This window comes from Pseudomonas sp. GW823-FHT05G12 (assembly GCF_058795575.1).
The window spans coordinates 2,732,411-3,188,290 of record NZ_CM179501.1 but is presented as its reverse complement, the minus strand read 5'-3'; the positions used below and the strand labels follow the sequence as shown (position 1 = coordinate 3,188,290).

General features: G+C 61.8%; 400 protein-coding genes, 20 pseudogenes and 2 riboswitches (2 of these 422 only partly in view). Of the genes and pseudogenes, 233 read left to right on the top strand and 187 right to left on the bottom strand.

The genetic code is table 11. The annotated features are described in order from the left end of the window. Together AC3RCM_RS14440 and AC3RCM_RS14435 are read left to right on the top strand one after the other, a co-directional pair. On the top strand, positions 1-265 hold the 3' portion of the coding sequence (locus AC3RCM_RS14440) for a DsbA family protein (RefSeq protein ID WP_409320008.1). It extends 389 nt beyond the left edge of the window; only the last 265 of its 654 coding nucleotides appear in the window; its start codon lies off the left edge, out of view; the stop codon is at positions 263-265. Further along, positions 262-594, top strand: coding sequence for a Rieske (2Fe-2S) protein (locus AC3RCM_RS14435; protein WP_020191133.1), 333 nt, complete (start codon positions 262-264; stop codon positions 592-594). Before AC3RCM_RS14440 ends, AC3RCM_RS14435 begins: the two co-directional genes overlap by 4 nt. Here AC3RCM_RS14435 and AC3RCM_RS14430 read toward each other — a convergent pair. Continuing rightward, positions 557-1,588, bottom strand: a complete 1,032-nt coding sequence (locus AC3RCM_RS14430; protein WP_064490590.1) for an AraC family transcriptional regulator — start codon at positions 1,586-1,588, stop codon at positions 557-559. The genes AC3RCM_RS14435 and AC3RCM_RS14430 overlap by 38 nt on opposite strands. A gap of 246 nt (positions 1,589-1,834) precedes the next feature. Between AC3RCM_RS14430 and AC3RCM_RS14425 the strand changes: the two genes are divergently transcribed. From AC3RCM_RS14425 to AC3RCM_RS14385, 9 genes are all read left to right on the top strand, one after another. After that, positions 1,835-2,410, top strand: coding sequence for an RBBP9/YdeN family alpha/beta hydrolase (locus AC3RCM_RS14425; protein ID WP_064490589.1), 576 nt, complete (start codon positions 1,835-1,837; stop codon positions 2,408-2,410). A 77-nt stretch (positions 2,411-2,487) separates the two neighbouring features. Beyond that, a complete protein-coding gene (locus AC3RCM_RS14420) occupies positions 2,488-4,443 on the top strand; it encodes a DUF1302 domain-containing protein (RefSeq protein ID WP_279840189.1) in 1,956 nt (651 codons plus the stop codon). Between the two features lie 38 nt (positions 4,444-4,481). Then, positions 4,482-5,840 (top strand): DUF1329 domain-containing protein, encoded by a 1,359-nt coding sequence (locus tag AC3RCM_RS14415; protein ID WP_104887566.1) that lies wholly within the window; start codon positions 4,482-4,484, stop codon positions 5,838-5,840. Between the two features lie 21 nt (positions 5,841-5,861). Further along, positions 5,862-6,857 (top strand): WD40/YVTN/BNR-like repeat-containing protein, encoded by a 996-nt coding sequence (locus AC3RCM_RS14410; RefSeq protein WP_492628974.1) that lies wholly within the window; start codon positions 5,862-5,864, stop codon positions 6,855-6,857. Positions 6,858-6,872: 15 nt separating this feature from the next. Further along, positions 6,873-9,338 (top strand): efflux RND transporter permease subunit, encoded by a 2,466-nt coding sequence (locus tag AC3RCM_RS14405; protein ID WP_104887568.1) that lies wholly within the window; start codon positions 6,873-6,875, stop codon positions 9,336-9,338. After that, positions 9,331-11,109 carry an acyl-CoA dehydrogenase C-terminal domain-containing protein gene (locus AC3RCM_RS14400; protein ID WP_492628973.1) on the top strand — a complete coding sequence of 593 codons (1,779 nt, stop codon included), beginning with the start codon at positions 9,331-9,333 and terminating at the stop codon, positions 11,107-11,109. The genes AC3RCM_RS14405 and AC3RCM_RS14400 overlap by 8 nt, the downstream gene beginning before the upstream one ends. 11 nt (positions 11,110-11,120) lie before the next feature. Then, a complete protein-coding gene (locus tag AC3RCM_RS14395; protein ID WP_256599829.1) occupies positions 11,121-12,761 on the top strand; it encodes a fatty acid--CoA ligase in 1,641 nt (546 codons plus the stop codon). Positions 12,762-12,967: 206 nt separating this feature from the next. Beyond that, on the top strand, positions 12,968-13,768 hold the full coding sequence (locus AC3RCM_RS14390; RefSeq protein ID WP_492628972.1) for a WaaZ-like lipopolysaccharide core biosynthesis protein: 801 nt from the start codon (positions 12,968-12,970) through the stop codon (positions 13,766-13,768). A 70-nt stretch (positions 13,769-13,838) separates the two neighbouring features. Next, complete coding sequence (locus AC3RCM_RS14385; RefSeq protein WP_004576657.1) at positions 13,839-14,339, top strand: methylated-DNA--[protein]-cysteine S-methyltransferase; 501 nt, start codon at positions 13,839-13,841, stop codon at positions 14,337-14,339. A 4-nt stretch (positions 14,340-14,343) separates the two neighbouring features. Here the strand turns inward: AC3RCM_RS14385 and AC3RCM_RS14380 are convergent, their stop codons facing one another. Beyond that, positions 14,344-14,586, bottom strand: a complete 243-nt coding sequence (locus tag AC3RCM_RS14380; protein WP_064490582.1) for a hypothetical protein — start codon at positions 14,584-14,586, stop codon at positions 14,344-14,346. Further along, entirely contained in the window at positions 14,583-15,326 is a 744-nt protein-coding gene (locus AC3RCM_RS14375) for a carbon-nitrogen hydrolase family protein (protein WP_492628971.1), read from the bottom strand. The genes AC3RCM_RS14380 and AC3RCM_RS14375 overlap by 4 nt, the downstream gene beginning before the upstream one ends. 214 nt (positions 15,327-15,540) lie before the next feature. Here AC3RCM_RS14375 and AC3RCM_RS14370 point away from each other — a divergent pair, with 214 nt between their 5' ends. After that, on the top strand, positions 15,541-16,266 hold the full coding sequence (locus AC3RCM_RS14370; RefSeq protein ID WP_010953919.1) for a serine/threonine protein phosphatase: 726 nt from the start codon (positions 15,541-15,543) through the stop codon (positions 16,264-16,266). Here the strand turns inward: AC3RCM_RS14370 and AC3RCM_RS14365 are convergent. Both AC3RCM_RS14365 and AC3RCM_RS14360 read right to left on the bottom strand, forming a co-directional pair. Next, the gene (locus AC3RCM_RS14365; protein ID WP_020192416.1) at positions 16,214-16,828 is read right to left on the bottom strand and encodes a LysE family translocator; all 615 of its coding nucleotides are present in this window, start codon (positions 16,826-16,828) and stop codon (positions 16,214-16,216) included. The genes AC3RCM_RS14370 and AC3RCM_RS14365 overlap by 53 nt on opposite strands. Positions 16,829-16,911: 83 nt before the next feature. Continuing rightward, positions 16,912-17,721 (bottom strand): helix-turn-helix transcriptional regulator, encoded by an 810-nt coding sequence (locus tag AC3RCM_RS14360; RefSeq protein WP_020192415.1) that lies wholly within the window; start codon positions 17,719-17,721, stop codon positions 16,912-16,914. A 131-nt stretch (positions 17,722-17,852) separates the two neighbouring features. On the opposite strand from AC3RCM_RS14360, the pseudogene AC3RCM_RS14355 reads away from it, so the two are divergent. Then, a pseudogene (locus AC3RCM_RS14355) lies at positions 17,853-18,221 on the top strand (LysE family translocator); the annotation flags it as partial. A 164-nt stretch (positions 18,222-18,385) separates the two neighbouring features. Next, positions 18,386-19,168: a trypsin-like peptidase domain-containing protein gene (locus AC3RCM_RS14350; RefSeq protein ID WP_492628970.1), complete on the top strand. Its 783-nt coding sequence runs from the start codon at positions 18,386-18,388 to the stop codon at positions 19,166-19,168. Between the two features lie 239 nt (positions 19,169-19,407). Here AC3RCM_RS14350 and AC3RCM_RS14345 read toward each other — a convergent pair whose 3' ends face one another. Next, positions 19,408-20,715 carry an MORN repeat-containing protein gene (locus tag AC3RCM_RS14345; protein ID WP_492628969.1) on the bottom strand — a complete coding sequence of 436 codons (1,308 nt, stop codon included), beginning with the start codon at positions 20,713-20,715 and terminating at the stop codon, positions 19,408-19,410. Positions 20,716-21,083: 368 nt separating this feature from the next. Between AC3RCM_RS14345 and AC3RCM_RS14340 the strand changes: the two genes are divergently transcribed. Continuing rightward, the gene (locus AC3RCM_RS14340) at positions 21,084-21,350 is read left to right on the top strand and encodes a hypothetical protein (RefSeq protein ID WP_492628968.1); all 267 of its coding nucleotides are present in this window, start codon (positions 21,084-21,086) and stop codon (positions 21,348-21,350) included. 56 nt (positions 21,351-21,406) lie between these two features. Beyond that, the gene (locus AC3RCM_RS14335) at positions 21,407-22,297 is read left to right on the top strand and encodes a hypothetical protein (RefSeq protein WP_492628967.1); all 891 of its coding nucleotides are present in this window, start codon (positions 21,407-21,409) and stop codon (positions 22,295-22,297) included. 23 nt (positions 22,298-22,320) lie between these two features. Here AC3RCM_RS14335 and AC3RCM_RS14330 read toward each other — a convergent pair whose 3' ends face one another. After that, positions 22,321-22,941: a LysE family translocator gene (locus AC3RCM_RS14330; RefSeq protein ID WP_492628966.1), complete on the bottom strand. Its 621-nt coding sequence runs from the start codon at positions 22,939-22,941 to the stop codon at positions 22,321-22,323. A 185-nt stretch (positions 22,942-23,126) separates the two neighbouring features. On the opposite strand from AC3RCM_RS14330, the gene AC3RCM_RS14325 reads away from it, so the two are divergent. Both AC3RCM_RS14325 and AC3RCM_RS14320 read left to right on the top strand, forming a co-directional pair. Beyond that, positions 23,127-24,752 carry a recombinase family protein gene (locus tag AC3RCM_RS14325; RefSeq protein WP_492628965.1) on the top strand — a complete coding sequence of 542 codons (1,626 nt, stop codon included), beginning with the start codon at positions 23,127-23,129 and terminating at the stop codon, positions 24,750-24,752. Between the two features lie 940 nt (positions 24,753-25,692). Continuing rightward, entirely contained in the window at positions 25,693-26,253 is a 561-nt protein-coding gene (locus AC3RCM_RS14320) for a lysis system spanin subunit (RefSeq protein ID WP_492629689.1), read from the top strand. Positions 26,254-26,342: 89 nt separating this feature from the next. Here the strand turns inward: AC3RCM_RS14320 and AC3RCM_RS14315 are convergent, their stop codons facing one another. Then, entirely contained in the window at positions 26,343-27,284 is a 942-nt protein-coding gene (locus tag AC3RCM_RS14315) for a hypothetical protein (protein WP_492628964.1), read from the bottom strand. A gap of 176 nt (positions 27,285-27,460) precedes the next feature. Between AC3RCM_RS14315 and AC3RCM_RS14310 the strand changes: the two are divergent. Then, a pseudogene (locus AC3RCM_RS14310) lies at positions 27,461-27,919 on the top strand (DNA polymerase Y subunit UmuC family protein); the annotation flags it as partial. A 180-nt stretch (positions 27,920-28,099) separates the two neighbouring features. Here AC3RCM_RS14310 and AC3RCM_RS14305 read toward each other — a convergent pair. From AC3RCM_RS14305 to AC3RCM_RS14285, 5 genes are all read right to left on the bottom strand, one after another. Then, positions 28,100-28,768 (bottom strand): hypothetical protein, encoded by a 669-nt coding sequence (locus tag AC3RCM_RS14305; protein ID WP_492628963.1) that lies wholly within the window; start codon positions 28,766-28,768, stop codon positions 28,100-28,102. A 113-nt stretch (positions 28,769-28,881) separates the two neighbouring features. Further along, a complete protein-coding gene (locus tag AC3RCM_RS14300; protein WP_492628962.1) occupies positions 28,882-29,490 on the bottom strand; it encodes a HEPN domain-containing protein in 609 nt (202 codons plus the stop codon). Between the two features lie 6 nt (positions 29,491-29,496). Next, complete coding sequence (locus AC3RCM_RS14295) at positions 29,497-30,522, bottom strand: ParA family protein (protein WP_492628961.1); 1,026 nt, start codon at positions 30,520-30,522, stop codon at positions 29,497-29,499. Positions 30,523-30,744: 222 nt separating this feature from the next. Next, positions 30,745-30,951: a hypothetical protein gene (locus AC3RCM_RS14290; RefSeq protein WP_492628960.1), complete on the bottom strand. Its 207-nt coding sequence runs from the start codon at positions 30,949-30,951 to the stop codon at positions 30,745-30,747. Between the two features lie 273 nt (positions 30,952-31,224). Then, the gene (locus tag AC3RCM_RS14285) at positions 31,225-31,584 is read right to left on the bottom strand and encodes a helix-turn-helix domain-containing protein (protein WP_256677202.1); all 360 of its coding nucleotides are present in this window, start codon (positions 31,582-31,584) and stop codon (positions 31,225-31,227) included. 128 nt (positions 31,585-31,712) lie between these two features. Here AC3RCM_RS14285 and AC3RCM_RS14280 point away from each other — a divergent pair. Then, positions 31,713-31,976 (top strand): annotated as a pseudogene (locus AC3RCM_RS14280) (LysE family transporter); the annotation flags it as partial. Here AC3RCM_RS14280 and AC3RCM_RS14275 read toward each other — a convergent pair. The 15 genes from AC3RCM_RS14275 to AC3RCM_RS14205 form a co-directional block, all read right to left on the bottom strand. Further along, positions 31,973-34,450 (bottom strand): autotransporter outer membrane beta-barrel domain-containing protein, encoded by a 2,478-nt coding sequence (locus AC3RCM_RS14275; RefSeq protein WP_198747039.1) that lies wholly within the window; start codon positions 34,448-34,450, stop codon positions 31,973-31,975. The pseudogene AC3RCM_RS14280 and the gene AC3RCM_RS14275 overlap by 4 nt on opposite strands. A 112-nt stretch (positions 34,451-34,562) precedes the next feature. Next, positions 34,563-34,838, bottom strand: coding sequence for a peptidylprolyl isomerase (locus AC3RCM_RS14270; RefSeq protein ID WP_010953969.1), 276 nt, complete (start codon positions 34,836-34,838; stop codon positions 34,563-34,565). Between the two features lie 87 nt (positions 34,839-34,925). Next, complete coding sequence (locus tag AC3RCM_RS14265; protein WP_104887574.1) at positions 34,926-36,878, bottom strand: acetoacetate--CoA ligase; 1,953 nt, start codon at positions 36,876-36,878, stop codon at positions 34,926-34,928. Positions 36,879-36,970: 92 nt separating this feature from the next. Beyond that, positions 36,971-37,450, bottom strand: a complete 480-nt coding sequence (gene eco / locus AC3RCM_RS14260) for a serine protease inhibitor ecotin (protein WP_012052429.1) — start codon at positions 37,448-37,450, stop codon at positions 36,971-36,973. 55 nt (positions 37,451-37,505) lie between these two features. Continuing rightward, positions 37,506-38,276 (bottom strand): 3-hydroxybutyrate dehydrogenase, encoded by a 771-nt coding sequence (gene hbdH, locus AC3RCM_RS14255; protein ID WP_010953972.1) that lies wholly within the window; start codon positions 38,274-38,276, stop codon positions 37,506-37,508. A gap of 10 nt (positions 38,277-38,286) precedes the next feature. Beyond that, positions 38,287-39,678, bottom strand: a complete 1,392-nt coding sequence (locus AC3RCM_RS14250) for a GntP family permease (protein WP_010953973.1) — start codon at positions 39,676-39,678, stop codon at positions 38,287-38,289. Between the two features lie 225 nt (positions 39,679-39,903). Continuing rightward, positions 39,904-41,286, bottom strand: coding sequence for a sigma-54 interaction domain-containing protein (locus AC3RCM_RS14245; protein ID WP_492628959.1), 1,383 nt, complete (start codon positions 41,284-41,286; stop codon positions 39,904-39,906). Between the two features lie 59 nt (positions 41,287-41,345). Next, the gene (locus AC3RCM_RS14240) at positions 41,346-42,362 is read right to left on the bottom strand and encodes an ABC transporter permease (RefSeq protein ID WP_020190943.1); all 1,017 of its coding nucleotides are present in this window, start codon (positions 42,360-42,362) and stop codon (positions 41,346-41,348) included. Beyond that, positions 42,362-43,420 carry a microcin C ABC transporter permease YejB gene (locus tag AC3RCM_RS14235; RefSeq protein WP_104887576.1) on the bottom strand — a complete coding sequence of 353 codons (1,059 nt, stop codon included), beginning with the start codon at positions 43,418-43,420 and terminating at the stop codon, positions 42,362-42,364. Before AC3RCM_RS14235 ends, AC3RCM_RS14240 begins: the two co-directional genes overlap by 1 nt. Further along, on the bottom strand, positions 43,417-45,216 hold the full coding sequence (locus AC3RCM_RS14230; RefSeq protein ID WP_492628958.1) for an extracellular solute-binding protein: 1,800 nt from the start codon (positions 45,214-45,216) through the stop codon (positions 43,417-43,419). The genes AC3RCM_RS14235 and AC3RCM_RS14230 overlap by 4 nt, the downstream gene beginning before the upstream one ends. 142 nt (positions 45,217-45,358) lie before the next feature. Next, a complete protein-coding gene (locus AC3RCM_RS14225) occupies positions 45,359-45,640 on the bottom strand; it encodes a peptidylprolyl isomerase (RefSeq protein WP_003248318.1) in 282 nt (93 codons plus the stop codon). Positions 45,641-45,720: 80 nt separating this feature from the next. Further along, positions 45,721-46,782: a 3-deoxy-7-phosphoheptulonate synthase gene (locus tag AC3RCM_RS14220; RefSeq protein WP_014591068.1), complete on the bottom strand. Its 1,062-nt coding sequence runs from the start codon at positions 46,780-46,782 to the stop codon at positions 45,721-45,723. 554 nt (positions 46,783-47,336) lie between these two features. Then, complete coding sequence (locus AC3RCM_RS14215; protein WP_064490555.1) at positions 47,337-47,888, bottom strand: YbhB/YbcL family Raf kinase inhibitor-like protein; 552 nt, start codon at positions 47,886-47,888, stop codon at positions 47,337-47,339. 48 nt (positions 47,889-47,936) lie between these two features. After that, entirely contained in the window at positions 47,937-48,245 is a 309-nt protein-coding gene (locus AC3RCM_RS14210) for a hypothetical protein (protein WP_019438461.1), read from the bottom strand. A gap of 81 nt (positions 48,246-48,326) precedes the next feature. Next, entirely contained in the window at positions 48,327-49,625 is a 1,299-nt protein-coding gene (locus tag AC3RCM_RS14205; protein WP_020190937.1) for an MFS transporter, read from the bottom strand. Between the two features lie 426 nt (positions 49,626-50,051). Between AC3RCM_RS14205 and AC3RCM_RS14200 the strand changes: the two genes are divergently transcribed. After that, entirely contained in the window at positions 50,052-50,927 is an 876-nt protein-coding gene (locus AC3RCM_RS14200; protein WP_014591064.1) for an AEC family transporter, read from the top strand. 136 nt (positions 50,928-51,063) lie between these two features. On the opposite strand, the gene AC3RCM_RS14195 is transcribed toward AC3RCM_RS14200, so the two are convergent. The 4 genes from AC3RCM_RS14195 to AC3RCM_RS14180 all read right to left on the bottom strand — a co-directional run bounded on the left by AC3RCM_RS14195 (position 51,064) and on the right by AC3RCM_RS14180 (position 57,710). Further along, positions 51,064-53,481: a TonB-dependent siderophore receptor gene (locus AC3RCM_RS14195; RefSeq protein WP_409320474.1), complete on the bottom strand. Its 2,418-nt coding sequence runs from the start codon at positions 53,479-53,481 to the stop codon at positions 51,064-51,066. Between the two features lie 155 nt (positions 53,482-53,636). Continuing rightward, positions 53,637-54,599, bottom strand: a complete 963-nt coding sequence (locus AC3RCM_RS14190; protein ID WP_049586091.1) for a FecR domain-containing protein — start codon at positions 54,597-54,599, stop codon at positions 53,637-53,639. Then, positions 54,599-55,105 (bottom strand): sigma-70 family RNA polymerase sigma factor, encoded by a 507-nt coding sequence (locus AC3RCM_RS14185; RefSeq protein WP_064490553.1) that lies wholly within the window; start codon positions 55,103-55,105, stop codon positions 54,599-54,601. The genes AC3RCM_RS14190 and AC3RCM_RS14185 overlap by 1 nt, the downstream gene beginning before the upstream one ends. A gap of 88 nt (positions 55,106-55,193) precedes the next feature. Next, complete coding sequence (locus tag AC3RCM_RS14180) at positions 55,194-57,710, bottom strand: excinuclease ABC subunit UvrA (protein WP_064490552.1); 2,517 nt, start codon at positions 57,708-57,710, stop codon at positions 55,194-55,196. Between the two features lie 58 nt (positions 57,711-57,768). On the opposite strand from AC3RCM_RS14180, the pseudogene AC3RCM_RS14175 reads away from it, so the two are divergent. Beyond that, positions 57,769-58,062, top strand: a pseudogene (locus AC3RCM_RS14175) (IclR family transcriptional regulator); the annotation flags it as partial. 78 nt (positions 58,063-58,140) lie between these two features. On the opposite strand, the gene AC3RCM_RS14170 reads toward AC3RCM_RS14175, so the two are convergent. Continuing rightward, complete coding sequence (locus AC3RCM_RS14170; RefSeq protein ID WP_064490703.1) at positions 58,141-59,013, bottom strand: helix-turn-helix domain-containing protein; 873 nt, start codon at positions 59,011-59,013, stop codon at positions 58,141-58,143. Positions 59,014-59,189: 176 nt separating this feature from the next. Between AC3RCM_RS14170 and AC3RCM_RS14165 the strand changes: the two genes are divergently transcribed. The 4 genes from AC3RCM_RS14165 to AC3RCM_RS14150 are packed head-to-tail and all read left to right on the top strand — an operon-like array spanning position 59,190 to position 63,485. Continuing rightward, positions 59,190-60,017: an SDR family NAD(P)-dependent oxidoreductase gene (locus tag AC3RCM_RS14165; protein ID WP_104887580.1), complete on the top strand. Its 828-nt coding sequence runs from the start codon at positions 59,190-59,192 to the stop codon at positions 60,015-60,017. Then, positions 60,014-61,729 carry an FAD-dependent oxidoreductase gene (locus tag AC3RCM_RS14160; RefSeq protein WP_274147343.1) on the top strand — a complete coding sequence of 572 codons (1,716 nt, stop codon included), beginning with the start codon at positions 60,014-60,016 and terminating at the stop codon, positions 61,727-61,729. Before AC3RCM_RS14165 ends, AC3RCM_RS14160 begins: the two co-directional genes overlap by 4 nt. Continuing rightward, positions 61,729-62,055 (top strand): NIPSNAP family protein, encoded by a 327-nt coding sequence (locus AC3RCM_RS14155; protein ID WP_004374204.1) that lies wholly within the window; start codon positions 61,729-61,731, stop codon positions 62,053-62,055. Before AC3RCM_RS14160 ends, AC3RCM_RS14155 begins: the two co-directional genes overlap by 1 nt. Positions 62,056-62,099: 44 nt before the next feature. Next, positions 62,100-63,485: an MFS transporter gene (locus AC3RCM_RS14150; RefSeq protein WP_064490550.1), complete on the top strand. Its 1,386-nt coding sequence runs from the start codon at positions 62,100-62,102 to the stop codon at positions 63,483-63,485. Here the strand turns inward: AC3RCM_RS14150 and AC3RCM_RS14145 are convergent. Beyond that, positions 63,482-64,165 carry an HAD family hydrolase gene (locus tag AC3RCM_RS14145; protein WP_064490549.1) on the bottom strand — a complete coding sequence of 228 codons (684 nt, stop codon included), beginning with the start codon at positions 64,163-64,165 and terminating at the stop codon, positions 63,482-63,484. The genes AC3RCM_RS14150 and AC3RCM_RS14145 overlap by 4 nt on opposite strands. 92 nt (positions 64,166-64,257) lie before the next feature. Here AC3RCM_RS14145 and lexA point away from each other — a divergent pair, with 92 nt between their 5' ends. From lexA to AC3RCM_RS14125, 4 genes are read left to right on the top strand one after another with little or no spacing between them, the layout of a single operon-like run. Then, the gene (gene lexA, locus AC3RCM_RS14140; RefSeq protein WP_012052394.1) at positions 64,258-64,875 is read left to right on the top strand and encodes a transcriptional repressor LexA; all 618 of its coding nucleotides are present in this window, start codon (positions 64,258-64,260) and stop codon (positions 64,873-64,875) included. Continuing rightward, the gene (imuA, locus tag AC3RCM_RS14135; RefSeq protein ID WP_064490548.1) at positions 64,875-65,495 is read left to right on the top strand and encodes a translesion DNA synthesis-associated protein ImuA; all 621 of its coding nucleotides are present in this window, start codon (positions 64,875-64,877) and stop codon (positions 65,493-65,495) included. The genes lexA and imuA overlap by 1 nt, the downstream gene beginning before the upstream one ends. Before the next feature lie 6 nt (positions 65,496-65,501). Continuing rightward, positions 65,502-66,920, top strand: coding sequence for a Y-family DNA polymerase (locus AC3RCM_RS14130; protein ID WP_104887584.1), 1,419 nt, complete (start codon positions 65,502-65,504; stop codon positions 66,918-66,920). Then, complete coding sequence (locus AC3RCM_RS14125; RefSeq protein WP_104887585.1) at positions 66,917-69,997, top strand: error-prone DNA polymerase; 3,081 nt, start codon at positions 66,917-66,919, stop codon at positions 69,995-69,997. The genes AC3RCM_RS14130 and AC3RCM_RS14125 overlap by 4 nt, the downstream gene beginning before the upstream one ends. A 477-nt stretch (positions 69,998-70,474) precedes the next feature. Here the strand turns inward: AC3RCM_RS14125 and AC3RCM_RS14120 are convergent, their stop codons facing one another. After that, entirely contained in the window at positions 70,475-71,296 is an 822-nt protein-coding gene (locus AC3RCM_RS14120; RefSeq protein WP_104887586.1) for an aldo/keto reductase, read from the bottom strand. Next, the gene (locus AC3RCM_RS14115) at positions 71,284-72,189 is read right to left on the bottom strand and encodes a LysR family transcriptional regulator (RefSeq protein WP_010954013.1); all 906 of its coding nucleotides are present in this window, start codon (positions 72,187-72,189) and stop codon (positions 71,284-71,286) included. The genes AC3RCM_RS14120 and AC3RCM_RS14115 overlap by 13 nt, the downstream gene beginning before the upstream one ends. A gap of 140 nt (positions 72,190-72,329) precedes the next feature. On the opposite strand from AC3RCM_RS14115, the gene AC3RCM_RS14110 reads away from it, so the two are divergent. The 9 genes from AC3RCM_RS14110 to AC3RCM_RS14070 all read left to right on the top strand — a co-directional run bounded on the left by AC3RCM_RS14110 (position 72,330) and on the right by AC3RCM_RS14070 (position 80,701). Continuing rightward, positions 72,330-73,028 (top strand): CoA transferase subunit A, encoded by a 699-nt coding sequence (locus tag AC3RCM_RS14110; RefSeq protein WP_020192902.1) that lies wholly within the window; start codon positions 72,330-72,332, stop codon positions 73,026-73,028. 35 nt (positions 73,029-73,063) lie between these two features. After that, positions 73,064-73,720: a CoA transferase subunit B gene (locus AC3RCM_RS14105; RefSeq protein ID WP_004576290.1), complete on the top strand. Its 657-nt coding sequence runs from the start codon at positions 73,064-73,066 to the stop codon at positions 73,718-73,720. Between the two features lie 153 nt (positions 73,721-73,873). Continuing rightward, positions 73,874-75,292 carry a short-chain fatty acid transporter gene (locus AC3RCM_RS14100; RefSeq protein WP_064492808.1) on the top strand — a complete coding sequence of 473 codons (1,419 nt, stop codon included), beginning with the start codon at positions 73,874-73,876 and terminating at the stop codon, positions 75,290-75,292. Between the two features lie 76 nt (positions 75,293-75,368). Beyond that, entirely contained in the window at positions 75,369-75,911 is a 543-nt protein-coding gene (locus AC3RCM_RS14095) for a helix-turn-helix domain-containing protein (protein ID WP_104887588.1), read from the top strand. Positions 75,912-76,162: 251 nt separating this feature from the next. Beyond that, positions 76,163-76,339 (top strand): EPS-associated small membrane protein EppA, encoded by a 177-nt coding sequence (eppA, locus tag AC3RCM_RS14090; protein ID WP_004374238.1) that lies wholly within the window; start codon positions 76,163-76,165, stop codon positions 76,337-76,339. Positions 76,340-76,603: 264 nt separating this feature from the next. After that, positions 76,604-77,161, top strand: coding sequence for a polysaccharide biosynthesis/export family protein (locus tag AC3RCM_RS14085; protein ID WP_014591044.1), 558 nt, complete (start codon positions 76,604-76,606; stop codon positions 77,159-77,161). 24 nt (positions 77,162-77,185) lie between these two features. Further along, positions 77,186-78,301, top strand: coding sequence for a hypothetical protein (locus AC3RCM_RS14080; protein WP_064492806.1), 1,116 nt, complete (start codon positions 77,186-77,188; stop codon positions 78,299-78,301). A 19-nt stretch (positions 78,302-78,320) separates the two neighbouring features. Beyond that, on the top strand, positions 78,321-79,883 hold the full coding sequence (locus AC3RCM_RS14075; RefSeq protein ID WP_492628957.1) for a GumC family protein: 1,563 nt from the start codon (positions 78,321-78,323) through the stop codon (positions 79,881-79,883). An 11-nt stretch (positions 79,884-79,894) separates the two neighbouring features. Then, positions 79,895-80,701: a CpsD/CapB family tyrosine-protein kinase gene (locus AC3RCM_RS14070; RefSeq protein ID WP_004576287.1), complete on the top strand. Its 807-nt coding sequence runs from the start codon at positions 79,895-79,897 to the stop codon at positions 80,699-80,701. Positions 80,702-80,763: 62 nt separating this feature from the next. On the opposite strand, the gene galE is transcribed toward AC3RCM_RS14070, so the two are convergent. The 3 genes from galE to AC3RCM_RS14055 form a co-directional block, all read right to left on the bottom strand. Further along, positions 80,764-81,729 (bottom strand): UDP-glucose 4-epimerase GalE, encoded by a 966-nt coding sequence (gene galE / locus AC3RCM_RS14065; RefSeq protein ID WP_064492804.1) that lies wholly within the window; start codon positions 81,727-81,729, stop codon positions 80,764-80,766. A 105-nt stretch (positions 81,730-81,834) separates the two neighbouring features. Continuing rightward, positions 81,835-84,435, bottom strand: coding sequence for a glycoside hydrolase 5 family protein (locus AC3RCM_RS14060; protein WP_492628956.1), 2,601 nt, complete (start codon positions 84,433-84,435; stop codon positions 81,835-81,837). A gap of 5 nt (positions 84,436-84,440) precedes the next feature. Next, positions 84,441-85,967, bottom strand: a complete 1,527-nt coding sequence (locus AC3RCM_RS14055; protein ID WP_104961747.1) for an O-antigen ligase family protein — start codon at positions 85,965-85,967, stop codon at positions 84,441-84,443. 95 nt (positions 85,968-86,062) lie between these two features. On the opposite strand from AC3RCM_RS14055, the gene AC3RCM_RS14050 reads away from it, so the two are divergent. From AC3RCM_RS14050 to AC3RCM_RS14000, 11 genes are all read left to right on the top strand, one after another. Further along, positions 86,063-87,439, top strand: coding sequence for an oligosaccharide flippase family protein (locus AC3RCM_RS14050; protein WP_492628955.1), 1,377 nt, complete (start codon positions 86,063-86,065; stop codon positions 87,437-87,439). A 236-nt stretch (positions 87,440-87,675) separates the two neighbouring features. After that, positions 87,676-89,142 (top strand): GMC oxidoreductase, encoded by a 1,467-nt coding sequence (locus tag AC3RCM_RS14045; protein WP_104961745.1) that lies wholly within the window; start codon positions 87,676-87,678, stop codon positions 89,140-89,142. 103 nt (positions 89,143-89,245) lie between these two features. Beyond that, a complete protein-coding gene (locus AC3RCM_RS14040; RefSeq protein ID WP_029615442.1) occupies positions 89,246-89,854 on the top strand; it encodes an acyltransferase in 609 nt (202 codons plus the stop codon). A 1-nt stretch (position 89,855) separates the two neighbouring features. Beyond that, entirely contained in the window at positions 89,856-90,812 is a 957-nt protein-coding gene (locus AC3RCM_RS14035; protein WP_054888345.1) for a glycosyltransferase family 2 protein, read from the top strand. 8 nt (positions 90,813-90,820) lie between these two features. Then, positions 90,821-91,345, top strand: a complete 525-nt coding sequence (locus tag AC3RCM_RS14030; protein WP_064492801.1) for a serine O-acetyltransferase — start codon at positions 90,821-90,823, stop codon at positions 91,343-91,345. Between the two features lie 5 nt (positions 91,346-91,350). Further along, positions 91,351-92,328, top strand: a complete 978-nt coding sequence (locus tag AC3RCM_RS14025; protein ID WP_492628954.1) for a glycosyltransferase family 2 protein — start codon at positions 91,351-91,353, stop codon at positions 92,326-92,328. A 9-nt stretch (positions 92,329-92,337) separates the two neighbouring features. Next, on the top strand, positions 92,338-93,342 hold the full coding sequence (locus tag AC3RCM_RS14020; RefSeq protein ID WP_336084633.1) for a VirK/YbjX family protein: 1,005 nt from the start codon (positions 92,338-92,340) through the stop codon (positions 93,340-93,342). A gap of 49 nt (positions 93,343-93,391) precedes the next feature. Next, positions 93,392-94,594 carry a glycosyltransferase gene (locus AC3RCM_RS14015; protein ID WP_336084634.1) on the top strand — a complete coding sequence of 401 codons (1,203 nt, stop codon included), beginning with the start codon at positions 93,392-93,394 and terminating at the stop codon, positions 94,592-94,594. Beyond that, positions 94,591-95,778, top strand: coding sequence for a glycosyltransferase family 2 protein (locus AC3RCM_RS14010; RefSeq protein ID WP_010954029.1), 1,188 nt, complete (start codon positions 94,591-94,593; stop codon positions 95,776-95,778). Before AC3RCM_RS14015 ends, AC3RCM_RS14010 begins: the two co-directional genes overlap by 4 nt. After that, positions 95,778-96,530, top strand: coding sequence for a WecB/TagA/CpsF family glycosyltransferase (locus AC3RCM_RS14005; RefSeq protein WP_010954030.1), 753 nt, complete (start codon positions 95,778-95,780; stop codon positions 96,528-96,530). The genes AC3RCM_RS14010 and AC3RCM_RS14005 overlap by 1 nt, the downstream gene beginning before the upstream one ends. 178 nt (positions 96,531-96,708) lie before the next feature. Then, positions 96,709-98,130 (top strand): undecaprenyl-phosphate glucose phosphotransferase, encoded by a 1,422-nt coding sequence (locus AC3RCM_RS14000; protein WP_004374281.1) that lies wholly within the window; start codon positions 96,709-96,711, stop codon positions 98,128-98,130. A 34-nt stretch (positions 98,131-98,164) separates the two neighbouring features. Here AC3RCM_RS14000 and AC3RCM_RS13995 read toward each other — a convergent pair whose 3' ends face one another. Then, entirely contained in the window at positions 98,165-99,106 is a 942-nt protein-coding gene (locus tag AC3RCM_RS13995; protein WP_012052371.1) for a LysR substrate-binding domain-containing protein, read from the bottom strand. 146 nt (positions 99,107-99,252) lie between these two features. On the opposite strand from AC3RCM_RS13995, the gene AC3RCM_RS13990 reads away from it, so the two are divergent. After that, complete coding sequence (locus AC3RCM_RS13990; RefSeq protein WP_492628953.1) at positions 99,253-100,629, top strand: L-serine ammonia-lyase; 1,377 nt, start codon at positions 99,253-99,255, stop codon at positions 100,627-100,629. An 87-nt stretch (positions 100,630-100,716) separates the two neighbouring features. Here the strand turns inward: AC3RCM_RS13990 and AC3RCM_RS13985 are convergent, their stop codons facing one another. The 4 genes from AC3RCM_RS13985 to AC3RCM_RS13970 all read right to left on the bottom strand — a co-directional run bounded on the left by AC3RCM_RS13985 (position 100,717) and on the right by AC3RCM_RS13970 (position 105,381). Next, complete coding sequence (locus AC3RCM_RS13985; RefSeq protein ID WP_020191796.1) at positions 100,717-101,394, bottom strand: DUF3313 domain-containing protein; 678 nt, start codon at positions 101,392-101,394, stop codon at positions 100,717-100,719. 150 nt (positions 101,395-101,544) lie between these two features. Further along, positions 101,545-102,840: an NAD(P)/FAD-dependent oxidoreductase gene (locus tag AC3RCM_RS13980; RefSeq protein ID WP_198748205.1), complete on the bottom strand. Its 1,296-nt coding sequence runs from the start codon at positions 102,838-102,840 to the stop codon at positions 101,545-101,547. Positions 102,841-102,853: 13 nt separating this feature from the next. After that, the gene (locus tag AC3RCM_RS13975) at positions 102,854-103,942 is read right to left on the bottom strand and encodes a polyamine ABC transporter substrate-binding protein (RefSeq protein WP_010954036.1); all 1,089 of its coding nucleotides are present in this window, start codon (positions 103,940-103,942) and stop codon (positions 102,854-102,856) included. A gap of 80 nt (positions 103,943-104,022) precedes the next feature. Continuing rightward, complete coding sequence (locus AC3RCM_RS13970; protein WP_010954037.1) at positions 104,023-105,381, bottom strand: glutamine synthetase family protein; 1,359 nt, start codon at positions 105,379-105,381, stop codon at positions 104,023-104,025. 183 nt (positions 105,382-105,564) lie between these two features. On the opposite strand from AC3RCM_RS13970, the gene AC3RCM_RS13965 reads away from it, so the two are divergent. Together AC3RCM_RS13965 and AC3RCM_RS13960 are read left to right on the top strand one after the other, a co-directional pair. Continuing rightward, positions 105,565-106,464 (top strand): helix-turn-helix domain-containing protein, encoded by a 900-nt coding sequence (locus AC3RCM_RS13965; protein WP_049587807.1) that lies wholly within the window; start codon positions 105,565-105,567, stop codon positions 106,462-106,464. A gap of 186 nt (positions 106,465-106,650) precedes the next feature. After that, positions 106,651-108,561, top strand: coding sequence for a DEAD/DEAH box helicase (locus AC3RCM_RS13960; protein WP_049587821.1), 1,911 nt, complete (start codon positions 106,651-106,653; stop codon positions 108,559-108,561). A gap of 37 nt (positions 108,562-108,598) precedes the next feature. Here AC3RCM_RS13960 and AC3RCM_RS13955 read toward each other — a convergent pair whose 3' ends face one another. Further along, positions 108,599-109,984 (bottom strand): aldehyde dehydrogenase family protein, encoded by a 1,386-nt coding sequence (locus AC3RCM_RS13955; RefSeq protein ID WP_014591019.1) that lies wholly within the window; start codon positions 109,982-109,984, stop codon positions 108,599-108,601. A gap of 107 nt (positions 109,985-110,091) precedes the next feature. Between AC3RCM_RS13955 and ptrR the strand changes: the two genes are divergently transcribed. The 3 genes from ptrR to AC3RCM_RS13940 all read left to right on the top strand — a co-directional run bounded on the left by ptrR (position 110,092) and on the right by AC3RCM_RS13940 (position 112,303). Next, on the top strand, positions 110,092-110,958 hold the full coding sequence (gene ptrR, locus AC3RCM_RS13950) for a putrescine utilization regulator PtrR (protein WP_004374302.1): 867 nt from the start codon (positions 110,092-110,094) through the stop codon (positions 110,956-110,958). A 126-nt stretch (positions 110,959-111,084) separates the two neighbouring features. After that, positions 111,085-111,528 carry a carboxypeptidase regulatory-like domain-containing protein gene (locus tag AC3RCM_RS13945; protein ID WP_129931706.1) on the top strand — a complete coding sequence of 148 codons (444 nt, stop codon included), beginning with the start codon at positions 111,085-111,087 and terminating at the stop codon, positions 111,526-111,528. A 253-nt stretch (positions 111,529-111,781) separates the two neighbouring features. Next, on the top strand, positions 111,782-112,303 hold the full coding sequence (locus AC3RCM_RS13940) for an acyloxyacyl hydrolase (protein ID WP_492628952.1): 522 nt from the start codon (positions 111,782-111,784) through the stop codon (positions 112,301-112,303). A gap of 31 nt (positions 112,304-112,334) precedes the next feature. Here the strand turns inward: AC3RCM_RS13940 and AC3RCM_RS13935 are convergent, their stop codons facing one another. Beyond that, positions 112,335-114,455 (bottom strand): TonB-dependent siderophore receptor, encoded by a 2,121-nt coding sequence (locus tag AC3RCM_RS13935; protein ID WP_064492794.1) that lies wholly within the window; start codon positions 114,453-114,455, stop codon positions 112,335-112,337. Positions 114,456-114,711: 256 nt separating this feature from the next. Next, the gene (locus tag AC3RCM_RS13930; RefSeq protein ID WP_492628951.1) at positions 114,712-115,602 is read right to left on the bottom strand and encodes a universal stress protein; all 891 of its coding nucleotides are present in this window, start codon (positions 115,600-115,602) and stop codon (positions 114,712-114,714) included. A 125-nt stretch (positions 115,603-115,727) separates the two neighbouring features. On the opposite strand from AC3RCM_RS13930, the gene hisN reads away from it, so the two are divergent. From hisN to AC3RCM_RS13855, 15 genes are all read left to right on the top strand, one after another. Then, a complete protein-coding gene (gene hisN, locus AC3RCM_RS13925) occupies positions 115,728-116,519 on the top strand; it encodes a histidinol-phosphatase (protein WP_064492792.1) in 792 nt (263 codons plus the stop codon). Between the two features lie 186 nt (positions 116,520-116,705). Then, positions 116,706-117,437 (top strand): hypothetical protein, encoded by a 732-nt coding sequence (locus AC3RCM_RS13920; protein WP_019751653.1) that lies wholly within the window; start codon positions 116,706-116,708, stop codon positions 117,435-117,437. Positions 117,438-117,736: 299 nt separating this feature from the next. Then, entirely contained in the window at positions 117,737-118,693 is a 957-nt protein-coding gene (benR, locus tag AC3RCM_RS13915; RefSeq protein ID WP_274139687.1) for a benABC operon transcriptional activator BenR, read from the top strand. A 94-nt stretch (positions 118,694-118,787) separates the two neighbouring features. Next, entirely contained in the window at positions 118,788-119,717 is a 930-nt protein-coding gene (locus tag AC3RCM_RS13910; RefSeq protein WP_232968545.1) for an RHS repeat-associated core domain-containing protein, read from the top strand. An 83-nt stretch (positions 119,718-119,800) separates the two neighbouring features. Then, entirely contained in the window at positions 119,801-121,159 is a 1,359-nt protein-coding gene (gene benA, locus AC3RCM_RS13905; protein WP_064491965.1) for a benzoate 1,2-dioxygenase large subunit, read from the top strand. Continuing rightward, positions 121,156-121,641: a benzoate 1,2-dioxygenase small subunit gene (benB, locus tag AC3RCM_RS13900; protein WP_004374327.1), complete on the top strand. Its 486-nt coding sequence runs from the start codon at positions 121,156-121,158 to the stop codon at positions 121,639-121,641. The genes benA (AC3RCM_RS13905) and benB (AC3RCM_RS13900) overlap by 4 nt, the downstream gene beginning before the upstream one ends. A gap of 72 nt (positions 121,642-121,713) precedes the next feature. Beyond that, positions 121,714-122,724 carry a benzoate 1,2-dioxygenase electron transfer component BenC gene (gene benC / locus AC3RCM_RS13895; RefSeq protein WP_010954050.1) on the top strand — a complete coding sequence of 337 codons (1,011 nt, stop codon included), beginning with the start codon at positions 121,714-121,716 and terminating at the stop codon, positions 122,722-122,724. A gap of 191 nt (positions 122,725-122,915) precedes the next feature. Continuing rightward, a complete protein-coding gene (locus AC3RCM_RS13890; protein ID WP_010954051.1) occupies positions 122,916-123,677 on the top strand; it encodes a 1,6-dihydroxycyclohexa-2,4-diene-1-carboxylate dehydrogenase in 762 nt (253 codons plus the stop codon). 57 nt (positions 123,678-123,734) lie between these two features. After that, positions 123,735-125,063 (top strand): MFS transporter, encoded by a 1,329-nt coding sequence (locus AC3RCM_RS13885; protein ID WP_064491966.1) that lies wholly within the window; start codon positions 123,735-123,737, stop codon positions 125,061-125,063. 29 nt (positions 125,064-125,092) lie between these two features. Beyond that, positions 125,093-126,007 (top strand): catechol 1,2-dioxygenase, encoded by a 915-nt coding sequence (catA, locus tag AC3RCM_RS13880; RefSeq protein WP_064491967.1) that lies wholly within the window; start codon positions 125,093-125,095, stop codon positions 126,005-126,007. A gap of 142 nt (positions 126,008-126,149) precedes the next feature. Next, entirely contained in the window at positions 126,150-127,349 is a 1,200-nt protein-coding gene (locus AC3RCM_RS13875) for a benzoate/H(+) symporter BenE family transporter (RefSeq protein WP_492628950.1), read from the top strand. Between the two features lie 54 nt (positions 127,350-127,403). Further along, positions 127,404-128,654, top strand: coding sequence for an OprD family porin (locus AC3RCM_RS13870; RefSeq protein ID WP_047602859.1), 1,251 nt, complete (start codon positions 127,404-127,406; stop codon positions 128,652-128,654). Positions 128,655-128,728: 74 nt separating this feature from the next. Continuing rightward, complete coding sequence (locus AC3RCM_RS13865) at positions 128,729-129,808, top strand: metal-dependent hydrolase (RefSeq protein WP_492628949.1); 1,080 nt, start codon at positions 128,729-128,731, stop codon at positions 129,806-129,808. Between the two features lie 68 nt (positions 129,809-129,876). After that, the gene (locus tag AC3RCM_RS13860; protein WP_064491971.1) at positions 129,877-130,788 is read left to right on the top strand and encodes a LysR family transcriptional regulator; all 912 of its coding nucleotides are present in this window, start codon (positions 129,877-129,879) and stop codon (positions 130,786-130,788) included. Positions 130,789-130,888: 100 nt separating this feature from the next. Next, on the top strand, positions 130,889-131,869 hold the full coding sequence (locus AC3RCM_RS13855) for an LLM class flavin-dependent oxidoreductase (protein WP_064491972.1): 981 nt from the start codon (positions 130,889-130,891) through the stop codon (positions 131,867-131,869). Positions 131,870-131,911: 42 nt separating this feature from the next. On the opposite strand, the gene AC3RCM_RS13850 is transcribed toward AC3RCM_RS13855, so the two are convergent. The 4 genes from AC3RCM_RS13850 to AC3RCM_RS13835 form a co-directional block, all read right to left on the bottom strand. Beyond that, positions 131,912-133,009 (bottom strand): alkene reductase, encoded by a 1,098-nt coding sequence (locus AC3RCM_RS13850; RefSeq protein WP_129931716.1) that lies wholly within the window; start codon positions 133,007-133,009, stop codon positions 131,912-131,914. Positions 133,010-133,104: 95 nt separating this feature from the next. Next, complete coding sequence (locus tag AC3RCM_RS13845; protein ID WP_198746919.1) at positions 133,105-134,115, bottom strand: aldo/keto reductase; 1,011 nt, start codon at positions 134,113-134,115, stop codon at positions 133,105-133,107. A gap of 72 nt (positions 134,116-134,187) precedes the next feature. Then, a complete protein-coding gene (locus tag AC3RCM_RS13840; protein WP_492628948.1) occupies positions 134,188-135,708 on the bottom strand; it encodes an FAD-dependent oxidoreductase in 1,521 nt (506 codons plus the stop codon). Between the two features lie 165 nt (positions 135,709-135,873). Continuing rightward, positions 135,874-137,202 carry an MFS transporter gene (locus AC3RCM_RS13835; protein WP_129931719.1) on the bottom strand — a complete coding sequence of 443 codons (1,329 nt, stop codon included), beginning with the start codon at positions 137,200-137,202 and terminating at the stop codon, positions 135,874-135,876. A 163-nt stretch (positions 137,203-137,365) separates the two neighbouring features. On the opposite strand from AC3RCM_RS13835, the gene AC3RCM_RS13830 reads away from it, so the two are divergent. Next, positions 137,366-138,463 (top strand): sugar diacid recognition domain-containing protein, encoded by a 1,098-nt coding sequence (locus AC3RCM_RS13830; protein ID WP_012052348.1) that lies wholly within the window; start codon positions 137,366-137,368, stop codon positions 138,461-138,463. 141 nt (positions 138,464-138,604) lie between these two features. Then, entirely contained in the window at positions 138,605-139,744 is a 1,140-nt protein-coding gene (locus AC3RCM_RS13825; RefSeq protein WP_409322209.1) for a glycerate kinase, read from the top strand. Between the two features lie 19 nt (positions 139,745-139,763). Here the strand turns inward: AC3RCM_RS13825 and AC3RCM_RS13820 are convergent, their stop codons facing one another. Further along, the gene (locus AC3RCM_RS13820; protein ID WP_492628947.1) at positions 139,764-140,663 is read right to left on the bottom strand and encodes a LysR substrate-binding domain-containing protein; all 900 of its coding nucleotides are present in this window, start codon (positions 140,661-140,663) and stop codon (positions 139,764-139,766) included. Between the two features lie 127 nt (positions 140,664-140,790). On the opposite strand from AC3RCM_RS13820, the gene AC3RCM_RS13815 reads away from it, so the two are divergent. Beyond that, on the top strand, positions 140,791-141,831 hold the full coding sequence (locus tag AC3RCM_RS13815) for an SMP-30/gluconolactonase/LRE family protein (RefSeq protein ID WP_064491980.1): 1,041 nt from the start codon (positions 140,791-140,793) through the stop codon (positions 141,829-141,831). Here AC3RCM_RS13815 and AC3RCM_RS13810 read toward each other — a convergent pair. The 4 genes from AC3RCM_RS13810 to AC3RCM_RS13795 form a co-directional block, all read right to left on the bottom strand. Then, positions 141,821-142,801 (bottom strand): site-specific integrase, encoded by a 981-nt coding sequence (locus AC3RCM_RS13810; protein WP_492628946.1) that lies wholly within the window; start codon positions 142,799-142,801, stop codon positions 141,821-141,823. The genes AC3RCM_RS13815 and AC3RCM_RS13810 overlap by 11 nt on opposite strands. Positions 142,802-142,861: 60 nt before the next feature. Then, positions 142,862-145,177: a putative bifunctional diguanylate cyclase/phosphodiesterase gene (locus AC3RCM_RS13805; RefSeq protein WP_409319923.1), complete on the bottom strand. Its 2,316-nt coding sequence runs from the start codon at positions 145,175-145,177 to the stop codon at positions 142,862-142,864. A gap of 81 nt (positions 145,178-145,258) precedes the next feature. Beyond that, entirely contained in the window at positions 145,259-146,242 is a 984-nt protein-coding gene (locus tag AC3RCM_RS13800; RefSeq protein ID WP_064491982.1) for an SCO family protein, read from the bottom strand. Positions 146,243-146,297: 55 nt separating this feature from the next. Next, positions 146,298-149,693 carry an Ig-like domain-containing protein gene (locus AC3RCM_RS13795; protein WP_492628945.1) on the bottom strand — a complete coding sequence of 1,132 codons (3,396 nt, stop codon included), beginning with the start codon at positions 149,691-149,693 and terminating at the stop codon, positions 146,298-146,300. A 241-nt stretch (positions 149,694-149,934) separates the two neighbouring features. Next, positions 149,935-150,049, top strand: a riboswitch (TPP riboswitch). 78 nt (positions 150,050-150,127) lie between these two features. On the opposite strand from AC3RCM_RS13795, the gene AC3RCM_RS13790 reads away from it, so the two are divergent. From AC3RCM_RS13790 to codA, 5 genes are all read left to right on the top strand, one after another. Then, positions 150,128-150,775: a TenA family protein gene (locus AC3RCM_RS13790; protein WP_004374380.1), complete on the top strand. Its 648-nt coding sequence runs from the start codon at positions 150,128-150,130 to the stop codon at positions 150,773-150,775. Next, positions 150,772-151,437, top strand: a complete 666-nt coding sequence (gene tenA / locus AC3RCM_RS13785; protein WP_336084705.1) for a thiaminase II — start codon at positions 150,772-150,774, stop codon at positions 151,435-151,437. Before AC3RCM_RS13790 ends, tenA begins: the two co-directional genes overlap by 4 nt. Positions 151,438-151,666: 229 nt before the next feature. Continuing rightward, positions 151,667-152,932, top strand: a complete 1,266-nt coding sequence (gene codB / locus AC3RCM_RS13780) for a cytosine permease (protein WP_064491986.1) — start codon at positions 151,667-151,669, stop codon at positions 152,930-152,932. After that, complete coding sequence (locus AC3RCM_RS13775) at positions 152,929-154,146, top strand: PucR family transcriptional regulator (RefSeq protein ID WP_198746925.1); 1,218 nt, start codon at positions 152,929-152,931, stop codon at positions 154,144-154,146. The genes codB and AC3RCM_RS13775 overlap by 4 nt, the downstream gene beginning before the upstream one ends. Before the next feature lie 4 nt (positions 154,147-154,150). Then, the gene (codA, locus tag AC3RCM_RS13770; RefSeq protein ID WP_064491988.1) at positions 154,151-155,392 is read left to right on the top strand and encodes a cytosine deaminase; all 1,242 of its coding nucleotides are present in this window, start codon (positions 154,151-154,153) and stop codon (positions 155,390-155,392) included. Positions 155,393-155,405: 13 nt separating this feature from the next. On the opposite strand, the gene AC3RCM_RS13765 is transcribed toward codA, so the two are convergent. From AC3RCM_RS13765 to AC3RCM_RS13735, 7 genes are all read right to left on the bottom strand, one after another. Next, complete coding sequence (locus tag AC3RCM_RS13765) at positions 155,406-156,353, bottom strand: ornithine cyclodeaminase family protein (RefSeq protein ID WP_492628944.1); 948 nt, start codon at positions 156,351-156,353, stop codon at positions 155,406-155,408. After that, positions 156,350-157,339 carry a threonine/serine dehydratase gene (locus tag AC3RCM_RS13760; RefSeq protein WP_198746928.1) on the bottom strand — a complete coding sequence of 330 codons (990 nt, stop codon included), beginning with the start codon at positions 157,337-157,339 and terminating at the stop codon, positions 156,350-156,352. Before AC3RCM_RS13760 ends, AC3RCM_RS13765 begins: the two co-directional genes overlap by 4 nt. Positions 157,340-157,432: 93 nt before the next feature. Beyond that, entirely contained in the window at positions 157,433-158,038 is a 606-nt protein-coding gene (locus AC3RCM_RS13755; protein ID WP_010954077.1) for a helix-turn-helix transcriptional regulator, read from the bottom strand. Between the two features lie 225 nt (positions 158,039-158,263). Further along, positions 158,264-158,707, bottom strand: a complete 444-nt coding sequence (locus AC3RCM_RS13750) for a GlcG/HbpS family heme-binding protein (RefSeq protein WP_049587911.1) — start codon at positions 158,705-158,707, stop codon at positions 158,264-158,266. A 2-nt stretch (positions 158,708-158,709) separates the two neighbouring features. Further along, entirely contained in the window at positions 158,710-160,053 is a 1,344-nt protein-coding gene (locus AC3RCM_RS13745; protein ID WP_198746930.1) for an amidohydrolase family protein, read from the bottom strand. Positions 160,054-160,225: 172 nt separating this feature from the next. Then, positions 160,226-161,383, bottom strand: a complete 1,158-nt coding sequence (locus AC3RCM_RS13740) for an alpha/beta hydrolase family protein (RefSeq protein WP_014861071.1) — start codon at positions 161,381-161,383, stop codon at positions 160,226-160,228. A 181-nt stretch (positions 161,384-161,564) separates the two neighbouring features. Beyond that, positions 161,565-162,503 (bottom strand): LysR family transcriptional regulator, encoded by a 939-nt coding sequence (locus AC3RCM_RS13735; protein ID WP_019438626.1) that lies wholly within the window; start codon positions 162,501-162,503, stop codon positions 161,565-161,567. Positions 162,504-162,779: 276 nt separating this feature from the next. Here AC3RCM_RS13735 and AC3RCM_RS13730 point away from each other — a divergent pair, with 276 nt between their 5' ends. The 13 genes from AC3RCM_RS13730 to AC3RCM_RS13670 all read left to right on the top strand — a co-directional run bounded on the left by AC3RCM_RS13730 (position 162,780) and on the right by AC3RCM_RS13670 (position 176,754). Continuing rightward, a complete protein-coding gene (locus tag AC3RCM_RS13730; protein WP_010954082.1) occupies positions 162,780-163,721 on the top strand; it encodes a VOC family protein in 942 nt (313 codons plus the stop codon). A gap of 3 nt (positions 163,722-163,724) precedes the next feature. Further along, positions 163,725-164,072: a Rieske (2Fe-2S) protein gene (locus AC3RCM_RS13725; RefSeq protein WP_019438624.1), complete on the top strand. Its 348-nt coding sequence runs from the start codon at positions 163,725-163,727 to the stop codon at positions 164,070-164,072. Between the two features lie 139 nt (positions 164,073-164,211). Beyond that, on the top strand, positions 164,212-165,336 hold the full coding sequence (locus tag AC3RCM_RS13720; RefSeq protein ID WP_010954084.1) for an FAD-dependent oxidoreductase: 1,125 nt from the start codon (positions 164,212-164,214) through the stop codon (positions 165,334-165,336). An 86-nt stretch (positions 165,337-165,422) separates the two neighbouring features. Continuing rightward, entirely contained in the window at positions 165,423-167,093 is a 1,671-nt protein-coding gene (locus AC3RCM_RS13715; protein ID WP_409322215.1) for a DUF1302 domain-containing protein, read from the top strand. A gap of 14 nt (positions 167,094-167,107) precedes the next feature. Continuing rightward, a complete protein-coding gene (locus tag AC3RCM_RS13710) occupies positions 167,108-168,475 on the top strand; it encodes a DUF1329 domain-containing protein (protein ID WP_020191682.1) in 1,368 nt (455 codons plus the stop codon). A 54-nt stretch (positions 168,476-168,529) separates the two neighbouring features. Then, positions 168,530-169,591 (top strand): WD40/YVTN/BNR-like repeat-containing protein, encoded by a 1,062-nt coding sequence (locus AC3RCM_RS13705; protein WP_064491996.1) that lies wholly within the window; start codon positions 168,530-168,532, stop codon positions 169,589-169,591. A 3-nt stretch (positions 169,592-169,594) separates the two neighbouring features. Continuing rightward, a complete protein-coding gene (locus AC3RCM_RS13700; RefSeq protein WP_064491997.1) occupies positions 169,595-172,084 on the top strand; it encodes an efflux RND transporter permease subunit in 2,490 nt (829 codons plus the stop codon). Next, a complete protein-coding gene (locus AC3RCM_RS13695; RefSeq protein WP_064491998.1) occupies positions 172,074-173,264 on the top strand; it encodes an MFS transporter in 1,191 nt (396 codons plus the stop codon). Before AC3RCM_RS13700 ends, AC3RCM_RS13695 begins: the two co-directional genes overlap by 11 nt. Further along, positions 173,261-173,425, top strand: coding sequence for a hypothetical protein (locus AC3RCM_RS13690; protein WP_019438618.1), 165 nt, complete (start codon positions 173,261-173,263; stop codon positions 173,423-173,425). The genes AC3RCM_RS13695 and AC3RCM_RS13690 overlap by 4 nt, the downstream gene beginning before the upstream one ends. Before the next feature lie 11 nt (positions 173,426-173,436). Beyond that, positions 173,437-174,009 (top strand): cupin domain-containing protein, encoded by a 573-nt coding sequence (locus tag AC3RCM_RS13685; protein ID WP_104887625.1) that lies wholly within the window; start codon positions 173,437-173,439, stop codon positions 174,007-174,009. Continuing rightward, on the top strand, positions 174,006-174,998 hold the full coding sequence (locus tag AC3RCM_RS13680; RefSeq protein ID WP_104887626.1) for a fumarylacetoacetate hydrolase family protein: 993 nt from the start codon (positions 174,006-174,008) through the stop codon (positions 174,996-174,998). The genes AC3RCM_RS13685 and AC3RCM_RS13680 overlap by 4 nt, the downstream gene beginning before the upstream one ends. Next, entirely contained in the window at positions 174,989-175,975 is a 987-nt protein-coding gene (locus AC3RCM_RS13675; RefSeq protein ID WP_064492001.1) for an NAD-dependent epimerase/dehydratase family protein, read from the top strand. The genes AC3RCM_RS13680 and AC3RCM_RS13675 overlap by 10 nt, the downstream gene beginning before the upstream one ends. Beyond that, positions 175,972-176,754 carry a cyclase family protein gene (locus tag AC3RCM_RS13670; RefSeq protein ID WP_492629674.1) on the top strand — a complete coding sequence of 261 codons (783 nt, stop codon included), beginning with the start codon at positions 175,972-175,974 and terminating at the stop codon, positions 176,752-176,754. Before AC3RCM_RS13675 ends, AC3RCM_RS13670 begins: the two co-directional genes overlap by 4 nt. Before the next feature lie 79 nt (positions 176,755-176,833). Here the strand turns inward: AC3RCM_RS13670 and AC3RCM_RS13665 are convergent, their stop codons facing one another. Next, positions 176,834-177,112 carry a 2Fe-2S iron-sulfur cluster-binding protein gene (locus AC3RCM_RS13665; RefSeq protein ID WP_492629673.1) on the bottom strand — a complete coding sequence of 93 codons (279 nt, stop codon included), beginning with the start codon at positions 177,110-177,112 and terminating at the stop codon, positions 176,834-176,836. 163 nt (positions 177,113-177,275) lie between these two features. Between AC3RCM_RS13665 and AC3RCM_RS13660 the strand changes: the two genes are divergently transcribed. Together AC3RCM_RS13660 and tnpC are read left to right on the top strand one after the other, a co-directional pair. Then, on the top strand, positions 177,276-180,281 hold the full coding sequence (locus tag AC3RCM_RS13660; protein WP_023082813.1) for a Tn3 family transposase: 3,006 nt from the start codon (positions 177,276-177,278) through the stop codon (positions 180,279-180,281). 8 nt (positions 180,282-180,289) lie between these two features. Continuing rightward, on the top strand, positions 180,290-180,652 hold the full coding sequence (tnpC, locus tag AC3RCM_RS13655; protein ID WP_010953865.1) for a Tn3 family transposase post-transcriptional regulator TnpC: 363 nt from the start codon (positions 180,290-180,292) through the stop codon (positions 180,650-180,652). A gap of 142 nt (positions 180,653-180,794) precedes the next feature. Here tnpC and AC3RCM_RS13650 read toward each other — a convergent pair. The 3 genes and pseudogenes from AC3RCM_RS13650 to mreA form a co-directional block, all read right to left on the bottom strand. After that, positions 180,795-181,208, bottom strand: a pseudogene (locus tag AC3RCM_RS13650) (YqaA family protein); the annotation flags it as partial. A gap of 4 nt (positions 181,209-181,212) precedes the next feature. After that, a complete protein-coding gene (gene mrdH / locus AC3RCM_RS13645) occupies positions 181,213-182,346 on the bottom strand; it encodes a Ni(II)/Co(II) efflux transporter permease subunit MrdH (RefSeq protein WP_010953868.1) in 1,134 nt (377 codons plus the stop codon). A 10-nt stretch (positions 182,347-182,356) separates the two neighbouring features. Beyond that, the gene (gene mreA, locus AC3RCM_RS13640; RefSeq protein WP_010953869.1) at positions 182,357-182,644 is read right to left on the bottom strand and encodes a metal-sensing transcriptional repressor MreA; all 288 of its coding nucleotides are present in this window, start codon (positions 182,642-182,644) and stop codon (positions 182,357-182,359) included. A gap of 118 nt (positions 182,645-182,762) precedes the next feature. Between mreA and AC3RCM_RS13635 the strand changes: the two genes are divergently transcribed. Together AC3RCM_RS13635 and AC3RCM_RS13630 are read left to right on the top strand one after the other, a co-directional pair. Beyond that, the gene (locus AC3RCM_RS13635; RefSeq protein WP_010953870.1) at positions 182,763-183,122 is read left to right on the top strand and encodes a hypothetical protein; all 360 of its coding nucleotides are present in this window, start codon (positions 182,763-182,765) and stop codon (positions 183,120-183,122) included. A gap of 47 nt (positions 183,123-183,169) precedes the next feature. Beyond that, entirely contained in the window at positions 183,170-183,298 is a 129-nt protein-coding gene (locus AC3RCM_RS13630; RefSeq protein ID WP_023082812.1) for a hypothetical protein, read from the top strand. 115 nt (positions 183,299-183,413) lie between these two features. On the opposite strand, the gene AC3RCM_RS13625 is transcribed toward AC3RCM_RS13630, so the two are convergent. Then, positions 183,414-184,451: an IS5 family transposase gene (locus AC3RCM_RS13625; RefSeq protein WP_023082810.1), complete on the bottom strand. Its 1,038-nt coding sequence runs from the start codon at positions 184,449-184,451 to the stop codon at positions 183,414-183,416. A 59-nt stretch (positions 184,452-184,510) separates the two neighbouring features. Here AC3RCM_RS13625 and AC3RCM_RS13620 point away from each other — a divergent pair. From AC3RCM_RS13620 to AC3RCM_RS13570, 11 genes and pseudogenes are all read left to right on the top strand, one after another. Continuing rightward, positions 184,511-184,802, top strand: a pseudogene (locus AC3RCM_RS13620) (transposase); the annotation flags it as partial. A gap of 741 nt (positions 184,803-185,543) precedes the next feature. Beyond that, a pseudogene (locus tag AC3RCM_RS13615) lies at positions 185,544-185,894 on the top strand (alcohol dehydrogenase catalytic domain-containing protein); the annotation flags it as partial. A gap of 87 nt (positions 185,895-185,981) precedes the next feature. Next, positions 185,982-186,590 (top strand): zinc-binding dehydrogenase, encoded by a 609-nt coding sequence (locus AC3RCM_RS13610; RefSeq protein WP_226930338.1) that lies wholly within the window; start codon positions 185,982-185,984, stop codon positions 186,588-186,590. A 31-nt stretch (positions 186,591-186,621) separates the two neighbouring features. After that, a complete protein-coding gene (locus AC3RCM_RS13605) occupies positions 186,622-188,085 on the top strand; it encodes a benzaldehyde dehydrogenase (RefSeq protein WP_011005931.1) in 1,464 nt (487 codons plus the stop codon). A gap of 27 nt (positions 188,086-188,112) precedes the next feature. Further along, positions 188,113-189,222 carry a xylene monooxygenase subunit XylM gene (gene xylM, locus AC3RCM_RS13600; protein WP_011005930.1) on the top strand — a complete coding sequence of 370 codons (1,110 nt, stop codon included), beginning with the start codon at positions 188,113-188,115 and terminating at the stop codon, positions 189,220-189,222. A 149-nt stretch (positions 189,223-189,371) separates the two neighbouring features. After that, positions 189,372-190,424: a 2Fe-2S iron-sulfur cluster-binding protein gene (locus AC3RCM_RS13595; RefSeq protein ID WP_011005929.1), complete on the top strand. Its 1,053-nt coding sequence runs from the start codon at positions 189,372-189,374 to the stop codon at positions 190,422-190,424. A gap of 195 nt (positions 190,425-190,619) precedes the next feature. Continuing rightward, a complete protein-coding gene (locus tag AC3RCM_RS13590; protein ID WP_011005928.1) occupies positions 190,620-191,720 on the top strand; it encodes an NAD(P)-dependent alcohol dehydrogenase in 1,101 nt (366 codons plus the stop codon). A gap of 112 nt (positions 191,721-191,832) precedes the next feature. After that, positions 191,833-193,230 carry an OmpP1/FadL family transporter gene (locus tag AC3RCM_RS13585; RefSeq protein ID WP_095159411.1) on the top strand — a complete coding sequence of 466 codons (1,398 nt, stop codon included), beginning with the start codon at positions 191,833-191,835 and terminating at the stop codon, positions 193,228-193,230. A gap of 404 nt (positions 193,231-193,634) precedes the next feature. Beyond that, on the top strand, positions 193,635-193,988 hold the full coding sequence (locus AC3RCM_RS13580) for a hypothetical protein (RefSeq protein ID WP_011005926.1): 354 nt from the start codon (positions 193,635-193,637) through the stop codon (positions 193,986-193,988). Between the two features lie 221 nt (positions 193,989-194,209). Continuing rightward, positions 194,210-194,985: pseudogene (locus AC3RCM_RS13575) on the top strand (transposase); the annotation flags it as partial. A 118-nt stretch (positions 194,986-195,103) separates the two neighbouring features. Then, a pseudogene (locus tag AC3RCM_RS13570) lies at positions 195,104-195,211 on the top strand (IS5/IS1182 family transposase); the annotation flags it as partial. Positions 195,212-195,417: 206 nt separating this feature from the next. Here AC3RCM_RS13570 and AC3RCM_RS13565 read toward each other — a convergent pair. Then, positions 195,418-195,753, bottom strand: coding sequence for a transposase (locus tag AC3RCM_RS13565; RefSeq protein WP_081262894.1), 336 nt, complete (start codon positions 195,751-195,753; stop codon positions 195,418-195,420). A gap of 463 nt (positions 195,754-196,216) precedes the next feature. Here AC3RCM_RS13565 and AC3RCM_RS13560 point away from each other — a divergent pair, with 463 nt between their 5' ends. The 23 genes and pseudogenes from AC3RCM_RS13560 (at position 196,217) to thmT (ending at position 215,644) form a co-directional block, all read left to right on the top strand. Further along, the gene (locus AC3RCM_RS13560) at positions 196,217-196,588 is read left to right on the top strand and encodes an integrative conjugative element protein, RAQPRD family (protein ID WP_011005922.1); all 372 of its coding nucleotides are present in this window, start codon (positions 196,217-196,219) and stop codon (positions 196,586-196,588) included. Then, on the top strand, positions 196,585-196,824 hold the full coding sequence (locus AC3RCM_RS13555; protein ID WP_011005921.1) for a TIGR03758 family integrating conjugative element protein: 240 nt from the start codon (positions 196,585-196,587) through the stop codon (positions 196,822-196,824). The genes AC3RCM_RS13560 and AC3RCM_RS13555 overlap by 4 nt, the downstream gene beginning before the upstream one ends. A gap of 22 nt (positions 196,825-196,846) precedes the next feature. Beyond that, on the top strand, positions 196,847-197,215 hold the full coding sequence (locus AC3RCM_RS13550) for a TIGR03745 family integrating conjugative element membrane protein (RefSeq protein ID WP_011005920.1): 369 nt from the start codon (positions 196,847-196,849) through the stop codon (positions 197,213-197,215). Positions 197,216-197,227: 12 nt separating this feature from the next. Then, positions 197,228-197,638 (top strand): TIGR03750 family conjugal transfer protein, encoded by a 411-nt coding sequence (locus AC3RCM_RS13545; protein ID WP_045633950.1) that lies wholly within the window; start codon positions 197,228-197,230, stop codon positions 197,636-197,638. After that, positions 197,635-198,327, top strand: a complete 693-nt coding sequence (locus AC3RCM_RS13540; protein WP_095159412.1) for a PFL_4703 family integrating conjugative element protein — start codon at positions 197,635-197,637, stop codon at positions 198,325-198,327. The genes AC3RCM_RS13545 and AC3RCM_RS13540 overlap by 4 nt, the downstream gene beginning before the upstream one ends. Next, complete coding sequence (locus AC3RCM_RS13535) at positions 198,324-199,232, top strand: TIGR03749 family integrating conjugative element protein (RefSeq protein WP_011005918.1); 909 nt, start codon at positions 198,324-198,326, stop codon at positions 199,230-199,232. Before AC3RCM_RS13540 ends, AC3RCM_RS13535 begins: the two co-directional genes overlap by 4 nt. Further along, positions 199,229-200,362, top strand: a pseudogene (locus tag AC3RCM_RS13530) (TIGR03752 family integrating conjugative element protein); the annotation flags it as partial. The gene AC3RCM_RS13535 and the pseudogene AC3RCM_RS13530, both read left to right, overlap by 4 nt. Positions 200,363-200,673: 311 nt before the next feature. Further along, positions 200,674-201,211 (top strand): annotated as a pseudogene (locus AC3RCM_RS13525) (integrating conjugative element protein). Positions 201,212-201,219: 8 nt separating this feature from the next. Next, a complete protein-coding gene (traD, locus tag AC3RCM_RS13520; protein WP_492629672.1) occupies positions 201,220-203,376 on the top strand; it encodes a type IV conjugative transfer system coupling protein TraD in 2,157 nt (718 codons plus the stop codon). Then, positions 203,373-204,122, top strand: a complete 750-nt coding sequence (locus AC3RCM_RS13515) for a TIGR03747 family integrating conjugative element membrane protein (protein WP_134637673.1) — start codon at positions 203,373-203,375, stop codon at positions 204,120-204,122. The genes traD and AC3RCM_RS13515 overlap by 4 nt, the downstream gene beginning before the upstream one ends. Before the next feature lie 180 nt (positions 204,123-204,302). After that, positions 204,303-205,658, top strand: coding sequence for a benzoate 1,2-dioxygenase large subunit (gene benA / locus AC3RCM_RS13510; RefSeq protein WP_138868026.1), 1,356 nt, complete (start codon positions 204,303-204,305; stop codon positions 205,656-205,658). After that, complete coding sequence (gene benB / locus AC3RCM_RS13505; protein WP_011005913.1) at positions 205,659-206,147, top strand: benzoate 1,2-dioxygenase small subunit; 489 nt, start codon at positions 205,659-205,661, stop codon at positions 206,145-206,147. A 9-nt stretch (positions 206,148-206,156) separates the two neighbouring features. After that, entirely contained in the window at positions 206,157-207,167 is a 1,011-nt protein-coding gene (gene benC / locus AC3RCM_RS13500; RefSeq protein WP_138868024.1) for a benzoate 1,2-dioxygenase electron transfer component BenC, read from the top strand. A 114-nt stretch (positions 207,168-207,281) separates the two neighbouring features. Beyond that, complete coding sequence (locus AC3RCM_RS13495; RefSeq protein ID WP_045633697.1) at positions 207,282-208,058, top strand: 1,6-dihydroxycyclohexa-2,4-diene-1-carboxylate dehydrogenase; 777 nt, start codon at positions 207,282-207,284, stop codon at positions 208,056-208,058. Between the two features lie 144 nt (positions 208,059-208,202). Beyond that, positions 208,203-208,541 (top strand): 2Fe-2S iron-sulfur cluster binding domain-containing protein, encoded by a 339-nt coding sequence (locus AC3RCM_RS13490; RefSeq protein WP_052258346.1) that lies wholly within the window; start codon positions 208,203-208,205, stop codon positions 208,539-208,541. Next, on the top strand, positions 208,538-209,461 hold the full coding sequence (locus AC3RCM_RS13485; RefSeq protein WP_011005909.1) for a catechol 2,3-dioxygenase: 924 nt from the start codon (positions 208,538-208,540) through the stop codon (positions 209,459-209,461). Before AC3RCM_RS13490 ends, AC3RCM_RS13485 begins: the two co-directional genes overlap by 4 nt. A gap of 34 nt (positions 209,462-209,495) precedes the next feature. Next, on the top strand, positions 209,496-210,956 hold the full coding sequence (locus AC3RCM_RS13480; RefSeq protein ID WP_492629671.1) for a 2-hydroxymuconic semialdehyde dehydrogenase: 1,461 nt from the start codon (positions 209,496-209,498) through the stop codon (positions 210,954-210,956). A 10-nt stretch (positions 210,957-210,966) separates the two neighbouring features. After that, positions 210,967-211,815: an alpha/beta fold hydrolase gene (locus AC3RCM_RS13475; protein ID WP_045633701.1), complete on the top strand. Its 849-nt coding sequence runs from the start codon at positions 210,967-210,969 to the stop codon at positions 211,813-211,815. 11 nt (positions 211,816-211,826) lie between these two features. Continuing rightward, positions 211,827-212,612 (top strand): 2-oxopent-4-enoate hydratase, encoded by a 786-nt coding sequence (dmpE, locus tag AC3RCM_RS13470; protein WP_045633702.1) that lies wholly within the window; start codon positions 211,827-211,829, stop codon positions 212,610-212,612. A 14-nt stretch (positions 212,613-212,626) separates the two neighbouring features. Next, complete coding sequence (locus AC3RCM_RS13465) at positions 212,627-213,565, top strand: acetaldehyde dehydrogenase (acetylating) (protein ID WP_095159414.1); 939 nt, start codon at positions 212,627-212,629, stop codon at positions 213,563-213,565. A gap of 10 nt (positions 213,566-213,575) precedes the next feature. Next, positions 213,576-214,613, top strand: a complete 1,038-nt coding sequence (gene dmpG / locus AC3RCM_RS13460; protein ID WP_011005904.1) for a 4-hydroxy-2-oxovalerate aldolase — start codon at positions 213,576-213,578, stop codon at positions 214,611-214,613. Continuing rightward, on the top strand, positions 214,610-215,404 hold the full coding sequence (dmpH, locus tag AC3RCM_RS13455; RefSeq protein WP_095159415.1) for a 2-oxo-3-hexenedioate decarboxylase: 795 nt from the start codon (positions 214,610-214,612) through the stop codon (positions 215,402-215,404). Before dmpG ends, dmpH begins: the two co-directional genes overlap by 4 nt. Positions 215,405-215,452: 48 nt before the next feature. Next, positions 215,453-215,644, top strand: a complete 192-nt coding sequence (gene thmT / locus AC3RCM_RS13450) for a 2-hydroxymuconate tautomerase (RefSeq protein ID WP_011005902.1) — start codon at positions 215,453-215,455, stop codon at positions 215,642-215,644. Positions 215,645-215,830: 186 nt separating this feature from the next. On the opposite strand, the gene xylS is transcribed toward thmT, so the two are convergent. Next, positions 215,831-216,796: a XylDLEGF operon transcriptional activator XylS gene (gene xylS, locus AC3RCM_RS13445; protein WP_011005901.1), complete on the bottom strand. Its 966-nt coding sequence runs from the start codon at positions 216,794-216,796 to the stop codon at positions 215,831-215,833. A gap of 446 nt (positions 216,797-217,242) precedes the next feature. Between xylS and AC3RCM_RS13440 the strand changes: the two genes are divergently transcribed. Further along, positions 217,243-218,943, top strand: a complete 1,701-nt coding sequence (locus AC3RCM_RS13440) for a sigma-54-dependent Fis family transcriptional regulator (protein WP_095159416.1) — start codon at positions 217,243-217,245, stop codon at positions 218,941-218,943. Positions 218,944-219,160: 217 nt separating this feature from the next. Here AC3RCM_RS13440 and AC3RCM_RS13435 read toward each other — a convergent pair whose 3' ends face one another. From AC3RCM_RS13435 to AC3RCM_RS13395, 9 genes are all read right to left on the bottom strand, one after another. Continuing rightward, positions 219,161-219,553, bottom strand: coding sequence for a hypothetical protein (locus tag AC3RCM_RS13435; protein ID WP_011005898.1), 393 nt, complete (start codon positions 219,551-219,553; stop codon positions 219,161-219,163). 237 nt (positions 219,554-219,790) lie between these two features. Further along, positions 219,791-220,941 (bottom strand): IS3 family transposase gene (locus tag AC3RCM_RS13430; RefSeq protein ID WP_134637449.1). Its coding sequence is split into 2 segments (ribosomal slippage): positions 219,791-220,698 and positions 220,698-220,941, totalling 1,152 coding nucleotides; the frame shifts between segments, so codons are not numbered across the junction. Between the two features lie 98 nt (positions 220,942-221,039). After that, positions 221,040-221,219 carry a hypothetical protein gene (locus tag AC3RCM_RS13425; RefSeq protein ID WP_051122559.1) on the bottom strand — a complete coding sequence of 60 codons (180 nt, stop codon included), beginning with the start codon at positions 221,217-221,219 and terminating at the stop codon, positions 221,040-221,042. A gap of 95 nt (positions 221,220-221,314) precedes the next feature. Beyond that, positions 221,315-221,998, bottom strand: a complete 684-nt coding sequence (locus AC3RCM_RS13420; RefSeq protein ID WP_492629670.1) for a ferredoxin reductase — start codon at positions 221,996-221,998, stop codon at positions 221,315-221,317. A gap of 17 nt (positions 221,999-222,015) precedes the next feature. Further along, the gene (locus AC3RCM_RS13415; protein WP_492629669.1) at positions 222,016-223,446 is read right to left on the bottom strand and encodes an amidohydrolase family protein; all 1,431 of its coding nucleotides are present in this window, start codon (positions 223,444-223,446) and stop codon (positions 222,016-222,018) included. Between the two features lie 38 nt (positions 223,447-223,484). After that, the gene (locus tag AC3RCM_RS13410; RefSeq protein WP_014862030.1) at positions 223,485-224,213 is read right to left on the bottom strand and encodes an ABC transporter permease; all 729 of its coding nucleotides are present in this window, start codon (positions 224,211-224,213) and stop codon (positions 223,485-223,487) included. An 85-nt stretch (positions 224,214-224,298) separates the two neighbouring features. Then, on the bottom strand, positions 224,299-225,147 hold the full coding sequence (locus AC3RCM_RS13405; RefSeq protein ID WP_104961692.1) for an ABC transporter ATP-binding protein: 849 nt from the start codon (positions 225,145-225,147) through the stop codon (positions 224,299-224,301). Positions 225,148-225,212: 65 nt separating this feature from the next. Next, complete coding sequence (locus tag AC3RCM_RS13400; RefSeq protein ID WP_064492005.1) at positions 225,213-226,238, bottom strand: aromatic ring-hydroxylating dioxygenase subunit alpha; 1,026 nt, start codon at positions 226,236-226,238, stop codon at positions 225,213-225,215. Positions 226,239-226,276: 38 nt separating this feature from the next. Next, positions 226,277-227,302, bottom strand: a complete 1,026-nt coding sequence (locus AC3RCM_RS13395) for an ABC transporter substrate-binding protein (protein ID WP_121161660.1) — start codon at positions 227,300-227,302, stop codon at positions 226,277-226,279. A 656-nt stretch (positions 227,303-227,958) separates the two neighbouring features. Here AC3RCM_RS13395 and AC3RCM_RS13390 point away from each other — a divergent pair. Continuing rightward, positions 227,959-228,765 (top strand): outer membrane protein OmpK, encoded by an 807-nt coding sequence (locus tag AC3RCM_RS13390; RefSeq protein WP_177410027.1) that lies wholly within the window; start codon positions 227,959-227,961, stop codon positions 228,763-228,765. A gap of 192 nt (positions 228,766-228,957) precedes the next feature. On the opposite strand, the gene AC3RCM_RS13385 is transcribed toward AC3RCM_RS13390, so the two are convergent. Then, on the bottom strand, positions 228,958-230,541 hold the full coding sequence (locus AC3RCM_RS13385; RefSeq protein ID WP_104887633.1) for a rhodanese-related sulfurtransferase: 1,584 nt from the start codon (positions 230,539-230,541) through the stop codon (positions 228,958-228,960). Beyond that, on the bottom strand, positions 230,538-231,146 hold the full coding sequence (locus AC3RCM_RS13380) for a cysteine dioxygenase family protein (RefSeq protein WP_104887634.1): 609 nt from the start codon (positions 231,144-231,146) through the stop codon (positions 230,538-230,540). The genes AC3RCM_RS13385 and AC3RCM_RS13380 overlap by 4 nt, the downstream gene beginning before the upstream one ends. Before the next feature lie 296 nt (positions 231,147-231,442). Between AC3RCM_RS13380 and AC3RCM_RS13375 the strand changes: the two genes are divergently transcribed. Both AC3RCM_RS13375 and AC3RCM_RS13370 read left to right on the top strand, forming a co-directional pair. Beyond that, the gene (locus AC3RCM_RS13375; protein ID WP_010954101.1) at positions 231,443-232,381 is read left to right on the top strand and encodes an ABC transporter substrate-binding protein; all 939 of its coding nucleotides are present in this window, start codon (positions 231,443-231,445) and stop codon (positions 232,379-232,381) included. A gap of 57 nt (positions 232,382-232,438) precedes the next feature. Then, positions 232,439-233,758 (top strand): LLM class flavin-dependent oxidoreductase, encoded by a 1,320-nt coding sequence (locus AC3RCM_RS13370; RefSeq protein ID WP_010954102.1) that lies wholly within the window; start codon positions 232,439-232,441, stop codon positions 233,756-233,758. A 97-nt stretch (positions 233,759-233,855) separates the two neighbouring features. Here the strand turns inward: AC3RCM_RS13370 and AC3RCM_RS13365 are convergent, their stop codons facing one another. The 9 genes from AC3RCM_RS13365 to AC3RCM_RS13325 form a co-directional block, all read right to left on the bottom strand. After that, positions 233,856-234,956 (bottom strand): LLM class flavin-dependent oxidoreductase, encoded by a 1,101-nt coding sequence (locus tag AC3RCM_RS13365; protein ID WP_010954103.1) that lies wholly within the window; start codon positions 234,954-234,956, stop codon positions 233,856-233,858. Positions 234,957-235,096: 140 nt separating this feature from the next. Beyond that, positions 235,097-236,716, bottom strand: a complete 1,620-nt coding sequence (locus tag AC3RCM_RS13360; RefSeq protein ID WP_064492009.1) for a dipeptide ABC transporter ATP-binding protein — start codon at positions 236,714-236,716, stop codon at positions 235,097-235,099. Then, positions 236,713-237,621: an ABC transporter permease gene (locus AC3RCM_RS13355; protein WP_198746935.1), complete on the bottom strand. Its 909-nt coding sequence runs from the start codon at positions 237,619-237,621 to the stop codon at positions 236,713-236,715. The genes AC3RCM_RS13360 and AC3RCM_RS13355 overlap by 4 nt, the downstream gene beginning before the upstream one ends. A 1-nt stretch (position 237,622) precedes the next feature. After that, positions 237,623-238,573, bottom strand: a complete 951-nt coding sequence (locus AC3RCM_RS13350) for an ABC transporter permease (RefSeq protein WP_010954106.1) — start codon at positions 238,571-238,573, stop codon at positions 237,623-237,625. Next, the gene (locus AC3RCM_RS13345) at positions 238,570-240,189 is read right to left on the bottom strand and encodes an ABC transporter substrate-binding protein (protein WP_064492011.1); all 1,620 of its coding nucleotides are present in this window, start codon (positions 240,187-240,189) and stop codon (positions 238,570-238,572) included. The genes AC3RCM_RS13350 and AC3RCM_RS13345 overlap by 4 nt, the downstream gene beginning before the upstream one ends. Before the next feature lie 74 nt (positions 240,190-240,263). Further along, positions 240,264-241,058, bottom strand: a complete 795-nt coding sequence (locus AC3RCM_RS13340; protein ID WP_064492012.1) for a class II aldolase/adducin family protein — start codon at positions 241,056-241,058, stop codon at positions 240,264-240,266. 15 nt (positions 241,059-241,073) lie between these two features. After that, positions 241,074-242,018 carry a D-isomer specific 2-hydroxyacid dehydrogenase family protein gene (locus AC3RCM_RS13335; protein ID WP_409319858.1) on the bottom strand — a complete coding sequence of 315 codons (945 nt, stop codon included), beginning with the start codon at positions 242,016-242,018 and terminating at the stop codon, positions 241,074-241,076. Further along, on the bottom strand, positions 242,015-243,148 hold the full coding sequence (locus AC3RCM_RS13330) for an acyl-CoA dehydrogenase family protein (protein ID WP_064492014.1): 1,134 nt from the start codon (positions 243,146-243,148) through the stop codon (positions 242,015-242,017). The genes AC3RCM_RS13335 and AC3RCM_RS13330 overlap by 4 nt, the downstream gene beginning before the upstream one ends. Positions 243,149-243,342: 194 nt before the next feature. Beyond that, positions 243,343-244,233: a LysR family transcriptional regulator gene (locus tag AC3RCM_RS13325; protein WP_020190852.1), complete on the bottom strand. Its 891-nt coding sequence runs from the start codon at positions 244,231-244,233 to the stop codon at positions 243,343-243,345. A gap of 201 nt (positions 244,234-244,434) precedes the next feature. Between AC3RCM_RS13325 and AC3RCM_RS13320 the strand changes: the two genes are divergently transcribed. The 4 genes from AC3RCM_RS13320 to AC3RCM_RS13305 all read left to right on the top strand — a co-directional run bounded on the left by AC3RCM_RS13320 (position 244,435) and on the right by AC3RCM_RS13305 (position 248,047). Continuing rightward, a complete protein-coding gene (locus AC3RCM_RS13320; RefSeq protein ID WP_064492015.1) occupies positions 244,435-245,400 on the top strand; it encodes an ABC transporter substrate-binding protein in 966 nt (321 codons plus the stop codon). Between the two features lie 16 nt (positions 245,401-245,416). Further along, complete coding sequence (locus AC3RCM_RS13315) at positions 245,417-246,373, top strand: aliphatic sulfonate ABC transporter substrate-binding protein (RefSeq protein ID WP_064492016.1); 957 nt, start codon at positions 245,417-245,419, stop codon at positions 246,371-246,373. Positions 246,374-246,690: 317 nt separating this feature from the next. Continuing rightward, entirely contained in the window at positions 246,691-247,383 is a 693-nt protein-coding gene (locus AC3RCM_RS13310; RefSeq protein WP_020190849.1) for a phosphoribosyltransferase, read from the top strand. A gap of 28 nt (positions 247,384-247,411) precedes the next feature. After that, the gene (locus AC3RCM_RS13305) at positions 247,412-248,047 is read left to right on the top strand and encodes a dienelactone hydrolase family protein (protein WP_020415618.1); all 636 of its coding nucleotides are present in this window, start codon (positions 247,412-247,414) and stop codon (positions 248,045-248,047) included. A 17-nt stretch (positions 248,048-248,064) separates the two neighbouring features. On the opposite strand, the gene AC3RCM_RS13300 is transcribed toward AC3RCM_RS13305, so the two are convergent. Both AC3RCM_RS13300 and AC3RCM_RS13295 read right to left on the bottom strand, forming a co-directional pair. Further along, on the bottom strand, positions 248,065-249,432 hold the full coding sequence (locus tag AC3RCM_RS13300; RefSeq protein WP_104887636.1) for an erythromycin esterase family protein: 1,368 nt from the start codon (positions 249,430-249,432) through the stop codon (positions 248,065-248,067). A 59-nt stretch (positions 249,433-249,491) separates the two neighbouring features. Then, complete coding sequence (locus AC3RCM_RS13295; RefSeq protein ID WP_010954116.1) at positions 249,492-250,061, bottom strand: GNAT family N-acetyltransferase; 570 nt, start codon at positions 250,059-250,061, stop codon at positions 249,492-249,494. Positions 250,062-250,285: 224 nt separating this feature from the next. On the opposite strand from AC3RCM_RS13295, the gene fnrB reads away from it, so the two are divergent. Continuing rightward, positions 250,286-251,017, top strand: a complete 732-nt coding sequence (gene fnrB / locus AC3RCM_RS13290) for a Crp/Fnr family transcriptional regulator FnrB (protein WP_266021790.1) — start codon at positions 250,286-250,288, stop codon at positions 251,015-251,017. Here fnrB and AC3RCM_RS13285 read toward each other — a convergent pair. Further along, complete coding sequence (locus AC3RCM_RS13285; protein ID WP_064492021.1) at positions 250,986-251,711, bottom strand: hypothetical protein; 726 nt, start codon at positions 251,709-251,711, stop codon at positions 250,986-250,988. The genes fnrB and AC3RCM_RS13285 overlap by 32 nt on opposite strands. Before the next feature lie 198 nt (positions 251,712-251,909). Between AC3RCM_RS13285 and AC3RCM_RS13280 the strand changes: the two genes are divergently transcribed. The 5 genes and pseudogenes from AC3RCM_RS13280 (at position 251,910) to AC3RCM_RS13260 (ending at position 254,699) form a co-directional block, all read left to right on the top strand. Then, positions 251,910-252,470: an Hsp20/alpha crystallin family protein gene (locus AC3RCM_RS13280; protein ID WP_049587895.1), complete on the top strand. Its 561-nt coding sequence runs from the start codon at positions 251,910-251,912 to the stop codon at positions 252,468-252,470. A 58-nt stretch (positions 252,471-252,528) separates the two neighbouring features. Further along, positions 252,529-252,993 (top strand): CBS domain-containing protein, encoded by a 465-nt coding sequence (locus AC3RCM_RS13275; RefSeq protein ID WP_033730612.1) that lies wholly within the window; start codon positions 252,529-252,531, stop codon positions 252,991-252,993. A gap of 42 nt (positions 252,994-253,035) precedes the next feature. Further along, positions 253,036-253,281: pseudogene (locus tag AC3RCM_RS13270) on the top strand (phosphoketolase family protein); the annotation flags it as partial. 115 nt (positions 253,282-253,396) lie between these two features. Continuing rightward, on the top strand, positions 253,397-253,648 hold the full coding sequence (locus AC3RCM_RS13265; RefSeq protein ID WP_064492097.1) for a hypothetical protein: 252 nt from the start codon (positions 253,397-253,399) through the stop codon (positions 253,646-253,648). Positions 253,649-253,808: 160 nt separating this feature from the next. After that, on the top strand, positions 253,809-254,699 hold the full coding sequence (locus tag AC3RCM_RS13260) for a universal stress protein (protein ID WP_266021781.1): 891 nt from the start codon (positions 253,809-253,811) through the stop codon (positions 254,697-254,699). Positions 254,700-254,865: 166 nt separating this feature from the next. Here the strand turns inward: AC3RCM_RS13260 and AC3RCM_RS13255 are convergent. Further along, positions 254,866-255,093, bottom strand: a pseudogene (locus AC3RCM_RS13255) (phosphoribosyltransferase); the annotation flags it as partial. Positions 255,094-255,324: 231 nt separating this feature from the next. Between AC3RCM_RS13255 and AC3RCM_RS13250 the strand changes: the two are divergent. Both AC3RCM_RS13250 and AC3RCM_RS13245 read left to right on the top strand, forming a co-directional pair. Then, entirely contained in the window at positions 255,325-256,311 is a 987-nt protein-coding gene (locus AC3RCM_RS13250) for a DNA-binding protein (protein ID WP_064492025.1), read from the top strand. A 55-nt stretch (positions 256,312-256,366) separates the two neighbouring features. Beyond that, positions 256,367-256,531: a DUF6021 family protein gene (locus AC3RCM_RS13245; protein ID WP_010954124.1), complete on the top strand. Its 165-nt coding sequence runs from the start codon at positions 256,367-256,369 to the stop codon at positions 256,529-256,531. Between the two features lie 91 nt (positions 256,532-256,622). Here the strand turns inward: AC3RCM_RS13245 and AC3RCM_RS13240 are convergent, their stop codons facing one another. Continuing rightward, on the bottom strand, positions 256,623-256,874 hold the full coding sequence (locus tag AC3RCM_RS13240) for a hypothetical protein (protein ID WP_004374436.1): 252 nt from the start codon (positions 256,872-256,874) through the stop codon (positions 256,623-256,625). An 8-nt stretch (positions 256,875-256,882) separates the two neighbouring features. Further along, the gene (locus tag AC3RCM_RS13235; protein WP_010954125.1) at positions 256,883-257,383 is read right to left on the bottom strand and encodes a DUF4142 domain-containing protein; all 501 of its coding nucleotides are present in this window, start codon (positions 257,381-257,383) and stop codon (positions 256,883-256,885) included. Between the two features lie 152 nt (positions 257,384-257,535). Here AC3RCM_RS13235 and AC3RCM_RS13230 point away from each other — a divergent pair, with 152 nt between their 5' ends. Beyond that, positions 257,536-259,104 carry a sensor domain-containing diguanylate cyclase gene (locus AC3RCM_RS13230; protein ID WP_064492026.1) on the top strand — a complete coding sequence of 523 codons (1,569 nt, stop codon included), beginning with the start codon at positions 257,536-257,538 and terminating at the stop codon, positions 259,102-259,104. A gap of 41 nt (positions 259,105-259,145) precedes the next feature. On the opposite strand, the gene AC3RCM_RS13225 is transcribed toward AC3RCM_RS13230, so the two are convergent. Beyond that, positions 259,146-259,655 carry a GNAT family N-acetyltransferase gene (locus tag AC3RCM_RS13225; protein WP_492629668.1) on the bottom strand — a complete coding sequence of 170 codons (510 nt, stop codon included), beginning with the start codon at positions 259,653-259,655 and terminating at the stop codon, positions 259,146-259,148. Positions 259,656-259,672: 17 nt separating this feature from the next. Further along, positions 259,673-260,386 (bottom strand): MgtC/SapB family protein, encoded by a 714-nt coding sequence (locus tag AC3RCM_RS13220; protein WP_004374444.1) that lies wholly within the window; start codon positions 260,384-260,386, stop codon positions 259,673-259,675. A gap of 397 nt (positions 260,387-260,783) precedes the next feature. On the opposite strand from AC3RCM_RS13220, the gene AC3RCM_RS13215 reads away from it, so the two are divergent. Beyond that, a complete protein-coding gene (locus AC3RCM_RS13215) occupies positions 260,784-261,251 on the top strand; it encodes a sterol desaturase family protein (RefSeq protein ID WP_020190834.1) in 468 nt (155 codons plus the stop codon). A 43-nt stretch (positions 261,252-261,294) separates the two neighbouring features. Here AC3RCM_RS13215 and AC3RCM_RS13210 read toward each other — a convergent pair whose 3' ends face one another. Beyond that, a complete protein-coding gene (locus tag AC3RCM_RS13210) occupies positions 261,295-262,188 on the bottom strand; it encodes a bile acid:sodium symporter family protein (protein ID WP_266021776.1) in 894 nt (297 codons plus the stop codon). Positions 262,189-262,372: 184 nt separating this feature from the next. Here AC3RCM_RS13210 and AC3RCM_RS13205 point away from each other — a divergent pair, with 184 nt between their 5' ends. From AC3RCM_RS13205 to ku, 10 genes and pseudogenes are all read left to right on the top strand, one after another. Continuing rightward, on the top strand, positions 262,373-263,236 hold the full coding sequence (locus AC3RCM_RS13205; RefSeq protein WP_104887639.1) for a Dyp-type peroxidase: 864 nt from the start codon (positions 262,373-262,375) through the stop codon (positions 263,234-263,236). Between the two features lie 89 nt (positions 263,237-263,325). After that, positions 263,326-264,237, top strand: coding sequence for an aldo/keto reductase (locus tag AC3RCM_RS13200; RefSeq protein WP_064492030.1), 912 nt, complete (start codon positions 263,326-263,328; stop codon positions 264,235-264,237). Positions 264,238-264,241: 4 nt separating this feature from the next. Further along, on the top strand, positions 264,242-265,525 hold the full coding sequence (locus tag AC3RCM_RS13195) for an NTP/NDP exchange transporter (protein ID WP_198746943.1): 1,284 nt from the start codon (positions 264,242-264,244) through the stop codon (positions 265,523-265,525). A 204-nt stretch (positions 265,526-265,729) separates the two neighbouring features. After that, a pseudogene (locus AC3RCM_RS13190) lies at positions 265,730-265,855 on the top strand (con-10 family general stress protein); the annotation flags it as partial. A 58-nt stretch (positions 265,856-265,913) separates the two neighbouring features. Then, on the top strand, positions 265,914-266,111 hold the full coding sequence (locus tag AC3RCM_RS13185) for a hypothetical protein (RefSeq protein ID WP_020190830.1): 198 nt from the start codon (positions 265,914-265,916) through the stop codon (positions 266,109-266,111). Positions 266,112-266,129: 18 nt separating this feature from the next. Beyond that, a complete protein-coding gene (locus tag AC3RCM_RS13180; protein WP_492629667.1) occupies positions 266,130-267,461 on the top strand; it encodes an iron-containing redox enzyme family protein in 1,332 nt (443 codons plus the stop codon). Continuing rightward, entirely contained in the window at positions 267,461-268,414 is a 954-nt protein-coding gene (locus tag AC3RCM_RS13175; protein ID WP_104887642.1) for a methyltransferase, read from the top strand. The genes AC3RCM_RS13180 and AC3RCM_RS13175 overlap by 1 nt, the downstream gene beginning before the upstream one ends. Positions 268,415-268,420: 6 nt before the next feature. After that, the gene (locus tag AC3RCM_RS13170) at positions 268,421-269,527 is read left to right on the top strand and encodes a carboxylate-amine ligase (RefSeq protein ID WP_064492034.1); all 1,107 of its coding nucleotides are present in this window, start codon (positions 268,421-268,423) and stop codon (positions 269,525-269,527) included. 56 nt (positions 269,528-269,583) lie between these two features. Then, complete coding sequence (locus tag AC3RCM_RS13165) at positions 269,584-270,171, top strand: 5'-methylthioadenosine/S-adenosylhomocysteine nucleosidase family protein (RefSeq protein ID WP_104887643.1); 588 nt, start codon at positions 269,584-269,586, stop codon at positions 270,169-270,171. Positions 270,172-270,256: 85 nt separating this feature from the next. Then, positions 270,257-271,078, top strand: coding sequence for a non-homologous end joining protein Ku (ku, locus tag AC3RCM_RS13160; RefSeq protein ID WP_198746947.1), 822 nt, complete (start codon positions 270,257-270,259; stop codon positions 271,076-271,078). Positions 271,079-271,100: 22 nt separating this feature from the next. Here the strand turns inward: ku and AC3RCM_RS13155 are convergent, their stop codons facing one another. Genes AC3RCM_RS13155 through ligD form a run of 5 tightly spaced genes read right to left on the bottom strand, consistent with a single transcriptional unit; the run spans position 271,101 to position 276,705 of the window. Next, positions 271,101-271,760, bottom strand: a complete 660-nt coding sequence (locus AC3RCM_RS13155; protein WP_029615402.1) for a glycosyltransferase family 2 protein — start codon at positions 271,758-271,760, stop codon at positions 271,101-271,103. After that, positions 271,757-272,356, bottom strand: coding sequence for a class I SAM-dependent methyltransferase (locus tag AC3RCM_RS13150; protein ID WP_020190824.1), 600 nt, complete (start codon positions 272,354-272,356; stop codon positions 271,757-271,759). Before AC3RCM_RS13150 ends, AC3RCM_RS13155 begins: the two co-directional genes overlap by 4 nt. Positions 272,357-272,367: 11 nt before the next feature. Next, positions 272,368-273,123, bottom strand: coding sequence for a PIG-L deacetylase family protein (locus AC3RCM_RS13145; RefSeq protein WP_198746948.1), 756 nt, complete (start codon positions 273,121-273,123; stop codon positions 272,368-272,370). Beyond that, entirely contained in the window at positions 273,120-274,163 is a 1,044-nt protein-coding gene (locus AC3RCM_RS13140) for an acyl-CoA dehydrogenase family protein (protein ID WP_064492039.1), read from the bottom strand. Before AC3RCM_RS13140 ends, AC3RCM_RS13145 begins: the two co-directional genes overlap by 4 nt. 40 nt (positions 274,164-274,203) lie before the next feature. Beyond that, positions 274,204-276,705, bottom strand: coding sequence for a DNA ligase D (gene ligD, locus AC3RCM_RS13135; RefSeq protein WP_492629666.1), 2,502 nt, complete (start codon positions 276,703-276,705; stop codon positions 274,204-274,206). A 127-nt stretch (positions 276,706-276,832) separates the two neighbouring features. On the opposite strand from ligD, the gene AC3RCM_RS13130 reads away from it, so the two are divergent. Together AC3RCM_RS13130 and AC3RCM_RS13125 are read left to right on the top strand one after the other, a co-directional pair. Then, positions 276,833-277,297, top strand: coding sequence for a hypothetical protein (locus tag AC3RCM_RS13130; protein ID WP_064492041.1), 465 nt, complete (start codon positions 276,833-276,835; stop codon positions 277,295-277,297). After that, on the top strand, positions 277,294-277,518 hold the full coding sequence (locus AC3RCM_RS13125; protein ID WP_020190819.1) for a metallothionein: 225 nt from the start codon (positions 277,294-277,296) through the stop codon (positions 277,516-277,518). Before AC3RCM_RS13130 ends, AC3RCM_RS13125 begins: the two co-directional genes overlap by 4 nt. Before the next feature lie 359 nt (positions 277,519-277,877). Here AC3RCM_RS13125 and AC3RCM_RS13120 read toward each other — a convergent pair whose 3' ends face one another. From AC3RCM_RS13120 to AC3RCM_RS13105, 4 genes are read right to left on the bottom strand one after another with little or no spacing between them, the layout of a single operon-like run. Continuing rightward, the gene (locus AC3RCM_RS13120) at positions 277,878-278,831 is read right to left on the bottom strand and encodes a lysylphosphatidylglycerol synthase domain-containing protein (RefSeq protein ID WP_492629665.1); all 954 of its coding nucleotides are present in this window, start codon (positions 278,829-278,831) and stop codon (positions 277,878-277,880) included. Next, positions 278,831-280,033: a cardiolipin synthase ClsB gene (gene clsB / locus AC3RCM_RS13115; RefSeq protein WP_064492043.1), complete on the bottom strand. Its 1,203-nt coding sequence runs from the start codon at positions 280,031-280,033 to the stop codon at positions 278,831-278,833. Before clsB ends, AC3RCM_RS13120 begins: the two co-directional genes overlap by 1 nt. Next, positions 280,030-280,803 (bottom strand): endonuclease/exonuclease/phosphatase family protein, encoded by a 774-nt coding sequence (locus AC3RCM_RS13110; protein WP_064492044.1) that lies wholly within the window; start codon positions 280,801-280,803, stop codon positions 280,030-280,032. The genes clsB and AC3RCM_RS13110 overlap by 4 nt, the downstream gene beginning before the upstream one ends. Continuing rightward, the gene (locus tag AC3RCM_RS13105) at positions 280,800-281,717 is read right to left on the bottom strand and encodes a DUF72 domain-containing protein (RefSeq protein WP_420130821.1); all 918 of its coding nucleotides are present in this window, start codon (positions 281,715-281,717) and stop codon (positions 280,800-280,802) included. The genes AC3RCM_RS13110 and AC3RCM_RS13105 overlap by 4 nt, the downstream gene beginning before the upstream one ends. A gap of 259 nt (positions 281,718-281,976) precedes the next feature. Between AC3RCM_RS13105 and AC3RCM_RS13100 the strand changes: the two genes are divergently transcribed. Further along, positions 281,977-282,528 carry an ATP-dependent Clp protease proteolytic subunit gene (locus AC3RCM_RS13100; RefSeq protein ID WP_180688032.1) on the top strand — a complete coding sequence of 184 codons (552 nt, stop codon included), beginning with the start codon at positions 281,977-281,979 and terminating at the stop codon, positions 282,526-282,528. A gap of 1 nt (position 282,529) precedes the next feature. On the opposite strand, the gene AC3RCM_RS13095 is transcribed toward AC3RCM_RS13100, so the two are convergent. Further along, positions 282,530-282,928 (bottom strand): NUDIX hydrolase, encoded by a 399-nt coding sequence (locus AC3RCM_RS13095; RefSeq protein WP_064492047.1) that lies wholly within the window; start codon positions 282,926-282,928, stop codon positions 282,530-282,532. A gap of 292 nt (positions 282,929-283,220) precedes the next feature. Here AC3RCM_RS13095 and AC3RCM_RS13090 point away from each other — a divergent pair, with 292 nt between their 5' ends. After that, complete coding sequence (locus tag AC3RCM_RS13090) at positions 283,221-283,490, top strand: DUF6555 family protein (protein ID WP_004374494.1); 270 nt, start codon at positions 283,221-283,223, stop codon at positions 283,488-283,490. Between the two features lie 78 nt (positions 283,491-283,568). Here AC3RCM_RS13090 and AC3RCM_RS13085 read toward each other — a convergent pair whose 3' ends face one another. The 16 genes and pseudogenes from AC3RCM_RS13085 to paaF all read right to left on the bottom strand — a co-directional run bounded on the left by AC3RCM_RS13085 (position 283,569) and on the right by paaF (position 299,455). Beyond that, on the bottom strand, positions 283,569-283,739 hold the full coding sequence (locus AC3RCM_RS13085) for a hypothetical protein (RefSeq protein ID WP_061405658.1): 171 nt from the start codon (positions 283,737-283,739) through the stop codon (positions 283,569-283,571). A gap of 251 nt (positions 283,740-283,990) precedes the next feature. Further along, complete coding sequence (gene paaZ, locus AC3RCM_RS13080; RefSeq protein WP_020190812.1) at positions 283,991-286,045, bottom strand: phenylacetic acid degradation bifunctional protein PaaZ; 2,055 nt, start codon at positions 286,043-286,045, stop codon at positions 283,991-283,993. A 37-nt stretch (positions 286,046-286,082) separates the two neighbouring features. Beyond that, positions 286,083-287,315 (bottom strand): OprD family porin, encoded by a 1,233-nt coding sequence (locus AC3RCM_RS13075; RefSeq protein ID WP_129931763.1) that lies wholly within the window; start codon positions 287,313-287,315, stop codon positions 286,083-286,085. Between the two features lie 39 nt (positions 287,316-287,354). Then, positions 287,355-288,923: pseudogene (locus AC3RCM_RS13070) on the bottom strand (cation acetate symporter); the annotation flags it as partial. Beyond that, positions 288,914-289,222: a DUF485 domain-containing protein gene (locus AC3RCM_RS13065; protein ID WP_004374508.1), complete on the bottom strand. Its 309-nt coding sequence runs from the start codon at positions 289,220-289,222 to the stop codon at positions 288,914-288,916. The gene AC3RCM_RS13065 and the pseudogene AC3RCM_RS13070, both read right to left, overlap by 10 nt. Before the next feature lie 152 nt (positions 289,223-289,374). Beyond that, a complete protein-coding gene (paaE, locus tag AC3RCM_RS13060) occupies positions 289,375-290,451 on the bottom strand; it encodes a 1,2-phenylacetyl-CoA epoxidase subunit PaaE (protein ID WP_070383930.1) in 1,077 nt (358 codons plus the stop codon). A 15-nt stretch (positions 290,452-290,466) separates the two neighbouring features. Then, the gene (gene paaD, locus AC3RCM_RS13055; protein WP_020190807.1) at positions 290,467-291,000 is read right to left on the bottom strand and encodes a 1,2-phenylacetyl-CoA epoxidase subunit PaaD; all 534 of its coding nucleotides are present in this window, start codon (positions 290,998-291,000) and stop codon (positions 290,467-290,469) included. Then, positions 290,987-291,745: a 1,2-phenylacetyl-CoA epoxidase subunit PaaC gene (paaC, locus tag AC3RCM_RS13050; RefSeq protein ID WP_492629664.1), complete on the bottom strand. Its 759-nt coding sequence runs from the start codon at positions 291,743-291,745 to the stop codon at positions 290,987-290,989. Before paaC ends, paaD begins: the two co-directional genes overlap by 14 nt. Positions 291,746-291,753: 8 nt before the next feature. After that, positions 291,754-292,035: a 1,2-phenylacetyl-CoA epoxidase subunit PaaB gene (paaB, locus tag AC3RCM_RS13045; protein ID WP_013972614.1), complete on the bottom strand. Its 282-nt coding sequence runs from the start codon at positions 292,033-292,035 to the stop codon at positions 291,754-291,756. A gap of 25 nt (positions 292,036-292,060) precedes the next feature. Then, entirely contained in the window at positions 292,061-293,050 is a 990-nt protein-coding gene (gene paaA, locus AC3RCM_RS13040; protein ID WP_010954157.1) for a 1,2-phenylacetyl-CoA epoxidase subunit PaaA, read from the bottom strand. 198 nt (positions 293,051-293,248) lie between these two features. Further along, a complete protein-coding gene (gene paaK / locus AC3RCM_RS13035) occupies positions 293,249-294,568 on the bottom strand; it encodes a phenylacetate--CoA ligase PaaK (protein ID WP_064492053.1) in 1,320 nt (439 codons plus the stop codon). 121 nt (positions 294,569-294,689) lie between these two features. Then, a complete protein-coding gene (pcaF, locus tag AC3RCM_RS13030; RefSeq protein WP_492629663.1) occupies positions 294,690-295,910 on the bottom strand; it encodes a 3-oxoadipyl-CoA thiolase in 1,221 nt (406 codons plus the stop codon). Beyond that, positions 295,903-296,343, bottom strand: coding sequence for a hydroxyphenylacetyl-CoA thioesterase PaaI (gene paaI / locus AC3RCM_RS13025; RefSeq protein WP_064492055.1), 441 nt, complete (start codon positions 296,341-296,343; stop codon positions 295,903-295,905). Before paaI ends, pcaF begins: the two co-directional genes overlap by 8 nt. Continuing rightward, on the bottom strand, positions 296,336-297,853 hold the full coding sequence (gene paaH / locus AC3RCM_RS13020) for a 3-hydroxyacyl-CoA dehydrogenase PaaH (RefSeq protein ID WP_492629662.1): 1,518 nt from the start codon (positions 297,851-297,853) through the stop codon (positions 296,336-296,338). The genes paaI and paaH overlap by 8 nt, the downstream gene beginning before the upstream one ends. Before the next feature lie 2 nt (positions 297,854-297,855). Further along, complete coding sequence (gene paaG / locus AC3RCM_RS13015) at positions 297,856-298,647, bottom strand: 2-(1,2-epoxy-1,2-dihydrophenyl)acetyl-CoA isomerase PaaG (protein WP_020190801.1); 792 nt, start codon at positions 298,645-298,647, stop codon at positions 297,856-297,858. Positions 298,648-298,681: 34 nt separating this feature from the next. After that, a complete protein-coding gene (gene paaF / locus AC3RCM_RS13010) occupies positions 298,682-299,455 on the bottom strand; it encodes a 2,3-dehydroadipyl-CoA hydratase PaaF (protein WP_492629661.1) in 774 nt (257 codons plus the stop codon). 346 nt (positions 299,456-299,801) lie between these two features. Here paaF and paaY point away from each other — a divergent pair, with 346 nt between their 5' ends. Both paaY and paaX read left to right on the top strand, forming a co-directional pair. Continuing rightward, on the top strand, positions 299,802-300,401 hold the full coding sequence (gene paaY, locus AC3RCM_RS13005; protein WP_010954164.1) for a phenylacetic acid degradation protein PaaY: 600 nt from the start codon (positions 299,802-299,804) through the stop codon (positions 300,399-300,401). A 77-nt stretch (positions 300,402-300,478) separates the two neighbouring features. Then, positions 300,479-301,402 carry a phenylacetic acid degradation operon negative regulatory protein PaaX gene (gene paaX / locus AC3RCM_RS13000; RefSeq protein WP_177410047.1) on the top strand — a complete coding sequence of 308 codons (924 nt, stop codon included), beginning with the start codon at positions 300,479-300,481 and terminating at the stop codon, positions 301,400-301,402. Between the two features lie 58 nt (positions 301,403-301,460). Here paaX and fnrC read toward each other — a convergent pair whose 3' ends face one another. Beyond that, entirely contained in the window at positions 301,461-302,258 is a 798-nt protein-coding gene (gene fnrC, locus AC3RCM_RS12995; protein ID WP_064492060.1) for a Crp/Fnr family transcriptional regulator FnrC, read from the bottom strand. Between the two features lie 525 nt (positions 302,259-302,783). On the opposite strand from fnrC, the gene AC3RCM_RS12990 reads away from it, so the two are divergent. Next, on the top strand, positions 302,784-303,710 hold the full coding sequence (locus AC3RCM_RS12990) for a universal stress protein (protein ID WP_064492062.1): 927 nt from the start codon (positions 302,784-302,786) through the stop codon (positions 303,708-303,710). Between the two features lie 29 nt (positions 303,711-303,739). On the opposite strand, the gene AC3RCM_RS12985 is transcribed toward AC3RCM_RS12990, so the two are convergent. Continuing rightward, positions 303,740-304,288: a GNAT family N-acetyltransferase gene (locus tag AC3RCM_RS12985; protein ID WP_064492063.1), complete on the bottom strand. Its 549-nt coding sequence runs from the start codon at positions 304,286-304,288 to the stop codon at positions 303,740-303,742. Between the two features lie 182 nt (positions 304,289-304,470). Between AC3RCM_RS12985 and AC3RCM_RS12980 the strand changes: the two genes are divergently transcribed. The 3 genes from AC3RCM_RS12980 to AC3RCM_RS12970 all read left to right on the top strand — a co-directional run bounded on the left by AC3RCM_RS12980 (position 304,471) and on the right by AC3RCM_RS12970 (position 307,474). Next, on the top strand, positions 304,471-305,397 hold the full coding sequence (locus tag AC3RCM_RS12980; protein ID WP_064492064.1) for a universal stress protein: 927 nt from the start codon (positions 304,471-304,473) through the stop codon (positions 305,395-305,397). Then, the gene (locus tag AC3RCM_RS12975) at positions 305,388-306,755 is read left to right on the top strand and encodes an MBL fold metallo-hydrolase RNA specificity domain-containing protein (protein ID WP_010954170.1); all 1,368 of its coding nucleotides are present in this window, start codon (positions 305,388-305,390) and stop codon (positions 306,753-306,755) included. The genes AC3RCM_RS12980 and AC3RCM_RS12975 overlap by 10 nt, the downstream gene beginning before the upstream one ends. Positions 306,756-306,829: 74 nt before the next feature. Next, complete coding sequence (locus tag AC3RCM_RS12970) at positions 306,830-307,474, top strand: hypothetical protein (protein WP_081273226.1); 645 nt, start codon at positions 306,830-306,832, stop codon at positions 307,472-307,474. A 60-nt stretch (positions 307,475-307,534) separates the two neighbouring features. Here AC3RCM_RS12970 and AC3RCM_RS12965 read toward each other — a convergent pair whose 3' ends face one another. Continuing rightward, positions 307,535-307,960 (bottom strand): potassium channel family protein, encoded by a 426-nt coding sequence (locus tag AC3RCM_RS12965; RefSeq protein ID WP_064492065.1) that lies wholly within the window; start codon positions 307,958-307,960, stop codon positions 307,535-307,537. Positions 307,961-308,171: 211 nt separating this feature from the next. On the opposite strand from AC3RCM_RS12965, the gene AC3RCM_RS12960 reads away from it, so the two are divergent. The 4 genes from AC3RCM_RS12960 to AC3RCM_RS12945 all read left to right on the top strand — a co-directional run bounded on the left by AC3RCM_RS12960 (position 308,172) and on the right by AC3RCM_RS12945 (position 310,661). Then, the gene (locus AC3RCM_RS12960) at positions 308,172-309,062 is read left to right on the top strand and encodes a universal stress protein (RefSeq protein ID WP_064492066.1); all 891 of its coding nucleotides are present in this window, start codon (positions 308,172-308,174) and stop codon (positions 309,060-309,062) included. A gap of 53 nt (positions 309,063-309,115) precedes the next feature. Beyond that, positions 309,116-309,553, top strand: a complete 438-nt coding sequence (locus tag AC3RCM_RS12955) for a YeeE/YedE family protein (protein WP_064492067.1) — start codon at positions 309,116-309,118, stop codon at positions 309,551-309,553. A gap of 1 nt (position 309,554) precedes the next feature. Next, complete coding sequence (locus AC3RCM_RS12950; RefSeq protein ID WP_064492068.1) at positions 309,555-309,989, top strand: DUF6691 family protein; 435 nt, start codon at positions 309,555-309,557, stop codon at positions 309,987-309,989. A gap of 228 nt (positions 309,990-310,217) precedes the next feature. After that, entirely contained in the window at positions 310,218-310,661 is a 444-nt protein-coding gene (locus AC3RCM_RS12945; RefSeq protein ID WP_231114284.1) for a hypothetical protein, read from the top strand. A gap of 297 nt (positions 310,662-310,958) precedes the next feature. On the opposite strand, the gene AC3RCM_RS12940 is transcribed toward AC3RCM_RS12945, so the two are convergent. Together AC3RCM_RS12940 and AC3RCM_RS12935 are read right to left on the bottom strand one after the other, a co-directional pair. Continuing rightward, positions 310,959-311,867, bottom strand: a complete 909-nt coding sequence (locus tag AC3RCM_RS12940) for a carbohydrate kinase family protein (RefSeq protein ID WP_064492069.1) — start codon at positions 311,865-311,867, stop codon at positions 310,959-310,961. A gap of 161 nt (positions 311,868-312,028) precedes the next feature. Continuing rightward, positions 312,029-313,594: a carbohydrate porin gene (locus AC3RCM_RS12935; protein WP_492629660.1), complete on the bottom strand. Its 1,566-nt coding sequence runs from the start codon at positions 313,592-313,594 to the stop codon at positions 312,029-312,031. 168 nt (positions 313,595-313,762) lie between these two features. On the opposite strand from AC3RCM_RS12935, the gene AC3RCM_RS12930 reads away from it, so the two are divergent. The 7 genes from AC3RCM_RS12930 to AC3RCM_RS12900 all read left to right on the top strand — a co-directional run bounded on the left by AC3RCM_RS12930 (position 313,763) and on the right by AC3RCM_RS12900 (position 321,319). Continuing rightward, a complete protein-coding gene (locus AC3RCM_RS12930; protein ID WP_020191097.1) occupies positions 313,763-315,037 on the top strand; it encodes an ABC transporter substrate-binding protein in 1,275 nt (424 codons plus the stop codon). Positions 315,038-315,058: 21 nt separating this feature from the next. Beyond that, complete coding sequence (locus AC3RCM_RS12925) at positions 315,059-316,021, top strand: carbohydrate ABC transporter permease (protein ID WP_064492071.1); 963 nt, start codon at positions 315,059-315,061, stop codon at positions 316,019-316,021. Next, positions 316,018-316,860: a carbohydrate ABC transporter permease gene (locus tag AC3RCM_RS12920; protein ID WP_064492072.1), complete on the top strand. Its 843-nt coding sequence runs from the start codon at positions 316,018-316,020 to the stop codon at positions 316,858-316,860. Before AC3RCM_RS12925 ends, AC3RCM_RS12920 begins: the two co-directional genes overlap by 4 nt. A gap of 27 nt (positions 316,861-316,887) precedes the next feature. Next, the gene (locus AC3RCM_RS12915) at positions 316,888-318,033 is read left to right on the top strand and encodes an ABC transporter ATP-binding protein (RefSeq protein WP_064492073.1); all 1,146 of its coding nucleotides are present in this window, start codon (positions 316,888-316,890) and stop codon (positions 318,031-318,033) included. Next, on the top strand, positions 318,030-319,532 hold the full coding sequence (locus AC3RCM_RS12910) for a glycoside hydrolase family 32 protein (protein ID WP_081273227.1): 1,503 nt from the start codon (positions 318,030-318,032) through the stop codon (positions 319,530-319,532). Before AC3RCM_RS12915 ends, AC3RCM_RS12910 begins: the two co-directional genes overlap by 4 nt. Positions 319,533-319,608: 76 nt before the next feature. Continuing rightward, complete coding sequence (locus AC3RCM_RS12905; RefSeq protein ID WP_020191092.1) at positions 319,609-320,601, top strand: LacI family DNA-binding transcriptional regulator; 993 nt, start codon at positions 319,609-319,611, stop codon at positions 320,599-320,601. 214 nt (positions 320,602-320,815) lie between these two features. Further along, positions 320,816-321,319 carry a CinA family protein gene (locus AC3RCM_RS12900; RefSeq protein WP_020191090.1) on the top strand — a complete coding sequence of 168 codons (504 nt, stop codon included), beginning with the start codon at positions 320,816-320,818 and terminating at the stop codon, positions 321,317-321,319. A 100-nt stretch (positions 321,320-321,419) separates the two neighbouring features. Here AC3RCM_RS12900 and AC3RCM_RS12895 read toward each other — a convergent pair whose 3' ends face one another. From AC3RCM_RS12895 to AC3RCM_RS12885, 3 genes are all read right to left on the bottom strand, one after another. Next, on the bottom strand, positions 321,420-322,127 hold the full coding sequence (locus tag AC3RCM_RS12895) for an IclR family transcriptional regulator (RefSeq protein WP_020191089.1): 708 nt from the start codon (positions 322,125-322,127) through the stop codon (positions 321,420-321,422). A gap of 163 nt (positions 322,128-322,290) precedes the next feature. Further along, positions 322,291-323,517, bottom strand: a complete 1,227-nt coding sequence (locus AC3RCM_RS12890) for an MFS transporter (protein WP_231114285.1) — start codon at positions 323,515-323,517, stop codon at positions 322,291-322,293. A gap of 86 nt (positions 323,518-323,603) precedes the next feature. Further along, entirely contained in the window at positions 323,604-324,281 is a 678-nt protein-coding gene (locus AC3RCM_RS12885) for an RraA family protein (RefSeq protein ID WP_020191087.1), read from the bottom strand. Positions 324,282-324,514: 233 nt separating this feature from the next. Between AC3RCM_RS12885 and AC3RCM_RS12880 the strand changes: the two genes are divergently transcribed. Both AC3RCM_RS12880 and AC3RCM_RS12875 read left to right on the top strand, forming a co-directional pair. Then, a complete protein-coding gene (locus AC3RCM_RS12880) occupies positions 324,515-325,492 on the top strand; it encodes a hydroxyacid dehydrogenase (RefSeq protein WP_064492076.1) in 978 nt (325 codons plus the stop codon). Between the two features lie 82 nt (positions 325,493-325,574). Beyond that, positions 325,575-326,903, top strand: a complete 1,329-nt coding sequence (locus AC3RCM_RS12875) for an MFS transporter (protein ID WP_492629659.1) — start codon at positions 325,575-325,577, stop codon at positions 326,901-326,903. Between the two features lie 90 nt (positions 326,904-326,993). Here AC3RCM_RS12875 and atzF read toward each other — a convergent pair whose 3' ends face one another. The 7 genes from atzF to AC3RCM_RS12840 all read right to left on the bottom strand — a co-directional run bounded on the left by atzF (position 326,994) and on the right by AC3RCM_RS12840 (position 336,599). Continuing rightward, entirely contained in the window at positions 326,994-328,757 is a 1,764-nt protein-coding gene (gene atzF / locus AC3RCM_RS12870) for an allophanate hydrolase (protein WP_492629658.1), read from the bottom strand. After that, on the bottom strand, positions 328,754-332,362 hold the full coding sequence (gene uca, locus AC3RCM_RS12865; protein ID WP_492629657.1) for an urea carboxylase: 3,609 nt from the start codon (positions 332,360-332,362) through the stop codon (positions 328,754-328,756). The genes atzF and uca overlap by 4 nt, the downstream gene beginning before the upstream one ends. Positions 332,363-332,564: 202 nt before the next feature. Then, complete coding sequence (locus AC3RCM_RS12860) at positions 332,565-333,191, bottom strand: urea amidolyase associated protein UAAP2 (protein WP_064492079.1); 627 nt, start codon at positions 333,189-333,191, stop codon at positions 332,565-332,567. 9 nt (positions 333,192-333,200) lie between these two features. Next, complete coding sequence (locus tag AC3RCM_RS12855; RefSeq protein ID WP_064492080.1) at positions 333,201-333,914, bottom strand: urea amidolyase associated protein UAAP1; 714 nt, start codon at positions 333,912-333,914, stop codon at positions 333,201-333,203. Next, positions 333,911-334,705, bottom strand: coding sequence for an ABC transporter ATP-binding protein (locus AC3RCM_RS12850; RefSeq protein WP_492629656.1), 795 nt, complete (start codon positions 334,703-334,705; stop codon positions 333,911-333,913). The genes AC3RCM_RS12855 and AC3RCM_RS12850 overlap by 4 nt, the downstream gene beginning before the upstream one ends. Beyond that, positions 334,702-335,517: an ABC transporter permease gene (locus AC3RCM_RS12845; RefSeq protein ID WP_266021555.1), complete on the bottom strand. Its 816-nt coding sequence runs from the start codon at positions 335,515-335,517 to the stop codon at positions 334,702-334,704. The genes AC3RCM_RS12850 and AC3RCM_RS12845 overlap by 4 nt, the downstream gene beginning before the upstream one ends. A 14-nt stretch (positions 335,518-335,531) precedes the next feature. Further along, positions 335,532-336,599, bottom strand: a complete 1,068-nt coding sequence (locus AC3RCM_RS12840; protein ID WP_492629655.1) for a putative urea ABC transporter substrate-binding protein — start codon at positions 336,597-336,599, stop codon at positions 335,532-335,534. 62 nt (positions 336,600-336,661) lie between these two features. Beyond that, a riboswitch (guanidine-I (ykkC/yxkD leader) is annotated at positions 336,662-336,762 on the bottom strand. 330 nt (positions 336,763-337,092) lie between these two features. Between AC3RCM_RS12840 and AC3RCM_RS12835 the strand changes: the two genes are divergently transcribed. After that, complete coding sequence (locus tag AC3RCM_RS12835) at positions 337,093-337,494, top strand: ACT domain-containing protein (protein ID WP_064492083.1); 402 nt, start codon at positions 337,093-337,095, stop codon at positions 337,492-337,494. Positions 337,495-337,539: 45 nt separating this feature from the next. On the opposite strand, the gene AC3RCM_RS12830 is transcribed toward AC3RCM_RS12835, so the two are convergent. After that, entirely contained in the window at positions 337,540-338,991 is a 1,452-nt protein-coding gene (locus tag AC3RCM_RS12830) for an efflux transporter outer membrane subunit (protein WP_492629654.1), read from the bottom strand. Positions 338,992-339,074: 83 nt separating this feature from the next. Between AC3RCM_RS12830 and AC3RCM_RS12825 the strand changes: the two genes are divergently transcribed. From AC3RCM_RS12825 to AC3RCM_RS12805, 5 genes are all read left to right on the top strand, one after another. Beyond that, positions 339,075-339,689, top strand: coding sequence for a TetR/AcrR family transcriptional regulator (locus AC3RCM_RS12825; protein WP_010954179.1), 615 nt, complete (start codon positions 339,075-339,077; stop codon positions 339,687-339,689). Between the two features lie 77 nt (positions 339,690-339,766). Continuing rightward, entirely contained in the window at positions 339,767-340,870 is a 1,104-nt protein-coding gene (locus AC3RCM_RS12820) for an efflux RND transporter periplasmic adaptor subunit (RefSeq protein WP_409319874.1), read from the top strand. Continuing rightward, a complete protein-coding gene (locus AC3RCM_RS12815; protein WP_392525935.1) occupies positions 340,867-343,959 on the top strand; it encodes an efflux RND transporter permease subunit in 3,093 nt (1,030 codons plus the stop codon). The genes AC3RCM_RS12820 and AC3RCM_RS12815 overlap by 4 nt, the downstream gene beginning before the upstream one ends. A 72-nt stretch (positions 343,960-344,031) precedes the next feature. Further along, complete coding sequence (fabF, locus tag AC3RCM_RS12810; RefSeq protein WP_064492099.1) at positions 344,032-345,324, top strand: beta-ketoacyl-ACP synthase II; 1,293 nt, start codon at positions 344,032-344,034, stop codon at positions 345,322-345,324. Then, positions 345,321-346,559, top strand: coding sequence for a multidrug effflux MFS transporter (locus tag AC3RCM_RS12805; protein WP_010954183.1), 1,239 nt, complete (start codon positions 345,321-345,323; stop codon positions 346,557-346,559). Before fabF ends, AC3RCM_RS12805 begins: the two co-directional genes overlap by 4 nt. 152 nt (positions 346,560-346,711) lie before the next feature. Here the strand turns inward: AC3RCM_RS12805 and AC3RCM_RS12800 are convergent, their stop codons facing one another. Next, entirely contained in the window at positions 346,712-347,695 is a 984-nt protein-coding gene (locus AC3RCM_RS12800) for a TerC family protein (RefSeq protein WP_064492088.1), read from the bottom strand. A gap of 802 nt (positions 347,696-348,497) precedes the next feature. Here AC3RCM_RS12800 and AC3RCM_RS12795 point away from each other — a divergent pair. The 4 genes from AC3RCM_RS12795 (at position 348,498) to AC3RCM_RS12780 (ending at position 352,728) form a co-directional block, all read left to right on the top strand. Next, positions 348,498-348,878: a hypothetical protein gene (locus AC3RCM_RS12795; protein WP_010954186.1), complete on the top strand. Its 381-nt coding sequence runs from the start codon at positions 348,498-348,500 to the stop codon at positions 348,876-348,878. Positions 348,879-348,989: 111 nt separating this feature from the next. Continuing rightward, positions 348,990-349,517 carry a (2Fe-2S)-binding protein gene (locus AC3RCM_RS12790; RefSeq protein WP_010954187.1) on the top strand — a complete coding sequence of 176 codons (528 nt, stop codon included), beginning with the start codon at positions 348,990-348,992 and terminating at the stop codon, positions 349,515-349,517. Then, positions 349,514-350,515 carry an FAD binding domain-containing protein gene (locus tag AC3RCM_RS12785; RefSeq protein WP_492629653.1) on the top strand — a complete coding sequence of 334 codons (1,002 nt, stop codon included), beginning with the start codon at positions 349,514-349,516 and terminating at the stop codon, positions 350,513-350,515. The genes AC3RCM_RS12790 and AC3RCM_RS12785 overlap by 4 nt, the downstream gene beginning before the upstream one ends. Next, entirely contained in the window at positions 350,512-352,728 is a 2,217-nt protein-coding gene (locus tag AC3RCM_RS12780) for a xanthine dehydrogenase family protein molybdopterin-binding subunit (RefSeq protein ID WP_104887667.1), read from the top strand. Before AC3RCM_RS12785 ends, AC3RCM_RS12780 begins: the two co-directional genes overlap by 4 nt. 48 nt (positions 352,729-352,776) lie before the next feature. Here the strand turns inward: AC3RCM_RS12780 and AC3RCM_RS12775 are convergent, their stop codons facing one another. The 6 genes from AC3RCM_RS12775 to clpK form a co-directional block, all read right to left on the bottom strand. Then, positions 352,777-354,558 (bottom strand): monovalent cation:proton antiporter-2 (CPA2) family protein, encoded by a 1,782-nt coding sequence (locus AC3RCM_RS12775; protein ID WP_020190679.1) that lies wholly within the window; start codon positions 354,556-354,558, stop codon positions 352,777-352,779. A 194-nt stretch (positions 354,559-354,752) separates the two neighbouring features. Continuing rightward, on the bottom strand, positions 354,753-355,256 hold the full coding sequence (locus AC3RCM_RS12770) for an Hsp20/alpha crystallin family protein (protein ID WP_064492091.1): 504 nt from the start codon (positions 355,254-355,256) through the stop codon (positions 354,753-354,755). A 26-nt stretch (positions 355,257-355,282) separates the two neighbouring features. After that, positions 355,283-355,654: an Hsp20/alpha crystallin family protein gene (locus AC3RCM_RS12765; protein WP_020190681.1), complete on the bottom strand. Its 372-nt coding sequence runs from the start codon at positions 355,652-355,654 to the stop codon at positions 355,283-355,285. A 27-nt stretch (positions 355,655-355,681) separates the two neighbouring features. Next, positions 355,682-356,137 (bottom strand): Hsp20/alpha crystallin family protein, encoded by a 456-nt coding sequence (locus tag AC3RCM_RS12760; RefSeq protein ID WP_010954193.1) that lies wholly within the window; start codon positions 356,135-356,137, stop codon positions 355,682-355,684. Positions 356,138-356,326: 189 nt separating this feature from the next. After that, complete coding sequence (locus AC3RCM_RS12755) at positions 356,327-356,797, bottom strand: phosphate-starvation-inducible PsiE family protein (RefSeq protein WP_010954194.1); 471 nt, start codon at positions 356,795-356,797, stop codon at positions 356,327-356,329. Positions 356,798-356,857: 60 nt separating this feature from the next. Continuing rightward, positions 356,858-359,629 (bottom strand): heat shock survival AAA family ATPase ClpK, encoded by a 2,772-nt coding sequence (clpK, locus tag AC3RCM_RS12750; RefSeq protein WP_064492093.1) that lies wholly within the window; start codon positions 359,627-359,629, stop codon positions 356,858-356,860. Positions 359,630-360,356: 727 nt separating this feature from the next. Between clpK and AC3RCM_RS12745 the strand changes: the two genes are divergently transcribed. Further along, complete coding sequence (locus AC3RCM_RS12745) at positions 360,357-362,558, top strand: putative bifunctional diguanylate cyclase/phosphodiesterase (protein WP_064492094.1); 2,202 nt, start codon at positions 360,357-360,359, stop codon at positions 362,556-362,558. Positions 362,559-362,687: 129 nt separating this feature from the next. Here AC3RCM_RS12745 and AC3RCM_RS12740 read toward each other — a convergent pair. The 4 genes and pseudogenes from AC3RCM_RS12740 to hisI all read right to left on the bottom strand — a co-directional run. Continuing rightward, positions 362,688-364,304: pseudogene (locus AC3RCM_RS12740) on the bottom strand (heavy metal translocating P-type ATPase); the annotation flags it as partial. Between the two features lie 365 nt (positions 364,305-364,669). Next, positions 364,670-365,074, bottom strand: coding sequence for an RNA polymerase-binding protein DksA (gene dksA, locus AC3RCM_RS12735; RefSeq protein ID WP_064493495.1), 405 nt, complete (start codon positions 365,072-365,074; stop codon positions 364,670-364,672). Between the two features lie 36 nt (positions 365,075-365,110). Next, a complete protein-coding gene (locus AC3RCM_RS12730; protein WP_457250514.1) occupies positions 365,111-366,457 on the bottom strand; it encodes a dihydroorotase in 1,347 nt (448 codons plus the stop codon). Further along, on the bottom strand, positions 366,454-366,867 hold the full coding sequence (gene hisI / locus AC3RCM_RS12725) for a phosphoribosyl-AMP cyclohydrolase (RefSeq protein ID WP_064493493.1): 414 nt from the start codon (positions 366,865-366,867) through the stop codon (positions 366,454-366,456). The genes AC3RCM_RS12730 and hisI overlap by 4 nt, the downstream gene beginning before the upstream one ends. Positions 366,868-366,964: 97 nt before the next feature. Here hisI and AC3RCM_RS12720 point away from each other — a divergent pair, with 97 nt between their 5' ends. After that, the gene (locus AC3RCM_RS12720) at positions 366,965-367,399 is read left to right on the top strand and encodes a DUF4440 domain-containing protein (protein WP_020190661.1); all 435 of its coding nucleotides are present in this window, start codon (positions 366,965-366,967) and stop codon (positions 367,397-367,399) included. Positions 367,400-367,404: 5 nt separating this feature from the next. After that, positions 367,405-368,415 (top strand): porphobilinogen synthase, encoded by a 1,011-nt coding sequence (gene hemB, locus AC3RCM_RS12715; protein ID WP_492629652.1) that lies wholly within the window; start codon positions 367,405-367,407, stop codon positions 368,413-368,415. A gap of 52 nt (positions 368,416-368,467) precedes the next feature. On the opposite strand, the pseudogene AC3RCM_RS12710 reads toward hemB, so the two are convergent. Further along, a pseudogene (locus AC3RCM_RS12710) lies at positions 368,468-369,633 on the bottom strand (N-acetylmuramoyl-L-alanine amidase). 129 nt (positions 369,634-369,762) lie between these two features. On the opposite strand from AC3RCM_RS12710, the gene AC3RCM_RS12705 reads away from it, so the two are divergent. The 6 genes and pseudogenes from AC3RCM_RS12705 (at position 369,763) to AC3RCM_RS12680 (ending at position 375,169) form a co-directional block, all read left to right on the top strand. Continuing rightward, positions 369,763-370,164 (top strand): Fur family transcriptional regulator, encoded by a 402-nt coding sequence (locus AC3RCM_RS12705; protein WP_020190656.1) that lies wholly within the window; start codon positions 369,763-369,765, stop codon positions 370,162-370,164. A gap of 46 nt (positions 370,165-370,210) precedes the next feature. Continuing rightward, positions 370,211-370,864: pseudogene (locus AC3RCM_RS12700) on the top strand (GTP-binding protein); the annotation flags it as partial. Positions 370,865-370,920: 56 nt separating this feature from the next. Next, complete coding sequence (locus AC3RCM_RS12695) at positions 370,921-371,043, top strand: hypothetical protein (RefSeq protein ID WP_447811282.1); 123 nt, start codon at positions 370,921-370,923, stop codon at positions 371,041-371,043. 50 nt (positions 371,044-371,093) lie between these two features. Beyond that, a pseudogene (folE2, locus tag AC3RCM_RS12690) lies at positions 371,094-372,031 on the top strand (GTP cyclohydrolase FolE2). 310 nt (positions 372,032-372,341) lie between these two features. Then, positions 372,342-374,432 (top strand): TonB-dependent siderophore receptor, encoded by a 2,091-nt coding sequence (locus tag AC3RCM_RS12685; protein WP_492629651.1) that lies wholly within the window; start codon positions 372,342-372,344, stop codon positions 374,430-374,432. A gap of 14 nt (positions 374,433-374,446) precedes the next feature. Beyond that, positions 374,447-375,169 carry a DUF4198 domain-containing protein gene (locus AC3RCM_RS12680; protein WP_070096055.1) on the top strand — a complete coding sequence of 241 codons (723 nt, stop codon included), beginning with the start codon at positions 374,447-374,449 and terminating at the stop codon, positions 375,167-375,169. A gap of 42 nt (positions 375,170-375,211) precedes the next feature. Here the strand turns inward: AC3RCM_RS12680 and AC3RCM_RS12675 are convergent, their stop codons facing one another. From AC3RCM_RS12675 to AC3RCM_RS12665, 3 genes are all read right to left on the bottom strand, one after another. Further along, positions 375,212-375,370, bottom strand: a complete 159-nt coding sequence (locus AC3RCM_RS12675) for a hypothetical protein (RefSeq protein WP_492629650.1) — start codon at positions 375,368-375,370, stop codon at positions 375,212-375,214. A gap of 1 nt (position 375,371) precedes the next feature. Further along, positions 375,372-376,688 carry a cation:dicarboxylate symporter family transporter gene (locus tag AC3RCM_RS12670; RefSeq protein WP_104887675.1) on the bottom strand — a complete coding sequence of 439 codons (1,317 nt, stop codon included), beginning with the start codon at positions 376,686-376,688 and terminating at the stop codon, positions 375,372-375,374. 158 nt (positions 376,689-376,846) lie between these two features. Beyond that, positions 376,847-377,260 (bottom strand): VOC family protein, encoded by a 414-nt coding sequence (locus AC3RCM_RS12665; RefSeq protein WP_064493486.1) that lies wholly within the window; start codon positions 377,258-377,260, stop codon positions 376,847-376,849. A gap of 101 nt (positions 377,261-377,361) precedes the next feature. Between AC3RCM_RS12665 and AC3RCM_RS12660 the strand changes: the two genes are divergently transcribed. The 8 genes and pseudogenes from AC3RCM_RS12660 to AC3RCM_RS12625 all read left to right on the top strand — a co-directional run bounded on the left by AC3RCM_RS12660 (position 377,362) and on the right by AC3RCM_RS12625 (position 386,734). Then, complete coding sequence (locus AC3RCM_RS12660; RefSeq protein ID WP_064493485.1) at positions 377,362-378,234, top strand: LysR family transcriptional regulator; 873 nt, start codon at positions 377,362-377,364, stop codon at positions 378,232-378,234. A 31-nt stretch (positions 378,235-378,265) separates the two neighbouring features. Beyond that, positions 378,266-379,549, top strand: a complete 1,284-nt coding sequence (locus tag AC3RCM_RS12655; RefSeq protein ID WP_064493484.1) for a DUF2254 domain-containing protein — start codon at positions 378,266-378,268, stop codon at positions 379,547-379,549. A 128-nt stretch (positions 379,550-379,677) separates the two neighbouring features. Then, positions 379,678-380,067: a DUF2946 family protein gene (locus tag AC3RCM_RS12650; protein WP_492629649.1), complete on the top strand. Its 390-nt coding sequence runs from the start codon at positions 379,678-379,680 to the stop codon at positions 380,065-380,067. 71 nt (positions 380,068-380,138) lie between these two features. Further along, on the top strand, positions 380,139-382,292 hold the full coding sequence (locus AC3RCM_RS12645; protein ID WP_492629648.1) for a TonB-dependent receptor: 2,154 nt from the start codon (positions 380,139-380,141) through the stop codon (positions 382,290-382,292). A gap of 5 nt (positions 382,293-382,297) precedes the next feature. Next, a pseudogene (locus AC3RCM_RS12640) lies at positions 382,298-382,474 on the top strand (PepSY domain-containing protein); the annotation flags it as partial. A 194-nt stretch (positions 382,475-382,668) separates the two neighbouring features. After that, positions 382,669-383,076, top strand: coding sequence for a DUF2946 family protein (locus AC3RCM_RS12635; protein WP_104961606.1), 408 nt, complete (start codon positions 382,669-382,671; stop codon positions 383,074-383,076). Positions 383,077-383,157: 81 nt separating this feature from the next. Beyond that, positions 383,158-385,209 carry a TonB-dependent receptor gene (locus AC3RCM_RS12630; RefSeq protein WP_492629647.1) on the top strand — a complete coding sequence of 684 codons (2,052 nt, stop codon included), beginning with the start codon at positions 383,158-383,160 and terminating at the stop codon, positions 385,207-385,209. 466 nt (positions 385,210-385,675) lie between these two features. Next, the gene (locus tag AC3RCM_RS12625) at positions 385,676-386,734 is read left to right on the top strand and encodes a GGDEF domain-containing protein (RefSeq protein WP_492629688.1); all 1,059 of its coding nucleotides are present in this window, start codon (positions 385,676-385,678) and stop codon (positions 386,732-386,734) included. A 15-nt stretch (positions 386,735-386,749) separates the two neighbouring features. Here the strand turns inward: AC3RCM_RS12625 and mhpT are convergent, their stop codons facing one another. Both mhpT and AC3RCM_RS12615 read right to left on the bottom strand, forming a co-directional pair. Continuing rightward, on the bottom strand, positions 386,750-387,991 hold the full coding sequence (gene mhpT, locus AC3RCM_RS12620) for a 3-(3-hydroxy-phenyl)propionate transporter MhpT (protein ID WP_019438196.1): 1,242 nt from the start codon (positions 387,989-387,991) through the stop codon (positions 386,750-386,752). Between the two features lie 34 nt (positions 387,992-388,025). Further along, the gene (locus tag AC3RCM_RS12615; protein ID WP_064493473.1) at positions 388,026-389,417 is read right to left on the bottom strand and encodes an alginate export family protein; all 1,392 of its coding nucleotides are present in this window, start codon (positions 389,415-389,417) and stop codon (positions 388,026-388,028) included. 261 nt (positions 389,418-389,678) lie between these two features. On the opposite strand from AC3RCM_RS12615, the gene AC3RCM_RS12610 reads away from it, so the two are divergent. Further along, positions 389,679-391,343 carry an arylsulfatase gene (locus tag AC3RCM_RS12610; protein WP_064493472.1) on the top strand — a complete coding sequence of 555 codons (1,665 nt, stop codon included), beginning with the start codon at positions 389,679-389,681 and terminating at the stop codon, positions 391,341-391,343. Next, positions 391,340-392,365, top strand: a complete 1,026-nt coding sequence (locus AC3RCM_RS12605) for a formylglycine-generating enzyme family protein (RefSeq protein WP_064493471.1) — start codon at positions 391,340-391,342, stop codon at positions 392,363-392,365. The genes AC3RCM_RS12610 and AC3RCM_RS12605 overlap by 4 nt, the downstream gene beginning before the upstream one ends. Here AC3RCM_RS12605 and AC3RCM_RS12600 read toward each other — a convergent pair. From AC3RCM_RS12600 to AC3RCM_RS12580, 5 genes are all read right to left on the bottom strand, one after another. Next, entirely contained in the window at positions 392,346-394,091 is a 1,746-nt protein-coding gene (locus AC3RCM_RS12600) for an acyl-CoA dehydrogenase family protein (RefSeq protein WP_492629646.1), read from the bottom strand. The two genes, AC3RCM_RS12605 and AC3RCM_RS12600, sit on opposite strands and share 20 nt — an antisense overlap. Positions 394,092-394,105: 14 nt before the next feature. Continuing rightward, a complete protein-coding gene (locus AC3RCM_RS12595) occupies positions 394,106-395,347 on the bottom strand; it encodes a thiolase family protein (protein ID WP_409322786.1) in 1,242 nt (413 codons plus the stop codon). Continuing rightward, complete coding sequence (locus tag AC3RCM_RS12590; protein ID WP_064493468.1) at positions 395,344-397,227, bottom strand: feruloyl-CoA synthase; 1,884 nt, start codon at positions 397,225-397,227, stop codon at positions 395,344-395,346. Before AC3RCM_RS12590 ends, AC3RCM_RS12595 begins: the two co-directional genes overlap by 4 nt. Before the next feature lie 91 nt (positions 397,228-397,318). Then, positions 397,319-398,767 carry an aldehyde dehydrogenase gene (locus AC3RCM_RS12585; protein ID WP_104887679.1) on the bottom strand — a complete coding sequence of 483 codons (1,449 nt, stop codon included), beginning with the start codon at positions 398,765-398,767 and terminating at the stop codon, positions 397,319-397,321. A gap of 75 nt (positions 398,768-398,842) precedes the next feature. Next, positions 398,843-399,673: a p-hydroxycinnamoyl CoA hydratase/lyase gene (locus tag AC3RCM_RS12580; RefSeq protein WP_010954234.1), complete on the bottom strand. Its 831-nt coding sequence runs from the start codon at positions 399,671-399,673 to the stop codon at positions 398,843-398,845. A 197-nt stretch (positions 399,674-399,870) separates the two neighbouring features. On the opposite strand from AC3RCM_RS12580, the gene AC3RCM_RS12575 reads away from it, so the two are divergent. Both AC3RCM_RS12575 and AC3RCM_RS12570 read left to right on the top strand, forming a co-directional pair. After that, the gene (locus AC3RCM_RS12575) at positions 399,871-400,341 is read left to right on the top strand and encodes a MarR family winged helix-turn-helix transcriptional regulator (RefSeq protein WP_012052230.1); all 471 of its coding nucleotides are present in this window, start codon (positions 399,871-399,873) and stop codon (positions 400,339-400,341) included. Positions 400,342-400,439: 98 nt separating this feature from the next. Then, a complete protein-coding gene (locus AC3RCM_RS12570; RefSeq protein ID WP_104887680.1) occupies positions 400,440-401,564 on the top strand; it encodes a mechanosensitive ion channel family protein in 1,125 nt (374 codons plus the stop codon). 78 nt (positions 401,565-401,642) lie between these two features. Here AC3RCM_RS12570 and AC3RCM_RS12565 read toward each other — a convergent pair whose 3' ends face one another. Further along, positions 401,643-404,690, bottom strand: coding sequence for an aminotransferase class III-fold pyridoxal phosphate-dependent enzyme (locus AC3RCM_RS12565; protein ID WP_104887681.1), 3,048 nt, complete (start codon positions 404,688-404,690; stop codon positions 401,643-401,645). A gap of 143 nt (positions 404,691-404,833) precedes the next feature. Between AC3RCM_RS12565 and AC3RCM_RS12560 the strand changes: the two genes are divergently transcribed. Continuing rightward, positions 404,834-405,274, top strand: a complete 441-nt coding sequence (locus tag AC3RCM_RS12560; protein ID WP_004374903.1) for an Lrp/AsnC family transcriptional regulator — start codon at positions 404,834-404,836, stop codon at positions 405,272-405,274. Between the two features lie 40 nt (positions 405,275-405,314). Here the strand turns inward: AC3RCM_RS12560 and AC3RCM_RS12555 are convergent, their stop codons facing one another. Then, the gene (locus AC3RCM_RS12555; protein WP_064493464.1) at positions 405,315-405,932 is read right to left on the bottom strand and encodes a dTMP kinase; all 618 of its coding nucleotides are present in this window, start codon (positions 405,930-405,932) and stop codon (positions 405,315-405,317) included. Positions 405,933-406,158: 226 nt separating this feature from the next. On the opposite strand from AC3RCM_RS12555, the gene AC3RCM_RS12550 reads away from it, so the two are divergent. Then, positions 406,159-408,702: an HWE histidine kinase domain-containing protein gene (locus AC3RCM_RS12550; protein ID WP_064493463.1), complete on the top strand. Its 2,544-nt coding sequence runs from the start codon at positions 406,159-406,161 to the stop codon at positions 408,700-408,702. A 126-nt stretch (positions 408,703-408,828) separates the two neighbouring features. Here AC3RCM_RS12550 and AC3RCM_RS12545 read toward each other — a convergent pair whose 3' ends face one another. Beyond that, complete coding sequence (locus AC3RCM_RS12545) at positions 408,829-410,472, bottom strand: acetolactate synthase large subunit (RefSeq protein ID WP_004576806.1); 1,644 nt, start codon at positions 410,470-410,472, stop codon at positions 408,829-408,831. A 185-nt stretch (positions 410,473-410,657) separates the two neighbouring features. Here AC3RCM_RS12545 and AC3RCM_RS12540 point away from each other — a divergent pair, with 185 nt between their 5' ends. After that, positions 410,658-411,539: a LysR family transcriptional regulator gene (locus AC3RCM_RS12540; protein ID WP_004374921.1), complete on the top strand. Its 882-nt coding sequence runs from the start codon at positions 410,658-410,660 to the stop codon at positions 411,537-411,539. Here AC3RCM_RS12540 and AC3RCM_RS12535 read toward each other — a convergent pair. Continuing rightward, positions 411,524-412,183, bottom strand: coding sequence for an alpha/beta hydrolase (locus tag AC3RCM_RS12535; RefSeq protein ID WP_104887683.1), 660 nt, complete (start codon positions 412,181-412,183; stop codon positions 411,524-411,526). The genes AC3RCM_RS12540 and AC3RCM_RS12535 overlap by 16 nt on opposite strands. A 267-nt stretch (positions 412,184-412,450) precedes the next feature. Between AC3RCM_RS12535 and AC3RCM_RS12530 the strand changes: the two genes are divergently transcribed. The 3 genes from AC3RCM_RS12530 to AC3RCM_RS12520 all read left to right on the top strand — a co-directional run bounded on the left by AC3RCM_RS12530 (position 412,451) and on the right by AC3RCM_RS12520 (position 415,641). After that, positions 412,451-413,635: an MFS transporter gene (locus AC3RCM_RS12530; RefSeq protein WP_104887684.1), complete on the top strand. Its 1,185-nt coding sequence runs from the start codon at positions 412,451-412,453 to the stop codon at positions 413,633-413,635. 62 nt (positions 413,636-413,697) lie between these two features. After that, positions 413,698-414,549: a LysR family transcriptional regulator gene (locus AC3RCM_RS12525; protein ID WP_064491418.1), complete on the top strand. Its 852-nt coding sequence runs from the start codon at positions 413,698-413,700 to the stop codon at positions 414,547-414,549. 96 nt (positions 414,550-414,645) lie between these two features. Next, positions 414,646-415,641: an aldo/keto reductase gene (locus AC3RCM_RS12520; protein ID WP_010954243.1), complete on the top strand. Its 996-nt coding sequence runs from the start codon at positions 414,646-414,648 to the stop codon at positions 415,639-415,641. Here the strand turns inward: AC3RCM_RS12520 and AC3RCM_RS12515 are convergent. After that, a complete protein-coding gene (locus tag AC3RCM_RS12515) occupies positions 415,634-416,896 on the bottom strand; it encodes a HAMP domain-containing sensor histidine kinase (RefSeq protein WP_104887685.1) in 1,263 nt (420 codons plus the stop codon). The two genes, AC3RCM_RS12520 and AC3RCM_RS12515, sit on opposite strands and share 8 nt — an antisense overlap. Further along, entirely contained in the window at positions 416,893-417,594 is a 702-nt protein-coding gene (locus AC3RCM_RS12510; RefSeq protein WP_064491421.1) for a response regulator transcription factor, read from the bottom strand. Before AC3RCM_RS12510 ends, AC3RCM_RS12515 begins: the two co-directional genes overlap by 4 nt. A 197-nt stretch (positions 417,595-417,791) precedes the next feature. Here AC3RCM_RS12510 and bamA point away from each other — a divergent pair, with 197 nt between their 5' ends. From bamA to AC3RCM_RS12495, 3 genes are all read left to right on the top strand, one after another. Next, positions 417,792-420,155, top strand: coding sequence for an outer membrane protein assembly factor BamA (gene bamA, locus AC3RCM_RS12505; RefSeq protein WP_088513133.1), 2,364 nt, complete (start codon positions 417,792-417,794; stop codon positions 420,153-420,155). A gap of 130 nt (positions 420,156-420,285) precedes the next feature. Beyond that, positions 420,286-420,669 carry a hypothetical protein gene (locus AC3RCM_RS12500; RefSeq protein ID WP_064492124.1) on the top strand — a complete coding sequence of 128 codons (384 nt, stop codon included), beginning with the start codon at positions 420,286-420,288 and terminating at the stop codon, positions 420,667-420,669. 14 nt (positions 420,670-420,683) lie between these two features. Continuing rightward, complete coding sequence (locus AC3RCM_RS12495; protein ID WP_064492125.1) at positions 420,684-421,649, top strand: endonuclease; 966 nt, start codon at positions 420,684-420,686, stop codon at positions 421,647-421,649. A gap of 42 nt (positions 421,650-421,691) precedes the next feature. Here AC3RCM_RS12495 and AC3RCM_RS12490 read toward each other — a convergent pair whose 3' ends face one another. From AC3RCM_RS12490 to AC3RCM_RS12455, 8 genes are all read right to left on the bottom strand, one after another. Continuing rightward, entirely contained in the window at positions 421,692-422,654 is a 963-nt protein-coding gene (locus tag AC3RCM_RS12490) for a 2-hydroxyacid dehydrogenase (protein WP_104887686.1), read from the bottom strand. A gap of 10 nt (positions 422,655-422,664) precedes the next feature. Continuing rightward, positions 422,665-423,957: an MFS transporter gene (locus AC3RCM_RS12485; RefSeq protein WP_010954250.1), complete on the bottom strand. Its 1,293-nt coding sequence runs from the start codon at positions 423,955-423,957 to the stop codon at positions 422,665-422,667. Between the two features lie 55 nt (positions 423,958-424,012). Next, the gene (locus AC3RCM_RS12480) at positions 424,013-424,963 is read right to left on the bottom strand and encodes a sugar kinase (protein WP_087535524.1); all 951 of its coding nucleotides are present in this window, start codon (positions 424,961-424,963) and stop codon (positions 424,013-424,015) included. Next, on the bottom strand, positions 424,956-425,735 hold the full coding sequence (locus AC3RCM_RS12475) for a sugar phosphate isomerase/epimerase family protein (RefSeq protein ID WP_020192934.1): 780 nt from the start codon (positions 425,733-425,735) through the stop codon (positions 424,956-424,958). Before AC3RCM_RS12475 ends, AC3RCM_RS12480 begins: the two co-directional genes overlap by 8 nt. 64 nt (positions 425,736-425,799) lie before the next feature. Next, entirely contained in the window at positions 425,800-426,819 is a 1,020-nt protein-coding gene (gene ptxS / locus AC3RCM_RS12470) for a transcriptional regulator PtxS (RefSeq protein ID WP_492629645.1), read from the bottom strand. 259 nt (positions 426,820-427,078) lie between these two features. Then, the gene (locus AC3RCM_RS12465; RefSeq protein ID WP_457252244.1) at positions 427,079-428,326 is read right to left on the bottom strand and encodes a c-type cytochrome; all 1,248 of its coding nucleotides are present in this window, start codon (positions 428,324-428,326) and stop codon (positions 427,079-427,081) included. Between the two features lie 12 nt (positions 428,327-428,338). Further along, the gene (locus AC3RCM_RS12460) at positions 428,339-430,123 is read right to left on the bottom strand and encodes a GMC family oxidoreductase (protein WP_492629644.1); all 1,785 of its coding nucleotides are present in this window, start codon (positions 430,121-430,123) and stop codon (positions 428,339-428,341) included. A 3-nt stretch (positions 430,124-430,126) separates the two neighbouring features. Then, positions 430,127-430,867: a gluconate 2-dehydrogenase subunit 3 family protein gene (locus AC3RCM_RS12455; RefSeq protein WP_180688162.1), complete on the bottom strand. Its 741-nt coding sequence runs from the start codon at positions 430,865-430,867 to the stop codon at positions 430,127-430,129. Between the two features lie 349 nt (positions 430,868-431,216). Here AC3RCM_RS12455 and icmH point away from each other — a divergent pair, with 349 nt between their 5' ends. Genes icmH through AC3RCM_RS12430 form a run of 5 tightly spaced genes read left to right on the top strand, consistent with a single transcriptional unit; the run spans position 431,217 to position 438,963 of the window. After that, on the top strand, positions 431,217-432,065 hold the full coding sequence (gene icmH / locus AC3RCM_RS12450; RefSeq protein WP_104887690.1) for a type IVB secretion system protein IcmH/DotU: 849 nt from the start codon (positions 431,217-431,219) through the stop codon (positions 432,063-432,065). Positions 432,066-432,078: 13 nt separating this feature from the next. Continuing rightward, a complete protein-coding gene (locus AC3RCM_RS12445; protein ID WP_104887691.1) occupies positions 432,079-434,256 on the top strand; it encodes a type VI secretion system Vgr family protein in 2,178 nt (725 codons plus the stop codon). After that, positions 434,256-435,134 carry a DUF4123 domain-containing protein gene (locus AC3RCM_RS12440; RefSeq protein ID WP_064492134.1) on the top strand — a complete coding sequence of 293 codons (879 nt, stop codon included), beginning with the start codon at positions 434,256-434,258 and terminating at the stop codon, positions 435,132-435,134. Before AC3RCM_RS12445 ends, AC3RCM_RS12440 begins: the two co-directional genes overlap by 1 nt. 14 nt (positions 435,135-435,148) lie before the next feature. After that, positions 435,149-437,821, top strand: a complete 2,673-nt coding sequence (locus tag AC3RCM_RS12435; protein WP_492629643.1) for a T6SS effector BTH_I2691 family protein — start codon at positions 435,149-435,151, stop codon at positions 437,819-437,821. After that, positions 437,821-438,963: a DUF6708 domain-containing protein gene (locus AC3RCM_RS12430; protein WP_457251529.1), complete on the top strand. Its 1,143-nt coding sequence runs from the start codon at positions 437,821-437,823 to the stop codon at positions 438,961-438,963. The genes AC3RCM_RS12435 and AC3RCM_RS12430 overlap by 1 nt, the downstream gene beginning before the upstream one ends. A gap of 12 nt (positions 438,964-438,975) precedes the next feature. On the opposite strand, the gene AC3RCM_RS12425 is transcribed toward AC3RCM_RS12430, so the two are convergent. The 6 genes from AC3RCM_RS12425 to AC3RCM_RS12400 form a co-directional block, all read right to left on the bottom strand. Continuing rightward, entirely contained in the window at positions 438,976-440,256 is a 1,281-nt protein-coding gene (locus AC3RCM_RS12425; RefSeq protein WP_457251527.1) for an OprD family porin, read from the bottom strand. Between the two features lie 49 nt (positions 440,257-440,305). Next, the gene (locus tag AC3RCM_RS12420; protein WP_076403116.1) at positions 440,306-441,622 is read right to left on the bottom strand and encodes an MFS transporter; all 1,317 of its coding nucleotides are present in this window, start codon (positions 441,620-441,622) and stop codon (positions 440,306-440,308) included. Positions 441,623-441,690: 68 nt separating this feature from the next. Further along, positions 441,691-442,215: a gamma carbonic anhydrase family protein gene (locus tag AC3RCM_RS12415; protein ID WP_014861744.1), complete on the bottom strand. Its 525-nt coding sequence runs from the start codon at positions 442,213-442,215 to the stop codon at positions 441,691-441,693. Positions 442,216-442,227: 12 nt separating this feature from the next. Further along, positions 442,228-443,418 carry a CaiB/BaiF CoA transferase family protein gene (locus tag AC3RCM_RS12410; protein ID WP_064493219.1) on the bottom strand — a complete coding sequence of 397 codons (1,191 nt, stop codon included), beginning with the start codon at positions 443,416-443,418 and terminating at the stop codon, positions 442,228-442,230. A gap of 24 nt (positions 443,419-443,442) precedes the next feature. Next, positions 443,443-444,372, bottom strand: coding sequence for a hydroxymethylglutaryl-CoA lyase (locus AC3RCM_RS12405; protein ID WP_047605215.1), 930 nt, complete (start codon positions 444,370-444,372; stop codon positions 443,443-443,445). 98 nt (positions 444,373-444,470) lie between these two features. Beyond that, complete coding sequence (locus tag AC3RCM_RS12400; protein WP_064493220.1) at positions 444,471-445,382, bottom strand: LysR family transcriptional regulator; 912 nt, start codon at positions 445,380-445,382, stop codon at positions 444,471-444,473. 268 nt (positions 445,383-445,650) lie between these two features. Here AC3RCM_RS12400 and AC3RCM_RS12395 point away from each other — a divergent pair, with 268 nt between their 5' ends. The 7 genes from AC3RCM_RS12395 (at position 445,651) to AC3RCM_RS12365 (ending at position 453,158) form a co-directional block, all read left to right on the top strand. Continuing rightward, the gene (locus AC3RCM_RS12395) at positions 445,651-446,979 is read left to right on the top strand and encodes a hypothetical protein (protein ID WP_064493221.1); all 1,329 of its coding nucleotides are present in this window, start codon (positions 445,651-445,653) and stop codon (positions 446,977-446,979) included. Positions 446,980-447,011: 32 nt separating this feature from the next. Next, positions 447,012-449,243, top strand: coding sequence for an Ig-like domain-containing protein (locus AC3RCM_RS12390; RefSeq protein WP_104887695.1), 2,232 nt, complete (start codon positions 447,012-447,014; stop codon positions 449,241-449,243). A gap of 15 nt (positions 449,244-449,258) precedes the next feature. Continuing rightward, positions 449,259-449,732, top strand: coding sequence for a curlin (locus AC3RCM_RS12385; protein ID WP_020191832.1), 474 nt, complete (start codon positions 449,259-449,261; stop codon positions 449,730-449,732). A gap of 16 nt (positions 449,733-449,748) precedes the next feature. Next, positions 449,749-451,194 carry a curlin gene (locus AC3RCM_RS12380; RefSeq protein ID WP_457251521.1) on the top strand — a complete coding sequence of 482 codons (1,446 nt, stop codon included), beginning with the start codon at positions 449,749-449,751 and terminating at the stop codon, positions 451,192-451,194. Positions 451,195-451,352: 158 nt separating this feature from the next. Continuing rightward, positions 451,353-452,000: a DNA oxidative demethylase AlkB gene (alkB, locus tag AC3RCM_RS12375; protein WP_129933626.1), complete on the top strand. Its 648-nt coding sequence runs from the start codon at positions 451,353-451,355 to the stop codon at positions 451,998-452,000. A 169-nt stretch (positions 452,001-452,169) separates the two neighbouring features. Continuing rightward, positions 452,170-452,457: a hypothetical protein gene (locus AC3RCM_RS12370; RefSeq protein WP_003253801.1), complete on the top strand. Its 288-nt coding sequence runs from the start codon at positions 452,170-452,172 to the stop codon at positions 452,455-452,457. Between the two features lie 86 nt (positions 452,458-452,543). Further along, positions 452,544-453,158 (top strand): Yip1 family protein, encoded by a 615-nt coding sequence (locus AC3RCM_RS12365; protein WP_104887698.1) that lies wholly within the window; start codon positions 452,544-452,546, stop codon positions 453,156-453,158. Positions 453,159-453,178: 20 nt separating this feature from the next. Here AC3RCM_RS12365 and AC3RCM_RS12360 read toward each other — a convergent pair whose 3' ends face one another. The 4 genes from AC3RCM_RS12360 to AC3RCM_RS12345 form a co-directional block, all read right to left on the bottom strand. Beyond that, positions 453,179-453,439 (bottom strand): DUF1652 domain-containing protein, encoded by a 261-nt coding sequence (locus tag AC3RCM_RS12360; RefSeq protein ID WP_064491187.1) that lies wholly within the window; start codon positions 453,437-453,439, stop codon positions 453,179-453,181. 259 nt (positions 453,440-453,698) lie between these two features. Continuing rightward, a complete protein-coding gene (locus AC3RCM_RS12355; protein ID WP_457251518.1) occupies positions 453,699-454,586 on the bottom strand; it encodes a pirin family protein in 888 nt (295 codons plus the stop codon). 96 nt (positions 454,587-454,682) lie between these two features. Next, positions 454,683-455,555, bottom strand: coding sequence for an alpha/beta fold hydrolase (locus tag AC3RCM_RS12350; protein WP_129933624.1), 873 nt, complete (start codon positions 455,553-455,555; stop codon positions 454,683-454,685). Between the two features lie 21 nt (positions 455,556-455,576). Continuing rightward, positions 455,577-455,880 carry the 3' end of a LysE family translocator gene (locus tag AC3RCM_RS12345; protein WP_012052198.1) on the bottom strand. It continues 326 nt past the right edge of the window, so only the last 304 of its 630 coding nucleotides appear in the window; its start codon lies beyond the right edge, outside the window; its stop codon occupies positions 455,577-455,579.

The following is a 455,880-nucleotide window of genomic DNA, read 5'->3' as shown; positions in this document are numbered from 1 at the left end:
GTTCATTGCCTATTTCCACCAAGGCCGCGACCTTGGCGATAGCCGCACGTTGCTCGGCATCGCCGAGAGTTGCGGGCTAAAGGCCGCGCAGGTAATCGATTGTCTGCGTGATGATGGCAGCCCGTTCCTCGACGGTGCAGGGCGTGCAGGCAGTGCCGTGCCACGTTATCGCTTCAACCTGGGCCCTCTGATTGCCGGGGTGCGGCCAGCCGAGGCGCTGTTTGCCGCGATGACCGACGCCTTGTCAGAGAGGGTGCAGGCATGAGCCTGCGTATCGCCCTGAACCCCAGCCAGCTGCCGGAGCGCAATGGCCGGGTGCTGCTGGCCTGCGAGGGCCGCAGCGTAGCGTTGTTCAATGTCGCCGGTGCGCTCTATGCCATCGACGATAGCTGCCCGCACCAAGGGGCGTCGCTGTGTGGCGGGCGCCTGGAAGGGCGGGTGATCCAGTGCTGTGCCCACGGCCTGCGCTTCGACCTGGCCAGCGGCTACCTGGTCAATTCCAAGGCGTTGAAAGTTGCCAGCTACCCGGTGCAGCAGGAGGGTGATGCGGTGTTCATCACCCTCGATGGTGACGGGCCTGGGGAGCAGGGCTGACACTGCGTGCCCGCCAGCTGGCCGGCGGCATGCCGTACTGGGCGATGAACCAGCGGGTGAACGAACTGGGCATCGAGTAGCCGAGCATATCGGCAATGCGACCCAGCGAATAGCTGGGGTTCTCCAGGTAGCGCATCACCAGGTCACGTCGCACGCTGTTGATCAGGTCCTTGAAGGTCAAGCCGCTGTCTTCCAGCCGCCGCTGCAGGGTGCGTACGTTCATGCCCTGGGTTTGCGCCACTTGCTCGAGGGTGGCCCGACCCATGGGTAGCAGCAGGTAGATGGTCTTGCGCAGCTCCAGCTCCAGCGATGGCTCGCTGCCTGCCGGCAGCGTGTCCAGGTAGCGCCGAGCCAGGCGGGCCATGGCTTCGTTGGCCAGCGGGCTGGCACTGTCGAGGTCGGCGGCAGGGCAGACGATGCCGTTGAACTCGCTGCCAAACACCAGCGTGCAGCCGAAAATGCGCCGGTGAATGGCGGGGTCGGCGGGTGCCGCATGGGTGAAATTGGCGCTGATCGGGTGCCAGTGCGTGCCTAGCAGTGCCGCGCACAAGCGCATCATCACGCCGATAGCCAGCTCGGTGGCCTGGCGGCTACAGGGCGCGCGCTCGCTGATCACCTCTTCGCGAATGACCACGGTCTTGCCAGCTTCTTCGATATGAATGGCCAGCGCGTCATTGAGCAGGTGGCGGTACTGCACGATCACCTGCAGCGCATCGCGCAGGTTGCGTTGGTGGCTGAGCAGCAGGCTGATTTCGCCGAAGTCCGACAACTGGCGCAGTTCGGCCATGCGCAAGCCGAAGCTCTCGCAGTGGCTGGCGCTGGCGGAAGCTTCCAGCAGGTTGATCACGCTGGCCACCGGGATACGCCGGTTGGGGTCGTCGAGCAACGCCGCGCTGAGGCCCACCTGCGCCAGCAGAGTGTGGGGGTTGAGGCCCAGGTGGCGGGACACTTCCAGGTAGTTGGTCAAGCTGGCGGCGCGGACGAGGGCAGGCATTTTTATTGTTATCCCTATTGTTCAGGCAACCTGGCGCTTTCAGGCAGCAGCACAAGGCTGTTGCGACAAAAAGCACTTGGCTTGCAGGTGCACGGGTTTTATAGCCTGCGTGTCATCAATTGAAAAGCAAAGCCCTGTTCGGGCCATTGTCATCAAATGAAAAGTACCTGACGCCCAATGTGAAGCACCCGGGGGGAGGGCTGTTTACTGTGAACCTCAACAGCTACACCGCACACGAGGTTCACCGTGGAAAAACTGCAAACCACTGCCACCGTGTTGATCGTCCCTGGCCTGCGCGACCACGTCGCCGATCATTGGCAGACGCTGCTTGCCAGCCGCCTGGCGAAGGTGCGCAGCGTACCGCCGCTGAAGGTTGACGGCCTTTGCTGCAACGCCCGGGTCGAGGCGATCCAGCGCGAACTGGAGCAGATCGACGGCCAGGTGCTGCTGGTGGCACACAGTGCCGGCGTTCTGATGGTCGCCCACTGGGCCGCGCGTTACCGGTGGCCGATCAAGGGGGCGTTGCTGGCTGCCCCGCCAGACCTCGACGCCCAGTGGCCGGCGCACTACCCAACCCCGGCCAGCCTGGCCGCCCAGGGCTGGTCGCCGTTGCCAACCACGGCGCTGCCGTTCCCGAGCATTGTCGCGGCCAGTAGCAATGACCACCTGGCCAGCTACGCCGCCGTTAGCGAACTTGCCCGCCATTGGGGCAGTGAGCTGGTCAACCTGGGCGCCGTCGGCCATCTCAACCCGGCTTCCGGTTTCGGCCCCTGGCCGTTGGCCGAGGCCCTGATCCGCCGTCTGGACGCCGAAACCCTGTAGTAACGCATGGACGCCCCAGCCACGCCCGCAACAGACGGGCGGCGTAAAAAACAATAACAATACGTGGAGCCATCGTAATGCCAGAACACCGCATTCACCATGCCGTGAAGCCACAGCGCTGCCTGCTCGCCTGCGCCGTCGCCCTGCTCACGCTGCCCGCCGCCCAGGCCGTCGAAGTCGAGACCGGCAATGAAGACTGGGCCGTGCGCTTCGACAATACCGTCAAATACAATTATGGCGTGCGCACAGAAAGCGCCGACAAGCGCATGCTGGGCACGCCCAACAGCAACGACGGTGACTACAACTTCCGCAAGGCCGGCACCAACATCACAAACCGGGTCGACCTGCTGACCGAGCTGGATGTGGTGTATCAGGGCAACACCGGTTTTCGCGTCAGCACTGCCAGCTGGTACGACAAGGCCTACGACAACACCGGCTCCAACAGCAACCCGTTCGTCAATGGCAACGGTGATCAGTCGGGCATCAGCCCCAGCCTCAATGGCCTGCCGGGTACTGGCACACCCCTGGGCAGCCCGCACCTGAGCAACTACGCCCAGCGATACTACAACGGCCCATCGGGCGAAGTGCTGGATGCGTTCGTATTCATGAGCCGTGACGTCGGCGAAGCGTCGCAGGTCAGTGCCAAGCTGGGCCAGCACAACCTGTTCTGGGGGGAAACCCTGCTCAACCCCGTGCATTCGCTGAGCTATGGCCAGTCCGGCCTGGACCTGGCCAAGCTGGCGGCCTCGCCAGGCACCGAGGCCAAGGAGCTGTTCGTCCCCCGCAACCAGTTGTCGACCTCGTTCCTGGTCAACTCCGAACTCACCCTGGGGGCGCAGTACTTCTTCGACTGGGATGCTGCCCGCTTGCCCGAAGCGGGTACCTACTATGGCGGCGCCGATGTGGTAGGCGAGGGCGCGCAGAGCTTCCTGCTCGGCCACACCGGCACCCCGGGCTTGATCCCGGTGCGCGGAGCGCTGACCACCATCCGCCGCGGTCATGACCTGACGCCCGGCAAGAGCGGCGACTGGGGCATCATGGCCAGGTGGTCGCCGCAATGGCTGGGCGGCACCCTCGGTTTCTACTACCGCAAGACGTCCGAGATTCTGCCCCAGGCCTGGCTTGATGCGCGCGGCATGACCGTGGCCACTGGCCCTTTCGGCAACCCGCCGGGCAGCCGCCAAGGGGCGGTTGGTAACCTGTACAACTCGCTGCAAAGCACCACTTACCAGTTCGCCTACGCCGACAACATCGACATCTATGGCCTGAGCCTGTCCAAGGATGTGGCCGGCATCAGCGTCGGCAGCGACCTCAACATCCGCCACAACATGCCGTTGGCGAGTATCCCGGCAATCGTCAGTGCCCCCGGCCAAGGTGGCCTGGGTGGTGGCTTCGGTTTACTGCCGTCGCGCCTGCCCAGCAGCGGGGTGGTCTACGACGTACCCAAGGATGGTGACAGCCTGAGCGCCACTGGCGACACCCTGCATTTCACCGTCAACGGCCTGATGACGATGGGTGACACGCCGCTGTTCGACTCGGCAACCCTGCTGGGTGAGCTGTTCTACAGCAACCTGCTCAAGCTCGATGGCCACAACGAGGCTTTGTACAAAGGCAAGGGCAGCTACCGCGGCATCGACAAGGCGACCCGCGACAACTGGGGTATCGCCGTCAACTTCACCCCCACCTGGTACCAGGTGTTGCCGGGCATGGACCTGAGCATGCCGTTGTCGGTCAACGTCGGCCTGGACGGTGTCTCCCCGGTGCAAGGCGGCGGCGCCGAAAACACCGGCAATTACGCGGTGGGCTTGAGCGCTGCGATCTACAACCAGTACTTCGTCGACCTCAAGTACGTCGACAGCTTCGGTGAGACCAAGGCCTGCAAGGACGGCCAGACCGACGGCAGCACCCCCAATGCCCTGGACGGCGAACAGGATTACACCTGCTACGGCGGCGGCTACGCCTCCTTCTCCGGTGGTGGCGCCACCACCGAAGACCGTGGCGCGCTGTACCTGACCGTCAAGACGACCTTCTGAGTCCTGTTTCCTACCGCCTACACAGGAAGACAATCATCATGATCTTCGTACGTACCCTGCTGGCCTCGTGCCTGTCGCTGGCCGCGCTCAACGCCGCCCAGGCTGCCGTTTCTCCTGACCAGGCTGCACACCTGGGCAACAACCTGACCACCCTCGGCGCCGAAAAGGCCGGCAATGCCGACGGCTCCATCCCGGCCTACCAAGGCGGCCTGCTTACCCCGCCGGCCAGCTATCAGAGCGGCGCCAGCATGCGCCCCGACCCGTTTGCCAACGAGAAGCCATTGCTGGTCATCGATGGCAAGAATGCCGATCAGTACAAGGGGCAACTGACCGCCACTACCCTCGAACTGCTCAAGCGCTACCCCAGCTACCACGTTGACGTGTACCCGACTCACCGCAGCGTCGCGCTGCCGCAGGCGGTGCTGGACAACACCCGCAAGAACGCCACCGGCGCCAGAAGCCAGGAGGGCGGCAGCGCAGTGGACAACGTGCTGCCGGGCATTCCGTTCCCCATTCCGCAGAACGGCGCCGAGGCCATGTGGAACTTCCTGCTGCGCTACCAGGGCGTGAGCATGACCGCCAAGTACGACTCCTGGAACGTCGATGCTGCCGGCAAACCGTCATTGTCGACCACCGGCCAGGCGCACATCAGTTACCCGATTTATGAGGACATGACCAAGCCGATCGGCGCCAAGGACACCTACTACCAGATGAAACTGGTGTACACCGGGCCCGCACGCCGTGCCGGTGAAGCAATGATGCTGCGCGACGCTGCCAACCCGTTGGTGCAACCGCGCAGCGCCTGGCAGTACCTGCCGGGCCAGCGCCGGGTCAAGCTGGCGCCTAACCTGGCCTACGACACGCCCAACCCGGGCACCTCCGGCTCTGGCACTTACGATGACGTGTTCGTCTTCAACGGCGCGCTGGACCGCTACGACTGGACCCTGGTCGGCAAGCAGGAAATGTATGTGCCTTACAACACCTACCGGCTGACCTACAACACCGACGTCAAGCAGTTGATCACCCCCAATCACCTGGCGCCGCAGTTTGTACGCTGGGAAAAACACCGCGTGTGGGTGGTGGAAGGCAAGCTCAAGGACGGCGCGCGTCACATCTACCACAAGCGCCGCTTCTACCTTGATGAGGACAGCTGGATCGCGCTGGCCTCGGACCAGTACGACGCCCGTGGCCAGCTGTACCGGGGTTCGTTCGCCTTCCTCACCCAGAGCTATGACAAGCAGACCCCGGACGCCACGCCGTTCATGATCTACGACCTCATCGGCGGCACCTACAACCTCAATGGCGTGGTCGGTGCCTACGGCGGCATCCGTTACATCGACCCGTTGTCGAAAACCCAATGGTCGCCCGATTCGCTGGCCGGCAACGGCATTCGCTAAACGCACGGAGCAGAGGTTCCAATGCCTGTCTTCAAACGATGCAGCGTGGTGATGCTGGCCCTGGTTGCGCTGCATGGCGCGGCCCAGGCAGCGCCATTCACCGATGTGCTGGATGTGCCCGCCATGCCCAGCGCCCTTGCCAGCAGCAGCGCCCTGCGTGATGTGACCTTGGCCGGGCAACGCCTGGTCGTGGTCGGTCCGCGCGGGCACATCCTGTATTCCGATGACCACGGCGCGCACTGGCAGCAAGCCCAGGTGCCGGTCAGCGCCGACCTGAATGCAGTGAGCTTCGCCACGCCCGAGCTGGGCTGGGCGGTGGGCCATGACGGTGTGGTCCTGCACAGCCGTGACGGTGGCATGCACTGGCAAAAACAGCTGGACGGCCGGGTACTGGCCGAACAGCTGCCAGGCGCGGGCACCGACAATGCCTTGCTCGACGTGTGGTTCAGCGATACCCGCACGGGTTACGCGGTGGGGGTGTTCAACCTGCTGCTTCGCACCACGGATGGCGGCAAGCACTGGCAGCCGTGGCTCGACCACAGCGACAACCCGCAAGGCCTGCACCTGACCAGCCTGGCCGCGGTGGGCGACGAGCTGTTCATCACGGGCGAGCAGGGCCTGTTGCTGAAGTGGGACGGCAAGCGCTTCGCTCGCGTTGGCACACCCTACGCCGGCACCCTGTTCGGTGCCGTCGGCAAGCCCGGCGTGCTGCTGATATACGGCCTGCGCGGCCACGTCTATCGCAGTACCGATGGCGGCCAGCAGTGGCAACTGATCGACACAGGGATCAACACCAGCCTCACCGCCGCCGGTATCGACCCTGATGGGCAGCTGTGGCTTGCCAGCCAGGCCGGTGACCTGCTGCCCAGCCGTGATGACGGCGCCAGCTTCAGCCCGGTAGCCCACAGCCCCCGCAGCCCAGTCACCGCACTCGTCAGCGATGCCGGTAACGGCCTGGTGCTGGTGGGCGAGCGTGGCGTGCGCAACCAGGCCGGTAACCCCACGCAGCACCCCTGACAAGAGAAGACCCTGATGGCCGCTACCCGCCAAGATACGCTTCCGGTAATCCGCAACCTCGCCGATTTCGACCCACGCTCGGGCAATTGCCTGGAGCGCCTGGTGTTCAACCATCGCTGGCCATTTCTGCTGTGCATGCTGCTGGCAACCTCGGTGCTGGGCTTCATGGCGGCGACGCGCCTGGAGCTGCGCCCCAGCTTTGACAAGATGCTGCCGCAGAGCCACCCCTACATACAGAACTACCTGGAAAACCGCGCTTCGCTGCGCGGATTGGGCAATGCGGTCCGGGTGGTGGTAGAGAACACCCACGGCGATATCTTCGACCCGGGTTACCTGCAGACCCTGCGCCATATCAACGACGAACTGTTCCTCAGCCAAGGCGTGGACCGGGCATGGGTGAAGTCCTTGTGGAGCCCGGCGGTGCGATGGACCGAGGTAACCGAGGAGGGTTTCCAGGGCGGCCCGGTCATGCCTGACGGGTATCAAGGCGCAGCCGGTGATATCGAACAGCTAAGGCAGAACATCGAGCGTGCCAACATCGTCGGCAGCCTGGTAGCGCGCGACTTCAAGTCGAGCATGCTGGTGGTGCCGCTGCTGGACCAGGACTCAGCCACCGGCAAAGGCCTGGACTACCATGCCTTTTCGCAAAAGCTCGAACAGTTGCGCAGTCAGTACCAGGCCAGCGGCCAGTACCGCATTCATGTGATCGGCTTCGCCAAGCTGATGGGTGACCTGATCGACGGCCTGATCCAGGTGATGGCGTTCTTTGCGCTGGCTGTGCTGACCAGCCTGGTGATCATCTACTGCTATACCCGCTGTGTGCGCAGCACCTTGCTGGTGGTGGTGTGTTCGCTGACTGCGGTGGTATGGCAGCTGGGTATCGTCGCCTGGCTGGGCTATGCCATCGACCCGTATTCGATCCTGGTGCCGTTCCTGATCTTTGCCATCGGCGTGTCGCACGCGGCGCAGAAGATGAACGGCATCCTTCAGGACATAGGCCGCGGTACGCACCGGCAGATTGCCGCCCGCTATACCTTCCGCCGCCTGTTCGTGGCCGGGGTCACCGCACTGCTGGCCGATGCCGTGGGCTTTGCGGTGCTGATGCTGATCGATATTCCGGTGATTCAGGACCTGGCAATCACCGCCAGCATTGGTGTGGCAGTGCTGATTTTTACCTCTTTGCTGTTGATGCCGGTGGCGCTGTCCTATGTCGGTGTGGGCCGCAAGGCTGCCGAGCGAGCGCTACGTATCGATGCTCGCGCGGATCAGCACCGTGGCTTCGGCCGGCTGTGGGCGCTGCTTGACCGATTCACCGAACGCAAGTGGGCCAGTGCTGCACTGCTGGCTGCCCTGGCGTTGGCCGCCCTAGGCACCTGGGGTAGCCTCCAGCTGAAGATTGGCGACCTCGACAGTGGCGCCCCCGAGCTGCGTGCGGACTCGCGCTACAACCTCGACAACGCTTACATCACCCAGCACTACGCACTGTCCAGCGATACCTTCGCGGTCATGGTCAAGACGGCCCCCGAAGGCTGCCTGCAATATCAGACACTGATCCTCGCCGACCGCCTGGCCTGGGAGCTGCAGCAACTGCCGGGTGTGCAGACCACCGTGTCGCTGGCAAACGCGGTGCGCCAGATCACTGCGGGTACCTACGAAGGCAACGCGCGCCTGAACAGCCTTCAGCGCAACCAGGACGTGCTCAACTACGCCGCCCAGCAAGCCTCGGTCAACGCCCCGGAGCTGTTCAACAACGACTGTTCGCTGATGCCGGTGATCGCCTACCTCAAGGACCACCGCGCCGACACGCTGGCTCAGGTGGCTGTAGCGGCTGAGCGTTTCGCCCAGGCCAACAGCAGTGCTGACCACCAGTTCCTGCTGGCCGCCGGCAGCGCGGGCATCGAGGCCGCCACCAACGAGGTGGTGCGCGAGGCCAACCACCGCATGCTGTTGCTGGTGTACCTGGCGGTGACCCTGTTCTGCCTGGTCACCTTCCGCAGCTGGCGAGCGACGCTGGTGGCAATCCTGCCGCTGATGCTTACCTCGGTGCTGTGCGAGGCGTTGATGGTGGCCATGGGCATCGGCGTCAAGGTCGCCACCTTGCCGGTGATCGCCCTGGGGGTGGGCATTGGCGTGGACTACGCGCTGTACCTGCTCAGCGTGCAGTTGCACTACCAGCGCGCCGGCCTGAGCCTGGCCCACGCCTACCAGAAAGCCCTGGCCTTCACCGGTCGGGTGGTGGGGCTGGTCGGTATCACCTTGGCCGCTGGCGTAGCCGGCTGGGCCTGGTCGCCAATCAAGTTCCAGGCCGATATGGGCCTGCTGCTGACCTTCATGTTCCTGTGGAACATGCTCGGCGCGCTGGTGCTGATACCCGCGTTGTCGCACTTCCTCCTGCGCGGCCAGGGCGCCCCGGCAGCTGCCGAGGCCCAGGCGCCGGCGCTTTCGCAAACCCAAGAAACCGAGTGCTCGCCTCATGTCTGATTACCTTGCGCCACTGCGCGACATGGATTTTCTGTTCAACGAAGTGTTCGACATCCCGACCTGGTGGGCGCAAACGCCCATACTGGCCGAGGTGGTCGATGGTGACACTGCCCGGGCCATACTCGAGCAGGCCGGCAAGCTGATTGCCGAGCGAGTGGCGCCGCTCAACCGCAGTGGCGACGAGCAGGGCTGCCGCTGGGAGGCTGGCCAGGTAAGCACGCCCGACGGTTTCGCCGATGCCTACCGGGCATTTGCCGCTGACGGCTGGGTCGGTGTGGCCGGTGACCCGGCCTACGGCGGCATGGGCATGCCGAAGGTGATCGGCGCCCAACTCGAAGAGATGCTCAATGCCGCCAACCTGTCGTTTGGCCTGTACCCGATGCTGACCGCCGGGGCCTGCCTGGCACTGCTCAACCATGCCAGTGAGGCTTTGCAGGCGCTGTACCTGCCACCCATGTACCAAGGGCGTTGGGCCGGTTCGATGTGCCTGACCGAGCCCCACGCCGGCACCGACCTGGGCCTGATCCGCACCCGGGCACAACCCCTCGCCGACGGCGGCTACCGCATCAGCGGCACCAAGGTCTTCATCACCGGCGGCGAGCAGGACCTGACCGAGAACATCATCCACCTGGTGCTGGCGCGGCTACCGGATGCACCGGCCGGCCCCAAAGGCATCTCGCTGTTCCTGGTGCCCAAGGTGCTGGTCGGCGCCGACGGCGTGCTTGGCGAGGCCAACGCAGTGAGCTGCGGCTCGATCGAGCACAAGATGGGCATCAAGGCCTCGGCCACCTGCGTGATGAACTTCGACGACGCCATCGGCTACCTGGTCGGCGAGCCGAACAAGGGCCTCAATGCCATGTTCACCATGATGAACTACGAGCGCCTGGGCGTGGGTATCCAGGGGTTGGCGCTGGGCGAGCGGTCTTATCAGGGAGCCATCGCTTATGCCCGTGATCGTCTGCAAGGCCGCGCGCCGTCGGGTGTTGAAGCGCCGTCGCAGTATGCCGACCCGATTATCGTTCACCCGGACGTACGCCGCATGCTGCTGACCATGAAAGCGCTGAACGAAGGCGGGCGGGCATTTTCCACCTACGTGGCGTTGCAGTTGGACATGGCCAAATACAGCGACGACCCGGCTACACGCGCCAATGCCGAGGCCAAGGTGGCGTTGCTTACGCCGGTCGCCAAAGCCTTCCTCACCGACATGGGACTGGAGACTACCCTGCACGGCCAGCAGGTGCTGGGTGGCCACGGCTATATCCGCGAGTGGGGCCAGGAGCAATTGATTCGTGACTGCCGCATTACCCAGATCTACGAAGGCACCAATGGCATCCAGGCGCTCGACCTGGTAGGGCGCAAGCTGCTGGGTGATGGCGGCAAGGCCTACCGTGGCCTGTCTGACGAAATCGTCAGCTTTGCCCAGGCGCTGCCAGTGGCGCACGCCGAGTTCAGTGCGCCACTGCTGGCTGCCGTGCACAACCTTGACGAACTGAGTGCCTGGCTGCTCGACCGCAGCCAAGGCAACCCACGCGAGCTTGGCGCGGCGGCGGTGGAGTACCTGCACGTGTTTGGCTACACCTTCTACGCCTACCTGTGGGCGCGCATGGCCGTGGTGTGCCAGGGCCAGGCGGCACCGGAGCCGTTCCACCTCAGCAAGCTCGGTACCGCGCGCTTCTACTTTGCACGCCTGCTACCACGCATCCACTCGCTCAGCGCCAGTGTCAGGGCCGGCAGCGATAGCCTGTACCTGCTCGAGGCCGAGCAACTGTGATGGCCGCCAACATGCTCACCACTCGCGTCATGCCCCGGGCCGAGCAGGCCTATGCCTATCCGCTGCTGATCAAACGCCTGCTGCTGTCGGGTGTGCGCTACCAGCCCAACCAGGAAATCGTCTACGCCGACAAGCTGCGCTACACCTACACCACTTTGCTGGAACGCATCCAACGGCTGGCCAACGTGCTGACCACGGCCGGGGTCAAGCCTGGCGACACGGTGGCATTGCTCGACTGGGACAGCCACCGGGCACTGGAATGTTTCTTTGCCGTACCAATGCTGGGCGCGGTGTTGCATACGGTAAACGTGCGGCTGTCCAGCGAGCAGGTGCGCTACACCATGAACCATGCCGAGGATCGGTGGGTACTGGTGCATGACGACTTCCTGCCATTGATGCAGCAGCTATGCGCCGACCTGCCGGCAGTCGAGGGCATCATCCGCCTCAGCGACGGCGCTGCCGACGCGCAGACAGTGCCTTTGCTGGGCGAATACGAAGCCATGCTGGCAGCTGCAGCGCCGCAGTTCGAATTTGCCGACTTCGACGAAAACTCGCTGGCCACACTGTTCTACACCAGCGGTACCACCGGCAACCCCAAGGGGGTGTACTTCAGCCACCGGCAACTGGTGCTGCATACCCTGGTCGAGCAGGGCACCTTGGCCGCGTGTGGCGAGGTACCGCTGCTGCGCACCGGCGATGTGTACATGCCGATCACGCCCATGTTCCACGTGCATGCCTGGGGCGTGCCCTATGTGGCCACGGCGCTGGGCATCAAGCAGGTCTACCCCGGGCGCTACGAGCCCAACCGCCTGGTGCGCCTGTTCCATGACGAGGGGGTGACGTTCTCCCATTGCGTGCCGACGGTGCTGCAGATGATGCTCGACAGCGAGCAAGGACGCTGCACCGACCTGACCGGCTGGAAGATGCTGCTGGGCGGCAGCGCCCTGACGCTGAGCCTGGCCCAGCGTGCCAGCGGGCGCGGCATCAGTGTGCATTGTGGCTACGGCATGTCGGAAAGCTGCCCGCTGCTCAGCATCACCCACCTGAGCACCGACTTGCTGGCACAGCCCATGGCGCAGCAACTGCCGCTGCGCATCGATGCCGGTGTGCCGATTGCCTTGGTGGACCTGCGTATCGTCGATAGCGAGGGCAGGGAAGTACCGCACGATGGCGCAAGCCTGGGCGAAATCGTGGTGCGCGCGCCTTGGCTGACTCAGGGTTACCTGCACGAACCGGAGCAAGGCGCGGCGCTGTGGCTGGGGGGCTGGATGCACACCGGTGACCTGGCCTGTATCGACTCGCTGGGCGTGGTGCGCATCCGCGATCGCATCAAGGACGTGATCAAGACCGGTGGCGAGTGGGTCAGTTCGGTGGCGCTGGAGAACCTGATCAGCCAGCACCCGTCCGTCGCCTCGGTCGCGGTAATCGGTATTCCTGATCCACAGTGGGGGGAACAACCTTTGGCCTTGGTGGTCTGTCATGACGGTGTGCAGTTGGACCAGCCGGCATTGGCCAGGCACCTGCAGCCGTATGTTGACAGCGGGCACCTGGCCAAATGGGCGATACCGCGGCAGGTGCGGTGTGTGGACGAGATCCCCAAGACCAGTGTCGGCAAGATCGACAAGAAACGCATTCGCCAGACTGCAATATAGATGTGGCTTGCGATGCCTGGGGGTGCCTTGCGCCCCATCTTGTTGCTGGCGGGGGCTTTGCTCGCGCGCTCAGCAGCCCCAAAACCCCGCCAAACAAGGGAATGGCGGTTGACTTGAGTTCACCCAGGTAAAGTTAGGTAAAAGCGGCCACGGCATATACACGGATCAGTATTGTGGTTTGTACTGTCCAGTTAAAGATGCCATTGATGAACACACTTCCGTCGCAGCCAAGCGCTGAACGCGGGGCGTTCTCCGGTTTCGAGGCGTGTCGCAATTCCCAGCAGGGCCCCGTGGTGATCCTTGCCTCTGGCGCTTCTGCCAAACATTTTCCGCTGGGCGAGTTTGCGCACTTGCCCATCATCGCCATGAACGGGTCGGTCGCCATGACCGCCGAACACGGCATCAAACCCTTCTTCTACGTGTGCACCGACAAAAGCTTTTGCCAGCAACAGCCGGCCTTGTTCGCCACTGCCGTGCGCGACAGCGAACGCCTGGCCCTGTGGCCTGAGCAGTATGCGCGTGCCGATGTGCCAGCCCACACCCAGTGTTATGCCTTGCACAAAGCCGACATGCCGAGCCTGCTGGACGGTTTGCGCGGCCATGGTGACAGTTGCGTGTGCAACCGGGCACTGTGGAGCAAACGCAGCCGCTCGATTGCCTTCAGTAAAGACATGGCCCATGGCTTTTTCGATGCCCGCACGGTGGCTTATGTGGCCTTGCAGTTGTCCTATCACCTGGGCTTCGAGCAAGTGTTGCTGGTGGGGGTAGACCTCGACCAGAGCGTCGGGCGCTTTTACGAGGACGGCCAGGGCCCGTCTTCGCCGTGCGGACTCGACCAGCATTGGGACAGCCGCATCCTGCCGTCGTTGAAGCTGATGGCCAGGGAAGTGGTCAGCGAGCATTTCCACGTCTACAACCTGTCGGCAACATCACGCATTCCCGCTGAGCTGATACCCAAGGTCACGCTCAGCCAGGCGCGGCACATTGCCGGCTGCGCAATGAACTGAGCAAGAAAGCGGGTGCATGAAAGACTGTGGATGCGTACAGTGGGCCGATCGCAACTTGCAGGAGCCCGCTATGTCCAGCGCATTCACGATCATGCCATCGCCCGTCGGCATGCTGACCCTAGTGGCCCGTGGCAATTGCCTGGCAGCCGTATTGTGGGAAGAGGAGCGGGAAAACCGCGTACGCCTGGGCGCACTGCACCGGGACGACCAGTGCCCGGTATTGCGGGAAACCGCTCGCCAGCTGGGTGAGTACTTTGACGGCAAGCGCCAGCGTTTCGAGCTGGCGCTGGACTTTGCCGGTACTGAGTTCCAGCGCCAGGTGTGGGCCGCATTGCTGGCGATACCGTTCGGCGAAACCCGCAGCTACAGCGACATTGCCCGGCAGCTCGGCAACCCCAGGGCGGTACGCGCGGTTGGCGCTGCCAATGGCCGCAACCCGATTTCGATCATCGCTCCCTGTCACCGGGTAATCGGCGCGTCGGGCAGCCTGACCGGCTTTGCCGGTGGCCTGGCGGCCAAACAGTATCTGTTGGCGCTGGAAGGGCGGCAAAGCCTGGCACTGGACCTGTAAGGCGTCAACCGAACCAGCTGGCGATCAGGCAGGCCAGCACAGCCAGCACCGAACCGGCGATCAGGGTGTATTGCCGCCGGGCCTGACGTGCGCGGGGCCCGACCTCACGCAGGTACTCGCCGGGCGTAGGCGCATCGGGCCGATGGCGCAAACCCTCGGCCACATCGGCAAGTTGACCCTGAATCAGCAAACCGACCAGACAGTAGGTGCAGGCGTAACTCAGTAACGCTAGAAACAGATAGATCATGCAGGGTGCAGGTTCAAGGGCAGGGTGACCGCGCTGGCACTGCGGGTGTCGAGTACGATCAGCCCTTCACTGTGGTCATCCAGGCTGGCCAGCAAGTGCCCCTGGCTGTCCCATGCTGCAGAACCGCCGGCACCGATGAAGGTGTCGGCCGGCCCCACGCAGTTGGCCATCAATACCGGCATGCCCAGCTCGCGTGCCACCTCTGGGTAGTGCGCATATCCCTCGCGGATACCCTTGGCGGTTTTCGCAACGCTGACCAGGTACAGGTCGGCACCGCGCTCGCGGGCCACGGCGGCATGCGCCAGGAACATCGATTCGTAGCAGATCGCCGGCGCCACCCGGTGTTCACCCACCTCCAGCAGCAATGCCTGATCACCTGGGGTGAAGTAAGGCAGCTCATCATCATGCAAGCGCTGCTTGGCATAGGCCTGGCGCGGCGCCTCAGGGCAGAAGATGGGCATGCCGATGCGTATGCCGTCGGGCGTCGGCAATGGCAGGCCCACGGCAACGGTAATGCCCAAGCGGTCGCAGGCTGCCTGCAGCGGGTTCAGGCGCGCGGAGGTGACGGGCAGGGCGGCCTGGCGCGCCACACTCGGCTCATAGCCGGTCAGCGACAGCTCGGGGAACACCACCAGTTCGGCACCCAGGGCCGCAGCCTGCTCGATGCAAGCCAGATGGCGCTGGAGGTTGCCTGGCAGATCGCCCTTGAGCGACGCCAGTTGTACGGCGCACAGTTTCATCAGAACCATTCCCTGGTGAAGATTGACGTGCCGAGCATACTACCGGCACCAACGCCTGTTCCAGTGAAGGGTTTTTCAGGAAGCCTGGGGTGCGCAGCAAAACGCCTCCCAACCTGCGCAGCCACGGTACCTTGTGCCATGCTGTCCAGTGACAGCGCCATGCGCACGGCCCGCGCGAAGGCGGGCAGGGTGCTACCAGCGGAGGAACACTGTAATGGCACGGTTTCGGCGGATGATCGCCAATATCCGGGGACGGGATCTGGCCGTGGGCGATATCCATGGCCACTTCCAGCGCCTGCAACAATGCCTGGATGCGGTAGGGTTCGATCCGGCGGTGGACCGCCTGTTCAGCGTAGGTGACCTGGTCGACCGTGGGCCGCACAGCGAGGCAGCGCTGGAATGGCTGGCCCAGCCGTGGTTCCATGCCGTCCAGGGCAATCATGAGGCCTTGGCAATCACCCGCGTGCGCGGTGGGCGGCTCGACCTGGGCATGTACCGCGCCGCCGGGGGTGGTTGGTTCCTCGACTTGCCGCGGCGCGAGCAACTGCGTTTCGTGGAGCGTTTCGAGCAGTTGCCGATTGCCATGGAAGTGGAGAGTGCGGACGGTCTGGTAGGCCTGCTGCATGCAGACAGCCCGTTCGCCGACTGGACAGACTTACGCTCCTGGCTGGAACTGGATGACGACCCTGAAGTGCGCCAAGTGTGCCAGTGGTCACGTCGGCGCCTGAAAGAGGGAGACACCCAACCGGTGCAGGGCCTGCGAGCCCTGCTGGTCGGCCACACCCCGGTGCTGGAGGCCAAGCTGCTGGGCAATGTGTGGCACCTGGACACGGGGGGCTGGGCCAGCGGCCATTTCACCTTGGTCGACATGCGCACCTTGCAACAAGTCAGCCCCGGGCCAGATGCAGCAACAACGCCCCCGCCAACATCACCAGCATGACCCCCGAGGCCCGCTCCAGCCACGCCAGGCTGCTGGCGAAGCGCCGCAATACCCGCTGGTTGCCGATGGCCACGGCGACCAGCAAGTCCCAGAGCAGGACGATGCTGAACATCCATAGCGCGTAGGCCGTTTTCCAGCCGGGGCTGACGCTGGCGACCATGCTGGCCAGGCTGGCATAGAACAGCGCGTTCTTGGGGTTGAGGATGCCAGATAGGAAGCCCATGCCCAAACTGCGCCACCAGCCATGAACCCGCTGGCTGCCGGCGACTGTGCCCAGGCTGGTTTGCCCGGCATGGCGCAGGAACAGCACGCCGATGTACAGCAGGTAGCTGGCGCCGGCCAGCTGCAGGGCGCTGAACAGCAGGCTGCCCTGCTGCAGTACCGAAAGCCCGGTGAAGGCGATGACGATGAACGCGCCATTGGCCAGCGCTATGCCCAGACAGGCGCCGCTGGCGATGCGCCAGCCGCTGCTGATCGCGTTGCGTGCGACCAGGAAAAAGTCCGGGCCAGGTGAGAGCAGGGCAAGGAAGTGGGCCAGGGCGATGATCATGAATTGTTGCATTAGGGGCTGCTCTACGGAAAAAACCGCAGTCTGCTGCCGGGCCCGTTCTGGCGTATTGAACAATATTGCATATGCAGCAGGTTTCAGTTTCCGCGGTACTGCCCCGGCGTAACCCCCACATGGGCCTTGAACACCCGCTGGAAATGGCTCTGGTCAGCAAAGCCAAGCTGGTAGGCCACTTCCGCCAGGGCCAGCCCTTCACTCAACAGTTGCCGCCCACGGTTGACCCGGGCATTGAGCAGGTAGGCATGCGGCGTGAACCCGGTAGCCGCACGAAACGCGCGGATCAGCTGATAGCGCCCCAGCCCGGCCTCCCGCGCCAACACCTCCAGGCTCAATTGCGCAGGGTCCTGGTGTTCGATGCGTGCAAGCAACCCGCTCAAGGTGGCGGCTTGCAGGGCGGGGGCCGCTGCCAGCGGTGGGTGCGCAGAAAAATCCAGGTCCCCCAGAAAGGCAATCAGCGCCGCATCTTTCTCGCCGTTGCAGGCACTGGAAAACAGTAACCTGTTCAGCGCGCAGAACTGCCGATATACCTCGGCCTCCCTGCAGATACGCACCGGTTCGCCAGCTTCGATACCGCCAAGACCCGACTCCAGGCGTAACTGCGTCAGCCAGTCGGCATCCACATGCAGCATCTGATAGCTCCACGCCAGGCCGGGGGCCGGGTTGCAGGCATGCACGCGGTGGGCCGGAACCAGTACCAGCGTGCCGGGCGCCAAGTGTTGCTGCCCGTCGGCAGCCCCGGTGAAATGGCTGCGGCCAGCATCCACCGCACCGATGGAAAACGTCGGGTGGCTGTGGGCCTTGTAGCAGGCCCGGCTGTGGCAGGCGCGCCGGCTTTCGACATGTGCCAGGGCCGGATCGCGCCACAGGTCGGCGTGGGAACGGGGCATTACAGGCTCCTCGGTATTGCCGGCAGGGTAACAGGTACCGTGAACCCGTACAGTTTTTATCGCTGGCTGTTACTTGACCGCAGGGCCCGGAACGCGCCGAAATAGAGGGCTGTTGTCAGAGGAAAACGAGAATGGACCTTTCAAGCCTGCTGCTTTTCATCCCTGCCTGCTTCGCCTTGAACATGGCGCCAGGGCCTAACAACCTGTTGTCACTGCACAACGCCAGCCGTTACGGCCTGCGCACCGCCTGCGTAGCCGGCGCCGGCCGTATCCTTGCCTTCTGCGGCATGATCGCCCTGGCAGCGATGGGCCTGGCAGTGGTGTTGCATACCAGCGAATACCTGTTCCTGGCCATCAAGGTGGTGGGCGCGGCCTACCTGTTCTACATCGCCTGGCAACTGTGGCGCGCCCCCGTGAGCGAGACCGTGGTGGCAAGCGATCACCCAGGCGGCACTTGGCGCCTGGCGCGCCAGGAGTTCTGGGTGGCGGCTGGCAACCCTGATGATTGCCAATATAAGATCTGGGTCATCTAGCCGATCTAGTAGGAAGTGTGTTAGATCATATGCTGTAGGGCAGTATATGTTTTCAATGAGACTATACATGCCTGTCTTGTGGTTGTAGTGTGCAAAGTTGGTTCGTCAAAAACTAATTTCTGAAGGGTGCGATGATGGTGTTTGAACAGGAAGTTGCATATTTAACTGCAAGGATTGAGGTTGCTGCCCGAGGAGCTGCATCTTTTTCCGTAGGTACCGGATTTTTTTATCAGGCTGCATTGAAGGATGGAAGTAGTCGGAGTTTGACACTTTTGATTTCGAATAGGCATGTATTTATAGATCCCTCTTTAGTTCTAAGTATCAAGCTTAACCGAAAGGATGGAGAAGGTAAGCCGGTATATGGTGATGTTAAAAATTTTACTCAGGACGGATTCGCGCATGTTTATCACCCTCACCCAGACCCAAGTATAGATCTTGCCTGCATTAATGCATCTCAAGTAACTCATACAGATGCTTTCTTTAGGCATCTCCATGTCGACTTCCTCAAAGAGCCAGATTGCGAAAAAATACTACCGGGGAACGAGACGCTTTTTGTTGGTTATCCTGCGAATCGTTATGATCAAGTGAATAACTTGCCGCTGATTAGGAAGGGGTGGATTTCCTCAATGCCCTCCGTTGATTTCAATGGAAAAGGCCAGATAGTATTGGATGCTCAGGTGTTCCAAGGCTCAAGCGGTAGCCCTGTATTTACTTCGGTGGATGGTAATTATATTCTCTTGGGGGTGATTTCAGAAACAATGATACGTCATGAGAAACTTCAAACGTTGCCTGTGAATCTGCCGCAGATTGGAGTGCAGCAAATATTGGGTCTTGGTCTTGTCATCAAGCAAAGACACGTCAAAGAGTTGATTGATCATACAGTAGAAGAGTATGCGAGGCTAAACCCCGTATGATGTGATGGTTAAATGTGGGTGGTGATGTGGTACTATACCTGCGGTAATGAGACCCGCTCAAAGGTAAGAGGCGGGGCTCAATGGGATCGACGCACCCGCCCATGCCATCTGAAATGGTAGCTGGTTGTGCATAATGATATGCAGAGAGGTAAGTTTTAGGGTTGCGGATGGCTGATGGCAACCCTAATAATGTTCAATATAAACACTGGTGACAGGCAGCTATTGGAGAGGGAGCCCATCTACATCGGTACACAGGCACCATTCATACCTCCCAGTTTTCCTGGAGGATTCAGTGAGCACCGACGATATTTCACATCTTCTGGCCAGCCCGCCTCCTGATAGCAAGTTAGCATGTATATATATTGCTGATACCAGTTCTCGTCCGGTCCTCCCCGCATGATGGTATCCAATGTGTCTTTCAGGCCAGAAAGAAGCTGGATCCGCCCTTTAATTATCTCGTTTCTATTGGCGTCCGGCCTGGGCTCTACAGTGCGCCATCTTTCTATTTGCTTTCTCGCTTCTGTGTCGGAAGAAACTCCAAATACTTCCAGTGTACTTTGGGCGCGTGGTCCAAACGGCGTATAGTATATCTCTTCAAGTCGACCACCACGAGAAACCTGAATGAATGGCTCGCAAGGATAGTCCTCTCTACCAGCTTTTTCGCTGATCGAGCTTTCCTTGTTTTTCATGATGGTGGGCTGCGCTATCTTTCCGTTGACGTAGGTGGTTTCCTTGAAAGTTCCATCGGCTTTATGCAGTGTGCCTTTGCCATTGGCCAGATCATTTTTAAAAGGCCCTATGAAATAGTCTCCGTTGGCCCAGGTCAGTTTTCCTTGTCCTGAGAACAAGTCGTTATTGAAACTTCCCTCGTAAACTGTGCCGTCTCCGTATCGGTAGGTGCCTTTCCCATGCATCTTGTCGTTTTTCCACTCTCCTTTGTATGAGTCTCTGGTCTTCGGCCACGTCATGGATCCCTCGCCGTCGGGTAGGCCATTTTTCATATACCCTTCGTATATTCGCCCATCCGCAAAATGATAGATTCCTTTGCCGTTGATAAAACCCCCTTTCCATTCTCCTTGATAAGACTCCTTTGGCCAAATCATCCGTCCTTGACCTTCTGGCTCTCCATTTTTCATAGCCCCTTCGTAAACCGCTCCATCATCATAGTGAAAAACTCCGCTACCTGTAATTTCACCAGACTGCCATGAACCTTTATACGAAGACTTGATGGCGGGCCATTGAATTGAGCCTTGGCCACTGAAAATGCCATCTACCATATTGCCTTCGTATGAAAATATCGTATGGTCGCCTTTTTTTGCAGTCAGACGTCCCTGCCCATTAGTAAATCCGTTCAGGCATTCTCCAGACCAGACCAACACCAGACCGATGGGTGGGTTTTTTTCAAGGTTGTTTGCTTTTTTGACAAGGCATCTATTGGAGGTGTAAAGATCCTTTGCATGGGCTTGTTGGGCTGCCCAAGGTATGACGGTGATTAGAAACACTACGGCGGTGAGAGACTTTATAGTGTGTTGAGCTTTTGGTGGCATGGCTGAAATTTCTCTATTAAAGAAATTGGATTGTTACATCAGGCGGAGAGCGATTAGAACCAGATTAGCCTTGAATTTTCGAGAACGCTATGGACGGCTTGCTGGCCAGCGTAAAACCTCGTCGGTCAGGCAAGCTTCGCTTCTAGCCTTCAGCACCCCCTAGCGAAGATCTGCTTTGGGTCGATAGCGGCCTTCTCAGTAGGCTCTGCTCACAAGGCTGCTGGAAGATTAAGCTGGGCTACCGTAATCCTAGTGATTGCTAATATAAATTCTTTGCTACCTGCAGCTTCCCCTCGACTCCCAATATGAGCCCTAGTTCAATGCTCTGCTAAGCTTTGTTTAGCTTTCAGGGTCTAGGCTGGTGTCCAATGATTACACCACGGCGAACTAGATGGATTATATTTAAGCGGTTTTTTTCAATTACTACCGATTTTGTGGCTCGTAGTTGGCGAGGTGTTGCCGCTATAGGGGCGGTATTGGCCGTGGTGGCAGCAGGTATTCAGGATTTTGATAAGGTTTTGGAATGGTACAGGAAAAATACTATACCTCTTGGTCCTGTTGTGGACCAAGGTAAGGAGTTTTTTGATGTTGGCAAGGTCAGTAGTTATGTTTTTTTGGTGATGGAGACGATTTAGATAGGTATGTTTTGATTTTGGGGATAAGCCCCGCTTTTAAGGAGTCGGCGGAAGATTTGAAGCCTTTCCTGAATACGCTCTCTAAAGTGGAAAGACTATTCCATAACGGCAAGGAGTCAAAGGTTGTTCAGCTTTTTCCAGTCCTTTTAGTGGGTAGTGGAGGTATACCTGCTTCAAAAATTTATGTTGCTGTCAGATTCAACTCCAAACCGGTCAGAGGTGATGTGTTGCTTGTCGATTTTGGTCCTGTACGCCAAGAATTTACATTGGGCGACCTAGCTTGGGTGAAGCAGACCCTTAAGGGTGAGGGGGAGGAAGTTAAAAATCTTGACTGGTTTTCTGCATTTGGTTTGGGTGAGTTCACCTTGGCGGAACCTACATGGCCTATAATCAGAAAAGTTAGATTGTTGGTTGCGCCAGTAGGTAAGCCTGATGTTCTTGAGGCAGTCATAGATAATAGGTCGAGCAGTGATGTTTTTATAAATGACTTATATATCGAGGCAACGCAAAAAAAAGAACATACAGTGATGTGTAATATGCCTATCCCTCGAAGTTATGCGCGCTTGTCATTCGAAAAGCTTTCAGTGATCTCTAGTGATACAAAAGCTTGGAGTGAGATTGATGGTGAGAAGTTTGCTGCCCAAGCAGCAATTGGGGGCGCTTGTGGCTCGACGTACGAGCTTGAGGTGCATGCCCCCGTTCGTGAGCTTGTTAGAGCAAAGCAAATGGGTAGTGTCATCGTGAAAATGTCTGATATGCCTTGGCCGCCGGACAAATTTAAGGATGGAAAAATGGTGAAGGATCCTCTGGTGAAAATTTCTAACTGGGAGCATGTTGGCGTAGGTTTTAATGGTGGCGACGGAGACGTTTCTATTTTTCCCAAAAAAAGATTGGCCTTCCGTTTTCCTCCAATTGTAAAGGGGGAGGCGTCTCGCCCCCCTAAATAGTAATATCTTGTTGTTGAGAGTTTTTAGGCGCGTCGCGCGGCGAGCAATATCGAGGCTGCGCCCGACAGCAGTACCGCGCAGATGCGGTTGAAGAGACGCTTCCCTTTGGGATCATTGAACCAGCGTCGCAGGTGCAACCCGATTAAGGCATAGCCTGCCAGTGCGATCATCTCGAGTACCAGGAACAGAGCACCCAGCATTGCAAACTGCGGCGCGACATCATGCGCTGGGTCTATGAATTGTGGTAGGAATGCTGTGAATATCAATATTGCTTTTGGATTTCCAGCTGCAATGAGAAACTCTTGTTTCGCTAGGCCCACAAGACTTCTTGGTTTAGCATCGCTCGTCTCCTGATTTTGAATCTTTGCTGTCCAAAGTTTAAAAGCTAAGTAGAATAGATAAGCAGCGCCAAGAAATTTGATGCCTAAAAACACCAGCTCGGACGTTTCAAGTACAGCCGTTAACCCCGCTGCTGCGAGCGCTATCATTGCTGCGAAAGCAATTAGCCTTCCGGCGCCTGCAAGACATGAAGCCAAGAAGCCATAATGTGTGGCGTTATTAACCGAAAGCAGGTTATTTGGGCCGGGAGCCATGTTCAGGGCAAAGCAAGCAGGTATGAATATGAGTAGTGTGGAGATGTTCATGATTTCTCGTTATTTTTTGTGAATGTTGGTGTGGACATCATTGATGAAGGCGTGCTTTTTTTCAATCCCCTGCGTGCTGAGCGCTGGCTAGCAGCATCATCTCGGCATGATCATGTGTCCACTGGTTCGCCCTTTGAGTGATAATATATACTTTGGTTTTTCACGTTTAGAGTGGAATCAAAGGCATGCAAGCGTCTCAGGGAGTGGTCTACAGCTATCTGCGGTTCTCTGACCCGCGCCAAGCAGCAGGGAACAGTGCGGACAGGCAGGCTGAGTATGCGAAGTCATGGGCTGCGGCAAGGGGGCTCACACTAGACGAGTCGCTTTCCTTGAGGGATGAGGGCCTTTCTGCCTTTCACCAGCGGCACATAAAACAGGGCGCCTTGGGTGTCTTCCTGCAGGCCGTTGATGAGGGGCGTATCCCGGCCGGCTCTGTATTGGTTGTTGAGGGCCTGGATCGTCTCAGCCGGGCAGAACCGATACAAGCCCAAGCCCAGTTGGCCCAAATCATCAATGCGGGCATTACCGTGGTCACCGCGAGTGACGGCCGTGAGTACAACAGGGAAAGGTTGAAGGCGCAGCCAATGGACCTTGTCTATAGCCTTCTGGTCATGATCCGGGCTCATGAAGAGAGCGACACCAAAAGTAAGCGCGTGAAGGCCTCAATCAAGCGCTTGTGTGAAGGCTGGATCGCTGGCCACTACCGTGGTTTGGTCCGTAATGGCAGCGACCCTCGCTGGGTCCGCTTCGTCGACGGTCGCTGGGAGTTGATTGCTGAGCGTACGGAAGTTGTGCGATTTGCCATCGAGAAGTATCGCGAAGGGTATGGCGCTGATCGAGCCTTCAGTATGATCCAGGAGCGGGGCTTCGATACTTCTTATCTAGGGATCTCTCCACAGCAGATTTATCGTCTGATCAAGTTAGTGGCTTTGAAAGGTGCGAAGCATATTTGTGTCGACGGTGAAGACTACCTGCTGGAGGACTATTATCCACGGTTACTCTCGGATGTTGAGTTCGAGGAATTACAGCTATTGCGTGGTCAGCGTAGTCGTCGGCGAGGGAAGGGGGCCATTCCTGGGATAGTGACTGGTATCGGTATAACCTACTGTGGCTACTGCGGCACGGCAATGACCGCGCAGAACGTGATGCATAAGGTTCGACCTGATGGGACTTTGACGGATGGGCATAGGCGTATCATGTGCATGTCCTACATGAACAAAGGTGGGTGCGATGTTGGCGGAAGTTGTAGCGTTGCACCTGTCGAACGGGCTGTTATGTCGTTTTGCTCAGACCAGATGAACCTGCTCCGTTTACAGCAGCCAGCAGGGCCGAGTGGCGACCTACAGCAAGGGGTTATGAGCTCGCGAAAGCAAGTGGCTGATCTCGAAGCCCAGCTCGGCCGGCTTACAGAAGCGTTGGCATTGGGGGAGGGTGATGGCGTTTTGCCGATTACGTTCCTGCGTAAAGCCCGTGATCTCGAAGAGCAGTTGACTAAGGCTAGAGCAAAGCTGCTCCAGGCTGAACGAGAGCTGGCCGGCATCGCCTCCAGGCAGAGGCCAGCAGACGCGAGGCTATGGTCGGATCTAACCGCCGGCGTTGAGGCGCAGGAGGTCGAGGCTCGGGATAAGGTTCGGCAATTGATGATTGATACTTTCGAGCGCATCGTGGTTTACATGCGCGGTGTATTGCCAGAGGGGCGCAGGGCTTGGTACATCGATGTCCTGCTGATTTCCAGGGCAGGGCAGCGCCGATGGCTTAGGGTCGAGAGGAAGACTGGAAAGTGGGCGGCCGGTATCGACCGCCCAGGTTGAATCTTTAAGCTGACTTTTTACTGTCCAATGGGAGGCCAGGTGGGCTAGTGTGGACCACTAGGTGCCCTTGTCCCTCCCAGAAGTTTTCCTGTACCTCCACGCATACGCGCCAAGCCGCCCATGCCACGTCTTTTCCCGCTGCAAGGATGTTGCCGTACTCATCAATGATCGCCATCTGGGCGGGGGCGCCTGACTCGCTCTTGGCGGTGAAGCCAGTGCTGACTGTCGCTGATAGTTTTGCACCCGCCAGTTTTGGGTTAGGTACTACTGTCTTCATTCAATATCTCCCCCGCGGGCGATGGCCCGTTTACCCAATGCTCGTTTAGCGGCCACGTTGGCCATGTAGGCTGCCCACTTGTCGCCTTCCCGCTGTTGGCGGATCTGGCTGCACTTCGTGTGTCGTCGCGTCGATCTGCCTTTACCGCAGACATCGCAGATGGCGGGTAGGTCGAGGCTGTGTGAGGCCATAGGTGGGCGGATGCGCTCAACTGCGCAAAACTTCGGCCAGCGTCGACAGTGTGGAGGCAGCATGAGCCGCATTCAACGCATCATTTTCAACGAGACGTCGCTGGAGCATGCACTTTCCGCCGTTTGCGGACTTCACGACATGAGCACCGATCTGATCGCTGGAGATGTATTCCGGCAAATGTCGGAACTGGCTACCTATCAACTGACCCCAGTGACAGTTTGGTGCGGCCAAGGCGGTTTGTACCAATCCAAGATGGAGGCTGTTGGAAACGGCGAGCAACGGATCGAATCTGCCATTCTGATCGACGAACCGGATCTCGCGGGACTTGCCGTCGACAGCGTCGAGGTTGCTCGGCTGGCGGAGGAAAACCTGCAGCACCGAAACCTTCAGATCGAGGCCGACGATCTGATCAAGTCCCTCCGCGCCCAGCTGGCTCAGCGTGATGGGCTACTACGCAATTGCTTCACCGCCATGCTGAAAGGTGGTTACTCGAAGCCGTTGCGCGAGCGCATCAAAACCGCGCTATCCGGCGAGGCACACCATGATTGGGTGTGGCAGGCCAGCGAGTACGGAAAGCAGCTGGCTGAACAGGCTGCAGGTTATGTCCAGCAGCTGGCGGATAAGGATCGGGCTCACGGTCGTGAGCGTGAGACTGCTGCTGCTGCGGCCCTGGAGCAGTTGGCAGCGCAGAAGAGTCAGCGACAAGCCCTGGAGGATCGCCTGCAGGAACAGGGCAAAACTCATTGGAAGGAAATGAACGATGCACAAAAGACTCAAGATCGCCTACGTGACAGGCTGGCTACTGCTGATTTGCGGCTGTCAGTCCTTGTCGACGCCGGAGCCTTTGCCGCCCCGGGTGGTGACGGTTGGATGCGAGAAGCCGCCGGCACCGGAGGCGTGGTTCATGGAGCCGTTCGTGCCCGACTTGACCCAGCGCATGCTCAGCGAGTTATTGGAATCACCGATGACGGTGACCGAGGACTGATCGCACTGCAAGCTTGCCAAGCCTACATTCGTGAGGTCACGAAGTGAAAAAGAGGCGAGCCGGGTGATGTGTCAACATCCAGCTTGGAACCGCATAGGAAGATTGCTGGCTGATGAGCATTTGGGGCAAGAATTCTTTATGTCTTAACGGCCCGGATAAGGCTCACGAATCTCTTTCGGAGCCGCTGCAACTTGCTAGAGTCTTCCTTTTTTTGCGAGGATGGAAAGCCGGATAGCCAGTTTTCGTAATCCTCCTCATCTGGCAATAGTCCTTCCTGTTCTGCCTTGCTCCAGTCAAAGTTGCTAACCCCTACAGTTTCGTCACTAAATTTCTTCGTATATTTCTTCGCAACATGCAAGCCATGCTCCCGCAAGTCCTCGCTTAGCTTCATGCTGAAGAATATCGCGTCGTTAGTATAGAGCCACAAAGCTTGTACGTAGCATCCATATTCTATGTTGGCTTTTCCCGCGGCATAAGGGATGCCGAAATAGAAATGCTCTATGCGCGCTCCCTGGGGAAGCCTGTCTTCTTTTATTTTCTCAAGAAGATTATTTCGTCCCCGAAGAGTGTCATTCATGTTTCCTATCGCGTCAGCTAGTGCTGTTACGGATGCTATGGCTCGGCCCGTAGTGGAAATCTGACCCATGACAATATCTTGAAGGGCGGAAATCGGCGGTGCAACCTCCTCTAAGCGGTCTAGGTTCGGGGACATCTCAAAAGGCTCTTTTTCAGTACCTCTCGCTTTGTTTTGTTTATAAAGTTCAAACGCTTGATGGTCTTTGTCATAGCGTTCTTTCATTTCCTTTAAATGCTGTTTTTTTAGGGCGTATGCAAGGTTTGTTATTGTATGAGATAACATGATTCCTGCATTAGTGCTGCGTAACTCTTTTTGTAGCTCATCACGAAGTTTATGGCGGGCTGCAATACGTTGGGCTGCCCACGCACCCAGCCAGGCACCCGCCAATGCACCTATCACAGTATTGAACAGCGACCAGTAATCAACAGACAAGTCTAGGTTCGGCAGCCATGATGTCGATGCTGTAAATACGCCGTTCACTGGTTCCCACAATCCCGACATCGTATCCCCTGGTTCGATTCATTGCAAAATGCCCAAGATCATAGCGTCGGAGATGAATAGACGCTACTCGCGACGCTTAGCTCATGGTCTACTTCCGGCGTGGACTGCTGTCATGAACCCTCAGCAGCCAAGGCGATCGTACCCTTCGAACCCACGAACCTTCTTGGCGCCTCTAGCTGGCCAATCACACTACCAAGCGATTGAAAGCAAAAGGCCGGGTAGTTCAATTTGTGATCCGTTCAAGTGGGTCTGGGTGCGGCGAAAGACCGGGGTAAAGGCGTCCGGGGGATCGGTCGTTGAATGACGACACATTCTGAGACAATGGATTTGTACGGCGATGGATTTGGCTAGGCTAATCACGAATGCCTCGTCAGAAATTCAGCCTGGCGGCGGAGAAGACAGCGCGCGCGTGGCCGGTACGCCATGCCTGGGACTGGATGAGGCAGAATACCCAAACAGGAAGTCTGCTGCAGCCGCATGCTCGGCAAACGTTTGAGCGAGCTCGCTCCGATCAAAAAGTGACTAACTACATTGGTCGGGCGGCTGAGAAACTCCGCGGCCAAGATTCAATCTGCAAACGCATGAGATTGAGCATCCGTACTGGAATGTTTAATCCTGATGAAGCGTACCTCGCTTAAGGCGCATTAATGGATTTGTCTTGCCGTGCGATACGCCCCTTCTCCTAGACTGGGCATGCGAAGAGTAATGATGAGCCAGTCATACAGAATGTCAATTGATCAGCTATGGATAATCAAGTGTTGAGAACGTCGGCAGTCATTAGTTATATCAAGTATTCGAATGGTTTGATGTTCCATTCAATTTTGTTGGGAGTAATTGTCGCCGAAGAAAAGATAATTGAAACTCTTGGATTGTTGGGTGCTTAGCTTGGAGTCAAAGTCACTTTGCCCAACGATTCGGACCATGCGTCTGCAAATTGCGGAGTATTTTTCGATCCAGTAGGCTCTCTCAAGCTCTCCTAGCCATTCGTTGTCATTTTGGTTGGATGGGTGATTGTCTAGAAGGCCAATATAGTGCCTTACGGAGTCTGATAGTATTGCTATGTTGTGCAGTATTCCTAGTAATGCACCTCGAGTCGTCTCATTTGGCGCTAGGTCATTGTTTGAAAGGGCGTTAACGATAGATCGAAATGGTTGTCCATAATAATGTTCGCCAAAGCAAGAGTTGTTGAATGGTGTGGATAGTTTTTCTTCTAAAGCTATATCTAGTCTTGATATGGATTCGCGGGCTAGAATTAATTTTTGTTGATAAGCATTTAAGGCGAAGCTTTTGTATACTAGATATCCCGCTAAAATTGATGCGGCGGGCGAAATAATTCCTCCAATGTATGAGCCAAAGCTAGCCCAGTCTTGATTGTTAGTGCTGACGCTTGTGTTCCCCCCTGCAAACATTGTAAAAAAATATGGTATTCCCGCTATGGCTAGTGCAGTGGTAAAACCTATGAGGGCCAGTCGGAGTTCTTTCAATTTTAGTCCTTAAGCAGCTTTTGGTGTTCGTACTGGAGTCAAAGACGCCTGCGAAGGATGCTGTGGCGTCTTTGTGATATTGGAAATCAAAGCTGAGTGTTGAAGATCTGTGTCTATATGACCAGATCGCAAACTGCATTTCCGAGGTTTAATAGATATTTTGCCGCGTCTGCAGCCTCAGTTCGCGAAATTGGCTGCTTCAAACTGGTTATAGGATCTAGATCGGCCTCGTGTACTATGGCGTTTCTCCTGCTAACTATGAGTTTCAAGTTGAGTTTGGCATCTTTGTCAGTAAGTCCAATCTTTATGCCTAAGTTTTGCCATTTCTGTGATTCGTTCCATATGAAGCTCAAGCCTTCTGAGACTTTAATTGGATCTTGAAAGGAAAGAGTGCTCAATTTTGCACGGACTATCTCTTCAAATTTAACCCCTGGTGGAGGCGTAGCGCCGGGTGCTAAGTCTGTGAGGTGTTGAAGAGCAATGCCTTCATTGGCATATTTGGGTGTGGTATGTCTGGTGCCTTCGAAGATTTGCACCATCCCAATTCGAATCAGATCGTGAATGAGCTTGTCAAAAGCGCTAACAGAATATACCAACTGATATCGTAATAGATCGTCGAATTGTTCGCTTATAGGGACTATTTCCGATAGGTGATCGTAAATGGCGCCTAATTCATTTGCTTGCTTGATGTTTTTTTGAAATACTAATTGAGCATTATGCATGATTAGTCAATTCATCAATTTGACGAGCAAGTCCGCGATTTGAACAAACTGCTGGTGGAGTTGGTCCCGTTTGGCTATAGCGTTATCGAGCACGACTCCGGTGTCGGTAAGCTCATCACGATTCAGAATAAATACAGGAACTCCTGCTATATGCGAGCGTTGCAGGAGTGAGCCGAAGTCTTGAATTTGACCTAAGCAGAAACCATCGTTGAAAAGATGCTGAGGATAATCGGTGCGAGCAAGAGTTAGACCGGAGCTCTCCAATGTAGGGAACAGCTGATCGCGAGTGACTGAGTTGATTTCTGCAATGTTGTCCCTATATGGGGCAGCCGGACGTCCCTTCCTGACGTTGAAGCGCTGTATGGATGTGCCCAAAAACTTGGGTAAACCTGGCCGGAGGGGGTAGGCAGAGTCTTGGAACGCTTGCTCGTTTTGAACTTTCCACGATGCCCATCGAGGGAAAATTGCTTGGAGGGTCTCAAGAGCCATGATTGAGAAAGGGTCGGGATTCGTTGGGATTAAGAAAAAATCGGCATTTAGGAAGAGGTTCTGGTTGATAGCGCTCAGGCCTGGGTTCAGGTCGATGATTGTATAATCAATAGCATTGGCGTCCTCAACTTTTTCAATTAGTTCATTGAATGCGCCAGGCAGGTTTTGAAGAGTTGCTAGGGCATTAGAGTTTTGTGCGAACGTTAGTGATGCATCGTATTCTGATAACGTAGCGTGTCCAGCAAGCAATTTTAGGTTGGGTCGCCTGTCTGGGCTTTTACATGTTATAGCTTGAATGGGGGTTGGCTTGCCTTTAAAAGCAGGAGCTACACCATCTTTAATGTTTTGGTGGCGCGTGTTCGGATCGATGTAATATTCATCAAATTCATCGCCCAATATTAGGCTGGAAAGATTGCATTGAGGGTCTGCATCCACCAGTAAAACATTGTTGCCTTGCTCTGCTAGCATCCATCCGATGTTGTAAACAGTTGTAGTCTTGCTGACTCCGCCTTTATGGTTAAAAAGTACAAGTCTTTTAGCCATTTTATTCCCTTAATGAGTGGTGTTGTTCGCAAACTGACGGAAAATTAGGTGAAGGTATAGCAGAATGCCACTGCGGTAGGCAATGGTTTTTCTGAGGCTAGGTCGCGTCGACATGGCAAGGGGTTGAAGCGAGCCGGAATCGAGTTACCGACGTGATCTCGGGGACTTAAGTTTGACTTAAAACGGCGAAGCGCTTGCAGGGGCCCTAGGCTATGTGACCACTCAACTCCTCAGGCGTGATATCCCCGAAGAGATCGCCTCAGCATGAATATCGAGGGTCGTGAGAGCGGCCATGACACTATCATGAACGTTGACTGAGCCGCGGCGGCTCACCCACAGCGAAAGCTCTTCCAGCGCAGCTCTGATGGCGATCTGGTTAAGAAGTAACAGCTCAAGCGTGTCTGCTGTGGTCGAGGCTTGTTCACCCATTAGCATGCTCCAGGTGAGAATTTTTAGGGCAAATTTAGGGCAAATTCTAGGACGCGTCAGGCCTAAATTGGCCGTCCGCAATTGCCAGAGTAGCCGATTATGCTGGCCAATGGCGGCCTGTTGTGGTTCGCGGGCGGGTTCAAATCCCTATCCCGTTTGTTAGGCTCCGTGCAGCTGCGGTTCGGCTATCGTGGAAGGTTGTAACGCTGAAAAAAGGCGAGCCGGGTAGCTCAGCTAAAGTCCGGTTGGCCCGCCTAACCTTTGATCGCTCTATTATTCGATCAAGTGGTAGTCGCCTCTGGTTCTGGGATCAGCTGTAGCGCCTCGGCAGTCATCAGAACGCAGGGGAGGGTGCCCAGGGAAGAAAATGAGCCCTTCCGCTTCAAGAGCAAAAGCGAGCGCCTGCATTGTGACGCGCCGCAGCTCATTCCCGAGCTCGACTCTACGGATCGCTTCTGGCGAAACGCCCGAACGAAATGCCAGTGCTTCTACACTCCATTCAAGGGCTAGGCGTGAAGGTTCGCAGTGCTCTGAACGGAACCCTAAGGGAAGGTCGGCGAAAAATTCTTCCATTTCTTTCGGGATCCCTTCTTCCTTGGTCTGTATCGGGAAGCTAATGATGTCGGCCGTCATGGTCACTACTCGTTATGCTGTATGTGCATACAGTATAACGGAGAAGCCATCTAGGGCAATGGCCCCAGTTAAAGTCCGGTTTTCGAGAGGGCGGTGTGGTTATATGTAATATATATTGCGATTCGTTAGGTAACCCCAAGGCCATCCTGATCTTCACCGCCTTCCTGCCGCAGTTCGTCTCGGTCGGTAGCAGCACCCCGGTAAGTGAGCAGTTCCTTTGGCTGGGTGTGTTGTTCCTGCTGCTGGAATGGGCGGCCATCGCCATCTACTCAGGCCTGGGCGCCTACATGCAGCGTTGGTTCAGCCAGCCCGGCCCACGCCGGATGTTCAACCGGGTCAGCGCGTCCTTGCTGGGCTGCGCGGGTCTCGGTCTGCTGGCTGCGCGCCGCTAGAACTGCCAGCGCACGCCCAGGTTCACGCCGCTGGCTTCCTGCTGGCGGCTGTCCAGGTTGGCGGTGTACTGCACGCCGCCATGCAGGCTCAGCGCTTCGTTGACCTGCGCTACCACACCGCTTTCCAGTTGCACTGAGGTATAGCGGTAATCGGTCTTGATCTTGTCAGCGTCATCGAAGGTCAAGGTGTCGCGCCCACCGTCGCCGTGCCACAGGTTGACCTGCGCAAAAGGCTGCAACAGGCGCCCGCTGCTCCCCGTGAACGCACCCTCCAGGCGCAGGCCCAAACGGCCGGTCAGCTCGCCCTGGGCGTCATGACTGATGCGCGAGACGCTGTCGCTGGCGCTGTCCAGCGCGACCTTTTGCGCAATCAGCTGAGCTTGCGGTTCCACGCGCCAGTGCTCGGACAGGGTGATGGGGTAGCCCGATTCCAGTGAAGCTGTCCAGGCGTGGCCGTCGAGGTTCAGCGTGTCGCCACGATCGGAGCGGGCGCGGCCATCCAGGCGGGTGTACTGCAACACCGCGTCCAGGTACGCGCCCTGTGGCCCGACCAGCGTCCAGTAGGTGCCCACGCTATCGCCATCGAGCTTCAGGTCGCCCACCCTGCGGTCGTGAACGGCCAGAGCAAACCCTTTGACGTCGGCGTCCAGGCGGCTATGGCTTACGTAGATACCGACATGCTGGCGGTAACCGTTCTCGCCAACCTTGGCATACAGGTCCTGGCCCACCTTGAAACCGTACAGGTCGCCATCCAGGCTCGGGCTGACCGTGCCGCTCCATTGCTGGCGCAGCGTGCCGCCGTAGGCTTGCCCCCAGCTGGCGGGGAGGGCGCTCTCACCCTGCAGTAACAGCTGGTCGCCCTGGCGTTGGTGGAAGGTGCCCAGTGCCTGGCGGGCGATGATCGCGGCCCCCCGCGGCGCTGCGGCATACACCGGGACCTCGGGGCGGTACAGCGGCAGGCTTTGGCCCTGCACCGGCGCCGGCAGCTCGGCCTGGCCGGGCGCTGGCGCAGCGACGGGCAGGGTGACGGCCGGGGCGATCACTGGCGGCTCGCCCGGTGCCGGCACAGGGGCTGGCGCGGGTGGCGCAACCAGCGTCGAGCGCAGGTACCAGCTGTTTTCACTGCCGGCAGTGACGCCCCCTTTGAACAACCGATAGTCGTAGGCACCGGCCGATAGCCTTTGGGTCTGAACAAAGGCGGTGGCCGTACTGGTGGCGCCGTCACGGGCTTCGACCACCTGGATGCCGTTCTGGGCAGTCGCCGCACCTGCGCCGTTGAGGTTGTTGATGAGCACCTGGGTAGAGCCGGCGATGGCGCCGCGGCTGATCACCAGGCGATCGGAAGCAGCGCCATCGCCGGCCAGCACGCTGTTCAGGCGCAGGGTGCCGTTGTTGCCGGTGTAATCGCCCTCGATGCGCAAGCGGCCCATGGCATCATTGCCGGCGGTGAGGTCAAGTGTGCCTGCGTTGCTGATTGCGGCGCGCTGGCCTGGGGCAAACGCAGTGATCACCCCTTGGCGTGAAGTGATGCTGCTGCTGGCGTCGAGGGTGAGGCTGCCCGTGCTGCTGTCACTGTCGCCCAGTACCAGCGTGTCATCCAGTGCCAGCCGGCTGCCGTTGTTCAGCGCCACGCGCTCCCAGTTCACATAGTGGGCACCGCCTGCCGGCTGGCTGGCATCGAACGTCAGGCTGTCGTTACCTCCGCCGCCGTCCAACGTGATACTCAGCACCTCGGGCGTAAGGCCTTTGAGCAGTGCCGTGTCATCACCTGGCCCGGCATCCACGCGCCCGCCAATACGGCCACCGTCCCAGGTGAAGCGGTCGTTGCCAGTGCTCAGCAACACATCGCCGCCAACCTGGCCACCGTGCACCAGCACCTGGTCATCGCCACCGCTGACGCTGATGTTGCCGCCGATGTTGCCCTCGAAGACTTCGATGTAGTCCTTGTCGAAGGCCGCGATGACGTTCCGGTCGACGCTGCCGCCACGCATGATGAAGGTGTTCTCGTCCAGCCGCATGTTGACGTTGCCGATACGCCCGTCGTCCATTTCGGCATAGTCGCCGCTGTCGAACGTGCCCTTGATCCAGCCACCGGTCATGTGAAAGGTGTCCAGGCCATCACCCTGGTTGAGGTTGCCTTCGATGACGCCGCCGCTCATGGCGAAGTCATCAATGCCAGCGCCTTGGTTGACGTTTCCGCCGACGCTGCCAGAGGCCATGTCGATGCTGTCTCTGCCGGCGCCGAAGGTTACGTCGCCGGTGATGGCGCCGCTACCGGATGCCGGGAATACCAGGCGGTTATCACCGCTGGTGTCCACCAGCGAGGGCGCAGTGCCGCTGTCACAGGTGTAGGTGTCGTTACCCGGGCCGGGTGAGAAGGTACAAGCCGCGTGTGCAGCGGGCGAGGCCATCCCCAGCAGCGGGAGCGAACCCAGGGTCAGCATCAGGCGTAGACGCATCAGGAAATCCTCCATTCTCCAGGGAGACCTGCGCACCACGTGTGGTGCACAGGGTTACCGGGGTTGTATAGAGGAGTGCGTCACGACCACAACTGGCAAAAATGTCAGGTGGCAAAGGGCTAGCGCATTAGTCGCGGTAGAACGTTTGCACCAGGTGGTAGCCGAATTTGCTCTTGATCGGCCCGTGTACCACTCGCAGAGGCTTCTTGAAGATCACCTGGTCGATGGCGCCGACCATCTGCCCCGGGCGAATTTCGCCCAAGTCACCACCACGCTTGCCGGATGGGCAAAGAGAGAACTTTTTCGCGAGCACGTCGAAAGCCTCGCCGTTGGCGATGCGCTGCTTGAGCTTTTCGGCTTCGTCAGCGGTCTTGACCAGAATGTGGCGGGCTTGGGCTTTCATGGGCTACCTGTGCATCGGGGAAAAAGGCGGCATTATGCCTGATTGAATCCCGTTGAAGCGATCGCGCCCAAATGGCCGCGATGAATGTCAGCTCTTCAGCTCAGCGCGATCGCGAAACTGCTCCAGCGCCTCCGGGTTGGCCAGGGCATCGGTGTTCTTCACCGGCCGCCCATGCACCACATCGCGAATCGCCAGTTCCACCAGCTTGCCACTGATGGTGCGCGGTATGTCGCTGACCTGGGCGATCACCGCCGGCACATGGCGGGGCGTGGTGTACTGGCGTATCACCTGGCGGATGTGCTGGCGCAAGGCTTCATCCAGCTGCAGGCCATCTTGCAGGCGCACGAACAGCACCACCCGCACATCCCCGTTCCAGTCCTGGCCGATGGCCACGCTTTCCACAACCTGTTCGACCTTTTCCACCTGGCGGTAGATCTCTGCCGTGCCAATGCGCACACCGCCCGGGTTGAGCACGGCGTCGGAGCGACCGTGGATCACCATGCCCCCGCTGGCACGCTGCTCCGCGTAGTCGCCCTGGGCCCACACCCCCGGAAACTGGCTGAAGTAGGCATCGTGGTAACGGCGACCGTCCGGGTCGTTCCAGAAACCGAGTGGCATCGAGGGGAAGTTGCGCGTGCACACCAGCTCGCCTTTTTCGTCCACCACGGGCTGACCCTGCTCGTTCCACACCTCCACCGCCATACCCAGGCCCTTGCACTGGATTTCGCCGCGACGCACAGGCAGGGTCGGGTTGCCCAGCACGAAGCAGGAGACAATGTCCGTGCCGCCCGACATGGACACGAGCCACAGGTCGGCCTTGATCTTGTCGTACACATAGTCATAGCTGTGCGGTGACAGCGGCGAACCGGTGGACAGCAGCAGCCGCAGGCTGGTCAGGCAGTGGCTGTTGGCAGGTTCCAGGCCTGCCTGCTCCAGTGCCGCCAGGTACTTGGCGCTGGTGCCGAAGGCGTGGATGCCTTCGGCCTCTATCAGGTCCAGAAGGCGCTCGGGGCCCGGGTGGAACGGCGAGCCGTCGTACAGCACCAGCGTGGCACCCACCGCCAGGCCGCTGGCCAGCCAGTTCCACATCATCCAGCCGCAGGTGGTGTAGTAGAACAGCACGTCATCGGCCTTCAGGTCGTTGTGCAGGCCGTGTTCCTTGAGGTGTTGCAACAGCACGCCTCCGGCGCGATGGACAATGCACTTGGGCACGCCGGTGGTGCCACTGGAATAGAGGATGTACAGCGGGTGGTCGAACGGTAGCGGGGTGAAACGGGGCTCGCCGCCAGGCTGGAAGAAGTCATCCCACAGGCTGACGTTGGCTGCCTGGAATTCATCGGCACGCGTGCCTTTGCGGGTATGGGGCACCACGATCAGTTGCTCCAGGCCAGGCAACTGCGCGCACACCTGGTTGACCTTGGTCACCTGGTCGATGGCCTTGCCCGCATACTGGTAACCGGCGCAGACGATCAGCAGCTTGGGTTCGATCTGGCCGAAGCGGTCGATGATGCCGTGCACGCCGAACTCGGGCGAGGAGGTAGACCAGACCGCGCCAAGGCTGGTGCAGGCGAGCATGGCCACCAGTGTTTGCCAGGTATTGGGCATGATGGCGGCTACCCGGTCGCCCGGGACGATACCTGCAGCCTTGAACGCCGTTTGCAGCCCGGCCACCTGTGCGGCCAGTTCGGCATGGGTGAATACTTCGCGCTGGCCATCTTCGCGTACGGCGACCACGGCCGGGCGGTCGTCGCGGCGGCGCAGCAGGTGTTCGGCAAAGTTCAGGGTGGCATTGGCGAACCATTGCGCATCGGGCATTTGCGGCCCTTCGCTGAGCACCTGGCTGGGTGGGGTATGCCAATGCACGTGGAAGTACTCGGCAAGGGTTTGCCAGAAGGCGCTGCGCTGTTCGATGCTCCAGCCGTGCAGGGCCTGGTAGTCGTTGAGTTGCAGGTTGTAGCGCAGGTTGACCCGGCGGCGGAAGGCATCCATCCGGCTGGCCTCGATCTGCGTTGTGGACGGGCGCCAGAGCACATCGTTCATGCCGAATCTCCTTTACCGGAACAAAAGCAGGCTCAGGGCAGGATCAGCCTTGTGTGGCGTATAGGCTGACCCTGCAGAGAAAGCGGTCCTGCCTACTCTACTTTAGCCTTCTGCACATCCTGCGATGCCGACCACACGCGGTAGCGCACTTCGACATCCTTGGGCACATACACCACCACCGGCAGCTTGCTGTTGTAGCGCAGCAGGAAGCCATCGCCGACCACCGGCACGAAGGCCTCGGTCTTCTTGCCGTCCGGGCAGGCCATCAGCGTGCTGGCCGGGCCGCTGACGTTGTCCAGGCGGTAGTAATTGTAGCCCCAGCCTTCCAGGGTGCGTGCTTCCAGGTTGCCGCCCAGGCGCTGACGATTGCAGTCGACCTGCAGCGTCTTGCCAGCGAGGATTTCCAGTTTATAGGCCGACTCGTCGGCCTGGGCCGGCAGGTGGATAACCTGCCGGGTGAAGCCTTTTTCCGCCTCGGGGTAGGGCGCGATGTCCTTCAGGCTGGCGGCCATCGCAGGTGCGGCGGCGGCCAGGCTCAGGGCCAGAATCGCGGTCATTGGGGTAGGGCGCATAAGGCCTCCTTGCTGATAAACGAATGCGGGGCCGTCGCCAGGCCCAGGTCGCCCGTCACTGGGCCAACCAGCCACCATCGACGTTCCAGGCGGCGCCGCGAACCTGGCTACCGGCCTCGCTGCACAGGAAGAGTACCAGCTCGCCGAGGTGTTCGGGGGTGACGAAGGCCAGCGATGGTTGCTTTTCTGCCAGCAGATCGTGCTGCGCTTGCAGCCGATCGCCACCCTTGGCCGCACGATCGTCGATCTGCTTTTGCACCAGCGGTGTCAGCACCCAGCCCGGGCATATGGCATTGCAGGTGACATGACTGGTGGCGGTTTCCAGGCCGACCACCTTGGTCAGGCCGATCACACCATGCTTGGCTGCCACGTAGGCTGCCTTGCCAATCGAGCCGACCAGGCCATGCACCGAAGCGATATTGATGATGCGCCCCCAGTTGCGCGTGCGCATGCCCGGCAGCGCCAGGCGCGTGCCATGGAATACGGCCGACAGGTTCAGGGCGATGATCTTGTCCCAGCTTTCTGGCGGGAACTGCTCAACCGGTGCCACATGCTGGATACCGGCGTTGTTGACCAGGATGTCGACGCCGCCGAACTCGCGTTCGGCCAGGTTGAACAAGGCCTCGATCTGGACCACATCCGACAGGTCGGCCGGGTGGTGCACAACCTTCACCCCGTGCCGGGCAATTTCCGCCATGGCGGGGCCCGGGTCACCAAAGCCGTTGAGCACGATGTTGGCGCCAGCCCGGGCCAATACCTGGGCGATGCCCAGGCCAATGCCGCTGGTGGAACCGGTGACGAGTGCAGTTTTGCCTTCAAGGGTCATGCAATGCTCCTTAGACGATGCCAGTGGCGTAGAACGTGGCGATGACCACGAACACCGCCAGGGTCTTGATCAGGGTAATACCAAAAATGTCCTTGTAGGCCTCGCGGTGGGTGAGGCCGGTCACCGCCAGCAAGGTGATCACCGCGCCGTTGTGCGGCAGGGTGTCCATGCCACCGCTGGCCATGGCCGCTACCCGGTGTAGCACTTCCAGCGGGATATCGGCCGCGTGGGCGGCGGCGATGAACGTGTCGCCCATGGCTGCCAAGGCGATGCTCATGCCGCCCGAAGCGGAGCCAGTGATGCCGGCCAGCAAGGTCACGGTGATGGCTTCGTTCACCAAGGGGTTGGGGATGCTGCGCAGGGCATCGGCCAGCACCAGAAAACCCGGCAGCGAGGCGATTACCGCGCCAAAGCCGTATTCCGAAGCGGTGTTCATGGCTGCCAGCAAGGCACCACCCACCGCGCTTTTGGTGCCTTCGGCCAGGCGTGTACGAATGGCGCCAAAGGCGCACACCAGGACCATCAGGATGCCCACCAGCAACGCGGCCTGCACAGCCCAGATGGCCGTCAGCTTGGTCACGTCGCTTTGTACCGGTGCACTCATGCCTGGCAATTGCAGGCTGTGACTGGGGCCGTACCAATGCGGTATCCAGTGGGTGAACACCAGGTTCATCACCCCCACCAGTATCAGCGGCGACAGCGCCAGCCAAGGGTTGGGCAGGCTCAGGTCGGCAGCGGTTTCCGGTTCGTTGCGCAAGTCGGTGCCATAACCTTCACCGGCGCGCTGGGCCTTGTTGCGCTGGCGCTGCAGGTAGGCCATGCCGGTAAAGAACACGAACAGCGTGCCGATCAGGCCTAGCCACGGTGCGGCCCAGGCGGTGGTGTTGAAGAAGGTGCTGGGGATGATGTTCTGGATCTGTGGGGTGCCGGGCAAGGCGTCCATGGTGAACGAGAATGCGCCCAGGGCGATGGTGGCCGGGATCAGGCGTTTGGGGATGTTGCTCTGGCGGAACATTTCGGCGGCGAACGGGTACACCGCGAACACCACCACGAACAGCGAAACACCGCCGTAAGTGAGCAGGGCACAGACCAGTACGATGACCAGCATCGCCTGGCGGGTGCCGAGCAGGCGGATGGCCGCGGCGACGATCGAGCGGGAGAAGCCGGACAGCTCGATCAGCTTGCCGAACACCGCCCCCAGCAGGAATACCGGGAAGTACAGTTTGATGAAACCGACCATTTTTTCCATGAACACCCCCGTGAACGCAGGGGCGACGGCGGCAGGGTCGGTGAGCAGGACAGCGCCGAGGGCGGCGATGGGGGCGAAGAGGATTACGCTGTAACCGCGGTAGGCGGCCAGCATCAGCAAGGCCAAAGCAGCGAGTGCGATGAGCACGGTCATCGGGGTGGGTCTCCTGGGTGAGTCTTGTTTTTATCGTTGAGCAGGAGATAGCGGGAATCGTGCCAACTATGTAACTGGCTGATTTGTAAGGGTTAAAGGGTTTTGTTAGAAGTCTGTGTCTACATTCAGAGACGCCATGGGCTGCCTTACAGCCCATCGCTGGCTTGCCTGTGCTAAAGGGCGGAGCTCTGGCGGTAATCTCAAATCAGAAACAAAAGTCTCCAATCAGAGACCAAGTGCCGCCATCTTCTTGTACAGCGTCGACCGCCCCAGCCCTAAGGCTGCTGCTGCCTCTGGCACGTTTCCCCCCTGTTCGGCCAGCGCCCCGGCAATCAGGCCGCGTTCAAAGGCCTCGCAGGCCTCACGGTAGCTCTGCCGCACGGGCGCTTCAGCCAGCGGGCTCAATGGCCCCAATGCCGCACGCAGGTCCGCAACCCCCAACCGGGGCTGATCCGCCAGCAGGGTCGCGCGCTCCAGCACATTGCGCAGCTCGCGAATGTTCCCCGGCCACGCATGCCTGGCCAGCAGTTGCTGCGCTTCAGCTTCCAGCTCGTACTGGCTGCCCAGCTCAGCCAATATGGCCTCGCACAGCGCGGGCAGGTCCTCCAGCCGTTGCCGCAACGGCGGAACATCGATCGGCAGCACATTCAGCCGGTAATACAGGTCGGCGCGGAAGGCCCCGCGGGCCATGGCAGCCTGCAGGTCGATGGAGGTGGCGGCAATGATGCGCACATCGCTGCGCAGCATCTGGTTCGACCCGACCGGTTCGTATTCCTTTTCCTGCAGCACCCGCAGCAGTTTGCTCTGCAGGGCCAGCGGCATGTCGCCGATCTCGTCGAGGAACAGCGTGCCGCCTTCGGCCAGTTGCAGGTTGCCGCTGCGGCCCTTGCGGTCGGCACCGGTAAAGGCACCCGGCGCAGTACCGAAGAATTCGGCTTCCAGCAGCGTCTCCGGGATGGCTGCGCTGTTGATGCTGACAAAAGCTTTGTGTGCCCGTGCCGACGCTGCGTGAATGGCATGGGCCAGCAGCTCCTTGCCGGTGCCGGTTTCGCCCAGCAGCAACACGGGCGAATCACTGCTGGCGCCACGCCGGGCGCGTCGTTTGGCTTCCAGGCTGGGCGCGCTGCTGCCTACGAACTGGGCGAAGCTGTATTTGGCCTGGCGGGCGCGCAGTTGCGAGCGGGTCGAGGCCAGTTCCTGCTGCATGCTGGCGTAGCGCTTGAGCAGCGGCGACAGGCTGCGCAGTTCGTCGAACAGGGCAAAGCCAATGGCGCCGATCAGCGCGCCCTGGTCATCGTGGATGGGCAGGCGCATGACCACCAACGGCTCGTTCGGCGTGTCGAGCATGTCCAGCAGGATGGGCCGGCCATTGCTCACCACGTCGCGCATCAGGCTGCCGGGGATTACCGTTTCGCAGGGCTGGCCGATGGCACTGGCAGCGTCGGCCAGGCCAAAGCGTCGGGCGTAGCGTTCGTTCATCCAGACGATGCGTGCCTGGCGGTCGACGATCACCGTGCCCTCGCTGGACTGCTCAATGATCTCGAACAGTGAGCGGATCGCCAGTTGCCGTACCTGGGGGTAGTCCTTGAGGCTGTCGCTGTCGTGCATGGGTGAACATCCTGAATCATGTATTGGCACAAGCCCGCGAAAAGGCCAGGCCTGAAAACTCATCGTCGAGGGTCAAACGCCTCACGCAAGGCATCCCCGATAAACACCAGCAGTGACAGGATCACCGCCAGCGCAAAGAACGCGGTAAAGCCCAACCACGGTGCCTCCAGGTGCTGCTTGCCCTGGGTCACCAGCTCGCCCAGCGAGGCGCTGCCCGCTGGCATGCCAAAGCCCAGAAAGTCCAGCGCGGTCAGTGTGGTGATCGCCCCGGTCAGCATGAACGGCACATAGGTCAGCGTGGCATTCATTGCATTGGGCAAGATATGCCGCAACATCACCTGACTGTCCGGTAACCCCAACGCCCGCGCAGCCTTTACATACTCCAGGTTGCGCCCACGCAGGAACTCGGCGCGCACGACGTCGACCAGGGTCAGCCAGGAGAACAGCGCCATGATCCCCAGCAGCCACCAGAAATCCGGCTCGACGAAACCGCTGAGGATGATCAACAGATACAACACTGGCAACCCCGACCATACCTCCAGCAACCGCTGGCCGAGCAGGTCGACCCAGCCCCCGTGGTAGCCTTGCAGGGCGCCCGCCGCCACGCCAATGAGCACACTGACCACGGTCAGGGCAAAGGCGAACAGCAGCGATACCCGCGTGCCATAAAGCACCCGCGCCAGCACGTCACGGCCTTGGTCGTCGGTGCCTAGCCAGTTGCTGGCACTGGGCGGACTGGGGGTGGGCACCTGCAGGTCGTAATTTGGTGTGTCGGCACTGAACGGGATAGGTGCGAACAGCATCCAGCCACCCTGTTCAGCGATCAGTTGGCGCACATAGGCGCTGCGGTAGTCGGGCTGAAACGGCAGTTGCCCGCCGAACTGCTGCTCGGTATAGCGTTTGAGCGCCGGAACGTACAAATTGCCCTTGTAGCCCAGCAGCAGTGGTTTGTCGTTGGCCACCAGTTCGGCGCAAAGGCTCAGCAGCAGAAGGCCGGCAAACAACCACAGCGACACCCAGCCCAGGCGGTGGCGGCGAAAACGTTGCAGGCGACGGCGCGACAGGGGCGATAGCATCAGTGCGCCCTCGTATCGAAGTCGATGCGCGGGTCGAGCAGGGTGTAAGACAGGTCCCCGATCAGGCGAATCAGCAGGCCCGCCAGGGTGAAGATGAACAGCGTGCCGAACACCACCGGGTAATCCCGCGACACGGCGGCCTCATAGCTCATGCGGCCCAGGCCGTCGAGCGAGAAGATCACCTCGATCAGCAACGAGCCGGCAAAGAACACGGTGATCAGCGCCTGTGGCAGCCCGGCCACCACCAGCAGCATGGCGTTGCGCAACACATGGCCATACAGCACGCGGCGTTCGCTGAGGCCCTTGGCCCGGGCAGTGACCACGTATTGGCGGGAAACCTCGTCGAGGAAGGCATTCTTGGTCAACAGCGTGAGGGTGGCGAACCCACCGATCACCAGGGCCGCGACCGGCAGCACCAGGTGCCAGAAGTAGTCGGCGACCTTGCCCAGCAGGCTGAGCTCGTCGAAATTGTCCGAGACCAGGCCGCGCACCGGGAACCAGTTGAGCGAAGTGCCGCCGGCAAACAGGACGATCAGCAGCAGGGCGAACAGGAACGAAGGCAGGGCGTAACCGATCACGATCAACGCGCTGCTCCAGGCATCGAAGCGGCTGCCGTGGCGCATCGCCTTGCGGATGCCCAGCGGAATCGACACCAGGTAGGTGATCAGCGTGGCCCAGAAGCCCAGCGACAGGGTGACCGGCAACTTGTCGAGAATCAGGTCGGTGACTTTGGCGCCGCGGAAGAAGCTGTTGCCAAAGTCCAGCCGGGCATATTGGCCGAGCATCAACCAAAGCCGCTCGGGGGCGGATTTGTCGAAGCCATACTGGCGCTTGATCTCCTCGATCAGTTTCGGGTCCAGGCCGCGTGTGGCCCGGGATTCGCCATGGACCACTTCAGCTCGAGAGCCGGGTGCGCCGCCACCGATGCCCTGCAGGCGCGCCACGGCTTGTTCCACCGGGCCACCCGGCGCGGCCTGGACGATGGCGAAATTGACCAGCAGGATCGCCAGCAGCGTCGGGATGATCAGCAACAGACGGCGCAGGATATAAGCGGTCATGGCGAGGCCTTCCGGTGTTCGGCCATCTGCGCGTTGGTCAGCGGGGTAGGGCTTACCTCCCACCAGGTGTCCAGGCCTTCGTCATAGGTGGCCTGGACCTTGGGCAGGCCGAAGCGGTTCCACCAGACGGTGGAGCTGCCCGGCGGGTAATAGTTGGGGATCCAGTAGTAATTCCATTGCAGCACGCGGTCCAGGGCATGGGCGTGGCGCAGCATGTCGGCTTGGGTGTCGGCGCGGACCAGGCCGTCGATCAGGTGGTCCACGGCCGGGTCCTGCAGGACCATCAGGTTGTTCGAGCCGGGGTCGTGAGCGGCCGCCGAGCCAAAGTAGTTGTACAACTCGGCACCCGGCGACAGGGTGACCGGGTAGCCGGTGACGATCATGTCGTAATCGCGCGCCATCAGCCGGTTGACGTACTGGGCCGAGTCGACGTTGCGGATGTTCAGGGTAACGCCGATCTGGGCCAGGTTGCGCTTCCACGGCAGCAGCAGGCGTTCAAGGCCCGCCTGGCCATTGAGGAACGTGAACGCCAGCGGCGTGCCCTGGCTATTGACCAGGCGGTCGCCTTCGGGGTGCCAGCCGGCTTGTACGAGCAGGGCCAGGGCCTGCAACTGCTGTTTACGGATGATCCCCGAGCCGTCGGTGACCGGGGCAGTGAACACCGTGGTGAACACTTCATCTGGCACTTGGCCGCGCAAGGGGGCGAGCAGCTTCAACTCGCCCGCATCCGGCAACTGGCGAGCGGCCAACGGCGTATTGGAGAACACGCTTTGCTGGCGGATGTACAGGTTGCGCATCATCTGCCGGTTGCTCCACTCGAAGTCCCATAACATACCCAGCGCCTGCCGCACACGGCGGTCCTTGAACTGCGGCTGGTCGAGGTTGAACACAAAACCCTGAGCCACCTGCGGTTTGGCCGGGCCCAGGTGGGCGCGCTGCAGGCGGCCGTCGTCCAGTTGCGCACCGTTGTAGCCCAAGGTGTAGGCCGTGGCGGAGAACTCGCGGTTGTAGTCGTAGCCACCGCCTTTGAGTACCTGGCGCGCCACTTCGGTGTCGCCGAAGTACTCGATGCGCAGCTTGTCGAAATTGTAGCGGCCACGGCTGGCGGGCAGGTCACGTGCCCACCATGCCGGGTCGCGTTCGAAGGTGATGCTGCGGCCGTTGTCGATGCGCCCGATTCGGTATGGCCCGCTGCCGACTGGCTTGTCGAAGCCGGCACCGTTGGCAAAGTCGCGCTGCTGCAGGTCGTGCTCGGGCATTACCGGCAGGCTGGCGAGGTCCAGCGCCAGGGTGCGGCCGTGCTCGGGCTTCAAGTCGAATCGCACGCTGTGCAGGTTTTCCACGGTCACGCCGGCCACGTCGGCAAACTGGGTACGGTACTTGAGGCTGCCCTTGCTCATCAGCAGTTCGAAGGTGAAACGAACGTCTTCGGCGCGCACCGGCTTGCCATCGGCGAAGGTGGCGCGTGGGTCGAGGTCGAAACGTAGCCACTCATCATTGGGGCCGCGCTCCATGCGCCGGGCGATCAGGCCGTAAACGGTATAGGGTTCATCGTACGAGCGTACCGCCAGTGGCGCGTACAGCAGGCCATCGACTTCGCTGACACCGATGCCTTTGTCGATATAGGGGAGGATGTGGTCGAACTGGCCGATCTCGATGGCCGAGCGGCGCAAGATGCCGCCCTTGGGGGCGGAGGGGTTTACATAGTCGAAATGCCGGAAGCTGGCGGCGTAGCGGGGGGCTTCACCGTAGACCGTGAGGGCGTGGGTGGGAGCGGCCTGGACCGTAAAGCCCATGCACGAAAATACAAGCCCCCACAATACTTGTGGGAGCGGGTTTACCCGCGAATGCGTCGGAGCAGGCAACGAGGTTGTCTGGTCTGGCCTCTTCGCGGGTAAACCCGCTCCCACAGGGGGGCTGATCACCGGGAGGGGTGAATCAGTCCTGGCGGCTGGTCACTTCCAGCAGGTGGTAGCCGAACTGGGTCTTCACCGGGCCTTGCACGGTGTTGACCGGTGCGCTGAAGACCACGGTGTCGAATTCCTTGACCATCTGGCCTGGGCCGAACGAGCCCAGGTCACCGCCCTGACGGCTGGACGGGCAGGTGGAGTTGGCTTTGGCGATTTCAGCGAAGTCGGCGCCTGCTTCGATCTGGGCTTTGAGTTCGTTGCACTTGTCTTCGCTGCTGACCAGAATGTGGCGGGCGGTTGCACGGGCCATGGGTACTGCTCCTTGGGGGTAAAAAGGCAAGCCTAGCGCACTTGTCCGGGGTATGTCTCGCCAGGCTTACAACCTTCGGCCTACAGTTTTTGTGCCGCCTCACGCAACAGGGTTTCGGTCGAGGCCCAGCCCAGGCAGCCGTCGGTAATCGACACACCGTATTTCAGCGTGCCCTTGCCCAGCGCCTGGCAGCCATCGAACAAGTGCCCTTCGATCATGACGCCGACCAGCGAACGGTCGCCGGCCAGGCGCTGTTCCAGCACATCATTGAAGACCGCTGGCTGGCGCGCCGGGTCCTTGCCGCTGTTGGCGTGGCTGCAATCGACCATGATCCGTGCCTGCAGGCCGGCCTTGGCCAACGCCTGACGGGCCATGGCAATGCTGTTGGCATCGTGGTTCGGGCCTTTGTGGCCGCCGCGCAGCACAAGGTGTGTGTCCGGGTTGCCCAAGGTCTCGATGATCGCCGGGTGGCCCTGTGCATCCATACCGAAGTGGCGGTGCGGGTGGGCAGCGCTGCGCATGGCGTCGCTGGCGATGGCGATGCCGCCGTCCGTACCGTTCTTGAAGCCGACCGGCAGCTCCAGGCCACTGACCATTTCGCGGTGGATTTGCGATTCGGTGGTGCGTGCGCCGATCGCCGCCCAGGCCAACAGGTCGTCGAAGTAGCCGGCGGCCATCGGTTGCAGCAACTCGGTGGCGATCGGCAGGCCGCGTTCGATCATGCTCAGCATCAGCCCGCGAGACAAGGCGATACCCGAGTGCATGTCGTCACTGCCATCGAGGTGCGGGTCGTAGGCAAGGCCTTTCCAGCCCACTGTAGTACGTGGTTTTTCGACGTAGGCGCGCATCACCAGCAGCAGCTTGTCGTTGACTTCGCGGCCAAGGGCGGCCAGGCGGTCGGCGTATTCAAGGGCCGAGCGTGGGTCATGAATCGAGCACGGGCCGACGATGACCAGCAGGCGCGGGTCGCGGCCTTCGAGGATGTTGCGGATGGCCTGGCGATGGGCCTGGACTTGCTGGGCCAGTTCGCTGGGCAGTGGCATCTGCTGCTTGAGCAGGTGCGGGCTGGGCAGGCGTTTGCTGACAGTGGTGTTGGCCGCTTGCGGCTGGGTCAGGGGCAGGGCGAGGCTGGAAGCGTGCATGGCGTTTTTCCCTGGGCGGACAGCGGGTTCAAGCCCGCATGGTCGGCCCTATCGAGGTGTTCGACAGATCGTTGAATTCGTATTGGCTGCTGCATTGCCACCTGTAGAAGACCGGTCGGAGGCGGCAGGCTGGCCCGAACGGGATTGGCTAAATCGCCAGGCGCAGGTGTTTGCGTAGTAATAAGTGGCGTAGTTCATGAATCTGTCCTCAAAGTGAATCGGTGTTGGTCAAAGGCCTGAAAAACAAAACCCCCGGTCGGGAAGCCGACCGGGGGTTTGAGTATTCTCATGTTCGGCGGCCCCTCGAAGGTGGACGCCGGGTGGGTATCGGCGCCTAGTGGCTAAACCAATACCCAAAGTAATAGCTGGCAGGTGCCACGCAGCCGGCAACGGCCAGCACAGGGCGCAGGCTGCGACCGGTGTGGTTGGCGTGGTTGCGGGTGTGTTTCGGCATGTTGCTCTCCAGTGAATGAGCCCGAGCTTACTTCAGTTCGTGCGGGCCATTCAATGGATAAATGCTATGGGGCCGATCATTTATTTTTGTACTGACTGGTTCAATGGCCGTAGCGTCCGACCAGGCTCTGCGCCCCCAGGGCGTGGCCTTGCAGCAGTTGCAGCAGGCCGCTGCGGTCCAGCCCCTCGGGCAAGGTACCCAAGGGCAGGTCGGTGGCAATCAGGGTCAGGGCGTAATGATGGGGGTTGTCGCCGGCGGGTGGACAGGGGCCGCGGTAGCTCTGGGTGCCACGGGAGTTGCGGCCCACTGTCACGTAGGGCCCGCTCAACCCCGCCATGCCTTCCTTGAGCCCATCGTGTTCGGGATCGATGTTGTAGGCCACCCAGTGCACCACACCCACACCCTTGCCACCGTCCGGGTCGAACATGATCAGGGCCAGCGACCGCGTACCTGCGGGCAGGTTGTCCCAGCTCAGTTGCGGGGTCCGCTCTTCACCGGCACCGCATGCCGGGTCCTGGCCGACCTGTTGCAGGGCAATGACGCCGCCATCGGTGAAAGACGAGGAACTGACCGACATCGCGCCTTGGCCGCCTGCGGCGGCTAACGCTGTGCAGGGCAGCAAAGCAGCGAACAGCCAGTGTCTGAAGTGCATGGTCAATCCTTGGCAGGGCGTCAGGGCTCAGTCTAGACCAGGTCTGCTTCAGCGGCTGTCCTGGTCCTCGGCAGTGCCTCCGCTGGCTCCGGCACCAGAGCCGGTGGCTTCGCCGGTGCTGTTGGAGCCGCCAGACGCACCGTCGGCGGCATCGGCATTGCTGCCGGTGTCACTGCTGTCGTTACCTTTGCTGCTACCGGGGCTGTTGACGCTGCTGCCTTCACCGGCGGTCTTGCCGCCGGATTGGTCAGTTTGCGGATGGCTGTCGGTATGGGTGTCGGTGGCGGCGAAGGCAGCGCCGGTGAGGCTGGTCAGGGCCAGCGCCAGGCTCAGGGACAGCGGGCGAATACGGATCATGGGACTTCTCCTTTGTGCAAGATCTGACATTCGTTTGGCTGGCAGCTGCTGGCGGGGTGCCTTCTGGGCGACGAGTGGCAATCAACAGGATTCCGAGCGCTGTGCGGTTGCCGGGGTTTCGACCGGCTCCAGCGGCGGATGCTCCTGCGCCGCATGCATCAGGTCTTCGGTCACCCGCAACTCGGCACCGGTTGGCGAGAAGGTGGTCGAAGCGGTGAACGGCGCCGGGTGCTCTGCCGCCGGGCGTTTGCCGCGGCGCCACATGAAGAAGCACACCATGGCCAGGTTGACCACGGCAAACGCCCAGAACAGCCCAGCCTCGCCAAACTCGGTCATCATCGGCGAAATGGCCACCGGTGCCATGGCCGAGCCCAGCGAGTTGATCAGCAGCAGGCCCTGGATCATCGGCACCAGCGCATCGGACGGCGCGCGGTCGGCCGCATGGCTGACCGCCACCGGGTACAGGGTGAACACGCCACCACCCAGCAGGAACAGCATGGCCGGCAGCAGGAACGAGTCCGATGGCAGGAACACCGTTACAAGGGACAGGACAACGCACAACGCGGCGAGCGCGAGCAGCACATCGAGGCGGTCCTTGCGGTCGGACCAGCGCCCGACCGGGTATTGCAGCAGCATCGCGCCAAGGATCACCCAGGCCATCATGTTGCCGACCTCACCCACCTCCAGGCCGATGCGCTGCAGGTACAGTGGCAGCAGCGCATAGATGCCGGCAATCGCTACACCCGAGCCGAAGCAGCCGACCAGGCCCGACGGTGCCACGCCCAGCAACTGGCGAGGTTTGAGGGGTTCGACCTGGTCCAGCAGCGGCGACACCCGCGGCAGGATCACGATCGGCAACACCGACAGGGCGGCCAGCACGCCGGCCAGCATGAACGGGGCGGTATCGCCTAGCTGGGTGATTTCGCCAAGACCGGCCTGGGCGATCACCCCGGCGCCGTAGAAGGCGATCATGTACAGCGCCAGCAGGCGGCCGCGGATTTTCGCGTCGCCAGCCAGCAACAGCCAGCTTTCGATCACCAGGAACACGCCCACTGCGGCCCAGCCGTTGATCAGGCGTAGCACCGACCACCAGGTGACCTCGTAGAACAACCCTTGCAGCAGGATGGTCACGGCGATCAGCGAGGCGAAGCTGGTATAGGCGCGGATGTGGCCGATGCGCAGGATCAGCCGGTCGTTGAAGATGGCGCCGAGGGTCAGGCCGATGAAGTAAGTCGACGAGACGATACCAATGGTAGTGGCAGACTCACCGGCGGCGCCCAGGCGCAGGGTGGTCAGGGAAGACATGAAGCCGTTGCCCAGGGCAATGATGAACAGCCCGAGCAGGGGCGCCAGCGCCATGGCCAGCAAACGCGGAGACATACGTACCTCTAGTTGGATGAGCGGAATGAGCACCTTCTCGGCGCGCACACCGGCTCGACCCGGCAAGGGGCGAGTGGCGACACGGATGCGACCTGGGCAAGACTCAACCGCTGGGCGCTATGGGAGATGGGCCGGGCGGGGAGGGTTGAGCCTACTTCACATGTGCGTTCATGTGTTCAGGCGCTGACTCTGTCATTGCTGCTGGTTGCCACCGTTCAAGGCGACGGGCGAAAAGGAAGCGGGATTCTACGGGCTTGGACGCTTTTGCCCAAGGGGCTCGGGTGTGCGACGAGACGCCGCAGTCTCAGCGCGACATGAACATGTCTTCCACAGACATTTTCGATGGCGGCTCCTGCGTGCATTGAAATCGGCCCGGTAATCTCACTGAGTGCTGCATAATGCCGAACCCCACCAAGGAAGGCCCCCATGTTCGCGTCGCTGTTCGCAGTCCTGGCCCCGGTTTTCATCGTCGCCGGAATTGGTTTTGCCTGGGCCCGCAAGGGCCTGGATTATCCCACTGACTTCATCGCCCGGGTGGTGATGACCGTCGGCACACCTTCGCTGGTACTGTCCACCCTCAGCCGTACCGAGCTGGACCCGAATGCCTTTACCAGCATGGCCGTGGCCTGCTTGCTGTGCACCCTGGGTATGGCCCTGGCCGCTTTGCTGGTGTGTCGCGCGTCGGGCATGCACTGGCGGGTACTGCTGCCGGCGTTCATGTTCCCCAACACCGGCAACATGGGCCTGCCGATCAGTCTGTATGCCTTCGGGGAGCATGGCCTGGCCCTGGCCGTGGCATTTTTCCTGACCCTGTCGATCGTGCAGTTCACCATCGGCATGGCCATCTCCGGCACGGCGGCTTCGCTCAAGGCGCTGTTGCGCAACCCTATCGTCATCAGCCTGGCCGGCGCCATGCCCATCATTTTTCTCGATTTCGAACTGCCGCGTTGGCTGGCCAACACCGCAGACCTGCTGGGCGGCATGACCATTCCGCTCATGCTGCTGACCTTGGGGGTGTCACTGGCCAGCATTCGCCTGCGTCATGTGGGCAGCGGCATGCTGCTGGGCGGCTTGCGCATTGGCCTGGGGGCTGCGGTGGGCTGGGCAGTGGGCGCGGTACTGGGTATGGACAGCCTGGAGCGTGCGGTGCTGATGGTGCAGTCGGCGATGCCGGTAGCCGTGTTCAACTACCTGATGGCGGTGCGGGCCAACCGTGAGCCAGAGCAGGTGGCGAACCTGGTGATGTGTTCTACGGTGCTGTCGTTTGCCTGGTTGCCGGTGGTGCTGGCTTGGTGGATGTAAGCCTGTTCTGGCCTTTTCGCGGGCTTGTCCGTGAAAAGGCCAGTGGCAATCACATCATGTTCTGCCGTGGACGCACCCGGGGCACCCTGCAGGAACTTTAGACGCTGCAGCGTTCAGCCTTGCTCATCAAAGCGTCTTAGAAGTCTACACTGGCCGACAAGCGCAAAACCCGCGGCGTACCTTGCGTCAGGTAGTTGTTCGAGGTCGACGCCGAAGCCCAGTACGCCTTGTTCGCCACGTTCTCCACATTGGCGCGCAATGTCACCTGCTTGTCGTCGAGCTTGAAGCGGTAGCGCCCGCCCAGGTCCACCCGGGTCCAGGCGGGGATGCTCAGGCTGTTGGCCGCATTCACATACTGGCCACCCGTGCGCAGCAGCCGGGCACTGAGCGCGGCGCCTTCGATACCGGGCACGTCCCAGTCGGCGCCCAGGTTGTACTGAAAGCGCGGCACGCCAGCAGCACGGTTGCCGTCGTTGCTGCCATAGGCCGTGTTTTTCTGTTCGGTGTGCATGAACACCGCGCCTGTCAGCAGACGCAAGCCGTCTAGCGGTTCACCGAACAGGTTCAGCTCCACCCCCTTGTTGACCTGCTCGCCGTCCATGCTGAACGTGTCCAGCGCTGCCCCGGGAGCGCGATAGGTCACGCTGTTGGGCTGCTCGATACGGTACACGCCCAGGCTCGCACCAAAGCTGTTCCAGTCCAGCTTCACCCCGGCCTCTACCTGTTTGCTGCGCTTGGGCGGGAATACTTCGTTGGCATTGCTGACACTCGAGGGGGCCGTTGGCCCCTGGGCCAGGCCCTCGATGCGGTTGGCATAGAACGACACATGCTCCCAGGGTTTGATCACCAGGCCATACACCGGGGTTGTAATCGACTCATCGTAAGGCGTGTTGCGCACACCTGTGGCAGTCGCCCAGCTGTCGACGCTGATCGACTGCCGGCGCACGCCCACGGTCAACAGCACGCGGTCATCCAGCAGCCCCAGGGTGTCGGACAACGCGACGCTCTTGTTGCGGTTTTTGCCGACGATGCGCGGGTCGTGCAAATCGCTGCCGAAATAGGTATCGGTCGGGCGCGGCACCTTGACCGGGTTGTAAAGGTTGCTGTCATAACGCTTGCTGGCCGCCAGCGCCTCGTAGGCCGAGCGCTGCTCACCCCACAGGCCCGACAGGCCAAAATTGACCCGGTGGCTGACCGGGCCGGTGGCAAAGCGGCCATTGACGCCGGCGACGGCGCTCTTGTTGTCTTCGTCGTGGGGCGCATAGAGGAACCCGCCGCGTGCGGTGCCATTCCCGTCACTGACATAGAGCGAGGAATACTCGCCGTTCTCACGGGTATGCTTGGCCCCGGCGCCGGCATACAGCATCCAGGCGTCGTTCAGGTCGTACTCGGCGTTGAGCATGCCGTAGGTGTCTTCCAGCTGCGACCAGCTCCAGGCCTGCGAGTAGTTGTCTCGCGCCGATGGCGCCCGGGGAACCTTGTCGCCGGTGGGGTAGATCACCGCACGGCCCTGGTTGATACGCTCTTTCTGGTAACCCAGGTCGGTGGACAGGCGCAGCCGTTCACCACGGTAGTCAAGGGCCACGGCAAGCAGGGTGGAATGCTGGGCCTCGTCATCGATGCCGCTGCCACCGTCATGCTGAGCCAGGTTGATGCGGGCGCCAAAACGGTTGTCTTCACCAAAACGTTGGCCCAGGTCGAGGTGGCCACCCACGTTGTCGCCCGTGGCGTAGTCGAGGGTGACATGCCGCGTGGCGCTATCTTCGGCACGCTTGGGCACCAGGTTGATCGCCCCACCGATGCCGCTACCCTGTGGTGCGACCCCATTGAGAAAAGCACTGGAACCCTTGAATACTTCGACCCGCTCGAGTGCCTCGGTCGTCACGATCTGCCTCGGTAGCACCCCGTACAGGCCGTTATAGCTGATGTCGTCGGTGTTCAGCGGCAAACCGCGAATGGTGAATACCTGCGAAAAGTTGCCAAAGCCCGCCGACTGGCGCACTGACGCGTCATTGAGCAGCACGTCACCCAGGGTACGGGCCTGCTGGTCGGCGATGGTCTTGGCGGTATAGCTGGTAACGCTGAACGGCACGTCGCTGATTGCCTGGTCGCCCAGCACGCCCAGGCGGGCACTACGGGCTACCTGGCCACCTTGCCAGGTATCGGTGCTGGCGGCCAGGTCGCTGTTGATGGTAGTCGCGCCCAGTTCCACGGCATTGCCCAGGTCGACCGTCGGCGCCAAGGTATAACCGCCACTGTCGGTAGTGATCAGGCTGTAGCCACTGCCGGCCAACAGACGGGCAAAGCCTTGCGCGATACTGTAGCTGCCCTCCAGGCCTTGGCTTTGTACGCCCCTGAGCAGGGCCGGGTCGAATGACAACGCCACCCCGGCGTTGGCGGCAAAGCGCGCCAGCACATCGGCCAACGGGCCTGCCGCCAGGTGGTAAGTGCGCGCGGAGGTGTCGGCTGCCATCGCGGTGGGGGCCAGGGCGGCCATGGCGATGGCTAGGCTCAGGGCCTTCAAAGGCAAGCGGTACGGCTGGCGAGGCGTCATGCGTGGGTCCTGTGGGTGCAGAAATGAAGGTTCTGCACTCATCACCGGACGACGCAGGAAAAGGTATCAATCGTGCTGCCCATCGTCCCTGTGGGAACAACTGTCCTGCTCACACGTTGAAGGTTGGCGCGATCACCGTGAGCGTTGCCAGGCTTTCACACGTGTGGCTCCACAGTTACCCAGTAGCGGGTCATGCCCTGAATGTTCACCGGCAGGGTGTCGCTCAGCAGCCGCAGGCTGGCATCGGTGTCGGCCAGCGGGAATGCGCCAGACACCTTCAGCTCGCGCACTGCCGGGTGGCAGCGCAGCACGCCGGGGCGATAGCGGGCCAACTCTTGCAGCAGGTCGGCCAAGCGCATGTCGCGAGCCAGCAGCATGCCGTGCTCCCAGGCCAGGTCACCGGTTTCCAGCGGTGAGGCCGGTAGCACCCGGTCCCCATCGAAAGCGCTGCGCTCGCCTGCCTTGAGCAACAGGCTGTCGGCATGCAGCGGTCGAGTGTCGACTGCGCCTTCCAGGACGGCGACCTGGGTCAGCGGGCCATGGATGCGCACGCTGAAGCGAGTGCCCCTGGCAGTTGCCTGCCCATGCGGGGTGCGCACTGACAGTGGCCGGGCCGGGGTCGCTGGGTCTTTGGCGCTGGTCAGTAGAATTTCGCCCGCCAGCAGGTCAATGCGGCGCTGTCGCGCGTCAAAGGTGATATCGATGGCGGTGTCAGTGTTAAGCAGCACCTGGCTGCCGTCGGCGAGCGTCAACGTGCGTTGTTCGCCGACCGCTGTATGCGCATCGGCGGTCCATTGCTGCCACGGCGTTTCGCGCCAGGCCAGCCAGGCTGCCGGTGCTGCCAGCAGCCACAGCCCCAGGCGATGCAGCGCTTGGCGACGACTTACCGCGCCGTTACGGCTCAGACGGCGCAGGGTTTCACCGGTAACCGGTGTGGGCAGGCGGCGGAAATCACCGAGGATGGCCTCTGCACGCTGCCACGCCTGGGCGTGCTGGGCACTGCGCTTGCACCAGGCCTGCACGGCGCGGTGGTCGGCTTCAGTGGCGGTGCCCGATTGCAGCTGCACCAGCCAGTCAGCCGCTTCGCCCAGGATCAGCGGGTCAATGCGCTGCACCATCACTCGATGCTCAGGCAGGCAAGGAATGCCGTACGCATGTCGCGCTTGATCGTGATCAGCGAAACCTGCAGCTGTTCGGCGATTTGGGCGTAGGTCAGGCCGTCCAGCTGTGACAGCAGGAACACCTGACGTACCCGCGCCGGCATGTCGCGCAGCATGGCGTCGATGCGGTACAGGGTTTCAAGGATCAGCCAGCGCGTTTCCGGCGAAGGCACCTCGGGTTGCGGCAAATGGGCGATGGCCTCCAGGTAGGCCCGCTCGACATCCTGGCGGCGCCAGCGGTCGACCACCAGGCCCTTGGCTATATGAGTAAGCAAGGCCCGGGGTTCGTTGCCAAAGTAGGGGTTGCCTTGGCGGCTGAGCAGGCGCACGAACGTGTCGTGAGCCAGGTCGGCGGCATCGCAGGCATTGCCCACTTTACGGCCCAGCCAACCCTGCAGCCAGCCATGGTGCTCGGTGTACAGCGTCTGGACCTGCAGGTTGAGGCTAGGTTCGGCGGGTGGCATGGCGGGCGCGTGGCTCCGGAAGCGTGAGTGCAATCAAGAATTGATCGCATTCTAATCGGCGGCCCAGGAAACTGGCAATGCGCAGGCATCACAAGGCCTTGGCCAAAAACGCCGCCGTGCGGCTGTCGGTACATGCCGCCACCACCTGCGGCGTGCCACTGACCACCACCTTGCCCCCGGCATCACCAGCCCCCGGCCCGATATCGATCACCCAGTCGCTCTGCGCCACCACTCGCATGTCGTGTTCGACCACCACCACGCTATGCCCGCTTTCTACCAGGCGGTTCAGCTGTACCAGCAGCCGGTCGATGTCCTGCGGGTGCAAGCCGTTGGTGGGCTCATCCAGCACATACAGGGTCGCCCCGCGGGCCATGCGCTGCAGTTCGGTCGCCAGCTTGATCCGCTGCGCTTCACCACCGGACAGCTCGGTGGCCGGCTGGCCCAGACGCAAGTAGCCCAGGCCGATATCCTGCAGCACTTGCAGACAACGGCGGGCAGGCGGTTGCTCGGCAAAAACCTGCAGGGCCTGGTCGACGGTCAACTGCAGCACTTGCGCGATGTTCATGCCTTGCCAGCTCACCGCCAGGGTTTCGGGGTTGTAGCGGGCACCCTGACAGGTCGGGCAGGGCGCATATACGCTGGGCATGAACAGCAACTCTACGCTGACGAAACCCTCTCCCTCGCAGTTGGCGCACCGGCCCTTGGCAACGTTGAAGGAAAAGCGCCCGGCATCGAAGCCCTTTGCCTTGGCCTGCTCGGTAGCCGCGAAGAGTTTGCGCACGTGGTCGAACAGGCCTGTGTAGGTGGCCAGGTTGGAGCGCGGCGTGCGGCCGATCGGCTTCTGGTCAACTTGCACCAGCCGCTTGATGCTGCCAAGCCCGGCGCTTACGTGGCCGCTGCTGGTCTGTTCGGGTTCGTCTTCCAGGCTTTGCGCTTCGGGCTCGCTACGTTGCTCGGCATGGCCCAGGTGTGCCCCCACCAGTTCCAGCAGGGCCTGGCTGACCAGGCTGGATTTGCCCGAGCCGGAAATACCGGTAACGGCGGTAAAGCAGCCCAGCGGAAATGCAGCGCTCAGGTTATCGAGGTTATTGCGCGTGATGCCTTCGAGCTTCAGCCAGTCGCGGGCCTGGCGGGGGGCGCGTGCGGCCTGTACCGGGGCATTGAACAGGTAGGTGCGGGTGCATGACTGTTGCACCTCGACCAGGCCGGCAGGCGGCCCGCTGTAGAGGATGGTGCCACCATGCTCGCCGGCAGCTGGCCCTACATCCACCAGCCAGTCGGCGCGGCGCATGGTGTCCAGGTCGTGCTCCACCACATACACCGAGTTGCCAGCCTGTTTCAGGCGCTGCAGGGCTTCGAACAGCGCTTCACTGTCGGCCGGGTGCAGGCCGGCCGACGGCTCGTCGAGTACGTAGACCACCCCAAACAGCTGCGAATTCAGCTGGGTGGCCAGGCGCAGGCGTTGCAGTTCACCAGAAGACAAGGTCGGGGTGCTGCGCTCCAGGGCCAGGTAGCCGAGGCCGAGGTCAAGCAGCGTATCAATGCGTTCGAGCAGCTCGTTGGCGATGCGTTGGGCCGCCAGGCGTTTTTCCAGTGTCAGCTCGTCCTGCTGCTGGGTCAGGTAGTCGGCTGCTGCCACCTTGCGGAACACCTCGGCCAACGCCTGCAACGACAGGTGCGACAGTTCGGCGATGTCCAGCCCGGCGAAGGTCACGCCCAGCGCTTCGCGCTTCAGGCGTTTGCCCTGGCACAGCGGGCAGGGGCTGGGGCGCATGTACTGGGCCACACGCTTGCGCATCTGCGCGCTCTGCGAGTGCATGAAGGTATGCAGCACGTAACGCCGGGCACCCATGAACGTGCCTTGATAGCTGGGCTCGAGTTTGCGCTTGAGCGCTTCGCGGGTCTGCGCCGGCGTCAGGCCGGCGTACACGGGGGCGGTGGGCGTCTCTTCGGTGAACAGGATCCAGTCGCGCTGCGCCTGAGGCAGGTCGCGCCAAGGGATATCGACGTCATAGCCCAGCGTGACCAGAATGTCGCGCAGGTTTTGCCCTTGCCAGGCCATTGGCCACGCCGCCACCGCACGCTCACGGATGGTCAGCGACGGGTCGGGGACCATGGTCGCTTCGGTCACCTCGTAGACACGGCCCAGGCCATGGCACTGCGGGCAAGCGCCTTGGGGCGTGTTCGGAGAAAAGTCTTCGGCGTACAGCATCGCTTGCCCGGGCGGGTAATGGCCAGCGCGGGAATAGAGCATGCGGATCGAGCTGGACAAAGTGGTCACGCTACCCACCGAGGAGCGTGCACTCGGCGTGCCGCGTTGCTGCTGCAGGGCCACCGCCGGCGGCAGCCCGTCGATGGCATCCACATCCGGGACGCCAACCTGGTCGATCAGGCGCCGGGCATAGGGCGCGACCGATTCGAAATAGCGGCGCTGGGCTTCGGCATACAGCGTGGAGAACGCCAGCGAAGACTTGCCCGAGCCAGACACGCCGGTGAACACCACCAAGGCGTCGCGGGGGATATCGACATCGATGTTCTTCAGGTTGTGCTCGCGGGCGCCACGGACGCGGATGAAACCGCTTGGGGTGGTCGGGCTTGGAGGCATGAAGCAGTCCTTGTCTGAAGCTGAGCAGTGCGCTCAAGTTAACAGCAATAGCAGCGCGCTGCAGCGCCTGGCGGCCCATGAGCGGCTGGATGACGATGGGTTGTTGCGCGATATCGAAGAACAAGCGCACAAGGGCTTTGGTCAGCGCACCGAAGGCTACTGGGAATACCCGGTACGCCTGCCGTTCCTGATCCGCGCCATTGCCTTGCCGGTACATGCCGAAGGGCGCCTGGTCGGCAGCATTGCCTTGCAATGGCCGCTGGATCAGGCGCCGGTGGAGCGGGTGTCGAGCCTGCACCTGAGCAGTTTGGCGACCACGGTGGGGGAAGTGCAGCGGGCCTTGGCTGTTTGATGTTTCCTGCACGGGTTTCTTCGCGGGTAAGCCACAGACGCAAGCATTGCCAGTAACACCCACAGAGCCTGCGGGGCGTTACTGGCCCTCCCGAAATCCGCTAGGGCTCACCCCCGCCTGCTTGCGAAAGAACCGGCTGAAATACCCCACATCGGCAAACCCCAGCTCATGAGCGATTTCTTTCACGCTCAGACTCGAATGCCCGAGCATGCGCTTGGCCTCCAGCACCAGTCGGGCATTGATCACATTCATCGGCGTCATGCCCAGGTGTTCCTGGCACAACCGCCCCAACGTCACCAGGGTCATGCCCAACTCGGCGGCGTATTCCGCCAGTGGCCAGTGCGCGCGGTAGTGCATGTCTACCAGCTCGCGAAAAGCAGTCAGTTGCTGGCTGCGTCTTGATACTGGGCGCTGCTCACCTGCGGGTATGTACGGCTCATGGCGCAGGACATGGATCATCAGTGCCAGCAATAGCGCCATGCTGCTGGCCACATGCTCGCGGGCGCGGTTGTGGTATTCCTCGCGCAGGGCCCGAAACAGGGGCAACAACGGGTCTTCATCGGCGGCCCGGTGGGGCAGGGCAATCACCTGTGGTTTGCGCAGTTGCACCAGCACGCTGGGTGCCAGCACCTGGGCGATGCTATCCAGCGGGTGCTGCGCAGCCGTGATTACCTGGCCTTCTACCTGGCTGGCCCAATGAAAACCATGCACCACCTGCGCCGGGACGTACACCACGCAGGGCGCATGAACCTGAATCCGGTCACTGTCGAACAGCACCTCGCCGCCACCGCTTTGCAGGTACAACAGCTGCAGCAAGCCTTCGTGACGGTGTGCGGCAATCTCCCAGTTGTGCGCGCCAGAGCGCTGGGATATCTGCTCCACATGCAAGGCTTCGTGCCACACCGGCTGCGCGGTTTCACCGTACAGGGCGTAATTGGGGATCTTGTTCATGGTGTTGTAATTGTTCTGTTCAGTACCCGCTACTGTGCCATAGCTGCACGCAGGCTTCAGGGCGCAGTGGGCAAATTGACGGGAATGTGGGGCTGGTTGCAGGTTTTGTCCATTCTGCCGGTGGGCCTGCCGGCCATAGCCTGTTGCCCAGAACAAGCAACGCTCTGGAGAACAGCATGCACAACAACAAGATCCTTTCTCAGTGGCTAGGCCTGGAGTCGGCCGTATGCGTGGTGACCGGCGCGGCCGGCGGCATTGGCGCAGCGTTGGCCGCAGCCTTGGTGGAGCAGCAGGCCCACGTGGTGCTGCTTGACCGCGACCTGGACAAATGCCGCGAACTGGCGGCCACCCTGGGGGAACACAGTGCAGGCGAAGTCAGTGCCCTGGCCTGCGACATTGCCGACCCGGCCAGCGTGGAGCAGGCTGCGGCCCAGGTACAGGCGCTGCATGGACGCTGCGATGTACTGATCAACAATGCCAGCGTGCTGCGCCCCGGTGCGCTGGACACGCTAAGCCTGGAACAATGGAACCAGGTGCTGGCGGTCAACCTCAGTGGCTACCTTTTGTGTGCCCAGGCCTTTGGCCGTTCCATGCTGGACTGCGGCCAGGGCCGTATCGTGCATGTGGCCTCGATTGCAGCACATTACCCGCAACCCAACAGTGGCGCCTACAGCGCGGCGAAGGCAGGCGTCAGCATGTTGTCGCGGCAGATTGCCGTGGAATGGGGGCCACGCGGTGTGCGCAGCAACGCCGTATGCCCGGGTTTGATCCGCACGCCATTGTCGGCAGCGTTCTATGCCGACCCACAGGTGGAGCGCCGGCGTAGCGCCATGACCGCCAACCAGCGCATCGGTGAACCGCAAGACATCGCCGAAGCCGTGCTGTTTCTGGCCAGCCGCCGCGCCGACTATATCAACGGCGCCGAGCTGACCGTGGATGGCGGACTGGAAAGCATGCCCATGGCATTGATCCCGCGCCCTGGCTTCGAGGGGGCAGGCCAATGAATACGCGTAGCTGCGATGTACTGGTCATCGGTGCGGGTGCTGGCGGCCTGGCGACAGCCATCACGGCGAAAAAGCTTGGCCTGGATGTGATCGTCATCGAAAAGGAGGAGTGCTTCGGCGGCACCACGGCGTTTTCCGGCGGCGTATTGTGGGTGCCGGGCACCCGGCACGGGGGCAATGACAGCCAAGCAGCGGCCATGACCTACCTGCGCAATGAAACCGGTACCTGCTTCGATGCGGCCGGGGTGGAGGCATTCTTGCGCTACGCGCCGCAGATGGTTGAGTTTTTCGAGCGCGAGACGGCAGTCAAGTTCGTGCCCACGCTGTACCCCGATTATCACCCGCAGGTGGAAGGCGGCGTCGATGTGGGCCGCTCAATACTGGCCGCACCTTACGACATCCGTGGTCTGGGGCCCGACATGGCGCGGCTGCGCCCGCCGCTGAAGACCATCACCTTCATCGGCATGATGTTCAATTCGTCGAATGCCGACCTCAAGCACTTCTTCAATGTCACCCGTTCGTTGACCTCGTTCGCCTACGTGGCCAAACGCCTGCTGACCCATTTGAAGGAGCTGGCCTTGTACCGACGCGGCACCCAGGTCACCAGTGGCAATGCCCTGGCGGCACGGCTGGTACGCTCGGCACTGGACCTGGGCATTCCGATTCTCACTGGCACCCCGGCGCGGCAGTTGCTGCGCGAAGGGGCGCGGGTAGTGGGGGCGGTGACCGGGCAGGCCGGCAGCGAGCAGCGCATCGAGGCCCGGCGTGGGGTGGTGCTGGCCTGTGGCGGTTTCTCCCATGACCTGCAACGGCTGCGCCAGGCCTACCCGCATGTACGGCGTGGCGGCGAGCATTTTTCACCGGTGCCAGCGGGCAACACCGGCGATGGTGCGCGCATGGCCGAAGCGCTGGGAGCAAAGGTCGATATCTGCCTGCAGGCACCTGCAGCCTGGATGCCGGTGTCGAAGGTGCCGGTGGGTGGTGGGCGGCATATTGCCTTTCCGCATTTGCTCGACCGCTACAAGCCCGGTGTGATCGGCGTGCTGCGTTCGGGGCAGCGATTCACCAACGAGTCGAATGCCTACCACGACGTAGGCGCAGCGCTGATCGAGGCGTGTTCCGACCAGGCAGAAACCGCCATGTGGCTGGTGTGCGACCGCCGCACCCTGGCCAAGTACGGGCTGGGCTTTGCCAAGCCTGCGCCGATGCCGCTGGGGCCATTGCTGCGCAACGGTTACCTGCTCAAGGGCCAGACCCTGGCGGAGTTGGCCGGCAAGGCCGGTATCGATGCGCAAGGGCTGGAGCAGACTGTGCGCGAGTACAACCTTGGGGCCGTCCACGGCGAAGACCGTCAGTTCGGCCGCGGCAGCACCAGCTTCAATCGCTACCTGGCCGACCCGCAGCAACAACCCAACCCGTGCGTAGCGCCGGTTGGCGAGGGACCGTACTTTGCCGTGAAAGTCATCATGGGCGATCTGGGCACTTTCGACGGGCTGCGCACTCGTGTGACCGGTGAAGTGTTGGCGGCCGACGGGCAAGTCATCGACGGCCTGTATGCGGTGGGTAACGACCGCGCCAGCATCATGGGCGGCAACTACCCCGGGGCGGGCATCACCCTGGGGCCGATCATGACCTTTGCCTACATCACCGGGCGCCATCTGGCGGGTGTCGAGCAGGGGCTGGCGGCGGGCAACGCACGGGAGGTGGCGTGATGGACAAGCCTGTGGTCGACCACCGCATCTACACCATTCGCCCGCGCGGCATGGCAGCCTTTCTCGAGGCGTTCGACCAGCTGGCGATGCCGATCCTGCTGCGCCACCTCGGTGCACCCCTGGCGTTTTACACCAGCAGCATCGGGCCGTTGAACCAGGTGGTGCACTTGTGGGGCTATGACAGCCTCGATGACTTCGAGAAGCGCAGCGCAGCGCGGGATGCCGACCCGGACTTTGCCGCGTACCTGCATGCCACCCGTGACCTGGTGGTGGCTCAGGAAACACGCATCATAAGGCCTGTGCGCTTACCCAGCCTTTTCCACTAGGGCTGCGACAAACACCGTCATAAAAACAACAACAGGTGATACCTATGAACAACACGCTCGACGTGCGCCAACTGATCGACCAGCAACCCATCGGCCGCTACCAGAAATGGGTGGTGTTCCTTGGCTTTCTCATCATCGCCCTGGACGGCCTGGACGTCGCCATCATCGGCTTCATTGCCCCGCAATTGAAAAGCGACTGGGGCCTGGATGCGCAAAGTCTGGGCCCGGTATTGAGCGCCGCGTTGATCGGCCTGGCACTTGGCGCCTTGATTGCCGGCCCCTTGGCGGACCGTTACGGGCGCAAGGCGGTGTTGCTGTGCAGCGTGCTGCTGTTCGGCCTCTGGACACTGGCCTCGGCCTTTTCACCCAACCTGGAAGCCCTGGTCGCGTTGCGCTTTCTGACCGGCCTGGGCCTGGGCGCAGCCATGCCCAATGCCAGCACCCTGGTCAGCGAGTATGCCCCGGCACGCAGCCGCTCGCTGCTCATTACCCTGGCATTCTGCGGCTTCTCCCTGGGCGCGGCGGCAGGTGGTTTCGTCAGCGCCTGGATGATTCCGAACCTGGGCTGGCGCAGTGTCTTGGCATTGGGTGGGGTGTTGCCGCTAATGGTCCTGCCGTTGCTGTATTGGCGCCTGCCGGAATCGGTGACGTTCCTGGTCAGCAAGGGGGCGGACCGCAAGCGCATTCTGGCCATTGTCCGTCGCCTGGCACCTGAGCATGTCAACGCCGACACGACCTTTGTCTTGCCCGGTAAAGCCCAGGCTGCAGGCGGTGCAATCGGCACTATCCTCTCCGCGCGGTATCGCTTTGGTACCTGCATGCTCTGGGGCGGGTACGTGCTGGCGCTGTTCCTGGTCTATCTGTTCAGCGGCTGGCTGCCGACGCTGGTGAAGGAGGGGGGCGGGTTCTCGGTGGCCGAAGCGGCCATCGTCACGGCCTGTTTCCAGATTGGCGGCCCGTTGGGCGCAATTTCGGTGGGTTGGGCCATGGATCGTTACCCGGCGCAGCGCGTGCTGGTACTGACCTTCCTGTTCAGTGGTGCGGTGATTTTTGCAATTGGTCAGGTCGCTGCGGACTTCGCCTGGTTGTGCGCGGTTGCGAGCGCTGTAGGCTTTGGCCTTAATGGGGCAAGTGTTGGGATGAATGCACTGGCGGCGGCTTTTTACCCGACTGAAGCACGGGCGACCGGGGCCAGCTGGATGAGCGGCATCGGGCGCCTGGGTGCGATTCTCAGTGCCTTTGCCGGGGCACAGATGCTGGCGCTGGGCTGGAGTTTTGCCCAGGTGTTCGCTTCGTTGTTGCTACCCGCAGGGTTGGCGGCTTTGGCGGTATGGCTGCAGGGGCGAAATGCGGCGTCACGGCTTAGCGTTCCAGGCTGTACATCCGGCACCCCGGCTGCAGCGCCAGCAAGTTCGGCTCCCGCTCCCTAGCCTTCGGGAACACACCCCGTATCTGAAGCCATACGCTCGATCAACGCCCACAACGCCGCATCATTGAAATCGTCGACAACCAGCCTGGCGCCCGCCGCCAGCAACCGCTCCGGGGTCTGCGTCGTGGCCACGCCCACGGTAAAGATCCCCGCGCCACTGGCCGCGGCCGTCCCCGGCAATGAGTCCTCGAAGGCCAGCGCTTGCCCGGCCTCGGCACCCAGGCGCTGCAGGCCGGTGAGGTAGGGCAGCGGGTCCGGTTTGGGCCGTGCCAGTTCTTCGGCCACCAGCACATGTTCAAAGTGCTGGCCAAGGCCCATGGCGTTCAGCATGTGCTCGGCGTTCAGCCGCGGTGCGTTGGTCACCACGCACATGCCGATGCCATGGGCCTGGGCATGCTCCAGCAGGCGCAACAGGCCTGGCATCGGTTCAAGCGACGGCGACATCGCGCGAAACAGCGCTTCCTTGCGGTCGGCCAACGCCTGGCACTGTTCGACGCTGGCGCCGCTGAACAGCTCGGCGAACAGCTCGCCGTTGGCGCGGCCGCTGACCTGGGCGTCGAACTGCGCCTGGCTCAGCTCGCGGCCGTCGTGTTCACGCAGCAGTTGGCGAAAGGCCTGCAGGTGCAGGGTGTCAGTGTCGGTGAGGGTACCGTCAAGGTCGAACAGCAGGGCGGTCAGCATGGGATATCCAGATGAAAAAACACAAGCCAGGGGGATCATAACCAAAGCTGACGACGAAGGGGGCTGTTCAGCGTGCTCCGAAAAGAGTACAAATGTGCTCCATGGACACTCTTACCCCCAAACGCCGCGCCATTTTCGAATTCATCCGTGAGCGCATTGCCGAGCATGGTCAGCCGCCGAGCCTGGCCGATATCGCCACGCGCTTCGGTTTTGCCTCGCGCAGCGTTGCACGCAAGCACATCACCGCCCTGTGCCAGGCCGGTTACATCGATGTCACGCCAAACCAGGCCCGGGGCATACGCCTGGCCGAACCGCTGCGCCGGCCGGAAATCCTCGAAATACCCGTGCTGGGCCAGGTGGCGGCGGGTGCCCCCATCGGCCCGGACCTGGACATCCACGAGCAGTTGCTGCTCGACCCCAGCCTGTTCCGCCGTACCCCCGACTACCTGCTGAAGGTGCGGGGCGACTCGATGATCGACGACGGCATCTTTGACGGTGACCTGGTCGGCATCCTGCAACAGGCCGACGCCCGCGACGGGCAAATCGTGGTTGCGCGCCTGGACGGCGAAGTGACCATCAAGCGCCTGCAACGCCAAGGCGGCACTTACCGGCTGTTGCCACGCAACCCGGCCTACGCGCCGATCGATGTGCAGCCCGAACAGGACTTTTTCATCGAAGGCGTGTTCTGCGGCTTGCTGAGGCGCGACTGATGGGCGCCGTGGTCGACCTCGACAGGCTGCTGGAGCAGCGCCGGGTATGGCGCGGCCGGCAGGCCCAGGCGCGGCCACTCGGGTTGCAGCCCACCGGCCATGCGGCCCTCGACGAACGTTTGCCGGAAGGTGGCTGGCCGGCGGCAGCACTGAGCGAGCTGTTGCTGGCCAACCCCGGTTGTGGCGAACTGCAGTTGCTGTGGCCAACCCTGGCTCGGCTGAGTGCAGAAGCCAGCAGAGTGGTGCTGGTGGCTCCACCCTTCATCCCTTTTGCACCGGCCTGGCAGGCAGCGGGGGTGGACCTGCGCTGGCTGGTACAGGTGGATGCCGAGCCTGCCGATGCCCTGTGGGCTGCCGAACAGTGCCTGCGCTCGGGCAGTTGCGCGGCGGTGCTGTGCTGGCCGGAACGTGCCGATGACCGCGCCCTGCGGCGCTTGCAGGTAGCGGCCGAAACCGGGCAGGCACTGGCGTTCGCCTGCAGGCCGCAGCAGGCGTCGCACAACCCTTCACCCGCAGCGCTGCGCATTGCAGTCGACACGCGCCCGGCGCAATGGCGCGTGCTGAAAAGCCGGGGTGGCATGCCTCCAGCGATGCCTATTCCCTGCCCGGGGCGGGGCTGATGCACCATGCTCTGGGCCTGCATCCTGCTACCGCAGCTTGCGCTGGACACCGTCCTGCGTGAGCGTGACGACCCTGACACGCCTTTGGTGCTGATTGGCGGGCCGACCCAGCGTCGCGTGTTGCAGGCAGTCAACCCGGCGGCCGCTGCACTGGGCCTGCGGGCCGGGCAAACCCTGACCGCAGCGCGTGCCCTGGCCGATGGCTTCACCTGTGTCGAAGCCGACCCCAAACGCATCGATCAGGTGCAACAGCTGCTGGCGGCCTGGGCCTACCGCTTCAGTGCCCAGGTCAGCCTGCATTACCCACGGGCGCTGCTGCTGGAAGTGGGCTCCAGCCTGCAACTGTTCGGGCCCTGGCCTTTGTTCGAGGCGCGTCTGCGTCAGGAATTGGCAGAACTGGGCCTGCGCCAACGCATTGTCCTGGCCAGCAACCCGGTGGCAGCTCGCATGCTCGCCAATGGCCACGATGGCCTGGCCGTGGGCGATGTCGACGCCACCCGAGCTGCGCTGCTTGGCATGCCCATCACGCGCGTCGGCCTGCCGGCAGAGGCGGCCGAAGCGTTTGCCCGCATGGGCTTGCACCAGCTGGGCCAGGTATTGGCCTTGCCGCGCGATACCTTGGCCAGGCGCTTTGCGGCCCAGGTGCAGCTGCACCTCGACCAGTTGCTCGGCCAGCGCAACCTGGGGCTGGATTTCTACCAGCCACCGGACCGTTTCGAAACCCGGCTGGAACTCAATTTCGACGTCGAGTCGCACCAGGCGCTGTTGTTCCCGCTGCGGCGCATGCTCAACGACCTTGCTGCATTTCTGGCCGGGCGAGACTGTGGCGTGCAGCGCTTCTGTCTGCATCTGGAGCACGCCGAGGGGCCGGATACCCTGCTCAAGGTGGGCCTGCTGGCGGCCGAACGCGATGCTGCGATGCTGTTCGAGCTGGCCCGTGGGCGCCTTGAGCCGCTGCGCATACCCGCACCGGTGCGCAACCTGCGGCTGGTTGCCGAAGACTTGCCACCCTTCGTGCCACAGCATCAGGCGTTGTTCGACCCGCGGGCGCAACAGGCGCAACCCTGGGCGCAATTGCGCGAGCGGTTGCGCGCCCGCCTGGGGGATGAGGCCGTCAAGGGGCTTGGTGCAGCCGCCGATCACCGCCCCGAATGCGCCTGGCAGTTGGCGGAGCAGGGGGCCCAAGGCAACATGCCGGTTGCACCGGGCAGCCGCCCGGGGTGGCTGTTGTCGGCACCGATCGCGCTGGATGACGCCGCCTACCAGGTGCAGGGCTACGCCGAACGCATCGAATCAGGTTGGTGGGATGGCGGCGATGTGCGTCGCGACTACTACCGCATCGAAACCCGTGACGGCCTGCGCGGCTGGGCCTACCGCGACCTGAGCCAGGCCGGCCCGCTTTGGCTGCAGGGTTGGTTCGCATGAACACCCCGGGTTATGCCGAGCTGCATTGCCTTTCCAACTTCAGCTTCCAGCGCGGTGCATCGAGCGCCGACGAGCTGTTCCGGCGTGCGCGCGAGCAGGGCTACCAGGCCTTGGCAATCACTGACGAATGTACGTTGGCCGGTATCGTGCGCGCCTGGCAGGCAGCCAAGGTGCACCAGTTGCGGCTGATCGTTGGCAGCGAGGTGCAATTGTGCGACGGGCCCAAGCTGGTGCTGCTGGTCGAGGACCTGACCGGCTACCAGAACCTGTGCGCCCTGATCACCCGTGCCCGGCGGCGGGCAGAGAAGGGTGCGTACCAGCTGTTTCGTGATGACTTGCTGCTGCACCACCAAGGCCTGCTGGCCTTGTGGGTGGCCGCTGACAGTGGCGATACCGCTACCGGCGCGTGGCTGCGCAGTGTGTTCGCAGAGCGCCTGTGGCTGGCCGTGCACCTGCATCGGGGCAGTGACGATGCCGTGCGCCTGCAACGGCTGCGGGCACTGGCGGCTGATGTGGGTATCCTCGCCGTGGCCTGTGGTGACGTGCACATGCACGTGCGTGGTCGCCGTGCCTTGCAGGACTGCATGACTGCCATCCGCCAGCATTGCCAGGTGAGCGAGGCCGGGCGCTTTCTGTTTGCCAATGGCGAACGGCACCTGCGCAGCCAGGCGCAACTGGCCGAGTTGTATCCGCTCGACCTGCTGGCCGAGACCCTGGTCATTGCCCGGCGCTGCCAGTTTGACCTGAGCGAACTGAACTACCAGTACCCACGCGAACTGGTGCCCGAGGGGCATACCCCGGCAAGCTGGCTGCGCGAATTGTGCGAGCAAGGCATGCCGCTGCGCTGGCCAGACGGGCCCAGTGGCAAGGTGCGTGATGTGCTTGCCAAGGAACTGGGGCTGATCGAAGAGCTGGGCTACGAAAGCTACTTCCTGACAGTGCACGACATTGTCGCCTTCGCCCGCAGCCAGCGCATCCTATGCCAGGGCCGGGGGTCGGCAGCCAACTCGGTGGTGTGCTTCGTACTGGGCATCACCGAGCTTGACCCCATGAAACACCACCTGCTGTTCGAGCGCTTCCTGTCGCGCGAGCGCAACGAGCCGCCGGACATCGACGTGGACTTCGAACACGACCGGCGCGAGGAGGTGATCCAGTATGTGTTCCGTCGCTATGGCCGGCACCGGGCGGCGCTCACTGCGGTAGTCAACACCTACCATGCCGCCGGTGCGGTGCGGGATGTGGCGCGGGTGCTGGGGCTACCTGCCGACCAGGTGGATGCCCTGGCCAAATGCTGTGGTCGCTGGAGCGATCGCATACCCGATGACCAGCGCCTGGCCGAGGCCGGTTTCGAAGCGGGCAGCCCTTCGCTGCGGCGGGTGCTGGTGCTGGCCGGCGAACTGATCGGCTTCCCCCGGCACCTGTCACAGCACCCGGGCGGTTTTGTCATCTCCCAGCAACCGCTCGACCAGCTGGTGCCGGTGGAGAATGCCGCGATGCCGGAGCGCACGGTGATCCAGTGGGACAAGGACGACCTGGACATGGTCGGCCTGCTCAAGGTCGACGTACTGGCGTTGGGCATGCTCAGCGCCTTGCGTCGCTGCTTCGACCTGCTGCAGCACCACCGTGGCCGGCACCTGACCCTGGCGACCATCCCCAGCGAAGACCCGGCCACCTACGCCATGATCAGCCGCGCCGAGACCATGGGTGTGTTCCAGATCGAGTCGCGCGCGCAGATGGCCATGTTGCCGCGGCTGCGGCCCCAAAAGTTCTACGACCTGGTCATCGAGGTAGCCATTGTCCGCCCCGGGCCGATCCAGGGCGACATGGTCCACCCATACCTGCGCCGGCGCCTGAAGCAGGAGCCGGTGACGTATCCGTCGCCGCAACTGAAGGAAGTGTTCGAACGTACCTTGGGCGTGCCGCTGTTCCAGGAGCAGGTGATGGAGCTGGCGATGGTCGCGGCCGACTATACCCCGGGCGAGGCCGACCAGTTGCGTCGCAGCATGGCAGCCTGGAAGCGCCACGGCGGCCTGGAACCGCACCGCGAACGGCTGGTGCAGGGCATGTTGCGCAATGGTTACACGCTGGCGTTTGCCGAGCGCATCTTCGAGCAGATCAAGGGGTTTGGCAGCTATGGCTTCCCTGAGTCGCATGCGGCCAGCTTTGCCTTGCTGTGCTATGCCAGCAGTTGGCTGAAGTGCCATGAGCCGGCGATTTTCACCTGTGCGTTGGTCAACAGTTGGCCGATGGGCTTCTACAGCCCTGATCAGCTGCTGCAAGAGGCTCGCCGCCAAGGTATCGAGGTACGGCCGGTGGATGTCTGCCACAGCGACTGGGACTGCACCCTGGAGCCTGATGCTGAGGGCACCCTGGCCATTCGCATGGGCCTGCGACTGGTGCGTGGCCTGGCCGAAGCCGACGCCAGGCGCGTGCAGCAGGCGAGGGCGCAGCGGCCGTGGCGCAACGTCGAAGACCTGTGCCTGCGCGCCGGCCTGGACGCACGGGCCCGTGCCCGCCTGGCTGATGGCGGGGCGCTGCGCGCCTTGGCCAGTGATCGGCATCAGGCGCGCTGGCAGGTGGCGGCGGTGCAGCCGCAGCTGCCGTTGTTCGCCGATGTGCAGGCCTTGCCTGAAGAACCGGTGCAATTGCCCGTGCCAACCGTGGGCGAGGACCTGATGGCCGATTATCAAACCCTCGGCACTACGCTTGGCCCACATCCGCTGGCCCTGTTGCGCGCTCGCCTGAGGGCGCTGGGGTGTCGCAGCTCCAGTGAATTGCAGGGTGTGGAGCATGGCGACAACATTGCCATGGCCGGGCTGGTGGTGGGCCGGCAACGGCCTCAAACCGCCAGCGGTGTGACCTTCGTTACTCTGGAAGACGAACATGGCATGGTAAACGTGGTGGTGTGGCGTGCGCTGGCCGAACGGCAGCGGCAGGCGCTGGTGGGTTCGCAGTTGCTCAAGGTCAGTGGGCGGTTGGAGCAGGAGAATGGGGTGCGGCACCTGATTGCGCGGCGGTTGGAGGATGTGAGTCCGCTGTTGCAAGGGCTGGATGTGCGCAGTCGGGATTTCCACTGAAACCCCAACGCTCGGTACTTGCACGGTTCCCTGTGCGGGCGAGCCCGCGAAGCAGCCACCGCGTTGCAAGGCACCGGCCTTGCCGGTGTTCACGGGCATGCCCGCGAAGCCAACACCGTGGTGGATGGCACGGGCTTCGCCCGTGTTCGCGGGCAAGCCCGCTCCCACAGGGATCGCGCCAGCTTTTAGAAATTGAGCAAGACAGTTGCTCCCACAAAGGTTGGATTGGTGTCCAACTTCTTGGGGGCAGTCCAAAGGTCGCGTCCTGGGCCAGATTGCGCTTGGCGAACGGCAGCGGCGGGCGGTGGTGGTGGCGCAGTTGCTCAAGGCTTGCTCAACGCTCGGTACTTGCGCGGTCTCCTGTGGGAGCGGGCGAGCCCGCGAAGCAGCCACCGCGTTGCAGGGCACCGGCCTTGCCGGTGTTCGCGGGCATGCAGGCTCCCACAGAGGTCGTCTACTGGTCCAGCTTGTGCTCGCCTACACCATCGCCAACCGCTGCTTGCGCGTCGGTGCAGGGAACGCCCGGTCGATCGCCCGCAGATCTTCACCGGTCAAGGTCAGCGCTCCCGCCGCCGCATTGAGCCGCACGTGCTCGGGCGCCACCGCCTTGGGGATGGCGATCACGCCGTCATCGCGGGTCACCCAGGCCAGGCAGACCTGGGCCGGTGTGGCGCCATGGCGCTCGGCGATTTCCGCCAGTACCGGGTGCTGCAACAAGCGCCCGGCCTGAGCCAGCGGGCAGTAGGCCATGGTCGGCAAGCCACGTTTTTCGCACCACGGTAGCAAGTCGAATTCGATGCCACGCTGGGCCGGGTTATACAACACCTGGTTGGTGGCACAATCAGGGTTGTGCAGTTCGCGCAGGTCGTCGACGTCGAAGTTGGACACGCCCCAACGCTTGATCTTGCCTTGCTCGCGCAAGCGCTCGAAGCCTTCGACGGTTTCCTCCAGCGGGTGCTGACCACGCCAGTGCAGCAGGTACAGGTCGATGCAATCGGTGCCCAGCCGGGTGAGGCTGCGCTCGCAGGCAGCCGCCATGCCGCGCAGGCTGGCATTGTGCGGGTAGACCTTGCTGACCAGAAATACCCGGTCGCGGCGCCCGGCAATGGCTTGGCCAACGACCTCTTCTGCCCCCCCTTCGGCATACATCTCGGCGGTGTCGATCAGGTTCAGGCCCATCTCGATGCCCTGTTGCAGCGCCGCGACTTCGGCAGCCTTGCGACCTGGGTCTTCGCCCATGTACCAGGTGCCTTGGCCGATGGCTGGAACGCTAGTGCCTGCCAGATTTACGTAACGCATGTCACCTCCGGGATCCGGGTATTGGAAAGAAGCACCTCAAGCAGTGCTTGCGCTGCAGTGGAAAGCTTGTGCTCGCTGAGGGCAATCACGCCGATGCGCCGCTCGACAGTGGGTTCGACCAAGGTTACGCAGCGGGCACCCAGCTCCTGCATCTGGTTGATGCACAGCGCCGGCACGGCACTGACCCCCAGGCCGCTGGCCACCATGCGGCCGATGGTCGTCAGCTGGTGGCTTTCGAACGCGACTGCCAGCTTGCCGTGGCGGGCCGCCACATTCTGCTCCATCAACAGGCGCACCGCCGAAGGGCGTTGCAGGGCCACGAAATCTTCGGCCATCAGCTGTGCCCAGCTGACCTGGGGCAGCAGCGCCAAGGGCGAGTCGGCGGCCACTACGGCAACGAAGCGGTCCATGTACAACGGGTGGAAGTCCAGCCCATCGATGTTATCCGGCTCGAAGCCGATGCCCAGTTCGACGCGGCGATGGCGTACCAGTTCCTGTACCTGTTCGTTGATCACGTCGTGCACCGTGACGTTGACCTTGGGGTAGCGCTGGCGAAACACCTTGAGCGAGTGGGGCAACAGGTTGCCGGCAAAAGCCGGCATGGCCGCCACCGACACACGGCCCAATTGCAGGGTAAAGCGCTGGCGCAGCATCTCTTCGGTGTCGTCCCAGTCGGCCAGCAGGCGGCGTGCCAGTGGCAGCAGCACTTCGCCTTCGGCAGTCAGGCTGACGCTGCGCGTGGTGCGGCTGAGCAGGGCGCCGCCGAGGTTTTCTTCCAGCGCCTTGATGGTCAGGCTCAGTGCCGGTTGTGAAACGTGCAGGTGTTCACCGGCCTGGGCGAAGCTCTGGTACTTGGCCACGGCGACAAAGGCGCGCAGTTGTTTGACGTTCATGTCGGGCCTATCGTTTGTTTTGTAAAAATTATCAATCGATGACGAAAACAAAATTAACAAATCAGTCGCTTGCGGTGAAGATGTCTGCACACGCTCACCGACAGCCTCGTCGGTTAAACAACTACAAAAGGCGGATCAGCATGGCCGGACTGGACAAGCGCGTTGCAACCTATGAACAGGCCCTCGAAGGCCTGAGCGACAACATGACGGTACTGGCCGGTGGTTTCGGCCTGTGCGGCATCCCGGAAAACCTTATAAGCGAAATCAAGCGGCGCGGCGTCAAGGGCCTGACCGTGGTCTCCAACAACTGCGGCGTGGACGGTTTTGGTCTGGGCGTGCTGCTGGAAGACCGGCAGATTCGCAAGATGATCGCCTCCTACGTGGGCGAAAACGCCGAGTTCGAACGCCAGTTGCTCAGTGGCGAGCTGGAAGTGGAGCTGACCCCACAGGGCACCCTCGCCGAGAAAATGCGCGCAGGTGGTGCCGGCATTCCGGCGTTCTACACCGCCACCGGCTATGGCACCCCGGTTGCCGATGGCAAGGAAGTCCGCGAGTTCAAGGGCCGCAAGTACATCCTGGAAGAATCCATCACCGGTGACTTCGCCATCGTCAAGGGCTGGAAGGCCGACCACTACGGCAACGTGGTGTACCGCAACACTGCGCAAAACTTCAACCCGCTGGCGGCCACCGCCGGCAAGATAACCGTGGTCGAAGTGGAAGAAATCGTCGAACCCGGCGTGCTGCTGCCAAGCGAAATCCACACCCCGGGCATCTACGTGGACCGTGTCATCGTCGGCACCTTCGAAAAGCGTATCGAAAAGCGCACCGTCAAGGCCTGAGCGCCATCCACCCGAACAATAAAGAGATCCTGACCATGGCACTGACCCGCGAACAGATGGCGCAACGCGTTGCCCGTGAACTGAAGGACGGCTACTACGTCAATCTGGGCATCGGCATCCCCACCTTGGTGGCCAACTATGTACCCGCCGACATGGATGTGATGCTGCAATCGGAAAACGGCTTGCTCGGCATGGGCGAATTCCCCACCGAAAGCACCCTCGATGCCGACATGATCAACGCCGGCAAGCAAACTGTCACCGCCCGCCGCGGCGCCTCGATTTTCGATTCGGCACAATCGTTCGCCATGATCCGTGGCGGCCACGTCGACCTGACCGTACTGGGTGCTTTCGAGGTGGACGTGCAGGGCAACATCGCCTCGTGGATGATTCCGGGCAAGCTGGTCAAGGGCATGGGCGGGGCCATGGACCTGGTGGCCGGCGCCGACAACATCATCGTCACCATGACCCACGCCTCCAAGGACGGCGAGTCCAAGTTGCTGCCACAGTGCAGCCTGCCGCTGACCGGTGCGGGCTGCATCCGCAAGGTGCTGACCGACCTGGCCTACCTGGAAATCGAAGACGGCGCCTTCATTCTGCGCGAGACCGCACCAGGGGTCAGTGTCGAGGAAATCATCGAGAAAACCGCCGGCAAACTGATCGTGCCGGATGATGTGAAGGAAATGACCTTCTAAGGCATGACGTGATCTCACCTGTAGGCGCGGGTTTACCCGCGAATGCGTCGGTACATTGACCGCCGCATTCGCGGGTAAGCCTGTTCCTACAGGTTTTTTGCGTTGCCTGGCAATACCGCTTCATCCCATAAAACCAATAAAAGGAATTCAACCGTGGCCGCTGAAATCCAAGACAGCCGCTCCGCGCGCTTTGCCTTGCGCTGCTCCAACTGGGCTGAACGCTGGTTCCCCGACTCCTGGGTGTTCGCCGCGCTGGCGGTGCTGCTGGTGTGTATCGGCGCACTGGCCATGGGCGCCAAACCGACCGACACCGCCAAGGCTTTTGGCGACGGTTTCTGGAGCCTGATACCGTTCACCATGCAGATGGCCTTCGTGGTCATCGGCGGTTATGTGGTGGCCAGTTCGCCGCCCGCCGCGAGGCTGATCGATCGCCTGGCGCTCATTCCCGGCAATGGGCGCTCGGCAGTGTGCTGGGTAGCACTGATCTCGATGCTGGCCTCCTTGCTCAACTGGGGGCTGTCGCTGGTGTTTGGAGGTTTGTTGGTGCGCGCCCTGGCAAGGCGCACCGACCTGAAGATGGATTACCGCGCTGCGGGTGCGGCGGCTTACCTGGGCCTGGGTGCGGTGTGGGCGTTGGGCCTGTCATCCTCGGCGGCGCAGCTGCAGGCCAACCCAGCCAGCCTGCCACCTTCAATCCTGTCGATAACCGGGGTGATCCCGTTTACCGAAACCATCTTTCTCTGGCAGTCCGGTGTGATGCTGGCGGCGCTGGTGGTGGTCTCGCTGGTGATCGCCTACGCCACCGCTCCGGGCCCTAACAGCGCCCGTAGCGCAGAAGACTGCGGTGTCGACCCCAGCTTCACAGCGCCACCCGCGCCGCAACGCACGCGCCCGGGGGAGTGGCTGGAACACAGCCCGATCCTGATCCTGCTGTTGGTGGCCTTGGCTGCTGGCTGGCTGTATCAGGAGTTTGCGACAAAACCTGCGATTACCGCCATCTCGGGGCTCAACACCTACAACCTGTTGTTCATCATGCTCGGTGCTTTGCTGCACTGGCGCCCACGCAGCTTCCTTGACGCGGTGGCACGCGCGGTACCGACCACCACCGGTGTGCTCATCCAGTTCCCGCTGTATGGTTCGATCGCCGCCATCCTCACCCAGGTGAAGGGCGTCGATGAACAGACGCTGGCCCACCATATTTCACTGTTCTTCACCCAGATTGCGACCCACGACACGTATGCCGTGCTGATGGGCGTGTATTCGGCGGTGCTGGGCTTCTTCATCCCTTCGGGCGGCGGCAAGTGGATCATTGAGGCCCCTTACGTGATGCTGGTGGCCAACGACCTGCAGTACCACCTGGGGTGGGCCGTGCAGATCTACAACGCGGCCGAAGCCTTGCCGAACCTGATCAACCCGTTCTACATGCTGCCGTTGCTGGGCGTGCTGGGGCTCAAGGCGCGCGACCTGATCGGTTTCTCGTTCGTGCAATTGCTGGTGCATGTGCCGTTGGTGCTGGTGTTGCTGTGGGCGCTGGGTACAACGCTGCAGTACGTGCCGCCCGTGATGCCTTGATTCAAGGCCCCTGGAGGCTTGGCGTCAGCTTTCAGACGCGTATCATGGCTGCCTCAGCCTGGGAAACCCGCGTCACATGTCTATCCGATTGAAACTGCTGCGTAAGAAACTGGGGATGACCCTGGAAATGCTGGCCGACAAGACTGGCATGACCAAAAGCTACCTGTCCAAGGTCGAGCGCGGCCTCAACACGCCCTCGATCGCTGCGGCACTGAAACTGGCGAGGGCGCTGAACGTCAATGTCGAAGAGCTGTTCGCCGAAGAGCAGGCCGGGCAGAGCCGCTACAGCCTGGTGCGCCGTACCGAGCGCCAGGCCCTGGTTGGCGATGGGCAAGGGCCGGGGTACGCGGCCCTCACCAGTCAGGTTGGCCAGCGCAGCCTGCTGCCGTTTCTGATTCAGCCGCCGTCCGAGTTCAGCGACCCTACGTTCAAGGAACACCAGGGCGAAGAGTTCCTGTTTGTTCACACAGGCCAGGTGGAAGTGGATTTCATGAGTGAGCGGGTGTTGCTGGAGCAGGGCGACGCCCTGCATTTCAACGCCCAGACGCCGCACCGGCTGCGCTCGGTAGGTGTGACACCGGCGCAGTTACTGGTTGTTGTTCACCACGCAGACGAATGAAAGCGCAAGGGGGGCAACTATGCCCCCCACACGTTCTCAGGCGTGAAACGCCAGGTTCATCGCAACCGCCCTCCCTTGCATAATCTGCATGTCGTTTTTTTGACGAATACGCCCATTGCCCATTGAATTTTATTATGGTGTCGGATCATTGACGTAGTGTCATTGTGCCCATAAGCTCAAATCAAATACGAAACAACCCCCGCAGCACCGCATTAATAACTCATTGATTTTCCTGTTTTTAGGAGGGGAGTATGCGCACGACTCTGATAATCAAATCGATGTTCTTGCTGGTGATGCTAAGTGGTGCCGCCCGTGCGGCAGATTCGTATATAAATCAGAACAGTATCATTCCTGTTTCAACTGCTGGCTGGTTCTTTGCCTTTGCTGTAGTCGGTTTTGTTGCCGTTGCCAACCGCAGAAAGATCTGAACCGGCTGCCTTGTACCTGAAGTGACTGCTCCTTGCCGCGAAGCCACAGGCATGGCTTGTGAATTCTCCAACCGTTGCTATATTCCCAGTAGCCCGTAGGACCAACATTTACAAGGCGTTGCAGCCACGTCTGCAGCGTCAAGGCAAGGGCCTCCAGGAAGGTCGAGGCCATCGCGGCAGCAGTGCGCCGTGAAGCGGAGCGAGAGTTGGTGTGTTGTTCTCATTCAGTGCTCTTTGTCGGGCCATTTGGCCGGAGGGACCCTCATGGTGCGTTCAATGTTTGCCGCTTTCTGCATGCTGACGGTGTGGTCTGGCGCCGGTAACGCCGACCAGAGCAGTGCTGCCTACCTGCTCAGCCCCGGCGATGTGGTGATGGTATCGGTGTGGCAGGAAGACAGCCTGCGTCAAGAAGCCACCGTACTTCCCGATGGCAGTATCACCTTCCCCCTGGCCGGGCGCATTGATGTCGCCGGGCTGGACGTGACGGCAGTCGAAAAGCAGGTCGCTGCCAAACTCGAAAAATACCTCCCCGACCCTAACGTCAGCGTTGTCGTCAAAAGCATTGCCGGCAACATGGTCTATGTCCAAGGCAAAGTGATCAAACCCGGGCCCGTGCAAATGGCAGGCCCCACGGCGGTATTGCAGGCGCTGAGCATGTCGGGCGGCCTGGACAAGTTTGCAGATGAAAGCGAAATCAAGGTGGTCCGCGGCACCGGTGCTTCCCAAAAGATCCTGCCCGTGCGATATAAGGACCTGGTGTCTGGGCGGGACATGTCCACCAACATCCAACTTCAGGCTGGCGATACGCTGGTCGTTCCTTGATCTTGCCTTTAATAAGAACATTTAATGCCTCTTCTTAGAACAACTCGCATTGCAACGGCAATCTTGGTCTTGCCGTTCACGGACGCGGTACTGGCGGCAAATTGGCAGTCTACGGTGGTGGTACCGACATCCGTCGAATACGACAGCAACCCATTGCTGCTGACCTCGGGGGAAAAGGGCATAACGCGCACGATCATCGCGCCGGATTACACCCTGATCGGCACTTTTGACCGTGACGAATTGAGGTTGGGGCTTGGCATGCATGTGCTGCGCTCGTCCGATACGGATATCGTCGATGACCGTGAAGACCCTGATATCAGCCTGGGTTGGCAGCGCACCACCGAGCGGGGGCGGTTCGGCCTGGTGGGGCGCTACAACGAAAGCTCGACGCTGTCGGGCACAGTACTGGATACCGGGGTGATTACCACCGACGGTACGCAGAAGCTTTACACCTTGACTGGCAACTGGAGCCAGGCGGTGACCGAGCGCAGTACCTTGAGCAACGAAACCACCTACAGCCGTGCCCGTTACGACATCAGCACGCTGACGGGCTACGACGAACTGGCGAACGTCTTTACCTGGACTTACGCCTGGAGTGAGCGGGCTGACCTGTATACCCGTTTTGGTGCCCGGCGCTATGAGCCCGAAGAGGACCTTACCGCGACCGCTTCCAACAGCTACAGCCCGGCAGTCGGCATCAAATACCAGCTTGCCGAAGGCTTGAGCGCCGATGCCCATGTTGGCGTCAACCAAGTGTCAGGCGACGACGGCGGCCGGCGCGGGGAGGGTGGGGTTGCGTTGCTGTACACCGGCACGCGTGCCGATGCCAGCCTTACCGCCGAGCGCAGCACGGTGGCGAGCGCCGAAGGCGGCTTCGCCGAACTGGACCAGGTGCGTGGTGTGTGGAGCTATGCGCTGACCGAGTTGTCCCGGGTGGGCGCCGACGCCGCGTGGCAAGACAGCAAAGGGCAGTCGCCCAACACGCTGCAGACTTACAGCGTATGGGCCAGCCGCCAGTTTTCGCCTTACTGGGACCTGCGCCTGTCGCTGATGTACAAGGAACGGCAGCAGGACCATGTACCGGATGCGACCGCTACGATCGTTGGTTTGACGTTGACGTACAGGTACCCCGACATCTGAACTTCAGGCAGGTGGCCCTATGAAGTCTGACTACGAGCTCTCCCTCAGAGATTACATCGCCATTATCAAGGACAGGGCCCTGGTGTTAGGGGTGAGTGCCGCAGTCATTCTCGCCGCGACCGTGGCCGTCGCGTTGATGGTGCCGCCGATCTACCAGTCGACCGGCACCATTCTGGTAGAGTCGCAGCAGATTTCGCCTGAGCTGGTGTCGACCAACAACACCAGCTTTGCCGATGAGCGCATCGAAGTGATCCGCCAACGGGTGATGACCCGTGACAACCTGCTGCGCATCATCGGCAAGTACGACCTCTTCGCCGACAAGCGCTTCAGCGAAAGCGACAAGATCGACCAGATGCGCAACGCGATCGTGGTCGAAACCCTGACCACCTACGTGCGCGGTCGTGGTGAAGCGACCGTGGCGTTCAATGTCTCGTTCGAGCACAAGCAGGCACAAGTGGCCAAGGAAGTCGCCGATGAACTGGTGACGCTGTTCCTCAACGAAAACCTCAAGCAGCGCACCGAGCGGGCCAACGAAACCACCGAATTCCTCACCCAGGAAGCCAACAAGCTGGGTGCCGAGCTGGCCAGCCTGGAAAACCAGCTGGCCGATTTCAAGCAGGCCCATGCCAATGCCTTGCCCGAGCACCAGACCCTGCGCATGAACATGCTGTCGCGGGCGGAGCTGGAATTCCGTGAGGTCGACCGTGACTACAAGGCTGCCCAGGAAGAGCTGCGCTACCTGGAACTGGAGCTGTCTGCGGCCAATGCCGGCCTTGCCACCAAGGTTGCCGAGGGCACCCGGCCAACCCGTGCCGACCTGCCCGAAGACCTGCCAAGCCTGAAAGCCGAATACGCGCAACTGCTGACCCGCTACAAGGACGCCCACCCGGATGTCGTGGCGGTCAAGCGCAAGATCCAGGCGCTCGAAGCCAGTGGTGGTCGCACTGCGGCAGTGTCCACGGTCAGCCTCGACGCGGCCCGTGTCCGCGCCAAGATGAGCGCCGCCCAGGTGCGTATTGCCTCGCTGGCTGAACAAAAGCGTGAGCTGACCCGGAAAATGGAAGGCTACGAAGCCGAGATCCTCGAGGCGCCGCAGGTCGAGCGTGGCCTGGTGACCTTGATGCGTGACCACGACAACGCGCGCAAGAAATACGAAGAGATTCGTGCCAAGGAAATGGGCGCAAAGATTACCGAAAGCCTGGAGCAGGAGAACAAGGCTGAACGCTTTGTGCTGCTGGAGCCTCCCCTGATGCCTGAGAAGCCGATCAAGCCTAACCGCAAGAAAATCGCTGCGCTGGGCCTGGTGCTGGCACCGGCCGGTGGCGGTGCGCTGGTGATGCTGCTGGAAATGCTCAATCAGCGCGTGCGTGGCGTTGGCGCCCTGGAAAGCCTGCTGGGCAAACGGGTGCTGGTGGCACTGCCCTATATCGATACCCGGGCCGACGTGGCCCGACGCAAGCGCTGGCGCAATCGACTGATCCTGGCGGCACTGGCGCTGGCAGCTATCATGATAGGGCTGGTGCACGTGTTCTACATGCCACTGGATGTGCTGTTGTACAAAGTCATGTCTCGGTTTGTATAGGGAAAGCAGTGATGGACAGGATCAAGCCGGCTGTTGGCAACAATATTCATCAGGTTACCCCAGGTACTCCCCAGGCACTGTCTCCCGCCCCCGGTACGGCGCTGGCCGAAGTGCCGGGTCAGTTCGATTACGTGAACACCAAGGTGGTACCGCTGCGTGCAGACCACCTGGAGCGTAACCGCATCGTGGCGTACAACAAGAACTCCAACATGAACGGGCCGATCGACCTGTTGCGTACGCAGGTGCTCAGGGCCATGGACGAGAACGGCTGGCGTACCTTGGCCATCACCTCGCCAACGCCGGAAGCGGGCAAGACCATGCTGGCGATCAACCTGGCCATGAGTATTGCCCACCACACCACCAAGACTGCGTTACTGGTGGACTTCGACCTGCGCCGGCCCAAGGTCGGCAGTTACCTGGGCCTGCCCATGGAGCAGGCACTGAACGAGTTTCTGACGGACAAGGCCGAGTTGCAGGACTGCCTGGTCAACCCCACCTTGCCGCGCTTCGTGGTGCTGCCAACGCGGGTACCCGTGCCCCTGTCGACCGAGATGCTGTCCTCGCCCAAGGTGAACAACCTGATTGGCGATTTGCGCAACCGCTACGAATCGCGCATCTGCATTTTCGATTTGCCACCGCTGCTCAGCTCGGACGATGCGATCACCGTGTTGCCCAAGTTCGACTGCGTGTTGCTGGTGGTGGCCAACGGAATGAACAACAAGAAGGAAATCGAGGATTGCCTGCATCACCTGGGCACGGTGAACCTGATCGGGACAGTGTTGAACAAGGCTGACGAACAGCCACGCACCTATTACTGAGCCTTCTGGCAATACGCTTTCAGGCGCAGCCTTGTGCTGCGCCTGAAGGCAACGCGGGCAACTTAGCGCTTCCAGGGATACTGCAACTCCCACTGCCACGCATGCCGCACAATCTGCTCCAGCGAGGCGAATGCCGGGCGCCAGCCCAGCACCTGCATGGCTTTGCTCGCATCCGCCACCAGCCGTGGCGGGTCGCCGGCGCGGCGCGGTGCGTCAAGGGCAGTGATCTGTCGCCCGGTCACGGCCCGGGCCGTATCGATCACCTGCTGCACCGAAAAGCCCAGGCCATTGCCCAGGTTGAACGCGGCACGCTCGCCACCGTCCAGTAGATAATCCACAGCCAGTGCATGGGCCGCCGCCAGGTCTGCCACATGCACGTAGTCGCGTATGCAGGTGCCATCCGGCGTGTCGTAGTCGCGACCAAACACTGTCACCGCCTCGCGCCGGCCAGATGCAGCCTGCAGGATCAACGGGATCAGATGGGTTTCCGGCTCGTGACGCTCGCCTAGCTGGCCTTCCGGGTCAGCGCCCGCTGCATTGAAATAGCGCAGGCTTACCGACTTCAAACCATAGGCCCGGTCGAAGTCCTCAAGAATCTGCTCGACCATCCATTTGCTCAACCCATACGGGTTGATCGGCCCCTTGGTGTGCGCTTCATCGATCGGCACGTACTGCGGGTTGCCGTATACGGCGGCACTCGAAGAAAACACCAGGTGCCGGATGCCGGCATTGACCATGGCCTGCAGCAGGGAAAGGGTGGCTGCAACATTGTTCTGGTAGTACTTGCCTGGGGCACTGACCGACTCGCCCACTTGAATGAACGAGGCGAAGTGGAACACCGCATCGAAGCGGCACACGCCAAACAGCACATCCAGTGCGGCTTCGTCGGCGATGTCGAGCTTGGCCCACTGGATACCGGGGCCAGGTGAGACCAGGTCCGCCACCAGCACTTCATGGCCGGCGTCGAGCAGGTGCTTGACCATGTGCGAACCAATGTAGCCCGCACCACCCACAACCAGATATTTCATCCCTACCTCCTGGAATCTGCTGTTTACAGACGCAGTGAACACTCCCTGACACGTGCAGGTGGGATGATCAGCTACAGGTGACCTGAGCGTAGATGGCCATATGCTCTATTTCAAGAATAGCCAGTTGGACATGTAGGTACCGTCGAAGGTAATGGTGTATTGCCCATCCTTGTAGGCCACCGGCAGCGGTTTCAGCTGCTCCCGTGCATCGCGGGCGAACAGTTTCAGGCCGGCGGGTGCCTTGATGTCCAGGCGGCCTTCAAGGGGCTCGACATTGAACGGCGTCTTGTCATCGGCCTTGGGCATGGCACGGGTGCCCAGAGACAGCAGAAGCTCGCGCGACTGGCCCAGTGGCTTGCCGTCCAGGCTCTGGACCACGACGCTGGCGTAAGGCGTTTTCGCTTGTACCTGAATGGCACCCAGGTTGACCGGGCGGCCGCCCAGCCAGCCGCTGGCGGCCTGGGTCAGTGGCGTGTCGATGGTGTAGATGCCTTGTTGCCAGTTGCGCCTGAGTTCGCCTGTGTCGGTCACCGACTCGGTGGCATCGGCGGCCAGCAGCGCTTGCCCCGGGTCGTGCAGCACCTGCGCGTCTGCCGGGATGGGCGCGGGTTTGAGCCAAGGCAATTCCGGCGTGTGTGGCAGGGCGATCTGCAACTGGCCCTTTTCCATGGCTGTGCGCAGCAGCGGTGAGTTACGCGGGGTGATTTCCTGGTTGTACAGGGTGGCAGGTGTCGGTGCGAACACGTAGCGAGTGGTGGCGGGTTTCACGTCCGCACGGCGATAGAGCAGGGCAGCGGCGGGCAGGGTGGCGATCATCGCCGGGTCGTTGTACGCGTGCCAGTTGTCCGCCGTGCGCCAACCGGGGTTGAACGCCTGTTGGCTGTAGGCGTATTGCAGCATGGCGTCCCAGCCTTGGTGGCTGGCGGTGCCAGCGATGTAAATCGGCAGCGAGTGGCGGTCAGGCAGCGGGAAGGGCTCGGCGTTCCACTCGGTGACGGTCAGCGGTTTGCCGACGACCTGGGCGGCAGCAATCCAGTCGATCATGCCGTCGCTGGTCAGCGGGTTCTTCTCCAGTTGGCCTGTGTCGCCGTAGCTGTGGGCGTCGATGACATCACCAACGCTCAGTGCCGGCAGTGCGCTAAGCCCATTGCCGCCCCAGGTGCTGGTGGTAGCAATGGGGACTTTCACGCCCACGCTGCGCAAGTGGGCGATCATGTCGGCATTGAAGCGTTGTTCCAGCTCGTTGAGCAACAGCTTCGACGGCCCATGCTCCCAGGCACGCCAGGTCAGGTCGGCGGGCAGGTCAAACTGTTTGGCAAAGGCCTTGGCCGCCGTCATGTAGCGCGCGCTGTGGCGGGGTACATCCTTGTTCGGCATCAGGGCGTTGCCGTAATGCTGGGTCAGGTCATTCTCGTTGGTGATCAGCACGGCGGCGATGGCCGGGTCGTCCTTGTAGGCCAGGCCCGTGTACTCGTTCACATGGGTCAGGTACTGCTCGGCGAAGCGTTTCATCGCTTGCCGGATACTGTCATTCACGTAGGCGTAACCTTTCAGGTCGACGCGACCGTCCTGCTCGGGCAGCTCCTTGAAGTCTTCGATGTGGTCGTTGGCGGTAAACGCACGCTGCACATGCATGTCCAGCCAGATGTAGATGCCTTCGTCCTTGAGTGACTTGATCCACAGGTCGAGCTTGCGCAGCGATTCGGCGCTGAGCTGCTGGGTATCGCGCACCAAGGTGCCGTCGCCAAAGACGTTGGGGCTGACCCAGGGCGAGTCGTGGTGATGCAGGCGCACCAGGTTGAAACCCAGTGCCGAAAGGCGTTTGGCTTGTTGGCGGATTTCGTCGTCGGGGCTTTTGAACAGCGAGTAGGCCGACAGGTTGGTGCCCCAGAAGCGTACCGGGGTGTTGTCGGCGAACATCAACTGGTCGCCGACCGCCTTGACGAAGCCACGCTTGCCGGCGGGTTTTTCCGCTGCGTTGAGGAACGACAGGTCCACCGGCGAGGTGCGCCAGTCCAGCTGGTCATCAGGCCAGGTGGCGGGGTCTGCCAGGCCGAAGCGCTCGCTGGGTGTCGGGCCGAGTTCGATGTCGCCGGTCACGTTGAGCACGGCCTTGAGCTGCTGGCGGCCGGCGCTGATCGGGTCCTTGTAGAGGAATGCGCGCAGCTCGGACGGGTTGCCACGCTCGAAATAGACCTTGGCCAGTGGCGGGTCGAAGCGCATTTCGATGCGTCGCCCTTGGTCAGCCTTGCCCCACGTCCAGCCGCGGTTGTCGGGCAACAATTGCGGGGCACCCATGTCGCCGGCGATTTGCGCCGGGTCGAACTGGAACACCAGGCCGCCACCCATGACACCGCTCTGGCGGCTGTGGGCGTCGAGGTCGAAGGCCCAGCTCAGGGTTTGCGCCTGTTCCTTACGGATGTCAGCCTGCAGGTCGAAGTCCAGTTCCTTGTTCTTCCCCCGCAGCGTGTAGTGATAAGGGCCATTGACCTTGAAGTCGGTATAGAAACCGGTCCAGCTCCAGTTGGCAGCCCAGAAATCGAATTTGGCCTTCATGACCGGTCCACCGCCGTGTGTCACGGTAGGCAAGCCATTTTGCTCATCGACACTGACCTGCCAGTCTGAAGCCCAGCTGGCCAGCGGCAGCAGGGCCAGGCCGGCAATGGCCGAAAGGCGCACGTAATGACGCAGGGACAGCCTATTCATGAACATTACCTGGGTTGTAGGTCGGGTTCTGCCAGTTCCACGGCCGGGCTGTTGTGCAGCCGGCGAACCATCTGGATGTAGGCCACGCCCAGGCCAGCGATAGACCAGTACACCACCGGGATGAAGGTGATGCTGCTGACCGTGAAGATGATGACCAGAATGCCGATCAGCGTTGCCAGCAACACCCGGCCGAGCTGTCGTCGCTCGTCGTCCTTGTCGGCAAAGCTGAGCATGGCCTTGCGGATACCCCGCAGCACGACGGCAAAGAACGCCAGGAACAGGCCTAGCCCGACCAGGCCGACCCGCAACGCCAGGTTGATGTAGGTGTTGACGATGTCGATGATGCCGTCGCCCTGGATCATCGCCTGCATTTCGGGTGTGTTGCGGAAGTCGAAGGAGCCGAACAACGGGTTGCGCTGGATGACGATCCACGAGTTGTCCATCAGCCGCTCGCGGTAGGTGATGTTCTCTTTCTCGAGGTTACCGATGAACGGCAGCAGGTCCAGCACCTTTTCGCCCCCAGGCACGACGGTCAGCAAGGGCAACGCCAGCATGCCAGCCGCACCCAGCAGCGCCAGGCGCTTGACGGCGCCTTTGCCCAGGGCGATGAATACCACCACGATGACCACCGCGCCGATCCATGGGCCACGCGACAATGGCGCGAACAGCCCGGCGGCCAGCAGCAGGGCGCCCATGGCCCTGTGCAGCGGGCGTTGCACATAGCCCTGCACGAACAGGAACAGGCCGATGGCCACGCTCATCACGTAACCCAGTGCAATCGCCTGGCCGGTGGTGACGCTTGCCCGCAGTGCACCACCCCGGCTCAGGTAGCCGGACATGCTCCATGGCACGCCCATGGCGTCGACCAGGGCGCTGTACAACAGCCAGTGGCGCACATACTCGGCCACAGCGATCAGCGCCATGACAAAAGAGGCGAGCACGAAGGCCAGCAGGGTGTCCTTGAAGTCGCTGATCTGGCGCAGGCCACGGCTGGCCACGTAATACGGCAGGAGAACGTCGACATACAGGTACAGCGCCTGGCGCAGCGTGTCGGTAAGGGTGGTTTCGCGCAAATAGAGCACGCTCATCAGCAGCAGGCCGGCCGCCAGCAGTTTATCGGCCCAGGTGCGGCCAAAGCGCAAAGTGTCACTTTGGCGGCGCAGGTGCAGCGCGGCCGGCAGCAGCACGCACAGGGTCAGCAGGCGAATATGGTTCAGGTCGACCAGGTAATTGACCACGCCAAACCCGGGCACCTGCACCGACGCTGGCGGGATCAGGAACAGCAGCATGTAGAACAGCGCCATGGGGTTGTGCTCCCGGCGCCCGGCCAGCAACAGGACGACCGCGCCCACCCCCAGGTACAGCCAGAAGCTGTGGGAGAAAAAAGCCAGCAGGGTCAGCAGGAACCACAGATTGCGCCGGCGCTTGTAGTCGCTGAGCGGAATCAGGTCGGTGGCAGGCCGCCGGGCCATCAGGAAGACCACGCTCGCCAGAAACAGGATGACGATCAACGCACGAAAATGTTCAGGCATCGGCTATGTACACCTTTCCCTTGGTGGGCAACGGCTAGCATCGTGGCTAATTGAAACTATAGTGACTTTTAGCCAATCAGTCAGAGATTGAAGTCATGCCGTCGATTGATGTGTCAGCCGCCGCGAGCCTGCGCAAGCGGGCCCTGAGGGCCGGGTCTTGGAACCTGGTCTCGCAGGTGGCTTCACAGGTGATGCGCCTGGGCGGCAATCTGATCATGGCCCGCTTGCTGCTGCCGGAAATGTTCGGGGTGATGGTCATTGCCACCACTGTTTCGATACTGCTGCATTTGCTTTCCGATGTCGGCCTGCGCCAGAACATCATTCAGAGCCACCGCGGAGACGACCCGGACTTTCTCAATACCGCCTGGACCGTGCAGATCATCCGCGGTTTCCTGCTGTTTGCCCTTACCCTGCTGCTGGCCCTGGGGGCTTGGTTGGCCCAACTGGCTGAGCTGTGGCCGGCCGACTCGACCTATGCCGCACCCGTCCTGCCGATGGTGCTGGCGGTCACCGGCCTGTCGGCGGCCATCTGGGGTTTCCAGTCCACCAAGATAGATGTGGCGGTACGCACTTTCCAACAAAAGCGCGTGGTGCTGGTCGACCTTGCCTCGCAGGTGGCCGGCCTGGTGGTGATGCTGGTGCTGGGCTTGCTGACCCATTCGATCTGGGCGCTGGTGTTATCAGGCCTGGTTTCTGCGGTCGTCTGGACCGTGCTGGGGCATACCGCCCTGGAGGGGCCCAACAACTACCTGCGCTGGGACCGTTCGGCGCTGACCGAGTTGATCGTGTTTGGCCGCTGGATCCTGTTGTCGTCGATGGTCGGCGTGCTGGCCATGTACGGCGACCGCATGTGGTTTGGTGCCAGCATGTCGGCGGCGCAACTGGGTGTGTATTCGATCGCCGTGCTGATCCTGGGTGCGGTGCAGACCGCGCTCATGAAAATTGTCGGCGCGGTGGCGCTGCCTGCTTTCAGCGAAGCGGCCCGGGCCGACGACAAGCCGCGCCTGAAAGCGCTGTATTTCCGCTTTCGGCTGCTGGTCGACCTGCTGGTGCTGTTCATTTGTGGCGGTTTCCTGACCGCCAGCCCGCTGCTGATCGGCTGGATGTATGACGATCGCTACCGCGAGGCAGGGCCGATGCTGGCGATTCTCTCGCTATCGTTCATCGTATTGCGCTATACCTTGGCTCATCAGGTGTGGATTGCCTTGGGCCTGACCAAGTACCAGGCCATGGACAACATCATCCGCCTGGTCTCGTTATGGGGGCTGTTGCCGCTGTTACTGGCGATTGGCGGGGTGGAGTGGGCTATCTGGGGGGTTGCCCTGCATGCTGTGCCAACGCTGGTGCTGGTTGTGTATGTGAACTGCAAACTGGATATCTTCAGCCTCAAACGTGAACTGGTGGTACTGCCGATGTTGCTGGTCGGGGCGCTGTGCGGGGCACTGTTGACGGCCTTTTTCAACTGGCTGTAGCGCAGTTTGCCGGGTGTAACTTTCATGGCTACAGGTCACGGGAACATGGGGAAGCTCACTTTTTGTACTGCGCAATTGGGTCGTAGAGGCTTTCTCCAGAGCTGTGTCTTGCTCGGCGCGGGGGGCGCGGTGTTCGGCGCCTCGGCGGCCGTTGCGGGCAAGACGGTCGAAAAGCCCGGGTTCGTGGTAATCAACGGTTGGGTATTGCCGTCCCGCTACTTCCGGAACGCGTCAGCATGATCAAGGACTTTGAGCAGCAGAAGGTGCTGCGCGATCACTATGATTTCTGCATCATCGGGGCCGGCCCGGCGGGTATAACCCTGGGCTTGCGCCTGGCAGCCGCCGGCTGGAGCGTAATGATCGCCGAAGGCGGGGGGCGCGAATATGCGCCGCACTCGCAAGACTTGTACGCGTGCTCATCCACCGGCCTGGAACTGTATGCCGAGGAAACCCGCCTGCGCTACCTGGGTGGCACTTCCAATCACTGGGCTGGCCGGTGCCGACCATTCACCCCTTCGGATTTTGCCGTCGCCCCGCCAGGCGTCTTGCCGGGCTGGCCAATTCCCTACTCGGAGATCGAAGGCTTTCTGCCGGCAGCCATGGAGATCGTCGATCTGGCGCCTGGCTCGGATTTTCGTGCGATGAATGCCGGTCTCAATGGCGGTGACTTCGAGGCGGACCGTTTTCTGCTCAGCACGCCGACACGTTTTGCGCAGAAGTACGCTACAGCACTGGAGCAGACCCCAGGCCTGGATGTGTTCATCAACTGTAATTGCGTTGACCTGGAGTTCGACAAGGCTTCCGGCCACCTGGCTGCGGTGGTTTTGTCTGACTATGAGTGCAATCGTCAACGCCTGGTGGCTGGAAATTTCATTCTGGCCACAGGGGCCATCGAGAATGCCCGGCAGTTGCTGAACAGCGAGACCCTGGTGGCCGCAGGCGTGGTGAGCAAGGAAGGGCTGGTCGGCGGGTGTTTCATGGAACACCTGAATATCGAAATGGGCACTTTCATCCTCAAGTCCGGGCAGGACCCAGAGCCGCGCCAGTACTACACCACCGATGCTTTCGTCGACGAGTACAAGGCCGGTAAAGGTAATGTCACCGCCTCCTTGCTGGCCGATGTGCAAACCTATGGCCGCACTGCCGAGGTGAAGTATTTTCTCGAGAGCCTGGCCTGCGACATGGGGTTTGCCAGCAAGGTCGCCTTCGTCGCCAAGTTCAGCTGCCCTGGTGACGGCGTGATCGGCACCATGATCGAGCAGTTTCCCAACCTGCACAGCCGCATTTCGCTGCTGGACAAGAAGGATGCGCTGGGCGTGGCCAAGGTCAATGTCAATTGGGTGCTTAGCGCCGAAGACCGGCACACCATCAAGTGCATTGGCAGCGAACTGGCCAAGCAGTTCGCCGACATGGACCTGGGGTTCGTCAAGCTCAACGATTTCGTTTACGACACCTCGATACCGCTGAGAATGGCACCCCATGCCCATCACATGGGCACCACGCGCATGGCCGCCTCGCCGCAGTTCGGTGTGGTCGATGCCAATTGCAAGGTGTTCGGTACCGAAAACCTGTATGTCGCCGGCAGCAGCATTTTTGCCAAGGGCGGCGCCTCCAACCCGACCATGCCGCTGTTGCAATTTGCCTTGCGGCTGGCCGACCACCTCGATAACAAGATGAAAGCGGCCAGCGGCGCCGCGGCGTGATGAAGGTTGTACACGGGTGAGTGCGATGCGGTCAGCACCTAGAAGAACGAGACCGGAACGCCTCAGGAGACTCCAGATTGTTCAGATCGCGAGGCCAGGCAGTATGAAAGGATGGATACGCAAGGCAGTGGCGCGCTACGCCCATGCAACCGGGCGAGGTGGCAAATTCTACAGGAGGTTCTGCAACCCATCTGGTCTTGAATGGGGGGCCTATCTGGCCCGATGGGGCAACTTTCATTCGGTCGGCAGCAATTTCTACGTCAATACAGGCTGCAAGTTTCTCGACCCGTCGCTGGTACGTATCGGTAACAGCGTGGGCTTGTCCGACTGCACGTTGATCGGTCATGACGGGGTGGTATTGCTGATCGAGCATCGCTTTGGCAAGCACCTGGATTCGGTCGGTTTCATCGACATCAAGGACAACTGCTTCATCGGCCATGGTGCGATCGTGATGCCGCGCGTGACCATCGGGCCCGAATCCATCGTGGCGGCAGGGGCGGTGGTGACCAAGGACGTGCCGCCAGGCACCGTCTATGGTGGCAACCCTGCCGAGTTCATTTGTACCACCGAACAGTTGATCAAGCGGGTCGAGGCACGTTGCGAAGCCTACCCATGGATCGATCTGGTGAAGCAGCGCAACGGTGCCTACGACCCGGAAGTGGAACCGTTACTGATGGCGCAAAGACGTCAGTATTTCTTCGGGGACAGCTGAAATGGCTAGCAAACCTGTGGATGTCATGGTGGTCAACTTCAATACCGCTGGACTGTTGCAGCCGATGTTCGATGCGCTGCGCCGGGCCGACAGCGAGCGCCTGGCCAGTTACCTGGTGGTCGACAATGCCTCGCGCGATGACTCGGTGCAGCGCATGGCCCAGGTGTGCCCCGAGGCACTGCTGCTGAGCAACAAGCAGAACGTGGGTTTCGGCCGGGCCAACAACCAGTTGTTGGCGCACCTCAAGGGCAAGTACGCCTTGCTGCTCAATACCGATGCCTTCGTTGCCGCCGACTCGCTGCAAAAAACGCTCGACTACATGGACGCCCACCCGGAGTGCGGCGTACTGGGGGTGCGCCTGGAGGGTCGCGATGGCGACCTGCAGCCCAGTTGTCGCTACTTCCCCACGCCGCTCAATGTGTTCGTCGGGCGTACCGGGTTGGGGCGGTTCTTCCCAGGGCTGAAGATGGTCGACGACATGAACTGGGACCACGCTTCGGTGCGCGAGTGTGACTGGTTGCCCGGCTGCTTCTACCTGGTGCGCCGCGAAGTACTCGACAAGGTGGGTTTGTTCGACCCGCGCTACTTCCTTTATTACGAAGAGGTGGACCACTGCAAGCGGGTGAAGGAAGCGGGCTGGAAAGTGGTGTTCTACCCGCATACCACGGTGGTGCACATCGGTGGCGAAAGCTCCAAGTCGGTGGCGGAGCTGGAGGCCGCCAGCCGGCAGATCTCGTCCTATCAGATCGAAAGCGAGTTGCTGTACTTCCGCAAGCATCATGGGGTGGCGGGGCTTGCCCTGCACATGCTGCTGGTCACGCTGGGCGACCTGGTGCTGGCACTCAAGGCGCTGTTGAAACGACGCGGCTGGGGCGCCATTCAGGCCTGCTGGCGTCATTGCCGGGCAACCTGGTCTTTGCTGTTCAAGACCCGGTACGCCAGCCAACCGACAAGGTAGGTGGAGCCATGTTCGATAATATTCGCGCCGACCTGCGGGCCCATGGCGGGGACTGGGGCGCCCAGGGCTTCTGGGTATTGCTGGTGTACCGCTTTGGCCGCTGGCGTTATACGCTGCGCCCGGCACTGCTGCGCAAACTGTGCTCGCTCATCTACAAGGTGCTGTTCAAATTCGTCCAGATCATCACCGGTATCGAACTGCCGTGCGAGGTGGTGATCGGGCGCAACTTCGTCATCGATCATTTTGGCGGCATCGTTGTCAGCGGCTATGCCCGCTTCGGCGATGACTGCCGTATCCGCAACGGCGTGGTGGTGGGCCTGAAGAATGTCGACGAGCCGATTGCCCCGGTGTTCGGTAACAACGTCGACATCGGCACCGGGGCCAAGGTGCTGGGCAGTATTCGCATCGGCAACAACGTGATCATCGGCGCCAATGCCGTCGTGCTGGTAGATGTGCCTGACAATTCACTGGCAGTGGGGGTGCCGGCCATCATCAAGGCCCGGCAACCGGCCGCCACGGCATCGGTCGAGTGAGGCCTATGGCAACGGTGATCGGCGTGGTGGTGATCGGCCGCAATGAAGGCCTGCGTCTCGAGCGCTGCCTTGTTTCGCTGGCGCAGGGGGCGGACAAGGTCATGTACGTCGACTCGGGATCCACCGATGGCTCGCTGCAGCTGGCCGCCAACCTTGGCGTGGACGTGCTGGCGCTGGACATGAGTATCCCGTTTACCGCTGCACGCGCCCGCAATGAAGGCTTTGCCGCCTTGCAGCGCCTGTTGCCATCGATGCAACTGGTACAGTTCGTCGATGGTGACTGCGAGGTGAATGCCACCTGGCTGGCCACGGCGCAGGCTTTTCTTGAGCAGCACCCCGCCGTGGCAGTGGTGTGTGGTCGCCGGCGTGAGCGCTTCCCGCAGCGCTCGGTGTACAACTTGCTGTGCGACCTGGAGTGGGATACCCCGGTCGGTGAGGCCAAGGCTTGTGGCGGCGATGCGCTGATGCGGGCAGACGCCTTTGCTGCCGTGGGGGGCTTCCGTCCTGACCTGATTGCCGGAGAAGAGCCTGAACTGTGTGTGCGTTTGCGGGCCAACGGCTGGAAAATCTGGCGACTGGCTGCCGAGATGACCCTGCACGATGCCGGCATGACGCGTTTCAGCCAATGGTGGCGGCGTAGCCTGCGCGCTGGGCATGCCTATGCCGAGGGCGCCTACCTGCATGGCCAGCCACCCGAGCGGCATTGGCTGCGTGAGTCACGTCGGGCCTGGTTGTGGGGCCTGGGCATACCTTTGGTGATCGCGCTGGCCTGCCTGCTGCTGGGCGGCTGGGGCCTGCTCTTGCTGTTGATCTACCCACTGCAGGCGGTGCGCCTGGCGCGCCGCGGCGGCAAGTGGACGCGCGAGAACTGGCTGCAGGCCGTGTTCCTGGTGTTGGGCAAGTTCCCGGAAATGCTCGGCCAACTGAAGTTCCTGCGCCACCGCCTTGCGGCTGGCAAATCGGCTTTGATCGAGTACAAGTGAGAGAAACCCATGATGCTCGGCACCCTCGTGAAAAGCGTGTTTACCTTGCAACCGGGTTACTCGTTGCGGGCGATGCACAACAAGTACAAGTTGGCACGGCAGATCGCCAGGCAGTGGCCTGAGCTGAACGGGTTCATGCAGCGCATGACGGCGGCGCTGGGGCCGCATGGTCTGCAGCGGCTGGGTGTGGATTGTATCGGTGTCGTGCAATGGCCTTACATCAGCCGATGCTGGGAGGCGCCACAGCGTCTGGAGGTGGTGGCTACGCACTTTGAACGGGTGGCTGGGCAGTTCCCGGCGTTGCTGTTGCTGGGGCGCGACGAAAACCTGAGGCTGTGTGACCTGTCCAGCCACTCGCCGGGCTGTTGCCTGGTACTGGACCGGCCAATCTGGTTCAAGCGCGAAGGCGAGTTGGTGCTGAACCTGTTCCAGGCCGACCTGCGTGTGGCATCCCTGGCCTTCACCCTGGGCCGCAGCCAGGGTGAAACCTGCCTGTTCATCGGTGCGGTGCAGGGCATCCACAAAGGTATCGACAGCGAAACCTCGCTGGCCATCTACCGTGACCTGACCAAGGACTTCGAAGGGCTGCGGCCACGCAGCCTTTTGCTCGAAGCGTTGAAATGCCTGGGCAGAACCTTGGGTGTGACACAGCTGTATGCCGTCAGCGACGCCTGCCGGCACCATCGCCATCCCTATTTTGGCAGCGACAAGGACCAGGACCTGGCGGCCAACTACGACGTGATCTGGCAAGAACACGGTGCCACAGCGTCTGACCGTGAGGATTTTTTCAGCCTGCCATTAGCGCCGGCGCAACGGGCGGAAACTGACATCCCGGCCAAGAAACGGGCGATGTACCGCCGCCGCCAGGCATTGCTCGACGATGTTTTCACCCGTTTGCAGGCAGCATTGCCAAGCAGCAATCACAACCTTGGACTACAAGGAAAACAGGGGGATGCATTTGCTGTGAGTGCATCGGCAGTAGACGGACCGCCTGTAGTCGACAGCCTGAAGTGAAGGTTGCCAGGGAAGGTTGGTCATCAAGCGGGTTTGGATCTGGATTCGTATGCGCATTGCTTACTTCATCAATCAGTACCCGAAAGTCAGCCACAGTTTCATCCGTCGCGAAATTCTGGCGCTGGAGCGCCAGGGGGTTGAGGTGCAACGTATAGCCCTGCGTGGGTGGGACGCCGAAGTGCAGGATGCCGAGGACGCAAGCGAACGGGGCAAGACCCGCTACGTATTGCAAGGTGGGCTCAAGGGGTTGTTGGCACCGACGTGGCAGGTACTGCGTACGCAGCCGCGGCGGTTTTTCCAGGCGCTGTGGCTGGCCATGCGCCTCGGCTTGCGGGCCGACCGTGCCTGGCCCTACCACCTGGTCTACCTGGCCGAGGCCTGCCAGGTGCTGCAGTGGTTGCAGGCAGGGGAGGCGACACATGTGCACGCGCATTTCGGCACCAACTCTACGGAAGTGGTCATGCTGGCCAACGTCCTGGGCGGGCCGGCATACAGCTTTACCGTGCACGGGCCGGAAGAATTCGACAAGCCACAGTTCTTGCACATGGGGGAAAAGGTGCGCCGCGCCGCCTTTGTCGCGGCGGTGAGCTCGTATGGGCGCAGCCAGCTGTACCGTTGGGTGGCGCACGAGCACTGGGGCAAGGTGAAGGTGGTGCATTGCGGCCTGGAGCGTGGGTTTCATGAGGTGGCGCCGGTCAATGTGCCGCCGGCACCAAGGCTGGTGTGTGTCGGGCGACTGTGCGAACAGAAGGGCCAGCTGCTGTTGCTGGAAGCGGCGCGCTGTCTCGCTGCCCAGTCGATCGCCTTCGAGCTGGTGCTGGCGGGTGACGGTGAAATGCGCGAGCAGATCGAGGCCTTGATTGCCCGGCACGGCTTGCAGCAGCAAGTGCGTATCACCGGTTGGATCAGCAGTGCGCAGGTACGCGAGGAAATCCTGGCCGCCCGTGCGCTGGTGCTACCCAGCTTCGCCGAGGGCTTGCCCGTGGTCATCATGGAGGCCATGGCCTTGCGCCGGCCCGTGCTCACCACCTATGTAGCGGGTATCCCCGAGCTGGTGCGGCCTGGCGAAAACGGCTGGCTGTTCCCAGCCGGTGCCGTGGACGAGCTGGCAACAGCCATGGCCGACTGCCTGGCGCAACCGGCCGAGGTACTGCAGCGCATGGGCGAGGTGGCCTACCAGCGTGTCGTGCAACGGCATGACATCGATACCGAGGCGGCCAGGCTGGCCGACTATTTCAAGGCATACGCATGATAAGTGTATTGGGTTGGTTACTGGGCCTGTTGGCGATCATCGTCCTGGTACCGGTGTCGGTGCTGTTGCTGCAAGTGTTGCTGGCTTGCCTGCCGGCGCGGTCCAGGCCCAAGGGCATTGGCGAGCGCCCGCGAGTGGCGGTGTTGGTGCCCGCCCACGATGAGGCGCTGGTCATTCGTGCGATGCTGGCCAGCGTTACGCCGCAACTGCTGGACGGCGACCGCTTGCTGGTCGTGGCAGACAACTGTTCGGATGACACGGCCCGGTTGGCACGCGCGTCCGGTGCCGAAGTGGTAGAGCGCCACGATACGCGCTTGCGCGGCAAAGGTTACGCATTGGATTTCGGCGTGCGCCACCTGGCTCAGCGGCCGCCCGAGGTGGTCATCGTGGTGGATGCCGACTGCCAGGTGGGCGAGGGGGCGATCGATTGCCTGGCGCGCCGCTGTCACGCACTTGCCCGCCCGGTACAGTCGCTGTACCTGATGCGTGCACCGGCAGGTGCCGGGTTGAGAGTGCAGGTTGCCGAGTTTGCCTGGCGGGTCAAGAACCTGGTGCGGCCACGCGGCTGGGCGCGTCTGGGCCTGCCATGCCAACTGATGGGCGCGGGCATGGCGTTCGGCTGGCACGATCTGAGCCTGATCAACCTGGCCAATGGTCATCTGGTCGAGGATGTGAAGCTGGGCCTGGACCTTTGCCAGCAGGGCAAACCGCCTGCTTTCTGCCCCGAGGCACTGGTCACTAGCCAGTTCCCGCTCAGCCAGCAGGGTCTCAACAGCCAACGCACCCGCTGGGAGCATGGCCATCTGGGCTTGATGCTTGCCGACGCCCCCAAGCGGGCGATGGCTGCCATCACCCAGCGTAACGCTAGCCTGGCGGCCTTGACCCTGGACTTGCTGGTGCCGCCCCTGGCGTTGCTGGTACTGACCTTGCTCGGGCTTAACCTGGTGACCTGGCTGGCGTACCTGCTGTTCGGCCTGGCGGCGCCCGCGTGGCTCGCCTTTGCCGGTTTGGCCTTGCTGGCCTTTGCCGTTGTGTTGGCCTGGGCGCGCTTCTGCCGTGAAGTGATACCGTTCTCGGTGCTGCTGTACGCGCCGTTTTACGCGGCCAGGAAAATTCCCTTGTACCTGAGTTTCCTGATCAAGCGCCAAGTTGAATGGGTGCGTTCAAAACGGGATGACGACTGATGGCTCAGTGGCAGAATCGCTGGAAGCGTGTGATCGACCAGCTGGCAGTGATCGCTGATGACGCCGCCGTGCAGCACCTGCTCGATCGCCTGGCCACACCGGATACGGCCACCGTGCTGGGCTTCGTCAACGCCCATGCGATGAACCTGGTGGTGCGCGATGGTGGCTACAGCCAGGCGCTGTCGGCCGCAGATGTGCTGCTGCGCGATGGTGCCGGCATGGCGATCCTGTATCGCTGCCTGGGCCTGGAACCCGGGCTCAACATGAACGGCACAGACTTCATTCCCAGGCTCATGGCTGCTTACCGAGGGCGCAAGGTCGCCTTCTGGGGCACCCGGCAACCCTACCTGGACCAGGCTGTGCAGCGCTGTAAAGCCGAATTCGGCATCGTGCCAGTGTCGGTTCACGATGGCTTCGCCAGCCTGCAAACCTATCTGCAGTTGGCCCGCGTCCAGCAACCCGAGCTGATCGTGCTGGGCATGGGCATGCCCAAGCAGGAAGCGGTGGCAGCGGCGTTGGCAGCCACTGGCGGGCCATGCCTGATCGTGTGCGGTGGGGCGATCCTGGACTTTCTCGGCGGCAAGGTCAGCCGTGCCCCCGAATGGCTGCGGCGTTTGGGGGGCGAGTGGCTGTACCGCCTGCTGCGCGAGCCCAAGCGCCTGTTCATGCGTTATGTGGTGGGCAATCCGCTATTCCTGTTGCGCACCCTGTTGTACCGGCGGGCGGCGGTTTCGGCCAGGCGGGCCCTATGAATCGGCCAAAAATCGCAAAAGCGGTGATCCCGGGTACGCCAGCGCCGGGTGGCTGCTACAGTGATATCAATCGCTTGAGGGCGCCACGCGCCTGCTGCACGGTTTTTGCTTAAGTCTGTTTTCAAGGCTTGCTGTTTGATGGAAGGCACTTGCTACGCTCATCTTGATGAGGTCTGAAATGGTTTTCGAACCCAGAAGCAGTCGTTCCTTACTCCAGAGAAGAAGCAGTGTCAGTAACGCCATCCAGGCCGGCCTCGATGGTATTGCCGTCACCGGTATTGCCTGGTACCTGATCTACGACCAGTTCGGCTATATCACATCCGATTACGTGATCATGCTGCTGCTGCTGATTGGCGCACTGGCAGTCATTTATGATCATTACGCGATCTACCGCACCAACGTCGGGCTTTCGATCAAGGCGTTCCGCCTGTTCAAGGCCTGGTCGGCAACGTTTTGCTTCCTGGTCGTCATGGCGTTCCTGACCAAACAGAGCGAAACCTATTCACGGCTATTGGTGGTGCAACTGTTCGTCATTGGTTATGTCGCCCAGTTATTCTTGCATTTTGCCGTGCGCGAACTGCAAAAGCGCTTTAGCGCGCATGCGCGCCTGGACAATGCCCTGATCATCGGCAACGGTGACCTGGCCAACTTCCTGTATCAGAAAATCAGCAACAACCCGTGGTTTGGCGAGCGAGTGCTGGGGTGCGTGCTGCTCGACAAAGGCGATGGGCAGGGGCTGGAGAGTGCCGAGGGCAAGCAGCGCCTGCCGGTGCTGGGGCATATTGGCGACCTCGACGAGCTGGTGGCCCAACACGGCATTCGTACGGTGTATCTGGTGACACCACTGGGTGGCTCCGAGGTCATCAACGACGTGTATTTCAAGTTGCTCGACAAGTGCATTGCGGTGAACTGGGTGCCGGATATCTTCTCGTTGCGCCTGATCAACCACAGCGTGCGGGAAATTGCCGGCATTCCGGTGCTGACCTTGTCGGAGACACCCTTGACGGGCATGAGCCTGTTCTTGAAGAACCTTGAAGACCGGGTGCTGGCCGCGTTGATTTTGCTGTTTGCATCACCTGTGTTGCTGGCTGTTGCGCTGGCCATCAAGATCGATAGCCGCGGCCCGGTGTTCTTCCGCCAGGAACGTACCGGCTGGACAGGAGAATCGTTCCGTATCTGGAAGTTTCGCAGCATGCATGTTCACCAACCGGAAGCAGGTGTGGTCAAGCAGGCGCAGAAGAACGACCCACGGTTGACCCGGGTCGGCGCCTTTATCCGGCGGACAAGCCTTGATGAACTGCCACAACTGTTCAATGTGCTGACCGGGGAAATGTCCCTGGTCGGGCCGCGGCCGCATGCCCTGCAACATGACACCTTGTATTCGCAGGATATCGTTGACTACTTTGCCCGCCACAATATCAAGCCAGGCATGACAGGTTTGGCGCAGGTGCGCGGCTTCAGGGGGGAGACCAAGGATATCGAGCAAATGATCCAGCGGGTCGACTCGGACATCGAGTACATCAACAACTGGTCGTTGTGGCTGGACTTCGTGATCCTGGTGCGCACGCTTAATGCCTTCACCGGTAAGCAGGCTTATTGAGCGAGGCGCTCCTGCTCCAAGCGCGCCCAGGTGGCTATTCCTTGTTCAACGGATGCAACGCCCTGAACCCCCGCGCTTCTTCCACCAGCCAGTCATGCACCGCCCGCGCACCTGGCTGGTTCAAGCCGCCTGGCGGGTAATGCACTACGTAACGCTTGTGGTTGGCGATCGGTACACCAAACGGCACGATCAGTGCCCCGCGTTCCAGTTCATCATTGAGCAGCGTGCGGCGGGCAATCGCCACGCCGATACCGGCAATAGCCGCCTCGATGGTCAGGTGGTTGCGGTTGAAGGTGTGCCCGCGCCGCACATCCAGGCCGGCGGCGCCGATGCCTTCCAGGTAGAACTCCCACTCGGCATATTCCGAACTGCCACGCCAGGCGGTGATGTCATGCAGCAGCGGGTAGTGCGCCAGGTCAGCGGGGCCATGCAGCGGCGGGCGCCCGCGCAGCAGGGCAGGTGAGCACACCGGGAAGATCTGCTCGTCCAGCAGTGGCGTCGAAAGCATGCCTGGGTAGCTACCATCGTTCAGGTCGATGGCCAAATCGAAATCACCCGGGGTCAGCGCCTGGGCACTGTCTTCGGCGACCAGGCGCAGTTCGATATCCGGGTAGCGCTGTTGAAAACGCGGCAAGCGCGGCGTGAGCCATTTGGCCAGGAACGAGGGGATCGAACGCACACGCAAGGTGCCGCGGATTTCCCCCGCGTCCAGCCGCAGCAGCTCGGCTTCGATACTGCCGTAGGCCTCGGCCACCGTCTGGGCCAGGCGTTGCCCCTCGGCGCTCAGCTCCACGCCGCGCGCCCGGCGCAGGAACAGCCGGTAGCCCAGGCGCTCTTCCAGTTGGCGCATCTGCTGGCTGACCGCGCCCGGGGTGATGTGCAGCTCTTCGGCACAGCGGGTGAAGGACAAGTGCCGGGCTGCGCAGGCAAATACATGCAGCCAGACGAACATCTGACCATTGAGTTGTCGTCGCATCGTTTAGTACCACTAAAGGCTTGCTTAGGAAGTTTCGTTGGTCATCCGTGAGCCAGCGCGGCAGTATCGCGCAAAATCGCAATAACGCTCAATTTCTTCAGACAACCCTACCCTGGATGCATATCAGGGCAGGGTCAGGCATTAGCATGGCTATCAGTGTTTTCGACCTTTTCAAAATTGGCATCGGGCCGTCCAGTTCCCATACCGTCGGCCCGATGCGCGCGGCGGCCACCTTTGCCCAGGCCTTGCGTGAGCAGGGGCTGCTGGCCCAGGTAACGCGCGTGCAAGTGCGGCTGTATGGCTCGCTGTCGGCCACCGGGGTTGGCCATGCCACCGACCGCGCGTGCCTGCTAGGCTTGATGGGCCAGTGGCCGGACCGTATCGACCCGTCCACGATCGAGTCGCGCATCGGCCAGGTCCTGCAAGAGCACTGCCTGATGCTCGACGGTAGCCATCCGCTGGCCTTCGACTACGGCCGTGACATGCTGCTGCTCGACGAGAGCCTGCCTTATCACCCCAATGCCATGAGCGTGGAAGCCATGGACGGGCAGCGCAGCCTGTTGAGCCAGACCTATTTTTCGGTGGGCGGCGGCTTCATCGTCGAGCAAGCCGAGATCGATGCGCCGGCAAGCGAAACGAATGCCGTGATGCTGCCTTATGAGTTCGACAGTGGTGCCCAACTGCTGGCGTTGTGCAAGGCCCACAACCTGAGCGTGGCGCAACTGATGATGGCCAACGAATGCGCCTGGCGCCCGGAGGCCGAGGTGCGCGAAGGCTTGTTGCGCATCTGGGCGGCCATGCGTGAGTGCGTGGCGAACGGCCTGCGCAACGAGGGCATCCTGCCGGGCGGCTTGCACGTCAAGCGCCGCGCCGCGCGGTTGCATCGCAGCCTGCAGGAGCTGGGCAAGCCCAACGTGATCGGCTCGACCCTTGGTGCCATGGAGTGGGTCAACCTGTTCGCCTTGGCGGTCAATGAAGAAAATGCTGCCGGTGGGCGTATGGTTACCGCGCCCACCAACGGGGCAGCCGGCATTATCCCGGCGGTGTTGCACTACTACATGAAGTTCAACCCCAATGCCTGCGATGCTGATGTGGTGGACTTCCTGCTTGGCGCAGCGGCGGTTGGCATCCTGTGCAAAAAGAACGCCTCGATTTCCGGTGCCGAGGTGGGTTGTCAGGGGGAGGTGGGCTCGGCCTGTTCGATGGCTGCTGCCGGCCTGGCGCAGGTACTGGGTGCTACGCCGCCCCAGCTTGAAAACGCCGCCGAAATTGCCCTGGAGCACAACCTTGGGCTGACCTGCGACCCGGTGGGCGGCCTGGTGCAGGTGCCGTGCATCGAGCGCAATGCGATTGCTGCGGTCAAGGCGATCAACGCCGTGCAGATGGCGCTGCGGGGGGATGGCGAGCACTTCATCTCGCTCGATCGGGTGATCCGCACCATGCGTGATACTGGCGCGGACATGCATGCCAATTACAAGGAAACCTCGCGCGGCGGTTTGGCGGTCGCTTTTGTCGAGTGCTGATGTTTAACGCGGTCAACTGGAGCGGCCTTGGGTCTCGATGGGCCGCTCCTTCACCAGGTTGCGTTGATCTGTTGGGTCAGCGCTGACTCAGCGGCCTTTCTGCTTCGCTGCCAGGAAGCTCGCACGCATGTCCTTGGCCCAGCCATCGAGCACCGGCTTGACGTCATTCAAGGTCAGCTTCTGGGTATCGTTCTCCAGTTCCTGGCCCGCGCCCTTGCGGACCACCTGGGCCAGTACCTTCTGGCTGGCGCCGTCCAGGAACGCTGCCTCCACACCGACATCCACGTCCTGGTCACGGCCACCCATGGCGGTATTCACTCCCGCCGCGATAAGCGCGATAGGGATCACCTCGTAAGGCCTGAGGCCCTCGTTACTAGTGGACACTGCCGTGATCGCCGGGCGTACCACGATCACGCCCGGGCCAGGCCCCTTGGCCAACGGCATCACGCTGGCCATTTCGCGGCGCAGGGCCTCGTTGAAGTAGCGGGTGATTTCCTGCAGCGTCTGCTGCGAGATAACGGCTGTGGGCTGCGGCTTGGGGTAGAACTGGCTTGGCTCGACGAACACCTGGCTGTACTGGTTGATATTGACCTTGGGGTCGATCCAGCGCATCACCGGGTCACCCGACGGGCTCTTGGCTTCTTGCAGCCGGCTGTAGTCTTTGAGGAAGCCGGAGTAATCCTTGGGGTCCACGCGGTTGCTGGAGCAGGCGGCCACGGCAAGCAGCGCGGCGCACAAAAGGGTAATGCGAGGCAATGATTTCATGATGAAAAGGCATCCATGAGAGGTCGGCCACAACAACGCTAGCAGGTGCGAGGCAGTTGGCCAGTGGACGGGGCAATCCTCTTTGAAAAGAACACAGTGCGTGGCCGGGACGGGCTCGCCTGGAGCGACGCTGCAAACGTTGCGGCCCACTCAACCCAGGGCCTCACGCAAGCGGTACCACAACATGCCCAGTGCCAGCAGGGGGGAGCGCAGGGCCTTGCCGCCGGGGAAGGTCAGGTGCGGCACGGCGCTGAACACATCCAGGCCGTGGCTGTGGCCGAGGGCGATGCTTTCGGCCAGCAATTTCGCCGTCCAGTGCGTCACGTTCAGCCCGTGGCCGGAATAGCCCTGGGCGTAATACACGTTAGGGTGCTGGTTCAGGCGCCCGACCTGGGGGAAACGGTTGGCGGTGATGCCGATCATGCCACCCCACTGGTAGTCGATGCGCACGTTGGCCAGTTGCGGGAATACTTTCAGCACCTTGGGCCGCATATAGGCAGCGATGTCCTTGGGGTCTCGACCAGAATAGTGGCAGGCGCCGCCGAACAGCAGGCGGCGGTCTGCGGTGAGGCGGTAGTAGTCCAGGCCGACCTTCTGGTCGCACAGCGCCATGTTTTGCGGGATCAGGCTGCTGGCCAGTGCTTCGGGCAAGGGTTCGGTGGCCACTACATAGCTGCCGGCCGGGAGCACCTTGCCACTCAGGCGCGGTTCCAGTTCATCCAGGTGAGCGTTGCAGCCCAGCACCAGGCTGCTTGCGCGCACCTTGCCGCGCGCCGTGTGCAGCGTCAACCTGGGCCCGTGCTCAATGCGCAGCACCGGGCTTTGCTCGAAAATGCGCACGCCCAGGCCGTGGGCCGCGCGGGCTTCGCCCTGGACCAGATCAAGTGGGTGCAGGTGTCCCGAGCCCATGTCGACCAGGCCGCCAGCGTACTGGTCGCTGGCGACGATCTCGTTCAGCTGCCCGGCGCTGACCAGGCGTGTTTCATGGCGATAGCCCAGAGCGACCAGGTCGTCCTGTTCCTCCTTGAAGGCGGCGAACTGCGCCGCGGTGTTGGCCAGTTCGCAGAAGCCCCAGCGCAGATCGCAGGCAATGCCGTAGCGGGCGATGCGCTCGGCCACCAGTTCCACTGAGTCGATGCCGGCCTGCTTCAGGTAGCGCACACCGTCCTGGCCGACATGCCGGGCAAAGCCGCTGACATCATGGCCGATACCGCGAATCAGCTGGCCGCCATTGCGCCCACTGGCGCCCCAGCCGATGCGTCGGGCTTCCAGCAGTACCACCGAGAGGCCACGCTCGGCCAGCTCCAGGGCTGTATTGACCCCAGTCAGGCCGCCGCCGATCACGCATACGTCGGCCGTCAGTTCACTGTCCAGGCTGGGGTAGGGGGCCGCGTCGCGCGCTGTGGCGGCGTAGTACGAGGCAGTGTGTTGGGTATTGAAAGACATGAGCGTTCTCGACTCAGCGGTTGGACTTGATCTTGCTCCAGGAGCGGGTCATGACGCGCATGATTTTCGGGCTCGGGGTGCTGGAGATGTACAGCTTGTCCAGCACCTCCTGGGGTGGGTAGATCTCCGGGTTGTTCACCAGCGATGCATCCATATAGGCCTTGGCGTCCGGGTTGGCGTTGGCATAGCCGACCGTGGCGCTGACCTTGGCGATCACTTTGGGGTCGAGCAGGTAGTTGATGAACGCCAGGGCCTGCTCGGGGTTGTTGGCGTCCTTGGGGATGGCCAGCAGGTCGAACCACAGGTTGCTGCCTTCCTTGGGAATGCTGTAGGCGACCTTCACGCCGTTTTTCGCTTCTACGGCGCGGTTGGCAGCCTGGAACACGTCGCCGGAGTAGCCGAACGCGATGCAGACATCACCGTTCGCCAGGTCAGAGACGTACTTGGAGGAGTGGAAGTAGGTGATGTAGGGGCGCAGTTCGAGCAGGCGGGCCTCGGCCTTGGCGTAGTCGCCCGGTTTTTCGCTGCGCGGGTCCATGCCCAGGTAGTTGAGCACGGCCGGGAACAGCTCGTCGGGCGAGTCCATGAATGCCACGCCGCACTGCTTGAGCTTTTTCAGGTTTTCGGGCTCGAACAGCACCGCCCACGAGTCGATATGGTCCACACCCAGTGCCGCTTTGACCTTGTCGACGTTGTAGCCGATGCCATTGGTGCCCCACAGGTAAGGCACGGCGTACTGGTTGCCGGGGTCGTTCTGTTCAAGTTGCTTGAGCAGTTTGGGGTCCAGGTGCTGCCAGTTCGGCAGCTTGCTGCGGTCCAGCGGCAGGAAGGCGCCGGCCTGGGCCTGGCGTGCGAGGAAGTGGTTGGACGGTACCACCACGTCATAACCCGTACGCCCGGCCAACAGCTTGCCTTCAAGGGTTTCGTTGGAGTCGAACACGTCATAGACCACCTTGATTCCGCTGCTGGCCTGGAAGTCGGCCAGGGTGGTGTCACCGATGTAGTCGGTCCAGTTGTACACACTGACCGTGGGCGCGGCCTGGGTGGTGGTGGCGAACAGCAGGGTGAATGCAGCGGGGATCAGGGCTTGCAGATGACGCATGGGAACACCTCGTTGGTCTTGTTCTTCGAGTTCGGAGCAGGCTTGCCTGTGCATGGGGTGCAGAGCACCCCCGCGGTGGATCAGACACTCAGCATCAGGAATTCACGCTCCCACGAGCTGATGACGCGCTTGTAGTTCTCGTGCTCGGCGCGCTTGACCGCCACGTAGCCCTGGACGAACTGCTTGCCCAGGTACTGCTGCACGGTTTCGCAGTCTTCCATGTGCTGCAGCGCATCCTCGATGGTGATCGGCAGGCGCAGGTTGCGGCGTTCATAGGCGCGGCCCTGCACCGGTGCGCTAGGGTCGATCTGCTCGACCATGCCCAGGTAGCCGCACAGCAGGCTGGCAGCGATGGCCAGGTACGGGTTGGCATCGGCGCCCGGCAGGCGGTTTTCCACCCGCATCGCCTCAGGGCTGGAGGTGGGCACGCGCAGGCCGGCCGTGCGGTTTTCTTCGCCCCACTCGACGTTGACCGGTGCCGAGGTATCCGGCAGGAAGCGGCGGAACGAGTTGACGTTGGGCGCGAACATCGGCAGCAGCTTGGGGATGTACTTCTGCAAGCCGCCGATGTGATGCAAAAACAGCTGGCTCATGCTGCCGTCTTCGTTGGCGAAGATCGGTTTGCCAGTGGCGATGTCGACCACGCTCTGGTGCAGGTGCATGGCACTGCCGGGTTCATCGGTGATCGGCTTGGCCATGAACGTGGCGGCCACGTTGTGCTTGAGCGCGGCCTCGCGCATGGTGCGCTTGAACACGGTGATCTGGTCGGCCAGGTCCAGCGCGTCGCCGTGGCGGAAGTTGATCTCCATCTGCGCCGGGCCGTCTTCGTGGATCAGCGTATCCAGGTCCAGGCCCTGGATCTCGCACCAGTCGTAGACGTCTTCGAACAGCGGGTCGAATTCGTTGGCGGCGTCGATCGAGAACGACTGACGGCCACTTTCAGCACGGCCGGAACGCCCCAGTGGTACCTGCAGTGGCAAATCCGGGTCTTCGCAGCGCTTGGTCAGGTAGAACTCCATCTCGGGTGCGACGATCGGCTGCCAGCCCTTGTCGGCGTACAGCTTGAGCACCTTCTTCAGGACGTTGCGTGGCGAAAGCTCGATAGGGTTGCCTTGCTTGTCGAAGGTGTCGTGGATCACGATCGCGGTTGGCTCGATCGCCCACGGGATCTGGTAAACGGCGGTGGGATCGGGGCGGCAGACCATGTCGATGTCGGCGGCGTCGAGCAGGTTGTAATAGATGTCATCGTCGACGTAGTCGCCGGTGACCGTCTGCAGCAGCACGCTTTCTGGCAGGCGCATGCCTCGCTCATGGAGGAACTTGGCGGTAGGCGCAATCTTGCCGCGGGCGATGCCGGTCAAGTCGCTGATCACGCATTCGACTTCGGTGATCCGGTGTTCTTTCAGCCAGGTGGACAGCTGATCGAAGGGGGCGTTCATACAGACCTCTTGGTTGGGTTTTAGTGGGGGAGCGTGGGCGCTTGCGAAAATCGTTGAACAGTTGCGAAGGCGTTACGCTTCCCAGGTGACGCGCTGGAGACTATCTTGGGCGCAGCCCCCCGGGGCGATCTATCCACTTTCTTCAGTATCGAATGCACCAAAAGAGTGCATACAGGACGATGTGTGACAACCGCCAATGCGTTGAAGGTCCAGGCTTTCCACACCACTGACGTCACCGAGCAAGTGCGCGCCACCCCTGGCTGGCAGCAGCAGTACCGGCAGATGTCGCCCGGGTACTTCAGCGGTGAGCTGCGGTGTCTGGGGCTGGATGGTGTGGAGGTGTACGAAGAGCGCCTGAACACCCGGGTGGAGCAGTTTTTCCGCGCGCCAAGCGGCTCGCTGGCGTTTTGCTTCGACCGCAGCGAGAACAGCCTGTACCTGCTGAACGAGCAAAGCCGCAATATCTGGATCACGCCGGAGAACTACCAGGAGGTGGCGGTCGTGTTCGACCAGGCCTTCCTGGCCCGCCATGGCCTGGACCCGCAGCGCCTGGAAGGGTTGTTCATGGTGCCACTGGGCAGCGGCCAGAATGCGCTGTTCGGCAGCTGGCTCAGCGCCACCTTGACCCGGTTGGGCGAGGAGGGTTGCCCGTTGCAAGGGCAGGCCCTGGCTGAGCAGCTGCTGGAGGACTGCCTGTTCATTCTCGACAATGCCAGCCAGCGGTTACAGGGCGTGGCCCTGGGGCGGCGGGACGAGGAGAGGGCGATCATGCACCGGGTCAGCGAATGGGCGGCCGATTGCCCGGAAGAGACGCTGAACCTGCTTGAGCTGGCAGACGTGGCTGGGGTTTCCCTGCGCCAGTTGCAACAGGCGTTCAAGGCCTTTACCGGCATGCCGCCGGCGCACTGGCTGCGCCTGCGTCGGCTCAACGGTGCGCGGCGTGATCTGTTGCGCGGTGGCGGCGTGACCGTGGCCGAGGTGGCGATGCGCTGGTCGTTCTGGCATTTAGGAAGGTTTTCAGAGAGTTACCGGCAGTTGTTCAAGGAGTTTCCCAGTGAAACATTGAAGCGCTGCCGGGTTTGAGGTGGAGGCGGGGCTGCCGGCCTCTTCGCGGGCTCGCCCGCTCCCACAGCACCAGCATGGTTTCGTGAATCGCACGTTGCCTGGGGCGCGGGCAAGTCCGCGAAGCGGCCAGCCCAGGCAACACTGAACCCAGCATTCCACGCCAAAAGTTGCTATCGTGCCGCCCTGATTTCACCCGAGGTGCCGATGTTCTACCTGCCTTTGCCCAGCGACCAGGCCGACCGCCTCGCCAGCGCGGCCGTTACCGAGTTCTTCACCACCGCCAGTGTTGTCGATGCCGCTACCGTGCTGTTCGTGCAAAACCTGCCACGCCAGCCTGCCACCGCCTCGGCCGACGCGCAGGAGCGTCGTTTCGCCGAAATCGTGCGCATCGCCAACGAAGTAGAAGGTGTCGCCCCCGGGCGCTTCCAGGCCCAGGTAGCGCAGCAATTCGATCGCGAAGCGTTCGCCATGGGCCTGGGCATGCTGGGCGAAAACGGCATTGCACTGCTGTCGGCCGAAGTGCAGTACCAGGCGGACGAATGGCTGGATGACGAAGGCCAGTGGAACTTCCAGTTCGCCGACCGCTACCGCCAACGGGCCACGCCGCTGCACCCGGTGTACCTGCCGTCGCTGGCCAGTGACTTGATGCTCAGCGACCAGCAGAACCGCCTGCTGCGCGAATTCCTCAGTGGCATCGACGAGTCTGTGGCTGTGCAAGGTTTCGCCGGCACCGGCAAGACCTTCCTGATTCACCAGTTCGCCCGGCTGCTGGAGCCACAGCGCACCTTGCTGCTGGCCTTGACTGAAGGCCAGTTGCGCGCGCTGCAGGCGCGGGTCAAGGACGCTGCCGCCTATACCGCGCTGACCTTCGGCCAACTGGCTGACGAGCTGCTCAACCGTGACCTCACCAGCAACGGCTGGCGATTGCGCGATCCGTACCGCACCAAGCTGTCCTGGCGCCCCCAGGAAGCGCAAGTGGTGCGCTGGCTGTCCATCCCAGATATCGGCCCGCTCGCAGCGCGTGATGTGGTTGCCTTGTGCATCCGCGCCGTGCGCACGTTCTGCCACAGTGCCGATACCCAGCTTCAGCTGCACCACTTGCCCTGGGCCGGGCCTGGCACCTCGCCGCTGGATCAGGAGGTGCTGCTGGAAAAGGCACGCCTGTACTGGCAAGAGCTGATTCGCCCGTCGGCGCGGGACATTCAGCTGCCGGTGCGTGACTACCACCGGGTCAAGCTGCTGTCGCTGACCGAGCATGTCATCGACAGCCGTTACACCCATGTCATCGTCGACGAAGCCCACGAGCTGTCGGCACCGATGCTGGCGGTACTCGATCGCAGTCCGCAGTCGATCATTACCCTGGGTGACGAACTGCAAAACCTCAACGGCCTCAGCCCGCACCATGGCAGCTTCATCCGGCAACGCTGCATCGACCATTCACTGCGCGCCGGGCCGGCAATGGACAATGTGCTCAACCCGTTGATCCAGGCGCACCCGGCCACGATCCAGGCGGCCTTCAGTGGCAGCGCCGAGCACTACACCCGGGTCAGCTTCTTCGATACGGTGATGGTACCGGAACAGCCCACGGCGCTTATCGTCGATGATGAATGGGGCCTGTTTGGCTGGTTCCAGCGCCTCACGCATCAGGGGGTGCCGTTCTTGTTGCTGAAAAGCGCCCGCAAGGACTTTGAGCTGTTCGTCGAGGACTGCATCGAGCTGTACCGCTACGGCACCCGGCCGCGCCACCCGATGCTGTTCCGCTATGCCAGCTGGCAGGCGCTGGAACAGGACAAGGGCGATGACAAAGCGTTCGTCGCCGTGGCCAACATGCTGCGCAAAGGCTACACGCCGGAGCACTTTGCCAAGGCCAAGAGCCGTTACCGCTGGGACAAGGCGCCGAAGCTGTTCCTAGGGCGAGTACGGGATGTGAAGAACATGGAGTTTGCCCGGGTAATGGTGTCGCCGGAGCTGATGGTGGCGCCACAGGTGGCGGGTAACCGCAATGAACGGGCGCGTATGCTGGCGGGGTTGTATACCGCCTGTTCGCGGGCGCGGCATGAACTGATCGTGCCGGGGGGGATGCTGGACTGGGTCAAGGACCAGGTGCGGGATTGACGCAGCTGGGGCTGCAAAGCAGCCCCAGGGTCATGAATCAGTTACGGTCCAGCCACACGGTCTGGGCATTGGTGAACTCGCGCACACCAAAGTGCGACAGCTCACGGCCGAAACCGCTCTTCTTCACGCCACCAAACGCCACGCGGGGGTCCGAAGCGCAGTAGCCGTTGATGAACACGCCACCGGTATCCAGTGCGGCGGTCATGCGTTCGGCCAGCGCATAGTCGGCTGTGTAGATGGTCGAGGCCAGGCCAAACTCGCTGTCGTTGGCCAGTTCCACGGCATGGTCGGCATCGCGTGCAGTGATGATCGCCGCTACCGGGCCGAACAGCTCCTGCTTGAACGCGGTCATGTCCGGGGTGACATTGGCGAACACGGTCGGCGCGTAGAAGTTGGCCACGCCTTCGACCTTGTTGCCGCCCAGCAGCAACGTGGCGCCTTCGGCCAGCGTCGCCTGAACCTGGCCATCCAACTCGTCGCGCAGGTCATAGCGGGCCATCGGGCCGATATAGGTGTCGTCCTCCAGCGGGTTGCCGACTTTCAACTGGCGAGTGGCTTCAACGAACTTGTGGGTGAACGCGTCGACGATGCTTGCTTCCACGATCAGGCGCTTGGCGGCGGCGCACACCTGGCCGGTGTTCTGGTAGCGGCCTATCACCGCGGCCTGGACGGCGGCATCCAGGTCGGCATCGGCCAGCACGATGAAGGGATCGGAGCCTCCCAGCTCCAACACGCACTTCTTCAGCGCGGCGCCGGCCTGTGCACCAATCGCCATGCCGGCACGCACGCTGCCGGTCAGGGTCACGGCGGCGATGCGCGGATCGTTGATGGCGCGGGTGACGCCATCCGGGGTCACGTTCAGCACTTCGAACACGCCTTCCGGCAGGCCGGCATCCTTGAACAGCTCAGCCATCAGGTAGGCGCTGCCCATCACGTTCGGTGCATGCTTGAGCACGTAGGTGTTACCCGCCAGAATCGCCGGCACGGCACCGCGCAGCACCTGCCAGACCGGGAAGTTCCACGGCATCACGGCCAGGATCGGGCCAAGCGGGCGATATTCGATACGGGCTTTTTCGACCTGCGTCGGCTCGGCGGCGAGCATCGCCGGGCCGTGCTCGGCGTACCAGCGGCAAAGGCCCACACACTTGCTGACTTCACCGCGAGCCTGGGCGATCGGCTTGCCAATTTCGCGGCTGATCATGTGCGCGAAAGCTTCAGCCTTGGCTTCGAGGGTGCCGGCCAGGGCCAGCAGGTACTCGCTGCGCTGACCCAGCGACACCTGGCGCCACTGGCGGTAGCCAACCTTGGCGCGTTGCAGCGCCGCTTCCAGTGCGGCGTCGGTGTCGAACGGGTAGGCGCCGATCTGCTCGCCGCTGTACGGGTCGAGGGAGATGGCGTGGGTCAGGCTGCTGATCGCGCTCATGGCGGGACACTCTCGATGTTGTTAATCAGTGAGGCCAGACTAGTGGGCTATGGCTTTAATGAAAACTGAATAATAATGAGCGAAACATTCACGTTTGGAGAATGGCTGTGGACCTGGTGCAACTGGAGATCTTCAAGGCTGTGGCAGAGCAGGGCAGCATCAGCGCCGCCGCGCAGCACATCCATCGGGTGCCGTCGAACCTGACCACGCGCATCAAGCAACTGGAGGAGGACCTGGGTGTAGAGCTGTTCATTCGGGAGAAGAGCCGCCTGCGCCTGTCGCCTGCGGGTTGGAACTTCCTCGAATACACCCGGCGCATTCTAGACCTGGTCCATGAGGCGCGGCTGACCGTGGCGGGTGAAGACCCGCAGGGCACCTTTGCCCTCGGATCGCTGGAAAGCACGGCGGCGGTGCGCATTCCGGCGTTGCTGGCCGCCTACAACCAACGCTACCCCAAGGTTGACCTTGACCTGTCCACCGGGCCCTCCGGGACCATGCTCGAAGGCGTGTTGTCTGGCCGCCTGGTGGCCGCGTTCGTCGACGGCCCGGTGCTGCACCCGACGCTGGAGGGCATACCGGTGTTCGAGGAAGAGATGATGGTCATTGCGCCGCTCAACCATACACCGGTGACCCGCGCGCAGGACGTGAACGGTGAAAGCATCTACGCCTTCCGCGCCAACTGTTCATACCGCCATCACTTCGAAAACTGGTTCGTGCAGGACCAGGCGGTACCGGGCAAGATTCACGAAATGGAGTCGTACCACGGCATGTTGGCCTGCGTCAGTGCAGGTGCCGGCCTGGCCATGCTGCCGCGCAGCATGCTCGACAATATGCCCGGGTGCAGCACCGTCAGCGCCTGGCCAATGTCGGAGGACTTCCGCTATCTGAAAACCTGGCTGGTATGGCGACGGGGTACGGTCTCGCGCAGTTTGAGCATGTTCGTGAAGTTGCTTGAAGAAGGCCGCGCAAGCTGATGTTTTCACTCGATAACCTGATTATCTGAAGTGCATTTCACCGACATGACCAGGCATCAGCACGAACACCCTTTCGCTGGGAGGATCAGATAATAGGTAAGCCATCCTCGAAAGGAGGGTCGTACCATGCGTAACCATCACTATGCGCTCGGCGCTGCCTTGCTGATCACCCTGGCCCTGCCATGGACCCTGGCCGCCGCTGCCGACCTCAATGCCCCCATCGACATGCAGGCCGTGCAGTTGCAACCGCAGGAGCAGAATGGCGTGCGCTACCTGCAGGGCGGTATCGGCCAGGACGAGGCCAATGCCCTGCGCAAGACCACGGGTTATGACCTGCACGTAGAGCTTTCGACCGGCCCGGAAGGCAAGTTCCAGAGCGGGGCCACCGTCGATATCCAGAATGCCCAGGGCCAGCCCGTACTCAGTGTCAGCGATGCCGGGCCGCTGCTGTATGTGCAATTGCCTCCCGGCAAATACAAGGTCATTGGCAATGCCCAAGGCCAGGCGGTGCAGCAGTGGGCGGCCGTCACGGGCAAGGCGCCCACGACCGTTAACCTTAACTGGCGTTGATGAAAAGTCGGGCAGGAGTACACCTGTACTCCTGCCTGGGGTCAGGTCACGCCTCGCGAATTCCTGTGCCCGGCAGGCACATCTTTACCACGTGATTTAGCCAATAGTGGCAATACACTTCCAACTTTCTGATTATCTGGACAATAATCAGAAAAGTATTACTTCGTATGACCGGTCTGGATGCACCGGTCAGCGCAAAACATCGAGGGGCCCAAGCCCCCGCTTGCCGTGTAGACCATCAGGAGAGTCGTTGATGAAAAACCGTCTAGCAGCTTCGCTGGCCGTAGCAGTGCTGGCCTTTGCCGGGGCCGATCTGGTCCAGGCAGCGCAGATATCAGGCGCCGTGGGCGCCACTGGCCAAGGTGACATGACGTACCGTATTGGCATGTCGTTCGACTGGGACAAGACATGGCTGGAAAGCAGCACCGGCCATGTGAGCGGTTACTGGGATGCGGCCTACACCTATTGGGAAGGTGGCGATGCCAGTGGTGCGCATTCGCTGTCGTTCAGCCCGGTGTTCACTTATGAGTTCAGCGGCTTTACCTACACGCCTTACATCGAGGCAGGCATTGGCCTGGCAGCGTTTTCAAAGACCGACGTGGGTGACCAGCGACTGGGGTCGGCGGTCAACTTTGAAGACCGTATCGGCTTTGGCCTGAAGTTGCCGGGAGAACAGAAGGTAGGCATCCGTGCCATGCACTACTCCAACGCCGGGATAAAGCAGCCAAACGACGGCATAGAGTCGTACTCGCTGTTCTACAGCACAGCGTTCTGAAATTACGGGGCCACTGCGCGGCCCCGGCAATTCAGAAGGTATAGGAAACGCCGGCCTGCACCGTGCGCGGTGCGCCGGGGTATACGTAGCTGTTGAACGCGCCCTCGTCATACCCCTTGTTGAACACGTTCTTCACGTCCAGGTTCAACCGCACGTGTTCGTTTACCTTGTAGAACGTCAGCAGGTCAACCACGGTGTACTGGTCCATGTTGTAGGTGACCGCCTCGGTCTGACCATTCCGGTCATCCACATACTTCACCCCAAGTCCTAACCCAACACCTTTGGCAAAACCGTCCTGGAACTCATAAGTGTTGAGCAGGCTGAAGCTGTTGCGCGGGATGTTGGCCAGTCGCGTACCCGTCGGCAGGCGGTTGTCCTTGGTAACTTCGGCATCGACATAGGCGTAGCCACCGATTACCCGCCACTCAGGCGTGATATTGCCGGCGATGTTGATATCCAGCCCGCGGCTGCGCACTTCCCCGGCGGCCAAGCTGTAGTTGGTATTCACAGGGTCGCGCGTCAGTACGTTTTCCTTGACGATATGGTAGATCGCCGCGTCGACACTCAACTGGCGGTCGAGTGACTCCCATTTCACACCCAGCTCGTAGGATTTGCCCTTCTCCGGGTCGAAACCACCGCCACTGGCCGGCGTGCCCGTATTGGGTTTGAACGAACGTGCGGTGTTGGCGTAGACCGCCAGGGTATCGGTCAGGTCATAGATCAAGCCAAGGCGGGGTGTGACGCCGTTTTCGCCCTTGCTGAAATCGCCGGCATTGTTCAGCTTGTTGTCATAGTCATGCTCGAAACGCTCGAAGCGCACGCCTGCCAATGCCTTCAAACGCTCGGTCAGGGCCACTTGGTCCTGAATGAAGAACGCCCACGTCTGCAGGTTTTCCTTGTCCCAGGTGGTGGTGCGGTTCAGGGCCGGACGCGGCTGGCCCAGTACCGGGTTGTAGATGTCGATTGGGTAGGCTGCCGAGGAACGCTGGATGATCGAGTTGTAGTCGTAGTTCTCGTATTCGACCCCGGTCAACAAGGTATGGCTGAAATTGCCGGTGTCAAAATGCCCGGTCAGGTTCAGCTGCCAGTCGCGGTCGGTCCACTCCAGCTTGCGGTAGTTGAAGTTGCGCTGCAGCGTGCGTCCGTCTGCCGGTGCGCCGTCGGCTTCGACAGCGTTGCCCTTGAGCGAGCCATCGAGGAACTGGAACCCGCCAGCCAGCGACCAGTTGTCATTGAGCAGGTGCTCGAAACGCACTTGGGCCATGTTGTTGTCATTGTGCAGCAGGTTGTCGCTGCCTTTTTCCCAGATATAGGTATCGCGCGAGGCGCTGCCGGTCTGGGTGGGGTAGCGGGTCAGGCCGCGATCGAGGGGGTGGTTGTTGCGCATGAAATCGCCTTCGAAGGTGATCTTCGTGGCGTCATTGACCTGCCAGCTGATGACCGGAGCGACATCGTAGCGTTCGCTTTCGACATCGTCGCGGAAGCTGTCGCCGCCTTCACCCAGTACGTTCAGGCGGTAGGCCAGCGAGCCGTCCTGGCTCAGCGGCCCGGTGGCATCAAGGGTGGCACGGTGCATGCCCTGGTCGTCGAACTGGCTGCCAAGGGTGACCTTGGACTCGGGCAACGGCTGCTTGCTGACCACGTTGAACGTACCGCCGGGGTCGCCACGGCCGTACAGGCTGCTGGCTGGGCCACGGATGACCTCCAGGCGCTCGACGGTGTTGGCATCCGGAGCATTGGGGTAGCCGCGGTTGATCGGAAAGCCGTTGCGATAGAACTCGCCGGTCGTGAAGCCACGCACGGTGAAGGTTGTGAGGCCCTGGCCGCCGAAGTTGTTGGCGCGGCCGACACCACCGGCGTAGTCCAGGCCGTCCTGCAGGCGCGTGGCGCCCGTGTCTACCAGCACATCCTTGGGCACCACGCTGACCGATTGCGGGGTTTCGTGCAGCGCCGTGTCGGTGCGGGTGGCACTGGCCGAGCGGGTGGCCTTGTAGCCATCGACCGGGCCGTCGGCGCGTTCACCGTCGGCAGTACTGGTGATGCTCAGGGCCTGGAGTTCGATCTGGTTAGGGTCGCTGAGCGGTTCAGGCTCGGCAAAGGCCAGCGGGGAGACAGCATGAAGCACACAAAGCGAGACGAACGTGCGGCGCATCGACAGTACGGTCCTTGAATAGGGCGCTGAGGGGCTGGGTCGGGAAACGCCGCGAACATACTACGAATCATTATCAAATGCATTAATTTTGAGTGGCACTGGTGTACCAGATACCAGCGAAGATAAAGCGTCAGTGACAACAGTGCCTGCTGGGCACTGCGAAGGGGCCCACAGGTTAGAAGCTGCTCTGTGGGTGCAAGTGCCTCTTCGCAGTACAAGGTTATTCCTGCCTGGCCCCTGGGCAGGCTGCTGAAGCTCAGCGAACAGCCTTGATCGCCAGCACATTGCACAGCGGGTGTTCCAGCACATGCGCCGTTGTCCTGCCCAGGAATGTCTGCATGGCGTCATGCCTATGGCTGCCCATGACGATCACGTCCACCCGGTTGTGGCCGACGAACTGGGCAATGGCCCTGATAGCGGCCCCTTCGAGGAAGTGCCGGCGCTCCAGCGGGATCTGGTGATGGTCGCCCAGGCGGTTGAACGCCGCCCGCTGCGCGGTTCGCACACTGCTGTCGAAGCCGGGCATGGTGACCGTACCGGCGCCGAAGTCGGCGATGTGGGTCTTGGACGCGTCGCACACATGCAGCAGGTGCAGTTCGGCGTTGCACTGCAGGGCCAGGTCATGGGCGCAGTGGATGACCTGCTCGTCCAGGTGCTCGCCAGCGCCATGGCTGTTCAGGTCCACCGCGGCGGCGATCTGCCGTGGCAGGGGCAGGCGAATGTCGCTGACCAGATGCACGGCGACCGGGCTGTCCTTGAGCAACTGCCAGTCCAGCGGCGTGACCAGCAGGCGTTTGAGTACGGGCTCGTGCTGTACGTCCTTGACCAACAGATCGCAGCCCAGCCGTTCGACCCGTTCCAGTACGCTGCCCAGCGGGTCGCGGGTCAACAACAGCTCGGTGGACACGTCCACTCCGGCATCGCTCAGCTGTTCGGCCTCATCCGCCAGCCATTGGCGGTTGTCGCTGAGCAGCCGCTCACGCTCACGACCATCGCTCATCAAGCCAAAGGTGTCGACGTCGTCGACGAACACATTGATATCCAGCAGGGCACCGCTGGACTCTGCCAACGCCGCCGCCCGTTGCAGCGCAGGCGTATGACGCATTTGCGGGCCGAGCATGACGAACAGACGTTTGAACTGGCTCATCGCACACCTCCACGTGTGGCAGCCCCCCGGTGACCTGATCATGTTCAGTCTAGACTGCCGCAGCGTACACCGGGGCGATGTGTCGGGTATGATGCGTGCCCCATCATTGTCACGAGGCCTGTCCCATGTCCCTGAGTGCTGAACAGATCGTTGAGTATCGCGCCTTTGCCGAGCAATTGGCCGATGCTGCCGCTGCAGCGATCGCGCCGTACTTCCGCGCCAGCCTGGATGTCGAGGACAAGGGCGGGCGTCTGTACGACCCGGTGACCGTGGCCGACAAGGCCGCTGAAGACGCCATGCGTGAGTTGATCCAGGCGCGTTACCCCGAACACGGCATTCTTGGCGAAGAGGCCGGCGTTGCGGTGGGCAGCAGCCCGTTGACCTGGGTGCTGGACCCGATCGATGGCACCCGCGCCTTCATTACCGGCTTGCCGCTGTGGGGCACCTTGATTGCCCTGAATGACGGCACCCGCCCCGTGCTGGGGGTGATGAACCAGCCGTTCACCGGCGAACGTTTCGTGGGTACCCCGGCAGGCGCCTGGCGCAGTGGCACGCCCCTGAAGACGCGTGCCTGCGCCGACCTGTCTGCCGCCACGCTGATGTGCACCACACCGGACATGTTCGACACCGCCGAGCGCAAGGCGGCATTCGAAGCGGTCGCCGGCAAGGCGCGGTTGATGCGTTATGGCGGTGATTGCTATGCCTACTGCATGCTGGCGTCGGGCTTTGTCGACGTGATTGTCGAAGCGAGCCTTCAGCCGTATGACGTACAGGCGCTGATGCCGATCATCGAAGGGGCGGGTGGCGTGATCACGGCGTGGGATGGCAGTTCGGCGCAGGATGGCGGGTGCGTGGTGGCCTGTGGTGACCCTGCGCTGCATGCGCAGGTGCTGGAGATGTTGCGCCACGCCATGTGATCCGGGTTCATCGCACTTGGCCTCTTCGCGGGCGAGTCCCTTCTTGTGGGAGCGGGTTCACCCGCGAAGAGGCCGCCACAGGTTTCCATTCTCTCCAGCCACCGCACTTTTTCCCATTTTCGGGCTCTATGCTTGGCCAGGCCGCGCTGACTCCCGGCGCAGCCGCCGAATATCGACCCGGTGCCGATGGTTGCAAGCTACGCGAATTTCCTCCCCCGCCTGCTACTGACAGGTGCCCTGGCATGCCTGTGCGCCTGTACGCAGCAGCAGGGCCGTGACATGGTCAACCAGCTCGGCAACGGCAAACCCAGCGAGCTGTTCCAGACAAGCGTCGACCGCCTGGCCACGCTGTCGATGCGCGACAACCTGCAAAGCCTGTACCTGCTGATGAACAAGCTGTACCTGCGCAACCCCAGCCAGTGGAAGATGTCTGGCTACCTTGACGCCGCCACCGCCGAGCGACAGATCCGCATCGCCATCGAACAGCGCCGGCCGCTGCCGCAACTGGGCAACCGCCGTGACCTGGCGGCATTGAGCTACGCCCTGAGCCCGGAGTTTCGCGGGGACCGGGTCGGCGCCTTCATCTACGCCATCGGTAGCATGCTGATCACCGCGCATGGTGGGCGTACCGAGTTCTACATGACCGATACCATCGATCCCCTGTTCGTAAACAATGCCGCGCGCAATATCGAGAAGGCAACATGGATGCTCAGCCAGCGGCAAGATGCCAATGGGGTGTTGCTGCTGTTCTCGAACGAAATCTCGGAGGAGGGCAGCAACCTGAGTTTTGCCGTTGAGTTCGGCAAGATCGTCGCGCGGCTGGACTTGCTGGCCGAGTTGCTGGATGAGCGTTATCGGCGCATAGGCTTGAATTACGCGCAAAGCCTGTTGCTGATGAACTTCCTGCCGGTGCAGTGAATGACGGTCGTTGCAGGAGCGCCTGGTCCGCCGTCACGTGCAGGCCACGCGAGTACCGGAAGATACTGTTCGATAAACGAACACGCATGACGCCGGACCTGTCCGCTATCCGCCCAGCCAATCCCATCGTTGCATTGCCCAACCCCCGCCTTTTTGCTGTAGTGTCCCTGTCCGCCGGCTGTCGCCTGCCCCTGCGACGCGCTGCCAGCCCGATAGAATGACCGTGATGACCGCAACCACAGCCCACAAGGCGGTAGGGCGCGGCGACCAGAACAATAACGATACCGAGTGCCTTGCCTATGGAAAGCCGCCTGCTGAGCGAGCGCAGTAGCGTGTTTCACCACGCCGATCCTTACGCTGTGTCCGATTATGTGAACCAGCATGTAGGCCAGCATTGCATCGGTCTGTCCCGTACTACCCACCCCCAGGCCAGCCTCAGCCATCGCAAGTTTGCCGAGCTCGACCTGTGCCGTATCAGCTATGGCGGCAGTGTTCGCGTGACGTCGCCTGCGCTGGAAACCATCTACCACCTGCAAGTCTTGCTCAATGGCAACTGCCTGTGGCGCGGGCACAAGCGCGAGCAGCACCTGGTGCCGGGCGAATTGCTGCTGATCAACCCGGACGACCCGGTTGACCTGACTTACTCGGAAGACTGCGAGAAGTTCATCCTCAAGGTGCCGACCCGGCTGCTGGACTCGATCTGCGATGAGCAGCGCTGGCAGCGGCCTGATGGGGGTGTGCGGTTCTTGCGCAATCATTACCGGCTGGATGAGCTGGATGGCTTCGTGAACCTGCTGGCCATGGTTTGCCACGAGGCGGAAGTGAGCGATTCGCTGCCAAGAGTGCAGGGCCATTACAGCCAGATTGTCGCCAGCAAGCTGCTGACTCTGATGAGCACCAATATCCGCCGCGAGAGCCTGAGTGCCCCGCAGGCCGGGCTAGAGCGCATTCTTGATTACATCGAACGCAACCTGAAACTGGAATTGTCGGCTGAAGTGCTGGCGGAGCAGGCTTGCATGAGTTTGCGCTCGTTATATGCCTTATTTGATCAGCAGTTGGGCACCACGCCCAAGCATTACGTGCGCCAGCGGAAACTGGACCGGGTGCATGCCTGCCTGAGCGACCCTACTTGTGGCGTGCGCAGTGTGACGGAACTGGCCCTGGATTACGGTTTCCTTCATCTGGGGCGGTTTTCCGAGGTTTATCGGCAGCAGTTTGGCGAGTTGCCTTCACAGACATTCAAGCGGCGCGCGTGACGGCGTTTGGCTTGTAGACCTGGCATTTCTGCCAGTTGCGAGCGCTTTGCTCTTAAACCACCATTAGTTCTATGCCGGACGAATGGTGACAGCCATGCAGCAGTCGCAGAAACAAATTTATTTCTACGCTCCCGAAGGACTTTCGCTGGTCAAATATGTTGGCGCAGAAGCTTCGGCTTTGGTGCGAGCAGCAGGCCGGACGCTGGCGCAGCGTGATGATGTCCAGGCAGCGCTTTACGCAGCGGATCTACAAGGCTCGGTTCAGGGATGCATTGGGCGAAATGCAACGAACCGGATGCACTACACGGCGTATGGCTGGGACAGCCAAAATACTGATGCATCAGCGTTGTTGCGATTCACCGGCCAGCGGAAAGACACTCTCACGGGGCACTATTTGCTGGGCGATGGATATCGCGCATTCAGCCCGGTGCTGATGCGGTTCAATGCGCCAGACAGCTTGAGCCCGTTCGGTGATGGGGGGGGCAATGCGTATTGTTATTGCAAGGGTGATCCAGTGAACATAGTGGATCCAAGTGGTCACGTTCCAAGTGGTCCCGTTGTCTATCCGCCCAGTAGCTTCATTGCGGGCGGTTTATTTACCAAGCGATGGGGACTTCGCTCGGCTGCATCATATCAGTGGGGTCAAAAAGCTCCGGCCTTGAAAACCCTCGGTGTGCAGAAGGCAGTGGATGAATTCGACAGTACCCTCCCAGCCAGGATAAAACACGCCAAAAGAAACCAATCGTGGCACCCAAATGACGTACAGCGACTAAAGCGAGCTGCTGGCTGGCTCCAAAGCAGAGCAAATCGTTTTGATCTGGCAGTAAAGCACTTTGAAAAGGAGCGTCTCCCGGTGGATACCCAAGCAGCCCGGGAGACATTGCAGGAGGTGTTAAGTATCAAACAATGGGTTGATCGACACCTGATAGCTGCAAAAGGATTTTTAGAAAAGCGCGAGTTGTTTGAAGCATTGCCATTTTCTCAAGCGACCGAAAAAGTACCGAACATCCGTAAATCTGGATAACGTTCTGCACAATCCGGATAGTCCCCCGCCAGCCGTCTCCCTAACCTGACCAGGTCTAAACAATAACAAGGGAGACCCTGGCCATGTCCCTGGGATTCGACTACCTCAATGCCATGCTCGAGGACGACCGTGAAAAGGGCATCTACCGCTGCAAGCGGGAGATGTTCACCGACCCACGGCTGTTCGACCTGGAGATGAAACACATCTTCGAGGGCAACTGGATCTACCTGGCCCACGAAAGCCAGATCCCCGAGAAGAATGACTTCCTCACCCTGACCATGGGGCGCCAGCCGATTTTCATCGCGCGCAACAAGGACGGTGAGCTCAATGCCTTCCTCAACGCCTGCAGCCACCGCGGCGCCATGCTGTGCCGGCACAAGCGCGGCAACCGTTCCAGCTATACCTGCCCGTTCCACGGCTGGACGTTCAACAACAGCGGCAAACTGCTGAAGGTGAAAGACCCCAGCAACGCCGGCTACCCTGACAGCTTCAACTGCGACGGCTCCCACGACCTGACCAAGGTGGCACGCTTCGAGTCGTACCGGGGCTTTTTGTTCGGCAGCCTGAACGCCGACGTGAAACCGCTGGTCGAGCACCTGGGCGAGTCAGCGAAGATCATCGACATGATCGTCGATCAGTCGCCTGAAGGCCTGGAAGTGCTGCGCGGTGCCAGCTCGTACATCTACGAAGGCAACTGGAAGCTCACCGCCGAAAACGGCGCTGACGGCTACCACGTGAGCTCCGTGCACTGGAACTACGCCGCCACCCAGAACCAGCGCAAGCAGCGCGAGGCGGGTGACGAGATCAAGACCATGAGTGCTGGCGCCTGGGCCAAGCAGGGCGGCGGTTTCTATTCCTTCGACCACGGCCACCTGCTGCTGTGGACCCGTTGGGCCAACCCGGAAGACCGCCCGGCCTATGAGCGCCGCGACCAGCTGGCCGCTGATTTCGGCCAGGCGCGCGCCGACTGGATGATCGAAAACTCGCGCAACCTGTGCCTGTACCCCAACGTGTACCTGATGGACCAGTTCAGCTCGCAGATCCGCGTTGCCCGGCCGATTTCGGTGAACAAGACCGAAATCACCATCTACTGCATCGCGCCGAAAGGCGAGAGCGCCGATGCCCGCGCCAAGCGTATCCGCCAGTACGAAGACTTCTTCAACGTCAGCGGCATGGCCACCCCGGACGACCTGGAAGAATTCCGCTCGTGCCAGACCGGCTATGGTGGCGGCACTGGCTGGAACGACATGTCCCGTGGCGCCAAACACTGGGTAGAAGGCGCCGATGAGGCGGCCAGGGAGATTGAACTCGAACCCCTGCTGTCGGGCGTGCGCACCGAGGACGAAGGCCTGTTCGTGCTGCAGCACAAGTACTGGCAGGACACCATGATCCAGGCCCTCAAGGACGAACAGCAGCTGATCCCCGTGGAGGCCGTGCAATGAGCCTGTATGAAACCGTGCGCGACTTCCTGTACCGCGAAGCGCGCTACCTGGACGATGCCCAGTGGGACCAGTGGCTGGAACTGTACGCCAGCGATGCCAGCTTCTGGATGCCGAGCTGGGACGATGACGACACCCTCACCGAAGACCCACAAAGCGAAATCTCGCTGATCTGGTACGGCAACCGTGGCGGCCTGGAAGACCGTGTGTTCCGCATCAAGACCGAGCGCTCCAGTGCCACCGTGCCCGACACCCGCACCTCGCACAACATCAGCAACATCGAGATCGTCGAGCAGGGCGAGGGCAGCTGCCAGGTGCGCTTCAACTGGCACACCCTGAGCTTCCGCTACAAGACCACCGACAGTTACTTCGGCACCAGCTTCTACACCCTCGACCTGCGCGGCGAGCAGCCGCTGATCAAAGCCAAGAAGGTGGTGCTGAAGAACGATTACGTCCGCCAGGTCATCGACATCTACCACATCTGATACTGGGTTTTTCGAGCATTGCCCGGTGCGTCTTGTGACGCGCCGTGGCCCGGCTCGCCCGCGAGGTGCAACATGAGCTACCAGATCGCACTGAATTTCGAAGACGGGGTTACCCGTTTCATTGAGGCCACCGGTCAGGAAACCGTGGCCGACGCCGCTTACCGCCAAGGCATGAACATTCCGCTGGACTGCCGCGACGGCGCTTGCGGGACCTGCAAGTGCAAGGCTGAGTCCGGTCGTTATGACCTTGGCGACAACTTCATCGAAGACGCCTTGAGCGAAGACGAAATCGCCGAAGGCTACGTGCTGACGTGCCAGATGCGTGCCGAAAGCGACTGCGTCATCCGCATCCCGGCTTCGTCGCAGCTGTGCAAGACCGAGCAGGCCACTTTCGAGGCCGCCATCAGCGATGTGCGCCAACTGTCGGTCAGCACCATTGCCCTGTCGATCAAGGGTGAGGCCCTGAGCCGTCTGGCCTTCCTCCCGGGGCAGTACGTCAACCTGAAGGTGCCGGGCAGCGAGCAGAGCCGGGCCTACTCGTTCAGCTCGCTGCAGAAGGACGGCGAAGTCAGCTTCCTGATCCGCAACGTACCGGGTGGGCTGATGAGCAGCTTCCTGACCAACCTTGCCAAAGCCGGCGACAGCCTGAGCCTGGCCGGGCCGTTGGGCAGCTTCTACCTGCGGCCGATCCAGCGCCCGCTGTTGCTGCTGGCCGGTGGTACCGGGCTGGCACCGTTCACCGCGATGCTGGAGAAGATCGCCGAGCAGGGCAGCGAGCACCCGCTGCACCTGATCTACGGCGTGACCAACGACTTTGACCTGGTCGAACTCGACCGCCTGCAAGCGCTGGCGGCACGTATCCCCAACTTCACCTACAGCGCCTGCGTCGCCAACCCGGACAGCCAGTACCCGCAGAAGGGCTATGTCACCCAGCACATCGAGCCACGCCACCTCAATGACGGCGATGTGGATGTGTACCTGTGCGGCCCGCCACCCATGGTGGAAGCGGTCAGCCAGTACGTGCGTGAGCAGGGCATTACCCCGGCCAACTTCTACTACGAGAAGTTTGCGGCTGCGGCCTGACGCTCCCTGATTCAAAGCAATACGCCGACCCTGTGGGAGCGGGCGAGCCCGCGAAGCAGGCTGCACGGTGGATGGCACGGGCTTCGCCCGTGTTCGCGGGCAAGCCCGCTCCCACAGTGATCGCGCAGCCCTTCCGGCTTTGAGCAAGACAATTGCTGCCACAGGGTCTCTCGCGAACTGGAGATTTACATATGAACAACAGATTCCAAGGCAAGGTTGCCCTGGTCACCGGTGCCGCCCAAGGCATCGGCCGGGGCGTGTGCTGGCGGCTGAAGGCTGAAGGCGCGCAAGTGGTCGCGGTAGACCGTTCCGAGCTGGTCCACGAACTGGCTGGCGAGGGCATGCTCACCCTCACCGCCGACCTGGAACAACACGCCGATTGCGCCCGGGTCATGGCCAGTGCGGTGGAAACCCATGGCCGCCTGGACATCCTGGTCAACAACGTAGGCGGCACCATCTGGGCCAAGCCCTTCGAACACTATGAAGTCGAGCAGATCGAGGCCGAGGTGCGCCGCTCGCTGTTCCCCACCCTATGGTGCTGCCACGCCGCGCTGCCGTACATGCTCGAACGTGGCAGTGGCGCCATCGTCAATGTCTCGTCCATCGCTACCCGCGGCGTCAACCGTGTGCCTTACGGCGCAGCCAAGGGTGGCGTCAACGCGCTCACTGCCTGCCTGGCCTTCGAAACCGCCGGCCGGGGCATCCGCGTCAACGCCACTGCGCCCGGCGGCACCGAAGCACCGCCCCGGCGGGTACCGCGCAACAGTGCAGAGCAGACCGAGCAGGAAAAGCGCTGGTACCAGCAGATCGTCGACCAGACCCTCGACAGCAGCCTGATGCACCGCTACGGCAGCATCGACGAGCAGGTGGGGGCCATTCTGTTCCTCGCGTCCGACGAAGCCTCGTACATCACCGGCGTGACCCTGCCGGTAGGAGGCGGCGACCTGGGCTGAACCGCAACCTCAAGGCAAAAGCTTTCTTCCACAACAAAAACAAGAGCGACAGATGCCATGCGAACCCTTGATGTACACCCGATCATCGACAATGCGCGCTTTACCCCGTTTCACTGGATGGTCATGGCCTGGTGCGGCCTGCTGCTGATTTTCGACGGCTATGACCTGTTCATCTACGGTGTGGTACTGCCGGTCATCATGAAAGAGTGGGGCCTGACCCCGTTGCAGGCTGGTGCATTGGGCAGCTATGCGCTGTTCGGCATGATGTTCGGCGCCCTGGCCTTCGGCAGCCTGGCCGACCGCATCGGGCGCAAGAAGGGCATTGCCATCTGTTTCGCCTTGTTCTCGGGGGCGACCATCCTCAACGGCTTTGCCAGCAGCCCGAGCGAGTTTGGCATCTACCGCTTCATCGCCGGCCTGGGCTGTGGCGGCCTGATGCCCAACGCCGTGGCGCTGATGAACGAATACGCGCCCAAGCGCCTGCGCAGCACGCTGGTGGCGATCATGTTCAGTGGTTATTCGCTGGGCGGCATGCTGTCGGCAGGTGTCGGCATCTTCATGCTGCCGCGTTTTGGCTGGGAGTCGATGTTCTTCGCCGCAGCGGTGCCACTGCTGCTGTTACCGGTGATTCTTTACTACCTGCCTGAATCCATCGGCTTCCTGGTGCGCCAAGGCCGTATCGAGGAAGCACGCACACTGCTCAAACGCCTGGACCCGGACTGCGATGTCCAGGCCGATGATGTGCTTCAGGCGGCCGACCGCAAAGGCAGCGGCGCTTCGGTGCTGGAACTGTTCCGCAATGGCCTGGCGATTCGCACCCTGGCGCTGTGGGTTGCGTTCTTCTGCTGCCTGCTGATGGTCTATGCACTGAGTTCCTGGCTGCCAAAGCTGATGGCCAACGCCGGCTACAGCCTGGGCTCAAGCCTGTCATTCCTGCTGGCACTGAACTTTGGCGGCATGGCCGGGGCGATCCTCGGCGGCTGGCTGGGTGACCGCTACAACCTGGTCAAGGTGAAGGTGGCGTTCTTCATTGCCGCCGCACTGTCGATCAGCCTGCTGGGGGTGAACAGCCCGATGCCGGTGCTGTACCTGCTGATCTTCATTGCCGGCGCCACCACCATTGGTACGCAGATTCTGCTGTACGCCGGCGCTGCGCAGATGTACGGCCTGTCGGTGCGCTCTACCGGCCTGGGCTGGGCCTCGGGCATTGGCCGTAATGGCGCCATCGTCGGCCCGCTGCTGGGCGGTGCGCTGATGGGCATCAACCTGCCACTGCAACTCAATTTCATCGCCTTCGCCATCCCTGGCGCCATCGCCGCGCTGGCCATGGCCGTGCACCTGGCCAGTGGTCGGCGCCACGCCCAGACCCTGGCGGCGCAGGCCTGAACCGAACAGAACAAGACGAGGTAACCCCCATGACCGTGAACATTTCCCATACTGCCGAGGTACAGCAGTTCTTCGAGCAGGCCGCAGGCTTTGGTAATGCGGCCGGCAACCCACGCCTCAAACGCATCGTGCAGCGCCTGCTGCAGGATACCGCGCGGCTGATCGAAGACCTGGACATCAGCGAAGACGAGTTCTGGCACGCCGTCGACTTCCTCAACCGCCTGGGCGGTCGCGGCGAAGCCGGGCTGCTGGTGGCGGGGCTGGGCATCGAACACTTCCTCGACCTGCTGCAGGATGCCAAGGACCAGGAGGCAGGGCGCGTTGGCGGTACTCCACGCACCATCGAAGGCCCGTTGTACGTGGCTGGCGCACCGATTGCCCAAGGTGAAGTGCGCATGGACGATGGCAGCGAGGAGGGCGTGGCCACGGTGATGTTCCTGGAAGGCCAGGTGCTGGACCCGCACGGACATCCGCTGCCGGGTGCCACGGTCGACCTGTGGCATGCCAATACCCGTGGTACCTACTCGTTCTTCGACCAAAGCCAGTCGGCGTACAACCTGCGTCGGCGCATCGTTACAGATGCCCAGGGGCGCTACCGTGCGCGCTCCATCGTGCCATCGGGCTATGGCTGCGACCCGCAGGGGCCAACCCAGGAATGCCTGGACCTGCTGGGCCGTCATGGCCAGCGCCCGGCGCATGTGCACTTCTTTATCTCGGCGCCAGGTTACCGGCACCTGACCACGCAGATAAACCTGTCGGGGGACAAGTACCTGTGGGATGACTTTGCCTATGCCACACGGGATGGGTTGGTCGGGGAGGTGGTGTTCGTCGAAGGGTCGGAGGGTCGGCATGCCGAGCTGAAGTTCGACTTCCAGTTGCAGCAGGCCCAGGGCGGTGCCGATGAGCAGCGCAGCGGGCGGCCGCGGGCTTTGCAGGAGGCCTGATCCACCGCGTGGGCTGTTTCGCGGGCATGCCCGCACAGGTGAAGCCTGTGCAGTCGTTGTTGGAGCGGGCATGCCCGCGAAACAGCCAACACCCAAACAAGAGCCCGCCACAAAGGCCGGCCGCTGCCTTGCGAGAAGCTACATGAAAACGCTGATCAAGGATTGCTCTGTGTCGGCCATCGTCGCCGGCAGCATTGCCACTACGATCTCCTACGCCGGCCCGTTGGTGATCATTTTCCACGCCGCCGAAGCGGCCGGCCTGTCGCACCAGCAGTTGTCATCCTGGGTCTGGGCCGTGTCCATGGGCAGTGCCGTACTCGGTGTGCTGCTCAGCCTGCGCTACCGCGTGCCGGTAGTGATCGCCTGGTCGATCCCGGGGTCGGCCCTGTTGGTCACCGCCTTGCCGCAACTGGGCCTGGAGCAGGCCGTGGGTGCCTACCTGGTGGCCAACCTGGTCCTGCTGCTGATCGGCATCAGCGGGGCCTTCGACCGCATCATCGCGCGACTGCCGGGGTCTATCGCTGCCGGTATGCAGGCCGGGATCCTGTTCAGCTTTGGCATCGAGGTGTTCCGCGCCTTGCCGGTGCAACCGCTGCTGGTACTGGCGATGTTCGTCACCTACGTGCTGATGCGTCGGATGCAGCCGCGCTATGCAGTGGCTGCGGTGCTGGGCGTGGGCATGCTGGTGACCGTGGCCAGCGGTACGTTGCGCAGCGAGGCACTTGTGCTGGAACTGGCCTCACCTCAGTGGATCACCCCCCAGTTCAGCCTGGCGGCGGTATTCAGCCTGGCGCTGCCGATGGTGCTGGTGGCGCTGACCGGGCAATTCATGCCGGGTATGGCGGTACTGCGCAACGCTGGCTACCCCACGCCGGCCAGCCCGCTGATCAGCGCCAGTGCCCTGATCGGAGCGCTACTGGCGCCGTTCGGTTGCCACGGGCTGAACCTGGCGGCGGTTACCGCCAGCCTGTGCACCGGCCATGAGGCCCATGAAAACCCGCAACGGCGTTATGTGGCGGCGGTGGCTGGCAGTGCGTTGTACCTGCTACTGGGCATTGCCGGGGCCACCTTGATGTCGCTGTTCGCCGCCTTTCCCGCCGTACTGATCGCTGCCCTGGCCGGTTTGGCCCTGTATGGCGCCATCAGCGAAGCCTTGGTCCGCAGCCTGGCAGAACCGGCCGAGCGCGACGCCGGGCTGTTCACCTTCCTGGTCACCGCTTCGGGGGTGGCTTTTCTGGGCCTGTCGGCAGCGTTCTGGGGGCTGCTGTTCGGCCTGCTGGCGCACGCGCTGCTGAGGCTGCGCCAGCCACGTGCCCGGGAGGTGCTGCGCCGTACCCCATGAACTGCCGTGTTTCCAACGCTTTACCCATAAAAACAAGATCAAGAGAGCTTCGGAATGAACCACACCCCTTGCGTTGCCCTGGGCCTGACATTGCTCAGCCAGCCACTGCTGGCTGCCGAAGGCGGCTTCTTCGAGGACTCGAAGGCCACCCTGAGTGCCCGTAACTACTACTTCAGCCGCGATTTTTCCGACATTGTCGGGGCCAACAAACAGTCCAAGGCCGAGGAGTGGGCCCAGGGTTTCATCCTCGACTTCAAAAGTGGCTACACCCCGGGCCCCGTCGGTTTTGGCGTGGACGCCCTGGGCTTGCTGGGCATCAAGCTGGACAGCAGTCCAGACCGCACCAACACCGGCCTGTTGCCGGTGCATGGCGACGGCCGCGCTGCCGACGAGTACAGCCGCCTGGCGCCGACCTTCAAGGCCCGGATATCAAAAACCGAACTGCGTGCAGGTGAACTGCAACCGAACCTGCCGGTGCTGACCTTCAGTGATATTCGCCTGTTGCCACCCACCTATCAGGGCGTGAGTTTGAGTTCGTCGGAAATCGACGGGCTGACTATGCAGGCCGGGCACTTGAAAAGCACCCACCTGCGCAACGAAGGTGGCGACGGCAAGATGAACGCGATGCTCGGCCATGTGCCGATGCGACAGGCCGAAAGCGACGCGTTCAACTACGTGGGTGGGGATTATGCGTTCAATGCCAACCAGAGCAGCGTCAGCCTTTGGTACGGTCAGCTGGAGGACATCTACCAACAAGGCTTTGTTGGCCTGAAGCACAGCAAACCCGTCGGCGACTGGGTACTCAGCGCCAACCTGGGTTATTTCACCGCGCGTGAGCAAGGCGATGCGCTGCTGGGCAACATCGACAACCAGGCGTTCTTCTCGCTGTTCACTGCCCGGCATGGCGGGCACAGCTTCCATGCCGGCTACCAGGGCATTTATGGCGATAGCCCGTTCCCACGGGTATTCGCCAACATCTCGCCGTTGGGCAACGAGGTGCCGACCTATGAGTTTGCCTACACCGACGAACGCTCGTACCAGGTGCGTTACGACTACAACTTCGCCGCCATGGGCGTGCCGGGCCTGACAGCGACCGTGCGCTACATAACCGGTAACAATGTCGATACCGGGCTGGGTTACGAAGGGCGTGATCGCGAGCGTGATCTGGATATCGGCTATGCGGTGCAGAGCGGGGCACTGAAAGGGTTGGGGATACGGGTGAGGAACGCCATGGCGCGCTCCAACTACCGCAGTGATATCGACGAGAACCGCCTGACGCTGGTGTACACCTGGCAGCTGTTCTGAGCCATCCAGAAGAATTGCGCATCAGGGGTGTATGGGGGTAGCGTGCGGAAACGACTCTTTCAGGAATCCCCACCTTGGACTCCATCACCCAAGCCGTACTTGGCGCGGCGCTGCAAGGGACCGTGCTCGGGCGCATCCAGGGCCGACGCTCGCTGCTGTATGGTGCAGCACTGGGCACGCTGCCGGACCTGGATGTGATCATTCGCTATGCCGACCCGGTGTCGCAGATGACTTATCATCGCGGCTTCTCCCACTCGTTGTTCGTGCTCACCGGCCTGGCCTTGCTGTTGGCCTGGCTGGTCAACAGGCGCTGGCCCGGCAAGGGGTATACCTTGCCCAGGCTTTTTTTGGCGTTCTGGCTGGTATTGGTAACCCATCCGGTGCTCGACGCCTTCACGGTTTACGGCACGCAGTTGTTCTGGCCTTTGCACACCACCCCGGAAAGCTGGGCGGCGGTGTTCATTATCGACCCGGTCTACACCGTGCCGCTGCTGGCTGCGGTGGTCTTCACCCTCATGAAGGGCGTGACCCGCAGGGCTACCCGCCTGCTGACCATGGCCCTGGTGTTCAGTACCTGCTACCTGGGTTTCGGCCTGGCGGGGCGCATGGCTGCCGAACAGCGCTTCCAGTCGGCACTGGACCAGCAAGGTATCGTCGTGAGCGAGGTGCGTGCCGTGCCGATGGCATTCAACAGCCTGGTCTGGCGGGTGCTGGCCAAGACCCCGGATGGCGATTACTACGAAGGCATCAGCAGCGTGCTCGACCAGCAACCACCCGAAATGCAACGCTTGTCGCGCAACCTGGAACTGGCGCAAGCACTGAACGATGACCCGTTGCACCAGCGCTTGCGCTGGTTCACCAATGACTGGCTGCGTTATGACCAGATTGGCGACGCACTGGTGGTCACCGACCTGCGCATGGGAATCCCGGGGAATTACACCTTTCGCTTCAACATGGCTCAGCGCGATCATCAAGGGCAGTGGATGGTCGGTGTGCCTTCGGCGTGGCGAGGCAGCGGGCCTGGCTCGCTGTTCAACGCTCAAGAGCTGATGCTTATCTGGCGACGCATTGTCGACCAGCAGCCGCCGCTGCCGCTGGCTAACTGGACAGATCGCTACCTCTGGCAAACCGAAGCTGCAAGGCAGCCCCAATAGATCAGGAACCTTGCATTGCCTGAAATTGCACCCATCTATGGCGGTTCGATCAGCGTCAGGAAAACACCATGGAACCCAATCGCTTCGGCGACATCGCCGCCTTCGTCAGCGCCGCGAAGGCCGGCAGCTTCACCGCCGCTGCTGCCAGCCTGGGCCTGACCCGTTCGGCGGTGGGCAAGAGTATCGCCCGCCTGGAGGCCCGCATGGCGGTGCGTCTGCTCAACCGCACTACGCGCAAGCTGAGCCTGACCGATGAAGGCCTGGTGGCGTTCGAGCGCTGGCGGCAGATTCTGGATGACCTGGACGAGGTCGAAAGCACCATGGCCCTGCGCCGGGGCAAGCCCACTGGCACCCTGCGTCTGACCGCGCCGTTGTCGCTCGGGCAGCGCCATGTCCTGCCGGTCCTCGACCAGTACCTCAAGCAATGGCCCGAACTGCGGGCGGATATCCGCTTCACCGACCGTTTCGTTGATCTGGTCGAAGAGGGTGTGGACGTCGCCGTGCGCATCGGTGCACCCAAGGAAGATTCGCAATTGCTGACGCGCACCGTCGCCTGGCAGCAGTTCGTGACCTGTGCTTCGCCTGCGTATCTGGAGAAGCGCGGTGTACCGCAGATGCCCGGCGACCTCTATGGCCATGACAAGATCGCCTTCCTGGCGGGCGAGAAGGCCATGCCCTGGCGCTTTCACACAGAAGCGGGGCTGCACCTGTGCGAAGATCCCGGGCGGCTGAACATCGACAGTTCCGAAGCCATGCTTGACGGCGCCCGGGCCGGTTTCGGCCTGATTCACCTGCCTACCTATATCACCGGTGACGACCTGCGCGCTGGCAATCTGGTGGAAGTACTGCACGCCTACCGCCCCCCGGCAGACCCCATTCGCATCGTCTACCCAAGCAAGCGCCACCTGTCCCCTCGGGTACGCGGCTTCATCGACTTGTTGGTGGCCAGCTGGGAGCCAGGCGTGCCTTGGGAATACTGATTGGGGAATGCCAGGCCCCTATGCCGGGCCTGAAATTGGGTTTATCGCTGGCGGCGCAGCATGGAAACTGGCAGCCACTGATAATCCCTCTGGAGACCCCATGACTGCACTGTCCGTACTGGATCTGGTCATGATCGGCGAAGGCAAGACCTTCGCCGACGCGATCGAAGAATCCCGCCAGCTGGCGCGGCATGTCGAGCAACAGCACTACAGCCGCTACTGGATCGCCGAGCACCATGACATGCCGGGCATTGGCTCGGCTGCCACGTCGCTGGTGATCAACGAAATCGCCAACGCCACCCGACACATTCGTGTGGGTGCTGGCGGCATCATGCTGCCCAACCATGCGCCGTTGGTGGTGGCCGAACAGTTTGGCACCCTCGATACATTGCACCCAGGCCGTATCGACCTGGGCCTGGGCCGTGCGCCAGGCACGTCCGGGCCGACCGTGCGGGCATTGCGCGGCGCCGCGCCAGAGCGTGATTTCAGCCAGGACATCGCCGAGCTGCGTGATTACCTGGCGGATAACGGCAAACGCCGGGTGCGCGGCGTACCGGGTGCGCACGATGTGCCAGTGTGGATCCTCGGTTCCAGCCTGTTCGGTGCTGACCTGGCGGCGAAGCTGGGCCTGCCTTATGCCTTCGCCTCGCACTTTGCCCCGCGTTACCTGCTGCAAGCCATTGCCCATTACCGCGCCAACTTCCAGCCTTCCGCGCAACTGGCCAAACCCTATGTGATGGTTGGCATGAACCTGTTCGCCGCTGCCAGCGATGCTGAGGCGCACTACCTGGCCAGCTCCCACCGCAAGTGGATGCTGGACCTGCATGTCGGGCGCTTTGGCTTGCTGCCCAAGCCGCAAGAGGGTTACATCGAACGCTTGCCGGACCACGAGCGCGCCGTGCTCGATCAGGTGATGGCCTGCACCGTAGCCGGAGGGCCCGAACGGGTGAGGGAAGGGCTGCGCTCGCTGATCGAGCAGACCGGGGCGGACGAGCTGATGATCGACTGCCGCATCCATGACCCCCTGGCGCGGCAGCGGTCACACGCCTATGCCGCGCAGGCGCTGGCTGAACTGGGCTGACACGACAAAAAACGGGCGCCCGCAAGAGCGCCCGTTTTTGCATCAAGCCTGCTTCAGGAACGGATAATCCGTATACCCTTCAGGCCCATTGGCATAATCGAACTTCGCCCGGTGCTCATTCAGCGGCGCTTGCAGCCGCAGACGCTCCACCAGGTCGGGGTTGGCAATGTAGGCGCGCCCGAACGCCACGGCATCGATCAAACCCCGCCCGATGAGGTCTTCGCCTTTCTCGGCGGTGTAGGCACCGGCCGCGATGATCACCCCGGGGTAGGCGGCGCGAATGGCCTGGCGGAACTCGTCACGCAGTGGCTTGCCACCGGCCCAGTCCGGCTCGGACAGGTGCAGGTAGGCGAGGTTGCGCTTGGCCAGTTCGCGGATCAGGTACAGGCCGGCGGCTTCCTGGTCTTCGCCATTGTCCACACCATTGAAACCACCCAACGGGAACACGCGAATACCGACTCGGTCGGCGCTCCAGTTGGCAATGGCCGCGTCCACCGCCTCCAGCACAATGCGCGCACGGTTTTCAACGCTGCCGCCGTAGCGGTCTTCGCGCTGGTTGGCACTGGGGGTGAGGAACTGGTGCAGCAGGTAACCGTGGGCGGCGTGCAACTCGATGAAGTCGAAGCCGGCTTCACAGGCATTGATCGCGGCCTGGCCAAAGTCGGCGACGATGCCAGCGATCTCCGCTTCGCTGAGCGCCCGGGGGGCGGAGGTTTCCACGCGCGTCAGGTTGCCTTGCGCGTCACGCAGGGTGGTGCGTGCATCCGCCGGCAGTGCCGAAGGGGCCACGGGTGCCTCGCCGCCAGGTTGCAGGGAGGTATGCGACACCCGCCCGGTGTGCCACACCTGCACGGCGCTGTGGCCGCCATCGGCATGGATGCCTTCGTTGATGTGCTTCCAGGCAGCGATCTGTTCGGCGCTGTGAATGCCGGGCGAGCCCGAATAGCCCTTGGCCTGGAAGGAGATTTGCGTGGCTTCAGTGATGATCAGCCCAGCACTGGCACGCTGACGGTAGTACTCGGCCATCAGCGCGGTGGGTACATCACCCGGCTCCAGGCTGCGCAGGCGGGTGAGGGGGGCCATGAATACGCGGTTGGGCAGGGTGAGTGGGCCGATTTGCAGCGGTTGCAAGAGTTTCATTGCAGCTCCAGAGGTGGAAAACCAATGGTGCGCACGATACCGGGGTGATTGGGGAAAGGGGGGACCGGGAGCCCGGCTCAGGGCTCCCCAATGCGTCAGCTGCGTGCCAGCCGCCCACTCACATAATGCGCCACGTCATTGAAGCCCGGCGTGGACGCATGCCCTGGCGTTACCAACGAATCGATGAATGCCTCATCCTCCGCGGTAATCTTCACCGCCAATGCGCCGCCATAGGTATCCCACTGCTCCTCGGTCCGCGGCCCGACAATCGCGGAACTGACCCATTGGTTATTCAACACCCAGGCAATGGCGAATTCGACAATGCCCACCCCCTTGGCCTCTGCATACGTCTGAATCTGCCGGGCAATGGTCAGCGACTCCTGGCGCCACTCCACTTCCATGATGCGTTTGTCCTGCCGCCCTGCTCGGCTACCGGCTTCCGGCACCGCGCCCGGCGCATACTTGCCACTGAGCACGCCCCGGGCCAGCGGGCTGAAGGGTACGACGCCCAGACCATGGGCGGCGGCGGCCGTGAGCTGTTCGGGCTCGGCCTGGCGGTTGACGATGTTGTACAGCGGCTGGCTGACTACCGGCCTGGGCACACCGAGGCGCTCGGCAACATGGCAGACCTCGGCAATGCGCCAGCCACGGAAATTGGACACCCCCCAGTAGCGGATCTTGCCCTGGCGCAACAAGTCGCCAATGGCCTGCACGGTCTCTTCCAGCGGTACCTTGTGGTCTTCGCGGTGCAGGTAGTAGATGTCCAGGTAGTCCATGCCCATGCGGGTCAGCGTGGCATCCACGGCATTGAAGATGTGCTTGCGCGACAACCCGCTGCGGTTAGGCAGGCCGTCGGCCGGGCCGAAGCCGACCTTGCTGGCGACGATCCAGTCATGGCGATGGCGCGCCACGGCTTCACCGACGATTTCTTCCGAGCGCCCGGCGTTGTACACGTCGGCGGTGTCGATGAAGTTGATGCCTTGGTCCCAGGCCTTGTCGATGATGCGCAGGGCATCCTCGGTACTGGTCTGCTCGCCGAACATCATGCTGCCCAGGGTAAGGGCGGAAACCTGCAGGCCACTGTGGCCGAGGGGGCGGTAGATCATGCGCGTGGGTCCTTATGCAGTCGGCTGACCTACCTGTTTTACACACAACCGGGAAGCATTGAAAGGCGCCCCTCAGCCAATGAGCGCCAAAGCCTCCTGCAGGCTCAAGGGGCGCTTCAGGCGTTGCGACAGCGTTGCCATGGCATCGGAGTAACCCTTGGCGATAACGGCCTCGACGCGCTCATCCACACACTGCAGGGCAACGAAATCGCCTTTTTCCGGCTCACCGACGAATTCGATGCGGTTCCAGTCCCTGGCATGGCCTAACACTTCATAGGTACGGCCATGCTGGTAGGTCCAAAAGAACGGTACATCGGCATAACGGCGTTGTTCGCCAAGCATGTTGGCGGCGGCGATAACCCCGTGTTGCTGGGCCAGGCGCCAGTGCTCGATGCGCACCGGGCGCCCCGTGAGCGGGAACGTGGCGATGTCACCGGCGGCCCACAAACCGTCGGCTGCGCGCATTTCTGCGTCGACCCTCACCGATTTGTCTTCGCCAAGCGGCACGCCTTGAAGGAACGCGGTGGCGGGCTTTACCCCGGTGCCGAGCAGCACCAAGGGGGTCTGCAGCCGTTCACCATTGGCCAGTTGCACCGCTTCGACCTTGTCCAGGCCTTCGATCCGCTCGACCTCGGTGGGGCCGTGGAAGGTGATGCCTTTTCGTTCATGCAGCGCGCGAATGCAGCGCCCGATCCGCTCGCCCAACTGTCGGGCCAGAGGGACTTCGTGGCGCGAGACCACGTGCACCTGCAAGCCATACTTGCGCAATGCCGAGGCTGCCTCCAGGCCGATGAAGCCATCACCGACGATGACCACCGGTTGGCCAGGCTCGGCTGCGTCGAGCAACTGTGCAGCATCTTCCAGCGAGCGGAGGGTGAACACCCCGGGCAAGTCGGCACCGGTAATGTCTGGGCGCAGTGCTTTACCGCCGGTTGCCAGCAGGCAGGCGTCGTAATCGATCTGCTGACCATCGGCGAGGGTGACCTGGCGCTTCTGGCTGTTCAGGGTGCGCACCTTGCCGTGCTTGCGCTGCAGTTGGCCCTTGCGCAGGGCGTCGGCTTCGAGCAGCGCGGGGACCTCATCGGGCGGCATCTGCCCGGCAATCACGAATTTGCTCAGTGCTGTGCGATCGTAGGCCGGCTGGCGCTCCTGGTCGATCCATACCAGCCTGCCCGCGAAGCCATGAGCCAGCAGCGTGGCGACGGCGGCGCTGCCGGCGGCCCCGGCGCCGACCACCACAAAACAGCGGGCATCGCTGTGTCTGGGCGGTTCGGTTGCCGGCAGGGGCTGGTCATCGACCCAGACTTCATCGCCCTTGATCCACGCCTTGTAGCGGCGCAGGTCGGCGAGTGCAGGCGGCTCACAAACCACGCCGTCGCCAACGGCGAACGCAGCTTTGTGCCAAGGGCAGACCAGCAGGCCACCGCAGACTACACCTTCGTCGAGTGGGGCCCCGGCATGGGGGCAGTTGCCTTGATAAGCGTGTACCTGCTCCCCTTGGCGGACGAGGATGAGTTCTTCGCTACCGGCCTGCACGCGCAGGGGGCGGTGTTCGTCGAGCTGGGCCAAGCGGGCCACGGCGTACTGGGTCATGGGGCTTCTCCAAAGGGGCCTTTGGAACCATTTGACGCCTGGGGCGAGAAGGGGATGCGTTGAGCTGACGATCGGTGGAGGGTGTGGATTGGGTGGGCCTCTTTGCAGGCTTGCCCGCGCCCACAGGCGTGAAAACCTGTGGGTGTGGGCAAGCCCGCCAATGCCTCAACTCGCCCGTGCAGTACTCAGCGAACCCGCTCGCGTTACACGCAAGGCCACCAGGCTACCCAATACGATCAACGCCGCGAGCGAATACAGTGCGGCATCGGTTGAGCCGGTCTGGTCCTTGATGAACCCGACCAGGTACGGGCTGAGAAAACCCGCCATCTGGCCTACCGAGTTGATGATCGCCAGACCTGCCACGGCGGCTCCGGCACTGAGCAGCGCAGTCGGCATTGGCCAGAACATCGGCAAACCGGTAAGCGCGCCCATGGTGGCGATCGACAAGCCAAGAATGGCAATGCTCGGGTTGCCGGCGAAGTTCACCGCAATCAGCAGGCCGACGGCGCCCATCAGCATTGGCACCACCAGGTGCCAGCGGCGCTCGTTGCGCAGGTCGGCCGAGCGCCCGCAAAGAATCATGAACACACCCGCCAGCAGGTACGGGATGGCGCTGAGCCAGCCGATCAGCAGCGGGTTGTCGAAGCCCATGCTCTTGATGATCGAGGGTAGCCAGAAGTTGATCGCGTATACGCCGCTCTGGATGCAGAAGTAGACGAAGCCGAAGGTCCAGATCAGCGGGTTGGTCAACACGGCCAGCACGCTGTCGCTGGTGGTGCTCGGTTTGCTTGCAGCATCGGCCTGCAGGTCGGCAGCGATCAGCTGACGTTCAGCCGGGCTCAGCCAGGCGGCTTTCTGGTAGCCGTCACTGAGCAGGAACACCGCTAGTACGCCCAAGGCCACGGTCGGCAGGCCCTGGATCAGGAACATCCACTGCCAGCCGGCCAGGCCGTGCTGGCCGGCGGCGAAATGTTCGAGGATCCAGCCGGAGAACGGCCCGCCAAGCAGGCCCGATACCGGGATCGCCGACATGAAAAGGGCCATGATGCGGCCGCGCCGGGCCGCCGGGAACCAGCGCGAGAGGTACAGCACCACACCCGGGAAGAAGCCGGCTTCGGCAGCGCCGGTGAGCAGGCGCAGGGTGTAGAACTCGGCAGGGGTAGTGACGAACAGCAGGCAGGTGGACAGGCTGCCCCAGGCGATCATCATCAGCGCGATCCAGCGCCGTGGGCCGAAGCGGTTGAGGGCCAGGTTGCTTGGCAGGCCACACAGTACGTAGCCGATGAAGAAGATGCCGGCGCCAAGGCCGTACACCGTTTCGCTGAATTTCAGGGCGTCGAGCATCTGCAGCTTGGCAAAGCCGACGTTGACGCGGTCCAGGTAGTTGAACAGGTAGCAGATGAAAATGAACGGAATCAGCCGCAAGGTGATACGCCGGTACAGCGCGTTGCGGGTGGTGTCCGTGCCTTGGTCAGGGGCGGGGCTGTGTGCCATGATCGGGTTCTCTGTTGTTATGGTTTTCGCCGCGTCGCCTGTTCCGGCGCTCGCCCTGACGAGTCTCGGGGACTGCGGCCAGCCTGTCTTTGTGCTTTTGCACAGCGCTTGGCCCAGGCTGCTGTGCCCGAGCCCAAAAGCCAAACACCTAAAGGAACACGCAATGTTCGAACTCGACCATGACCTGGCGCAGGATATCGTTGACCGGGCAATGGCCATCTTGCCTTGCAACGTCAATGTCATGGACAGCCAGGGGTTGATCCTGGGCAGCGGTGAGCCGGAGCGTATCAACACCCGTCACGAGGGCGCGCAGCTGGTCTTGGCCAATGGCCGGATCGTCGAACTGGATACCGACGCGGCCAAGTGCCTGAAGGGCGTGCAGCCCGGCGTGAACCTGCCATTGATGCTCGATGGGCGGCTGATGGGCGTGTTGGGCCTGACCGGCGACCCGCAGCAGGTGCGCACCTATGGCGAGCTGGTGCGCATGACCGCCGAAATGCTGCTGGCCCAACGCAATTTACAGGCTGACCAGCAATGGCGAAGGCAGCGCTGTGACGACCTGCTGGCGCTATTGCTCGGCGGCAGCGGTAACTCGCCGCGCTTGCTGGACGAAGCCCGTCAGTTGGGCTTGAAACCTCAGCTACCGCGGATACCGTGCCTGTTCGAGATTGCCTCGGGGCCACCTGCCGAGGCGCTGGCCGCATGGTTGATGAGCCGTTATCCGGATAGCTGGTGCGTCAGCCCGGCCCGCCAGTCGTTGCTGTGGTGCCGCCCGGCAGGCGTGGCCCTGGATGAACTGCGCCTGCTGGAACGCCTGCAACGCCACGGTTGGGACATTGAGCGACTGGCCCTGGGCAGTGCAGCGCAGAGCCTGGAGCAGTTACGCCGTGGTTACCGCCGGGTGCGTGACTTGCTGGCCTATGGCCGCGAAGTGTTGCCCAGCGAACGATTGCTCAGCCTGCAGCGCTACCGGCTGCCGGCGCTGCTGTGGCGCCACCGTAACGACGACGCGCTGGACGAGCTGCTGGAGCCGTTGCAGCGCATCCGCGCCAAGGACAGCAGTGGCCAGTTACTCGCCACCCTGCGCGCCTGGTGTGCCCATGACGGCCAGAGCCAGTCCTGTGCCGATGCCCTGGGCATCCACCGCAACAGCCTGCGCTATCGACTGGAGCGCATAGCCGAGCTGGGTGAGGTCGACCCGCTGCGCCTGGAAGGGATGCTTAGCTTGTATCTGGGGTTGCAGCTGTTGCCCGCTGACTGAATTATTCACTTGCCGGCGGTTGGGCCAGAACAGGCAAAAAGGCATCTGCCCAAACAACCCGGCCGGCGTTTTGTGCATTTGACCGAGGCCACCTGCGCAGCCACCTGTCAGCATGCCGCTCATCAGGACAGGAGAAACCCCATGAAGATCGTAATTGCCCCCGACTCGTTCAAGGACAGCCTCGACGCTGCCGGTGTCGCCCGCGCCATCGCTGCGGGCCTGAGCGAAGCGTGGCCGGAGGCTGAACTGGTCGAGTGCCCAATGGCCGACGGTGGCGAAGGCACCATGGAGGTGATCCTGGCCGCCAGCCGCGGTGAATTGCGCCGCCAGACCGTGCGCGGGCCATTGGGGCAGCATGTCGAGGCTGGCTGGGGCTGGTTGCCGCAAAGTCGCACCGCAATCATCGAAATGGCCCAGGCCAGTGGCCTGCAACGGGTGCCAACCGGCCAGCGCGATGCTTGCCGCAGCAGCACCTGGGGTACCGGTGAACTGATTGCCGCAGCCCTCGACGCCGGCGCCCGGCGTGTGGTGCTGGCCATCGGCGGCAGCGCCACCAACGATGCCGGCAGTGGCATGTTGCGAGCACTTGGCCTGCGCCTGCTGGATGCTGACGGGCAAGCGCTGGAAGAGGGCGGCCTGGCCTTGGCCAAGCTGGCCCGTATCGACGCCAGCGGCCTCGACCCGCGCCTGGCCGGGGTGCAGTTTGAAGTCGCGGCGGATGTCGACAACCCCTTGTGTGGCGCCAACGGCGCATCGGCCATCTTCGGCCCGCAAAAAGGTGCCAACCCGCAGCAAGTGGAGGCGCTGGACCACGCGCTGAATCATTTTGCCGACCATTGTGCGCTGCTGTTGGGCGAGGATGTGCGCGATTACCCTGGTTGTGGCGCGGCCGGTGGCATGGGCTTCGCTGCCCGGGCATTCATGGACGCGCAGTTCCGCCCCGGGGTGGAAGTCGTGGCTGAGCTGGCTGGCCTTGACGCCCTGGCGCAGGGGGCAGATCTGGTGGTGACGGGCGAGGGGCGTTTCGATGCCCAGACACTGCGCGGCAAGACGCCGATGGGGGTGGCACGGGTTGCCAAGCGCCATGGCGTGCCGGTGGTGGTACTGGCCGGGACCTTGGGGGAGGGGTATCAGCAGTTGTATGCCCATGGGGTCGACGCTGCATTTGCCCTGGCCAGCGGACCGATGAGCCTGGAGCAGGCGTGTGCAAATGCTGCCGAGCTGTTGCAGGCCAGGGCCTGTGATATCGGTCGGCTGTGGCGCTGCGCGAAGCGAGGCTGAACACCCTGTAGAAATGGCCTTATTGCTGCGTCTCGAACATGGCAATGAAGTTGGCCAGCGCTGGCGAAGCATTCTGGGCGCTCCATTTCATGTACAGCCCAAGCCCTGGGGCGGGCTGGTCATCGATAGGGCGGATCGGGCAAAACCGCACGCGTTCGCGTGGGGTCGAGCGGACGAACGACTCCGGCACCAGGGCCACGCCAAAGCCGCAGGCCACCAGACCCAGCAGGGTGTGGATCTGCGCCGCCTCCTGCACGACCTTGGGGTAGAACCCGGCCGACTCGCACAGCGCAACCAACTGTGCGTGGTAGCCCCCGCCCAGCGCTTGCGGGGTGAACACGAAGTCCTCATCGGCAAACTCGCGCAAGTCGACGGCCTCGTGCCGCGCCTTGGGATGGTTGGCGGGCAGCGCCATGACGATCTGCTCGTCAAGCAGCAAGCGAGCCTCCAGGGTGCCGACCGGCAGCGGTAGCCTGCGCATGAAGCCGATGTCCGCCTCACCGGCCAGCAAGGCCTTGGCCTGAGAGGCAGATGGCATCTCGCGGATGGTCAGCTGTACGTTTGGATAAGTCTCCCGAAAGCGGCGCAAGCGGTTGAGCAGCGAATCGTAATAAGCGATGGAAATGGCCGTGATGGTCAGTTTGCCGCTGACCCCCGCAGAAACGTTGCGCGCGTACTCGATCCCTTGTTCCAGTTCAGCAAGCGTGCGGTAGGCGGTATCGAGAAACGCTGCACCCGCTGCGGTCAGGCGCACCCCGCGCTTGTTGCGCAGAAGCAGGCCGAAACCGAGCTTTTCCTCGAGCCGGTTGATCGCCTGGCTCAGCGGTGGTTGTGCCATGTGCAGGCGCTGGGCGGCCTTGTGAAAGTGCAGCTCTTCGGCCACGGCGATGAACTGCCTGAGCAAGCGTGTTTCGATCATCCAGCATTCCTGCAGCGTGGCGACTCGGCGGTGATATCCATGGGATATCAAAGTTGCATGCTTTTAATATTAAGTCATTGATTTTTTTGTTGATATCGTAAGAATGGAGAATTGAAGGTAGCCAGAAATGCCCGTTACTCACCTGGCCGGTGCGCTGTGCCATCCCACTGATTGCACCTTGCGCGCCAGCAATAGCCAGCACATCGCCACGCGCTTCAACGAACACAGCAGTGTCAGCCACCCTCGGGACCTTGGCCGTGTGCAGGTGGCCGAGCGCTGGAGCCGCATCAAGGAATGCAGTTACGTGCCGGTCAAAGTGGCTAACACGCGCGCGGACCTTGGTGAAAGCCTGGTCTGGGATGAACGCAGCGGCGTGCTGTACTTTGTCGATATCTCTGGCGGGCGCATCAACGGCCTGACACCCGATGGCGAAGTCGAGTGCCTTTACGAGTCGGCCGCGCGCATTGGCGCCCTGGCGCTGACCGACCGGGGCAACCTGATTTTCACCGAGGATGCCAGCGTGGCCCTCTTCGATGTGCCAACGCGCAAGGTGAGCCAGCATTCGGCATCGGTCCATCCGCGCTCGACTTACCGCTTCAACGATGGCGCCTGCGACCCACAGGGACGCTTCGTCACTGGCCTGATGGACGAGGCCCTCAGTGGCAATACCGGGGCGCTTTTTCGCTTTGACTGGCAATTGAGCGACCAGGTGATCCACGATGACATGGGCTTGCCCACCGGCCTTGCCTGGTCGCAAGACGGCCATACGGTGTACTTCGTCGATTCGGCGGCGCGTGCGATCTACCGCGCCGAGTACCTCATCGAAGGCCGGCTGGGCGCTGTCACGCTGTTTGCCGAAACCCCCGCCGAACTGGGGCGGCCGGATGGCCTGGCGCTGGACCGCGAAGGCGGGCTGTGGGTGTGCCAGTACCATGGCAGCTGCCTGCTGCGCTACGACCGCCACGGGTACCTGACCGACCAGGTGTTGATGCCAGTACCTTGCCCCACCAGTTGCTGCTTTGGCGGGCCCGGGATGAACACCTTGTACATCAGCACCGCGCGTTACGACATGACGCCAGAAGACCTGCACCATTATCCGGACGCTGGCGACCTGTATGCCATCCGCCCGGAAACGGGCGGCGTCGCCAGGCACAGCTTCAAGGAATAAGCGGTTGCACCTGACTGGCCGGTAGCACGGCCAGTTCGCCAAAACGCTGCGCCGAGTCGATGTAGCGCAGCGCCGACTTGGCGTCTTTCCAGCCCACATAGCTCATCAGCGACTTCAGTTCCCAACCATTGGCCGTGGCCCAGGTGGCGAAGCCACGCCGTAGCGAGTGGCCGGTATACAGCGCCGCCGGCACCCCGGCGCGTTCCAGCATGCGCCGCAGCAGGCCGACCAGGCTGTTGCTGTTGAGCGCGCTGTCGCCAAGGTTGCCCCAGCGGTCGAGTTTGCGGAACACCGGCCCATGGGCAATACCGGCGACTTCAAGCCATTGCAGGTAGGCAGTGACAGGGCACAAGGCCTTGAGGGCAGGGGTGCGGTGCTGTACGCCCAAGGCTTCGCGGTCGCCCTTGCTGCGCGGCAGGAAAAGCGTGATGCCGACACCGGCTTGTGCCTGGATGTGTTCGATGCGCAGGCGTGCCAGCTCATCGCCGCGAAAACCACGCCAGAAACCCAGCAACAGCAAGGCGCTGTCACGGCGAGCCCGGCGCAGGGCTGCCAAATCATGATGCTCGCGGGCTTGTCGGGCTTCTTCTTCGAAACACGTCACAGCGGTTTGCAGGTGTTGCAGCAACAGCGGGGCGGCCTGTTTGGGTGGCGTCGGGTGCAGGGTGCGGATGCCGCGTAGCACCTGACGCACCAATGGCGCCTTGGTCGGATCGGGGAAGCCTTGGGCGACGTGCCATTGGCTGAGCGCGGCCAGGCGTTGGCGCAGGGTACTGACTGCATGCAGGTCGGCGTGATCGGCCAGGTAGCGGGCGATACTCTCGGCGGTGGCCGGGAGAAAGCCGCCCCAATGGCTCTCGAAGTGCTCGATGGCGGCCTGGTAGCTGCGCCGGGTGTTGTCACGGGTGGCGGCGCGAAGGTAGCGCTCGATATCGGTCATGGTGCGGGTGTCGGTGTGTGATCGGTACACGATAAACCGAAATGCGTTGCCTGTCCTTGCCCAACGCCCTCGGCAAGCCTGCCGTTGCGCTCAGTACACGCATGCCTTGTCCTCGATACCGTTGAAGGGCGGGTAAGCCCACAGCTGCGGCAGCGACAGTGGCCGGCTGAAGTGGTAGCCCTGGGCGATATCGCAGCCGGCAAGCTTCAGGTACACCACCTGTTCACGGGTTTCCACCCCCTCGGCCACCACTTCCAGGCCCAGGCGCTTGGCCAGGATGATGGTGGAGGACACGATTGGGCTGTCGTCATGGCTGTTGGACAGCGCCGCGATCAGCGAACGATCGATCTTCAGCTTGCTCAGGGGCAGTGAATGCAGGTGGGCAAAGCCGGCGTAACCACGGCCAAAATCGTCCAGACTGATACCCAGACCTGCGCCGCGCAACGTATGCAGGTGCGCCACCGCCGTGCCTTCGGGGTCGAGGATGGTGGTTTCGGTAATTTCCAGCTCCAGCTGCTGAGGCGCGATGCCATGATGCTGCAACTTGCTCAGCAGCCGGTCAGCAAAGTCGGCTTGACGCAGTTGCAGGGCGGAGACATTGACGGCCAGCCGTGTCTTGCGGCCTTGGGCATCCCAGCTCGACAAGGCTTCACAGGCCAGCTGCAGTACTTCCCAACCCAGCTCGACTATAAAGCCACTGCGCTCGGCCAGGTCGATGAAGCGGTCCGGGTACAGCAGGCCGAACTCGGGGTGATCCCAACGCACCAGCGCCTCGTAGCCCTGCACCTGGTGGGTGTCGAGGCGCATCTGCGGCTGGTAGTGCAGCACGAACTGGCGCTCGGCCAAGGCACTGCCGAAGGCCTGTTCAAGGGTGAACGCCTGGATATCGGCCAGGTTCAGCGAGGGGTCGAAAAAGCGATACTGCGCGCGCCCTGCCTGCTTGGCCGAGTACATGGCCGCATCGGCACTGCGTATCAGGCTGTCGATGTCCTGGCCATCACGCGGACAGATGCTCACCCCTACACTGGGGCTGGTGTTGACCTCTTGGCCATCCAGGGCGTAGGTGGCCGACAGTTTCTGCACCAGTTCGTGGACCCAGGCGTTGATCTGCTCCTCGCTGCGCTCACCGGCCAGCAACACCACGAATTCGTCGCCGCCAAACCGCGAAGCTTCGTCGCCGGGCTCCAGCAGGCGCTGGATACGCCCGGCCACAGCCTGTAGCAGCAGGTCACCAATCTTGTGGCCGAGCGAGTCGTTGATCGACTTGAAACGGTCCATGTCGATGAACAGGATCGCCATCAGTCTGCGCTTGCCACGTTGCCGAGTCAGCACCTGACTGGCCACTTCGACGAACTGGCGGCGGTTGTGCAGGCCACTGAGGTGGTCGGTGGCGGCGGCGTGGCTGCTGCGCCGGTGTTCGTCCTCCAGGCGCACGATCAGCTGCTGATTGACTTGCTGGGCATGTTCCAGCGCGTCGAACGCCTCCTGGCGTTTGCGCAGCAGGCGCAAGGTCCATAGCAGGCTGGCCAGGATCATCAGGGTCATGCTCAGGTTCAACCAGAACTGCCGGGAATAGGCCAGCGTCGAGGGTGCGAGGATTTCTGCCTGGCGCTGGCTGACCACCACGCTGAAGCCTTGCTCAGGTACACGGCGGTACACGCTTTGGTAGGCATCACCCGCTACGTACTGGGTCAGCATGCCCGCTTCGGTGTCTAGCGCCGGCAGCGGGGGCTGCAATAGGTCGCCGGCAGTCACCACGCCGCTGTTGTCGATGCGCAGCCGCTCCAGGCCGTCATCCTGCAGCAGACGCACCAGGCCACTGTTGCCCAGGTCGATAGGCTGGAACAGCACCGCCAGGTAGCCGACGTCCAGATGCACCACCAAAATGTTGTCGATTTCCCGGCCGGTCGAATTGGTCAACGGCAGCAGGAAGGGCAGGCGCCAAGTGGGCAGGGCAGCGGTTTGGCTGACAGGTTTAATGCTTGGCAGGAAAGGCTTGAAACCGTAGTGGTCAATGTGCCGCTGCAGTTGGCGCAACCAGTCTGCCGGCAACTCGGCGGCCTCATCGGTATGGCTGGCCGCTAGCAGCCGGCCTTGTCGGTCGTACAGGCTCAACCGCTTGAACACTGGGTCTGCTGCCAGGCTGAAGTTGCCTTGGCGCCGCGTTTTCATGTCGTCCTGGGTCACACGACCCACCGCCTGGGCGCGGCCGACAAGCTGTCGCAGGTTTTCGCCCACGATGCTGGCCAGGTTCAGGTGCTCGATGGCCTTGGCCGACAGTGCATTCTGTCGGGCGGTGGCTTTCTGGGTGACGTGCAGCCCCCAGAGAAACGCCAGGGTCGCTGCACAGAGCATCAGGATCAGCAGTCGCAGAAGGCTGGTGGAGGAAAGCGAACGGCGAATCACTGCTGATAGTTCCCGACCCTGGGTGATGCTCGGAAAATACGACAATAAGATGACAGCCTGATGACTGGTGGCCAATAGCCTTTAAGGGATTCCCCTATTTTTCACGGGCGTCTGCAGGCGAGCCGTTTCCTCCTCGAGGTAACTTAGCAATGCGCTGACTTCGGCATCGCCCAAGCGCATGTTGGGCATGGCCAGGCGGTTGTATTGTTCGAACAGCAGCATGGCCAAGGGGTCTTTTTCGGCCAGCATCTGGTCGGGCACCTTCAGCCAGCGGACCAGCCAGTTGGCGTCACGCTGACGGGTCACGCCCAGCAGGTCGGGGCCGATGCCTGGCTGGCCTGGCTCGGTGTTGCCCACGGTATGGCAGGACGAGCAACGGGTACGGAATATCTGCTCGCCGCTGCTGGGTGAGCGGATTTGCGGAGCCTCAGCGTAGTCATTGCTCATGGCGCTGGCCTGCTTCCAGTTGTGCAGGCTGTTGCCCAGGCGGTCGGCGAGGATGTACGGGCTTTCGAAAGGCGAGGCTTTCATCCAGCGGCCGGTGGCCTGGTTGCCGATGATGAGGCTCAGGTTGTGGTCTTTGGAGCGGCCGTTTTCCAGGCCATCGATCCACAGCCCCAGGCTGCGGCGTAGTTGCTCGATGTCGTCGGGTTCGCCGGTCAGCAAGGTCCAGCCTGGGCCGATGCCGAACTTTTCGGCATAGCGCTTGAGGGTGGCGGGGGTGTCGTTATAAGGGTCGATGCTGATGGAGTAGAGGAAGATGTCTTTGCCGACCCGGTCACCGAGGATTTTCTGTACCTGGCGCAGGCGCGCGGTTTCCACTGGGCAGGAATCGGAGCAGCCGGTAAAGATGAAGTTGATGGCGACCACCTTGTCCTTGATCAGGTCGTCGAAGAAATGCACTTTTTCGCCATCCTGGGTGAGCAGGGGGATGTTGGGGAAATAGCTGGCCCCCCAGGGAGAGGCCGCTGCTTCGGCCACCGTTCGTTGGGGTTGCAGCGGCCAGAACGGCATGCTGGCGGCGAACAACGCGAGTACCAGCAGGAATCGCCATGAGCCAGGCATGATGCGGTCCTCGTGGGTTGGCTGATGGGGGCCGCATGGCGGCCCCGCTTTGCACTCACTTGTATGTGACTGGCGCTGTCACCGTCTGGCCCAGCGTCGATTTCACCGTGACCGTCGCTGGCGTGGCCGGGCCAAAGCCGGTGGTGGTCACCGATACTCGCCAACGGGCCCCCGTAGTCGTGGCAGTCAGCGTCGCGTTCCCCAAGCTTACAGGACCACCGGTGGTTGCTGCAGTCACGCTGATGCTGTTGCCCGTGGCCACCGTGGTTGTCCCCTGCACATCCCAGGTGAACCGGTTGCCGCTACGCAGTTGCACTGTGGCACTGGTGACCTTGAGCTCGTCGGCCGCCACTGCTGGGGTGACGGCGATGCTGACCGTGGCCGGGGTCACCGACTCGGCCCCCTTGGTATCACGCGCCGTGTAATTGAAGCTGGCCGTGAACGGCGTGGCGACCGTAGCGGGTGGGGTGTACGTCACTGTGCTGCCGTCCGTGCTCACGGTTCCCTGGCCGGAGTCGGGCTGGCTGAGGCCGGTGACCGTGAGCGGTACGTTGCCGTCCGGGTCGCTGTCGTTGGCCAGCACGTTCAGGGTGATCGGCTTGCCTGCAGTCGTTGCGGCACTGTCGTTGGCCACGACAGGTGGTTTGTTGGCCGGGTCGTCATCGTCGTCATGGGTTTTGGTGCGGAACGTTGGCAGGCCTACCGAGGCCATGTAACGCACGCCATCCCATCCTGGCAGCGGGGTGGGCATTACCTGGAACTGCCCCGGGTGCTCAAGGTCCCAGCGCAGCAGCATCGAAGAGTCCTCGTGCTGGGTGTTGTGGCAGTGCTCCATGTAGGTGCCGGCGAACTCGCGGAAGCGGATGGCCATTTCCACCTCTTCGGACGAATCAGGTTCCGACCCGATACGGTACACATCCTTGCGCGCCCATTTTTCCCATTCTGGCGGGGCCTTGCCGTCGCGGCTAAGAATCACGCCTTCCTCGAAGTGCACGTGTACCGGGTGGCTCCAGCCATTGCCGCCGTTGACGATCTTCCACACTTCCAGGGTGCCGTCGCCGCTGAAACCACCGTCGGTGGACTGGTTGGCCAGTTGCGGTGCGGCACTGATACGGCGTGGGTCCATGCTGTAGCCAAAGCCGCCGTCGGTCTTGATGGTCCACGGGGTGGTGTCCGTGCCGTCAGAGCGGCCAAAGATGAACTCGCGGTGGCGGGCATCCTTGAGTTTGGCCTGGTCGGCTGCGGCGTCGCGGTCAATTGGCAGGGGCAGCATTTTCAGGCCTGCAGCCTTGCCTGGCTTGGCCGGCTCATAGGCTACCGGGTCCATGCTCAGGTCCTGGCCGGTGTACGGCTGCACCCACAGTTGCAGAAACTTGCCGACTGCCGGATCGCCGTTGTCCCACTGCGGGCCTTTGCTGGTCTGCTTGATCACCGCCTTGTATTTTTCCGACAGCACGTCGGCCAACGGGATAGCTTGCTTCGGACCTTTGCCGGAGTCGTGCTCCATCAGGTTGACGAAGTACAGCTTGTCGCCTGCCTTGATGCCGTTCTTGGCGAAGTTGATGATGATGTCGTAGCGCTCGGCAATGGCCTGCACCGGCAAGACGCCGTTGTTGTCCTGCAGGTTGCCGTCACCATTGAGGTCCATCGTGCCGTCGAATGGCACCGCGTGTTCCATGATGTTGCCGTCGTTGGCGATCATGTGGAACGGCACCCGCGCATACGACAGGTTGGAGCCGGACGGGCCTTTGAACTCACCACTGGTACCGGCAATCTCCCGCACCACGGCGAACTTGAAGTAGCGTGACACCGAGCCGTTGAGGAGACGGAAACGGTAACTGCGCGCACGCACCTTGAGCCTGGGCTTGTACTGCCAGTTGACCAGAATCTGGTCAGCGAGGAAGCCGTCCGTGTTGAACGGGTTGAACCACAGCTGGCCATTGGCATCCCAGGCTTTGTCGGCAATCACCAGGTTGACGTCATAGTCACGGTTCCCCCAAGGCATGGCTGAACCGCTTGGGAAGCGCAGGTTGACGCCGTCCTGCAGGGCCTCGTTGCCGCGGTCCAGGGCGCTGTAGTAGTTCATCATCACGGCGTTGCCCTTGTAGACGTTCTGCGCCGTGAAATCCATCATGTGGTCGTGGAACCAGTGGGTACTCATGGTTTCGCGCCAGTCGCCACGAATCTTGATGCTGCCGTTCTCGCAGGTTTTCAGGCCCGGTGAACCATCGTTGACGAACAAGGTTTCACCCGGCGAGCAGGGGAAAGCGGCACGCGGGTCCTGGGCACGGGTGTTGATGGTGTCGTAGCCGGCCAGCTGCACCGGCCACCGGTAGTCGTAATACTGGCCAGGGAAGAAGTACGCGTTGGCAAAGCCGTCGCTTTCGGCCGGGGAGTGGCCGTTGTGCTCGTGGGTCGAGATGGTATGCAGGCCAAAGCCACCGTTGGCCGAGGGGTCAATTGGCAGGGCGTTGTAATGGCGCATCAGGATCGGCTGGCCGTAGCGCACCATCAGCAGCTTGGGCGGGAAAGTGCCGTCGAAGGTCCACAGCGATTTGTGGTTTTGCAGCGGCATGTTCGGATGGAAGCGTGTGTCGATGCCCTTGGTGGTGCCCAGCGTGGTCGGAATGTCGGAGGTCTGGTAGTACAGGCCTCCCGGGGCGAATTCACCGACGGCATAGTTGTGCAGTTGCTTGCGGTCGCGCAGGCCGAGGTTGATGCGCGCACCGGCCTGGGCGGTCTTGAACGCTGCCTGCGGGTAGAACTCGTTCCAGCGCTGGTGCGACCAGCCTTTTCCTGGTGGCCGGCCTTCAGCGGGCGAGCCGACCGGCTGGCGGTTGAGGAACATCTCGATCTGCGCCTTCCATGGGTTGCGGTCCAGCACGTTGGCGTACTGGGTCGGGAACGGGTACAGCCCGGGTTGCTTGAGAAACGCTTCCAGTGCGTTGCCACTGGGGCCGCTGCGTGCCACCACGTTGGGGTCTTGGGCGGGGGCCGCGCCGAGGGTCGGTACCGGGAAGCTCAGATCGGGCACCGGCGTGGTCGGGTCGAGCTTCTCTGGTCCGAATTCTTCGAACAGCAACAGTTGCTGGGTGAAAGGTTGCGCACCGAACAACGGGCTGGGTTTGCCGTTGGTAGGGTACTTGTCCGACGTTTGCAGGGCAGGCGGCAGCACGTTGTCGGTGCGTACCGTGTTGCGGTCGCCATACACGCCATCGGTCAGCTCCAGCGAGCCTTCGTTGGCCTCCGGCATGGTGTTCAGCTCAAGCAAGGCAGCGGTCGGGTCGTCCGGCTGGTCGGTGTAGGCCGACGGGTCGGTCGGCGGTGGCATGCTGTTGTCGTCGAGGGGGGCTGCCATGGCCGTGATCAACCCGAGGCTGATCATCAGCGCAGTGACGGAGGATAGATGGAACGCGCGTCTGGACGCGTGACTCGCAGCAGGTGTTTTCATTGGCTTAAGCCTCTTTTGCGGCCGTAGGGCCTTAAGCCATCAATGGCGTTTTGCCCGTTAAATGGCCATCAGCAACAGCTATGCCAACAGATATTTCAGTAATGCTTTGACATACAAAACCTTGCAGTGTCTGGCGTGCACTAAAAAATGGAGCGTCAAGAATGGGGACAGATACCCATTAGCGGGTCAGCATTGCCCACAGTTTGGGGAGTGACATGCGCGGCGCCCTCGGGTATACCTGAGCGCTACCAAGGGGAGCCCGGCAATGGGCTGAGAAACCGCTGAACGCCACAGCGCGGTGACCCTTCGAACCTGATCCGGATCATGCCGGCGAAGGGATGGGGCTTGTAACCTGCCTTTTTGCCGGCCCCACTGCGAGGCCAGTCCATGTCAATTGCCAAGGTCTCGCTGTCACCCTCATCAAGGACAGCAACATGACCGAACGTTTCAGCCAGTCCCTGCGCCGCCAGAGCGAGCCGACCTGGTCGGCGGCCGTTGGCCACCGTTTCGTGACCCGATTGTGCGACGGCAGCCTGCCTGACCCGATCATGGTCGACTACCTGGTTCAGGACCACCGTTTCCTCGACAGCTTCGTGACCCTGCTAGGCGCGGCCATCGCCACCGCTGACACGTTTGAAGCCCGCCTGCGTTTCGGCCGCTTTGCCGGGATGATCTGCAGTGACGAGAACACATACTTCCTGCGTGCCTTCGAGGCCTTGGGTGTCAGCCCGGCGCAACGCAGTGAACCGGCCGATACCGCGCCTACCGCAGGTTTCAAGGCGATCATGCGCGAAGCGGCAGCCACCCGTTCCTATGCAGCGGCACTGGCGGTGCTGAACGTTGCCGAAGGCCTGTACCTGGACTGGGCGCTCAAGGCGCCGAAACCGATGCCGGACAACTTCGTCCATGCCGAGTGGATTACCCTGCATGACAACCCGGCATTCCAGGCATTCGTCGCTTTCCTGCAGGCCGAGCTGGACCGCGTCGGCCCGCAGGAGGCCGCATTGGCAAGTGACTTCTACCAGCGCACGGTGGCGCTGGAGCTGGCTTTCTTCGATGCAGTTTATCCGGAGGGCAAATGAGCATGGATATCTTCGAGCGCCTCAAGGCTGCTGCCACACCACAATGGAACCGCTACGTAGACCATGATTTCGTGCGGCAGATGGGCGAGGGCACGCTGAGCGAGGAAGCGTTCCGGACCTACCTTGTGCAGGATTACCTGTTCCTGATCCAGTTCGCCCGCGCCTGGGCGCTGGCCGCCTACAAAAGCCGCCGCCCGGCCGACATTCGTGCAGCGCAGGCCGGGCTGTCGGCGATCCTGGATGAAACCGAGCTGCACTTGCGCCTGTGCGCGCGCTGGGGCTTGACCCAGGCAGACATCGAGGCCGCGCCAGAGCATCAGGCCACGGTGGCATACACCCGTTATGTGCTGGACTGCGGCGCAGCCGGCGACCTGCTGGAGCTGCATGTGGCACTGGCACCTTGCGTGATCGGCTATGCCGAAATCGGCCGGACCCTGGCCGGGCGCATTGGCGACTTGAGCAATCACCCCTACCGCGAGTGGATTGGCGAGTATGCCGGGGAGGGCTACCAAGGGGTGGCCGCAGCAGCGCGCAAGCACCTGGACGAACTGGCAGCGCGCAGCATGACCGAGCAGCGGTTCGCCGAACTGGCAGGGATTTTTGGACAGGCCTCTAGCCTGGAGGCTGATTTCTGGCAAATGGGGTTGGACGGGACCGTGTAAACCGCCGTGGGCTGGGTGATTACTACCCAGCCCAGGCCCGCTTTGGTGCATGGGCGCCTCAAAATAAGTCGTCGCGCACACTCCAGATCGTCAGATCGTAGCTTTAATGTGCACAGTGCATATGGATTTCTGGGCGAACAGCCCGATTTCTTCCGGGTGGCGGCGCAGGGAAAAGCGGCCCGCATATTGCTCTTTCTGCTCCCAACTACACACCCGGAGCCCCCGTGCAATGAGCTCACCCAGCGAATTTCCCCTCAGCGAAGCCCCCCAGTCCGCCCGCAAGGGCCTGCTGCCGATCGCGATGGTCTTGTTCAGCTTCACCTTCTTTACCGGCACGATGTTCGCCGGCGGCAAGCTGGGCATGGCATTCAGTTTTGTCGACATGCTGTGGGTGGCTACCCTCGGCAACAGTTTGCTTGCCTTGTATGCCGCAGTGTTGGCCTTCATTGCCTCGCGCAGCGGGCTGAATACCGTGTTGATGGGACGCTTCTGTTTCGGTGAAGCGGGGAGCCGGCTCTCGGACTTTCTGCTGGGTTTTGCCGAACTGGGCTGGTATGCCTGGGGTACGGCCACGGTGGCCATCGTGCTGGTCAAGCTGCTGGGGCTGGCGGATGGCTTCGGCATGCCGTTGATGGTGCTGTTCGGGCTGGGTTTCAGCATTACGGCCATTATCGGTTTCAAAGGGCTGGACGTGTTGTCGCGGGTGTCGGTGCCATTGATGTTCGTGCTGCTGTTGGTGTCCATGTACATCGCCACCCGCGATGCCGGTGGCTTTGCCGGCCTGGCTGCAGTAGTACCGCATGAAACCATGACCTTTTCGGCGGCAGTGACCATGGTCTTCGGCACCTTCGCCAGTGGCGCCACCCAAGCCACCAACTGGACACGGCTGGCACGCAGTGGCCGGGTAGCGGTGATCGCCAGCGTGGTGGCATTCCTCCTTGGCAACGGCCTGATGGTGGTGGCCGGGGCGTGGTGCGCGATGGTTTATCAGCAGGCCGATATCGTCGACGTGATGATGCTGCAGGGCCTGTCGTTCGCGGCCGTGGTGATGCTGTGCCTGAACCTGTGGACCATTCAGGGTCCGACCATCTACAACGTGTCGGCCGCCGCCTGCCACTTGTTGCGCAGCGAGCGCCGGCGCACGGCAACGCTGGTGGCGGCCGGGGTTGGCATTGTGCTGGCGATGGGTGGCATGTACGAAATGCTGATCCCGTTCCTGGTGCTGCTGGGGTCGATCATTCCGCCGGTGGGTGGGGTGATCATGGCTGATTTCTGGTACCGCCACCGCGGCAAATACCCGGCACTGGGTACGGCAAACCTGCCTCGCTACAACCTCACCGGGCTGTTTGCCTATGCCGTGGGCGCTGTACTGGCCTATGCCTCACCGTGGGTCGCGCCGCTGGTGGGCATCGCCGCCTCGGCAGTGTGCTACATCGTCATTCTGGAGCTGGGCGCACGCCGCCGCGCGCCGGGCCAGGCGGGCGTCGAGCCGTGAGCCTGGCGCTGGACGAGATCCTGCATTTGCCCGGTCTGCACGAAATGCAGGTGCGGGCCGGAGCGCGCAACCTGCAGCGGCGGGTACGCTGGCCTTACGTGGCGGAGAACGAGGGTATCGCCGAATGGGTGATGGGCGGTGAACTGGTATTCGTCACCGGCATCAACCACCCGCGCGGCGAAGCCAACCTGCTGAGCCTGGTGGAGGATGGCGACGCCGTGGGCATTGCCGGCATGGTGATTCTCACCGGCGGCAGTTTCATCCAGAGCATCCCGGCGCCCGTTGTCGCGCGCGCCGAGCAACTGGGCTTGCCATTGATCGAACAGCCCTACGCGCTGAAGATGGTGGTGGTCACCCACCTGATCGGCACTGCACTGGTGCAGATGAGCCAGGTACGCCGCTCGCGCAACGACATCCTTGGCCAACTGCTCACAGGCGACTACCCGAGCCTGGCAATTGCCCGGCAGCGGGCAGCACACCTGCAACTGGCGCTGGATAAACCGCGGCGCCTGCTGGCTTTGCGCCTGACGGGCGTGGACGGCTTGTTCGAGCGCCACGGCCTGGCGCACGGCGAGCGTACCTGGCAAGCCACCCGCCAGGCCCTGGAAGACCAGCTCGAAGCCTGGTGCCGCCAGCGGCCAGGCAGTGTGACGGCGCAGTTACCGGGCGACCTGTTCGTGGTGCTGCTGGCCGATACACACGACTTACCCGAGACGTTGGGTGCGCTGTACCGGCAGTTGCAAGCCGCGACAGGTGACCTGGGCCTTTACATGGGCCTGTCGAGCCTCGCTGACGATTGCGCGCACTATCGCCAGGCCCTCAACGAAGCACGCCAGGCGCTGGATGTGGCGCAGCATCTGCGCCCGGCCAACGGCTATTGCAACTTCAGCGAGCTCGGCGTATTGCGCCTGCTGCAAGGTATTGTCGACCGCTCGCTGGTCGATGATTTCGTCAGCCGCACCCTCGGCCCGCTGATCGCCCCTGGGCGCAAACACGCCCATGCTTTGGTGCATACCCTCGACGCGTTGCTCATGGAAAATGGCAACGGGCTCAAGGCCGCACAGCGTCTGGGGCTGCACCGCAACACGATCAATCAGCGCATCCAGCGCATCGAACAACTGAGCGGGCAGTCGCTGGACGACCCGCTTTTTCGCATGAATGCTTCGGTCGCCATGCTGGTATGGCGCATGAGCGAAGCCCACGGCAAGGAGTAACTGCATGAACATCATCAACGCACGCCTGCGCGGCAAGCCTGGCCTGTTCCGCGTCGAACTGAACGGCGAGCGCATTGCCGCCATCGTGCCCCAGACCGACGTCGTGGCGCCTGCTACGGCCAATGACCTGGACGCCGGGCAAAACCTGGTGGTCGCGCCCTTTGTCGAGCCGCACATTCATCTTGATGCCACGCTGACCGCGGGTGAGCCGAAGTGGAACATGAGCGGCACGTTGTTCGAAGGCATTGAGCGCTGGTCGGAGCGCAAGGAAATCACCACTCACGACGACATCAAGACCCGTGCGAAAAAAACCATCGACATGCTGGTGGACCACGGTATCCAGCATGTGCGCACCCATGTCGATGTGACCGACCCGAAACTCACCGCGCTCAAGGCCATGGTCGAGGTACGTGACGAAGTGCGTGAGCTGATCGACCTGCAGATTGTCGCCTTTCCGCAGGAGGGCATCGAGTCGTACGCCAACGGCCGGGCGCTGATGACTGAAGCCGTGACAATTGGCGCCGATGTCGTCGGCGGCATTCCGCATTTCGAAAATACCCGCGACCAGGGGGTATCGTCGGTGAAGTTCCTGATGGACCTGGCCGAGCGCACCGGCTGCCTGGTGGATGTGCACTGCGACGAGACCGACGACCCGCAATCACGCTTCCTCGAAGTGTTGGCCGAAGAAGCACGGGTACGCGGCATGGGGCCCCGGGTCACGGCCAGCCACACCGTGGCCATGGGCTCGTATGACAATGCGTATTGCTACAAGCTGTTCCGCCTGCTCAAGCTGTCGGGCATCAACTTCGTGTCATGCCCGACCGAGAGCATTCACCTGCAAGGGCGCTTCGACAACTACCCGAAACGTCGTGGCGTGACCCGCGTGGCCGAGATCGACCGCGCCGGCATGAACGTGTGCTTCGGCCAGGACTCCATCGTCGACCCGTGGTACCCACTGGGCAATGGCAATATCCTGCGCATTCTCGAAGCCGGCCTGCACATCTGTCACATGCTTGGGTATGAAGACCTGCAGCGCTGCCTGGACCTGATTACCGACAACAGCGCCCGCACCCTTAACCTGGGCGAGCGCTATGGCATCGAGGTGGGGCGGCCGGCGAACCTGTTGCTGCTGTCGGCGCCAGATGATTACGAGATGGTGCGCAGCCAGGGACACGCGTTGGTGTCGGTACGCAATGGCAAGGTGCTGATGCAGCGCAGGCCAGCGCAGGTGCAACGTTTGCGCTGACGCTGTTGTCGCCTCAGGTGCACAGGGCGGCCAAGGCGTGGCTTGCGACTTGTGCATCCTGCACTGCCACACCGGTCAGGTCCGCCAAGGTAATCTGGCTGTCGTGCTCACGCCCCTTGGCACGGCCATCCAGCAGCGTACCCAGCTCGATCAGCTGGTTAGCGTCGATGCGGCCACTGCCGAGGGCATGGGCCACTTCGCCGTACTGGCTGCACTGGGCGATGGAGTCGACGATGATGCGGTCCGCCCTTGCCACCAGTGCCGGGTCCAGTTCCTGCTTGCCGGGCGCATCGGCACCGACGGCGGTGATATGCGTACCCGGCTGGACCCAATCGCTGTACAACAGCGCCTGGCGAGAAGGCGTGGTGCAGACGATCAGGTTTGCCGCGCCCGCAACCTCGGCCGCATCCTGCGTGCTGTGCACCCCGAAGCCCAGTTCGCGGGCAAATGCGGTATAGGCCGCAAGCCCGCGTTCATGCCGGCCCCAGACAATCACCTGGCGACAATCGGTCACCGCGCGAAGCTGCTCAAGCTGCATCTGCGCCTGCATGCCGGTGCCGAGGATGCCAATGGCCTTAACCTGGGATGGCACCAGCAGCCGGGCGGCGATACGCCCGGCCAACGCGGTGCGCATGGCAGTCAGCCAGCCTTGGTCCTGCAGCAGTGCCAACGGCTGACCGGTGTGTGCAGACAATACAAGCATCAAGCCATCATTGCTAGGCAGGCCCTTGGACGGGTTGTCGTAGAAGCCTGTCGAAAGCTTGACGGTGAAGGTCGGGCTGCCTTCGATGTAGGCCGACTTCACGCAACAGTCACCGTTCGCGCCCTTGAATGCGAAGCCCTGCACGGGCGGCACCTGCACCTTGCCTTCGGAGTAGGCGATGAAGCCTTCCTCCAGTTGGCTGACCGCGAGCTCCGGGTTGAAGCGGGCGATGATCTGCGCCTTGCTGAAGACCCTCATTGAACGGCCTCGAGGAACTTTTCCAGCAGGATGTTACGACCACACAGGATCACCGCGACACGCTTGCCCTGATAGCGTTGGGCGAGCTTCTGCATGCCGGCGACCGCAACCGCAGCAGCGCCTTCGATGATCCAGCGCTCACTGCTGGCGATGTCGCGCATGGCGCAGCGGATTTCGTCCTCGCTGACCAGCACGGTATCGGTGAGCAGCGCCTGGCAAAGCGGGAAGGTGATGGAGCCTGGCTCGACGCCGCCAGCCGTGCCATCCGACAGCGTTTCGCAGGCATCCAATTCGATGATTTCACCGGCCTTGAGTGATTGTTGCAGGGTTGGGTCATTTGCCGGCCAGCAGCCGATGATCTCAGTGCCCGGCTTGAGTACGCGCAGGGCGGCGCCGATACCGGAAATCATCCCGCCACCGCCCACGGCGACGAACACCGCGTCCAGGTCTGGCGCCTGCTCGAACAACTCCATGCCTATGGTGCCCTGGCCGGCAATGACTTGCAGGTCGTTGTAAGGTGACACGAAAGGTACGCCCTGGGCCTTGGCTTGCCTGGCTGCTTCCAGCTCTGCACTCAGCGGGTCGGTGGGCAGGCAGACCACTTCGGCGCCCAGCGCGCGCATTGCCTCTGTTTTGTATGCCGATGCGCCCGTGGTGGTGTAGACCTTCACTGGCACGCCAGCCATCTTGCCGGCCAGAGCCAGGGCCTGCCCATGGTTACCGGAAGAGGCAGCTATCACCCCATGCTTGCGCGCCTCGGCCGGCAGCAGGCGCATCTTGTTGCTGGCACCGCGAAACTTGAACGAACCGGTGTGCTGCAGGTGTTCGCATTTGAGCAGCACTTCACAGCCGGTCAGTGCCGACAAACGAGGGCTGTGCAAGAGCGGGGTAATGCTGACGGCCGGGCGGAGCGCCGCATGGGCGTCCTGAATGTTTTGGTGCAATGTATCAAGGAACTGGGCATCAACGGACGGGGTGGCTGGCATGACGGGTCCTTGCAGCTATGTGGATAATTTGTCCACAATAGAATTATATTCCACCAATAGCAAGAGCGTGTGCCTACAGCCAGGCAATACCGCCTAGGCCCTGACTTCCTTCAGGTATTTGTACACGGTGGCCCGCCCCATGCTGAGGACGTTGGCAACGTAATCGGCGCCGCTGCGCCCCTCGAATGCACCCTCGGCATGCAAGGCCAGGACAAGGTTGCGTTTGTCTTTCATCTTCAAGGTCTGCAGCGACAGGTTATGCGCTTGCAGCCACGCTTGCAGGAAGGTGTTGATGCGCTCCTGCCAATCGTTGCGGAACAACGCATCCGGTTGCGGCTCCAGCCGACTCATCTGGAAGAACGCATCCAATGCCACACGCGCCTGTTCCAGCACCGACACGTTCAGATTGATGCACATCAGATACTCGGCTTCGCCTTGCGGATTGTGCAGCACAGCACTGATCGAGCGGACCTTCTGACCGTTCCAGTTGAGCTTCTCGTAGGGGCCAAGGTTGGTACCCTTCAAAAGGTCCCCCAGTTCTGGACCGAGTGCCGAATCATCGCCGAGCTTGCGATGTGAGAAATTATTGGCGATATGAACGATTGTCTGGCTGCGTATCTCATGAATGACGACTTCCGCGTGGGGGTACAGCAGCAGGGCAATGCTTTCAGCGATTGCCTGGTAATTTTCCAGTGTCATGCATTAGCCAATGGTCTGTTGAAGAATGCCTATGGTGGCCCTGGAGAATACTGGGCACAAGACGGATCTTTACCGGGTCGGGATCAAGTCCTGGCTGCGAGCCGCTCGCCTCGGCCATTACTGCGTCAGCAGCATCCCAGTTCCTCCAGAGGCATCCGCAGCATGGGGCGATCTCGCCTTGGCCTGGCTCCGCCAATTGCTGGTGGAACAGGCCAAGGCGTTGGCTCAGGGCTGAAGATCGCCGCTGTCGCCGATCAGCCCTAGCGCTTCGATGGCCAGCAGCGCGCACCGCTCATCGTTGTCCGAGGTATCGCCACTGACGCCGATGGCGCCCAGCAGGCGGCCTTCTGCATCGCGCAGAAGAACGCCGCCGGCGACCGGAATCACCTCGCCACCGGTGAGGCTGTTGATGGCATCGAAGAACGCCGGCATGGTCTGGGCGCGGCGCGCCAGTTCGCGGCCGCCGAAGCCCAGGCCCAGGCAGCCGCGGGCCTTGCCGGTGGCGATCTGCGGGCGCAGGAAGCTGGCCTGCTCATCGCGCAGCACCGCCAACGGGTGGCCGGCGCTGTCGAGCACCGCTGCGGCCATAGGCTTGAGGTTCAAAGCGCGTGCCTGGTGCAGGGTCGCGACGGCCAGTTGCACTGCCAGTTCGAAGTTGAGCGTTGTCATGTTCACAGCCTCCATTTGCCGAGTTCTGACACGCGGTCGCGGGTGTAGAGGTCGGTCCATTTCAGCGAATTGAAGTCCGACACCTGCTTGGGGTTGTAGGCGGTGCGTTGCAGCCGTACCGGCTCGCCGGCCTTGTACACCGCCTGCAGCCGAGCGCGGTCTTGAAGGATGCGGATGTCGTCCAGGGGCGAACCGTCGAGCACCAGCAGATCGGCCTGTTTGCCCGGTTCCAGGGTGCCGAGCGTCTCGCCGCGCGGCATCAAGCGTGCGCCGACATGGGTTGCGGCGAATAATGCTTCGGCCGGGGTGAAGTCCAGGTGCCGTACCAGCAGCTCCAGTTCGCGAGCATGCCATTCGCCATAGGGTGTCACAGCAAAGCCGCTGTCGCTGCCGCAGGCGAAGGGTACGCCGGCGGCCTTGGCGCGCTTGAGTACCGGCGCGCCGAGCTCGAGGGTCCGGGCGCAGTAGGCGGCATAGCCGGTGCTGATCGCGGGGTCATGGGGCTGGCAGAAGTCCACGGTGTTCTGCGGGAAGGTCATGGTCGGAGCGAGCACGCTGCCAGCCTCAAGCAGCGCTTCGATGCAGGCGTCATCCATGTAGAAGGCGTGGAACACCAGGTCGACGCCAGCCTTGGCCGCGTACATCACCGCTTCTCGGCCATAGGCGTGGGTAGCCACACGGCAGCCGAGGCGATGAGCTTCGTAGACCATCTCACGGGTCTCGTCGGCGGTGAAAGCGGCGATGATTTCGCCGTTGGGGCGACGGTGGGTGCCGTCCATGGCGATCTTGATCAGGTCCACGCCGTCCTTGGCCTGCTTGCGGATCTGGGCAATGGCATCGTCACGGCTGGTGACCAGCGCGGCGGTGAAGTACTCCGGGGCGCCGACGCGGGTGGGGAACCAGTCGTTCAGGCTCTGTCGATTGGTGATCACTCGGCTGCTTGCAGCGATACGAGGGCCTTCGAACAGTCCGGCGTTGACCGTATTGCGCACGGCAATGCTGAGTTGGCCACTGTCGCCAGGGCAGACCATGGACGTCACGCCGGCAGCCAGAACGTGCTGGGCGAAGAACAGCCCCCGCAGGGCGCGAAACTCGTCGCTGGTCCAGATGTCGATGTCTTCCTCGCTCTGGGCATTGCCAAACGCCAGGTGGGTGTGCACGTCCACAAGCCCGGGCATGACGAACTGGCCGTGGGCTTCACGGTCGCCGGGTTGCGGACGGGGTGCCTCGGCGGATGGCCCGACATGGCGGATCACGCCGCCTTCGATGATCAATGTCTGTCGTTGGCGGGTGTGCAGGCCAGTACCGTCGAACAGGGTAGAGCAGTGCAGGTGCAGGGCACTCATTGGTGAGCTCTCTCATCGTGAGGGTGGTGCAAGGCTAGGCCGTGGTGACTGCCCGGCACCAACAGATGCTATTGATGGCCAGGTATCGATGGCATCGATACCTGGCGCTCTCTGGCGCAGAAACGAGAACGGCGCCAATCGGCGCCGCCCAAGCCAGGGCCGGCAGCGCCGATCAGGCCGTGTGGCCGCCAAGGGTTTCGGCGATCCAGTCGGCGATGTAGTGCCCGGCATTGATGCTGTTGTCGAAGCTCGAGTGCTGCACGCCGCCTTCACGGTCAGTGAAAATCTTCAGTTCGCGTTTCGGGCTGTTGACCAGTTGCTCGTAGGTGCGGTGTGCCCATTTGAGCGGGATCTGCGAGTCTTTCTCGCCGTGGGTGACCAGGAAAGGTACGTGGATGCGGTCGAGTACACCGTCGAGGTGTACGTTTTCGGCGATGCGCATGAAGTCGTCCAGGTCCTTCGCCCCCCAGACCCATTGCACATGCGCCCAGTAGTGTGGCACCGGGAAGTTGCCTTCCTTCTCCAGGCGACGCTTCTGCACGTCGCGCCAGTCGTGGTTGGCGCCCCACACCACGCCGCAAGCAAAGCGCGGTTCGAACGCCACTGCGCGCGGACAGTAGTAGCCGCCCAGGGAAACGCCTTCCAGGCCGATGCGCTTGGCATCGACATCAGCGCGGGTTTCCAGCCAGTCCACTATGCGGCTGGCCCAGTGTTCGCTGTCATGGCGTGCCGTCATGCCGTGGAGGCGAAGCGCTTCGCCGGTGCCAGGCTGGTCGACAATCAGCGACGACACGCCTCGCCTGGCCAGCCAGGCAGGCAGGCCGACGCGGTATTTCATTTCCTTGGTCGAATCCAGCCCGTTGACTTGCACCAGCAGCGGTGCCGGGCCACTCACGCCTTCTGCGCGCACCAGCAATCCCGAGAGGTGCTTGCCTTCATACGGGATCTCTACGCGCTCACAGTTCTCCTTGGCCAAATCGATGCCACGGGCGAAGGTGTCGAGGAAGCGCTGATACAAGGCCGCACGACCCGGCGCGCCGTGGGCCTGCAAGCGTTCGCAGGTGAGGTAATAGGTGGCCGCGCGGTTGTATTTTTCGCCGGCGGACAAGCGTCGGCCGGCGGTTTCGTCCTCTTCGGCCAAGCCGCACAGCTTGTCGGCCATGGTCGACCATATTTCCCGGAAGGCCTGGGTGCCGGCGGCGTCGGGCTGTTTGGCGGCTTCCTGCAGCGGTGCGCACATTTCCTCGATTTCACCCATGCGGGCACCCATTTCAATGGCCAGGTCCACCGAGAGGTTCCAGACGTAATTGGTGGGGAAGTAACGGAACATTCTTGTTGTCCTTCTGCGGTCGTGGAGTCCGGCGCCCACTTGAGCGACAGGCAGGCAGGGCGCGGTTTGAAGGCAAGGTACGCAGGCAGGGCAGGGTGGGGCCAATCGTGATCAGGGATGCGAGGTATCGCGAAACGCGATGCCCCAGCACCGTCGCGGTGTCTGGGGCGATGGCCGCCGCTCAGGCGGTGGCGCGCAGAGCATCTGGCTGCGTGCTGGCGCACTGAATGACATCGCTGATGCGCTCGCGAAGCCATCTGTGCATGGGGTCGCCGTCCATGCTGCGGTGCCACAGCATGAATTCACGCATAACCGGGATCTTCACTGGCGGTGGCAACAGGCGCAGCGGCAGGTAGCCGGCATAGAGTTCGGCCAGTCGGCGGTGCATGGTGGCGACCCGCACGGTGCCCACCAACAACTGGGGCAGGGTGTTGAAGTCGTTGGTGATGACTTCCAGCCGCCGATTGAAGCCGTACTGGTTCATGAACCAGTCCTCGATGCTCAAGTGGCGGTTGCGGCCAAAGCCCACCGAGATGTGGCCCATCTGCATGTACTGCTCAAGTGTCAGATGCTCGCCCACCTCGGGGTTGTCGCGCCACACCACGCAGACATGATCTTCCTCGAACAGCAGCTGCGCCGGATGGCCCTCGATGAGGTAGCGCTCGGGCACGATCATCATGTCGACCTCGCCTCGCATCAGCAATTCGGCGCTACTGTCGCCTGGGCCGATCATCTCGAAGGTAATGTGCGGCGCCTCCTGATGGATTTTCTGGATGACCTGAGCGAATACCACACTGATCAGGTAGTCCGAGGCCACCAGGCGGAAGTGTCGCTTGCTGGCGGCCGGATCGAACACCGGCTTGGCCGTTATCGAGGCGCGAATGGTCAGCAGCACCTCGCGTACCGGCTTGGCCAGTTCCAGAGCATAGGGGGTGGGCTGCATCTTGCGGCCGACCTGCACCAGCAACTCATCCTCGAAAAACGTTCGCAAACGCCCCAGCACGCCACTGGTGGCCGATTGAGTCATGTGCAGGCGCTCGGCGGCGCGTGTGATGTTTTGCTCCTCGAGCAGGATGTCCAGGGCAACCAGCAGGTTCAAGTCCAGGTGGTGAAAGCGCATGGTGATAGCTCTCGGTTCTTGTAGTTATTTTCGCGATACCTTCCCGCTGCATTGCCGATACGTCAAGACCTTCAAGCCACGATACCGAGCCAACGCCACAGCACATGGGCTTTGGCCCAGGTATCGCGATTGCCGATGCCTCGCATTCTGACTCGCGATTGGTCACGCCACCCCGCCACCGAGCAACCTGCACGCCAGTCGTACGGCCGATGTGCCGCCGCGACCCACTACCGGTGACCTGCCTCGCCGAATAACAATTTCAATGGAGTGGTAGCCATGAATATTCTTGGTCTCGACGCGCTGGTGTTTGGCGTCGACGATATCCAGGCCTGTGCCGATTGCCTGCGTGACTATGGCCTCGATGCCGTTCAACTGGACGGCGACGGTGGCCGTTTCGAGGCGCTGGACGGCACCTCGATCATTATCCGCCGCGGCGACGACCCTGGCCTGCCGCCAGCGCTGGGGCCGACTCCATCGCTGCGCGAGACCGTTTACGGCGTCGCTTCGAGCACCGATCTGGCGGCCATCGCCGACGAGCTGGGCCGTGATCGCGAAGTGCGGCGCGATGCCAGCGGCGCGTTGCACACCTTCGACGACCTGGGCTTTGCCATTGCCTTCCAGGTGACCTGCCGTCGCCCCTTCGACGCGCCGGCCGACCTTACCAACGCCCCCGGTAGCGCACCGCAGCGCCCGATCAACCAGCTGGGCATTGCCCCGGACATGCCGGCGTTGCCGCGCACTTTGTCCCACGTGGTGTACTTCGTACCCGATGCGGCCAAGGGCGAAGCGTTCTACCGCGATCGCCTGGGCTTCGTCACCACCGACAGCTTCATCGGCGTCGGCCCGTTCATGCGCACCGCCGCCATGGACGATCACCACTGCCTGTTCATGATCCAGACCCCACCGCACATGCAGGGTTGCGAGCACTTCACCTTCCATATGGGCAGCGGCACCGAGGTCCTGCTGGCCGGTACGCGTTTCCAGCAGCAGGGCTGGACCAGCTTCTGGGGCCCGGGCCGACACCTGCTGGGTTCCAACTGGTTCTGGTACTTCAACAGCCCGCTGGGCTGCCACATCGAGTACGACGCCGACATGGACAAGCACGATGACGCATGGGCGGCGCGTCAGGCGCCGATGTCGGCCGACAACTCGCAGCTGTTCCTGTTCGCCTCGCGGGAGAAATGGGCACCCAGCGGCCCACCTGCGAAGCAGGGTTGAAACATGGCGTGGGTGGAGCTGTGCCGGCTCGATGAGCTGGGCGAGGGTCAAGCGCGCGGTTTCGACCCACAGGGCAGGGGCGCGGACAGCCTGTTCGCCCTTCGGTACCTGGGCCAGGTACGCGTCTACCGCAACCTGTGCCCGCATTTGATGGTGCCCATGGAGTACCGCAAGAACCGCTTTTTGAGCGCCGATGGCCAGTGGATCGTCTGCTACGCCCACGGTGCGCGCTTCACGCCCGAAGACGGCACTTGCGTTCACGGCCCCTGCCGAGGCGAAGCCTTGGAGGCACTCGATCACAAGGAAGCGGACGGCTGGCTGCTATTGCCGCTGGAGCAGCTCGATCGCTGACCTATCGCGCCGCGCGATAGGTCGCATCCCGCGACGCGATTGGTCATGGACCGGCGCAGGCGGGAAGCTGTGCATAGGCACAGGAAACGGCCGCCCCGCATGACGGGGCGCACAACAAGAACAAAACGTGAGACATGCCATGAATACTGTGAACAACGTGTTGATCGTGGGCGGCGGAATTGGCGGGCTGTGTGCCGCCATCGCCTTGCGCCGCAAGGGCATCGCCGTCGATCTGGTCGAGCTGAAAACCGAGTGGACCGTCTACGGTGTCGGCATCATTCAACAGAGCAATGTGGTGCGCGAGATGCACCGGCTGGGCCTGCTCGAAGCCTACCTTGATGCCGCCTACGCCTTCGAGGACGTGGCCATCTATACCACCGAAGGGCAGCAACTGGCGCGCATCCCAGGCCAGCGCCTGGCCGGTCCGCAGTATCCGGCCAATGTGGGTATCTCGCGCCGCGCCCTGCACAAGGTGTTGAGCGAAACTGCCATCGAACTGGGCACCCAGGTGCGCCTGGGCACCTCGGTGGAAAGCTTCGAGCAAGACGACAGCGCAGTGGACGTGTTGTTCACCGATGGCAGCCAGGGGCGCTACGGTCTCATGGTCGGCGCCGACGGGTTGTTCTCGAAAGTCCGCAGCGTGCTGTTCGGTGATCGTTATCAGCCGCGTTTCACCGGGCAGTCGGTGTGGCGCTACAACTTCCCGCGTGCGGCAGGTATCGACCACCTTGCCAACTACCAAGGGCCCTCTGGCAACGCGGGGCTGGTTCCGCTGGCCGATGACCTGATGTACCTCTTCACCACCTCCCACGAGCCGGGTAACCCCTGGATGGAACCGGCTGCTTTGGCTGATGGCCTTCGCCAGCGCCTGGCCGGTTTCGGCGGGCTGATCGGCGAATTGCGCGAGCAGATCGTCGACAACGCCGGGGTCGTTTACAAGCCGCTTGAAGCGGTGTTTGTCGACGAACCCTGGTACTGCGGTCGAGTGCTGCTGATCGGCGATGCCGCCCATGCCACCACGCCACACCTGGGGCAGGGGGCAGGCATGGCCATTGAGGACGCCGTGGTGCTCGCCGAGGAGCTCACCGCGGGTGGCAGCCTCGACGCGCAATTGCAGCGGTTCATGGGCCGACGTTTCGAGCGCTGCAAGTTCATCAGCGAAATGTCCCTGCTGGCAGGTGTGAAGGAGATCCAGCGCGATCCCTCCTTCGACCGCATCGGCCTGGTCAAGCGCATGCTGGAGGTCACCGCGCAGCCGATCTGACTCCCCGTACCCGGTACGCCCTGCCTTGTCGGCGCGCCGGCCCTATGCCAACACCGACGCACAATAAAAAGAAAGAGGAAACCCCGATGTTGACTCGCAAAGGTGCATTCACACGGCCGTTACCGGCGCTCAAGCCCCTCAGCCTGGCGCTTGTCGCGCTGGCCGCAAGCCAGGCGCAGGCCTTCGAATTCGATAGCGGCAACCCCGACCTGCGGGTGCGCTGGGACAATACGCTGAAATACAGCGCCGCCTGGCGTACACAGGACGCGAGCAGCAAGCTCACCGAAGGGCAGACCGCGCTGAACCTGGACGATGGTGACCGCAACTTCGACAAAGGCCTGATCTCCAACCGCCTCGACCTGCTGTCGGAACTGGACATTACCTACAACAACGTCGGCGCACGGGTCAGCGGCGCGGCCTGGTACGACGATGTCTACAACCAAGGGACTGACAACAACGACCCTGGCCGTGCCAACAGTTATTCGGTCGACTACGACGCGTTCACCGACGACACGCGCAAGCTGCATGGACGCAAGGGCGAGCTGCTCGACGCCTTTATCTTCGGCAAGACCGAGATCGGCGACATGCCGCTGTCCGGCCGTTTGGGTCAATACGCCATGCAGTGGGGCGAGAGCCTGTTCTTTGGCATGAACGGCATTGCTGGTGGCATGGCTCCGGTGGACGTGGTCAAGGGGCTGTCGGTACCCAACACGCAGTTCAAGGAACTGATCCGTCCGGTACAGCAGATTTCCGGACAACTCCAACTGACGCCGGATGTGTCGGTGGGGGCCTACTACCAGTTCGAGTGGGAGGCCAACCGCCTGCCGGCAGCGGGTAGCTATTTCTCCACAGACGACTTCTTCGGCGATGGCGCCGAGCGCATGTTCGTCGGCGCGCCGGTGTTCCCCGGTGGCCAACCTCTGGCGTTCTTCCACGGCAACGACAAGCAAGCCAAGGACTCAGGGCAGGGCGGCATGCAGGTGCGCTGGCGCACCGAGACGGTCGACTGGGGCCTGTACGCCATCCGCTTCCACGACAAGTCGCCGCAACTCAACGTACGCCCGAACTTCGCCAACCTCGACCCGGTCAGCGGCAAGGCCGGCGAGTTCTACTGGGTGTATCCCGAGGGTATCGAGGCGTTCGGTGCGAGCTTCTCCACCACCGTTGGCAACTTCAACCTCGCCGGTGAGTTGTCAACCCGCTGGAACCAGCCGTTGGCCTCGACCAACCAGCATGCGTTGGCCGTGGGCGAGGCGATCGACAATGACGATAACCCGGTTTACGCCACCGGCCGCACGCTGCACGCCAACGTCTCCTGGCTTGCCAGCCTGGAGCCGAACTTCATCGCTGCCGAGTCGAGCTTCCTCGGCGAAATCGCCTGGAACCGGGTGATGAGCGTGAGCAAGAACGCCGATGCCGTTGACCCTAACGCCGACCGTGACGCCACCAGCCTGCGCCTGGTGTTCGAACCGATGTACCGGCAGATCTTACCGGGGCTCGACCTGTCGGTGCCGATCGGCGCGAGCTACACCAACGGCGCGTCGATGGCGCTGGGCACCGGTTTTGGCACCGATCATGGCGGTGACCTGAACATCGGCCTGAAAGGCAACTACCTCAACACCTGGAGTTTGGGCCTGACCTACACGCACTACTACGGCCCGGAGAACACCTTCCTCGACGCCGATAACCACTACACCTTCGAACAGTCGCTCAAAGACCGCGACTTCATCGCCTTCACTGTCAGCCGCACCTTCTGACCGAGGACCACCCGATGAAACACAATAATAAAGTCGTTTCCCTGCTCACTGCCCTGAGTGCCTCGCTGCTATTGGCCCACGGCGCCGTTGCCGCAGTGCCCGCCGAGCAGGCGGCCATGCTCAAGACCAGCCTGACCCCGCTCGGTGGCGAGCGGGCCGGCAACGCGGATGGCAGCATTCCTGCCTGGACCGGTGGCTACATCCAGGCCGACCCGGCCTACAAGGAAGGCGGCAAGCGTGGCGATCCGTTCGCCAGCGACAAGCGGCTGTTGAGCATCACCGCGCAGAACATGGCGCAGTATGCCGACAAGCTGACGCCGGGCATCCAGGCGATGCTGAAGAAGTACCCGGACAGCTATCGTCTCGACGTCTACCCGACGCGCCGCAGCGCTGCCGCTCCGCAGTCGGTGTACGACGCTACCCTCGCCAACGCCACCAGCGGCAAGCTGGTGGACGGCCCCGCCGGCCCCATGCCCGAAGGCGCATCCGGCGGCATCCCGTTCCCGATCCCGGCCAATGGCGTGGAAGCCATGTGGAACCACCTGCTGCGTTGGCGGGGTGCGTCCTGGCACGCCAGCTTCAATCAGTACCTGACCACCGCCGACGGCAAGCACGTGCTCACCAATGACTCGCGGGCCGATTTGCAGATGCCCTGGTACCTGCCCGGTGGTAGTGGCGACAAGGGTGTGTTCTGGTCCATCCGCATGACCAACGACGGCCCGCCCCTGCGTGCCGGGGAGGCCATTACCGGCCTGGAGAACCTCAACGCCGACAAAGCTGCGGTCTGGACCTACCTGCCTGGTCAGCGCCGTGTGCGTCGCCTGCCCAACGCCTGCTGCGACACGCCGACCCCGGCCACCGCCGGCGTCATGAGCTTCGATGAGCTGTACGTGTTCAACGGTCGTCTCGACCGCTTCGACTGGAAGCTGGTGGGCAAGAAGGAGATGTACATCCCCTACAACGCCAACAAGGTGTTCACCGCCAGCAACGCCGAGGCGCTGCTGGCCCCCCATCACCTGAACCCCGACTCCATCCGCTGGGAGCTGCACCGTGTGTGGGTGGTGGAGGCGACGCTGAAGAATGGCCAGCGCCATGTGATGCCGCGTAGCACCTACTACCTCGACGAAGACACCTGGGCTGCCGTGCTGGGCGAGCGCTATGACGCCCGCAACCAGTTGGCCAAGGTGGTCTGGACCTCGCCGGTGGTGCTGCCTGACCTGCCGGGCGTGGTGACCTTGACCAACGGCTTCTACGACCTGCTCTCCGGTGCCTGGTTCGCCGGTGACCTGTTCGCAGGCAAGAACGAACAGTACCGCATCGTGCCGCCCTACAAGGACTCGGTGTTCACCGCCGACGCCATGGCCGGCGAGGGCGTGCGCTGAGCAGGCGCGCTGCGCAGGTGCTGTACCGACTCTAAGAACAAAAGGTTGCGTGCGATGAACAAGATGCTCTACGGCTGGCTGCTGGCAGCCTGTTGCGGGCTGCCGCCGGCGTTCGCCGGTGACAGCGTGGATGTGCTCGCGCAGCCCGCGCTGCACGGCCCCCAGGCCCTGCGTGCGGTATTGCAGGATGTGGCCCGGGCCGATGCACGCCTGGTCGCGGTGGGTGAACGTGGCGTGGTACTGCTGTCCGATGACAATGGTGCCACCTGGCGCCAGGCCACTGCCGTGCCGGTGAGTGTCAGCCTGACCGCCGTGCAGTTCATCGACGCCCGCAACGGCTGGGCGGTCGGCCATGCCGGCGTGGTCTTGCACAGCCAGGACGGTGGTGAGCACTGGAGCGTGCAGCTCGACGGCAAGCGCGCCGCCGCCCTGGAGGTGCAGGCAGCCGAGGCGGCCGCAGACGAGCGTCGCCTGGCGGCGGCGCAACGGCTGCTGGCTGACGGCGCGGACAAGCCGTTGTTGGCCCTGAATTTCACCGATGCCCGCAACGGCCTGGTCGTGGGTGCCTACGGGGTGGCCATGCGCACCGCCGACGGCGGGCGCAGCTGGCAGTCGGAGATCGGCCGACTGCCGAACGGGCGTGGACTGCACCTGTATGCCCTGGCGCGCCAAGGCAACCAGGTGTATGTCGCCGGCGAGCAGGGCCTGCTGCTTCGCTCGCGTGATGGCGGTGAGCATTACGAGGCGCTGCACGGGCCCTACGATGGCAGCTACTTCGCCGCCACCGTGTTGCCCGATGGCCGTCTGCTGCTCGGCGGCCTGCGCGGTTCGCTGTTCGCCTCTGACGACGGTGGCGACAGTTTCCAGGCGCTAGCCAACCCGATTCCGGCATCGATCAACGGCCTGCGTGTCGCCGATGGCCAGTTGTTGCTCGCCAACCAGGCAGGGATGCTCCTGCGCAGCGGCCTCGGCGCCTTTGCCGCCCAGCCCGTGGCGGTCTCCGATGGCCTGCCACTGACCGCCGCTACTGCCGCCGCCGATGGCTCCATCGTCGCCGTCGGCATGGCCGGTGCGCGCCGCCTGGAACCTTCCTCTCTTTCCACCACGACGGACTGAACCATGCACGTCATGAATTCATCTGCGCCTTCCAGCGGCCATCTCGACGACTTCGACAGCGCGTCCGGCTCGCTGCTGGAACGTGCGCTCTTCAACCACCGTGTGCTGGTGTTGCTGCTGTGCCTGGCGGCGACCTTGCTGCTCGGCTGGCAGGCCTCGCGCCTGACCCTCAATGCCAGCTTCGAGAAGATGATCCCGCGCGATCATCCGTTCATCCACAACTACCTGGAGCACCGTCAGGAACTCGCCGGCCTGGGCAACGCGGTGCGCATCGCCGTGGCCAATCCGCGCGGTAGCATCTACGACAAGGACTACCTGCACAGCCTGCAGCAGCTCAACGATGCGGTATACCTGCTGCCTGGCGTCGACCGTGCGGCGATGAAGTCGCTGTGGACGCCGTCCACCCGCTGGACCGGAGTCACCGAGGAGGGCCTGGAAGGTGGCCCGGTGGTGCCCGACGGCTACGATGGCGCTGCCGCTAGCCTGGAAGCGCTCAAGCGCAACGTGGAACGCTCCAACGAGATTGGTCAACTTGTGGCCTTCGACCAGCGTTCGAGCATTGTCTACGTGCCGCTGCTGGAGAAGACCCCGGACGGCCAGGCCCTCGACTACACGGCCTTCGCCCATGAGCTGGAAACCCTGCGCGAGCGCTTCCAGGCGCAGGGGGTGGAGATCCACATCACCGGTTTCGCCAAGGTCGTCGGCGACCTCATGGACGGCCTGCGGCAGATCCTGCTGTTCTTTGCCGCCGCCATTGCCATCACCGCCGCCGTGCTGTACTGGTACACCCGCTGTGTGCGCAGCACCGCGCTGGTGGTGGTGTGTTCGCTGGTGGCAGTGATCTGGCAGCTCGGCCTGCTGCCGCTGATGGGTTACGAGCTCGACCCGTATTCGGTGCTGGTACCGTTCCTGGTGTTCGCCATTGGCATGAGCCATGGCGCCCAGAAAATGAACGGCATCATGCAGGACATCGGCCGCGGTATGCATCGCCTTGTGGCAGCGCGGTTCACCTTCCGCCGGTTATTTCTGGCCGGGCTCACCGCGCTGCTCTGCGATGCGGTCGGTTTTGCCGTGCTCATGATCATTCAGATACAGGTGATCCAGGACCTGGCCGTCATCGCCAGCCTGGGCGTGGCGGTGCTGATCTTCACCAACCTGATTCTGCTGCCGGTGCTGCTCTCCTACGTGGGCGTCAGTGCCCGTGCGGCACGGCGCAGCCTGCGCGCCGAAGAGGCCGAGGCCAGCGGGGCGGGCAAGCATGCGGTGTGGCGCTTCCTCGATCTGTTCACCCGCCGACGCTGGGCGGCGGCGTGCATCGCCGTCGCTGCGCTGATGGCTGCCGGGGGCTACGCCGTGAGCCTGCACCTGAAGGTAGGCGACCTCGACGCCGGCGCTCCCGAGCTGCGCGCCGATTCGCGCTACAACCGCGACAATGCCTTCGTCACCCGGCACTACGGCGCCAGCAGCGATGTGTTCGCGGTGATGGTGCGCACCGCCCCCGGTGGCTGTTCGGCCTACGGCACCTTGAAACACGTGGATGACCTGGACTGGCAACTGCGTGGCCTGCAGGGCGTGGACTCGACAAACTCGTTGGCGCTGCTCAACCGCCGGGTGCTGGTCGGCCTCTCCGAAGGCAGCCCGAAGTGGTATGACCTGGTCAACAACCAGGCGACCCTGAACATGGTCACCGCCGGTGCCCCGCGCGGGCTGTACAACGACGACTGCAGCCTGCTGACGCTCTATGCCTACCTGACCGATCACAAGGCCGACACCCTGGCGCGGGTGGTCGACAGCGTCCAGGCGTTTGCCCAGGCCAACGACAGCGAGCAGGCCAGCTTCCTCATGGCTGCCGGCAGTGCAGGCATCGAGGCTGCCACCAACCAGGTGGTCAAGCAGGCCAACCGCGACATGCTCTGGTGGGTCTACGGCGCGGTGATCGTGCTCTGCCTGGTGACCTTCCGCTCCTGGCGCGCGGTGCTCTGCGCGGTACTGCCGCTGGTACTCACCTCGATCCTCTGCGAAGCGCTGATGGTGGCGCTGGGTATTGGCGTGAAGGTGGCGACCCTGCCGGTGATCGCCCTTGGGGTCGGCATCGGCGTGGACTACGCGCTGTATGTGATGAGCATAGTGCTGGCCCAGCTGCGCCAAGGCGCGAGCCTGTCCCAGGCGTATTACCGCGCGCTGCTGTTCACCGGCAAGGTGGTCATGCTCACCGGTATCACCCTGGCCATCGGCGTTGGTACCTGGATCTTCTCGCCGATCAAGTTCCAGGCCGACATGGGCGTGCTGCTGGCATTCATGTTCGTCTGGAACATGGTCGGTGCATTGATCCTGCTGCCGGCGTTGGCCTACTTCCTGTTGCCGCACCGCAAGGCCTGTACCGAGCAGCTGGCATTGCCGGCGCATGAGCACACAAGGCGCGAGCGCAGTAGCGGGATGCTGGAGCAGGGCGCCAGTTTTCGCCCGCTGGAGGAGGTGAGCCATGGCCGCTGAACGCACCGCCGGAAGCGCCCAGGCTGCCTTGTTGCTGTTCGGCAGTTGCCTGCCCGTCCTGGGGGCGGTGCTCATCGCACCGGTGCTACCCCGCATGCACGCGCATTTTGCCGAGACGCCGGGCGTGGCCGTGCTGGTGCCGGTGGCCCTGACGTTGCCGGCACTGGTCATAGCCTTGTTGGCGCCGCTGGCCGGGGTGTTGGCAGACCGAGTGGGGCGGCGAGCACTGCTGCTGGCGAGCATGTTGCTCTACAGCCTGTGCGGTTTGTTGCCGTTGTGGCTGGACTCGCTGGTGCTGATTGTCGCCAGCCGCGCCGGCATCGGCTTGGCCGAAGCCGGCATCATGACCTGTTGCACCACGCTGATGGGTGACTACTTCGACGGCCAGCGCCGGGCGCGGTTGTTCGCTTTGCAGATGGTGGTCACCTCATTGGCGGCGGCGTTGTTCATGGGCTTGGGCGGTGCGCTGGGGGAAAGCGACTGGCGGACACCGTTCACCCTCTATGCGGTGGGTGCGCTGTGCCTGCCCTTGATGGCCCTGCTGTTGTGGGAGCCGCGTGCCTGCCAGACCGCCAGCGAAGCCACCGTCGATTCGCGTTTTCCATGGGCGGCCCTGACGCCGTTATACCTGCTCACCGTGCTGGCTGGCGTCAGCCTGTTCATCGTCCCGGTGCAGGCCGGTTACGTGCTGCAGTTACTGCACATAGATGCGCCCCGTCAGGTCGGCCTGGCCATGGGCGCCAACCAGCTCGGCGTGTTGGCCGGTGCACTGGCTTTTCGCTTACTGGCGCGCTTGCCGGCTGGGCGGTTGCTGGCCTTGGGCTTTGCCACGGCGGGGCTCGGTGGCGGCCTGATGGCGCTGGCCAGCAGCCATGCGCCAGTGGTGCTGGCGGTGCTGATCAACGGCCTGGGTGTTGGGCTGTTGCTGCCGACGCTGATCACCCTGGTGATGCAGCAGGTTGGCTTCGATCAGCGCGGCCGTGCCACGGGTGGGTTCACTTCGGCGATTTTCGCGGGTGAGTTCGTCAGTCCATTGATCGTCCTGGCATTGACCGCTGGTGTGGCTACGCAACTGCCGCATGCACTGCTGCTGGTCGCCATCGGACAACTGCTGCTGGCGCCTGTGTGCCTGTCCTTGATGCGCCACCGGCGTGCGGTGACGGTGGCAGGTGCACGATGAACGAAATTTTCCTTGGCGGGCGAGCCGGTGCCAGTCGCTCTCTGCGCAGCGCCATGTGGCTGACCAGCACGCGCCTACCGGCCATGGCTGAAGGCGCAGCGTTCATCAGCGAACAGAATCTTATTGTCGACGGTGGCTCGACCATCGGCGACGGCAATTGAAAGGAGACAGCATGCAATCGCTTCCTGCATTCAAACGTGTAGTCACCGGCCACGATGCCGAGGGCCAGGCGGTCGTCGCCAGTTGCGGCCCGACACCGAACAACTTCCCACTCAAGGCGGTGCCTGGCACCCTGTTCTACGAAGTCTGGAACAGTGTCGGCAGCCCGGCGACACTGGACAACGGCGATGATCCGACAGCGCAGCCGCTGCAATTGAGCCCCGGCCCGCTGGGCAGCGTGATTCGCGTGGTGGACATACCGCCCGACAGCGTGCAGAACCAGGTCAGTGCCGAAGATGCAGCCGCTGCCTTCGCCGAGATCGGCGAGGCGAGTGCCGGCACGGGCAAAGCCGATTCGAAGCACAAGCTGATGCACCGCACCGAAACCCTGGACTACGGCATCGTTACCGAGGGCGAGGTCTGGCTGGTGCTGGACGATGGCGAAGTCCACCTCAAACGGGGCGACATCGTGGTCCAGCGCGGTACCAACCATGCCTGGAGCAACCGCAGCGAACAGATGGCCCGGATGGTCTTCATCCTGCTCGATGGGCGTTATGCCGAGACGCTCAAGGAGCTGCTGCCATGAAGCTCGCCACGTTCGACGACGGCAGCCGCGATGGTCGCCTGCTGGTGGTGGCCCGTGACCTCGGGCATGCGGTCGATGCCAGCGACATCGCCACCAGCTTGCAGGTCGCGCTGGAAAACTGGCCCCAGGTCGAAGCCCGCTTGCAGGCGCTGTATCAGCAGCTCAACGACGATGCGGTTGCGGGTGCCTTCGCGCTCGACCTCGCTCGGCTGGCTGCGCCCCTGCCGCGTGCCAGCCAGTGGCTGGATGGCTCGTGCTTCCTCAGCCATGGCGCGTTGATGCAGAAGGCCTTCAACCTGGACCCGATCGAAGGCGTCGAGCACACCCCACTGATTTACCAGGGTGCCAGCGATGACTTTCTCGGGCCACTCGCGGACATACCCTTGCCCAGCGAGGCCCACGGCATCGACTTCGAGGGCGAGTTCGCGGTGTTGCTCGATGACGTACCCATGGGATGCCCGGCGGAGCAGGCCTTGCAGCATGTTCGCCTGATCCTGCAACTCAACGATGTCAGCCTGCGGGCCTTGGCACCGCGGGAAATGAAGACCGGCTTCGGCTTTCTCCAGGCCAAGCCCGCCAGCAGTTTCGCGCCCGTCGCGGTCACCCCGGACGAACTCGGCGAGGCCTGGCGCGACGGCCGGGTGCACTTGCCGCTGCACGTGCACTGGAATGGCGAGTGGTTCGGCCATCCCCATGGCGGCGCCATGCACTTCGGTTTCCACCAGTTGATTGCCCATGCGGCGCTGACGCGACGCTTGAGTGCGGGCACGCTACTGGGCTCCGGCACCGTGTCCAACGACGAGCGCAGCGTGGGCTCGGCGTGCATCGCCGAGCGCCGCGCCATCGAAACCATCGCCTGCGGTGCGCCGCGCACGGCCTTCATGCGCTTTGGCGACCGGGTGCGCATGGAGGCTCGCGGGCCCGAGGGCGAGGTGCTGTTCGGGGCCATTGACCAGCGCGTGGTGCGGGGAGGCTGGCCATGCGAGTGATGGTCACCGGCGCCAATGGCTTCGTCGGGCGCCAGTTGGTGCAGCGCCTGCTGGACCTGGGCGAGCTGCGCGGGCGGCGAATCGAGGCATTGCTGGTGCTGGATCAGGCACTGGATGGCCTGCCCGAAGACGCGCGCCTGCGTCGTCATCACGGTAGCGTCACCGACGCGGCCTTGCTGCGTCGGGTGCTGGCTGACGGTGTCGATGTAGTCTTCCATCTCGTCAGCGTACCTGGCGGCGCTGCCGAGGCGCAGTACGAACGGGGTTACCAGGTAAACCTGCAAGCAAGCCTGGAGCTGCTCGACCAACTGCGTAATCCCCTCTGTCCACCGGTGCTGGTGTACGCCAGCAGCGTCGCGGTGTACGGCGGCAAGTTGCCGACGCGCATGGACGAAGGCCAGCCAGCGTCGCCGCAACTGTCCTATGCGGCGCACAAACGCATGGTGGAGATCGCGTTGCAAGACCTTGCCCGGCGTGGCGAGGTTGACGGCCGCGCCTTGCGTTTGCCCGGTATCGTTGCTCGCCCGCGCGAGCCGAATGGTCTGCGCTCGGCGTTCATGAGCGACCTATTGCACGCCTATGTGGCCGGGGAGGCCTACACCTGCCCGGTGTCACCCGAAGCGAGCGCCTGGTGGATGTCGGCCCGTTGTTGCGTGGACAACCTGCTGCACGCCGCCGAGCTGGAAGCGCCGGGCAGCCAGCGGGTCTGGCAACTGCCTGTGTTGCATTTGACCATCGCCCAGGTGCTGACCGGGCTGGCGGCTGTTGTTGGCGAGGCCAACCGTGAGCGCATCGCCTTCGCCCCCGATCCCCAGCTCGAAAGCCTGTTTGGCCGCTACCCACCGTTGCGTACCTCGTTCGCCCGCGAACTGGGCTTCTGCCACGACGGTTCAGTGGCCGGTCTGCTGCGTAATGCCCTCGACTTGCCGCCGCGCCACACCCGTCGCGCGGCCATCCGCAAAGGAATCCTCGTATGAGCTTGAACACACGTCGCTTGCTGGACCTGTCTGTCACCCTGGACAACAACCCTTACACTGATCCGCCACCTTTGCTGCCGAAGATCGATTATATGGATCATCAGCAGGGTTGGCCGGAGATGGCCGCGGTGTTTCCCGGGCTGCGCAAGGAGGACCTGCCGGGCGACGAGTCCTGGGCGGCAGAGCGCCTGCAGATCACCACTCACAGCGGTACTCACATGGACGCGCCCTGGCACTACGCATCCACCACCGACGGTGGCAAGCCGGCCTTCGGCATCGACGAACTGCCGCTGGAGTGGTGCCTGCAGCCGGGGGTGAAGCTGGATTTTCGTCATTTGCCGGATGGCCACGTGGTCACTGCGGCCCAGGTAGAGGCCGAGCTTGCGCGTATTGGGCATGATCTGCAGCCGCTGGACATCGTGCTTGTGAACACCCGCGCGGGCAGCTTGTTCGGCCAGCCTGGCTATCTCGAAGCAGGAGTGGGGATGGGCCGCGAGGCGACGTTGTACCTGCTGGAGCGCGGGGTGAGGGTGGTCGGTACCGATGCCTGGAGTTGGGATGCGCCATTCAAGTTCACCCGCGAACGCTTCAGTGAAACGGGCGACGCCTCGATCATTTGGGAGGGCCATAAGGCCGGGCGTGATATCGGCTATGGGCAGATGGAGAAGCTGGCCAATCTGGAGCAGCTACCGGCGGATGGGTTTCAGGTAAGTTGCTTCCCTTACAAGATCCGGCATGCCTCAGCCGGCTTCGTCCGGGCGGTAGCGATCTTCGATTAGGGACAAAGCCATGGGCCGCGAGGAGGGCACGTGCGCAGCTGCCGTCAGCCGTTGGCCCTCGGGCAGCTGCGGGCGATGGTCAAACGTCCAGCACCAACCGGGCGCTGTGGCAGCCCGATACGCAGGGCGTTATCCATTCTCCGCTGTTGCGCTGGGCATCGCTGAGGTACTCGTCGCGGTGATCAGGCGCCCCCTCGATGACCCGGCTGACACAGGCGCCGCAGATACCCATTCCACATGACACGGGTAGCTCCACGCCCGCCCGCGATGCCGCCTGTACCAAACTTTCACCCGGTTGCACCTCGACCTGGAGACGACTGCGCTGTAGCACCAGTGTGCAGTGACGCTCGACGTGCAAGGTGGGCTCTGTGGGGTTATGCCGAGATAAGGCAAAAATTAGGACATTCGTTCTGTAAATATATGATTTAAAAGGTTATTCGAGAGGCCGTGGCTTGCTGGTCATCCACCGTCTGGCTAGCCGTCTATGCTGATGCTTTTGCCTCGCTTGGGGGATGTGTTCAATGGCATCGGTGGAAAGAACAGCCTACCCTATCTTGCCCAGTCAGCTACCGGCCAAGGAGCTTCATCGAAGCTATTCCCTGTCTGATTCAGAGATCGAATGGGTCAACAACACCGCTAAGAGTCCAGCGCTCTCGATTGGGCTGGCAATCCAGTTAAAGGTGTTTCAGCAGCTGCACTATTTCGTTCCGTTCGAGGAGCTTCCTCAGGAACTCATCAGTCATGTCCGGCAATGCCTCCGCTACGGCGCACGAATAGCTCCACGCTATAGCAATCCCCGCACCCTTTACCGGCACCAAGCAGCGGTACGGCAGTACCTGCAGGTTACCCCCTTCTACAGCAGCGACGGGCTAGCGGTCACTGAGCAGATCGCACGTGACTGCGCTGTAGTTCTTGAGCAGCGAGTCGATCTCATCAATGCCATGCTTGATGAGCTGATTCAGCGTGGCTATGAGCTTCCGGCTTATTCGACGCTCAACAACCTCGCAGAAACCGCCTTGGCGAGTGCCCAGGAAGTTACCTTCAACCTAGTCGTGACTCGAGCGCCAATCGAGGTGATCTACAAGCTGAAGGAGCTGCTCGACACCGACTTCGGCCGGCGCCAGAGCGATTTCAATGCGCTGAAACAGGCACCCAAGAAGCCATCTCGCAAGCACCTGGAGGTGCTGATCGACCACTTGGCCTGGCTAGAGAGCTTCGGGGACCTGGAGGCCATCTTTGAGGGGATCGTCGATGCCAAGATTCGCCACTTTGCTGCCCAAGCCGCGGCGGCGGACGTCTCCGAGCTGAAGGACTGCTCGCTGCCGAAGCGCCACACGCTGATGCTGGCCTTGATATATCGAATGCGTGTGCGAACTCGGGACCACCTGGCCGAGATGTTCATCCGGCGGATTTCGACGATCCATAAACGCGCCAAGGAGGAGCTGGAACAAATCCAGGCGCGACAACGCCAGAAGCTGGAGCAGTTGGCGGCGACCCTGGACGGCGTGGTGCAGATTCTGGTTCAAGAACCGGATGACCAGGAAGCTGGCAGCCTGATTCGGGAATACCTCTCCCCTGATGGCAATCTGGATCGGTTGCGTGAGACTTGCGCCGAAGTCCAAGCTACCGGCGGTAATAACTACCTGCCGTTGATCTGGAAGCACTTCAGGTCCCATCGCTCGCTGTTGTTCCGTCTCAGTCACCTTCTCCAACTGGAGCCCACGACTCAGGATCGGTCGCTGACTCAGGCACTTCAACTGATCCAGGACAGCGAGAATCTACACCGCGAATGGATCGACGAGCACGTCGATTTGTCGTTTGCGTCGGAGCGCTGGGTCAAGGTCGTTCGTCGCCCTTCGAGTGAGGGGCCACCGACCAACCGGCGCTATCTGGAAGTTTGCGTTTTCTCCTACCTGGCCAGCGAGCTGCGATCCGGCGACATGTGCGTACAAGGGTCGGTATCCTTCGCCGACTATCGCAAGCAGTTGCTACCCTGGGAGGAATGTCTCCAGCGACTACCGGCCTACTGCGAAAAGATGGGGCTGCCTGGCACAGCGAAGGAGTTTGTTGCCTCTCTCAAGACCCAGTTGGAGGAAACCGCGCAACAACTGGACGAGAAATTCCCATCATGCCGAGGGGACGTATCGATTAACGAAGCTGGAGAACCGGTGTTGCGCCGAGTAGCGGCGCGGGACATCCCCCCTTCGGCCATCTCGCTGCAGACGGCGCTTATGCAGCGCATGCCGGCCAGGCATGTGCTCGATATCATGGCTAACATCGAGCATTGGATTCAGTTCACGCGGCATTTCGGGCCCATGTCCGGTAACGAGCCGAAGCTCAAAGAGCCTGCCGAGCGCTACCTGATGACGATCTTCGCCATGGGCTGCAACCTAGGCCCTAGCCAGGCTGCACGGCATCTGACCGGTAATGTCACGCCACACATGCTGTCCTATACGAATCGCCGTCACCTCTCGCTGGAAAAACTGGACAAGGCTAACCGCGAGTTGGTGGAACTCTACCTTCAACTTGATCTGCCCAAGCTCTGGGGCGATGGCAAGGCGGTGGCTGCGGACGGCACGCAGTTCGACTTCTATGATGACAACCTGCTGGCCGGCTACCACTTTCGCTACCGCAAAATGGGAGCCGTGGCCTATCGGCACGTGGCCAACAACTACATCGCCGTGTTCCAGCACTTCATCCCGCCGGGCATCTGGGAGGCGATCTACGTGATCGAGGGGCTGCTCAAGGCTGATCTCAGCGTCGAGGCTGACACGGTGTACTCCGATACCCAAGGGCAGTCGGCCACGGTGTTTGCCTTCACCCATCTGTTGGGCATCAATCTGATGCCACGTATTCGCAACTGGCGCGACCTGGTGATGTGCCGGCCGGATCGCGGTGCTTCGTACAAGCATATCAACCGCCTGTTCACCGACACTGCCGACTGGAACTTGATCGAAACCCACTGGCAGGATCTGATGCAGGTCGCATTGTCGATCCAGGCCGGCAAGATTTCCTCGCCCATGCTGCTGCGCAAACTCGGCTCCTACAGCCGGCGCAACAAGCTCTACCATGCGGCTCAGGCACTGGGCAGCGTGATCCGTACGATCTTCTTGCTCAACTGGATCGGCAGTCGCGAGTTGCGCCAGGAGGTCACCGCGAACACCAACAAGATCGAGTCCTACAACGGTTTCTCCAAGTGGTTATCTTTCGGCGGCGATGTGATTGCTGAAAACGATCCGGACGAGCAGCAGAAACGGCTGCGCTACAACGACATGGTGGCCTCGTCGGTGATCCTGCAGAACACTGTGGACATGATGCGCATCCTGCATAAACTGGCCCGCGAGGGCTGGCAGTTCACCGATGAGGACGTGTCGTTCCTCAGCCCCTACCTGACCAGCAACGTCAAGCGCTTCGGTGAGTTCAACCTCAAGCTCAATAGGCCACCGGAGCCCTGGATCAAGGACTCGGTATTCCAACAGGCCGCCGGCTCGCTTCGAGCCAACACGGCCAGCAAGACCGGTGCCTAGGAGGCAACATGATCGAGATCCCTCCCGCGACTTTTCGAGTCACACCCTACGGAGAAGTGGATGGTGTAGCACTGGACAAGCTGCGAGCCAGCTTCGACACCTCCCAGCTTCTGCGACTGGTTGACCAATTCGATGCCTGTCTGGCTGAGTTAGGTGGAGTTGTGGCTGTCCGAGATGAGCTGCTGAAGCTTCATGCGATGGCCCTAACCCTTGTAGAGGGTGTGCCACTGACAGTACCTACTGAGAATGCCTGCATCTGGACGGAGGCTGAGTCGCTGCAACAGAATCTCGAGACCCTCGCTGGGTGGGTGCGCTCTGCTCAAGCTGGAATAATCCCCTTGGTCAATCTAGCGCCCGACCACGAACAGTAAGCACTTGGGAGAGTGCCTATATTGTAAATGCGCAGGCTTGAGGAAAGACCATCTCTTGCCGGATTAAATCTTCGACAGCGGCAATCCAATACTTATCGAGCGACCAGCCGAAGAACTTGACCTGTCTCACCCGAGCGTCAGGGGCCAGCACCAGATGGCGAGTGGCCTTGGCCAGCGTTACGATCAACAGTAAGCTCCAAAAGGGTTCCCGCAGGACGCCAGCCACTACTGTGAGTGGATCACCAATAATATGTACCCAGCTGATCAGCAGCGACCAGCGCCCGAAGCGGTGATAAGCCTGCTGGGTCTTTTCCAGTTTTTCTTCGCTGACGGGAAACCAGCGTTTGTGTCGGTAGTGTTCGATAAAACGGCCCAACAGCCAGTTCAGTGCTTAGCCCAGTACATTGCCCGTGGTCGCCACGGCCAGCCGTGTCCAGGCGGCATAGGGGTCGGTCAGCAGCAAGCCGACCAGCACCGCTTCCGGCTGCATGGGCAGCAGCGTGGCGGCACCGAAGGCGGCGAGGAACAGGCCGAAATAGCCGGATAACTCGCACATCAGGCTAGGCGTTCAGGCCGATCCAGCCATGGACACCCACGTAAATCCCCACACCGATGATCAATAGGCTGGACAGGTACGGAGCGCGACGCGCCACAGCACCAAGCCAGGGCCAGCGATTGGACGCCTGGCGTGCTCCGATAGCGGCGGCAGCACCAACGGTAACCAGGGTGATGGCCAGGCCAATGCTGAAGCACAACACCAGCACGGCTCCCAGCGCGACTTCCTTCACTTGTAGGCAGAGCAGCAGCACGGTGATCGCTGCCGGGCAAGGAATCAGCCCGCCCGTCAAACCGAACAGGATGATCTGGCCCGTGGTGACGTTGCGATTGCTAAAGCGCTTGCGGATATCGTTGGCATGCGCCCGCTCATGGGCATCCTGGTAGCCCTCCAACGACAGCTCCAGGCCCTCCAGTTCTGCATGATCATGGCCATGACCGTGGCCGTGCTCGTGGAACTCCAGATCATAGTCGTGAGAATGACCGGCATGGCCGAGGCTCAGGCGCGCTGTGAATTCGTGGGGTTCGGGAATCTCGTCCACTGACTCCAGGTAGTCACCTCGGTCGACGAAGCGAAACTGCTGGGCCAGGCCATCGGGGCGGGTCGTCAGCAGGCTCATTTCAGCTGCCGACCAGGCATGGCCAGTCAAGATATTCAGTCGCCAGCGCGGAGGGACGCCCTCTTCGAAGATCGACAGTTCGATGCGCCCATGCCCGGTGTCGATGCGCTGCATTTCATCGTGGTGGTGATAGTCATGCTGAAGATCATCGCCTTCCTCGAAGCGCCACATCTGCTCGCCACGCCAGGTGCGCCAAAGCATCCACAGGGCGATGGTGATAATTATGGCGGCGGACGCAAGCTGGAAATACGGCTCGGTGGTTTCGGCATTCAGGTTCTGCCCCAGGTACATGCCGGCCATGGCCACCAGCCAAACCACTGCGGTGTGGGAAAGCGTTGAGGCCAGTCCCAGCAGAACAGCCTGCTTCACCGTGCCGCGAATGGCCACGATAAACGCCGCCATCATGGTTTTCGAATGCCCTGGCTCTAGGCCATGCAAGGCTCCCAGCAGGATGGCACTGGGGAAGTACAACCAGGCCTGCGAGGCTCCCTGTTGCAGCAGTTCAGCGAAGCTCGACATGGGAAAAGGCCTAGAGGTACTTAGTGATTTGCTTGAAGTCTTCGAGCGATGCGCGTTCACCTGTCGCGAGTGCTTCGACGGTGTGTTCCAGGCAGTGATCGATATGGTCTTGGATAAGCACACGCTTGGCCTGGCAGACGGCTTTTTCCACGGCATGCAGTTGCTGAGCGATGTCGACGCAGGCCCGGCTGTCTTCGATCATGCTGACGATGCTGCGCAGGTGGCCCTCCGCACGCTTCAACCTTTTGATGATATCGCTATGACTTTGGTGCTGATGGCCGTGTTCGTGATCGCTCATGCCTTGAGTCTCATGCATCGATGAATTACGCTCGCATCCTATCCCCCTGGGGGGGATATGGTCAAACCAACTACCCCTTCAGAACAACCATCCGCTTAGGCATCAAAAGAAACACGACATGCTCAGCAACCCCATCAGCACTAAGGTGATTTTTGCCCTTGCTCTGGCCATCTTGATAGCCTGGGCCGGGCACACCTCTGCGCTCTTTATGGGTTCGAGTCAGCCAGTCGGGAGTGGCAACAATGGCGCACATTCGCATACCCATGGTGACGAGGCGCTCGCCTGTGCTGCATACGGGGATCACTGCCACTCACCGCTGACCGCCGACCATGTGCATGAAACACCGCACCTGACCACGCTGCTCAGCATCAGCACGCTGCCTGAACGTACGCAGCCGATACCCGCCCCTCGTTACTCCATTCCTCCAAGCCCGATCTTCCTGATTGAACGGCCACCGCGCGCCACATTCGTGCTCTGACATAGGCTGCTGTGCGGCCCAAGACCCCTTTAACTCAGGACTCAACCATGGATTCGTTATCCATGAGCGCAATGGGCGCATTTGTCGTGCGTCCGAATCGCTCGTTATTACTGCTGCTGTTGTTTATGGGCACCTCGAATAACGCGAGGTTTTCAGTGAATCCGACCGCCAAATGATGGCCATGATCGAATTCGGTTCGATTTCTGCGGCGAATCACCGCTTTCTGGGCGGTGTCGCCCCGTTTTTCTTCCGAATCGCCCTCTGCAGCGGCGATTCGGCCCACTCCGGGCGTCAGAAGGCCTTGATTCCCGCCTTCTGGAAGTACACCAGCCGCTTCAAGTTGTAGCAGGCCGCCATCATCGTCATCGCAAAGTTCGCGCGCCCCTGTCCGATGGTACGGATCAACTTGCCGCCCATCTGCTCGATGCTCGCGAACACGTGCTCCACTCGGGCACGCGTCTTGGCGATGCGGTGGTTGCGCCGTTGCTGACACTCGGAAAGGGGCTTGTTGCGGTACCCCTTCCTCTGGATCTGATTACGATAGCCGTGATCCTTGAGCCAGCCCTCCCGGTCTGCGCTGGTGTGGCCTCGGTCCGCATAGACATCGCGGCTCGTGTTGCTCCGGTCGATGAGCGCATCGAAGTGCTTGCTGTCATGGACGCTGGCCGTATCAGTCTCGAATTTGCGGATGATCTTGTACTTCTTGTCCACGTTGACCGAGAGCTTGTAGCCGAAGTGGTTCTTGCCGTGCTTCTGCGTCCAGGTGGCATCCGTATCCTTCTGGCGCCGTTTGGCTGGCTTCCAGTTAGCCGGCATCGCGCCTTCCCTGACCAGCTTGTTCTCCTCACGGCTGTTACGTTGCTTGGGAGCAGGCACCAGCGTGGCATCGACGATTTGGCCGCCGCGGGCGATGAATCCGTGCCGGAGCAGTTGGGCCGTGACACCGTCGAACAGGACCTTCGCGCCGGCGTCGCCGATGCGGTTCTCGAACGTCCACACGGTCGTTCGATCCGGAATATTGACCGCGCTGGCCAACCCGCAGAATCGCTTGTAGCTCATCCGGTCAAGCAACTGGTACTCCATCTGTTCATCCGACAGGTTGTACAGCCGCTTGAGCACCAGAATCCGCACCATCGTCTCCGTCGGATACGGCGGGCGACCGCCTTGAGGGCTGACAGGGCGCGGCGCTACCCGATCGACTTCCGCCGCAAGTGCCGCGAAATCGATGTACGACTCGATCTGGGCCAGCGGATCTCCAAGCGTGTCGATCTTCTTCCGATGATGTTCGTCAGCGAACAGGTCCGTCTTGATGGCAGTGCGCTTCTTCATGGCTGGTGTCAGAGAACGAAATCAGGACAACGCAATTTTACCAATCGCAGGGGGCCGAGGTTTTTCGAGGTGCCCTGAAGGAAGTCTGCTACGCCCCGAGCGTATGGGAAGGCTGGCAACGCTGGCGGGCCTGGCTACGGCATGCCCGTGACAGGGGCTTAGCGCTTCGCCAAAAACCTCAGGCGCTATATCCGCGGCATCCTCGCCAGCGCCCGTTTTCCCATGCATACCAGCCTGCTGGAGGGCGTGAACAACCGAATCAAGGTGATCAAGCGCATGGCCTATGGTTTCCGGGGCTCGGACTACTTCTTCCTGAAAGTCAAGGCTGTCTTCCCCGGGAAAGCGCGATGAACCTTTTTTATCGCTGCCTTGATCAAATCGACAGGTGGTTATGCGCGATTGATGATTTGCTCAAATACAGCCAGCGTGCTGTAGATTTTCTCTCATACCCCCCCTTTCTTTTTTACAAAGAAAATCAATAATTTAGATGAAATAAGGGGATCGGTATAAGCAATGGCATGGCGGTTGCTAGCTATACGAGACTTAAAATAAAAATAGTGGTGACCCTTCAATGTTGTATTTTCTCAACTCTGTTCAGATTGGTTGCTTTCGCCATGTATATCCTCAAAGCGGGCCAGCCGTAGCCGTTACGCCTGGAGTCTGTGACGCTGGCCTAGTGCTTTCTGAGGGCGAGCCCAAGCAGGCTAGCCCGACCACCAATTTTGGTGAGGCCAAGGTCATTGGCGTGCGTGCGACTTTGCGCACCATTTTCGTCGCAGTTATCGGCTTCATCTCTCGTGATAGGGGTTATAGATGCCAGTCCAACGGTGCGGCTGCATCAATCTTCAATCTCATCGCTAACCTCAACCGACTATATGCCCAGGTCTGCAACGATATATCCAGCCTGTCGCGCATTCGCTCGAGCCTTAGTCATCTACCGCAGTCACAGCTGCAGCGACATTACTAACTAGTCGTGTCGATCTCGGAAGCTGTGCGTTTGTTGCCGAGAACTTGGCTGCATGTGATGCATTAAGTGATTTGATATCGCCGTCCTTGCTACCTATAACATTTGACGTCTACATAGGTGATTCAATGCTCGCGATAAGGAAAACTAAAGCAGGGCCAGGAGGGCTATCTGTCGATGATGTGGCCGCCCCTAAAGAGGCCCACAGTACTGACGTGCTGGTGAAAGTTGAAGCGGCCGGTATCTGTGGTACTGACTTGTTGATCTATAAATGGGGCGAGTTCGCCAAAAGAATGAAACTCCCCACTATCTTGGGTCATGAAGTTAGCGGGGTGATTGAACAGGTCGGATCTGACGTTAAAGGTCTAAGGCCTGGGATGCGCGTCAGTCTGGAGAGTCATCTCCCTTGTGGAACGTGCTACACGTGTCGACGCGGTTGGGCGCATGTTTGTCCTAAGACGCGGTATCCGGGGGTCGACTTTGATGGAGGCTTCGCGTCTTTCGTTGTGGTTCCGGAAAGCGTGTGTTGGCCGGTGCCGTGCGGAATTCCTCCGCTCCAGGCGGCAATGATGGAGCCGTTCGGGCTTGCGGTGCATGCAAGTCTGGAGGGTTCTGGGGTTTCGGGATTGAATGTTCTTGTTTCTGGTTGCGGTCCGATCGGACTTATGAACATTGCAGCCGCCAAAGCACTGGGAGCAAGCAAGGTCATTGCAACGGACATTCATCCTCTGCGCCTCACTGCAGCAGCCAAAATGGGGGCGGATGAATGCATTAATGCAACTGAAGAGAGCGTTTATAAGACTGTGCGTTCGCTGCTCGGTGAGAGGGGAGTAGATGTTGCAATTGACTATTCTGGGCAAGCAGCGGCGTTAAAGGAGCTTATTCAATCCATCACCCATGGTGGTGAGTTGCGACTGATGGGCGTCCCGTCACATGATATTTTGCTCAACTTAGAGGAGTGGCTTTTCAAAGGCCTTATTGTACGTGGCCTGCATGGCAGGCGTCTGTATGAAACATGGGAGCGTTCAACTAGCTTATTGGTTACAGGGCGTGTTGATTTGTCTTCGCTCGTATCGCATCGATTGCCACTATCGGCGGCAGAGGATGCGTTCGAAATGGCCCTAAATGGTCAGTCCTTGAAAATCCTGTTTGAGCCCAATGGCTCATGTATCTAATTTATAACTTTGAAGTTAAGGAGGCATAATTATGCGGGAAACAAAAGAGCAGCCTATCTGGTACGGGAAGGTGTTTAGTTCTAATTGGGTAGAGGCGCGGGGAGGTGTTGCCAATGTTGTCGATCCGTCCAATGGAGACATTCTTGGCATTACGGGTGTTGCTAACGGCGAAGATGTCGATGCTGCTGTGAACGCAGCTAAGAGAGCGCAAAAGGAATGGGCCGCAATACCATTTAGTGAAAGAGCCGCCATTGTCCGCAAGGCTGCCGAAAAACTAAAGGAGCGCGAGTATGAATTCGCCGATTGGAACGTACGGGAATGCGGCGCAATTCGTCCGAAGGGCTTATGGGAGGCCGGAATTGCGTATGAGCAAATGCATCAAGCTGCGGGTCTAGCTTCTTTGCCTAACGGTACATTGTTTCCATCGGCAGTTCCAGGGCGCATGAATCTTTGTCAGCGCGTTCCAGTTGGCGTGGTCGGCGTAATTGCACCTTGGAATTTCCCGTTGTTTCTAGCAATGCGTTCGGTAGCACCAGCCTTAGCGTTGGGTAATGCGGTGATCTTAAAGCCCGACCTTCAGACTGCTGTCACCGGGGGGGCGCTCATTGCCGAAATCTTTTCCGACGCTGGCATGCCGGACGGTGTTCTTCACGTTCTTCCTGGTGGAGCGGACGTAGGAGAGTCAATGGTTGCGAACTCCGGAATTAACATGATTTCTTTTACCGGGTCCACACAGGTGGGCCGGTTGATCGGAGAGAAATGCGGGAGAATGCTGAAAAAGGTTGCGCTTGAACTGGGTGGTAATAATGTCCACATCGTGTTGCCTGACGCCGATTTAGAAGGGGCTGTCAGCTGCGCTGCTTGGGGTACGTTTTTGCATCAGGGCCAAGTGTGCATGGCCGCCGGACGTCATTTAGTACATAGGGACGTTGCTCAGCAATATGCAGAGAAACTGGCGCTACGTGCCAAGAACTTAGTGGTGGGGGATCCAAACTCGGATCAAGTGCATCTCGGCCCGCTTATCAATGAGAAACAGGTAGTTCGCGTCCACGCGCTCGTTGAATCTGCGCAAAGGGCCGGTGCTCAGGTTTTGGCGGGAGGTACGTATCAAGATCGCTACTACCAAGCTACCGTAATCATGGATGTGAAGCCGGAGATGGAGGTTTTCAAATCTGAAATTTTCGGCCCGGTGGCTCCGATCACTGTATTTGACAGTATTGAAGAGGCGATTGAATTGGCAAACTGTTCGGAGTATGGGTTGGCCGCATCTATCCATACTAGGGCGTTGGCGACTGGTCTAGACATCGCAAAGCGTCTAAATACCGGTATGGTCCATATTAATGACCAGCCAATTAACTGTGAGCCGCATGTTCCCTTCGGAGGAATGGGTGCCTCGGGTAGCGGAGGCCGGTTTGGCGGACCTGCAAGTATTGAAGAATTTACTCAATCTCAATGGATTAGTATGGTTGAGAAGCCAGCTAATTACCCATTTTGAGTCGACAATAATAAAGTAGGAGGATATATGGACACGCTTCGTTATTACCTGATTCCTGTTGTTACTGCTTGCGGGCTGATCGGATTTTACTATGGTGGCTATTGGGTTTGGCTTGGGGCGGCAACATTCCCTGCACTGATGGTGCTTGATGTCATTTTACCGAAGGATTTTTCGGCCAGAAAGGTAAGTCCCTTTTTCGCAGACCTTACCCAGTATTTGCAGTTACCATTAATGATCGGTCTATATGGGCTCCTTGTCTTCGGAGTTGAAAACGGGCGTATCGAACTTAGTGAGCCGTTACAAGTGGCAGGGTGCATTCTTTCTTTGGCTTGGCTTAGTGGTGTGCCAACTCTTCCGGTTTCGCATGAGTTGATGCATCGTCGCCACTGGTTGCCTCGGAAAATGGCGCAGCTATTGGCTATGTTTTATGGTGATCCGAACCGAGACATTGCCCATGTCAACACGCATCACCTTTACTTAGATACGCCTCTCGATAGCGATACTCCGTACCGTGGTCAGACAATTTACAGTTTCGTGATCAGTGCGACAGTTGGTTCCGTCAAAGATGCGATAAAGATTGAGGCTGAAACTTTACGTAGAAAAGGACAGTCACCGTGGAATTTGTCCAACAAAACATATCAATATGTCGCACTTCTGCTCGCTCTGCCTGGCTTGGTTTCTTATCTGGGCGGGCCAGCATTAGGGTTGGTTACGATTGCTTCGATGATTATTGCGAAAGGGATAGTCGAGGGTTTTAATTACTTTCAGCACTATGGTTTAGTACGCGATTTAGATCAGCCTATCCTCCTGCACCACGCGTGGAATCATATGGGAACAATTGTGCGCCCGCTGGGTTGCGAAATTACTAACCATATCAATCATCATATTGACGGCTATACACGGTTCTATGAGTTGCGTCCGGAAAAAGAAGCCCCGCAGATGCCTTCGCTCTTTGTGTGTTTCCTTCTAGGGCTTATTCCGCCTCTTTGGTTCGCTCTCATTGCAAAACCAAAGTTGAGAGACTGGGACCAGCGGTACGCAACTCCAGGTGAGCGCGAACTGGCTATGGCTGCAAATAAAAAAGCGGGATGGCCACTGTGGTGTGAAAGTGAACTGGGTCGGGTGGCTAGCATTTGATAATACAGGCAGTCTAAACCGTTTCGACTGAGACCGTAGATAAGCGAAGAGCGAACGAACTCTACGGTCTCTTTTTGAAAAAAACGTTCCAAATGGGACAAAGTTTCCGTTTTTTCTAATTAACGGGCGTCTAACTGAGCGATGGGTTTATGAATGAGTTTTTTAAGAAAATCTCTGGTTTATTTGTGCCGCCTCCGGAATCTACCGTTTCAGTCAGAGGGCAGGGGTTTCAGTTTAAGGTGCCACGCGGGCAAACCATTCTGGAAAGCGCTCTGCATCAAGGAATTGCCTTTCCGCATGATTGCAAAGTCGGATCTTGTGGGACATGTAAATATAAACTGATATCTGGCAGGGTCAATGAGTTGACCTCTTCTGCTATGGGTCTGAGTGGCGATCTGTATCAGTCCGGCTATCGTTTGGGTTGTCAATGCATACCAAAAGAAGATCTCGAGATAGAGCTAGACACAGTGCTCGGGCAGGCGTTAGTTCCAATAGAAACGAGTGCCTTGATTAGTAAGCAGAAACGGCTGGCGCACGATATAGTCGAGATGGAAGTAGTGCCCGATAAGCAGATAGCCTTCTACCCCGGCCAGTATGCAGATGTAGAATGTGCAGAATGCTCTGCTGTAAGGAGTTATTCTTTTTCCGCTCCGCCCCAACCTGACGGCTCCCTGAGCTTCCATGTTCGCCTTGTCCCAGGTGGAGTTTTCAGTGGTTGGCTATTTGGTGGCGATCGTACAGGAGCGACACTAACCCTGCGAGCGCCTTATGGACAGTTCGGGCTCCATGAGAGCAATGCCACGATGGTCTGCGTAGCCGGCGGAACGGGGCTTGCTCCAATTAAATGTGTTTTGCAGAGCATGACCCAGGCCCAGCGAGAGCGTGATGTGTTGTTGTTCTTTGGAGCTCGTCAACAACGTGACCTATATTGCCTCGACGAAATAGAAGCGCTGCAACTCGATTGGGGTGGGCGCTTCGAGCTTATTCCAGTTTTGTCCGAAGAGTCTTCTACGTCGTCATGGAAAGGGAAACGTGGCATGGTAACCGAGTATTTTAAGGAGTACCTCACTGGGCAGCCTTATGAAGGATACCTTTGCGGGCCGCCCCCTATGGTGGACGCTGCCGAGACCGAGCTCGTTCGACTTGGTGTTGCGCGGGAATTAGTGTTTGCGGACCGTTTTTATAATAGACCTCCTTGCTAGCAGTAGCAGAAGCTTACAAGTTTAACTGTGGTTCGATGCATAGTCTAGCTTACGGTATTCGAGCTAATCGGTGAGTTAATGATTGGAATCGTCTTGCGGCCAAAAATTGATGGCAGTGAGATAAATAGGTTGTTGTCCAAAAGGTTGGTAAAGATCGGTTTATAACTTTAGTCTAAAATAAAGAGGGAGATGGAAATGGAAATCAAAGCAGCAATAGTTCGCCAAAAAAATGGCCCGTTCTTACTTGAGCATGTAGCTCTTAATGAGCCAGCTGAAGATCAGGTTCTCGTTAGATTGGTTGCAACCGGGCTGTGTCATACGGATCTGGTTTGTCGCGATCAGCATTATCCGGTTCCACTACCGATGGTATTTGGGCATGAAGGGGCTGGTGTGGTTGAGCGGGTTGGGTCCGCGGTCAAAAAGGTTCAGCCGGGCGACCATGTTGTTTTGACATTTTATACCTGCGGGAGTTGTGATGCTTGTCTTTCCGGAGACCCTACCAGTTGTGCAAACTCATTTGGCCCTAACTTTATGGGGCGCTCGGTAACCGGGGAGTGCACCATCCACGATCACCAAGGGGCAGAGGTGGGAGCAAGCTTTTTTGGGCAGTCCTCCTTTGCGACATATGCGCTATCTTATGAACGTAACACTGTGAAGGTTACAAAAGACGTACCGCTTGAGTTGCTTGGGCCTCTTGGTTGTGGCATTCAAACTGGCGCAGGGTCTGTTCTGAATGCGCTTAATCCGCCAGCGGGTTCTGCTATCGCAATTTTTGGTGCTGGGGCAGTTGGTCTTTCGGCCGTGATGGCTGCCGTTGTAGCAGGTTGTACCACCATCATCGCTGTCGACGTTAAGGAAAACCGGCTGGAACTAGCCAGTGAACTTGGGGCGACGCACATTATTAACCCGGCCGCTAACGATCCCATTGAGGCGATCAAAGAGATATTCGCTGACGGTGTTCCGTATGTATTGGAGACTAGCGGTTTGCCCGCCGTGCTTACGCAGGCGATCCTCAGCTCTGCTATAGGCGGTGAGATCGGTATTGTAGGGGCGCCACCTATGGGGGCCACGGTGCCCGTTGACATTAACTTCCTGCTATTCAATCGTAAGCTTCGTGGAATCGTTGAGGGTCAGTCGATCTCGGATATTTTCATTCCCAGGCTGGTGGAGCTTTATCGCCAGGGGAAGTTTCCGTTTGACAAGCTGATTAAGTTTTATCCTTTTGATGAAATCAATCGAGCCGCCGAAGATTCGGAAAAAGGCGTGACGCTTAAGCCGGTACTCCGGATTGGTTGACGCGTGCTGGTAGAAATGCGCGGCCCGTGTGGAACTTTTCCAACGTTGCGTAGAGAATGTGTTGTTCGATGTTGTTTTCCCCATATAAAAACGTTAATAAACGGTGAAGCATATGAAAATAAAAAATTTACCCAATAAAGTAATTAGTGGTGCGATCTTGGGTATCGCATCAAGCCATGCGATAGCGACGGATGGTTTGTTCTTGGAGGGCTTTGGAGCAATTTCTAGGAGCATGGGTGGAACGGCTGTTGCGCATTATGTCGGGCCCGCGTCGATGATGGTCAACCCAGCGACCATGGATTTATCTGATTCTGCCGGCGAACTGTTGCTCGGATTCGATCTTATCACTACAGACATTGGCGCCACTAACCCGGAGACCGGGGAACATGTGTCGTCGAGTGACCATTCGAACAACAGAGGACCCTATGTTGCCCCCCAGTTTGCTTATATCCACAAGGTTTCCAACTGGACCTTCGGTGCGGGCGTGTTTGCACAAGCCGGTGTAGGGGTGGAATATGGGAATGACAGTTTTTTGTCGCGCGGTGATGTTGGTGGAAAGGGTTATGCTGCCGGGGCGGACACCGGTCTTGAAAATGCTAGCCGTTTGTTTATCCTTGATATACCTTTTGCTGCGAGCTTTAAAGTTAACGATCGCCTGGCCATTGGCGGTTCACTTGATGCCAAGTGGACTGGCTTGAATCTTGATTATTTACTTGGAATGAACCAGCTAGGGAGTCTAGCGGGGGATGGGCGAGCGTCCGGCTCCTTAATGGGGGTGATTGGAACCTTGCCCGACCCACGGGGTGTCCATTTGAGCGTTAGCAAAAACAAAGAGATGTCGAGTGGCGTTGATGGGTGGGGGTATTCGGCCAGATTAGGGTTATTGTACAAGGTGGCCCCCACAACGAATGTGGGTGTCTCCTACATGTTCAAAAGTCACATGAACGACTTGAAAGGGAAGGGGACTGTTACAGCGGTGGACGGTATTGCCGGTAATGTGCCTATCGAAGGCGAGGTTCGGTTTTTGGACTTCAATACGCCAGCCAAGCTTGATGTGGGTATCAGCCATCAGGTCACGGATAAATGGTTGATCGCTTTTGATGTTTCTCGCGTTTTCTGGAAGGATGCTTTGAAGGACATTAAATTGGGGTTCGCCAGTGGGATGGGCGATGTTGACTTAAAGCTGCCGCAGGATGCCAAGGATCAAACGATCATGGCGATTGGCACGTCGTATGCGGCAACCCCGCGTTTAACCCTGCGAGCAGGATACCGTCATGCCACGCAGCCATTCAATGACGAAGGGCTGCTGGCGCTGATTCCAGCAGTGCTACAGGATCATGCCTCTTTAGGATTTAGTTATCAGTTATCCAAATCAGGCAGATTCGATGCTGCCTACTCGCACGCCTTCAAGGAAAGTATGACCAACCGGTCGGCTTACAACACCTCATCGCCCGTGAAATCGTCCATAGCGCAAGATAATTTCGTCCTGGCCTATAATTATTCATTCTGATTAAAACGCTTATCGTAAGCTTCTGAAGTTCGAACTAATCAATTTGAGCCGCTATCTTTGTTGGCTCAATCTTCGGGTTCAATAGCTATCTGGTTAACTAGCCTGGTAGGCATGAGTGGCTACTGAGATGTGCATTGCAGGTCAGGTTGGTGGCGATAAGTCTTGATGCTGGCTTAAGATCATAATATTAGCAAGGAGGCGGACTGAAAGTTGCACTTGCGTATTCGTTAGCGATACTTCTTGACCGTCTTTGAGCGAGCAAGTAAGTCAATGTGCTATCGATGGAATGAGCTTACTGGAAGACCGCTGGTTTTCGTCGTTGCTATATTCTAGCAATGCCACATTATTGGGGGCGGCGAGTGGCGGCCGTCATTCTATAAAGACACCAAATTGAGGAGCAACTGATGGAGCTTGTGAAGTGGATATTCTGGTGGATGGTAGCGGCTGCTTCGGGCGGGTTGCTTTTAGCCCTGCTGACGGCTATAAAGGTGCGTTACCCTTCGTGGTTGAGGTTGGCGCACGGTGGGCTCGCCTTCGCGGGACTCGTGACGCTGGTCTATGCGTTGTTTAGCGGCGGGCCCGATGCTTCGATTCCGCAGGCCGCTTTCTGGGCGCTGGGCCTGCTGGTAGCAGCCTTTCTGGGAGGGGCGTTGTTTTTTGGGGTGCTGTTCCGTAACGCCAAGCCTTGGTGGGCGATCATCGGGCACGGCGGCTTGGCGTTGGCGGGCGTTGTCGTGCTATTTATGGCCGCCTATTAAGGCGCGAGGGTGCCTTGCACCTGCACCGTCTGTTTGGTGGCGCGGATTATAGCTGCACAACAGTTCCGATAGTGTGGACGTGGGCGCATCAGTTTTTTTGGGGGTATAAAGAGCCGACTCAGGTGGGGGACCAGTAAGCGCACCTCATGAATTAACCCGGCTTATTCATGAGGCCGACCTGAAAACGAAGATAGCGGATGGTATTCTCTCGGAAATTCAGTGTGTTCCGCCAAGAACATGAACCAAGACAGCCATCCGCTATGGGGGAAAGCTTTCCGCCTGGACGCCCTCCTGAAACGGCGCTGTTCGTGTCGAGCTGAGCGGCCAGCGCACCACCAGCGACAGCGGTGCTCTGTAAGCCCCTAGCTCAGGGTCGGCTGTCTCAAGCCACGCTGTCGCGGCTGCTGACCTGCATGGGGCGAAATGACAACATCGATGCTGTGCATGAAGACCTGCTGCTGTTGGTGGTCTGGCGTCTGACCTCGCTGAAGCATGGCCAACGCCCCGAGCAGCTGACGCTGGACATCGACGGCGTGCCGATCGATGTCCACGGCCACTAGGGTGGCTCGGCGTTTCATGGGCTTTACAGCGCACGGATTTACTCACCGCTGGTGGCTTCGCTGGCCGAAACGGGCGACATGGTGGGTGGCCTGCTGCGCAGCCACATCGGCCTGCAGAAGCTGGCGGCACCGCACCTGAAGCGGCCACCGGGCCGTCAACCCGAGCAGCCTCGGGAGTGGTGCCACGACCTTGAGTACCAGGCTGGTTCCTGGCCGACGCCACGGCGCGTGGTGCTGGTGCTGGTGGTGCAGGAACGCCCCGATGACCTGTTGGTGCATGCCTTCTTCCTGGTCACCAACCTCGGCAAGTTCGACTGGCCATCGGAGAAGATCCTGGCGCTCTCCGCAAGCGAGGCAGCGCCGAGGCGTACATGGGCAAGGTCAAGTCGGCGCTCGCCGCACACCTCTCATCGACTGATCGCGGCGCCTCCACTGTCTAGGACGCGATGGCCCGCAACGAGGTGAGCCTGCTGCTCAGCCTCTACGCCGGAGCTGTGGCGCCCACCAAGAGCGCTGCAGAAAAGTTTAAGTTGTGTATGCCATCGAGACGGCAGGAGGGGTCTGGCGAATAGCACGGCGCAACTGGTGACACTATTCGCGCTGTCGAATCGGTGGATGGCACGCCCGCATTTACTGACGAACGCAGGAGAGGTGCGCCTGTAGTGAGGGGAATGGCTACCGCGAGTTGCTCGCGGCGGCTGATTGATTTGCCGCTTTTAAAATCAGCGGAGGCTGAAGTCAGCCAGAAATGCATGGCTACTTCAGAGGATCTTTAGCACCGCTGCCTAGTAGCCTGTCGGACTTGAGTTCACGAGAGGGGCATCAGGAGCGAAGGCGAAGCCATTCGTCCGCTGCCGGCAGCGACGTGCCTACGAGATCCAGCGGTCGAGCAGGCTAGCGGCGTCATCCGGTGCGGGGCGTGCTTGATAGCGTTGGCGCAATGCCTCTTTCAGGCGCAAGGCACGCGCTGTCTTCAGGCCGCTGCGCTGCAGCCAATGCATGCTGTCGATCTGTTTGCGATACCAGTGCGCCGCGCGCTTGAGCAACGCCCAACGACTGCCTTTTAGCTCCGGCGCGAGCTTCACTTCCGCACGCCGAACCTGGTCGAGCGCCCGACTGGCCAGCGCCACCACATGAAATGGATCGAAGGCGAGGCGCGCCTGCGGATGCTGCTTGGCCGCGCCCGCCTGGAAGGCCCTGGGCAGTCGATACCAATGTCGGTGATCGCGTCGGGCTCGCCACCATACGCACGCAGATCGGCTGCGAACGTCGCAAAGGTCTGGGCATCCCGGCCCGGCGTGGCGAACAGCAAGCGCCGCGCATCGGTATTATGGAACAACGTCACGTAGAGCGCTGGCCGCGACGGGGGTTAGTCTCGTCCACACACGGCCGCCGCGCCGCGCTGAAGTTCACTGCGTGCACCCCACCCACGGCGGTGGGCATCGATGAGACGCGAAACTGGAAGAAGTGCAGGTGCTGCCAACGGCGCTCGCCCCGGTCGTGGATTGGCTGCTCCGGCGCAGGGCACGCCGGACACGGCAAGCGCTAGCTTGGCACTCTACGAAGTAGATCACGTGAATCCGGTTCGCAGCCCGTTCCGATTGTTTGCGGCAGATTCCAGCCGACCACCGCAGCATCTCACCATCCAGACGACTGCGGAACGGCGTGATGATACCCCTTGGCAACCCGCTGCCCCCTTGCCGCCGTGTGCCGGCCTTGGCCTTGGCGCTGATCATCGCGCTGGCCGGCGCATCGCCCGCATCGGCCGGCGATGCTGCCGCTGAACACGAGCAACTGGCCGCGCTCGCCCGCCAACTCGACCTGATCGACCGCCTGGCCGAGCACGCCGCCAGTACCACGCCGCAGGCGCGCGCCCGCTACCACTTCGACTACGCCCGGCTGCGTGCCGACCTGACGCGCGTGCGTACCGGCGTGCAGGACTACCTCGTGCCCCAGCGCGCCCAGCCGCGCGATCCCGTCCCGCTGGCCGGCGATTACGTCCGCCGTGAGCGCGCCGACGACGAGGAGCCGTCGCCATGACGCCCTCTGCCGATCAGGTCGCCGCCTTCCAGGCCAACGGCGGCTTTGCGCCTTCGGCCGTCTCCGCCGTGGTGCTGGGCTTCGTGTTCGCCGTGTTGCTGCTGTGGGGCGTGTGGGCCGTGCGCACCGCCTATGTCGGCTGGGCCGAGCATCGCATCACCGAACGTCAGTTCCTCGCCGTCGTCGTGCGCTTCGTGGCGATGTACCTGGTGCTGGCCTTCTTCCTCCTGTCCTGACCGCCACGAAGGGCCATACGCCATGAGCACGCCACCGACATCCCATCGCATTCCGTCCCGTATCGCCGCACCGCTGCTGCCGCTGGCGCTCGCGGGCCTGCCGCTGTCGGCCTTCGCGCAGGGCCTGCCGACCATGGAAGACCCATCGCGCGGCCAGGGCAGCGGCATCCTGCAGACCCTGCAGAACTACGGCTACGACATCGTGCTGCTGATCGCGCTGCTCGTGGTCGCCTCGATGTTCATCGGTGTCTGCTATCACGCCTACACACGCTACTCGGAGATCCACACCGGCCGCGCCACCTGGGGCCAGTTCGGCCTGACGGTCGCCGTGGGCGCGATCCTGTTGGTGGTCGGCATCTGGCTGCTCACCAAAGCCACCGGCGTGCTGTAAGGGCGGCAAGCGATGGCCGATCCTTCGGAGACCCCGCGCGACACGCTGGTGACCTTCCTGCCGCACCGGCTGAACCGCCAGCCGGTGGTCGTGCGCGGGCTGACCGCCGATGAGTTGTGGATCTGCGCCGGCCTGTCTGCCGCAGCCGGGTTCGCGCTCGGCCTGCCGCTGGCCTGGCTCACGCACAGCATCGCCATGGTGCCCACGCTGATCGTCGCCGGCATCGCGCTGGGCGTTTTCGTCGGCGGCGGCTTCCTGCGCGCGCAGAAGCGCGGTCGGCCCGACACCTGGCTGTACCGGCAGCTCCAGTGGCGGCTGGCCTTGCGGAATCCGGCGCTGGCAGCGCTCCTGGGCGGCCAGCGCCTCGTCACCCGCTCGGGCTACTGGACGACCCGGCGCAATGCCGATCGAGGTGCGCCATGAGTCGTTTCAAGAACGAGGTTGCGCATCTGCAGGCGCACGTGAAGACGCTGCGCTTGGGCGCCGGCGCGCTGTTCGCGGTGGCGCTGCTGCTCGGCTTCGGTTGGTGGAGTGCGCCGAAGAGTCTGACCATCCATGTGCCGCCGGACCTGCGCTCGGGCAGCACGCGCAAGTGGTGGGACGTGCCGCCCGAGAGCGTGTATGCCTTCTCGTTCTACATCTGGCAGCAGGTGCAGCGCTGGCCCACGAACGGCGAAGAAGACTATCCACGCAACCTGCGCGCGCTGTCGGCCTACCTGACACCGAGCTGCCGGGCCTTCCTGCAGCAGGACTACGAATACCGGCGCGCCAGTGGCGAGCTGCGTCGGCGCGTGCGCGGCATCTACGAGATTCCCGGCCGCGGCTACGGCGACGATCCGGCCACGCGCGTCAAGGTGGTTTCCGGCCGCGATTGGATCGTCACGCTGGACGTGAGCGCGGACGAATACTACGGCTCCGAGCAGGTCAAGCGCGCCCTGGTGCGCTACCCCATTAAGGTCGTCCGGCTGGACATCGATCCCGAGCGCAACCCCTTTGGCCTGGCGCTGGACTGCTACGCCGGCGCACCCCAGCGCATCGAACCGCCGCCGACGCCGACCCGGGCCGGTGCGCCCGCCAACGCATCCGGCCGCCTGCAGGGAGGCTCCCCATGAAATCCGTCGCCTCGTCGGCCCTGGCCGGCGTCCTGCTGATCCTCGGTTTCGTGCCGGCCAGCCAGGCCGTGGAAATCCTGCGCTGGGAACGCCTGCCGCTGGCGGTGCCGCTGGTGGTCGGCCAGGAGCGGGTGATCTTCATCGACCGCAACGTGCGTGTCGGCGTACCGGACAGCGCGGCCGCGCACCTGCGGGTGCAGAGCGCGGGCGGCGCGATCTACCTGCGGGCCAGCGAGCCGCTGCCGCCGACGCGACTGCAGTTGCAGGACGTGGAGTCCGGCGCGTTCATTCTCCTCGACATCGCCGCCGAACTAGCGCAGGACGGCCAGGCGCCACTGGAGCCGGTGCGCATCGTGGCAGCGGAAGCCCCCGCGAAGCGCTACGGCGGCAGTGCAGCAAGCGGTGCGGACGAGCGGGCCGATGGGCCCGCAGACGAATCCGTTCCCCGGCGCGAAACGCCGGTGCCGGTCGTGCTGACGCGTCATGCCGCACAGAACCTGTACGCGCCGCTGCGCACCGTCGAGCCGGTCGCCGGCATCGGGCGCGTGAACCTGCGCCGCGACCTCGCGCTGGACACCTTGCTGCCGACGCTGCCGGTGCACGCGCGGGCGCTGGCCGCGTGGCGCCTGGAAGACCAATGGGTGACGGCCGTGCGACTGACCAACACGGCCGCGCGCTGGCTCGACCTCGACCCGCGCGCCCTGCAGGGGAACTTCGTGGCGGCGACCTTCCAGCATCCGAACCTGGGGCCGGCCGGCACCCCGTCCGACACCACGGTGCTCTACCTGGTCACGCGCCGCCACGGCCTGGCCGAGTCCCTGCTGCCGGCGCTGAGCCCGATCGACGCCACCGTGAACCTGCCGCCGGCCGCCGCGGCCGGCTCGACTGGAGGAGCGCGCGATTGAAGAGTAATCCGCTGCTCAAGTGGCTGCTGATCCCGATGGCGCTGCTACTGGTGTTCGTCGGAATCAAACTGTTCTCCGGCGCCCCGGGCGGCCAGCCCGCCCCCAAGGGCGCGGCCGGTACGCTCACGCCCGAGGAGATGAAGGCCCTGGGCATCGCCGGCGACACGCCGCGCGATACCGTCGCCACGCTGGTGGCCCAGGTCAAGCAGCTGCGCACCGAGCTGCAGAGCGCGCTCGGCGACAACAGGCAGCACAAGGCCGAGAACGAGCGTCTGCGGGCGCGGGAAAGCGCGATCGACCAGCGCATCCAGAGCGCGCTGGAAGGCGAGCGCAACCGCCTGGAGCAAGAGCGCACCCAGGTGGCCAGCGACAGGCAGCAGACCCAGGGGCTACTGCAGGACTTGCAGCGGCAACTGGACGGCCTTGCCGGCAAGGGTGGCCCGTCCGACCTGCCCGTCGGCCTGGGGCTGGAAGAGGGCGACGGGCAGCGCCTCGACCGCGGCACCAGTGGCACGCAGTGGGTCGAGCCCGACGATGCCAAGGTCGACGCCACAAACGGCAGCAAGGAGCCGAGCTTTCCCCAGAGCTTCGTGCCGGCCCAGAAAAGCCTGTCGGCCGCAGTGGAATCCGTCGCCGACGTCGGCAGCAGCGCGGTGGGCGCATCCGCGCAGGCTGTCTACACCGTGCCGTCGAACTCGACGCTCATGGGGTCGATTGCCATGACGGCGCTGATCGGGCGCGTGCCGATCGACGGAACCGTAAACGACCCGTACCCGTTCAAGGTGCTGATCGGTCCGGACAACCTCACGGCCAACGGCATCGACATCCCCGACGTGGCCGGCGCCGTGGTCAGCGGCACGGCCTCTGGGGACTGGACGCTTTCGTGCGTGCGCGGGCAAATCCGTTCGGTCACTTTCGTGTTCCACGACGGCACCATCCGCACCGTGCCCGAGGACGGTAACCAGGACCAGCGCGGCGGGCAAGCCAGTGCCAACAGCACGACGACTGCCACGCCCGGCCTGGGCTGGATCAGCGATCCCTACGGCATTCCCTGCGTCAGCGGCGAGCGGCGCAGCAACGCGCAGCAGTACCTCGGCAGCCAGGCGCTGATCACCGCGGCCTGCGCGGGGCTGCGCCGGGCACTCGCCCGCACGCCGGCCCATCGCATCGACGCCGGCCTCGGCCAGGTCAATCTCGGCTATCACAGGCATCGCTACACGCAGCCCTGCGAGCTGCTGGACCCGTACCGCAACCTCGCCATCGCTGCGGAAATCCTGCGCGAACAGCACACGCCGGGCGAGGACTGGCTTCTTGCCATCGGCCGCTACCACCGGCCCGCCGGCGGGGCACCCGCGGCGCGCTACCGGCGCAGTGTGCATCGGCACCTGACCCACATGCTCGACACCAGCGTTCCCGTTCCAACCCTCCAGGCCGCTACGCCATGAACCACATCGTCCTCATCGCCGCCATCGGACTGCTGTCCACGACCATCGTCTTCGCCCAGACCGCCTCCGCGCCTCTGATCGTCGTCGAAGACCGCGGCGGCGACTCCGCGCTGCCGTACTACCGGCCGCTGAATCCCCAGCCGGACGACACCGCGCGGCCAGCCCCGCTGCCACGCCCGCGCGTGGGCAACTCGGCCGAGGCCGCGATGCTGCCAGTGCGCTCGGCGAACCTGTCGCCGGGTGACGTGCCGCACCGCGTGATCCGCGCGCCGGGCCTGACGCCGCTGTTCCTGGTCGGCGACGACGCACGCTCGCGCGCCTGGCTGCGGCAGCGCCACGCCACGCCGCGCTGCGCTGCGAGAGCTGGGCGCCGTGGGCCTGGTGGTCAACGTGGAGTCGATGGCGGCGCTGGTCGAGCTGCGCCACCTGGCGCCCGGCCTGACCCTCGCGCCGGCCTCCGGCGACGACCTGGCCCAGCGCCTGGACCTGCGCCACTACCCGGTGCTCATCACGTCCACCGGCATCGAGCAGTAGGTGCGCAAATGGCCCAGCCGCATGCGGTCGAGGTTCTGCTGCGGCCAGCGGTGGAGCTTTATACCGTGGCGGTTTGCACCGGCGCCGCGATTCTGTGCCTGGTGGCACCGTGGTCGCTCGCGCTGAACCCGCTGCTCGGCCTGGGCTCGGCGCTGGCCTTCCTGAGCTTCGGCGCGATTCGCCTGCGCGATGCCTGGGCGATCCTGCGCTATCGCCGCAACATCCGCCGCCTGCCGCGCTACGTGATGACCAGCCGCGACGTGCCCGTGAGTCAGCAACGGCTGTTCGTCGGCCGTGGCTTTCGCTGGGAGCAGCGGCACACGCACCGGCTGATGCAGACCTACCGGCCGGAGTTCCGCCGCTATGTCGAGCCGACGGCGATCTACCGCGCCGCCCGGCGGCTGGAGGAGCGGCTTGAGTTCGCGCCGTTTCCCGTCTCGAAGCTGGCGCGAGCGCTGGCCTGGGACAGCCCGCTCAACCCGGCGCGGCCGCTGCCGCCGCTCGGCGGACTGCCGCGCCTGCATGGCATCGAGCCGAACGAGGTCGACGTCACCCTGCCGCTGGGCGAGCGCGTCGGCCACACCCTGGTGCTGGGCACCACGCGCGTGGGCAAGACGCGGCTGGCCGAGCTGTTCATCACCCAGGACATCCGCCGCAAGGTCCGCGGCGAGCACGAGGCGGTGATCGTCTTCGACCCCAAGGGCGATGCCGACCTGCTCAAGCGCATGTACGTCGAGGCCAGGCGCGCCGGGCGCGAAGGCGAGTTCTACGTCTTCCATCTGGGCTGGCCCGACATCTCGGCGCGCTACAACGCCGTCGGCCGGTTCGGGCGGATCTCCGAGGTGGCCACGCGCATCGCCGGACAGCTCTCGGGCGAAGGCAACAGCGCCGCGTTCCGCGAATTCGCCTGGCGCTTCGTCAACATCATTGCCCGCGCCCTGGTCGAGCTGGGGCAGCGGCCGGACTACCTGCTGATCCAGCGCCACGTCATCAACATCGACGTGCTGTTCATCGAGTACGCCCAGCACTATTTCGCCAGGAACGAGCCGAAGGCCTGGGAGGTCATCGTCCAGCTCGAAGCGAAGCTGAACGACAAGAACATCCCGCGCAACATGATCGGGCGCGAGAAGCGCGTGGTGGCCCTCGAACAGTACCTGTCCCAGGTGCGCGTCTATGACCCGGTGCTCGACGGCCTGCGCAGCGCCGTGCGCTACGACCGGACGTACTTCGACAAGATCGTCGCTTCGCTGCTGCCGCTGCTGGAGAAGCTCACCACCGGCAAGATCGCGCAACTGCTCGCACCGAACTATTCCGACCTGTCCGACCCGCGGCCGATCTTCGACTGGATGCAGGTCATCCGCAAACGCGCGGTGGTCTACGTGGGGTTGGATGCGCTGTCCGACGCCGAAGTCGCGGCGGCGGTGGGCAACTCGATGTTCGGCGATCTGGTCTCGGTCGCCGGCCACATCTACAAGTTCGGCATCGACGACGGGCTGCCGGGCGTAGCGGCAGTCGCCAGGATCCCGATCAACGTCCACGCCGACGAATTCAATGAACTCATGGGCGACGAGTTCATCCCGATGGTCAACAAGGGCGGCGGTGCCGGCGTGCAGGTGACGGCCTACACGCAGACCTTGAGCGACATCGAGGCGCGCATCGGCAATCGTGCCAAGGCCGGCCAGGTGGTCGGCAACTTCAACAATCTGTTCATGCTGCGCGTGCGCGAGACCGCCACCGCCGAACTGCTGACGCGACAACTGCCCAAGGTCGAGGTGTACGCCACGGCACTGATGAGCGGCGCCACCGACAGCTCCGACCCGCACGGCAATACCGCGTTCACGTCCAACACCCAGGACCGCATCAGCAGCAACAGCGTGCCGTTGATCGAGCCGGCGCATGTGGTGGCGCTGACCAAGGGGCAGTGCTTCGCGCTGACCGAGGGCGGCAACCTCTGGAAAGTCCGCATGCCGCTGCCGGCACCCGACCCCGACGAAGCCATGCCGAAGGATCTGCAGGAGCTGGCCGGCTACATGCGACAGCACTACGTCGAGGCAGGCGACTGGTGGGAGAACCAGGGCATCCCCGGCCTGCAGGACGAGGCGCTGCCCGACGACCTGCTGGACGACTTCAGGCAGATGGTCGCCGCTGAAGAGGCCGAAGCATGAGCGATCCGGCCGTCGCGGCACAGCGCCAGCAGCAACGACAGCAGGGGCTGATCGCCGGCCTGGTCACGCTGCCGTTCCGCTTCTTCGGCGTGCTGTGCGGCGCGCTGCTGCTGTGCATCCTGATCGAATGCGTCGGCATGCACTTCTTCTGGCCCGATCAGGGCTGGCGCCACGCGCACGGCATGCTGCACTACGAGCTCGATCAGCTCTCCACGCATTTCACGCGCAGCGCGCTGGTGCAGGAGCCGGGGCGCACCGCGTACCGGCTGGTCGAACAGGGCTACGACTGGCTGTTCGTGAAAAGCGGCCTGCTGGACTGGATACGCGACGCCTCCGCGCAGGCCAGCGCCGGCAGCCACCGCCCGACCAAGGATTTCCGCTACTACATCGGCCTAGTCTACGTGAACGTGGAGAGCTACCTGATCGCGGCGGCCTACACGACGCTGGTCTTCCTCGTGCGGCTGCTGGTGCTGTGCCTGACCCTGCCGCTGTTCCTGATGGCCGCCTTCGTCGGCCTCGTGGACGGCCTGGTGCGCCGGGACATCCGCCGCTTCGGCGCGGGACGCGAGTCGGGGTTCATCTATCACCGCGCCAGGGCCAGCCTGATCCCGCTGGCCGTACTGCCGTGGGTGACTTACCTGGCACTGCCGGTCAGCGTGAACCCGCTGCTGATCCTGCTGCCCAGCGCCGCACTGCTCGGCGTGGCGGTGTGCATCGCTGCGGCGACGTTCAAGAAGTATCTGTAGGTGCGACACGTTAATTTTGATCAGCAGTTCCTTAACGGGCTGCAGTGTCCGGTTTGATAGGGATAAGTCCAGCCTTGCAAGAAGCGGATACAGGAGTGCAAAAAATGGCTATCTCTAGAAAGGCCTACCCCTTAGGCTTTATGCAACAGAAACAATAATAATGGAGTCATGACCATGACAATGCACCTGGGGCTCGACTATATAGATAGTCTCGTTGAAGAAGATGAGAACGAGGGCATCTACCGCTGCAAGCGCGAGATGTTCACCGACCCTCGGCTGTTCGATTTAGAGATGAAACACATCTTTGAGGGCAACTGGATTTATCTCGCCCACGAGAGCCAGATTCCCGAGAAGAACGACTATTACACCACGCAGATGGGCCGGCAGCCGATATTCATCACACGCAACAAAGATGGTGAGCTGAATGCCTTCGTCAATGCCTGCAGTCACCGCGGCGCCACGCTCTGTCGCTTTAGGAGTGGAAACAAGGCCACCCACACCTGCTCGTTCCACGGCTGGACCTTCAGCAATTCGGGCAAGCTGCTCAAGGTCAAAGACCCCAAGGGTGCCGGCTATCCGGACAGCTTCGACTGTGACGGCTCGCACGACCTGAAGAAAGTTGCGCGCTTTGCTTCCTACCGCGGATTTCTATTCGGCAGCCTGCGCGAGGACGTCGCCCCGTTGGAAGAGTTCCTCGGCGAGTCGAGGAAGGTCATCGACATGGTCGTCGACCAGTCGCCCGAAGGTCTGGAAGTGCTGCGCGGTTCCAGTACCTATGTTTACGAAGGCAACTGGAAAGTGCAGGTCGAGAACGGTGCCGACGGCTACCACGTCAGTACTGTTCACTGGAACTACGCCGCCACCCAGCAGCAGCGCAAGCTGAGAGAAGCGGGCGATGATATTCGCGCCATGAGCGCCAGTAGCTGGGGCGGGGATGGCGGCGGTTTCTACTCCTTTGAAAACGGCCACCAGATGGTCTGGGCACGCTGGGGTGACCCGAAAAACCGCCCGCTGTTCGCCGAGCGAGATCGCTTAGCCAGCGAGTTTGGTGAAGCCCGTGCCGACTGGATGATCGGCGTCTCCCGCAACCTCTGCCTCTACCCGAACCTCTACCTGATGGACCAGTTCGGCTCGCAGTTGCGTATCACCCGTCCGCTGTCGGTGGATAGAACCGAAATCACCATCTACTGCATCGCGCCCAAAGGCGAAAGCGCCGAGGCGCGTGCCCGCCGTGTCCGTCAGTACGAGGACTTCTTCAATGTCAGCGGCATGGCCACCCCGGACGACCTGGAGGAATTCCGCGCCTGCCAGGAGGGCTTCGCCGGCGGGGGGATGAACGACATGTCCCGTGGCGCCAAACACTGGATCGAGGGGCCGGACGAGGGCGCGAAGGAGATCGATCTGCATCCGAAGCTGAGCGGTGTCCGCTCGGAAGACGAAGGCCTGTTCGTCATGCAGCACAAGTACTGGCAACAGCAGATGATCAAGGCCGTCAAGGCAGAACAGGATCGGCTGATCCATGCGGAGGGCGTGTAAATGACTATCTCCTACGAAGCCGTGCGCGATTTCCTTTACCGCGAAGCACGCTACCTCGACGACAAGCAGTGGGAAAGCTGGCTGGAAATGTACGCGCCGGACGCCACTTTCTGGATGCCGGCCTGGGACGACCGCGACCAATTGACCGAAGACCCGCAGAGCCAGATCTCGCTGATTTGGTACGGCAATCGCAGTGGCCTAGAGGATCGGGTGTTCCGCATCAAGACCGAGCGTTCCAGTGCCACCATTCCGGACACCCGAACCAGCCACAACATCAGCAATTTGGAGTTGCTCGAGCAGTCCGATGGCGTCTGTAAGCTGCGCTACAACTGGCACACCATGAATTATCGGTACAAGACGGTGGACCACTTCTTTGGCACCAATTTCTGCACTCTCGACACATGCGGCGAGACCCCGCTGATTACGGCCAAGAAGGTCGTGCTGAAGAACGACTACATCCGCCAAGTTATCGATGTATACCACGTCTGAGGTGCCGCCATGACACACAAGGTTGCACTGAACTTCGAAGACGGCGTCACTCGTTTCATCGATGCTAATACTGGCGAGACTGTTGCTGATGCAGCCTACCGCCAAGGCATCAATTTACCCCTGGACTGCCGAGACGGTGCATGCGGCGCCTGCAAATGCTTCGCTGAGAGCGGCCGCTACAGCCTCGGCGAGGAGTATATCGAGGATGCACTTAGCGAAGCCGAAGCCGAGCAGGGCTACGTGCTGACCTGCCAGATGCGCGCCGAAAGCGACTGCGTGATTCGCGTTCCGGCCGCATCGGACGTCTGCAAGACCCAGCAGGCCGGCTATCAGGCAGCGATCAGCAACGTGCGTCAGCTGTCCGAGAGCACCATCGCGCTGTCTATCAAAAGCGCATCGCTGAACCAGTTGGCGTTCCTGCCAGGCCAGTACGTCAATCTGCAAGTGCCGGGCAGCGACCAGACCCGCGCCTATTCCTTCAGCTCGCTGCAAAAGGATGGCGAGGTCAGCTTCCTGATCCGCAACGTGCCGGGCGGGCTGATGAGCAGCTTCCTGACCAGCCTCGCCAAGGTCGGCGATAGCGTCAGTCTGGCTGGACCGCTGGGCGCGTTCTATCTGCGCGAGATCAAGCGGCCGCTGCTGTTGCTGGCGGGCGGTACCGGCCTAGCGCCGTTCACCGCGATGCTGGAGAAGATCGCCGAGCAGGGCGGCGAGCACCCGCTCCATCTGATCTACGGCGTCACCCATGACCACGACCTGGTTGAAATGGACAAGCTAGAGGCATTCGCCGCGCGCATTCCCAACTTCAGCTACAGCGCCTGCGTCGCCAGCCCAGACAGCGCCTATCCGCAAAAGGGCTATGTGACCCAGTACATCGAGCCCAAACACCTCAACGGCGGTGAGGTAGATATCTACCTTTGCGGTCCGCCACCGATGGTCGAGGCGGTCAGTCAGTACATCCGGGCACAGGGCATCCAGCCGGCCAATTTCTATTATGAGAAGTTCGCCGCCAGCGCCTAGAGGCTCCTTTGGTCCGCTTACTAGGTGAGCGGGCCTGTTTTATTCGGGCAGTAGGGCCCAGGTTCTCTGCGAACTTTCCCAAATTGCATCCGGGCTACACAACCGAGGTGGTTCATGAACAAACGTTTCCAGGGCAAGGTTGCCGTTATCACCGGCGCCGCCCAGGGCATCGGTCGCCGCGTGGCCGAACGGATGGCGGCCGAAGGCGGTCGGCTGCTGCTGGTCGACCGTTCCGAGCTAATACATGAGCTGGCCGACGAACTGGTCGGAGTCGCTGAGGTGCTGACCCTGACCGCCGACCTTGAGCAGTTCGCCGAGTGCCAACGGGTGATGGCGGCGGCGCTCGAGCGCTTCGGTCGTCTGGATATTCTGATCAACAACGTTGGCGGCACCATTTGGGCTAAGCCATTCGAGCATTACCAGGAACGCGAGATCGAGGCCGAAGTGCGGCGTTCACTGTTTCCTACCCTATGGTGCTGCCACGCCGCGCTGGCGCCCATGATCGAGCAGGGCAGTGGCGCCATCGTAAATGTTTCCTCCGTTGCCACGCGCGGGATCCATCGCGTGCCTTACGGCGCGGCGAAGGGTGGCGTTAACGCCCTTACCGCCTGTCTGGCCTTTGAAACCGCCGAGCGCGGCATCCGCGTCAACGCCACCGCACCGGGTGGCACCGAGGCGCCGCCACGGCGGATTCCGCGCAATAGCGCCGAGCCGAGTGAGCAGGAGAAGGTCTGGTACCAGCAGATCGTCGACCAGTCCCTCGACAGCAGCCTTATGAAACGCTACGGAAGCATTGACGAGCAGGTCGAGGCAATTCTGTTCCTTGCTTCTGACGCCGCCTCCTACATCACCGGTATAACTCTTCCGGTGGCAGGGGGAGACCTCGGCTGACCCTTATGTCTGGTTAAGAAGAGAAATCGACATGCGAAGAAGCAACGTACATAAGACCCCTGAGGCTCATTTTCGGGGTTATGGCGGCATCACCCAGAGCTGTTGGGGGATACTTCCGTCATGTTTAGTGTATCTGGGATGAATATGAACAGTGCCGGCTACGAGGTGTTCGAAGTGCTAAGCGGCCAGTCATTCCGCTGTGCGGAGGGCCAGTCGGTACTGCGCGCCATGGAAGCCCAGGGCAAGCGCTGCATACCGGTGGGCTGTCGCGGTGGCGGTTGCGGCCTTTGTAGAGTGCGGGTGCTCAGCGGAGCCTACCGGAGCGGACGCATGAGCCGCGGTCACGTGCCGGCCAAGGCCGCCGCCGAAGGCCTGGCCCTGGCCTGTCAAGTGTTTCCGCAAACCGACTTGACCATCGAGTACTTTCGCCACGTTGGCGGAAACAAACCTGACAACATGAACTATGAAGAGGTGACGTCATGAACAAAGGTGTAATGCGACCGGGCCATGTGCAGCTGCGTGTACTGGACATGAGCAAGGCCCTGGAACACTACGTCGAGTTGCTGGGCCTGATCGAGATGGACCGTGACGACCAGGGCCGTGTCTATCTGAAGGCTTGGACCGAAGTGGATAAGTTTTCCCTGGTGCTACGCGAGGCTGACGAGCCGGGCATGGATTTTATGGGTTTCAAGGTTGTGGATGAGGATGCTCTCCGGCAACTGGAGCGGGATCTGATGGCATATGGCTGTGCCGTTGAGCAGCTACCCGCAGGTGAACTGAACAGTTGTGGCCGGCGCGTGCGCTTCCAGGCCCCCTCCGGGCATCACTTCGAGTTGTATGCAGACAAGGAATATACTGGAAAGTGGGGTTTGAATGACGTCAATCCCGAGGCATGGCCGCGCGATCTGAAAGGTATGGCGGCTGTGCGTTTCGACCACGCCCTCATGTATGGCGACGAATTGCCGGCGACCTATGACCTGTTCACCAAGGTGCTCGGTTTCTATCTGGCCGAACAGGTGCTGGACGAAAATGGCACGCGCGTCGCCCAGTTTCTCAGTCTGTCGACCAAGGCCCACGACGTGGCCTTCATTCACCATCCGGAAAAAGGCCGCCTCCATCATGTGTCCTTCCACCTCGAAACCTGGGAAGACTTGCTTCGCGCCGCCGACCTGATCTCCATGACCGACACATCTATCGATATCGGCCCAACCCGCCACGGCCTCACTCACGGCAAGACCATCTACTTCTTCGACCCGTCCGGTAACCGCAACGAAGTGTTCTGCGGGGGAGATTACAACTACCCGGACCACAAACCGGTGACCTGGACCACCGACCAGCTGGGCAAGGCGATCTTTTACCACGACCGCATTCTCAACGAACGATTCATGACCGTGCTGACCTGATGGTCCGGTACGACTTATTGCAGAGATTGTGCAGATGAAAGAAATCAAGCATTTCATTAGCGGTGCCTTCGTCGGTTCGGCCAGCGGCAAGCTGTTCGACAATGTCAGCCCGGCCAACGGCCAGGTGATCGGCCGCGTCCACGAGGCCGGCCGCGCCGAGGTCGACGCCGCGGTCAGGGCGGCACGCGCTGCGCTGAAGGGACCCTGGGGGAAGATGACGGTGGCCGAGCGCGCTGAGATTCTGCATCGCGTGGCCGATGGCATCACGGCGCGCTTCGGCGAGTTTCTCGAGGCCGAATGCCTGGACACCGGCAAGCCGAAGTCGCTGGCCAGCCACATCGACATTCCGCGCGGCGCGGCCAATTTCAAGGTGTTCGCCGACCTGCTCAAGAATGTTGCCAATGAAGCCTTCGAGATGGCCACCCCGGACGGCGCCGGTGCACTCAACTACGGCGTGCGCCGGCCCAAGGGGGTGATCGGGGTGATCAGCCCGTGGAACCTGCCGCTGCTGCTGATGACCTGGAAAGTCGGCCCGGCCCTGGCCTGCGGCAACTGCGTGGTGGTCAAACCATCCGAGGAAACCCCGCTGACCGCCACCCTGCTCGGCGAGGTGATGCAGGCCGCCGGTGTGCCGGCCGGCGTGTACAACGTGGTGCACGGTTTCGGCGGCGATTCGGCCGGGGCCTTCCTCACCGAGCACCCGGACGTCGACGCCTACACCTTCACCGGCGAGACCGGCACCGGCGAAACCATCATGCGCGCCGCGGCCAAGGGCGTGCGCCAGGTGTCGCTGGAGCTGGGCGGCAAGAACGCCGGCATCGTCTTCGCCGACTGCGATATGGACAAGGCCATCGAGGGCACCCTGCGCTCGGCCTTCGCCAACTGCGGCCAGGTCTGCCTGGGCACCGAGCGGGTGTATGTCGAGCGGCCGATCTTCGACGCGTTCGTCGCCCGCCTGAAGGCCGGCGCCGAAGCGTTGAAGATCGGCGAACCGAACGATCCAGAGGCCAATTTCGGCCCGCTGATCAGCCATAAGCACCGTGAAAAAGTCCTCAGTTACTACCAGCAGGCAGTCGACGACGGCGCCACCGTTGTCACCGGCGGCGGCGTGCCGGAGATGCCGGCGCACCTGGCCGGCGGCGCCTGGGTGCAGCCGACTATCTGGACCGGCCTGGCCGACGATTCGGCGGTGGTCACCGAGGAAATCTTCGGCCCCTGCTGCCATATCCGCCCGTTCGACAGCGAGGAGGAAGCCATTGAACTGGCCAACAGCCTGCCTTACGGCCTGGCCTCGGCGATCTGGACCGAGAACGCTTCGCGCGCCCACCGCGTCGCCGGGCAGATTGAGGCCGGCATCATCTGGGTCAACAGCTGGTTCCTGCGCGACCTGCGCACCGCCTTCGGCGGCAGCAAGCAGTCGGGCATCGGGCGCGAAGGGGGTGTGCACTCGCTGGAGTTCTACACCGAGCTGAAAAACATCTGTGTGAAACTTTGAGGACCTGGTCATGAACGCACCGCAGCAAAGCCCTGAAATCGGTCGCGAAATCCTCGCCGCCGGCTACCGCACCAACCTGCATGATCAGGGCGAAGGCTTCCCGGCTCTGCTGATCCACGGCTCCGGCCCCGGCGTCACCGCCTGGGCCAACTGGCGCGGGATCATTCCGCAGCTGGCGCAGACGCGCCGGGTGATCGCCCCGGACATGCTCGGCTTCGGCTACAGCGAACGTCCGGCCGATGGCAAGTACAGCCAGGCGCGCTGGGTCGAGCATGCCATCGGCGTGCTCGACGCCCTCGGCATCCAGCAGGCCGACATCGTCGGCAACTCGTTCGGCGGCGGGCTGGCACTGGCACTGGCCATCCGTCACCCCGAGCGTGTGCGCCGGCTGGTGCTGATGGGCAGCGTCGGTGTGTCTTTCCCCATCACCGCAGGACTGGAAACAGCCTGGGGCTACACGCCGTCGCTGGCCAACATGCGCAGGCTGCTCGATCTGTTCGCCCACGACCGCACCCTGGTCAACGACGAGCTGGCCGAGCTGCGCTACCAGGCCAGCATCCGCCCCGGCTTTCAGGAGTCGTTCGCCGCGATGTTCCCGCCGCCACGGCAGAACGGAGTCGACGATCTGGCCAGCAACGAGACCGATATCCGCGCCCTGCCCAACGAAACCCTGGTCATCCACGGCCGCGAGGATCGGATCATCCCGCTGCAGGCTTCGCTGACCCTCGCGCAGTGGATTCCCAACGCCCAGCTACACGTGTTCGGCCAGTGCGGCCACTGGACCCAGATCGAACACGCCGAGCGTTTCGCCCGCTTGGTCGAGAATTTCCTCGCCGAGGCCGACGCCCTCCATTCCTGAGAGAGACCGATATGGACAAGACATTGATCAACGAACTCGGCGACGAGCTCTACCAGGCGATGGTCCAGCGCGAGACCGTCACGCCGCTGACCAGCCGCGGCTTCGACATCAGCGTCGAGGACGCCTACCACATTTCCCTGCGCATGCTGGAACGGCGCCTGGCCGCCGGCGAGCGGGTGATCGGCAAGAAGATCGGCGTCACCAGCAAGGCCGTGCAGAACATGCTCGGCGTGCACCAGCCGGACTTCGGCTACCTCACCGATGCCATGGTCTACAACAGCGGCGAAGCCATGCCGATCAGCGAGAAGCTGATCCAGCCGCGCGCCGAGGGCGAGATCGCCTTCATCCTCAAGAAGGACCTGATGGGGCCGGGCGTGACCAACGCCGACGTGCTGGCTGCCACCGAATGCGTGATCCCCTGCTTCGAAGTGGTCGATTCGCGCATCCAGGACTGGAAGATCAAGATCCAGGACACCGTGGCGGACAACGCCTCCTGCGGGCTGTTCGTGCTCGGCGACCAGGCCGTCTCACCGCGCCAGGTCGATCTGGTCACCTGCGGCATGCTGGTCGAGAAGAACGGCCAGCTGCTCTCCACCGGCGCTGGAGCGGCTGCGCTCGGCTCGCCGGTCAATTGCGTCGCCTGGTTGGCCAACACCCTCGGCCACTTCGGCATCGGCCTGAAGGCCGGCGAAGTGATCCTGTCCGGCTCGCTGGTTCCGCTGGAACCGGTCAAGGCCGGTGATTTCATGCGCGTCGAGATCGGCGGCATCGGCAGCGCCTCCGTGCGCTTCATCTGATCGAGGACAGCCTGATGAACAAGAAACTGAAAGTAGCGATCATAGGCCCAGGCAACATCGGCACAGACCTGATGATCAAGGTGATGCGCAACGCACAGTACTTGGAAATGGGGGCCATGGTGGGTATCGACCCGGCCTCCGATGGCTTGGCCCGTGCTCAGCGCATGGGCGTGGCGACCACCCATGAAGGCGTCGAAGGGTTGATCAACCTGCCGGAATTCGCCGACATCGATTTTGTCTTCGATGCCACTAGCGCCTCCGCCCATGTGCAGAACGATGCCTTGCTGCGTCGTGCTAAACCCGGCATCCGCCTGATCGACCTGACCCCGGCGGCCATCGGCCCCTACTGCGTACCGGTAGTGAATCTGGAAGAGCACCTCGCCAAACTCAACGTCAACATGGTCACCTGCGGTGGCCAGGCCACCATCCCTATGGTCGCCGCGGTCTCGCGTGTGGCCAAGGTGCATTATGCCGAAATCGTCGCCTCGATCGCGTCGAAATCGGCTGGTCCCGGCACTCGCGCCAATATCGACGAGTTCACCGAGACCACCAGCAAGGCCATCGAAGTGATTGGCGGCGCCGCCAAGGGCAAGGCGATCATCGTCATGAACCCGGCCGAGCCGCCGCTGATCATGCGTGACACGGTGTTTGTACTGTCCGAAACCGTCGACCAGGCACAGGTCGAGGCCAGCGTAGAGGAGATGACCAGCGCCGTGCAGGCCTACGTGCCGGGCTATCGTCTCAAGCAGAAGGTGCAGTTCGACGTGATTCCCGAATCCGCGCCGCTGCATATCCCAGGCCTCGGCACATTCAGCGGTTTGAAGACCTCGATCTACCTCGAAGTCGAAGGTGCCGCCCACTATTTGCCGGCCTACGCCGGCAACCTCGACATCATGACCTCCGCCGCGCTGGCTACCGCCGAACGCATGGCGCAGTCGCTGCTGAACGCCTGAGGACCGAACCATGACCTTCAACCCCGGCAAGAAACTCTATATCTCCGACGTAACCCTGCGCGACGGCAGCCATGCGATTCGTCACCAGTACTCGATCCAGAATGTTCAGGACATCGCCCGCGCGCTGGACAAGGCCCGTGTCGACTCCATCGAAGTGACCCACGGTGATGGCCTGCAGGGCTCCAGCTTCAATTACGGTTTCGGTGCGCACAGCGACCTGGAGTGGATCGAGGCCGCCGCCGATGTGATCCAGCACGCCCGGGTCACAGTGCTGCTGGTACCCGGAATCGGCACCGTGCATGACCTGAAAGCCGCCTATGACGCCGGCGCCCGCTCGGTGCGCGTGGCCACACACTGCACCGAGGCGGATGTCTCGCGACAGCACATTGAGTATGCCCGTGAACTGGGCATGGACACCGTCGGCTTTCTAATGATGAGCCACATGATTCCGGCTGAGCAACTGGCAGCGCAAGGCAAGTTGATGGAGACCTACGGCGCACAGTGCATCTACATGGCCGATTCCGGTGGCGCGATGAACATGAACGACATCCGCGACCGCATGCGCGCTTTCAAGGCGGTGCTGAATCCGCAGACCCAGACCGGCATGCATGCGCACCACAACCTCAGCCTCGGCGTGGCCAATTCCATCATCGCGGTGGAAGAGGGCTGCGACCGCATCGACGCCTCGCTGGCTGGAATGGGCGCTGGCGCCGGCAACGCGCCGCTGGAGGTGTTCATCGCCGCCGCGGAGCGCCTCGGCTGGAACCATGGCACCGATCTCTACACGCTGATGGACGCCGCCGACGATATCGTCAGGCCGTTGCAGGACCGTCCGGTGAGAGTTGATCGCGAAACCCTCGGCCTGGGTTATGCCGGGGTCTACTCCAGCTTCCTGCGCCACGCCGAGGTGGCAGCCGCGAAGTATGGGCTGAAGACCCTGGACATCCTCGTAGAACTGGGCAGGCGCCGGATGGTCGGTGGCCAGGAAGACATGATCGTCGACGTCGCCCTCGATCTGCTGGCAGCCCGCAAGGAGCAACAGGCATGAATCGTACCCTCAACCGCGAGCAGGTGCTGGCACTGGCCGAGCACATCGAGAACGCCGAACTGCAGGCCCATGACATCCACAAGGTCACCAATGATTATCCGGAGATGACCTTTGCCGATGCCTACGACATCCAGTGGGAAATCCGCCGCCGCAAGGAGGAGCGCGGCAACAAGATCGTCGGCCTGAAGATGGGCCTGACCTCCTGGGCGAAGATGGCACAGATGGGCGTGGAGACGCCGATCTACGGCTTTCTCGCCGACTACTTCAGCGTGCCCGACGGTGGCGTGGTGGATTGCTCCAAGCTGATCCATCCGAAGATCGAGGCGGAAATCGCGGTGGTCACCAAGGCACCGCTGGTCGGGCCTGGTTGCCATATCGGCGACGTGATCGCCGCGGTCGACTACGTGATCCCCACCGTCGAGGTAATCGACTCGCGCTATGAGAACTTCAAGTTCGACCTGATCAGCGTGGTGGCCGACAACGCCTCGTCGACCCGCTATATCACTGGAGGCCGCATGGCCAATCTCGAGGATGTCGACCTGCGCACCCTTGGCGTGGTGATGGAGAAGAACGGCGAGGTGGTGGAACTCGGTGCCGGTGCCGCGGTGCTCGGCCATCCGCTGTCCAGCGTGGCGATGCTCGCCAACCTGCTGGCCGAGCGCGGCGAGCACATACCGGCCGGCACCTTCATCATGACCGGCGGCATCACCGCCGCCGTCGCAGTAGCGCCGGGCGACAACATCACCGTGCGCTACCAGGGGCTTGGCAGCGTCTCCGCGCGCTTCGTCTGAGCCATCCGGCCGCCCTGCCCGGGCGGCCTCTTCTTCAGGAGGCACACCATGCCTATTGCCCAGATCCACATCCTTGAAGGCCGCAGCGACGAGCAGAAGGAAACCCTCATTCGGGAAGTCAGCGAGGCCATCTCGCGCTCCCTGGATGCGCCGCTGACCAGCGTGCGAGTGATTATCACGGAGATGGCCAAGGGCCACTTCGGCATCGGCGGCGAACTGGCCAGCAAGGTCAGACGCTGAAGTGGAGATGCCCAAGGGCACTTCGGGTCGAGGAACCCGACCTGCATTGGGACGCGGCCACGGAGAGCGCGGGCAAACGCCGGCACTATAGCCAGTGGAGTTTGTAAAACGCTATTTCAGAGCTTGGAGAGTGTCTAAGAAAGCCGGGGCGATGCCAACCCATCCCTTCTTCGGCTACGTTCGTAATCAAGCCACTTCCTTTTTGCATTGACGCAGGGTGTCGGAAGGCAACTCGCCGAACGCGCTCCTATAGTTTTCAGCGAAGCGTCCCAAATGTAAGAAGCCGTAGTCTAGGGCTATCTCAGTTATACTACGCACATTGGCACTGGGATCGTTCAAGCAGGCGCGGATGCTTTCGAGCTTGCGGTTGCGGATGTAGTTCTTCGGCGTGGTGCCGGCATGCTTCTCGAACAAATTGTAGAGCGAGCGTGGACTCATCATCGCCAGCTCCGCTAACCGCTCAAGGCTGATATTCCGTTTGAGATTCTCCTCAATGAATTGAACGACTCGCTCGAAAGACGGGTTACCTTTGCTGAAAATTTCACGGCTGACATTGCTGCCCAGCATTTCGAGCAGCTTGGAAGCGATGATCCCCGCATAGTGCTCTTGGACCCGAGGCATCGACTTTGTATGTTCCGCTTCGTCACAAACTAACCCGAGTAGATTGATAAAGCCATCGAGTTGCTGGAGATTGTGTCGCGCGGCGAAACGGATACCCTCCCTCGGCTTGTGCCAATTGTTGTCACTGCATGCCCGATCAAGGACCACTGAGGGCAATTTAACGATAAATTTCTCGCAATCTTCTGAATAGGTCAGGTCGGCTTGGTCATCCGGATTGAGCAGCAATAGTTCGCCCGGCGCAAAATAGTGCTCCTGGCCATGGCCACGCCACAGGCAATGGCCTTTGAGTATTATTTGCAGATGATAACAGGTCTCTAATCCAGGCGAGATTACCCTCACGCTACCGCCGTAGCTGATTCGACACAGGTCGAGGCATCCGAAGATTCTGTGGTGCAGCCTGCCTGCCGGGCGCCCGCCCTTGGGCAGGCGAATAGAGTGCGTACCGACATACTGGTTAACATAATCGGAGACTGCATAGGGCTCGGCGTGGACGAAGATCTGACTTTTCTCGTTCAATAAGCAAAAATCCATAGTTCACGGTTCTCTTATTTTAATGTGGGCTGCTTGGTGTGATGTAGAAAGGCGCCAAGTCGATGAAAATGCATCTCGACGTGATGCGTATACGGGTTACCCCCATTGCCACGTTGCGCCATCCTTTTTGCAATCAGTGACCACTTTTCCAAGCAAAAATAACGCCAAGCAGAACGAAGACGTTCTTTTTAAGAAGCGAGAACACCAGAAGTTCGTGCTGTCGGGGCATGCGGCGACGAATTGGCGGATAAAGGGGATCTGCGTTGAGGTGGATTTCAGTTAATCAATTGGTTAATCTTTCAGGACCACCTAAGCAAATGCTAAAGTGGCAGATGGAATGCTGAGCCGGCAAGCACAGGCCTTGACGTTGCAAGGTAGTCATGACCGCAGTGAGCCTCTGATGTTCCGCCGGGTGGATCATCCCGATAAAAACAAGAGGAAAACAAATGTCGCTTACATACAAACCCAAGATGCAGCATGAGGATATGCAAGACCTTAGCAGCCAGATCCGTTTCGTTGCCGCCGAAGGCAAGATCTGGTTGGGAGAGCAGCGCATGCTGCTAATGCAGCTATCTACGCTGGCCAGCTTCCGTCGCGAAATTATCAGCTTGATCGGCGTCGAGCGGGCCAAGGGTTTCTTCCTGCGGTTGGGCTATCAGTCCGGCCTGATGGATGCCGAGCTGGCACGCAAGCTGCGGCCGGCCATGCGCGAGGAGGAGGTGTTCCTGGCTGGGCCTCAATTGTATGCGCTCAAGGGGATGGTCAAAGTACGCTTGCTGACAATGGATATCGCCATCCGGGACGGACGTTTCAACGTGGAGGCCGAGTGGATTGATTCCTTTGAAGTGGATATCTGCCGAACTGAGCTGGGCCTGATGAATGAGCCCGTCTGCTGGACGGTGCTAGGCTATGCTAGCGGCTATGGTTCGGCATTCATGGGCCGCAGAATCATTTTCCAGGAAACTAGCTGTCGCGGGTGCGGTGACGATAAATGCCTTATCGTCGGCAAGACCGCAGAAGAGTGGGGCGATGTCAGCAGTTTCGAAGCCTACTTCAAAAGCGACCCGATCGTAGACGAGCGCTACGAGCTGCAGACCCAGGTTGCCAACCTGCGCAACCGCCTGAAGCAGTACGATGGGCAGTATTACGGCATTGGCCATTCGCCAGCCTACAAGCGCATCTGTGAGACCATCGACAAGGCTGCACGCGGCAGGGTTTCGGTCCTGCTACTGGGTGAGACTGGGGTGGGCAAGGAGGTAATCGCGCGCAGCGTGCATTTGCGCAGTGAGCGCGCAGAGCAACCCTTCGTCGCGGTGAACTGTGCGGCAATTCCGCCGGATCTGATCGAGTCGGAACTGTTTGGTGTCGATAAGGGCGCCTATACGGGCGCGGTCAATGCACGCGCTGGACGTTTTGAACGGGCCAACGGCGGCACCATCTTTCTTGATGAGGTGATCGAATTGACGCCGAGGGCCCAGGCCACCCTGCTACGGGTATTGCAGGAAGGAGAGCTAGAGCGGGTCGGCGGCGACCGCACGCGAAAGGTCGACGTGAGGTTAATCACCGCAACAAACGAGAACCTGGAAGAGGCGGTCAAGATGGGGCGCTTTCGCGCAGACCTGTTCTTTCGGCTGAATGTTTTTCCCGTGCATATCCCGCCGTTGCGCGAGCGCGTGGAAGATATCCCGCTGCTGGTCGAGCATTTTCTTAGAAGGCACCATAAGGAATACGGTAAGAAGACTCTTGGCCTGTCTGATCGAGCGATGGAGGCCTGCCTCCACTACCAATGGCCAGGCAATATCCGCGAGCTGGAGAACGCCCTTGAGCGCGGGGTGATTCTTACCGAGAGCAACGAAAGCATCAATGTCGAGTCGCTGTTCCCGGGGTTGGCGACGGCTACCGAAGGCGACAGGCTATCGAGCGAGGGCCGGTTGGAGGAGGAGTCCGGTGACAGTTGGTTTAGGCAAATTATCGACCAGGGCGTCAGCCTCGAAGATCTCGAAGCGGGTTTAATGCGCACGGCCATGGACCGTTGTGGGCAGAATATCTCACAGGCGGCGCGGTTGCTGGGATTGACCCGCCCGGCAATGGCCTATCGACTTAAGAAGCTTGACCCCAGCTTATCTGTGAAAGCAATGGGCCGATAGCTGCTTTGCGCCAGGTTTGGGCCTTTCTAAGGTCCTTCGCGGATTCTGGGGAAAGAGCGAGTTGACAGGCAGGGGAGTGGGTAAATTGGCAGTCGCTCAACATCCCAACCTCCACACCCTGCTGTCGCCGTGCATCCTATTGATCTTGCCGCTTTCTGGCCAGGCTACGACGTCGTCGCCTCTCGCCCCAGGTTGTGTGAAAACGGGCTGGATGCAGTTAACTGAACGCTATGCAAACAGATTCCATCTCTACCAACGCATTTTCACAAGCACCTACGAGATCTCGCACGCAGTAAAGTCTCCATCCCTTACCCGATCCCCACTTGGCAGCGACCGTTTCAAGCGAAAACTCTTCCTCCAGCGTTGCCCGAGCCCAATCATCGTGCCCGATCTCAGCGATCAGTTGCGCCTGGTAGACCCGTAAAAATGGAAGCAAGCTTTTCGCTTGTTCTACATCTATGAGGACAAAGTCTGCTGTATCGAGTTGCTGTTTAACATTCTCGACCAGTTCGTGAGCCTGCAATGGGAGTGCATCTAACACTGCCTCCAAGGCTGATCCCGATTTGTCGGCACTTTGGAACGTACCGCAAATGATGTTCCCTCCTGCCATATCCTTTTCCCTGTCGTGACTTCGCAGCCTAGATTAGGCACCTCGCGATCAAGTGTCTATCGTCAACTCTTCGCTAATTTATGCCCGTCGTGAGCGACCCATTGGTCCCAGGCTTGGTGAAAAACTCCCCAGATTGTCTAACCTTCTGATCGTCGAGATCGTATCGAGGGCGATCATGAAGCGATTCATTGAGGGTGAGACTCGGACGCAGGTGACGCTTGAATCGCCCCGGATTTCCTAGACACTTTCCAGGCTCAGTAAATGTTGCCTTTCAAACTCTACCGGTGACAGCTGGTTGTTGAAACCGTGTCGGCGTTTTGGGTTGTAAAACATCTCGATGTAGTCGAACACGTCAGCGCGAGCATCCTGCCTAGTGCTGTAGATCTTTCGCCTAATCCGTTCCCGCTTCAGCAGTTGGAAAAAACTTTCCGCTACCGCGTTGTCATGGCTGTTACCACGCCGACTCATGCTACCAAGCAAGTTATTGGCTTTCAGGAAGCTCTGCCAGTCACCGCTGCTGAATTGGCTACCTTGGTCGGAGTGAATCATCACCTCCTGCTTTGGCTTGCGGCGCCAAACGGCCATCAGTAAGGCATCAATAGCCAGGTCGCTGGTCATCTGCGGCTTCATTGACCAACCGATTACCTGCCGCGAGAACAGATCGAGCACCACCGCCAAATACAACCAGCCCTCATAAGTACGGATGTAGGTGATGTCCGTGACCCATACCTTGTTGGGTTCGGTGACATTGAACCGACGCTCCAGATGATTCGGTGAGGCCGCTGGAGGCTTACCGCCATAGCGGCCCGGTCGACGACGATACCCTGTCTGTGAGCGCAGCCCTTCCAGACGCATCAGTCGAGCAACACGATGCTTGCCGCATGCTTCTCCAAGCTCACGCAGGTCGTCGTGGATTTTGCGGTAGCCGTAGACGCCACCGCTCTCTAGCCACGAGTGCTTGATCAGGCCAAGCAGACGTTGGTCTTCCTTGGCTCGTGCCGACTTCGGTTCAGCCAGCCAGGCGTAGTAACCGCTGGCATGTACTTTCAGGGTCAGGCAAAGGCGGCGAACGGAATAGTCTGCGGATAGCTGACTGATGAGGGCGTACTTCAGCCGCACTCCTTGGCAAAGTACGCGGCGGCCTTTTTTAGGATGTCTCGCTCTTCAGTCACGCGCTTGAGTTCGGCACGCAGACGACGCAGCTCAGCTTGCTGGTCGTCTTCTTGCACGCGTTGCTTTTCGGGTTTGCTGTAGCGCTTAACCCAGGCATACAGGCTGTGGGTCGACATGCCCAAACGAGACGCTACCTCAGCCACCGGCAGACCTCGTTCGGTCACCTGCCTGACTGCTTCGATTTTGAATTCTTCGGGATAACGCGGATTGCTCATGGCACCTCCTAGTGGGCCGTATTATGAGGCCAGGAGGTGTCTACGAAACTAGGGACGATTCAGTATTTGTTACCGGCGGACGGCCGAGAACCCTGCAGTTAGGCAAGGCTCAGGTAATAATCGAGCATGCGCCGCAGTGGCAAATCGCTCTCGGAGCGACCATTGCTGGCGACGCTGTACGTGCGCTTGCCTGGCTGGGGAAACCTCACGCCCAAGAGGCAGTCGCCAAGCTGCGCACGTGCCTGTCGAGTAACGATTGGCAGATTTTGATATCGCATAGATCAAACCTTCCTCAATGGATGGCTGAAGCGATTGGGCGCGAAGCAGTCTTTGCTGAGCAGGGCTTCTAATCTACTCGTTTAAATACAATAGCTTAGAGAACGAATGTCCTAATTTTTGCCTTATCTCGGCATGACCCCTCTGTGGCCTGGAAATGTTCGCGGTGAAGCGCCGTGGTTGGCCAGCCGCTTGCCAGCGCGACCTGTTCGACACACGCCATGAAACCGGCAGGGCCACAGCAATAGAGGCTTGCGCTGCCGTCCCAGGCCGGCAGGTGTTCCTCCAGGTACCCGGCGATCATCGGGGCGCGCAAGCCTGCATGAACCTCGGTATTCGCATCGAGGTACTGGATAAAAGGCACCTGTTTGGCATCGCGGGTGAAAAACAGCAAGCGCACCGACCGACCTTGCGCTTGGCATTGCCGGTACATGGCGAGCAGTGGCGTGATTCCTATGCCTGCGGCCACCAAGACGACCTGTCCTGTGCCAGGTTGCAGGCTAAAGAGATTACGCGGCAGGCCCACCTCCACCCGGGCACCCAGCCGCAGGTGCTCGTGCAGCCATTGCGAGCCGCCGCGGGAGGCTTTTTCGCGCTTGATGCCCAGGTATACATGACCGTCCTCGGGCAGGCTGACCACTGAGTATTGGCGTACCACGCCATTGCCCAGGCGCAGGTCCACATGAGCACCGGGTGCCCAGTCGAAGGGCAGGGAAGCTGGACCCGGCGGGGCCAGTTCGACACCCAGCACGTCTTCGGCTTCGAGGCGCAGGGCCCGCACCTGCAGAGGTGTCCAGCTCATGCGCGTACCCCCGCGGCCTGTTGCAGATGAAGTACAGCCTGGCGTGCCTGGCTGCCCAATTCGGCGAGGTCCAGGCCAGGAATCGCATCGTTTTCCACGCTCAGGCGGCCGCCTACCAGCAATGCCCGCAGCGTCGGACGGCCACCGCCTACCACTGGCGCGATACCCAGATCGTGCAGACCGAAGTAGCGGGGTTGATCGAGGCGGTAGATCGCCAGGTCCGCCGCCATGCCGACCTGCAGCGTGCCGATGGCGTCCAGGCCCAGCACCTGGGCGCCACCTGCTGTGCCCCAGCGCACAACGTCCTCCACGCTGGTGACATGGGCACCACCCTCCAGATCGCCGCCAGCATGGCGGGCCATGGCGCGTTCGCCAGCCTTGGCCCTTTGCATCAGCCAGGCGGCGTGGGTTTCGCTGATCATGTCGCAGGCTTCGTTGGAGGCAGCGCCATCCACGCCGATCGAGACCGACATGCCTGCGGCCTCCATGGCAACGATATCTGCGATACCACTGCCAAGCCGGCCATTGCTTTGTGGGCAGTGAGCGATGCCGGTGCCGGTGGCGCCCAGCAGCTGGATTTCTTCGGCGCTCAGCTTGACCAGGTGCGCGAACCACACGTCCGGCCCGAGCCATTCCTGCTCCGCGCAGAACACCACGGGCGAGAGGCGGTGGCGATCATGGACTTCGTTCTGGTACTCCACGGTTTCGCTCAAATGGCTGTGCAGGCGGATGCCCAGGCGGCGTGCGGCGCGGGCGGTCTCGCGCAGGTGCTCGGGCGGCATGGAGTAGGGCGGGCTGGTCGGTGCCATTACCACACGGCGCCAGGCATCGTCGGCGGGATCATGGTAGACCTGTACCAAGCGCTGAACATCGTCCAGGTACTGCGTGAGGGTCTCAGGTCCGGCTGTCGCGGGGCCTTCAGCCTGACGTACCTGGGTTGCGCCGCCCCGGCAAAGGACGAAGCGCAGCCCCAGGCGCTCGGCTTCTTCGAAGAGGATCTGTGCGCTGTCGAAGGCCATGCCTGGCAAGTACAGGTAATGATGGTCGGCCACCGTGCTGCAGCCGGAACGGGCCAGTTCCACCAGCCCGACCCGGGCGGCCAAGCGGAAACTGTGCTCATCGAACAGCCCGCGATAGCGATAGGGCACGGCCCCCAACCAGGCACCAAGGCTCTGGTCGATGCCAGCGGGAATGCCCTTGAGCAAGGACTGGAACAGATGATGATGGGTGTTCACCCAGCCTGGATACACCACGCAATCGGTGGCATCGAGCACTTGCTCACCGGCTAACGGTTGCAGCGAGCCCAGGGCAGCGATACGCCCTTGGGTGATGCGGATGTCCGGCCCCACATGGCGCGCGGCGCCGCCACGCAGGCCAGTGAGGATGGCGCTGGCGTTACGGATCAGCCAGCTGTTGGTGTGTTTCATGTTCGTCTCCATAGGCAGTACGGCGTTTCGCATGGAACTCAGCCCAGCTCGCTTTCGTGCCAGTGGCGCAGGCTCAAACGAGCCAGCAAAGCCATCAGGCTGAACAGCGCCACGCCGGTCAGGGCGATCAACACCAGGGCGGCGAATAGGCGGGGGATGTTGAGCTGGAATCCCGCTTGCAGGATCTGATACGCCAGGCCCGCGCCCGTGCCACCCGTACCGGCGACGAACTCGGCCACCACCGCGCCGATCAAGGCCAAGCCGCTGGCGATGCGCAGGCCAGCGAAAAAGCACGGTAAGGCGCTGGGAATGCGCAGGCGCAACAGCACTTGCCAGCGGCTGGCGCGGTTCAGGTGGAACAGGTTGAGCAGGCCAGGGTTGACGCTGCGCAGGCCCAGGACGGTGTTGGCGATGATCGGGAAGATCGCCACCAGCGTGGCGCAGATCACCAACGCCAAGGTCGTGTCGCTGCACCAGATGATGATCAGCGGCGCGATGGCCACCACCGGCGTTACCTGCAGCAGAATCGCATAGGGAAACAGACTGGCCTCCACGACGCGGCTCTGCACGAACACGAACGCTGCCAGCGTGCCGATGACCACGGCGAGGGCGAATGACAGGAAGGTGATCTTCAGGGTCATCCACAGTGCCCCCAGCAGCATCGGGCCATCGGCGACCAGGGTGCGGCCGATATCGGCTGGTGACGGTACCAGGTACACCGGGACTTTCCAGGCGATGCATGCCAGTTGCCAGACGCCGAGCAGCAAGGCGCCAACCAGTAGCGGTGAAACGATGCGGAGTACAGAAGGGTGGCGTAGCCAGGGAGTAGAGGGTCGGCTCATGATGATGCTCTCAGGAAGGGTCGCCATTGGCCTGGGCCAGGAGTCGGGACAGGTGCGCGCATTGCTCGATGAACGCCGGTGAAGTGCGGTATGCCTCGTCGCGCTCCAGTGGGCCGTCGATGATTACATCGGCGATCACTCGACCGGGACGCGCGCCCATCACGATCACCCGCGAAGACAGGTACACCGCCTCGAAGATGCTGTGGGTCACGAATACCACCGTCAGGTCGCGCTGGAGCCAGAGCTGGCGCAGGTCGCTATCGAGCTTGTTGCGGGTGAACTCGTCCAGGGCGCCGAAGGGTTCGTCCATCAGCAGCAGATTGGGTTCGGTGGCTAATGCCCGGGCAATGGAGGCGCGCATCTGCATACCGCCGGAGAGCTCCCGCGGGTAAACGTCGCCGAACTTGCCCAGCCCCACCAGTTCCAGGGCGGCTTGCACCTTGGGCTGGCTCTGGGCCTTGGGGGCGCCGGCCAAGTCCAGGGGCAAGCGCACGTTGTCGTGCACTTTGGCCCATGGCATCAGGGTGGCTTCCTGGAACACCATGGCTAGGCTGCGCCCCGGTGTGCCTGCGTGGTGGTCCGTACCCGGGGCATCCTTGCCCCACCAGCGCACATGGCCGGCGGAGGGCTGTTCGAGCCCGGCGAACATTTTCAGCAGGGTGCTTTTGCCACACCCCGACGGGCCCAAGAGCGAGACGAACTCGCCGCGTTCGATCGCCAGTTTCACGCGGCTCAAGGCATGGGTGCCATTGCTGTAGGTTTTTTCCACCTGATTGGCGAACAAAGGAGTGTCCACACCGATGGTGTTCGGCAGGGCCTGCGGCTGGACGTCGGCCTTGGATAGGGTCTGCATCAACATAGCGCTCTCCCCGTGGGTCATGAGCGGTGGTGAATGCCCCGGCGCACCGGGGCGTTGGGCAAGTGTCAGTGGCTGAGGAACACTTCGCTCTCGCCATGGGCTTCAAGCAGACCCAGTAGTTGCCGACGGATAACCAACCCGGGCTTGTCCGATGGCATGTGCAGTTCCACCCTGCGCCGGGTGTCGACACAGGCGTCAGGATCGGTAGCCTCCAGGATGTCGCGGTCTTCGGCTGTGATCGCTGCGTCCCAGTCGATCAGTTCCTGGGTCGAGCATTGCTCTTCGCTGTCGTTGCGATACAACCACTGCACAAGCATCAGTCGGTTGTCGTCGATGGGCGTGGCGCAGTTGTAGATGATGTGATGGATGCCGCTGTCCGGATACATGCAGCCGAAGCGCCGGGAGAAGGGCAGGTAATAGCGGTTGAGCAGGTGCCGCTGGGTAATCGGCTCGGTCGTACCGGTGATACGGAAGCTTGCCTCGGGGTTGCGGATCGGCACGCGGGTCTCGGCTTCGAAGCCATAATCGGTTTCGCGAAACTCGTAACTGGCCGGCTGCGGCTGGTCGAACAAGCCGAAATTGGCCTTGTGCACGAAGGAAAAGTGCGAGTTGTCGAAGGAATTCTCCATGACCCGCAGCGGGCTGGTCTTCCACTCTTCGTAAAACTGGAAGATGCGTCGGTAACCGGGGGCGCCGTCTTCCGGGAACTCAGGGATCGGTTGTAGCGGGTCGTCCAGGCTGACCCAGGCATAGCCGTACTTTGCCTGGCAGTGATAAGCCTTCACCGCGGCACCCGGAGGAATAGCGCCGGTGGGATTCTGCGGGATCTTCACGCACGTGCCGGTGCAGTCGTATTCCCAGCCGTGATACCCGCAGGCGATATTGCCTTCAGCACTGACGAAGCCTTTGGACAGTTTGGCGGTGCGGTGGCAGCAGCGGTCCCGCATTGCCACCGGGGTACCATCGGGACGCTTCCACAACACCAGCGCTTCACCCAGCAGGGTGAATGGTTTGGGGCCGTCTTCGAGGGCTGTCATGGGGAGCAGGGCATACCAGAAACGGCGCAATACAGGTTGTTTGGTAACCAACATAATCAGTATTCCTCACAGCGTTGAGCTTGTTATGGTGTTCAGCGGCTGCCGACCTGCTCGGCCTCAGGGAGTACCTTCAGGTCTTGCACAAAGCGCGTGGTATACGCGTTGCGCCAAGGTGCGTCGGGACCGAGCAGACCCGCCTCGACCATGAAGTCGCGGGTCGCTTGCCAGCGGCTGTCAGTCATGGTGCCGATCCCCTGGGTTGCGGCCTCTCCACCGGTGATCAGGCGGTACTGCTTGAGGGTCGAGACGCCCCAGGCCAGCAGTTCATCGGTCATGTTGGGGTTGTCGCGCTTGATCAGTGCATTGCCGGCGCTGGGGTCATCCAGATAGCGCTTCCAACCCTCCATGGACGCGCGCACGAAACCTGCTACCCGCTCCGGGTGCTCAGCGATGATGTCTTGACGGGTGACCACGGTGGATCCGTAGGGTGGATAACCGGCATCTGCGAAGAGGAAAAAGTTCGGCGTCACGCCTGCCTTTATCGCCTGGAACAGTTCCGAGCTGGCATACGCCTGTTGTGTGGTTTGCGGGTCGGCTAGAAAGGGTTGCAGGTTGAAGGTGTAAGGCCGCGCCTGGTTGTCAGCCAATTGATACTTACCCTTCAGCCAAGGCCACCAGGTTTGCTGGCCCGAGGTGGACACCAGCACAGGCTTGCCGCCAAGCCCATCAAGTCCGCTGACGTCCGCGTGGGTCATCAACCCTTGCGGGTCTCCCTGGAAGGGCGCAGCCACTGCGACCACTGGCAGGCCTTGCTCGACACTTTTTAGAATCTGCAGGTCATAGTTGACGATGAAATCAGCTTGCTTGCTGACCAGCAGTTGCATGCCATTGACCTGTGGTCCACCCATTCGGATGGACACATCCAGGCCTTCCTTTTCGTACAACCCATCGGCCAGTGCCTGGTAGAAGCCGCCCTGTTCGGCCTGAGCATACCAGGAGGTCAGCAACACGACTTTGTCGCCAGCGATCGCCAGCGGAGCAATCGTCAGCGTGGTGGGGAGCAACGCTGCTGCCAACAGCGAGCGTAACGGGCGAGCCAAGGCAAAACGCGTTTTCATCATGTGTTCTTCACCCCGATTCAAAAAACCGCCGTGCGCCGGATAGCGCGACAGCGAAGGAGCCGGGCGGAGAGAACGGGGGAAGAGAATGGCGTCGCGAAGCAAAAGGGCGTGAACTGGCGACTGACATTGCTCTCTTGCCCGGGGCTGCCATAGCCTCGTTCAAACATCCGCTCGGATGTACGCCCCGAAGGACGCAAGAGCAATGCCCCATGCCATGCCTGGCACTGACCGCTTCTACTCGCTGATACAAGAAGCCAGAAGCATGCCAATTTCATGAAACCGCTGACTTTGCGGTGTAGCGACCCGCACCCGAGGGGGCCGGCACTGACGCGTGAGTTGAGAAGGTGCAGAACGTACCGATTGAGCACTAATAAAGTGCGCAATGTTCTGGTGGGATGGTGTTCATTGATGCTTGGGATTGCTCACAATAAGCAATTTACGTGTATCCGATTAGTTGGCACGCGCCCTGCTTTGCGCTAACTCGAGTAGAAGCGGTCAGTGCCCAAAGATGGCATGGGACATTGCTCTGGCGGCCTTGCGCCGCTCCCCCGGCAAGGGTGGCGCCTCGGCATGAGCCGGGGCCAGAGGAGAGGTCGTCCGCTGCTGCATCCCCTTGCTGGCGAAAACCAACAATCACGACCCAAGGGATGCAAATGAAACCGAACGCTCTTTCCTGGCTGCTTCACAGCGTCGTCCCACTCTGCGCGTTGGCCACTGGCAGTGCCCAGGCGAATCCGCTGATGTGGAGCAACAACAGCCTCAGCTACCTCTACGGTCACGGTTATAAAGTCGATGGCACCGGCAACGATATCCAGCAAACCATCACCTTCGAGCACGCCAGTGGCTGGACGTGGGGCGACATGTTCTTGTTCGTTGATAACAAGTGGTCCAACGGCTTGTCCGGCAACGATGGCTACACCTATTACGGCGAGTTTTCACCGCGACTGTCGCTCGGCAAAATCAGTGGTCACCGTCTCAGCTATGGCATCGTCAAGGATGTGTTGATCGCTGCCACCTATGAGCGCGGAGAAGGGCGCAATCGAAAGTACCTGCTTGGGCCCGCTGTTGACCTGAACCTGCCTGGATTTGATCGTTTTTCACTCAACACTTACTACCGCAAGCCCGATGGGGTAACCGGTAAAGCGTCTGGACAGTGGCAGATCAACCCGACCTGGGCCATGACGATACCGCTCGGCCGCTCAGACATTTTGTTCGACGGTTATCTGGAGTGGTACGTCAATGATGTGGGGACGAAGGGTACCTCGAACTACGTAGCCAAGAGTTTCCACTTCAACCCCCAGATCAAGTACGACGTCGGTAAGGCGATGGGGCAAGCGCCGGCGCGTTTCTATGCCGGGATCGAATGGGACTATTGGTCCGACAAATATGGCATCGAAGACAGCCACGGCTTTCCGACCGATCAGAACGCGTTGAGTGCATTGATCAAGGTGCATTTCTAATGTGATGTTTCAGACCCACCACTGAGTATCTGGTACAGGCTCCGTTGATCATCACTCATCAAGCGTTGTGTATCGACGAGAGCCGACCAGCAACGGTTATTACCGTTGTAACGCGTCTGGTTCGAAAGCTTTCGGCCGTCCAGGCCCGCTTTCGATCCAGCGCGTCGTTTCAGATACCACCGTGGATACGGTTCAAAGCACCCTGAAACCATGAGTGCCATCGCGCTCAAGCTGCGCAATCAGGCCAAATTCCCAGTCCAGGTAGCCCTGCATCGCCTCGTGTGGGTTGTCTGTGCCTTCATAGGGACGCCGGTAGCGATCGCTGCGCGGTACGGCAAGGCGGGCCTCACCGCCTTCCAATCGAAGACCGGCGGCGATCCAGCGTGCGGTGCCTCCTGCGAGCACGTAAACCGGCGTGCGGGTCAGCGTCTGCAGGTCGCGCGCGGCGAAACGCGCCAGCAGGCTGCTGCCACAGGTCAACACATAACGGCGGGCCTCGGGCGGCCGTTCCAGGGCGTCGGCCAGCTGGGCACGGATCGCCCAGTACGCGCCCGGGATATGGCGCTTGACGTAATTGGCACTGGCGGTGAAGTCCAGTACTACGGTGCCGTCTTCCTGCAGCCAGCTGGCCAGTTGCTCGACGGTTATTTCGCTGGCCTCCGGCAATTCGGGCAGCGGCGGTTGCCATTCGCCCCGGTCGCTGAAGTCCGCTGCAGTCAGCCCGTCGACCACAGCGACTTGCCAGCCCATCTGTGCCAGCCACGAGGCGCTCATGTTGGCGCGCACGCCATCGTCGTCCACCAGCGCGATGCGCGCCCCGCGCACACTGGCGACGTGGTCGGTCTCTTGAACCAGTTGCCCGCCGGGCACCGGGCGGCTGCCCGGCAGATGACCGGCGCTGTATTCCTCGGTCGTACGCACATCGAACAGGTAGAGGGTGCGCTGCGTGTCGGCCTGCCACTGGCCCAGCCCGGCGCGGTCCAGGCGCAGCACGCCGGCGCGGTCTGCTACCGCCCGGGCCTGGCCGGCGGCGTTGGCGCGGGTAACCGCAGTGACCTCGGCAAAGCGGCGGTCCTGACCATGAGCCAGTTGCTGCCCCGCCAGGGTCCAGCCGATGGTGCCATTGCGCAGGGCCGCCACCGGATTGGGAATGCCGGCATTGATCAGCGACTGGGTGCCGATGATGCTACGGGTGCGCCCGGCACAGTTGACGATCACCTGGGTCGCCGGGTCAGGCGCCAGTTCTGCCACGCGCAGCACCAGTTCGGCGCCAGGCACGCTGATGCCGCCGGGGATGCTCATGGTCTGGTATTCGTCGAAACGGCGGGCATCGAGGACCACCACATTGGCCTGTCCATCAAGCAGCGCCTTGACCTGTTCGGCAGCCAGCGAAGGCGTGTGGCGCACGCTCTCCACCAGTTCGCCGAAAGCTTTGCTTGGCACGTTGACATCGCGAAACAACTCGCCGCCCGCAGCGCGCCAGCCGGCAAGGCCGCCATCAAGCACGGCAACATTGACGTAGCCCAAGGCCAGTAAGCGCTGCGCGGCGACAGCGGCGAGCCCCTCACCGTCATCGTAGACGGTGAGGGCGGTGTCCCGCCGGGGTACGCGGGCGAAGATTTCCAGCTCCAGTTTCGACAGGGGTATGTTGGCCGCGAACAGCGGATGGGCCTGGGCGAAAGGGTCTTCTTCGCGTACGTCGATCAGGGCCAGCTCCTCCTTGGCCAGTAAAGCACGGCGGATGTCGTGGTAACGGCGGGTGGTGACGGTGCTCATGGGGCAGGGTTCTCTTTGGACAGGTCCCAGATGTTTGGCAGGCGGGTATTGGAATAGCCGGAGACAAACGGTTTTTCGCTGCCATCCAAGGCGTACACCGCGCGCTTGACGGCGCCGATGTTGCCGCCATAGACGTGAATGCTGATCGATACCTGGTCGGCGAACGCATTGCTCACCTGATGAATGTCGCCGATGCGCGGCGACACCGCTTCCACCTGGCCGGGCATCAGACGGATGGGGGCCCCCTCTGGCAACAAAGCGCCCCTGGCGTCACGCACGAAGCCCTGAGCGTGCTCGGCACCGCGCAGCATGCCGATCAGCCCCCAGACCCGGTGGTCGTGGATCGGTGTTTGCTGCCCCGGGCCCCAGACGAAGCTCACCACCGAGAAACGTTGGCGCGAGTCGCAGTGCAGCAGGTATTGCTGATAGCGCTGCGGGTCGGGCTGGGCGAGGTCGTCCGGCAGCCAGTCGTCATGGGCGACCAGCTCGGCCAGCAGGCCTTGGCCTGCGTCGAGCAGGGTGGCTTCGTCAGGCTTTTGGTCAAGCAGCGTGGCGAGGTGGTCGATGAAGTGGCGCAAGCGCTGCGGGCGCAGGGGTTCGGTCATGGTTCAGGCTCTGCTCTCAGGTTTCAGTTAACCCTAGCAAACCTTTTTTCTATTCTCAAAATGCAAAATAAACATAAGCTAATATGCAAAATATGCATTTACAGAATGGACCGTTTCTTTTGAAATTGCCGCAGTGAAAGGCATGAGGATATACCCAACGTGCATTTCACAGGATGGGTGACACTGATTAGATTATAAAGAATACTCCGTTAATACCTCGGAGCTATAAACAATCACAGACGAGACCGCACGCGCGGATCGCCTCACATGCCCCAAGCGGGTATCTGGAGACGAACGTGCGTTACTTCAAACAGCTGGCCGCCACCGTGTTGGCCACCACTTTCAGCCTTGCCGCCGCCGCCCAGACCCTGGTGGTCGGTGACCAGAGTTACAACGCTCGTGCCGTGATGGAAGCCGCCGGCGTGCTAGAACAACTGCCTTACACCCTGGAGTGGAAGCAGTTCACCGCAGGCTCCCCGGTGGCCGAAGCGCTCAACGTCGGCAGTCTCGATATCGGCCTGCTGGGCGACGCGCCGCCTCTGTTCCTCGGTGCCTTGGGGGCGCCGATCAAGGTGATTGCGGTCAGCCGGCAGAACCTCGAAGGCGTGGCCATCCTGGCGCGCAAGGATTCGCCGATCCATAGCCTGCAGGACCTGCGCGGCAAACGCGCGGCCATCTGGAAAGGCTCGTGGAGCCAGCAATTGCTTTTCAGTGCCCTGGACAAGGCCGGGGTGCCGCGTGATGCCGTGGAGCTGCGTTACCTCAGTGCGCTGGATGCATCCCACGCCTTGGACGGTGGTTCGGTGGATGTGATCGCCACCTGGGAGCCTTACGTCACTCAACAGGAGCGGCAGGGCGCCCGGGTGCTGGCCACCGCCGATGGGGTAATCCCGGCGCAGAGCTTCGTGGTCGCCAACAGCAAGGCGGTGGAACTCAAGCGTGCGCAGATCGCCGATTTCCTCCAGCGCCTGAAAAAGGCCCGTGACTGGACCCTGAGTGCCCCTGCCAATACCGAGGCCTACGCCGACGCGTGGGCCAAGCTCACCCGTGCTGATCGCGACATCGCCCGTGCCTGGTTCGCCCGTGCACGCACCGACCTCGCGCCGCTGGACCCGCAGGTGATCGCCGATGCGCAGAAAACCGTGGATTTCTTCTCCGGGCTCGGGCTGATCAAGGCATACCCGGCGCAAAGCCTGTTCGATACCTCGTTCAACGCAGCGTTCGGCAATAACTAGGCCGCTGCGCAAGGACCGCGGCGGCATTCAGATATGGACCATCCAACAGGAACTCCCATGAGCAAACGACAGATCAAACTTGGCGCCCTGACCATGGGCAGTGGCGGCCCGGGCCGGCACAACCTGTGGCTCGACCCCGAACTGCCCGCCGACGCCAGCGTGAACATCGACTGGTACATCGCCATCGCCCGGCAGGCGGAAGCCGCGTTGTTCGACCTGATGTTCATCGTCGACAGCCAGTTCATCACCCCCGGCTCGCCTTCGCACTATCTCAATCGGCTGGAACCGTTGACCCTGCTCTCGGCTCTGGCGGTCAGCACCCGCCATATCGGCCTGGTGGGTACCCTTACCACTTCTTACAACGCGCCCTTCAACGTCGCCCGCCGCCTGGCTTCGCTGGACCTGATCAGCAAGGGCCGTGCAGGGTGGAACGTGGTCACCAGCGGCGATGCCGGCACTGCCGGTAACTACGGGCTCGACGAGCATTATGACTACGACACCCGTTACGCCCGTGCCGAGGAGCATGTGCAAGTCGTGCAGGGGCTGTGGCAGTCGTACGAAGACGATGCTTTCCCCCGTGATCGGGCCAGTGGCCGGTTCCTCGACCCGACCAAGCTGCATGCGCTCAACCACAAGGGTAAGCATTTCTCGGTCGTCGGCCCGCTCAACATCCAGCGCTCGCCCCAGGGGCAGCCGGTGATCTTCCAGGCGGGCGATTCCGAACAAGGCCGAGCGCTCGGGGCCGCCACGGCTGATGTGGTGTTCACCCACGCCGCCAGCATCGAGCAGGGCCAGGCCTTCTACCGCGACATCAAACGCCGCGCCGCGCGCCTGGGTCGCGACCCGGAGCAGTTGCTGGTATTGCCCGGCGCGGAGATCTACGTGGGTGACAACGACGCCCACGCCCGTGAGATCGAGCGCCATTACCATCAGGCCGACCACAGTTTCGAACTGGCGTTGAAGGAATTCGGGCGCAACTTCGGCTGGCATGATTTCAGCCAGTACGACCTGGATGCCCCGTTCCCGCAAGAGAGCCTGGAGTTTGCACGGAGCAGCTTTTTCACGAATGCCAAGCGTATTGCCGACCAGGCGCGGGACAAGGCCTTCAGTCTGCGTCAGGCTGTTGAGTTTGGCCGTCAGTTACGGCCAGGGGCCTTCGTTGGTTCGGCCGAAACCGTGGCGGCGAAGATGGCCGAGTGGTTCGAAGCGCGGGCGCTGGATGGGTTCAATATCTACATTGGTCATCCTGGCCAGTTCCGGCGGTTTACCGAAGAAGTGGTACCGTTGCTGCAGGCACGTGGGGTGTATCGCACGGCGTATGAGGGCACGACCCTTCGGGAAAGCTTGGGGTTGGCGATACCGCGGTCTGGCCGCTAGATCGCCTGGGCCGGCCTCTTCGCGGCTAACAACCGTTCCTACAGGGATCTTCAATCACCTGTAGGAACGTCCTTGGTCGCGAAGAGGCCGGTGCAGATCAGGCGCTGCGGGTGCTGCGACCGGCTTCCTGGTCTGCTACCAGCGCCCGAATCCGCGGAATCAGCGCCTGCCCATACTCCACGGCATCACGCAACTGATCGAAGCCACGGAACAGGAACGTGCTCACGCCCAGGTCGTAGTACGCCAGCGTCGCTTCGGCGACCTGTTCGGCGGTACCGACCAGCGAGGTGGAATTACCGGCCCCGCCACCCAGTGCGGCAATCTCTGTCCACAGCCGAGTGTCGTGGACCTTGCGCTGACTGGCCAGTTGCACCAGGCGTTCGGACCCCACGTTGCTCTTGCCGAAATTCTTCTCGCGGCGGTTGCCCTGGCGGATGCCAATACGCTGCTGTGCATCGGCCAGGATGCGTTCAGCGCGGGCCCAGGCTTCCTCCTCGGTGGCCCCCAGGATCGGCCGCAGCGACAGGCTGAAGCGAATGTGCTGCTCACGCCCATGGCGAGCGGCGGCCTTGCGCACCTGGGCGATGCGTTCGCGCACCTGCTCCAGCGGCTCGCCCCACATCATGTAGACGTCGGCATGCTTGGCCGCGACTTCTACCGCCGCGTCCGAGGCGCCGGAGAAGTACACCGGCAGCTTGCCCACGGGTTTGACCAAGGTCAGGTTGTCCTCTACCCGGTAGTGGTCGCCGTGGTGGTCGAAGGGCGACGTCTGGGTCCAGGTGTTACGCAGCACATCGAGGTACTCGTCGGTACGTGCGTAGCGGGCATCTTTGTCGAGAAAGTCACCGTCGCGCTGCAGGTCGCCGCTGTCGCCACCGGTTATCACGTTGATCGAAGCACGGCCGCGGCTGAGCTGGTCGAGGGTGGCGAATTGGCGGGCAGCGAAGGTCGGTGCCTGGAAGCCGGGGCGGTGTGCCACCAGCAGGCCGATGCGCTCGGTGAGCGCGGCCACGTAGCTGGCGAGAATCATCGAGTCTGGCGCGCTGGTATTCACCGCCAGCAGGGCCTTGTCGAAGCCGGCGTACTCCTGGGCCTGGGCGAAGGCCTTGATGAAGCCCAGGTCAACCTGCGGTCCGCGCGGCGCCTGTGATTCGCTGCTTTCATGGGGGCCGATCAGGCCAATGAATTCGAGGCTCATGCAATGGAACTCCTTTTGTGGCCGACGCCGTGGATCATGGCGCCGAGATGGACCTGCCGTTTACTCATGGTCAATACCTCTTTTCAGATGTGCACCAAGGGTCGATCCGTGCAACACGTCAGTGCCGCACGGCACAACCGTTAAATCGCCACGGGCAACACGCTGCGTGAATGCCCTGGTATCGCGTCGATCAGCGCCCGTGTGTAGGCGCTGGCCGACTTGCTGAGCACCTGCAGCGCCGGCCCTTGCTCGACCACCTGCCCGCGCCGTAGCACCAGCACCTGGTCTGCCATGCTCGCCACCACCGCCAGGTCATGGGAGACCAGCACATAGGCCATGCCGAGCTCGCGCTGCAATTCGTCCAGCAGGGCGAGGATCTGCGCCTGCACAGACACGTCCAGTGCACTGACTGGCTCATCGAGCAGCAGCACCTCTGGCTCCAGTGCCAACGCCCGTGCAATCGCCACGCGTTGGCGCTGGCCACCTGACAATTCCCTGGGCAGGCGATCGAGGAACTGCACTGGCAATTGCACCCGTGTGATCAGCTCGCGGGCCTTGCGCTCCAGTGCCTCGCCCCGGAGCAGGCCGAAAGAGACCAGCGGCTCGACGATGCTGTCGAACACGGTGAAACGCGGGTCGAGCGCGGCGAACGGGTTTTGCTGCACCAGCTGGATACGCCGGCGCAAGGGGCGGAACTGGCTCCAGGTGTAATCGGTGACGTCCTCGCCGGCGAACACCACCTGCCCTTGACTGGGCTTCTCCAGGCCCAGGGCGATGCGCAGGGCGGTGCTCTTGCCCGAGCCGGATTCGCCGACAATCGCCAGGGTCTGCCCGGCATGCAGTTCAAGGCTCAGGTCGTGCAGGGCGGTGTAGCGCGCGTTTTTGCCGGGCAGCTCGAACCGTTTGCCGACATGGCTCAGGCGCAGCAGGGGCGTCTGGCCCCGCGGTGCGGCTGGCCTGCGCCGTGGCACGAAGGCCGGCGCGGCATCGAGCAGGGCGCGGGTGTAGGGTTGCCGGGCGCCCCAGAGGATCTGCCGGGGCGAGCCGTGTTCGACCTGCTCACCCTGCTTCATCACCAGCAGGCGGTCGGCGCGGTCACAGGCCATGCCCAGATCATGGGTGATGATCAGCAGCGAGATGCCACGCTCGGCGACCAGCAGTTGCAGGTGATCGAGAATACGCCGCTGCACGGTCACGTCCAGCGCACTGGTGGGCTCGTCGGCGATGATCAACCGTGGCTCGCCGGCCAGGGCGATGGCAATCAGCACCCGCTGGCGCATGCCGCCGGACAGCTCATGGGGGTACTGCCGCGCACGCAGCGCCGGCTCGTCGAGGCCGACCTGGTCCAGCAGCGCCAGCACCTCGGCCTCTTGGCCTGGATAGCGTCGTCCACGCGCCAGCTGCAGCGCCTCGGCGATTTGCTGGCCGATCCGTTGGGTGGGGTTAAGGCTGACCATTGGGTCTTGCGGCACCAGGCCGATGGTGCGCCCGCGCAACTGGCGCCTGGCGCGTTCGCTGGCTTGCGCCATATCGACACCATCGACCCATAACTGGCCTTGGTCGATGCGTGCATTGCCCGGCAACAGACCAAGCAGGGCGTTGGCCAGGGTCGATTTGCCCGAGCCTGACTCGCCCACCACCGCCAGGGTCTCGCCCTGGGCCAGGCTGAACGACAGCTGGCGCAGGGCCTGGCTGCGTTGCCCGGCGAAGCTGTAGCTGACGCTTAGGTCGCGGACCTCGATCAGGGGTGACTGGCTCATCGGGCATGCTCCTCGGCGCTGCGCGCCAGGTGGTTGAGGCTGAACACCACGGCCACCACGAACAGCCCCGGTAGCAGGGATAGCCAAGGGGCGGTGATGAGGAAGTGACGGCCGTTGGCAATCAGCGTGCCCCATTCCGCGGCGGGTGGCGCCGCGCCAAAGCCGAGGAAACTCAGCCCGGCCGTGGCCAGGATGGCAGCGCCGAAGTCCAGGGTGGCGAGCACCGCTACCGGGCTCCAGGCATTGGGCAGTACATGGCGCAGCAGGGTGCGTGCCCAGCTGGCACCGCACAGGCGTGCGGCTTCCACAAAGGGCAGGGTCTTGATCCGCAGCACTTCGGCTCGGGTGGTGCGGGCAAAACCGGGCAGGATGCCGACGCCCACGGCGACGGCCACCGGCACGGTGCCGAAGCCAATGGCGGTGACGATGGCCAGGGCCAACAGCAGGCCGGGCAGGGCCAGCAATACGTCGATCAGGCGCATCAGCGCCGCGTCGACGCGCCCGCCGGCAAAACCGGCCAGCACGCCCAGGCCCAAGCCGCCCAGCAAGGCGATGGCCACCGCCAGCAGGGCGGCGAGCACCGACAGGCGCGCGCCGTACACCACCCGGGTGTAGAGGTCGCGGCCCAGTTCGTCGGTGCCGAACCAGTGCGCCAGGCTGGGTGGACTGAGCTTGTCGGCGGGTGCGGTGGCGTAGGGATCGAAGCTGCTGAGCCAGTGCGGGGCCAGCGCGCAAAGCAGGGCGAACATTACGATCAGCAGCGCCAGGCTGAAACCGGGTCGGCGCAGCAGCGGGGCCAACATCTGGTATGCGCGCTGCCAACGCGTGCGACGCCTCCAGGTGGCGGCAGGGCGGGGCTCGGAGGGCGCGGTGTCGAGGGGTGACAGGGGTATGTCGAGGGTCATCTCAGTTCACCTTCGCGGTGTGGGTGATGCGCGGGTCGAGGTAGGGATAGAACAGATCGACGAGCAGGTTCACCACCACGAAGGCCGCAGCCGACGCCCCGACGATCGCCAGCACCACGGGTATGTCCTGGCGCAGCACGGCCTCCTGGGCCAGACGGCCGACGCCGTTGCGCGAGAAGATGGTTTCCACCAATACAGCCCCGGACACGGTATTGCCGACTTGCAGGCCGACCAGCGTCAATAGCGGCAGCGCTGCGTTGCGCAGGCCATGGCGTGCCTGAACCTGGGCCCGGCTAAGGCCCTTGGCGAAGGCGGTGGTGATGTACGGCTCCTGCCACACCCCCTGAAAGCCGCGTTGCAGCACCTGGGCGTACACCGCAGCGCTGGGGATCGCCAGGGTGATGGCCGGCAGCACCAGGCTGGCCAGGCCTTGACTGCCCGTGGCCGGAAACCAGCCCAACGCGAAAGCGAACACCTGGATCAGCAGCAGGCCCATCCAGAACACCGGCACCGAGAAGCCCAGCGAGGGCAGGCGCGCCAGTGCAGTCTTCAGTGGACGCCATTGCAGGTAGGCGGTCAGACAGGCAAGGCCGACACCCGCCAACAGCGACAGGGCAATGGCGGCACCGGCCAGGGCCAGGGTCTGCGGCAGGCGCTCGGCCAACAGTGCCGTGACCGGTCGGCCCAGCGACAGCGATTGGCCAAGGTCGCCGTGCAGGGCCCGCCACAGCAGGTCGAAATACTGCTCGAACAAGCCTTTGTCCAGCCCATAGTAAGTGCGTGCTTTGGCCAGGTCCTCGGGCGACAGGCCGTCGGCTTCCATGCCGGAGGCGCTCAGCATGATCGCCAAGGTGTCGCCGGGCAGCAGGTAGAGGATGAAGTAGGTGATGGTATAAGCCCCCCACAACACCAGCAGGGCCTGGCCGACGCGGCCGATCAGGTAGCGTCTCATGGCTGGCCGACCTGGATGTCACTGAGCAGGGCGAAGCCTTCGGCGGTCCAGTGGAAGTGCTTGACCCGCGGCGCGGTGGCGGCCTGCCAGACGCGCTCGTACAGCGGGAACGCCGACGCTTCGTCGACCAGCAGGTCCTGCAGTTGGCCGTAGGCCTGGGCCCGTTGCGTGTCGGCAGTGGCGGTGATACCGCTGTCGAACAGCGCCTGAGCTTTGGCCAGGGTGTCGGGCTCGTAGGTGTTGGTGGCGAGCGTGGCGCTGTTGGCGGCGCGCGGGTCGAGGATGGTCTGCAGGATGATCGGGTCGGCGCGGGTCATGTAGGTGGAGGTGAGGTCGTAGGCGCCTGTCGAGTTGCCGGTCACCCATTCGGCGCGGGTCAGTACGTTCAGCTTGAGGTCGATGCCCACTTTGCGCAGTTGGTCCTGTACCAGCACGTCACCGGCGCTTTCGGCGGGTGTGAGGTTGTAGCGCAGCGTCAGGCGCTGGCCGTTCTTGTGCCGGTAGCCGTCGTCGCCTTTGTGCCAGCCAGCGGCGTCGAGCAGTTGCTCGGCGCCTTTGGGGTCGTAGGCGAGCTTGTCGGTTTGGGCTTTGAAGAACGGTGTGGTGACGTCGTATACGCCACTCACCACCGGGAACGCAGTGTTGTAGACGGTGTGCGCGTAGCTGGTGCGGTCGATGGCCTTCTGCAGCGCCAGGCGCACTTGGCGGTCACCGAGCAGGCGGTCGTTGCGGGTGTTGGGGTAGAGGTTCAGCGCCGGGCCTGGCAGCGAACGGCTCTGGATGGTCGCGCCCTTGGACTGAAACAGCTTCAGGTCGACTTCCGAGAACGGGTTGCGTGGCCACAGGATGTCGACCTTGCCTTGCAGGAACAGGCCGTTGCGCACACTCTCTTCGGGGATGTAGCTGATGTCCACGGCATCCAGGTACGCCGCGCCCTGGTTGCGCACATTGGCCGAGGGCCAGGCGTAATCGGCACGCTTGAGCAGGCGTGCGCCGACCTCCGGGGTGTAGTGATCGAGGGTGAATGGCCCGGTACCGATGATCTTGCCCAGCGAGCGTTGCTGCGCGCTCAACCGGTACGAGGCCGGGGCGAGAATGGCCAGGTTGGTGGTGGACGTGGCCTGAAGGAAACCCGCGTTGGGTTTTGCCAGGACCAGGCGCACGGTGAAGTCGTCGATCACCTCGGCGTGGTCGTAGCCGGCCAGGTAGGTGGCACCGAAGGTGGCCGGCAACTGGCTGGCGAACGCTTTGTTGCTGTCGAAGGCAGTTTTCACGGCGTGAGCATCGAAGCGTTCGCCGTTGCTGAAGGTGACGTCCTCGCGCAGGTGGAAGGTATAGCTCAGGGCATCGGCACCGACCTCCCAGGTTTTCGCCAGCCACGGGATGATGCGACCGGTCTGCGGGTCTTGGTCAGTGAGCGACTCGACGACGTTGCGCAGCAGCACGCGGTGTTCGAGCCAGTAGACCTGAAAGGGGTCGACGCTGACCAGCGTGGTGTTGTCACCCCAGAAGGCGATGTTGAGGGTCTTGCTGGTTGAGGTGTTGTCGGCCGGCGAGCAAGCGGTGAGGCCCAGGGCCAGGGTGCCGATCGCGAGCAGTTGGTGCAGTGGGGGCATGGGATGGATCCTTCAATGAATGGGGCTCTCCTGTTCCGGCCGGTTCGCCGGAACAGGCAAAAGGTGCCTTGGAGTCAGTCCTGGTAATCGAGGCCCTCGCGATCCAACTGCCGAATCAGCGCATCCCAATGCCGTTGGATACCTTCCCCCTGGCCATCGGAAAACCGCTTGGACTGCTCATGCACCTTGGCAATCGCCGCCTTTGACGCATGTAACAGTTGGTCGTTGCCCCCGGCCTGGGCGGCGACCTGGATGTTGCAGGCCCGCTCCAGCCCGTGCAGCTCACGGAACGCGTGTTCCACGCTGACACCTCCGGTCAGCAGCCCGTGGTTGCGCAAAATAAGAATGTTGCTGTCGCCCAGATTGGCCACCAGCCGTGCTTGCTCGTCCAGGTCCAGGGCGACGCCTTCGTAGTCGTGGTAAACCACGCGGCTGTAGTAGGCCAAGGCATGCTGGGAGATCGGCAGCAACCCGTCGCGCTGGGCGGACACCGCCGCGCCGTCGCGAGTATGGGTGTGCAGCACAGCCTTGAGATCAGGCCGTGCGCGGTGGATGGCGCTGTGAATGACATACCCGGCCTGATTGATGCCCAGCCCCAGCGGGTCGTCGATGATCGCGCCGTCGACGTCGACCTTGACCAGGTTGGAGGCGGTAATTTCGTCGAACAGCAGGCCGAAGGCGTTTATCAGAAAATGCTCATGCGGCCCCGGCACGCGGACCGAGAAGTGCGTGTAGATGTGGTCGGTCCAGCGCAGCAGCGCAGCCAGACGGTAAGCGGCGGCCAGCTTGACCCGCACCTCCCACTCTTCGGCGCTGACCCGGTCGCGTACGTTGCAGTTGCTGGTGGTGAAGGCAGACAGTGAACTCATGGGGCTCTCCGGTAATCAGTAGCCGCGCGCCGTGTCGACCAGGTTGGCCAGGGGCGCCTGCTCGCGGTAGCGGTGGAAGTTGGCGATGAAGGCATCGAGAAAGGCCGGGTAACCGTCCTCGGAAATGGCCGAGGTGTGCGGTGACAGGAACACCCGTGGGTGGTGGTACAACGGGTGGCCTGCCGGCAGTGGCTCGGGTTCGGTGACATCCAGGCTGGCCCGGCCGATCAAGCCGCTGTCCAGGGCGTCGAGCAGGGCCTGTTGGTCGAGCAAGCCGCCGCGGGCAATGTTGATCAGGTGCAGGCCGGGGCGGGCATAGGCCAGGACCTGGCGGTCGATCAGGCCACGGGTGGCCGCAGTGAGCGGGGCGGCCAGCACCAGATGGTCGCTGCCGGCGAACAGCTGTCGCAGGTCGGCCACAGGTTCTACGCCAGGGATGTCTGCGATGCCCTGGCCGGGGCGGCTCAGGGCCAGAACCCGAAGCCCCAGGGCCACGGCCTTGCGCGCCAGGCTCTGGCCGATACTGCCGAAGCCGAGGATGCCCAGGGTGCGACCACGCAAGGGGGCCAGCGGGGTCAGGCGCCAGTCGGCGTCCTTGACCCACAGACCGGGCAGTTGCTTGGCGGCGGCGAACACCAAAGCCAGGGCAAACTCGGCCACTTGTTCGGCGTTGGCGCCTTTGCCGCTGGTTACCGTTGCCCCCTGGAACACCCAGTCGGGGTAGAAGTCGATGCCCGAAGACACCAGTTGCACCCACTTCAGGCCCCAGGGCCACCCGGGTGGCGGGGTGCCTACGCGTCGCCCACGCACATTGATCGGGCGCAGGATTAACACATCGGCGGGGGCTTTGACAGCCAGCTGGTCGGGTGAGATATCAATGACTTCATGGCCTGGCAAGTGTTCGCGCAGGTGCTGGTTGGCCTGGTCGTCGAGCTGGCTGGCGATGATCGAGTGGTTCATGCCTGTACCTCCGTCAGCGCGGCACGGCCGACCTGGCCGAACACCACATCGTCCTGTGGGGTGTGGATCCGGCTGCAAAGTACATCGCGGTAGTGGCGCTCCAGCGGGTTGCGCCGCGACAGCCCGGGATTGCCGGCGGCCTCGATGGCCAGTTCCACGGCCTGGATGGCGTTGGCGCTGACCAGATGCTTGAGCTGCCCGGCATGCTGGGGTGAGATGTGCCCGGCGGCGGCACCGTCGAGCAGGCTCTGGTTGGCGAACAGCAGGGTGTCGATGCGGCCCAGTACATGCTGGAAGCGTGGCAGGCTGGCCAGCGGCGCTCCCAGGTTGGAAGGTGTGCGCTGCTTGAGAAAGCCCGCCAGCCAGTCGCGCGCGGCGCGGGCCACGCCGTCGTATACGGCCGGCAGTAACACCGCCATCCACAGTAGGCTCTCGCCGTCGAGTTCGGCCTTCGGGGCACTGGCGGGGCTGACGCTGACGGCGTGGTCGAGGGGAATCAGCACATCGTCGAAGCGCACTTCGTGGCTGCAAGTGGCGCGCATGCCCAAGTGGTCCCAGTCATCGATGATCGTGATGCCAGGCGTGTCGCGGTGCACAAGGAAGCCGCCGACCAACGGGTCGGTGTCGTCGCTGCGGCCCCACACCAGGTACCAGGTCAGGCCGTGGCTGCCGGTGGAGTAGATCTTTCGCCCGTTCAAGCGCCAGCCTTCGGCCGTGCGTCGCGCCACGGTGGCGGGCAGGCCACCACGGGCCGGAGTTCCCAGTTCAGGTTCGACGCGCAGGGCGTTGATCAGCGCGCCGTGCCGCACGGCATCATAAGCCACGCGCTGGCGCAGAGGCTCGGGCCAGCGCGCTTCGTCCTGCAGGCGAAAATGCTGCAGGTATTGCATCACCAGGATCAGCGCGGTGGCCGGGTCACCCTTGCCGACCGCGCCGATCACCCGGCGGGCGCTGGCAAGGTCCGCGCCGCCTCCGCCGAAGGCACGGGGTACGGTGAGGGCGAGCAGCCCGTGGCGGTGCAGCAAGTGGAAGTTGTCCTGGGGGAACTGGGCGCTGCGGTCGTAGCGCTCGGCGTTTGCCGCGAGGGCCAGCGTCAGCTCGGCGAGAGCGCTGTCGGACGGTTGACTCATGAGGCTCATCCCTGAATGACGGTGCGTTGCCTAAGACCGTATTCGTATGGATGAAGGCTGTAAAAGGCTTTTTAGTTCTATGCTAATTATCAGTTTTAATAATTTAGACTTTTGTTTGTTATGCGTAATTTGCATTTATTGCTTGGGCTGCGTTGCAGCCCTTTCGCCACGCAAGGCCCCACAGGCCAGTGAGCTCAACCCAACAACCGATGTCCCGCGACCTCACCAAAAAGCTCCACCGGCTCCTGTAAATTACCCAGGTAGCGCGGATGGAACAGCCACAGATCCACCTGCGGCTTGAAATCGCTGATATTCAGTACATCCAGCGCACTGCGGTGCCGGCTGGACTGCAGCAGCGGCTCGGGAACCAGTCCCAGGCCCTGGCCGTTGGCGACCAGCCCCAGTTGCAACTCGGTGCCGAAGGTTTCGAGGTTGATCGACAGGCTCAGCCCTTGCTCACTCAGTGCCCGTTGCAGCCCGGCGCGGAAGCCACAGCCATCCGGGTTCAGCACCCAGCCGCGGGTGTAGCAGTCCTTGAGCTTGTAGCTGCGCTTGCCGGCGCTGCCCTTGGCCGTGACCACCCTCAGCGGCATGCGCGCGATCGACTGGCTGGCGATCCCTTCGGGGAAAATCTTGCCAGGCGGGAACAGGGCCGCGGCAGCGTCCAGTTCACCGTTTTCCATGCGCGCGATCAGGCTGCTACCCCAGCCGCTGGTGACCTGGGTGCGCAGTTGGGGGTAGGCCTCACGGATCTGTGCCAGGGCGTCGAGCAGCACAACGTCGCCCAATGTCTGCGGCACACCCAGGCGCAAGGTGCCCGACGGCGCGCCGTCGTTGGCTACCAGTTCACGCAGCGAGTCTATCTCGCGCAGGATCGCCTTGCACTGCTCATAGACCCGCAAGCCCATGGGGGTGGGCTTGAGCGGCTTGGTGTTGCGGTCGAGGAGGGTGGCGCCGAGGTCTTCCTCGAAATTCTGCACCCGGCGGGTGATGGCCGGCTGCGTCAGTTGCAGGGCCTCGGCGGCAAGGTTGGTGGACTGGCAACGAATGACGGCGACGAAGGCGTCCATATCATCGATTTTCATAATCGGCGCTCTCTGGGTCGAACGGGAAAAAATCAGGCATCAGCATCATCGCACTGGAGGGTAGTGCCATCGGGACGATTCTAGAAGATAAAAACGCATATTAGGTTATTCCTAAAATCAATTTAATTTATTTAAAAGATCTCGCTAGAGTCGCTTGACCCGGGCCGCACGATGCTGCCCGCCAAGACACCGAGGAGCATCATGTCCATCCGAACGAAGCTGCTGACCGTTGCCGTTGCCCTGCTGCTGGCCGGTCATGCCGGCGCCAGCGAGCGCCTGACCCTGCGCATCGGCGACCAGAAGGGTAACATGCGCGCCCAGCTGGAGGCCGCCGACGCCCTGCGCGACCTGCCCTACGACATCCGCTGGGCCGAGTTCCCTGCCGCCGCGCCGCTGGCCGAGGCGCTCAACGCTGGGGCGATCGATGCCGGCATCATCGGCGATGCGCCACTGCTGTTCGTGCTGGCCTCCGGAGCACCGGTCAAGGCCATCGCAGTGGACAAGTCCGACCCTTATGGCACGGCGTTGCTGGTGCGGCCGGAGGCGCCGCTGCGCAGTGCGGCCGAACTCAAGGGCAAGCGCATCGCGACCGGGCGAGGGTCGATCGGGCACCACCTGGCGCTCAAGGCGCTGGCCCAGGCAGGGCTGACCGAGAAGGATGTGGAGTTCCGTTTCCTTGGGCCGGTGGATGCCAAGATCGCCCTGGCCAACGGCTCGGTGGATGCCTGGTCGACCTGGGAGCCTTACACAGCGCTGGCCGAGTTGAGTGGGCAAGGCCGTGTGTTGGTCAACGGTCGTGGCCTGTCCACCGGCAACAGTTTCCTTGCCGCCACCGACAAGGCGTTGGAGGAGCCTGGGCGTCGTGCAGCGCTGCAGGACTATCTCAACCGCCTGGCCGCAGCGCAGGTGTGGGCCAACCAACACCTGGATACCTACTCGAAAACCTTGGCCGCGATCATTGGCTTCCCGGTAGAGGCGGCCCGCCTGCAATTCGAGCGTCGGCAGCTGCGCTGGCAGGTGATCGACACGCAAACCGTGACCGAGCAGCAGGACACCGCCGACTTCTACCACACCCACGGCCTGATGACCGAGCGCCTCGATGTGGCCCCGACCTTTGCCACCGGCTTCACCCTTCCCGCCGCCGCCAAGCTTGCAGCGCAACCCTGACCTCGGAGACGTATTCATGACCTTTAAACCCCTGCGCCAGCTGGGCCTGGCGCTGCTCGCCAGCGCCTTGCTGCCAAGCCTTGCCAGCGCCGAGCAGACCCTGCGCATCGGTTACCAGAAATCCTCGACCCTGCTGACCCTGCTGAAGGCCAGGGGCACTCTCGAACAGCGCCTGCAGGCCGAGGGCATTCGCGTGACCTGGCACGAGTTTCCCAGTGGTCTGCCGCTGCTGGAGGCCCTGAACCTTGGCAATGTCGACCTCTCGGCGGACGTTGCCGACACCGTGCCGGTGTTCACTCAGGCGGCAGGCGCCAAGTTGACCTATTTCGCCCGGGAAGCCCCTTCGCCGACCGCCCAGGCGATCCTGGTGCCGGCGGATTCACCGCTCAAGACCCTGGCCGACCTCAAAGACAAGCGTGTGGCGGTGACCAAAGCCGCTGGCAGCCACTATCTGTTGATCCAGGCCCTGGCCAAGGCTGGGCTGACCTTCAAGGACATCACGCCGGCGTACCTGATCCCCGCCGACGGCCGCGCTGCCTTCGAGAACCACAAGGTCGATGCCTGGGTGACCTGGGACCCTTACGTGGCCAGCGCCCAGCGTCAGCAGAACGCAAGGATCCTGGCCGACGGCAGCGAACTGGCCAGTTACCAGCGCTATTACCTCGCCGGCAGCGATTATGCCAAGGCGCATCCTGAGGTATTGCAGCAGGTGTACCTGGCATTGCGTGAAGCCGGTGCCTGGACCAAGGCCAACCCCGAGGCCGCTGCCCGGATCCTTGGCCCGCTGTGGGGTAATCTGGACAGCGCCACGGTGCAGCAGGCCAACGCCCGGCGCAGTTACGATGTGCAGCCGGTGAAGCTGAACAACCTGACCGAGCAGCAACGGATTGCCGACGCGTTCTATCGCGAGGGGTTGTTACCCAAGGCGGTGGATACCAGCGCGGTGGACGTGTATCAGCCGCCTGGCAACTAAAATCTGGGTGCTCACATGCGATAAGCGGTTTTCTGATCTGCATCAAATGCCGATGCGGGTGTGCGCGGATTATCGACTGCATCGCACCCCAGCGGCCTTTCTGAAGCGCAATGGGGTGTTCCGCCTGGCCTGTTCGAAACGCCCATGCAGGAAGTGAGCGGCCCGAGGGCGCTGCCCCCCCCTTGCAGATGAGCAGCGTTGCCTCGCGCAGTTCGACCTGTTGCCCGAGGAGGGGCGTGCAGTCACGGCTTGAAGCAATCAACGGCCCCCATCGGAAACCGCAGTGACAGGCGCCTGTAGCGGCGCGGGAGGTGTTCATGTCCCATGACCTTGCGTTGCCAACCTTGTTTGCCGACCGTACCCAAGCAGGACGATGCCTGGTCGAGCCACTGGCCCGCTACGCTGGCAGGCCCGACGTGATCGTGCTCGCACTGCCGCGTGGTGGCGTTCCGGTGGCCTACGAAGTCGCGACCGCCCTCAACGTCCGCCTGGACCTGCTGGTGGTGCGTAAGCTCGGCATGCCGTTTCACCCCGAGTTCGCCATGGGGGCGATAGCCAGCGGCGGAGTCACTTTCCTCAATGACGACACGCTACGGGCCTATCCGGTAGAACCCGCGTTGTTCGACGCCGTGGTTGCCAGGGAAACCGAGGAGCTGGCCCGGCGCGAACGGGGCTACCGGGGAGGGCGGCCACCCCTGCAACTCAAGGATCAGGTGGTGATTCTCATCGATGACGGCCTGGCGACCGGCGCCACGATGCGGGCGGCTATTCAGGCCGCGCGAGCCCAATCACCGGCGCGGATCGTGGTCGCCGTCCCGGTCGCACCGCCAGAAACGCTCGAAGCGCTGTACGGTGAAGTGGATGAGCTGGTATGCCCGCTGGTGCCTGAGCGGATGGTTTCGGTTGGCTATTGGTATCAGGACTTCCCGCAGACATCAGACGAGGAAGTGATGACGCTCATGGGGCAGGCCGATCAGCAAGCGCTTTGCCGGAGGGCGCCCCATGACTGAGCACAGGGTTGAAGTTCGCACACAGACGATGAAGCTGGCAGGCGTTGAACTCGTGGCGGACGTGCGTGAGCCGGCCAACGCCTGCGCCTTGGTCATCTTTGCCCATGGCAGCGGCAGCGGACGTCTGAGCGCCCGCAATCAATACGTAGCAGACGCTCTCGCGGCACGTGGCCTGGGGTCACTACTCTTCGACCTGCTGACCGAGGCTGAGCAACGTCTGGATAACGAGACCGGAGAATTGCGCTTTGACATTGCCTTGCTGGCCAAGCGCTTGATCGATGTTGTCGATTGGGTTGCAAACGATGCGCAACTGCGCAAGTTGCGCATCGGCTTGTTCGGTGCAAGCACGGGGGCCGCTGCGGCCCTGTGGGCGGCTGCGCAGCGTCCCGAACGGGTGGCGGCGGTGGTGAGCAGAGGCGGCAGAACAGACCTGGCTGGGCCGATGCTGGACCGTGTGCAGGCGCCAACCTTGCACATCGTAGGTAGCCAGGACGCCCTGGTCCTTGAGCTCAATCGTCAGGTGGACCGCTTGCTGAGCTGTGAGCGGCATCTTGAAGTGGTGCCAGGCGCTACGCATCTTTTCGAAGAGCCTGGCACCTTGGCGAAGGCCGCGGCGCTCGCCGGTGACTGGTTCGTGAAGTACCTGCAGCGCATATCCGTCTGATGGGGCTTGGCCGAGGCTCATACACCAAATGGATAGGTTTCGTCCTCTGGCTCAAGATGCTGTTGTTTCGGCAAGGGCAGGGCAGTCACCGGCCGGGTCTGCTCGAACCAGAGCAGCGCATCGAACTGCTCGGCCAGCACCGCCTCGAAGTAATGGCTCAGCCGTTCACTCTCTGGGCGATAGATGACGCCGATGGCGCGTTCGAGTAGCACCGTGGACAACACATGGCGCAGCTCCTTGCGCTGTGGGTCGCGCCAGTCGCTCAGGCAGGCTGGCACGCCTGCGAGGCGGAACTGATGCTCCCAGCTGTCGCTGCGCGAAGGTCGGATTTCCTTGATCTGCATGTCGCCGTCCCAGTCATCGGCGGCGGCCACCTGGCCGCGGTCGGTGGCCATGCCGATCAACACCGCGTCGTGCCCGAAAGCGCTGCGGCAGAGCTGGCCGATGTTGAACTGGCCTTTCCAGCCCATTTCCGTGGCTGCGGCATTGCCGATATGGGAGTTGTGAGCCCAGACCACCGCCTTGGCGTGGGGGCCACGGTGTTCCAGCAGCGCGCGCAAGGTATCGAACATGTGCCGGTCGCGCAGGTTCCAGGACGCCGTCGAACCTCGGTAAATGGCGCGGTAGTACTGCTCTGCGGCGATGATTACACGGGCATTCTGCGTGGCGTTGAAAAAAGCTTCATCATTGCGGACAAGCCCTGACAATTGCTCGGCGAGCATGGCATTCAGTTGCTGGATCACCGGTTGCTCGCATGGCATGACGCCACTGTGCTCGACAAAGTGCCCGTACAGCGCGGGGTCGTCCTGCCAAGGCGTCAGGCAACCGTAGCGGCGACGGGCTTCATGGGCCAGATGCGGATCGACCCGGTCCAGATACGCCAGGACTTCATGGATGGAATTGCGCAGGCTGTAGACATCCAGGCCGCGGAATTCCACGCGGTGGTCGGTGGGCAGCAGGCGGTTGTGCCCGTGCAGCCATTGGGCGAAGGCTTTGACTTCGCTATTGCGCCACATCCAGGTTGGAAAACGGCTGAAAATATGGCGTTTCCACGCCGAGTGCGCCAAGCCTCGGACGTACTGATCGACATGCCCGCCATCCGGCCAGTCGGCCTCGACGGCGACGATGTTGAAGCCATGCTGTTCGATCAGGCGCCGGGTGATCGCCGCTCGGGCGCGATAGAACTCGCTGCTGCCGTGGCTTGCCTCGCCCAGCAGGATGACGCGCGCGTCAGCGTAGCGGTCGAACAGCGCTGCGAATGCCGGCGTATCCAGGTTCGGCAAAGGTTCGGCGTACTGATGAAGCACCGGGGCAATATCGGCAGTGTCGACCTGATACTGCTTGCCGTAGAGTTTTTCCATCAATTTCTTCGAAGGGCCGTTCATGGGGAGCCTCCCGTAATCGGGCCGCCGCGCATTGACCCGTCAGTGCGACGGCCCAGGGTTCAGATCAGGGAGAGCCGGTGGATGACCTGGCTGGGATCATCCGGGTCAGCGGCGGTGGTGAACCCCGCCGCTTTGGCCAGCTCGCGCATCGCTTGGTTGGCTGCTGCGTCGACCGAATACATCTGCCGCAAGCCCTTGGCGCGGGCATGGTCGATCAGGTGCTTGAGCAGCAGGCGACCCAAGCCATGATGCTGCCAGCTATCCATGACGGTAACGGCGCATTCGCACTCGTCCTTTCCGCTGGCGGTGGCGTAGCGGGAAATGCCCACTTCCTGCAATTCGCCATCGACGTGGGCGAGGGCGACGTAGGCCGCCTGGCGATCCTGGTCGACCTTCATCAGTTGGTCGAGCATGGCCTCACCGGGCTCCCTGAGCTGGCACAGGAAGCGGAAATGCCGCGATTCGGGCGACAGCCGTTCGATGAAGGCTTTTTCGCGTTCTCGGTCTTGGGCTTGCAAGGGCCTGATCAACACGTGAACGCCGTTTTCAAGGGCTTCGATCCAGTGTTCACCGGAAGGCTTGGGAAACGAAGGCGTTGTATGTACTCGGGAAGTTTCGGCGGGTGCCATGGCAATGTCCTCTATGTCGAATGAACAAGGAAGTTCAGTTTCGGCAGCGGACCTTGCCCTGACTTGACAGTTGTCAAATGCTTCCCACATGACCTGTCGAGCCGATAGAAAAAGCGGGTATAGCCGGGGGTAGCGTCCGACCCTTGGTCGGACAGACCGCTAACGTTTAGTGGAGCCGCTAACTTCAAAAGATACCCGCCTGCAAGAAAAGCAGAGGCATCGTCATGTCAGGCCCTGCGGAAATGGGAGCAAAGCTCCATGTCAAGTGCCTTGCGTGCTCGTTGAGCCGGCTTTGCCTGCCTGCCAGCCTCAGTACCGACGAAGTGGACAAGCTGGAGCGAATTGTCCGCCGTAACCGCCCATTGAAGCGGGGTGAGTACCTGTTCAAGGCCAATGAACCCATGGAGCACGTGTTTGCCTTGCGCTCTGGGGCGATCAAGAATTTTCTGCTCGATGCCGAGGGCACCGAGCGGGTGACCGGCTTCCTCCTGCCGGGTGAAATGCTCGGGCTGGACGCTATTGGTGCCAGTCATTACCGAAGCTTTGCCGTTGCCCTGGAACTCTCGCTGGTCTGCTCCATCAGGCTGGATCAGCTGGTGGACCTGTCCGGCCAGATTCCGGGGTTGCGTTATCAGTTGCTGCACATGCTCAGCCTGGGGATCCAGGGCAAGGACGAGCACCTGCGCTGCTGCCATGGGCGTGCCGAGCAGCGGCTGGCGATCTTCCTGCTGGGCATGTCGGCGCGTTACCAGGCGCGGGGGTTGCGGGCGGATGTGTTCAACCTGCCCATGTCCCGTGGTGATATCGCCAACTACCTGGACCTTACGCTGGAAACGGTCAGCCGACTGTTCAGCCGCTTCGTCCATGAAGGTCTCGTGCTGTGCGCCGGGCGTGAGGTCAGGCTCATCGACATGCAAGGCCTGGTCAACCTGACCCGCCTGGAGGAGCCCACTTGAGCGCGGCAAGCACCCGGTCATAGCGTTGCACAGGCCAGCTTTCGGCGGAGTGCCCCCCCCAGGTCGGACGTGCCACATGATCCGTGCGGATCCAGATGCGCTGCGGTGCTACGCCTGTTTGCCAGCACAGCTGGGCTACCTGGCGCGCCACCTGTGACGGTGCGCAGCAGTACACCGTGTCCGGGTGAAAGGTGATCAGCAAGCGCCTGGTTTGCCACCAGCCACTGCTGCTGTCACGCGGCAGTAGCGACAGCCAGGTTCGACAATCGTCTGGCAGCAGTTCAGCCGCAATGCCGTCATGTGACAGCTGCAATTGTATCCAGGGCAGCCAACAGCGAACCTCATCCAGCGCACCCAGCAAGGGCAGCAGGCCATCGGCGCGACTGATGGCCAGCAACCTTGTACTTTGCAGGGGCAACGGCCAAGCGCTGCCAAGCGGCCCGGAATAGTCGAACAGTTCCCCCGCCCGTCCCAAGGGCTGCGCACTCTGGGTGCTGACGATAAATTGCCCGGCCACGCCAGGCAGGGTCACGTAACTGCATGGCCAGCACTCGGTTCGACCGCTGAGCACGCAGTACTGGCCAGCCATTGCCTCGCTGCATGGCTGCCTGCAAAGGGCCAGGCGCACGAATTGCTGGATGCCCAGGCCGGGCAATGTCTGGAGCAAGCGGACGCTGGCACCCTCCCGGTCCATGACTGCCTCGCACGGTAATGATGACTTGCTGTAATCAGCCTAGACCGTGGCCAATCCGGCACTTTGACCAGGATCAAACCAGCGGGCGGCAGGGACTTCACCTTGTTGATAAAGATCAAATGGGGTGCTGCCCCACGGCGCATGATCGAGGCGTCTCCCCGGGAGGCATTACTCATTCACTCATTCGAGGAGGGCGCCATGTCAGACGTTGCCAAGAAAGTGCCTGTTACCCCCGTCGCCAGCCAGCCAACCGAAGGTTCGCCACCCAGCGTCGAACCTTCAGAGCTGTGGCGGCCCTTCCAGCAATTGCGCCGCCAGATCGACAGCCTGTTCGAGGATTTTGGACGGCGGCCGATGCGCATGCCGTTCAGCCACACACCGTTCGATGTCGAACCGTTCTGGCGGCGTGACCTGTTCACCCACGGCATGCCGGCCATGGACATCAGCGAGCTGGCCGAGGAATACCGCATCAGCGCCGAGTTGCCTGGCGTGGATGCCAAGGATATCGAGATCAAGCTCGTCAATGGCAACCTGTTGATCCGCGGCGAGAAAAAGGAGGAAGTGGACGAAAAACGCAAGGAATATCACCTGTCCGAGCGCCATTACGGCAGCTTCGAACGGGTTTTCCAGCTGCCCCGTGGGGTCGACGCCGAGAAAATCGACGCCCAGTTCGACAAGGGGGTGCTGCTGGTGCACCTGCCCAAACGTGCCGAAGCCATCCATCCGGAAAAGGTGATTCCGATCAAGAGCGGTAAATGATCACCCACCCTCACTGCATCGAGGAGCAAGGAGGCTCCGCCTGTGGAGGTAGAACATGATGTCCATTGGCAAATACTGCAACCGGGACGTGGTCACCGCACCACCCGGTATCTCCATCTATGCCGCGGCGCGCATGATGAATCAGTACCATGTCGGCGATCTTGTGCTGGCCGAACATGTCGACGGCGAGCGTTGTCGGCCCATCGGCCTGATCACCGATCGCGACCTGGCGTTGCGGATCATTGCGCGCAACCCACCGGATCAGGAGGACCTGCAGGCGGTCGATGTACTGCCCCGGCCTCTGATCACCGCGAACCAGAACGAGGACCTGTTCGATGTCATCCTCAATATGCGGCGCGCCAATATCCGACGTATTCCGGTAGTCGATGATTTCGGCCTGCTGGTCGGCATTGCCACGGCGGACGACCTGGTGGGCCTGCTGTCGGACCACCTGCACGAACTGTCACTGCTGATCCGTCAACAGAGCCGGCGGGAGGAAGATCTGCGCGGCGAAGACCTTTGAGCGCCCGCGTGCGCGATGACGAAAGGAGGCTGGCATGCTTATCAGATGGAGTGGCAGTGGCTCGATAGCGAAGCGGCCACTCTGCATTGTCAATCAGGTATCGGGCGCTGGGGCTGGGCCTGCCATGATGACGAGATGCCCAAGATGGTGCTTGCCTGCGCGGGCGATGTGCCGACACTGGAGGTACTGGCGGCGGTTACACTGCTGCAAGAGCAGGCTCCAGACGTGCGTGTGAGGGTGGTGAATGTCGTTGACCTCTTGGCGCTGCAACAGTCGCAACAGCATCCCCGATTGATAAAGGTCAAACCCGGTGAAAAGGCCGCTCGCGGTTGACAAATGTCAGGCTGCAGCGCACGCCGCCAGCGATACTCAGCGTGTCCTGGGCATGCAAGAGGGTACGGACATGCGACGTTATGTGCTTTGCGGGTGGGCAAGCCTGTTGCTGGTTAGCGCGTCAGGCTGCACGGCGTGGCGCGCCGAGGAATACGATGCGCGCCTGGAGTCGGCGGAGAACAACGCCGCCACCGCAAGGTTGCGCGCCGATCAAGTGTGTTACCGCATCGATCTGGTCGAGCAGACCGCCAACGAGGCCCTAAGGCGGGCAACCCAGGCTCAGGACGAGGTGCGGCAACTGCGCCAACAGGCCAGACATTGAGCCACGCTGCAGGCGTTCGCACGCTTGATAAAAATCAAGCGCCAAGGGCGGAATGAACTGGATGCTGGCAGCAGCAGTCAATCACTGCCCGCCGAAAGCCCCCTCTCGATGCAACCCGAGCGACCTGAGTGATCAGGCCGGCCCACCGTTGGAGGTAATCATGAGCCACTATCAACGCCTGTTGCTGATCATGCGCCCAATGCTGCACCAGGCGGTCGCTCTGGAGCAGGCCGGTGCACTGGCCCGATCAGCATCGGCCAGCTTGCACATTGTCGCCTTGCTCGAAGCACTGGACAAACTCTGGCTACTGGAGTCCGGTAAGCACCAAACGGAGCGGGAGGCTTACCGGCACACTCAGCAGCAACAGCTGGAAACCCAGGCGAACGCGCTGCGTGCCTCCGGCGTGCAGGTGACGACCGAGGTGGCGTGGAGCAATGACCTGCAGGATGACATCCTGGAGCACGTCATGGAGATGCAACCGGACCTGCTGCTCAAGCAGGTCGAGCATGAGCCCGCGCTCAAGCGCGCCTTCTTCACCCCGCTTGACTGGAAACTGTTGCGCCACTGCCCGGTCCCGGTCTACCTGCTCGGGGCCAACCGGCCGACGTTGCCGCGTCAGGTCGTGGCGGCGGTGGACGTGGCCGACACCTCGGAAGAGGGGCAAGCCCGAAATGACAGCATCGTCCAGCAGGCCAGTGCCTTGGCCTTGCAGACAGGGGCGCAACTGGACCTGCTGCACGCCTGCGATCTGTCGATGGCCTACATGGGCGACATGGGCTATGCCGCCTGGGCCATCGGTGACATTGCCGAGCCCATGCGCCAAGCGCTGGAAGATGATTTCAGGAAACTGGCCGAACGCTTCGGCGCACCACCGGAACGCTGCCAGTTCGTGCTCGGCCGCCCGGTCCCGGTGCTCAGCGAATACGTCGAATCACAGCCGGTGGACGTACTGGTCATGGGGCGACCAATTGCACGGGGGCTGGACCGTCTGTTCGGCAGTACCACCGAGCATGTGTTGTACCAGGTGCCTTGCAATATTCTGGTGGTGTAGGGCTGTGCGGCTAACGACGACTGCAAGAACGACGAACAGTTGGCGACGGGTAGTCAGTGGCTCAGTACCACCCGGTGCAAGGTAGCGCCTGGAGGCCTTGATTCTCAATCCTGACGAGAAGGCCCCGCACCCGGCCGTTGAATCAGGCGGTATCGCCTGTTCGGCCGTGGCGCATGACCTTGATCGGGTAGAGCGGCAATGGCGCAGCACCGTTCAGTGCTTGCAGGTGCAGTTGCAGGCGCTGCGCCAGCGGCTCACCACGCCGCTGAATGCCTACCAGCGCGACTTCAGACGTAGGCAAGCAGGCCATGGCCTGGCGGGCCATCGAGCGCAGCACACAGTCCAGATCGTCTTCGTCATACAGGCGAACCCTCGATGGAGCGGGGCGATTCATGGTGTTTTTCCTTTATTGGATATCACTCTGTTCGGGAGCCTACCCGGGCACCTTGAGGTGGGCATGATAAAAGCCAAATGATCGAATCGAAAACAAGCCCGTTTTGTGCATCACATGCGATAAGCCGTGATTATTCCACCTGAGGAAATGTTTGCAGGAGGGGTTTGCTATCGCCATAATTGGTACGTAATTACATGTTACATAACACAGTACTAAATCGTAGGAGCAAGCATGGCCCGTGGCGGTATCAACAAGGTGGTAGTGCAGCAGGCGCGTCAGGCCCTGATCGCCCGGGGTGAGAACCCCAGCATCGATGCCATACGTATCGAGTTGGGCAACACCGGCTCCAAAACCACGATTCACCGCTACCTGAAGGAACTGAACGGCCAGCAGCCGGTGGCGTCCGAAGGCGGGGTCGCGCTGAGCGATGTGCTGAGCCGCCTGGTCGGGCAACTGGCAACGCAGCTGCAGGACGAGGCCGACCTGAAGATCGAGCAGGCCGAGAGCACGTTCACTCAACAGCGCGAGCAGCTTGAGGCGCAGCTGGAAATTGCCCGGAAGGCACTGGCCGCAGCGCATCAGCAACACAAGATCGATGCAGCGGCATTGGCCGCGGAATCCGAAAAACTGCTGTCCACGCAAAGCACGCTGCAGGCCGAACAGCTGCGCAGTGCCAGCCTCAACCAGTCGCTGGGTGAGTTGCAGGTGCGCCTGGCTGACAAGGACGAGCAGGTCAAGTCGCTGGAGGACAAGCACCGCCATGCCCGCGACGCCTTGGAGCACTACCGCAATGCCAGCCGTGAACAGCGCGAGCAGGAACAGCGCCGCCACGAAGCGCAGTTGCAGCAGATGCAGGTGGAATTACGTCAGTTGCAGCAGGGCATGATCGTCAAGCAGGACGAACTTACCCGTTTGCACCGTGACAATGAGCGCCTGCTGGGAGAGCATCGTCAGGCGGCCAGCGAATGCCGGGCGCAGGATGAGTTGCTGGAACAACGCGATGCGCAGATCCAGGGCCTGCGCACCATCCTGGCCCAGGCACAAGGCGCCAGCGAAGAGATGCGTCGGCAGCTGGATGTGCAAGCCCAGAGCCTTGAAGCCAGGCGCGACGTGTGCGCCGAGCAGGCGCGGCAGTTGCAGTGGCTTGAGGAGCAGTTGAAGGCGCGTGATGAGGCGCTGGCGCAGTGTCGGGCGCAATTGGCCTCGGTTGCAGATTAATCAAACTTTTCCTGGCGGGTGGTTTCTTCCTTAGACACTCACCGGAGACAACGCCATGCCTGGATCTCAACCACCACACAAAGAGGGGCCTCACTCGGCCGAGCAGGCCGATAAAAAGGCCGACCTTGGTTTCGACCCCGACTCCCCGGATGCCGAAGACCCTCAAGTCGACCCTCAGGGGCCGGCCAAGCCGCCTAGAGACATTGAGAAAAAGGAGTAAACCACGGCCTTGATTACTGGTCTCGTTGCCGGCAAGCCATGTGCGATCCCTTGGGAACCAGCTTGCCGGCGACGGTCACCACAGACGACTGTCAGCCTTCAGCGCGCCTGGCGGCCTCTACGCCCGCCGCCGACAGCTTGATCGGGTAGTGCACGCTGATCTGGTGATCACTGCTTACCGCCACGCTACCGTCGTGAATCAAACCGGCTTCCTGCAACGTCTTGAGCATGCCGGCCACCGCCTTTTCACCGCGGTAGTTGTCCAGCACTTCCTTGCCTAGGCCTTCGGGGTGGGCATGCAGCAGGCGGGTAAGTACTTCGGTCTTCAATGCATCGTTACTCATGTGCGGCCTCACTTGCCGTGCTTGGACTGAAGGGCTTTGGCCTGTTCCAGGTGCTGTTCGAGTTTGGGCAGCGTTTCGCTGGCAAAGGCCTTCAGCTCGGCCTTGTCGGACGATGCGGCCTCTTTCTTGAACAGCTCCACCGCTTTTTCGTGAGCGTCGACCTGGTTGTTGAGGTACGACTTGTCGAAGGACTCATCGCGCCACTCCAGGATCACTTTCTTGATCTTGTCGGTCATCGCGGCCTCATCCGGAACCGAAATGTCCAGTTTGCGGGCAATGTCGCCGAGTTTCTGGTTGGCCTGGGTGTGGTCGGTGACCATTTGCTGGGCGAATGACTTGATCTCGGCGTTCTGGCTTTTCTCCTGAGCCAGCTTGCCGGTCACCACTTCGGCAATGCCGGCCTCGGTGGCTGCATCGACGAAATCATCGGAAGTCGCGGCCATTGCGTGCACCGATGCCAGGCCCAACACCATGGAAAAACCAACGCGTCTGATGAAGAGACTATTCATGCTTCACTCCTTTAAACCGTGGCGCGACCTTAATGTCGCGTACGGTTGAGGGTGAAGGCGGGGCAAAGGTTTAATCTTTTTTGCCGCCGGTTCCGACCGTGCGACGCTGAACTATAGTGAAGACGGCGAACGCCGTAGGGCCAGGGATTCCAATGTGCGCAGCCAGGAAACAGGATGACGATGGGCTTTTCGCCATAAGTGGCGAGGGCCGCGCCGTGGCGCTGTTCCGCCTGGTACTGGCATTCATGCTGGTGGTGATGCTGGCATTTGTACTGGTGGAAGGTTGGCGCATCTGGCGCGACTACCGCTTTGCCTATAACAATGCCGAGAACATGGTCAGCAACCTGGCCCGGGCTACGGCGCAGCACGCCGAGGACGCTATCCGCCAGGTCGACGCCATTACCGCAGCCTTGGCCGAGCGCCTGGAAGGCGATGGTTTCGATCACATCGACCGGCCCCGCCTGCATGCCTTGCTGGCCCAGCAAAAACGCATCATGCCGCAGTTGCACGGGCTTTTCGTTTACGGCCCGGACGGCAGCTGGATCGTCACGGATCAGGCGGCCATCCCGCCCAAGGCCAATAACGCCGACCGGGACTACTTCGCCTATCACCGCAGCCATACCGACCCTGGTGTACATATCGGTTCGGTGGTGCGCAGCCGTTCCACCGGCGACCTGATCATTCCTATTTCCAGGCGCCTGGAGCATGCCGACGGCAGCTTCGCCGGCGTATTGCTCGGCACCATCAAAGTGGCGTGGTTCGTGCGTTACTACGGCGACTTCAAGATCGACGAACGCGGCGCGCTGGTGCTGGCCAAGCGCGACGGCACCCTCCTGGTACGGCGCCCGTTCGTGGAACAGGTGATAGGCCGAAGTCTTGCCAACAGTGAGATCTTCCGCAACCACTTGCCGTATGCCACAGAAGGGGTAGCCGAGGCGGTAGCGGTTGTCGACGGTACCCCTCGGCTGTATGGCTACCGCGCGTTGTCCAGCTACCCGTTGGTCGTGGAGGCGGGGCTGTCGCGTGAATCCATTGTCGCGCCCTGGCGGTACGATGCGATCAAGTCAGTGGCGGTCTTGCTGCTGTTGTTGGTGGGGCTGGCAGCGTTTGGCGGTGTGGTGCTGCGCCAACTGCGCGAGCGGATCGTGATCGAGCGGGCGCTGCTCCAGGCTCACCAGACGCTGAAAGCGTTGGCCTTGACCGACAGCCTTACAGGGCTGGGTAACCGTCGGCGGCTGGATGGCGTGTTCGAACCTGAACTGCGCCGTGCACGGCGCCAAGGCTATCCCCTGGCACTGGTGATGCTGGACCTGGACTACTTCAAGGCCTACAACGACCACTACGGTCACCCGGCTGGCGACCAGTGCCTGCGACGCTTTGCCGAGGTGCTGCAACAGGCCTTGAAACGGCCGGCCGATCTGGCGGTGCGCTATGGTGGGGAGGAATTCACGCTGTTGCTGCCCGATACCGATGGCCGTGGCGCGGAACTGCTGGTGCAGGAGTTACAGCAGCTGTTGCGCCGTCAGGCGCTGGAACATGCCGCCAGCCCATTGGGAAGGGTGTCGTTCAGTGCCGGGATCGCGGTGGTCGACCTGGCGCGGGAGGGGGGTACTGCCGAGGCGCTGGTCGCGGCGGCTGATGGGGCGTTGTACCAGGCCAAACAGCAGGGGCGAGATGGGTATTGCGTGGCCGGTAGTGTGGCGGCAGGGCAGAATTGCTGACCTGGCTGGAGATCGCGGGGGCACCATGCGGCGCGATGAAACTAGAGCCCCACGTTCAGACGCATTGCACAACGCCCGAGAAGACCGTGAGCATGCTCGCTGGCCAGGATGCCACGGAGTCGTTCGCAAAGCCGGCTATCCTGAAGCATCTCAAACCCGAAACGGGCATAAAACGGAGCATTCCAAGGCACATCCACAAAGGTGGTCAGCGTCAGCTCGCGTACACCGGCGCAGCGCGCTGCATCGACCACTTGCTGCAGCAACCGGCGCCCGACACCTTGCCCTTGGGCCTCCTGGCACACCGATATTTCATGAAGGTGCAATGCCTGATCCGCCAGCCGGGCGCATGCAAAACCCACAATGCGCCCAGTCGCGTCCTGCGCCACCCAACTACCCCCTGCCTCGACGAAAGCCCTGTGCGCCGCGCAATCCATGACTTCGCCTTGCGCCAGCCAGGCCAGTGCCGGCCAACTGGCAAAGGCCTGGGCTGCCGAGCGCTCGACGTCCGGCAGCCGCGTGATGTCTGGTTCAAGGGTCGGGCGGATAAGCATGAATCACTCCTGTCGTTCTAATCCGTCGCCAGCACCTGCGGCTGCAATTGCCAGCGCACCGAGCTTACACCTTTCTCCAGGCTGACCCTGCTGACCAGGCGCTCCAGTTGCGCCGGCGCCTGCGCGGTGCCCAACAGCTCGGCGCGCACTTCCAGGCGCGCAGGGTTGTCCAGGTCCTGGCTCTGCAACGACTGCAGGCGCAGCTGTGGATCGCCCAGGCTGTGCAGCATCAGGCTACGCACCTGGATCTCGTCCTCGCCGCGGCAGACGATACGGACTTCGAAGTGCTGTTCCACCTCGCTGGCCGGCACCACGTCCTGACGGTCCAGACGCTGGGCGATATCACGCAACAGGATGTTGGCGCAGAGCACCACCAGGCTACCCAGTGCCGCCTCCATCATCAGCCCGAGGCTGCACAGCACGCCGACCGCAGCCGTGCACCACAAGGTGGCCGCGGTGTTCAGGCCACGTACATTGAAACCATCGCGCATGATGACGCCACCGCCGAGAAAGCCGATGCCCGACACCACATAGGCTGCGACCCGCGACGCATCGGCAGGCGCCATGCCTGGCACCGCCTGGGTCATCAATACGAACAGGCAGGCACCGGTACTGACCAGCGCATTGGTGCGCAGCCCGGTCAGGCGTTGGCGCAATTGCCGTTCGGCACCGATCAGCGCCCCCAGCACCAGGGCAATGCTGACGCGCAGCAGAAATACTTTCCAATCCATAGCAAACCTCTTCCGCAGGCACACGCCCGCATGAACGCCATCAGTTGGCGCGGTTGAAATAACCAGAAATTGCGCAGGACCACGCGGAGGGAAGGAGAAGCGGGGGTTACGGGAAACCACCGTCTTGCCAGAGCGGCCAGACAGTGCGGAACACTGCCGGGCTAGCGCGCCACGCGGGCCTGTCGCAAGCGACTGGGGCTACTGTCCAAGGCAGGTCTCCTGTTGAGGAAGGCAAAATTGCGTCGCGGACCATACGCCGCAGGGCAGAGCAGGTCAAGGGCAAAAACATGACAATGGCTTCATCCGGGAACGGCCTGCTGCCGGTCACGCCCACATGGAAAAAACCCTGGGCAGCCGGTAACCTTGCGCCTTCCTTTGCCATCACCCGGACCGTTCCATGCTGTTCAATCTCGCCATATTGTTCGGCACCCTGGTGGCCATGGAGGGCGTTGGTACACTGGCTCACAAGTACATCATGCATGGCTGGGGCTGGTGGCTGCACCGATCGCACCATGAGCCACACCTGGGCATGCTTGAAACCAACGACCTGTACCTGGTGGCCTTGGGGCTGATCGCCACGGTGCTGGTGGCGCTGGGCAAAAGTGGTTATGCGCCTTTGCAGTGGGTAGGCGGTGGTGTGGCAGGCTATGGTGCACTGTATGTACTGGCCCACGACGGTTTCTTTCACCGGCACTGGCCGCGCAAGCCGCGGCCGGTCAACCGCTACCTGAAACGCTTGCACCGCGCGCACCGCCTGCACCATGCGGTGAAGGGGCGCACGGGGAGCGTGTCGTTCGGGTTCTTCTATGCGCCGCCGCTGAAGGTGTTGAAGCAGCAATTGCGCAGCAGGCGCAGCCAATCGTGACGGATCCCTGGCACGCCCGGCACCTGCCGGGCACCGGGTGACGTCAGTTCACGGTTTCACCCTTGGGCTCTGCCGCCACATGCCCGCGGCTCACCCACCAGCCAAACCCGGCCGCGGTAAAGAACATGATCAAGCTGTACAACGCAGCCGGCACCGCCATGGTCGCGTTGTTCAGCAGCGAAGGGCTCAACGCCAGGGCAATCGCCAAGGTCCCGTTATGGATGCCAATTTCCATACCAATGGCAATCGCCTGGCGCTTGGGAATGTTCAACAGCCGCGGCACCCAATAGCCCACCGTCAGGCTCAGCAGGTTGAACAGCAGCGCCGCCAGGCCAACCACCGGTGCGTACTCGACCACTGTCTGCCAGTCCTTGGCCAATGCCAGGACGATGGTGAAGGCCAGGAACAGCGCAGCCACCAGCTTCATCGGTTTTTCCATGCGCGCAGCGAACACCGGGGCGAAATGGCGAATCAGCATGCCCAGCGCCACCGGCAGCAAGACGATGGCGAACACCTGCATGACCTTGGCGAACTGCAGTGGAATAGCCTGGTCCGAGGCCATGAACCAGCTCAGCGACAGGTTCACCAGCAACGGCATGGTCAGGATCGCGATCAGTGAGTTGACCGCCGTCAGGGTGATGTTCAATGCCACGTCACCGTGGGCCAGATGGCTGAACAGGTTGGCCGTGGTACCGCCCGGCGAAGCAGCCAGCAGCATCAACCCCACTGCCAGGGCAGATTCCAGGCCAAAGCCGTTGGCGATCAGGAAGCACACCAGCGGCAACAGCAGGATCTGGCACACCAGGCCCACCACCACGGGCTTTGGATACTTCACTACGCGCGCGAAGTCAGCCAGGGTAAGCGACAGCCCAAGGCCAAGCATGATGATGCCCAGGGCAAGCGGCAGAAACGCAGTGAGCAGGGGCGAGGCGGTCATGAGTGGTCTCTCGGGCGAAGGATCTGAAGCAGTGTAGGTCGGCCTTGATTGATAGCTAATTGCAAAGGGCCAGCTCTTGGTAACCGTTTGTTACCACGTGCAGCGGCTGGCGAGGCTGCATGCCGCATTGCAGCAGGCATGCAGGCGAAGTAGCATTCCGTTTTTACCTTAGGATTAGCCTGATATGCCGTTCCAGCAAGGTCTGCTTGCCACCCCGGTGCCGGCCCACGCCCGTCACCTGTTCTTCACCCTGCAGTCGCCCGAGGCGTTGCCTGCCGCGCTGGATGCCTTGCTGCCGCAGGTCGATGGCAAACAGTTGCTGCTGGGCGTAGGCGCCCCCTTGGCCAAGGCCCTGGGCCGGGAAATACCAGGCCTGCGCCCGTTCCCGCTGCTGGATGCTGCAGTGGAGAACCCCAGCACCCAACACGCCCTGTGGCTGTGGCTGCGTGGCGACGAACGTGGCGACCTGCTGCTGCGCGCCCAGGCCCTGGAGCAGGCGCTGGCACCCGCCCTGAGCCTGGCCGACAGCGTTGATGGTTTCCTGCACCGGGGCGGCCATGACCTTACCGGTTATGAAGACGGCACCGAAAACCCGGCAGACGAAGAGGCGGTGCAAGCGGCCATTGCCGCAGATGGCTCCAGCTTTGCCGCGTTCCAGTTGTGGAAGCACGACCTGCAATACTTCAAGTCGCTGCCCCAGGCAGACCAGGACAACATCATCGGCCGTCGCTTGAGCGATAACGAAGAACTCGACGACGCCCCCGCGTCCGCGCACGTCAAGCGCACCGCCCAGGAAAGCTTTGAACCCGAGGCGTTCATGGTCCGTCGCTCGGTATCCTGGGCCGACCAACGCGGCGCCGGCCTGGCTTTCGTCGCCCTGGGCAAGAGTTTCGAGGCATTCGAAGTGCAGCTGCGGCGCATGAGTGGCCTGGAAGACGGCATCATCGACGGGCTGTACCGCTTTAGCCGCCCGCTGACGGGGGGCTACTACTGGTGCCCGCCAATGAGCGAGACGGGTGTCGATCTGAGCCCCTTGCTGCGGGCCTGATCTCTAAACATCCGGATACAGAAACACCCGCAGGCGAGGGATAGAGCGGCTAGCCTTGAAAGTTTCCGATTCATGACGGGAGATTTTCCATGTACGCACGTCGTGAAGTCCTACGCGCAGGTGCAACATTGGGGTTGCTGGCCGCCGCCAGCCCTTGGCTGCACGCTGCCGCGCCGGCGGGTTTGCTTGCGCGCAAAGTCCCGTCCACCGGTGAAGCGTTGCCGGTGATCGGTGCCGGTACGTCGGGCAGTTTCGAGGTAGAAAGCGGTTCGCCCCAGTACCTTCAGCTCAAAACGGTGCTCAAGGCATTTTTCGAAGGCGGCGGCCGGGTGATCGACACCTCGCCCAACTACGGGGGCGCCGACAGCATTCTCGGCCAGTTGCTGGAAGAGGGCGGCTGGCACCGACAGTGCTTCCTTGCCACCAAGATCGCCGCCAATAGCCGGGCTGAAGCCCAGGCGCAGTGGGCCGGCAGCCTCAAGAGCCTGCGCACCGACAAGGTCGACTTGCTGCAGATTCACAACCTGCGTGACTGGCAGACGCAGCTGCCTTATGCCCGCGAGCTGAAGCAGCAGGGCGGGACACGTTATGTCGGCATCACCCATTACCTGAACAGTGGCCACGACGACGTCGCCCGTATCGTGCGCAGCGAGCCGCCGGACTTCATCCAGATCAACTACTCGGTCAACGCGCCGGACGCTGCCCGGGAACTGCTGCCGCTGTGCCAGGACAAGGGCGTTGCGGTGTTGATCAATCGGGCCTTCGACGATGGCCGGCTGTTCGCCCGGGTCAAAGGCCAGGCCTTGCCGGGCTGGGCTGCCGAAGCAGGCATCGGCAGCTGGGCACAGCTGTTTCTCAAGTTCGCCATCAGTCACCCGGCAGTGACCACGGTCATACCCGCTACCAGTCGACCTGACCGCCAGCTCGATCAGCTCAAGGCCGGGCATGAGCCAATGCTCACCCAGGCGCAGCAACAGGCGCTGATCACGCAGTTTGCCTGACACCATGCAAACCTGGCGGCGGCGCCTGGACCAAGGGCTGAACATCCAGCCTGGTGAGGGGCCGGCGGTCATCGCCGGCTTGCTGCTGTTCTATCTGCTGTTCACTGGTTACTTCATGCTGCGCCCGGTACGCGAAACCATGGGCGTTGCCGGTGGCGTGGAAAACCTGCAGTGGCTGTTCACCGGCACCTTCCTTGCCACGTTGGCGTGCCTGCCGCTGTTTGGCTGGCTGGCCTCCAGGGTGCAGCGCAGGCATATCCTGCCTTGGACCTATGGTTTTTTCTCCAGCAACCTGTTGCTGTTCGCGGCACTGTTGGCCGGTAACCCTGACAATCTCTGGACCGCCCGGGCCTTCTACATCTGGCTGTCGGTGTTCAATTTGCTGACGATCTCGCTGGCCTGGAGCGTGCTCGCCGATCTGTTTTCCACCGCCCAAGGCAAGCGGCTGTTCGGTCTGCTGGCAGCCGGGGCCAGCCTGGGCGGGCTCAGTGGCCCCGTGCTTGGCACGTTGCTGGTGGCGCCGCTCGGCCATGCCGGGTTGCTGGTGCTGGCGGCGGTGTTTCTGCTGGGCAGTATCGGCGCGACACTGTTCCTGCAACGCTGGCGAGCACGCCAACCCATTGCGATGCAAACCAAACACCAGGACGCGCGGCGACTGGGTGGCAACCCGTTTACCGGCGCCACCGCCGTACTGCGCTCCCCCTATCTGCTGGGCATTGCTTTATTCGTGGTGTTGCTGGCCAGCGTCAGCACGTTCCTGTACTTCGAGCAGGCGCGTATTGTCAGCGAAACCTTCACGGACCGCACCCGACAGACCCAGGTGTTCGGCCTGATCGACACAGTTGTGCAGGCTCTGGCCATCCTCACCCAGGTCTTTCTTACCGGGCGCCTGGCCCGTCGGCTGGGAGTCGGTGTGTTGCTGGTCGCAGTGCCGCTGGTGATGGCTGCAGGCTTCTTGTGGCTGGCACTGGCCCCGGTGTTCGCCCTGTTCGTGGTGGTGATGGTGGTGCGGCGGGCAGGTGAATACGCATTGGTGCGGCCAGGGCGGGAGATGCTGTTCACCGTGCTGTCCGCCGAGGACAAGTACAAAGCCAAGAACTTCATCGACACCGTGGTCTACCGTGGCGGCGATGCGCTGAGCGGCTGGGTCAAGCGTGCGCTGGACGTGATGGGCGAACACCCGCAATTGGCGATGCTCATCGGCGCGTTGCTTGCCGTGGGCTGGGGCGCGACGGGCGCTTGGCTGGGCCGCCGGCAGGCGCGCATGGATAGCCCGCCGCACCACTGACACGCGCACCAAATATGGCGATGCCGCTTATTTAACGCCACCGGTCCGAACCTCTCGTAATAAACCGAATCTGCCGATATCGCCGAACTCCGAATCTGTGTACGGCATCTTGCCGTGCATTCCGAAGTCATATGAGGTTTGAACACCATGGCCACTAAAGACAACAGCCGCACCGGCAATCAACAAGGCAGCCAAGGCGGTAACAAGAACCCGGGCAATTTCGCCAATGACCGTGAAAAAGCCTCCGAAGCCGGTCGCAAAGGCGGCCAGTCCTCGGGCGGCAACATGCCCCACGACCGCGAGTCGGGCCACAAGGGCGGCCGTTCGTAACTGACCGAGGCGCAGTGCCGGGGCGACCTGGCACTGCAATTATCCAAGGGGGTACTCCATGCGCCTGACTCCACTGATCATCCTGATGGGTTCGCTGAGTTTGGTCGGCGGTTGTTTCGACCGCGACAATGACCACCCCGGCAAAGATTCGGACCCCAGCAAACCTTCGCTGCAGATGCAGCAACCGGATAACAAGCCTGCACCGCAGCCTGCGCCCGACCCCGAGCCGATGCCGGGGCAGAAGCCGAGCCAATAAGTAGACAAGGAGCACGGCATGACGGTGATGAACCGCAATACTGCAAGCGCTGGGCAAGTGGCCGCCGAATCGACCAGTCTGCGACAACGCTATGAAACAATGCTCGCAGGGCAGGATGCTGGCAGCGCCTCATGGCTCGAGGAACAACTGGCGGGTGCCGCAAACATGCCGGACGACTTGCCCGACACACCGTCCGAGCTGCCCGACTGGAGCAGAAAGCATACTGCCAAGGTCGCCGAGGCCTATACCCGTTACCTGGCACAACGCCGTCAAGGCATGCCACGCCGTTACTTTTCCAACCGCGCCCACGCATTGTGGTTCCTGCAACAGGTTGCGCCGACCAAGGCCGTCGACGGCGCCTGGCTACAGGGCACCCTGCATCACTGGCGCGATCCACGTTACCACGGGCTGATTCGCACTTACCTGGAAGAGCTCGGCAACGGCGACCCACGCTGCAATCATGTGCTGATCTATCAGCGTCTGCTTGGTCGCCTGGGTTGCGTAGAGGCCATGCCCCTGGATGACACGCGATATCTGCAAGGGGCCCTGCAACTTGCGCTGGGGCAGCATTGCAACAGTTACCTGCCAGAGGTGGTTGGCTACAACCTCGGTTATGAGCAGCCACCGCTGCATCTGTTGATCACCACGTACGAGCTGGCCGAGCTAGGCATCGACGGGCAGTATTTTCAGCTGCACGTGACCATCGACAATGCCGCCAGCGGCCACGCGCGCCTGGCAATCCAGGCATTGAACCAGCTAAGCCCCCCGCGTGACCCCCAGGGGTTCTACGCCAGGGTGCGCCGCGGCTACCGTCTGAATGACCGGGGTATCGCCACGCCAGACCTCATCCGCCAGTTCGACCTGCAAGCTGAACTGTTCGCAGCCTTGGAACGCAAGCGGGTATACGGCCAGTTCATGCATGCCGACCATTGCCGTCTGCAGCAGCGCACGATCAATCAATGGCTGGCCGAACCCGGCGCCATGCCCGCATTCGTTGCCGCATTGCAGGCCCATGGCTGGATCCGCAGAGGGCAGCCGCCGGCTGACAGCCGCTGGTGGACGCTGATCGAGGGGCCGTCTGCGGCGATGTTCGGTGTATTCAACGCCTATGAAAAACAGCTTTGGCATGACTGGATCGCCGACGACTGGCGGCCGTCCATCCGCCGCGTGGCCCCTGGCAGTTGGGGGCTGCCGGAGGTGCATGAGGAAATACCCGGCGACGCCTTGAATGTGGCCCCCGAGGCCTTGATCCAGAGGATGGCTGGCAACCGCCACGCCACGCCGGACGGTCTGTCTGCCACGCGCGCCTACATGCGCGTAACCGGGCTGCGCCAGGAGGAACCGCGTTGATGATGCTTGCGCCCAGTCAAATGGAGGCAGACCAGGCGTTGCTGCAACTGGGACAGCGCCTGCGTGCCGATGGATACCGCTTTACCTGCGTAACGCCCGCCACCCACGCGCGCGTCAATGCCCGCGTGGGCTGCGGGCAGGCCAGCACCCTGCGCGATGTATTCGGCTGGAGCCGGCCTTTCGACCCCGGTTTGCTGTCGGAAGATCAGTTGCAGTTGCTCGAACGTGCGCAGGCGTTAGTTGCGCAGGGTGAACTGCTGACCAGCACGGTACGCTGGTCCAGCCTGGATGAATTTCTGTTGCTGCATTCGGCGTTTCCAACCGACGCCAGCGATGCCGTGTTCTTCGGCCCGGACAGTTACCGCTTTGCCCAGGTCATTCACGATCACCTTCAGCACTGCCCCGCGCGGGTCGAGCATGCAGTGGATATCGGCTGTGGCAGCGGGGTGGGCGCCTTGCTGATTGCCCGCGCCGCCCAGCACGCACAGGTCAGCGCCGTTGACATCAACCCCCTGGCACTGCGCTATACGGCAATCAATGCAGCCCTGGCGGGTGTGAGTAACGTGTCGGTCGAGCCCAGCGACTTGCTGGACGGTATCAGCGGCACGTTCGACCTGATCGTTGCCAACCCGCCCTACATGCTTGACCCCAACGCCCGCCTGTACCGTCACGGCGGAGGCGCGCTAGGCGTCGACCTGTCGTTACGTATCGTGGAGCAGGCTCGCGATCGGCTGAGCCGCCACGGTACGTTGCTGCTGTACACAGGCGTGGCCATTGTCGAAGGCCGCGATGCCTTGCTCGAAGCCATCCGCCTGCGCCTGGCCGGTCCGGATTGGGCCTGGGTGTATCGGGAAATCGACCCCGATGTATTTGGCGAGCAACTGGCTGAGCCGGGCTATGAACAGGTCGAGCGCATCGCCGCCGTGGCGCTCACCGTTACCCGCAGCCGCTGAGTCAGCATGATCCGGCCCTGTACGTTCGGCATCGAGGAAGAGTACCTGCTGGTGAAACTGGGCTCGGGTCAGGTTACGGCTACACCGTCACCCGTGGTGATGGGGCGCTGCCGTGAAGCACTTGGCCGCTATTTCGCCCAGGAAATGTTCCGCAGCCAGATCGAGCTGGCGTCGCCGGTGTTCACCAACCTGTATGAAGCACGTGAGTTTTTCCAGCGCAGCCGTCAACGGCTGCGCGTGGCATTGGCCGAAGAGGGGATGGGGCCATACGCTGCGGCAAGCCACCCCTGCGCCGCGTGGCTGCTGCAGAAGCCCGCGGCACAAGGGCACTATAAGCAGCTGTTCGATGACTACCGCCATGTGGCAAGGCGTAGCCTGCTCAATGGCCTGCATGTGCACGTTGGCGTGCCGCCGGCTTGTGACCGCATGCAACTGATCAACCGCCTTTTGCCCTGGTTACCGTTGTTGCTGGCGTTGAGCACTTCGTCGCCCCTGTGGGCTGGCCAGCCTACCGGGTACATGAGCTATCGCCGTGTGATCTGTGGTGAGTGGCCGCACATGGGCTTGCCCGAAGCGTTGCCGGACTGGGCCGCCTATGAACGCTACCGTACCCTGTTGCAGCGAACCGGTGCACTGGCTGCCGATGGCGACCTTTGGTGGGCAATCCGGCCTTCGCGGCGCTATCCGACAGTGGAGTTGCGCATCTGCGATGGCTGCCCGAATCTGGAAGACGTTCTGTGCATTGCAGCACTGTTTCGCCACCTGGTTGAACACAGCATTGCCTACCGCCATGACCCGCTGCCCAGCAGCCGCGAATTGCGCTGGATCGCCCAGGAGAACTACTGGCGTGCCATGCGCCATGGGCGCCACGCACAATTCATAGGTTGTCACGAGCAGCAGCCGGTCACGGCGCAAGGCTGGCTCGCCCAACTGCAGGCCCAGATGCCCATAGACAGCGCGGACGCCGAGCGCGCCTGCCAGCACGCCCTGCACGTGCTGCGCCATGGTACCCATGCCGACCAGCAATTGCTCTGCCTGGCACAGGCCAGGGCAGACGGGCTTGGCAAAGAGCAGGCGCTACGCGCCGTGGTGGCTGCCGGGACTTGCATTTAGCCCGGGTTGACCGACAATGGCCGCGCCCTTTGCAGCCACTCGGAAACACCTGCTCCATGATGCTGATCAAGCAATTCCCCGACATTTCCCTGGATGACACGCTGTTCGTCTTTGCCCTCGAGGCCGAGGCTGGCGATGTCTTTACCGAGGTGAACACCGTATTCACCGGCATTGGCAAGGTCAATGCCGCTATCGCCCTGACCAAGGCGATAGCCAGGCGCAGGCCCAAACTTATCGTCAACCTGGGCTCGGCTGGCAGCCAGCGTCATGGCAAGGGCGAAGTCGTGTGCTGTAACCGCTTCGTTCAACGCGACATGGATGTGACCGCACTGGGCTTTGCCCGTTATGAAACGCCCTTGTCCGACACCCCGGTGGTACTCCAACACGGGGTGGCAATACCCGGCCTGGCTGTGGAAGCCTGTGGCAGCGGTGACAGCTTCGAGATCAACCATGGCGACGCGCCTTATGACGTGGTCGACATGGAAGCCTACGTGCTGGCATTGATCGCGCGTGACGAAGGTATTCCGTTCGTGTGCCTTAAATACATTTCCGATGATGCCGGCAGCGATGCTGCGCAGGATTGGGCAGTGCAAGTGCACCTGGCGGCCGAAGCGTTCAAGCGGGTGCTGTTCAGCCAGGCGTGACAGTTGCCGCAGGGCAGGGCAGCTAAACCTTTGTCGCCCGGCGCAGTCACTTCTGGTATCAGCAGGCAACCCTGGGAGCACCCTCATGGCTCGGGCAATCTGGAAAGGCGCCATCAGTTTTGGCCTTGTGCACATCCCCGTGGCACTCAATACCGCCGTGCGCACCGAGCGCGTGGACTTCGACTGGCTGGACAAGCGCAGCATGGAGCCGGTCGGCTATAAGCGGGTGAACAAAGTGACCGGCAAGGAAATCGACAAGGACAATATCGTCAAGGGCGTAGAGTTCGAGAAGGGCCGCTATGTGGTGATCAGTGAGGAGGAGATCCGCAAGGCCCGGCCCGAAGCGACCCAGACGATCGATATCTTTTCCTTTGTGGAAGCGGGCGATATTCCGCTGCAGCATTTTGATACGCCGTACTACCTGACCCCGGACCGCCGTGGCGGCAAGGTGTACGCCTTGCTGCGCGAGACGCTGGAAAAGACCGGCAAGGTGGCACTGGCCACCGTGGTATTGCATACCCGGCAGCACTTGGCGCTGCTGCGGCCGCTGGACCAGGCGCTGGTGATGATCACCTTGCGCTGGCCTGAAGAGGTGCGCGGGCTGGAAACGCTGGAGCTCGATGCCAGCGTGACCGACAGCAAGGTGGAGAAGCGTGAGCTGGAGATGGCCAAGCGCCTGGTGGAGGACATGAGCGGGCCCTGGAAGCCTGAGGATTATCACGACGCCTTCCGCCAGACGATCATGGACCTGGTGGAAGAGAAGGCCAGCAAGGGCAAGATCGAGGCGGTGGAGAAGGGCGACGCAGGGGGGGCCGAGAAAGGTGCGGACATCCTCGACCTGACCGAACTGCTCAAGCGCAGCCTGGGTGGCAAGAAACCGGTGAAGAAAACGCGCAAGGCTTCATGAACACCGCCGAAATCCATTGATTTCAGGACTGCGCCTGCAACCCGGCCAGGTAATCACCAAACCCCTCGCGGGCGCGGCTGTCGCGCCGGCTGCTGGTGGCCACGCTATGCCTGGCGGTCCAGACGATCTGGGCGCCGCTGGCCTGCAGGTCGCTGACCAGTTGCACATCCTCATGCGCCGCCAGGGGCTGGAAGCCACCCACACGCTCGTAAGCATCGGCGCAGACCCCCAGATTCGCGCCATGCACATGCCGATGCCCTTCACAAGCCTGGTAGCGGCTCTGGTACAGCTTGCGCAGCGCGGCGGTCTGCCAGGGTTGCCAGTACTCGATATGCACGGTGCCGCAAACCACCTCGGCGCTACAGGCCAGCTGCGACAGCAGCCAGTGCGCCGGGACCCGGCTGTCCGCATCGGTGCACGCCAGCCATGTGGCGCCACGCTCGACCATGTGCGCGGCCCCCACACGACGTGCCATGCCGACATTACCGGCTTCCACCTCCAGCATGTGTACTCCGAAACGCCGCGCCACGGCGGCGCTGCCGTCGCTGCAACGGTCCAGTACCACCAGCACTTCCACGTGCAGTCCCGCTTGCTGCGCCTGCCGGGCAGCCACCAGCACCGCCCGCAGGCATCGTCCAAGGCGGCGGGCTTCGTTATGCGCCGGGATGACAACGGCGATCATGGGCAAGTCTCATCGAGATCGACGACGCTTGGCTGGCATGACCAGTATTCCAGCAAAAAGTCCGCCTCCTCATGCCGAAACTGCTGATGCAACGGCAAATGCCGGGTCAATAGGCGGTGCACTTCGCGACCGTCCTGCGGGCAACCCGCGATAGGGTGCTTCCAGTGGCAGGCCAGCAGCGCACCGTCGTAGCTGAGGCTGGCCAACGATTGTTCGATGACCTGCAGCCAGTCAGTGGGATCGAGGTAATAGCCCACCTCGCTGAGCACGATCAGGTCAAAGCGCCCGCCTGGCCAGTCCCCCGGTAACCGGGCCAGTTCGACCGAAGCATTGTGCAGGTGCGCCAGGCGTTCCCGGGCCAGGCCTACGGCCGTGGGGTCCAGGTCCTGGCACAGCAGGTCGGCGCAGCGCTCGGCCAGTAGCGCACTGAGCTCGCCATTCGCGCAGGCTGGCTCGAACACGCGCTGATAGCACTGGCGTGGCAGGCTGGCCATCACCAGCTCGCGTTTGCGCTTCTCGTACCAGCGGGTGCGAAAGGCCCAAGGGTCTTCATTGGTGGCGTATAGCTCGGCAAAATACTGTGGATCGAGGCTCATGACAGCTCCATTCAAAGGAACACCAGTTCGAAAGGTTGCAGAAGACAATCCAGCAGGTGCGGCGGTAGCACCGGCGGCTGCTCGCCGTCCGGCTGCAGCTGGCTGACGTGGGCGGCCAAGGCCTTGCGCTTGCGTGCCAGACGGCTTTCATCAAGCTGCACGCGGTGCGCACGGGGCCATGGCAGGCGCGGGTCGTCAGGCTCGGCCCAGTGCCAGGCCCAGACCGGTACCTCAGCCAAGTGCACCCCACGGCTTGCCGCCGCCTGCGCAGCGGCGCGGCCGACGGCCTCGTGATCGCAATGGCCGTCACTGCGCCAGGTGGCCATCAGCAGGTCATCGGGTCGCAGTAGCTGGGTGAGGTGATGGGTCAGAAACGCTTCTTCGCGCGGCAACTGGCCATCCTTCAGGTGGAGCCTGCGCCAGTCCAGGCGTTCAAGGTCCAGGTCGAGCTGTTGCAGGGCCTGTCGGCTTTCCTGGGGACGCTGGCGGCGCAAGCGATGTTCGGTCCAGTGGCTGGAGCCGGGGTGGCTGCCTTCGCCGTCGGTGGCGGAGATCAACACCAGCTCATCCTCACGCCCCTTGAAGCCTGCCAGCAGGCCGCCGGCCATGAGAATTTCGTCATCCGGATGCGGCGCGATCAATACCAGCCGGCGCCCCGGCGGGCACAGTTGGCGTGAGTCGAGCCAGGTCGCACGCGCCAGGTGCGCGCTTTGCTGCCAGGCTGCCCAAGGCGTGCCGCCCGCGGACTGGATCAGGTTCTGGCTCATAGTTGCCACACCCCGGCTGGCAACTGGGCCAGCTGCTGGCCCAGCATCGCCAGATCACGCTCGGCGTGGCTCTGACGCAGGAACACCGGCAGGTCGGCGCTCAGCCGGGCAAAATGACTGCTGCGACAGAACGGCGTGGCCCCCAAGGCACGCCCGACGTGGCTGATGACCTGCTCTACGGCCTGTTCTACCTGGGCGCGGGTGCGGCGAACTTCGAAACTGGCATCCACACCGGGCTGTTGATCGATCCAGGCAGCACATTCACGCAGTGACGCACGGGCGCCATGCAACGCAGCGTCCACAGCGCCCAGATGCGCATCGGCATGCGGGTCTGGGCGAGGTTTGCGGCAATGTTCACGCAGGTAATCCGCCAGCGCCTCGGCTGCGCCGTACCAGCAGGCGGCGATACCCGCACCGCCTTGCCAGAAGCCAGGGCGCGAGAGGTATTGGCCTGGCGTGCCGATGAGCGTGCCTGGGGTATCGTTGAACGCCACCTCGACACTGGCGGTAGTGGCCATGCCAACAGCCTGCCAGTGCTCGATGTTCAGGCCCTGGCTTGGCTGTGACAGCTCGATTGCCACCAATTGCGGCTGCTCGGCCTCATCCCAGGCAGTAATCAGCGCGCGATCGATCTGCAAGGCACCGGAACACCAGGCCTTGGTGCCGTTGAGGCGCACCTGGTCACCTTCACGCGCAGTGATGTGGACCCGCGCATCGGGTGGCTCTGCCGCCCACACGCCCCAGATGCCGTCGTTGGCGTGGTGCGCTGCGCCGCATTCCGCCAGGATCGCCAAGGCATCGGTATGGCCCTCATAGAGCTTGGCCAGTGCCAGGTCACAGCCGGCCACCCGTGCCAAGGTCTGCCAGCGACGCAAGGTGTTGCCTTGCCCCGGCAACGGTAGCAGGTCGAGGTGATCAGCTTGCAGCGCCTGGATCAGTTGCGGCAATTGGGTATCGAGGTTGAGCGGTAGCTGGCGTTCGCCAAAGGTGCGTAAAAGGCGGTCAAGGGTGGTCAGGTTGAAGTCCTGAACGATGCTCATGGGCGGGCCTCCCGGGTCGTGTCCAATCGCTTTGGCGTCATCATTCGAGCCCTAGCTGCTTGCGCATGCGCGCGGTGATCGACTGGCGTACCTTGCCCATGTCGGCCCAAGGGTCGTCGACCTCCGCCAGACGCTCGCGCAGGTTGGTGATGTTCCATTGGTTGGCGCCTTTTATTTGCGCCAGCTCCTCACGCCAGACAGGTACCGATACCGGCAGCCCGTCACGGGCACGCAGTGAATAGGCGCACGCCGTGGTGGCGCCTTTGCCGTTGCGCAGGTAGTCGATAAAGATGCGTCCCACGCGATTTTTCGGCCCCGACACCGCGCTCAGGCGCTCCGGAAACAGCTTGGCCAGGTAATTGACGATGGCGTGGCTGAAGTCCTTGACCTCGTCCCACCCGGCTCGCCGGGTCAAGGGCACAACCACGTGAATACCGTTGCCACCACTGGTTTTCAGGAACACCTTGAGGCCCAGTTCGTCCAGCAGGGTGAGGGTCAGTTGAGTCGCCTCCACCATGGCCTTCCAGGGCAGCGCAGGGTCAGGGTCCAGGTCGAGGACAAAACGGTCCGGCTTATCGAAATCCTTGTCCGTGGCGTTCCAGGTGTGCAGCTCCAGCATGTTCATCTGCACCGCACCCAGCAGCGTATCGGCGCGATTGATGACCATCGCTGCCTGGCCGGCCTCGGCCTTTTCGTAGCTGAGTACGTTGGGTATGTGCAGTTGGCCCGCGTTTTTCTGGAAGAACAGCTCGCCGCCCAGGCCGTCCGGGGCGCGCACCAATGCCACCGGGCGGTGCTTGAGCTGAGGCAGGATCCACTGGCTGATGCCGGCGTAATACTCGGCGACCTCACGCTTGGTCACCCCGGTTGAAGGGTCGATGACCCGGTCGGGGTGGGTCAGCCGCAGTTCACCCAGGTTCTCGGACGCCTTGGCCTGCTTGTTGCGGCTGGATACAGTCTTGGCGGGCATGGCGCGCTCCAGGTCAATGGCGGTTGCCGCTTTGTCATCGCGCAGGCCGTGAAATACCGAATGGCGCACGATGCCGTCACGGGTCATCTGGGCAAAGGCGACTTCCGCCAACAGCTGCGGCCGCAGCCAGTGCACACCACGCGCTTCGGCTCCGGCAGGCGGCGAGGGCAGGGCTGGCCTGGCGATTTCCAGGGGCTTGAGCCGCGCGTGGATGCTGGCCAGTGTCGTGGCATTGAAGCCGGTACCGACCTTACCGGCATAGCGCAGCTCGCCACTGTCGTTGTCGTGCAGGGCCAGCAGCAGGGCACCGAAGCCGCTGCGGCTGCCTTTGGGGTCGGTGTAGCCGACGATCACGAATTCCTGGCGTTGCTTGCACTTGAGCTTGATCCAGTCCGGGCTACGGCGGCCGCTGTAGACACTGTCAGCTCGCTTGCCGATCAGGCCTTCCAGCTTCAGCCGGCAGGCACTGTCGAGCAGTGACTGGACAGGTTCGTCGAAGTCGGCGGAATACTTGATGACGTCAGAATGGTTGTGCTCAAGCAGTTGGCGCAATGTATCGCGGCGGTGCTGCAGCGGTAGCTGTCGCAGGTCCTGGCCGCCCAGAAATGGCAGGTCGAACAGGTAATAGGTGATGCGTTCGTCGTGCTCGGTATCGAAGGCGTTCTGCAACGCCTGGAAGTCAGCCATGCCATTCTCATCAGCCACCACCATTTCGCCATCGAGCCAGGCCGAGTCGATGCCCAGCGCGCGCAGGGCGGCAACCTGCCGGGGCATCTTGCTGCTCCAGTCATGGCCGTTGCGGGTGAACAGGCGGATGTCCTGGCCCTCGATGCGGGCCAGGATACGGTAGCCATCAAACTTGACTTCGTAGCGCCAGTCGCCGCTGGGGGGAGAGTCCACCAACGTTGCCAGCTGTGGCTGTAACTGTGCTGGCAAGGGTGCAGCCTGAGCTTTGTCGGCGCGTTTACGGCTGCTGCGCGGGGCAGTGGCTTTTTTGGCAGCGGATTTGCGTGGCACCAGCGTGCGCTCGCTGAGCACGCTGTCGGGCAGGGCCTCGACAATGCTGTACTCGGTTTCGCTGCGCGCCTGGGCGTCGTGCGACTTGACCAGCATCCATTGTTCTTTCTTGCCGGCCAGGTGGGTGCGGAACAGGTTCCACACGCCGCCTAGCTTCTCACCCAGCAGGCGGAATCGCAGCTTGCCTTTGGCGTAGGCTTCATGCGCGTCGCCTTCAGGCTCCCAGATACCGCGGTCCCAGACGATCACGTCCTCTGCACCATAGTGGCCTTCCGGGATATGGCCCTCGAAATCGGCGTAGTCCAGCGGGTGATCCTCCACATGCACCGCCAGGCGGCGCACCTTGGGGTCCAACGACGGACCTTTGGGGATCGCCCAGCTTTTCAGGGTGCCATCGAGCTCCAGGCGGAAGTCGTAGTGCAAATGACTGGCGTCGTGTTTCTGGATGCAGAACTGCAGCGCATGGGCCCGTTTGCCACGTTTGCGTTTGCCGCTGGGCTCGGGTGTAGCGTTGAAGTCGCGCTTGCGCGCGTATTCCTGCAGGGGCTTGGCCATGGCGGGCTCCGGGCAGATCACGGTCTCTAACGTGGGAGGCGCCGGCCGAGGCGGTAGTTCAAAAAACTCTGAATCTTCCGTGAGCTGGCGTAGTCGACCGAATGAAGCCACCTGATGGAGAACGCACATGACCCGACCCGATGCACCTAAGCCATACACCCCCACCGAAATCGATGACATCGAAGACCGCATGGGCAGCGTGCATGAGCTGGATTTCGATGAACGCCTGGATGAGCGCGAAGGGCGTGTGGGCGACGAGCGACCGGCCGCCGAGGTCGACCGTGAGTTTCCCCCCCGGCGCGTGGCGCAAAGTGGCATGACCGGCGGCGAGGCGCTGAAAGACAGCCTGCATGAGGACAATGTCACCTACGACGATTTGAGCCCGGACACCCTGCTGGACGAAACCGGTGCCCGCGACCCCCACGAACCGGGCGGCAGTGGCGGCCCGGCAGACCAGCGTCTGCGCGAGGTGGATGCCGATGAGATCGGTGGCGGGGTTGGCCTGGACGAGGCCGAACTGGCCCGATCCGCGCCGCTGGACGGGGTGCCCTGGACCGACGATGTGATTGATGACGAGGAGAGCAAGCCATGAACGAACAACGCTGCGCCTGCGCGCACTGTTCCTGCACGGTGGATGCCAATGCCTTGCAACGCGACGGCAAGGCCTACTGCTGCCAGGCCTGTGCCAGCGGGCACAGCAACAGTGAGCCATGCCGGATGCAGGACTGCCATTGCGGTGAAAAGCCAAGTGAGAACGCGGTGGACAATGCACTGGATGAAACCTTTCCGGCGAGCGATCCGATATCGCCCTGAAGCCAGTAGGCGGGCTGCCTTTTCACCCGGTCGCCCAGTCCTTTGGGCCTAGGGTGTTGCGTTGCCTGCTTCGCGGGTAAACCCGCTCCTACATTTACGGCGCATGGCTTGGGCCTGGTTGGTTTCTCGGCGCGTCCCCCCGTAGGAGCGGGTTCACCCGCGAACACCGGCAAAGCCGGTGCCATGCAACGTGTTGCCTGCTTCGCGGGTAAACCCGCTCCTACATTTATGGCGCATGCCTTGGGCCTGGTTGTTTTCTCGGAGCGTCCCCCCGTAGGAGCGGGTTTACCCGCGAACACCGGCAAAGCCGGTGCCATGCAACGCGTCGCATCTGCCACCTCCAGCGCACATGGCCCCTTTCAGGTCCGGGCTGGCTTGTCCCGTAAGCGCATGGCCTTGGCGCGCTTTTCCAGGATCAGGTAGGTCACCACCGCCAACAGCAACGGAATCAGGTAGTACAACGTGCGGTAGCCGAGCAGGGCCGCCACCAGCGTGCCCTGGCCCATCTGCCCATGCAGGAGGGCCAGGAACACCGCTTCCAGCACACCCAGCCCCGCAGGGATATGCGCCACCACGCCGGCCACACAACTGATCAGCAGGATGCCGAGAATCGACGGGTAGAACGCTTCGCCCGGTAGCAGCCAGAAGATCAGCAGCGCCATCAGTGCCCAGTTACTGGCACCCAGCGCCACCTGGCACAGCGCCAGACGCAGCGAGGGCAGCGTCACTTCGTGGTCGCGCCAGCACCAGGTGCGCTTCTTGGCAAAACCACAGGCCAGCAGGTAGCCGCCCGCAATCGCCAGCAACAGCAGGCCGATCAGGCGCAGGCCTGTAGTGCCCACCGCCCAGTTGCCGGGCATCTCGACCAGGCCCAGGGCAAATACGGTGCCGGCCAGCAGCATATAGCCCATCCAGTTGGTCAACAGCCCCAAGGTGAGGATTCGTGTAATGGTCGCGGTATCCAGGCCCAACCGCCCATAAAGGCGGTAGCGCAAGGCAACCCCGCCTACCCAGGTAGTGAAATTGAGGTTGAAGGCGTAGCACACGAACGCGACGGGCAATACCTGCCGGGCAGGTAGCGTATGGCCGGTGTAAGCCCGGGCCAACAGGTCGTAACTGGCAAACGCGAGGTAGCTGCACAGCGCGATCGCCAAGCCGATGGCAAGGGTGCCAGGCTTGTAGGCGAGCAAAGACTGACGTACTTCGTTCCAGTCCAGATTGCGCGCCAGCAGGTACAGAAGCACAGGGATCAGGATCAGAAACGCGAGTGTGAACACGCGTTTGCCCCACGTTTGCCAGCTTTTGCGCGCCATCAGGAGTTGCCCTCGTGCAAGTTGCCCTGGGGTTCGGCTTCCGGCTGCACCGAGCGCAAACGCTGCCGGTGCGCAGGGAACCAGCCCGCAATGCGCGGGAAGTGGCGGATCACGTGGAAGCACACGAAGATCAACGGTGCTCGCCACCAGTATCCGCGAATCATGCGCTCCAGGGTGACCGGTTTGCATTGCTCGCTGGCCAGTGTCTGCAGATGCTGGTGCAGTTGCTGGTTGAAGGCCCGGTCACGAATGAACAGGTTGGCCTCCAGGTTGAACGACAGGCTGAGGGGGTCGAGGTTGCTGGAGCCGACGGTGGCCCATTGATCGTCCACCAGTGCCACCTTGCCGTGCAACGGCCGCTGGCAGTACTCATGAATCTTCACGCCGTCGCGCAGCAGGTAGTTGTACAGCAGGCGCGACAGTGCGCGTACCCAGCGCATGTCGGGCTGGCCCTGCAAAATCAACCGAACCTCCACGCCACGCCGGGCCGCGTTGCGCAACTCACGCATCAGCCGGTAGCCTGGAAAGAAATACGCATTGGCGACCACAATGCGTTGGCGGGCTTTACGAAACGCCTGAAGGTAGTGTGCCTCGATATCGGTGCTGCGCATGCCGTTGTCACGCTCGATCAACACAGCACTGCTGCTTCCGGCGGGTTCGGTAACCGGGCGTACCGCACTGGGTGGCTGCAGCACGGGAGACATCAGGCGCTTACTGGCTGAATGTACCTGCGCCACTACCGGCCCAGTGACCTCCACGGCATAGTCCTGCTTGGCCATCGCACCAAAGTCGCCTAAATGGTCGGCGCTGTAGTTGATACCGCCGATGAAGGCCCGCTCACCATCGACCACCACGATCTTGCGGTGCAAACGGCGAAACAGGTTGGTGCGCATGCCCAACAAGCGGGGTTGTGGATCGAAGGCATGAAAGCTGACACCCGCGTCGGTCATCGCTGAAATGAATTCAGCCGGTAGCTCGGCTGTGCCGTAGCCATCCGCGACCACTTCCACGCGTACACCGCGCCGGGCAGCCTCGATCAACACCTGCTGCAATTGCTTGCCCACTTTGTCGTCGAAGATGATGAAGGTTTCCAGCAATATTTCTTCCCGCGCCTGGGCCATGGCCTCGAACACGCGGGGGTAATACTGCTCGCCATTGATCAGCAACTGCACGCTGTTGCCGTCTACCCAAGGTCGGTTCACAGGTTGATCTCCGCAGCCAGTGGTACATGGTCGGACAGATGCGACCACGGGTATTTGGACAGCACCTGGGCTGCGCCCGGCACCGCGTTTCGCAGGTAGATGCGGTCCAGGCGCAACAACGGCAGGCGCGCGGGGAAACTGCGCGCCGGGGTGCCGAAGGCCTCTGTCAGGTGTTCGCTCAGTACCGCGTCCGCCTTCAGCCGCCAGTCGTTGAAATCGCCGGCGATGATGACCGGCGCGTTGGGCGGCAGGCTGGCCAGCAGGTCGAGCATCAGCTTCACCTGGCGCTGCCGGTGGGCTTCCCGCAGGCCCAGGTGCACGCATACCGCATGCACCTCGTCATGGCCCGGCACCTCCAGCTGGCAATGCAGCAGGCCACGCTGTTCATTGCCCTGCACCGAAACATCCAGGTTGTTGAAGCGCCTGATGGGGAATTTCGACAAAAGCGCGTTGCCGTGGTCGCCATGGGGATAGACCGCATTGCGGCCATAGGCGAACTGCGGCCACATGCTGTCGGCCAGAAACTCATACTGCGGCGTTTCGGGCCAGGCTGGGTGGCGCAAGGCATGCTGCTGATGACTGCCGTGCACCTCCTGCAAAAACACCAGGTCGGCGCCGGTGGCGCGCACCGCCTCGCGCAACTCGGGCAGGATGAAGCGCCGGTTGAAGAAGGTGAAGCCTTTGTGCACGTTCAGCGTCAACACATTGAGCCGGCGTACAGCGGTCACCTTGTCGATGATGCAGCGCGGGGCGGGCAGGGTCTTGTTCACAAGGCCACCTCCGGTACCACGCCGGGCTCGGTCATCAGCTCGTGGTCCAGCGACAGCTTTTGCAGCAAGCGCCTGGCGTCGTATGGCGCGTGAACCTTCTGGTCATTGTCGAAGTAGCAGTACACATCCCGTGCCGCACACCGAGGCGGCGGCCCCGGCACGATCAGGCGGGCATCGTCCGCCTGGTTACCTTCGCTCCATAGCTGGATACGCTGCTTCCAGCGCCGCAGCGCGCGTGCGGTATATCCGCTGCTGTACAACTCCACATCCCCGTGCAGGCGCATGTAGACGAAGTCGGCGGTTACATCTTCGGCACAGGGCCATTTGCCGGCGCTGTCGGCAACCACCAGCGCCACGCGATGTTTGCGTAACAGCTTGACGAAGGCTTCACAGAGGAAGCTCTCGTGGCGGATTTCCACGGCGTGGCGCAAGCGCGCATTGCCCTTGATGGCAAGGCTGCCATTACTCTTAAGGCGCTCGGCGCAGCCTTGGGCGCGTTCACGGGCCGCTTCGCGTGTGTGTGGCAGCAGCTCCAGGAACCGGGCAAAACGGTCTTCATCGAACTTCATGCTAGGGGGGAACTGCCACAGAAACGGCCCGAGCTTTTCGCCCAACAGCAGCGGGCCGGAAGCGAAAAAATTGGCCAAGGGCTCTTCGATTTCCTTCAGCCGCCGGACATGGGTGATATAGCGCGGCCCCTTGACCGCGAACACGAAGCCTTCCGGCGTTGCTTCACGCCAGCCCAGATAGCGTTCGGGCGTCTGCAGGCTGTAGAACGAGCCATTGATCTCGATGCTATTCACCGCCCGTGAAGCGAATGCCAGTTCATCGTCCTGTTTCAGGCCTTTGGGGTAGAAATCCTTGCGCCAGGGGCCATAGCGCCACCCGGAGATACCGATGCGAATATCGCTCACGCTGCCGTCCTCACTGCCGGTTCCTAGTTCGGTCGCTCTGAAGGTGCGACCGGCAAAGACCGCCGAGGGTTCACAACGCTTGACCAACGGAAATGCTGACGCCGAGTTGAACTTTGCGGCAGTTGGCGTCTCCACCGCATACCCGTTTCATGGAAGGGTGCCAGGATGACATTCGAGCGTTTCGCCCACCGCCAGAGGGCCGGGCTGGGCGACGATGGGCAAAAGATCAAGCAATGACCTGCCACCCGTGGAGGCAAGCATGGCCAGACATATCATCCACTTCACCGGACCGATCAATTCGTCAACCTGCGGCAACCTGATCACGACCTGCTCGCGGGCATTGCAACAGGGTGCCGAGCTTCTGCAACTGAACATCGCCACCATGGGCGGCGAATGCAGCTATGGGTTTACCCTGTACAACTTTCTGCGGGCGTTACCCGTGGAGGTGCATACCCACAACCTGGGTACGGTGGAATCCATGGGCAATATCCTCTTCCTTGCCGGAGAGCGACGCACGGCTTGCAGTTTCAGCAAGTTTCTTTTCCACCCGTTTCATTGGACCTTGCATGGTTCGGTGGACCATTCGCGGATGTCCGAGTATGCGATGAGCCTGGATTACGACCTGCGCCTGTATGCGCAGATCGTGGCGGAGCGCACGAAAGGCGCGGCCGAGGTTTTGGATGTACCGCGTTATCTAATGGCCTATCCAAGGATACTGGCGCCGCGGGAGGCGCTGGAAAACGGAATGATCCATGCAATCGACGAGATGCCGATCGCGTCAGACACCGTTCAGTGGAGTGTGCACGCCTAGCTTACCGAACGGACGCCGCCGTGCCCGCGTCACAAGCCAGCAAGGAGCGGATCAGGGCCTTGATCTCGCCCTTCACGAGAGCCACCTGATCCAGGTGGGCAAAGCGGCAGTCGGAAATTTCGTGCCGGGCCTTGGGCTGCGGTGCTTCGGCAAACTCCGCTGCGAACACGTAATGCACACGCTCTGGCGTTTCATGGCGCATCAACAAAACCAGCGATTCAGCCTGTAGCCCAGTCTCTTCCAGCAACTCCCGCTCGGCGGCCTGCATAGGTGTCTCGCCGGGCTCGATCTTGCCGCCTGGAAGGGTCCAGGGCGCGTTGGGCTTTCTTACCCACAACCATTTGTGGCGCTGCTTGCCATGCCGGCAAATGATGGTGGCGCGATGCTTGACTGGCTTCATTCAGGCTCCTGGGCAATTCCTTCATTGCATGAAGTTTCGGCCCTGGCTGGCAATAAACGTTGCGTTAAAGCTGACGAACGGTCATCTCCGTCACGCAAATATATTGTGTGCTGCTTTTTGTACCGACGGTCAGCAGCAAAGCGATCAAGCACAGCGATAAAACAGGCTCTCGAAACCTAGACAGGGGCACACATTCGGCCACCGGTAACAAAGGTCGACAAAAATTTTGAATCTTCTGGCCATGGCCCGATCAATCAAAAGGTCATCCATGGAGAAGAGGAGGCCCCCTGCGATGCCTAGCCCACAGCTGTACATAATCGATTACAAACTGCATGACCAGCCGCGCAGTTTCATCATCCGCCTGGAACGCCTGGACAATGCCGAGGCCTGGCATTGGGCAAGTTGTGATGCGGGCATCGGCATCATTCCCAAGTTCGGTCGCGAGAAGATCAGGAAGGTCAGTCGGCCGATGGCCGAGCGCTACGGGATTACCGCCGTGAGCTGGCGGATTTCGGGGAGCAAGCCCAACCAGTCGGTGGGCGATCCGGCGGCGATGGTTTAATAGCTCGCCTGCAACCGGTTAAAGAAACTGCAGGAACGGACGTGCCCGCTCCTGCAGTGTACGCTGACACTTCTAGTGTCAGGCGCCAGACTCAGGGTCGCTGGCCGGAACGCCGGGCCGGTTTTCCTCATCATCAGTCACATTAGGGTCGGTATCCGGGTCGTCTGCCCGATCATTGCGTCGATCCGGCTCCAGCTCCGGCCAGTCATCTTCAACATTGCCGCCACCCATTCGCAGTAGGGAATTCATGGTGCAGTCCTCGTTCATGATCCTTATGAATTAAGAGCGACAGGTGCACGCCAGAGGTCCACTGAGCATTGGCAGTCGCTGACCAACGGTTTCAGGTGCCTGAGTAATTCACGGCAGCCACTTAGGTGCATTGATCCCAAGTGCCTTGAGCAGCTACTGGCCTCTTCGCGGGTGAACCCGCTCCTACGGGGGAGCTGTGCAGTGCCGGTCAGAGGCGGCTTGCCCGAGAAGAGGCCAGTAGCGTCAACACATCATGCTGGTTTTTTCAGCACCAAGGTCAGGATGTCATAGCTGGCCACCAATTCACCCAGCTGATTGGTTACTTCCACATCCCACGCCACCACCCCCTGCGGCTGCCCCAGCGGGCTGGTCTTGCCCTGGTCGATCTTGCGCTTGCAGGTCAGGCGCGCCTGGATGGTATCGCCAATGCCCACCGGGTTGATGAAGCGCAGGGTGTCCAGCCCATAGTTGGCCAATACCGGTCCGGCGCCGGGCGACACGAACAGCCCGGCTGCTGCCGACAGTACGAAGTAACCGTGGGCAATGCGTTTACCGAACTGCGAGGCCTTGGCGGCGATTTCGTCGAAGTGCATGTAGAAATGGTCGCCTGACAGGCAGCCGAAATTAACCAGGTCAGCTTCTGTCACGGTGCGGCGATGGGTGAGCAGCGACTCGCCGACACGCAGCTGCTCGAAGTAGCGACGGAACGGGTGTACTTCGGTTTCGATCACTTCGCCGCCGCGCACGTACTCGCCGGTGACCGCCGTAAGCATGCTCGGCGAGCCTTGTACTGCGGCGCGCTGCAGGTAGTGCTTGACAGCACGCAGGCCTCCCAGCTCTTCTCCACCGCCGGCGCGGCCCGGGCCACCGTGCTTGAGCTGCGGCAGCGGCGAGCCGTGACCGGTGGACTCCTTGGCGGCCTGGCTATCGAGCACCAGCAGACGGCCATGCCAGGCAGCAGCCACCGGGATAGCCTTGGCGGCCACGCTGCGGTCGGCGGTGACCAGGGTCGCCACCAGGCTGCCTTTGCCACGGGCAGCCAGTGCCAAGGCTTCGTCGAGGTCGTCATAGGCCATCAGCGTACTGACCGGGCCGAACGCTTCGATATCGTGGGCGCCGCCCTCGGCATGCGGGTCGCGGGCCTGCAACAAGGTTGGCGCAAAGAACGCGCCTTCAGCCACGCCTTCGCCACGCGGGGCAAAGCCATCGCTGGCGCCGAACAGCTGGTCACAACTCTGCAGCAGGCTGCGCACACGCTCGCCGACGTCGCGCTGCTGGTCATGGGAGGCCAGGGCCCCCATGCGCACACCTTCAAGCGACGGGTCGCCTACCACGACCTTGCTCAGGCGCTCGCGCAGGCGCGTGGCAACGGCATCCAGGTGCCTGGCCGGGACGATCGCGCGGCGGATGGCGGTGCACTTCTGCCCGGCTTTAGTGGTCATTTCACGTACCACTTCCTTGATGTACAGGTCGAATTCTTCGCTGTCCGGACTCACGTCCGGGCCGAGGATGGCGCAGTTGAGCGAGTCGGCCTCGGCGGTGAACGGCACCGAGTTACGAATCAGGTTGGGCGTCACGCGCAGTTTCGCGGCAGTGTCGGCGGAGCCGGTGAAGGTCACCACGTCCTGCCCCTGCAGGCGGTCGAGCAGGTCGCCGGTGCTGCCGATAACCAGCTGCAGGCTGCCTTCGGGCAGCAGGCCGGAGGCATTCATCAGGCGTACCACGGCCTCGGTCAAATAGCTGGTCGAGGTCGCCGGCTTGACGATGCAGGGCATACCGGCCAGGAACGTCGGGGCAAACTTTTCCAGCATGCCCCAGATGGGGAAGTTGAACGCGTTGATGTGCACCGCAACGCCTGCCCGTGGCACCAGGATATGACTACCGGCGAAATGGCCTTGCTTGCCCAACGGGATGGCTGGGCCTTCGTGCACCAGGTTACCCGACGGCAGCTCGCGGCTGCCGATGCCGGCATAGGAGAACAGCGTGGCGTTGCCGCCTTCGATGTCGATCCAGCTGTCAGCCCGGGTGGCGCCGCTGTGGTGCGACAGGGCGTAGAGCTGCTCCTTGCGTTCGGCCAGGTACAGGGCCAGGGCTTTGAGGCGTTGGGCACGCTGTTGGAAATCCATGCCCATCAGCGAAGCAAGGCCGCGTGCACGCGCGTAGTCCACAGCTTCGGCGAAGTCCGGGCGCTCTTCATGGCTGTAGGCCAGTACGTGGCCGTCGAGGGCGCTGCGCAGGGCCTGGGCGCCGTGCTGGCCGAGCCAACGGCCGGCGATGAAACTTTGCAGAGTAGGGGCGGCAGACATGCTGTTCTCCATGCTGTTCAAAAAGTGGGGGGCGCTGTTACCACAGCGCCAGGGTGTAGCCGATGATCAGGCGGTTTTCGTCCACGGCGTTGGTCAGGCCGTTGCCGGAGCGGAAGGTGACATTGCGCCAGCGCAGGCTGACGTCCTTGAGCGGGCCACTCTGGATGACATACGTGATGTCGGTGTCGCGCTCGCGCTCGCGGCCATTGGTCACGGTGGCAGTTTCCGCGTGGCGACCGTCGGTGTAGCGGGTCATGAAACTCAGGCCGGGGATGCCCATGGCAACGAAGTCGTAGTCGTAGCGCACTTGCCAAGAGTCCAGCCCGGCGCGGGTGAAGGTGTTGTAGGTGACCAGGTTGACGGTGAACGGGTCGCCGCCGTTGACGAACGGGAAGGCGCTGTCACCGGACATCTGCTGCCAGGTGGCGGTGAACTTGTGCGCCCGCACGCCCAGGGTGAACATGGCGTTGAAGTTACGGTTGTCGATGTTGCCGGCACGCTCGGCACCGTCATTGCGGCTGTCGAAGTAGCGCAGGTCACTGCGCAGGCTCACACCTTCTGCCAGTGGGCGGGTGTCGATCAGCCCGACGAACTGCTGACGGTAGATGTCCTGGAGCTTGGCGTAGTAATAGCTGACCGTGGTTTGCGGGGTGATGGCGTAGCTGCCACCACCAAAGTCCAGGTGGTCACTGCTGGCAGCGCCATAGCCGATGTCGTCGCGGCCAGAGGAGTCACGCAGGTTGGCCTTGGTCAGGCGTCCGGCATTGAAGGTGAGGCCATCGAGGTCCTGACTGGTGAGCAGGCCACCCTGGAAGGTGGACGCCAGCAGGCGGGTGTCGTTGTACACCACCACCGGCAGGATCGGCTGCAAGGTGCCCAGCCGCAAGGTGCTCTTGGACACACGTACCTTGCCGGTCAGGCCCAGCTCGCTGTAGTCGTCGACCGGTTCGTGACTGTTCGGGCCAAAAGGCAGCAGGCCGGTGTTGCGACGGTCGCGGCTGGAGTCGAGCTTGATGCCCAACTGCCCCAGGGCGTCCACGCCAAAGCCGACCGGGCCTTCGGTGAAGCCCGATTCCAGCTTGGCGGTAAAGCCCTGGCCCCATTCCTCAGCCTTGGCCTGCGGGGCGTTGCTCTGGCGAAAATCACGGTTGATGTAGTGGTTGCGCAGCTCCAGGCGTGCATGGCTGTCGCCGATGAAGTCAGCCAGCGCGGGCATCGGCAGGGCGAAGGTGGCCAGCCAGGCGGCTGACAGGAAGTGTGTGCGGTTCATTGTTGTTGTTTTACCCGACATGTCTGTTCGTCCTTGAAGTCAGTGTTTGCTGGCGCCAGCCGCGCCGATACCGGTCATGGAGCGGATGAATTGGCCCAGGTAGCGACCCCGTTCTTCAACGGCACGTTCGGAGCTGTCGGTAACCGAGAACACCCAGGCACTGAGGAAGGCCAGGCTCATGGAGAACAGCGCAGGGTTGCTGTAGGGGAACAGCACCGTTTCGTTGTGCAGCACGTTGACCCACACCGCCGGGCCCAGCACAACCAACAGCACCGCCGAGACCAGCCCGGCCATGCTGCCGCACACCGCGCCGCGGGTGGTCAGGCCTTTCCAGAACATGGAAAGGAGCAGCACCGGGAAGTTGACCGAAGCGGCCACCGCCAGCACCAGGCCGGAGAGGAAGGCAATGTTCTGCGACTCGAACATCAGGCCCAGGATCACCGCCAGCAGGCCGATGACCAGCGTTGCAATGCGCGACACGCGCATTTCCTCTTGCTCGGTAGCCTTGCCTTTGCGCATCACGCAGGCATACAGGTCGTGGGACACCGCCGATGCCCCGGACAGCGCAAGGCCAGCGACCACAGCCAGAATGGTGGCGAAGGCCACGGCTGAGATGAAGCCGAGGAACAGGTTGCCCCCCACGGCCTGGGCCAGGTGCACGGCGACCATGTTGCCGCCACCGATGATGGCGCCAGTGGCGTCGCGGTAGGACGGCTCGGTGCCGACCATGACGATGGCGCCAAAGCCGACAACGATCAGCAACAGGTAGAAGTAACCAATGAAACCGGTGGCGTAGAACACGCTCTTGCGTGCTTCCTTGGCATCACTGACTGTGAAGAAGCGCATCAGGATATGCGGCAGGCCAGCGGTGCCGAACATCATGCCCAAACCAAGGGAAATGGCGTCCACCGGGTTGGACAACAAGCCGCCTGGGGCCATGATCGCCTGGCCCTTGGCATGCACGGCCACGGCGCTGGCAAACATGGCCTCGGTGCTGAAGCCGAAGTGCTTGAGCACCATGAAGGCCATGAAACTGGTGCCCGACAGCAGCATTACCGCCTTGATGATCTGCACCCAGGTGGTGGCGAGCATGCCACCGAAGGTGACATAGGCAACCATCAACACACCGACCAGCATCACGGCGTACAGGTAGCTGATGCCGAACAGCAGCTCGATCAGCTTGCCGGCGCCGACCATTTGCGCCACCAGGTACATCAGCGCCACCACCAGGGTGCCGAAAGCCGAGGTCAAGCGCACCGGGGTTTGCGCCAGCCGGTAGCTGACCACGTCGGCGAAAGTGTACTTGCCCAGGTTGCGCAGGCGCTCGGCAATCAGGAACAGGATGATCGGCCAGCCCGCCAGGACACCGAGGGCATACAACAGGCCGTCGTAGCCGTTCATGAACATCATCGCGGAAATGCCCAGGAACGAAGCGGCACTGATCATGTCGCCCGCGATCGCCAGGCCGTTCTGCATGCCGCTCAAGCCGCCGCCGGCGGTGTAGAAGTCGCTGGCCGAGCGGGTGCGCAGGGCAGCCCAGCGGGTGACCAGCAGGGTGAAGCAGACAAACACCATGAACATCGAAATGGCTGTCCAGTTCATTGTGCGCACTCCTGCTTGACCTTGTCGTTGAGCGGGTCGAGCACGTTGTTGGCGCGGTGTACGTAGATGCCGGTCAGGGCAAAGGACAGCAGCACCATCAGCACGCCCACCAGCATGCCGACCGTGGTCACGCCGCCGCTGAGGGACTGGCCGAGGGTGCTGGGCGAAAACGCAACCAGCAGGACGAAGCCGTAGTAGACCACCAGCATGGCCAGGGTCAGGCTGCCGTTAAGGCGGCGTTTGCGCCGTACCAGGTGCTGGAAGTCGGGGTGGTTGGCGATGCTTTCTATGCGTTCGGGTGTCATGGGTTGCGATCTCTGGGTGTTGTAATTGTTTTGTTGAGGTCACGCGGGGTATTGCGTTGCTGCTTAGCCCCTCTTCGCAGGCAAGGATGCCGCCCTAAGGCCTTGCGCAGCCCCTGTAGGAGCGGGTTTACCCGCGAAGCAGCCGACTCGGTCTACAGCTGGTCGAAGTCCAGCACCACCTTGTCACTCACCGGGTAGGTCTGGCACGACAGCACATACCCGGCCGCCACTTCGTAGTCTTCGAGGGCATGGTTGCTGTCCATCTCCACTTCGCCCTCGATCACCCGGCACTTGCAGGTGGAGCACACGCCGGCCTTGCACGAGTAGGGCAGCTCGGCGCCAATGGCGTTGCCGGCGTCCAGCACGTTCTGGGTGTTGCGCGGCAGGTCGAAGCTCAGTGCCCGGCCGTCGCTGATCACGGTGATATGGCTAAGCGCCGAATCCACCTGGCGTGCCGCCTCACGGGCTTCGCGGCGGGCCTCGCTGCCGGCGGCGGCGAACAGCTCGAAATGAATGCGTTCCTTGGCCATGCCGTTGGCCTGCAGGCTGTCACGCACGGTTTCGGTCATCGCCTGCGGGCCGCAGATGAATGCCGCGTCCAGGCCGGCAACGTCCAGCCAGCGCGAAAACAGTTGGCCGCATTTGTCAGCGTCGATGCGGCCGTTGTACAGGTCGACGTCCTGCTGTTCGCGGCTGAACACGAAAATCAGGTTCAAACGGTCGAGGTAACGGTTTTTCAGGTCTTCGAGCTTGTCGCGGAACAGCGCCCCCGAACTGGAGCGGTTGCCGTACAGCAAGGTGAAACGGCTGTGCGGCTCGCTGGCCAGCGTAGTGGCGATGATCGACAGTATCGGGGTGATGCCGCTGCCGGCGGCCACCCCCAGATAGTTGCCCTGGCGAGCCGGGTCCAGTGGCACGAAGAAGCTCCCCGATGGCGGCATCACTTCCAGCTGCTGGCCGGCCTTGAGCACTTCATTGGCAAATGCCGAGAAGCGCCCGCCCGGCACGCGCTTGACGGCCACGCGCAGCTCGCCGTCCTGCACGGCGCTGCAGATGGAGTAGGAGCGGCGGACTTCTTCGTTATCCAGCTGGGTACGCATGACCAGGTACTGGCCCTGAGTGAAGCGGAATTGGTCCTGCAGGTGCTCGGGCACATCGAAGGCAATCGATACCGCATCACGGGTCTCATTGCGCACTTGCTTGATGGTCAGGCTGTGAAACTGGCTCATGGTGGTCTCCACGGCTCAAATGCATTTGAAATAGTCGAATGGCTCCAGGCACTCGCGGCAGCGGTACAGCGCCTTGCAGGCCGTGGAGCCGAACTGGCTGAGCAATTCGGTATGGGCGCTGCCGCATTGCGGGCAGCACACCTGGGGGGCTTCGCCGAGCAGGCTGCGCTTGCTGGCGCTGCCTTGCGGCGGCGCAATGCCATAAGCGCGCAGGCGCTCGCGGCCCAGTTCGGTGATCCAGTCGGTGCTCCAGGCCGGGGTCAGCCGACGCTCCAGGTCTGGCGCGGTGAAACCGGCTTGCTCCAGCGCCTGGCGGATATCCCCTTCGATCACTTCGGTGGCCGGGCAGCCAGAATAGGTCGGGGTAACCACCAGGTGCAGGTGGCCGGCGCGCCAATCGACATCGCGCACGATCCCCAGGTCGACCACGCTGACCACCGGCACTTCAGGGTCCATGACCTGGCCCAATACCGCCCAGGCGCGGGCCAGGTCGTCGCCTTGCTGTGCCCGTGCGCCGCGGTCGCCGGCAATCAGTTCACCAGGTTGCATCGGGGTAGGCCCTTGGCAGGAACTGCATTTCGGCCAGCAGCAGGCCCAGATGCTCGGTGTGCAGGCCTTTGCGGCCATCCAGGTAGAAGTGGCTGGCGGCCTTGGGCAGCGGCAGTTCGACCGAAGCAAACGTCGCGGCGACCTGCTTCAGCCAGGTGGCGCCGACGGTAGCGGGATCGGCGCCGATACCGCATTCGGCCAGACGGACTTCGTTGTCGCTGCCAGCGGTGAGTTCAACGGTGAAGCGCCACAGTGCCGGGATAGCGGCGAGCATGCGCTGGCGGCTGGCATCGGTACCACCGCCCAGACGTTGTACCCATTCGCTGGACCGGCGCAGGTGGTAGGTGACTTCCTTCAGGGCCTTGGCGGCAATACCGGCGATTCGCGCGTCGCTGGACTCGACCAGCCCCTGGAGCACGGCGAAGTGCCACGCGTCGTAAAGGAACTGCTTGGTCATGGTGACGGCAAAGTCACCGTTGGGTTGCTCGACCAGCAGCAGGTTGCGGTAGGCGCGCTCGTCACGGCGGAACGCCAGGGCATCGGCATCCCGGCCATCGTCGAGCAGCTCGGCGGCATACTCCAGCCAGTTGCGGGCCTGGCCGACCAGATCGAGGCCGACGTTCATCAGGGCCAGCTCTTCCTCGATGGCCGGGGCACGGCCACACCATTCGCAGAGGCGCTGGCCCTGGACCAGGGCGCTGTCGCCGAGCAACAGCAGGTAGGGGATAAGGGCTTCTTTATGCATGGCCCACCTCACATGTGTCCGACTTCGTCGGGCAGCTCGTAGAAGCTGGCATGGCGATAGACCTTGTCGTCCGCGGGGGCGAACAGCGGGTCTTTCTCGTCGGGGGAGGAGGCGGTGATCAGCGCCGACGGCACCACCCACAGGCTCACACCTTCGCTACGGCGGGTGTAGAGCTCGCGGGCATTCTCGATAGCCATGGCGGCATCGGCGGCGTGCACGCTGCCGACATGCTTGTGGTTAAGGCCGTGCTTGCTGCGCACGAACACTTCGTAGAGGGTCCAGACAGACATTTTCGATCTCCGCATCTATCGCCGCTCAGGCGGCGTTCTTGTTCTGTTGCTTGCGCGCATAGGCCACGGCGGCCTCGCGTACCCAGGCGCCGTCCTCGATGGCCTTGCGCCGGGTGGCGACACGCTCCAGGTTGCATGGGCCATTGCCCTTGATCACTTCGTAGAACTCGTCCCACTGGATTTCGCCGAAGTCGTAGTGGCCGCGCTCGGCGTTCCACTTCAGCTCAGGGTCAGGCGCAGTGCAGCCCAGCAGTTCCAGCTGCGGCACGGTCTGGTCGATGAAGCGCTGGCGCAGTTCGTCGTTGGTCTGGCGCTTGATCTTCCAGGCCATCGACTGGGCGCTGTTGGGCGAGTGTTCATCGCTCGGGCCGAACATCATCAGCGCCGGCCACCACAGGCGGTTGATGGCGTCCTGAACCATGTCGCGCTGGGCTTGGGTGCCCTGGCGCATCATGGTCAGGAGCATTTCGTAGCCCTGGCGCTGGTGGAAGCTCTCTTCCTTGCAGATACGGATCATCGCGCGGGAGTAGGGGCCGTAAGAGGTGCGCTGCAGTACCACTTGGTTGACGATGGCGGCGCCGTCCACCAGCCAGCCCACAGCGCCCATGTCGGCCCAGCTGAGGGTGGGGTAGTTGAAGATGCTTGAGTACTTGGCCTTGCCGCTGTGCAGTTTGGCGATTTCTTCGTCGCGGTCAGCCCCCAGGGTTTCCATGGCGCTGTACAGGTACAGGCCGTGGCCGGCTTCGTCCTGAATCTTGGCCATCAGCTGCAGTTTGCGCTTGAGGCTGGGGGCACGGGTGACCCAGTTGCCTTCGGGCAGCATGCCGACGATTTCAGAGTGGGCGTGCTGGGAGATCTGCCGGATGAGGGTCTGGCGGTAGGCCTCGGGCATCCAGTTCTTGGCTTCGATCTTGATTTCGGCATCGATCTTTTCCTGGAAGTTGCGTTCCTCGGGGGACATCTCTTCCAGCGACTTGATGCGCTTGACTCCGGTTTCCACTAGCTGTGCGTACATGTGCTGCGACTCCTGCTAAGGCATGAGTCATTTGTAAGCGATACAAAACATAACGTCAAACACATTTATATGTATCAAGTAAGATTTGTGTATCACGTTGACAGCCAAGAGGGCTGCCGGGCAGCAGCGCGTGCCCGGCAGAACGCAGGCAAAAAAAGGCCCCGGACAATGCCGGGGCCGAAATGGCAGCCGATTGGGTCAGCTGGCCAACCGTCTGTCGAACACGTGGCACGCCTTGCCCTCGGAGCGCTTGAGCGTGCCGCAGGGCTGCAGGTGCACCTGGGTGCTGATACCGATGTAAGTCTTGATCTGTTTGCTCAACTCCCCAACAACCAGCTTGCGCTGGCCTTCGTCAAGGTACTGGCACTCTGCGCGCAGCTCCACGTGCACCTGGACACTGTCCAGATTTCCATTGCGATACAGATGAATTTCATAAAGCTCAGAAAGCTGTTTTATTTTTAGCACCTGCTCCTCGATCTGAGTCGGGAACACATTGACCCCGCGAATGATCAGCATGTCGTCACTGCGGCCGGTGATCTTGCCGATCCGCCGCATCGGCCGAGCGGTGCCGGGCAGCAGCCGGGTGAGGTCGCGGGTGCGATAACGCACCATCGGCAATGCCTCCTTGCTCAGCGAGGTGAATACCAGCTCGCCCAGTTGGCCATCCGGCAGCACCTCGCCGGTGGCAGGGTCGATGATTTCGGGATAGAAGTGGTCTTCCCAGATGGTCGGGCCGTCCTTGGTCTCTATGCACTCCATTGCCACCCCGGGCCCCATGATTTCCGAAAGGCCGTAGATATCGAGGGCATTGATGCCCAGACGCTGCTCGATCGAGCGGCGCAGCTCGTCGGTCCATGGCTCGGCACCAAAAATGCCCAGGCGCAGCTTGAGGTCGTGCGGGTCGATGCCCTGGCGCTCGATTTCATCAGCCAGGTTGAGCATGTAGGACGGGGTGACCATGATGATGTCGGGCTGGAAGTCGCGAATCAGCTGCACCTGCTTTTCGGTCTGGCCACCGGACATGGGGATCACGGTGCAGCCCAGGCGTTCGGCACCGTAGTGCGCGCCGAGCCCGCCGGTGAACAGCCCGTAGCCGTAGGACACATGCACCTTGTCACCTTTGCGCCCGCCGGCCGCACGAATCGAACGGGCAACCACATTGGCCCAGGTGTCGATATCGTTCTGGGTGTAGCCGACCACCGTCGGCTTTCCGGTGGTGCCACTGGAGGCATGCAGGCGCACCACTTCTTCCTGGGGCACGGCAAACATGCCGTAGGGGTAGTTGTCGCGCAGGTCGTTCTTGCCGGTGAAGGGGAACTTCGCCAGGTCTTCCAGGCACTTGAGGTCATCAGGGTGGATGCCGTACTCGGCAAAGCGCTGGCGGTACAACGGCACATTGTCGTAGGCGTGCTTCAGGCTCCAGCGCAGACGTTCCAGCTGGTGCTGGCGCAGGGCATCGACGCTGGCGGTTTCCATCGGGTCCAGCAGGGCACGATCGGCATCATGGTACATGTTCATGGCTTCACTCGAATTGTTCTTGTACGCCGCGCGCCAGCGGTTGCAGGCCGCGCGGTGAGTGTCATGGAGGCAGCATATACGGCTGCGTTCAGTTCGGTAACAAGCGCAGGGTCTGAACCGCTCAGAGGCGCTCGATGATCATGGCAATGCCTTGGCCTACGCCGATGCACATGGTGCACAGGGCGTAGCGGCCGGCCGTTTCTTCAAGCTCGTGCAAGGCAGTGGTCACCAACCGGGCACCGCTCATGCCCAGGGGATGGCCCAGGGCGATGGCGCCGCCGTTGCGGTTGACTCGCGGGTCGTCGTCGGCCAGGCCCAGCTCGCGCAACACGGCCAGCCCCTGGGCGGCAAAGGCCTCGTTGAGTTCGATGACATCCATGTCAGCCAGTGCCAGGCCGGTGAGCGCCAGTACCTTGCGGGTCGCAGGCACCGGCCCGATGCCCATCAGCCTGGGCTCAACCCCGGCCACAGCCATGCCGACGATGCGCCCGCGCGCCTTCAGGCCATGGCGGCGGGCCGCGGCGCTGCTGGCCAGCAGCAGGGCGCAAGCGCCGTCATTCACACCGGAGGCATTACCCGCCGTTACGCTGCCGCCTTCACGAAACGGCGTCCCGAGCCGAGCCAGCTGCTCCAGCGTGGTGTCGCCGCGCGGGTGCTCGTCATGCTCGACCACTTTGACCGGGCCTTTACGCTGCGGGATTTCGACCGGCACGATTTCCCGCGCCAGGCGGCCGCGGGCCTGAGCTGCTGCTGCCTTGTGCTGGCTGCGCAGGGCAAAGGCATCCTGGTCGGCGCGCGAGATGCCGAACTGTTCGGCCACGTTTTCAGCCGTTTCCGGCATCGAATCGATGCCGTAGGCGGCCTTCATCAGCGGGTTGACGAAACGCCAGCCGATCGTGGTGTCGAACAGCTCGGCTGCACGCCCGAATGCCTGCTCCGACTTACCCATCACAAACGGCGCACGCGACATGGACTCTACACCACCGGCCAGCATGAGCCCCGCTTCACCGCAGCGCAGGGCACGTGCCGCATTGCCGATGGCATCCAGGCCGGAACCGCACAGGCGGTTGATCGTGGTCCCTGGTACTTCGAGTGGCAGCCCGGCCAGCAGGCTCGCCATGTGGGCCACGTTGCGGTTGTCTTCGCCGGCCTGGTTGGCACAGCCGAAGATAACGTCATCAATGGCTTTCCAGTCCAGTTCGGGGTGACGCTGGATCAAGGCTTTGAGCGGGATGGCCGCCAGGTCGTCGGCGCGCACGCTGCTCAGGGCCCCGGCATAGCGGCCAATGGGGGTACGCACGGCGTCGATGATCAAGGCATCGGCGTGGGTCGGTTCATTCATCTTGCGTCTCCTGCGCCAGCACGGTGCCGCGCACTTTGTAGGATTTGCCATGGAACATCGCAACCAATTCGCCGCGCTGGTTGTCGATGCGCACGTCATACAGGCCGGTGCGGCCTTTGCGGCTGACTTCGCTGGCGTGGGCGGTGAGCACGTCATCGCGCAGCGCCGGGGCCAGGTAGTCGATGCTGCAGCCCAGCGCCACCGTGGCCTGGTCGTAGCTGTTGCAGGCGAAGGCGAACGCCGAATCGGCCAACGCGAACAGGAAACCGCCATGGCAGGTGCCATGCCCCTGGATCATGTCGGCACGTACCGCCATGCGCAGGCTGGCCCGGCCCGGGCCGGCATCCAGCAGGCTGATACCCAGGCCCTGGGTGGCCGGGTCGCGGGCGTACATGGCGTCGGCACAGGCTTGTGCCAGTTGCTCTTCAGTCATGCAGGGTGCCTCCTTTGGCTTCACAGCGGCGTAACAACAGGGAAGGGCGGTAGCGGCTCTCGCCATAGCTGCGCTGCAGGTTGTCGAGCACGCGCAGGGTATGGGCAATACCGACGTTCGCCGCCCAGGCCAGCGGGCCGCAGGGGTAATTGACGCCGGCGCGCATGGCCAGGTCGATGTCGGCGGCGCTGCCGACGCCCTGAAGCACCGCATCGGCGGCCTCGTTGGCAAGCATTGCCACGGTGCGCAGTACCACCAGGCCGGGCAGGTCGGCGATGCCGGTCACTTTCAAGCCTGCGCGCTGCAGCAGGGCTACGGCCTGGTCACGGGCGCTGTCGCTGGTATCCGCTGACCAGCTGATGGCAATGCGCGTGGCGCTGCTGTAGTCCAGCGCCAGGTCGAGCAGCACAAGGTTGCGCAGCCCGTCCTCTCGGGCACGTTGGCTGGCCAGGCGGCCGTCGGACAGGGCCAGGGTGGCGTCGCCCACCTGGATCAGGCCACTACCGGCGCGCTGGGTCACGGCAATGCCGCTTTGGCGAAGGCGCTCGACCAGCGGCTGCATCACCCCCAGGTTGCCCTCGACTACGCAGGCCTCTGCGCGGGAGGAGCTGTGCAGTTCGGCCGGCTGCGGGCGCTCGACGCCTTCGGCATAGCGATAGAAGCCTTGGCCGGTCTTGCGACCCAGGCGACCGGCGTCCACCAGTTCCTTCTGCACCAGCGAAGGCTGGAAGCGGAAATCGCCATAGAAAGCATCGAATACGGAACAGGTGACAGCGTAATTGACGTCATGGCCAATCAGGTCGGTCAGCTCGAACGCCCCCATGCGGAAGCCGCCAGCGTCACGCATCAGCGCATCCAGGCTGGCGCAATCAGCGGCACCTTCCTGCAGCAGGCGCAGGCTTTCGGCATAGAACGGCCGCGCTACCCGGTTGACGATGAAACCGGGTGTAGAGCGCGCATGGACCGGCTGCTTGCCCCAGGCCTGGGCCGTGGCGTAGATGCGTGCGGCCACTGCCTGGTCGGTTGCCAGGCCCGACACCACCTCGACAAGCGCCATCAGCGGTGCCGGGTTGAAAAAGTGCATACCGACCACGTGCTGCGGGCGTTCAAGGCCAGCGGCGAGGCTGGTGATGGACAGTGACGAAGTATTGCTGGCAAGGATACAGTCGGCCGCGCACAGGGTTTCGAGCTGGCTGAACAACGCCTGCTTCACCTGCAGGTTTTCGACGATAGCTTCAATGACCAGGCCGGCATCTGCCAAGGCTTCGAGTGTATCGACCGGGCACAGGCGGGCATTGATCGCTTCGCGTTCAGCGGCCAGCAACTTTCCTTTGTCCACCAGCCGGGCCAGTTGGCGATCGATACCCGTCACCGTCTGGGCGGCAGCACCCGGGCGGTTATCGTAGAGCTTGACGGGGTGACCGGCCTGGGCCGCGACCTGGGCGATACCGGCGCCCATGGCGCCGGCACCGATCACCCCCACCTGGACATTGCTTGCGAGTGCGCCCATGTTCAGCGCCCCTTGAAGGCTGGCGTGCGTTTGTTCATGAAGGCGTTCACGCCTTCGCGGTAGTCCTCGCTGCGCCCGGCCAGGCGCTGCAGGTCGCGCTCCAGCTCCAGCTGCGCCTCAAAACCGTTGTCGAAACTGGCATTGAGGCTGCGCTTGATCAGTGCCAGGCCGTAGGTGGGCTGGGCGGCGAGGTGGCGGGCGAGGGTGAGGGCTTCATCACGCAGCGCGGCATCATCCACCACGCGGTGGATCAACCCCCATTGCTCGGCCTGTTCGGCGCCAAGGCGCTCGCCCAGCATGGCCAGCGCCTTGGCCCGGGCCATGCCGACCAAGCGCGGCAGCAGCCAGGTACCGCCGGAGTCCGGCACCAGGCCGATCTTGCAGAAGGCCTGGATGAAACTGGCCGAGCGGGCGGCCAGCACCAGGTCGCAGGCCAAGGGAATGTTGGCACCGGCACCGGCCGCCACGCCGTTGACCGCACAGATCACCGGCAAAGGCAGGTCGCGCAGGGTACGCACCAGCGGGTTGTAGAACTTGTCGATCGACTGGCCCAGGTCTGGCATCTCGGCGCCTGGGGCAACGTTGCGGTCGGACAGGTCCTGGCCGGCGCAGAAGCCGCGGCCTTCAGCCGTCAGCAGGAGCACCCGCGCGTCACTGCTCTGGCGCACTTGCCTGAGCGCTTCGCGCACCTCCAGGTGCATGGCCGTATTGAAGCTGTTCAGCTGCTCGGGGCGGTTCAATGAAAGGAAGGCAACGCCGTCCTCGATGGAAAACAGGATGTGCTGGAAAGTCATGACAGACTCGCTCCGTCAGTCGAGAGAATGATGATCAGCGCCCCTGGAAACGGGCCTGGCGCTTTTCCTGGAAGGCGCGGATGCCTTCATCGCGGTCGGCTGTGCCAGCCAGCAGGGTGAAGGCATGGCGCTCGAAGCGCAGGCCGCTGGCCAGGTCGGTATCACCGGCCTTCAGTAACGCCTCCTTGGCCAGGCGCACAGCCAGCGGCGCTTTGGCGGCGATGCTGCGGGCAACCTGCATGGCGCGTTCTACGGTGAGTTCGGGCTGGGTGATTTCGCTGACCAAACCGGCCTGCTGGGCGCGGAGGGCAGTGATGGCTTCCCCCGTCAGCACCATCTGCATGGCCAACGGCTTACCGACGGCACGTAACAGGCGCTGGGTACCGCCAGCACCGGGGATGATGCCAAGGTTGATTTCCGGCTGGCCGAAACGGGCGTCGGTACTGGCGATGACGATGTCGGCGCACATTGCAAGTTCGCAGCCGCCACCCAGGGCATAGCCGTTGACTGCGGCAATCAGCGGTTTGGCGAATGCGGCGATGCTTTGCCAATGCGCTACGCGCGGGTCATTGAGGATGCCGACCAGGTCGCGATCGGCCATCTCGCCGATGTCGGCGCCTGCGGCGAATGCATTGGCGCTGCCGGTAATCACTATGGCACGGACATGCTCGTCGTTCCCGGCAGCCTGCAGCGCAGCGGCCAGTTCTGCCAGTAGCTCGGTGCACAGGGCATTCAAGACCTCGGGCCGTTGCAGGGTAATGAGCTGAACGCCATGTTCGGGCGCCTGCACATCGATATATCGCGGCATCTCGGGTTCCTCTGGCTGCACGCACGGCACATCGCGTGGCCGGCATTTTTTGGAATTGTTTGCAGGGACGTAATGCGGGATCACGACCAGGTGAGGTTAGTATATGCTCTATGCGATACAGTAATGCAAGGTACAAAATGATTTCGCGTATCTCTTTTTTGTTTTTCTATGATCACAGCTCCAGTGCAATGCTTGCTGAAGAATCGTTTAACCTTGGCATTTCCTAGTATTTATAGCGGGTTTTTTCCTTGCAGCATTAACTCAACACAAGTGATACACGATTGACGACCAGACAGAATCTGATACAAGATCTACTGACATTTCAAATCATTTCGAGAGTGTTGCCATGCCTTGCTATCGACTGGACGGCCTGACGCCTGTGGTTCACCCGACAGCCTACGTGCACCCCAGCGCAGTCCTGATCGGTGACGTCATCGTCGGCCCCCGCTGCTACATTGGCCCGCTGGCATCGCTCAGGGGCGATTTCGGCCGCATCGTGCTGGAGGAGGGCGCCAACTTGCAGGACACCTGCGTGATGCATGGTTTCCCGGGGGGCGACACCGTAGTGGAACGTAACGGGCATGTCGGCCACGGCGCCGTGCTGCACGGCTGTCGCGTCGGCGAAGATTCATTGATCGGCATGAACGCCGTCGTGATGGATGGCGCCCATGTAGCACCACGCTGCATCGTCGCGGCCACCGCCTTCGTCAAAGCTGGCTTCGAATGCGCGGCGCAGAGCCTGGTGATGGGGTCGCCAGCCCAGGTCAAACGCCCACTGAGCGAGCAGGAGCTGGCCTGGAAACAGCGCGGGACGGCGGAGTACCAGCACCTGGCGCAGCGCTGCATGAACAGCATGGTCGAATGCCCGCCGCTGGCCGAGGCAGAGCCGGGACGCCCGCGCATGGAAGACACCGGGGTCAGGCCCAAGGGCCAGGCGAGCGCATGAGCCTGGCAGTGACACGCAATGGCCAGGCGGCCCGCCGCACAGGTATAGTCGATGCTTTATCCGCGCACAGTTCGCCCATGAGCAATCTCGCCCCACTGAACCACTTGATCACCCGCTTTCAGGAGCAGACGCCAATCCGCGCCAGTTCCCTGATCATCACGTTGTACGGCGATGCCATCGAGCCGCACGGCGGTACAGTCTGGCTCGGTAGCCTGATCAACCTGCTGGAGCCGATCGGCATCAATGAACGGCTGATACGAACGTCGATCTTTCGCCTGACCAAAGAAGGTTGGCTCACTGCAGAAAAGGTGGGCCGACGCAGTTATTACAGCCTGACAGGCACTGGCCGTCGGCGTTTCGAAAAAGCCTTCAAGCGCGTCTATAGCCCGAGCCAGCCAGCCTGGGACGGGGCCTGGACACTGGTGTTGCTGTCGCAACTCGAGGCGGGTAAACGCAAGGCCGTGCGTGAAGAGCTGGAGTGGCAGGGGTTTGGTGTCATGGCGCCGAACCTGCTGGGTTGCCCACGGGCAGACCGTGCCGACCTGGTGGCCACGTTGCGTGATCTTGAGGCGGGCGACGACAGTATCGTCTTCGAAACCCACACCCAAGAGGTACTCGCGTCCAAGGCGATGCGCGCCCAGGTGCGGGAAAGCTGGCGTATCGACGAACTGGGGCAGCAATACAGCGAGTTTATCCAGCTGTTCAGGCCGCTGTGGCAAGGTTTGAAAGAGCAGCCGTTGCTGGATGCTCAAGATTGCTTCCTGGCGCGCACGCTGCTGATTCACGAATACCGCCGCCTGCTGCTGCGCGACCCACAACTGCCCGATGAGCTGCTGCCAGGGGACTGGGAGGGAAGGGCTGCGCGACAGTTGTGCCGTAACCTCTACAGACTGGTGTTTGCCAAAGCCGAAGAATGGTTGAATGCAGCGCTGGAGACGGCAGATGGCCCATTGCCGGACGTGAGCGAGAGTTTTTACAAGCGTTTTGGCGGGTTGGCTTGAGGGGAGTGCTCGCCTCACAGTGCCGCGGCCAACATTCACGGCGTCGAGCAGGGTGCCTTCAGGGGCCCTTGGCCTCACACTCACCGCCACCTTGTTCGAGCGCCATGAGTGCAGGCATATCAAGAATTTCTACCAACCTGCCATGCAGGTCGACGATACCCAGCGCGCGCAGACGGGCGACGGATCGGCACACGGTTTCCAGGCGTAAACCCAGGTACGAAGCCATGTCTTCACGAGACATCCGCAACATGAAGCCATGGGCAGAGTAACCGCGGCTGACGAAGCGCCTGGAGAGCCCCACCAGGAAGCTGGCCAGCCGCTGTTCTGCAGTCAGGTTGCACAGCATCAGCACACGCCCGTGCTCACGCACGATCTCCCGGCTCATCAGGCGATTCAGGCTTTGCTGCAGGTCCGGAAACTCACGCGCCAGGGTTTGCAAGCGGCGATAGGGGACAGGGCAGACTTCGCTGTCTTCCAGGGCAATGGCGTCACAGACATGGTGCTCTGTGGCAATGGCATCGAGGCCGATTACATCGCCCGGCATCCAGAAGTTGATCACCACGCCTTGCCCCTCGGCGCTGTTCAGGCTGGTCTTGAAACTGCCGCAGCGTAAGGCATAGAGCATGGTCAGCGGATCGTTGGCATTGAACAGCGCGGCGCCCTTGCGAATGCGCATGCGTGGGCCTATCAACGCGCCCAGGCAGCTGTTTTCGTCAACCGGCAGGCCAGTGGGGAGGCACAGGCCGCTTACCCGGCAATCCATGCAGTGGTTCACCAGCGGTTTCAGGTGAATAGGGTTTGCCTTGGGCAAAGGGTTGGGTGAGTCGAGCAGGGTGACCTTCAGCTGGCCAGGCATTTTCGGGCCTCCTTCGCATTTCGGAGGCCCCTTTGGGCCCCCGCGCCATTACGCGCACCGAGCCCGACGGGCGACCAATCAGCAAGCATGTCCCGCGAGTGGGGGGCATTGAGGCGGCTTGTAAGCCGTTCGACAAATCGCTCGGCTTCGGCAGCCGTACTGAAACCCACCCGCCAGTCATCCATGCGCACCCAACAGCGTCCCTGCTCAGTGCTCTTCTCGACGTAAACGTTCATCAGGGCCTCCAAAGCATGTATCGCTAGACAATGCAGAATGAAGGCGTCCCTGCCGGCAGCGCAGGTGAAGCTCAGGGCGTTAACGCCATGGCACGCCTGCGGCGCCTGAGGTGAATGTTGATATGGCTACAGGGTGCGCCAGCGCAGTGTCGAGACATTGATCGGCGTCAAGTTCTTGCGCCATGGGCAATGCCATTGGTCGGTAGGTGCCTCGAGTTGATAAACATCAAGTTCGCAACGTGTAGCTGGCAGATGCTTTACCCACGTATCGCAACCTCAGAGGTGTGCCATGGAAACTCCGCAAAGACTGCTGCTGATCGCCTCGCCCCTGATGCGCCGAACCCCGGTCTATGACCGGGCTGCTGCGCTGGCCAAGGCCAAGGGGATGGCGCTGCACATCGTGGCTTTCGACTACGTGGAAGGGCTTGCCACGGCGGGCCTGGTGAATGAACAGGCGCTGGCAGTCATGCGCGAGGGTTACGTGCAGCAGCACCGTGAATGGCTGGAAACCCAGGCGTTGCCGATGCGGCGCAATGGTGTCACCGTCACAACCGAGGTGGTGTGGGTGCAGCAGCCCTTGAATGAGATCCTGATACACTTGCGTGAGCAACCGTTTGCCATGCTGATCAAAGAGCTCGAGCATGAGCCTTGGTGGATGCGCGCAATGTTTACCTCGCTGGATATCCAGTTGCTGCGCGAAACGCGAATACCCTTGCACTTGGTACACAAGGCCAGCCATGCGTTGCCACGCAGGATTCTGGCGGCGGTGGACCTGTCCAGGCCGGAGGATCAGTTTGAAGGCTTCAACGACCAGATCATCAGCGAAGCGCTGAAGCTGGCATTGCAGTGCAATGCCCAGATCGAGTTGCTGTACGCCTACGACTTGGGTTCCATGTACCTGGACGCCGGCGGCAGCCGGGAACATTCGTTCCTGTTCGATTCAAACGATGCCCAGACCTTGCATGACGCTCAAAGCGCTGCCTTCCAGGAGCTTGCCGAACGCAACGGCATCGCCGTCGAACACCGCCATATGCGCATAGGCGACCCGGCAAAGGCCCTGGCGATATTCATGGATAACAATGATATCGACGTACTGGTCATGGGCAGTTATCACCACCGTGGCATCGGCTGGTTCATCGGCAGTACTGCCGAGCGCGTTATGCATCGGTTGTCCAGCAGTGTGCTGGTGATTTCTCCAGAGCGCTCCCAAGGCTGAAGCACAAGGCCCGCAAGGGCCTTGTCTTTTCAAGGCCGCAGGTCAAGTTCGTGCAGAATCTCGCTCACATCGCCGCCGGGGTAGCGGGAGGTGAAGCCCAGTGCCTTGACCAGCCGGTGCATCGCATAGTTGCTGGCCAGATCCCTGGAGACCATGCACTGAAAGCCATTGCGTCTTGCGGCTGCAATCAGGTGTTGCATCAGGCGCTTGCCCAACCCCTTGCGCTGCCAGTCTTCGCTGACCGCCACTGCACATTCGCAACGTTGACTGCCTGGTATGCCCGCATAGCGGCTGACGCCGACCTGTTGCAATTGACCGTCTACATGAACCAAGGCGACATAGGCCATGCGCTGGTGGTAGTCCACGGGCATGTCTTGCGTGTCCAAGCTAGGCAAGCCGCCGCTGAGTCCGGCAATGAAGCGAAAGCGCCGTGATTCATATGCGATTGTGCTCAGAAAACGCTTGTCCCGTTCGCGGTCCTCCTCGCGCAGTGGGCGGATCAGCACCGCCGAACCGTCCTCGAGGTTTTCGACCCAGTGTTCGCAGGTCTGTGGCTGTGCTGTCTGCTGCCCGTTCATGACGCCTCCCGTTGCCTGATCAGTGTCTGGTGCAGCTGTTTTAACGTGGCAGGCCGGTTCGGTTCTGACAATCATCAAGTTCAGGCTGGGTAGCGGTTTTCTGATCTGCATCAAGCAGCAGCGATCCTGTGCGCGGAATATCGTCAGCATCACACCCACTGACGAAAGCGCGGAGGTTCACCATGGGGCAATATCGACAATTGCTGGTGCTGCTGACCGAGGTCGATCCGCATTCCGCCGCTTTGCGCCGAGCCCTTGCCTTGGCGCAAGTCAGCGGCGCCAGCGTGCATGTGCTGGGCCTGTTCGAGCCGAGCGAGGAGCACCTTCTGCGCGAAGAGCGGCTGAACGAGGCCGATATCAAGCGCCAGTACCAGCATTATCGCGTTCAGTTGACGGGATTGGTCGAACGGCATCGGGGCAGCGGTACGACGCTGACGGTCGACAGCCTGAATGCGGAGGATATCCGCAGCCAGGCGATCGATTACATCAGTGAACTGCAGCCGGATATGGTCATCAAGGACAGCGAAGCCGCGTCGGCCCTGGTGCGCATGTTCGGCACCCCACTGGATTGTGCGCTGATGCGAGGTTTCAAAGGCGTCAGCCATTTCGTGCCGGCGGCGGCCGTTTCATTGCCGCGGCGTGTGCTGGTCGCCGTGGATACTGCGTTCAGCGAGACCCCTGCCGTCCAGGCGTGCTTCAATCGTGGACTGATTCGTGCTGGCCAGGCGCTGGCGTTGCAGTGTGACGCGCACCTGCATCTGCTATCGGCCTACAACCTGGCAGGGGTATTTGCCTCGGACATGAATGTCTCCCAGGCCTGGATCGACGAGATGCGCGAGGCACTGCAGGAGCCATTCGAAGCGCTGGCCGATGCCGAAGGCGTCGCGCCGGACCGCCGACATTTCATGGAAGGAGGCCCGGTACAGGTGATCCGGGAACAGGTCGCTGCCCTGGACATCGACGCGGTGGTGATGGGCGTGGTACAGCCCAAAGGCCTGGACAAACTGTTGGGTGACACCACCGAGCGTATCGTCAGCCGCCCACCGTGCAGTGTGCTCGCCGTTCATCCCCAAATAGCCGAAAGTTGGGAGCCTTGGCCATGCAACTGACTTTTCTTGGCGGCACCGGCACCGTGACCGGCAGCAAATTCCTGTTGACCCGTGACAGCACGCGGGTATTGGTCGACTGCGGGCTCTTCCAGGGTTTCAAGCAACTGCGCCTGCGCAACTGGCAGCCGCTGCCCCCGGCGTTGCGGGCGCTTGATGCGGTGGTGCTGACCCACGCCCACCTTGACCACAGTGGTTATTTACCTGTACTGGTTCGGGAAGGCTACCGCGGGCCGATCTACGCCACGCCGGCAACTTGCGCCTTGGCGGAAATCCTCTTGCTCGACAGTGCGCGGCTGCAGGAAGAGCAGGCCGAACATGCCAATCGCCACGGTTACTCCAAGCATGCGCCGGCGCAACCGCTCTATACCGAGCAGGATGCCAAACGTGCCCTGGCACTGTTTCGCCCCGTAGCGTTACACCAGGTGACCATGATCGCCGAGGGCATGGAGTTGCTGTTGCGTACCGCCGGACATATTCTGGGAGCGGCCACGGTCCAGATCAGCGCCGAAGGGCAGACCGTGCTGTTTTCGGGTGACCTCGGCCGCCCTCAGGATCCGATCATGCGTGCGCCTGAGCTGGTCAGGACGGCGGACGTGCTGTTGATCGAATCTACCTATGGCGATCGCCAGCATCCCGCCGAATCGACCGAGCAGTACCTGGCCAAGGTCATCAACGAAACGCTCCTGCGCCATGGCATTACCCTCGTACCCTCGTTCGCCGTTGGCCGCGCCCAACTGCTCATGTATTACCTGTACACGCTCAAGCGCGACCGGCTGATCCCTGATATCCCGATCTACCTGAACAGTCCGATGGCCACCGACGCCACCGCCCTGTACCAGCAGTACCGCAGTGAGCATCGGCTGACCGCAGCCGAGTGCGCCGCCATGTGCAGAGGCACGCACATCGTCCGGACGGTCGATGAGTCCAGGCACCTGGACCAGCTGCGCGAGCCCGCAGTGATCATCGCCGCCAGTGGCATGGCGACCGGTGGACGGGTGCTTCACCACCTGAAGGCACTGGCGCCAAACCCGCGCAACAGCATTCTGTTCTCCGGCTTTCAAGCCGGGGGGACGCGGGGTGCCGATATCGTCGCGGGCGCCCACAGTGTGCGGTTGCACGGCGAGGATGTGCCCATCCGTGCACAGGTGCACGCGATGGAGAATCTTTCTGCGCACGCCGATGCCGATGAAATCATGGAATGGTTGCGCGGGTTCACCCGGCCACCCCGTCAGACCTATGTGATTCATGGCGAGCCACACGCTGCCGACACCTTGCGGCGGCGGATCAGCCTCGAACTCGGCTGGCAGGTGTGCGTGCCTGAATATCAGGAAACGGTTGCCATCGACCCTGTTCGCTAGAGGCTGTTTTCCACGCAACATCACCGAGTATCAAGGCTTTTCATACAGAGCCCAGGCTGGCACGGGAGGTATTCATGAACACACAAGCTAGGGCGAAACTCAGAGCGTGGTTGCATCGCCCCAAGGGCAGCCTGGGTTGGATCGTAGCGATCCTTGTGTTACTCCTCGCCGCATCGGCCTATCGCGGGCTGAGCCCGACCTGGCGCCTGCCCATGCACACTCCGGTCGTGATGCTGGCCTTGCTGACCTTGAGCGTGGCGCTAGGCTGGGCGGTGCAGCGGGGCGTGAAGCGCACCGTTGGCAAAGCCATTTTCAACGGCCAGGAGACAGGCTGGCAGGCCAGACTGGCGTTCCTTCGCTCAGTGGCTCGGGAATCGAACATCCTGCTGGTGGTGCTGTTGTGCCTGGCCCTGCTGGGCACGGGCACCTTGTGGTTGGCAGGGCGCTCAGTGACGCAGATCGTGGCGAACTGCGAGGCCAACCTGCAGGCTCAAGTTGATATACCCGAAGATGAAAAACTCACCGCGCTTGTCGGCAAACCGGTGTGCACGTGCCTGGCGCAGACCTTCATGGAACGCAACGGGGTGCTGCGCATGGCCTTGTTCGAAACCCCCATGCAGGAAGTGAGCGGCTTGAAGGTGCTCACTGCCGATGATGAACAGCGCTGTCTTGAACAGTTCGACCTGCTGCCCGAGGAGCCCCAGGCAACCGCGTCTTGAACCGGCCCGCCTGTGGGTGCCCTGGTGCTGGACGCCGCAGCCCGACGACTGGAACCGCCGCTATTTGGCTTTCCAGTACTTCTGCATTTCCAGGAAGAGAAACGAAGCGGTCCAGGTGATCAGCACTAGGCCGGTCAATGCCTGCAGGCCAGTCAGGTATTTCAGGTGCCCGCCAGGGGTGATGTCGCCGAAACCGATGGTGGTATAGGTGGTGAAGGAAAAGTACACGCAGTCCAGGAAACTCCCGTCGAAATTGCCGCTGAGTGTGCCCCAGCCGTCGGCGTGGGCCATCAGGTAATACACCAGGGCAAAGCACCAGACCTCAAGGGCATGGGCCAGCAGTGCGCCGAACACACCCGCCACGATGCGAAACCGGCTCCAGAGCTTCAGGCGGGGTAGCCAGTCATTCAGGCGCAGCAAGCATTCGTAGTGAATGATCACCACCAGGATCACGACCAGCATGTTGATCAGCGTGACAATGAGCATCGCCTGCACTCTTGCCCTGATGGGCGGTTCATTTCAAGTTGTCGACCAACGCATGGATGGTAGCTCATTGGCCTGCGGCAGCAACGCTAGGATTTCTTCACTAGCAGGTGCAAAGTGGCGCCTGGGGGCATTGATATTTATCAAGAACGAACCAGCACCTGCTTCAATAATGACAGCGCATGCAACCCAGGCAACGCGCCGGGAGGTACCCATGAAGCCGTATCGCCGGATTCTGCTTATCATGACCGAGGCCCAAGCCAATGCCGCGCTGTCCCGGGCCATGGCATTGTCTGCGGCGGCGGGTGCGAGTTTGCATGTACTGGGCATCCATGAATCTGGTGCACTGCGCCTGCCTCACGAATTGCAGGAGGCCCCACTTCATTCGGCCTCGTTCATGCATTTCAGTACCGAACTCAAAGCACTGCTGGATGAGCAGCCATTCGTTGGGGCTCGGCCAGGTTTCGAGGCAGTTGAAACCTCCAATCCGCGTGATCAGCTGCCAGCGTGCATTGCCCGCTACGCACCTGATTTAGTGATCAAGGGCTGCCCGGGCCACTCCCTGCTCGAGCAGATCGCTCGGACCTCGCTCGACCAGGCGCTGCTGCATGGGAGTGAGACGCCGTTGTTGTTCGTACCGGCGGATGCCCCAGCCATCCCCCACAACATTCTGGTCGCAGTGGATGTCGCCAACCCGTCGCCACACAACGACGCCCTCAACCATGCCCTGGTCGCGGCAGGTCAGCAACTGGCGACTCAATGCAAGGGGCAGTTGCACCTGCTGTCGGCTTACGACCTGCCCATCGCCATGCTGGCCAACCCTGACCTTGCAGGCCCTTGGGCGAACCAATTACGCGAGTCACTGCAGCTGCCCTTCGATGCGTTGGCCGATGCACATGGCATCGCTCACACGCACCGGCATTTCAGCGAAGGTGCGCCCCTGCGCGTGATCAAGTCCTACATCGCCACGCTGAAAATCGATGCAGTGGTGGTCGGCGCCGTGCAGCCCAGGCATTGGGCCAAGGTGATCGGCGATACCACCGAGCGGCTTGTCAGCCATGCACCGTGCAGCATCCTGACGATCAGGTCTGCACCCGTCAGCTGACTTCATTAAGATGGCATCTTTTCTTGTCTCTGATTCGACAATGGAGCGCTGAGATGTTTGTTGATATGGCTGCCTTCACGCCGTGGTCGGCATTGGCAGGCGGGGCATTGATCGGTTTGGCCGCCGGGCTGTTCGCCGTTGCGAACGGGCGCATCGCGGGCATCAGCGGTTTGCTCGGTTCTATGCTGCAAAGTGGCGGGGAAGGGCGGGGCGAAAAAGTGTGCTTTTTGCTGGGACTCATTGCCGCGCCACTTTCCTGGCAACTGTTCTCAGCAATGCCTCCCGTTCATTTCAGTGTGGCGCCTTGGCTGCTTATGGTCTCGGGAATTCTGGTAGGCCTCGGTACCCGCTATGGCAGTGGCTGCACCAGTGGCCATGGCGTTTGTGGCTTGTCACGCCTGTCGCCTCGTTCTGCAGTGGCGACGCTGTGCTTCATGGCAGCAGGCTTTGCCACGGTCTTCGTGGTCAGGCATGTACTTTCAGGAGCATGAAATGAAGCGGATCAGTGGCTTTATCGCAGGGTTGCTGTTCGGCATGGGGATATTGCTATCCGGTATGGCAAACCCTGCCAAGGTGCTGGGGTTTCTCGACATTGCCGGGCAGTGGGACCCGTCGCTGGGACTGGTCATGGTGGGTGCGATAGGTGCCGCACTGTTGCCGATGACTTGGGCGCGACGTCATACCACGGCCTTGCTGGGAGGTAAGATACAGCTGCCTGCCAGGCGCGACATCGACCGTCGACTCGTCGGCGGGAGCCTGGTTTTCGGCATAGGCTGGGGGCTTGCCGGCGTATGTCCGGGGCCGGTGCTGGTGTTGCTCGCCGGGGGGTACTGGCAAGCCTGGCTATTTGTGCTCGCGATGCTTGCCGGTATGGGAGTGTTTAATGTTGCGGAAGCGTTTCGCAGCCGTCATCAGGGCAGGGTTTGACGGTAAACAACTTAGTTCTGGTCGATATCAGAATAAGGCACTTATTGAGTGTAACTCTACTAAATGAATATTTAGCGTAGTTATTTCTTGTGTCCATATTATAAGGGCAGGGTAGCTCATCTGTTGAGCTAGGGGTAGCTCATGCGTTATCGCTAACGCCACGATTGCACGCTAGCGTTCAAGAATGAGCTACCTCCGGCGGCAGTCACCACCAACGACCACCATTTAATGACTCACTTTCCAGGCTGGATGCTTGAAAGCGCCCGTTACTACCTCAAGGCCGCTGAGCTTTTAGACGCCCAAAACCTCCTGCATGTCGCCATGGTCAATGCAGCGATCGGTATGGAAATCCTGCTGAAAAGCTTTATTTCCGTGCCAGATCAGCACGAAGGTACGTCCGGCGAAACCTATAAGCTTGACGTCGAAGCACTCAAAACGGCTCACCAATACCTGCAGTCAATCGGCAAGATTCCACCCAAACAAAAGCGTGACGCTCACGATCTGCTGACACTGTTTCACGCGATGCCTGCAGCTATTCGCGAGAGCCTGGCCCTGAACAGCCAGGAACACTCATTCGAGCGGTATTGCGATGTGTTCACCATCGCGATGTGTTCACCAACAGCCGGTATCAGCACGAGTCGGCCAGCTGGAAATTTGCCGATCCAGTGCTGATGAGGTAGCTGCGGTGGACGTTGGCCAACGTGGTTGGCTACTACAAGGAACGAGGCTCGCAGGATCCGTTCGTGCCGAGTTACATCGCTGAGGTCCAAGCTTGATCTGCGGCCCAGTAATCGAGGCCCGTGGCCTGGCTTTAAATCTGCCCACCCACGGCCCCGGTAGCTCCATACAAAGGTGCTCATAATGCATATTATGTTAAATCAGGTACTACGTCAGAAATGCTCTTGAGCTCCCTTGGATTCGGCGCCGCGTCTTTTTACTTAGACGACTCCTCGGCGCCAGCAACCCTGATCAAGTATGTTTTAGCAGTTGCAGCAAACCTTCCACATCAGCTAACGCTGGAGCATGGGCTCCGGCATGGCGGCAAGATATGGATGCGCAAGCCGCTGAAAATTGCAGGCGCTCTCTCAAGTCCGCGATCCCCAGCAGCTCCGCCGCCAGCCAACCAGCCATACAAGCGTCTCCAGCTCCAACCGTGTCCTCCACCTTCACGGCAATCGCCGGCTGTTCGAGCTGGCTGTCCGGGGTATGGAGAATTATCCCGTGTTCCCCTCGAGTAAAAAGAATCTGCGCCTGAGGATTAAGAGCGCGAAGCTCATCTATTGCCTGGTGTTCTGTCAGCCCTGGATAAATTTGCCGAAGGTCTTCGTCGGAAAGCTTAACCATGTCAGCAAGAGTGGTCATCTTAGGGAAGGTCTGCTCCCGATAATGGCTATCCATTAAATTGCGCCAGTTCGGATCATAGCTAATCCGTTTACCGACTTCTTTGGCCTGCTGAGCAATTTTAACCAGCCTGTCTGCAAGTGGCTGTCGAGCCAAACTGATGCAACTGAAATGACACAGCTCTGCCTGGTTGATCCATCCTTCTGGCATCAGATCCGGATCAAAAAACAGATCGGCATCTCCGGCAAAAAAGTACCTTGGAGGACGGCTAGATGGAATGATGGCGACCAAAGGATCTCGGTCTACCCGTTGGATAAACCTCATATCCAATGCTGCCGCTTCCGACTGCGAAACGATCTCGTCACCCAGTGAATCCATGCTCACCGACCCAGCAAAAGCGCTGCTGACACCCAAGCGACTTAGCGCTCGTGCAACGTTCCAGGGAGCACCACCCGGGTAGCCCATCCACTGCCCAGGAGTGCCTTGGACAAGATCGGTCAGGGCTTCACCAAACACTACTGCGCGAGGCAATACCATCGTCATTTCCTCAATTTTTTTGTCGTAGGGAACTGCTGGCTGATCAGATTCGACCGGTAATCACTTACTCAGTGCGCTTTGATGAAAGGCAGGGTTTGTTGAGGTTAGTGAAGCTCTCATAACCAACCTCAAAGCAGATGTTGGCCGCACGCGTTCAAACATTAAAACCAGGTTTCCATTTGTATACCGTACTGCCATACACCTCCGCCTTCGAAGTCCGTCATGCCAAAGGAGTCTGTGGTACTGAACCTGTCCAGATCCGAAGACCAGTTCATGAAGCTTGCGAACACTCGCAATTCAGGACGCGTAAGAAGATCTCCGACCTCAGGTTTGAATGTCGGGGCGACAGTGAATTTCCAAAAGTTACCGTCGACCGCACTACGTTGTAGATAGTCCTTCGGGTCCAGGTTCATGGTTTGCCAGCTTATTTCGTAGGCCATCTCGAAATTTCTGTTGATTTTATTGGCCAAGCGCATATTCAGGGTCAGCCAGCGGTAGTCGTCACCCTCGACGTATATATCCTTGCTCTGTTCGGCCAGCACGCTGGGGCCGATACGCCAGTCGGGCGCAAGTGATGTCTCACCGTAAAGTGCCAGACGCAGAGCGCGGGCATCGTCTATGAGTTCGCCATCTGAGCCGATGTTCTTGACCTCTGCCCCCAGACCTTGCCCATAGAGCAGCGCCGTTTTGAAGAAGCCTTCCCTGCCGAAAAAGTTTTTCTGGTGGTTGGCCAGCATGCTGTGCAAGCCGGAGTCCGCAGGCTTCAGGCCCGCTTCATTGGTGCGAGTGCCAAAGTCGTTTTTCTTTGAGCCAATGCCATTGAACATCCACTGCCACTGACCATTATCGAAGAACTGGTTGGAGGTGAGGATGTAGCTTTCCACATCGGCATTGAGACCGTCCTCGCTGAAATCCCCGTAGTTACGCCCGATCAACGAGTAATTCGAGCGCCAGTTCTTGTTCATCTGTACGTCGTAGATACCACCCCCGGTGCCGGCCAGAAAGACGACGTCCGAGTCCAGCCAATGGATATCGAAGTTGTCCCTGTCGAATCGCTTGCCTGCCCACAGGGTGGCGTTCTCGAACATCGAATTGCCCTTGAATGCGGCGAGATGATCGAGTTCCGCAAATACCTGGCGTACGTTCAGGTTACTTTCAGCGGCCGTCCAGTCATTGGAGCTTTCCACGCCATCGGCGATGGAAACGGTGAATTTGGAATGGGTGCCGTTCTGCGCATAGGCTTCTTTCGACAGGTCTATACGCATGTAAGTATCGTCTTCATTACCCAGTCGCCCGACTGCGCCACCGACTGAACCGGCAGGCGTTGTATAAGGACCGCCCCGCCCGCCCCCCAGGCCATCGTTGATCAGCAATCCGGAGCGGGCGTAACCCTTGAAGCTGAACCCGTCGGTGAGGTGCCCGGTACTGCCCTCCTTCTCCATGCTTTGCTGACGGGCTTCGAGTTTTGCCAACCGCGTATCCAGACTGGGCATCACAGTGGTGGTCGCAGTGGACGCAGAAGGCTGCAAGGCGGCAGTGGACTGTTTGAGCTGCTGCAGTTCCCTGGCGAGCGCCTGGGTTTGTTGTTCGGCGGCGGCTGCACGTTTTTCCGCAGCGGCGGCACGGGCTTCAAACGCGGCCATGCGCTCTTCCAGAGTCGCGGCCTGAGCGTTGGCCGCCGAGGTGCCGAGTACGCCTGCGAGTACCCAGCTTGATGCTTTCTGCATGGGGGATTTCCTGTTTTGTTTTTATTTTTTGTCCTGCGACCGGCCTCTTTTTTCGTGAAATGTTGATTGTCGAAATCCACAAAAAAAAGGATGCCTCATCGCTAATACGCTGCTACATTTGGCGATGTTAACGTTAACTTTTCTAAAAACAAAAATAAAGAGGGCTACATGAAACAGCTCAAAACACTCTTTCCAGCAGCACTGCTTGCCCTTTGCGCCGGGCTTCCATCCCTCTCCAGCGCAGGCAATCTGACGATTTCCTGCGGTGCGGTGGGCGCGGAATTACAACTGTGCAAAGAGGCCGTCGAGGCGTGGTCTCAACAGACCGGCAATCACGTCGAGGTGGTGTCCACGCCTAACTCGGCAACCGAGCGGTTGTCGTTCTATCAACAGATCCTCAGTGCGCAGTCCAGCGACATCGACATCATTCAGATCGACATGGTGTGGCCGGGGATGCTGGCCAAGCATCTGCTGGATTTGCGCGAGGTGCTACCCGCCGATGCAACCCAAGGCTACTTCCAGGCGCAGGTGGACAACGCCACGGTGAACGGACGGCTGGTGACGATGCCGTGGTTCACCGACTCGGGCCTGCTGTATTACCGCAAGGACTTGCTCGAGAAATACAACAAGCAAGTCCCCCAGACTTGGGAGGAAATGACCGCAACCGCCAAGGATGTACAACAGGCCGAGCGCAATGCCGGCAACGCCAACGCCTGGGGGTACATCTTTCAAGGGCGTGCCTACGAAGGCCTGACGTGTAACGCGCTGGAATGGATCAGCAGCCAACCGGACGGCGGCCTGGTCAATCCACGAGGCGACATCGTGGTCAACAGCCAGGCCTCAAGAGCGGCGTTGACCCTGGCCAAAAGCTGGGTAGGCGACATCTCCCCGCGTGGCGTGCTCAATTACACCGAGGAAGAAGGACGCGGCGTATTCCAGTCGGGCAATGCGCTGTTTATGCGCAACTGGCCTTATGTCTGGGCCTTGGTGCAAAGCCAGGACAGCGCCGTAAAGGACAAGGTCGGGGTCGCTCCCCTGCCCCGCGGCGGCGAGGCCGGCAGCCATGCATCCACCCTCGGAGGCTGGGGCCTGGCAATATCGCGCTACAGCGCCCATCCCAAACTTGCCGCCGAGCTGGTGAGCTACCTGACCAGTGCCCAGCAGCAAAAACATCGTGCCCTGATAGGCGCCTATAACCCGGTTATCGAGTCGCTGTATCGAGATCCCGAGCTGCTCGCGGCCATGCCTTATTACGCTCAGCTGCACAGCATTCTCAACGACGGGGTCATGCGCCCCGCTTCAATCACTGCCGCTCGCTATCCACGGGTCTCCAATGCGTTCTTCGATCGAGTGCACGGCGTTCTGGCAGGCGAGTTGCCCGTCGAACAGGCGCTGGCCGAACTGGAAAGCGAACTCACACGCATCAAACGCCGGAACTGGTAGGCCACAAGGAAGAAAATTACCATGCCTGTCTCTACTACCCATGCCTCCTGTGACGAGCGCCTGCTCACCAGGGAAACGCCCATACAGAGTCGCCGAGTACGCGCCGCCTGGCTATTTCTGACACCGATGTTGCTGTGTCTGACCCTGGTGGCGGCATGGCCGCTGCTGCGCACATTCTGGTTCAGCCTGACCGATGCCAGTCTGGCGGACAGCAGTGGCGGTTCCTTCGTAGGCTTGAGCAATTACCTGTTCCACGACGGTTCCAACTGGTCGGGCATCCTGGTCGATCCACAATGGTGGAACGCTGTGCGCAACACGTTGTATTTCACTGTGGTTTCGGTGGGACTGGAAGTCATCCTTGGGCTGTCGGTGGCGTTGCTGTTGAACATCCAGTTCACCGGCCGTTCCCTGGTGCGTGCGTTGATTCTGATTCCCTGGGCGATTCCGACCATTGTCTCGGCGAAGATATGGTCATGGATGCTGAACGACCAATTCGGCATCATCAATCACCTGATGCTGAGTCTCGGCCTGATTGCCGCTCCTCTGGCCTGGACGGCAGATGCGGATCTGTCGATGTGGGCAGTGATCATCGTCGACGTGTGGAAGACCGTCCCTTTTGTCACGCTGCTGATGCTGGCGGCCTTGCAGATGTTGCCGAGTGATTGCTACGAAGCCGCCAGGGTTGATGGCATTCATCCGCTGAAAGTGTTCTGGCGTGTCACGCTTCCCCTGTTGATGCCTGCATTGTTGGTGGCCGCGATCTTCCGCATCCTCGATTCCCTGCGGGTATTCGACGTCATCTATGTGCTGACCTCAAATTCTTCTAGCACCATCAGCATGTCGGTCTATGCCCGCCAACACCTGGTGGAGTTCCAGGATGTTGGCTACGGCAGCGCGGCCTCGACTCTGCTGTTTCTGGTGGTTGCGGTAATCGCCATGCTTTATCTCTACCTCGGACGCCGTCAAATGGAGGTTCGATCATGAGCCAGCGCCTACTGAAAAAATCGCTGTTGCGCCTCGGATTCTGGTGTCTGATCGGAGTTTTGCTGCTGTATGCGGTCTTCCCTTTCTACTACGCCATCGTGACTTCGCTGAAGCCGTCCAGCACCTTGTTCGAGGTGAGCTACTGGATCGAAAACCCCGACTTCTCCAATTATGCGGCGGTACTTCACCAAGCCTCATTCCTGCGGGCAATTGGTAATTCGCTGGTGGTTGCGCTGTGCGTGGTGACGCTGGCGCTGTTCCTCAGCCTGACCGCTGCCTATGCCTTGGGCCGGGTGAAATTCCGTGGGCGTGGGACAGTATTGATGATGGTCCTTGGCGTCTCCATGTTTCCCCAGGTCGCGGTGCTGTCGGGGCTGTTTGAAGTGGTCCGCGCCCTGGGCCTGTACAACACGTCCTGGGCGTTGATCCTGAGCTACACGATTTTCACCCTGCCCTTCACCGTCTGGGTGCTGACCACGTTCATGGGGCAATTGCCCCATGAACTGGAAGAAGCGGCAATCATGGATGGTGCTTCGCCCTGGGTCACGCTGACCCGCGTGCTGTTGCCGCTGCTCTGGCCCGCCCTGGCCACCACCGGTTTATTGGCCTTCATCGCAGCGTGGAACGAGTTCCTGTTTGCCCTGACCTTCACCCTCACCGACACCCAACGCACGGTGCCAGTCGCCATCGCCTTGATTTCCGGCGGCAGCCCCCATGAGCTGCCTTGGGGGCTGTTGATGGCCGCATCGGTGCTGGTCACCGTCCCGCTGGTGATTCTGGTGCTGATCTTCCAGCGCCGAATCGTTTCCGGTCTCACTGCCGGCGCGTTAAAGGGTTGATGCCCAACAAATACAAGGAACAGCATCGTGATCAAATTGAAACTGGACAACGTGAACAAACAACTGGGTGGCGTGCGGATTCTTCGCGACATCAACCTGGAGATCGCTGCGGGTGAATTCGTAGTGTTCGTCGGCCCATCGGGCTGCGGAAAGTCGACCCTGCTGCGACTGATCGCCGGACTGGATTCGATCTGCGCCGGCGACCTGCTGATCGACGGGCGACGGGTCAACGACCTGGAGCCGCGCGAACGTGGTGTCGGCATGGTGTTTCAGTCTTATGCGCTGTACCCGCACATGAGCGTTTACGACAACATCAGCTTTGGTCTCAAACTGGCCAAGACCGATAAGACCAGCCTGCGCGAGCGCGTGCTGAAAACTGCGCAGATCCTGCAATTGGACAACCTGCTGCAACGCAAGCCAAAGGAACTGTCTGGCGGCCAGCGTCAGCGTGTGGCGATGGGCAGAGCCATGGCGCGGGAACCGGACATCTTGTTGTTCGATGAGCCGCTCTCCAACCTGGATGCTTCCTTGCGGGTGCAGATGCGCAACGAAATCGCCCGGCTGCATGACCGACTGGGCTCGACCATGATCTACGTCACCCACGATCAGGTGGAAGCAATGACCCTGGCCGACAAAATTATCGTGCTCAATGGCGGGCGCGTAGAGCAGGTCGGTTCACCGCGCGAGCTCTATGAACGCCCAGCGAGCCGCTTTGTCGCCGGTTTTCTCGGTTCGCCGAAAATGAATTTTCTACCGGCACGCCTGCATGCCCCGGGCGAAACCAGCCTGGTCGATACTCCCGTTCTGGGTATGACCGCCCTGCCCTTCGACAGCTCGGATCTGGCGGCGGGCACGCTGCTGAGCTTGGGGATTCGCCCGGAGCACGTATCGCTCAAAGCGGCGGAAGAAACCGCCGGCATCGTCGTGATGGGGGTCGAGTACCTGGGTAGCGAAACGTATGTGCACCTCGAAACAGGTCAGGACGAGCTTCTGATTTGTCGTTGCGAGGTCAACGCCGGATGGCAGGCAGGCGATCGGGTCGAACTGCAACTGGACACAGACCACCTGCACCTGTTCGACGCCGACGGCACGGCCTTGAAGCGCCACCCACAAGCCATTGAAAACCTGCCGAATGACCTTTCTCTGCGTTCAGTCCGAGCACACGCCCTATGACCTTGTCTTTGAATACCATGAGCGACCCGATGTCTTCTTCCCTTGACCTTGCGCAGCGTGCACTGAGTGAGGGGATATCGCGCGTCATCCACGATTATCGCCCGGGCTATCATATTGCGCCGCCGGCAGGCTGGATGAACGACCCTAACGGGGTCGTGTACTTCCGTGGCGAATATCACGTGTTCTATCAGCATTATCCCTTCGACGCGAAATGGGGCCCAATATATTGGGGCCACGCCAAGAGTGCCGATCTGGTTCATTGGCAGCACCTGCCCATTGCACTGGCACCCGGCGATGACTTCGACTGTGACGGTTGTTTTTCCGGTAGCGCCGTGGTGTGTGGCGATACCCTGGCCCTGATCTACACCGGGCACACCTGGCTGGGGGAAGTGGGTGACGAGCGCTTCATCCGTCAAGTCCAGTGTCTGGCAACCAGTAGCGATGGCATCCATTTCGTCAAACATGGCGCCGTCATCGACACCGCGCCGCACAACACCATCATGCACTTTCGCGATCCCAAGGTATGGCAGGAGGATGACTATTGGTACCTGATTGCCGGCGCACGTCTGGGCGATGTGCCGTTGCTGCCGTTGTACCGCTCCACGGATCTGCACGTCTGGGAGTTCCTTGACTATGTGTCCGGCGGCGGCGAGGGTGATGGCTATATGTGGGAATGCCCGGATCTGTTTCGACTGAGTGGGCGCGATGTACTGCTGTACTCGCCCCAAGGCATGCAAGCCGAAGGTTACGACCGCCTCAACAAGTACCAGACGGGTTATCGAGTGGGCCGACTCGATAGCGAATGGCACTTCACGGGAGGGCCTTTTATCGAGCTGGATAACGGCCATGATTTCTATGCTGCGCAAACGCTACTGGCCGCTGATGGTCGGCGCCTTGTGTGGGCGTGGCTCGACATGTGGGAAAGCCCGATGCCGAGCCAGGACCATCACTGGTGCGGCATGCTCGGCTTACCGCGCGAACTTGAACTGTGCGCCGATCGCCTTTGCGTGTATCCGGCACGGGAGCTTACCGCCCTACGCAAGACGCCATTACCGAGTACGCCCTGGTGGGATGAGGCGGGGTCCCGATGGGTGCCGGACGTGAAAGGCGATATGCTCGAAATCCACGTGCATCTGGACTTGCTCGGCTGCACCGACGGCCACCTGGGAATTGCCTTGCGCTGCAGCGACGATGGCCGTGAAGAAACCCTGCTCTACTACGATGCATCACTGCATCGCCTGGTGCTTGACCGTAGCCGCTCGGGTGCGCAAGTCACAGGCCAGCGCAGCGTATCGATAGACCCGACACAAGAGCGACTTGAACTGCGCGTGTTCCTCGATCGCTCCTCCATCGAGGTATTCGACGAAAACGGGCGCTTCAGCCTCAGCAGTCGCCTCTATCCGCGGCCCGACAGTCTGGGCGTGAAGCTTCTGGCTAGGGGGAGTGGCGGGCGTGTCTCGATCCCCAAGGCGTGGTCTCTCGGTTCTGGATGGCTGTGAGACAGCGTCATTCGAGTCGCGAGAAGTCCGGGCAATGTGTCATGATTCGGCGTCAACCTGACCGATTTCGCCTCACATGACTTCAGTGAAAGACGTTGCACAGCTGGCCGGCGTGTCCCTGATGACGGTTTCTCGAGCGCTCAACACTCCGGAAAAACTGAGCGCCGAAACCCTTCTGCGGGTGCGTCGTGCCATTGATGAACTGCAATTCGTACCGAGCCTGTCGGCGCGCAGGATGCGCGGCGACAACCTCCAGTCGCGAACCATCGGTGTGTTCGCGCTGGACACTGCGACCACACCATTTGCGGTCGAGCTGCTGCTGTCCATTGAGCAGACCGCGCAGCAAGCCGGCTGGAATGTCTTTATCCTAAACCTGTTAAGCAACCCGCCCACTGACCAGAACATCGACCTAATGCTGTCGCACCGTCCGGACGGCTTGATCTTCAGCGCCATGGGGTTTCGCCAGGTGTGCATTCCCGAGCGGTTGAAGAGCAAACCACTGGTACTCGCCAATTGCCTGACCGATGACAGTCGCCTGGTGAGTTATGTGCCAGACGACGAAAAGGGGCAGTATCGAGCCGTACATCACGCGTTAAGCCAAGGCTATCGGCGCCCGCTGTGTATCAATCTGCCAAAACAGAGTCTGGCCTGGGGCTTGCGACAAAAAGGCCTGCAACGTGCCTGTCAGGAATTCGGCCTAGCGCCTGACACACTCCTGCAATACGACCTTTCCGATCATGACGCCTACGGTGAAACCGCAGCCATCCTCGACCGACATATCATCGAAGGTCGCCCCCAATTCGACATTCTGATCTGTGGCAATGACCGTATTGCCTTTTGTGCCTATCAGTTGTTGTTGGGCCGTGGCCTGAAGATTCCCGCCGATGTCGCTGTGCTCGGCTATGACAACATGATCGGCATCGCCGAACTGTTCATCCCACCGCTGACCACCGTGCAATTGCCATATTACGAGATCGGTCGCAATGCTGCCCGGCACCTGATCCAGGCCCTCGAGGTATCGGGAGCCCAGCCAGTTGATTGTCCGTTGGTGGTCAGGGCATCACTATAAGAATCAGTAAAGCGGACAGGCGCTCATGAAGCAATGCGCCGGCCCACTCATGAACGAATGACAACGCCTCGGAGCCCAGCTCCGTGCTCCCTACAGTGATGTCAACGAGGGAAATAAAGTTCAGCTCAAAAAACAAGGCGAAGCTGCGCTAAACCGGTGAACCATTTACATGGCCGACACGTCCACCACAAAAGAACAATGAGTCGACATAAAAATGGCAACGGATCCCGTATTGGCCGTGCTCGGCTACCTCAAAGACCACCATCTGGTACTTACCACTGCCGAATCCTGCACAGCAGGCTGCATGGTCGCTCTGCTAGCGGCATTCCCAGGCACAGGCGAGGTACTGGAAAGCGGCTACGTCGTGTATTCGCCCTCCGCCAAGAAGCGTCTGCTAGGTGTAAGCGCGCAAACCATCGAACGGTACGGGCTGACTAGCGAACCAGTCGCATGGGAGATGGCCCTGGGGGCGTTGAAGGACAGCGATGCCAATGTCGTTATCGCAACTACGGGTGTAGCCGGGCCTGACCCAGCATCCGGGGTTCTACCCGGCACCCTTTGCTTTGCGTGGGCTTTTGCCGGCGAACCGATAGCCGTGTTTACCCGTACCCAGCGTTTTTTTGGTGAGCGAGCGCAAGTCATGCACGACGGCGCCGTCTATGGACTGACGCGCCTGATCCATTATCACGAGCGCTGGCTTCGTGGGGAGCGCGCCTGAAGGGGGCAGGTAATGACAGGCATGGAGGCGACTTTTGACATCGAATACTGCAGGTGAATCCCTCGACGACCCTCCTCCACCTTTTGCCTGAGCAGTTGGATCATGCGGATTCCAAAGATGCAGACTTAAAGCCCAAGCTTCGCATCAGATCACGTGCCGCTTCGAAGAACATCGGCTTGAGGCTTTCGGCATACTCTTCAGTCAAACGACTCGCAGGCCCTGAAATCACAAGGGCGCCCATCAATTCCTGTTGGGCACCGTAGATGGGCAGCGCCATCGAAGCAGCATGAGGGTCTGTTGCGCCTTTGGAGTAATAAGGTTTTTGCAAGGCAATGCCGATTTGATAGGGAGCGCGCAACGCCTGAGCACCCGCGGCTTCATCCATCGGCCGCATGTCACCAGGTTGCAGGTTCAGACGCAGTCGATGCGATGAATTGACCCGATATTGACACATCCGATACGCACCGTGACGCACATAGAAGGAAGCAGTTTCACCCGACTGTTCAGCCAGATAATGCAAACGTGGCATCACGTGCTTTTCCAGGTCTAGCGCCTCCTGATACACAGCGTTCAAACGCATGACTTCGCTTGCCAACTGATAGCGACCATCAGCCATGCGGGTAATGAACCCGTGGTTCTCCAGAGAAACCATCAAGCGCATGATCGTGCTCTTGATGAGCCCGGTACGCTCAACCAGCTCGACCAGGCTCAGCGCAGCGTCGCCTACCTGAAAAGCGGTTAACACGGTCAAAACACGGTCTGCCGATGCCACACCATTTACCGCGGGACGCGGCCGCGCTTTTGCCATTTGCAAACCTCACACGATTGAAGCCCTCCATTCAATGCGAGGGCAGAAAAACCTCATTATCCGACAACGGTCGGTCCCCGCCAACGTAGCATGCGCAGTGGGCCAGATAAAAAAACAGTAGGGCAAGGCTCGCATGGCTGTCGCTGATCAGGTCGCGTACCCATCAATGGTGGCGGTAACTGATGTACTGCCCCAGCAACCCCAGCACCAATACCGCGCCGGCGATCCCCAGCGTCGCCGGCGCGCCCAAGCGAGCGGCGATCAAACCTGCGGCCATACCGCCCAAAGCCTCGAAACCAAAGCGCATGGCAATGTAGAAGGCGATGACCCGGCCGCGCAAGTGGCTCGGCGCGCCGCTCTGCAACTGCATATTGGTGCTGACGTTGCTCAGGGTGATACCAAAACCCAACACCGCCAACGCCAGCAGTGCCAGCGGCAGCTCCGCCGCCAGCCATAAGCCTATCAACGCGACCGCGCAGGAAAGCGCCCCGGCACCGGTGAACTGGCGCAGCCGCGGCATGGCGCCGCCCACCGCCAACACCAGCGTCGCCCCGAACGCCCCGGCACCTGCCGCCCCCCATAGCCAACCCAACACACGCGCATCACCGGCGAACACTGCCCTGGCCAGGATAGGCAGCAGTGCCGCGTAGCAGGAAGCCAGCAAGTTGACCATGATCACGTTGATCAACAGCTGGCGCACGTTCAAGTTCTGCCACATATAGTCCAGGCCCTCGCGGAACACCTGCGAGGTTGAGCCGCTAGCCTTGAGGCTGGCAGTGCCGCGGACCTTCAGCAAGCCACCCCACAGCGCGAGAAAAGCCAGTGCAGTGAGCAGGAAACAGGCTGCTTCCCCGGCAAAGGCAATCAGCGCGCCAGCCAGTGGGGGGCCGACGAAACGCGCAGCATTGATCAGCATGGCATTGAGCACGAGCGCATTCGGCAGGTCGCCCGGGTTGTCGACAAAGCTGCCGATCAGCGCCTGGCGCAGTGGTGTTTCAAGGGCGTTGAGCAGGCCCAGCAGCAGGGCCATGCCGGCGATGAACGGCCCGTCCACCCAGCCCAGCCAAGTTGCGATGCCCAACACAAGCGACTGCATGATCAAGATCAGTTGCACAATGATGAGCAGGCGACGTTTGTCGTGGCGGTCGATCCACGCCCCCGCCAGCGGGCCGATGAGCAGTTGCGGCGCCAGCGAAAGAAAGGTGATCAGCCCCAGCAGCACGGCCGAACCGGTCAGGTGATAGGCCAGCCAAGCCAATGCTACCTGCTGCACCCACTTGCCCAACGTGGAAACACCCTGGCCGACGAAATAGATCTGGAAATTGCGATGAGAGAGCGCCCGCACAGCGGCGGGCCAGCGTGTGCTGTGCGGTGGTGATGAATCGGACAAGTCTTCGAATCCTCAATAATCCCGCGACCGACACCGATCCATCAGCCACTGCGCACCCCATCGCAAGGTGCGCAACTGATGCTGGATCAGCCTGGCAGCAGGCAGCCTTTTTTCTTCAAGGACTCCAGGACCCAGGAGCGGTCGTTGGTGCCTTGGGCAATTTTTTCCATCTGTGCGGTTTCGGCAGCGTGTTTGGCGGTAGCATGCGCATAGACCTCGGCAACATGGTCGTAAGGCACACACAGCATGCCATCGTCATCACCGATCACCAGGTCGCCCGGCTCGATCACCATACCATCAATGGCGATCGGCACGTTGATCTCGCCCGGGCCATCCTTGTAAGGACCGCGGTGCGAAACACCTGCAGCGAACAACGGGAATTCACCCGCGCCAATGTTGGCAGCGTCGCGGATGGCGCCGTTGATGACGATACCGGCCACGCCACGCTTGACCGCGTAGGCCACCATCATTTCACCGATCAGAGCGTTGGTCAGGTCGCCGCCGGCATCGACGACGATCACGTCGCCCGGCTGAGCGATGTCGATCGCGTAGTGCAGCATGAGGTTGTCACCCGGACGGGCTTTGACGGTCAACGCCGGACCGCACAGCCCGCCTTCGCGATGCATGGGGCGCAAGCGGGCACCACCTGCAGTCATGCGGTTCATCGAGTCGCTGACGTTAGCCACCGGAACTTCACGGTAGCGTGCAACCCACTCATCGCCGACTTTACGTGTGCGCTCAAGCACTTGGAAGCCAATGCTCATGTGACATACCTCTCTTGGTGTTATTCGACATCATTGGTATTTTCGAAACCTATTTCTAGAATGTCATTTCATTAAAATCATGACAACGGAATTTTTGCTCGCTTTTTTCGCAAAATCGAGCCTGCAATCAATTTTCTTGCAATGGCGTTTCATTATGGTAGGGTCTAGGTCAATGCTGCACATGCGCGGCAGACCGCCCCTGAACTGCCCCTGACAAGAACAAGGTATCCACGATGTCCCGTACCATTCTGCTGACCGGCCCCGAGCTCGCCGCCGAGGCCATGCACCTTGCCGCCGAACAGGGCGTCAGAATCGTCCCCACCACGCCCTACCTGCCGAGCGAGGAACTGGAAGCGATCATTCGCGCTGAACAGCCCGATGCCATCGTGGTACGCCAGGGCAATCTGACCCGCGCCATGATCGAGGCTTCGGACAAACTGAAAGTGATCGCAAAGCACGGCGTGGGCTATAACACCATCGATATCCAGGCCGCCGCAGACCGCTGCATCCCGGTATCGATCGCCGTTGGCGCCAATGCCCAGTCGGTGGCCGAGCTAGCCTTCGCCCTGATGTTCAGCGTGGCCCGCCAAACCGCGCTGCTGGATGCGCGCATGCGTGACGGGCATTGGGACAAGGCCTCGGCCAACGGCATCGAGCTGTCGGGCAAGACCTTGGGCCTGATTGGCCTGGGCTCGATCGGGGGCATCCTCATGGACCTGGTGGCGCCGCTGCGCATGAAGGTCAAGGTGTTCGACCCCTACCTCAAGCAACTGCCAGAACGCCCGCATCTCGAACGTGAAGAGGACTTCGATCGCCTGCTGGCTGAAAGCGATATCATTAGCCTGCATTGCCCGCTGACCGAGACCAACCACAACCTGATCGGCGCTGCCCAACTCGAGCGCATGCGCCCAGGCGCCATCCTGATCAACACTGCCCGTGGCGAGCTGATCGATACCAACGCCTTGGTGAAAGCGCTCAGCGAACGCCGCATCGCCGGTGCCGGGCTGGACACATTCAATCCCGAGCCGCCGCCTGCCGACAGCCCGCTGTGGGGCCTGCCGTCCTTGGTCGCCACACCGCATGTCGGCGCCAACACCACCGAGGCCCGTGACCGTGTAGGCCTGGTAGCGTTGAAACAGATTCTCGATGTCTGGGCGGGCATTGCTCTGGACCCGCGTTGCGTGGTCAATCGCCACCTGTTCGCCAGCTGACCGCACTCCCTCGCGCGCCGCTTCGCGAGAAGGGGCACGCTCCCGACGCTTCACTCCAGAAAAAAAACAATTGGAGAGCACCATGACTTCAGCAAGCCCCCAGCCGGACGATCTCGAACGCAGTACCATGCGCCGTGTCGCATGGCGCCTTCTGCCATTCCTGATCATCTGCTACCTCATTGCGATCATCGATCGGGGCAACATCGGCATGGCATCCCTGCAGATGAACGAGGACCTGCAGCTCACGGCCAAGGTCTTCGGCTTTGCCAGCAGCCTGTTCTTCTTTGCCTACTTCCTGGTGGAAGTGCCCAGCAACCTGGCCATGCAACGGTACGGCGCGCGTATCTGGATCGCTCGCATCATGATCACCTGGGGCCTGATTTCCGCAGGCACGGCGTTCGTCCAGGGCGCCAACTCCCTCTACGTGATGCGTTTTTTGCTAGGCGCTGCCGAGGCCGGCTTCTTCCCAGGTGTACTGCTGTACCTTACCTACTGGCTGCCGTCGGCCTACCGTGCACGCATGGTGGCACTGTTCATGGTGGCGATCCCTGCTGCCAACTTCATCGGTTCGCCACTCTCGGGCCTGCTACTGAGCCTGGATGGCTGGTTGGGTATGCGTGGCTGGCACTGGCTGTTCATTCTCGAAGGGATACCTGCAGTACTGCTTGGCATCGCCTGCCTGTTCGTGCTCACCGACCGCCCAGAGCAAGCCAGGTGGCTGAGCGACGAGCAGCGCGGCTGGCTCACTCGGCGCCTGGCTGATGAAGCCTCGAAAAAGACCGCCATCGGCCATATCTCGCTGTGGAAGCTGCTGCGCCACAAGGATATCTGGGTGTTGGTACTGATCTACTCGGGCGCTTCCGCCGCTGGGAGCACCATGAGCGTATGGGCCCCGCAGTTACTGAAAACCTTTGGCCTCAGTGCCCTGGAAATCGGCCTGGTCAACGCCATCCCTTACGGCATTGCCTCGGTGCTGATGATCTTCTGGGGCCGCAGTTCCGACCGTACCGGCGAGCGTCGCTGGCACACCGCGATGACCATGCTGCTGATCGCGGCGGGCCTGCTGATGACCTTGTTCACCGCTTCTCTGCCGGCAACGGTGGCGATGCTGACCATGGTACTGGTGGGCGCGTATTCGATGAAAGGGCCGTTCTGGGCACTGGTGTCCGGCTGGCTGTCTTCCTCGACCGCTGCCGCGGGCCTTGCCGCCGTAGGCGCCATGGCCAACCTGATCGGCGGAGGCCTTATGGTCAATGCCTACGGCGCCATTCACGATGCCACCGGCAGCTACTCCCTGGCGCTGATGCCCTTGGCCGCGCTGTGCACCGTGGCCGGTATCGCAGTACTGGTAATCGGCCGCAAACGCCAGCACGAGCAAGCTGAATCAGCCAGCGCCGTTAGCGCAAAATAAGCCACGCGAGTCGCACCTCGATGCCCACTTTCTTACTTCAGGAATGTGGGCATAGTCATTTCACAACGGCAAGAAGTGTCCGCCTCAACCTCAGCTCATCGAAGCCAACCAGGCCCTCCACCCTCCCCATTCGGTGATGTCTGCGGCACCATCGAGTCCCGCGCCTTCGCATATGAAACCTGTCTCCCAGCGACCATCGCTCAGTTCCACCTTGCCCAGCCCCAAAGGCGCAGGGATACCGGTCAGGAATGAGCCCAGCTCCGTGCTCGGCATCTCCCAAACCTCCACTGCGATGGCGACGCCCCCTTCCTGCACCCGCACCATCCCGGGTCGTTTCACAGGCCCGCCGGCAAGCGCGTAGAGCTTGTAATGGGGGGAGCTGCTTGTGGACTCCAGCAACCGAGCCCCACGATGCTGGAGCTGCCAATTGAGCGCGAGCCCATCCAGATGGGCACCACAAACGACCAGGCGGGCCATGTCATTGCGAGCATCGATCGCCGGTGCTTTGAACCCTTGGTAGGCGTTTGCGAGGCTCAGCAGGTAGTGGTCAGTGAATGCCCGACCGAATAGCGTGATCCCCCAAGGCAGGTCGTTCTTCATGACACCGCTGGGCACAGCAACGGCTGCGTAATCGAGCAGGTTCATGAAGTTGGTGTAATAGCCCAGCTCAGAGTTGCGCTTCACGGGTTCATCAGCGAGCTCGGCCAAGGTCACGGGGCGACCAATTGTGGGCGTAAGCACACAATGCAGGTCTTTCAGGACTTCATCACATTTGGCCTTGAGCATCTGCAACCGATACTGAGCACGGAACGTATCGACGCCGCTTACCTTCGGGCCTTTCTCAAGCACCGCATGAATGACTGGCAGCACGGCTTCTGGGTGTACCTGCGCGAGCTCTCCCACCACACTGTAACGCTCGGCAACCCACGGGCCTTCGTACAACAAGCGGGCAGCTTCAAGGAATGGCGAAAGGTCGATGGTGACCGGCTCTCCCCCCAGCGACTTCAGTCGCTGGATGGACGCTTCAAACAGGCCAGGCCCCTCGCTGCATCCAAAAAACTCCAGGTCGCACTCGCGTGGGATGCCAAACCGGAAGGAAGTGATGCGCCCGAACGCACTGCCATCATTCCAAGCAGGGTTGGCTCTGCTGTATTCGTCCGCAGGATCTTGCACAGCAAGCAAGGCCAACAATTGGCTGGCCTCCCGTGCTGTAGCCGTAAATGTAGTGACGCAATCCAGCGTTCGGCATGCAGGTACGACTCCAGCAGTCGAAATCAGCCCCCTTGTTGCCTTCAACCCTACAAGCCCATTGAGGGCTGCAGGTACGCGACCTGAACCTGCAGTATCGGTACCCAGGGCGAAACTGGTGATACCCAGCGCCACGGCCAAAGGTGATCCGGCGCTTGATCCACCTGAGGGGTAATCACGATTCACACTGTTCACGCATGCACCGTATGGTGATCTCGTGCCATTCAGCCCTGTCGCAAACTGATCGAGGTTGGTCTTGCCTAATGGAACGGCCCCGAGGTCGATCAGCCGCTGGACGACGCTGGCCGAGCGAACCGGGATGTAAGCATACGCAGGGCAAGCCGCCGTGGTCGGCACGCCTGCCAAATCGATGTTGTCCTTGATGGCGAAAGGCACCCCATACAAGGGCAAACGCTCAATAGGCGTCGACTCCAGCACCGCAAGGTACGGCTCAAGCTCCTCAGCGCTCAGAAGATGGATGAACGCGTTGAACTGGGGGTTGATGGCCTGGGCCTCGTCACGCAATGCCAGAATCAGTTGGCGAGGGCTCACGTCACCACGCACATAGCGTTCACGCAATACATCGATTCGCAGATCATTCTTCATGCTGCCGCCCCTTTTGCGATAGGCTCAATGACAACTACGCGCTGACCGGCACGAATGGCTGCCCCTGGCTCCACGTGAATCTCCCTGACGACACCTGCACAAGGCGCGCAGACCGGTATTTCCATCTTCATGGATTCAAGTACCACCAAGGTCGTGCCCGCCTCGACCTCATCACCAGCGGCAACCTGGACTTGCCACAAATTGCCGGCAATCGGGCTCTCTACGCCCAGGAAATGGCTGGGGATAGGGCTTTCCTCGCTCGTTGGGGCGGCCGCCTCGCTACTTTCGAAGTGCGCTTGTCCCGTATCAATCCAACGCTGCCGCTCGGCTGCAAACGCGCTCTGTTGCTGGCTACGGAAGGTTGCGATGCTGTCCGCCTCACCCGCCAGAAACTCTTGGTAATCCGCCAGTCGTAGTTGACTCTCCTCGATACGCAGGTCGTATCGGCCGAGCGGAAAGTCCCTACGGATGCGTTGCAACTCTTCAGCGGTCACGTGGTAGAAGCGAATTTGGTCAAAGAAGCGGAGCAGCCAAGGTTTGCCACCGAAAGCCTCTACTTCTCGATAGCGGTTCCACATCTGCAGGGTTCGCCCGACAAATTGATAACCTCCCGGCCCCTCCATGCCGTAAACGCACATGTAAGCACCACCGATGCCGACCGCGTTTTCTGCAGTCCACGTACGTGCGGGGTTGTACTTGGTGGTCACCAGGCGGTGCCGAGGATCGAGCGGAGTTGCCACGGGAGCTCCGAGGTATACGTCCCCAAGGCCCATGACCAGGTAACTGGCCTCAAACACCGTGCGCTGCACCTCCTCCAGGTTCGCAAGATCGTTGATGCGACGTATGAACTCCAGGTTGCTTGGGCACCAGGGGGCATCCTTGCGCACAGTGGTCATGTATTTTTCGATGGCCAGCTGGCACGCAGGATCGTCCCAAGACAGAGGTAGGTGAACGATTCGAGAAGGCACCGCAAGATCCTTAGCTGCGCAGACCGCATCCCACTCGCCGGCGATAGCTTCCAACAGGTGGCCTAAGGAAAGTCGCTCCGGCTGGTAGTGCACCTGAAGCGAGCGGATCCCGGGTGTCAGATCGATGACCCCTGGGAGTGCTTGAGCTTCGAGAGCTTGCATCAAAGCATGGCCACGGAACCGCAGCACCAGATCAAGCTCTGGTTCGCCAATCTCGAGCAATAAATGGGTATCACCAGCCAATCGGGCTACCAGTCGCATCTCGCCCTCCCCCAAGTCCATTACGATTGGGGACACAAGCTCGGACATTTTCACATCGGATGTGCTGCGCACCGGCACCTCCCCCAGCAACGGCGAAGTCGCCAGTGCTCGGGCACGCGCGATGTCTGTAGGTACAAACCTGACCTTATCGCCGGCTTTAAGCTGCCCCAGCTTCCACAGGTCGGCCTCGATCACTGTGACCGGACAGACGAAACCACCCAGGCTTGGGCCGTCCGGGCCCAGAATCACCGGCATGTCGCCCGTAAAATCCACGGCCCCGATCGCATAAGGATTGTCATGGATGTTGGAGGGATGCAGCCCAGCCTCCCCTCCGTCGGCGCGCACCCACTCGGGTTTTGGCCCGATCAACCGAACACCGGTGCGGCTCGAATTGAAATGCACTTCCCACTCTGTGGCGAAGAATGTCTCGATATACGCCGGTGTGAAATACTCGGGCGCCCCATGGGGGCCGTAAATCACACGGATCTCTCGGCGCGCCCCCAGCGGTTCCTGCTCTGGCAGTTGCCTGCCTGCACTTGAGTCAGTCAAGCGGCTGATGTGCAGCACATCCCCCGCGCGCAAGGCTCGACCTGCGTGACCGCCAAACTGCCCCAGGGTGAAAGTGCTCTTGCTGCCCAGATACTCCGGTACCTGGATGCCTCCACGTACACACAGGTAGGCCCTGGCGCCAGCACCAACGATCGTGCCGATGCTGAGTACCGAACCAGCCTTGATCATCAGTGCAGTGTTCATCGGCACGACGTTGCCATCGATCAGTACCGGAATCTCCGCCCCCGTGACGGCTACCACGGCGTCAGCATTGAATCGCATGCTTGGCCCGGTCATGGTGATTTCGAGTCCAGCCTCACCTTCCGGGTTGCCGATCAGTTGATTGCCAAGGCGCAATGCTCGACTGTCCATTGGCCCAGACGGCGGCACTCCGACGGCCCAGTACCCCTGGCGTCCAGGGTAGTCCTGGACGCTAGTCTGAGTGCCGCCGCTGAGTATCTCGATGGTTGACGCTTTATACACCAACCCCTCAAGGCAGCGTGTCCAGGGCTTGCCGGTCGCGAATGGGGCATCCAGCAGGATCTGCTTGAGGTACTCCCGGTTGGTTTCCACGCCGTAGATGACGCTGTTGTCGAGCGCAGCGTGCAAACGGGAACAAGCTTGGTCGCGATCCTCTGCCCAAGTGATGACCTTGGCGATCATGGGGTCGAAAAACGGAGGAATCTCACACCCCGCCTCTACCCATGTATCGATACGTAGGGTTTGGCCTTCTGCGTGCGGAAATTGAACGGCCGTGAGCAAACCAGGGCTGGGCTGGAATTCCTTACCTGGATCTTCTGCATAGAGGCGCGCCTGCACGGCATGGCCCCGAGGCGTCAGGGTGCGCGCCAACTCCTTGAGCGGTGCCAGGGTTCCAGCCGCGAGCTCAACCATCCAGCGAACAAGATCAATACCCCACACCTGCTCGGTAACGCCATGCTCGACCTGCAGGCGGGTGTTGACCTCCAGGAAGTAGAATTGCTGCGCATCGCTGTCGAACACGAACTCAACGGTACCTGCGCTCCGATAGCTCACTGCCTTGGCCAGACGAATGGCAGCTTCACAAAGTGACTGGGAAATCCGGTCAGTGAGATCAGGAGCCGGGGTCTCTTCCAGCACCTTCTGGTTGCGGCGCTGGACTGAGCAATCACGCACACCCAGTGCGATGACATCCCCACACCCATCCCCGAAAATCTGGACTTCAAGATGACGCGCACGCTGGATGTACTTCTCGATGAAGACGCCTGCATCACTGAAGTTGTTCTGACCTAACCGCCTGACAGTCTCGAAGGCATCTGCGAGCTCTGTCGGTGACCAACATACCCGCATGCCGATTCCGCCGCCGCCGGCCGTGCTTTTGAGCATGACCGGATAGCCCACCGCCTGCGCAGCTGCAACAGCCTCCTCCACGCTGTCGAGCAGTTCGGTACCCTCAAGCATTGGGACGCCGTACTTGCGCGCCAAAGCGCGCGCAGTATGTTTGAGGCCAAACAGCTTCAACTGATCTGCAGTGGGGCCGACAAAGGCTATCCCAGCCGCCTCACAAGCCGCCGCGAAAGCCGCATTCTCTGAGAGGAAGCCGTAACCTGGGTGAATGGCGCCCGCGCCCGTTTCCTTGGCAGCAGCAAGGATCTTGTCGACGCAGAGATATGTGTTGGCAGCAGCTCCTTCTCCCAGGCTCACAGCTTGGGCTGCATCACGAACGTGAAGGCTGGCTACGTCAGCTTCTGCGTAGACAGCGACACCTTTTACATCCATTTGGCGAAGCGTACGCAGGATCCTGCAGGCGATAGCGCCACGGTTGGCAATCAACAATGAATCGAACATAAGAAGCCCCTTACGACGGTACATGTCCGTGCGGTTGGGTTGTGGGTCGTCCCACAGTGCTTATGAGGTCTTGGGGTCGTCCCCAGCCTGGATCAGGAGTGCTTGTCAGGACAGTCTGGCGGGTCGCTGCGGTATTGGATGCGCCCAGCACGGTAGTGGCAGTACACGAAGAACATGTACCTCAAACGCTTTACCCAGGTTTTCATGCCCATATGGTCAGCTCTGCGGGTGTTGGGTCGTAGCCGTTGCAGGGGTTGTTCAACTGCGGGCAGTTGGAGATGAGCACGATTACATCCATCTCTGCGCGCAGCAGCACATATTTACCTGCCGCCGAAATGCCGTCCTCAAAGGTCAGGCCGCCTTCCGGAGTGACCGGGACATTCATGAAGAAATTGATGTTCGGGCTGATGTCGCGCTTGCTCAACCGGCCATCATGGCTGCAGGCCCGAAGGTAATTGTCACGGCAGCTGTGCATGTGACGCTTGTCCAGGGCATAACGGACGGTATTGCTCTCCTGTGCACACGCACCGCCGAGTGTGTCGTGGCGCCCGCAGTTATCTTCGATGAGGGTGAGTAATGGTCGGCCCAGGTTTGAGTACAGAACGCTGCCTTTGCCCAGGTAAACATTGTTCTGCCGCCGCAACGTGCGCTGGACGTCGTAGCGCTCACGAGGATTCGCGGCACTGTAGAACAGGGTATCGATCGCCTGGTTACCTTCGAGATCCCGGATGCGTAGAATCTGGCCAGCCTTCACTTCGGTCAGCCATGGTTCTCCGGCTGGAATGGTGGCTTGGTATAAGGCATTTTCAAGGTGCAATGGTGCAGTCATGAGGCGTCCTCAGGCATGAATCCGTTGGGTGTTGATGAAACCGCGCTCGTTCTCTGGCCGCGAAGTTCGACAGTGTTCGGCGACCGCGTCCGCAGCCTTCATGAAGGTGAGCTCGACAGGCTTTGGCGAATAGGTCTTCGAAGGGTCCATCGGATGCTGAAGGGCTGTAATCACGAACAAGGTGTCCATCGGTGCGTAAAGCTCGATGCAGTCTCCGGCTTTGGAATTACCCTCGACAAACCGCAGCCCGCCATGGGCATCGACGTCGACGCGACTGAACAGATTGAGCACCATCGTCAGATCGCTCAAGCCCAGCCCCCACTTGCCCATTTCGACGAGCAGGTTGTCCGCGCCGTTGCGGAAGAAACCATTGCGCAACTCCTGGTAACGGCCGTTACCGTATTTCTCTACGACCTCCTGAGCGCAAAGCACGCCACCGATGCTGTCACTCCAACCACAGGTATCACGAGTGATTGCAGCGAGCACCCGCCCCATATCCGAGTAAAGGCAATGGCCTGCAGTGAGCTTTGCGGTGTGCTGACACTTCAAGCTGTCGGGCAGATTCAGGCGCTCGGTCTTCTCGTGGGCGTTGAACAGCATGGCGCTGACGTTCGCCCCGCCCTCCACGTCGGTCAGGCGCAACAACTCACCACGCTTGAGCACGAATGAGAGGTGTCCTCCTCCCGGTAGCAACTCATTGGAAAACACAGTTGTTTCGATCATGGGTAGCAGTCCTTGGTTGGTTGAATCGCACACGACAGCGATGCAGCAGCAGCCAGCCGCGAATCTGTGCGTTTACTGTTGAGTGGCAAGTCGTAGGTCACGCGCGCGCCGTATGAGAGGGGTGCATGGGGGTCGACGCGAATCTTGTCGAACACCATCAGCCGAGTACCCAGGCTGAATCCTTCGCTAAGGTCGTGGGTCACCATGAAGACTGTCAGGCCCGTCTCCTTCCACAGCTCCAGCAGCAGCGCATGCATGTCCTTGCGAATACCAGGGTCGAGCGCGCCAAACGGCTCATCAAGTAGCAGAACGCGAGGTTTCATGATCAACGCCTGCGCGATAGCCAGGCGTTGCTGCATCCCGCCAGAGAGCTGTGAAGGGTATTTCCCAAGTGCTGCCTGCAGACCCACTTTGCGCAAAAGCTCTGTCGCCTGATCCCGAGCAGCGCGTTTTCTCGCTCCGAATAGTCGACCAAGCAGAAACGCGTTCGGCAACTCAAGCCCCAGTGCGACATTGTCCAGCACCGTGAGATGTGGAAAGACGGAGTAGCGTTGGAACACGACGCCACGTGCAGGATCGGGCTCGGCGCAAAGCGGTTGGCCACCTAGAAGGATCTGACCTTTACTCGGGGTTTCCTGGCCCAGGAGCAGGCGCAAGAACGTGGATTTTCCACAGCCGGAAGTCCCGACCAGGGTGCAGAACTCGCCCTCCTCGATCGTGAGGTTCAAGCCCTCCAGCACCACATGCTCTGCGTACTGCTGCCATACATTCTTGACTTCGATGAAGCTCATGCTCGCGCGCCCTCATACCAGGGGAAGGCTCTACGTGTGAGCGTCCTCAGCCCCCAATCCATCAACCAGGCCAGAAGCGTGATCCAAACGACGTATGGAAGAATCACGTCCATCGCCAGGTAACGGCGCACCAGGAAAATCCGATAGCCCAAGCCGTTTTCAGAGGCGATGGCTTCGGCAGCGATCAGGAATAGCCATGCGGAGCCGAGCACCAGACGCAGTGAAATCAGCAGGCGCGGCAGTAACTGCGGCAGGACGACCCGCAGGATCAGCGTCCAGGTACTGGCCCCCAACGTCTGGGCCTTGATCAGCAGCTCCACCGGGATCTCTCGGGCCCGTTGTTCGAGGTCACGGGCCAGGATGGGGGTGATCCCGATGGCGATGAGCATCACCTTGGACAATTCGCCCAGCCCGAAGACAATGAACAGGATCGGCAGAATGGCCAGTGGCGGAATCATCGACAGCACGACGAGCATGGGTGACAGCGATGCGCCAACCAGCGGCAAGGTACCGGCGGCGATACCCAGGCACAGGCCGACCCCTGCAGCAATGGCCAAGCCAGTACCCAGCCGTTGCAGGCTGGCGCCTGTGTCCTGCCACAGCAGGTAGGCACCACTGCGCTTGTCCTCGGTGAACGCCATGCGCTTCACAGCGTCGGACATTTGCATGGCGCTGGGCAGTAGCTTGTCGTTGGGGTTGTCAGCCAGGCGCTGCGCCGAACTCACGAAGTACGCGCACAGCACCAGGACCAGCGGGAGTATCACCAGCAACAGCCGTGAACTCCGATCGGGATGTCGGTTGATCAAGCGCATTGAGCACTCTCCGCTTACAGGGCGCCGTCGACGGCCATTTGCACGTAGGTCGGGTCAAAGCGCAGCTTCAAGTTGGCCTGGTCGCCCAGGGTGACATCGTTGGCGAAACTCATCCCCACCACATTGCTGTCGGGTGCTCCATCACCCAACAAACCGTGCTCGAACGAAAAGTTCGCGACCTTCGCCATGGTCTCCGGCAGATCCGGGCTCTTGGCGAATACCAGTGCATCGTGAGCGGTGAAGAACAGGTGGGTGGTTGCCAGTTGAGACCTGAAACCGGCAAGGTCAGTACCCGAAGCCTTGGCCATGTGCTCCTCGGCGGCTTCGGAGCTGGCGTCCTTGGCGTTCATCATGCTCATGACCTCAAACCACGCCCCTGTGAGCACCTTGCCAAGTGCGGGGTTGTCTTTGAGGGTTTCGGTGTTGACCACCATCATGTCCAGGATCTCGCCAGGTATCTGGCTGGAACTGAAGACTTCGGTTACACCGGGAGTGGCCTTGATGTCGGCGAGCATCGGATTCCAGGTGGTGACGGCCTGGACGCTCTCGGTGTTGAAAGCGGCGGAGATGTCCGCATCAGACGTATTGATCACCTTCAGATCTTTCTCTCGAAGGTTGGCCGTATCGAGTGCGCGGGCTAGCAGGTAATGCGACACCGATAGCTCGACCAGATTCACATCCATGCCTTTAAGGTCGGAAACGGTCTTGCCTGCCCCCTTGATGACAACACCGTCGTTGCCGTTGGAGTAGTCGCTGACGATCAATGCCGTGCTGTCGACACCGCCAGCAGCTGGGATGGTGAGCGCGTCCATATTGGTCATGGTGCAGCCGTCGAACTGGCCAGCGGTGTACTGGTTGATCGACTCCACGTAGTCGTTGAGCTGAGTCAGAGCGACATGGATACCGTACTTCTTCGCCCATTTGTCGACGATGCCTTGCGCCTGCGCAAACTCCCAAGGCATCCAGCCGGCATAGAGCGTCCAGCAGACGTTGAAGTCTGTCTTGGCCGCAGCGTGTGATGAAGTGGCAGCCAACAGGCCAATGCCTGCTGCCATGAAAGCGGAGAGTAGGGGCTTTCGCATGGTGGGACTCCAGTTGACGGTGAGCGGACAGGAGCAGCGCATCACCCTCTACAAGGTGGTCTGTCTCCCGGGCTTTTATCCCGCCGTGTAACCTCAACTGGAGGTCGTCAGCTCTCGGTCCAGACACTCGTGTTTGCGAGCCGGAACCCTAGCCAACCATTTTTCAAATTGTGGTGCACTCAGCCAGCGCTGCTCCTGCACGGAATTACATGATGCGAGAGGCGTGCCAAGCTCGCGGGATCAATGCCATTGCCGCTGCAAGCCCCGCAGCTACGGCCAGTTGAGCGACAGGCACAACTGATCGCCTAGCGATCTTTCATTGCTGTGCGCGCTGTGAGGCGCCTCTTTTAAGGGCGGCGATGCCCTTAAAGTGGGCAAAAAGGAGGTTCAGCAGAATCCGGCGCATCAGTTTCTCTAATCCGTCATGCTCGTTATTCATTGCACTGATCATCATTTCAGGCAGACTTCTGCCACTAATTATTGGAGGTGAGACATGGCGGGTGAAAAATCTATCTCTGCCCTACTACGCGGTATGAGCCCAATCCTCAACGAAGGTGAGTACGTCTTCTGCACCGTCGCTGACTTCGCAGGGCTGAGCCCGGACGACCTGGTGGGTAGCTTCAAGGAGAAAGAAGGCTTGACCTTGATCATCGAGCGAAGCCGAGCAGAAACGCTCGGGCTGAAGTTTGATTTCGTCGCTGCGTGGATCACCCTGACCATCCATTCGGCCCTGGATGCAGTCGGCTTGACTGCGGCGTTCTCGACCGCTCTGGGCCAAGCAGGGATCAGCTGCAATGTGATCGCAGCCTATTTCCACGATCATGTCTTCGTAGGCAAAGATGATGCGCAAAAAGCGATGAAGGTGCTGAACACCCTTTCCCAGACTTCTGAGTGAGGCTGGTCGAGACGCTTTACCGCTCAAGGCATGTACGCAGTCCCATCATCGCAGTGCCACATCTGAGTCAGTTGACCACCCGCCACCCAGGGCGAGGTAGGCAGCAATAGCAGCACGCACCGCTTCAGTTTGCGCAACTGCTCGGGAATCCGATGTCCTGAGAAGCTGCTGATCTGCGTTCAGAACGTCTATCAAACTGGCTACGCCGTTCTGAAATGCTACGAAGGACGAACGTCGTGCTTGCTCCAGGGATACCTCACCGCGTTTGAGCGACTGTGCCTGCGCTTGCCGATTGATCAATGCAGACAAAGCTGTTTCAACATCTTCCGAAGCCTCCAGCACAGACTGCCGATAGATGGCCAGGGCTTCGGCTTCACGTCCTTTGGCCTGGTCTATCTGCGCGTTGATGCGGCCAAAATCAAAGAGTCGCCACCTCAAGCCGAGCAATACGGCTGATTGGTCGGCATCGCCCGTGAAAAATGTTCCGCCAGAGGTAGACGCACTGCCGATCAGCCCGCCTATCGAGAATTTTGGGTAATACTCACTGATCGCACTGCCGATCATGGCATTGGCAGCCATGAGCCTGCGCTCAGCGGCGATCAGGTCGGGCCGACGGCGGAGCAGATCGGAAGGTTTGCCGATTTGCGCAAGCGCAGGCACCTGAGGGATTGACGAGGCAATTGCCATCTGGGCGCGGTGGGTACCTGGCGCACTGCCAAGCATGACATCCAAGGCGTTGAGAGCCGCATCCAGGCCCGCACGCAAAACTGGCACGGTTGCCTCGACTTGAGACAGTTCGCCTTCGGTTTGACGAACCTCGTAGTCAGGCGCCAGACCTTTGCGGTTGAGCAGGTTGACTTTGGCCAGAAGGTCTTGCTGTGTCTGCACCTGGTTCTGAGCAATGGCCAGGCGCGCCTGCAGCCCCCTCACGGTGGTGTAGATATCGGCTGTTTGCGCGGCAACGGCAAGACGCGTCGCGATTGCCCCCGCCTCAGAAGCCTGGTACTCACCGACGGCGGCTTGCCGTTCACGCCGCAGCCCACCAAACAAGTCGATTTCCCAGCTTGCTTGCAGATTGAGTTCATAGCTGTTGCCGTAGCGGTCATAGTCAGGCGTTGAGTTCAGCAGCTGGCCCAATGGCGTTTCAACGGATTGCCGTGAGCGTGCAGCTTGACCATTGATACCCGCGGACGGCACAAGCGCCGCGGTCGCTGAGCCCAGTGCTGCGCGAGCCTGAGCTACGCGGGCCTGTGCCTGCGCCAACTGCAGGTTTTGCCCCAGCGCCTCGGTCACAAGCCTGCTCAACAAAGGATCTCCAAATCCTTCCCACCAGACATCGAGGCTGCCGACCGATGTGTCGCTTGCGGTCAACGGCTGTGCATCCGTGACGTAATGATCGGCCAGCGCAACCTCTGGCTGTTTATAATCCGGGCCAACCATGCACCCTGCAGTGAGACTGGCGCTCAACAGCAGAGCAATCGTTCGGTAGGGAAGCATGATGATTCTCATAGACCAAGAGGAGATGTGACCATATTATATTTTGGTCACACTCTGTCAATCAGTTCCAGGATGCTTCAAAAATGAGTAAATCTTCTCCACCCTCGCCGGCGCGCGGGCCAGCCGACCACGACGTGAGGGATCAGATCATCCAGGCTGCCATGGAGCACTTCGCCCATTATGGGTACGACAAAACCACTGTCTCAGACTTAGCCAAATCGATCGGCTTTTCAAAGGCCTACATCTACAAGTTCTTCGAATCCAAACAAGCGATCGGAGAGGTGATTTGCTCCAGTCGGCTTGCGCTCATCATGCAGCGCATTGCGACGGCCACCAGCGACGCCCCGACTGCATCGGAAAAGTTGAGACGTCTATTCCGAGCGATCGCTGAGGGCGGGGCTGACCTTTTCTTCCACGACCGGAAGCTCTATGACATAGCGGCAGTGGCATCGCGCGACCAATGGTCGTCGGTCAAGTCTCATGAGGCCAATATCAGTAAGGTCATTCTGGAGATCCTGACACAAGGCCGCGACGCAGGAGAATTTGAACGCAAGACCCCCCTGGACGAACTGACGCTGGCGATTTTTCTGATCATGAGGCCATACGTAAATGCCGCGCTCCTTCAGCACAACCTGGACACGCTTCAGGATGCGGTCGTCCAACTGCCGGCTTTGATACTCAGAAGTCTCGCCCCTTAGCAGAGTGTGACCATTGACAATATTGGTCACTGGTAGAAAAATGGGATTCCTATATCGCCTTTTGAGAAAGGGATCCCATGCGCCTGCGTCCTGCCGCCATAGTCGGTTGCTTACTCCCACTCGCCCTTGTCGCTTGCGGGGACTCTTCACCTGGAAAAGACCCGAGAGACACACCGCCGGTCGTGAAAGCGGTCTCGGTACAGGACGCGTCAGCCCTTGCACGTTCGTTTTCCGGAGTAGTGGTCGCTCGCACACAGAGTGACCTCGGCTTCCGAGTATCCGGAAAAATCCTGCAGCGCCTGGTCGATACCGGGCAAACAGTCAAACGCGGTCAGCCCTTGATGCGTCTGGATCCGGTGGATCTGAATCTACAGGCACGCGCACAGCAAGAGGCCGTAACTGCCGCTCGGGCACGGGCCAAGCAGACCGGTGACGACGAAGCTCGATATCGAGGGCTGGTTGCCGAGGGCGCGGTCTCGGCCTCGTCCTACGACCAGATCAAAGCTGCGGCTGATGCTGCGAAGGCGCAACTCAGTGCCGCGCAAGCTCAGGCTGACGTTGCCAGGAACGCCACCGAATATGCGGTATTGCTAGCCGACGCCGATGGTGTGGTGATGGACACGCTGGCCGAACCGGGCCAGGTCGTCAGTGCTGGTCAAGCGGTTGTAAGGCTGGCCAGGGCCGGGCAACGAGAAGCTGTCGTCTACTTGCCAGAAACGCTTCGACCTGCACCTGGCTCGACTGCACTCGCCACGCTATTTGGCAAGCCTGCGCAGGCCGTACCCGCCAAACTGCGCTTGCTTTCAGATGCAGCAGACCCCATCACGCGCACATTCGAGGCCAGGTACGTGCTCACTGGGCCTATGGCGAGCGCGCCATTGGGTGCAACCATTACGCTTGAGATTCCGGATACCGATACGAATTTCGAAGCGAAGCAGATACCCATCGGCGCACTCTTTGACCCGGGTAACGGAGCTGGGGTTTGGGTGATAGCAGGCCAGCCGGCCAAGGTGTCCTGGCGCGCTGTGGAAGTTCTAAGTGTCAGTGACGAAAAAGCGGTCGTGAAGAGTGACCTGCACGCTGGCGATCGGATCGTGGCACTGGGTGCGCATCTGCTGCGCGATGGCGTCGAGGTCATGGAACAGGCTCAAACAGCTCAGGTCATGGGGCACCAACCATGAGCCAGCAGCGTTTCAACTTATCCGCGCTCGCGGTACGCGAGCGATCAATCACCCTCTTCCTGATTGTGCTGATCGCCTTCGCCGGCACGCTGGCCTTCTTCAAGCTGGGCCGTGCAGAGGATCCGCCCTTCACCGTCAAGCAGATGACGATTATCACTGCCTGGCCCGGCGCCACTGCGCAGGAAATGCAGGATCTGGTGGCCGAACCGTTGGAAAAACGCATGCAAGAGCTGCGTTGGTATGACCGTACCGAAACCTACACCCGGCCTGGGTTGGCGTTCACGATGGTGTCGCTGCAAGACAAGACCCCACCTTCGGCGGTTCAGGAGGAGTTCTACCAGGCCCGCAAGAAAGCGGGTGATCAGGCCAAGCTCATGCCAGCGGGCGTCATTGGCCCAATGCTCAATGATGAGTTCTCGGACGTGACATTTGCGGTCTACGCGCTCAAAGCCAAAGGCGAACCGCAGCGCCAGCTGGTACGCGACGCCGAAACACTGCGCCAGCAGCTGCTGCACGTCCCGGGCGTCAAGAAGGTCAACATCATCGGGGAACAGGCTGAACGGATATTCGTGTCCTTTTCCCATGACCGCCTGGCCACGCTCGGAATCACGCCACAGGACATCTTCTCGGCCCTTGACAACCAGAACGCCCTGTCACCGGCGGGCTCGGTCGAAACGCAGGGGCCACAAGTGGTGGTCAGGGTTGACGGCGCCTTCGATCAACTGGCAAAGATTCGCGAAACCCCTGTGGTCGCCCAGGGCCGCCCCCTGAAACTGTCGGATGTGGCCGACGTTGAACGCGGCTATGAAGATCCCGCGACGTTTCTGGTGCGTAACGATGGCGAGCCAGCCTTGCTGCTTGGCATTGTCATGCGCGAAGGCTGGAACGGCCTCGACCTTGGCAAAGCCCTGGAGGCCGAAACAGCCAAAATCAACGAAAGCATGCCCTTGGGCATGACGCTCAGCAAGGTCACCGATCAGGCGGTGAACATCACGTCCTCCGTCGACGAGTTCATGATCAAGTTTTTCGTTGCCCTGCTGGTCGTGATGCTTGTCTGCTTCCTCAGCATGGGCTGGCGTGTCGGCGTTGTCGTCGCAGCCGCGGTGCCATTGACACTGGCGATCGTATTCGTGGTGATGGCCGCAACAGGCAAGAATTTCGACCGGATTACGCTGGGTTCGCTCATCCTGGCCTTAGGGTTGCTGGTCGACGACGCGATCATCGCCATCGAAATGATGGTCGTGAAGATGGAAGAAGGTTACGACCGCATCAAGGCTTCGGCATATGCCTGGAGCCACACGGCAGCCCCCATGCTGTCCGGCACACTGGTTACCGCCATCGGATTCATGCCTAACGGTTTCGCCCAGTCCACTGCCGGTGAATACACCAGCAACATGTTCTGGATTGTCGGCATCGCCCTGATCGCATCCTGGGTGGTGGCGGTAGCGTTCACCCCCTACCTGGGCGTGAAGTTGTTGCCTCGGATCAAGACGATTGAAGGTGGTCATGCCGCTATTTACAACACCCGTCATTACAACCGATTCCGCGCTTTGTTGGGCTGGGTGATCGCACATAAATGGCTCGTGGCAGGCACCGTGGTTTCGACATTTGTGGCCGCCGTGCTTGGCATGGGATTGGTAAAGAAGCAGTTCTTCCCGACCTCCGACCGCCCCGAAGTGCTTGTGGAGCTGCAGATGCCTTATGGCACCTCCATCGAACAGACAAATGCCACTGCGATCAAGGTGGAGTCCTGGCTACGTCAGCAAGAGGAGGCAAAGATTGTCACCACTTACATCGGCCAAGGCCCGCCCCGCTTCTTCCTGGCAATGGCCCCTGAGTTGCCCGACCCGTCCTTTGCCAAGATTGTCGTCCTGACCGAAAACCAGGGCGCTCGTGAGGCCCTCAAGCATCGTCTTCGGGAGGCGGCCTCCGAAGGTCTGGCACCCGGCGCTCAAGTGCGGGTAACACAACTGGTATTCGGGCCCTACTCCCCCTACCCGGTCGCCTATCGGGTGATGGGCCCGGATGCCTCGCAACTGCGTCAGATTGCAGCACGCGTCCAAAGCGTGCTGCAGGCGAGCCCCATGATGAAGACCGTCAATACCGACTGGGGCCCGCTTGTTCCCACGCTTCACTTCTCCCTGAATCAAGATCGCCTGCAGTCGGTTGGCCTGACGTCCGCCTCGGTGTCGCAGCAGCTTCAGTTCCTGCTCACCGGTGTGCCGATCACGTCGGTCAGGGAAGATATCCGCTCTGTGCAGGTTGTAGGGCGTGCCGCTGGCCAGATCAGACTCGATCCTGCCCAGATCGAGAATTTCACCCTGGTAGGCTCGGACGGTCAGCGCGTTCCGGTTTCGCAGATCGGTGATGTGAGCATTCGCATGGAGGACCCCATCCTCCGTCGCCGCGACCGAACGCCCACCATGACAGTGCGGGGTGACATCGCGGAAGGGCTGCAGCCGCCTGATGTATCCACGGCGATCTGGAAAGACCTCCAGCCCATCGTCACGCAGCTGCCTGCGGGCTACAAAATCGAAATGGCAGGCTCCATCGAAGAGTCGGCCAAGGCCAGCCAGGCTATCGTCCCTCTCCTGCCGATCATGATCGCCCTGACTTTGTTGATCATCATACTGCAGGTGCGCTCTATCTCGGCGATGGTCATGGTGTTTCTGACTTCACCGCTGGGGTTGATCGGTGTAGTACCCGTATTACTGCTGTTCGGCCAACCGTTCGGCATCAACGCGTTAGTCGGCTTGATCGCGCTCTCCGGGATTCTGATGCGCAACACCCTCATCCTGATCGGGCAGATTGACCACAACCAGCTTGAAGGACTTGCGCCCTTCGACGCCGTGGTCGAGGCCACAGTGCAACGCGCACGCCCAGTGTTGCTCACGGCATTGGCAGCCATCCTGGCCTTCATCCCCCTCACCCACTCGGTGTTCTGGGGCACCTTGGCCTACACCCTGATCGGAGGCACGTTCGTGGGCACGATCATGACCTTGGTGTTCCTGCCGGCGATGTATTCCATCTGGTTCAAGATCCGCCCCAATAGCCGCATTGCCAAGCCAGAAGCTGCACACCGCGCCTGAGTAGACATTGCCTTCAACCCGTGCGTGCCCGATGCAATTCGAGGTGCGCTCATGATCCAACGAGAGGTCGAAATGACTCACAACGTTAATCAAAAACGCATCGTGGTGACCGGCACCGGCGTTGTCAGCCCGCTGGGCTGCGGCGTAAAGGAAGTCTGGCGGCGATTGCTGGCTGGGCAGTCCGGGATTCGCGCGCTTGCTGGCGATGTCGTCGAAGGCACTGGCGTGTCAGTGGGCGGCAGCGTGCCCACATTGGCCGAGGATGCCGTGGCAGGCTATCAACCCGAGCGGGTCATCCACGCCAAGGAACGCAAGAAGATGGATCGGTTCATCGAGTTTGCGCTGGTAGCAGCGGATGAAGCATTGCAGCAAGCCGGCTGGCATCCCGAGCGTCAGGCTGAACGCGCGCGCACCGCCACCATCATCGCATCGGGCGTCGGCGGCTTCGGTGCCATCGCAGAGGCGGTGCGCACCACTGACGCACGTGGCCCTCGCAAGTTGTCGCCCTTCACGGCGCCATCGTTCCTGGCCAATATGGCAGCGGGTCATGTCTCCATACGCTATGGCTTCGAAGGCCCACTTGGGGCACCCGTCACAGCCTGCGCTGCGGGGGTGCAGGCCATTGGCGACGCCGCTCGGCTCATCAGAAGCGGCGAAGCGGATATTGCGATCTGCGGTGGCGCCGAAGCGGCAATCGATCGTGTGACGCTAGGCTGCTTTGCGGCTGCACGAGCGCTCAGCACGGGCTTTTCGGATAGCCCTGAGCAAGCCTCCCGTCCTTTCGATAGCCAACGGGACGGGTTTGTCATGGCTGAAGGGGCTGGCTTGCTGGTGATCGAGTCGCTGGAACATGCGCTGGCCCGTGGCGCCAAGCCCCTGGCCGAGCTGGTCGGCTACGGAACGAGCGCTGATGCCTACCATCTGACCGCTGGCCCCGAAGACGGAAGCGGTGCCAGGCGTGCCATGCAACTCGCGCTGCAACAGGCGTCGATAGCGCCTGGGGACGTGGACCATATCAATGCGCATGCGACTTCGACCCAGGTTGGCGACAAGGGTGAACTTGCAGCGATTCGCGCCGTATTCGGTAGCGGCAGCGGCGTGGCGATTACATCGACCAAATCGGCCACCGGCCACCTCCTGGGGGCGGCAGGCGGTGTCGAAGCCATTTTCACGGTGTTGGCGCTGCAAGATCAGATCGTTCCACCCACGCTCAACCTGACTCAGGTCGATGATGCTGCGCTTGGCCTTGACCTGGTTGCACGAATAGCCCGTGAAATGCCCATCGAATATGCCTTGTCCAATGGTTTCGGATTCGGTGGTGTGAACGCCAGCGTACTGTTCCGACGCTGGGAGGCCAACGTATGAACAGCCGACTCGAAACACACGCCAACGAAGCTGAAGGTGATGCTCAGAGGGCCAACGTCCTGACAGCCAAGGTCATCCTGTTACTGGCAGCACTCGCTGCCATCAGCAACTTGTCCACCAATATCATCCTGCCCGCTTTTCCTGAAATGGCTCGACAGCTCAACGTCTCATCCCAGGAACTCGGGCTGACGCTCTCCAGCTTTTTCATTACGTTCGCCTTCGCCCAATTACTGGTAGGGCCGCTTGCCGATCGCTATGGCCGCAAGCGCCTGGTAGTAGGTGGGTTGATGATTTTCGTGGTGGGTACGTTTTGGGCAGCTAACGCCGCCACACTCGACATGCTGATCCTCGGACGGGTAATCCAGGCCATTGGCGTGTGTGCCGCCGCGGTTCTGGCCAGAGCCATCGCTCGCGATCTTTATGAGGGTGAGAACCTGGCACGCGCGTTATCGCTGACGATGATCGCTGCCGCCACAGCGCCAGGCTTCTCACCTTTGATCGGCAGTATGCTGAACACCACTTTGGGTTGGCGCGCACTTTTCATAGCCGTCGGCATGTCGGCAATCCTTATCGCGCTGTTCTACCTCAGAGGGATAGGTGAAACCCTTCCTGCCCATCGTCGGGTGACTCAATCAGTACCTGCGATCCTGATTGCATACGGCAAACTGGCGTCCAACCGCCTCTTCATCTTGCCCGCACTCGCGACCAGCCTGCTGATGAGCGGCTTATTCGCCTCGTTCGCCGCTGCGCCGTCAATCTTGATGGAAGGCATGGGGCTCAGCTCGCTCCAGGTGGGCCTGTATTTCGCGGCAACTGTCTTCGTGGTCTTTGCCGCTGGCTTGGCTGCTCCTCGCCTGGCTCACCGTTGGGGTAGCCGCGCCATCACCTTGTCAGGCCTCGCGACTGCGTGTACGGCAGGTGCATTGCTGCTGGTCGGCCCAAGCAATCCAAGCTTGGGCTGGTACTCATTGTCGATGGTGCTTTTCCTATGGGGTATGGGTATTGCCAATCCGCTGGGAACGGCCTTGACCATGACACCGTTCGGGAAAGAAGCAGGACTGGCGTCAGCCCTTTTGGGCTTCCTGACCATGGCGATCGGAGCAGTGTCGACCTGGATGGTTTCCACGCCGAAGTTCCCCACGATTGCCGTACTGGGAGCCACTCAAACCTCGGTGTGCTTTCTGGCAATGGTGCTTTTCGCTTGGTATGTCAAACGTAAGGCAATTGTCAGGTAGGAGTATCTCTGCATGAGGTTGGCTCCTGCTTCGCCTGGGATGTGCCAAATCAACTGCATGGCCCGGGCAGCAGCGGAGGCGACCGCTTTCACGCCTTGAATCCTAGGCGATCCGGTCATCGCGCTCACGCAGCAGCCAGCGGCCGTAATTATTCAAGAAGCATTAGCGGACGCTCGGGTTTTCCAAAGCGAAAGCAACACGCCGCCAATCAGCAGGCCGATTGTAATGCTCAACGATATTTCGGCTGGCACTTTACCCACAATGTCATGAAGGAAAATTTTCGAGCCAATAAAGACAAGCACCAGAGCCAGCGCATATTTAAGGTAAACAAAGCGACTGATCATGGCAGCCAATGCAAAATAGAGCGCTCGCAAACCGAGAATGGCAAAGATGTTCGACGTATAAACGATGAACGGATCCTGTGTGATAGCAAAAATCGCAGGCACGCTGTCAACAGCAAACACCAAGTCTGCACACTCAATCAAAATAAGTGCAAGGAAGAGCGGTGTCACCCATAGAATTCTTTTTCCTGACGCATCGGGCAAGCGAACCACAAAGCGTTGACCGTGCAATTCTTTGGTGATGCGTAGGTGTGTGCGCAGGTAGTTGACGAAACGGTTGTTTTGCAAGTCAGGCGCATGATCGACGCGAGCGAATAGCATCTTGACCCCGGTGAAGACCAGGAACGCGCCGAAACAGTAAAGTATCCAACTGAACTGGGCGATGAGCGCAGCCCCAAGGCCAATCATGATAGCCCTCAGTACGATAACCCCCATGATCCCCCAAAATAATACTCGGTGCTGGAACTCCCGAGGAATGGCCAGGAAACTGAATATCAGGGCAATAACGAAAACGTTATCCATTGACAGGGATTTTTCAATCAAGAAACCCGTCACATAGTCCATGCTGGCATCGCCGCCTTTCTGGAAATACACCCAGACCGCGAACAGAAGGCCCATACTGATGTATCCTGCGGACAGCAACAAGCTCTCTTTGACTCCAATCTCCCGATTCCCGCGATGGAGCACACCTAAGTCAAGCGCCAACAGTGTTAGCACAACAGCGAAAAAGGAAAGCCAAAGCCAGAGGTCAGTACCAAGAACGTCTTGGTAGAGATACGTACTAAGGGCAGACATGAGCCCCTCCTGTATAGTCGTAGTTGAACAACTATGACTCCGACATGGCGGTATAACCGTCAGAGGGGCCCGGCGTCACGAATAAAGAATTTATCGAGCGCGAAGTAGGCTGCAAGTAGAAAACATTTACAAATTTTGTCCATGACAAGCTAAAACGCTTGCAGTGAAAAACTAACTTCGCACACCTGATTGCCAGCCTCATGGGTGCCCCGCACGTTATCAACGCCTTCATTGGAGCAAAGCGCCGCTCGCTCGTGTCGACCTGATGCAGCGCCTTCCGTCGGTCAGAAGGCACCCTCCCACGCACGCCAGGCCGAACATAGGGTGAACAATCCAATAAGGCATTTCACCATGACACCAGCAAAACCTTTTACGTTAATGCTTGCACTTTGCCTGGGCTGCGCTTCAGCACTAGCTTCGGCCGCCACAGACCTGAACCATCAGCGCGCCCCAGGCATGCAATCGAACGACAATGGACAAATGAACGGCCAAGGCGGAGCGACTGGCTCGGGAACACCCGGCGATGGCATGGGTACGGGTGATGGCGGCACTGACGACAATGGGACGGACAATACCGGCGGTGACGGTACCGACAGCGGCTCGGGAACCGGCAGTCATGGCTCTGGTAGTAGCGGCACAGGCGCGGGCGGTGGTGGCAGTGGCTCAGCCGGAAGTGGATCTGGCGCAGGTTCCGGCAGTTAGCTGAGAGGGCCGATCGACACGGATCACCCGTCCATCACCGGGCGCCTCAGTTCTGCCCTGGTTTTCAACCGTTCATGCAACCCATGCAGGAGGAAATACCATGCCACGCGGGGACAAAGACAAGTACACGGACAAGCAGAAACGCAAGGCCGAGCACATCGAGCAATCTTACGAGGACAAAGGCGTGGGCAAGGATGAAGCCGAAGCTCGCGCCTGGGCCACCGTCAACAAACAATCGGGGGGCGGTGAAAAACACGCAGGCTCGGGAAGCAGGACACCGTCGCACGTGAAGAAGACCGCACGCTCGGATTCGGCCAAGCGCGCCGCTGAATCTCGCCAGGGGCATTCGCGGACGTCGCATGCGTCGCTGGAATCGCAAAGCAAGGAAAGCCTTATGAAAGAGGCACGCAGCAAAGACATCAAGGGGCGCTCGACCATGACCAAGGCCCAGTTGATTGAAGCCCTGCAAAAACACGGGTGACGGCCAGATGTGATCGGCAACTTGGCAAGCCGGCTGAACGTTTGCTCAACCGGCCCGGTCGCACAACAGAGACGCAGCCGGCTGCGCGAACCCTGACCGTGAGGACCTACCATGAGCGCGATCTCTCCCAATGGGGCTGAAGAACACCCCATCGGCCTGACCCTGAATGGTCAGCGCCTGACACTGCAGGTGAATCCCTGGACCACCCTCCTCGACCTTTTGCGCGAGCAGTTGGACCTGGTCGGCACCAAGAAGGGTTGCGACCATGGCCAGTGCGGGGCCTGCACGGTGCTGCGCGATGGCAAGCGCGTCAATGCCTGCCTGACCTTGGCCATCATGTGCGACGGGGCCGAACTGGTGACCATCGAAGGGCTGGCCAGCGGCGACGTTCTGCACCCCATGCAGCGTGCATTCATCACCCACGATGCTTTCCAGTGCGGTTACTGCACCCCGGGGCAGATCTGCTCCGCAGTCGGGCTTGCCCGCGAAGGGCGCGCCTACACCCGCGAGGCCATTCGCGAACAGATGAGCGGCAACCTTTGCAGGTGTGGTGCATATAGCAACATCGTCGCTGCGGTGGAAGAAGCCCTACCGTTGATGACGGACCTGGCCCCGCCACAACGAGGGCCGAATCCATGATGCCTTTCAGCTACCACAAGCCCGCATCAATCAGCGAAGCCGTGAGCCTGGCTGACGCCAGCTCACACTTCATTGCCGGCGGCACCAACCTCGTCGACCTGATGAAAGAAAACGTGGTTCGCCCCAAGCGCCTGATCGACATTTCTGGCCTTGGGCTGAACGGCATCCACCCCACGTTGAACGGTGGCTTGTTGATCGGCGCATTGGTGAGCAATGCCGACCTGGCCTGGCACCCAATGATCGAGCAGCACTATCCATTGCTGTCGGACGCCATCCTGGCTGGGGCATCACCGCAGTTGAGGAACATGGCCAGCACCGGTGGCAACTTGCTGCAACGTACCCGTTGCTACTACTTCTACGACACCGGCACTCCCTGCAACAAACGTGAACCCGGCAGCGGATGCCCGGCGCGTACAGGCTCGAACCGTATCCACGCGATTCTTGGTGCCAATGATGCCTGTGTCGCGACCCATCCCTCGGATATGTGCGTGGCATTGGCAGCGCTCGAAGCCGTGGTGCATGTGCAGGGGCCGCGCGGAGAGCGCCAAATACCTTTTGCGGCATTCCATCGCCTCCCTGAGGACACCCCGGAGCGAGACAATCAGCTGGCAATCGATGAACTGGTGGTCGCCATCGAGCTGCCGCCCCCGGTGTTCGAAAAACATTACCGTTATCTGAAAATTCGCGACCGCGCCTCCTACGCGTTTGCGCTGGTGTCGGTCGCCGCAGCCTTGAGCTTCGATGGCCAGGTGATCCGGCAAGCTCGCCTGGCGCTGGGCGGCGTTGCCCACAAGCCGTGGCGAGACCCGGTTGTGGAACGCATGCTGGCCGGCCAGGCGCCTTGCGAAGCGCTGTTCACCCGGGCCGCAAAAACGTTGCTGCAAGGTGCAAAACCTCTGAGCCACAACGGCTTCAAGGTCACGCTCGCCCAGCGTGCAATTGTGCGGGCATTGGATGACGCGGCGCGCGGCGCCGCTGACGGGGGGCCACGACCATGATCAAATCCACACCGGTAGCCGGTACGTCCCTGGACCGCGTAGACGGCGTGGCGAAGGTCACCGGGCAGGCGCGTTACGCGGGCGAATACCCCGAAGTGGGCCTGCTCCATGGCAGCGTCGTGTCCAGTACCATCGCCCGAGGTCGGGTACTCAACATCGACAGTACGCAAGCGATGCGCGTGCCCGGGGTGATCGCCGTGCTTGATCATGGCCATCGTCCACATATTTCCAGTTATGACGACGACTACAGCGACGCCGACGCCGCGCAGGGGGCGCCGTTTAGGCCCTTGTTCGATGATCGAGTGCTCTACAACGGTCAACCGTTGGCGCTGGTGGTTGCCCAAACCCTCGAACTGGCCCGGTATGCAGGTTCGCTGATCAGGATCGAGTATGCCGAGGAGGCCCACCAGACCGACCTGGGCGCATGCCAACAGTCGCATGCAGCACCCGCCGAGACACCGGCGCCGCGTGGCGACTTTGCCGCGCAGTTTGCCGGGGCCCCGGTGCAGGTGGATGCCACCTACCTGACAGCCAACGAGTACCACAACCCGATGGAGCCCCATGCGTCAACCGTACTCTACAAAGGCGACGGCACGCTGGAAATCCACGACAAGACCCAAGGTACGCAAAACTGCCAGGACTACCTGCACAAGGTGTTCGGCCTGCCCAAGGCAAACATCCGCGTGCGCGCGGCATTCGTCGGCGGTGCCTTCGGCTCGGGCTTGCGCCCGCAGTACCAGTTGCCACTGGCAGTGATGGCGGCGTTGCACCTGAAGCGCTCGGTGCGCGTCACGCTGACTCGCCAGCAGATGTTCACCTTTGGCTACCGGCCCCGCACCGAGCAGCGCCTGCGCCTGGGTGCTGACGCAAACGGGCAGTTGCTGGCGATCGCCCACGATGCGCTTGGCCAGACCTCCCGCTTCGAGGATTTCACCGAGCACGTGGTGGAATGGAGTGGCATGCTCTACCAGTGCGACAACGTTGCCCTCAGCTATCGCCTGGCCTCGCTCGATGTGTACACCCCGCTGGACATGCGTGCGCCTGGCGCCGCGTCGGGGATGATTGCCCTGGAATGCGCCATGGATGAGCTTGCCTGTGCAGCGCAGATTGACCCGCTTGACCTGCGCCGGCGCAATTTTGCCGCCAGCAATGCCAACGAGGGTAAGCCCTACTCCAGCAAGGAACTGCTGGCGTGCTACCGCCAAGGTGCCGAACGTTTTGGCTGGCAGAACCGTAATCCGCAACCGCGCAGCATGCGCCATGGCAACCAGCTGGTTGGCTGGGGGATGGCCGGCGGCGTCTGGGAAGCCATGCAGATGAAGGCCAGCGCCAAAGCGCGCTTCGATGCCCAAGGCCACCTCACCGTCTGCAGTGCCACCACCGATATCGGGACCGGCACCTATACCGTCATGACGCAGATCGCAGCCGACGCGGCTGGCGCCAGGGTGCAGGATGTCACCTTCGTGCTGGGTGACTCTTCACTGCCCACCGCACCGCTTCAGGGCGGATCGTTCACGGTGTCGTCGGTCGGCTCGGCCGTGCGCCAGGCCTGCCAGGTACTGCGCACCAAAGTGCTGGAACATGCGCGCAAGATGTACCCCCAAGTGGCCAGCACGGCCCGGGAGCAGATCATTTTCGCCGACGGCTACCTGCACGCGGGCAGCCATCGCCTGGCCTTGGCGGACATCATCGCCAGCGCCCCCGAAGGTGAGTTCGAAGTGCAGATCGACGCCGAGCCCGGCGCCAGACGCCAACCGTTCTCCACCGCCACGCATTCGGCGGTATTCGTGGAAGTCCACGTCGACGAGGACCTTGGCACAATCAAGGTAGTACGGGTAGTCAGCGCCGTTGCGGCGGGACGGGTAATCAACCCGAAAACCGCGCGCAGCCAGATTTTGGGAGGCGTGGTGTGGGGGGTGGGTATGGCCCTCCACGAAGCCGCGCTGACCGACCATCGGTTGGGCCGCATCGTCAACCACAACCTCGCGGAATACCACATCCCGGTGAACGCAGACAGCGGGGATATCGAAGTCATCTTCGTTGAAGAGCACGACGACATCGTCAACGAGCTGGGGTCCAAGGGCGTGGGCGAAATCGGCGTCGTCGGGGTGGCAGCCGCGGTGGCCAACGCGGTCTACCATGCCACGGGCAAGCGTGTGAGGGAGTTTCCGATCACGCTCGACAAACTGCTGAAAGACAACAGTCAGGTATGAGTAATATCTGTGCATGAGGTTTGCGCCGCATCGCCGTCGGATTCCCGCTCACTGGGCATCGGTGGCTTCAGGCGCAGGCGGATCAATGCGCTCGATATTTCCCAGAACCAACGCTCGCCCGGCAAATAGACCGCCGGATGTTTCCAGGGCAAAACGTGCGGCATCGCGTGTGCGCACCTCGTCGGTCACCGCGTCAGCTTCAACGCTCGAGGCTCCCAAGGTCAGCACGGCCTGGCGGCCAAGCAGCAAGGAGGATTCAAAGGTTTCCCGCACGATGTAGTCGGCGTCGTGCCTGACCAGCTCCAGCGCGTGCTCGCGGTCAAAGGCGCGTACCAGCACCTTCACCTGCGGGCAATACTGCCGCGTGCTTTCGACGATTCGTGTCGCAGCCTTCTTGTCATTCACGCACACAATGATGGTGCGGGCGTGACGGGCCCCGGCAGCATGCAACAGGTCATGCCGGGCACCATCACCGTAATAGACCTTGAAACCATAAGGCTCCACGGCGCGGATCACCTCGGGGTCCATGTCGATGATTGAAAGCTTGGCGCCATGAGCGAGCGGTGCCTGACAAGCGATCTGGCCGACACGGCCAAACCCTATGATGAGTACATGGCCTTGGAGATTCTGTGCCGGCTCCACACCGTCCATGGAAACCGCCCGGGGCCGCGCGAAACGCTTGAGCAACAGAAGGTTCACCGGCGTGAGGGCCATGGACAGCACCACGATAGCCGTCATGTTGGCGTTGATTTCGGCACTGACGACCTTGAGTTTCAGCGCTTCGGTAAACAGCACAAACGCAAATTCGCCCCCCTGCGCCATCAGCACGGCGCGATCCAGCGCATCGCCATGCTGGCTTTTCGCTAGGCGCGCGACCCCATAGATGCACAGCGCCTTGACCACCATCAGCGCCAGCACGCCAGAGCTGATGAGCAGCCAGTTCCTGGCCACCACCTGCAGGTCCAGCGCCATGCCGACGCCGAGAAAGAACAGCCCCAGCAACAGTCCGCGAAACGGTTCTATGTCAACCTCCAGCTGGTGGCGGAAGGTGGACTCCGACAGCAGCACACCGGCAACGAACGCTCCCATCGCCATCGACAGGCCGCCGATTTCCATCAGCAGCGCTGCTCCTAGCACCACCAGCAGCGCGGCAGCAGTCATCACCTCGCGCGCCCTGGCTTGGGCCAGTACCCGAAACAGGGGGTTGAGCAACCACAACCCGATGATCACCAGTGCGCTGAGGGACACGGCTGCGATAGCCATGCGCTGCCACAGGGGTGAGGTGGGTTCGGGCACCGCTGCAGTCGGCGCCAGAAATGCCACCACCGCCAGCAAGGGCACTATCAGCAGATCTTCAAACAGCAGAATGGACACGATGCGTTGGCCCCTCGGCTCGGTCAAGTCACCCCGCTCCGAGAGAACTTGCATGACGATGGCAGTGGATGTGAGTACAAAACCGGCCGCGCAGACGAATGACACCTGCCAAGGGAAACCAAAGGCCTTGCCGACGACGGTGAGCAGAACGGCACAGATCAACACCTGCAGGCTGCCCAGCCCAAAGATCTGCGCCCGTAGCGCCCACAGATGCGAGGGATTGAGCTCCAGGCCAATCACGAAGAGAAACATAACCACGCCCAACTCGCCCACATCAATTATGGTGTGAGGGTCATTGACCAGTTGCAGCCCGAAAGGCCCGATCATCATCCCCGCCAGCAGGTAACCCAGCACCGAGCCGAAACCGATGCGCTTGAGCAGTGGCACGGCCACCACGGCAGCGCTGAGCAACGTGATGACACCCAACAACAGTCCTGCGTTGCCTTCAGCGGCCATGGCTTCGACCCTCAGCCCCTGTCAGGACCGGTTATGGAGAAAGTACCGGACGAATTATCGCTGGGCGTCTCAGTTCGCCTGGGATGTGCAATATCCACTGCATGGGAAGCGGCAGCTTCCGGTGGAGCAACTGAAGAAACACCCGCCCGCAGGTAGGTCGCGGGCGGGTAATCCTGGTGACGAGGGGCTGTCCCCTAGCCTTCGCGAACCTCGATGCGCCTGCCACTCGCACGCGCTTGCTTGGGCAACTCGATACGCAGCACACCGTTGTTGCATCTGGCGCTGGCCTGCTCGGCAATGACCTCGGCAGGAAGCCGGAAGGTGCGCCGGAAACTGCCAAAGGTGCATTGCCGGACGCGATAATGCCCATTGCCCTGCTCCTGCTCGACGCGCTTTTCACCGCGAATGATCAGCGTATCGCCCCGCACTTCCAGGTTCAGGTCCTCCTTGACCATTCCAGGTATCTCAAGGCGAACGACGATCCGCTCACCATCCTCGTAAAGATCGCCGGCCAGCAGCCCCCAGTTCGAGGCAAGCGCCGGTGATGAGGTCGCATCCTGCGACTCGCCCCTGCTCCGCTTCACTGGCGTGAAGCGCGTCAGGGCCTCGCTGGTGCGACCGCGAAGCTGACGCCAGCCCTCGCCCAGCGAATGCCAGGTTTCCTCCAGGCCATGTCTGAGTTCAGCTAGTTTGTCCATGGGTCGTCCTCCACACGCTCAAGGCCCTACGCGCTTTTCACGACGATCTTGCGCGGCTGGGCATGTGCATGTTTGGGAACACGTACGTTCAGCACGCCGTCCCGTAGCTCAGCATCGATTCGGGTCGTATCCAGCTCGGAGCTCAAGGTGAAGGCTCGTCTGAATCGCGACAGCTGGACTTCAGCGTAGACGGCCTCCAGCTGTTCGGACAACTGCGGCATGATCTCCCCTTCCAGCACCAGCGTGTCACCCTCCACATTGACCACGAGATGATCCTTGGGCACCCCGGGAAAGTCGGCAAACAGCTGGATTCCGTTTTCGTCTTCGAAGACATCGACGCGCGGCAGCAGTGTTTGGGTTTCAGTTTCGCCGCGCACGACTGCTTGCTTGTCGTTCATGGTGATTCCTCCTTCAAACCTTTGCTGTTACTGGATGACTATACGCTTGGGCTGCAGCGCTTCTCGCCGCGGCAGGGAAATGCGCAGGACGCCGTCGCGGTAGTGGGCCTCGACCTTGTCGGTATCGACTTGATCATTGAGGCTCACGGTACGCTTGAAGGGACCGGCATAGCGCTCGTTGGCGTACACGGAGCAATTGCCCTCCTGCGTGCTGCGCGCGGGCCGGCGCTCGCCGGAAATCGATAGCAGGCCTCGGTGAATCTGCAGATCGATGTCGCTCGGGTCAACGCCGGGAACGAAGGCGTAGACCTCCATGCTCGATGGCGTGCTCGCGACATTGATGGCAGGAAAAGCACCACTGGCCAAGGCACGAATGCTGCCTGGGCGCCCGAGCCCAGTTCCCAGCACATGTTGCAGTTCGCGCTGGAGCTTCTCGAACTCGGCAATCGGATCGCTCGACAGATTAAGAAGGGACTCGTACATGACAATCCTCCTTCCAGCTGACTGAAATGATCTCGAACAGGAGGCGCGAAGCGCCGGGTTTCGGCCCCTGATGACGGAATTATGTGAGCAATCTGGAGGTTTTCAAGCCCCGGTTTGAACGGATATGGAATTACACATCCGCGCTCTTTTTCCCGTTCAATCTTTGCCTTGGCGCCATTCACACAGAGCCTAGGCAACTCGATCATCACGCTCACGCAACAGCCAGTAGGTCAGCCCCAGGGCCAGGGTGGCGCCAGCGAGCGCCGCGACTTTGGCCGGGCTGACATCGGGATCAAGGATCACGATCTTGCGCGACAGCGCGATCAACCCGATCAAGAGGACCGTCTTGACCTGAATGATGCTGCCATGGCGCAAGACAACGCGCACGATGGAATGCTTGAATTCCATCGCGATCAGCAGCGTCATGACCATACCGAACACATTCTGGAAGATCCGGTGGTCCAGCGGATTGAACGCATCGATGATCAGCAGGCTGAAGACTATCTGGATCAGCTGTACCAGCGACACCACGATAACCACCGCGATCACCAGCGAAAGAATGTGAGCGACGATCTGCTCGAAACGCTCGTAAAACGTCAACACCGCCCACTCGCGACGCAGTCGCATGCGCGTGGTCTCGGGCTCATCGCTGTCCTTCATGCCTCACCTCTTCAGCAGCAAGATCATTGCAACGAGAAACCGCAGCCTTCGGCCTGGGCTTCACGCATTTTCACTGTCGAGCTCTTTGGCCGGCTCGGCTTGCCGGCGGTCGAACCCGACCCGCTCCGCCTTGTCGTCCCAGCGCACATGGGCGTGATCACCCTTGCCAATGCCGCCGCCGAGCATTTCACGTGCCAGTGCCGTCTCCAGCTCGCTGCGGATCAGTCGCTTGAGCTCGCGAGCACCGAATTCGGGCTTGTAGCCGACTTGCGCCAAGTGATCGACCAGTGTCTCGTCGAACGTCAGCGTCACGCCCTGGCTCGCGGCATTGCGGGCTACGCGCTCGAGTTGCAGGCCAACAATGTGGCGGATCTCCAGCTTGCCCAGCGCATGGAAGACGATGATCTCATCGATTCGGTTGAGGAACTCGGGGCGAAAGTGCCCACGCAGCACTTCCATCACCTCGACCTTGGTCTGCTCGTACTCCTCACCAGCCGCTCCAGGCGCCTTCAGCCGCCGCTGAATAATGTCGGAGCCCAGGTTGGACGTGGCGATGATAATGGTGTTGGTGAAGTCCACCACGCGCCCCTTGCCATCGGTCAGTCGCCCGTCGTCGAACACCTGCAGCAGGATGTTGTAGACGTCGGGGTGGGCCTTCTCGATTTCGTCGAGCAGCAGCACGCTATAGGGCTTGCGCCGGACCTTTTCGGTAAGCTGGCCGCCTTCGTCATAACCAACGTAACCCGGAGGCGCGCCCACCAGCCGAGCCACGGAATGGCGCTCGCCATACTCCGACATGTCGATACGCAACAGGGCGCTCTCGTCGCCGTAGATGGTTTCTGCCAGCGCCTTGGCCAGCTCGGTCTTGCCGACACCGGTGGAGCCCAGAAACAGGAACGTGGCAACGGGCTTGCTGCCTTCGCGCAGCCCAGCGCGCGACAGCCGAACCGCGTCCGCCACCGCACGCACCGCCTCGTCCTGCCCCACCAGGCGCTCATGCAGCCGCTGCTCCAGGTGCAACAGCTTCTCGCGCTCCTCCACCGTCAGTTCATTGACCGGAATGCCGGTCAGCCGCGAGACGATTTGCGCCACATGTTCCGCCTTGACCTCGGTGCTGCCCGAGCCGCGCTCGAGCTCCCACTCCTCGACCCGCTGCTTGAGTTCGGCCTCCGTGGCTTCGACGCGCTTGCTGATCTGCGCCGCATTGTCATATTGCTTGCGCGAAGCCGCGTAGTCCTGCTCGCGGCGCAATTGGTGCAACTCCGACTCCATTTCCTGCACCGCAACCGGGCGCGCCGTCGCCGATAACTTGACGCGGGCGGCAGCCTGATCGAGCAGATCGATGGCCTTGTCCGGCAGAAAGCGCGCGCTGACGTAGCGGTCGGACAGTTCGGCGGCAGCGATGATCGCCTCCTCGGTGATGCTGACCTTGTGGTGCGCTTCGAAGGTGTCGCGCAGGCCGCGCAGGATCATGATGGTCTGCGCCACCGTTGGCTCGGGCACCACGACCGGTTGGAAACGCCGCTCCAGCGCAGCGTCCTGCTCGATGTACTTCTGGTACTCGTTGAGCGTCGTCGCGCCAATCAGGTTCAGCTCACCACGCGCCATCATCGGCTTGAAGACGTTGGCCACGTCCAGGCCGCCTTCTCCACCGCCCTGGCCTGCCCCGACGATGGTGTGCACTTCGTCGATGAAGAGAATCAGCTCGCCCTGATGCTCGGCGATTTCCTTCAGCACCTTCTGCACGCGCTCCTCGAACTCGCCTCGGTACTTCGCGCCAGCCACCAACGAATTGATGTTCAGTTCGACCAGGCGCTTGTCGCGCAGCGTCTCGGGCACCTCGCCGGCCACCATGCGCTGCGCCAGCCCCTCGACGATGGCCGTCTTGCCCACGCCAGGCTCGCCGATCAACACCGGGTTGTTCTTCTTGCGCCGCGCCAGTACCTCAATGGTGGTTTCGATTTCCTGTGCCCGCCCGATGACCGGGTCCAGCTTGCCATCGCGCGCCATCCTGGTGAGATCGCGCGAGTACTTGTCGAGCTCCGGCGTTTCGGTCGGCGCCTCGGCGCGGCCATCCTCTGCACCCTTGCCAACCACCTTGCTGACGCACTGGCGCAGGGCCTGCGGCATAAGGCCATAGCGGCGCAGCAAGTTGGCGGCCAGCCCTTCGCCCTCTTCGGCCAGCCCGATCAGGAAGTGCTCGGGGCCTACGTATGCGTGCCCCAACTCATTGGAGGCGACGAAGGCGCGGCTGAGCGCATCCTTGACCCGAGGCGACACGCCGACTTCGCCTTCAAATGGCTTGTCGCCGCGCTTGGCTTCGGCTTCGATCTGGCGCTTGAGGTCATCAACCTTGATCTTGAACTGGCTCAGGATGGTCTTCACCACATCGCTGTCGGCCAGCGCCAATAGCAGGTGTTCGGTATCGACTTCGGACCGACCGAACTCCGTGGCACGCTTGGCGGCTTCCTGCAACAGGGCCTCCGAGTGTTCGCTGATGCGGCTGGCCAGCCCGCTGCTGCGGCGGCGTGGCGTGCCGGACGCTGCGCGGCCAGGTTCCCCAGACGACGCTTCAGCCACTTCATCGGCACCCGTGGCAACGGATGCCGAGTCTTCTCCGATGCGCAGCAAATCGCTGCCCATGAACTCTTCGAACAAACCGCTGCGCGAGCCGAAAAGGGCTTCCAGTGGGGAAAGGGTGCGTTTTTGCTGGCGCACCAATTGGCGGTAGTGATCATCACACAACAGCATGATGTTGTGGCGGCCATTGACCTTGGCCTCCACCCGTGTCGTGGCGGGTTGGCCACAGACCTGGCATTGTTTGCTGGCCATGCGGGCGCTCCTTGAGTCATTGAGATGACGAGATGGAGCCTGCCGCAGCACCTCGTCTGCTGGTGGGCCTTCGTGACGACTTCAACGAAATCTCCGAGTCAGCTTCAATTCGGAATCGAACGGCTGTGCTTCGATGCACCCGCTTCGCGCTCCTCGAGGATGATCGTCAACAGCCCATTGTCGAATGGGCGCTTGATCAAAACCTGATCGGCATCGTCAGGCAGGTTCAAGGGTGGCGGGCAACAGCCGTAGAGCGTTCGGCACGAGGGAAAGCGCACTTCTGCTGCTCTCGCAGCAGTCGGGCGTGATCGGGGTGTTCTTTCCTTGAGATGGGCCATTTGAAGGAAAGCCAGTACTGCATCCGTGATGTCCAGCGCCAGCTTCAGCACGCCTGGTAGGCAAGCGCGGGGTGGCGAGCGACGAAAACAGATGCGCCCAGGCCCAAGGAACTTTTGCAATGCTGGCTAAAGTCTGCGCCTGGTAGTTCGCAAGTCAAGCAGTATCTGCGATCGGTTCAGAAATAGTCAGCGGGCAGGCCGAGGCGAGCCGAGTTAAGGCGCACGCGCTCCATCTGATACGTTCTTTTATCATCCACCTGAGTCTTTTTCGTGGAAGGCCCACTGCTTTATAAGATTTCGCGATCGGGGTGCGATCGGACTGTACCCGGGCACTCAATTCTCCAGCCGTTCAGGGAACCGGAAGGCCTCGCAAGTACTCAGGAATCCCCATGAACACCTCCTGCACGAGCTATCACAGCATGGCGCTTTCCGAGTCTCAGCGCGACATACTCGGTATGATTGCGACCAATCATCAACTGCACGACATCCTCACCGCCATCTGCTTGATGATCGACGCCCAGGATCCCGGCACGCTGTGTTCGATACTGCTCACCGATGCGCAAGGCAAGCATTTGCTGAAGGGCGCCGCGCCTGGCCTGCCGCCTGCCTACAGCGATGCGATCCATGGGTTGCCCATTGGGCCTCAGGAAGGCACGTGTGGCACAGCTGCATTCCGCCGCGAGCTGGTGGTGACAGCGGATATAGCCCGGGATCCGAGCTGGGAGCGTTTTCGCAGTCTGGCGCTAGGGTACAATCTACGCTCCTGCTGGTCGTTGCCATTACTCTCGCATCAGGGATCCGTACTTGGGACATTTGCGCTATACCAGGATCAAGCGATTGCGCCAAGCGAGGTGCAGATCCATCGGCTGACCTGCGCGGCGCAACTGGCTGCCATTGCGATCCGACATGAGCGTGACGGCCAACGTCTGGAGGAAAGCGAACAACGGTTTCGCTCATTGTTTACCTACAACCCCAACCCGGTTTTCGCCCTCGACAGGGCGGGCAACATCCAGAGTGTGAACCCTGCTGGCCTGAAGCTTAAAGCTGGCGCGGCAACTGATCTTGTCGGCCATCATTTCTCCCACCTCGTGTTCGAAGAAGACCTGCCGAAAGTGAATCAGCATTTTTTCGCGGCCCGCGCCGGTGAGCCGCAGCGATTCGAGGCAAGGGTGCGCGACGAGAGCGACGACAAGCAGTTGATCATGGATATCGCTAACCTGCCAATCATGGTCAATGGCGAGATCGTCGGGGTATTCGGCATCGCGCGGGATATCAGCAAACAGAAGCATTACGAGCGCCAGTTGAGTATCAATGCCAGCCATGACGGGCTGACGGGTTTGCTTAACCGCCTGTCTCTGGAAGACCGGCTTGTCCTGGCGTGTCGCAGCAGCCGTCAACGTAAAGTTCAACTGGCGGTCATGTACATCGACCTGGATGGATTCAAATCCATCAACGACTCCATCGGGCACTACTTCGGCGATCAAGTGCTGATCGAGGTGGCACAGCGCTTGACCCAGCAGGTCCGTCCGGCTGATACCGTCGTGCGTATGGGCGGCGATGAGTTTGTCGTACTGCTGACGGACCTGCTTCGTGATGAAGACGCTGTCCCGGTGGCCGAGCGACTGCTGGCCAGCATTGGCAAACCCTACTGTATCCAGGGTATTGACCTGCACGTGAGTACCAGTATCGGTATTACGGTAAGCGATGGCCACATCGAGCAGCCGATGAAGTTGATCCAGCAGGCTGACATGGCCATGTACAAAGCCAAGCAACAAGGTCGGAACAACTTTCAATGGTACACCAGTGATCTTAACCACCGCGTTTGCGAGCACAGAAGCCTACGTAATGACCTGCAAAAGGCTATCAAAACTCAATCGTTCAGCCTGCATTATCAACCGCAAATAGAAGCGCGCACGCGTCGGGTGGTCGGGATCGAAGCTTTGTTGCGCTGGGAGCATCCGGTTAGAGGGTTCATCTCTCCAGCGGTTTTCATACCGGTGGCAGAGGACAGTGGTCAAATTATCCCTCTGAGCCTTTGGGTACTCGATACGGCGTGCGCGCAGTTGCGCAACCTATGTGATCAGGGCTTCAACGGTATCTCGATGGCCGTAAATATTTCGCCGATGCATTTCCAGTGCGGTCAGTTCGTTGAATGTATCCAGGCAGTGTTGAGCAAGCATGGGCTAAGCGCTGGACAATTGGAACTGGAGATAACCGAGTCACTCTTGCTGCATAACGTTGAACAAGCAATCGCAACCTTGCACCGCCTCAAAGACTTGGGTGTACGCATTGCGCTGGATGACTTCGGTACGGGGTTCTCCAGCCTGAGTTATCTCAAGTGCTTGCCAATAGACAAAATCAAGATTGACCGCTCCTTTATCCAGGACATCTCGACGAACCCACACGATGCAGCAATCACTCAAGGCATCATTTCGATGGCCCATCATCTCAGCCTGTCAGTGGTCGCTGAAGGTGTGGAAACTGCGCCTCAGGTGAATTTCCTGGAAAGGGGGCGCTGCGATATTCTCCAAGGCTATTACTTTGCGAGACCCATGTCGCATGAGGCGCTCAGGACTTTCTTGGCCGACTAGTCCACCGCCATGGTGATGTCCTCGGCTCGCCGGGTTGATATTTTCGTGCTGCTTTGTAAGCGATGCCCATCGTTGCCGGCGCTGTGACAGGCGGGGGGAGCCCCCACCTGCATGCCTGCGTTATAGGCGTCAGCGTTGGATGCCAGCACGATATGCTGACATTTCCCTCTTCTCCACATCCCGTTCGTCATAACGTAACAAGCGCCCGGAGTTGCTGAGCACCAGCAATGTACTGAAATTGTGCAACAGCGCTGCGACCATCGCCCCCGCCGCTCCCAATAAACCGAAAGCTGCTGCCCCCACGATAGCCAAGGTCCAGCCCAAGCCGATCAGCACGTTCACCTGGAGCGTGCGACGGCAAAGACGGCTGAGACGGATGCAGGTGCCCAAGCGCCGCAGATCACCGTTGATCAGCACGATATCCGCTGCGGCCAGCGCGATATCAGCACCGCCCGCCCCCATCGCCACCCCCACGACACCCGCCTTGAGCGCCAGCGCGTCATTGATGCCATCACCCACCACCAAGGGGCGGAAGCCAACCTGAAGCTCATGGTTGACCTGGCGCAACTTCTCTTCTGGCAATGCTTCGGACACCACGCGAGTGATACCGACCTGTGCAGCGATGGATTCAGCCACACGGGTGCGATCACCGCTCAGCAGCAACTGACGCTCCAGGCCTAGTTCACGCAATTGCTGCATGGCCTCGGCAGACTCTGCGCGCACGTTGTCGGCCAGCAACAGCCAACCCAGAAATTGCCCATTCTGCGCCAAGCCCGCGATTGGGCCATCATGTTCAGGAACTGGAGGCACCGTCATGCCCAACTCATCGAAAAGCTCCGGTCGCCCCAACGCAGCTTTTCCCTCGGCTGTGTGCGCCACAACGCCAAAGCCTTGGCGTTCATGGACATCCAGTAGCGGCAAATGGTGGTCATGCGGTACCAATGCCGCCAGAGCACGGCTGACCGGATGGCTACTGGCCGCACCGAGACTTGCGGCGAGGTTGATGATATCGGCCTGCGACAACGTACTCGATAGGCCAACCACGCTGCGCAGACGCAGTTTGCCGTAGGTCAGTGTGCCGGTCTTGTCGATCACCAGCGAAGACAAGTCGGCGAGTTCCTCGAGGAAGGCAGACCCTCGAATCAGGATACCGTGCCGAGCGGCGACGGCAATGCCTGCCACCGCTGTCGCCGGTGCCGACAGAACCAATGCACACGGACAGGCGGCGACCAGAACGGCCAACATGGCCTGGGCATCCTTGGTAACGAACCAGGTCGCGGCGGCAATCAGTAGCACCAGTACCAGATAACGCCCGGCGTGTCGTTCGAGCAAGCGTGTGATGGGCGGCTTGGCTTGTTCGGCGCGCTGCATCAGGGCGATGACCTTGCCCAAGGTAGAATCATCGCCAACACGCGTAATCTCCACCCGCAGCAAGCCATCCAGATTGATCGACCCTCCATGGATATCCATCCCGGTCGTCACCTCCTGGGGAATGGACTCCCCCGTGATGGGCGCGGTGTCCAGGCTGGCCTGGCCTTCAATAATGCGTCCATCGGCTGGTACCCGGTCACCGGCACGGACTTCGACTTGGTCGCCAGGGTTGAGGCTTGCGTTATCGACCTCATGAACCTGCCCATCGGCATTGATAAGACGTGCACGACTACGGGCCAGCTGCCCAAGTGCCGCAATCGCTTCTTGCGAGCCGAGCACGCTACGCTCCTCCAGGACATGACCGAAAATCATGACGTACGTGGCGCTAGCAATCGCCACGCTGCTATTGACACTGCAAGGATTGGTCGGGGTGTTCAGCCCTGACTCCTACTGGTTCGTCCTCTTGCCATTTGCGACATATTCGGTAACGTTATAACAACAGATGTAAAAAATCTGTTCGTCCAGCACCAGGAGCGGCGTGGCTGATAACGGCTGAGCTATTGAGTCGCTCCTGGGACAGGGCGTCCCCTCCCATTAGGTATCGGGATAAAAACTGGTGTTCAGCGTGATACGTAGGCCCTGGGCGAATGGGCAAAACAACGTTACCTCGAACGCGAGCATACCCGGGGGCATCTACTGTGGCTACGTGCTGATGAACCCTATGGTGGCGATTTGCACCCTCAATCGTCGCGCATGTGCCGCTCATTGCGCTCCTGGCGTTCTTTGGCCTCCACGCACAGGGTGGCGGTTGGCCTGAGCAGCAACCGCTTGAGACCAATCGGTTCGCCAGTTTCCTTACACCAGCCATACTCGCCACGGGCAACGCGTTCCAAGGCCTCGTCGATCTTGTCCAGCAGTTTTTTCTCCCGCTCCAGCAGCCTCAATTGCCATTGACGATGCTCCTCCGCCGTGCCGATATCGGAGGGATCACTGGTAGGCTCGAAGTCGCGGATCGCTTCGAATTCTTCAGCGATGCGTTGCTGAAGCTCATTGCGCTGGGCAAGCAGCAGCTCACGGAAGAACCTTTGCTGAGCAGCGTCCATGTAGGCGTCTTCGGGTTGGGATAGTAGCTCTTGTTCGGTCATTGCAGGTGCGCTCAGGTCAATGAAAAGAAATGGCGGTCAACCGCGTCGTGCGTTGAACGCCAGCGGCAAGCCTTGGCAGCCCTCGACCAGCCGGCCTTCATGCCAGGCCAGTTGCCCGGAGACCAGTGTCGTGGCCACTCGGTGATGAAAACGATGGTGCACGAACGGCGTCCACTGACAGTGCGCCAGAACCGGGTCGAGGCTGACAGCGCGGGGCTCGGGCAGACGCTCGATCAGCGTCATGTCCGCCCAGTAGCCCTCACGCAGGTAACCGCGTTCCGAAATGGCGAACAGATCCGCGACGGCGTGGCTGGTCTTGCGCACCAGTTGGGCAACTGTCAGCACGCCCTCCTCCACAAGCTCGAAGAGCGCCGGAAGTGCATGCTGTACCAACGGCAAACCTGATGGCGCCGAGGCATAAGGGCGTTGTTTTTCCGCCAAGGTGTGGGGTGCGTGATCGGTACCGATGACGTCGATGCGGTCGCACAGCAGAGCCTGACGCAGTGCGTCCCGGTCTTCCCGGGTTTTGATGGCAGGGTTGCATTTGATCAGGTGGCCCAAGCGGGCATAGTCACGGTCATCGAACAGCAGATGGTGCGCGCACACTTCGGCGGTGATCTGCTTGCCCTGCAAAGGCCCAGGCTGGAACAACTTCAGCTCTTGGGCGGTGGTCAGGTGCAGCACATGCAACCGTGTGCCGAACTGCTTGGCAAGCTGCACCGCCAGGCTCGAAGAGCGCAGGCAGGCATCGGCATCCCGAATGATCGGGTGCATGGCCGGCGGAATGAAATCGCCGTAGCGCTCACGTATGCGCGCTTCGTTGGCCAGGATCGACGGGGTGTGCTCGCAGTGCGCCAGGAGGATGGTCGGCACGCTGGCGAACAGCCGTTCCAGCACCCTGGGGTCGTCCACCAGCATGTCGCCGGTGGAGGCGCCCATGAACACCTTCACTCCCGCCACCTCACGTGGGTCGAGGGCCGCCACGGTATCGAGGTTGTCCTTGCTCACGCCAAAATGAAAACCGTAGTTGGCAACCGAGGTGGTGGCGGCGCGGGCTTTCTTGTCGTGCAGGGCGGCAAGATCCAGCGTGGCCGGGTTGGTGTTGGGCATGTCCATGAAGCTGGTGATACCGCCCGCCACTGCTGCGCGCGACTCACTGGCCATGGTGCCCTTGTGCGCAGCGCCAGGCTCACGAAAATGAACCTGGTCGTCGATCATGCCGGGGAGCAACCATTGGCCCCGGGCATCGATTTCGAGCGGCGCATTGACGCCCGCGATGCTGCGGCCGATTTTCTCGATACGGCCATGGGCGACCAGTACATCGGCCTCCTGTATGGCACCTTCATTGACCAGGCGGGCGTTGCGAATGATGACTTGACTCATACGCCCACCTCGGCGGGGTTGCCCGTCACCACCACTTGATCACCCTGGATCGCGTTGTAGAAACAGCTGCGACGCCCTGTGTGGCAGGCGACACCTGCCTGATCCACCAGCAACAACAGCGCGTCGCCATCGCAGTCCAGCCGCACGTCGTGTACATGCTGGACATGCCCCGAGCTTTCGCCTTTGCGCCACAGGCATCCACGGCTACGTGACCAGTAGCATGCCCGCCGGGTCTCGAGGGTTTCCAGCAGCGCCTTTTCGTTCATCCAGGCCAGCATCAGGACTTCGCCGCTGTCATGCTGCTGGGTGATGGCGGGGATCAGCCCCTGGGGGTTCCAGGGTATGTGGCCAAGCACATCGGTCAAGGCGAAGCGGCTTCCCGCCTGTGCCTGCTCAAGGGTAAGGAACATGATTTGCAACCTGTGGCAAATGTTATGTTATAACAATTACAACTTAGCAGATTACGCCGCTACTGTTCATCTTTTCCACTTGCGCAGGAGAGACGCCATGACCGAAACATGCCCGAACCCGACCATCGAAACCTACGCCGACACCGAACTGGCCTGCCTGGCAGGTGCCAAAGCGGCGCTCTACCGTTGGGCCGCGACCGTGGCCACACGTGATGTGGATCAGGTGCTGGCGTTGTACGCACCTGATGCGATCCTGGTTCCGACCCTGTCCAACCAAGTGCGTGACTGCGACGACAGCCGTCGCAACTATTTCGAGAATTTCCTCGCTAACGACGGGCTGGTCTGTGACATCCAGTTGTTCAAGAAGCGCGTCAGCCGCAAGCTGGGCACCGTGGTCGTCGGAGGCCAGTACACCTTCGTCTTTCGTGAGGACGGCGAGCAGCGGGTAGTGCCAGCGCGCTTCCTGTTCACCTTCGAGCGGATCGACCAGCAGTGGTTGATCACTGGCCACCATTCCTCCATCGAGGCATGAGAGGCATGACCCACTTCGCGAACTCAACGGGCGCGTTCCCGGCCACGCGTTTGCGCCGTAATCGCGCTGACGAATGGACGCGTCGTCTGGTCGCTGAAAACAGCCTGTCTCGCGATGACCTGATCTGGCCGGTTTTTCTCAAGGAAGGCTCAGGTACACGCGAGGCGATCACCGCCATGCCGGGCCAGGTACGCGTCAGCCTGGCCGAACTGCCGGATCACGTAGGCCGGGCGGTCGAACTGGGCATTCCGGCCATTGCCCTGTTTCCCGCCACTCCAGTGCAGCGCAAAGACAGTGAGGGCACCCACGCCCTCGACGCGGACAACCTGATCTGCCGCGCCGCCAGGTTGCTCAAGGCCACGTTCCCCAACCTTGGCTTGATCGGCGACGTCGCACTGGACCCCTACACCGACCATGGCCACGACGGCGTGCTGCGCCAAGGCCGCGTGGCCAATGACGAGACCTTGCAGGTACTGGCGGCCCAAGCCGTGGTCCAGGCCCAGGCCGGCATCGACACCTTGGCACCTTCGGACATGATGGACGGGCGCATCGGCGCGCTCAGGTCCGCGCTGGACCTGGCCGGGTTCAGCGATGTGCGTCTGATGTCCTACGCCGCCAAGTACGCGTCCGGCTTCTACGGCCCGTTCCGCGACGCGCTGGGTTCGGCGGCCGCGCTCAAAGGCGACAAGCGCACGTACCAGATGGACCCGGCCAACAGCGACGAAGCCCTGCGCGAAGTAGCGCTGGACCTGCAAGAAGGCGCCGACATGGTGATGGTCAAGCCCGGCATGCCTTATCTGGACATCATTCAAAGGGTCAAGGCAACCTTTGCCGTGCCGACATTCGCCTACCAGGTCAGCGGTGAATACTCGATGCTCAAGGCAGCGATCAATCAGGGCTGGCTGGATCCGCACACGGTTATCCTGGAGGCGTTGATGGCGTTCAAACGTGCGGGGTGCAACGGCATCCTGACTTACTTCGCTCTGGAGGCCGCCACGCGGCTTAAACAGGGTTGAGTGGCCTTTTCGAGAGGACACCGCGCTCAAGCGCAAGGACACGCAGCGTTGCTCACGCCTCTCTCTTGGCCGCGATCAGGCTGCCAGCCGGTGGTTTCTGGCGGAAGTAGCTGTCCAGCCCGGCGAATATCGCCTCCGCGACCTTGCGCTGATGACGGGCATCATGCAACCGCCGGCAATCTCCGGCATTGGAAATGAAACCGGTCTCGACCAGGATCGAGGGTACTGCCGCCGACTTGAGCGCGGCGAAACCTGCCTGTTCCACCCGCGCTTGATGCAGGCCCGACACCTGCCCAAGCTGCGAGAGCACCTGATGCCCGAGATCCAGGCTTGTGGCGATCGTCGAGTTCAGCGACATGTCCAGCAGCACGCTGGCGACCATGGGGTCGCGCTCACGCAGCTTGATCGGCAATCCCCCGCCGGCCCTGTCTGCATCGTTTTCCCGCTGCGCCATCCAGCGCGCCATCGACGACGTCGCGCCCCCTTGCGACAAGGCGAACACCGATGCCCCAGACGCCGTGAGTCGCGGTGCAGCATCGGCATGTACCGACACGAACAAGTCCGCGTTCAGCCGCTGACCGAGTTCGGCGCGCTTGCGCAGCGGAATGAACACATCGTCACTGCGCACCAAGCGTGCCTTGTAGCCTTTCTGTGCATCGATGCGCTTGGCCAGCAACTTGGCGATCTGTAACGCAACGTGCTTTTCCTGCTCGCCCTTGGGCCCTACTGCACCGGGGTCTTTGCCGCCATGCCCGGCATCGACCACGATCAACAGGTCGCGCTGTCGCGCCAAGGGCTTGGCAACTTCCGGCGCAACGCCCACCGGTGGCCCAGTGAGTACCAACTCCAGGCCATGCGGCCTGGTGTTGAGCGAGCGGACTTCGCCGCCACTGCCGAGTCGGCCAGGTCCAGCACGATACGCAAGTCACCGGACGCGGTGATGCCACTGCGTACGGCTGTGACGGCAGTGCCTTCCAGGGCAAGATCGTTCAGTGACGCCTGCAGACTGGCCTGAGGAAGATCAAGAACCAACCGCGGTGGCGCCGCGAGGCTGAAATGCTTCGCCGCCACCGGCCCGGTAAGCTCCAGCGACACCTTGGTGACGCTGCCCGACCGGCTCACCCAAACCCGTTTAACCGCCTGCCCGGCTTGTGCCGCAAGAGGCAGCGGCAATGCCAGGCATGCAAGCAGTAGTTTCAGCACTCGTCGACGATCCATATGGACTCCCATTGACCTGCGAACCAGCGAAGCCTCGGGCAATTTCGCTAGCCATTTTATTATTGTTACCTTATAACATCCCAAATCCAGAACAAAATGAAGACTGCCCGCCAACGGAAGGAGACCTGCATGCAACTGACCAGCAATCAGCAACGTGTCCTGACGGCGCTTCAGCAAGCCGACAAGCCGCTCAGTGCCTACGCCATTCTGGACAGCCTGCGCAATGAAGGTGTCAGGGCGCCGACGCAGATCTACCGCGCGCTGGGCCACTTGGCCGAGCAAGGGTTGATTCATCGGCTGGAGTCTTTGAACGCTTATGTCAGCTGCACCTGCCCAAGCCAGTGCGAAGCAGGTTTCAGAGCGTTCGCCATCTGCGACAGCTGCGGCCATGTCGATGAGTTCAACGTACCGCACCTGAACCAGGCCCTGGGGCACTGGATGAAACAGAACGTGTTTTCGCTGTGCAGCTCGGTCATCGAGCTGCACGGTAAATGCGCCGCCTGTACTCGCCGTGATGCAGGCGAGGACTGAGCAGAGCCGCACGCATGCGCACCACCCTTTATCATGAGGCCTCCCGATGAGCCCCCCTGTCCCCCATACCAACGAAGCCGCGCGGCTGCCCGTCACTGTACTTTCCGGCTTCCTGGGAGCCGGCAAGACTACCCTGCTCAACCATATTCTGAGCAACCGCGAAGGCCGGCGAGTCGCGGTGATCGTCAACGACATGAGCGATGTGAACATCGATGCCGCACTGATACGCGAGGGTGGCGCCGAGCTGTCACGCACCGACGAAAAGCTGGTGGAGATGAGCAATGGCTGTATTTGCTGCACCTTGCGCGAAGACCTCCTGCTCGAAGTGGACCGTCTAGCCAAAGAGGGTCGTTTCGACCAATTGGTCATCGAATCGACGGGCATCTCCGAGCCACTGCCGGTGGCGGAAACCTTCACCTTCGAAGGCGAGGATGGCCGCAGCCTCAGCGAAGTGGCACGCCTCGACACCATGGTCACCGTGGTCGATGCCTTCAATTTCCTGCGCGACTACAGCTCGCGCGACAGCCTGCAGGCACGCGGTGAATCGCTGGGCGAGGAAGACGTGCGCACCGTGGTCGACCTGCTGATCGAGCAAATCGAGTTCTGCGACGTCATCGTACTGAACAAGACCGACCTGATCAGTGGCGAAGAGCGCGATCGCCTGATGGCCATCCTCAATACCCTCAATCCAAGGGCGAAAGGTCGAAATGGCACGAGGACGTTGGCGATGCCCGCCAGGAGCTGGTGCTGATCGGTATGGAAATGGACGAGGCAGCGCTGCGGGCGCGTTTCGATGCCTGCCTGCTGACCGATGAGGAAATGGCCCAGGGACCGGAAGGCTGGATGAAGCTGACCAACCCCTTCCCCGGCTGGAACTGATTCAAACGCCTTGCTGCCACGTGCAAGGCTCCCACCACTGGATATACATGATGAGCTCAGCATTACCCGACGTTTCCGTCACCGACCTGGCCCCCAGCCTCAGCCCGCTGCAATGGGTCGGCATGCAGGGTATCGACCTGCCGGTAAGGATCCAAGAACCGACCTACCAGCGTGAGCTGCACGCCCGGGCGGATGTCCAGGTCGACCTGCCGGTACCGCATGTCAAAGGCATTCACATGTCCAGGCTGTATCGCCTGCTGGACGCCTGGGGGCAGGCTGCGGCGGTGTCGCCGGCAAGCCTCTTTGCGCTGTTGCAGGAGATGATCGACAGCCATCAGGATTGCGAAAGCCGCAATGCCAGGCTGCGCCTGGATTTCGACTTGCTGGTTCGCCGCCCTGCACTGGTGACCGAGGGCCTCTCTGGCTGGAAGTCGTACCCGGTTCACGTGCTCGCGACGAAGGTCGGCGGGGCGCTGAACCTGAGTATCGAGGTCAGGATCGGCTACTCCTCGACCTGCCCGTGCTCGGCCGCTCTCTCCCGGCAGTTGATTGAGGACGGCTTCCTGCGAACCTTCAAGGACCAGCCACTGCTCGAAGCCAGCGCCGTCGCGCAGTGGCTGCGCAGCAACGCGTCGCTGGCGACGCCACATAGCCAACGCAGCGAAGCTCGAGTGCGCGTCACGGTACCTGCCGATGCCCCGGATCTCGGGTTACTGGCCCTGATCGACCACGTCGAAGGCGCCTTGCGCACGCCGGTTCAGACCGCCGTAAAACGGGCTGACGAACAGGCTTTCGCAGCACTCAACGGGCAGAACCTGATGTTCGTCGAAGACGCTGCGCGGCGTATTCAGGCAAGCCTGCACGGTTACCGCGATAGCCAAGTGCACGTTCGCCACCTGGAAAGCCGCACGATGCTTCGGCCTGGTCCGCCCCGCAGGCATCTGCGCCTGACCAACAAGAATCATTTGCAACCGGTAATGAACGCTAACCACTGGTGTTACGTTATTACATCTAATAACATGCGCATCCCAACACATGAACATTTCCTCATCAGGATTCATTTGTCAGGTCTGACGCAAGGCGGGCCGCTCTACTCGCAAGGGTTTCTTGTCATCTGTGATGCAGCACCGCCCGAAGCAGGGCGCGGCATCGATGTTGGCATCGAGTGCAGCCTGCACAGCCTACACCGTGGAGCCTGATGGTGTATCCGTTGTGATCCCCTTCGAGCTCGTGGACAGTGCCCAAGTCAGGACGTATCCAACAATGCAACGTTATAGCGTGAAAAACGGAGACTTTACGTGAACCCTGGTGCCCCCCTTCTGGCCGGCCTGACGCTGGGCTTGTTCGGCCAGCCGATTTCAGCGGCACAACCCTTGCTGCTGAACGAAACCTCCATCACCGATGCCTACCTCGAAGAGCGCGCCGACGGGCCGGTGCAAGGCTATCGTGCCAACCGCTCTGCCACGGCCACCCGCACCGATACCGACATCCGCGACACGCCGCAGAGTATCGACGTCGTGCCCGCGCAGGTGATCAAGGACCTCAACACCACCCGCATCGACCGCGCCCTGGACTTTGCTGGCGGCGTGTCGCGGCAGAACAACTTCGGCGGCCTGACTTTCCTCAACTACAGTGTGCGCGGCTTCACCACGGGCGAGCTGTACAAGAACGGTTTCGCCATCAACCGCGGCAGCTACAGCTCGCCGGACACCTCCAACATCGAGCGTATCGAAGTGCTCAAAGGCCCGGCTGCCAGCCTGTACGGCCGTGGCGACCCTGGCGGACTGGTCAACATCGTCACCAAGCGCCCCCAGGCCGAAGCCTTCAGTACCCTCACCCTCAGCGCAGGCAGCTGGGACCGCTACCGCACCGCCCTGGACGCCAACTCGCCGCTGGACAGCGAAGGGAATCTGCTGGGCCGGATCAACCTCGCCGTCGAAGACAACGACAGCTTCCGCGATCATGTCGGCAGCGAGCGCCGTATCGTCAGCCCCTCCCTGAGCTGGCAACTGTCACCCGACACCCGACTGATGATCGACACCGAGTTCTCCCGCACCGAGTCGGTGTTCGATCGCGGCATTCCGGCGGTCAACGGCGAAATGGGGTCGGTCAAGCGCTCGACCTTCCTTGGCGAGCCGAATGACGGCGATATCCGCAACGACAACCAGACCCTCGACGTGGCGCTGGAACACGTGCTCAACGACAACTGGAAGGTGCGCCTGGCCAACCACTACACCCAGGGCACGCTCAAGGGCAACAGCTCCGAGCCCCAGGCCCTGGTGGGCACCACCATCACGCGCTTCTATCGCGAACGCGACTTCGAATGGAACGACAGCATCACCCAGGCCGAGCTGCACGGGCAGTTCGAGTTGGGTGGCTGGCAGCATCAGACTCTGGTCGGGCTGGAGTACGAAAACTACCGCAACAGCCAGAAGTACCCGCAAAGCGCCACCTCCGCAGCGTATGGGCTGGATATCTACAACCCGGTATACGGCAAGCCGAAGCCAGCCATCACCCGTGCCAACGACTTCTTCGAGCACACTGAAAGCTACGCGATCAACCTGCAAGACCAGATCGCTTTCACCGAGCGCCTGCGCGGGTTGCTGGGCGTACGCCTGGAGCGCTTCGAGCAGACCTCGCAGAACCGCACCGCGGGTCTCAGCAACAGCCAGGAAAAGGACGTTGCCACACCGCGCATCGGGGTGTTGTACCAACTGACCCCGCAAGTCGGCGTGTTCGCCAACGCATCCACTTCGTTCAAACCCAACACCATCGGCACCCAGGGCCAGGTGTACAAGCCTGAAAAGGGCTTGGGTTACGAGACCGGGGTCAAACTCGACGTCCTCGACAGCCGCCTGGGCGCGACCATCGCCCTGTTCCATATCGACAAGGAGAACGTCATCACCACCGACGCCCTTGGCGAGAGCGTGGCGGCGGGCGAAGCGCGCAGCCAAGGCCTGGACCTGCAGTTCAGCGGCCAGCTGACCGACGCGTTGCGAGTGATCGGCGCCTACGCCTACATCGACGCCGAGGTCACCAAGGGCGACGCAGCCCTGCCCAAAGGCAGCGACTTGCTCGGTATCGCCCGTAACAGCGGCAGCCTGATGGGCGTGTACGAATTCCAGGACGGGGCCCTGCGCGGTTCGGATGTGGGCGCAGCGGTGAACTACGTCGGCGAACGCTCCGGCCAGGCCGGCAGCGACTTCACCCTGGACGCCTACAGCACGGTCGACCTGCTGGCGCACTACAAGGCCAGCGAACAGGTCACCGTCGGCCTTAACCTCAACAACCTGTTCGACCGCAAGTACTACGAACGCTCGTACAACAGCGCTTGGGTGCTGCCCGGGGAGCCACGCAACTTCAGTGTCAGCCTGACCCTTAGCCTTTGAACCGAGGAACCATCATGCATCCATCGTTGAAAGTCGCATCCCTGTTGACCCTGATGGTCAGCGTCAACGCAGGCGCCCACGGCCTGTGGACCGAGGAGCGACGTGGCAATATCGAGGCCGTGTACGGCCACGGCGCCGAGGATAACGCCTACAAGGCGGAAAAGATCAAGCGCGCCTGGGCGTTCGACGCGACCGGGAACATGGTCCCGGTCACGGTCGAGCGCCTGGCGGATCATGCCGTGCTGCAACCACTTACCCCGCCTGCGGCACTTGCCGTGCTGCTGGACAACGGGCCTTGGTCGCAGCGCCCGGACAAGCAATGGGTCAATCAGGATCGCACCCACGTCAAGGATGCGATCGCCTCCACCCACAGCTTGAAATACAGCCTGGCGATCTACCAGAGCGGTGCTCGCCTGCCGAAACTGGACATGCTGCGTTTGGCGATCGTTCCCCTGAGCGACCCTCTGCAAGTCGGGCCAGGCAAGACGCTGGAAGTGCTGGTACTGCTCGATGGCAAACCGGCTGCTGATATCCCGCTGCAGGGCGATTACCGAGGCGCCCCTCACCAGGTCAGCGCCACCACCGACAAGCAAGGCCGGGCACGTATTACCGTACGCAATGAAGGACTCAACATCATCGCGGCCCAGGCTACCCTGCCAATGGCAGACGGCAGCCCCGTGGCCCAGCAGAGTCTGTTCAGTTCACTGACGTTCCTGGGTGAGCCGCACCATGAGTAACATAAGCGACCTACCTCGGCCGTGTCGGCCGAGGTATGGCAGCTATAGACGTTCGGAATGAGTGCCTGCAACCAGCATCCGCACCATGACCATTGGCACAAGCCCGGCTGCGGCCACACGGCAATCGAACTCGATGGGCATGTCGATTACCTGCATGATGGGCACTTGCATCACATGCAGGGCGATCATGTCGATGAACACACTAGGTCGTTTTTGCCGAGCCCCCAGCGCTAATCGAACAGGTCAACACTTGCGGGCGCTCCCCGGGCGCTACCACCGGGGCAGCAGGCATCCGGTATTGGTTCTCCCACTTCGCCACAACCAGAGGCGCCAGTGCGTTGCCCAAGACATTCAGCGCCGTGATCGGCATGTCCATCAAGCGATAGACTCCGGCGATGAATGCAATACCTTCCACAGGCAGACCGGCACTGGTCAGCGTAGCGGTCAAGATCACGAACATGGCCCCCGGGACGCCGGCTGCGCCCTTGGAGGTCAGCACCATGATGATGATCAGCATCGCCTGGTCAGCCAAGCTCAGGGGAATTTCATACAGCTGCGCGATGAACAGCGTGCCGATGCCCACGAACAGCGATGCGCCATCCAGATTGAAGGAATAACCCGTAGGAATCACCAACGTAGCAATCGAACGCGGCGCACCGTAGGCCTCGACCTTTTCAATCAGCTGGGGCATGACAGTCGCCGAGGCGGCAGTACTGAACGCCAGGATCAACTCATCCTTGATCGCCTTGATCAGGTCGAAGATGTTGATCCCGGCAACCTTCGCGATGCCGCCCAGCACGACCACGCCGAACAGAATGACCGCGACGTAGGTGACGGCAATCAGTTTTGCCAGAGGCAGCAACGCGGAAAGCCCGAAGTTGGCGACCGTCACGCCGATCAGGCCAAAGATCCCGATGGGTGAGTAGTGCATCACGATATGCGTCACCTTGAACATCGTCGCGGAAATGGCATTGACTACCGCGATCAACGGCATTTTCTTCTCTTTGTCCAGAGCACTTAGCCCAAAGCCGAACATGACCGAGAAGAACAGGACAGGCAGCAGCTTTCCTTGCGCCATTGCACCGACGATATTGTCCGGGATGATATTGAGGATGACTTGAGCAAAACCTGTGCTCTCCGAGGTAGAGGGAAGCGAGAGCGATTGGGTGTTTGCCAGGGTCGTCAAGTTGGCACCTACGCCTGGCTGCGCAAGATTGCCAACCAACAGGCCGCACACAATTGCGATGCTGGTCACGACAAAGAAGTAGAACAAGGCTTTCACCCCCACCCGCCCTATCGCCTTGCTATCACCATTGCCTGCGATCGCGCCGACCATGCACGCGAATACAAGAGGTATGACAATCATCTTCATCATCTTGATGAAAATATCGCCGACGGGTTGCAAAAAGCTGCTGATTATCCAGGCTTTGTACTCGGGAAAGAAATTTAGAAGTGCCCCCACTACAACCCCGAGCACAAGACCTGCAATAATTCTAGTCACCAGACTAGTCTTCGCCATACGTCCTCCAGTTATTATAATTTGGACTGTACATTGGCCGGCAAAAATGCCAAACACATCGTTGGAGCTTGTTATTTTTATTGAGTGGCCACTCATCGATACACGCCTCTTATCTCACGCAGACAAAGCGGGAGGCGCGTCCCGGACGTTTTTGCCAATCAGGTGGCAAATACACCTTCAAAGTCCTTGAACCCTTTGATCTCGATCGGGTTGCCACTGGGGTCCAGGAAAAACATCGTTCGCTGCTCCCCAGGTTGGCCCGGGAATCGTACAACCGGCGGTATGTCGAACTGCACACCATGAAGCGCCAGGCGGTCTGCCATCGCGAACCAGTCATCCAGATGCAGCACCAAGCCGATATGCGGCATCAACACTTCATGGTCGCCGACTTTACCGGTACGGGTAGTTGGAAAAGGAACACCTTTGTGAAGTGAAATCTGGTGACCGAAGAAATCGTAATCCAAATAAGTGTCACTCGTGCGGCCTTCTTTGCAGCCGAGAATGTTACCGTAGAAGTTACGAGATGCTTCGAGATCTGTAACATGGTATGAAACATGAAATAACGATTTCATAACTACCCTCTTTGGTTTCTGATAGAACTTTCGGGGAGGTTAGCGTAGCCTCGCGCAAGTGCTAAAGCGCATTTTTCCATCTCTCAGCGAAAGGAAATGTTTTGGACACTCGATTTCTCGAAAGCCTGATGGCAGTGATAGAGACTGGCTCGATTGCAGCGGCGGCTCGACGGGAAAACCTGACAGCACCTGCAGTCAGCCAGCGTATACAAGCCCTCGAGAAATCGCTGGCGTGCGAACTCCTGAACCGAAGCGCACATGCTGTCGAACCTACCGAGAAATGCCTGTCGTTGCTGCCGAAAATTCGAGATCTGATCCAGGGGGCAGCAGAGCTGAAAGAGGATCTGGACACCAGTAGCCTGTCGGGGTATCTCAAGATCGGTGCGATCTCTACAGCGTTGACAGGCATATTGCCAGAGGCCATGAATCAGCTATCAAGCATTGCCCCGCAACTAAGGCTACGCATCACGCCAGGGGACTCGCGCAGTCTTTACGAACAAGTAGCCTGCGGAGAGCTCGATGCGGGAGTCATGGTATGTCCGCCCTTCAGCGTCCCCAAAAGCATTCGTATACAGGTTCTTCGAGAAGAACCCCTGATGCTTTTGACCAAAGACCCCGTTGACAAGCGCGACATCCGCTCGACGATTCTTGGTCGAAACCTGATTCGATATGACTCACATGCCTGGGGTGGGCAGATTGCCCAGCAGTACTTGAATGACAATGACCTGCAGCCCGATGTCCTCTGTAATCTGGATGCGCTGGATGCTATCTACATCATGGTCGCCAAAGGCATGGGGGTGTCTGTTGTCCCACTCTGGGCGGGATTGAAGACTGACGACGTACAGGCAACGCCAGTGTCGGACGCTGACAGCTACATGCGCCAGGTAGTCCTGCTTCACAAGGCCAACCCCAGAAGGCCCAAGGCGGTGGAGGTATTGAAGGTACAGCTTATGAATAACTGCAGCTCCCCATAAGGGCCTACACTCTCGGCAACAGGAGGTGTTCATGATAGCTCGCTGGCGTTGGTTGGCTACGCGAATTGCCAAGCGTCTCTGGTTCAGAGCAACGCTTTTCTCCCTGTTGGGGGTGGTTACCGCGCTACTGGCCATGGTGTTCAAGGATGCAGTGCCGGTCAGCTTGCCTGCACGTATCGGTGCAGATGCCGTTGACAAGATATTGGGCATCATCGCCTCGAGCATGCTTGCCGTCACGACGTTTTCGCTCAGTACAATGGTCTCGGCCTACAGTGCCGCCAGCAGTGGCGTAACCCCGCGCGCCACTTCGTTGGTCATGGAGGACGCCACGACCCAGAACGCTCTGGCGACCTTCATCGGGTCCTTTCTCTTCAGCCTCGTCGGCATCATTGCACTGAGCACCGGAGCCTACGGTACACAAGGTCGTGTAGTGCTTTTCACCGTGACGATTGCAGTGGTGGTCCTGATCATCTACACCTTGCTGCGCTGGATTGATCACCTCTCCAAACTAGGGCGCGTAGGCGAGACGATCGACCGTGTCGAAAAAGCTGTGATCAAAGCCATCGAGCAGCGTGTTGAACACCCGTTTCTGGGCGCTGCAGCCTACCCGCCTGACCTCAAGTTTCCTGGGGTAACCCATGAAGTGAAAAGCCGCCAGACCGGCTATGTCCAGCACATCGATGTCCTCACGTTGAGCAAGATTGCAACGCGCACCGAGATTCGAATTTTCCTCGAAGTCCTGCCTGGCACCTTTGTACATGAGGGTATGGTGGTGGCACGGGCCTTGGCCGTGGATGGCGAGCCGCTCGATGACAATGGCGCGCTGGACATCGAGATGCTCGCTGCCGTGACCATCGGCCTCAGGAGAACGTTCGAGCATGACCCGCGCTTCGGGCTTTCGGTGTTGTCAGAGATCGCCTCGCGAGCGCTTTCTCCAGCAGTAAATGATCCCGGTACAGCCATCGACATCATTGGCCGCGGCATTCGCTGCCTGACGTGTTGGGGGAAACTGCATCCCGTGGCGCAGAGCACGGATAACAAATGCCCGCAGGTCTATGTTCGTGCACTGCTGGCGGATGACCTGTTTGACGATTTTTTTGCGCCGATCAGCCGGGACGGCGCGGCTTTGCAAGAGGTCAATCTGCGTTTGATCAAAGCCCTGGTCAGCCTGGCGCGCATCAATCCCCGCGCATTTCAACCCGCCTGCAGCCGGCATGCCACGCGCTTGCTTGCACACGCGGGCAGTGGGCTTGTACTTCAACAGGACAAGGACGAACTCCGCGCGCTTGCTGCCGAACTCATCGGTGTTCAATAGGTCTCGTGCGCCTGTACCCGATTGAATATTCGTGCTTGAAAAATCACACTATTCAGATGCATCAGAAGATGTAGAATCCCTCGCCAACCTCCCAACCTGATCATTCAGTTTTCGCGCCGAGTTCTGCCATGAAGCTGGCCCACCACACACGATCACATGTCGCCTGGGTGCTGTATTTCAGCGTCCTGTTCGGCTCGTTGCTGTGCGCCATGGGCCATGGTCAAATGGCCGGGTTGCACCTGGCTGGCATAGATGATGCCGCCTGGTGCACGGCCGACAGCAGCGGCATGGTCCAAGGTGAGCAAGACTTCAGCGATCCGACCCTGCCTGCCGGCGGTGACTGTGTGATCGCCAGCCTGTTCAGCGCCACACTGCTGGCCGTATTTTTCGGCCTGCTGACCCTGCTCGCCGGCGAGCCGGGCAGCCCCTTACCCAACCAACCTCCGCCACGCCTGCCCAAGCATCGTTGGCCACTGGTCAATCCCCGCGCCTCTCCTGCTTCGCTTCTCGCGTTCTGACATCGCCACGTCCCCGTGCCGCCTGATCGGCAGCGGGCGTGTGCTCACCGATTTCAGCCAGGAAGCCTTGCATGTTCCGCATGACCACTTTGGCGCTGCTCGTTGGCAGCGCAACCTGTGCCTGGGCGCAGGATGACACCCTGACCCTGCCGGCCAGCAATGTCACGGCCACAGCCAATCAACCCAAGGAGGCAACCAGCCTTGACCTTGATCGCCCCGTCGAAAGCGGCTCGCGGCTGAACCTCAGCGCCAGGGAGAACCCCGCTTCCATCAGCGTTGCCGACCGCAAGACCATGGAGCGCATCGGCGCACGTAACTTCCAGGACGCCGCCAATGCACTGCCCGGGGTTAACGCCTCGGCTCCGCCCGGCTGGGGGGGATATGTGTCGTACCGAGGGTTCAACGGTGCCCAGATCAGTCAGTTGTTCAATGGCATCAACTTGCAGTATGGCGGCGCGGCGCGCCCGGTGGGCGCCTGGATCTACGACCGCGTCGAATTGCTCGGCGGGCCCTCCTCCTTCCTCAACGGCAGCGGCGCTGTCGGTGGCAGCCTCAATTTCATCACCCGGCTGGCAAGCCGTGACGAAGACACCTTCGAAGGGCGCGTCAGTTATGCACGCTACGACACCATGGAAACGTCGGTCGCCTTCAACAAGGCGCTGAACACGGGCGACGGCCCGCGCCACTATGCCCGCCTCGACTACAGCCGCACCAGCACCAACGGCTATATCGATCGGCAGGAGAATGGGGCCGGCAACCTGGCCTTCTCGCTGCTTAGCGACATCAACGATCAGCTCTCGCACACGCTGGCCATCGAATACCTGGAAGAGCAAGAGGACAGCCCCTACTGGGGCACACCGGTATTGCAGCCATTGGTCGGTACCTTGCACATCGACAAGCACAACCGTTTCAACAACTACAATGTCGAAGACGGTCGCTACGAGCAGCGCACCCGGTGGCTGCGCTCGATCACCGACTATCGCTTCGATGACAACACCCAACTGCGTAACACCTTCTACCACTACAACGGCCAGCGCGATTACCGCAATCTCGAGGTGTATCGCTACAACGCCGACAACAGCGTCATCGCTCGCTCGGGCGGCTATCGCCAGCGGCACGACCAGGAGGTCAACGGCGACAGGCTCGAGCTGACCCATCAGGGCCAGTTGTTCGGCCTTGCCAGCGACTGGGCGTTCGGCATGGACTACAGCACCAACCAGCAAACCAACTACCCGCTGTCCAAGGGGGCGTTCGACACGGTTGACCCGAACGGCTTCGAACCCGGGCACTTCCTCGATATCCCCGGTATGGACGCGCCCATGACCAAGGGCAGAACCACCACCACCGACACCACCTCGGCCTTCGTCGAGAACCGTACCCGCCTGACCGATCAACTGTCGTTGATAACCGCGTTGCGCTACGACCATATCGACTTCGACGTGGTCGACCATGTGGCGCGAGCCAGGCTGGACCGACGCTGGGACGCCATCACCGGTCGCCTGGGGCTGGTCTATGACCTGACCTCCAACGTCAGCCTGTACACCCAATACAGCACCTCGGCCGAACCACCAGGCGGTACCCTGACCAGCGCCTCGATCAGCCAGGTCGGCGACTTCGACCTGAGCACCGGCCGTCAGGTCGAAGTAGGCAGCAAGTTCGACTTCCTCGACAGTCGCGGCTCGGCCACGGCAGCGGCGTATCGCATCGTGCGCAAGGATATCTCCGTGCCCTCCTCGACCGTGCCCAACACCACCGAGCAGGCGGGCCAGCAGACCTCCACTGGCATCGAGCTGGCAGCCTCGTTCAAGGTCACGCCCAAGCTGCTGGCGGCGGGCAACTTCAGTTGGGTAAATGCCGAATACGATGAATTCAACGAGACCATCGGCGGCGTGGTGTACTCGCGCAAGGGCAAGAACCCGGTCAACATCCCCGACCGCGTGGCCAACCTCTGGTTGACCTACGACCTGGCGCCCGGCTGGCAGGTCGGGGCCGATGCCCGCTATGTCTCATCGGTGTACGCCAACACTGCCAACACCGCATGGGTACCGTCGTACACCGTCTACGGGCTGTCCATGACCCACGACCTGGATAAGCACGTGCAAGTCAGCGCGCGCCTGCGGAACCTCACCGACGAGGTGTATGCCCGCTTCATCCACCAGACCAACACCCAATACTACCTGGGTGAACCGCGCAGCCTGGAAGTCGCTGTGCAGTGGCGCTACTGATGAGCGTGAAGCGCCAGCTGTACCTGTGGCACCGCTGGCTGGGCATCGTCGCCTGCCTGTTCATGGCGCTGTGGTTCGTCTCCGGGGTTGTCATGCTGTACGTCGGCTACCCCAAGCTGACACCGGCCGAGCGCCTGGCCCACCTGCCGGCTTTGCCGGCGGGGTGCTGCGCCGAGTTGCCCGAGCATTGGGCGCAACAGCCGCTGAAGGCGCTGCGCCTGTTCGCCTGGCTGATGCGGGTGTTCAGGGTGGCCGCCAGCATGCGCAGTCATTGAGCCCTCAGCGTGGTGCACCTGCGACAAAATGGCATGCCACGCAACGTATACAGCCCGCAACGGATGCGGCTTAATTCGCGCCACGTTCGGTCGAGTGACTCATGCTTTCACGTGCACGTGCACAACTTTGTCTGTTCGCCTGCTTCGCCCTGCTGTTCAACCTGCTGGCGATGCCGCTCGACCGTGCCTTGCAGGCACCCCGCATCGACAGCCAGTCGTTGATATTTGGCAGCTTCTGCAGCCTTCACGGTGCCCAGAGCCTGCCCAAGTCACTGTTGACCCAGCTCAAGGCAGACCTGCCGCAACTCGACCACTCCCCTGAACCCAAGCACCAGAGTGGTGACTGCTGTTGTGGCCATGCCGGCCATGCCTTGGCAGGCGGTGATTACTACCGCCATCTGTTCCCCCGCTACTGGCCGGCCGACCTTCTACTGGGAGACCGTCATGCCTTGCCGCTGCCACGAGAACAGTGGCCTCGGCTGAATCCCCGCGCCTCACCCCTGGCCTAAACCGTCGCTGCTGTCTTGTGGTCATGGCGTGCGCTGCACGACGCCTGACCTTGCCCGACCGTTTTTGCCAGGAAACCACCCATGCCTGCGTTCCGTTGTACCGCACGCGCCGTACTGCCCGTGCTCGCCTTGTTCGGCCTCAACCCACTGTCACTTGCCATCGCTGAGACACTGCCTGCCGAAAACTCGGTACTCACCCTCGGCGCGGTCAATGTAACCGGCACCGACAGCGGCCCCCTGGCCACAACCAGCGTGCTCAGTTCGGTGGATATTCTGGGCGGTGACATCCTCGAGAAGATGCCAGTTGCCTACAGCTGGGAGCTGTTCCGCCGGGCACCGGGGGTGATGCTCACCGAGTTCAACCAAGGCACCACCTCCGGCAAGCTGTCGTTCCGCGGTTTCAATGGCGAAGGCGAAATCAACGCCGTGAAACTGTTGATCGACGGCATTCCCAGCAACACCAATGACGGCAACATGCCCTTCATCGACTCGGTGTTCCCCATGGACATCGACAGCATCGAGGTGGTGCGCGGCACCAGCGACCCGCGCTATGGCCTGAACAACATTGCGGGCAACGTCAACATCAATACCCGTACCGGCGGCAACTACAACAAAGCGCGCATGCGTTATGGCAGCTTCAACACCCGCGAGGTGCAACTGGCCAAGGGCATCGAGACCAGTAACTGGACGCGGAACTACTTCTTCGCCCGCCAGCAGGTCGACGGCTACCGCGACCATGCCGACACCGAACGCTACAGCTTCGGCGGTAAATGGTTCTACACCCCGGACGATGGCAACTACCGCGTGGGCCTGATCGCCCGCCATTACGAGTCCGAAGCGCAGGAGGCCGGCTACCTCACCGAGGACAACGCCCGCCACCACCCGCGCATGAGCAACGACTACAACGCCACGGACAAGGGCACGCGGCGGATGAACCAGGTCAGCCTGCATTTCGATACCGAACTGGCGCAGACCCTGTCCTGGTCCGCCAGGACCTACGTCAACACCTTTGACGACCGGCGCTGGACCCAGTACTGGAGCAGCAGTTCGCAGCAGGAACGCGACACGTACGAAACCCAGTACGGCGCCATTACCTCGCTCACCTGGCGCCCGCAGGTCGACTGGCTGCATGCCTTCGCCCTGGAAGGCGGCAGCGATATCCAGAAGCAGGAAAACCGCAGCGAACGTTACCGCACGCTCAACCGCGTGCGGCAGACGCAAACCCGCGACCAGCGTTACGACTTCAACACCGTGGGGGCCTATGTGCAGGCGGAGATCGAACCGGTCGAATCGCTGACGATTGTCCCGGCGTACCGTGTGGACAGGATCAGCGGTGACTTCACCAACGAGATGACCGGCCAGGATTACGACATCAACGACTACGGCCTGATCAAACAGCCCAAGCTCAGCGTGGTCTATTCACCCTGGAAGGTCGCCAGCGTCTATGCCAATTGGGGCAGAACGTTCCAGGTGGGTACGGGCGCGGCCGCCTACAAAGTACCACCGCGCAACGAAGACCTTTCTCCGTCGATCAACGAAGGCTGGGAAACCGGTGTCAAGTTCACGCCAGCCGGTTGGGTCGATGGCCGCTTCGCCTATTGGCGCCAGGACGCCACGGGCGAGGTCAGCCGCCGTCTGAACGACCCCAGCGGCGAGTCGGACAACGTCGGCGAGACACGCCGCTGGGGCTATGACCTGCAGGTTAACCTGCACCCGGACGCACGCACCGAGATGTGGATGTCGTATTCCTGGCAGTACTCGAAAATCCTTGAGCCCAGCAGTGCCTTGCCAGCCAGCAAAGGCAAGGAAATCGACCACGTGCCGCATCACCTGTGGAACACCGGCATCAGCTACCAGGCCACCCCTGCCCTGCAATTGACGGCCTGGATGAATGGCCAGACCCACTACTACCTGGAACGCGAGAATACCCAGGGCCGGTATGGCGGTTACGTACTCACGAACCTTGGCGCGACGTACAAGGTCACCGAAGCGATGAGTGTCGACCTGCAGTTGAAGAACCTCACCAACCGCTACTATGAGTACGTGTGGTACGACCCGGATGGTGCGGAGGCTTCCCTGCACGCCCCGGGTGACGGTCGAGCGCTGTATGCCGGCGTGACGTTCGACTTCTGAAAGCCTGCACGTTGGTCGGCGCCAGTGGTTCGGGCAACACCCTCAGCTGCCTTGGCTTGCTCGATCACTTGTTGGCCGTGGCGATCGATTGGCTTTCGAATTGCGGGAAAACAGGCTATGTTCGTGATACGGAACTTGCGAGGGAAAACTGGCCTTCGGTCAAGGAAGGGATCCGCGCAACGACATGAAATGCGGAAAACGTCGCAGGTGCCGTAGCCGTGGTGATAGCCAGTTCTGCACTGCCACTACCTACCGCAACGCTTTCTGAATCCAGCAATCAAACATGGCGAAGGGCATCACATGTGAACGCCAGGAGGCTTTTCCAAGACGCCAGCAACGTGCCAGTATCCGCTACCGGTCACGAGTGGCGTCACCAGCCATGACAAACCTTCATCCCCGCGATGAAATAGCGCGCTCCGTACGGACGGATCGGCTCGAACAGCTGTTCGTCCAGTCAGCGCCTGCGGTGCTTGGCAGCTTCCTGGCCGCCGTAATGCTGTGCTGGTTGGGCTGGGAGCGTTTCGACCAGCAAAGGGTCATCGTCTGGATGACATTATTGGGCCTGTCGACCGGCGTGCGTACCGCCATGTTCTTCGCCTATCTGCGAGCACCGGCCAACCAGCGCACAGCCGAACGCTGGGAGTGGCGTTACTGGGTCACGCTGATGCTGTCGGCGGCCATCTGGGGCTGGGGCGCCTTTGCCGTAATGCCCGCCGACGACGCGCTGGGGCAGACGCTGATCATGCTGTTTGCCGTGGGCATGTCTGTCAGCGCGGTGTCGTGCTACTCCTCTTACCGCAACATGACCCTGGTGTCGATGGGCCTGGTCTTGCTGCCTTCTACGGGCTGGCTACTGCTGCAACCTTCCACGCTGCAACAAGGGATAGCCTTGGCGGTATTGGTGTTTGCCTGGTTCGTGGTCAGCGCGACGCGAAGCCTGTCCTCGGCATTGACGACGGCCTGGCGCCTGAAACACGAAATGCAACGCGCGCATCGGCTGGCCATGGTGGCCTCGTGCACGGACGAACTGACCGGCCTGAACAACCGACGTGCTTTTTTCGACAACGCTTCGGCGCAGCACGTCCGGTGCAGGGAGGCGGGTACATTCATGGCCGTGTTGATGCTGGACGTCGACCATTTCAAACAGATCAACGACACGTTCGGGCATGCCGCTGGTGACCAGGTGCTGAAGCGCATCGGTGCAGCGATCAGTGCCAGCCTACGTGACAACGACATTGCCGGCAGGCTGGGCGGCGAGGAGTTCGCCATCCTGCTGCCCAATACGCCGCCAGACACGGCGATTGAAGTTGCCGAGCGCCTGCGGGCCCTGATAGCCAAACTGCGTGTGAATGATGAACACCCGGTCACCGCAAGCATAGGTTTAGCGTTCGCGAAAGCCCCTGCCTCTGAGCTCGGCGCCTTGCTCAGCAGTGCAGACAGCGCCATGTACCTTTCCAAGGTATCGGGCCGTAACCGGGTCACAGTCGCCGAACCGGAGCAGGAGGCATTGCGCAAGCAGCACTAGCCCCCCAAGGAAGCGCTATGCAGGGTCCTGAGCCGCAGCCTCACCCGGCTCCGGGCGTTGCGTGCGGGTTCGGTGTTTCAGCAGCGCACGTGCCGCCAACGCCGCGAGCACCAGGCCTGGAGCCGCGGCCATCAGCAGCCCCCCCGCACCTGCACCTGCTGCAAGGATCTGCCCGGCCGCCAGAGGACCGGCCATGGAACCCAGGCGCCCCACCGCCACCGAAGCGCCCAAGCCCGTTGCGCGCACCTGGGTCGAATACAGCGTCGGCGCCAGCGCGTACAGCACCAACTGGCCACCAATGGCGCAATACCCTGCAGTGAACCCGGCCAGCAACATCAGCCCGAAACTGCTCGACAGCCCCAGCCCCGCCAACGACGCCAGCATGCCGGCGTAGGCGATCAATACCGCCCGCCCGGCAAACCCGCGGTCCATCATCCGACCGGTCAGGAACGATCCAGCCGCCCCACCCAGGTTGAACAGAATCTGCACGGCGCCCGCCTGCGGTCGGCTGAAGCCTTGGCCGATCAACAGCGACGGCAGCCAGTTGAGCAACATGTACAACACTGTCAGGGTGAAGAAACATGCCACCCACAGCAACAGCGTGCGGCTTGCCTGCTGCGGCCCGAACAGTTGGGTAAGCACACCTTCACTGCCAGCCTTGGCAACGCCTTGGGCACGGAATGCCTGGGACTCTTTCAGCCAGATCATCAGCACGAAGGCGATCACTATCGGTGCGATGCCGCCGACGTAGAACACCGTACGCCAACCGTCGCCCACGCCGGCCATGCCGATCAGCGACGCAACCGCCCCGCCCAGCGGCACACCACAGTAAGTCAGGCTGACCGCCGTGCTCCGCAGACGCTCAGGCGCCGCCTCGCTGGCCAGGGCGATCAGGATCGGCAACGCCGCCCCCAGCCCGAGCCCTGTCATCAGCCGCGCGATCAACAGCGAATCGTAGGTCTGGGCATGGGCGGTCCCTAGCGAGAAGCCGCCAAACAGCAGCACCGCCACGATCAGGATCGCTTTGCGGCCAAAGCGGTCTGCCAGCCAACCGCCGATCAGCGCGCCGGGCAGCAACCCCAGCAACCCGGCACTGAATACCCAACCGAGCATGGCAGGGGTCAGGTTGAATGCCTTGGCCATGTGCGGCGCGGCGATGCCGGTGGCCTGCAGGTCCAGCCCTTCCAGCAAGGCAACGAGAAAACACAAGCCGATGGTGAGCACGGCCTTGCCCGATGACGCGGATGAATGATGCATGTGTGGCCCTCTGTTGTTGTTATCGGTCGGGTGGTCAAAGGCGGAACGTGGCGCGTACTGAGACGAACGACGAATCTTCGCCGCCAGCCTCCTTGATGGCCGTGCCCACGTCGTAGTACTTCAGGTCAAGGTCCAGGGTCAGGTTGGGAGTGGCAAGCCAGCGCGTGCTGGCACGGTAGATGGTACCGACATGGCGACCCGTGCCGCGGGTGTTGGCCAACATGCTCATGCCGGGCATGTACACGCCGTCTTCCTCACGCTGTTTCCACACTTCGAAGATGCCGGGCTCGATGCGCAGCGTGCGCCAGGGCGAGAAGCCGAAGGTCGGCCCCACCACGATGATGTTGCTCAGGGTGGTGAGGCTGGCTTCACCATAGACACCATTGCGTGGGTAAAGCGGGTCGAAGGTGCCGACTTTTCCGTCGCCCAGGTCACTGTCGCCGCTTGCGGCATCGATGCGCATGGCCAGGCGCGGTTGCCAGGGGTGGGTGAAGGTGAAGCCGCTGTCGCTCGACAGCGCCCAGGCGCGGATCGACGCGTTGCCCAGGTGGCCGGTCTGCCCGACAAGGTTCCAGCTCCAGTCCAGTGCCTGATGGCGGCCGAACAGCCGCGTGCCGAAGGTGTAGCGCTGCTCGTCACCCGACTCGCCGGCCAGGCTGCGGTCGTCGGTTTCCAGGCTAAAGGCTAGCAGGTCCATGTTCCACGACGCCGACAGCGGCAAGGTGCCGTAAAGGCCGTAGAATTTGATGTTGTTGTTGCTGCCATCGTCCCAACTGTCTTCACCGGTTTTCAGCGGGCGCACAGCGAATGCATCCAGCTTGCGTCCGTCCTTGAGGTTGAGGCTGGCGCGCACGCCGTCGAAGCTCAGGCGGATGTTCGGCGCGTCGCGGTAGGTGACCAACACCTGGTCGCCGAAGCCCATCTCCTGGCGACCTATGCGTGTGGTATAGCGCCCGGCGGCGAAATCGTGGTTGAAATCGACGAAGGCCTGTCGCACTTCATTGCGGCTTTCATCATTGGGCGAGTACAAGTCCTTGCCGAAGGCACGGGTATTCTCGACCTGGACGAAGGTACGCACGGCATCGTCGAACAGGTGCAGGTCGGCATGGGCCTGCAGCCGTTGCTGCAGATAGGAATCGTCGTTCAGCCCGCGCAGGCCAAAGAAGGGTTTGTCCGAAGCATCGGCCCGGTAGCGGGCCTCAGCCCCGAGTTGCAGCCAGGCCGACTCTGACAGCCGATGGTAGCGCAGGCCATCGAAGGGGGCAGTGGCCTTGGCGGGGTCGTCGAGAAAGCGGTAGTCCTCGATCCAGCGAGGGGCCCCTGGCCTCCCCGGCCGGCTCTCTTCAAGCGGGCTGGCCGCGTAGGCGGACTGGCACAGCGAAAGCACCATGAGGGGCAGGCATACCCCGTTCAACGGCTTGATCATCAGAATTTCCCTTCACTTGTTTTTATAATTGTTCTTACAAACTGGATAACTCTGTTAACGATTATTTTTGTTAACCATATGCGCCGTCAATAGCGTTTTGCCGTGTACAAGGAATGATCAGCATCAAGCGTTCGCTAATCGCACACTTCTGCAGCGAGCGGCTGCGGCATTCATTCATCCGTCGCTAGAATCCAGTGGCGTGCTGTCTATTCAGAGGCCATGCGCAAAATTCGAGTCCATTACAAAAACAAGAGTCCCCCCATGAATTGCCTCCGCCCCCTTGCCGCCCTCGGCGTGCTCATGCTCGGTGCCAGCCACGCCATGGCCGCACCAACCGTTAAACAACCAAACATTCTGCTGGTGGTCGCTGATGACCTCGGTTTCTCCGACCTGTCGGCCCTGGGCAGCGAAATCCAGACGCCCAACCTGGACAAACTGTTGGCCGACGGCCGCCTGATGCTCGATTTCCACGCCGCGCCCAGTTGCTCGCCGACGCGGGCGATGCTGATGTCCGGCAACGATCCACACCTGGTCGGGCTGGGCATGATGTCGGAGACGCGCAAGCGCCTGCCGGCCGGCGCAGAGGTACGCGCCGGCTACGAAGGCGTGCTCGGTGCCAATGTCGCGACCCTCGCCGAACTGCTGCACGACGCCGGCTACCGCACCTACATCGCCGGCAAATGGCACCTGGGCATGCAACCGACCCAACAGCCACACAACCGCGGCTTCGACCAGGCCTACGTGCTGCTCGAAGGCGGCGCGGCGCACTTCAAGCAGGCCAACATGGACCTGCAGTCGAACTACAGCGCCACCTATCGCCACAATGGCGAGCCGATCGCGCTGCCCGACGACTTCTATTCCACCACCTGGTACACCGACCGCCTGATCGACGCGATCGACCAAGGCAAGGCCAGCAACAAACCGTTCTTCGCCTTTGCCGCCTACACCGCGCCGCACTGGCCGCTGCAGGCGCCGGATGCGTACCTGGCGCAGTACCGAGGCCGTTACGACCAAGGCTACGAAGTCATCGCCCACGAGCGCCTGAAGCGCCAGCGCGAAGCCGGCCTGGTGCCCACCGACTTCCCCCTGCAAGCACAACTGGAAGGCGTGCCGAGCTGGGCATCGCTGAGCGATGAACAAAAACGCCAGTCCGCGCGCACCATGGAGGTATACGCCGCCATGGTCACGGCGCTGGACGCCGAGGTGGGGCGCCTGGTGGAACACCTGCGCAAGACCGGCGAGCTGGAAAACACGATGATCCTGTTCATGTCCGACAACGGTCCGGAGAACGCCACCCGTGTCGACCCCGAGTGGATCAAGGCAAACTTCGATAACCGCCTGGACAACTACGGCCGCCGCGATTCGTTCCTGATGATCGGCTCGGCCTGGGCCCAAGTCAGCGCCCTGCCCAGCCGTCGCTACAAGATGACCACCTACCAGGGCGGCATCCGCGTACCGGCCTTCGTCTACTACCCAGCCACCATCAAGGCCGGCCGCAGCGAAGAGCTGGCCAGCGTCCGCGACATCATGCCGACCCTGCTGCAACTGGCCGGTGCGCCGATGCCCGGCGTCAAGTACCGCGACCGCGATATCGTGCCGCCGCAAGGCACATCGGCGCTGAACTACCTGCAAGGCAAGGACAGCCAGATCCACGCCCATGACGAAGCCCTGGGATGGGAAATCAACGGCAGCGCCTCGTTGCGCAAGGGCCCGCTGAAGCTGGTGTGGGATGCCACCGACAGCAAGCCGAGCTGGCACTTGTATGACCTGAGCAAGGACCCTGGCGAGCACCACGACATCGGCGCAGGGCACCCCGAGCAGGTGGCGCTGATGCTGCGCGACTGGAAGGCTTATGCCCAACGCGGCAACATCGCGATCGATGCCGACGGCCGTCCGGCCAGCCCGATCCTGGTCAAGCCGCAATGATCGCCCGGGCAGCCGGCTGCGCAGCACTCGCCGCCGGCCTGCTCGCCGCCGCCTATGCCGTGTGGCCGCAAGACCCGGCGCCGGCGCTGCTGTGCACGGGCTACAGCGGCCTGCCCGCGCAGCGCCAAGGCCCTTGGCGGGACGGCATGGTGCACGTGCCGGGCGGCGAGTTCAGCTTTGGTTCAAGCCGCTTTTACGACGAAGAAGGCCCGCCTCACCCCGCCAAGGTGTCCGGCTTCTGGATTGACGTGCATCCGGTCACCAACGCCCAGTTCGCGCGCTTCGTCAAGGCCACCGGGTATGTCACCCATGCCGAGCGCGGTATCCGTGTCGAGGACGACCCTGCCCTGCCCGACGCGCTGCGGGTACCGGGTGCGATGGTGTTTCACCAGGGTGCGGACGTGCTCAGCCCCGGCTGGCAGTTCGTGCCCGGCGCCAACTGGCGACACCCGCAAGGGCCGGGCAGCAGCCTGGCCGGGCTGGACAATCATCCGGTGGTGCAGATCGCCCTGGAAGATGCCAAGGCCTATGCCCGCTGGGCAGGCCGCGAACTGCCCAGCGAGGCGCAGCTGGAATACGCCATGCGCGGCGGCCTGACCGATGCCGACTTCAGCTGGGGTACCACCGAGCAGCCCAAGGGCAAGCTCATGGCCAATACCTGGCAGGGTCAGTTCCCTTATCGCAATGCGGCGAAGGATGGTTTTACCGGTACATCACCCGTGGGCTGCTTCCCGGCCAACGGCTTTGGCCTGTTCGATGCTGGCGGTAATGTCTGGGAGCTGACTCGCACGGGCTATCGGCCAGGCCATGACGCACAGCGCGACGCCAAGCTCGACCCCTCAGGCCCAGCCCTGAGTGACAGCTTCGACCCGGCAGACCCCGGCGTGCCGGTGGCGGTAATCAAAGGCGGCTCGCACCTGTGTTCGGCGGACCGCTGCATGCGCTACCGCCCCTCGGCACGCCAGCCGCAGCCGGTGTTCATGACGACCTCGCACGTGGGTTTCAGAACGATTCGGCAATGAATGGCAACGGCGTGGCGGCCGCGTCGATGGCCGCCACCTGCCGGTCGAGGTCGGGCAACAGGTAGCTGAGGAAGAACCCAACGCTTTCCTGCTTTTCCCTGCGCTGCGCCGCTCCCAATGGCAACGCCTGGATGCAGCGCGCGCTGCGGGCCCAGGCGAAGGCCTGCAGCACCGTTGCGCACAACTGCAGGAAGTCGCCTGCGGCGCGGTACGGAAATTCGGGATCGCCCGCGGTCATCGACAGCACCTTGGCCAGCACTGCCTCCAGCGTGTCGCACGCGCTGCCCAACGCGGTGGCGGCTGCACCAGCGTCCGCAGCAGCCTCGGTACGCAACTCACCCAACAGCAGGGCGAACCCTTCCCCCCCATCGCCCAATACCTTGCGCAGCATCAGGTCGTTGGCCTGTATTTCGTTGGTGCCTTCGTAGATCATCGCGATGCGGCTGTCGCGCAAGGTCTGCTCGATGGCAAACTCCTGGGTGTAGCCATAGCCACCCAACACCTGCAAGGCCTTGCTTGCCAGGCTGAACCCCTGCTCGGTGAAGGCCGCCTTGACGATGGGGGTCAACAGCGCCGCCAATGTCGCAGCCTTCGCCCGTTGTGCAGGCTCGACGGCGGCGTCGGCGATATCCAGCCACTGGGCCGTCCAGTAGGCCAGCGCGCGCATCCCCTCGGTACGCACCCGCAACTCCAGCAAGACCCGACGCATGGCCGGGTGCAGGTGGATCGGGTCGGCGCCCTGGGCGCCCCCCTTGGCCCGCCCCGGGACACTCATCTGGCGCCGCTCCAGTGCATAGTCGCGGGCCTGTTGCCAGGCAGCCTCGGCATGCCCCAGCCCTTGCAGACCAACATGCAGCCGCGCGGAATTCATCATCACGAACATCGCCGCCAGGCCGCCATGGGGCTGGCCTATCAACCAGCCCCGGGCCCCCTCCAGGCGCAGTGCGCAGGTGGCGCTGCCACGGATGCCCAGCTTGTGTTCCAGGCCGTCGCAGTACAGTGTATTGCGCTGGCCATCCTCCAGCCATTTCGGCACCAGCAACAGCGAGAGCCCGCGGTTGCCGGGCGGCGCATCCGGCAACCGGGCCAACACCAGGTGGAGTATGTCGCGGGTCAGGTCGTGTTCGCCGCCAGAGATGAACAGCTTGTTGCCACTGACCGCGTAGCCACCGTCGCCCAGGGGCACGGCGCGGCAGCGCAACAGGCTTAGATCGCTGCCGGCCTGGGGTTCGGTCAGGCACATGGTAGGCAGGGTGGCACCACTGACGATGCCCGGCAGATAGCGCGCCTGCAGCTCGGCGGATGCATGGGCTTTCAGGCACAGGTAGGCACCGTGGGCAATGCCGGTGTACATGGCCCAGCCGTGGTTGCTGCCGAACAGCATCTCTTGCAAGGCCGCCTCCAGCACTAACGGCAGCCCTTGGCCGCCAAGCGCCGGGGCGCATGCCAGCGACGGCCAGCCACCGTCGACATAGGCGCGATAAGCCGCCGGGAATCCGTCCGGGGTGCGTACCTCCCCGCCCTCCATCTGGCAGCCCTGGCGATCGCCCGAACTGTTCAAAGGGGCCAGCACCTGCTCGCAGAAACGGGCCGCCTCTTCCAGTACCTGGGCCGCCAGGTCGAGGTCGACGTCGGCATATGCCGGTAATTGCGCCCAGGCCTGATCGGCCCGCAGCCAGTGTTGCAAGACGAACTGCATGTCGCGCAGGGGCGCCTTCCAGGTCATCGGATACCTCCGGGTCAGGCAACGAAATGAGGGTTTTCGATCAGCAGCGCCATGCCTTGGCCACCGCCGATGCATGCCGCTGCGATGCCATAGCGCAAGTTGCCGTCGCGCAATTGACGGGCCAAGGTGTGGACCAGGCGCAGGCCTGTAGCGGCCAGTGGGTGACCGAGGGCGATAGCGCCGCCATGGACATTGAGCTTGTCCACATCGAGTTCGAGTGCCTGGGCCACCGCCAGCACTTGGGCGGCCTGGGCCTCGTTGATTTCCAGGCGGTCGATCTGCTCCAGGCGCAGGCCGCTGCGCTCGAGCAGCAAGGTGATGGCCGGCGCCGGCCCGATGCCCATGAGGCCGGGCGGCACGCCAACGGCCGTGGCCATCAGCAAGCGCGCCAAAGGCGGATGAGTGCAATCGGAGTAGCGCGTGACCAAGGCTGCCGCCGCGCCATCGACCACCGCGCAACTGTTGCCAGCCGTCTGCACGCCACCGGCGTGCACCGGGCGCAGTCGGGCCAGTGCGGCGGCATCGGTAGGCCTCGGGTGGCTGTCCTGGCTGACCTCACTCACGCCACGCGGCAATGCAATGCCGCGTGGCTGGCAGCCTTCTGCCTCCAGTGCCTGCGCGGTGACGCTGACGATTTCCTCGTCGAACCAGCCCTGCGCCTGGGCTTGCAGGGCCCGCTGATGGCTGCGCAGGGCCCACGCGTCCACCGTTTCACGAGCGAGGCCATAGGCACGGGCCAGGTTTTCCGCAGTACCGATCATGTCCACGCCGGCAGCCGGGTCGTACAGGGCTTCCCAGAGAAAGTCCTTGAACCCGACCGGCGCCCCCAGGCGAAAACCGCCCCGGTGTTCATAGGCCGCGATCGGATTGCGCGACATCGACTCCGCGCCCACGCAAAGCACCTGGCGGGCGCCACTGCGCAGCTGTTCACCGGCCTGACGCAACAGTTCAAGGCCCGTGCCACAGATGCGCTGCACCGCCAGTGCCGGTACCGACTGCGGCACGCCACAGTAGAGGCCGACATGGCGTGGCAGCATGTAGGCGTCGAAGCTGGCCTGGGCCATGCTGCCGGCGAGCACGCTGTCTACCGCCTGAGGGGCGGCAGCTGCACGTGCCAGCACCGCGCGCCCGGCCTGAATGCCCAGGTCGATGGGCGAGATCGCGGCCAATGCGCCACCCAGGTCGACCCAGGGTGTGCGCATCATCTGGACGATGGCCGTGTCCTCGAAGACGGTGCACAGCCCGGCCGCACTCAAGGCCGCACCTTGGCGTGCAATGCGTCGGGGTCTTCGCCACGGTACAGCGCCTCGACCTGAGCGGCGCGCCGCTGCAGCACGGCGCGCTGATTGATCGAGCCCTTGTCGGTGATTTCACCGGCGTCGATCGACGGCGGCTCGGCCAGCAGCGACAGCCATTCGATACGGCTGGCGTTGCCCTGGGCATCGCGGTTCAAGCGTTCCAGCCAGTCAGCGAACCAACTGCGCACGGTGTCGTTGGCCAGCACCTGCACATCGCTGGCATCCTCTGCCAGCCCGGCCAGGCGACGACACTCGGGCAGACGCGGGAAAACCAGCAGGCCCAGGCATTGACGGTCCGGCGCGGTGACCACGATGTCCTGTACGTAAGGCGAGCCCTCCAGCACTGCGCGGTTGCGCAGCGGCCCGACACTGACGAATACCCCGGACGAAAGTTTGAAGTCCTCAGCGATACGGCCATCGAACATCAGGCCAAGCTCGGGCTGCCTGGCATCGGCCAGCTTCAACGCGTCGCCCGAACAGTAGAAACCCTCCTCGTCGAACGCCTCGGCGGTCTGCTGCGGCGAGCGCCAGTAGCCCGGCATGATATGCGGGCCACGGAAGCGCGCCTCGAGCTTGTCGCCCACCGGCACCAGCTTCACTTCGCAGCCAGGTGCCGGCAGCCCGACATAGCCGGCCATCGACAAAGGCCCGGTGGTGAAGGTGCACGATGGCGAGGCTTCGGTCATGCCAAGGCCGGCCATCATGCGGATGCGTTCGCCGCAGTGTTGCTCGGCTATGCGGTCCAGCCGGTCCCAGACGCTTTGCGACAGGCCTGCGGCGGCAAAGAAGAACAGCTTGATGCGGGCAAAGAACACCTCGCGCAGCGCGGGGTCCTGCTCCAGTGCCTTGACCAGTTCCTCCCAGCCCTTGGGTACGGTGAGGTAGGCCGTGGGGGAAATCTCGCGCAGATTGCGCAAGGTCTCGGCGAAGCCTTGCGGGGTCGGCTTGCCGGCGTCGAGGTAGAAACTGCCCCCGTTGTAAAGCACGATGCCGAGGTTGTGGCTACCGCCGAACGTGTGGTTCCACGGCAGCCAGTCCACCAGCACCGGCGGCTCCTCGGCGAACGTCGGAAAAGTCTGCAGAAGCATCTGCTGATTGGCGCACAGCATGCGCTGGGTGGTGATCACCGCCTTGGGCAGCTTGGTCGAGCCCGAGGTGAAGAGGAATTTGGCGATGGTGTCCGGCCCGGTGGCGGCGAAAGCCGCATCGGCCGCCGCCAGGTCACCCGGTTGCAACAGGCTGTCGAAGCTTATATGGGGGCGACCTGCGACCTGGCCACGCACGCTGATCACGCCGACCGAATCGTTCAGCACCGCCTCGAAGGCGCGCTGGAACGGCTGGCTGTCGCTGACAAAGATCACTCCGGGGGTGAGCACCTCGCAGACATGGCGCAACTTGGCGAAGTCTTGCGACAACAGCGCGTAGGCCGGCGACACCGGGCAATAGGCAATACCGGCATACATGGCGCCGAGGGCGATTTGCAGGTGTTCGATGTCGTTGCCGGAAAGCAGCGCCAGCGGGCGCTCGGCACTGAGGCCCAGTCCTAGCAAGTTGGCGGCGATGGTGCGCACATCGGCGAGCATCTGCACGTAGCTGATCGAACGCCAGGCACCGTCTGCCTGGCGTGCCGCGATGAAAGTGGTGTCCGGGCGCACCTGGGCCCAATGCACCAGGCGCTCGAGCAGGCGCGCCGGCAGCGGTGCCAGTGGCTCGACAGGTTGCATGCGCAGCACGTCGTCGACGTGGCTGACCTGCACCTGGGGATGCCCGATGGCCACCTGGCGGTAGCGCGGACGTTGGCCAGGGTCGGTCGACCCTGAGCGGGCTTCGTTATTCACGCAGGTTGCTCCTTGTTCTTGTTGTACATCCTGCCGCCGCCCGATATGACGGGGCGGCGGTCATCTTGCCAGTGGCCTGGGCCTGCCGCGGCTAGATGGGATAGTGACGCGGGCCGTGCTGGAGGGTGACCCAGCGCAACTGGGTGAACTGATCGATGGCCGTGCGGCTGCCGAAGCTGCCATAGCCGCTGGACTTGACCCCGCCAAACGGCATCTGCGCTTCATCGTGAACGGTCGGCCCGTTGATATGGCAGATACCCGACTCCACCCGTTGAGCCAAGGCCAGGGCGCGGCTGGTGTCGCGGCTGAAAATGGCCGATGACAGACCGAACTCCGAGTCGTTGGCCAGCTGCAGCAAGGCTTCGTCGCCTTCGGCGCGCAGTACCACCGCCACCGGGCCGAAGGACTCCTCGCGGTACAGGCGCATGCTGGCATCGACGTTGTCGAGCAAGGTCGGTTGCAGGATGCTGCCTTCGAGCTGGCCGCCGCTGACCAGGCGCGCGCCCTTGGCCACGGCATCGTCGATCAGTGCCTTGATGCGCTCGCCGGCCGCTGCGCTGACCAGCGAGCCGAGCACCGAGGTGCTGGCTTGCGGATCACCTGCACGCAGCCCGGCGATCTTCGCCGCCAGCTTGTCGACGAAGGCGTCGGCAATACGGCTGTCCACCACAAGGCGCTCGGTGGACATGCAGATCTGCCCCTGATTGAAGTAGGCACCGAAGGCCGCCGCTTCGACCGTGGCGTCCAGGTCGGCATCGTCGAGCACCAGCAAAGGCGCCTTGCCGCCCAGTTCGAGCAGGGCCGGCTTGAGGTGGCGGGCCGCCAGCTCGCCGACGATGCGCCCGACGTGCGTCGAACCGGTGAAGTTGACCCGGCGTACCGCAGGGTTGGCGATCAGCCGCTCGACGATGGCCGGGGCATCCTGCGGCGCATTGCTGATGACATTGACCACGCCGTCGCCGATGCCTGCATCGTGCAGCACCTGGCCGATCAGCCGATGTACCGCCGGGCTCAGCTCCGAGGCCTTGAGCACCACGGTGTTGCCGCAGGCCAGCGGCATGGCAATGGCACGCGTGGCCAGTATCACCGGGGCGTTCCACGGCGCGATGCCCAACACCACGCCGCAGGGCGCGCGCAGGGCCATCGCGAAGCTGCCGGGAACGTCCGAGGGGATCACTTCACCGGTGATCTGCGTGGTCATGGCTGCAGCCTCGCGCAGCATGTTGGCGGCCAACTTCACGTTGAAGCCATACCAGTTGGCCATGGCCCCGGTTTCACCGGCGGCGGCGATGAACTCGGCGGCCCTCGCCTGCAACAGATCAGCGCCTGCCAGCAAGCGGCTGCGCCGCTCGCCCGGTGCCAGGGCGGCCCAGGCCGGAAACGCCGCGCTGGCAGCAGCCACGGCGGCATCGGCATCGGCCAGTGTGGCGGCGGCAGCCTGCGACACCACCTCGCCAGTCACCGGGTTACAGCGCTCGAAGGTTCGTCCATCGCTGGCGGGGCGCGACTGCCCGCCAATCAGCAAAGGCACCTGCAACATGCTCATTCCTCTTGTTGTCGTTATAGAGAAATACCCACGGGCTTTGGCGCGGCACACCGCCGCCCGCGGTGCGACTCAGCGCTTGTAGGCCTGCAGGCCTGGCTTGATGCTCTTGTCGTCGAGGAACTGCTTCATGCCCTGCTCGCGGCCGCCAGTAGTGTCCAGCAGGCGCGACTGGTCGAGCTTGGCGTAGAGGTAGTCCTCGTTCTGTTCCCAGGTCAGCTCGCGGCAACGCTTGAAGCCATTCTTCGCGGCGCGCAGCACCACCGGGTTCTTTTCCAGCAGGTTCAGCGCCAACTCACGGGTGGTTTCACGCAGCTCGGCCAGCGGCACACTGTCGTTCACCAGGCCCATCTCGGCAGCCTTGCGACCATCGAAGGTCTTGCCGGTCATGATGTAGTACAGCGACTGACGATGGCCAACGGTATCGGCCATGGCCTTGCTGACCAGGTTGCCAGGCGGGATGCCCCAGTTGATTTCCGACAGGCCGAAGGTCGCTTCGTTGGCGCAGATCGCCAGGTCGCATGCCACCAGTGGGCTGAAGCCGCCGCCGAAGCACCAGCCGTTGACCATGGCGATGGTCGGTTTGGCATACAGACGCAGCAACTTCCATTGCCATTGCGAGGCTTCGCGACGAATCTTTTCCTGGAGGATTTCCGGGCCGGCGTCCACCTCGCGGAAGTACTCCTTCAGGTCCATGCCGGCGGTCCAGGACTCGCCGGCACCGGTCAATACCAGCACGCCAGCGTCAGCGTCCTGTTCGAGGGTTTCCAGCACGTCGACCATTTCCCGGTTCAGGGTGGGGCTCATGGCATTGCGTTTTTCCGGGCGATTGAGGGTCACCCAGGCGATGCCCGCTTCCAGTTCGACCTTCACAGTGGTCCAGCGGCCTTCATATTTGCTCATGGTTCTGCACTCTTGTTGTTCGAGGTGATGGGGCCACGCTAACGGGTCAAAATAGTTATGTCAATTAACCATTAACAAATTTATCTTTAACCCATGCGTAGGCGCGCTGCCTTTTTCCAAAGCCTCTCTAGCCGAATCGCATAAGGACAGGCAAAATAGGTAACTTTATTACCCATGATCGAGGAGCATGAACCCTGATGGCTAGGTCTGCCCGTAGTACCGACGACGCTTGCGTGGCTGCTCCTGTGGGAGAAGGGGTGCTTGAAGACTTGATCGGCTACGCCTTGCGACGCGCGCAATTGAAGCTGTTCCAGAACCTTATTGCCCGGCTCTCGGCCCATGACCTGCGCCCGGCCCAATTTTCCGCCCTGGCGATCATCGACCAGAACCCCGGGCTGATGCAGGCCGACCTGGCGCGTGCGTTGGCAATCGAACCGCCGCAAGTCGTGCCAATGCTGAACAAACTGGAAGAGCGCGCGCTGGCCGTGCGCGTGCGGTGCAAACCGGACAAGCGCTCGTATGGGATTTTCCTGAGCAAATCGGGCGAAGCCCTGTTGAAGGAGTTGAAGCACATCGCCGCCGACAGCGATCATCAGGCGACATCCAACCTCTCGGATGACGAAAGGACTGAACTGTTGCGGTTATTGAAGAAAATCTACCGAGACTGACTCCGTCAGCTCAGCGTGGTGAAATCCGATCGACCTGTTGCGCCTCTTTGACGTCCCAAGAAAGCACCTTGGCAAATCAACCCAGAGGCGAGGTACTCATGAACGACCGCATCATCGCGTTTTTCACCGAAACCACCGTATTCGGCATCTCCATTCTCAATCTGCTGGTGGCGCTGACAGTCGCCACCTTGGTCTTCCTGGTCGCCCGTGCCGCCATCAGTTTCCTGATGCGCCGGGTACGGCGCTGGTCCGAACACGAAGGCCCACTGAGCCAGATAATGGCCAAGGTGCTTTCCGGCACCAGCAACTTTCTGTTGTTGCTGGCCTCTTTGCTGGTGGGCCTGAGCATGCTCGACCTGCCCGAGCGCTGGCTGAGCAGGGTCAGCAGCCTGTGGTTCGTGGTCGCTGCCTTGCAGATTGGCCTGTGGGCCAACCGCGCCATCGGCCTGGGCCTGAGCCGCTACTTCGCCCGCCACCGTACCGACGGCCTGAACCAGGGCAGCGCACTGGCAACCCTTTCGGCCTGGGGCGCGCGGGTCCTGTTGTGGTCAGTCGTAGTGCTGGCAATGCTGTCGAACCTGGGGGTGAACATCACCGCCTTCGTCGCCAGCCTGGGCGTGGGCGGCATCGCAGTGGCGCTGGCTGTGCAGAATATCCTTGGCGACCTGTTCGCTTCGTTGTCGATCGCCGTGGACAAGCCGTTCGAGATCGGTGACTTCATCGTCATCGGGCCCCTGGCGGGCACCGTTGAGCACGTCGGCCTCAAAACCACACGCATCCGCAGCCTCGGCGGCGAACAGATCGTCATGGCCAACGCCAGCATGATCAGCAGCACCATCCAGAATTACAAGCGCCTGCAAGAGCGTCGCATCGTGTTCGAGTTCGGACTTTCCTACGACACGCCCACCGAGGCCGTGAAGAAAGCGCCAGGCATCGTCGAAGACGCCATCAAGGCCCAGGAGCAGGCGCGTTTCGACCGCGCTCACCTGCGTGGCTTCGGCAAAGAGGCGCTGGAGTTCGAGTGTGTCTACATCGTCCAGGACCCAGGCTACAACCTTTACATGGACATTCAGCAGGCGATCAACTTCAGGCTGCTGGAGCGGTTCTCGCAAATCGGCGCCAAGTTCGCCGTACCGGTGCGCGCGATCAAGGTCACGGCATTGCCAGAGGCCGCCGGCCTGCATGGCCAGGCTCGCGAAGGCCTGAGCATCAGAGGCGCTTGATGCTGGCAACCTGCCCGGCTCGCCAGATAGGTGCGCCGCAGGGCGTGCACATGCGCACGCCCTGCCCGCGCTGAAACGCTATTTCAGCGCCGCGGTGAAGCTGTCTTTCAGCACCTCGAGAAGGAAGTCTGCATTGGCCCGGCTGAAAATCATCGAAGGCCGCATTTTCAGCACGTTGTCATGCGGGCCTTCGGTGCCGATCAACACGCCGCGCTCCCGGGCACCATCAGCCACTTTTCTGGCCAGGGCCGTGGCTGGCGCCTTTGACTTGCGGTCAGTCACCAGCACGATGCCAAGGAACAGGCCCAACCCGCGCACATCGCCAATCACGTCGAATTGCTGCTGAAGCTTGCGCAAACCCTCGAGCAGGTAATGGCCGACACTCAAGGCGTTTTCTTTCAACTGGTCACGCTCGATTGCATCGAGTACCGCCAGGCCTACCGCGCATGACACCGGGTTACCGGCGAAGGTATTGAAATACTCCATGCCGTTGTTGAAAGCATCGGCAACCTCGCGCGTGGTCACTACCGCCGACATCGGGTGGCCGTTACCAATGGGTTTGCCCATGCTGACGGCATCCGGGACCACACCCTGGGTCTCGAATGCCCACCAGTGGCTGCCGACCCGGCCAAACCCGACCTGAACCTCATCGGCCAGGCACAGCCCACCTTCGGCTCGCACCATGGCGTACACCTCCTTGAGGTAGTGTTCGGGCAAAAACACCTGCCCCGCCACGCTGGGGATCGATTCGGCAATGAAAAAACCGGGGCCCTTGCCTGCCTTGCGCATGGCGTCCAGCTGCTCTGCTACCGACTCGGCAAAGCGCTTGCCGTGCGCTTCCACGGGCCAGTGCTCGGGGGCGTAGTAGCTGTCCGGGACCACGGCCTCGTAGACATGCGCCGCCCTGCCCTTGCCCGCCTTGCGCTTGTACTTGTAAGGGCTCAGATCGATCAGTTCCTGAGTGGTGCCGTGGTAGGCCCAGTCCAGCACGATCGCCTGATCACTGCCTGTGTAGTTGCGCGCCATACGCAGCATCAGGCTGTTGGCCTCACTCCCCGAGCAGCCAAAGGATGCTACGCAAAGGCCCTTGGGCAAAGTGCCGGTCAGGCGTTCGGCGTATTCGACGATGTTGTCGTGCAGGTAGCGGGTATTGGTGTTGAGCAGCGCAGCCTGGCGGGTCAAGGCTTCGACCACGTCGGGATGACTATGGCCCAGGTGGCACACGTTGTTGAAGCAGTCCAGGTAGGCCCGCCCGAAGTTGTCGATCAGCCATACGCCATCCCCGCGCACGAACTTGATCGGGTCGGTGTACGAAATGGACAGGTTGGGTAGCAGCAGTTCCTTGCGCCTGGCAATGATCTGGGCCTTGGTCATGCCCTGCTGGCTGTAGGTCTCTGGCGGGATACCGGCCAGGGCCGAGGCATCGGGGAACAGGTCGGCCCACGCTTCGCGGTACGCTGGCTCACCCACGCCCATGACCTCGCACGCGCTCAGCCGGGTATCGGTGACCACCTGCAGATGCAGGTGGGGGATCCAGCCGCCGTTCTCGTGATCGCTGCCCATGTAACCGACCAGGTCGCCGGCTTCGAGCTTGTCACCGGCCTTCAAACGGCTGAGCGCCTCGTGGGCCATGTGCCCCCACAGTGTCAGAAATGGCGGGCAACCGGGCGGGGTGTGCTCGAGCATCACCAGGCCGCCATAACCCAGCGGGTCTGGCTCGACCTCGACGCTTCTGACGGTGCCGGCAATCGGTGCGTACAACGGCGTACCCGCTGGCATCAGCAAATCTACCCCCACATGCAGGGTCCGGTGCTGCCCCTTGATGAAGCGAGACTCAAAGGCGCTGTCGGTATAGACGGCACGTACCTCGCCCCATGGCCCGATGCCCAGCGGGGCCTTGTGCGCGGCAGAGCATTCATTCCACCACCGCGTCGCATCTGCAGGGCGCTGCTGGGCCGAGGCAATGGTCATCTCATGGCTGGCATCGCCAAACGGCGCGATGACCTTGTCCAGAATGGCAGCTGACGGGCGCACCAGGTCGGCAAACGACTTGTGGTTGTCGGCAATCCAGCGGCGGACTTCCCCCGCACCTTCGATGGCATCGAAACCACAGGCCTTGCGCAAAATGCCGGTGGCCAACCGTGGGTTTATCGAATCGAGTTGTTCCAGTAGACGCCAGGCAGGCGCTTCACTGATCGCCAGGTAAGGGTTGTCGTCGGTCTGGTCCTGCCGGGAAGCGGAGAACGTGACGCTGATGACCAAGCGCATGGCAATCAGGTTGAACAACACATCAAGCTCTTGCGCTTGCAACGGGTACTTCTCATGGAAGCCGGCCACCAGCGCAGCAGCAGCGCCGATCGGGTCGTCCATGTCGAGAATGGCGTAGGCGCTGGCGATTGCGACCTCGGCAATCAGAACGGTGTGCACGGCATCGCCAAAATCGATGAAGCCAGTCACGCTACGGGGCGTTTCGGCATCGACCAGGATGTTCCAGTCGTTGGCATCGTTGTGGATCACCTGGGCCCGAAGGGAAGCCAGCTTTGGCTGTACAGTCTGTTCGAACCGGGCGATGAAGCGCTCGGCAACGGCCCGGCGATCAGGGTCCTTGATGCAGTGCAGCCGCGAACGGGAGCGCGCAGCATGGCGTAAGTCCCAGTCCAGGTCGCGGACTGCGCCCGGGTGCATGAAGCCCTGCAGGGCACGGTCAAGTTCACCGAGTGCCTGGCCGAAGTTTCTCATCAACGCCAGGGAGCGTCTGGCCTTGGCAAGTGGCGTGCCGGCCAGCCAGCTGACCAGGCGCACAGCGTGCTTTTCACCGGTGCTGCTGGCCACAGACGGCAGGTAGTCGCCAGTCACGCTGGCCCGCAGGTGTGGCACGCCCAAATGCGCGCCATGCACGGCCAGGTGATCGAGTAGCGCGGTTTGAAACTCGCTTTCTACCCTGGGCTCGCTGGCATTGACGATTTTCAGTATCCAGCCTGCATCTACGCCAGTCTCCAGCCGGTAATTGCGATCACGCTCCCCATCCAGGGGCGTTGCAGTGCCGGTGACATCGAAGAAATCTTTTGCAAGGCCCTCTGCATCGCTTGCCGAAAACCGAGGTGCTGGGTGGGAAAGGTCTGTCATATCATCAGGTTCCGGGCGCGCTGATTGTTTTTCAATAGCTTGTCATGCGCCGCCGAAACGGACACCCTGCATACGGTCGGGCGCAACAGGCATTATGCCGGTTCCGACCGGCATAATGACGGCAAGCTTATCAAGGGGCTGCAATGCGTGACCTGGACGCTAAAGATCGTGAGATTCTTGAGGTACTTTCGAAGGACGCGCGTATTGCGCTCAAGGCGTTAGCCGGCCGCATAGGCCTTTCCCGAAGTGCCACCACCGAGCGTGTCGCCAACCTTGAACGCAGCGGGGTCATTCGCGGTTATCGCGCTGACATCGGCGAAATAGACGCCAACGTGATACGCGCGATCTTGCTGGTGACGTTGCAGCGCACGCCTGCCATGGGGCTGCTCGACCAGTTGGCAACGGACGCGCGCGTACGGCGGGTTTCGTCGGTGAGCGGTCAGCTCGACCTGGTGGTTGAAGTGGAGACCCGAACGATCGACGACCTCAACCAGGTACGTGACAACGTGGCACGTCACGAATCAGTGGATGACATTACCACGTCGGTAGTCCTGCGCCGTGATATCGACCGCCAGGGCGCCTGATACCTGCAGAGGCAGTAGACAGGCCGTACTCACCCAAGCCTCACAGGTGTCGAAGCACGCCCTGAATCTCGCCTACGACCTGCCGCGTTGCCTCGTCGACGGTCCCTTCATTACGGCACAGCACCCAGCCTTGCTCTGCAACCGCACGCTCGAACGCCTCGGTACAGGCAACCTGTTCTTCCAGGTTATGGATCACCGTACTGCCCAGCCCACGCGTGCGCGCCGCGGCCCTCGCCCATGAGGTTTCAGGCGTTGTGACAACGCCGACATGCAAATCGGGCACTTGCACGTTTCGTTCGAGGTTCAGGCGCAGGATCTTGTCAAACGGCACTGTGCGGCGAAACGCAGCGTCAGAGGGGTACCAGCGATCAATCAGGATGATGCTGTCAGCGGGCTGCCTGGGCAGTACATGTCGGGAAATCCAGGCGCGGCTTTCAGCGAAGCGCTCGCAAACCTTGAACTCAAGGTCCTGGCAAGGGCTTCTGGAAAGCTGGTTGACCAGGGCCATGGTCTCGCCCCGGTGAGGATCATTCTTTCTTTCGCAAAGGCGGATCACCTTGTTCCCGTCCAGCCGTAACGCTTGAGTGACGGCCTCCAGCAGCGTGGTCTTGCCGGTCCCCTTGGGCCCATCGAAGGAAATAAACAGCGGGCGGTTCATCGTGCAATACCAGTTGGCTCAAGCGCGGGATAAGACCATTGATCAGAGCTGCCTTCAAGCGATTCTCGACGGGAGTACATCCGTACTCCACGCTGTGATCAAAGCATTGTCTTGGGAATGGACCGGTATTGCCCGACCCGCCATCCCCAAGGCGTTCAATGCCTGCTAGGCTGACGGACGATGGCGGACCTGCTGCCCGCCTCCCCTTACCCACAGGCACGGGCCAATGACCCACAACCCCCACGTTAACCTGACCAACTGCGACCGGGAGCCCATCCAGATTCCCGGGAGCATCCAGCCCCATGGCTGCCTGCTGGCCTGTGATGCCTCGGCGACCGTGGTGCTGCGCCATTCGGTCAACGCCCCACAGATGCTGGGTGTAGCAAGCGATATCAATGGTCAGAAACTGCACGCGGTGCTGGGTGACGAGGTCACGCATACGCTTCGCAACGCACTTGCCCGTACCCGGGATGCCTCGCGCCCCGCGCTCAGTTTCGGCGTGACGCTGCCCAACGGCGCGGCCGTCGACATCGCCGCCCACTTGTACAAAGGCACGGCAATCCTCGAATTCGAGCCCGCCGGGGCGAGCATCGCCGAACCGATCGAACTGGCGCGCACGCTGATTGCCCAACTGCGCGAAATCGACCAGACCAGCAAGCTGTTCCGCGACGCCGCCCGCTTTGTCCGGGCGGTGCTCGGTTACGACCGGGTGATGATCTACCAGCTGGGAGCCGACGGTGCCGGCAAGGTGGTTGCCGAGTCCAGGCGTAGCGACCTCGAAAGCTTCATGGGCCAATACTTCCCCGCCTCCGATATCCCCCAGCAGGCCCGCGCGCTCTACCTGCGCAACCCGATCCGGGTAATCTCCGACGCCCAGTTCAATACGGTCGCCATCAACCCGGTGCTCGACCCCTCGGGCGAACCGCTCGACCTGTCCTACGCGCACCTGCGCAGCGTCTCGCCGATCCATTGCGAATACCTGTGCAACATGGGCGTGGGCGCCTCGATGTCGATTTCCGTCATCGTCAATGGCGAGCTGTGGGGAATGATTGCCTGCCATCACTACGCACCGCGCACGCTGGCCATGGGGCAACGTGTGGCCGCCGAGATGTTCGGTGAGTTCTTCTCCCTGCATATCGAGACCCTGCGTAGCCGGCAAAAACTCGAAGCCGCCGTGCGCATCCACAAAGCCCTGGACAGCCTGCTGCGCGACGCCAACCAGGCGGCGGACATTGATGGGTTCTTCCACGCACGGCTACCCCGGTTGATGTCGCTGATTCCCTGCGACGGCATCGGCATGTCGCTGCTAGGCCGCTGGTCGTGCGCAGGGCTGGCGCCGCCCCAAACGGCCGTGCCTGATCTGCTGCGTCTGGCAGACATGGTCAGCGAAGGCCGAATCTGGGCATCCAATCGCCTGTCGACGGTGCTCCCTTCAGCCCAGGCGTATTTTAATGATGTGTCTGGTGTGCTGATTATTCCGATGTCGCAACACCCAAGGGATTACTTGATCTTCTTCCGCAAGGAGGTGGTCGAGACACTCGACTGGGCCGGGGACCCGAACAAGACCTATGACAGCGGCGCGTTGGGCGACCGCCTGACGCCACGCAAAAGCTTCGCCATCTGGAAAGAAACCGTTCACCAGCAGTCGCTACCCTGGACCGAGCAGGACCGCCAGTTTGGCGATGCCATCCGTACCGCTATCGTCGAGGTGGTGCTGCACAACAGCGAGCTGCTCGCCAGTGAACGCGCCAAAGCTGAGGTGCGCCAGCGCATGCTCAACGAAGAGCTCAACCACAGGGTCAAGAACATCCTGTCGCTGATTGGTGCACTGGTTGCCCATCCGACCCCGGAAAGCCAGACCCTGCAGGACTATGTGGCAACGCTCAAAGGGCGTATTCAGGCCTTGTCGTTGGCCCATGACCAGGTGGTGCGCGGTGACGGTGGCGGGCGCCTGGCGAAGCTGCTGGAGGCCGAGCTTTCTCCCTATCGCACGGCTGCCGGCGTGATCGAGTTGCAGGGCCCGAACGTTATCCTCGATGCGCGCGCTTACTCGGTCATGGCCCTGGTGCTGCACGAACTGGCCACCAACGCGGCCAAGTACGGTGCGTTATCGCGGGCCGGCGGCAGGCTTTCGGTAAGCTGGGCAATCGACGCCACCAACGGCTGTGCAATCAGTTGGCGGGAAAGTGGTGGGCCAACGGTACGCCCGCCCAGCCGCAGCGGCTTCGGCACGGTACTGATCGACCGCAGCATCCCGTTCGACCTGGGTGGCACCAGCGCAGTGGAATATCACCCCGAAGGCCTGCAAGGCTTTTTCAAAATCCCGGCCAAGCACCTTTCCGTAGCCGAAGCGGCAGAAACCGCTCTCCCGGCCACGCCTCTGGCCCGTGCAAACGGTGCGTTTGCAGCGCGCTCGGGCTTGTGTGTGCTGATACTCGAGGATCAACTGGTGATTGCAGTAGGCCTGGAGCAAATTCTCAACGATGCGCAAATCAAGGACGTGATCACCGCCAGCTCCGAGGACGAAGCCATGCAACTGCTTGGCAGCCACAAGCCGGACGCGGCAATACTGGATGTCAACCTGGGCACCGGAACCTCCATTTCCGTAGCGGATGAGCTGGTTCGCCGGCAGGTTCCGTTCCTCTTTGCCACCGGCTATGGCGACGGCATCAGCATTCCCGAGCACTTGCAGCATGTGCCCGTCACGCGCAAGCCTTATGACGCCAATGCCATTCTGGCCAGCCTGCAAGACCTGCTTGATCTGGGGTGAGTGGGATTCAGAGGCAGTCTTGTGTCATGAAAAGGCCCGTAACGCCGACATATCACTGTCAGCTATACGGGCCTTTTCGCAGCGCAATGCCGCCCCTGAAAAAGGACGGCGCCGGCCTGTCAGGGCTTACACCGCCAGGGCGCGCTCACGCAGCTCGCTGTTGAGGATGCGGTCGTTCTCGCTGTAATCGACCGGGCAGTCGATCACGTGCACACCCGGGGTCTTGATGCAGTGCTCCAGCAGCGGCAGCAGGCCTTCGGCACTTTCCACACGGTGGCCGTTGGCGCCGTAGGCTTCGGCATATTTGACGAAGTCCGGGTTGCCGTAGTCCAGGCCGAAATCGGTGAAGCCCATGTTGGCCTGCTTCCAGCGGATCATGCCGTAGCCGTCGTCACGCAGGATCACCACGGTGATGTGCATGCCCAGGCGTACTGCAGTTTCCAGTTCCTGGCTGTTCATCATGAAGCCGCCGTCGCCACACACCGAGATTACCGGGCGGTCCGGGTGCACCAGGTGCGCAGCCATTGCCGATGGCAGGCCGGCGCCCATGGTCGCCAGGGCGTTGTCCAGCAGCACGGTGTTTGGCTTGTGCGCTTTGTAGTTGCGGGCGAACCAGATCTTGTAGATGCCGTTGTCCAGGGCGACGATGCCTTCGGACGGCAGTACACGACGGATGTCAGCCACCATGCGCTGTGGGTAGACCGGGAAGCGGTCGTCGTCGGCGCCTTCGGCGATCTGTGCTTCGTTGGCTTCACGGATGGCCATCAGGCGGGTGAAGTCCCAGTGCGACGTGTCGTTCAGCGCTTCACTGATCTGCCACACGGCGTTGGCGATGTCGCCGATCACTTCTACTTGCGGGAAGTACACGGCATCGACTTCGGCAGAGCGGAAGTTGATGTGGATGACTTCGGTGCCGCCACGGACCATGAAGAACGGTGGCTTCTCGATCACATCGTGGCCGATGTTGATGATCAGGTCGGCGGCTTCGACGGCGCGGTGAACGAAGTCGCCCGACGACAGCGCCGCGTTGCCGAGGAAGCGCGGGTGGCGCTCGTCGACCACGCCTTTACCCATCTGGGTGGTGATGAACGGGATGCCGGTCTTGTCGATCAGCTGCTTGAGGACCTTGGCGGTCATCTTGCGGTTGGCACCGGCACCGATCACCAGGATCGGGTTACGCGCGTTCTGCAGTTTTTCGACGGCAGCTTCGATGGCCACGTGCTCGGCCAGCGGGCGGCGGTGCAGGCTGCGCGGGATCGGCAGCGCGTCGGTCTGCTCGGCGGCGATGTCTTCCGGCAGCTCCAGGTGCACCGCACCCGGCTTTTCTTCTTCGGCCAGGCGGAAGGCTTCGCGCATGCGGGCCGGGATGTTGTCGGCCGAGGCGAACTGGTGGGTGTACTTGGTGATGGGGTCCATCATGCCGCACACGTCAATGATCTGGAAGCGACCCTGCTTGGACTTCTTGATCGGCTTCTGCCCGGTGATCATCATCATCGGCATGCCGCCCAGGTAGGCGTAGGCGCTGGCGGTCACCAGGTTGGTGGCACCAGGGCCGAGGGTCGACAGGCTGACGCCGGTCTTGCCGGTCAGACGACCGTAGGTGGCAGCCATGAAACCTGCAGACTGCTCGTGACGGGTCAGTACCAGCTTGATCTTCGACTTGCGCAGGGATTCGAGCAGGTCGAGGTTTTCCTCACCGGGAATGCCGAATACATACTCGACACCTTCGTTTTCCAGGCATTGCACAACGACATCGGCGGCCTTGGCCATTTGGGGTACTACCTCAAAATCTTTGTGGGATTGCAGATTTATTAAACTGCGTGACTGAGATGTTGCAGGATGTCTCAGTGGCGCGCATCGTAGGCCCTCTGGTTAATAATAATAAATATATTGTTATGATGCTTAGCATCACAGTTCGTTATGAATGCATCCCGCATGAAAGGTAGCACCCCTCAATGAACCTCAAGGCATTGCGCTGCTGTGTCGAAATCGTCCGGCAAGGCAGCTTCACCAAAGCCGCGCAGCACCTGCACATCGCCCAGCCCGCGCTGAGCATGGCCGTTACCCGGCTGGAAGAAGAACTGGGGGTAACCCTGTTCAACCGCACCACGCGCAAAGTGATCCTCACGGCAGAAGGCGAGCAGTTCTTGCCGCGCATTGCCTCTGCCCTGCGCGAAATGGACGTTGCCCGGCAAGAGCTGCGCGACATGGCCGACCTCAAGCGCGGTGAAGTACGCCTGGGTATCCCGCCGATGTTCGGCCTGCACTACGTCCCCGGGTTGATGAACGCCTTCCGCAAGTCCTATCCGGGCATTGCCATGACCGTGTTCGAAGGCAGTGCCGAAGACATTGGCCATCGCCTGGAGCAACGGGAAATCGACCTGGCGCTGCTGGAGTCCCGGCGTGTACCGCCCGACAAGGAGTCGATCCTGCTGGGCAGCGACGAGATGCTGGCGTGCATGCACCCGGATCACCCCTATGCCGGCAAGGCCTACCTCACCGCCGAAGACCTGCGCAATACCGACATGGTGGTGTTCGATCGCACCTTCGTTCAACGCCATCTTCTGGATGCGTTCTTCGCCGAACATGGCATCACATACCAGGTGGCGCTACAGAGCAACTTCGTCTCGCTGGTGGTGCAGGCCGCGCTGGACAACATGGGGGTGGCGACCCTGCTGCGCTCGGTGCAGCAACGCACGCCAGGCATTGTCGGCGTGCCGTTCCGGCCAGCACAGCAGATGAGTTTCCGCTTGTGCTGGCGCTCGGGGGAATACCTGTCGCTGGCCAGCAAGCGGTTCATCGACTTTGCTGCACAGACGCATTACCTGGAGCGGTGAGGGCCAGTCTTCTGGGCGAGATGAGCAATCACCTGCTCCGCGGCACGGCCCAGGCAGCCTTTGAAAAAGTGATTGGCACCGGCGTATACCGACACTGCCCGTTGTTCAGGGCCAGCCCATTGCAGCAGGTTGGCCAGCGGTGCCATTTCATCCTGTTCACCATGCAGTAACAGGCAATCCTCAGGCAGCGGCAATGGCTCGTAATAGCGCCCTCCCGGTACATCCCCCACCGGCAGCCCCATCAATGCGACTGCCTGCAACTGCCCTTCCAGCGCACAGGCAACCCGGGCGAACACGTAGGCCCCAAAGGAAAACCCGACCAGCGCTACCGGCAGCTCGGGCTGTTGCTGGTTGAGGTGCCGGATGACCGCGATGCAATCCTCGGCTTCACCGATGCCCTGGTCGTGCGCGCCTTGCGTCTGCCCCACCCCACGAAAGCTCGGCCGTACCACTTGCCAGCCGGCTGCACGTAGCTGCCGTGCCAGGGTCAGTGGCACGATATGCCGTGGGCTACCGCCCAGCAGCGGTTGCGGATGGCTGACCAGCACCAGCCCTGTGGGTGGCCCGTCGGGGTAGTCGATCAACAGCTCGATCTGGCCAACGGCCCCATCGATAAGCAGCGGGTTGCGCGGGGTATCTGACATTGCAGTTGTCCTTGTGAACCGAATGTGTGGCGCGTGTACTCACCGTTTGCCGAGCGTTGGCGCGTCACCGCCCGCAGTCTAAAAGAGCAGGCGTACCCGCTGCCACAGGATCCCGTCATTTCAGCCAGGGGCGTAGCAAGCGCGCCCGTACGGAGCAGGACACGGGCTGCAACGTCGCGGAAGCCGGGGCAGCATCCTCGACGTTGCAGCCATCGATTGACTATTATCCCGCCTTGAACGTTTCAGCATGTTTCAATAGGGATACAGATGTCAGTCCAGGAACACCCCCCGCTCCCCAGTAAAAACACCGTCGCCAAGATGGAAGCCGCCATGGCACTGGGCAGCTTTGCCATCGGCACCGGCGAATTCGCCATCATGGGCCTGATGCCCGACATTGCCAGCAACTTGCAGTTGAGCGAACCGCAGGTGGGCCATGCCATCAGCGCGTATGCGCTGGGGGTAATGGTTGGCGCCCCGACACTGGCGATTCTCGGTGCCAAACTGCTGCGCAAGCACATGCTGCTGCTGTTGATGCTGCTGTATGCCGTGGGCAACCTGGCCACTGCCTTTGCCCCCTCGTTCGGTGGCCTGGTCACATTTCGTTTCATCAGCGGCTTGCCCCACGGCGCCTACTTCGGCATTGCCGCAGTGGTGGCCTCGAGCATGGTGGCCAAGGATCAGCGCGCGGGGGCCGTGGCACGGGTGATGATGGGCCTGACCTTGGCCATGTTGCTCGGCAACCCGGTTGCCACCTTCCTGGGCCAGTACTTTGGCTGGCGTTCGGCATTCGTGCTGGTCGGCGCGATCGCCCTGTGCACCATCGCCCTGGTCTGGCGTTTCGTGCCCCAGCGCCACGACGAAACACGCAGCGACCCGCGCAAGGAGCTCCAGGCCTTTGCCCACCCACAGGTATGGATGGCGCTGGCCATCGCTTCGATCGGTTTTGCCGGCATGTTCTGCGTGTTCAGCTACCTGGCACCGACCATGCTGCACGTGACCCAGGTGTCGCCACAGTGGATTCCGTTCGGTCTGGCGGCGTTCGGCGTGGGCGGTATCGTCGGCAACATCGCTGGCGGCAAGCTGTTCGACCGTCTGCAGTTTCGCGCCGTGGGCTTGGTACTGATGTGGTCGGTCGCCGTGCTGCTGTTCTTTACCTTCGCCGCCCAGGCGCTGTGGAGCCTGCTGCTGGGCATCGGCCTGGTGGGCACCATGATCGCCCTGGCGGCACCGCTACAGATCCGCCTCATGGACATTGCCCATGAGGCACCTAGCCTGGCAGCGGCGTCGAACCATGCGGCGTTCAACCTGGCCAATGCGCTGGGGCCATGGCTGGGAGGCATGGCGATCACTGCAGGCATGGGCTGGACCAGCACCGGGTACATCGGCGCCGCGACTGCACTGGTTGGCCTGGGCATTTACCTGGTGGCGCGGCGGATGAAAGGCGGGCATTGAAGCCGGCAGGGTCATAAAGGGTTACCCTACCCCTTTATGCACCCGCCACTGCCGAGTCATTCATGTTCGATTGGGAAGACCTGCGCCATTTCTCCGCCTTCAGCTCGGCCGGCTCGCTGTCGGCCGCTGCCAAGACCCTAGGTGTCGACCACGCCACCGTGGCCCGGCGCATCGCCTCGCTCGAAGCTTCGCTCAAGCTCAAGCTGGTCGACCGACGTCCCCGCGCTTATGCCCTCACCCACGAAGGCCAACGTGTTGCGGAACTCGCCGAGCAGATGGCCATGTCCTCTTTTGCCCTGGAGCATTTCGCCAGCGCCGGCCAACAGACAGTGGAAGGCGAAGTGGTGCTCTCGGCACCACCGGCGCTGCTGGGCAGCATCGTCGCCCGGCGCTTGGGCGAGCTGTACCAGCGCTACCCACAGCTGCGCCTGAAGCTGGTAGGCAGCAAATCCAAGGCATCCTTGGTCCGCCGCGAAGCTGACATCAGCATCGCCCTGGCCAGGCCGACAGAGCCAACTCTGGTGGTCAGCCTGCTGGGGCACCTGGATTACCGGCTGTATGCCTCGCCCGGTTACCTGGCCAGCGCAACGGTCAGGCGCTACATCGGCTACGACGAGTCTCAGGCCCGTTCCCCACAACAGCAATGGCTCAACCTCCAGGCCGGCCAGCAGCCGTTCGCATTGCACAGCAATGATCTGCGCATCCAGGCCCAAGCCTGTGCCGGCGGCATCGGCATCGCCTGCCTGCCCGCGTTCATGGCACAGGAACACGGTCTGAAAGAGGCAGGCAGCGCCCAACAGACAATGAGCATCGAAATCTGGCTGGCCGTGCATGAAGACGTGCGCGCCACGCCGCGGATCAAGGCGGTTACCGACTTCCTTCAGCAACAGGTGCGGCCGCTGCTACGCTTGTGAATTCTTGCAGATGGCGCATGCATCAATACGGAATTTTCGCCCAACCCTGCCAGCGTTAGGCTAACTCCATCACTCACGCCCTTGAAGGAGACGACGATGCAGTACGTAAAGCTGGGTAGCACTGGGCTGGACATTTCAAGGCTGTGCCTGGGCTGCATGACCTTCGGTGAACCCGACGCCGGCACTCATCCCTGGACCTTGGGCGAAGACGCCAGCCGGCCGATCATTCGCCATGCCGTCGAGCAAGGCATCAACTTCTTCGACACTGCCAACAGCTATTCCGCCGGCACCTCGGAAATCATCCTCGGCAAACTCCTGAGGGAGTTTACCCGCCGCGAAGAAACCGTGATCGCCACCAAGGTGTTCTTCCCTGCCAACATGTGGGAAGGCGCCAGCCGGCCCAATGAGCAAGGCTTGTCACGCAAGGCGATCATGGCCAACATCGACGCCAGCCTCAGCCGCCTGGGCACAGACTACGTCGACCTTTACCAGATCCACCGCTGGGACTACCACACCCCCATCGAGGAAACCATGGAAGCTCTGCATGATGTGGTCAAGGCCGGCAAGGCGCGCTACATCGGTGCATCGTCGATGTATGCCTGGCAGTTCGCCAAGGCGCAGCAGGTAGCCGCCAACCATGGCTGGAGCCGCTTCGTGTCGATGCAGAACTACCTCAACCTGATCTACCGCGAAGAAGAGCGAGAGATGATCCCGCTGTGCCTGGATCAAGGCGTCGGCCTGATGCCCTGGAGCCCCATGGCGCGCGGCCGCCTGACACGACCGCATGGGCAGCAAACCCAACGCACGCGCACCGATGTGTCCGGGCAGTCGTTCTATGAAAAGACCGAGGTGGAGGACGGCCGGGTAATCGATGTGGTCGAGCAGATCGCCAGCGAACGGGGGGTGCCGATGGCCCAGGTTGCGCTGGCCTGGGTGCTGGGTAGGGCCGGCGTTAGCGCCCCTATCGTCGGCGCTTCGAAGCCCGCCCACCTGGACGATGCCCTGGGCGCTCTGTCACTGCAGCTGAGCGAGGACGAGGTAGCGCGCTTGCAGGCCCCTTACGTTCCCCACGCGGTCACCGGCTTCAAGTAGCAATGGCTTGCGGCAGTTCGATGCGCACCCGCAAGCCCCCTGTGGCGGCGGCCAGCGCGGTGATGCTGCCACCGTGCAAGGCGATGGCACGCTGGGCGATCGCCAGCCCCAGGCCGAAGCCATCGCTGCTGTCGGTGCCACGCTCGAACGGTTCGAAGATGCGCTGCAGGCGCGCCGGGTCGACGCCCGGGCCATGGTCGCTGACGCACACCTGCAACCATTGCCCACCTGGTGCCGGTGCGGCCTCCACCAATACCGCCGTGCCAGGCTTCGTGTAGCGCACGGCATTGCGGATGACGTTCTCGAAGGCCCGGTACAGGAGTTCTTCATGGCCATGCATGAGAAACGCGCCCTGAGCCAGCAAGGACACCTGGCACTGCTTCATGCCTGCCTCGAAACGGGCATCCTCGACGATCTGCGCCAGCAGCTCGACCACATCCACGCTGGCGAAGTCATTGTTGCCTTGACGGGACTGGGCACGGGCCAGGGTCAGCAGTTGCTCGATCAGGTCGTCCATGCGCCGCGACTCGCGCTCGACCCGCTCCAGCATGTCGGGCCGGTCGGGTTGCTGGCGCATCAGGCCGATGGCGGCATGCATGCGGGTAAGCGGTGAGCGCAGCTCATGGGAAATATCATGCAGCAGGTTCTGCTGGGCCTGTACCAGGGCCTTGAGCTGGCCGGCCATGCGGTCACAGTCCTCGGCCAGGTCGACGATTTCGTCACGGCGCTTGCCCAGCCGCGGCCTGACCCGCACATCGAAACGGCCTTGGGCAACCTGGCCCATGGCTTCGCGCAGCCAGGCCAGCGGGCGGGTCAGGTAAAAGCTGCACAACAGCGCGAACAGCGCGCTCATCACAGCCCCTGTTACGAACGGGCCAAGGTTGCGTGGGCGCGGTGCCATACCGACACGGGTGGCCACCGAAGCGCGCAGCACCAGTGGGCGGCCGTCACGGTCGAGCAGTGCCTGCTCGAAACGCGCCACGTGCACCGTTTGGCCAGCCAGCAAGCGGTCTTGATCGTCGTAAAGGCCTACTTGCACATCCTGCGGCTGTGGCGACACGTCCAGCAGCTGGCGGCCGGCCCGCTCGCCATGCCGTTCGAGCAATTGCAGCTCGGTGGCCAGCAGCGAACGCAGCCCGGGTGTATCGCCGCGCAGCTCATTGAGCATGAAGGCCCCCGCCCCCACCAGGAAGGTCAGGGTGTTGGCAAGCCAGAAGGCCAGGAACAGCTTCCAGAACAGACGCCGGCGCATCATTCGACGATCAGCATGTAGCCCATGCCGCGCACGCTCTGGATCCAGCTGCTGCCATCGGCACGCGGGCCAAGTTTTTGCCGGATGCTGCTGACGTGCACGTCGATGCGTCGGTCATAACGGGTCAGCGGCCGGCCCAGGGCATTGAGCGACAGGTCCTGCTTGCTGACCAGCTGACCGGCCTGGCGCGCCAGGGCTTCGAGCAGGCTGAACTCGGAGCCGGTCAATTCCAGCGTGGCTGCGCCCCAGCGCGCCTCGCGCCGCCCCGGCCACATTTTCAATGCGCCGCTGCGTACCTGTTCAGGTACCTCGGGCGGGCTGGCTTCACCCATCAGGTGTGGCTGCACGCGACGCAGTATTGCCCGCAGGCGTGCCACCAGCTCACCGGGAGAGCTGGGCTTGGGCACATAGTCATCGGCCCCCAGCTCCAGGCCGGCAATGCGGTCGATGTTGTCACCGCGGGCCGTCAGCAGCAGCACCGGCACCTGGCTACGTGCACGCACGCGGCGCAGCACTTCGATACCAGAGATGCCTGGCAGCATCACGTCCAGCACCACCACCTGGAAATGGCCGGACAACGCCAGGGTCTCGCCTTCCTCACCCGTGTCCGCGGCCGTTGCCTGGAAGCCTTCGCGCGCCAGGTACAAAGAGAGCATTTCAGTCAGTTCGCGGTCGTCGTCGACCAGCAGCACAGGGATCATCAGGGCCAGATATCGCAATTGCAGGGGCTGCAATGATCGCCCTGCAAGCCGGCACTGTCACTGCCGCCCGGTCGGACTTTACACATCTTTACCCTCGGCTAACCGCGCCGTACACAGCCCGCCCGTATCCTCATCGCCCGCTGCTTGCGGGTCGCCCGCGCTTGCTGCCCTCCGAATCCGCTTGTCTGGAAACCCCGATGAACTACCCGCGCCTGTTGCTCTCCATCCTGCTGCTGAAAGCCACGTTGGCCCAGGCCTCACCGTTCAGGATCGCCGACATTCGCGTCAACGGCCTGCAGCGGGTTTCCGCCGGCAGTGTGTTCGGTGCCTTGCCGCTGAACGTCGGCGACCAGGCTGACGACCGCCGCCTGGTGGACTCGACTCGTTCCCTGTTCAAGACCGGGTTCTTCCAGGACATCCAGTTGAGCCGCGATGGCAATGTGCTGATCATCAACGTGGTCGAGCGTCCGTCGGTGTCGAGCATCGAGATTGAAGGCAACAAGGCGATCAGCACCGAAGACCTGATGAAGGGCCTGAAGCAATCGGGCCTGGCCGAAGGCGAGATCTTCCAGCGTGCCACCCTCGAAGGTGTGCGTAACGAGCTGCAGCGCCAGTACGTGGCCCAGGGGCGCTACTCGGCCGAGGTCGACGCCGAAGTGGTGCCGCAGCCGCGCAACCGTGTGGCCCTGAAGATCAAGATCAACGAAGGCACCGTCGCCGCCATCCAGCACATCAACATCGTTGGCAACAACGTATTCGATGACGAGACCCTGGGGCAGCTGTTCGAGCTGAAGACCACCAACTGGCTGTCGTTCTTCAAGAACGACGACAAGTACGCCCGTGAAAAACTCTCCGGTGACCTGGAGCGCCTGCGTTCCTACTACCTGGACCGCGGCTACATCAACATGGACATCGCCTCCACCCAGGTGTCCATCACGCCGGACAAGAAGCACGTCTACATCACCGTCAACATCAACGAAGGCGAGAAATACACCGTTCGCGACGTGAAGCTGTCCGGTGACCTCAAGGTGCCGGAAGACCAGGTCAAGTCGCTGCTGCTGGTGCAGCCGGGGCAGGTATTCTCGCGCAAGGTGATGACCACCACGTCCGAGCTGATCACCCGTCGCCTGGGTAACGAAGGCTACACCTTCGCCAACGTCAACGGCGTGCCGCAACCCAACGACCAGGACCACACGGTCGACATCATGTTCGTGGTCGACCCGGGCAAGCGTGCCTACGTCAACCGCATCAACTACCGCGGCAACACCAAGACCGAAGACGAAGTGCTGCGTCGCGAAATGCGCCAGATGGAAGGCGGCTGGGCGTCGACCTACCTGATCGACCAGTCCAAGACCCGTCTTGAGCGCCTGGGCTTCTTCAAGGAAGTCAACGTCGAGACCCCGCAGGTGCCTGGCACCGACGACCAGGTCGACGTCAACTACAGCGTCGAAGAGCAGGCCTCCGGCTCGATCACCGCCAGCGTCGGTTTCGCCCAGAGCGCCGGCCTGATCCTGGGTGGTTCGATCAGCCAGAGCAACTTCCTCGGTACCGGTAACAAGGTATCCATCGGCCTGACCCGTTCGGAATACCAGACCAAGTACAACTTCGGCTTCGTCGACCCCTACTTCACCGCCGACGGCGTCAGCCTGGGCTACAACCTGTTCTACAACAGCACCGACTACAGCGATTACTACGACGATGGGGTTTCGTACTATGCAATCAACAGCTACGGCGCCGGGGTCAGCTTTGGCTACCCGATCAACGAAACCTCGCGCCTGACCTACGGCCTGACCCTGCAGCACGACGACATTTCGCCCGGCACCTACAGCGCTGACGAGATCTACGATTTCATCTCCCGCGAAGGCAAAAGCTTCAACAACCTCAAGGCGTCGATCGGTTGGTCGGAGTCCACCCTCAACAAAGGCGTACTGGCCACCCGGGGCCACTCGCAGAGCCTGACGCTGATGGCTACCACCCCTGGCAGCGACCTGTCGTTCTACAAGCTCGACTACAACGGCCAGGCTTTCCTGCCGGTCACCAGCAACACCACGCTGCGCCTGCACACCAACCTGGGCTACGGCAACGGCTATGGCTCCACCGACGGCTTGCCGTTCTATGAAAGCTACAACGCCGGTGGGCAGGGCTCGGTACGCGGGTTCAAGGACGGTACCCTCGGCCCGCGCAGTACGCCGGCTACCGGGGCCTATTCCAGCGCTGGGCAGGCTTACTATTCCGACCGCGACACCGATGTGCTGGGGGGCAATATCCTGATTACCGGCGGTGCCGAGTACCTGTTCCCGCTGCCCTTCGTGAAGGACCAGAGCCAGCTGCGCAGCTCGGTGTTCGTCGATGCCGGCAACGTGTATGCCGACACCTGCTACCTGTCCACCACCCAAGGCTGCGGCAGCGTCGACCTGGCGCAGATGGCTGTGTCGCTGGGGGTTGGCGTGACCTGGTACAGCCCGATGGGGCCGCTGAGTTTCAGCCTGGCGGCGCCATTGAAAAAGCCGGATAACGCCGAAACCCAGGTGTTCCAGTTCTCGTTGGGGCAGACCTTCTGATGCTGCTCATGAAATGAACCGCGCAGCACGGGGGTTGAGCATTACCCGCTTTTACCCCCGCTTTACCCAAGTTGACAGTCACCTTGCCTAAGCTGGCCAGCACTCGAACCCCGCCCAGCAGGACACCCTCATGCCTCCGTTCACACCCTGTTTCCCTACATCACTGCGCGAAAATGAAATACCCATCGCCCTGCTCGATCTGGTGCAGGAACGCCTGGCCACCCTGCTTGGCCCACGCTTCACGGTGGTACTGGGCGGTAGCGGCAACGGCGATGGTGTCAGTCATTACCACCTCGCAATCCAGCACAACCAGAGCGGGGTTTCCCTGGAGGACTACGGTGACGTCGGTGCCGGTTTCGTCGAGCACCTGCTGCGCATGGGCACCCAAGTGCGGGACATGCTCGACTCAGCCACATTCAACCGAATGGGCAGCGACGACCCTGGCCGACCATTGGTATGGCTCCGCGAGCTGGTCAGCCCCGGGGAAACCATTACAATGCCCGGCCCAACCTGAAATATGTTTTCCCCATGAAATCACTGCTTTACGCCGTAACCTTATTATTTTCCTTTACCCTCCCCGCTCTGGCCAACCCGCCGGCCACCTTCACCGAAGCCAAGGTGGTGGCCAAGCAGAAGGTCTACCTGGACCAGGCCAGCAGTGCCATGGGCGACTTGTACTGCGGTTGCAAATGGACCTGGGTGGGCAAGTCTGGCGGGCGCATCGACGCTGCCTCGTGTGGCTACAAGACGCGCAAGCAGCAGAACCGCGCCGAACGCACCGAGTGGGAACACATCGTGCCTGCCCACACCTTCGGCAACCAGCGCCAGTGCTGGAAGAACGGCGGCCGTGAGCACTGCGTGGACAACGACCCGGTGTTCCGCGCCATGGAAGCCGACCTGTTCAACCTTTACCCGGCCGTGGGTGAGGTCAACGGTGACCGCAGCAACTTCAACTACGGCATGGTCACTGGCAATGCCGGCGAATACGGCCAATGCACCACCAAGGTCGATTTCGTCCAGCGCACCGCCGAACCGCGTGACGAAGTCAAAGGCCTGGTGGCCCGCACCACGTTCTACATGTTCGACCGCTACAAGCTGAACATGTCGCGCCAACAGCAACAGCTGCTGATGGCCTGGGACAAGCAACACCCGGTGTCGGCCTGGGAGAAAGAACGCGACCGGCGCATTGCCGCGATCATGGGCCATGCCAACCCGTTCGTAAGCGGCGAACGCAAGTGGACCGCCGGCTACAAGCCGGTTGGCAGCGGCTTGGTACAGGCGGTGCCGGTAAACGCGGCCAAGCCAGAGGCCAAACCAAGCCTGGCCAGCGCCGGTTCGGTCGGTGCCGTGCTTGGCAACCGCAACAGCCACGTCTATCACCTGTCAGTCGGCTGCCCGGGCTACAACCAGGTTACAGCGAAGAACCAGGTTACCTTCGCAAACGAAGGTGAAGCGCAGGCAGCGGGGTATCGCAAGGCAGGCAACTGCCGCTGACCGTTTCAAAGGCTGCGCGGCCCCTGTGGGAACCGGGGCGCGTCAGCCGTTGACCAGGTTTACCGGCCGCTCACCGGCCAGCGCGCTGAGCAGGTTGTCCACCGCGCAACGCGCCATGGCCTGGCGGGTGTCCTCGGTCGCCGAGCCGATGTGTGGGGTCGCTACCACGTTATCCAGCTGCAACAGCGGCGAGTCGGTCGGCAGCGGCTCGTGCACGAACACGTCCAGCCCCGCACCGCGGATACGCCTGGCCCGCAGCGCTTCGATCAGCGCCTGCTCATCCACCACACGCCCGCGTGAGATGTTCACCAGAATTGCCTCATGCTTCATCAACGCAAGTTCCCGTGCGCCTATCAGGCCTTCGGTGCTGGCACTCAACGGCACCGTCAGGCAAACGAAATCTGCCTGCTGCAACAGCTCATCCAGGCTGCACTGGCATGCGGCATAGCGTGCTTCCACCTCGGGCTTGGCACGCTGGCTGTGATACAGCACGCGCATGCCAAAGCCGGCAGCCGCGCGACGGGCCAGGGCCTCGCCAATGCGGCCCATGCCGACGATGCCTAGCGTCTTGCCGTGCACATCACTGCCAAAATGCGCCGGCCCCAGGTTGGCCTGCCAGCGGCCGTCACGCACCCAGTTCGCCAGCTCCACCACCCGCCTGGCGGTAGCCAGGATCAAGGCAAAGCCTGTGTCGGCCGTGGTTTCGGTCAACACGTCGGGCGTGTTGGTGAGCATCACACCACGCCTGCTGAGTTCAGCAATGTCGTAGTTGTCCACGCCTACCGAAACGCTCGACACCACTTCCAGTTGCGGGGCAAGGTCGAGCAGGCTGGCATCCAGGCGCAGGCTGGCCCCCAGCAACCCGTGCGCCCCCGGTAACGCATCGCGCAGGCGGGCCAGGCCGTCGGGCTGAGTGGTATCCACCCAGGTCACCTCGACGCGATCTTGCAGGCGTGCCATCAGGTCGTCGGACAGGCGTTTATACAGGACGATTCGCTTCTTCATTGCAGGTTTCCTAATGGTTCATGGCCAGACGCGAGCTGTCGCGCTTTGCCCGGCCAGAGGTCTGGGAAGTATTGAGCGCAGCGGTAAGCGCCACTGCCGTCAGCAGCGCACCGCACATGAACAGGTAAGAGGCGCCGGGCCCGCCCGTAGCCCCATTGAGGTAGCCCACCAGCCACGAACCGCCAAACGAGCCCAGCGCCCCCATGCTGTTGATCAGCGCCATGGCGCCGCCTGCGACGTTGGCCGGCAGGATCTCGGGCACGATCGCGAAGAACGGGCCATAAGGGGCGTACATGCAGGCACCAGCGACCACCAGCAATGCATACGACAGCCAGAAATGCTCGCTGCCCAAGGCGTAGGAACCATAGAACGCCAACGCGGCAATCAGCAGCGGCGGCCAGACGAAGCGCTTGCGCTTTTGCAGGCGGTCGGACGCCCAGGACACGCCCACCATTGCCAGCACTGCCGCCAGGTAAGGCACCGAGGCCAGCCAGCCGGCCTGCACGATATCGACGTTCGCCGCCTGCTTGAGAATCGACGGCAGCCACAGCACGAAGCCATACACGCCGATGCTCCAGCAGAAGTACTGCAGCGCCAGGATGATCACTTGCGGCGAGCGGAACGCTTCGCGGTAGTTCTTTACAGGCTTGATACCCTGCTGCTCGGCAGCCAGCGCCTGCGCCAGGGCGGCCTTTTCCTGCTCGCTCAGCCAAGCCACCTGGGCCGGGCGGTCATCCACCAGGCGCCACCAGAAGAACGCCCAGATCACGGCAGGCAGGCCTTCGATGATGAACATCCAGCGCCAGTCGTAATGCTTGATCAGGTAACCGGACACCACCGACATCCACAGAATGGTCACCGGGTTGCCCAGCATCAGGAAGGTGTTGGCGCGCGAACGCTCGGCCCGGGTGAACCAATGGCACAGGTACACCAGCATGGCCGGCATGACCGCAGCCTCCACTACCCCGAGCAGGAAGCGGATGCCGATCAGCATGTAGACGTTGCTGACCATGCCGGTAAGCGTGGCAAGGCCGCCCCACAGGATCAGGCAGACGAAGATGAGCTTCTTCACGCTGCGCTTTTCAGCGTAGATGGCGCCGGGCACCTGGAAGAAGAAGTAACCGAGAAAGAACAGCGCACCCAACAACGAAGACAGCACCGGGGTGATGTGCAGGTCTTCGGCCATGCCGGAGGCGGCGGCGAAGCCGTAGTTGGCGCGGTCCAGGTACGCCAGGCTGTAGGTGACGAACACAATCGGGATGATGTACCACCAGCGGCGAGGTGCCAGGCTTTGGCTTTGCATGGTTTGTTTCTCCTGAGCTTGTTGTTTTTGTTGCAACAGGTGATTCGGGGTCGGCTCATGCGCTTCTGCGCAGGTCGTAGGCCTCCAGTTCATGGCGCAGCGGCAGCCCTTCCATGTCGCCCCGCGACTGCACGGCACGGCTGCCGCACCAGTTGCCGCGCGCTACCGCCTCGGCTACCGGACGGCCCTCCAGTAACGCGCTGAGCACACCGACGGCAAAGGCATCACCTGCACCGACGGTGTCCACCACGCGGCTGACTGGCACGGGGGCTACCTGCCCTTCGCCCTTGGCGCTGCGGAAGTAGGCGCCAGCGTCGCCCAGCTTGATCACCACCAGTTCCACCCCTTGGTCCAGGTAGAACGCGGCGATATCGGCCGGGGTGTGCTGACCAGTCAGCAACCGCCCCTCTTCCAACCCTGGTAAAACCCAGTCGGCCTTGGCCGCCAGGGCATTGATTTCGCGCACCATGCTGCTTTGATCGGGCCACAGCGAGGGGCGCAGGTTGGGGTCGAACGATATGCTGCGACCGGCCGCGCGCATCCCGTCCAACAGCGCGTGGGACAGCGCCCGACAGCTGTCCGACAGCGCCAGCGGAATACCGGTAGCGTGCACGTGGCGAGCCTGCAGCCAAACGGGGCTCACCATCGCAGGTGACAGCCTGCTGGCCGCCGAACCGCGGCGAAAGTACTCCACTGCCGGGTCGCTGCCATCCTCGCTGCGGGCCTTGAGCTGAAAGCCCGTCGGGTAGTTGGCATCCACCTCGACACCGGAACAGTCCAGGCCTTCGCAGCGCAAGCTGTCGAGCACGAAACGGCCCAGCGAATCGTCACCAACCCGGCTCAGCCAGCGCACCTTGAAACCCAGCCGCGCCAGGCCGATCGCCACGTTGCTGTCGGCGCCGGCGATGCGTTTGCCAAACTGCCCGACACCGGCCAGGTCACCGGCTTGCTCGGCGACGAACATGGCCATGGTTTCGCCGAAACACAGCACGTCATGTTCATGCATGGTCCAGCTCCTGCGCCGCGCCCAGTGCAGAAAGGTGACGCACATGGGCCCGGGTAAGCGCCAGCAGGTCTTCGCCCACCAGGGGGTACTCGACGGCGCGCACCACGCCCGGCGCGAACTCGGCCATCAGCGCTGCCCACTCCTGCAGGTCCGCAGCCTGCGGCGGTATGGCAACCAGACGGCCATCGGCCCGGCGCTGCACAGCCTTGCAATGCACATAGCGCACCCAACGGCCTAGCTGCCTTGCAGCTTGCCGCGCAGGCTCGGCTTGCCACTGCCAGTTACCGATATCGAACGTCATGCCCAGGCGCAGCCCAAGCGGGTCGACACGCTGGAAAAACTGCAGCATCGGTTCGATCCTGCCACCTTGTGCGGTCTGATCGTTTTCCACCAGCAACAGAGGCCCCTGCGCAGGCAGCAGCGACGCCAGGGCCGTCACATCGCAGTGCTCATCGAAGTGCCCCAAGGAAACCTTCAGCGCCACCGCGCCAAGCGCCCGGGCAATTTCCAGCTTCTGCACCAGCAGCGGGTCGGGCACGCCTTGCGCGGTCCACAGTTCAAGGGGGGTGGAGTACAGGCATTCCAGGCGCAGCGCGGCAATGACCCTGCCCAGCGCAGCTGCGTCCGGTGCGCTGGCGAACAATTCTTCGCGCAATTCGACGCGACTGACGCCAGCGGCTGCCAGCAGGTCCAGAAACTGCTCCTGGCCACGTTGGCGCACAAAGTCGGCGCCGTAGCTGGAGAGACTGATGGAAACGGGGTTCGCTTGCATTGTTCTTGTCCTTATGAAACCGGTTTCATTTTTGATCAACAGCAGGCAAAAGCCTGCCGTTTTCTTACTGGGGTTGGGTTGAACCGCGGATGATCAGGTTGGCCTTGAAGTCGATGCGCCGGGCTGCGCCGCTGTCGCCGCGCAAGCGACCGAGCAGGCTTTCGAAGGCCGCCACGCCGATACGCTCGGTGGGCTGGGCCAGTGCGGTGATGCCTTTGCCGACCAAGGGGTACCAGTCGAGGTCGTCGAGGGCGATCAGCCCGACATCGGCAACCAGGTTGCGCCCGGCCTCGAGCAGCGCCCGGGTGACCGCCAAGGTGGCAACGCCGTTGAAGGTGAAGATGGCTTGCGGACCATGACCACTGTGGGCAAGAAACGAAGCCAGTTGGCCCTGCAGCCCGGCGCCGATTTCCAGTACCTGCTGACGCATGCCTGGCCGTCGGCTGATCGACGCGCCGAATGCCTGCACCCGCTCCAGGCGTGAACTGGTGCCATCGAGGGGTTCGCTGACCGCCAGGATGTCGCGGTAGCCCTGGACTTGCAGGTGGTCAAGGGCCTGCTCGACTGCGTCAGCATTGTCCAGGCCGACAAGGTCTACATTCAGCTCGGGCAATTGGCGGTCGACCAGCACCATGGGGATGTCACGCTGCAGGTTAAGCAGTTCGCCGGGGTGGTGACCAAGCGTGTTCACGATCAGCCCTTCGACGTTGTAGCTCTGCAGGGCCACCAGGTGGTGACGCTCCTGCTCGTCGTCGCGGTTGGTGTTGCACACCACCAGGCTGTAACCATGCTGACGGCAGGCAGTTTCCACACCGTGCATCACGGCCACTGAATAGGGGTTTAGGATATCGGCCACCAGCATGCCGATCAGTCGCGTCTGGCCGCGCTTGAGGCCGCGAGCCATCTGGTTGGGGCGATAGCCGAGGCGTTCGATGACCTCTTCCAGCCGCTTGGCCGTGGCTTCGGCCAGCAATTGGCGGTCGCCACCGATGTAACGGGAGACGGTGGCTTTGGAAACGCCAGCAACACGCGCCACTTCGCTGATGGTGACCCGTTCGCGGGTATGGGCAGGCGCGTCGGTCATGGGTTTTCCTTATGATTGTTTTAATAGTGATGAAACCGGTTTCAATACAGCAAAAATGCGCGGGTTCGTCAACATGCCGTTGGTCGGGCACGAAGATAGTAAATGTTAAATCGCATTAAGAATATTTCATAGGTTATTGATAGTTATGAATTTATATCTGTGGAACAGGGCCTACCCTGGAATCTGATTACGATGGCACGGGCTTCGCCCGTGTTCGCGGGTAAACCCGCTCCTACGGGCGAGGGTGCAGAAATACACGTCAGCGGAGCGACTTCACATCACCGGCCGTAACGGCACTGCCTTGGTTACCCCAGCTGGTGCGGATGAAATTCACCACCTCGGCAACCTCCTGGTCGCTCAGGCGCCAGCCGAAAGCCGGCATGGTGAAGTTCGACGGCGCAGCGTGCGTTGCCGGTACCGTGCCACCGGCGAGCACCACATGGATCAGCGACGTGGCATCCGCAGTCTGCACCACCGGGTTGCCGGCCAAGGCCGGGAACACGCGGGTGTAGCCCTGCCCGTCGGTGCGGTGGCAGGCCGCGCAGTTGTCGATGTACACCGCCGCCCCAGGCTTGCTGTCGTCACCCTTCCATAGCGCATCCGCGACCTGCTTGTCGTACACATGCGGCTGGTCATCCGGATTACTTGGCGGCAGGGTTTTCAGGTAGCGGGCGATAGCGGTCAGGTCAGCATCACTCATGTGCTGCATGCTGTGCTCGACCACATCGCTCATGCCGCCGAACACGGCGCTGCGATCACTGCGCCCAGTCTTGAGAAACTGCACCAACTGCGCTTCGCTCCAGCTGCCCAGGCCGTCTTTGTGATCGCCACGCAGGTTCTTGGCAATCCAGCCTTCCAGCGGTGCGCTGCCGGCCAGAAACTGCTCGCCATCGGCCGCGCTCAGGGCCTTCTCCTGCATGGTCAGCGCCCGCGGCGTATGACAAGCGCCACAATGCCCTAGGCCCTCGACCAGGTACGCACCGCGGTTCACCACAGGGTCAGCTGTCGCCGATGCCTGCCAGGGCTTGGCCTCTGGTGCGAACACGCCGCGCCAGATTGCCAGTGGCCAGCGCATGCTCAGCGGCCAGGGAATGTCAGAGGCCTTGTTCGCCTGCTCGACAGGCGCCACGCCCTTCATGAAATAGGCGTACAGCGCCTGCATGTCCTGCTCGCTGACCCGTGCATAAGACGGGTATGGCATGGCCGGATAGAGCGTACTGCCGTCCTTGCCGATCCCCCTGCGCACGGCCTGGTCGAAGTCTTCGAAGCTGTACTGGCCAATGCCACTGGCCGCCGGGGTGATGTTGGTGGAGTACACCGTGCCAATCGGCGTTTCCATCGGCAACCCGCCGGCAAAGGGTTTGCCGCCTTTGGCGGTATGGCAGGCCACGCAGTCACCGGCGCGGGCCAGGTACTCGCCCAGGCGTACCTGCGCATCGTCATTCGCTACGGCCTGTGCAGCCACACCGGTACCCAGCACCAGGGTGGCGATCAACAGTGTCTTCATGCTCATCGCTCCTCAAGCCTGGACCAACGGACCGGGGTTTTTCAGGTACTGCTCACGGATGGCGCGGGCCGACCAGTACGTGAGCGCAGCCACCAGCCCGGTCGGGTTGTAACCCAGCCCCTGCGGGAACGCCGAAGCCCCCGGAACGAACACGTTGTGTACGTCCCAGCTTTGCAGGTAGCGGTTCAGTGCACTGGTCTTGGGGTCGGTGCCCATGATCGCCCCGCCGTTCAGGTGGGTGGTCTGGTAACTGGTGGTGTTGAAGTGGTCCTTGACCTGCTTGCCCAACACGGCAATGGCCTTAGGGTTCATCGCCTGGGCGATCTTGCTCAGCTTGTCGACCATGAACTGGTTCATCTTGATGTCGTTTTCCTGCCAGTCGAACGTCATGCGCAGCAGCGGCTGACCGTAGGCATCGCGGTAGGTGGGGTCCAGGTCCAGGTAATTGCCACGGTAGGACTGATGTGCGCCGTGGGCGTCCATCGACACCTGGTGGGTGTAGTAGTCGGCCGTGGCTTTCTTCCAGGCACTGCCCCAGGCCGGAGTGCCCGGCGGGTTGGAGGTACCGGCAATCGGCCGGCTGCCGGCCTGGTTCACCCACATTGGCGAACCGCCGACGAAGCCGTGCGGGCCATGGTCGAAGTTGTCGGCGTTGAAATCGTCGATGGCAATGCCATTGCCACCCGCGCCGATGAAGTTGTTGGTGTAGGTGTCCTTGTCGAAGAACGCCTTGACTGTCCCCATGTTCTGATAGGCGAAGTTACGCCCGACCACACCTTCGTTCTTCACCGGATCGTAAGGTTTGCCAATGCCGGAAAGCAGCATCAGACGCACGTTGTTGAACTGGAAAGCGGCCAGAATCACCAGCTCTGCCGGCTGCTCCACCTCGCGCCCCTGGGCATCGATGTAGGTCACGCCGGTGGCCTTGCGCTTGCTGTCGTCCAGGTTCACCCGCAGCACATGGGCATTGGGCCGCAACTCGAAGTTGGGCACCTGGCGCAGCGCCGGCAGGATATTCACGTTGGGCGAGGCTTTGGAGTACATGTAACACACGTAGCCGCTACAGAAACCGCAGAAGTTGCACGGCCCCATCTGCGCACCGTAGGGGTTGGTGTATGGCCCCGAGGTGTTGGCCGACGGCAGGTTGTAGGGTTTGTAGCCCAGGCTGGTGGCAGCCTTTTCGAACAGCCTTGCCGATACAACGTTCTTCTGCGCGGGCAGCGGGAACGGGTTGGAACGGTCCGGCGCATAGGGGTTGCCGCCCTTCTCTTCACCGACCACCTGGCCTTTGACGGTCCAGGCCTGGCCTGAAGTGCCAAAGACCTTTTCGGCAAAGTCGAAATAGGGCTCCAGCTCTTCATAACTGACGCCAAAGTCCTGGATGGTCATGCCTTCGGGAATGAACCTGCGCCCGTAGCGCTCTTCATAGTGGCTGCGCAGGCGCAACTCGACGGGGTCGACCCGGAAGTGCACACCCGACCAGTGCAGGCCCGCGCCCCCCACGCCTTTGCCCGGCAGGAATGCGCCCAGCTGGCGATTGGGCAATGCCACATCATTCACGCTATGGCGGACAGTGACGGTTTCTTTCGATACATCGACGAACAGCTTCTTGCGCACGCTGTAGGTCAGCTCATCGATCACCTGCGGGTAGCTGCCTTCGGGGTAGGTATCCTGCATCGGCCCCCGCTCCAGGGCTACCACGTGCAGCCCGGCCTCGGTCAACTCTTTGGCCATGATCGCACCGGCCCAGCCGAAGCCGACGATCACCGCATCCACTTTGTTCAACACCGTCGCCATGCCTCAGGCCCTCTCACCACGGATCGATACAGCCGGGAACGGGTAAGGCTCATTGCGCTCGACCCAATCCATGAAGTCGGCGCGGGCGCCGGGGAAGCCGATCTGAGTCCAGCCGACCATGCCTTTGTTGCCGCCATGAATCGGGTCGCAGAAGAACCCTTCACGCGTGTTTTGCACCAGCAGGCTGAAGAACACCTTGGCCGGAACGGTTTCGAAAACCAGCTCTCCTGCCTCCAACTTGCTGAGAATTCGGTCCCGGGTAGCGCTATCTTGCGCAGCAAAAACCTGTCCGCCATTGGCCTTGCACCAGCCGTCCACGGCAGCGATGCCCAGGCGGTAGATTTGTTGCGGGCTGAGCTGCAGCTGGTAGCCCAGTTCGGGAGCGGCGTCGGCGTTGAACGGCCCTTGCATGTACCACTGTGCGCCAGTCGCGTAGGGGGTGTTCATTTGCCGGTCGATGAACTCGGCGGCACCCGCTTCGAGTGCCCCTGGGCCAAGCTCATCGGCCGGGATGATGCGCGACACGGCGGCTTGTACAAAAGCCCATTCTTCGGCGCTGAAGAATGTCGGTTGATAATTGCCCGCAGGTGGCGTGGCGGGCACGTTCGGTGGCTGTTGCGGGGCCGCAAGCAGCTGGCTGGCGCCTGCGCCAAGGCCCGTGCTGGCCACGGTAACGACAGGGATCAGGGTCAAGGTCTTGCGCAGAAAATCCCTGCGCGGGTTGTCTGGGGCATGCTCAGGCATTGCGAATCCTCATCGGCTGTGGGGCGGCCTTGATAAGCGCCATCTGATTTTCAATTGAGAGGTGATCTTGATAGGCCATCAAGAGACAGCCGAATAATCTAGCGCGTTCAGAAAGGTTTTGAAACCGGTTTCATGCGTTGCCTCCCTACCTGTACAAAACATCATTTTTTTGACAAGAAACACTTAAAAACAACTTTTAGCGAAACTTCTTACAACGCATTAGGAAGTTTCAATCTGTCTCGAAAATTGATTCCTCGTTAGTCTTCAAACTTTCGCAAATGCTTGCGCCCCGCCACATGGAAGTAGGTGCACTGCGAGTGTTTGACCTGCCAAGAGACGAGGATCAAGGATGCCCAAAGAGTCCGAGCGCACTGGCAAACCAGTGCCCGCCCACCAAAAGCCAATCCTGCTTGAAGACACAAATGAAACCCCACGGCCTGCTGGTGGCGCGGGTCCTGAATACGCAACAGACCTGACCAGCTACCCGGCCGACCCGGACTTTCAGCTACGCGGCGGCTACGACAACCTCATGCTCGACGCGGCAAGCCAGCTGTTCGGCCTGGTCATTCGCCTGCGCACGCTGGATGACCTGCCCAACATCCAGTTCGTGCACAAGACCGTGCAAACGCAGATCGGTACTATCCGCGAGGAAATGCGACAGCACGGCTATTGCGCGGTCCATCAGGAAGTCTATTCCTACGCCTTGTGCCTGCACCTGGACGAGGCCGTGATGACCCGCCCCTGGGGCCAGAACTCGTGCTGGAGCCACGAACCGCTGCTGAGCATCTTCCACGACGAAACCCAGGGCGGCGAAAAGATCTTCGTGCTGCTCGAGCGCATCATGCAATCGCCAAAGGAATTCCAGGATGTGCTGGAGTTCCTGTACTTCTGCTTTTGCCTGGGCCTGCAAGGCAAATACGCCCTTGACCCCAAGGGCGAAGAAATCCTTCGCGCGCTGATCAGCCGGATGCACAAGGTCATTCGCCAACTGCGTGGCCCCACGCCGGAAACAGTGAGCGACCCCTATAGCAACGTCGTCCATTGCCCCCACCGTATGCGCCGCTGGCAGTGGCCCTGGTGGACCCCGCTGGTCATCTCGGTCATCGCCATGGTCTGCGCCTACAGCTACTACAGCTACCGCCTCGACCTGCTAACCGCCGAAGTCCTCGAATCGCTCAACGCCATTCTGCAACAGTAACGGGGGACGCCACATGCCCAGCCAATCCGATCTGCGCTTCACTTTCCAGCCGCTGGTTGGCCGTAGCGAGTTTGAGGTGGTGTCGTTCGAACTGGACGAAGCCATCAGCTCACCGTTCCGGCTGCAGCTGGAGCTGATCAGCTTCGAAGACGATGTCGACTTCGGCCAGCTCCTCGACAAACCGGTGCTGTTCACCCTCTGGCAGGGTGAGCGCCCGTTGCGCTACGTGCACGGCCTGGTCAGCACCTTCAGCCAGGGAGAAACAGGCTTCCATCGCACCCGTTACCGGGCACTGGTCGAGCCCATGCTGGCCCGCGCCGGGCTACGCTCGAACTGGCGCATCTTCCAGCAGAAAACCGTGCCGCAGATTCTCGAGATCATGCTCAAACGCCAGGGCGTGAATGCCTACGAGCTCAAGTGTCTCGACCCGCATCAGGTGCGCGAATTTTGCGTGCAGGCCGGTGAAACAGACCTCGACTTCATGGCCCGCCTGGCCGCCGAGGAAGGCATTGTCTACCGCTTCGAACACACGCCGAAACAGCACTTGCTGGTCATCACTGACCGGCTACTGGCGCTGGGGCAGATCAGCCGGGGGGCCATCAAGACCGATGACGAGGATGAAGGGTTTCACAATGACGACGTTGGCCCCGATCAGGTGCTGTACCGATCCGTTGGAGGCGGCGATCAGGCCAGGCCTTGCCTGCGGCGCTTGCGTTACAGCGAACAGGTTCGAACAGCGCGGCAGGTGCAACGGGACTACACCTTCACTCACCCACAATACCGTCAGGAACACCAGGCTTACGACAATAGCAACACCCATCAATCGCTGAACTATGAGCGCTTCGACTACCCCGGCCGATACAAGCGTGATGCGGTCGGGGTTCCGTTCACTGCCACCCGCCTCACGGCCCTGCGCCATGATGCACGCATTGCCGAAGTGGAAGGCGACGATGTGCGCCTGCAACCGGGGCTGAGCTTCACCCTCATCGAGCACCCGCGTGAAGACCTCAACGTGCACTGGCGCACGGTCAGCGTGCATCACGAAGGCACCCAGTTCACCAGCCTGCAGGAAGAGGCCGCCGGCTCGCAGCAAGGCACCCGCTACAAACAGGAAGCATTGCTGGTTCCCGGCAGGACCGAATGGCGCCCGGCCCCCCTGCCCAAGCCACGCATCGACGGCCCGCACATGGCGACGGTGGTCGGGCCCAAGGGCGAGGAAATCTATTGCGACCAATGGGGCCGGGTGAAAGTGAGCTTTCCTTGGGACCGGGAAAGCGAAAACAACGAGTTCAGCTCCTGCTGGGTGCGCGTGTCGCAAGGTTGGGCGGGGGGCAGCTGGGGTTCGATGGCCATCCCGCGCATCGGCCAGGATGTGATCATCCAGTACGTCAACGCCGACCCGGACCAGCCGATGATCACCGGGCGCACCTATTGCGGTAACCAGTTGCCGCCCTATGACCTGCCCGAGCACAAGACGCGCATGACCATCAAGAGCCAGACCCATAAAGGCGAAGGCTTCAACGAGCTGCGCTTTGAGGATGAACTGGGTCGGCAGGAGGTGTTCATTCATGCCGAGCGGGACCAGAACAACATCGTCAAGCACGACGAAACCACACGCGTGGGTAACGATCGTACCGAACGCGTCGAACGAGACGAGACGATTTCGATCGGTCAGGACCGTCGCGAAGACATTGCCCGTGACGAGTCTGTTGGCATCGGCCAGAACCGGGTACACGAAATCGGCAACGACGACAGCCTGAGCATCGGCCGCAACCACAGGATCACCACAGGCAAGGACCGAATCGAACAGGTAGGGAACCACCGGCAGGACATCACCAAGGCAAACCACACGGTAGAAATCGGCGGCCACCGCGAACAGGTGGTTGCCGGTCACAGCACGTTGCAAACGGGCGAAGCCATCCGGCACACCACCAAGGTTTATGACATCCAGGTCAGCGAAAGCCTGACGATCCGCAGCCCCGCAGGGCTTTTGAGAGTCGACGGCGCCGGTATCACGCTGGACGGCCTGGCGCTGGCCTTCAAAGGGCCTGTCAGCCAGCAGGCTACGGGTAGCAATCGCGTCACTTCAACGTCTGGCGTACCAGCGCCGGGCGAGCCCATTTGCCTCAGCTGCCTGCTCAAGGCGATCGCCGACGGCCACACCATCATTCGCATGGAAGGAGCAAGCTGATGCCCAGCCCATTTGTCAGAGCAATGGTCGATGTGCTGCGGGCATCCGATCACTATCGCCTCAGCGCCATCGTGGAAATGGCCAATTTGACACCCAAGGTGCAGGAACAACTGACCGGGCACTACACGGGCCGCTGCTGGCCACTGCTGCAGCAAGCCCAGTTCAGCAACCTGCGGACAGCAGGCCCTTGGTTGTTCGGTTCGCGCCTCGGTTCCGATGTCTCGGCCCAGTACGACTTCCAGTGGCAACTTGAACAAGGTGCTGCTGGCGCCGTGTGCGGCTGGATAGTCAGCGCGCTTCCCGCTGCCCGGCTCGCAGGACACTTGAGCCACGCCAACATCGTCACGGGCACGGACGGCCACTCGTACCTGTTGCGCTTCCACACCGCCGCGGCGCTGCTAGTGCTGGATAGGCACCGTGAGCTGCCTGGGGTAAGCGAATGGCTGGCCCCCATCCATCACTGGTGGGCACCCGTGGCACACCCGAGCAAGCGGTTGTGGATGCAGATATCCGGGGGGGATCAGCCTCAATCCACGCACTGTCCGCCAATCACGTTGAACGAAGCGTGTTGGGCCGAACTGGCGGGTGACCCGCTGAGCTATCAACTTGCCGAGTTGCTCAAGAACGAGCAGTCCTGCCCGACCTTGCACGCTGCCTGCCACGGCACACGGGTTGGCTTGATTCAGCACTATCTGGATCAGGCGCGCGCGCAAGGCCTGGGACGTGAAGAAGACCTTATCAGCTATGTGCTGATGCTGGCTCGCGGTGGCGAACAGCTCAGTAGCTCGCCAGCCTGGCAGGAGGCGATTGCCGCCACGCGCGAGCAGCAGACATCCCTGATGGACAACGTGCAGCGCTGCCTGCGCACCAAGGACTGAGGCACAACACAACCATGGACTCACTCAACGAAACCCTCGAACTGTGCAGGCGCATCACCTCCGGCTACCGCCCGGCCCTGCGCAACAGCCCCGTCGCCGACTGCACCCGCCGCTTCGAACTGCTGCCCCTGCGCTACGCCGCCGTCGGTGGCAACCCGGCACAACGTGCCCGCCTGCCCAAATTGCCAGGCTATCTCAGCCCGTTCCAGGAGGTCGGCGAGCTGACCCACTCCAGCTACGCCATCCGCCCTTTGCGTGAGGGCTTTCTCTACCTGCTGATCAAGCGCCATAGCGCACCGGCCTACGAATGGCACAGCCAGTACCGCGTGGCGCCCAATGGCTCGCTGCTGTACATCAGCAGCGACGCCCCCTGGGCGCCTGCCCCCAGCGCCGGCAATCTGGATGAGATCCTTCGCGGTTTCGGCTGGACCATCACCCTCTACGACCTGGATGACATCCAGGAGCTGCGCCCATTGTTCAGCCCTTCCCCGCTGACCCCGCGCATGCTCGACAACTACCGCCTGCTCGACGACCAATACCGCAGCAGCCTGCCCTCGATCGATATCGCCCGCTTCATCCAGCCTTCCGACGCCCCGCCACAGCCCCACGTCCTCAAGCATGACCAACTGAACTGGGTAGCCGACTTCAAGGCCCAGGACGATGCAGACCTGCAGGCACTACTGGACCTGCAGCCGTTCAACAACGACCAGATCGTCTCGCCGCACGCATCACGCCAAGCGCTGGCACCGCTGGTGAACCACAGCAAACCCCGTGGCGCCGCCATCGTCATCGAAGACGCCATCGGGATCACCCAGGAGCTCAACGCCTGGCGCAACGCCGCTGTCGAGGATGTGAAGACCCAGTGGCTGGCGCGCACCGTGGAACCCGGGGTCGACAACGAACGCAAGCTGCTGGTCGCGCAGTCGTTCCTGGAAATCGAAAAACTCTACCCGCAGATGGTGGCCGAGCAGATCGTCAAGCGCGAAGTCATGGCCGAAAAAGTCCGCAACCAGCTCCACCTGCATCCCGAGATCTACTTGTTCTCCGAACGGGCCAGGCAACAGGCCGATGCCCATGATGAACGCATGAAGCCCCACCTGGCACAGTTCGAGCGCGAGGTCCGCAGCAAAGTCCAGGCCCGCCAGGATGCCGGCGAGTTCCGCAAGCGGTTCGACCAGAAATACGGCCACCTGGTCGACCGCCAGGCCATGCACGATCAGCTCGACGGTTTCGAGCAGGCCATGCAACACGCCCAGCAAGCCGCCGAAGACCGCGCCAAGGACCATGCCCGCTGGGTGGTCAGCGAACGCTTGTTGCAGGCACTGGACCGCTACGACAACGCCGACCTCATCAACGGCCTGGCCTTTGCCGAACAGACCGGCCAGTGCGTGATCGGCATGGAGCTGAGTGAATGGGGCACGAAAGTGCTGGACCACTGGTGGCGCAGCGACGTAGCAGACCGGGGCAACCTGGCAATACGCGGCATCACCTACAATCAGGAGGACCTGCGGGAAGAACTGGCGGCGCTGCTGGAAGCCGCCAAGGCCGAACCGTCGTCAGCGTCATCCTTCGCCCTGCCGGAAGCGCTTGCCAGGCAAGCCCATGCCGCTGCCAATGCCTTTGGGCGCATCAACACCCTGTACGAACAGATGCAGGCACAGAGCAGCACGGCCAGCATCGGCCTGTATGCCTGGTACGTCGCGCTGGGGCGGCAAGTGCTGCGCACCGCGACCCCCAACAGCATGGACCGCGCGCTGCACCAGGGTTTGCGGCTGACCTTGTTCGCTTCGGTGCATGAAACTGCTGTCGATATTCGCCTGAGTGAAGCTGCACGTAGCGGGCAGCCCATCAACCCACAACGCAGTGCAGGCCAGGTATCAAGGTACCTCGACCAGGCCTGGGCTGAAGGGTTGATGCAGGCCCGGAACAGTGACTTCTACAAAGTGCGTGTTTCCGGGCTGGTGTGCCTGCTGGAGGGGATGCTGATGGCCTTCAAAGCGCGCGAATTGCCTGACGGTGATGCGCGGGTGAAGACCGAACTACTGGCGGCCGCGATGACCACGGCTGCGGCGGGCTTTGAAATTGGAGCCAGCTATGTGGACCAGATAGCAACCCGATACGGCGCTAACAGCGTGACCGGAAAAGGGGCGGCCGTAACATTGGGGAGGTTGAAGCTCTGGGGGGCGGGATTGGCTGTAATCGGGGGTTCACTGCTGGCGTGGTGGGATTTCACTGATTCGGTTGAGCATTTCAAAAGCAGCCAGAATGGCGCTACCAAGCAGGTTCAAAAAAACTCCAGACTCTTGGCGGCTACTTATTTTGTAAGAGGGGTCGCTACAGTGACTCTCTCACTTGCTGAGTTAGGAACGGCCGTTGCGACTGCAAAACCTTTTTTCGACTACCTTTCTCAAAATGCCAAGACCAAGCTTGTCAGGATGCTATCCACCTCCTTGGGAGCACTTGCAAAGAAGCTCGGCACGCAGGCTGCTCGGTTATTACTTGCGCGCCTCGTTCTTGGGGCGTTCTGGATTGGCCTGGTCTTCACATTGATTATTTACATACTTGAAGACGATGCTTTGGAAAAGTGGTGCAAACGCAGCAGCTTCCGCCTTGCAAAAAACACAAAACCGTTTGAAGAACAAGAAGAGCTGAAGACCCTGCACTCCGCATTCAGCGAGGTATTGTGATGTATCTGATCGAATGGGGTTTTTGGCAAATGGCTACTGAATCCGAAGCCGCGCGAAAAGCATATGAAGCAGAACTGACACCGAACGAAAAGCGTCAAGATTTATATGAGAGTGACCTGACTGAAGAAATGCACTTCCAATCCGTTAGTAAACAACCCTATGCAAGAGGACCTGTTTTCGCGTTCAGCGACACTATTTTAGAAATGCGCTGCGGAGGTTCAGAAGAGAAGCGTGGGCTTATTACGCTCGCAACGCTCGGCGCTGTCGCCCCGGCCATTGCTGTGGGACTAATGATCACCACTGGATTTTTATGGATGGACATCACCGATCCGGATGGGCGTTCCGTAATCACTGTTCTTTCAACACTTATAATGCTCTCAGCCAGCTCCACCTTAGTGTATCTTTATTCAAAGTATGGAATCCACTTAACCCGACTAGAAATGCTGACTAGCCGTCACTTGCTTATTCGCTTCAATCGAGTAACCCAACAAGTTCACCTACATCGACCGAAATACTGCGGTGGAATCGTAACTTTTCCATGGAATGCAACCGGAAGCACTGGCCTATATCCAGAAGATGACTCACTCAGCATGGGCATGCGACTAGGCCTGGTCTGGCACCCCAGCCGCACCGGCCTGCCCCACATGGAAATGGCCCTGCTGGGCAAACAAGGCCAAGGCGGCAGCGAGCTGCGTGATGAGTGGGAATTCATCCGCCGTTACATGGAAGAAGGCCCACACGCCGTCCCCCGCCCCCGCCTGAGCACCCACCTACCCTCACCCATCCAGGCATTCAGCGCCCAGTTCGAAGGCCTTGGGCGTTTCTTCCGCAAAAGCAGCTGGCTGTTCAAAGTTGCCCTGCTGTTTGTCTGGCCCGCTTTCGTCATCATCGGCACCGGCCACTGGCTCAGCCTGCTGCTGTGCTGGCGACCGCGCTGGCCGAAGGTCATCCGCGAGGCCGGCATGCCCGGCAAGCCAGTCCCTCCCGTGACAACCCTGAGCGACTACCCACCCGCAATCCAGGCACGCCTGCTCGCCAACGCCGACCGCTGGCAGCTCAAGCCCGGCAAGCGGCCGGCGAAAAAACCACGCAAACCGCGCAGATCCAAAGCGCAAGAGAAACCGGCTGCGCCCAACGAATGATTGTGTCTGAATTCAGAATTCGAACGTGTACCCGACGATCACCCGGTTCTCATCCGCTGCATCGGCAAAATTCGAGCGCATGCTCGCATTGCGCCAACGCAGCGACACATTCCTGAGCGCCCCCGACTGCACCACATAGGTGATATCCGTAGTCCGCTCCCATTCCCGCCCCTCTCCGCCGCCAGCGGCCAATGCCCTGCCTTTGACGCTGGCAATGCGTTGCGGGTCCACCTGATCGCCCTTTACATAACGCACGTTGAACGTCAGCCCGGGGATGCCCGCCGCAGCAAAGTTGTAGTCGTAGCGCAGCATCCACGCCCGTTCGTTGGCCAAGGCAAATGTGCTGACCTGCTGTTCGCTGAACAGGTAGGTATCGGTGCCCCCCACGTAGGCATATGCCGTATCCCCACGCACTTTCTGATAGCCGCCACTGAACGTGTGGCCCTGAACGCTGTACCCGAAGTTGGTACTGAGGGTCTGATTGTCGACCCCGCCCAGCAACGCCGGGCCCTGCTCCCTTGCATTGAACCAGCGCCACTCGGTGAACACATCCCCCGGCCCTAGGCGGGTCTTGAACTTGAACCCGGCAAAATCACGCCGGAACAGGTCTTCGAGCGCACTGGTGTGAAGGCTGAGGGTCAGTTTGTTCAACGGCTGGTAATCGACGCCGGCGTAGCGCAGACGATCACTGGTGACCGCCGCCGAATAGGCCCCTTGCTGCGCCATGGCGGTCAGGTCCTCATAGTCGGTGGAGTCACGCAATTTGGTGGCATCCACCTGCAGCAGGGTGAACGTAAACCGGTCCAAGTCTTTGCTCACCAGTTGCACACCGTTGAACCACTGGGGGAACAAGCGGCTGCTGTTGGACGCCAGCAATGGCAGTTGCGGGCTCAGGCCCCCCGCCTTCAATTCGCTCTGCGCCAGCCTGGCCTTGAAGGTAGCCACGGCCTTGGCGTAGTCATCCGCGGCGCGTTTGTCGCTGCCTCGCGGCAACAGGCCGGAACCGCTACGGTCAGGCGAGGAGTCCAGCTTGAGCCCCAGCATGCCGGCTGCGTCCAGGCCAAAGCCAACCACGCCGTCGGTATAGCCAGACTGCAAGCGCAGCATGAAGCCCTGGGCCCATTCACCGCGCCGCGATTGCGTGGCGCTGTCACCGTGGAAGTCGCGGTCAAAATAGAAATTGCGCAGTTCCAGGCTGCCACTGCCGTCATGGATGAAGGCAGCCTGGGCGGTTTGACAGGCGCAGTAAAGCACCGAGAGCACCAGCGATGCTCGCCGAAAGATCACGATCATTGGTATGCCTTGCTCTTGTTCTTGTTGTTGTTCGAAGACTCAGCGCCAATCAGCTTTTAGGGTTGCGCACGTAACGCATCACCACCAGGCATGCGACCAGGATCAGCGGCGCGATTGACAGCATGCCCATGTAGGTACTGTCGGTAAGGTCATTGATCTTGCCCACCATCACTGGTGCAACGATGCCGCTCAGCTGTCCCACCGAGTTGATCGCGGCGGTGCCGGTGGCAATTGCCAGCCCCGAGAACGTCGACTGTGGAATGGTCCAGAATATCGGGATAGCGATAAAGGTGCCCGCAGTGGCCAGCACCAGCGCGGTCATCATCGCGAAGGGAGAGTCGGAGAACAGGCACGCCAGCAGGTAACCGACGGCGGCCGCCAGCAGGCAGTACACCAGATAGCGCTTGCGCTCGCCGGTGCGGTCGGAGTGGCGAGTCAGCAACACCATGCCGATGCACGCTACCGCATAAGGCAATGCCGACAGTACGCCAACCCACAGCATGTCTTGCACCCCCGAGGACTTGATCAGGTGCGGCATCCAGAAATTCAGCCCGTAGGACGCGGTTTTGACCACGTAGTAGATGAACGCCATGATCGCCACTTCACGGGTCAGCAACACCCGCCAGATCGAGCCGAGTATCGGTTTTGCAGCGCGTTTGTCCTGGGCAAGGTTCTCCGCCAGCAGGTCCTTCTCCTCGCGGCTCAACCATTTCGCCGCCTCGATATCGCGGTCCAGCTTCCACAGCACCAGCAGGCCCAGCAGCACACACGGCAGCCCGGACATCAGGAACAACCAGTGCCAGCCAGCGAGGCCCAACACGCCGTCCATTGTCCCCAGCAAAAAGCCCGCAGCCGGGCCACCCACCGCCCCGGCCAGCGGCACCGCCAGGAACCACAGCCCATTCATCTTCGCCAGGTGCTTGCGCGGAAACCAGCATGCCAGGTAGAACAGGATCGCCGGGCCGAAACCGGCCTCCATGACGCCGATCAGAAAGCGCAGGAAGTACAGCGTGTACTGGGTATAGGCAAATACCAGCGCAGCCGTCGCCAGGCCCCAGGACACCATGATCCGGCAGATCCAGGCCGGAGCCCCGTAGCGTTTCAGGCCGAGACTGCTGGGCACTTCGAATAGCACGTAGCCGACGAAGAACATACTCGCGGCCAGGCCGTAGGCAGCATCGCTGAGGCCCAGTTCCTGCTGCATTTGTGTCTTCGCAAAACTGATGTTGATGCGGTCGAAGTAGGAGAACAGGAAGCAGATGATAGCCAGCGGCATGATGCGCCAGGCCACACGGCGGTATAGCAGCAGCTCATTGATGTGACTGTCGTTGCGCTCACGCGCCAGTTCGCCGGTCAAAGCAACCATGGTGAATCTCCATTCTTGTAATTATTGGAGAGCAGCGACGCCTCGAAGGGCGCCACCAGCAGGTTTTTTTAGCGAATACGTATCAGCTTTTCCTTGAAGCTCTGGCCTTTTGCGACGTACTCGGTCGCATTGCGCTGCATACTGGCGATGGCATCGGCAGTGAGCTCGCGCACTACCTTGGCAGGTGCGCCCAGGATCAACGAGTTGTCGGGAAACACCTTGCCTTCGGTGACGATGGCGCCTGCACCCACCAGGCAGTTGTTGCCGATGACCGCGCCATTGAGCACCACCGCCTGAATGCCGATCAGCGCGCCATCGCCGATGGTGCAGCCGTGCAGCATGGCCTGGTGGCCGATGGTGACACCTTGCCCCACTGTCAACGCAAAGCCGGGGTCGGCATGCAAGACAGCACCCTCCTGCACATTGCTGTGCTGGCCGATACGGATCGCTTCGTTGTCGCCCCGTAGCACGGCCTGCGGCCATACACTGACGCCTTGTTCCAGGGTAACGTCGCCGATGACGCTGGCATCCTCGGCGATGAACGTTTCCGGGTGCAGGTTGGGTGCAAGGTTGTCATATTGGTAGATCGCCATCTCAAGGCCTCCTCAAGCCGCGTCGTCTGTTTTCAGCACGCCCGCCGCACACAGCTGGGCAATGTGCGCGTCGCTGTAACCCAGTTCACGCATCACTTGGCGGGTGTGCTCACCAATCCGCGCGATCGCCCGCCGTGGCTGCAGGCGCTGGCCGTCCAGTGACAGCGGCAATAACGGCATCGGTGTGTGGCTGCCGTCTTCCAGTTGCAGCTCGGCCATGCCACCGCTCTGTAGCAGGTGGGGGTCCTCGAAAAGCTCTTCAGGGCGGCGGATCGGCGCGAAAGGAATGCCGTTGGCTTCCAGCTGCAACGCCAACTGCGCGGCGTCCAGCGGCGCAAACACCTCGGCCAGGTGCGCCAGCAGCCGTGGCCGCTGCAACACGCGGTCGTTATTGCTACCAAGGGTCGGGTCATCAAGCAAAGCGGTCTGCCCCAGTACCCGGCATAACGCGTGCCACTGGCCTTCCCCTGTGGCGGCGACAAACATCTGCTCGCCACCGGCAAAAGTGAACACGTCATAGATGGCCCAGGCACTGATGCGGTTCGGCATCGGCGCTGCGGCTTCACCGGTGACCACGTACTGCTGCATATGCTGGGCAGCCAGTAGCACGCAATTCTCGTACAGGGCACTTTGCACCTCACGGCCCCTGCCGGTGCTGTGGCGCTCGTTGAGTGCGGCCAGCACGCCAATGGCGCCGAACATGCCACCCATGATGTCGTTCACCGAGCTGCCTGCGCGCAGCGGGCGCCCTACCGGCCCTGTCATGTAGGCCAGACCGGCCATCATCTGCACCACTTCATCCAGCGCCAGGCGGTTATCGTATGGCCCGCTGAGAAACCCCTTGTGCGAGGCATAGATCAGCCCTGGATTGCGCTGGCACAGTGCGTCGTAGCTCAGACCCAGCTTCTGCATACGCCCGGGCTTGAAGTTCTCGATGAAGACATCGGCGGTGTCGATCAATTGCAGCACGGCCTCACGGCCCTCGGGCGTTTCAACATCGACAGCAATGCATTGTTTGTTGCGGTTGAAGGTGCGGAAAAAGCCCGCCCCTGCGCCCAGCAAACGGCGTGTGCCGTCGCCGCGTACCGGCTCGATCTTGATGACTTCGGCGCCAAGGTCGCCAAGGATCATGCCGCACGTCGGGCCCATGACCATATGCGAAATCTCAACGACACGGATGCCGTCCAAGGGAAGTCTGGACATTGTGATGCTCCTCTTACGGGCAATTCAGGCGTGGCGGTGTGTGTTGGCGAAGTTGAGCGGCAATCCGGCCCGGGCGATGAAGCCGTAAAGTGGCTCGCCCGGTAGCGCTTCGCTTAGTACCTGCCGGGTTTCGATTAGCGCAGGCAAGTCGATGCCGGTGTCGTAGCCCATGCTTTGCAGCATGAACACCAGGTCCTCGGTCACGGTATTACCAGACGCGCCAGGGGCGAACGGGCACCCTCCCAGGCCCGCCAGGGAGGCATCCAGTTCCCCAATGCCCTGCTGCACCGCCACCAGGCTGTTGGCCAAGGCCAGGCCCCGGGTGTCATGGAAGTGCGCGGCCTTGAGACGGTCGCCTGCAATCTCCCGTACGGCCTGAAGCACCGTTGCTACCTGGCCCGGATTGGCATAGCCAGTGGTGTCTCCCAGGGAGACCAGGTCGCAACCGGCTTCGATCACCTGGCGGGTCAACGCACACAGGTCAGCCAGCGGCACCTCGCCCTGGCGGGTGCAGCCAAAGGCCACTGACATGCCGGCCACGACTTGCACCCCATGCAGGCCCATTTCAGTACGCAGCTGGCACATGCGCCCCAGTTCCTCGACCATCTCCACTGGCGTGCGGCGCACGTTGGCCAGGCTGTGCGCCGTGCTCACCGATACCGGGGCGACGATGCGGTGTGCACCCGATTCAAGTGCGTCCCTTGCGCCACGAAGGTTTGGAGCCAGCACGGTTACTTGCAGGTCCGGGTACGTGAGGGCGTGGGCCACCACTTCGCGGGCATCGGCCATCTGCGGCAGCAAGCGTGCCGACACGAACGACGCGACTTCCATATGACGCACGCCGGCGCCGTAAGCGGCGTCGATCCAGCGGCGTTTGGCTGCTGTCGGCATGATCACTTGCAGGCTCTGCAAGCCATCGCGCAGGCCGACTTCATTGATTGTTATTGTTGTCATCGCGGTCTCTCTGTCTGAAGCGTTGCGCCAGACTAAGAGCTGGATGACGGGCAGAAAAGACGTGTTTCGCGGGCTGATCCATCGTCAGCCACGATGGATCAGCCCGCGACCTGCCAGGCCGGTGCACGCAGCAACAGGTGGTCAAGCAGGCGCCGAGCCGACAGCGAGAGCGTGTGCCGGTCGCGCATGCAGATGACGAATTCGCCAAGCGCCCAGTCGTCAGTCAGCGCAATGACCCGCAGGTCGAACAACGCCGCATAGCGGGATACGGCCTCTTGCGGGAACACCGCCAGGCCAAGGCCGAACTGCACCAGACGGTATGCCGCGTCGAACGACGACACGTACGAACGAAAACGCAGCGCCTTGCCTGACTGTTCAGCGCTTTTACGCATGAAAGCGTTCAATGTGGCAAAGGCCGATAGCCCCAGGTGGTCGTAACCCAGGGTTTCCTCGAAGGCAATCTGGCTGCGGCCGGCCAACGGGTGGTCAGCAGCAACGACCACGGCCAGGTGATCCTGCCGATACGGTACGAAATCCAGGTCACCCACCGCCATGGATTTGCGGCAGATACCGAGGTCTGCAGTGCCCTCGGCCACACCACGAACGACATCGGCGCTGAAGCGCTCTTCGATATCGGCCTGGATGAGTGGGTATTCCAGCATGAACGCTGACAGTTCTTCGGGCAGAAACTCCATGATCGACGATACATTGGCCAGCACCCGCACATGACCACGCGCGCCGTGGGCGTATTCGCTCAGCTCGCTGTCCAGGCGTTCCATGGCGCGGGTCATTTCCCTGGCATGGCGCAGCAGTGCAAGCCCCGCCGGGGTGGGCTCCACGCCGCGCTTGCTACGTTTGAGCAAGGCGGTGCCAAAGCGCGCCTCAATGTCTGAAATACGTTTGCTGACAGCGGACGGCGCCATGAACGCGCGCTCGCCTGCGCGGGCGATGGTGCCTTCTTCGCAGACGACGATGAACAGGTTCAGGGAAAGGTGGTCGAGGGGTTGCATCGCTTGGCTCGGCTTGGGGAAGGGACCGCCGTAGCACTGTAGCAAAAACCGCATTGGCTTCTAAAACCGGGTTTGAATTACCGGCCCCCAATCCCCAACCTTGGGGGAACGCTGCCCACCGCCAGCGGCTGGCATAAAGCCCTACTGAGAATCTGTAGCCCCTGCACCACAAGGCCTGCAAAGCATTTTTCAGGTGTTGGCACAGCTCTTGCCGATCTCCTCCCAGACGCCCCAAGTCCATGGGCCCGTTTGCAGGAGGAATTGACTCATGCACCGACCGATACCCCACCCGCTGGCAGTGGCGATTTTCGCCGGCATTCTCCAGCTTCCCGCGCAGGCCGCCTTGAACGCTGTCGATCCAGGCGCTTACGTCCCAGCCAACGGCGGCTTCCCCGCCTGGTACCAGGACAGCCACGGTCGTACCCTCGACCTGTGCCTGACCAAGGCCGTCAGCTCCCGGGTCGCAGGCGCACCTGGCGCACCCTCATACATGTGCACGCTACTGCCCACACCTGGTGTGTTCGACGATACCCAACCCATCGTCTTCCCCACCAACTTCCCTGACGAAGCGTTCTGGTTCACTGCCGACGCTGCCATCGTCGACGCTGCGCGTGGCATCGACCTCAGCTATGGCACGGCGATCGAAGCGGCATTCGCCGCCGAGGAACCTGTCGAGGGTGACCAGGTCAGCTTCGCCCGGGTCCGTATTCGGGTCGACGTTCCCACCGCGGGCACCTACGTGGTCACCCACCCCTATGGTGTTGAAGTGTTCGATGTGCCCGTTGCAGGGCGCCGGGCGATCAACATGACCCGCGACATCGGCATCGCCGGCGCAGGCGACTTCACCGGCGCACTCAAGGGCGATGTCGGGCCGTTCCTGCGCAGTGTCAACGGCCCCTACACCGAAGGCAACGAGCGCTTCATCGGTGACCCGAACCTGGAAGAACGGGTAACAGGCAGCCCATTCAACACCAACTACGTACGCATCGAAGGCCCTGGTGGCATCGACCTGCGCACCGAGCTGTTCGCTGTCTCGGGCAAACTTTCCGAAGTGGCCTTGCCAACCCCGCTGATGCCACAACGCAGCACTTACTCACGCCATACCGAGAACGGCGACCTGATCGCCCAGCAAGACATCTTCGTGTTGGCCCCGCCGCCACCGGCAAGCGTCACCCTGACCAGCCAGACCCCCAACCTGAGCCTCACCGAGGCCAACGGCACCGGCGCCTGGTACGCCCAGTCAGCCCTCAACCCGGCGGCCGGAACCATCGTCACACTGTCCGCTGACAACAGCGTGGCAATCCCGACCAGCAGCCTGACCACCAGCAACGTTCCCCTGACCGACCTGGTCACCATCACGCAGGCCCAGTACCGCCTGTCCACTGGCGAGCTGACCCTGGTGGCCAGCACCAGTGACGAAACAACACCTCCAGTACTTACCGCACATACCGGCAACGGCACGCTGATCGGCAACCTGGGCGGTACCGGCGCCGTGAAGACGTTGAGCATGACCCTCTCGCCCATTCCGCCGGCCAAGGTGCAGGTCACCAGCGCCAACGGTGGTAGCGACTCCGAAGACGTGGTGCTGGTGCCATGAACAGACAAAGGCTCAGCCTTCAAGGAGGCAGCATGAACACTTGGTCGCGCCGTGCGCTGTTGGCCGCCGGTTTCTCTCTTACCGTTACCAGCGCCGCGTTCGCCGCGCTGTCTGATGTCGATCCGGGGCCCTACACCTTCGCCACAGGTGGCTATCCGATGTGGTACAAGGACAGCCTCGACCAATCCCTGGAGCTGTGCCAGTCGCGTGCCACCAGCACCCGTGCGCCAGGCGCACCCGGGGCGCCCGCCTACATGTGCACCTTGTTGCCCGAGCCCGGGGTCTATGACGATGCCCTGCCGCTGGTATTTCCAGATAACTGGCCACCCGAGATGTTCTGGTTCCTGGCCGAAACCTCGATACCACAAGTGGGTAACAGCGGATATGAACTGGAGGTCTACGTTGCCGGTATAGAGGCAGCCTTCGCTGCTGAAAACCCGGTAGACGGTGATCAGCAAAGTTTCGCCCGCATCCGTATCCGCGCATCGGTCCCACGCACCGGTACCTACACCATCACGCACCCTTACGGGGTGGAGACGGTCAACGTCACCACGGCAGGTCGTCGCGCGATCAACATCACCCGGGACATCGGTATCGGCGCTCCGGGCAACTTCCAGGGGGCGCTGGCGGGGGCGATCGGCCCTTGGCTGAAGGGGGTTGGCGGGCCATATACAGAGGTCAACCCTGACACGGGCACCACTGAAACCTTCATCGGCGACCCCAATATCACCGAAGCGGTCACGGGTAGCCCCTTCAATACCAACTTCGTGCGCATCGAAGGGCCCGCGGGCGCCATTCAGACCAACACTTTCACCGTGTCTGGCAAGGTGCTGGACCAGCGAGCACAAACCCCGGTCACCCTGGAGCGCGCCACCTATTCGCGCAACGGCAGCGGCACCCGCGTGGAAGTGTTCGCCAAGGCCCCGAGTGAGGCCAGCCTGTGCATGCGCAATGGCCTGGCACTGATCGGCACGCCGCCTTCGCCTTGTCAGTTCACCCTGACTTCGGACAACAACGGGTTGTTCTTCAGCCAGCAGTTCAACCAGTCGGTGCCGCCAGCGGTGGTGGTTGTCACCGCCAGCAACGCAGTCGGCGGCACCCAGCCGACTGCGCTCTCGAGCAAGCTCAGCGACGTGGTCAAAGTCAGCACCGCACGCTATGACTGGGCCAACAAACGTCTGTTGATCGAGGCCAGCTCCAGCGACGAAGTAACGGTCCCCGACCTGCTCGCCCAAGGCTACGGCCGCATGTCGAAATCGGGCACGCTGCAAAGCATCACGGTCAACGATTTGGCTCAACCGCCCGCCACCGTTACGGTCAAGTCTGCCCATGGCGGTAGTGATGTGGAGCCGGTGATCGTGGTCGGCAGCGCCCCGGTCGAGGCCGCCAACCAGCCACCGCTGGCCCAGGCCGATGTCGGCAGCACCAGTGTCGGTGTACCGATCACACTCAACCTGCTGCTGAACGACAGCGACCCGGATGGCGACGTGCCGCTGACCATCAGCGACCTGACCCAACCCGGGACCGGCCTTGGCGGCGTCGTGCTGAACGGCACCACCTCGGTTACCTACACACCGCCGACCGGGGCCACACAACCGCTGGTAGCCAACTTCAGCTACCGGGCGGTGGATGCCAAGGGCCTGAAGTCGGAACCGGCCACGGTCACCATCAACGTCGCACCTAACCAGGCACCGACTGCCAACCCGGAAACCGTTGCCACCTTGGGCGTGCCATTGACCATCAACGTGCTGGCCAACGACACCGATCCAGAAGGCAACGTACCGCTGAGTGTGGCCAACATCACCCAGCCGGCCGCCGGCCGTGGCACGGTCAGCACCGACGGCACAACCGTGACCTATACCCCACCGGCCACTGTAACCACAGCCTTCACCACCACCTTCACCTACCAGGCACGTGACTCGCTGGGGGGGCTGTCCACCCCAAGTACGGTCACCGTCAACGTGTCGCCTCGGCCTGCCGCAGAAACCTTCGCCGTCACGACAGCCACGGTCACGGCGCGCTCCAACAACCGTTACAACTGGGACATCAGTGGCACCTCGTCGGTGACCACCGGCAATACCGTAACCGTGCGGGTAACCACTACCACGGGCGTCCAGACCTTGGGGACGGCCACGGTAGCGCTGACCGGCCGCTGGCGCCTGGTGGTAAGCAATAGCACCACGATCATCCCGACTGCGGCACCGACGGCGACGATCACCACCAGCCAAGGCACCACGCGCACTGTCAACGTAGTCGTGCAGTAAAAGCCGGAGGCTTCGATGAAACGGCTGTACTCCCTGTTGCTCTGCCTGGCCCTGGCGGGCCAGGCCTGCTGGGCAGAGGACCTGATGGACAATGCCGACCTTGCACCCGGCAACGACCTCGGTGAACCAGTGATCATCCGCCTGCTGCCGGCCGGTGCCGGCCAGGCTGCGGTGATCGAGCAGCAAGGGTCAGGCAACCGCGCCGCCCTCGACCAGAACGGTCAGGCCCTGCTGGGCCGTATCGTCCAGTCCGGCGGTGCCCAGGAAGCGTACATCTTGCAGGAAGGCAGTGACCTGATGGCCATCATCAGCCAACAGGGAAATGGCAACAGTGCGTCGATTCGCCAGAGCGGCAGCAGCAACAACGCCGCCATCGAGCAGATCGGCAACGACAACAGCGCCAGCATCGTGCAGTCCGGCTCAGGGCTCAACAGCTCCGTGACCCAGGCTGGCAATGGCCAGCATGTTCAGATCACCCAATACCGATAGACCTGGAGGCACCACCATGTACAAGCTCGCTCCGTTAAGTGCCGCTATCGTCCTGGCCCTCGCAGGTCAGGCCATGGCTGCTGACAGCACCTCGTCCCAGACCCAGGACGGCAAGGAAAACATCGCCGAAGTCTCTCAGACCCAGGCATCCTTCGCCTCGGCCACCCAGAACCAGACTGGCAAGGGCCACAACCACCTCGCCGTGCAGACCGAAAGCACCAGCGATATTCAGCAGAGCGCCACCGGCCAGTACAACGCCGGCTACGCTGAGCAACTGTTCGAGAACGGCAGCCAGATCACCCAGCAAGCCGGAGGCAGCTACAACGATGCCTTCGCCAGCCAGTCGCTTGGGTCGAACAACGAATCGCTGCAAACCCAACAAGGCGTCGGCAATAAATCCACCGTGTGGCAGGACAGCCAGGAAGGCAGCAAAGCCACCAGCGGGCAATCCGGCCAGCGCAACGAGGCTTTCATCGAACAGACCTTCGGTGGCAGCAACAATCGCAGCACCGTCAACCAGACCGGCCAGGACAACTACGCCACCGCCGAGCACCTGAACCATATCGATGGCGATATCCAGGTCTATCAGGATGGCCACGACAACTGGGCCTATGGCGACCAGCGTGAAGGCACTGGCGGCACCATTGCCATTGGCCAGTACGGGGGCGGCAACTCCGTGGAAGTGTGGCAGGACACACAGATCGGCAGCCAGGCCTCCGTGGTCCAGACCGGCCAGTCGAACGAAGGCTATATCGACCAGAGCTTCGGCGTCAGCAACAAGGTCAGCCTGTCGCAGCAAGGCAATGCCAACGCCAGTTGGTCGGACCAGTTCGAGACCAACAACTCGACCACCACCATTACCCAGACCGGCAACAACAACCTGCATTTCACCTATCAGAACGGTGAAAACCTCAACCTGACCATCAACACCCAAGGCAATGGCAACAGCATCACCGCCAGTAACTGGAAAGGCGCCAAGATGGGTGGCCAGTTCGGCACCAACCAGAACGCCACCATCAACCAGGCTGGCAATGGCAACGGCGTCAATCTGACCCAGAAGGGCGCTGACCAGCTGGCCACGCTGACCCAGACGGGTAAAGGCAACCAGATGTCGACCAAGCAGGATGATGTCAGCAACGAGCTGTACTTCGAACAGAACGGCACTGACAACATTCTGATCGCCGACCAGCGTGGGACCGACAACTATGCCTACGGCAGCAGCCAGGGCACCGGCAACACCATCACGCTCGACCAGTCCGGCTATAGCAACCAGAGCTACACCAACCAACTCTACGGAAGCGGAAACGAAGCCACCATCAAACAGACTGACAGCATCAACGTCGCCTACGTGACCCAGGGAGGCCAAAGCAACAAGGCGTTCGTCGACCAGAGTGGTGTCGCCCAATCCGCCACCATCACCCAGCTGGGCAGCGCGAACCTGGCCACTGTGACCCAGCAGTAAACCGCTCCCCCTTGAACCGCGGTGCTCCTCTCCCTGGTGCCGCGGTTCCTTTTTCTGTCATCCCGTCCTCTGCCATCGTTCGATCCGGCCGGCGTGTGCAATCCCCTGACGTGTAGCTGTCGGGTACAATGGCAAACCGCTCGAAGATGTGCAGCCACATGATCCAGTCCGACCTCGACCTGTTCGGCCCCCAGCCGCAACGCCTGGCCAGCCACACCGTGCTGCTGCCCGGCTTCGCCCTGGCCGAAACCGAGGCGCTGCTCGATGCCCTGCGTCCGGTGCTGCGTGCTGCGCCGTTCCGGCACATGTACACCCCAGGAGGCCTGCGCATGGCAGTGGCCCTGACCAACTGCGGTACGCTGGGGTGGGTGAGTGATCAACATGGCTACCGATACAGCCCCAGCGACCCAGTCAGTGGCCAGCCCTGGCCCGCCCTGCCCCCGGTTCTGCTCGCCTTGGCCTCCCGCGCCGCAGCCATGGCCGGGTTTGACGGTTTTGTGCCGGATGCCTGCCTGGTCAACCATTACCTGCCGGGCACGCGCCTGAGCCTGCACCAGGACCGCGACGAGCAGGATTTCGGCCAGCCGATCGTGTCGGTGTCGCTGGGCTTACCGGCAGTGTTCCTGTTCGGCGGCCTGCAGCGTGCCGACAAGGCTCAGCGCATCGCGCTGAGCCACGGCGATGTGCTGGTGTGGGGTGGCGAAGACCGCTTGCGCTTTCACGGCGTGCTACCGATCAAGCCCGGTGTGCATCCGCGCCTGGGCGAACGGCGGATCAACCTGACCTTGCGCAAGGCGGGTGCCTGAACAGGGGCCGTCATCTGCCAGCCAGCGCAAAACAAGATGAACGCACATGAAACACATTGAACATCTTGGCCAGGCAAGCTTCGAATGATAAGCCGCCTTTCTTTTGTCTGGAGCCTGCCATGCCCAACCCGTCTGGTTCTTCGAGCCGTTATAACGGAGCCATGTACCGATGAAGATGCCTGGCCGCGCCCCCAATGCTTCGCTGCAACTCGATTACGTACGCGACACCCTGTTCGGCCCGGTGGCGCAACGAGTGGAATGCCAATGCCAGCTCGCCGCCCTCAACCTGCAAGGTCGCCCAGGGCTGCGCCTGCACGTTTGCCCCCCACTGCCTGACAAGATCGACCGTGCTCACAGTGTGGCCTTCGTCTGGGATGGGCGGAGTTATCACGGCGTGGTTCGCGAGAAGGGAAAATGCGGGGATGGTGGCCTGAACCTGCTGCTGGAACTGCAATAAGCCGATCAACGGCGGCCATCCAGGCTGAACTGGCTGAGAGCCGCGTGTCTCCATAGCAAAAGGGCTCTTGCCTACCGGAGAACGCTATGAACAGTCCGTTATTCAAGCTCTTCACCCACCCCGCCGACGCCTGGTTGGACATTCGCCGAGCCGAGGAAGACAACCCACAGCAATACCTGCCACGCCTGCTAGCCTTGGCGCTGATACCCGCCGTGTGCCTCTTCGTTGGCACTACCACCTTCGGCTGGAGCTTGGCGGCCGAGGAGCGGGTACGCCTTAGCATAGGCAGCGCCGCCCAATTGGCCGGCCTGCTGTATACCACCACTGTGATAGGTGTGATGCTGATGGGAGTGATGATCCGCTGGATGTCACGAGGGTTCAATACACAGCCCAGCCTGAACCAGTGTATCGGCTTTGCCGCCTATTGCGCCACGCCGTGGTTCTTTGCCGGAGTGGTTGGTCTGATGCCAATTCGTTGGCTCGCCTTTACCGCGCTAATGGCTGCCTCTGTGTATGCCAGCGTGTTGCTATATGGCGGGTTGCAGACTTTCATGCGGCTGAAGAAAGAGCAGGCGTTATTGTTTGCAACGTGCGTTTGGGGGGTAGGGTTGCTGCTGCTGGTGACCATCCTGGTGGCAATGATCCTGTTCTGGTTCAACGGCCTGATGCCGGAATACGTACGCCCGGCCAGCCTGGGCTGACCGGGGCACGACAGGCGCGCTCAGGCAATCGCCTTGAGTGGCGCCGGGTGGCTGTCACGCAACGCATGCAGCTGCTCCACCAGGTTGACCAGGTCACGACAACTGTTGAGGTCTTGCAGGGCGACCCCGCTGAGGGTCACGCCTTGGTCGAGATCCTGGCCCTGGCCCAGGCGGATGGTCAAGTGCGCGCCATCCGGGCAACTCACTTCACAGCGGTCTGGCAAGCAGGCCTGCTCGATCAGTTGCCGCATCTCTAGCATAGAAACGCCTATCAACGACATGGTACGACCCTCTCTGTGGGATGGCCTGTTGTATGGAAGTACGCCTTTGTCGGGCGGGGCGCCAATTGATATTGCGCATGCTCGGCCAGCTGACCATGCTCCCCGGCAATGAGCATGCGGGGAATCCTCTAGCACCTTAGTGGAAGATTCCCCGCGGCGGCCGAGTGTTCGAATGCATTAGCAGACTTAACGACGAGTGGTCTCGGTCAACTAGGCGTTGGCCAGGCCCCAGCCGGGAAAGGCCAACCAATTAACAGCATCAGTGTGCGGCGCCTCCCCTCTCGTCCTGCATCTGCCCAAACCGCCCGGCATGGAAATCATCGAACGACTCGGCAATCTCCGCCTGGCTGTTCATCACGAACGGGCCGTAGCCAACGATCGGCTCGTCGATCGGCTCACCGCTGAGCAGCAGCACACTTGCGCCGTCCAGCGCCTCGACGGCTACATCTACACCCTCCCGGTCGAGCAGCACCAGGCTGGACGGGCCTGCTTCGCGCTCGCCGTCGATTCGGACGTTACCGCGCAACACCACCAGCGCCGCATTGCGACCGGCAGCAACCGGCAACTGCAAGGCCGCGCCGGCGTTGAGCCGCAAATCCCACACGTCCATCGCGGTGAAGGTTCGAGCCGGACCCTGGTGGCCGTGGTAGTCACCGGCAATCACCCGCAAGCTCCCGGCATCACCGTCGAGCGCTACCACCGGAATGTCGCCGGCCAGCAGCGTCTGGTAGCCGGCCGCTGCACGTTTGTCCCGCGCCGGCAGGTTCACCCACAGCTGGACCATTTCCAGCGTGCCGCCACTGCGTGCAAAGTCGGGGGAATGAAACTCCTCATGAATGATGCCGTTGGCCGCCGTCATCCACTGCACGTCACCTGGACCGATCAAGCCGCCAGCACCGGTGGAATCACGGTGCTCCAGTTCACCTTGGTAGACAATGGTCACGGTCTCGAAGCCGCGATGCGGATGCTGGCCTACGCCGCGTCGTGCTCGGGTCGGGGTGAAATCATGCGGACCGGCGTAGTCCAGCAGCAGGAACGGGCTGATCCGGCTGGCCAGGTTGTCGTAGGTGAACAGGCTGCGCACCGGGAAACCATCACCCACCCAATGGGCGTGGGGGCTGCGGTGAATACCCAGAATCGTTTTCATGAGAAGGCTCCTCTCTTGGCTGAGATAACCTTATCAATGATGCCAATCACGCGGTAGCTGGCTAAAATGGCATGCATCGTCCCACGTGCGGAACAGTCAACCTTGCAAGAAATCGAGCACCTGCTCGGCCGCCATGGCCGGGTCTTCCTGCATGAAACAGTGCCCACCGGGAACTTGCCGTGCGGTCACATTGCGGTTCAGCAGCGCCAGGCGATTCACCGAGTGTGGCACGAAGGGATAGGTGTCTTCGCCATACAACACCCGTGTCGGTGTCGTGATTGCGGCCAGACTGGCCCACATGCGTTTAGGGAATGAGCTGAAGATCTCCACTTCACGGCTGGGCCGGCACTTGAGCACCACGGCCTCGCCACAATCACCGATGGCATGCTCGACATAGGCCTGCAGTGCCGCATGGGTCCAGCCTTTGAAGATGCCGCGCCCTTCCAGCGAGGCCAACGCCGACTCGCGATCGGGCCAGTGGCTGCGGCGGCTGGCGGCCTTGCGGGCAAGGGCATGACGCTGATGCAGGCCGACCAGGGCTGCCGCCCCCATCACACCGATCATGCGTCGGCTGAACAGTACCGGGTCGAGCAGCACGGCACGTGCGAACAGTTGCGGCTCACTGCCCAGGATCAGCCCCGTAAGCACGCCACCAAAGCTGTGCCCTGCGGCAAACCGCTGTACGTCGCCATACTCGCCACGTCCGCCCTGAAAGGCCTCCGCCGCCAGGGCAGCGGTGCGGTTCCAGCCGCGAAACACCCCACCATGATCACTGTCCCCATGACCCTGAACGTCGCAAAGCCACAGGTCGAAATGCTCGCCCAAGCGCATCAGCAACGGTTGGTAGGCCAGGCAACAGAAGCCGTTGCCATGCAGAAAGTGCAGCAGTGGTTTGCCACTGGCCGGAGTTCGCCAGCCACGCAGGGTGAAACCTTCGGCGCATTCGTGGGACCAGGGAATCAACTGCATCGGCTTACTGTACTCTCGGGGTCAGGAAAACGCTGATTCTACAAATAGCAGCGGGTACAGGGAAATCACCAGCAACAGGGCCATCACGACATTGAACAGCATCAGCCAGCGCGAATTCTGCAACAGGTTGCGCAGGGCGCTGCCGAACATCACCCATACCCCCACGCTGGGCAAGTTGACCAAAGCGAACAAGGCCGCAATGACGATCACGTTGGTTACATAGCCTTGCGCTGGCGTGTAGGTGGTAATCGCCCCTACCGCCATCACCCAAGCCTTGGGGTTGACCCACTGGAACGCCGCCGCACCCCAGAAGCCCAGCGGTTTG

What these genes read in the sequence shown, in the direction of transcription:
- AC3RCM_RS14435 (WP_020191133.1), top strand. Translation starts at nt 262, where the DNA reads ATGAGCCTGCGTATCGCCCTGAACCCCAGCCAGCTGCCGGAGCGCAAT.
- AC3RCM_RS14430 (WP_064490590.1), bottom strand. Translation starts at nt 1,588, where the DNA reads ATGCCTGCCCTCGTCCGCGCCGCCAGCTTGACCAACTACCTGGAAGTG.
- AC3RCM_RS14420 (WP_279840189.1), top strand. Translation starts at nt 2,488, where the DNA reads ATGCCAGAACACCGCATTCACCATGCCGTGAAGCCACAGCGCTGCCTG.
- AC3RCM_RS14415 (WP_104887566.1), top strand. Translation starts at nt 4,482, where the DNA reads ATGATCTTCGTACGTACCCTGCTGGCCTCGTGCCTGTCGCTGGCCGCG.
- AC3RCM_RS14410 (WP_492628974.1), top strand. Translation starts at nt 5,862, where the DNA reads ATGCCTGTCTTCAAACGATGCAGCGTGGTGATGCTGGCCCTGGTTGCG.
- AC3RCM_RS14405 (WP_104887568.1), top strand. Translation starts at nt 6,873, where the DNA reads ATGGCCGCTACCCGCCAAGATACGCTTCCGGTAATCCGCAACCTCGCC.
- AC3RCM_RS14400 (WP_492628973.1), top strand. Translation starts at nt 9,331, where the DNA reads ATGTCTGATTACCTTGCGCCACTGCGCGACATGGATTTTCTGTTCAAC.
- AC3RCM_RS14395 (WP_256599829.1), top strand. Translation starts at nt 11,121, where the DNA reads ATGCTCACCACTCGCGTCATGCCCCGGGCCGAGCAGGCCTATGCCTAT.
- AC3RCM_RS14390 (WP_492628972.1), top strand. Translation starts at nt 12,968, where the DNA reads ATGAACACACTTCCGTCGCAGCCAAGCGCTGAACGCGGGGCGTTCTCC.
- AC3RCM_RS14385 (WP_004576657.1), top strand. Translation starts at nt 13,839, where the DNA reads ATGTCCAGCGCATTCACGATCATGCCATCGCCCGTCGGCATGCTGACC.
- AC3RCM_RS14380 (WP_064490582.1), bottom strand. Translation starts at nt 14,586, where the DNA reads ATGATCTATCTGTTTCTAGCGTTACTGAGTTACGCCTGCACCTACTGT.
- AC3RCM_RS14375 (WP_492628971.1), bottom strand. Translation starts at nt 15,326, where the DNA reads ATGAAACTGTGCGCCGTACAACTGGCGTCGCTCAAGGGCGATCTGCCA.
- AC3RCM_RS14370 (WP_010953919.1), top strand. Translation starts at nt 15,541, where the DNA reads ATGGCACGGTTTCGGCGGATGATCGCCAATATCCGGGGACGGGATCTG.
- AC3RCM_RS14365 (WP_020192416.1), bottom strand. Translation starts at nt 16,828, where the DNA reads ATGCAACAATTCATGATCATCGCCCTGGCCCACTTCCTTGCCCTGCTC.
- AC3RCM_RS14360 (WP_020192415.1), bottom strand. Translation starts at nt 17,721, where the DNA reads ATGCCCCGTTCCCACGCCGACCTGTGGCGCGATCCGGCCCTGGCACAT.
- AC3RCM_RS14350 (WP_492628970.1), top strand. Translation starts at nt 18,386, where the DNA reads ATGATGGTGTTTGAACAGGAAGTTGCATATTTAACTGCAAGGATTGAG.
- AC3RCM_RS14345 (WP_492628969.1), bottom strand. Translation starts at nt 20,715, where the DNA reads ATGCCACCAAAAGCTCAACACACTATAAAGTCTCTCACCGCCGTAGTG.
- AC3RCM_RS14340 (WP_492628968.1), top strand. Translation starts at nt 21,084, where the DNA reads ATGATTACACCACGGCGAACTAGATGGATTATATTTAAGCGGTTTTTT.
- AC3RCM_RS14330 (WP_492628966.1), bottom strand. Translation starts at nt 22,941, where the DNA reads ATGAACATCTCCACACTACTCATATTCATACCTGCTTGCTTTGCCCTG.
- AC3RCM_RS14325 (WP_492628965.1), top strand. Translation starts at nt 23,127, where the DNA reads ATGCAAGCGTCTCAGGGAGTGGTCTACAGCTATCTGCGGTTCTCTGAC.
- AC3RCM_RS14320 (WP_492629689.1), top strand. Translation starts at nt 25,693, where the DNA reads ATGCTGAAAGGTGGTTACTCGAAGCCGTTGCGCGAGCGCATCAAAACC.
- AC3RCM_RS14315 (WP_492628964.1), bottom strand. Translation starts at nt 27,284, where the DNA reads ATGTCGGGATTGTGGGAACCAGTGAACGGCGTATTTACAGCATCGACA.
- AC3RCM_RS14300 (WP_492628962.1), bottom strand. Translation starts at nt 29,490, where the DNA reads ATGCATAATGCTCAATTAGTATTTCAAAAAAACATCAAGCAAGCAAAT.
- AC3RCM_RS14295 (WP_492628961.1), bottom strand. Translation starts at nt 30,522, where the DNA reads ATGGCTAAAAGACTTGTACTTTTTAACCATAAAGGCGGAGTCAGCAAG.
- AC3RCM_RS14290 (WP_492628960.1), bottom strand. Translation starts at nt 30,951, where the DNA reads ATGGGTGAACAAGCCTCGACCACAGCAGACACGCTTGAGCTGTTACTT.
- AC3RCM_RS14285 (WP_256677202.1), bottom strand. Translation starts at nt 31,584, where the DNA reads ATGACGGCCGACATCATTAGCTTCCCGATACAGACCAAGGAAGAAGGG.
- AC3RCM_RS14275 (WP_198747039.1), bottom strand. Translation starts at nt 34,450, where the DNA reads ATGGAGGATTTCCTGATGCGTCTACGCCTGATGCTGACCCTGGGTTCG.
- AC3RCM_RS14270 (WP_010953969.1), bottom strand. Translation starts at nt 34,838, where the DNA reads ATGAAAGCCCAAGCCCGCCACATTCTGGTCAAGACCGCTGACGAAGCC.
- AC3RCM_RS14265 (WP_104887574.1), bottom strand. Translation starts at nt 36,878, where the DNA reads ATGAACGATGTGCTCTGGCGCCCGTCCACAACGCAGATCGAGGCCAGC.
- eco (WP_012052429.1), bottom strand. Translation starts at nt 37,450, where the DNA reads ATGCGCCCTACCCCAATGACCGCGATTCTGGCCCTGAGCCTGGCCGCC.
- hbdH (WP_010953972.1), bottom strand. Translation starts at nt 38,276, where the DNA reads ATGACCCTTGAAGGCAAAACTGCACTCGTCACCGGTTCCACCAGCGGC.
- AC3RCM_RS14250 (WP_010953973.1), bottom strand. Translation starts at nt 39,678, where the DNA reads ATGACCGTGCTCATCGCACTCGCTGCTTTGGCCTTGCTGATGCTGGCC.
- AC3RCM_RS14245 (WP_492628959.1), bottom strand. Translation starts at nt 41,286, where the DNA reads ATGCACGACAGCGACAGCCTCAAGGACTACCCCCAGGTACGGCAACTG.
- AC3RCM_RS14240 (WP_020190943.1), bottom strand. Translation starts at nt 42,362, where the DNA reads ATGCTATCGCCCCTGTCGCGCCGTCGCCTGCAACGTTTTCGCCGCCAC.
- AC3RCM_RS14235 (WP_104887576.1), bottom strand. Translation starts at nt 43,420, where the DNA reads ATGACCGCTTATATCCTGCGCCGTCTGTTGCTGATCATCCCGACGCTG.
- AC3RCM_RS14230 (WP_492628958.1), bottom strand. Translation starts at nt 45,216, where the DNA reads ATGGGCTTTACGGTCCAGGCCGCTCCCACCCACGCCCTCACGGTCTAC.
- AC3RCM_RS14225 (WP_003248318.1), bottom strand. Translation starts at nt 45,640, where the DNA reads ATGGCCCGTGCAACCGCCCGCCACATTCTGGTCAGCAGCGAAGACAAG.
- AC3RCM_RS14220 (WP_014591068.1), bottom strand. Translation starts at nt 46,782, where the DNA reads ATGCACGCTTCCAGCCTCGCCCTGCCCCTGACCCAGCCGCAAGCGGCC.
- AC3RCM_RS14215 (WP_064490555.1), bottom strand. Translation starts at nt 47,888, where the DNA reads ATGCACTTCAGACACTGGCTGTTCGCTGCTTTGCTGCCCTGCACAGCG.
- AC3RCM_RS14210 (WP_019438461.1), bottom strand. Translation starts at nt 48,245, where the DNA reads ATGATCCGTATTCGCCCGCTGTCCCTGAGCCTGGCGCTGGCCCTGACC.
- AC3RCM_RS14205 (WP_020190937.1), bottom strand. Translation starts at nt 49,625, where the DNA reads ATGTCTCCGCGTTTGCTGGCCATGGCGCTGGCGCCCCTGCTCGGGCTG.
- AC3RCM_RS14200 (WP_014591064.1), top strand. Translation starts at nt 50,052, where the DNA reads ATGTTCGCGTCGCTGTTCGCAGTCCTGGCCCCGGTTTTCATCGTCGCC.
- AC3RCM_RS14195 (WP_409320474.1), bottom strand. Translation starts at nt 53,481, where the DNA reads ATGACGCCTCGCCAGCCGTACCGCTTGCCTTTGAAGGCCCTGAGCCTA.
- AC3RCM_RS14190 (WP_049586091.1), bottom strand. Translation starts at nt 54,599, where the DNA reads ATGGTGCAGCGCATTGACCCGCTGATCCTGGGCGAAGCGGCTGACTGG.
- AC3RCM_RS14185 (WP_064490553.1), bottom strand. Translation starts at nt 55,105, where the DNA reads ATGCCACCCGCCGAACCTAGCCTCAACCTGCAGGTCCAGACGCTGTAC.
- AC3RCM_RS14180 (WP_064490552.1), bottom strand. Translation starts at nt 57,710, where the DNA reads ATGCCTCCAAGCCCGACCACCCCAAGCGGTTTCATCCGCGTCCGTGGC.
- AC3RCM_RS14170 (WP_064490703.1), bottom strand. Translation starts at nt 59,013, where the DNA reads ATGAACAAGATCCCCAATTACGCCCTGTACGGTGAAACCGCGCAGCCG.
- AC3RCM_RS14165 (WP_104887580.1), top strand. Translation starts at nt 59,190, where the DNA reads ATGCACAACAACAAGATCCTTTCTCAGTGGCTAGGCCTGGAGTCGGCC.
- AC3RCM_RS14160 (WP_274147343.1), top strand. Translation starts at nt 60,014, where the DNA reads ATGAATACGCGTAGCTGCGATGTACTGGTCATCGGTGCGGGTGCTGGC.
- AC3RCM_RS14155 (WP_004374204.1), top strand. Translation starts at nt 61,729, where the DNA reads ATGGACAAGCCTGTGGTCGACCACCGCATCTACACCATTCGCCCGCGC.
- AC3RCM_RS14150 (WP_064490550.1), top strand. Translation starts at nt 62,100, where the DNA reads ATGAACAACACGCTCGACGTGCGCCAACTGATCGACCAGCAACCCATC.
- AC3RCM_RS14145 (WP_064490549.1), bottom strand. Translation starts at nt 64,165, where the DNA reads ATGCTGACCGCCCTGCTGTTCGACCTTGACGGTACCCTCACCGACACT.
- lexA (WP_012052394.1), top strand. Translation starts at nt 64,258, where the DNA reads ATGTGCTCCATGGACACTCTTACCCCCAAACGCCGCGCCATTTTCGAA.
- imuA (WP_064490548.1), top strand. Translation starts at nt 64,875, where the DNA reads ATGGGCGCCGTGGTCGACCTCGACAGGCTGCTGGAGCAGCGCCGGGTA.
- AC3RCM_RS14130 (WP_104887584.1), top strand. Translation starts at nt 65,502, where the DNA reads ATGCTCTGGGCCTGCATCCTGCTACCGCAGCTTGCGCTGGACACCGTC.
- AC3RCM_RS14125 (WP_104887585.1), top strand. Translation starts at nt 66,917, where the DNA reads ATGAACACCCCGGGTTATGCCGAGCTGCATTGCCTTTCCAACTTCAGC.
- AC3RCM_RS14120 (WP_104887586.1), bottom strand. Translation starts at nt 71,296, where the DNA reads ATGCGTTACGTAAATCTGGCAGGCACTAGCGTTCCAGCCATCGGCCAA.
- AC3RCM_RS14115 (WP_010954013.1), bottom strand. Translation starts at nt 72,189, where the DNA reads ATGAACGTCAAACAACTGCGCGCCTTTGTCGCCGTGGCCAAGTACCAG.
- AC3RCM_RS14110 (WP_020192902.1), top strand. Translation starts at nt 72,330, where the DNA reads ATGGCCGGACTGGACAAGCGCGTTGCAACCTATGAACAGGCCCTCGAA.
- AC3RCM_RS14105 (WP_004576290.1), top strand. Translation starts at nt 73,064, where the DNA reads ATGGCACTGACCCGCGAACAGATGGCGCAACGCGTTGCCCGTGAACTG.
- AC3RCM_RS14095 (WP_104887588.1), top strand. Translation starts at nt 75,369, where the DNA reads ATGTCTATCCGATTGAAACTGCTGCGTAAGAAACTGGGGATGACCCTG.
- eppA (WP_004374238.1), top strand. Translation starts at nt 76,163, where the DNA reads ATGCGCACGACTCTGATAATCAAATCGATGTTCTTGCTGGTGATGCTA.
- AC3RCM_RS14085 (WP_014591044.1), top strand. Translation starts at nt 76,604, where the DNA reads ATGGTGCGTTCAATGTTTGCCGCTTTCTGCATGCTGACGGTGTGGTCT.
- AC3RCM_RS14080 (WP_064492806.1), top strand. Translation starts at nt 77,186, where the DNA reads ATGCCTCTTCTTAGAACAACTCGCATTGCAACGGCAATCTTGGTCTTG.
- AC3RCM_RS14075 (WP_492628957.1), top strand. Translation starts at nt 78,321, where the DNA reads ATGAAGTCTGACTACGAGCTCTCCCTCAGAGATTACATCGCCATTATC.
- AC3RCM_RS14070 (WP_004576287.1), top strand. Translation starts at nt 79,895, where the DNA reads ATGGACAGGATCAAGCCGGCTGTTGGCAACAATATTCATCAGGTTACC.
- galE (WP_064492804.1), bottom strand. Translation starts at nt 81,729, where the DNA reads ATGAAATATCTGGTTGTGGGTGGTGCGGGCTACATTGGTTCGCACATG.
- AC3RCM_RS14060 (WP_492628956.1), bottom strand. Translation starts at nt 84,435, where the DNA reads ATGAATAGGCTGTCCCTGCGTCATTACGTGCGCCTTTCGGCCATTGCC.
- AC3RCM_RS14055 (WP_104961747.1), bottom strand. Translation starts at nt 85,967, where the DNA reads ATGCCTGAACATTTTCGTGCGTTGATCGTCATCCTGTTTCTGGCGAGC.
- AC3RCM_RS14050 (WP_492628955.1), top strand. Translation starts at nt 86,063, where the DNA reads ATGCCGTCGATTGATGTGTCAGCCGCCGCGAGCCTGCGCAAGCGGGCC.
- AC3RCM_RS14045 (WP_104961745.1), top strand. Translation starts at nt 87,676, where the DNA reads ATGATCAAGGACTTTGAGCAGCAGAAGGTGCTGCGCGATCACTATGAT.
- AC3RCM_RS14040 (WP_029615442.1), top strand. Translation starts at nt 89,246, where the DNA reads ATGAAAGGATGGATACGCAAGGCAGTGGCGCGCTACGCCCATGCAACC.
- AC3RCM_RS14035 (WP_054888345.1), top strand. Translation starts at nt 89,856, where the DNA reads ATGGCTAGCAAACCTGTGGATGTCATGGTGGTCAACTTCAATACCGCT.
- AC3RCM_RS14030 (WP_064492801.1), top strand. Translation starts at nt 90,821, where the DNA reads ATGTTCGATAATATTCGCGCCGACCTGCGGGCCCATGGCGGGGACTGG.
- AC3RCM_RS14025 (WP_492628954.1), top strand. Translation starts at nt 91,351, where the DNA reads ATGGCAACGGTGATCGGCGTGGTGGTGATCGGCCGCAATGAAGGCCTG.
- AC3RCM_RS14020 (WP_336084633.1), top strand. Translation starts at nt 92,338, where the DNA reads ATGATGCTCGGCACCCTCGTGAAAAGCGTGTTTACCTTGCAACCGGGT.
- AC3RCM_RS14015 (WP_336084634.1), top strand. Translation starts at nt 93,392, where the DNA reads ATGCGCATTGCTTACTTCATCAATCAGTACCCGAAAGTCAGCCACAGT.
- AC3RCM_RS14010 (WP_010954029.1), top strand. Translation starts at nt 94,591, where the DNA reads ATGATAAGTGTATTGGGTTGGTTACTGGGCCTGTTGGCGATCATCGTC.
- AC3RCM_RS14005 (WP_010954030.1), top strand. Translation starts at nt 95,778, where the DNA reads ATGGCTCAGTGGCAGAATCGCTGGAAGCGTGTGATCGACCAGCTGGCA.
- AC3RCM_RS14000 (WP_004374281.1), top strand. Translation starts at nt 96,709, where the DNA reads ATGGTTTTCGAACCCAGAAGCAGTCGTTCCTTACTCCAGAGAAGAAGC.
- AC3RCM_RS13995 (WP_012052371.1), bottom strand. Translation starts at nt 99,106, where the DNA reads ATGCGACGACAACTCAATGGTCAGATGTTCGTCTGGCTGCATGTATTT.
- AC3RCM_RS13990 (WP_492628953.1), top strand. Translation starts at nt 99,253, where the DNA reads ATGGCTATCAGTGTTTTCGACCTTTTCAAAATTGGCATCGGGCCGTCC.
- AC3RCM_RS13985 (WP_020191796.1), bottom strand. Translation starts at nt 101,394, where the DNA reads ATGAAATCATTGCCTCGCATTACCCTTTTGTGCGCCGCGCTGCTTGCC.
- AC3RCM_RS13980 (WP_198748205.1), bottom strand. Translation starts at nt 102,840, where the DNA reads ATGTCTTTCAATACCCAACACACTGCCTCGTACTACGCCGCCACAGCG.
- AC3RCM_RS13975 (WP_010954036.1), bottom strand. Translation starts at nt 103,942, where the DNA reads ATGCGTCATCTGCAAGCCCTGATCCCCGCTGCATTCACCCTGCTGTTC.
- AC3RCM_RS13970 (WP_010954037.1), bottom strand. Translation starts at nt 105,381, where the DNA reads ATGAACGCCCCCTTCGATCAGCTGTCCACCTGGCTGAAAGAACACCGG.
- AC3RCM_RS13960 (WP_049587821.1), top strand. Translation starts at nt 106,651, where the DNA reads ATGTTCTACCTGCCTTTGCCCAGCGACCAGGCCGACCGCCTCGCCAGC.
- AC3RCM_RS13955 (WP_014591019.1), bottom strand. Translation starts at nt 109,984, where the DNA reads ATGAGCGCGATCAGCAGCCTGACCCACGCCATCTCCCTCGACCCGTAC.
- AC3RCM_RS13945 (WP_129931706.1), top strand. Translation starts at nt 111,085, where the DNA reads ATGCGTAACCATCACTATGCGCTCGGCGCTGCCTTGCTGATCACCCTG.
- AC3RCM_RS13940 (WP_492628952.1), top strand. Translation starts at nt 111,782, where the DNA reads ATGAAAAACCGTCTAGCAGCTTCGCTGGCCGTAGCAGTGCTGGCCTTT.
- AC3RCM_RS13935 (WP_064492794.1), bottom strand. Translation starts at nt 114,455, where the DNA reads ATGCGCCGCACGTTCGTCTCGCTTTGTGTGCTTCATGCTGTCTCCCCG.
- AC3RCM_RS13930 (WP_492628951.1), bottom strand. Translation starts at nt 115,602, where the DNA reads ATGAGCCAGTTCAAACGTCTGTTCGTCATGCTCGGCCCGCAAATGCGT.
- hisN (WP_064492792.1), top strand. Translation starts at nt 115,728, where the DNA reads ATGTCCCTGAGTGCTGAACAGATCGTTGAGTATCGCGCCTTTGCCGAG.
- AC3RCM_RS13920 (WP_019751653.1), top strand. Translation starts at nt 116,706, where the DNA reads ATGGTTGCAAGCTACGCGAATTTCCTCCCCCGCCTGCTACTGACAGGT.
- benR (WP_274139687.1), top strand. Translation starts at nt 117,737, where the DNA reads ATGGAAAGCCGCCTGCTGAGCGAGCGCAGTAGCGTGTTTCACCACGCC.
- AC3RCM_RS13910 (WP_232968545.1), top strand. Translation starts at nt 118,788, where the DNA reads ATGCAGCAGTCGCAGAAACAAATTTATTTCTACGCTCCCGAAGGACTT.
- benA (WP_064491965.1), top strand. Translation starts at nt 119,801, where the DNA reads ATGTCCCTGGGATTCGACTACCTCAATGCCATGCTCGAGGACGACCGT.
- benB (WP_004374327.1), top strand. Translation starts at nt 121,156, where the DNA reads ATGAGCCTGTATGAAACCGTGCGCGACTTCCTGTACCGCGAAGCGCGC.
- benC (WP_010954050.1), top strand. Translation starts at nt 121,714, where the DNA reads ATGAGCTACCAGATCGCACTGAATTTCGAAGACGGGGTTACCCGTTTC.
- AC3RCM_RS13890 (WP_010954051.1), top strand. Translation starts at nt 122,916, where the DNA reads ATGAACAACAGATTCCAAGGCAAGGTTGCCCTGGTCACCGGTGCCGCC.
- AC3RCM_RS13885 (WP_064491966.1), top strand. Translation starts at nt 123,735, where the DNA reads ATGCGAACCCTTGATGTACACCCGATCATCGACAATGCGCGCTTTACC.
- catA (WP_064491967.1), top strand. Translation starts at nt 125,093, where the DNA reads ATGACCGTGAACATTTCCCATACTGCCGAGGTACAGCAGTTCTTCGAG.
- AC3RCM_RS13875 (WP_492628950.1), top strand. Translation starts at nt 126,150, where the DNA reads ATGAAAACGCTGATCAAGGATTGCTCTGTGTCGGCCATCGTCGCCGGC.
- AC3RCM_RS13870 (WP_047602859.1), top strand. Translation starts at nt 127,404, where the DNA reads ATGAACCACACCCCTTGCGTTGCCCTGGGCCTGACATTGCTCAGCCAG.
- AC3RCM_RS13860 (WP_064491971.1), top strand. Translation starts at nt 129,877, where the DNA reads ATGGAACCCAATCGCTTCGGCGACATCGCCGCCTTCGTCAGCGCCGCG.
- AC3RCM_RS13855 (WP_064491972.1), top strand. Translation starts at nt 130,889, where the DNA reads ATGACTGCACTGTCCGTACTGGATCTGGTCATGATCGGCGAAGGCAAG.
- AC3RCM_RS13850 (WP_129931716.1), bottom strand. Translation starts at nt 133,009, where the DNA reads ATGAAACTCTTGCAACCGCTGCAAATCGGCCCACTCACCCTGCCCAAC.
- AC3RCM_RS13845 (WP_198746919.1), bottom strand. Translation starts at nt 134,115, where the DNA reads ATGATCTACCGCCCCCTCGGCCACAGTGGCCTGCAGGTTTCCGCCCTT.
- AC3RCM_RS13840 (WP_492628948.1), bottom strand. Translation starts at nt 135,708, where the DNA reads ATGACCCAGTACGCCGTGGCCCGCTTGGCCCAGCTCGACGAACACCGC.
- AC3RCM_RS13835 (WP_129931719.1), bottom strand. Translation starts at nt 137,202, where the DNA reads ATGGCACACAGCCCCGCCCCTGACCAAGGCACGGACACCACCCGCAAC.
- AC3RCM_RS13830 (WP_012052348.1), top strand. Translation starts at nt 137,366, where the DNA reads ATGTTCGAACTCGACCATGACCTGGCGCAGGATATCGTTGACCGGGCA.
- AC3RCM_RS13825 (WP_409322209.1), top strand. Translation starts at nt 138,605, where the DNA reads ATGAAGATCGTAATTGCCCCCGACTCGTTCAAGGACAGCCTCGACGCT.
- AC3RCM_RS13820 (WP_492628947.1), bottom strand. Translation starts at nt 140,663, where the DNA reads ATGATCGAAACACGCTTGCTCAGGCAGTTCATCGCCGTGGCCGAAGAG.
- AC3RCM_RS13815 (WP_064491980.1), top strand. Translation starts at nt 140,791, where the DNA reads ATGCCCGTTACTCACCTGGCCGGTGCGCTGTGCCATCCCACTGATTGC.
- AC3RCM_RS13800 (WP_064491982.1), bottom strand. Translation starts at nt 146,242, where the DNA reads ATGCCTGGCTCATGGCGATTCCTGCTGGTACTCGCGTTGTTCGCCGCC.
- AC3RCM_RS13795 (WP_492628945.1), bottom strand. Translation starts at nt 149,693, where the DNA reads ATGAAAACACCTGCTGCGAGTCACGCGTCCAGACGCGCGTTCCATCTA.
- AC3RCM_RS13790 (WP_004374380.1), top strand. Translation starts at nt 150,128, where the DNA reads ATGACCGAACGTTTCAGCCAGTCCCTGCGCCGCCAGAGCGAGCCGACC.
- tenA (WP_336084705.1), top strand. Translation starts at nt 150,772, where the DNA reads ATGAGCATGGATATCTTCGAGCGCCTCAAGGCTGCTGCCACACCACAA.
- codB (WP_064491986.1), top strand. Translation starts at nt 151,667, where the DNA reads ATGAGCTCACCCAGCGAATTTCCCCTCAGCGAAGCCCCCCAGTCCGCC.
- codA (WP_064491988.1), top strand. Translation starts at nt 154,151, where the DNA reads ATGAACATCATCAACGCACGCCTGCGCGGCAAGCCTGGCCTGTTCCGC.
- AC3RCM_RS13765 (WP_492628944.1), bottom strand. Translation starts at nt 156,353, where the DNA reads ATGAGGGTCTTCAGCAAGGCGCAGATCATCGCCCGCTTCAACCCGGAG.
- AC3RCM_RS13760 (WP_198746928.1), bottom strand. Translation starts at nt 157,339, where the DNA reads ATGCCAGCCACCCCGTCCGTTGATGCCCAGTTCCTTGATACATTGCAC.
- AC3RCM_RS13755 (WP_010954077.1), bottom strand. Translation starts at nt 158,038, where the DNA reads ATGACACTGGAAAATTACCAGGCAATCGCTGAAAGCATTGCCCTGCTG.
- AC3RCM_RS13750 (WP_049587911.1), bottom strand. Translation starts at nt 158,707, where the DNA reads ATGACAACGCTCAACTTCGAACTGGCAGTGCAACTGGCCGTCGCGACC.
- AC3RCM_RS13745 (WP_198746930.1), bottom strand. Translation starts at nt 160,053, where the DNA reads ATGAGTGCCCTGCACCTGCACTGCTCTACCCTGTTCGACGGTACTGGC.
- AC3RCM_RS13740 (WP_014861071.1), bottom strand. Translation starts at nt 161,383, where the DNA reads ATGTTCCGTTACTTCCCCACCAATTACGTCTGGAACCTCTCGGTGGAC.
- AC3RCM_RS13735 (WP_019438626.1), bottom strand. Translation starts at nt 162,503, where the DNA reads ATGCGCTTTCACCACCTGGACTTGAACCTGCTGGTTGCCCTGGACATC.
- AC3RCM_RS13730 (WP_010954082.1), top strand. Translation starts at nt 162,780, where the DNA reads ATGAATATTCTTGGTCTCGACGCGCTGGTGTTTGGCGTCGACGATATC.
- AC3RCM_RS13725 (WP_019438624.1), top strand. Translation starts at nt 163,725, where the DNA reads ATGGCGTGGGTGGAGCTGTGCCGGCTCGATGAGCTGGGCGAGGGTCAA.
- AC3RCM_RS13720 (WP_010954084.1), top strand. Translation starts at nt 164,212, where the DNA reads ATGAATACTGTGAACAACGTGTTGATCGTGGGCGGCGGAATTGGCGGG.
- AC3RCM_RS13715 (WP_409322215.1), top strand. Translation starts at nt 165,423, where the DNA reads ATGTTGACTCGCAAAGGTGCATTCACACGGCCGTTACCGGCGCTCAAG.
- AC3RCM_RS13710 (WP_020191682.1), top strand. Translation starts at nt 167,108, where the DNA reads ATGAAACACAATAATAAAGTCGTTTCCCTGCTCACTGCCCTGAGTGCC.
- AC3RCM_RS13705 (WP_064491996.1), top strand. Translation starts at nt 168,530, where the DNA reads ATGAACAAGATGCTCTACGGCTGGCTGCTGGCAGCCTGTTGCGGGCTG.
- AC3RCM_RS13700 (WP_064491997.1), top strand. Translation starts at nt 169,595, where the DNA reads ATGCACGTCATGAATTCATCTGCGCCTTCCAGCGGCCATCTCGACGAC.
- AC3RCM_RS13695 (WP_064491998.1), top strand. Translation starts at nt 172,074, where the DNA reads ATGGCCGCTGAACGCACCGCCGGAAGCGCCCAGGCTGCCTTGTTGCTG.
- AC3RCM_RS13690 (WP_019438618.1), top strand. Translation starts at nt 173,261, where the DNA reads ATGAACGAAATTTTCCTTGGCGGGCGAGCCGGTGCCAGTCGCTCTCTG.
- AC3RCM_RS13685 (WP_104887625.1), top strand. Translation starts at nt 173,437, where the DNA reads ATGCAATCGCTTCCTGCATTCAAACGTGTAGTCACCGGCCACGATGCC.
- AC3RCM_RS13680 (WP_104887626.1), top strand. Translation starts at nt 174,006, where the DNA reads ATGAAGCTCGCCACGTTCGACGACGGCAGCCGCGATGGTCGCCTGCTG.
- AC3RCM_RS13675 (WP_064492001.1), top strand. Translation starts at nt 174,989, where the DNA reads ATGCGAGTGATGGTCACCGGCGCCAATGGCTTCGTCGGGCGCCAGTTG.
- AC3RCM_RS13670 (WP_492629674.1), top strand. Translation starts at nt 175,972, where the DNA reads ATGAGCTTGAACACACGTCGCTTGCTGGACCTGTCTGTCACCCTGGAC.
- AC3RCM_RS13660 (WP_023082813.1), top strand. Translation starts at nt 177,276, where the DNA reads ATGGCATCGGTGGAAAGAACAGCCTACCCTATCTTGCCCAGTCAGCTA.
- tnpC (WP_010953865.1), top strand. Translation starts at nt 180,290, where the DNA reads ATGATCGAGATCCCTCCCGCGACTTTTCGAGTCACACCCTACGGAGAA.
- mrdH (WP_010953868.1), bottom strand. Translation starts at nt 182,346, where the DNA reads ATGTCGAGCTTCGCTGAACTGCTGCAACAGGGAGCCTCGCAGGCCTGG.
- mreA (WP_010953869.1), bottom strand. Translation starts at nt 182,644, where the DNA reads ATGAGCGATCACGAACACGGCCATCAGCACCAAAGTCATAGCGATATC.
- AC3RCM_RS13635 (WP_010953870.1), top strand. Translation starts at nt 182,763, where the DNA reads ATGCTCAGCAACCCCATCAGCACTAAGGTGATTTTTGCCCTTGCTCTG.
- AC3RCM_RS13630 (WP_023082812.1), top strand. Translation starts at nt 183,170, where the DNA reads ATGGATTCGTTATCCATGAGCGCAATGGGCGCATTTGTCGTGCGTCCG.
- AC3RCM_RS13625 (WP_023082810.1), bottom strand. Translation starts at nt 184,451, where the DNA reads ATGAAGAAGCGCACTGCCATCAAGACGGACCTGTTCGCTGACGAACAT.
- AC3RCM_RS13610 (WP_226930338.1), top strand. Translation starts at nt 185,982, where the DNA reads ATGATGGAGCCGTTCGGGCTTGCGGTGCATGCAAGTCTGGAGGGTTCT.
- AC3RCM_RS13605 (WP_011005931.1), top strand. Translation starts at nt 186,622, where the DNA reads ATGCGGGAAACAAAAGAGCAGCCTATCTGGTACGGGAAGGTGTTTAGT.
- xylM (WP_011005930.1), top strand. Translation starts at nt 188,113, where the DNA reads ATGGACACGCTTCGTTATTACCTGATTCCTGTTGTTACTGCTTGCGGG.
- AC3RCM_RS13595 (WP_011005929.1), top strand. Translation starts at nt 189,372, where the DNA reads ATGAATGAGTTTTTTAAGAAAATCTCTGGTTTATTTGTGCCGCCTCCG.
- AC3RCM_RS13590 (WP_011005928.1), top strand. Translation starts at nt 190,620, where the DNA reads ATGGAAATCAAAGCAGCAATAGTTCGCCAAAAAAATGGCCCGTTCTTA.
- AC3RCM_RS13585 (WP_095159411.1), top strand. Translation starts at nt 191,833, where the DNA reads ATGAAAATAAAAAATTTACCCAATAAAGTAATTAGTGGTGCGATCTTG.
- AC3RCM_RS13580 (WP_011005926.1), top strand. Translation starts at nt 193,635, where the DNA reads ATGGAGCTTGTGAAGTGGATATTCTGGTGGATGGTAGCGGCTGCTTCG.
- AC3RCM_RS13560 (WP_011005922.1), top strand. Translation starts at nt 196,217, where the DNA reads ATGATACCCCTTGGCAACCCGCTGCCCCCTTGCCGCCGTGTGCCGGCC.
- AC3RCM_RS13555 (WP_011005921.1), top strand. Translation starts at nt 196,585, where the DNA reads ATGACGCCCTCTGCCGATCAGGTCGCCGCCTTCCAGGCCAACGGCGGC.
- AC3RCM_RS13550 (WP_011005920.1), top strand. Translation starts at nt 196,847, where the DNA reads ATGAGCACGCCACCGACATCCCATCGCATTCCGTCCCGTATCGCCGCA.
- AC3RCM_RS13545 (WP_045633950.1), top strand. Translation starts at nt 197,228, where the DNA reads ATGGCCGATCCTTCGGAGACCCCGCGCGACACGCTGGTGACCTTCCTG.
- AC3RCM_RS13540 (WP_095159412.1), top strand. Translation starts at nt 197,635, where the DNA reads ATGAGTCGTTTCAAGAACGAGGTTGCGCATCTGCAGGCGCACGTGAAG.
- AC3RCM_RS13535 (WP_011005918.1), top strand. Translation starts at nt 198,324, where the DNA reads ATGAAATCCGTCGCCTCGTCGGCCCTGGCCGGCGTCCTGCTGATCCTC.
- traD (WP_492629672.1), top strand. Translation starts at nt 201,220, where the DNA reads ATGGCCCAGCCGCATGCGGTCGAGGTTCTGCTGCGGCCAGCGGTGGAG.
- AC3RCM_RS13515 (WP_134637673.1), top strand. Translation starts at nt 203,373, where the DNA reads ATGAGCGATCCGGCCGTCGCGGCACAGCGCCAGCAGCAACGACAGCAG.
- benA (WP_138868026.1), top strand. Translation starts at nt 204,303, where the DNA reads ATGCACCTGGGGCTCGACTATATAGATAGTCTCGTTGAAGAAGATGAG.
- benB (WP_011005913.1), top strand. Translation starts at nt 205,659, where the DNA reads ATGACTATCTCCTACGAAGCCGTGCGCGATTTCCTTTACCGCGAAGCA.
- benC (WP_138868024.1), top strand. Translation starts at nt 206,157, where the DNA reads ATGACACACAAGGTTGCACTGAACTTCGAAGACGGCGTCACTCGTTTC.
- AC3RCM_RS13495 (WP_045633697.1), top strand. Translation starts at nt 207,282, where the DNA reads ATGAACAAACGTTTCCAGGGCAAGGTTGCCGTTATCACCGGCGCCGCC.
- AC3RCM_RS13490 (WP_052258346.1), top strand. Translation starts at nt 208,203, where the DNA reads ATGAACAGTGCCGGCTACGAGGTGTTCGAAGTGCTAAGCGGCCAGTCA.
- AC3RCM_RS13485 (WP_011005909.1), top strand. Translation starts at nt 208,538, where the DNA reads ATGAACAAAGGTGTAATGCGACCGGGCCATGTGCAGCTGCGTGTACTG.
- AC3RCM_RS13480 (WP_492629671.1), top strand. Translation starts at nt 209,496, where the DNA reads ATGAAAGAAATCAAGCATTTCATTAGCGGTGCCTTCGTCGGTTCGGCC.
- AC3RCM_RS13475 (WP_045633701.1), top strand. Translation starts at nt 210,967, where the DNA reads ATGAACGCACCGCAGCAAAGCCCTGAAATCGGTCGCGAAATCCTCGCC.
- dmpE (WP_045633702.1), top strand. Translation starts at nt 211,827, where the DNA reads ATGGACAAGACATTGATCAACGAACTCGGCGACGAGCTCTACCAGGCG.
- AC3RCM_RS13465 (WP_095159414.1), top strand. Translation starts at nt 212,627, where the DNA reads ATGAACAAGAAACTGAAAGTAGCGATCATAGGCCCAGGCAACATCGGC.
- dmpG (WP_011005904.1), top strand. Translation starts at nt 213,576, where the DNA reads ATGACCTTCAACCCCGGCAAGAAACTCTATATCTCCGACGTAACCCTG.
- dmpH (WP_095159415.1), top strand. Translation starts at nt 214,610, where the DNA reads ATGAATCGTACCCTCAACCGCGAGCAGGTGCTGGCACTGGCCGAGCAC.
- thmT (WP_011005902.1), top strand. Translation starts at nt 215,453, where the DNA reads ATGCCTATTGCCCAGATCCACATCCTTGAAGGCCGCAGCGACGAGCAG.
- xylS (WP_011005901.1), bottom strand. Translation starts at nt 216,796, where the DNA reads ATGGATTTTTGCTTATTGAACGAGAAAAGTCAGATCTTCGTCCACGCC.
- AC3RCM_RS13440 (WP_095159416.1), top strand. Translation starts at nt 217,243, where the DNA reads ATGTCGCTTACATACAAACCCAAGATGCAGCATGAGGATATGCAAGAC.
- AC3RCM_RS13435 (WP_011005898.1), bottom strand. Translation starts at nt 219,553, where the DNA reads ATGGCAGGAGGGAACATCATTTGCGGTACGTTCCAAAGTGCCGACAAA.
- AC3RCM_RS13425 (WP_051122559.1), bottom strand. Translation starts at nt 221,219, where the DNA reads ATGCGATATCAAAATCTGCCAATCGTTACTCGACAGGCACGTGCGCAG.
- AC3RCM_RS13415 (WP_492629669.1), bottom strand. Translation starts at nt 223,446, where the DNA reads ATGAAACACACCAACAGCTGGCTGATCCGTAACGCCAGCGCCATCCTC.
- AC3RCM_RS13405 (WP_104961692.1), bottom strand. Translation starts at nt 225,147, where the DNA reads ATGTTGATGCAGACCCTATCCAAGGCCGACGTCCAGCCGCAGGCCCTG.
- AC3RCM_RS13400 (WP_064492005.1), bottom strand. Translation starts at nt 226,238, where the DNA reads ATGTTGGTTACCAAACAACCTGTATTGCGCCGTTTCTGGTATGCCCTG.
- AC3RCM_RS13395 (WP_121161660.1), bottom strand. Translation starts at nt 227,302, where the DNA reads ATGAAAACGCGTTTTGCCTTGGCTCGCCCGTTACGCTCGCTGTTGGCA.
- AC3RCM_RS13390 (WP_177410027.1), top strand. Translation starts at nt 227,959, where the DNA reads ATGAAACCGAACGCTCTTTCCTGGCTGCTTCACAGCGTCGTCCCACTC.
- AC3RCM_RS13385 (WP_104887633.1), bottom strand. Translation starts at nt 230,541, where the DNA reads ATGAGCACCGTCACCACCCGCCGTTACCACGACATCCGCCGTGCTTTA.
- AC3RCM_RS13380 (WP_104887634.1), bottom strand. Translation starts at nt 231,146, where the DNA reads ATGACCGAACCCCTGCGCCCGCAGCGCTTGCGCCACTTCATCGACCAC.
- AC3RCM_RS13370 (WP_010954102.1), top strand. Translation starts at nt 232,439, where the DNA reads ATGAGCAAACGACAGATCAAACTTGGCGCCCTGACCATGGGCAGTGGC.
- AC3RCM_RS13365 (WP_010954103.1), bottom strand. Translation starts at nt 234,956, where the DNA reads ATGAGCCTCGAATTCATTGGCCTGATCGGCCCCCATGAAAGCAGCGAA.
- AC3RCM_RS13360 (WP_064492009.1), bottom strand. Translation starts at nt 236,716, where the DNA reads ATGAGCCAGTCACCCCTGATCGAGGTCCGCGACCTAAGCGTCAGCTAC.
- AC3RCM_RS13355 (WP_198746935.1), bottom strand. Translation starts at nt 237,621, where the DNA reads ATGACCCTCGACATACCCCTGTCACCCCTCGACACCGCGCCCTCCGAG.
- AC3RCM_RS13350 (WP_010954106.1), bottom strand. Translation starts at nt 238,573, where the DNA reads ATGAGACGCTACCTGATCGGCCGCGTCGGCCAGGCCCTGCTGGTGTTG.
- AC3RCM_RS13345 (WP_064492011.1), bottom strand. Translation starts at nt 240,189, where the DNA reads ATGCCCCCACTGCACCAACTGCTCGCGATCGGCACCCTGGCCCTGGGC.
- AC3RCM_RS13340 (WP_064492012.1), bottom strand. Translation starts at nt 241,058, where the DNA reads ATGAGTTCACTGTCTGCCTTCACCACCAGCAACTGCAACGTACGCGAC.
- AC3RCM_RS13335 (WP_409319858.1), bottom strand. Translation starts at nt 242,018, where the DNA reads ATGAACCACTCGATCATCGCCAGCCAGCTCGACGACCAGGCCAACCAG.
- AC3RCM_RS13330 (WP_064492014.1), bottom strand. Translation starts at nt 243,148, where the DNA reads ATGAGTCAACCGTCCGACAGCGCTCTCGCCGAGCTGACGCTGGCCCTC.
- AC3RCM_RS13325 (WP_020190852.1), bottom strand. Translation starts at nt 244,233, where the DNA reads ATGAAAATCGATGATATGGACGCCTTCGTCGCCGTCATTCGTTGCCAG.
- AC3RCM_RS13320 (WP_064492015.1), top strand. Translation starts at nt 244,435, where the DNA reads ATGTCCATCCGAACGAAGCTGCTGACCGTTGCCGTTGCCCTGCTGCTG.
- AC3RCM_RS13315 (WP_064492016.1), top strand. Translation starts at nt 245,417, where the DNA reads ATGACCTTTAAACCCCTGCGCCAGCTGGGCCTGGCGCTGCTCGCCAGC.
- AC3RCM_RS13310 (WP_020190849.1), top strand. Translation starts at nt 246,691, where the DNA reads ATGTCCCATGACCTTGCGTTGCCAACCTTGTTTGCCGACCGTACCCAA.
- AC3RCM_RS13305 (WP_020415618.1), top strand. Translation starts at nt 247,412, where the DNA reads ATGAAGCTGGCAGGCGTTGAACTCGTGGCGGACGTGCGTGAGCCGGCC.
- AC3RCM_RS13300 (WP_104887636.1), bottom strand. Translation starts at nt 249,432, where the DNA reads ATGAACGGCCCTTCGAAGAAATTGATGGAAAAACTCTACGGCAAGCAG.
- AC3RCM_RS13295 (WP_010954116.1), bottom strand. Translation starts at nt 250,061, where the DNA reads ATGGCACCCGCCGAAACTTCCCGAGTACATACAACGCCTTCGTTTCCC.
- fnrB (WP_266021790.1), top strand. Translation starts at nt 250,286, where the DNA reads ATGTCAGGCCCTGCGGAAATGGGAGCAAAGCTCCATGTCAAGTGCCTT.
- AC3RCM_RS13285 (WP_064492021.1), bottom strand. Translation starts at nt 251,711, where the DNA reads ATGGACCGGGAGGGTGCCAGCGTCCGCTTGCTCCAGACATTGCCCGGC.
- AC3RCM_RS13280 (WP_049587895.1), top strand. Translation starts at nt 251,910, where the DNA reads ATGTCAGACGTTGCCAAGAAAGTGCCTGTTACCCCCGTCGCCAGCCAG.
- AC3RCM_RS13275 (WP_033730612.1), top strand. Translation starts at nt 252,529, where the DNA reads ATGTCCATTGGCAAATACTGCAACCGGGACGTGGTCACCGCACCACCC.
- AC3RCM_RS13265 (WP_064492097.1), top strand. Translation starts at nt 253,397, where the DNA reads ATGCGACGTTATGTGCTTTGCGGGTGGGCAAGCCTGTTGCTGGTTAGC.
- AC3RCM_RS13260 (WP_266021781.1), top strand. Translation starts at nt 253,809, where the DNA reads ATGAGCCACTATCAACGCCTGTTGCTGATCATGCGCCCAATGCTGCAC.
- AC3RCM_RS13250 (WP_064492025.1), top strand. Translation starts at nt 255,325, where the DNA reads ATGGCCCGTGGCGGTATCAACAAGGTGGTAGTGCAGCAGGCGCGTCAG.
- AC3RCM_RS13245 (WP_010954124.1), top strand. Translation starts at nt 256,367, where the DNA reads ATGCCTGGATCTCAACCACCACACAAAGAGGGGCCTCACTCGGCCGAG.
- AC3RCM_RS13240 (WP_004374436.1), bottom strand. Translation starts at nt 256,874, where the DNA reads ATGAGTAACGATGCATTGAAGACCGAAGTACTTACCCGCCTGCTGCAT.
- AC3RCM_RS13235 (WP_010954125.1), bottom strand. Translation starts at nt 257,383, where the DNA reads ATGAATAGTCTCTTCATCAGACGCGTTGGTTTTTCCATGGTGTTGGGC.
- AC3RCM_RS13230 (WP_064492026.1), top strand. Translation starts at nt 257,536, where the DNA reads ATGTGCGCAGCCAGGAAACAGGATGACGATGGGCTTTTCGCCATAAGT.
- AC3RCM_RS13225 (WP_492629668.1), bottom strand. Translation starts at nt 259,655, where the DNA reads ATGCTTATCCGCCCGACCCTTGAACCAGACATCACGCGGCTGCCGGAC.
- AC3RCM_RS13220 (WP_004374444.1), bottom strand. Translation starts at nt 260,386, where the DNA reads ATGGATTGGAAAGTATTTCTGCTGCGCGTCAGCATTGCCCTGGTGCTG.
- AC3RCM_RS13215 (WP_020190834.1), top strand. Translation starts at nt 260,784, where the DNA reads ATGCTGTTCAATCTCGCCATATTGTTCGGCACCCTGGTGGCCATGGAG.
- AC3RCM_RS13210 (WP_266021776.1), bottom strand. Translation starts at nt 262,188, where the DNA reads ATGACCGCCTCGCCCCTGCTCACTGCGTTTCTGCCGCTTGCCCTGGGC.
- AC3RCM_RS13205 (WP_104887639.1), top strand. Translation starts at nt 262,373, where the DNA reads ATGCCGTTCCAGCAAGGTCTGCTTGCCACCCCGGTGCCGGCCCACGCC.
- AC3RCM_RS13200 (WP_064492030.1), top strand. Translation starts at nt 263,326, where the DNA reads ATGTACGCACGTCGTGAAGTCCTACGCGCAGGTGCAACATTGGGGTTG.
- AC3RCM_RS13195 (WP_198746943.1), top strand. Translation starts at nt 264,242, where the DNA reads ATGCAAACCTGGCGGCGGCGCCTGGACCAAGGGCTGAACATCCAGCCT.
- AC3RCM_RS13185 (WP_020190830.1), top strand. Translation starts at nt 265,914, where the DNA reads ATGCGCCTGACTCCACTGATCATCCTGATGGGTTCGCTGAGTTTGGTC.
- AC3RCM_RS13180 (WP_492629667.1), top strand. Translation starts at nt 266,130, where the DNA reads ATGACGGTGATGAACCGCAATACTGCAAGCGCTGGGCAAGTGGCCGCC.
- AC3RCM_RS13175 (WP_104887642.1), top strand. Translation starts at nt 267,461, where the DNA reads ATGATGCTTGCGCCCAGTCAAATGGAGGCAGACCAGGCGTTGCTGCAA.
- AC3RCM_RS13170 (WP_064492034.1), top strand. Translation starts at nt 268,421, where the DNA reads ATGATCCGGCCCTGTACGTTCGGCATCGAGGAAGAGTACCTGCTGGTG.
- AC3RCM_RS13165 (WP_104887643.1), top strand. Translation starts at nt 269,584, where the DNA reads ATGATGCTGATCAAGCAATTCCCCGACATTTCCCTGGATGACACGCTG.
- ku (WP_198746947.1), top strand. Translation starts at nt 270,257, where the DNA reads ATGGCTCGGGCAATCTGGAAAGGCGCCATCAGTTTTGGCCTTGTGCAC.
- AC3RCM_RS13155 (WP_029615402.1), bottom strand. Translation starts at nt 271,760, where the DNA reads ATGATCGCCGTTGTCATCCCGGCGCATAACGAAGCCCGCCGCCTTGGA.
- AC3RCM_RS13150 (WP_020190824.1), bottom strand. Translation starts at nt 272,356, where the DNA reads ATGAGCCTCGATCCACAGTATTTTGCCGAGCTATACGCCACCAATGAA.
- AC3RCM_RS13145 (WP_198746948.1), bottom strand. Translation starts at nt 273,123, where the DNA reads ATGAGCCAGAACCTGATCCAGTCCGCGGGCGGCACGCCTTGGGCAGCC.
- AC3RCM_RS13140 (WP_064492039.1), bottom strand. Translation starts at nt 274,163, where the DNA reads ATGAGCATCGTTCAGGACTTCAACCTGACCACCCTTGACCGCCTTTTA.
- ligD (WP_492629666.1), bottom strand. Translation starts at nt 276,705, where the DNA reads ATGGCCAAGCCCCTGCAGGAATACGCGCGCAAGCGCGACTTCAACGCT.
- AC3RCM_RS13130 (WP_064492041.1), top strand. Translation starts at nt 276,833, where the DNA reads ATGACCCGACCCGATGCACCTAAGCCATACACCCCCACCGAAATCGAT.
- AC3RCM_RS13125 (WP_020190819.1), top strand. Translation starts at nt 277,294, where the DNA reads ATGAACGAACAACGCTGCGCCTGCGCGCACTGTTCCTGCACGGTGGAT.
- AC3RCM_RS13120 (WP_492629665.1), bottom strand. Translation starts at nt 278,831, where the DNA reads ATGGCGCGCAAAAGCTGGCAAACGTGGGGCAAACGCGTGTTCACACTC.
- AC3RCM_RS13100 (WP_180688032.1), top strand. Translation starts at nt 281,977, where the DNA reads ATGGCCAGACATATCATCCACTTCACCGGACCGATCAATTCGTCAACC.
- AC3RCM_RS13095 (WP_064492047.1), bottom strand. Translation starts at nt 282,928, where the DNA reads ATGAAGCCAGTCAAGCATCGCGCCACCATCATTTGCCGGCATGGCAAG.
- AC3RCM_RS13090 (WP_004374494.1), top strand. Translation starts at nt 283,221, where the DNA reads ATGCCTAGCCCACAGCTGTACATAATCGATTACAAACTGCATGACCAG.
- AC3RCM_RS13085 (WP_061405658.1), bottom strand. Translation starts at nt 283,739, where the DNA reads ATGAATTCCCTACTGCGAATGGGTGGCGGCAATGTTGAAGATGACTGG.
- paaZ (WP_020190812.1), bottom strand. Translation starts at nt 286,045, where the DNA reads ATGTCTGCCGCCCCTACTCTGCAAAGTTTCATCGCCGGCCGTTGGCTC.
- AC3RCM_RS13075 (WP_129931763.1), bottom strand. Translation starts at nt 287,315, where the DNA reads ATGAACCGCACACACTTCCTGTCAGCCGCCTGGCTGGCCACCTTCGCC.
- AC3RCM_RS13065 (WP_004374508.1), bottom strand. Translation starts at nt 289,222, where the DNA reads ATGACACCCGAACGCATAGAAAGCATCGCCAACCACCCCGACTTCCAG.
- paaE (WP_070383930.1), bottom strand. Translation starts at nt 290,451, where the DNA reads ATGAGCCAGTTTCACAGCCTGACCATCAAGCAAGTGCGCAATGAGACC.
- paaD (WP_020190807.1), bottom strand. Translation starts at nt 291,000, where the DNA reads ATGCAACCTGGTGAACTGATTGCCGGCGACCGCGGCGCACGGGCACAG.
- paaC (WP_492629664.1), bottom strand. Translation starts at nt 291,745, where the DNA reads ATGCATAAAGAAGCCCTTATCCCCTACCTGCTGTTGCTCGGCGACAGC.
- paaB (WP_013972614.1), bottom strand. Translation starts at nt 292,035, where the DNA reads ATGTCTGTCTGGACCCTCTACGAAGTGTTCGTGCGCAGCAAGCACGGC.
- paaA (WP_010954157.1), bottom strand. Translation starts at nt 293,050, where the DNA reads ATGTACGCACAGCTAGTGGAAACCGGAGTCAAGCGCATCAAGTCGCTG.
- paaK (WP_064492053.1), bottom strand. Translation starts at nt 294,568, where the DNA reads ATGAACATGTACCATGATGCCGATCGTGCCCTGCTGGACCCGATGGAA.
- pcaF (WP_492629663.1), bottom strand. Translation starts at nt 295,910, where the DNA reads ATGAATGAACCGACCCACGCCGATGCCTTGATCATCGACGCCGTGCGT.
- paaI (WP_064492055.1), bottom strand. Translation starts at nt 296,343, where the DNA reads ATGACTGAAGAGCAACTGGCACAAGCCTGTGCCGACGCCATGTACGCC.
- paaH (WP_492629662.1), bottom strand. Translation starts at nt 297,853, where the DNA reads ATGGGCGCACTCGCAAGCAATGTCCAGGTGGGGGTGATCGGTGCCGGC.
- paaG (WP_020190801.1), bottom strand. Translation starts at nt 298,647, where the DNA reads ATGACTTTCCAGCACATCCTGTTTTCCATCGAGGACGGCGTTGCCTTC.
- paaF (WP_492629661.1), bottom strand. Translation starts at nt 299,455, where the DNA reads ATGCCGCGATATATCGATGTGCAGGCGCCCGAACATGGCGTTCAGCTC.
- paaY (WP_010954164.1), top strand. Translation starts at nt 299,802, where the DNA reads ATGCCTTGCTATCGACTGGACGGCCTGACGCCTGTGGTTCACCCGACA.
- paaX (WP_177410047.1), top strand. Translation starts at nt 300,479, where the DNA reads ATGAGCAATCTCGCCCCACTGAACCACTTGATCACCCGCTTTCAGGAG.
- fnrC (WP_064492060.1), bottom strand. Translation starts at nt 302,258, where the DNA reads ATGCCTGGCCAGCTGAAGGTCACCCTGCTCGACTCACCCAACCCTTTG.
- AC3RCM_RS12990 (WP_064492062.1), top strand. Translation starts at nt 302,784, where the DNA reads ATGGAAACTCCGCAAAGACTGCTGCTGATCGCCTCGCCCCTGATGCGC.
- AC3RCM_RS12985 (WP_064492063.1), bottom strand. Translation starts at nt 304,288, where the DNA reads ATGAACGGGCAGCAGACAGCACAGCCACAGACCTGCGAACACTGGGTC.
- AC3RCM_RS12980 (WP_064492064.1), top strand. Translation starts at nt 304,471, where the DNA reads ATGGGGCAATATCGACAATTGCTGGTGCTGCTGACCGAGGTCGATCCG.
- AC3RCM_RS12975 (WP_010954170.1), top strand. Translation starts at nt 305,388, where the DNA reads ATGCAACTGACTTTTCTTGGCGGCACCGGCACCGTGACCGGCAGCAAA.
- AC3RCM_RS12970 (WP_081273226.1), top strand. Translation starts at nt 306,830, where the DNA reads ATGAACACACAAGCTAGGGCGAAACTCAGAGCGTGGTTGCATCGCCCC.
- AC3RCM_RS12965 (WP_064492065.1), bottom strand. Translation starts at nt 307,960, where the DNA reads ATGCTCATTGTCACGCTGATCAACATGCTGGTCGTGATCCTGGTGGTG.
- AC3RCM_RS12960 (WP_064492066.1), top strand. Translation starts at nt 308,172, where the DNA reads ATGAAGCCGTATCGCCGGATTCTGCTTATCATGACCGAGGCCCAAGCC.
- AC3RCM_RS12955 (WP_064492067.1), top strand. Translation starts at nt 309,116, where the DNA reads ATGTTTGTTGATATGGCTGCCTTCACGCCGTGGTCGGCATTGGCAGGC.
- AC3RCM_RS12950 (WP_064492068.1), top strand. Translation starts at nt 309,555, where the DNA reads ATGAAGCGGATCAGTGGCTTTATCGCAGGGTTGCTGTTCGGCATGGGG.
- AC3RCM_RS12945 (WP_231114284.1), top strand. Translation starts at nt 310,218, where the DNA reads ATGACTCACTTTCCAGGCTGGATGCTTGAAAGCGCCCGTTACTACCTC.
- AC3RCM_RS12940 (WP_064492069.1), bottom strand. Translation starts at nt 311,867, where the DNA reads ATGGTATTGCCTCGCGCAGTAGTGTTTGGTGAAGCCCTGACCGATCTT.
- AC3RCM_RS12935 (WP_492629660.1), bottom strand. Translation starts at nt 313,594, where the DNA reads ATGCAGAAAGCATCAAGCTGGGTACTCGCAGGCGTACTCGGCACCTCG.
- AC3RCM_RS12930 (WP_020191097.1), top strand. Translation starts at nt 313,763, where the DNA reads ATGAAACAGCTCAAAACACTCTTTCCAGCAGCACTGCTTGCCCTTTGC.
- AC3RCM_RS12925 (WP_064492071.1), top strand. Translation starts at nt 315,059, where the DNA reads ATGCCTGTCTCTACTACCCATGCCTCCTGTGACGAGCGCCTGCTCACC.
- AC3RCM_RS12920 (WP_064492072.1), top strand. Translation starts at nt 316,018, where the DNA reads ATGAGCCAGCGCCTACTGAAAAAATCGCTGTTGCGCCTCGGATTCTGG.
- AC3RCM_RS12910 (WP_081273227.1), top strand. Translation starts at nt 318,030, where the DNA reads ATGACCTTGTCTTTGAATACCATGAGCGACCCGATGTCTTCTTCCCTT.
- AC3RCM_RS12905 (WP_020191092.1), top strand. Translation starts at nt 319,609, where the DNA reads ATGACTTCAGTGAAAGACGTTGCACAGCTGGCCGGCGTGTCCCTGATG.
- AC3RCM_RS12900 (WP_020191090.1), top strand. Translation starts at nt 320,816, where the DNA reads ATGGCAACGGATCCCGTATTGGCCGTGCTCGGCTACCTCAAAGACCAC.
- AC3RCM_RS12895 (WP_020191089.1), bottom strand. Translation starts at nt 322,127, where the DNA reads ATGGCAAAAGCGCGGCCGCGTCCCGCGGTAAATGGTGTGGCATCGGCA.
- AC3RCM_RS12885 (WP_020191087.1), bottom strand. Translation starts at nt 324,281, where the DNA reads ATGAGCATTGGCTTCCAAGTGCTTGAGCGCACACGTAAAGTCGGCGAT.
- AC3RCM_RS12880 (WP_064492076.1), top strand. Translation starts at nt 324,515, where the DNA reads ATGTCCCGTACCATTCTGCTGACCGGCCCCGAGCTCGCCGCCGAGGCC.
- AC3RCM_RS12875 (WP_492629659.1), top strand. Translation starts at nt 325,575, where the DNA reads ATGACTTCAGCAAGCCCCCAGCCGGACGATCTCGAACGCAGTACCATG.
- atzF (WP_492629658.1), bottom strand. Translation starts at nt 328,757, where the DNA reads ATGAAGAATGATCTGCGAATCGATGTATTGCGTGAACGCTATGTGCGT.
- uca (WP_492629657.1), bottom strand. Translation starts at nt 332,362, where the DNA reads ATGTTCGATTCATTGTTGATTGCCAACCGTGGCGCTATCGCCTGCAGG.
- AC3RCM_RS12860 (WP_064492079.1), bottom strand. Translation starts at nt 333,191, where the DNA reads ATGACTGCACCATTGCACCTTGAAAATGCCTTATACCAAGCCACCATT.
- AC3RCM_RS12855 (WP_064492080.1), bottom strand. Translation starts at nt 333,914, where the DNA reads ATGATCGAAACAACTGTGTTTTCCAATGAGTTGCTACCGGGAGGAGGA.
- AC3RCM_RS12850 (WP_492629656.1), bottom strand. Translation starts at nt 334,705, where the DNA reads ATGAGCTTCATCGAAGTCAAGAATGTATGGCAGCAGTACGCAGAGCAT.
- AC3RCM_RS12845 (WP_266021555.1), bottom strand. Translation starts at nt 335,517, where the DNA reads ATGCGCTTGATCAACCGACATCCCGATCGGAGTTCACGGCTGTTGCTG.
- AC3RCM_RS12840 (WP_492629655.1), bottom strand. Translation starts at nt 336,599, where the DNA reads ATGCGAAAGCCCCTACTCTCCGCTTTCATGGCAGCAGGCATTGGCCTG.
- AC3RCM_RS12835 (WP_064492083.1), top strand. Translation starts at nt 337,093, where the DNA reads ATGGCGGGTGAAAAATCTATCTCTGCCCTACTACGCGGTATGAGCCCA.
- AC3RCM_RS12830 (WP_492629654.1), bottom strand. Translation starts at nt 338,991, where the DNA reads ATGCTTCCCTACCGAACGATTGCTCTGCTGTTGAGCGCCAGTCTCACT.
- AC3RCM_RS12825 (WP_010954179.1), top strand. Translation starts at nt 339,075, where the DNA reads ATGAGTAAATCTTCTCCACCCTCGCCGGCGCGCGGGCCAGCCGACCAC.
- AC3RCM_RS12820 (WP_409319874.1), top strand. Translation starts at nt 339,767, where the DNA reads ATGCGCCTGCGTCCTGCCGCCATAGTCGGTTGCTTACTCCCACTCGCC.
- AC3RCM_RS12815 (WP_392525935.1), top strand. Translation starts at nt 340,867, where the DNA reads ATGAGCCAGCAGCGTTTCAACTTATCCGCGCTCGCGGTACGCGAGCGA.
- fabF (WP_064492099.1), top strand. Translation starts at nt 344,032, where the DNA reads ATGACTCACAACGTTAATCAAAAACGCATCGTGGTGACCGGCACCGGC.
- AC3RCM_RS12805 (WP_010954183.1), top strand. Translation starts at nt 345,321, where the DNA reads ATGAACAGCCGACTCGAAACACACGCCAACGAAGCTGAAGGTGATGCT.
- AC3RCM_RS12800 (WP_064492088.1), bottom strand. Translation starts at nt 347,695, where the DNA reads ATGTCTGCCCTTAGTACGTATCTCTACCAAGACGTTCTTGGTACTGAC.
- AC3RCM_RS12795 (WP_010954186.1), top strand. Translation starts at nt 348,498, where the DNA reads ATGCCACGCGGGGACAAAGACAAGTACACGGACAAGCAGAAACGCAAG.
- AC3RCM_RS12790 (WP_010954187.1), top strand. Translation starts at nt 348,990, where the DNA reads ATGAGCGCGATCTCTCCCAATGGGGCTGAAGAACACCCCATCGGCCTG.
- AC3RCM_RS12785 (WP_492629653.1), top strand. Translation starts at nt 349,514, where the DNA reads ATGATGCCTTTCAGCTACCACAAGCCCGCATCAATCAGCGAAGCCGTG.
- AC3RCM_RS12780 (WP_104887667.1), top strand. Translation starts at nt 350,512, where the DNA reads ATGATCAAATCCACACCGGTAGCCGGTACGTCCCTGGACCGCGTAGAC.
- AC3RCM_RS12775 (WP_020190679.1), bottom strand. Translation starts at nt 354,558, where the DNA reads ATGGCCGCTGAAGGCAACGCAGGACTGTTGTTGGGTGTCATCACGTTG.
- AC3RCM_RS12770 (WP_064492091.1), bottom strand. Translation starts at nt 355,256, where the DNA reads ATGGACAAACTAGCTGAACTCAGACATGGCCTGGAGGAAACCTGGCAT.
- AC3RCM_RS12765 (WP_020190681.1), bottom strand. Translation starts at nt 355,654, where the DNA reads ATGAACGACAAGCAAGCAGTCGTGCGCGGCGAAACTGAAACCCAAACA.
- AC3RCM_RS12760 (WP_010954193.1), bottom strand. Translation starts at nt 356,137, where the DNA reads ATGTACGAGTCCCTTCTTAATCTGTCGAGCGATCCGATTGCCGAGTTC.
- AC3RCM_RS12755 (WP_010954194.1), bottom strand. Translation starts at nt 356,797, where the DNA reads ATGAAGGACAGCGATGAGCCCGAGACCACGCGCATGCGACTGCGTCGC.
- clpK (WP_064492093.1), bottom strand. Translation starts at nt 359,629, where the DNA reads ATGGCCAGCAAACAATGCCAGGTCTGTGGCCAACCCGCCACGACACGG.
- AC3RCM_RS12745 (WP_064492094.1), top strand. Translation starts at nt 360,357, where the DNA reads ATGAACACCTCCTGCACGAGCTATCACAGCATGGCGCTTTCCGAGTCT.
- dksA (WP_064493495.1), bottom strand. Translation starts at nt 365,074, where the DNA reads ATGACCGAACAAGAGCTACTATCCCAACCCGAAGACGCCTACATGGAC.
- AC3RCM_RS12730 (WP_457250514.1), bottom strand. Translation starts at nt 366,457, where the DNA reads ATGAGTCAAGTCATCATTCGCAACGCCCGCCTGGTCAATGAAGGTGCC.
- hisI (WP_064493493.1), bottom strand. Translation starts at nt 366,867, where the DNA reads ATGTTCCTTACCCTTGAGCAGGCACAGGCGGGAAGCCGCTTCGCCTTG.
- AC3RCM_RS12720 (WP_020190661.1), top strand. Translation starts at nt 366,965, where the DNA reads ATGACCGAAACATGCCCGAACCCGACCATCGAAACCTACGCCGACACC.
- hemB (WP_492629652.1), top strand. Translation starts at nt 367,405, where the DNA reads ATGACCCACTTCGCGAACTCAACGGGCGCGTTCCCGGCCACGCGTTTG.
- AC3RCM_RS12705 (WP_020190656.1), top strand. Translation starts at nt 369,763, where the DNA reads ATGCAACTGACCAGCAATCAGCAACGTGTCCTGACGGCGCTTCAGCAA.
- AC3RCM_RS12695 (WP_447811282.1), top strand. Translation starts at nt 370,921, where the DNA reads ATGGAAATGGACGAGGCAGCGCTGCGGGCGCGTTTCGATGCCTGCCTG.
- AC3RCM_RS12680 (WP_070096055.1), top strand. Translation starts at nt 374,447, where the DNA reads ATGCATCCATCGTTGAAAGTCGCATCCCTGTTGACCCTGATGGTCAGC.
- AC3RCM_RS12670 (WP_104887675.1), bottom strand. Translation starts at nt 376,688, where the DNA reads ATGGCGAAGACTAGTCTGGTGACTAGAATTATTGCAGGTCTTGTGCTC.
- AC3RCM_RS12665 (WP_064493486.1), bottom strand. Translation starts at nt 377,260, where the DNA reads ATGAAATCGTTATTTCATGTTTCATACCATGTTACAGATCTCGAAGCA.
- AC3RCM_RS12655 (WP_064493484.1), top strand. Translation starts at nt 378,266, where the DNA reads ATGATAGCTCGCTGGCGTTGGTTGGCTACGCGAATTGCCAAGCGTCTC.
- AC3RCM_RS12650 (WP_492629649.1), top strand. Translation starts at nt 379,678, where the DNA reads ATGAAGCTGGCCCACCACACACGATCACATGTCGCCTGGGTGCTGTAT.
- AC3RCM_RS12645 (WP_492629648.1), top strand. Translation starts at nt 380,139, where the DNA reads ATGTTCCGCATGACCACTTTGGCGCTGCTCGTTGGCAGCGCAACCTGT.
- AC3RCM_RS12635 (WP_104961606.1), top strand. Translation starts at nt 382,669, where the DNA reads ATGCTTTCACGTGCACGTGCACAACTTTGTCTGTTCGCCTGCTTCGCC.
- AC3RCM_RS12630 (WP_492629647.1), top strand. Translation starts at nt 383,158, where the DNA reads ATGCCTGCGTTCCGTTGTACCGCACGCGCCGTACTGCCCGTGCTCGCC.
- mhpT (WP_019438196.1), bottom strand. Translation starts at nt 387,991, where the DNA reads ATGCATCATTCATCCGCGTCATCGGGCAAGGCCGTGCTCACCATCGGC.
- AC3RCM_RS12615 (WP_064493473.1), bottom strand. Translation starts at nt 389,417, where the DNA reads ATGATCAAGCCGTTGAACGGGGTATGCCTGCCCCTCATGGTGCTTTCG.
- AC3RCM_RS12610 (WP_064493472.1), top strand. Translation starts at nt 389,679, where the DNA reads ATGAATTGCCTCCGCCCCCTTGCCGCCCTCGGCGTGCTCATGCTCGGT.
- AC3RCM_RS12605 (WP_064493471.1), top strand. Translation starts at nt 391,340, where the DNA reads ATGATCGCCCGGGCAGCCGGCTGCGCAGCACTCGCCGCCGGCCTGCTC.
- AC3RCM_RS12600 (WP_492629646.1), bottom strand. Translation starts at nt 394,091, where the DNA reads ATGACCTGGAAGGCGCCCCTGCGCGACATGCAGTTCGTCTTGCAACAC.
- AC3RCM_RS12585 (WP_104887679.1), bottom strand. Translation starts at nt 398,767, where the DNA reads ATGTTGCAGGTGCCTTTGCTGATTGGCGGGCAGTCGCGCCCCGCCAGC.
- AC3RCM_RS12580 (WP_010954234.1), bottom strand. Translation starts at nt 399,673, where the DNA reads ATGAGCAAATATGAAGGCCGCTGGACCACTGTGAAGGTCGAACTGGAA.
- AC3RCM_RS12575 (WP_012052230.1), top strand. Translation starts at nt 399,871, where the DNA reads ATGGCTAGGTCTGCCCGTAGTACCGACGACGCTTGCGTGGCTGCTCCT.
- AC3RCM_RS12570 (WP_104887680.1), top strand. Translation starts at nt 400,440, where the DNA reads ATGAACGACCGCATCATCGCGTTTTTCACCGAAACCACCGTATTCGGC.
- AC3RCM_RS12565 (WP_104887681.1), bottom strand. Translation starts at nt 404,690, where the DNA reads ATGACAGACCTTTCCCACCCAGCACCTCGGTTTTCGGCAAGCGATGCA.
- AC3RCM_RS12560 (WP_004374903.1), top strand. Translation starts at nt 404,834, where the DNA reads ATGCGTGACCTGGACGCTAAAGATCGTGAGATTCTTGAGGTACTTTCG.
- AC3RCM_RS12555 (WP_064493464.1), bottom strand. Translation starts at nt 405,932, where the DNA reads ATGAACCGCCCGCTGTTTATTTCCTTCGATGGGCCCAAGGGGACCGGC.
- AC3RCM_RS12550 (WP_064493463.1), top strand. Translation starts at nt 406,159, where the DNA reads ATGACCCACAACCCCCACGTTAACCTGACCAACTGCGACCGGGAGCCC.
- AC3RCM_RS12545 (WP_004576806.1), bottom strand. Translation starts at nt 410,472, where the DNA reads ATGGCCAAGGCCGCCGATGTCGTTGTGCAATGCCTGGAAAACGAAGGT.
- AC3RCM_RS12540 (WP_004374921.1), top strand. Translation starts at nt 410,658, where the DNA reads ATGAACCTCAAGGCATTGCGCTGCTGTGTCGAAATCGTCCGGCAAGGC.
- AC3RCM_RS12535 (WP_104887683.1), bottom strand. Translation starts at nt 412,183, where the DNA reads ATGTCAGATACCCCGCGCAACCCGCTGCTTATCGATGGGGCCGTTGGC.
- AC3RCM_RS12530 (WP_104887684.1), top strand. Translation starts at nt 412,451, where the DNA reads ATGTCAGTCCAGGAACACCCCCCGCTCCCCAGTAAAAACACCGTCGCC.
- AC3RCM_RS12525 (WP_064491418.1), top strand. Translation starts at nt 413,698, where the DNA reads ATGTTCGATTGGGAAGACCTGCGCCATTTCTCCGCCTTCAGCTCGGCC.
- AC3RCM_RS12520 (WP_010954243.1), top strand. Translation starts at nt 414,646, where the DNA reads ATGCAGTACGTAAAGCTGGGTAGCACTGGGCTGGACATTTCAAGGCTG.
- AC3RCM_RS12515 (WP_104887685.1), bottom strand. Translation starts at nt 416,896, where the DNA reads ATGATGCGCCGGCGTCTGTTCTGGAAGCTGTTCCTGGCCTTCTGGCTT.
- AC3RCM_RS12510 (WP_064491421.1), bottom strand. Translation starts at nt 417,594, where the DNA reads ATGATCCCTGTGCTGCTGGTCGACGACGACCGCGAACTGACTGAAATG.
- bamA (WP_088513133.1), top strand. Translation starts at nt 417,792, where the DNA reads ATGAACTACCCGCGCCTGTTGCTCTCCATCCTGCTGCTGAAAGCCACG.
- AC3RCM_RS12500 (WP_064492124.1), top strand. Translation starts at nt 420,286, where the DNA reads ATGCCTCCGTTCACACCCTGTTTCCCTACATCACTGCGCGAAAATGAA.
- AC3RCM_RS12495 (WP_064492125.1), top strand. Translation starts at nt 420,684, where the DNA reads ATGAAATCACTGCTTTACGCCGTAACCTTATTATTTTCCTTTACCCTC.
- AC3RCM_RS12490 (WP_104887686.1), bottom strand. Translation starts at nt 422,654, where the DNA reads ATGAAGAAGCGAATCGTCCTGTATAAACGCCTGTCCGACGACCTGATG.
- AC3RCM_RS12485 (WP_010954250.1), bottom strand. Translation starts at nt 423,957, where the DNA reads ATGCAAAGCCAAAGCCTGGCACCTCGCCGCTGGTGGTACATCATCCCG.
- AC3RCM_RS12480 (WP_087535524.1), bottom strand. Translation starts at nt 424,963, where the DNA reads ATGCATGAACATGACGTGCTGTGTTTCGGCGAAACCATGGCCATGTTC.
- AC3RCM_RS12475 (WP_020192934.1), bottom strand. Translation starts at nt 425,735, where the DNA reads ATGCAAGCGAACCCCGTTTCCATCAGTCTCTCCAGCTACGGCGCCGAC.
- ptxS (WP_492629645.1), bottom strand. Translation starts at nt 426,819, where the DNA reads ATGACCGACGCGCCTGCCCATACCCGCGAACGGGTCACCATCAGCGAA.
- AC3RCM_RS12465 (WP_457252244.1), bottom strand. Translation starts at nt 428,326, where the DNA reads ATGAAGACACTGTTGATCGCCACCCTGGTGCTGGGTACCGGTGTGGCT.
- AC3RCM_RS12460 (WP_492629644.1), bottom strand. Translation starts at nt 430,123, where the DNA reads ATGGCGACGGTGTTGAACAAAGTGGATGCGGTGATCGTCGGCTTCGGC.
- AC3RCM_RS12455 (WP_180688162.1), bottom strand. Translation starts at nt 430,867, where the DNA reads ATGCCTGAGCATGCCCCAGACAACCCGCGCAGGGATTTTCTGCGCAAG.
- icmH (WP_104887690.1), top strand. Translation starts at nt 431,217, where the DNA reads ATGCCCAAAGAGTCCGAGCGCACTGGCAAACCAGTGCCCGCCCACCAA.
- AC3RCM_RS12445 (WP_104887691.1), top strand. Translation starts at nt 432,079, where the DNA reads ATGCCCAGCCAATCCGATCTGCGCTTCACTTTCCAGCCGCTGGTTGGC.
- AC3RCM_RS12440 (WP_064492134.1), top strand. Translation starts at nt 434,256, where the DNA reads ATGCCCAGCCCATTTGTCAGAGCAATGGTCGATGTGCTGCGGGCATCC.
- AC3RCM_RS12435 (WP_492629643.1), top strand. Translation starts at nt 435,149, where the DNA reads ATGGACTCACTCAACGAAACCCTCGAACTGTGCAGGCGCATCACCTCC.
- AC3RCM_RS12430 (WP_457251529.1), top strand. Translation starts at nt 437,821, where the DNA reads ATGTATCTGATCGAATGGGGTTTTTGGCAAATGGCTACTGAATCCGAA.
- AC3RCM_RS12425 (WP_457251527.1), bottom strand. Translation starts at nt 440,256, where the DNA reads ATGATCGTGATCTTTCGGCGAGCATCGCTGGTGCTCTCGGTGCTTTAC.
- AC3RCM_RS12420 (WP_076403116.1), bottom strand. Translation starts at nt 441,622, where the DNA reads ATGGTTGCTTTGACCGGCGAACTGGCGCGTGAGCGCAACGACAGTCAC.
- AC3RCM_RS12415 (WP_014861744.1), bottom strand. Translation starts at nt 442,215, where the DNA reads ATGGCGATCTACCAATATGACAACCTTGCACCCAACCTGCACCCGGAA.
- AC3RCM_RS12410 (WP_064493219.1), bottom strand. Translation starts at nt 443,418, where the DNA reads ATGTCCAGACTTCCCTTGGACGGCATCCGTGTCGTTGAGATTTCGCAT.
- AC3RCM_RS12405 (WP_047605215.1), bottom strand. Translation starts at nt 444,372, where the DNA reads ATGACAACAATAACAATCAATGAAGTCGGCCTGCGCGATGGCTTGCAG.
- AC3RCM_RS12400 (WP_064493220.1), bottom strand. Translation starts at nt 445,382, where the DNA reads ATGCAACCCCTCGACCACCTTTCCCTGAACCTGTTCATCGTCGTCTGC.
- AC3RCM_RS12395 (WP_064493221.1), top strand. Translation starts at nt 445,651, where the DNA reads ATGCACCGACCGATACCCCACCCGCTGGCAGTGGCGATTTTCGCCGGC.
- AC3RCM_RS12390 (WP_104887695.1), top strand. Translation starts at nt 447,012, where the DNA reads ATGAACACTTGGTCGCGCCGTGCGCTGTTGGCCGCCGGTTTCTCTCTT.
- AC3RCM_RS12385 (WP_020191832.1), top strand. Translation starts at nt 449,259, where the DNA reads ATGAAACGGCTGTACTCCCTGTTGCTCTGCCTGGCCCTGGCGGGCCAG.
- AC3RCM_RS12380 (WP_457251521.1), top strand. Translation starts at nt 449,749, where the DNA reads ATGTACAAGCTCGCTCCGTTAAGTGCCGCTATCGTCCTGGCCCTCGCA.
- alkB (WP_129933626.1), top strand. Translation starts at nt 451,353, where the DNA reads ATGATCCAGTCCGACCTCGACCTGTTCGGCCCCCAGCCGCAACGCCTG.
- AC3RCM_RS12370 (WP_003253801.1), top strand. Translation starts at nt 452,170, where the DNA reads ATGAAGATGCCTGGCCGCGCCCCCAATGCTTCGCTGCAACTCGATTAC.
- AC3RCM_RS12365 (WP_104887698.1), top strand. Translation starts at nt 452,544, where the DNA reads ATGAACAGTCCGTTATTCAAGCTCTTCACCCACCCCGCCGACGCCTGG.
- AC3RCM_RS12360 (WP_064491187.1), bottom strand. Translation starts at nt 453,439, where the DNA reads ATGTCGTTGATAGGCGTTTCTATGCTAGAGATGCGGCAACTGATCGAG.
- AC3RCM_RS12355 (WP_457251518.1), bottom strand. Translation starts at nt 454,586, where the DNA reads ATGAAAACGATTCTGGGTATTCACCGCAGCCCCCACGCCCATTGGGTG.
- AC3RCM_RS12350 (WP_129933624.1), bottom strand. Translation starts at nt 455,555, where the DNA reads ATGCAGTTGATTCCCTGGTCCCACGAATGCGCCGAAGGTTTCACCCTG.